Source organism: Leptotrichia sp. oral taxon 221 (assembly GCF_018128245.1).
Classification (GTDB): Bacteria; Fusobacteriota; Fusobacteriia; order Fusobacteriales; family Leptotrichiaceae; genus JABCPH02.
Genome location: NZ_CP072378.1, coordinates 1,038,084 through 1,499,456, shown reverse-complemented (window position 1 = coordinate 1,499,456; position 461,373 = coordinate 1,038,084). Strand labels below are relative to the sequence as shown.

Genomic DNA, 461,373 nt, shown 5'->3' with positions numbered 1-461,373 from the left:
TCGAATAATTTTCTATTTTCCTCTTTGTTTTTAACATCAAAAAAATATCGTAACATTGATATATTCAACGTTTTTCCAAATCTTCTTGGACGAGTAAATAATTTTACTTTTGAGCCGTCGTCTAAAATATTTTCAATAAATTTTGTTTTATCAAAATAGTAGTAATTTTTTGTAATGATTTCCTTGAAATCAGAAATACCGATTGGTAGCCGTTTTTTCCTAGTTTTCATGATGCTCCTCCCTTTTATATCTTTTTTTAATTTTATCAAAAATATAAATCGGTTGTCAATGATATTTAGATACTTTCAGAAGATTTGTAACAGTAAAAATTATTAAATATAAAATTAAGAAAAATTTTCAATTAATTAATTGTTTTTTTTTTTTTTTTATGTTATACTAAGGTATAGCTAACTTAAACTATATAATTTTATTGTATTAATAAATGTTTTTACAAAATTTATTACAATAAAACTAGCTTTTTAAGTTCAATTATTATATTTTTCTACGGGAAAATAAACTAAAAAATAAATACTGTCTTTTTTTCTTTAACTTTTTTCATTTTAATTTATTGTTCTAATAGAAAAAGTTAATAATAACAATTTAAGAGTAGTTTTAGGAAGTTACAAATTTTTTTAATGGGGTGATATGTAATGACTAATGACCTAAGAAAATTGTCGAAAGATTTAAAAGCTTTTGCAAAGAGATGTAAAGATTTTAAATATACAGAACAAATGTTGTTCGTATTTTTGTTATGCGGAATACTAGGTTTTTCTGATGTAACACCGACAGATAAAGCAATTCAAACTAAAAGACAAGAAATATCGACTTCAATAGGCGATATGCGACAAGAATTTAAAAAAGTCAAATCAGAAAACGACAAATTAGTAAAAAATTACAATTTAGAATTGATTCAGTTAATGGAACAAGGTGACCAAGCAGTAAAATCGCCTTGGAGTAACTGGCAATATGGAATGAATTTCTTCTACAACGACTGGCAAGGAAAATACAAAGGTCGTGGAGACAAAACAGAAAATATTAAATACAAAAGAGACGCCAGTAGTAAATTTGGAACATTCGATGGTGGGAAATATGGAACAACAGCTTTAAATAATAAAGTTATTGAACCAATTTCGGCGGTACCAGTGGATGCTGCAGTTAAGCCTAAAGATATTCAAAAAACAGCTTTGAATATTAATTTACCTAAGATTGGGGCGCCGACTACTCCAAATTTAAATATTAGTGTTAGGGCACCTAAGGAAATTGCTATCGTAAAGCCAGAGCTTCCAGAAATAAATCCTGAATTGCCAAGACCAAATACTACTCCATTTTCTGATTTTACCTTTAATGATGGATTTTGGAACAGAGGAAATTTAAATGATACAGGAAAAACGTTTTGGGCCGGATATAAACCAGGAACAGGATATACACAAGGATTTGGTAATAGTACGGGTGTAAATGTAACTAATCAAAGACCTGGTGTTTTAATTTATATAGGTAATGGAACTAATAAATATGGTGATAATGCATTTGGGAAAATTTATGTACATGCTGCTGGAAATATAGGGAATGCTGGAAAATCTGGAATGTATGGTGATAATACCGTATATGATGGTGTAGCAGTAACTCAACAAATAGACAATAAAAAACATGAGGGACAAATAGCGTTTCATTTATTTGGAAAAACTTCGTTGGAAAATATAGAAGTAGATTTACACGGGAAGGCAAATGCATTTTCATTAGAAACTTGGCAAATGCATAATTGGACTTTTAATAATGTAGATGTAAAGATAAAAGATGATGGTACAGGTATAGCAAGTGAAAATGTTATTTTTAATGTATATCCTTCTCCTTACGAAACTACATTAGGTGGATTTTCAAACAGAAATAGAGGAAAATTTTTTGGATCAGTAAATGCAGATTTAACAACGAAAAAAAATATTGTTTATTCAGTAATAGGAAATGCTGGTTCTTTTGTAATTGATACTAATCATGGAATTTATAATTTAGAAGGTTCTGGAAATACATTTTATTCAGGATTAGGATATCAAGCAAATTACGGAAAAATGTTGGGAAGTACTACTGGTACCACTATAGGAGCACAAGCTTCTTCAAATGGAACGGGTAGTGGTGAAGCAAATTGGAAGCCATATATGAATTTTGATGCTTCAAAGATAAGAATGACAGGAGATGAAAATATAGGATTATTCTTTAGTGATCATGTTCAGACAAATACTACTCCTTATTCTGGTGGAAGTCGTGCAAATTGGAATAAATCTGTTATTGGAATTTATCAAGGTGAAATAAATGCTGGAGCAGTAATTGGTCAAAATTTACAAATTGATCCAACACAAAGTACACAAACAACACAAGGAAATACTGGAAATAATCATTGGGTTGAAAAAAATGTTGGAGTATTAGCAGCTTCAGGTCAAAGAAGTGGAATAAGTGCACCAAATGATTTGGGAGCAACATCAGGTTCAACAAATGGAAATGATTTTTCAAAAGATATTATTCATTCTCTTCAATTAAATGGAGCAAATTTTACATTTGGTAAATATTCTAAAGAAGGTGTAATGTTGGTTTCAAAAAATGGGACGCAACTTGATGTACTGGAGAGCGGAAATGAACAAAAAAATATAACAATTACCCAAAATGTTTTAACTGACTATGGAAAAGTAAGTTCTACATCAACAACAACTGTTCCGGTAGCTTCTGAAACAAATTCTAATGAAGCGGCTACAGGTACAATAATAGCTCTAGCTCAAGGAAAATGGAGCGATTCTACTGGAAATATGACTTCAATGAGTTCAACAACAACAGGAGCTTTAAAAAATGAAAAAAGTGTGATTAATATAGGAACTGATGTAGAATTATCAGGGAAATATCATGATTTTACAAATGATGGTGGCTCAGAGTCTTATGCGATAGCTTATGCTGCATTAGATGATGGTATTGTTAATGCAAAAGGAAAAACAACAGCTCATGGTTATGGATCAATAATAGGATATGCTAAAGATGGTGGAACTGTTAATGCTAATTTAGGAGATATAACTGCAAAAAGTGATTCGGCAACAACTGATCAAGCAACACTTGCATACAAGTATCATAATATAGGAGGATATGCAACTAATAGTACAGGAAATACTTCTACAACAACAGTAAATTTAGGAACAACAGGTACAACAACTCAAATTTATGGTTTAGGTGGATATGCTGATGGAGAAAATGCTGTAGTAAATTTGAATGGTACAACAAATATAGATACAGGAACTAAAGGAGCGTTAGTAACTAAAAATAAAGGAGTAATAAATTATTCAGGTGGGACAATAACAAATAAAAATAATGGAACATTAGGGACATCTGTTAATGACCATGAAAATGTTACACCTTTTTATGCAGAGACTAATGGTAAGATTAAGTTCAATGGGGATACAACAATTGATATGTATGATGGAGTACTTATAACAGGCGAAGATTCAGATTATTCTTCAAATGTAGGAGGATCTGAGAAATATCAAGGATTACAAAATGTAAAAGTTGAACTAAAAAGCGACAATGTTACAATAGGTTCTTTTAGTGGAAAAAGTTTGAATTGGGATAGCAGTAGTGATGCATCCTTGACATTCCAAAATGCTTTACCTGGAATTGCTAAATTTAATAATGGTGGAGTATCAGGAGGTGGAATACATTTAAATGGTCATACCTATAAAACTATATTAACTAATGGGACATTAAATGTTACTGCACCAACTGTAACATTAGATAGTTTATCAGACAAGTATAATGGAATTACAATGGCAAATGAAGTTGTAACAATCAATAATTCAACAACTGTTACAGGAAATGTGTCAGCAACAAGTATTAAAGGACAAGGACTTTCAATGGGAAATCTTCCAAGTACACAACTTCCAATAGGAGTAACACCTTCAAATACAACTTCAGGATTTGTAAATGAAGGAACTATAAATGTAACAGGTGGTACAGCTGCAAATGGTATCGCAGGAATGAACGTAAGTTATGGAACAATTAAAAATGGAACTGCAGCTGGTTCAGCAGCTTCAGTAACAATTGATAATGGTGCAGGAATTTATGGAACTAATGGAAGTAAACTTGAAAATTATGGAACTATAAATGTAACAGGTTCAGGAGCAGGAATTGCAGCAAGAGGAACAGATAAAAATGTAAAACAAAATTACGGAACGGATGTACAATCACCTTTAACTTCAAATACAATAGAAATTGATAATCATGGTACATTAAATGTGGCAGGTTCTAGCCCAATAGGAATTTATGCTGACAACAACACTAGAGCAGCAAGAGCAAAAGTAGTAGTAAAGAATGATGCTCAATTAACAGTAGGAACAGATGGTGTGGGAATTGCAGTTATGGCAAGTCCTGTTGAAACTGGACAAACTCAAAATGGAGCTCACGTAGCAGGTGTTGATCATGGAGCAACTTCTAATGAAGGTGGTACAATTACAGTAACTGCAATAGGAACAGGTTCTGACATCATAACAGGAGTAAACGGAAAAGGTATCTATGCACAAAATTCTGATATTAATTTAGTAGGAAATTACATAATTGAAACACCTGAAAAAGGAATCGGAATCTTCGCCTCAGGAAACACAAACGTAACAGGAACTCTTGAATACAAATACAACGGAAGTACAACAGGAACAGGAATGGGTATCGTTTACGATCAAATTGGAGCAGCAACACATACTAACAATGCAGATGTAAAACTTACAAACGCTACAAATACAACAGGTGGAATGGTTGGAGTTTATACGACAGCTGGATCAGGAAATACTCTTACAAATAATGGAAATATTACTGGTTCATCGACAGCACTTGAATTTGGTATTGTATCAGATGGAGCAGATATAGTTAATAATAAAACTATTACATTAGGAAATGCGGCATCACAAACAGATGCAAATGTTGGTATTTATGCAAAATCTAATAATAAAATAACTAATAATGACAAGGTTACTGTTGGAGATAATGCAATTGGTATTTACGGATACAATGTTAATAATAATAAAGACATAAAAGCTGGAGATAATGGAGTTGCAATTTATACTCAAGGAACACCATTAACAACAGTTGACTTAAATTCAGGATCTACAATTACAGTAGGTAAAAATCAAGCTGTAGGTGTTTATGCAGTTGGTTCTGGACAAAATATTAATGCAAATGCAGGTTCTAGTATGACTATTGGAGATAATTCGTTTGGAATTGTAAATGTTGGATCAGGAAATACTGTAACATCTAACACAACAAACCCAGTAACATTAGGAACTGATGCAGTTTATATTTATCAAAATGACAGTACAGGTCATGTATTTAACTATACACCATTAACATCAACTGGAGATAGAAACTACGGATTATACGGAAATGGAACAATAGAAAATCGAGGAAATATTAACTTCTCAACTGGTAACGGAAACGTAGGAATTTACTCAACTGGTGGAATTGCAACTAACTATGCAAATATTAAAGTAGGGGCTTCTAATACAGCAGCTAAAGAATATGGTGTAGGTATGGCGACTGGATATTATGATGATACTCCAGGTTCACCAACACATGGTCAAACATTTAATCAAGGAACTGTAATAAATAGAGGAACTATTGAAGTAAGTCAACCAAATACAATGGGTATGTATGCAGTAGGATCGGGTTCTAAAGCAATTAACTATGATACTATTAATCTTTCTGGAAGCAATACAATTGGAATGTATATTGATAGAGGAGCAACTGGAGAAAACTGGGGAACTATTCAAACAACAGCTAGTGGTCTTACATCAGTAAAAGGTATTTATGTAGCTAATGGAAGTTACGTTAAAAACTACGGTACAATAAATATCGCAGCATCAGATCCTAAGAGTGCAGGTGTTTGGACTGATACTCAATCTGTAGCAAATGTTGATGATACTGCAACAGGAGTAAATCCAATAACAGGAGTTAGTCAAACAGGAACTTCAACACCTAGAATGAAAGTAGTAACAGCTGATGACATGAAAGAAATGGGAGGAATCACAATTAAAGTTCCGCCTAGAATGACACCGCCTACAGTAACTGACGCACAAGGTAATGTTATCCCAATATTTAAAGTTGATACAGATGTTGCAGCACCAGCACCAACTACAGCTATTGTAACATCACCTTCAGGAATTACTTCAATAAACCTTGCTACAAGTAATTTATTGAACTTCCCATCAGCTTCAGAAGCTACAAGTATGGGAATGTATGTAGATACTTCAGGAGTTAATTACACTAATCCAATCCAAGGATTGAGTAATTTAACAGGATTGACAGACGTTAACTTATTCTTTGGAACAGAAGCGTCTAGATATACTACTGCTAGAGCAATTGAAGTTGGAGATAATATCTTGAAACCTTACAATGATGCGTTAAGTGGAGTTGTAACAGCAGGAACTACATTAAATGTAACATCTGCTTCATTAACTTGGATGGCACAGCCTACTAAGAATGCAGCGACTGGACTTCTTGATAAAGTTTACTTAGTTAAAATTCCTTATACATTATTTGCGAAAAAAGGAGATACACAAACATATAACTTCTTGGCAAGTCTTGAACAAAAATATGGACAAGAAGGAGTTGGAACTAGAGAAAAAGCTATCTTTGATAAGATTAATAGCTTAAACGGTGGAGAAGGACACATTTTAGCTCAAGCAATCGACGAAATGAAAGGTCACCAATACTCAAATATCCAACAAAGAACCAAAGAAACTGGAGATATTTTGAGTCAAGAATTTAATTACTTGCAAGATGAATGGAGAAATCCTACTAAAGATAATAACAAGATTAAAATGTTTGGTCATAGAGGAGAATACAATACTGATACAGCTGGCGTAGTTGATTATACAGATAATGCTTACGGAGTGGCTTATGTTCATGAAAATGAAACTGTTAAACTTGGACGTAAATCAGGATGGTATGCAGGAGCTGTAACAAATAGATTTGAATTCAAAGATTTAGGTAAATCGAAAGAAACTCAAACTATGATAAAAGCTGGATTATTCAAGACAGTATCGCCTTACAATGATCACAATGGTTCATTGACTTGGACAATTGCAGGAGAAGCATTTGCAGGTGTTAATAATATGACACGTAGATACTGGATCGTAGATGATACATTTGAAGCGAAATCAGATTACACAACATACGGAGTTGCTTTGAAAAATGAAATTGGAAAAGACTTTAGAACTAGTGAAAGAACAAGTATAAGACCATATGGAGCATTGAACTTGGAATATGGAAGATATTCTAATATTAAAGAAGATGGGCCTATGGCATTGGAAGTAAAAGGAAACGATTACTTCTCAGTACAACCAGAATTAGGAGTAGCATTCAACTATATCCAACCTGTGGGAGTTAAGAGTCACTTTAAAGCTAGTTTGACAGCAGCGTATACAAACGAATTAGGAGAAGTAAACGATGTTAGAAACAAAGCTAGATTGAAAGGAACAACAGCAGATTACTACGAATTGAGAGGAGATAAAGAAGATAGAAAAGGAAATGGTAAATTTGACTTAAATATCGGATTTGATAACACAAGATTTGGAGTAACAGTAAACGCAGGATATGACACTAAAGGTGAAAACATCAGAGGTGGAATCGGATTTAGAGCGATTTACTAATTCTAGAATGAATATGGTTTTAAATTATTTGTCATAATATATAAAACAAAAGGACAGTCTCTAATTGAGCTGCGCCAAACTCTTGGATAGACAAGACAGGGATGCGGTTCATTTGGAGGCTGTTTTTTATAATTTAAAATTAAATTATTAAAAATTATATAAATTTAGGAGTTGAATAAAATAGCCATATTTTTTGAGTTTGGTTTTAAAGCATTTTTACTATATAAAATCGATTTAAAAAATAATTTTCTAGAAAAAAATAATTTTTACGATATTTATTTCAAAAAAATTTTTACATGTGGTATAATAAAAACATAATTGATATTCAAACTGATAAAAATAAAATTTACAAATTTTTAGTGCTATTTAGTTTGTTAAATGGTTGTAAAAATTAAGGAAAAAATTGAAATTTTAAAATGAAAAAAAGTATAAATAATAAAAATTATGAGAGGTAGAGAATTATGATAAAAGTATATTATTATCCAAGATGTACAACGTGTAAAAGAGCTTTGAAATGGCTAGATGACAATGGTGTGGAATGTGAGAAAAAACATATTGTTGAGGAAATTCCTTCGTTGGAAGAGTTGACGGCGATTTATAAAAAGAGCGGGTTGCCGTTGAAGAAATTTTTTAATACAAGTGGCTTGGTTTACAAGAATATGGGGTTAAAAGATAAATTGGCAGATATGTCAGAAGAAGAGCAATTAAAGTTGCTTTCGTCGAATGGAATGCTTATAAAAAGACCGATTGTTGTTGGAGATGATTTTGTGCTAGTTGGGTTTAAGGAAGCTGAATGGAGTGAAAAACTTTAAGAAAAAATCATTGAAAAAAAATCGTGAAAAGGAGATAAGATGGAACAAGCAATACTTTCTGTAAGTGAGTTGAACAGAGAAGTGAAGCAGTATTTGGAAAGTACGCAAACTTTCAAAAATGTATTTATTAAAGGTGAACTTTCGAATATTACTTATTATTCGTCAGGGCATTTGTATTTTACATTGAAGGATGCTAAGGCGAGTGTAAAGTGTGCGATTTTTAAGTATAAATTTCGTGGAGTGCCTACGGATTTGAAAGAAGGGGATCAAGTAAAAATTCGAGGAAATGCATCACTTTATGAAACAAATGGTTCATTTCAAATTATCGCTGATTTTCTTGAGAAAACAAATACGATTGGATCATTGTATGAGAAAATGGAAATATTGAAAAGAGAGTACAATGAAAAAGGGTATTTTGATGAATCAAATAAAAAGAAATTGCCACAAATGCCTATGAATATTGGAGTTGTAACAGCTGAGACTGGAGCTGCTATACGAGATATTATAAATACAACTCACAAAAGATTTCCAAATGTTAATATTTATCTTTATCCATCGAAGGTTCAAGGAGAAGGTTCAGCAATAGAGGTTTCTAGAGGGATAGAGTTTTTTAATAGAATTTGTGATAATGGAGAATTAGATTTGGATGTGTTGATTGTAGGGCGTGGAGGTGGAAGTATTGAGGATTTGTGGGCGTTTAATGAGGAACCTGTAATAGAGGCGATTTATAAGTCGAAAATCCCGATTGTTTCTGCTGTAGGGCATGAAATTGATAATTTGTTGTCAGATTTGGTTGCTGATAGAAGAGCTGCGACACCTACTCAAGCTGCAGAAATCTTAATTCCAGAAAAAGAAAAATTAGTAGAAAATTTAGTAGTGAAAAAAAATAGATTATCAAAATCGTTATTAAATAAAATTGTTTTAATGAAAAAAGAATTAGAGCAACGAGAAAAAAATTATTACATCAAAAATTATTTGAATATTTTGAATGATAAAAAAATTGATATGATTGAAAAAGAGCAAAAATTAACGAAAGAAATAAAAAGTAGGATTGAAAAATCGAGGGAGAATTTAAAATTAAAGAAGGCTAGACTTTCAAAATTTTCGGTGGAGGATATTTTGAAGCAAGGGTACACAATTACTCGAAAGGATGGCAAAATTGTTAAAAGAGGAATTGAGCTTAGTCGAGAGGATAAAGTGGAAATTCAGTTTGCAGATAGCGTGAGAAAGGCTGTTATGAAGTAACAGATTGAAAAAATGTTGTGCTTAGAAGGAGGTAGAAAATGTCGAAAAGAGAAGATTATTTGTCGTGGGACGAATATTTTATGGGAATAGCGTTTTTGTCTGGGATGAGGAGTAAGGATCCATCGACACAGGTGGGAGCTTGTATAATTGATGAGGATAAGAAAATAATCGGAATAGGATATAACGGTTTTCCAATGGGAAGTTCTGACGATACGATGCCTTGGGAAAGAGAAGGAGATTTTTTGGAAACGAAGTATCCGTATGTTGTTCATGCTGAATTAAATGCGATTTTAAACAGTATAAAATCTCTAAAAAATAGTACAATTTATGTGACGCATTTTCCGTGCAATGAGTGTGCGAAGGCAATTGTTCAATCAGGTATAAAAAAAGTTGTCTATTTTTCAGATAAGCACAAAGATTTGGAAACAACTAAGGCTTCAAAAAAAATTCTTGAGAATGCAAATGTTGAAATTTCACATATAAATTTAGATAAAGAAAAAATTGTGATAAATTTTAGGGATTAGCGAAAAGAGGTTGAAATGGTAAATATTGGGAATGATTGGGATGGAATTTTTGAGGAACACAAGGAATTTGAAAAAGATTATTACAAAAAAATGAGAAAATTTTTGATATCAGAGTATAAGACGAAAACGATTTATCCTAAAGCAGATGAAATTTTTACAGCTTTTAAGTTGACAAGTTACAAAGATTGTAAAATTGTTTTGCTTGGACAAGATCCTTATCACGGTGAAAATCAGGCACATGGATTGGCTTTTTCTGTGAAAAAAGGCGTACCGTTGCCACCGTCATTAAAAAATATTTATAAAGAAATTCACAATGAATACGGTTATGAAATGAGTAATAGTGGATACTTAGAAAAATGGGCAAGACAAGGGATATTGCTTTTAAATACAGCGTTAACTGTAGTTGCTGGGAATGCGAATTCGCACTCAAAAATTGGTTGGGAAATATTTACAGATAATGTGATAAAATATTTGAATGATAGAGAAGAACCATTAATTTTCATTTTATGGGGAAATAATGCGAAGAGTAAGAAAAAATTGATTAATACGCAAAAACATTATATTTTGGAAGGTGTTCATCCAAGTCCGCTTTCTGCAAATCGTGGATTTTTTGGATGTAACCATTTTATTAGAGCGAATGAAATTTTAAGAGAATTAGGTGAAAAGGAAATTGACTGGAAAATATAGATAGATTTGAAGAAAGGAGGCGGTTTATGAATTTTAGAAAATCTCAAATGGAAGATGTTGATAGAATTTTGGAGCTTATAGAAATGGCTAAAAGTTCGTTAAAAGAGATGGGGATTGACCAATGGCAAAATGGATATCCGAATAGAGAAAAGATAGAAAATGATGTAAATAAAGGGATAAGTTATGTTTTAGAAATAGAAAAATCAATAACTGAAAATACAGATTTTGATAAAAATAACAATAAAAAAATTGTTGCGACAATTGTTTTATCACCAGAACCTGAGACGGCTTATGATAATATAGATGGAAGTTGGAAGACAACAGAACCTTATGTGGCAATTCACAGGGTTGCCGTTGATAATAGCGTGAAAAATCAAGGAATGGCTACGAAAATTTTGAGTTATTCTGAGAATTTTTGTCGTGAAAATGGAATTGCAAATTTGAGGGCGGATACTCATACAGAAAATATTCCGATGCAAAGAGTGCTGATAAAACAAGGGTTTGAGGTACGTGGAGAAATAACGCTGGATAGGGAGCCTGATGTAGGGGCGAAAAGAATAGCGTTTGATAAAATTGTAAAAAAATAGAAATTTTAGATAGAAAATTTTACAAAAAAATTTTACATAGGAAGAGAGTGATTTTAATATGAAATTTGAGACAAGAACAATACACGGGATAAAAGAAGGAAAAAAAGAAAGATTGTGGGGAACAAGTGTAGATTTTGCTTCGACATTTCCAGTTAAAGAATTTGGAGTGACTCAAGAGTTTGAATACTCGAGAGTGTCGGCACCTACTAGAAATGATGTGGAAGCATTATTAGCGAATTTAGAAAATGGAAAATACGGTTTTGCATTTTCTTCAGGAATGGCGACTACAACATCAGTATTTACAATGTTTGAAGCAGGAGATCACATAATTTTAGGAATTGATATTTACGGTGGGACTTATAGAATTTTACACGATGTTTATTCAAAATTTGGTGTGGAATCGACATTTGTAGATACGACAGATTTAGAAAATATTAGAAAAGCAATAAAACCTAATACAAAAGCAATTTTGATTGAAACACCTTCAAATCCGTTATTGGATGTAACAGATATCAGAGGAGTTGTAGAAATAGCGAAAGAGCATAATTTGATTACGATTGCAGACAATACTTTTATGACACCATATTTACAAAGACCTTTAGATTTGGGAATTGATATTGTAATTCACAGTGCTACAAAATTCTTGTCTGGACACCATGATTTATTAGCGGGAGTGGCAGTTACAAATAACGAAGAAATAGCTGAAAAAATTAAATTTTCACAAGTAGCGGCAGGAGCTTTGATTTCACCTTTTGATAGCTGGTTATTAATTAGAAGTTTGAAAACTTTAAAATTAAGAGTGGAAGCAGCTCAAAAAAATACAGAAAAATTAATAGAATTTTTCCAAAATCACGATGCAGTTGATAAAGTTTATTATCCAACATTGGATTCAAATAAAGGAAAAGCAATTCATGAAAGCCAAGCAAGTGGTGGAGGTTCAGTATTTTCTTTCAAATTAAAAGATGATACAAAAGTAAAAAAATTCTTTGAAAGTTTGAATGTAGCGATTTTTGCGGCAAGTCTTGGAGGAGCAGAAACATTGGTAACTCACCCAAGCACAATTACTCATGCGGAAATGCCTGACGAAGAAAAAGAAGCACGTGGATTTACAAATTCATTAATTAGAATTGCAGTTGGATTTGAAAATATTGATGATTTAATTGCTGATTTTGATAATGCTTTAAAATAAGGATTAGATAATTGGAAATTGTGCTAAAAAAGGGGGTGAGAGAGTGTCACGGAAAGTGGATGAAGGTAAGAATCAATTAGTGATGTTGGGAACAGTATTTGTGCTAATTGTTATTTTAATGGCATTTATGATGAATTTTAATAAAAATTCTAACAAGGCAAATGCTGGGACAAAAACAGAAATTGGAAAGAATATTGGAAAAAATAATTCAATAGCGTCAAATGGAAAATATCAAGTTTTAAAAGTGAGTGATGGAGATACAATTAATGTACAGAAAGTTGAGAATGGGAAACTTGTTGATGAGGTTGTGAAAATAAGAATGTATGGAATTGACGCTCCAGAAAAAACACAAGATTACGGTCCAGAAAGCCGAGCAGCTTTAGCAAAAATTATTGGAAATAATTTGGTTGAAATTGAAGTGAAAAATCGAGATAGATATGGTCGTTCAGTAGCAGTTGTTTATGTAAATGGGAAAAATGTCAATCAAGAGATGGTTCGAACTGGAAATGCGTGGTGGTATTACGAATATGACAAAAAAGATACTGAGATGGAGCAATTACAAGCTAATGCGAAGAAAAATAAGCTAGGATTATTTTCAAAAAGAGGTTATGTAGAACCTTGGATTTATAGAAAAGAGAAAAAAGCTCAAACATCAACTAAACCAAGGGTTAGAAGAAAATAAAATGATAAAAAATGAAAGAGGTGAGCTGCTGTGACGAGTAAATTAAGAGAGTTAACGGAAAGTGTTAAAAAGTTTTTTAGAAATTTTTTCAAATTTAAATTTTCAGACACAGTTTTATTCACATTTTTGTTATCAGGTTTTCGGATTTTTTCGAATTCTACTGTAAAAGAAGTAGCTGAACCTAAAAAGCCAGAAAATAATACATCTATTGATGACAAAAATTTAGAAGTAGTTCCTTCAAAACCTGAAAGCAGAAAAATTTTAAAAAACAATGAGCCAAACTTGCTAACATTAATGAAACGAGAAAGAATTGTCAGAAAAACAAACTGGAGTTTATTTCCAATATTTGAAAAAGACTGGGAAGGAGCTTATTCTGCTCGAGTAGATAAATCAGGAAAAATACTCTATCAAAGAAAAGAACAGTTTAGTCCAGAACGATATCAAGAACTTGTTAAAACACAGATTTCAGCATTGGATTTATTTAAAAGTCAAGCATGATGTTAGAATCAAATTGGCTTGAAATTACTAGCAAAAAAAGCATTGTGTAACAAAGGGAGTTTTAGGCTCCCTTTTAAAATAAATCTTACAAAATCATAGAAATTATGTTATAATTCGTGGAGTATAATAAAATAGAAAAAGGTGATAAATAAATGTTTATAGATGAAAGTGTAATTACGGTGATATCTGGAAAAGGTGGAGATGGAGCTGCTACATTTAGAAGAGAAAAATTCGTACAATTTGGAGGACCTGATGGTGGAGACGGAGGAAAAGGTGGAGACATAGTTTTCATTGCAGATCCAAATATTAATACATTGGTGGATTTTAAGAGTAGCAAAAAATTTAAAGCTGGTGATGGTACGAAAGGGAGTGCGGCTCGTTGTACTGGGAAATCAGGAGAAGATTTAGTGATAAAAGTTCCTGTAGGTACGATGATTAGAGATTTTGAATCGAATAGATTGTTATTGGATTTGAGTAATCCTAATGAAAGGGTTGTGTTTTTGAAAGGTGGAGATGGAGGACGTGGAAATATCCATTTTAAATCTTCAGTAAAAAAAGCACCAAAATTGGCAGAAAGTGGAAGAGAAGGATTAGAATTAAAAATAAAATTAGAGTTGAAATTATTGGCTGATGTTGCATTGGTTGGTTATCCGAGTGTTGGAAAATCAAGTTTTATTAATAAAGTTTCAGCCGCAAAATCAAAAGTTGCAAGTTATCATTTTACGACGTTGAAACCAAAATTAGGTGTTGTGAGAGTAGATGATGAGCAAAGTTTTGTGATAGCGGATGTTCCTGGATTAATAGAAGGGGCACACGAAGGAGTAGGACTTGGAGATAGATTTTTGAAACATATTGAAAGATGTAAATTGATAATTCATATCGTTGATGTTTCAGGAATTGATGGAAGAGATCCAAAGGAAGATTTTATTAAAATAAATCAAGAATTAAAAAATTATAGTGAAAAATTATCTAAAAAGCAACAAATTGTTGTAGCAAATAAAATTGATATGCTTTATGAAGAAGAAAAATTAGATGAATTTGAAAAATTTGTGAAGGAAAATGGAGTTGAATACGTTTATCCAGTTTCGGTTATTGCAAATGAAGGACTAAAACCTGTATTAAATAAGGCTTGGGAAATGATTCAAGAAATTCCTAGGGAAGAATTGGAAGAAGAATATTCAGTAGATGAATTATTGAGAGAAATTAATAAAAAAGAAGACTGGGAAATTAGAAAACTTGAAGAACATGTTTTTGAAGTTGATGGAAGAATTGTTGACGATGTACTTAAAAAATATGTGTTTATGGGTGAAGAAGGAATTATTAATTTCTTACAAAAAATGAGAAGTTTAGGAATGGAAACAGAGCTTGAAAATGCTGGAGTTGAAGAAGGCGACATTATTGTAATTGCTGGATATGAATTTGAATATGTATTATAGAAAGAAAGAATTATGAATAAAAAATTAAAAGGAATAATAATTAGTGGAGCTACAGGCGTTGGGAAAACTGATTTATCAATAAAACTTGCAAAAAGGCTGAATGCGGATATTATTTCGGCTGATGCCTCGCAAGTCTATAAATTTTTAGACATTGGAACCGCAAAAGTAACAGAAGATGAAATGCAAGGAATCAAACATTATATGATTGACGTTGTGGAACCTGATGAAGATTATTCTGTTGGCGATTTTGAAGTAGAAGTGAATAAAATTTTGCACGAAAAAGAAGAAAATGCTGAAAATATAATTTTAGTTGGTGGAACGGGACTTTATATAAGAGCAATAACAGATGGATTTTCTGATTTGCCAACAAAAGATGAGAAGATAAGAAAAGATTTAGAAAAAAAATCGTTAGAAGAATTGCAAGAAATTTTGAAAGCACTAGATTTACAGGCTTACAATGAAATTGATTTGAATAATAAATTGAGATTAGTTAGGGCAATAGAAGTTTGCAAAATAACTGGTGGAAAATTTAGTGAATTACGAGTAAAAAATATTAAAAAAAATAATTATAATTTTTTAAAGGTGTTTTTGACTAGGAATAGAGAAGAATTGTACGAAAGAATAAATAAAAGAGTTGACATAATGATACAAAAAGGACTTGTCGAAGAGGCAAAAAAAGTATATAATAACTATGAGGATAGTTTATATAAAATATCGGCGATAGGGTACAAAGAATTGTTTAATTATTTCGATGGAAAAGTGTCTTTGGAGGAAGCGATAGAAGATATCAAAAGAGAAAGTCGAAGATATGCCAAAAGGCAAATGACTTGGTTTAGAAAGGAAAAAGATTACTTGATTTATAATTTATCTGAAATTTCAGAAAAAGAAATAATAGAGGATATTTTAAGAAATTATGACAATTTTTCGTAGAAAGAAAGGAAGTAAAATGAGAATACAAGATTATTTAACAGTGGAAAGAGTAAATTTAGATTTGCAAGGGACAACAAAAAAAGAAATACTTAATGAAATGACAGAATTATTTGTAAAAACTGGAGTTATCCCAGAAGATAGTACTGAAGAATTTCTTGAAGCATTATTAGAAAGAGAACAATTATGCTCTACAGGAATGCAAGATGATATCGCGGTACCACACGCAAAATCTCCATGTGTTTCAAAAATTGCATTAGCATTTGGAATTTCAAAAAATGGAGTTGATTTTGATAGCATGGATGAAGAACCATCAAAACTAATCTTTATGATAGCAGCACCTAAAGGTGAAAAAAAAGAACATTTAGACTTGTTAGCAGAAATCTCTAAATTGTCGTATGAAGAAGATTTAGTAGAAAAAATAGAAACCATTCAATCAGCAAATGAATTATTTGAATTATTGGATCAGATTTAATAATTAAAGTTAATATTTTAGTATAAAAAATTAAAAAAATGAGAATACTATTAATCTTTATTGTTAAATTTTGGGTAATTTTTCATAAATTTAAAAAAAAATTCAAAAATAATGCTAAAAAATTAAAATTTTAATTGTATTTTTATTTTTTTTTTGATACAATGTAACTAAAAGTTAAGGAGAAAAAAAGACAGTTATAAAAATGGGAGGTCTAGTAATGAAAAGAAAAGCATTGCTAATAGCGGGCGTTATTATGGTATCAGTAATTGGATATTCAGCGCCAAACACAAACAGTTTGGAATCGAGTTTAAATGCAATTGAAAATAAATTTAACGATTTATTGCAAAAAGAAGCTCAGAAGAAAGCAGAATTCCAAAATGAGAAAGACAGACTGGAAAAAGAAGTTGAAGATTTACAAAATAAATTAATAGGAAAAGAAAAATTACAAGAAAAATTGAAAAAAGATTCAGAAGTTAGATGGCATAGAGATGAGTACAAAAAAATATTGAAAAACTATGATGAATATTACAAAAATTTAGAAAAAACAATTGTACAAAAACAAACTAGAATTGCTGAATTAGAAACTCTTTTATCAGTAATGCAATAAAAAATATAGTAAAGGAATAGGATGATATGAAAAAAACTTTATTTATCGGATTAGTGTTAGCAGCATCTGCTCAAGTGTTTGGAGCAAGTGCACAAGATTTATTAAAAGAAGCTAGAAATGATTATTACAAAAATTTGAATAAAAAAACTGAACCAGTAAAAGTAAAAAGAGAAAAAGTAGTTAAAGATGCTCAAAAAGCAATGGATGAAGCTAGAAAAGAAATGTCAGATGGGACAGTAGACGAATACTTAGATCAAAAAGAAGAAGCACCAAAACCAAAAACTCCAATGGAAAGATTACAATACAATTCAGAAAAAGCAGCTGATAAAGTTGATTTTTATGAAAGAGTAGTAAGAAGTGTTAAGAGAGAGGAAGCGGAAGTTGTTGGATATAATGATGTTTTAGGAAAACAATCTTCAAAAAAAGTTGACTCAAGAAGATCTTCACAAAAACCAAAAAAAGTAGTAAAAAAATCAAATAAAAAATAATAAAAATACTGAAGAATAAGAAGTCAAATGAGAAAGGAAGAAAATATGAAAAAAATTATCGGAATGGCAGCATTATCAGTATTAGTAGTAAGTCAATTATCATTTTCAGCAGGAAAATCAAATACTGATGCAGCAGTACAAAGATTACTAAAAGTAGCAAAACAAAGACAAGCTGAGCAAGCAGTAGAAGTAACTCCAGTAGAAGTGACTGGAACTACAACAACTGGTACAGCACCTAGAGTAAAAAGAGTAAATTCTAAAAAAGCAGAAATAAAAGCAATGAAAGCTAAAGAAAAAAATATGACTGAAAGTGAAAAAATGGATGTAGAAATCCAAAGAATCAAAAAAAGAGTAACACAAATCAACAATAACATAGATACATTTAACAAAAATAATGAAATCTTGGAAAAAATGGAACAAAGATTAGATCAAATTCAAGATAAAATGAAATAAAAATTTGCAATAACAAAAAAATTAGTTATAATTAGATTAGGTATATAATTTTTTAAAAAAATATATAATAAAATAATTTTAGAAAGGGAGAAATGTAATGAAAAAATTAGCATTATTAGCGTTAGGTTTAGGAGCTTTATCTTGTACAAATGCAAGATTAGTAAACTATAACACTGAAAGATTAGATCACATTGAAGAGTATTTAAAAGAAAACAAACCAACTAGAAATGCTCCAGAATATAAATCATTAGAGAAGGAGGCAGAACAATGGTTAGAAAATCAACAGTAATCGGATTATTAGCAATGTTGTTAGTTTCTGCACCAGTAATGGCTAGAAAATTAACAACTACTCAAATGAGAGAAAATACAATTAGAATTAATGCTTTGGAACTTGAAGAAGAAGGAGCAGAAGCAGTAAAAGTTGAACCTAAAGAAGAAGTTGTTGTATTAGATGCAGGTAAATTGAATTTTGACTTCGATAAAGATATAGTAAAAGAAAGATACTTCGAATTGTTAAGAAATGTTAAAGCATATGCGGAACAAAAAAATTATGCAATTAGAATTATTGGACATACAGATTCTAAAGGTTCTGACGAATACAATATGAAACTTGGTATGAGAAGGGCAATTAGCGTAAGAAATAAATTAGTTGAATTCGGATTGGATCCAGCTAGAGTTATTGGAGTTGACTCAATGGGAGAAAGAGAACCAGTTGCTACAAATGAAACTGACGAAGGAAGATTTGAAAACAGAAGAATTGAATTCCAATTCTCACCTTTCCAAGGTCAATAATAAACAACAATAGAAATTTTGAAGGTATTTAAAGTACTTTAATAACTACATCTTGAGAAATTAGATTTATTTGAATTTTTTGAGATGTAGTTTTTTATTTTTTCTTTTTGTCATTACAAGTTTTTGATAAAATATTTTTAATTTTTGTAATGAGAAAAAGGAACAATCAAAAAAATTAAAGGTGGAAAGAATGAAGAAAACAGGAGAAGAAACGAGAACAACATTAAAAGATATGGAAATTATTCAAAGAAATGATTTTCAAAATTTTACTTTAGATTCGGTTTTACTAGCAGATTTTGTTAAAATTAATCGAAAAACGAAAAAAATATTAGATATTGGGACTGGATGTGGAATAATTTCATTATTATTAGCAAAAAAATCACAAGCAAAAATAGTTGGAATTGAAATACAGGAAATTATGTCAGAAATTGCTAAAAAAAATATCAATAACAATGGTGTAAAAAATCAAGTAGAAATATTGTCTGATGATATAAAAAATTTCAAAAAATTATTCAAAAGAGATGAATTTGATGCGATTGTCACAAATCCTCCATATTTTGAATTTACAGGAGATTTGAATCAGATAAATGATTTAGACCAATTAAGTCGAGCAAGACACAATATTGACTTAACTTTGGAGGATATTATAGAAGCTACAAGTTATTTGTTGAAAAATATGGGAAGTTTTTCATTAGTATTTCGAAGTGATAGGCTAGTTGAAGTAATTTTACTTCTAAAAAAATATAATCTAGAACCAAAACGAATGAAAAATTGTTACACGAAATACGGAAATGACGCTAAAATTTGTCTATTGGAAGCGGTAAAAGATGCCAAAAAAGGCTTTAAAATAGAGGAAGCAATATACATTTATGATGAGAATAATGAGAAAACGGATTATGTAAAATCATTATATGGACAGTAACGAAGACATTCTTAATTTTATTTTAATAAAAATGTGAAAAAGAATTTGGTAAAAAAGTAAAATGTTTGTTATAATATAAAGAAGTGAGAAGATAATTTTTAAAATGAGAGCGTAGAAATTTTGTAACAAAAGCCGAGTTTGAGAGTGGCAACTGAGCTCTTATAGGAAAGTGAGGATTTATGAATATAGTTGCACCAGCTGGAAACTATGAAAAACTAGAAGCAGCAATAAAAGCAGGAGCAAACGAAGTATTTTTTGGATTAAGAGGATTTGGAGCTAGAAGAAATAATCAAAATCTTGCGATAAATGAAGTGCTGGATGCGATTGATTACGCTCACTCGCGAGGAATTATGACTTCGATGACATTAAATACGATATTAAAAGATACAGAAATAAATAGTATGTACAATAATGTAAAAAGAGTTTACGAACATGGAATTGATGCAGTAATTGTTCAGGATTTAGGATTTATAAAATTTATAAAAGAGAATTTTCCAGGGTTGAGAGTCCATGGAAGTACACAAATGACGGTTGCTAATCATGTTGAAGCGAAAAAACTGGAAGAATTAGGGTTGGATCGTGTTGTTTTGGCGAGAGAATTGTCGTTTGAGGAGATAAAAAGTATTCGAGAGAAGACGAATGTTGAGTTAGAGATTTTTGTGTCTGGATCGCTTTGTATTTCGTATTCAGGAAATTGCTACATCAGTAGTTTTATTGGAGGAAGAAGTGGAAATAGAGGACTTTGTGCGTATTCTTGCAGAAAAAAATTTACTGATGAGAAAGGGAAAGAGGCATATTTTTTGAGTCCAAATGACCAGTTGTTACAGGCGAAGGAAATTAATATGCTAAAAGAAATTGGTATTGAAGGAATAAAAGTAGAAGGGCGTAAAAAATCTAGTGAGTATGTATTTGAAACAGTGAGTTATTATGATAATATTTTGAAGGGGACACCAAGACCTACAGAAAGTTACAAATTATTTAATCGAGGATATTCAAAAGGATATTTTTATTTGGATAACAAACTTATGAACTTTAAGTATTCATCTAATTTTGGGTACTTTTTAGGAGTGAGAATTGGTGAGACGAATAATTTTAGAATTGATGATGACTTGATTTTAGGAGATGGAGTTCAGTTTGTAGATGAAAACTTTGAGGCGATTTCGGGAGAATATGTAAACAAAATAATTTTCAATGGAGAAAAAGTTCAAAAAGCTCAGAAAAATGATACGATTTCGATTGGAAAATTGCCGAAAGGAACAAAATATATTTATAAAAATTATTCTAAAGAGATAAATGATAGAATTATTCATAATATAAAGGTTTCAAAGAGATTTTCAACGATAGCTGGGGAATTGATTGCTAAAAAAGGAAAAGAGTTGGAATTGAAATTTGAAATTGAGAATATAAGGGGTCAGAAGATTGTGGCTGTTGCAAAAGGAGATATTTTGGAGCAAGATGCCAAGAGAGTGATAACGAAAGAACAGATTGCAGAAAAATTAGGAGAATTGGGTGATACGTCGTTTGAGTTGGGGAATATTTCGATTGACTATGATGGGACAACATTTATTCCATTTAGTGAGTTGAAGGCTTTGAAACGGGAATGTGTGGCTCAATTACAGGAAAAATTGTTGCAATCGTATAGAAGAAAGGCACCTGAAAAGAAAGAATATCATTTTGAGAATAAATCAGAGACTGTAACGCCAATATTTTCGGCATTAGTGTCAAATGAAGAGCAAGAGAGAGCTTGTCGTGAGGCTGGAATTGAAAAGATTTATCATAAACAGTATGATGTTGCAAAAGAGAAAAATTTAGGAAAGATAAAAGTGGATACTAATTTGGCTTCAAACTTGTATCAGGCGATTATGGGAGAGAAAAATGGTTTGAAGGGACAGTCGCTTGACTGGAATTTGAATATTTTCAATAATCATACAATAGAAATGTTTTCGAGATTTCCAAATATAGAAACAGTTTTTATTTCGCCTGAGTTGAATCATCGACAATTGAGAAATATAAAATCAGATAAAGTAAAAAAAGGATTGGTAATTTACGGATATTTGAAGGGAATGTATATTGAGCATAAAATATTTGATGAGGAATATAAGGAGCTTGAGGGAGAATTTTACGACAAATATAAAGTTTTGAAAAATGATTTGAATAATATTGAGTTGTATTTGGATAAGCCGATGAATTTGATTCCTAAACTGGATGAAATTTTGGAATGTAACTTTGATGAATTGAGATTGGATTTCACTTTTGAGAGTCCAGAGGAAGTGCGAGAAATAATCGGAAGTTTGGAAACTAGAAAAGGTAAGTACAATCCTTATGCATTTGAAAATGGAGTGCTTTAAATTTTGATAAATAGTTATTAAAATTTTGAAATGAAAACTGAGTGAGAGGATATTAATTTAGCTCTCATTAAAAAGAGAGGGGAATAAACTTGAAAATAGCAAATATGACGAATGATAATTATTTACGAATATTGTATACGCTGTTAGGAGTATCGATTTTTGTCCATTATTGGTTTGTGGTACTTTTTACAGTTTTGATTTTGATAGATTTATTTTTTTCTGGCGAATATAAAAAAATATTGAAAGACAGATCTCTGATTGTAGTCGAAATAGTTTTAGGGTTTTCAATTGTGATGGCTATGATATATGACAACTGGTACGGATTGATAGCGATACCGATTTTGCTGTGTGTTATGGTCGGAAGGTATTACACCTTGATTATGGAAAGTAGTACGAAAAAAAATAATTTGGAATTACTTTGTAAAGTTTCGGTTTTGCCTTTTGTGACAGGGGTTATTGAATATTTGATTACAAGAAAAAGAGCTGGATATTTCGCTTTTCACAATCCAAATTATTTAGGAAGTGTGATGATGATGATTGCAGTTGCGAATTTATATTTTGCGTTTGAGAAAAAATCAAAATGGAATTTTATGATATTCTTTTTGAATATAGCAACATTGATTTTATCTGGTTCGAGATCGGCTCTAATTGGAATAACAGTTGGAGTATTCGTGTTATTTTATTACTTTTTTGAAAGAAAATATTTTATTGCGACAATAGTAGTTTTGGTTAGTTATATTATCGGAGTAATTTATGGATTTTTCCCATTTTTGCGAGAAAAAAGTATTATAGAATATTTTTGGTTGAGAGTGGATATAATAAAAATAGCAATTGGAATATTCGAAAAGACAAATATTCTTTATGGACACGGAAATTTTTATTATTATAAATTTACAAATTTTATTTATCCACACTCTCATAACGCATTGGTTGAATCACTTTTGAGTTATGGAGTTGTTGGAACATTGGCATTGTTAGTTGTTTTTTTGAGATACATTTATGAAATAATGAGAAATAATGAGAATAATATATTGAAGATATCTTTAATTTTAGGAGTAATTGCTCATAATTCTACTGATTTTGTAATTTTTTGGATACAGACAGTGCTATTATTTATAATGATTTTGTCTTATACTGAAAATAATAAGAGGATGAAAGAATACGGGATAAAGATATATTCTAATCATAGAAAAAATAAGAAAGAGAAAGGAAAAGAAAAAGATGAGAGATAATATTTATGTTGGATTAGTTCATTATCCAGTGTATAATAGAAATGAGGAAGTGGTAGCAACATCGGTAACGAACTTTGATATTCATGATATTTCGAGAACTTGTAGAACATATGATATAAAAAAATATTTTATTATCACGCCTGTTGATGCACAACAAGAATTAACGAATAGAATTATTAATTATTGGACAGAAGGTGACGGGATAGAATTTAATAAAAATAGAAAAGAGGCTTTTGAAAATACGGATTTAGAAAATTCTGTAGAAACTGCAATTGAGACAATAAAAAAAATAGAAGGGAAAGAGCCAAAAATAATAACAACTTCAGCAAGAATATTTCCTAATACTACGTCGTATCAAGATTTAGGAAAAGAAATGGTTGAAGATGAGGCACCGTATTTAATATTGTTTGGAACAGGTTGGGGATTGACAAGCGAAATTATGGATATGTCATACAAAATTTTGGAGCCGATTAGAGGTAAAACAAAATATAATCATTTATGTGTGAGAAGTGCAGTATCAATTATTTTAGATAGATTATTGGGAGAAAATTAGTAAAAGTATAGAAATAAAAGGAGAACGATTAAAATGGTGGGAATTGTAGTAGTAAGCCATAGTAATAAATTGGCAGAAGAAATTATTAATTTTGCAAAAGTTTTGCAACAGGAAGATTTTGAAATAAAAAATGGTGGAGACGTAAAAAATGAGATTTACGGAACAAATGTCGACAATGTGAAAGATGCAATTATAGAGGCAGATCAAGGAGAAGGAGTTCTTGTGTTTGTCGATATGGGAAGTTCTGTTTTTAATGCAAATCAAGCAATCGAAAGTTTGAAAGGGAAAATAAATGCACAAATTGCAGATGCACCATTGGTAGAAGGTGTGATTTCAGCGGTTGCGGCAAATTTTGATGATACTTCATTGGAAGAATTGAAAATAATTGCAGAAGAAAGTAGAAATTTTAAGAAATCTAGAAAGTAGTGTAAAAGATAAATGAGAATATGTTAACGAAATAAGAAAGGAAAAGGATGGAAAATTTAGTTAATATTGGGACGATCGTTGGAACGCATCATTTGACGGGAAGCGTGAAGATAAATTCGATGTTTGAAGGTATAGATGTTATTGTTGGTGAAAGAGTTTTGCTTGAAAAGGATACTCGAAGAAAGGTTCTTTTGGTGAAAAGTGTTAAAAGAATTAATGAGAAAAAAGCGATTATAAATTTTGAGGGAATAAATAATATTGATTTGGCAAAAGAGTTGAATGGACTTCAAATAAAGATAAGACGGGACTTGCTTCCAGAAAAAACAGAAGACGATTTTTATTTAAAGGATTTGCTGGGAGTAGAAGTTTTTGAAAAAGGTGAAAAAATTGGAGAAGTTATAGACATTATGGAGACCGCAGCTCATGATATATTGGTAATTCAAGATATTAAAAACCATAAAGAAATATTGGTTCCGCAAATAGATGTTTTTGTGAAAAAAATAGATTTTGATAATAATAAAATGGATGTGGAGTTGATTGAGGGAATGAGAGAGGAAACAGATGAAAATTAGTGTGTTGACTTTATTTCCAGAAGTTTTTGAGATGTATTTGTCACAAACGATTTTACAACGGGCTATTGAGCTTGGAAAAATGGAATATGATATTGTGAATATTAGGGATTATGCGAGAAATAAGCACAATCAGATGGATGATATGCCTTTTGGTGGAGGGGCTGGAATGGTTTTGAAGCCAGAGGCGTATTGGAATTATTTTCAAGAGAATTTTGATTTTTATGGAAAAGAAAATTTGAATGAAGAGGATTTAGATGGAGAAAATAATCATGAAATTGGAAATGAAAATGAAGATTTTAAATCTGAAAATTCAAAATTTAAAAAGCCACATGTTATTTTTGTGACTCCTCAAGGAAAGACTTTAGATCATCAAAAGGTTATGGAATTGGCGAAAAAAGAAGAGTTAGTGATAATTTCTGGTAGATATGAAGGTCTTGATGAGAGAGTGATTGAAAAATTTGTTGATGAGGAAATTTCGATTGGAGACTATGTTTTGAGTAGTGGTGATTTACCGAGTTTGGTTCTATTGGATTCGATTAGTAGAATAAAGGAAGGCGTTATAAAAAAAGAGTCATTTGAAACAGATTCATTTTATAATGGTCTTTTGGGATTTCCGCAATATACAAGACCTGTTGAAATTGATGGATATGAGGTTCCAGAAGTTTTGAGAAGTGGAAATCATGCGAAAATTGATGAGTTTAGGTATAAAAAGGCGATTGAAAAAACTATAAAAAATAGAAAAGATTTGTTTGAGAAAAAAATTTTAGAGGATGAAAAATTCAAGAAGGAATACGAGAAATTATTTCATGGGAAATCTAAGTAAATTAAGGGAGGAATAATTATGGCAAAAAATAAATATATTGATATAGATATTACAAATCTGCCGACACCGTCGTTTTTGGTGGATGAGAGACTGTTGAAAAGAAATTTGAAAATTTTAAAAGATGTTAAGGATAGAACAGGATGTAAGATTTTGTTGGCACAAAAAGGATTTTCGATGTTTTACTTTTATCCGTTGATTGGACATTATTTAGATGGAACTACGGCAAGTTCGCTTTTTGAGGCAAAATTAGGATATGAGGAAATGGAGAAAAAATTTACTAAGAAAAAATTGGAAACTCACATTTTTAATCCGTCTTATCGTGATGATGAATTTGATGAAATTTTGGATATTACGAATCATATTGTGTTTAATTCGTTTGCACAATGGAATAAATTTAAGGGAAGAGTTCAAGAGAAAATAAAAGCGACTGGAAAACATATAAGTTGTGGATTACGTGTAAATCCTGAATTTTCAGAAGTTGAGACAGAAATTTATAATCCTGCAGGGAGATATTCGAGATTTGGAGTAACGATTGAGAATTTTAAGGAAGATGAGTTAGAAGGATTGGAAGGATTGCATTTTCATACTTTGTGTGAGCAAAATTCTGACGCATTGGAAAATGTTTTGAAAGTTTTTGAGGAAAAATTTGGGAAATATTTACATGGAATGAAATGGGTAAATTTTGGTGGTGGACATCATGTTACACGTAAAGATTACGATGTAGAAAAACTTATAAAATGTATAAATCATATAAAAGAAACTTACAATGTGCAAGTTTACTTGGAGCCAGGAGAAGCTGTTGCGTTGAATACAGGATTCTTGGTATCGGAAGTTTTAGATATTACAAAAAATGAGATGGATATTTTGTTGCTTGATACGTCGGCTTCGTGTCATATGCCAGATGTTATTGAAATGCCTTACAGACCGTTTATATTCGGTTCAGGATTGCCTAATGAGAAAAAATATACTTATAGATTAGGTGGGCCTACATGCTTGGCAGGAGATATTGTTGGAGATTATTCATTTGATGAGCCTGTAAAAGTTGGAGATAAATTGATTTTTACAGATATGGCACACTACAGCATGGTAAAAACAAATACTTTTAATGGAATAAACTTGCCGTCAATTGCAGTTTATACTGAAAAAGATGGATTGAAAGTAATACGAACATTTAAGTATGAGGATTTTAAAAATAGACTTTCGTAAAAAGGAAAAATAACAGGAGTAAAAGGAGAAAAATATGAAGAAATTATTAATTATTGGACTTTTAATTGCAGCTATGAGTTGTTCAAATTCTAGTAAAGATGAAAAAAATATTTCAAATTCTGGGAAAACTGGTGTGAAACAGGAAGATGTAAAAAAACCTGAAAATAAATCGAATCAAAATAAGGAATTAAAGGAATTAGTTTATTCAAATTTGGTTGATAAAGATACGCAAAATGAAGCTGCTGACGCTTTAAAAGATGCAGGAGTGAATCAAGAAAGCATAGATTTATTTTTGAAAAGTGTGAATTTTTTTAATGATTCTGTAAAAAATCAAGAATTAATTAAACAAGGATTCAAAATTTCTCAAAATATAAATCCAGATTATAACGAAGAAATTCTTCAAAAATTGTGGGATGAGAAAAATCCTAAATTTCCAGGATTTAACTGTAGAATAACATCGTTTACTATTATGAGACAGTTTTTGAAAACGAGTACTTTTTCGCTTAAAGATGAGACAAAAAGTTTATTTTTAGACGAAGAAGCATTGAATAATGTGCCTTTTCTGTTATTTAATGACACAGAGAAAAAGACTTTTAAAACGATATTTTCAGCAATAGCTACGGAAAATACAAAAAACGTGAATGTGCATTTGAAAAAAGTAAAAGATGAATGGAATCGACTAGGAGTAAAATTTTCAAACAATGATAAAATCTCAATGATTTCGATGTTTTTCCATTCGCAAATTTCACCTGAGGAAGAAAACACACTTTTCATCGGTCACACAGGAATTCTGTTGAAATTAAAAGATGGAAAATTATTATTCTTAGAAAAATTGGCGTTCCAAGAACCGTATCAAGCTATAAAATTTGAGAATAGAGCTCAACTTAAAAAATATTTGACAAATAAATACGATACTGAATGGGGACAACCGACTGCAAGACCGTTTATAATGGAAAATGCAGAATTGATGAAAGATTAAAATATAGAAGAAGAAGGCTAGGAAACTAGTCTTTTTCTAAATTATTACATTATTATTATATTTAATAAAAATTGATATTGTAGTGAAACTGATTTAAAATCAAATATAAAACGATGATTATTTTTTACACAAATATTAAGTTTAAATGATGTGAGTATATTGTTGGAAGTTTGGATAGGAAATGAGAGGGGAAATCGGATATGAAAGGAGTAGTAATGAAAAATGTATTAGCGGTAATTGGTTTACCATTGTTAGTGGGATTTACACTTAGAGCGGGAATATTGACTCATGAATTTAAAGTGGAAGAGTTTGGAAATATTAATACGACTGATAAAGATATCGTTGTGTTTATTCATGGTATTTATGGAAAATTGGATGATTTATCGTACATTAAGGGGAAGATGGAAGAAAAAGGATATGCAGGAATTAGTATTCAGTATCCGACAACGAAGGAAGATATTCAAGGAATGGTTGAAAAATATATTAATCCAGAAATTGATGGAGAATTGAAGAAATTAGAGCAAGTGAATGAGAGAAGATTAAATGAAGGCAAATCAAAATTAAAAATGAATTTTGTAGTTCATTCACTAGGATCAGTTGTTTTGCGACATAAATTGAAAGAGAGTAAAATCGATGAATTGGGAAAAGTTGTATTTATTTCTCCGCCTTCTCATGGAAGTTCTATAGCCGATAATATTTTTTCTGAAGCATTGAGTCCAATTTTAGGAAAAGCCGTGAGACAAATAAAAGTTAATGAAAATAGTTTTGTGAATCAGCTAGGCGAACCAGATTACGATTGTTATGTAATTATTGGAAATAAAACAAATAATCCTTTGTATTCGCTTATGATAAAAGGAAAAGATGACGGTATGGTTCCAATTGAAACTGCTCGATTGAAAAATTGTCGTTTTAAAGTGATTGACGGGAAAACTCATACAAGCATTTTAAAATCAGACGAGGTTGTAAAAGAAATTTTAGAATATTTTTCTGATGATAGAAAATAAAAGTGTGGAATCAAATAGAATTTTGTGTTATAATACTTATAAAAAATAAAATTCACAAAGGAGATAGAAGTTTATGAAAAAATTATTGTTTGTAATGATGTTAGCAGTTATGGGAAATGGATTTGCGGGGACGATTACTCTTCAGAAGAATAAAGGTGTTCAAATATCGCAAGAAGTGATGGAAAGTGAATCTTCTAAAATAGAAAAAGCACTACAAAGAGATTTACAACCTATTTCAAAAATAATTTTTAGCAGCGCAATAGCAGAAATGAGTAAAGAAGTAGAAAAAGGCAATATGAATTTGTTTGATAAAGATATTGATTTGTTTGATAAAGATATTAAAATGAGTAGTTCGAGAAAAAAAGAGTTAGAGGAAAAATATCAAAAGAAATTTATAGATGTTTTTATATCAAATGTGTCTATTTCATTTTCTGTAAAGAAAATTAAATTTATTGATGAAAATACCGCTGATGTAGTATATGATATGAAAATGAAAGATTTAAATAAAGGGCTAGAAGCTTTAGATAAAATTTCAGATGAGGATATTGCAGCAATAATATTAAAAAAGCTAGGTTATAATAGTGAAGATGAACTGGATTTTATGGAAAAACCAGGTAATGAGAATGAAAAAATTAGAGTTATCAACATTATTTATGATGAACTTATAAATCAAATAGAGATTGCATTGAAAAATACAACATCAGAAATAGTGATTGAAAAAAATATTCCATGTATTCTTAAAAAAGTAAATGGGGAATGGGGATTATCGGACGAATTGAAATAATAGAAAAATATTTATTTTTGAAAAGACTAGAAAATTATAGAAAAATCTAGTCTTTTTTAGTATAATTAAAAATGTATTATGTGTTTTAAATAGAAAAATATCAAATTTTTATTATATGACTTAGAGAATGAAAAATTTTTAGTAAGATAATAAAAAAATAGAAAATAAAAAAGGAAAAAAGAATGTTAATTGATTTAGAAATTAGTAGAAATAAAATAGAAAAAAATCTAGAAAAAATTAAAAGCATAAATGAAAATATCATTTATGTTTTGAAGGATGATGCTTACGGTTTGGGAATTGAGAATATTTTACCGATTTTGATTGAAAATGGGTGTAATTATTATGCGGTTGCTTATATCGAGGAGGCTTTGGAGATAAAAAAAATTTCGAGGGAAAAATTTTTGAAAGAAGTAAATGTTATGATGCTGAATTATACGGAAGTTGAAGATATTAGAATAGCTGTAGAAAATGGGATTGAATTGACGATTTACAGTCTTTTTCAGTTTCGAGAATATGAGAAAATTTTTAGTGAAATTTTGGAAGAGGGGAAAAATAATATAAAAATTCATATAAAGTTAAATACTGGAATGAATAGATTGGGATTTGATGGGGATGAAATAGAAGAATTGTGTGGTATTTTAAAAAGATTTCAAGTTAGAAATGAAAATAAGAGATTTTTGGAATGTGATAAAAAGGTAGAAGATGTTAAAACTGTTGAAAATAGAGGTAAGTTAGAGATTGTATCAATTTTTTCTCATATTTCTGACAGTGAAAATCTTGAGAAAACAGAGGCACAAGTTAAAAAGTATGAGGAATTTTTGAAAATTTTTCAAAATATGGGAATTGATTATAGATATACTCATTTACAGGCGAGTCCGTTGTTATTTAAGTATGGGAAAAAGTATAATTATGATTTTGGAAGAGTGGGAATGGCGATTTATGGGATGGAACCGCTTTCAGAAAGGGTTGGATTAGAGCAAGTGATAAATCTTCATTCAAAAATAATTAGTCTTCGTAAGGTTCGTAAGGGGGAGCAGGTTTCTTATGGAAATAATGGATTATTAGAGCGAGATACGGTTGTAGCGATTGTTCCGATTGGGTATGCACATGGGTTGAAAAAACAAATAGAATCAAGTAATTCATATATTTTGATAAAAGGGGAAAAGGCGTATATTTTGGGAGAGGTTTGCATGGATATGATTTTGGTTGATGTGACAGATATTGAGGGGGTTTCTGTAGGAGATAAAGCTGTAATTATTGGTGTTCAAGGTGATGAAGAAATAACGTTATTAAAAATGGCAAAATGGGCAAATACAATTCAAGATAATATTTTGACGAATTTTGATAAATCGATTAGGCGAAAAATTGTGGAATAGAAGCATTAATTTTTGATAACAAAAAAGTCAATAAAATGATATAATATACTGAAAAAAGATAATGAAAAAATTAGAAGGGAGAAAAATGAAATTTACAATATTTACTCCAACATATAATCGTGAAAATTTATTGAAAAAATTGTATGAATCGTTGAAAAAACAGACTTTTAAGGATTTTGAGTGGGTGATTGTCGATGATGGTTCGACAGACAATACTGGGAAAATTGTGGAAGAGTTTCAGCGAGAAAAGATTTTGGATATTAAGTATTTTTATAAGGAAAATGGGGGGAAACAAAGAGCATATAATTTTGGAGTGGAAAAGGCACAAGGAGAATTATTTGTGTGTTTGGATTCTGATGATGAGTATGTGGAAAATGGACTTGAAAAGATTTTAGAATATTGGGAAGAGTTGAAAAAATCAGAGAAAATAAGTTTTGATAAAATTGCTGGAATGGGCTATTTATCGATATATCCTGATGGAAAAATTATTGGAACGAAATTTCCTGAAAATAAAATGATTGCGTCTCAATTTGATATTTATAATAAGTTTGGCGTGAAGGGCGACAAAGGGTTGATGTTTAAGACGGAAGTTATAAAAAAATATCCGTTTCCAGTATTTGAAGGCGAAAAATTTACGACGGAAGCGGTTGTTTATAATAGAATTTCTGAGAGATATAAAATGTTTTATGTGAATGAAAAAATTGAGATAAAAGAATATCAAAATGATGGTTTGACTTCTAAATATAATGATTTGTTGTTGAGAAATCCGAGAGGACAGGCATTGTATCATAATGAGAGAAATAGGCATAAAATGAGTTTTAAAGAAAAAATTTTGAATAATGCAGTTTATTATAAATTTTGTAAAGTTGCAGGATATAATTTTAGTAAAATATGGAAAGCGAATGAAGCAAAAATGTTTTTGTTTTTAGCATTACCGATTGGAATTTATATGGTTTCAAAGGTTACGAGAAAATAACTTTATTATAAAAAAGGAGGAAAGATGATAAAAAAAGATAAAATATTTTTTCTAGTTTTTCATCTGTTTGTAATTGCGTTTGTGTTTTTTTTAAAGACTAGTGCAGTATATACAAATGAAATTGTAGAAACGAAATTTTTAGAATATTTACTGATGGGAGTTTATGTTTACACGTTTGTTACAGCGAAAATCTATCTTGATTGGTTAAATTCGTATATGATTTTCTTGTACACATCATTTTTATTTAATTTTACAAGAGTTTTTTTAGATGTTGTAAATTATAAAGAGTTTGGTTGGGCGACGAAGTTTGCAAATTATTATTTTTTCTATGAGGTTAGGCAGGAAATAATAATAGTATTTTTGATTGTTTTGTTATGTACTCATTTGGGATTTTTTATAGGAATTTTGAATGAAGATGAAATAGAATTAAAAGGTGGAATTACATTAGCGAGTAATAATTTATATTCAAATGTAGGATTGACATTATTCATTATTTCTTTACCAGCTTTAGCTTACAAAATGTTTATACAATTGAAAGTTATTTTACAAGCTGGGTATGAAGCGTATTATACGGGAATTTTGAAGGGTGTAGAGTATCCGTTTTTCACAAAAGGGTCTGGAACCGTGATGACGATAGGATTTTTGATATTTTTAATTTCTATTCCGACAAAGAAAAAGTTTTTAACAGTTTCTGGATTGTATTTGATGGTAAAATTATTAGATTCATTTAAAGGTGCTAGAGCGATATTTTTGACACAATTACTATTTATAATGTGGTATTATGCGAAAGTTTATGGAATAAAAATAAAAGCTAAGACAATGGTAAAATTAGTTGGATTTACAATGATATTTTCACAAGTCTTAGTTTCGATTCGAAGTAAAAAAATATTCAGTTTCGATTTGATAAAAACTGTGTATGATTTTTTATTCTCGCAAGGTGTAAGTTATTTGGTTTTAGGATATACGATTGATTTAAAGAATAAAATAGTTGGAATTGGTCCATATCCGTATATTTTGCAAGGATTATTTGGATTTCAACCACAATCGCCTGAAACATTGTTACAAACAAATTCACTTGCGGATAAATTAACTTATGAGCTAAATCCAGCTGCGTATTTGAAGGGAGAAGGAATTGGTTCAAATTATATAGCAGAAATGTATGATTTAGGATATTTTTGGATAATTTTGATTTCGATAATTTTGGGAATTTTAATTATTAAATATGAAAAATACGTTGTAAAAAATAGATTTTTATTGCTAACAAGTTACTATTTTATTCCAAATTTATTTTATATTCCAAGAGGTTCATTTTTTGGAGAAGGATTATTCAAAAATATGGCAATGTTAGTTGCAGTTTATGTAGTAGTTTTCAGCATTGATTTTATGTACAGGAGAATTGAGAGCAAGAAAGCTCTAGTTTAAAAAATAGGAGAAAAAAATGATAGAAAAGAAAATATATTATGTTTGGATAGGAAATGCAAAAAAGCCAGATATTTTCTACAAATGTTTGGAATCTTGGAAAAAGAATTTACCAGATTTTGAGATAATTGAGATTAATGAGAAAAATTTTGATATGGAAAAACATTTTGCGAAAAATAGTTTTTTTCGTGAGTGTTATGAAAGACGCTTGTGGGCATATGTTTCAGATTATATGAGAGTGCATTTTATGTATGAAAATTCAGGAATTTATGTCGACACAGATATGGAAATAATAAAGGATTTAACACCGATTTTAGAAGAGAAAATTTCTTTTTTTCAAGAACAAAATAATGAAAAATCAAAAAAAATGAATTTTTTTATAGGTTACGAAGACGAGAAGCACATAAGTGTCGGAATTTTTGGGACAACGAAGCACAATGAAGTATTGAAAGATATATATGAATTTTATGAAAAAGATATTTGGGAAAAACCGATTTGGACAATACCAAAAATTTTTACTTACACTTTTGAGAAAAGATATAATTTGAGTGAAAAACGAGAAAATTTATTGAAAAATGGAGAAATAGTGATTTTTCCAAAAGAATATTTTTATCCTTACGGTTTTCATGAAAAATATACAGATGATTGCATAAAGCCTGAAACTTATGGAATACATTGGTGGAATGATAGTTGGAGCAGTTTAAAGGCTAGATTATTTTTGGAAACAAAACATTTATCAGGAGTAAAAAAATTAGTGAAAAAGGCTAGAATAATTGCTAGATATTATTTAAAAGAAAAAAGGTAAGAAAAATTTGGTAGATATAAAAAAAAGTGATATAATTGAATGAAAAGTTCATCTACAATGATAGGACAAAAAAAGGTTAGGAGATAAATTAGAAAAATGAGTAAATTTAAAAAAATATTGTTGTCGTTAATGATTGCAGGAGCAACCGTTAGCTGGGCAAAAGAATTGAGATTAATGACTTATAATATTTATGGTGCGAGATTAACTAATGGAAGAAAATTAGGAGAGAGTATAAAACCGTATAAGCCAGATTTTGTATCGCTTCAAGAAGTAGATAAATACACTAAAAGAAGTAAATTTAGAGATGTAACAATGGATATAGCAGCAGAATTAGGATATCAATATTATTATTTTCAAAAATCAAGAAATTATGACGGTGGAGAATATGGAATTTCCTTTATTTCAAGATATCCGTTAGAAAAGATTTATTCGTATGAATTGCCATCCGATGGTATTGAAAGAAGACAAGTGATAATTGCTGAACTTGATAAAAAGGCATTTGGGAAAAAAGTTTTGATTATGAATACACATTTGGATTTTCAAACTAAGTTGAAGGCTGAAGAAATGGATTCACTTGATGTATTTACGAATTTTTTTGATAAAGATGATATTAAATTTTTAAGTGGAGATTTGAATATTTTACCAACAACAACTTATTATTCAGGACTTACTAGAAATTGGAGAGATACTTATATGGAGGATAAAAAAGAAAATCTTAGAACATTAAAAGATCCGAGAATAGACTATATTTTTGGAAGTAAATCAAATAAATGGAAAGTGAAAGAAAGTTATTTCATAAAAGATAGTTCTCAAGATTGGACAAAATTATCTGATCACTTGCCATATATGGCGATTGTAGATATAAAATAGAGAAAAGGAGGGAAATTGATGAAAGTTTCATTGATTATGCCTACAATTAATGTTACAAAAGAGCTTGACTTATTTTTACAAAGTTTAGTACAACAAACTTACCAGGATTTTGAATTAATAGTGGTAGATCAGAATCCAGATAGACGAGTGTTAGATATTGTAATGAAATATGAAGATAAGATAGAAATAAAATATATAAGAAGTTCTCAAAAAGGATTGAGTTTAAATAGGAATAAAGGACTTATAGCTAGAGAAGGGGAAATCATTGGTTTTCCTGATGATGATTGCGAATATCAGCCAGATACGATTGAAAAAGTAGTGTCGTTTTTTGAGAAGAAAAAGGCGTATAGAATTTATTCATGTCGAACACTTGAACGTGGGAAAGATTATGGGACAGGAATAATGGAAACTACTGATATGGATATAAAGCCAAACAATGTTTCAAAAACAGTTAAATCAATAACTTTTTTTGTGAATTATAGACAAGATGAAATTGTCTTATTTGATGAAAATTTAGGAGTGGGTTCGGTTTTTGGAAGTGGAGAAGAAACGGATTATGTTTTAACACTGTTGCATAAAGGTTATAAAGGTAGATATTATGCGAATGATATCATTTTTCATCCAGCAAAAAAAGGGAATTACGCTGACTTAGAGAGAGCCTATAAATATGCTTTAGGTTATGGAGCGTTAGTGAAGAAAGAAGTAAAATTGAGAAAAAATTATTTCTACATTTTTGAATATTGGAAAAAATTATTGAGAAGTTTTGTGGGAATGATTGTTACAAAAAATAGAAGTTATCATAGAGTTGTGTTGAAAGGAAGAATACAGGGGTTTAATAAATATCAGATTAGAAAATAGTGATAAAGAAAGGGTTAAAGATGGATAAAATTAAATGTTTAATCAATATGTTGATAGCGTATTTCTTGTATCCTTTTACTAAGAAAAAGTTTAAGGGACGAAAAATTTGGTTAGTTGGTGGAAATGCAGGAGAATTATATGTTGATAATGGAAGAGCGATTTATGAGTATTTACGTGCAAAACCAGAAATAGAAGAATTTTGGGTTTTGAATGAAGGTGCAAAAATTAGGAAGAAAATTTTAGGTGGAAAATTAATAAAAGGGAGTGTTAATGCGTATTTGTATTTTATGCATGCGGAAGTTGTATTATTTTCCCACTCAATTTCAGCTGATATTGCTCCGTATTTGTTTGTTGTACCGTTTGTGAATAGATTTCATTACAAAACGTTGAAAGTATTCTTGAATCATGGAACAGTTGGATTTAAAGTGAGAAAAGCGATGAATGCTAAAACAGAAAAGATAGCAGAAGAGTTGGTAAAATCTTATGATGTCAATATTTGCGATTCAGAATTTGAGAGAAAAGTAAAAACTACAACTTGGTGGGAAGTTCCTGAAAATACGGCTTTTGTGACAGGATATCCAAGATATGACAAGTTGTACCGAGTGGAAGTTAGTGAAAAAGAAATTTTCTTTATGCCGACTTGGAGAAACTGGATTAAGTTGGAAGATGCTAAAATTGAGGATACAGAATATTTTAAAAATATTATGGAGCTTGTGACGAATGAAAAATTGAATAAATTTTTAGAAGAAAATAATATAAAATTTAATATTTATATTCATCAGTTGATGCAAGATTATTTAAAGAGTTTTAGTAAAATAAAATTAGGGAAAAATGTTCAATTATTGCCAAAAGAAAGTGAAATTACGAAGGAATTACAAAAGTCGAAGATTTTGATTACGGATTATTCAAGTGTTGCGTATGATTTCTTTTATTTGAATAAACCAATTTTATTTTTTCAGTTTGATAAAGATGAATATCAGGAGAAAGTTGGATCGTATGTTGATTTGGATAAGGAATTATTTGGGAAAGCGGTTTATAATGTGGATGAATGCGTTCAAGGAATTATAGATTTAACGAATAATAATTTTAAATATGAAAAGAATTTGTATGAAAAAATCGAAAAATTGCGACCAAAATTTTTGAAATATTCGGATAAAGCGAACTGTGATAGAGTGTATGATTTAATTTTGAAAAAACTTGGAGAAAGAAATGAGAAAGAAAATAATAAAAGATAAAGTTTCGATTATAACACCGATGTATAATGCTGAAAAATTTATTGGAAAGACGATTGATTCGGTATTGGCTCAAACGTATGAAAATTGGGAATTGCTAATAATGAATGATATGTCGAAGGATAATAGTTGTGAGGTTGTTAAAAGGCACTCGAAAATGGATGCGAGGATAAGACTTATAAATGCTAGTAAAAATGTAGGTGTAGTTAAAGGTAGAAATAAACTGATTGATATTGCAGATGGTGAATTTATTGCATTTCTTGATGCAGATGATTATTGGCATGAAGATAAGTTAGAAAAACAAATTAAGTTTATGAAAGAAAAAGATGCAGCGATTAGTTGTACAGATTATACGAGAGTTACTGAAAATGAGAAATCTATTAATGAAATAAAAGTAAAAAGTGAAATAACATACACAGATTTATTGAAAAACAATTATATGGGATGTTTGACAGTAATGTATGATGTTTCTAAAGTTGGGAAAAGATATTTTAAAGAGCGTGAAAAAAATGAAGATTATGTGCTTTGGCTGGAAATTATTAAAGAAGTGAAAAAAGTTTACGGATTGCAAGAAAATCTTGCATTTTATCGAGTGTTGGATAATTCTAGATCAAGTAATAAGTTTGCAGCAGCGAAGGTTAGATGGGATATTTATAGAAAAGAAGAAGGTTTGTCAGTGCTGAAATCAGCTTATTATTTTGTGATTTATGCGATAATTGCTTTATTAAAAACGAAGTAGAATTATTATTTAGAAAAGGAAGGGAAAAATGGCAGTAAGTAGTGTAAGAAAAAATTATTCTTATTTATTTGGAATTTTAGTAGTCATGGTTTATTTTGTTGGATTACTAATTGTGAATAGAGGTCTTGGTTTTAAAAATGCATTGGTAATTGTGGGTGCGATGATTTTGTATTACGTAGCGAATGTATTCAATGTTTATACGAGTAAATATCGATTGCGTGATATGATAATTGTTACTGGAATAAATGTAATAATAGCTTTGGCAACAATATTTTTGAAAATATTTAATTATTATGAGGGAATAATAATTTTTGGGATTATGGCGATGTTTCAAATAGCATTTAGATATATCGTCATTACAGGATTAGTTGGTAGACAGAGAATTATGTTCGTTGGTGAAAATGGATATACGAATGATTTGTTAGAAAGTATTAAAGTTGATGCGCAATACAAATTGATTGGTTTTTTAAAAAATGAGGAAAGTTCTACGATAGAAAAAACGATTACAAATTTGTGGAAATCAAAAAGAATGGATATTGTAGTTGATTTTTCTGAAAATTTGTTATCTGATGCGAAATTAGTGGATAAATTGTTGGAGTACAAGCTAGAAGGAATGCAGTATTATAATTATTTGGAATTTTATGAAATGTATGAAAGAAAATTACCAATTTCAGATTTAAGTCCAGAATGGTTTTTGAAAAATACAGGTTTTGAAATTTATCATAATAGTTTCAATTTGAAGGCAAAGAGAATATTAGATTTAATTTTTGCAGTAATAATCAGTATTTGCGTTTTTCCGATTATGATTTTAGCGGCGATAATAATTAAATTAGAGTCAAAAGGTCCTGTTTTTTTTATACAAGAAAGAATTGGTGAGGGAAATAAACCGTTTAAAATTATAAAATTTCGTTCGATGACAACTGATGCAGAAAAAGATGGTCCAAAATGGGCAGTGAAAAATGATAACAGAGTTACAAAGTGGGGGAAAATCATGAGAGCAACTAGAATTGATGAATTACCTCAATTGTGGAATGTTTTAAAGGGAGAAATGAGTTTTGTAGGGCCTAGACCTGAGAGAGAATTTTTTATTCAGCAATTAGAGAAGGAAATAAAGTATTATAATTTGCGACATACTGTAAAACCTGGACTTACTGGTTGGGCACAAGTAATGTATCCGTATGGTGCAAGTGTTGAGGATGCTTACAGAAAATTACAATACGATTTATACTATATAAAAAATCACGATCTTTTGTTTGATGTAAAAGTGTTGTTAAAGACAGTAAATATTGTTATTTTTGGAAAAGGGAGATAAAAAATGTATTTAAAAGCACTAGAAATCAATGGTTTTAAATCATTTGCAAATAAAACTGTTGTAGAATTCGACAATGGAATAACATCGATTGTTGGTCCAAATGGAAGTGGAAAAAGTAATATTTTGGATGCGATCTTATGGGTTTTAGGAGAGCAGAGCTATAAAAATATCCGTGCGAAAGAAAGTTCGGATATTATTTTTTCTGGTAGTAAAAGTAGGAAACCAAAATCGATGGCAGAAGTGAGTCTGATTATCGAAAATGAAGATAGATACTTAGATATTGATTTTTCTGAAATAAAAATTACGAGAAGAATTTTTAAATCAGGAGAAAACGAGTATTTATTGAATAATAAGAAGGTTCGATTGAAAGATATTAATAATTTATTTATTGATACAGGAATTGGAAAACAGGCATATTCGATAATTGGGCAAGGAAGAGTAGAGAGAATAATTAGTTCTTCACCAATGGAATTGAAGGAAATTATAGAGGAAGCAGCTGGAGTAAAAAGAGCTAAAAATGAAAAGGAAATTTCTGAGAAAAAATTAAAAGAAGTAAAAAATGAGATTGAGAAAATTGATTATGTTGAAAAAGATTTAGAAGTAAGAGTTAATTACTTGAAGAAAGAAAGTGAAAAAGCTAGATTATTCAAGAGTTATACACAAAAAATTGATACTGAAAAATATATGATTTTAGAGTATGGAATCAATGAAAAAAATCTTTTAAAGGCTGATTATACGGCGAAAAGTGAACAATTGAAAAGTAAATTGGAAAATGTTCAAGAAGAATTTTTAAAGAAAAATTCAGAGTGGGAAAGCGAAAATAATCACAGGGAAGAACTTTTTGAAAAATTATCGGCTAAAAAGAAAGAGAATAAGGAAAACACTTCTTTGACAGATAATTTGAAAAATGAGTATTCTGAATTGGTAAAAAAACATTCTAATTTGGAAATTGAGGCGAATGAAAAAGATAAAAGAAAAGGGAATTTGGATGTTGATACGAAGGAAAAAGAGGAAATTCTTAAAAGATCGAAAGAAGAATTAGATCAAATAAATAAGGCATTAAATGAGAAGAAAGCTCAAAAGGACGAGGTTGAGAAAAAGGTTCTTGAATTAAAAGAGAAAAAAAGTAATATTGAAGATGAAATTAAAAAGAGAACTCAGAAAAATTCTGATTTTGAAGTAGATAAAATTAAACTTAGAGGGGAAAATGAAGATTTAGAAAAAAGGGTTATTTCTGCGAAAAATGAGGGTAAAAAATATTTGGTTGAGAAAAAAGAAATTCAATCAGAAATTGAAAAAATACAAAATGAAAAAGATGATTTTGAGAATAAAAAGGCTGAAAAGGAAGGTTTTAAATTAGAAAAAGAAGCTCAAATAAAACAATTGGATGATGAAATTGATGAGTTGAGAAGTGATTATTCGAGAATTAATAGTCAGAAAAATGATTTGAGATATAAGTATGAGAATTTAGATTCAAAAAGACGAGCAAATATTAATATCATTGAGAAAAACGAGACGTTTAATAGAGGAATAAAATATATTCTTAATGAAAAAATTGATGGCGTGATTGGTGCGTTTGTTAATTTGATTGATATTCCTGTTGGATATGAGGAAGCTATTCAAACTTTATCAGGTGGATTATTTCAAGATATTGTTGTAAAAAATACTGATATTGGGAAAAAGTGTATTCAAATTTTGAAAGATAAAAAACTTGGAAGAGCATCGTTTTTACCAATTGAAAATATTAAGACTGGGAAAATGTTGTCGCAATTGCCAAAAGTTGAAGGTGTGATTGATTTTGCACGAAATATTGTTAAATATGATAAAAGTCTTGAGAAAATAGTGCAATTTGCGTATGGAAATGCGGTTGTTGTAAAAAATTTGGATGTAGGAGCTCAATTATCGAAAAATGGTTTTAGTGACAGGATTGTTACGCTTGAAGGGGATATAATTACAGCTCGTGGTAGAATGACAGGAGGACATTCTTTTAGAGGGAAAGACGAATTATTAGAACGAAAAAAAGAATTAAAGCTATTAGAAAAGGATTTACAGTCGATTTCTAGTGAAATAACAGGATTTGAAAAAAAATTAAAGGAAATTACAGAAAAAGCAGCAAAATTAGATTCTGAAAAAAAAGAAATACAAGATGAATTTAGTGTATTTTTAAAGGATTACGAAGAATTTAATGCAGAGTATGACAATTTTAATTTAAAATTTGGTCAAAAAGAGAGAATTTTAAGAACTTTAAATTATGAAATTACAGAAAATGAGAATTTTATCACTGAAAAGCAAGAAAAAATTATAGAAAATGAGAGAATTGTTAAGGAAATTGAAAAGTACATAGTAGAAAATAATTCTAAATTGGAATATTTGGAAAAGGAATTGGATAAAATTAGTAATTTGGATGAATATACTAATGAATTGAATACGATTGTAACAGAATATGAAATTTTGAAGGTAAAAACAGAAAACAATAAAGCAAGATACAGAGAAATTGAAGCTGATTACAATAAATTGATTCGTGAATATCAGGAATTATTGGAATTTGAGAAAAAGAGAGATTTTTTGAAGGAGGATTTTGAGACGAAAATTGCTTCTAAAAAAGAAGAAATTGATAAAAAAGTTTTAGATAATCAAGAAAATCTTGAAGAAATTGAAAAAATTGAGATAACTATAAAAGAGATTGAAAAACGAGAAAGAGACTTGATTCAAGAAATAAAAGAAATTGAAATGAGAATTTTGAGTGAAAAAAATGATTATGAAAAATTGTTGGAAAAAATTCTAAAAAATGAAAATGAATTACAATCTCAGTTAGATGAGTTTGAAACGATTGAAAAGGATAAAATCAAAGAAAATGAAGAATATTTTGAATTGAAAAACGAGAATGAATTAAATGCTGTAAAACGAAAATTGTCGATGAATCAAAAAAGTAGAGAAGAAATTGGAAGTGTAAATTTAGCTTCTATTGAGGAATTTGAGAGAGAAAATGAGCGTTACACAAGCATTGTTAATCAGAAAAAAGATTTGATTGAGAGTAGAGAAGCTCTTTTCAAGCTAATTGGAGAGATTGAAGTTGAAATTACAAATAAATTTTCTCTTGCGTATGAAAAAATTAGCGAGAATTTCAAGTACATGTGTGATACTATTCTAAATGGTGCTGAAGGTGGCATAAAATTGACGAATCCTGAAGATTTATTAAAAACTGGATTGGAATTAAGCGTGAGATACAAAAATAAGCCAGAACAAACACTAATGTTACTTTCTGGAGGGGAAAAATCAATGTTAGCAGTTTCTTTCATAATGGCAATATTTATGTTTAAACCAAGTCCATTTACATTCTTTGATGAAATTGAAGCGGCGTTAGATGAAAAAAATACACAAAAAATAGTTGAAGTGCTACATAAATTTATCGATAAGTCGCAATTTATCTTGATTACACACAATAAAGAAACGATGAAAGGATCTCATAGACTTTATGGGGTGACTATGAATAAAGAGATTGGAGAGACTAAGTTGGTTTCGGTGGATATTTAAAAATTATAATAAAAATGACTTTTCAGTCAAAAAAATAATGAAAAATTCTTAAAATTATGTTATAATCAAATACAAAAGATTTTTAAATTAAAAAAAAGGAGAACAGGTTATGATAAAGAAATTTCTTTTAATGATGATAGTTTTAGGAATGTCTGTGATTGGGTTTGCAGATGAAGTCGATGTTTCGCAGATTGCAGTTGATTATCCGCATAAAGAAAATGCGATAAGAGCTACGGTTTTAGGGACACCTAAAGATCAGTGGTACACTTTTAGTCATGCAAAAGGACCTAAGGTAAGAACAATAAAGACAACGAAAAAAATTCCAGAAATTCTTAGACAATGGTCTGATTTTAAATATGGAGTTTGGAAACAAAAAGAAGAGGCCCCATTGATGATAGTAATTTCAGGGACAGGTTCGGTGTATAACAGTGGACTTTCTATGTATATGGCAAATGTGTTTTATGACAGAGGATACAACGTTATAGCATTTAGTTCGGTTACTACAATGCCGTTTATTGTTAGTCAAAGTAAAAATAATTATGCAGGATATATAAAATCTGAATCTGAACAAATGTACGATATTATTAGAAAAGCAATTGCTGATGAGAAAAAAGATGGAATGAAAATAAATGGAAATATTTATGTTGGAGGTTATAGTTTAGGAGGATTCCAATCATTATTAATCCAAAAAGAAGATGAGCAAAAACATCAAATAGGAATAAAAAAATCGTTATTATTGAATACGCCAATTAGTATTTTGACAGCTACTCAAAAATTAGATGGATATTTAGTAAAAAATGGAATTTTTGATGCAAAAGGATTGGAAAAATTCTTGGATACACATTTTAGTAATATAATTAATGATGAATCAATAACATCTAAAGATCTTAATTTTTCTGATATGGATATTAGTACTAGCCCTTTGAATAAATTAAAATTGGGAGATAAAGATTTAGAAGTACTAACAGGATTGTTATTTAGATTTTATTCAGCAAATATGACTTTTGCTGGGGAAGTATTTAGTGGACAAAAGGCAGTGGGAAGATTGTCAGATAAGAAATCATATAAGAGATTTGATTCTCTTACGAAAGAATTTGCTGAAGGAATGTCAGTTTCATTTGATGAATATGCGAAAGAAATTTTGTATCCATATTTAAAGGCAAATAAATATCCTGATTTAACATTGGATCAATTTATAGCAGATTTTGATTTAAGAAGCAGTCAAGACTTTATTGATAGAAATAATAAGAATATAGTATTTATTTCATCTACAAATGATATTTTATTATCAGATAAAGATTTGGAATATATAAATCAAACATTTAAAAATAAAGTAATGATACCTTTTGGTGGTCATACAGGACTTTTGTGGCATAAAGATGTTGCAAAACTTATGGTAGATAAATTGGAGGAAAATTAATACGATGAAGAAAAATAATAAATTATTGGTTTTTTGTACATTGTTTGCGGCAACAACTGTTATTCAAGCAAAACAATCAAAATTAGTAGATATTGATAATTTGAATTATGTGTCACAATTGGAAAATATAGAAGATGAGAAGAATGATAATATTTTTGTGGAATTTATTGATGGTTCTGTGGTTGAAAAGCCGGGAAAAAGTATAGATAAAGTTCCTCGTTCTGTAATTAGATCTAAAAAGAAAAAAGGTCAAAGCGATGTAAATAGATATGTTGCATTTGATGAGGATTCATATGGAGTTTTGACTAATAATTTGACAGAATTGGATGAAGATTATGTTGTGTCGAGTAAAATATTTGATTTGACGGGGATGAATGATGCAATGGAACCGTTTAATAGAAGAATGTATGCGTTTAATACGCAGTTTGATGAGAAAATAGCGTATCCAGTTTCGAGAGTTTATGGAGCAATTGTTCCTAAACCTGTGAGAAAAGGAATAGCAAATTTCTATAATAATTTTAAAGAAATTCCAACTTTTGTAAATTCATTGTTACAACTAAAACCTGGCAAAGCGATGAATGCGTTGGGAAGATTGGCTGTTAATTCTACAGTAGGAGTGCTAGGAGTTATGGATGTTGCTTCTCATATGGGAATGCAAAAAGATTGGGAGACAATGGGAGATACATTAGGGCATTATGGTGTAAATACTGGATCATACCTTGTGTTGCCACTTTTAGGGCCTAGTACTGTTAGAGATGGTGTAGGAACGTTAGTAGACACAGCTATGGAATCAGCAGCAAGAGGTGCAGCAGAAGATGCTTTATTCTTTGATAAAGGAGTTTTCGATGAAAATATCTATGGATTCACTAGACCTGTTATGACAGGATTAAATGCGAGATCGTTAATTAGCCTTAAATATGGAGACTTAAATTCGCCATTTGAATATGATTTAGTAAGAGCATTTTATTACAATTTTAGAAAAATTCAAGTTGCAAAATAGTAGAGTTTGTAATTATAAGGAAAGGGGCTTTCCAAGTGGTAGCTCCTTTTTATATGATTTTTTTAAATACTTTTTATAAAAGTTAAGAATTTAGTGAGGTTTTGAGAGAATGAAAAATATTGAAGAGATAAATGAAAAATTGAAAGAATTATCGGATAGGAAAAATGAGGCGTCTATAAATAAAGATTATGAATTGATGGAAAAGATTATCTCGGAAGTTTTAGAGTTAGTTCCAAATCACGGATTGGCTTTGAAGGAAATGGCGGATGTGAAAAGAAGGCTGAAAAAATATGATGAAGCGTATGAAATTATTGATAAAGCTATAAGTAATTATGATGGAGATAAAATAGAAGTTTACAATTCAAAAATGGAAATATGCGAGGAAATGAATAAAATAGAGGAATCTAGTTATTATTCTAAATTGTTAATAAAATTAAAGAAGAAGGAAGCGAATGAGACTCAAAAAGTATTTAAAATTCCATGTGAGAATCCTACTGAAAATAATTTAAAAAATTCTTTTGGAAAGGATTATGATAATGAAGGTAGTAATAGAAAAAGTGTAATTTCGTATTCATTGTATGGAAATTCTCCAAAATATTGTGAAGTTGCGATTTTGAATGTGAAATTAGCAAAGTCAATTTATCCAGAATGGAAATGTAGATTTTATGTAGATAAAACTGTTTCAGAAGAAGTTATTTCAAGATTGAAACAAGAAAATGCAGAAATAATTTTTGTAAATCAAGAACAAAGTGAGATACCAGGTACTTTTTGGAGGTTTTTGGTAATAGATGATGAGAGTGTAGATAAATTTATAATAAGAGATGCTGATTCGTTGCTTTCTTACAAGGAAAAGGCTGCGGTTAAGGAATGGCTTAATTCTGGAAAATATTTTCATGTGATGAGAGATTCGAGAATGCATAATGAATTGATTTTAGCTGGTATGTGGGGCGGATATAATGGTGTTATTAAAAATATATTTGGCTTGATGAAAGATTATTTGAAGGAAGATATGGATGTGAATCGAATATCAGATCAAGTTTTTTTAAGGAAAAGAATTTGGAAAACTGTGATTCAAAGTGCGTTGGTGCATGATTCGTATCATTTAGGCGAGGAAGGAAAACCGTATCCAGACTATGAAATTTCAGATATTGAGAAAATAGCATTTTTTCATATTGGAATGATAGATTCAAATTCATGTACTATAAAAACTGAAATTGAAATAAAAGCCAAAAAGGTAAAATGGTATTTGGAAAATGAAAATGGAGAAATTATTTGCTCGTACGATTCTTTTATCAAAAAAGAAAATGGAAAACAAATAATCGAAATTAATTTACCAACATTTTACAGCTCGAAAATTAAATCTAATAAATGGAAAATATCGTATGAAGTTTTAGAATAATATGATATAATTAGATAAAAATGTTAATTAGCAGGAGGAAAATATGAGCTATATAAAAGATTACGATTTAGAGATTTATAACGCTATTCAAGCGGAAGAGAAAAGACAAGAGGAAGGAATCGAATTAATTGCTTCAGAAAATTTTGTTTCAAAGGCGGTAATGGAAGCTGCTGGGTCAGTGTTTACAAATAAATATGCTGAAGGATATCCAGGAAAGAGATATTATGGAGGTTGTGTGAATGTTGATACTGTAGAAACTTTAGCGATTGAAAGATTGAAAAAGATTTTTGGGGCAAAATTTGCGAATGTTCAGCCTCATTCAGGATCACAAGCGAATATGGGAGTTTATGTTGGATTGCTAGATGCAGGAGATAAGATTTTGGGAATGGGACTTAGTTCTGGTGGACATTTAACTCACGGATATAAAATTAATTTTTCTGGAAAAAACTATGTTGGATTAGAGTATGGATTGGATCCAGAAACTGAATTGATTGATTATGACAAAGTTCGTGAAATTGCATTAGCTGAAAAACCAAAAATGATTGTTGCTGGAGCGAGTGCATATTCTAGAATTATTGATTTTAAAAGATTTAGAGAAATTGCTGATGAAGTTGGAGCATATTTAATGGTTGATATGGCTCATATTGCTGGACTTGTTGCAGCGGGAATTCATCCAAATCCTATGGAATACGCTGACGTTGTAACTTCTACAACACACAAAACTTTAAGAGGACCACGTGGAGGAGTTATTCTAACAAACAACGAAGAAATAGCTAAAAAAGTGGATAAAACAGTATTTCCAGGTATTCAAGGTGGACCATTAGCTCATATTATCGCAGCAAAAGCAGTTGCTTTCAAAGAAGCATTGTCGCCAGAATTTAAAGAATATCAAGAGCAAGTTGCAAAAAATGCAAAAGTTTTAGCCGAAGAACTTACAAAAGGTGGACTTAGAATTGTAAGTGGTGGAACAGATAATCACTTGATGTTAGTGGATTTGAGACCATTGAAGGTTACTGGAAAAGTTGCTGAAAAAAAATTAGAAGAAGCAGGAATTACTTGTAATAAAAATGCGATACCGAATGATCCAGAAAAACCATTCATTACAAGTGGAGTAAGACTTGGAACACCAGCAATTACAGCTCGTGGATTTAAAGAAGAAGAAACTAAAAAAGTAGCAGAATTTATCTTGAAAGTTTTAAAAAATATAGATAATGATGAAGCAATTGCTGAAGTTAAAGAAGAAGTTTTAAAATTAACTGAAAAATTTCCTCTTTATAAAAATAAATAAAAGATTTAAAGGAGATCGATAGTGAGAAGTAATAACAGAAAAAATGATGAAATGCGAGAAGTAAAAGTTACTAAAAATTATATCATTCACCCTGAAGGTTCAGTTTTAATCGAGTTTGGGAAAACGAAAGTAATTTGTAATGCGACAGTTGAAGAAAAAATTCCTAGATGGTTGAGAGGGACTGGTTCTGGATGGATTGCTGCAGAATATAGCATGCTTCCAAGAGCAACAAATATGCGTGTTCAAAGGGAATCAATGAAAGGTAAAGTAGCAGGAAGAACAATGGAAATTCAACGTTTGATAGGAAGGGCCTTGAGAGCTGCGATTGATTTGGAAAAATTAGGCGAAAGAACAATAATGGTAGATTGTGACGTTATTCAAGCTGATGGTGGAACTAGAACCGCCTCAATTACAGGAGCTTACTTGGCAGTAGAACTTGCAATTGAAAAATTGATTGATGAAGGAAAATTAAAAGAAATACCGATAAAATCTAAAGTTGCGGCGATTAGCGTTGGAAAAGTGAAAGGTGAAGTTTTATTGGATTTGGAATATGAAGAAGATTCTCACGCAGATGTAGACATGAATATTGTTATGACTGACAAGGGAGAATTCGTGGAAATTCAAGGGACTGGAGAAGAAGCAACATTCACTCAAAATGAGTTATTGCAATTTATAGAAGTTTCCAAAAAAGCGTTTGAAAAATTGTTTGCGCTATAAAGGAAAAAAGATAAATTAATAGAAAATAAAAAAAGGAGGTGCAAAATGGCATCAAAAACTAGAGATTTAGTAGCTGAACAGCTAAAACAAATAGAAAAAGGGAATCCTGATGTGATGAATGATTTAGGAATTTATTACGATAAAAAAGGGAATTTTGAAGAAGCAGAAAAATACTATTTACAAGCAGTAGAGCATGGTAGTGCAAAAGCTGCAAATAATTTAGGAATTTTGTACGCTAATTCTGGAAAATTACAAAAGGCTGAAAAATATTTAATAAAAGCAATTTCAGAAAATTATCTTGAAGCAGAGTACAATTTAGGGATTTTGTATCAAAATAATGGAAAATTGAAGGAAGCAGAAAAATGCTATTTGAATGCGATAAAACACGGGAACCAAACGGCATTTAGAAATTTAGGATTTTTATACCAAACTTTAGGCGATACAATAAACGCTGAAATTTATTATAAAAAAGCAGTTGAACACGAAGATTTCGAGGCTTACAATAATTTAGGAGTTTTGTACGAAAATAAAAATCGAAATGAAGAAGCAGAAAAATACTATTTACAAGCAATGGAGAAAAAACAGCCACAAGCCATATCGAATCTAGCTTTCTTGTATGACAGGATCGGAAAACTAGAAGAAGCAGAAAAATATTTTCTTCAAGCAATAGAATCTGGAGAAACAGCTCTAATGACGCCACTTGCCATCACTTATGCAAAGCAAGGAAAAATGGACGAAACTGAAAAATGGTTCTTAAAAGCCGCTGAAATAGGCGATACTGACGCAATGAACAATTTAGGATTATTGTACCAAAATAGCGGAAAACTGGAAGAAGCAGAGAAATATTACTTGCAAGCAGTGGAGAAAGGACATGAATTGGCTAAGGGGAATTTGAATAAGTTGAGAGAGAGCTTGAAGAGTGGTAAGTAAAAGATAGTGGATGATTTGTAGGATGAAATTAATTTTATCTAATAAAAATAATTTAGAAATATTTGAGAAAAAACTATACAGAATGGATTTTTTGTATAGTTTTTTTGTTCATAAGGAAATTAAATTCGTATTTTTTAAACTATTTGAAAAATTTAATATGGAAAAAATTAAAAATTATGGAAAAAACTATTAATTTTATTAGCGAAATATGAAAAAAGTAGTGAAAATTTAAGAATTTATGATATAATATTTAAATAAGAAAAAAATTAAGTTATTAGCTTAATTAATATGGGGAAACTAATCGAGGTTGTAAAAACTTGTATATAGAGGGATAGTGAAAGAATGGGAAATTCAGCGAAAAAGTTTATTGAGAAGATAAATGAAGTTTTATCGGAAAAAGAAAATGCTGTGGTGAATATCATTAATGATAAATTAACCATATCAGTTTTTACGGCACTGGAAAAAAATTTAAAAAATGTGAAGGAAATAAATTTTATTATAAGAGATACGAAGTTTATTCCTAAAAATAATGAAATATCAAGAGAATTTGAGATAACACCTAATGATATTTTGTACAATTCTTATGATATAAAGGAAAAAAATAAGTTGAAGCATTTTGCTAAGGCAAAGGCTATGTATGATTTTATAAAAAATAATGTAAATGTCAGAAAAGTAAAGCCATATCAGAAAGTAAACGGGAATATTTTAATAATTGATGATGATTTTATGATTCAGGGGACATCATCACTTGAAATATATGAAAAAAGAGTAAATCGCTACGATTTTGATACAACAATAAAAGGAGAATCAGAAAAATCCCAGATACTTGGCATGTCGAAAATATATGATGAAATTTGGAATAACAATGATGTAACACAAGATTATAAACAGGAACTATTAGAAAGTCTAGAATTTGTTTATAAAAATTATAACCCTGAATTTTTGTATTATTTCACATTAAATGAATTGTTTGGAGATAGGCTGGATAGCGGAATTGAAAGATTTGAAAATGATAGTGAGAAATTTAAAAAGACTGAAATTTGGAATTCGCTTTTTGATTTTCAGAAGGATTGTGTCGTTTCTGCTATACAGAAATTACAGAAATATGGTGGATGTATAATTGCTGATTCAGTAGGATTGGGAAAAACATTTGAAGCACTTGCTGTGATTAAATATTTTGAAATAAGAAATGATAATGTATTAGTTCTTACACCAGCAAAATTATACGATAACTGGCGTTCTTTTACAGGAAATTATAAAGATAGTTTTTTGAATGAAATGTTTAATTATAAAATTATGTTTCATACAGATTTATCAAGAACCAAGGGAGAATCAAAATCAGGTTATGAATTAAGTAGATTTGACTGGTCAAAATTTGATTTAGTAGTTATTGATGAGTCTCATAATTTTAGAAATAGAATTGCTAAATATGATGAGAATGATGAATTAATAATGAATAGATATTTTAAATTACTTCATGATGTAATAAAAAGCGGGAAAAATACGAAAGTCCTTTTATTGTCTGCAACTCCAGTAAATAATAGTCTTGTAGATTTAAAAAATCAAATTTCAATTATAACATCAGATCATGATGATGCATTTAGTGAACAAGGTATTTCGAGTGTGGGATATTTACTGAAAAAAGCGACACAAGTTATAAATGACTGGGAAAAAGAAGGAAGTCAGAAAAAAGATGAGTTACTGGATAATTTGCCGTCAGATTTTTATAAATTGCTAGAAATGATGACAATATCAAGAAGCAGAAAACATATTACAAATTATTATGGAACAAAAAATATAGGGAAATTTCCTCAAAAGAATAAGCCGATTACATATTATCCAGAAATTGATAGTCAAAACCAGTTATTGAATTTTAAAAATACAAATTCTATTTTAGAAGAATTAAATTTATCAGTTTACACACCAACTAAATTTATAAAAAGTGAAAAATTAAATTATTATATCAATAAGTATAAGTTATCAGGGAATCGTGGTGGAAAAATGGATTTTGATACACAGTCGAAAGGTCTTGTATATTTGCATAGAACAAACTTGTTTAAAAGATTGGAAAGTTCAGTTTTTTCATTTTCTGAAACCTTGAAAAGATTGATTGAAAATATTGATCAGACAATAGAAAATTTAAATAAGGGACAGCAGATTGAAGAAAATCTTGATGTGGAAAATGAAGATGAAATCTATATTGAAAGAAGTAAATATGAAATAAAGGTAGAAGATTTGAGAATAAATGCCTATCTTGAGGAGTTGTATAACGATAGAGATATTGTAAAAAGAATATATGATGAAACATTGATTTTATTGAAAGAAGATAGGGATAACAAGATTCATGAATTAGAAAAAATTGTAGGAAATAAAGTTGATAACACACCGTATAATCCAGAAAATAGAAAAATATTGATTTTTACAGCATTTGCCGATACAGCAAACTATATCTATTCTAAGTTGTTAAAAAAATTCGAGGGGAAAAATATTAGCATTGCAAGTGTTACAGGTAAAGGAGTAAAAACTTCGAATAAAAAAGTAAAAGAGGATTTTCACAGTATTTTGAGTGCATTTTCACCAAAATCTAAACTGAAGATTGAAATTCCTCAAGATGAACAAATAGATATTATAGTTGCAACAGACTGTATTTCAGAAGGACAGAATTTGCAAGATTGTGATACAGTAATAAACTTTGATATTCAATGGAATCCTGTGTCACTTATTCAGAGATTTGGAAGAATAGATAGAATTGGAAGTAAAAATGATAATATACAAATGATTAATTTTTTCCCAAATGCAGATTTGAATGAGTATTTAGATTTGGAGAGAAGAGTTAAAGGGAAAATGACAACATTAAATATAGCTTCTACTGGGGATGAAGATATGCTTAATCCTGAAATGAATGACTTTAATTTTAGAAAGAGACAATTAGAAAAATTGAAGGAAGAAGTAATTGACATAGAGGATACAAATGAGAATATTTCGTTGACAGATTTGAATATGAATGAGTATTTGTACGAACTTTCAAATTATGTAAATAATCATAAGGAAATAAGCAAAATACCTAAAGGAATTTATTCTGTAACTGAAGGTGAACAAAAAGGAGTATTATTCTGCTTTAAACATAGTAAAAATGATGCTAAACCTAAGAATGACAGTTCCCTTTATCCTTATTACCTGATTTTTGTGGACAACAACAAAGAAATTCTATTTAAAAATAGTCAGGCAAGGGAAGTTATAAAACTTTTTAGACAGTTATGCTATGAAAAAAATGAAGTTCAGGAAAAAGTTTTAAAGGAGTTCTTTAAAAATACGAAAAATGCTACTGAAATGGGATTTTATTCTGAATTGCTTAATACTGCGGTAAACAGTATAAAAGGTGAAGAGGAAGAAAAGGCTGTTCAGACAGTATTTGATTTTTCAGGATTTAATAACAATTTTAAAGATGATACAACAGATGATTTTGAGTTGGTATCTTTTCTGGTGGTGGGTTAAATGATAAATATGCCAGAAAGATATGAAGTAAATCAGGAAATAAAATTGAAGAATCTTATTCTGAAGGAATTTAAGCCTATTGAAAAAAAGAAAATAAAAGAATATATAAAATCAGTAACATTGAAATATATGATAAATGATGAGGAGATTCCAAGTGTAGAAGATGAAAAATATAATTTTAAGGTAATTCAGTATTTTGATTTTGAAATAACTGATATAAAAAAAGCTGGATTTCTTGCCAATCTATATCAGGAATCAATAAAAACACCTTGTGTATTAAGATTTTACGATAATTCAAAAGAGTTGTATTCACTAGCTTTAAAAAGACTAAATCAAAATGATAGAAATGAAATAGTAGTTACAGATACTGTAATGACTGAAATATTTGATTTGTCAATGTCAGGTTCAGCAAAAAGGGAAGTGGAAGGAGTTTTAGACTATTCTAAAATCCTGAATCGCACTAACAAAGTTAATTTCTATTCGGAGATGTTTATAAGAAATTACATTTTAAAAAATAGAAAGTATTATCAGAAATCAAGGAATATTTTAGAAAGTTTAATATGGTATGACAGAAATAAAATGAATGATATTTTTGAAAAGTTTAAAAATCTTGTGATGTACAAGGAAAAAATGAAATCAACTATTAGAAATAGTGAGAAAGTAGAAATTAATAAGAAAATTAGAGAGATAATTTCTGAATTGGATAAATATTAGAATTTTGGAGGAAAAATGGAAAATAATAAAATAAAAAAAGAGATAAATGACATAGTAAATGATAATTTAAAAGCACTGGAGCAATTATTTCCATCTGCTATAAAGGATGGACAGCTGGATATAAAGGCATTGAAGGAAGAACTGGGAGATTTTGAAGAAGTAACAACTGAAAAATATGAGTTAAACTGGTCAGGGAAACAAAATGCAAAGAAAACGGCACAACAGGGGATAGGAAATAAAACATTGAAATTTGTGGAAAAAGATAGTAAAAATGCTGATACAACAGAAAATATATATATCGAAGGAGATAATCTGGAAGTATTGAAACTGTTAAGACAGAATTATTACAATTCAATAAAAATGATATATATTGACCCGCCTTACAATACAGGAAATGATTTTGTCTATAATGATACTTTTAAAATGGACAAGGAAGAAAGCGACAAGGCAGAGGGAATAATATCAGAAAATAATGAAAAACTACAGAAAAATCAGAAATCAACTAACAGATATCATGCAAACTGGCTGAATATGATGTATCCAAGATTGAAACTGGCTAGGGATTTACTGACTGATGATGGTGTGATATTTATAAGTATTGATGATAATGAGCAGGCTAATTTGAAGAGATTGTGTGATGAGATTTTTGGGGAGGAGAATTTTGTAGCATCAGTCCCTATTATGTCTAATCCGAGAGGTAGACAATCTAGTCAATTTATAGCACAAACACACGAATATTTAGTTATGTATTCTAAGAACTATAATTTTTTAAAAGTATTTGGTGAAAAATTAACAGAAGAACAAAAAAAAGAATATAAAAATAGTGATGAGTATGGGAATTATAGATTATTAGGATTGAGATTAAGAGGAGGTAGAGCAACGGCGGCAGAATCTCCTACTTTACATTTTCCAATATACTATAATGAAAAAATAAACGATTTTTATACAGTAAAAAAATTAGAAACAGATATTGAAATAATTCCAAAATTTGAAAATGGAACTTTAGGAACATGGAGATGGAGTAAAGAAAAAATTGAAAAAGATAAAAAATTATTAATCGTAAAAAGAGTTAAGGATAGATATGATGTTTTTCAAAAAGATTACTTAACTAATGAAAAAACAAGAAAAGTTAAAAGTTTATGGATTGAAAAAGAAATAAACTATGACAATAGTTCAAAAGAATTATCAAATTTAGAGTTAGATGATATTTTTAATTATGCTAAGCCTATATATTTAATGAAAAAAATTATAAGTATGATTATTGAAAAAAAAGACACTATTTTAGATTTCTTCTCAGGTTCAGCAACAACAGCTCATGCTGTTATGCAGTTAAACAGTGAAGATGATGGAAATAGAAAATATATAATGGTTCAATTACCTGAAACAACTGATGAAAAATCAGAAGCATTTAAGGCTGGATATAAAAATATTGCAGAAATTGGAAAAGAAAGAATCAGACGTGCTGGAGAAAAGATAAAACAGGAAATAGAAGAATATAATTCTAATCTGAAACTTGGAGAAGAGCCTAAAAAAGTTCCAGATATTGGATTTAAAGTATTTAAAGTGGATGATACAAATATAAAATGGTACGACTTGGAAAATTTCAATGAAGAAAGTCAATATTCTTTTAATGACCCTGATTCATTGGATTTTGTGCTTGGAAGCAATGATATTGATATTGTTTATGAAATAATGTTAAGACAGAATGATGTTCCATTGTCAGAAAGTCTGGAAGTATTGACAGATATTGGAAATAGGACTTATCTATATGCAAGTACATACTTGATTTGCCTTGAAACAGAAATAACAGAGGAAATGGTGGAAAAATTAGCTTCATTAGATCCGTTACCAATAAAATTTGTATTCAGAGATTCAGCATTTAAGGATAATATTTCATTGAAGGATGAGACTTTTAGGAAGTTGAGAAGTTTGATTGAGAGAAATTCTGGAGAGAGTAAGGTTAGTTATAGGGTTGAGTTTATCTAAGGGAAGGAAGGTAAAATAAAGATGGATGATAATACTGAATTTAAAATTTTAGATCAAAAATCTATAATACATATTTTAATTGGCGGAGAACATACAGATAAAAATAAAATAGAATTTATGCCATATTTAAGCGGACCACAGATAATTGAAATATCAAAATTATTTAATTTAATTCAGAATGATGGAGAAAGTAGATGGAAATACATGTCTAAACTCTTAAATCATTGCATAGAAAATAAAACTATAAATAAATTGTTGACATATCTTTTTAATAAAGAACAATTTAATGAAAAAAAAGAAAAGTATGATGAAATAGTAAAAAAAGCAATAAATGATATAAATAACATACTTAATACTGCAAATAAAAAGTTAGAAAAAATAGATGATAGTTTTTATATTATGGAAGTTAGTGAAAAATCAATAAAAAAAATAAATAATATTGAATTTATTGATTTTAATTATATAAAAAAACTTGAGAGCAAAACTTTAATAGATTTAGAGAAAAATAATTATGAAGCTGTGGTTACAAAGTCACGGACTTTGTTAGAAGAAATTTTTTGTTATGGAATAGAAAAGAAAAATATGGATCCACAAACAAATAAAGGTGATATTAATAAATTGTTTAGTGAATTTCGTCAAATATATAAAATGGATGAAGATAAAAATTTAGGTGAGAGAATAAGAAAATTAATTTCGGGATTGTATTCTATTGTAAGTGCTATTGGAGAAATAAGAAATCATAATAGTGATTCTCATGGTATTGGAACCCAAAGAGTAGGTATTTTAGAGCATCATGCGAGATTAGTTTTAAATTCCTCTATAATAATATCAGAATATATGATTTCAATAATTGAAAATGATAGAAAGAATTAAAAATAGTAATCATTTTATAAAAAAGGACAATGACAACTAAATAAAAAGAGACATAAAACCATTATAAAGAAAGAGAATTTAAGAATGATTGCAAATTTAATTATGGGATTTATTTTGAATTTTCTAAAATTGGAATGGCAGAAAATATAGAAAAAACAGGTGGAGATACAAGTTTTTTTGATGAAAATAAATACTTGCTTTATTCAATATTAGTGATACTTTGTATTATTAATATCATTGTATATGTGTGTATTAAATAGAAAAGACAACTTTAAATTATTATAACAAATGTATGTATATTGTATATTTTTTGTAAAGAAAGCAATTGACAAAATTAAAACTACAAAATACACTTACAACTAAGGAAGGTGATTAACATGACACAAAAAATAACTAATTCTAACATTGATAAAAATACAGAAAAAGAAGTAGAAGAACTATTTTATTCTGAAAGTAACATGAAATATTTAGAAAAAATTATTACAGATATTGAATCAGGAAAAGTAAAATTAGTAGAACATGATTTGATAGAAGAATAAAGAAAATCCTTTTATTGCTTTAATCTTCAGATTATATGTTAGAAATCTAATTGACACTCTAAAATATATATGATATTATAAAAATGAAAATAAAGTTAAAAAAGGGGAGAGTGGTAAAAATGTTCAGTAATAGAGCTAAAGCTGAAAAAATTTTTGAAAAAATGAATTTTGAAAGTATAAAAGATTTTGACGATATTGGTTTTTATGTATTACCTAGAGAAACAGAGGCTTATTATGATATTCGAAAAGCCAATGAATATATAAAAAAAAATCATATTGAAAATGGTTTGACAGAGAAAGAATTGGAAATGTTTAGAATAAAATAAAAATGGGTGGGATAAATTGAGGAATAAAAAATTAGTAAAAATAGATATAGATTTATTAACTCAGTGTCTGATTAGAACAAAAGATAATAAAATTGTAAAAACAAAAGTAAAAGAAATTAGTATACAGGATTATAATTTTGAAAATTGGGAATTCAATTGGATAGAGGAAAGTAAAAAAGAAAATAAAATTTTAGGATTATTTGCTGAAAATGATAAAAGATTACAAGGAATAGTCGAATATTATGAGAATAAGGAAAGACAATTATTAGAAGTTGTGTTAGTTGAAATTGCTCCGTTTAATAATCGTCATAACCCTAAAAATATTTTAAAAAGTAAAGAATATCTAGGAGTTGGTGGACATTTATTTGCTGAGATAGCAAGGATAAGTTTTGAAAAAGGTTATGATGGCTATGTTTCATTTTTAGCAAAAACTAACTTGATAGAACATTATAAAAAAACATTGGGAGCAAAACAATTATCATATATTGAGATGTATATAGATGATGAAGCTGCGATGAAATTAGTAAAAAAGTATTATAGTGAAAATTAAAAAAATAAATTTTAAAAAGTCTCTTTTATCAAAAATGATAATCGAGGCTTTTTTATTGTTAAAAAAAAGGAGGAAAAAATGTCAAATAAAATAATATTCCAATTTGATGATAATTTGGAATATCAGAAAAAGGCGGTAGATTCTGTTGTAGAGTTATTTAGAGGATTGCCAAAATCGTTGGATAGCATTTATGCTGAGAGGATAAGAAAAACAAGGCTTACTGAAAAAGATCCTGTGAGAAATATTGATATTGTTAGAGGGAATAAACTTTTTCAGAATTTGAAGAAAGTTCAGTTGAAAAATGGACTTTTTACTAACGAAGAGACTTATAAGAAACATGAAAAAGATTTTACAGTTGAGATGGAAACGGGGACTGGGAAAACTTATGTTTATTTACGTACGATATTGGAGTTGCATAAGGAGTATGGATTTAAGAAATTTATGATTGTAGTTCCGTCTGTGGCGATTCGTAAAGGAGTGGAAAAATCTATTGAACAATTAAGAGATCATTTTAAAAGACTATATAATGTGGATTTGTCTAAATATAGTTTTATTTATGACAGTAATAATTTAGGAAAAGTAAATAATTTTGTGGAAGAGAATAATTTGAGTATTTGTGTTATGAATATTCAGGCGTTTAATAAGGATTCGAATAAAATTCGTAAGGATGATGAATATGCTAAAAATTTATGGAGAGACATAAAATTTGTAAGACCGATCGTGTTTATTGATGAACCACAGAAAATAGAAGGGACTAAAAAGAAAAAATCACAATCATTAAAGGCGATAGAAGAGTTGGAGCCGTTATTTACACTTCGTTATTCGGCTACACATAAAAATTTGTATAATCAGGTGTATAAACTGGATTCTTATGAGGCGTATAAAAAGAATTTGGTAAAAAAGATTCGTGTAAAAACCATAAATAGTGTTATTTCTAAAGATTTTCCGTATATTAGGTATACTTATTTTACGAAAGATTGTAAGGCACGAATAGAGATGTTTTCTCAAGTTCAAGGAGAAAGTATTAGATTTAAGAGTTTTAATGTAGAAAATGGTGTTTCTTTGTATGAATTATCAGGAGGATTGCCACAGTATAAAGATATGTTTATTGCAGAACAACCTCATAAAGAGAAGTCATTGAAAATTGCTACTAATTACGGAGATTTTGAATTAGCATTAGGAGAGAGCAATAAGAAGTTAGAGAGTAAAGATATTATTCGTATTCAGATTCGTCTTGCTATAGAAAATCATTTTCAAAAGCAATTTGAGATTTTGGAAGAAGGCAAGAAAATAAAGACTTTAACATTATTTTTTATTGATGAAGTTAAGAAAGTTAGGGATAGTGAAGCTTCTGAGGGGAAAGGAGAGTATCTGGAAATATTTGATGAGGAGTATTCAAATTTTATAGAAAAAAATGAGAAGAAAATAGAGGAGTACAAAAATTATTTTCCTAGTTATAAGGATGCTAATTTGGTTCGAGAAGGATATTTTGCATTAGATAAGAAGAAAAATGAAGTTGAGGTGGAATATAAAAATGAAGATGAACCAAAGGCAAAATCACAAGAGGATATTGATAGAGGAATAGAACTTATTCTAGAGAAAAAAGATGAATTGATTTCTTTTAATGAGCCATTAGCTTTTATTTTTTCACATTCTGCTCTTAGAGAAGGTTGGGATAATCCAAATGTGTTTACTTTGTGTACATTGAAAAATGGAAGCAGTGAGATTGCTAAAAAACAAGAAATTGGTAGGGGCCTTAGACTTCCTGTAGATGTGACTGGAAATAGATGTCTTGATAGGAATGTAAATGAACTTACTGTTATTGCAAATGATAGTTATGAAAATTTTTCAAGAATGCTTCAAGAAGATTTTAATAAGAATATGAATAAAAATGAAGTTACATCGGATCTTTTACTTGTAACTCTTGAAAAAGCAGGTATTCCTAAAATTAAGATTACTTCGGAACTGGTAGATGAATTTAAGAAAGAATTGATTGAAAAAAAAGTGATGGATTCTAACAATGTGCTTTTGAAAAATGGGGAAGAGGAAATAAAAGAAATACAATTTTCAAATGAAACTTTACAGGAACATTCAATACAAATTGCTGAAAATTTTGTGAAATATATGGTGGAAAAAGGTACAAACCGTATTGAAATAGCAAATGGAGATAATGAGCCGATTATTAATAAGCAAAGAAGTTTTGTTTCTGAAAAGGAATTCCAAAATCTTTTTGAGGAATTAGGAACAAATCTTAGTAAAAAGGCAATTTATAAATGTAAAATTGATAATGAAAAGTATATAAAAAGTAGTATAGAAAAAATAAATAGTTATATAAGTAATTTTGATTTGAAGCAAGTTGTAGAATTGACGGAAGCAAAAGGAAACTACGATGATACAGGTAAATTTAATACTGAGAAATACGGTAATAAAGAAATTGAATTTTCTAAAATTGAAGTGGCTACAAAAAGTGATTTTGAAATAGCAAATTACATAATGTATCACACAATGCTTCCAAGATTAGCGATATTAAAAATAATAAGTGGACTTGAAAAAGAAAAAAGGAAAGCATTGAATATTCAAGATGTATTGGAGAATGTTACTGAAATATTGCTTGAAAACTTAAATGAAATGAAAGCTGAAAAAGTTTTTGAATACGAAGTGATAGATGGATATGTGACAGATACAGAGAAAATCTTTGAAGTGGATAATAAAATAAATGAAGAAGATTTTGAAAATAAAAGAAGATTATTTCAAGCTAAAAAAGGTAGTAGAAGTTTAAATGATTATTATAAACTTGATAGTGATGGAGAAAAGGAATTTGCAGAAAAACTGGAAAATGATGAAAATGTACTTATGTTTACAAAACTAAAAAAAGGTGGCTTTGTAATAGATACTCCATATGGAAACTATTCTCCAGACTGGGCAATCATCTATAAAAATTCTTCAGAAAACAGTGAAAACAATGTTGGAATATATTTTATTGTTGAAACGAAGGCAGATAAGGAAGAAAAAGATTTGACTTCTGTTGAAAAAAGCAAGATAAAATGTGGAAAACTTCATTTTGAAGCTGTTTCAAAAAATATTAAGTTTAACTGGGTTAAAAGTTATGATGATTTTAAAAGAAAATTTGAAATAGTACAATAATGTGAGGAATGATCTAAAATGAAAAAATTTTTAAAAGAAAATTTTCAGATTAAATCAAAAATAATTTTTCTTTTTTTGATGATAGGAGTCATTATTTTAATATTTTTTTTAAATTTTGTTTATAAAAATTATAAAAGAAATTATTTGATTCAAGAAACTAGAAAGAGAAAAATAGAAATGGAAAAGGAACAGTTGAAAAGAGAAGAAGAATCTGAAAAAAGTAATAAAAAAATTGAAGATGATTTTTTATTTTTTGAACAATATTTTAAAAGTTTTACTAAAATAGCAGAAAAAATTAACAATTTTGGTAATCCTGGTGAAATTAGAGCAAAAATATATTTTATTTTAGACTCAAAATATTCCTTTGCAAAAAATGCTATATATTCAGATAAATTTATTTATATAAAAGCAGATAGAATAAAAAAGTACACTCTTTCTAACGGGAAAAAATTTTATGTCTTTGAAAATGCTGAAGTAAAAAGTAAAAAAACTCACCGAACAATAAATAAAAGTTACGATGCATATATAATGAACGGAAATCTTTATTGTACAATAGATTACAATGGAAATCTTGTTGAAAGTATGACAACTAAATATACAAATCCAAAATCTGCAAGAAGTATTCAAGATGATAAAAAGTTTGAAGCTATGAAGGAAGAAGCTAAGTGGCTGGAAATGAATAAATATCTTCCTTTGCGTCGTAATATGGAAGATAGAGCGGAAAAGAAATTTATCAATAATACAACAGGAAATCATTATCCCAATGTTTTGTCAAAAAAAGAGCTAGAAAAACTAGATGAAGAAGAAAATGAACGAGAAAGAGCAGAATCTGATGAGTCAGAATTTGAAGATAGGGAAGAAAGAGAATACTGGGAAAGTGAGGAATATTGGGATGATGAAGGGATAGAGAAAGAGGTTTATTAGAAAAAATATCGGGAACAAATAAAGTAGAAAAATATTTGAAATTTATTAAATGTAAATCTTTAAAATAAAAAAAATTAAAGAAAATAAAAAAATTTTAAATAAAAAATTGACTAATTATGTTATATGTGTTAATATTTATTAGACATTAAACTAAAACAATGATTAATATAATGGAGGAATGTAAAATGGGATTATTTGATTTTTTAAAAGGCGGAAATAAAAAAGAAGAAGGAAAAGCTCAAGAATTTAATGGGAAAATTTTAGCACCAATTTCTGGTAAATTATTACCATTATCTAAAGTACCTGATGATGTATTTGCTCAAAAAATGATTGGAGACGGTGTTGCTATCGAACCAAACGCATCAGGAACTATGTTATCACCTGCTTCTGGAAGATTAGAAAAAGTTTTCGAAACAAATCACGCTTTTAGTATTGTAACACCTGAAGGAATTGAAATTTTTGTTCACTTTGGAATGGACACAGTACAATTAGAAGGAAAAGGTTTTGAAAGATTAGCAGAAGAAGGAACAGTAGTTAAAGCTGGAGATCCATTAATCAAATACGATTATGATTTCTTAAAAGCTAACGCTAAATCAATAATTACACCAGTAATTATTTCTAACTTCGAAGAATATTCTGACTTAAATGGAGTAGAAGAAGGAACAGCTGTAGCTGGAGAAACTGTTGTATTAAATATCAAAAAATAAGTTTTGTTTAGTTTAAAATTGAAAGGAACTAGTTTAAAAAAGAAATTTTTTAGATTAGTTTCTTTTTTTAGTAGGATAAGAAAGTGTAAAAATATGAGACTTTTTTTGAGTAGTATAAAAAAGCACAAAAAAATTTGAGAAAATGCAAAATTTTTGTATAAAGAGAGTGTAAAAATTTTTGTGTAACTAAAATTAAACTATTTAAAATTATTTAAATTTAAGAGTTGAATAAAATAGTTATAGTTTTTGAGTCTAATTTTAAAGCAGTTTTACTATAGTTTACACAAATTCTGGACACTCTCAGTTATTTATACAAAAAAGTTTACACTTCCTCTTCAGGATAAGTCATTCCCCACTCTTTACGCAATTTTGTCATAATATCCATAACATCCACCGTATAATCAAGTTTCATTTTATTAATTCCAGTTCTTACAGATTCTTCCATATTTTGAAGTTCATATTGAAGTGCATTTGCTGTTATTCCTGATAGAATTTCTTGAACTTCACCTGTTTCAGTATAAACGATTTTAGCTTTGTCAGCTCTTGGATATTCTGTGATTTCAATGTATGCTTTTTCACAAGCGATTACAACTCTTTTTGGCTGTTTTGAATGAAGTGTAAGAGCGATTGTTGACATTTGTTGTTCTTTATTCATCATAATTATACCTACTTGTTCGTCCACTCCTGTTGGTGCATATTTCACTTGAGAAAGTACGTTATTAGGTTTTGAAGTCATGAATAATCTTGTAATTGAAATTGCATAAACACCTATATCAAGCAACGCTCCTCCTGCAAGATTTCTATTGAAAAATCTGTTTGTCATATCATATTCCTTGTAACTTCCAAAATTAACTTGTATCATTTTCACATCGCCAAGTTTTCCAGAATTTACAATTTCCAAAAGTTCAGTATAAAGTGGCATATTAAAAATTGTCATTGCTTCGCCTAAGATAAGATTTTTTTCTTTTGCCAATTTTACAGCTTCTTCCAATTCTTCGCTATTTAATGAAATTGATTTTTCGCATAATACATGTTTTCCATTTTTCAATGCTTCAATCATAAACTTTATGTGCGTATTATGAGATGTAGCAATGTAGATAATATCAGTTTCATCATCAGAAAACATATCTTCTATTTTATCATAAACTTTTTCAACCCCATATTTTTTCGCAAGATCTACAGCTTTTCCATGAGTTCTGTTAGCAACTGCATAAAGATTTTTACCCATTTTTTCAAGAGCTTGTGCCATTTCATTAGCAATTATTCCTGTTCCTAAAACTGCCGATATAAAAAGTCTATAAAAATCAAAATAAACTTTTATTATGTTGATTATCACTAATTCAACTTTCTGTTTCATAAAGTTCTTGCCGAATAAAATTGACAAGTTTTTCTAACTCTCCACAGACTTAAATTCCCGCATATCGAACGGTATATTAATTTTTCATATTGTTATTATAATTTGCTTAAATTAAGACTTGCATTATAGTCTCTATCTATTTCAAGACCACAGCAATCGCATTTATAAGTTCTATCTTTCAATGTTAAATCTTTTTTTATATTTCCACAGTTAGAACATTTTTTACTACTTGGAAAAAATGTATCTGCTAACATAAATTTAATATTTCTTAATTTACATTTATATTCAAGTTGTCTTCTAAATTCATAAAATCCACTTTCAGATATTGCTTTTGATAATCTTTTGTTTTTAAGTATATTAGAAACTCTCAAATACTCAACAACTATTTTACTTGGCTTGGTTTTTACCAAATGTGAAGTTGCTTGATGTATATGATTATTTCTGATATTTTTTTGTCTTCTAAACAATCGCCTAAGCTGTTTTAAAACTTTAATTCTATTAAAACTATTTTTTAAACACTTTGTAAGTTTTCTTTGGTATCTTTTTATTTTCTTGTAAAGTTTTTTCATTGTCAAAGTCTTATTTATATTTGGTATAATTTCATTTTGTGATGTTACTACAAAATGCTTTATTCCTAAATCAATTCCAAGTGTAAAATCATTTAATTGCTCTTTTATACACTCTGTTTCAATAGAAAATGTTAGATACCAATATTTATTGTCATATACAATATATGGATTATAATATTGTTTGGCTTCAGGTAATGGTTCGCTAGTTCTTATTTCTCCTAATTTTTCAGCTTTAAATCCTAAATTTGTTTTTTTCAAGCTCTCATAATTCACATAGAAACGGTCATTTTTGAATTTCTTTTTAAATTTAGGTTTTCCTCTTAACTTTTTGAAATAATCGGAGTATGCTTTCCCACAGTTTTTTATTGCCTGTTTAGGGATATTAGCACTAACTTCTTTTAACCAGCTGTAATTGTCCTGTTTTTTTAACTGCGTTACATATTTTCGCACATCACTTTCCTTAATAAACTTTTGGGAACTATTATTTAAACTAATCATTAGATTGTAAGAAAATCTTGCAACACCTGCACATTTTCTAAATAATATTTCTAGTTCAGGAGTTGTTTTTATTCTGATTTTTTTACCTATCAGCATTTTCTTTTACACTCTTTATCAAATTAATTGTTTTTTTTCTTCTTGCTCCATACAGTTTGTTTGCAAAAACAGTTATAATTTGTATTAAATCTTCTGTTAGTTCCTGTTCCTTAGAAATAGTAGAATTATCTACTATTTCTATTTTAGTATCATTAAGTTTGCAAATGTATTCAATTAAATCATAGCCAAATCTTATAAGTCTGTCTTTATATAAGACAATTATTCTGTCAACTTCTCCACATTCAACTAAATTTATCATTTTTAAAAGACCTTCTTTTTTATAATTTATTCCACTTCCAATATCAGTTATTATTTCAAAAGAATATCCTTTACTATAAGCATATTGCTTTAGATTATCAATTTGTCTATTTAATTCATCTTTTTGATTCTTAGTAGACACTCTTGCATATAATATATTTTTTTTCTTTATTTTATTAACATTTTTGATATTTCTAAATTTATTTAGTAAATCTTCGGAATAGTATCTATATCCATTTTCTGTAACATAAGTAGGTTTTAATTTTCCTTCCTTATCCCAGTTTCTTAGAGTTTGAATACTCACTCCTAAAGATTTTGCAAATTTTCCTATACTTAACATCTTTTATCACTCCTTGATATTAGCATAGCATAACAATATACAAAAATCAACATTTTCTTGTTTATTTTATATTTTATTATAGACTTTTTATGCATTCACCTTGATGCGCAACTATCAAAGCAGTCTTTCCATTGCTGGTAGACTTCTAATATTTTCATATTAGTGTAGACTATTTGTTCAACCTTAAAAAATTAAGGCTGTGAATATTTTTCTTCTGTCATTGATATAAAGCCGTGTCAATATATCTGCTTACAGTTTTACTTTCCTAGTTTTTTTCTAGTTATCTTTTTTTAAAAGGGTGGCTCAACCACCTAGTCGTTGAACCTTCATCATAACTTAACTAGCCTTAGATGATTGGTAACTAAACACCCATTGTAATAGTTAAATACTATGTTATTGATTTTTTATATTTAACGTAACCTTAGGACTATATAAATAATCAGATGTCACATCTCAATAACTGATTAAGTATATAGCTTTTATTTCACCATAGTTCATATTTAAATATTTTTTCTGCTTTCGCCACATTCGCACTTGCTGTTTCCAGCTATGCTGTAGTTATCTAAATCTTTAGGGTTTCCTAGTTTTAAATTCAAGCTATCTCAGCATTGCTACTGAAATAGGGGTTTTCTATACAATTATTAATATATATTTTTGTTTTTTATATATTTTTAATAACAGTTATCTATCCCATTTTAAATCTTTTTTCATAGTTAATTCTCCTTCTTGAAAATATACTTCAAATAATCTTTATTTGTATTTTATCTTATTATTTTACAAAATTCAACTGTGGTAGTTTAATTTTTTTGTTAAATTGTAGAGTAATATAATTTTGATAAAATTTAGTAAAATGTTATATTTCATTCATATTATAGTAAAACTACTTTAAGATTAAACTCAAAAGTTATGTCTCCTTACTCAAAATCTAAATTTATATAATTTTAGTAATTTGATTTTAAATAGATTCAAGTATAAATACAAAAAAGAAGTACCACTTCTGATACTTCCTTTTCTGTTTTTAGAAAATTAATTTTTAAGAATTAATTTCAAAAGACTAATCTAAAATTATTTTCTTTTATTTTTCTACTTTATAAATCAAATCTTTACCATCACTATCAACTTTAACAACACTATTTTCAGGAACTTCTCCACCTAAAATCATTTTAGATAAATTAGTTTCAATATCCTTTTGCACAAATCGTTTCAATGGTCTTGCACCGTAAGCTGGGTCGTATGCTTCGTCTACGATGTAATCCAACGCTTTATCAGTAAATTCAACTTTGATGTATTGTTCTTTCAATCTTTCGTTAATACCTTCAAGGATAAGATTAACAATGTTTTTAACGCTTTCTTTTCCTAATGCTTTAAACACAATGATATCGTCAATTCTGTTTAAGAATTCTGGTTTAAATCTATGTTTCATTTCATCTAAAACGGCTTCTTTTGTAGGTTCGCTTACCATTGGGTCATTCAAGATGATTTCACTACCAATGTTTGATGTCATAATTACAATTGTGTTTTTGAAGTCAACGATTTTACCTTTACCGTCAGTAAGTCTACCGTCGTCTAATAATTGTAACAATACATTGAATACATCAGGATGTGCTTTTTCAATTTCATCAAATAGGATTACAGAATAAGGTTTTCTTCTAACAGCTTCTGTTAATTGTCCACCTTCTTCGTATCCAACATATCCTGGAGGCGCTCCTATTAATCTAGTGACGCTGAATTTATCCATATATTCCGACATATCAATTCTTACAATATTGTCTTCATCATCAAACAAGTTAAATGCTAATGTCTTAGTCAAATAAGTTTTACCAACACCAGTAGGTCCTAAGAATATGAACGAACCGATTGGTCTGTTTGGATCTTTTAATCCAGCACGAGAACGAATGATTGTATCGCTAATAGTTTTGATTGCATCATCTTGTCCAATTACTCTTTTCATCATATGTTCAGCCAAGTGTAAGATTTTTTCTCTTTCCCCTTGCAACAATTTCGCAACTGGAATTCCTGTCCATTTTCCTACAACTTCAGCAATTTCTTCACTGTCAATTTCTTGTTTCAATAATTTATTTGCAACAGAAGAATTATCTTTAGCTTTTTCTTCTTCAGCTTCTTTTTGTTTTTCTAATTCTGGCAATTTACCATATTGAAGTTCAGCCAATTTATTATAGTCATTTTTTCTTTGAGCTTCTTCAATTTGCAATTTAATTTTTTCAATTTCTTCATTAATTTTAGCAACTTTTCCAGCTTCTTGTTTTTCTCTTTCCCATTGTGATTTCAATTCTTTTTCTTCATCCTTCAAATCAGCAATTTCCTTTTCAAGAGTAGTCAATCTTTCTTTAGAAGCCTTGTCAGTTTCTTTACTCAATGCAACTTTTTCAATTTCCAATTGCATCAATCTTCTTGTAATTTCATCCAATTCAACTGGCATCGAATTAATTTCAGTTTTTACCTTCGCAGCAGCTTCATCAATCAAGTCAATCGCTTTATCTGGCAAAAATCTGTCATTAATATATCTGTCACTCATTGTTGCAGCAGTAACTATCGCATTGTCAGTTATTCTAATTCCATGGAAGATTTCAAATTTTTCCTTCAATCCACGAAGAATTGAAATTGTATCTTCAATTGTTGGCTCATTAACCATTACTGGTTGGAATCTTCTTTCAAGAGCCGCATCTTTTTCAATATATTTTCTATATTCATCAATTGTTGTTGCACCAATTACTTTTACTTCACCACGAGCAAGCATTGGTTTTAAAAGGTTTCCAGCATCCATTGAACCTTCAGTTTTCCCAGCTCCAACGATGTTATGAACTTCATCAATGAATAAAATTATTCTACCTTCACTATTTTCAATTTCTTCAAGAACCGCTTTTAATCTTTCTTCAAATTCCCCACGATATTTAGCACCAGCTACCAACGCTCCTAAATCCAATGAAAAGATTGTTTTATCCTTCAAGTTTTCAGGCACATCTCCTTTCAAGATTCTCTGAGCAATTCCTTCGGCGATAGCAGTTTTACCAACACCAGGTTCCCCAATTAAAATCGGATTATTTTTATTTCTTCTTGATAAAATTTGGATTGCACGACGAATTTCCTGATCACGACCAATTATTGGGTCCAATTTACCTTTTCTCGCCAACTCAACCAAATCCTTACCAAACTTATCTAATGCTTCGTAAGTACTTTCAGGGTTGTCTGTCATAATTTTTCTACCTCCTCTAACTTCATTTAATACATTTTCAAATTGTTTTTTATTAACGCCATTTTCCTTCAAGAAAGAGTTGTTATCAAATGCCGCAAGAAACAAGTGCTCTGTACTAATGTAGCTGTCACCCATCTTTTTAGCATAATCTTCAGCACCGACAATTATTCTATTAACTTCAGCGTTCGGTCTTACTTCACCAACTCCACCTTCAATTTTCGGCATACTATTCAATTTTGCCTCAAGCTTTTTAGTCAATTCGGTAGGATTAATTCCCATCTTTTGTAGAATGTTAGGAATAAGTCCATCCATTTGATTAATCAAAGCAAGAAGTAAATGCTCCGTTTTTATCTCGGAATGTTTATATCTAATCGCAAAGTTATGAGCTTCCGAGATGGCACTCATACTTTTTTGCGTAAAGTTTTGTTCCATATATATCACCTTTTTATTAATAAATTTATCTTACTTTTTATTAGCACTCTATCTCTTTGGTTGCTAACAGATATGTTATATCATATTATGAAAAAAATGTCAACACTTTTTAAAAAAAATTTTTTATTTTTTTTGAAAAATATATTAAAAGTGATAAGGATACGATAAAATAAGGGTTTATTGATAGGGAAAAGCTATAAAAGTTTTATATGTTATAAAATAATTAATGGTAAAAAGTCAATGGAGAACTAAATTTTCTTAACAAAAAAACTGCACCTTCATACTATAATGTAATTTTAGGGTGCAGTTAAGTTAATAATTTGTGTCTATTTCTTAATGAGAATAGTAATGGTATTCACAATCATCCCCACTACAATCTTCAGTATATCCAACTGTACTAGGGAAAAGGAAACAACTAGATAAACTAGCTCCAACCAATGCTAAAAGAAATATTTTAAATATTCTATTCATAGTAACCACTCCTAATTTTTGTTTTTTGTATTTTCTTAATAATCTGCATATTCACAAATTTTTCCTCTTGTACTATATTTTGAGGAACAATTTATAAGCCTTCTATCTTTATAAGGTACTGTTCTACACTCTTTCATACGTCCATTTCTGTCAACAAGACAATGTGGTCTTAAATTTTCAGTTCTATTACCATTATATTCACTACCTAACATGTCTTCTTCTCTTTTAACCTCTGCCCACAATTTTGGATCAAGTAACTCACAGCTTACTATTGTCATACTTAATAAAATTAAAGCCAAAATTTTAAATACTATTTTCATAGATTTTCAACTCCTTTATGTTATTTTATTCACTAAAAATTATACCTTATATCATATAGATTATAATTTTAATCTGCTTTGTTTTATTAGTTTTTTTTTTTTTTTTAATTATAGGTTAATTTGAGATGATTCGTGACACTATTTTATTAATAAATTTATCTTACTTTTTATTAGTACTCTATCTCTTTAGTTGTTAGCAAATATGTTGTTTCATATTATGAAAAAATGTTAACACTTTTTTTAAAAAAATTTATTTTTTTTTCAAAAATTATATTAAAAGTGATAAGGATACGATAAAATAAGGGTTTATTGATAGGGAAAATTAATAAAAATATTTTTTTATTTTTGAATCTTTTTTTGAAAAAAGTGATATAATTAGATATTAAGATATGTTATTAATTAAAAAAATTCTTAAATTCAAATAAAGAAAGATATATTTAATTTTATTATAGGTTAAAAAAATAGAGTAAGGAGGAAAATGAAATGGGAAAAAATGAAAAAATAGCATTGGTTCTTGAAGGTGGAGGAATGAGAGGGATCTTCACTGCGGGGGTTTTGGACTTTTTTTTGGAAAAAAATATTGAAGTGGACAATTTAATTGGAGTATCGGCTGGAGCAGCATTGGGTGCGAGTTATGTTTCAAAACAGTATAAAAGAGGATTTAATGCGATTGCCGATCATATAAATAAGAGAGAATATGCAAGTTTTTATAATTTGATAAAGACTGGGGATTTTTTTGAGGAACAATATGCGTACCATGATATTCCTGAAAAGTATAATCCATTTGATAATAAAACATTTAAAAATAGTAAAACAGAATTTCAAGCGGTTATTACGAACTGTGAAACTGGAAAAGCTGAATATCCTGTAGTTAAAGATGCTATAAAAGAAATTGATATTTTGAGAGCGTCAGCTTCACTTCCATTTTTATCAAGATTCGTTAAATTGAATGGTAAAAATTATTTGGATGGAGGAGTTGCTGATCCTATTCCTTTGGATTATTCAATGAAAAAGGGGAATAAGAAAAATATTGTGGTGTTGACGAGAGATAAAAATTATCGTAAGAAACAGAGTAAATTAGGAACGATTTCTGCGATAAGATATAAGAAATATCCTAAATTTGTGGAACTAATGAAAACGAGATATAGCAGATATAATGCAACTTTGGATCATGTTTATGATTTGGAAAAAAAGGGAGAAATTTTTGTGATTCAGCCTTCAATTCCATTGACATTAGGAAGAATTGAGAAAAATCGTGATAAATTACAGGAAGTTTATAATATTGGATATGAAGAGGCAAAAAAACAATATGAAAAATTGGTAGAATATCTTGAAAAATAGTGAATATTTATAAAAAATTAATAATTTGTTATATTAGTTGCATTAACTGTATAAAAAAATTATGTTTTTAGTATATTCTAAAGAAAAATTCAAAAAGAGACTACATATATAAATAAATTTTATAAAATTTGAAAAAATTTTTTCCATCAAAGTAAAAAAAGTACTTTACAAAACGCCATTTTACTAGACAAATACTTTAAAATAGTTTATAATACTATTAATAAAATATATGATTGGAGAATAAATAAATGGATATACATCATTTAAAGATATTTTTTGAAGCGTGTAAAGAAAAAAGTTTTACAAAAGCTGCCAAAAAGCTATATATAAGTCAATCAGCGGTTTCTATTCAAATAAAAAAATTGGAATCAACTTTAGGTTTACAATTAATAGAGAGAAATTCTAAAAATTTTAAATTGACATTTGCTGGTAAAGAATTATTTAAGATGTCTAAAGATATTTTTGAAAAGATTTCAAGAATGGAAAAAGAAATGAATAAAATTTTGCAATATAAGAAAGGGAAAATCTCGATTGGAGCGACTCATAATATTGGAGAGCCTGTTTTACCACGAATAATGGTTGAATTTAAAAGAAATAATCCAGAAATTGAATTTGATTTGTATATAAAAAATAGGGAATCGCTTGTAAAACATTTGAAAGAGGGAACAGTTGATATTGCGTTGATGGAAGAGTATTTCATTGAGGATAAGGAAATTAAAGTGATTGAAACGGAAGAATATCCTTTTGTTGTTGTGGCTGGGAAGGAAATTCATGATTACAATGAATTGAAAGATATGCAATTATTGAAAAGGGATACCGTTTTGACGAATAAATATTTAGATTTGTTTGAAAAAAAAGTTGGATTTAATTTTGATAATAGAATAACTATAAATGGAAGTATTGAAACGATGAAAAACTTGATAAAAAATGGTTTGGGATTTGCTGTTTTGCCGTATTATAGTGTTTATGAAGAAATTATGAAAGGGACTTTAAAATTGGTTCATAGTTTTGATAAATCAGAAGACAGATTCCAAATAGTTTTGATTAGAGAAAATGAGGATAAAGACGGAATTGACAAATTTATAAAATTTGTTAAAGATTACAAGATAAATAGGGAATTGTTTGAAAAATCGAAAAAGGAAACAAAGGAGGAATAAAAATGTTGAAGGAGAACATTAGAAATTCGTACTTAACAGCTTTTGAGACTGTGAAAAATTTTGTAGAAAATGATGAAAATATCGAAAGAACAACAAAAATATCAGAAGAATTGGCAGAGGCTTACAGAAATGGGAAAAAATCACTGATAGCAGGAAATGGTGGAAGTAACTGTGATGCGATGCACTTTGCTGAAGAATTTACTGGAAGATTTAGAAAAGATAGAAAAGCGTTACCGTCATTAAGTATCAGTGATTCTTCGCATATTACTTGTGTCGGAAACGATTATGGATTTAATTTTATATTTTCTAAAGGTGTTGAAGCTTTTGGACAAGAAGGAGATTTCTTTTTTGGGATTTCAACTTCAGGGAATTCGCAAAATATTATTGAAGCAGTGAAAGTTGCGAAGGAAAAAGGCTTGAAAACAGTGGCTTTGTTAGGAAAAGATGGTGGGAAATTAAAAGGTGAATGTGATTATGAATTTATCATTCCTGGAGAAACTTCGGATAGAATTCAAGAGGTTCACATGATGATTTTACATATAATAATCGAAGGTGTGGAAAGAATTTTATTTCCTGAAAATTATTAGTGAAAACAATCGTTGTTATAAAAAAACAGCGATTATTTTTTTTTGTAAAAATTTGTATGTACAAAATTATAAAAATATGATAGAATAAATTAGAAAATAAATTTATTAAATTAGAAAGTAACAAATGAGGAGGACAATATGAAAAAATATGATGCAATCATTATAGGATTTGGAAAAGCAGGAAAGACTTTAGCTGGATTTTTAGCTGGGAAAGGTCAAAAGGTGGCGTTAATTGAAAAATCTGATAAAATGTACGGAGGAACTTGTATTAATGTTGGGTGTATTCCGAGCAAATCGCTTGTGAATAGTGTTGAGAGATTGGAAAATAAGGATTTGTCGACATTTACTGAAAGAAAAGATTATTATGAGAAAAGTGTGGATAAGAAAGAGGCATTGATAACAGCTTTGAGAGGGAAAAATTATGAAATGCTTGCAAGTAAGGAAAATATTGATATTTACAATGGAAAAGGAAGTTTTGTTTCGAATAAAATTGTGAATATTGAAAAAAATGGAGAGAATATCCAAATTGAAGGAGAAAAAATCTTCATAAATACAGGTTCAGAAACAATAATTCCGAATATTAAAGGATTGAAAGAAAGTAAAAATATTCTTACAAGCAAATCTTTGATGGAATTGAAGGAATTGCCTAGAAAACTTGTAATAATTGGAGCTGGATATATTGGGTTAGAATTTGCTTCGACATATGCTGGATTTGGTTCAGAAGTGGTGATAATTGATGCGTCAGATGATATTTTGAAGAGAGAAGAAAAGGAAGCTGCTGACAGAGTTAAAAAAATATTAGAAGCAAAAGGTGTTACATTTTATTTGAATTCAAAAGTTGAAGAAATTTTTGATGATGAAAATGATTCATCTATAGCTATTTCTAATGGAAATGGAGAAATTATACAATTTAATGGAGATAAGATTTTGGTTGCGATTGGAAGAAAGGCTAATACGCAAGGATTGGAGCTAGAAAAAGCAGGAGTTCAAGTGGATGAAAGAGGAAATATTATTGTAAATGAAAAATTAGAAACAACAGCACCAAATATTTGGGCATTGGGTGATGTGAAAGGTGGATTACAATTTACATATATATCATTAGATGACTTTAGAATAATTCGAGATAATGTTTATGGAAATGGAAATAGAAGTTTAAACGATAGAAATGTTGTTCCGTATACAACTTTTTTGAGCACGCCTTTGTCGAGAGTTGGATTGAGTGAAAAGGAAGCGATTGAAAAAGGATTTGATATAAAAGTTGGGAAAATTGAAGCAATGGCAATACCAAAAGGAAAAATTGAAGGAAAATCAGAAGGATTTTTAAAAGTAGTTGTAGATGCTAAAACTGACAAAATTTTAGGAGCAACATTATTATGTAACACTTCACACGAAATGATAAATATTATCGCTTTAGCAATGAAAGGAAATTTACCTTATCAAATTATTCGAGATATGATTTTTACTCATCCGACAATGAGTGAGAGTTTGAATGATTTATTTGGAGCGGTAAAATAGATTAAAATTTTGATTGACTTGATCCTTAAATAAATGTATAATAAATTTAAACATAATTCAGAATACTGGGGAGCTGAAAGGCTGAGAGTAGTTTACGAACTTAACCCATTTTACCTGATACGGATAATGCCGACGAAGGGAGTATTTTATAGATTTTAATGAAGTTTTGGAAATGGTCAGAACTTGATTTTAAGATATATTTATATTGAAATATTAAAGATATGAAATATAGAAATCTTCCTTTGTAATAAAGGAAGATTTTTTTGATTTATGAAAATAGAAAATTTATATTTTTTAAGTATATCTTAAAAGGAGAGTGATTTAATTTGAGTGGAAAAAATAAGAAAGTGCATGGTTCTTTAATTGGGGTTTTGAAGGAAAAAGGAGCTGCGTATGTGTTTATTGTAGGTTTTTTGGTATTTTGGCAAGTAATGTCGTTGGTTGGGGTGATTCCAAAGTTTATGTTACCATCGCCAATTGAAGTTCTGAAGGCGTTTGTGGATGATTTTCCGTTATTGATGGATAATGCGGGAGTTACGCTTGTTGAGGCATTTTTGGGATTATTTTTTGGAATATTGCTTGGATTTTTAGTAGCGATTGTGATGGAAAGATATGAATTTGCGTATAAGGCGATATATCCTGTGTTGGTGATAACTCAAACTGTGCCTACTGTGGCGATTGCACCATTGTTGGTGTTGTGGTTTGGGTATGAAATGGTTCCAAAGATAATTTTGATTATGATTTATAGTTTTTTTCCAATAACAATTGGATTGCTTGATGGATTTAAGTCGGTTGATAAGGATACGTTGAATTTAATGAAAACAATGGGAGCGACGCCTTTTCAAAGTTTTATTCATGTGAAATTGCCAAGTTCGATTGGATATTTTTTTGCAGGACTACGGATTTCGGTGAGTTATTCGATAATTGGTGCTGTTGTGGCTGAATGGCTTGGAGGTCTTAAAGGACTTGGAGTGTACATGACTCGTGTTAGAAAATCTTTTTCTTATGACAAAATGTTTGCGGTAATATTTTTAGTATCGTTTATTAGCTTGATTTTGATGTACTTGGTGAAAAAATTACAAGAAAAAATGATGCCTTGGGAAAATAAAATTAAGGAAAAGAGAGTAAAAAAATTTAAAGAAATGATGAAAAAAAATTTAAAAATTGTAATTTTAGGTTTAGTTTTGATTTTAGCAGTTTTGTGTTGGAATAATAAAAATTGGTATGGGAAGAAGTCGGAGAAAATTAGTATTGTGCTTGATTGGACGCCGAATACAAATCATACAGGGTTGTATGTGGCACAGGAATTGGGGTATTTTAAGAAAGAAGGATTGGAAAACGTGGAGATTGTTCAGCCGCCTGAAGGGAGTGCGACAGAATTGGTTGGAGTAGGAAAGGTGCAATTTGGGATTAGTTTTGCAGATTCTTTGGCTAAAGCGTTTACGACAGATGAAAAAATTCCTGTTACAGCGGTTGCTGCGATAATTCAGCATAATACATCAGGAATTATCTCTTTGAAGGAAAAAGGAATTGACAGTCCGAAAAAGATGGAAAATCACAGTTATGCGACTTGGGAGTCACCGATAGAACAGGCGATTATTAAAAAAGTAGTGACAGATGATGGTGGAAATTATAATAAGATAAAGTTGATTCCAACGGAAGTTCCTGACATTATGAAGGCTTTGAAAACTAATATTGATACGGTTTGGATTTATTATGCTTGGGATGGGATAAAATTACAGACTGAAGGAATTCAGACAAATTTTTTGAAATTTATTGATTATGATAAGAATTTAGATTATCCAAGTCCTTTGATTATTGCGAATAATGATTATTTGAGAAAAAATCCTAGAGAGGCAAAGAAAGTTTTAAAAGCAATAAGAAAAGGGTATGAGTATGCAATAAAAAATCCTGAAAAGGCTGCTAAAATATTGATTAAGTATAATCCTGAAATTGATACGAAATTGGCTATTGCGAGTCAAAAATGGTTGGCGAAAGAATATCAGGCTGAGGCGAAACAGTGGGGATTGCTTGATATTGACAAGGTTGATAAATATTATTCTTGGTTGTATGAGAATAAGTTGATTGAAAAGGCGATACCAAAAGGATTTGGGTATAGTAATGAATATGTGAAATAATTTGTTGTTTTTATTGATACACGTTTAGAATAAAAAAATAGAAAAAAGAGGGAAATTGTGAAAAAGATAAAATTAGAAGTAAAAAATATTTCGGTTGAATTTGAAGATAAGAAAGTGATAGAGGATATTTCTTTGAAGTTGTGTGAGAATGAATTGGTTTGTATTTTAGGGACGAGTGGAGTTGGGAAGACAACGCTTTTTAATGTGATTGCTGGGCTTTTGGAGCCGAGTGAAGGGGAAGTGGAATTGAATGGAGAAGAAATTACTGGGAAGTCTGGGAAAGTAAGTTATATGCTTCAGAAGGATTTATTGTTGCCGTTTAAGACGATAATTGATAATGTTTCGTTACCATTGATAATAAAAGGGATGAAAAAGCAGATTGCTCGAGAGAAGGCTCAGAAATATTTTCAGCAATTTGGATTGGAAGGAACGGAGAATAAGTATCCTTCGCAGCTTTCAGGAGGTATGCGTCAAAGAGCTGCATTATTGAGAACATATATGTTTTCGAGCGATGTAGCGTTATTAGACGAACCTTTCAGTGCATTAGACGCCATCACGAAACACAAAATGCAAACATGGTATTTGAATATTATGAAGGAAATTAAAATGTCGACTTTGTTTATAACACATGATATTGATGAGGCGATACTGATTTCTGATAGAATTTATATTTTGGCGGGAAGTCCAGGAAAAATTATAAAGGAAATAGAAGTGAAAATTGATAGAAAAGGTAGAAATAATGAGGAAATTTCAATGTCAGAAGAATTTATTAATTATAAAAAGGAAATTTTGAAATATTTGATTAAAAATGATATAATGAAGTACCCCGAAAAAAAAGGTGATAATAAAAAAAGGTGATAATATTGAATATTACATTGTATAGAAAATATAGACCTCAAAATTTTGATCAAATTGCAGGACAAGAAGTTGTTACAAGAGCAATAAAAAATTCATTAAGAGAGAATAAACTTTCACATGCGTATTTATTTACAGGGCCTCGTGGAGTTGGAAAAACGACGATTGCGAGACTGATAGCTAAAGGTGTGAACTGTTTAAAAAATGGAATTACAGACAATCCATGTGGCGAATGTGAGAATTGTCGTGAAATATCTCAAGGAATATCAATGGATATGATTGAAATTGATGCAGCTTCTAACAGAGGTATTGACGAGATAAGAGAATTGAAGGAAAAAATAAATTATCAGCCTGTTAAAGGTAGAAAAAAAATATACATAATTGATGAGGTTCATATGCTTACAAAAGAGGCTTTCAATGCACTTTTGAAGACTTTGGAAGAACCGCCGTCACATGTAATATTTATATTAGCTACAACAGAGATTGATAAAATTCCTGATACGGTTGTTTCTCGTTGCCAAAGATATGATTTTTTGCCGATTGATAAGAATGATATTATGAAACTTTTGAAAAATGTGGCTGAAAAGGAAAATATTAGCATAACAGATGAAAGTTTGGAATTAATATATAAAAAATCAGAGGGAAGTGCGAGAGACAGTTTTTCGATTTTTGAGCAGGTTATCTCTAATTTTAGTGGCGAAGAAATTACGCTTGAAAAGACGCAAAGTGCGTTGGGAGTCGTGCCAGAAATTGTTTTAAGCGAATTTTTGGAATTGATTCAAAAAGCTGACAAGGAAAAATTGATAGATTTCATCGACAGAATTTGGGAAGATGGAATTGTGATGGAAACTTTTTTGAAAGATTTTTCTTACTATTTGAAGGAACAATTTAAGAAAGATTCAAATCTCGATGTTAATTTTGTTTTAGAGGTGATTAGTGCGATTTTCTTTACATTGAATGAGTTTAAATATGAAGAGGATAAGCGGTTATTAGGTTATGTTCTGATAAATGAACTGTACAAAAAGAGAGAGAGTTACAAAAAAGAAACGATAAGTCAACTGGAAATAGATAAAAGAAATAGCATAAATAAAGAAGATTTATCAAATATTAAACAAGAAATTTATCGAAAAGTAATGCGAGATATTTCCAAAAATTCGTTGGATACAGAAAAAGAAATTAATAATTTTGCTAGTCATAATAATAGCAAAATTAATGGAACAAGTAAAACGAATGATACAGAAAAAATCGAAAAACAAAATCTTGTCAAATATGATATTTCATTATTTAAAAATAGTTGGAATGAGATAAGGAAAGCGCTGGGAAGTGGATCTAAAAATATGATGCTTAATGCATTATTAAATGGAACAATTCCTGATCATATGGAAAAAAATATTGTCATGATAAAATTTCCAATCAAAAATAAATTCCAAAAACAAATTGTAATGGAACCTAAAAACAAGAAAAGGATAGAAGAAGTAGTAAATGAAGTTTGTGGAACAGATGTAGAAATACAAGCATTTAGTGCAGAAGAATTTTTTGATAAGAATGATGAATTTTGTTCAAAAGTATTAAAATTTTTTGATGGAGAGGTTATAGAGGAAAGATAAAGTAAAAACAGAATGAAAAATTAAAAACAGCGAGGAGAAATAATATGAAAGTAAAAGTAATTTTAAAAGAAACTATAAAAGGTGTAGGAAAAAAAGATGAAATAGTAGAAGTAAAAGATGGGTATGCAAATAATTTTTTATTAAATAAAAATAAAGCAGTGTTGGCAACTCCAGAAAATATAAAAAAATTGGAAGCACAAAAAGCTAAAGCTCAAAAAAATCATGACAGAGATGTACAAAATGCAAATGAATTGAAAGAATTACTTGCAAAAAAAGAAATTGTTTTGAAAGTTAAAGCAGGTGCGAATAATAAAGTATTTGGATCAATTGGTGGAAAAGAAATAGCGCAAGCGGTTAAAGAACAATTAGGAATTGAAATTGATAAAAAGAAAGTGTCAACAGATTCTAAAGTTAAAGAATTAGGAACTCATGAAGTTGAAATTAAATTACATACTGAAGTAAAAGCAATTTTAAAAGTTAAAGTTGAAGGGAAAGAATAGTAAATGTCTGAGATAATTGAGGATTCAAATTTTGAGGAAAAAGAGGAAGAAAATACGGGACTACAAGTTTTGAGTAGTCCTAGAGAAAGTACAAATCATAAGGGAAAAAATAGGGAACAATTTGAAGAAGAGTCTTTAGGAAAGGTATTTCCAAGAAATATAAAAGCTGAGGAAGCGTTGTTGGGATCGATATTGATAAATCCTGATGCGATTGGAGAAGTTGTTCAAATAATCAGTCCAGAAGATTTTTATAAGGTTAATTATCGATTAATTTTTCAGGAAATGATAAATATTTATGAAAGAGGGGGTATTATTGATACGCTTCTTTTGATAAATAGTTTAGAGAAAAAGAAATTGATGGAAGATATCGGTAGCGAAGAAATTATTTATGATTTAACAGAAGTAGTTCCAACTGCAGCAAATGCAGTAAGTTACGCTAAAGCTATAAAAGAAAAATCTGTTCAAAGAAGTTTGATAAGAAAAAGTGAAGAAATTCAGAGATTGGCTTATGAAGGATATGAAGATGTCGATGCTTTGCTAGATAAAGCTGAAAGCATGATTTTTGAAGTGGCAGAAAAAAAAGAAAAAAAAGAAATAGTTAAATTATCGCAATTAGGTGTTCAAAAATTTAAAGAATTTGATTTGAAATCTAAAAATAAAGATGGAATTATTGGGATGACTTCAGGATACAACCATTATGATGAATTGACGAGTGGATTTCATGGTTCGGATTTATTGATTTTAGCTGCAAGACCAGCGATGGGAAAAACAGCTTTTGCATTGAATTTAGCACTAAATGTAGCTAGAAATGAAAAGCACGTATTGATTTACAGTTTAGAAATGGGAAATGAGCAATTATTTGACAGATTACTTGCAATAGAGTCTAAAGTAAAGTTAAAAGCAATAAAAGAAGGAAATTTGACAAGTGAAGAATATTCAAGAATGGGTGACGGTATGGGACGTCTTAATGAAATGAATATTTATATTTCAGATTCTTCAAGTGTAAATATTTTGGAAATAAAGGCGACTGCTAGAAGGTTAAAAGCTGAAGGAAGATTAGATTTTATGCTAATTGATTATCTTCAATTAATAAGTCCAATGATAGGTTCTAGAAAAAGTAGAGAGCAAGAAATCTCTGAAATTTCAAGATCGTTAAAAATTATTGCTAAGGAGCTTAATATACCAGTAGTTACGTTATCTCAATTATCAAGAAGTGTTGAGCAAAGAAATGATAAGCGTCCGATATTGTCGGATTTGAGGGAATCTGGAGCGATTGAGCAAGATGCGGATATGGTTATGTTTTTGTATAGAGATAACTATTATAATAAAGATGAAAGTAAAAATGATTTAGATATTCCAAATGAATATAGAACTGATGTTTCTTCTGCTGTAAATAAAGCTAAAGAAGGCGATGATTTTGAAGTAGTAGAATTAATTATAGGAAAACATAGAAGTGGTCCGACGGGAACAATAAAATTAGGATTTAGACCACAGTATCAACAATTTGTTAATATGGAAAACAAAGAATAATAAAAATGACAAAAGCAGAAAAATTTGTTATAATATTAAACCAGTAGTGATTATAAATTGTGATTATACTATAACAGAGAAGATATACAAAATAGGAGGATTAATGCAAAAAAGAGTAGAATTACTTGCACCAGCAGGTAATATGGAAAAATTGAAGACAGCAATCCATTTTGGAGCAGATGCTTGTTTCGTAGGAGGAAGCTCATTTAATTTAAGAGGAATGTCTTCTAACTTTAAAAATAAAGAATTAAAAGAAGCAATAGATTATGTTCATAGTTTAGGGAAAAAAATATATGTAACATTAAATATTTTTGCTCATAATACAGAAATTGATTATTTACCAAGATTTATAAAAATGTTAGCTGAATATGGAGCAGATGCAGCGATAGTAGCTGATTTAGGAGTGTTCCAATTAGTAAGAGAACATGCACCAAATTTACCAATTCACGTTAGTACACAAGCTAATAATACTAACTGGATGAGTGTTAAAACATGGAAAGATATGGGAGCCAAAAGAGTTATTTTAGCTAGAGAAATGTCTTTAAAAGAAATAAAAACAATTAGAGAAAAAGTACCTGATGTAGAAATTGAAGTATTTATTCATGGTGCGATGTGTATGGCTTATTCAGGAAGATGCTTGTTGAGTAACTATTTTACAAATCGTGATTCAAATAGAGGAATTTGTGCACAAGATTGTAGATGGAATTATAAAGTAATTGCTGAAGGACATGAAGATAAAGGTGCGCATGATATAGTGGAAGAACATGGAGAAACATTTATTTTCAATGCAAAAGACTTGTGTTCGATAGAATTTATTGATCAAATTATAGAAGCTGGAGTAAATTCACTAAAAATTGAAGGAAGAATGAAGAGTATTTACTATAATTCAACAGTAGTAAAACAATATAAAAGAGCATTAGACTCATATTATTCAGGAAATTATAAATATAATCCAAATTGGCTTGAAGAATTGAAAACAATAAGTCATAGACAATATTCTAACGGATTCTATTTAGGACCAACTTCTGAAAAGGATCAAAACTATGAAACAGGATTGTCATATAGCCAAACATATAGATTGATTGCAAATGTGTTGGATAAAGTGGATACAAATAAATATAAAATTCAAATTAGAAATAAAGCGTTTGCGACAGATACATTTGAATTGATTAGACCTGAAGGAGATCCTATTCCATTCAAAGTAGCGAATTTCTTAAATACTAAAAATGACGAATTCCAAGATGAAGTAAATCCAAATACAATAGCGATTATCGAAACTGATGTTGAAATGGGACCAATGGATTTGATAAGAATGAAATTACCTTTAGGAGTTTCTGATAGCGATATGGATACATCAGATTTAGGTTAAATTAAAATTCTATAACAGGTGTTATATTACTAATTGCTTGTAAATTTAATAATTTTAGAGTATAATATACTGGAATTTAATTTATTATTTAAAGAAATAATATTTTAGGAACTGAAAAATTAATAAAATTATAAAGAAAAGGTGGTAAAAATGAGAGAAAAAATATTAGTAATCGAAGATGATCCTAAAATTTCTAGATTATTAGAGATTGAATTAAAATTTGAAGGATTTGATGTATTTTTTGCTTATGACGGAAAAGAAGGATTAAATATGGCAAAATACGGTTCATACGATTTAATTTTATTAGACGTTATGTTACCAAAAATGAGCGGAATGGAAGTTTGTAAAAGAATAAGAGAAACTTCACAAGTACCTATTATCATGTTAACAGCAAAAGATGAAATTAGTGATAAAATTGTAGGATTTGATTATGGAGCAGACGATTACATGACTAAACCATTCTCAAATGAAGAATTGTTAGCTAGAATAAAAGCTTTATTGAGAAGAACTAAGAAAACAGTAGACCACAAAGGAATCTTTGAATATGAAGATTTAAGAATTAATTATTCTACATATGAAGTAACAAGAGGAGATACTTTAATTTCATTATCAAAAAGAGAATTTGAATTATTGGATTTCTTAGTATTAAATAAAGGTATTGTTTTATCAAGAGATAAAATATTAGAAGAAGTATGGGGATTTGATTATATCGGAAATGATAACATTTTAGACTTATACATTAAATATTTAAGAGACAAAGTAGACAAACCTTATCAAAGAAAATTTATTCAAACAGTAAGAGGAATAGGATTTATCTTTAAATAGGAGATTTACTATGGGAAAAATAAAATTAGAAGACCGTATTTCTATGAATTACGCTCTTCTATTTTTCATATTGATTTTACTTTCTAATGTGACATTAGTTTATAGTCTAAAGGTGCAAAGTGAAAAGTTGCGTAAGGAATCAGCCGCAAAGAAAATAGAAGAGATAGAAAGTTATTTTGAAAGAGTTGAATTAATTGCAAAACAGACGAAAAGTTTGTCAATAGATTTTAATCCAACGATTGGAGAAGGTGGACAAAAAATTTATCATACAAAGCCTTTTAATCCAGGTGAGGATAATTATCTGTATGTTTTTGAGATTTCAAATGATGTTTCTGATAAAGTGCCAATAAATACTGTTAATTCAACGGATACTGATGAGGCAACGTTGTCAAATGAAAGAATATTGGAAGTTTTGCAAAAGGCAAATATTGAAAGTGAAAACGAAAAAGGGAAAGTTCTTGATTTTGGTAAGAAAAATAAATATTTTACATTTAAAGTAAGTAAACAGATTAGAGGATTTACGTTTAATGTGTATACTTTAAAAAATATTACGCAAGAAGATAAAATTTATAAAAGATTGGAATATTTAGTGCTTATTTTCTCAATGATTGGAGTACTTATAACAATAATTATTTCAAAAATATTGAGTAAGGCAATAACTAAACCAATAAAAAATATTGTAAAAATTGCGAAAAAAATTAATAGTGAAGATTTGAAAGAGAGAATTGAAGTTCCTAAAAGAGAAGATGAGTTGCAAAACTTGACGTTGATTATAAATGAAATGTTAGATAGGCTTGAATTTTCATTTGAGAATCAGACAAAATTTGTGTCAGATGCGTCTCATGAGTTGAGAACGCCGTTAGCAATAATAAAAGGTTATGCTGAAATAATTAAAAAGCGACGATTGACGAATGAAGAAATTTTTGAGGAATCAATTGATTCGATTATAAATGAGACAGATAATATGAGAAATCTTGTTCAAAAATTATTATTTTTGGCAAAAGGTGAAATTACGAAAATTAATACAAATTTCGTTAAAATTGATATAAATGAGATGGTTACTCAAATTTATTCAGATACTGTTATTTCTATGACAACGCATCAATTTCATCTAGAAAAAGGTGAAGATTTTAGCATTCAAGGAGATGAAACATTATTACAACAGGCGATAAGGGCCTTGATTGAAAATGCAGTGAAATATTCTGAAAAAGGTACAAATGTGTATATAAAATCTGAGTTAAAAGATGGAATTGGAAGAATTTCGGTGAGAGATGAAGGTGTTGGAATTTCTGAAGAAGATGCAAAAAGAGTATTTGATAGATTTTATCGGGTTGATCTTTCTAGAACTAAGGCTACTGGTGGAACTGGATTGGGTCTTGCAATTGTTAAACGGATTGTTGAAATTCATGATGGTAAAATAGAGGTAGAATCTAAAGTTGGAAAAGGGACAGAAATTATTATTGTATTGCCTTTAGAAGGGAAAAAAGTGGAAGAAGTGAAAGAAGAAAAACCACAAAAACCGCAAAAACAACATTTTATAAAAGTAATAGAAAAATTTAGAAAATAAATATTTGTGATATTTATTAAAAATGGTATAAAATTTTAGGAGGAAAAATGGCTAGAAAATATTTCGGAACAGACGGAATGAGAGGAGAAGCCAATAAAGATTTAACTATCGATTTAGTTACAAATTTGGGGCTAGCTCTTGGATATTATTTAAAAAAACATAGAAAAAAAGCAGGGAAACCAAGAATTATTTTAGGAACAGATACTAGAATATCAGGATATATGATAAGATCAGCTTTGTCTGCAGGATTGAATTCGATGGGAGTACATATTGATTTTGTAGGAGTATTGCCAACACCTGGTGTGTGCTATTTGACAAGAAAATTAAAAGCAGATGCAGGAATTATGATTTCAGCTTCTCACAATCCAGTAAAAGATAATGGAATTAAAATTTTTAGCTCAAATGGGTACAAATTACCAGATAAAGTTGAAGAAGAATTAGAATCATTGATGGAAAATAGAGAAAAATTATTGGAACATCAAGTAAGTGGAGATGATTTAGGTAGATTCAAATATGTTGAAGATGATATGAGAATTTATTTAGATTTCTTAGCTTCGACAGTAAAAACAAACTTCAAAGGTTTAAAAATCGTTATTGATGCAGCAAATGGTGCAGCTTACAGAGTTGCTTCAAAAATTTATCAAAAATTAGGTGCTGAGATTATTGTTATAAATAATATTCCAAATGGGAAAAATATTAATGTAAATTGTGGTTCAACTCATCCAGAATTATTACAAGAAGTTGTAAAAGTTTACAAGGCTGATTTAGGATTGGCGTTTGATGGAGATGCTGATAGATTGATAGCTGTTGACCATGAAGGAAATGTTATTAATGGAGATTTAGTAATCGCTATAATTGCTGGATATTTCAAAAAACGTGGATTGTTAAATGACAATAAAGTTGTGACAACTGTTTTAAGTAACATGGGATTTGAAAAATATTTAGATGAACAAGGAATTGGTTTGATAAGAGCTAATGTTGGAGATAGATATGTTCTAGAAAAGATGAAAGAGTATGGATTGAATATTGGTGGAGAACAATCTGGACACATTTTAATGTTGGATTATAACACAACTGGAGATGGAGTTTTATCTTCAATTCAATTAGTTGCAGCACTTTTAGAAAGTGGAAAAACTTTAAATGAATTAGTAAAAGATATTAAATTATGGCCACAAGACTCTAGAAATATAATAGTTTCTAAAGAGAAAAAAGCTACTTGGGAAACTAACAAAGAATTAATTGACTTCATAAAAGAAAAAGAGAAAGAAATTAATGGAAAAGGTAGAATTTTAGTGAGAGCTTCTGGTACAGAATCATTGATTAGAGTAATGGTTGAAGCTGAAAAACAAGAAACAGTTGATAAATATGTAGAAGAATTATCTAAAAAAGTTGAAGAAGTTTTAGGATAATTTTTTAAAAAGGACGATCTAAAAGGTTGTTCTTTTTATTTTATAAATTTATCATTTGTTAGATATGTTTTGATAAAATTTTGTGATATAATGTACTAAAAATAAAAATTTAAAGTAGAAGAAAGGTTGAGAATATGGAGCATAAGGAATTTGCTGAAGTGTATGACATTTTTATGAAACACGTTGATTATAACGGATGGTATAAGTTTTTGAGAAATTTTATGAAAAAAAAGGGAGAAGTCATTGATTTAGGTTGTGGAACAGGAGAATTTATTTATAGATTTTTGAAGGATGACTTTTCAGTAACTGGAATTGATTTATCAGAAAAAATGTTGGAAGTTGCTGATAAAAAGTTGCAAGGGAAAAATTTAAAAAATCAGAACTACAAATTGATAAAAGAGAATATTATTAATTATGAGAGTGAAAATGAGACAGACTACATAATCTGTAACTTTGATACTGTAAATTATTTAAAAGGTGAAAAGGAATTTATAAAATTTATTCAAAAAAGTGAGAAAAATTTAAAAAAAGATGGATTACTAATTTTTGATGCTGTTGGTGAAGGGATATTTGAGGAAATATTTGAAAATGATATTTTTTTAGATGAGGAAGAGGAATATACAAGTATTTGGCGCCACGAACAGTTAAGTGCGAAAAAACATCTTGTGGAAATAGATTTATTTATAAGACAAACAAAAGATGATAATTTATTCAGAAAATACAATGATTTGCAATATAAATTTATTTATGATTTTGCTTGGATAATTGAAACTGCACAAAAAAATGGATTTGAAGTGATGGATACGGCTAGTAATCCTGAATTTGGAGAAAGTAGAATATTTTTTATATTTAAGAAAAAATAGAAATTTAGTGAATATGAATTTGAGGGATGAATAGAAATGAGTGAAAAAACAGAAGAAAAAGTGGAAAAAAATGAAACTGAAGATGAAAAAAGAAAACAAAAAATTTATGAGATAGAAAAAAAGTTGGGAAGACACAATAAAGATGAGATATTAAAGCGAAAAAGAAATAACGTATTAATGAAATATTTTTCGATTGCGACAAATATGATTTATACGTTGTCAATGCCGATTTTGTTGATGTTAGGAGTATATTTATTGTTGGAAAAATATGTGTTTAAACATCAGCAGCCGATAGTTTTGATTATATTTTTGATAATAGGAGCTTTTTCGGGTTATTGGTCGTTAATAAAAGAAATTAATAATATTAAATAGGAAAATGAGAATTATACGAAAAAGAGGTGAATATGCTAGAAAATATACCAAAAGAAATAAAAAAAATATATAAAATTTCAATAATTTTAGCAATAGTAATTCTGTTAATAGGAATAATTTTTAATCGAGTAGAATTATATTTCGCATATTTTGTAGGTTCATTAATTTCTACAATAAATATTCTTTTACTAATAAATGGCGTTCAAAAGATTTTTTATTTAAAATCACGACCAAAATTGAGAGGGAATTTAGAATTTCTTAAAAGATTGATAATATTGGGAATTGGATTTTTTTTAGTAGGATATGTGAGTAAAAAATATTTCTCTGATTATCTCATTCAAAATCTTGTATTTACTGGCTTAGGAGCATTAAATTTTAAATTTTCAATTTTTATAAATCAAATGATTTTAATGTTTGCAAAAAAACGATAATAGGAGTATAATAGAAAGTGAAGAATTTGTAAAAAGAATTTTTCAATTGCTTTTATATTAGAGAGAAAGGAGATAGAAGATGAAACAAAAAATGACTAAGTTTATAATATTTTTGTTTGCGATGATGCTGGTTGTTAATATTATCTTGGCTTTGATGTCGACTTTCTTGCCGATCAAATTCGTAATGCCAAGTGCAGTAGTTGAAGCACCACATTATTTTCATTTTGTTTTTGGTAAAATCAATTTTCAATTAAGCCAAACTGTTTTAAATACTTGGGCAATAATGATATTGTTAATCATTATTTTGAAACTTGGAACTAAAAACATCAGTGTAACAAATCCAAGTAAGTTACAAGTAATTTTAGAAGAATATTATAAATTTATTGAAAATACATTTTTGACAACATTTGGAGAAAAGAAGAAAAAATTTGTACCTTTTTTCTCGGCTTTGTTCGCTTTTATACTATTTTCAAATTTAAGTTTGTTTTTATTTCCGTTTATTCTAATGATCACAAAAGAAAATGGAGTATATCATGTAGGTCATTTCTTTAGGACTCCGACAGCTGATCCAAATACAGCTATAGGGTTATCATTAGTAGTAATCTTTTTATTCTTGAGATTGTCAATAAAAAGAGGCGGATTTGTAGCATACTTAAAAAGTTTATTCGAGCCTATGTGGTTTATGTTTCCAATAAATGTAGTTGAGATAATATCGAAAGTACTTAACACATCAATGAGATTATTTGGAAATATGTTGGCTGGACTTGTAATTGGTGGACTTTTATATAGTTTAGTTGGTCGTAATTTAATACAGTCAGCGACTAGAAATTTACTTCAAGGAAGTTTTTCTTTTTCAGTTGGTTGGCCGATATTATTACAATTATATTTGGATGGATTTATAGGTATAGTACAAGCTTTTGTATTTACTATATTGTCATCAGTTTATATAGGTGAAGCATTAGGAGAAGAGAACGAAGGAGAAGAATAAAAAATTCTTTAAAAAGCAAAGTTTAAAATTTAAAAAAATTAGAAATTTTAGGAGGAAAAAAATGGGAAACTTAGTACAAGCAGCAGCATTATTAGGAGCAGGAATTGCAGCAATAGGAGGAATTGGAGCAGGATTAGGACAAGGGATTGCAACTGGATACGCAGTAGAAGCTATTTCTAGACAACCAGAAGCAAAACAAGATATTATGCAAACATTGATTACAGGGTTAGCAATTACAGAATCATCAGCAATTTATGCGTTAGTAATAGCATTCTTGTTAATCTTCTTAAAAGGATAATACTAAAAAAATCAAGGAGTGGAAATAATGAACGAGGGAGCAAAATTAGTAAATATAGATTTTACGATGGCTATTCAAATTATTAATTTTTTAGTATTAGTTTATATCTTTTGGAGGGCGTTTGCTAAGAAAATTGGGAAAGTGCTTGAAGATAGAAAAAAAATGGCATTATCTGAAATGGAAATCGTTGAAAATGAAAAAGCAAAATTAGAAGAACAAAAAACAGCGATTACTAAATTGAAAAAAGAATCAAAAAGAAGAGCAAATGATATTCTTATTAAAGCTGAAAGACAAGCTGATGAAAGAAAAGATCAAATTGTATCTACAGCTATGGAAAATAGAGATAGAATGATGATGAAAGCAGAAGCCGATATTGAGAAAATGAGACTTAATGCTAAATTTGCGCTTCAAAAAGAAGTTGGTCACATGGCAGCCGAACTTGCTGAAAAAATAATTAAAGAAAATGTCAAAGATAAACAGGATACGATAATAGATAATTTTATTGAGCAAGTAGGTGATTAATGTGGATAATAATATGATAGCTCAAAGATATGCTACAGCAATTTATGAGATTGCAAAAGAAAACAATAAACAAGATGAAATTAGAGAAATTTTGAATTTATTGACTGAAAAATATAATGAAGATGAAAATTTTAGAAATTTTTTGAGTAATCCAATTGTAACAACTGAAGAAAAAGAAAAATTTTTAAAAAAGGCATTTAGTTTTATAAATCCAGAATCATTTAATATAATTAATTATTTAGTTAGTAAAGATAGAATGAACTATATTTCATTGATAAGAGATAATTATGTTAGTTTTTTGTATAAAGAAGAAAGTAAATTACCAGTTGTAGCTATATTTACAAAAGAATTATCTGAAGCACAAAAAGAAAAATTAATAAAAAAATTAGAGAAGAAATATGGTAAAAAAATAGTTCTGAATCTTGAAATTGATGAAAGCATAATTGGTGGAGGAATTATAAAAGTTGGAAACGATGTAATAAATGGCTCTATCAAGCATCAAATTGAAGATATGAAAAGAATATTCTAGAATAGGAGGTGCTTTTTCTTGAGAATAAAACCAGAAGAAGTGAGCAAAATTATTCGTGAAGAAATTGAAAGCTATAAATCGACTCTGGATGTTTCTAACGTTGGAACGGTGTTGGAAGTTGGAGATGGAATAGCAAGGATTTACGGATTAAGTAATGCGATGTCAGGAGAATTATTAACATTTGAAAATGGTGTAGTAGGAATGGCATTGAATTTAGAGGAAAATAATATAGGAGCAGTAATTTTTGGTGAAAGTAGAGGGATAAAAGAAGGAAGTACAGTTAGAGGTACTGGAAAAGTAGCTGAAGTCCCAGCTGGAAATGAATTATTAGGAAGAGTAGTTGACGCCTTAGGATCTCCTATAGATGGAAAAGGTGATATAAAAGCTGATAAATATATGCCTATCGAAAGACAAGCATCAGGAATTATCGCAAGAAAACCAGTTAGTGAACCATTACAAACTGGAATTAAATCAATAGATGGAATGTTCCCAATTGGTAAAGGTCAAAGGGAATTAATTATAGGAGATAGACAAACTGGTAAAACAGCAATTGCAATTGATGCTATAATTAATCAAAAAGGAACAGGAACATTATGTGTATATGTAGCAATCGGACAAAAAAGATCAACAGTTGCTCAAATATACAAAAAATTAGAAGAAACAGGAGCATTAGAATATACAATAATAGTTGCTGCAACAGCATCAGAATCAGCTCCATTACAATATCTAGCACCTTATTCAGGAGTGGCTATGGGAGAATATTTTATGGATCAAGGGAAAAATGTTTTGATAGTTTATGATGATTTATCGAAACACGCCGTTGCTTATAGAGAAATGTCTCTATTATTGAAAAGACCACCTGGAAGGGAAGCATTCCCTGGGGATGTATTCTACTTACATTCAAGATTACTTGAAAGAGCAGCAAAATTAAGTGATAAATTAGGTGGAGGTTCAATAACAGCCTTACCAATTATTGAAACAAAAGCTGGAGATATTTCGGCATACATTCCAACAAATGTAATTTCAATTACAGATGGACAAATATTCTTGGAAACAGACTTATTTAATTCAGGATTCAGACCAGCAATTAATGCAGGGGTTTCTGTATCAAGGGTTGGAGGAAACGCTCAAATAAAAGCAATGAAACAGGTTGCTTCAAAAGTAAAATTGGAATTAGCTCAATATAATGAATTGTTGGCATTTACACAATTTGGATCAGACCTTGATAAAGCAACTAGAGATCAATTAAATAGAGGTGCCAGAATTATGGAAGTGCTAAAACAAGCACAATACACACCTTATGCAGTTGAAGAACAAGTTATTTCGTTTTATAGCGTAACAAATGGTTTCTTTGATGATATTCCAGTTGAAAAAGTTAGAAATTTTGAAAAATCGTTAATTGAAAGTATGAGAAATAATAGTGATATTTTAGGAAAAATATTAGATAAAAAACAATTAACAGATGATTTGAGACAAGAAATAGATGAGTTTATCAAACAATATAAAAAAGAATACATTCTTAGTTAGTAGGTGAAGCAAATGGGTGCAAACATGAAGGAAATAAAAGAGAGAATTGACAGTATAAAAAATACAAGTCAAATCACTAATGCAATGAATATTGTATCATCTACAAAATTTAAAAAGTTTCAGGTTCTTACACTGAAATCAAGAAAATATGCAGAAGCAATAGACTTAGCTTTCGATAATCTAGTAGCAAGTTTAAAAGGAAATAGATTTGTTATTTTTGATGGAAAAAGAGAAGTAAAAAAAGTCGGAATAGTTGTAATGACTTCTGACAGAGGTCTTTGTGGAAGTTTTAACTCTGTTACATTGAGAAAATTAGATGAAATGATAAAGAGATTTAAAAAAGAAGGAAAAGAAGTTTCGGTAGTAACAATTGGGAAAAAAGCAAAAGATTACTGTAAAAATAGAGAAATTCAAGTAGACAGTGAGTATGTTCAATTAATTCCTGAAACAATGTTTGAAAAAGGGAAGAAAATAAGTGAAGATATTACTCAATTTTACTTAAATGATTTTTATGATGAAGTATATTTGATTTATTCTAAATTTGTTTCGGCAATAGAATATAACATTCAAATTGAAAAATTGCTTCCAATTGAGAAAAAAGAAAATCTTCCAACAAAAGAATATGTATTTGAACCTTCGGAAGATCAAGTATTAACAGCTTTTATTCCAAAAGTTTTGAATATTAAACTTTATCAATCATTATTGGAAAATTCAGCGAGTGAACATTCAGCAAGAATGTCAGCTATGAAACAAGCCAATGATAATGCAGCAGATATGGTTAAAAGATTAACAGTAGATTATAATAGAGAAAGACAAACAATGATTACGCAAGAATTGACTGAAATTGTAAGTGGTTCTCAAGCATTAAAATAAGAACATAATTGTAAAGGAGGTTAAATAGTGGCTAATATAGGAAAACTAGTTCAAGTTATCGGACCAGTTATAGATGTAAAATTTGAAAACGAGTTACCTGATATTTATAATGCCTTAGAGTTAGCTAATGAAGATGGAACAAAATTAGTAGCAGAAGTTCATTCTCATAATGGAAACGGAATTGTAAGAGCAGTTGCGATGTCAGGGACAGATGGTTTGAAAAGAGGACTAGATGTAGTAGATACTGGTAAACCAATTCAAGTACCAGTAGGAAGACCGACATTAGGAAGAATATTTAACGTATTAGGAGAAACAGTTGATGAAGGTGAAGCTTTAGGAGCAGATGTTACTAGAAATCCAATTCATAGAGAAGCACCATCATTCGATGAACAAGGAACAGATACAGAAATCTTGGAAACAGGAATTAAAGTAGTGGATTTATTAGCACCTTACTTAAAAGGTGGAAAAATTGGATTATTTGGTGGAGCTGGAGTAGGTAAAACCGTATTAATTCAAGAATTAATTAATAATATTGCAAAAGGTCATGGAGGACTTTCGGTATTTGCGGGAGTTGGAGAAAGAACGAGAGAAGGTAGAGATCTTTATAACGAAATGACTGAAAGTGGAGTTATTAACAAAACAGCATTAGTGTATGGACAAATGAATGAACCACCTGGTGCAAGACTTAGAGTTGGATTAACAGCTTTGACAATGGCAGAATACTTCAGAGACAAAGAAGGACAAAATGTGTTGTTATTTATTGATAATATCTTTAGATTTACACAAGCTGGAGCGGAAGTATCAGCATTATTAGGAAGGGTTCCATCAGCAGTTGGATATCAACCTAATTTGGCAACAGAAATGGGTGCTTTACAAGAAAGAATTACATCAACAAATACTGGATCAATTACATCAGTTCAAGCAGTATATGTACCAGCCGATGACTTGACTGACCCTGCACCAGCAACAACATTCGCACATTTGGATGCGACAACAGTATTATCAAGACAAATTGCATCACTTGGAATTTATCCAGCAGTTGATCCACTTGATTCAACATCAAGAATCTTGGAACCTGAAATTGTTGGAAATGAACATTATCAAGTTGCAAGAAATACTCAAAAAGTATTACAAAGATACAAAGAATTACAAGATATAATTGCAATTCTAGGTATGGATGAATTAGATGAAGAAGATAAATTAGTTGTTAATAGAGCAAGAAAAATTCAAAGATTCTTCTCACAACCATTCGCTGTAGCTGAACAATTTACTGGTATGAAAGGTAAATATGTTCCTTTAAGAGATACAATTAGAGGATTTAAAGAAATCCTTGATGGATTGCATGATGATTTACCAGAACAAGCTTTCTTATACGTTGGAACGATTGAAGAAGCTGTTGCAAAAGCAAGAGAGTTAATGGCTGAGTAAAGGAGATAATTATGGCAACAGAATTTATTGCAAAAGTAGTTACACCAGAAGGATTAGTTTTTGAGAAACCAGTAACATTTTTGAGAATTAGAACTGAAACAGGAGATATAGGAATATTGGCTAAACATATTAATTTTATTTCTCCAATTGGTTCTGGTGAAATGTTAGTCCGTGAAAAAGATAATAAAGAAACATCGTATTTTTTAAACGGAGGTTTTTTAGAAGTTAGACAGGATAAAGTAGTTGTCCTTGGTGAAGAAGTTCTTGAAGCAGAAAAAGCAGATGCTATTAGAATGGCTAAAAAAGCTGCAATCGAAGCTTCAAAACGAAATAAAATACATGAAGAACAAGATATTTTAGGAACTAAGAAAAAAATTCAAAGTAATTTATTGAGAAAATAAAAATCCATATTATTTATGTAATTTGGATACTTATTAATGGATGGAGCTATTTCTATTTTAGCTCCATACTTAATAGGTTAAATAAATATTTGAAAAAATGTTTGGAAAGTAATTAGAGCAGTCTTTAGTACAAAAAAATTCCAATTAGAAAAAACTTAAAATATAATTCTTCTTGCAGTTATATTTGCAGAGATTTAATTTTATATAAATTATTTTTATATAAAAAAATAAGTTTTACATAAAAATTTGACTTTGTAAATATTTATGATATACTTTAAAGTATAGAGTATGAAAAGACATATAAAAAATTAAAATTGGAGGCTTTTAAATGAGTAAAATTAAAAAATTGTCAAAGAAAAAAACAGAAAATGTAACAAAAAAAGTGAGTACTGAAGAAGATAAAAAAGTTTTTGTTAAAGATTTGAAAAAAGAGGAAAAATCAATGAAAGAAAAATCAAAAGAATCAAAATCAGAAGAAAAAGCAAAAGGAATCAAAGTAAGAAAATCTCCAAGAGCTTCTTATTATAGAAACTATCCAAACAAAAAATTAATAAGAATTTTAAATAGAAGAATAAGAAAATTTAGAGCTTTAAGTTTTAAATATAGAGATATAAATACTGAAGAAATTGAAAAAAGATTAGTTGAAACTGAAATAAATAAATCTAAATTTGTTAGAGGATCTGAGCATGTTGGAGTATCAAATAAAGAAGATATTTATTTCGATAAAGCATTCTTGCCAAGTGCTTATTTTGTAGATGAAGCAGTGCTTATGCCTAAAAATCCAACTACATTGTATGTATATTGGGAAATAAGAGAAGAAACATTTAATAGATTGGCAGAAAATAATCATGTTATAGATAATATTATTATAAAATTATTTAAGGATGGACATGAATATAGAAAAATTGTAAGACATGAAAGAGTAGGTTCACATTATATACTTGATGTTGACACAAGTAAAGATTATGAAGTATTTATAGGGTATGAAGATGCTTATGGAAATTTTGCAGAAGTTGCACATTCAGAAAAAGTAATTGCACCATCTGATAAATTATCAAATAACTTTGATTTGTTGTGGGGAACAGTGAAAGAGGATAAAAATACAAATCAAGTAATTAAATACATAAATACACCTACATTAAGTGATGAAAATAAAGAATTCTATGAATTATCTGAACAAATGGATAAATTTGGTAAAAAATTATCGGAATCAGATTATGAAGAATTTACTATTGAAGTATTAAGAAGATTAAGAAAAATAGGAGCTTCAGAAAGTATTTTAGAAATAGAAACTGATAAAGTTAGAACAAAACCAGATAGATTATTAATGACAGGTGTAAGAAGTTCGTAATAATTTTTATGAAAAATAAAATAGGAAATTAAAATTTAGATAAATATTAATAAAACCTATGTAGCAGAAGTTTTAGTACATAAATTTAGAGAGGTAATAATGAAAATAGTTGTTTATGGTGCTGGAGTTATGGCACAATACGTGAAAGATTCAATTATAAGTTCAAATAATGAGTTTGTTGGATTTGTTGATCCATTAGGAAATGGAGATTTCAAAAAATTAAGTGGAGAAAATGTAGATTATGATGCGATTATTGATTTTTCACATTTTACTTTAATTGATGATGTTCTAGAAGCGGCTGTTTCAAAAAATGTACCTGTAGTTATAGCAACAACAGGACATACACCAGAACAGTTGAAAAAAATAGAAGATGCATCAAAAAAAATACCATTGATTAAAGCGACAAATACCTCACTAGGAGTAACTGTTTTAAATGAAATAGTAGCTTATGCAACAAAATTATTGAGTGATTTCGATATTGAAATAGTTGAAAAGCATCATAATAGAAAAATTGATGCACCAAGTGGAACAGCAAATACGTTGTTAGAAGTGGTAGAAAAGAATTTAGATGGAGATTATAGAGTCGTTTACGGAAGAGAAGGAGAAAGTAAAAGACAACCTAAAGAAATTGGAGTTCATTCTATAAGAGGTGGAAATATTGTAGGTGAACATACTGTGATTTACGCAAAAAATGACGAAATTATAGAAATAAAACATGAAGCTTTGTCAAGAAAAATGTTTTCAGACGGAGCTGTAAAAGCTATTCTTTATTTAAAAGGTAAACCAGCTGGAAGTTATGAAATGAAAGATGTTTTAGGGATAAATAAATAGATTATTGAATACTAAAAATAGGAGATGAAAATGACAGAATTAGAAAGATCAAAAGAGATTATACAATTTATAGCAAATGCTGAAAAAACTACACCAGTTGAATTGTATACAGATGAAGAAATAAAAGAGACTCATTCTTGTAAAGTTATAGGAAAAGATGGATTGAAAATAGTATTTGGAGATTGGCAAAATGTTGAAAAAGTTATAAAAGATAATAACTTAACAAATTACTATTTAAAAAATGATAGAAGAAATTCAGGAGTTCCTATGCTTGATATTAAAAATATTAATGCAAGAATTGAGCCAGGAGTTTATATCAGAGATAAAGTTTCAATCGGAGATAGAGCAGTTATCATGATGGGAGCTGTTATCAATATTGGTGCTGAAATTGGTGAAGGGACAATGATTGATATGAACGTTGTTCTTGGTGGAAGAGCTAAAGTTGGTAAAAACTGTCATATTGGAGCTGGAGCAGTGTTAGCAGGAGTTATTGAGCCACCTTCAGCAGATCCTGTAGTAGTTGAAGACAACGTTGTTATCGGAGCAAATGCAGTTGTTTTAGAGGGAGTTAGAGTTGGGAAAGGTTCAGTTGTGGCAGCAGGAGCGGTTGTTACTGAAAATGTACCAGAAAATGTAGTTGTAGCGGGAACACCAGCTAAAATTATTAAAAATGTAGATGATAAAACAGCATCTAAAACAGAATTAGTTGAAGAATTGAGAAAATAATAGAGAGTTTAAATAGTTGATTTTTACTACCTTTAAGGAATTCACAAAGGTTTTAGTGCAGTTTTAGAAAGTTATTTCTAAGGTTTTTGTGATAGAATAACTCAATTCGTTAAAAAATAATAAAAATTAAAAAAATAAGAGGAGAAATATTTTCGATATTATATAAATATTTGTGATTTAGTTTACTTAATTTATTAAGTAAAAAAGATTATGAAGTATTTTATTATAAAAGAGAATATTAGTTTAGGAGGAAAAATGAAAAAATTATTACTAGTGGGAGCATTATTAGGAGCAAGTGCGTTATCTTTTGCAGATGCAAAAAGTGATTATCAAAATGCAGAAAATTTAGCAAAAGGTAATAAAGTTGAACAAGCAGTAAAAGTATTAGAAAAAGTAGTAAACTCAGGAGATGCAACTTATGTAACAAAAGCTAATTTCCAATTAGGAGCATATTACTTAGGGAAAAATAATATACCTACAGCTAAAAAATATTTATTATCAGCTTGGAATGATGGAAAAACTGTTACAGAAGATACTGTAGAAGCTGCAAGATTATTATACTTAATCAGTCTTCAAGAAAAAAATATTAAAGGAGCAGAAAATTATATTTCTTGGGCAGATGAAAAAACTCAAGGAGCAGATGGAGATTTAGCTTCAAGTTTAATTATCTTCTATTTTGAAAATGGAATGCAATCAAAAGGTCAAGCAAGATATAATAAAGCAATGTCATCTTCAAATGTAGATTACAAAGCATATATAAATTATAATGTTGGTCAATATTATTTAGGAAAAAATAATCTTCCAAATGCTAAAAAATATTTAAAAGATTCATATAGCAGTGCATCAAAAGAAGCTAAATTACCAGCAGGATACCTTCTTGCACAAATAGCATTAGCTGAAAAAAATAACGCAGATGCGGAAAAATATTTAACTGAAATGAATACAATTACAAGTGGAAAAAATGCACAAATTTTAGGAATGTTAGGTTCACATTACTTACAAACAAATAACTTAACAAAAGCTGAAGACTACTTGAAAAAAGCAGCAGCGGCAGATCCTAAGAGCAATGATGCAAATATCTTATTGTTAGCAATTTATGAATCAAAAAATGATACAGCAAATGCTACTTCAATCTACAATAAATTGAAAGCAAAAGCGCCTACAACAGTAAATAAAGAATTAGGAATTTTCTATGCAGGATTAGGAAGTCCTCAATTAGCTGAAAAATACTTACAAAAAGCTATTACTGAAAATAAAGATAACCAAGCTAAAGCAATGTTAGGACAATTATATGCTCAAATGGGTAAAAAAGCTGAAGCAGTTAAATTATTAAAAGAAGCAGTTGCAGCTAAAGTACAAGGAGCAGACCAAATCTTGAAACAAGTAGAAGCTATGAAATAGTTATAAATAGGACTAATATTTAAATATTATAAATAAAGATGTGAATTTATTTTATTATATAAAATGGTAATTAATAAATTCATATCTTTTTATTTTTGAGAATTTTTGGTATAATATAGGAGAAATATTTGTAGGAATAAATTATTTTTTTATAAATTGATATTGAAAAATTGAGAGGAATTGTACGTGATGTTACAATTTATAAGAATTAAAAAGTATGAATTTTAAAGAGAAATTTGATTTTTACAGATATGAAAAATTACGAAAGGAGAGAGGGAATAAATTGAGGGGAAATTTTTAAGAAATTTGAGAATTTGAAGATTTAAAAATTTTGTAATAAAGAGAATTGAAATAAAATTAGAAAAGGAGAGAGGTTATGGCTAGAAAAAAAGCAGATGAAAAAGATATGTCAGATAAAAGTAAAGTTTTAGATTTGGCGTTGAAGCAGATACAAAAAGAATATGGTGAAGGTTCGATAATGAAACTTGGGGAAAACCAAAAAATGAATATTAGAGCTATTTCGACAGGAAGTTTGAATTTGGATATAGCTTTGGGAATTGGTGGAGTTCCAAGAGGTAGAATTATTGAAATTTATGGGGCTGAATCATCAGGGAAAACGACTTTGGCGTTACATATTATCGCAGAGGCACAAAAAGAAGGTGGAATTGTAGGATTTATTGATGCGGAACATGCATTGGATCCAGTTTATGCGAAGGCTTTGGGAGTGAATATTGATGAATTGTTGATTTCACAACCAGATACAGGGGAACAGGCTTTAGAGATTGCGGATATGCTAGTTAGAAGTGGAGCTATGGATGTAATTGTTGTCGATTCAGTAGCGGCTTTGGTTCCAAAAGCTGAAATTGAAGGAGAAATGGGAGATCAGCAAATGGGATTACAAGCTAGATTGATGTCAAAAGCGTTGAGAAAATTGACTGGAAGTATTTCAAAATCAAATACTGTAATGATTTTCATAAACCAAATTAGAGAAAAAATCGGCGGATTCTCATTTGTTCCAGGTGTTCAAACTACAACATCAGGTGGTAGAGCGTTGAAATTCTTCTCTACAGTAAGAATGGAAGTTAAAAGAGTAGGTTCTGTAAAACAATCTGATGAAGTAATTGGAAGTGAAGTTTTAGTTAAAGTAACGAAGAATAAAGTTGCACCGCCATTTAAAGAAGCTAGATTTAATATAATGTATGGAACTGGAATTTCTCGTATTGGAGAAGTTTTGGATGCGGCGATAGATTTAGGAATTGCGGCTAAAAGTGGAGCTTGGTTCAGTTATGGAGATGAAAGACTTGGACAAGGTAGAGTAAACGTTGAAAAAATGTTGCAAGAGAATAAAGAATTGTATGGAAGATTGGAAAAAGAAGTTCTTGAAGCGATAAGACCAAAATCAGATGTTCTTGAAGAAGAAGTTAAAGTAGAAGTATCAGAAACACAAGAAGAAGTGCAATCAGAAGAAGTAAATGAAGATAATTAAAAAAATTCAAAGAAATAAATTGTATTTGGATAATGAGGAAATAATGGATGTAAGTCCGTTAATAAGGCAGAAGTATAATTTGAAAGTGAATGATGATATTGAAAGCCTCTATGATGACGTTTCATATGAGGCTTCTCTTGAAAAAGGGATATTTATAATTTCTTTGAAGGATAGGACAAAGAAAGAACTTCAGACAAAATTAAATGAAAAATATTTTAATGCAAAAATGGTTCAAAAAGCTGTACAAAAATTGGAAGAACTTGGATACATTAACGATCTAGATTATACCATAAGCTATATTAATAATAGAAAATATGGAAAAAATAGAATTTCATATAATTTATTTCAAAAAGGTATAAACAGAGAGACGATTGATAAAGCCTATAATATAATCGAAGAGGAAATGGAAAAAAATATTGAAGATAGAAAATTGGAAAAGGCGATACTGAAGCATAGAAAAAAACTTTTGGTTGATGATGAGGAAAAGGATACAAGTTTGGAAGGGAAAATGAAAAGGTTAAAAGAGGAACAAAAAGTGATTCAAAGTCTTGCAAGACAAGGATTTGAGATAGAAAAAATTTTTTCAAAACTAAAGGAATTTAAGGAAAGTGGTTTTGAAGAATAAAATAAGAAAGAAGGTAGGAAAATGAGAACGATATTTTATCATATTATACTTTGTGGGACATTTATTTTCGGACTGTTTTCTAGATATCCGTACTTGTGGTTTCATAGAGATCCTGAAAAAAGATATAGATTTGTAACAAAAACTAATAAAATTTGGGGGAGACATATTTTATGGGGAGCTGCGAGTAAAGTTAACGTGATTTATAAAAGTGAAGCAGTAAAAAAGGAAGTTGAGAAAATTAGAGATACGAGAGAAGCTATTGTTTTGATTTCGAATCATCAAAGTAATACGGATATTCCTGTTTTATCTGCATATTTACCAATTGATTTTTCATTTATTGCAAAAAAAGAAATGAGAAAATGGCCATTAATTGGGTATTGGATGAAGTGTCAAGATTGTATCTTTTTGGATAGAAAAAATCCACGTCAAGGAATGAAAGATATGAAAGAGGCAGAGAAAAAAATTGCAAATGGACATTCATTCGTGATTTTTCCTGAGGGGACAAGAAGTGAAGATGGAAAAGTTGGAGAATTTAAAAAGGGGAGTTTTAAATTGGCGTTGGATTCTAATGCGAGAATATTGCCTGTAACTTTAATTGGAACTTATGATATTCAAAAAAAATCTAGCTTGAAGGTTACGCCTAATAAGAATGTGAAAATGGTTGTGGATATGCCGATTAATTTGGATGAGTTGTCGAGGGAAGACAAAAAGAATATTCATAGTTATGTAAATAATATAATAAAAGAAAATTTTGAAAAATATAAATAAAACTTTTGTGACTGTTACAATATAAAGTTAGTGAGATATAAATAATATTAAATCTGTAAAAATATATTTTATTAAAAATAAGAAATTAGAAATATGGAGGGAGAAAATCATGAAAATATTTCTTGCAACTAAAAATAAGGGGAAAATTGAGGATTTTAAAAAGTTGACAGAAAACATGGATATTGAAGTTGTGACAATTTTGGATAATATTGAAATACCTGATGTTGTGGAAGATGGAGATACTTTTGAGAAAAATTCTGCGAAGAAGGCTCTTGAGATTGCGAAATATACTGGGATTGTGACAGTTTCAGATGATTCTGGATTGTGTGTAGATTATTTGAATGGTGCTCCTGGGGTTTATTCTGCTAGATATTCAGGAGAAAATGCGACTGATGAGAGTAATATGGATAAATTATTGGAAGATTTGAAGGATGTTAAGAAAGAAGATAGAAAAGCTCATTTTGTTTCGGTTGTGACAATTGCGTATCCCAATGGGGAATATCAGTCTTTTAGAGGAGAAGTAGAAGGAGAAATTCTTTTTGAAAGACAAGGAAATAATGGATTTGGATATAATCCGATATTTTATTCGAAAGAACTTGGGAAATCTTTTGGAATGGCAACAATGGATGAGAGAGTGAGTGTTAGCCATAGAGGAAGAGCTTTTAGAAAGTTGAAAGAAGAAGTGCTAGATAAACTATCTTAATTTTTATTAATAAGTTAGCATAGGTTAGTTTCTGTGAAAAATGGAGATTGACCTTTTTTTATTAATATAAGTATTATTTTTGAGATAAAGTAGAGAAAAATTTTAAAAGGAATGAAAAAAGGCATAAATATTTTTGGTAAAAATTATTGTTTTTTTTCATTTTTCATAGTATACTAGGATTGAGATAAGGAGAGGAGATAAAAGCATATCGAAGAAATATAAGAATCAAAGCTTTTCGATTATAAACAAAATTTTCATAATTATAGGAAGGATTCAATCAAAAAATTAAATAAAAATTGTTTAGTGGTTTAAACCTTGATTTTAAATTAAATTTAAAGAAGGGTTTACATTTTATGGTTTTAAGGCATATCTATTAAATTATTAGTGATTTTTATTCCGAATGAGGAATATGAGGTGATAAAAATGTCAAATAATTTAAAACAATTGTCAAAAGATTTGAAGGCTTTTGCAAAAAGATGTAAAGATTTCCGATATACAGAACAAGCACTACTCGCATTTTTGTTAACTGGAATACTTGCATTTTCTGAAATAGCTGGAGCACCGACTACGGTTGCGATTAAAAATCAAAGGCAAGAAATAAACACATCAATAAGCGATATTCATCGTGAATTTAAAAAAGCAAGAACAGAAAATGATAAATTAATAAAAGATTACAACTTAGAATTGATTAAATTAATGGAGCAAGGAGATCATGTAGTTAAATCTCCATGGAGTTCTTGGCAATATGCAGCTAATGGATTTTATAACGATTGGCAAGGTCGATATAAAGGTCGTGGGGATAAAGAGGAAAAATATCCATATGAAGGAATATTTAAGAGAAGTGAAGATCCTTATGAAAGAAATATATCATTGGATAGTAAAAAATATTCAACATTATCAAATTCATTTGATTCAAAATCAGCATCGAGTAATAGAAGAGAATTAATAAAAAAATACGGAATAGCTAGTACAGAACCGGTAAGAGAACCAATAGTAGCTTTTGATGTAAATGCATCAATTCATCCGAGAAATATTAACAAATCAGCAATTGTAATAGCAAGTAAAACTGCAATTACACCAGAAGTGCCTGAAGCAATTAAATTTACGCCTCCTAAGCCGGTTATTAGTATTCCAAAGGATCCATATACACCTAATCCGCCTACATTTGCGATAGTTTTGGGTGCGGATTGTAATGAAGGATGTAATTCATCTGGAGTTGTTAGACAAAATACAAAAGCAGGTTTCTTGGCTTCAACAGACAATCAAAGTAATCAAAATATTGATGTTATACTTCATTATACATGGAAATACAACAATTTAGCTGAAAAATCTTATGCTTTTAAAATGTATAAGGAAACAAATACACAAACATTACCATCTCTGGCTAGTGGAAATACATATTATTTTAATTCATATAATTTTGGAAATGGTACAAAAGAATTTGCTAATGCAATTGAAAATTCTGAAGGAACAGATAGAAATCATCAGTATTTTTTTATAGGAGGTTCTAGATTTTGGGAAATAGATAATCATACTGGTACTGCTACTTATGAAATTCCTAATGGAAAAACTGTGAGTCTTGGAGGAATTTTAACGTTAGCAATGGTTTCTCAAGAAAATGGAGCAACACTTAAAAATAGTGGTACAATAACAGATATAAATGAAAAAGATGATGCTTATATACAACAAATGCCTTATGATACTGGTCAAAATTACAAATTAATATACGGACCTAATGATACTCCGTATCAAGTTAAAAGAAGTTCAGATGGTTATGTCGGATATAAAGTTGGTATAGCACAAGTTGAAGAAAATAGTAGAAGTGGATGGAATTCATATGGAACAAGTGCTGGAGCATTAGCTGGAACTCGTTGGGCGAAATGGGAAGATCAAAAATTAGAAAATAACGGAATCATTGATTTTAGAGGGGGAAAATCAATAGGGATGTATGTTTATCGTCCACAACAAGCTAATGGTTACGACACTGCATTAACTTATGTTAAAATGTTGAATACAGCAAGTGGGAAAATCCAATTGAGTGGAGCAGAAAGTTATGGTATGAAATTAGCATCTAGATCAGATTCCAGTGCTGAAATGAAAAATATGGGAGAAATAGAGCTTAGAGTAAATCCGAATGGTTCAGACAAAGCTGACAATTCAGCAGCAATGGCATTAATGGAAGATGAAAGTGTTACAAATAATGTAAGTATGGCTAGAGGAAAAGCAGTTAATGAAACAACTACTGGATTAATTAAACTTTCAGGAGTACAAAATTCAATAGGAATGTTCGTTAACATAGATTCTGACATGACAAATAAAGGTAAAATAAAAATAGATTCAACAATAGCAGAAGCAGCAACTGATCAACCTATGAATATTGCAATGAGAGCTGATTATGGAACTGGACATGGAGGAACTGCAACAGTTGGTTCAAATGCAGAAGTCATAAATGATACAGCTGGTGAAATTACTTTGAAAGGAACTTACGCAATTGGACAATTAGCGAGAGTTTCTACAGCTACGAATAAAGGTAAAATATTAACTGACACAGATATTAAAAATTCAATTGGTATGTCAACTTTAGGTGGAAAACTTACTAATGAAGGAACAATAACATTAACAGGAAGTGGAGTTTCAAAAAATATTGGAGTATTTTTAAATAGTTATACATTAAATGGAACTACTTATAATCCAACAGGTGTATTAGGAGCAAATAGTGCAATAACAGTGTCAGGAGATAGTTCTACAGGAATATTAATTAATGGTTCAGCATCTACAGCAACTCCAGCTACGGCAACATTGGATTACGGTGGAAATGTTACAGTTACTGGAAATGGAGTTTCTGGAATGACTATTGGAGATAATAATAATGGTAAAGCAGAAGTAACTGTAAAAAATGATGGTAAAGTAACAGTAAATAATGGGGCAAATCCTTCTGATGTATATCAATATACAAGTGGTACTAACACAATCAAACAAGGTTCTTATGGTATTGTTGTAAGTAAAAATTCGAAACTTGTAAGTGATGGAACTCATAATGTTGAAGTAGACGTTAATGTAAAAGAACCTGAATCAATCGGATTATACGCAGGAGAAAATGCAATTTTAGAAGTCGGAAAACATACGGTAAAAGCTGATGAAGGTGCGGTAAACTATGATGCAGATAAAGGTACTATTAGATTAAAAGGTGTAGGCGATGCTACAACAGGTCAAAAATCATTATTATTCTATCTTGGGGATAATGGTACAGGTAAAGTTTATATAGATGGAACAATGACAGCTAAAATTGAAGGTGGAGCTAATCCTAATTTGAGAGGAACAGCATTTTATTATGTAGGAACTGGAAGTAGTCCTTTTGGAGCGACTGAAATTGGAAACTGGGCAAAAAATAATTTTGGAGATGGAACAACTTCGACTTTAGGGCATTTGACATTAGACATGGAAGCTGATTCTAGATTATTTATCGCACAAGGTGTTGGAATGAATTTATCTGATACTACAGGAGACACTGTTTCGACTGCAACAGGTGTTCATTTTACTCCTACGAGTACTAATTACAAGACATTTATGTTGTATCGAAGTCAATTAACAATTAATCAAGATGTAAACTTGGATAATAGTACAGATGCGTATAATCAACTTGAAATTTCAAATTCATCAATAACAAATGCTAATACGAAGACAATAACAGGAACTGCTAATAAACAAGTTGCAATGGCTCAAGAAAATAATAGAATATATCCTAGAAGTGATGTTATATTATCAAATGAAGGTAAAATTAATTTAAGTGGTACAGAATCTACAGGAATTTATGGAAAATATGCAGAGTTGTATAATAAATCGAATGGTGAAATAACAATGGGTGATAAATCAACTGCGATTTATGGACTTGATGATTCAATAGTAGAAAATAGAGGTAAAATTACAATTGGTTCTAATTCAACAGGATTGTATTCAGAAGGATCTACTAGCCAAGGTATAAAAAATTCTGGAATTATAGAAACTTCTGGAAATGACTCAGTTGCAATTTCTTATAAACCAGATGCGACACTTGGTGCGGGAGTTGTTGTAGAAAATACAGGAACAATTAATTTATTAGGTGATAAAAATACAGGAATTTATGCGACTGGAACACCAGGATATACAGCTAAAAATAGTGGAACAATAACATTGGGAGATTCTGCAACAATTAGTAGTCCTAATGTTGGACTTTACACAGATCACAATGCTGTAACTCTTGAAAATACAGGAACAATCAATTCAGGAAAGAATACGATTGGAATTTATGGTTATGGAGTAAATAATTCTGGAGATTTGAATGTTGGAGATGCAGCAGTTGGTATTTATTCACAAAATGGCAATGTTAATTTGACAGGTGGAACTATTACGACAGGAACAGATGAAGCAGTTGGAGTTTATACAGTTGGAAATTCACAAGTTATTACAAATAATGGAACAAACTTTAACTTTGGGGATAATTCATTTGGATTTGTAAATGTAGGAAGTGGAAATACGATAGCTTCAAATATTTCAAATGTTGGACTTGGAAATAAAGATGTCTATATTTATTCAAATGATACAGCAGGAACTGTAACAAATAATACAAATATTTCTTCTAGTAGACAAGAAAACTATGGAATTTATTCAGCAGGAATCGTAACGAATAATGGAGATATTGATTTATCAGGAATAGGAAGTGTTGCAGTTTACAGTGTTAAAGGTGGAACAGCCACAAATACAGGAACAATAAAAGTAGGAGCTTCAGATACTGTAAATGATTTATTCTCAATTGGTATGGGTGCTGGATACGGTACAACTGACACAGGAAATGTAATAAATAATGGAACAATTATTGTAAATGGAAAAAATAGTATAGGAATGTATGCAAGTGGAGCAGGAAGTACAGCTACAAATAATAATAATATTGTATTGAATGCTGATAATACAACAGGTATTTACGCAGATGAAGGAGCAACAGCTATTAACACAGGAACAATAACAAGTTCTGGAACACATTCGAATGTAGTAGGAGTTTACTTAGGAAGAAATTCTACGCTTAATAATACAGGAGTTATTAATATCAATGGAGCAAATGGAGTTGGAGTTTACTTAAAGGGAGGAACAATAGCTAACTACGGTACTATTACTGTAAATGGAAGTAACGATCGTTCTAAGACAATATTTAAATTTACAACGCCTCCGACAGGAAAATCAATGGGTAGTGCTGCAATAAATGCACCAGCAAGAGCTCAAACAGCAACTGTTACAATAAATGGAATTTTACAAACACCAGTAGTTATAAATACATTTGCACAAAATCCGATAGAAGTTTCAGCATCAAGCATTGGTTTGTATGTAAACACTTCTGGAAAAGATTATACAAATTCAATAACAGGATTAGGAAATTTAACTACAGAAGCTGATTTAATTATTGGTACAGAAGCTACTCAAATGACAAATAGTAAATCAATTTTGATTAAAGATCCTAGAATGTTAGCTCCTTATAATGATGTAATTAAGACAAGTGGAGTTACAAAATGGAATATTTATTCTGGAGGTTTAAACTGGTTAGCAACACCAACATTGAATCCAAGTGACGGAACAATGACAAGTATTTATATGGTTAAAGTTCCATATACAGATTGGGCAGGAAAAGAAACAACCCCTGTAAATAGTACAGACACATACAACTTCTTAGATGGATTGGAACAAAGATACGGAGCAGAATGGTACGGTGATAGAGGTGAAAGAGAACGAGAATTATTCAGTAAATTGAATAATATTGGTAATAATGAAGAAGTTTTATTCTATCAAGCGACAGACGAAATGATGGGACACCAATATGGAAATTTACAACAAAGAATCAACGAAACTGGAAACTTGTTAGACAAAGAATTTAAATATATGCGTAACGAATGGAGAAATCCTTCTAAACAAAATAATAAGATTAAAGTATTTGGTATGAGAAATGAATACAATACAGATACAGCAGGAATCATTGACTATACAAGTAATGCTTATGGAGTGGCTTATGTTCATGAAGATGAAGCCATTAAGTTAGGACGTTCTAAAGGTTGGTATGCTGGAATAGTTAATAATAGATTTAGATTTAAAGATATTGGTAAATCTAGAGAAAATCAAACTATGTTGAAAGCTGGAATATTTAAGACAGTTTCGCCATATACAGATTATAACGGTTCATTGAGATGGACTATTGGTGCAGATGCATTTATTGGTAGAAATGAAATGAAACGTAGATTCTTAGTTGTAGATGATATATTTAATGCTAAAGGCGATTTCAATTCATATGGAGTTGCGTTGAAAACAGATTTAGGCTATGATATTAGATTATCTGAAAGAACGCATTTGAGACCATATGGAGCTTTGAAGATGGAATATGGAAGATTTAGCAGTATTAAAGAAGACACTGGTGAAATTAGATTAGAAGTAGATGGAAATGATTACTTCTCAGTTAAACCAGAAGTTGGAGTAGAATTTAAGTATGTTCAACCAATGGCAGTTAGAACGCAATTATCTATTGGATTGGCAGCTGCTTATGAAAATGAATTAGGAAGAGTGGCAAATGGTAAGAATAAGGCTAGAGTGAGATATACAAATGCTGACTGGTTTGGAATAAGAGGCGAAAAAGACGATAGAAGAGGAAATGCTAAGTTTGACTTGAATATTGGTATAGATAATACTAGATTTGGAGTAACAATAAATGCTGGATACGACACTAAAGGAGAAAATATTAGAGGTGGATTAGGATTCAGAGCAATTTACTAAAATATTGAAAATTATAATTAAAAATGGAAATATTTGTATTGATTTACAAAAAATTTCTTTACAAAAATGTTCTTAGATTGTTTGTCATAGTATTAAGCCTAGCTTAATAAAAATTGCACCTACGATTAAAATAAATTGCAGGTGCGATTTTTTTATGATTTATAATTATAATTTTTCGATTGCTTCTTCAATTCCAATTGCGTATGAGGCAGGTGAAAATTCAGTGATATCATATTTAGCCAAACCATTTACAAAATAAGGGTCGTTTTTGAAGATATCTTCTAATTCCTCTCTTGTAACGTTGTGGGCGATGATAACTGCTCCATCCACAGGATTTTTACGTCCTAACATAATAAATTTACCAGCTAAAACGTAATTATTAATAAATGCTAAATGATCCCCTCTTTTTTCATTAATTTCTTCTAAAGATTTTAAGTAAGTCGAAATCACAACAAACATTTTTTTCATGAAATATCATCCTTTCAAAATGAGAATTTTATTTTACAAAATGAAATATTTTATAAAATATATTTTGAAAATATTATACCATAACTAAAAATTAATACCAACCTCTGAATTTCATAGCTTTTTCGATTCTTCTAATACTTGACATGTATGCAGCATTTCTTAAATCTACTTTAAATTCATCAGCAATTGACCAAACATCTTCAAAAGCATTTGATAAAACTGTATCTTCTTTTTCTTGAACTTCGTCAAATGACCAGTAGTAACCTTGTAAGTTTTGAACCCATTCAAAGTAAGAAACTACAACTCCACCAGCATTTGCCAAGATATCAGGAATTACAACAATTCCTTTTTTGTATAAAATTTCGTCAGCTTCAGGTGTTGTTGGACCGTTTGCTCCTTCTGTAATAACTTTTGCTTTGATTCTGTCAGCATTTTCTGAAGTTATTTGATTTTCCAAAGCACATGGTGCTAATACATCTACTTCAAGTTCCAATAATTCCTCATTTGTAAAATCTTTTCCGTAACCTTTGTTTTCAACGATACGTCCGTTTTCCTCATAATCTTTAATAACAGCTTCCATATCGATACCATTTTCGTTATAAATTGCAACATCTGTATTTGAGAAAGCTACAATTTTTGCACCGTCTTTGTAAGCGTAATAAGCAGTGTAATAACCAACATTTCCAAATCCTTGAACTGCATAAGTAGCTCCTTTAACATCAATATTTAATTTATCTAATGCTTTTTTAGCAGCTAAGTGAACTCCATATCCAGTAGCTTCAGTTCTAGCTAAAGAACCTCCAAATTCTAAAGGTTTTCCAGTAAATACTCCTTTTGCTGAATGTCCAACAATTTTTTCATAACTGTCAACCATCCAAGACATGATTTGCCCATTAGTGTTAACATCTGGAGCTGGAATATCAACTTTTTCTCCAATTAATGGTGAAATTGCTTCAGCAAAACCTCTAGAAATTCTTTCTAATTCACCTTTTGAATATTTTTTAGGATCGATTGCCATACCACCTTTTCCACCACCGTATGGAATTCCTGCAACTGAACATTTGAAAGTCATCCAAGTTGATAGGGCCTTAACTTCATCTTTTGTAACTGCTGGATGAAATCTCAAACCACCTTTAAATGGACCTACCGCATTATTATGTTGAGATCTGTATCCTGTAAATGTTTTAATTGTCCCATCATCTAATTTTACAGGGAATGATACTTCCAACACTTTCATAGGATTTTTTAAAATTTCGTACACAGCTGGATCTGTGTTTAATTTATCGCAAGCAGATTTTATTTGTTTTTGAGCGATTTCAAATGGATTTAATGTTTCTAATGACATAATTTTATCTCCTTTGTTTTTAAATTTTTTTTATTCACAAGTACTTTATACTACAAAATAATGTAAAAAATCAAGCATTTTTTTTAAAGATATAAAAAAAGTAAGAATTCATATATTTTGTAAATGTTTGATTTTAAAATATTTTGATAAAAAAAGTATTTTACTTCATTAAAAAGAAAAAAATAATTAAAAAAATCGTAAAAATTTGCTATAATATAACATAAGATGAAATTTTGAAAGGAAAGAAATGATGAAAATAAGAAGAAAAATATTTTTAATATCGAGTATGATTTTTATGTCAGCAGTATCATATGGGAAAGATGTATTTGCAAATTATGGAGTAAGTTTTGGGAAAATAAATTTGACACAAACTACGGTGATTGATAACAATGATTTTAAAAGAATTGATGGACAAACTTACCAAATAACAGGAAGTGGAAATTACAGAATAATGGATCAAGGAGGAAGACGTTTAAACGTTACATTAAATCAAGGAGTTCTTGATGGAGTGTATGAAGAATATTATGCAAATGGAAATCTTTATACAACAGGTAGATATGTAAACGGTAAAAAAGAAGTAGAATGGACTGTTTATTCTGAAAATGGAAGAGTTTGGAAAAAATATCAATACAAAAACGATAATTTGAATGGTAGATATGTTTCATATTATGGAAATACAGGAATGCAAGAGATTGTTGGAGATTATTTAGATGGAAAAGCAACAGGAACATGGACTTATTATTTCCAAAATGGTTCAATAGAAAAAAGAGAAAATTATGTAGATGGTAAGAAAAATGGGCTATTTACAGAATGGTACTCAAATGGAAATAAAAAATCAGAAATAAATTATGTAGATGGTGAAGTAAATGGGAAAGTAACTGTTTATTACTCAAATGGTAGAGTTTTCTATGAAGGGAATTTACAAGGAAGCAGTGGTTCTATAAAAGGTTATTATACTGATGGATCGCTTGGATTTTCTGGAAATTTAATAAATAGAAAAAGAACAGGAACATGGACTTATTACACTAAATCAGGTTCTTCAAGAACTGTAAATTATTAGAAAAAACAGTTAGGAGGGAAACAGCATTGTCTTATTCAGCTGTTCTCAAAAGAGAAATTTTTAATAAAGAAATTACTAGTAAAGAAGAAAAATATGCAGAATTATTTGGGATTTTTAGTGCAAAAAAGTCTTTTAAAAAGAAGGGAATTCATTTTAGCACAGAAAATGTTTCGTTAGCAAAAAGAGTTTACTCTAATTTGAGAGATGTGACAAAAATGGATATACAAATAAAATATCAAGTTGATAAAAAATTAGGGACACATAAAATTTATGAAGTTATTTCTTTAGTAACTAAAAATTCTGAGAAAGAGTATAAGCATTTATTGAATAAAATGCTGTCATTAAAAAACTTTTTTGAGAAGAAAACAGAAGAACAACTTGCAGGAATAATAAGAGGTTTCTTTTTGAGTTGTGGTTATGTAAAATCACCTGAAAAAGGGTATGCGCTGGATTTTTTTGTAGATACGGAAGATTCAGCTACATATCTATATTATTTATTTAAAAATATGAAAAAGAGGGTTTTTCAGACAGATAAAAAAAATAAAAGTTTGGTTTATTTGAGAAATTCTGAAGATATTTTGGATATAATATTTTTGATTGGAGGAGTTACTTCTTTTTTTGAGTTTGAAGAAGTGATTGTGAATAAAGAGATTCGTAATAGAATTAATCGAAATATAAACTGGGAAATTGCTAATGAAACGAAAAAATTATCAGCTTCAGAAAAACAAATAAAAATGATTAATTTTATTGAGGAAAAATTAGGATTAGAGAATTTGACAGATGTGTTGAAGGAAACTGCATATTTGCGATTGGAAAATGGAGATTTATCGTTGCAAGAATTAGCAGATTTAATGGAAATTTCTAAATCGGGAATAAAAAATAGATTTAGGAGATTGGAAACAGTTTATAAAAGTTTAGTAGAAGAAAGTCAGAGTGAAAATTAAATGAAAATATTGTCTTTAATATATGGATTTATTGTTTTTGTGCGAAATAAACTTTATGATTGGAATATTTTGAAATCAAAAAAAGTTGATGGTGTGGAAGTCATTTGTATTGGAAATATTGTTGTGGGAGGTTCAGGGAAAACACCTGCAGTACAGTATTTTTGTAAGAAATATTTGGCAGAAGGCAAGAAAGTTGGTATTTTGAGTAGAGGGTATAAAGGTAAAAGAGAGAATGATTTGCTTTTAGTGAGAGATGAAAGTGGAATACTTGCAAGTGCTTTAGAATCAGGTGATGAAGCATTTTTACATTCGTTAAGTTTGCCAGTTCCAGTAGTTGTTTGCAGTAATCGTTATGAGGGTGCAAAATATTTGAAGGAAAAATGTGGTGTGGAAGTTGTAATTATGGATGATGGCTTTCAACATAGAAAATTATTGAAGGATAAAAATATCGTATTAATTGATGCGACAAATCCGTTTGGTGGTGATAATTATTTGCCAAAAGGAAGATTGAGAGAATCGGTAAACGAGCTAAAAAGAGCTGATGAAATAATTATTACAAAAAGTAATTATGTCAATCCAGAAAATATAGAAAAAATCAAGTCAAGAATTAAAAAGTATGGTAAAAAAATTTTTGTTGCAACTTTTGAAGGAGATTATTTTTATGATAATTTAGAGAGAAAGTATAGTCTTAATGAAATAAAAGATAAAAAAGTATTGATTTTTTCATCAATTGCTAATCCGAATGTTTTTTACAATACTATAGAAAAATTGAAACCTGCTTCGATAAAACAAGTAACCTTCGATGACCATCATGCGTATACTGAAAGTGAAATTGAAAATTTATCAAAAGAAGCCAAGAAATACGATTATTTGTTGACGACAGAAAAAGATATTGTGAAAGTTAATAGAGAAATACCAAATTTGTTAGTTTTGAAAATGAAATTTAATATTATTTAGCATTAGTTAGGAGGGAAAATTTGGAAAAAAATAAAGAAAGAATAGAAAAAAGTTCGATATTTCAAGGCATAGAGAGTTTTTCAGAATTTATTATTGAATACAAGAATCAATTTGAAAAGAGAAAATATTTTTCAATTGATGAGGATTTTAAAATAAATTTTAAAAAGCCATCGTACATATTGGAATTAGCTTATACTTATTTTAAAAATGAAAATATTGAAAAAACTAGAATTGAAGAAGCTATAAAAAGTGAACTTTTAGACGTTTTTAAGGCGAAAGATAAAAAAATAAATAGATTGTCAAAAGTTGAAGAAAATAAATTGTCAGAAAGTTTTTTTAGAGCGATTTTAAATAAAGATTCTGTACATTCTGTAAAATTAGGAAATGAATTATTTTATAAAAATAGTGAAAAATTATTTGAAATAATGTATAATTTTTCATTAATTTCGGCAGATGAAAATAAATTAATAAAAACTTTTTTTGCAGAAAAAATGCTCGAAGAAATTGATAAAAAATACAAAAAATATTCTGAAAAATATGAATTTGTAGAACAAATCTTGAAAAATGTTATAAATTATTTTGTAAAATCTGATTCAAAATTTATTAATTTTGATGATAGCAATACGAAAGAATATTTTGAAAAAAACAATGTTAATGCACTTTATAAACAAATTTATAATAAATATTTTGATAAAATTTCGGGAAAATATGATATAAAATCAAAAAAAGAATTTCAATTTGAAATTTTAGATGAAGAGAAAGAAAATTTATCAATTTCAGAAAAATTGTTATTTGAAAATATTTAAAAAGCTAGAAAAAAATCTAGATAGAAATTTTTATTGTGTAAAAAATTTGGAATAAATGATTATCATATGGTATAATAGCAACGATGATATATTCTTTGAATAGAGAGTGTAATTGATTAAGAAATAAATTATTAATAAATAAAAATAAATTAAGGAAGGGAAAACGATGTTAGAATTAAGATATATAAGAGAAAATGTTGACAAAGTTAGAGAATATTTAAAAAATAGAAATAGTGATTTTGATTTGGATTCTTTAATTAAATTAGATGAAGAAAGAAGAAATATTTTACAAGAAGTAGAAGTATTGAAAAAAGAGAGAAACGAATCAAGTTCTTTAATTGGAAAATATAAACAAGAAGGAAAAGATGCAACAGAATTATTAAATAGAATGCAAGAAGTTAGTGCAAAAATAAAAGAGTTAGACCAAAAAGTAGCTGAAATTGAAGAGAAACAAAAAGTGTTAACTTATACTATTCCTAACAAATTACATGAATCAACTCCGATTGGGAAAGATGAAGACGACAATGTTGAAATTAGAAAATGGGGAACTCCAAGAGAATTTGATTTTGAGCCAAAATCTCATGATGAATTGGGAGTTAATCTTGGAATTTTAGATTTTGAAAGAGGTGCAAAATTAGGTGGTTCAAGATTTACAGTTTATAAAAATGCAGCTGCTAGATTAGAAAGAGCGTTAATTGCTTTTATGATTGATGTTCACACTCAAGAAGAGGATTTTGAAGAAATTTTCACACCACAGCTTGTAAAAAAAGAAATGATGGTTGGAACTGGACAACTTCCTAAATTTGCTGAAGATGCTTATAAAATCGAAGGGGAAGAAATGTATTTAATCCCAACAGCAGAAGTAACACTTACAAATTTACACAATGGAGAAATTTTAGACGAAGAAGAATTGCCTAAACATTATTGCGGATATACGGCTTGTTTTAGAAAAGAAGCTGGTTCAGGTGGACGTGATTTAAAAGGACTAATTCGTCAACATCAATTTAATAAAGTTGAAATGGTAAAAATTGTAAAACCTGAAACTTCTTATGATGAACTTGAATCAATGGTAAACAGTGCAGAAAAAATCTTACAAAAATTGAATTTACCATACAGAGTGATTTCACTTTGTAGTGGAGATATAGGATTTAGTGCTGCTAAAACTTATGATTTGGAAGTTTGGGTGCCTAGCCAAAATAAATATAGAGAAATTTCATCTTGCTCAAATACAGAAGATTTCCAAGCAAGAAGAGCTATGATTAAATATCGTGATAAAGAAACGAAAAAAAGTCATTTTGTACACACATTAAATGGTTCAGGACTTGCAGTAGGAAGAACTTTATTGGCAATTATGGAAAATTACCAACAAGATGATGGAAGTATTGTAATTCCTGAAGTTTTAGTACCTTATATGGGTGGAATGACGGTAATTAAATAAAAGTTAATTTTAAAGGTTTCCTGAGGCATTTTTAGAAGTAGGAGATAATTATGATAAAAACTTTATTAAAATTTTTAAAAATTTTGTTATTTACAATAATTTTTGGAGGAATTGTTACTTGTTTAGAACTAAGTGGATATGTATATCATAATGATATTCTAGCAAAAATGCTTGGATTCAAAGTACAAGGACTTGATATATCTCACCATCAAGAAAGAGTAAATTGGACAAAAGTTGATGGTAATAAATATAAATTCATTATTATGAAGGCGACGGAGGGACAAAATTTTTTAGATTCAGATTTTTCGTATAATTGGAATAATGCTCGATTAAATGGGTTTACAGTAGGAGCATATCACTTTTTCTCAATGCTTAGTAGTGGAACTGCTCAAGCAGATTTTTATATAAGTAAAGTTCCTTACTCTGAAAGAACATTACCTCCAATTATAGATTTAGAAATACCAACAAAATATCCAAAAGAACAAGTTTTAAAAGAGTTAAAGGATATGACTGACAAGTTGGAGAAACAATATAAAAAGAGAGTAATTTTTTATGTGACATATTATACATATGAAGCGTACATAAAAGGAGAATTTCCAAATAATAAGTTGTGGATTAGAGATATAAAATTTATACCGAATTTAGAAGAATATGATAGATGGGTGATTTGGCAAGTTTCTAATAGAGGAAGAGTTTTTGGAATACCAGGATTCACTGATAAAAATGTACTTAGAGGAGATTCTATAGAAAAATTGATAAAAGAGAGTCAAATAAAATAAAAACTATTGATTTTTGAGAAAAAATCTGTTAATATATATTAAACAGAGTTTTGAGTAACAAAATAATTATAGGAGGAACGATAATGAAATATCATTACAAAGACTTAGGATTAGTAAACACTAAAGAAATGTTTGCTAAAGCAAACAAAGAAGGGTACGCAGTTCCAGCATTTAACTTTAACAATATGGAACAATTACAAGGAATTATTGAAGCAGCAGTTGAAACTGGTTCTCCAGTAATTTTACAAGTTTCTACAGGAGCTAGAAGCTATATTGGTAAAGAAATGTTACCTTGGATTGCAAAAGCAGCTACAGCTTATGTAGAAGCAGCAGGATCTGACATTCCAGTAGCATTACACTTGGATCATGGTCCAAACTTTGAAGAAGCTAAAGACTGTATCGAATACGGATTCTCTTCAGTAATGTATGATGGTTCTCACCACCCATACGACGAAAATGTTGCAGAAGCTAAAAAAGTTGCTGATTTTGCTCACCAACACGATGTAACAGTTGAAGCTGAATTAGGAGTTTTAGCTGGAATCGAAGATGATGTAGAAGCAGCTGAACACATTTACACTCAACCTGAAGAAGTTGAAGATTTCGTATCTAAAACTGGTGTTGATTCATTAGCAATCGCAATTGGAACTTCTCACGGAGCTCACAAATTTAAACCAGGTGAAGATCCTAAATTAAGATTAGACATCTTAGCTGAAATCGAAAAAAGAATCCCTGGATTCCCAATCGTATTACACGGTTCTTCAGCAGTACCTCAACAATTCGTAAAAATGATTAAAGAATATGGTGGAGAATTAGCTGATGCAATTGGTATACCTGATGAAGAATTAAGAAAAGCTTCTAAATCAGCAGTAGCTAAAATTAACGTAGATACTGATGGAAGATTAGCATTCACTGCAGGAGTTAGAGAAGTATTCGCTAAAAAACCTACAGAATTTGACCCAAGAAAATATTTAGGGCCTGCTAAAAACTACATCAGAGATTACTACAAAGATAAAATCACAAATGTATTCGGTTCAAACGGAGCATACAAAGCTGGAAAAGCTAGATAGTACCTTTACAGTAAGATCTTATAATTAAATTTGTCTTGGGGAAAGAAGTATATTTTATATTTCTTTTCTCAAGTAATAAAAACTTAATTAATTTAATAATTTTATTAAATTATCTGTACAAGTACATATGAATCTAATTATATTTAGTTAGATTATAAAAAATGTAAAAAATAAGATGAAAATTTTTTTTTTCGTCTTTTTTTATTGTATTATTATATTAAAGATATAGTAATGATATTTTGATTTAAGAATATAATTTCATTTTAGTAATAAAATCGTGATTAATGATAAATTATGTAATTTTAAAATGAAAAATAATAAAAAAATTCTATAATTATGCTAGAAAATAGTGAGAAATTAAATATATATAAGTATAAAGGTTTAAAGTAAATAATTAGGAGGAAAAAATGAGTAAAGTTGATACTACAAAGTATATTTTTGTTACGGGAGGAGTGGTGTCTTCTCTAGGGAAAGGGATTGTTGCGTCATCATTAGGAAGATTATTAAAAGAAAGAGGGTATAAGGTGACAATACAAAAATTTGACCCTTATTTGAATGTAGATCCTGGTACAATGAGTCCTTATCAGCATGGAGAAGTTTTTGTTACAGAAGATGGAGCAGAAACTGATTTAGATTTAGGACATTATGAGAGATTTATAAATGAAAATCTTACTCAATATAGTAATTTAACATCTGGAAGAATAATGTCAAGAATTATTGCAAAAGAGAGAAAAGGAGAATTTTTAGGAGGTACAGTTCAAACAGTTCCTCATGTAACTGATGAAATAAAAAGTAATATTAAATTGGCTGGAGAAAAAGCAGGAGCTGATTTTGTAATTACTGAAATTGGTGGAACAATAGGGGATATCGAAAGTGATCCGTTTATTGAAGCTATTAGACAATGGAAAAGAGAAGTTGGGAGAGAAAATATAGCGTATATTCACGTGACATTGTTACCTTATTTGAAAGCGGCGGGAGAATTGAAAACAAAACCTACTCAACATAGCGTTAAAACATTGCAAGGATTAGGAATTTCACCTGATATTATCGTTGTTAGAAGTGAACATCCTGTAGATCAAAGTATTAAGAAAAAAATCTCAATTTTCTGTGATATCGATGAAGAAGCTGTTATCGAATCAACAGATGCTGAAAATCTTTATGAAATCCCATTAACAATGGAAAGATTAGGATTAGCTGATGTAATTTGTAAACATTTTAAATTGGATAATCAAAAACCATCGTTAGCAACTTGGAGCAAAATGGTTGATAAATTTAAAAATCCTAAAAAATTGGTGAAAGTGGCTGTTGTAGGAAAATATGTTGAGTTAAAAGATGCTTACATTAGTATTACTGAATCAATAGAACATGCAGGATTTAATTTGGATACTAAAGTGGAAATTGACTATTTGAAAGCTGGAGATTTTGATGTTGAAAAACTTGCTAATTATGATGGAATCTTGGTTCCAGGAGGTTTTGGAGATAGAGGGATTGATGGTAAAATAGAAGCGATTAGATATGCTAGAGAAAATAAAATTCCTTTCTTTGGAATATGTTTAGGAATGCAAATGGCTTGCGTGGAATTTGCTAGAAATGTGTTAAATTACCCAGAAGCAACATCAACAGAATTTGATAAAGATACTAAATATCCGATTATTAGCTTAATGGAAGAACAAGAAGGAATTGAGGATATGGGAGGAACTATGAGATTAGGTTCTTATCCATGCATTTTAAAAGAAGGAAGCGTTGCGGCTAAGGTTTATGGAAAAACTGAAATTTCTGAAAGACATAGACATAGATATGAGTTTAATAATAGTTATAGAGAAGAATTTGAAAAAGCAGGAATGGATATTGTAGGAGTTTCTCCAAATGGAAAATATGTTGAAACAATAGAAATTAAAGATCATCCTTATTTTGTTGCGTGTCAATATCACCCTGAATTTAAGAGTAGACCAAATAGACCTCATCCGTTGTTTACTGGTTGGATAAAAGCGGTTATTGAAAAAAGAAGTGGTAAATAATTATTAGAATCAGATTTATTAAAAGATTAAAGTTTTTTGAATAGAATTTATTAGAAAGAGATAATTTAGAATTTATACAGGTAATATATTTTCTAGGTGTCTCTTTTTTTATTGAATAAAAAAAACTTCTCAAAATTATAAATTTTGAAAAGTTTTTTATAAATTTTTAAGAAGCGAATTATTGTTCGTCTCTAATAGTTGCCATTAATTCACCCAATACTTCAACTGCTTGATCAGCGTCTGGACCTTCAGCATGAATTGTAACTTCAGAACCATTTTTGATTCCAATTGATAATAATTTTAATAATGATTTTCCATTAACTTTTTTTCCATCATTTTCTACTTCTACTGAACTTTCAAATTCTTTTGCTTTTGCAACGAAGATCCCACCTGGTCTAGTGTGTAATCCTGTTGGGTTAGTCATAGTAACTGTTTTACTTGCCATTATAAAGCCTCCTTAAAATATTTAATCCATAATAATTTTACAATAGTTTTAAGTATTTGTCAATAAATAATAGTTTTTTTTCTTGAGAATTTAATGAATATTAGTAATAATTTTTTAAAAAAGAAAGTAATTCTTCGTTTATCATTATTAAATCCAGTTTTTTATTTTAAAATGTTAACAAAATTAAAGTGTAAAACTAAGTGTCCTAAAGTTATTATAAATTACATTTCCTGGTTTAGCATTTTTAATTTTTTTCACAAATTTTCTTTCGCAATAATCGACAGTGATTTTATCACCTTTATTTGCTTTAGAGTATTCTCCAGCAATTCTAGCAGCATACATTAATGTGTCTTCATCAATAGGATTATTATCACGAATAATTAAAACGTGGCTTCCTGGAATATCTCTCACGTGCATCCAAATATCAGTAGGATGCCCTTTACTAAATGAAATTTCCTCATTTTCTTTATGATTACGACCAACAAAAATTTTAAAACCATTATGCTCAAAAGAAAGTAAATCTCTTTTTTTCATTTTATTCAATTTTATTTTATTTTTTCTTGGATTAGAAATTTTTAATTCATTTTCAACTTCATCAATTCCAACAAAATCAGTTTCTTTTTCTACAAACAACTTAACTTCCTCGAAATAATGAATCTCATTCAAAATATCCTGATAACGAGCTTCAAGAGCTACAAGAGTCCTTTTTCCCTTGTTATAACGGTTATAATAGTTGTTTAAGTTATCTTTTGGAGAAAGTAGTGAATCTAGCTGGATTGTGATTTCTTGATTATTGTAAAAATCAAAAACATTAACTTTATCCATTCCTTGTTTTAACAAATGCATATTTGCTGCTAAAATATCTCCAATATTTTTATATTTTTCAAAATTTTGATTTTTTTTCAAGTCAGTTGAAATATTATTTAAAATTTTCTTATGTTTTTTAATTTGAGAATCGACATATTTTAGCAAATGTTTCTTTTTATCGTCGATCAAACTTGATGTAATGGTCAATTTAAAATATTCATTTAATCCTTCATTTAATGTTTCAAATTCCTTTTTAGAAATTTCTTTTTCTGAAAATTCAGAAAAATGGTTGTATGTGATGATTTTTGCAGTTTTGTTTCGATGATTAATCTCATAAAGAGTTGGTTTGTAGCTTGACAAATATTCTTTAAATTTTTTAAAATTGTTAGAACATTCAGTTGCAAAAGCCTTTCCAATCCCTTCAACTTTATTTATAAAATCTGTTTGCTCAAAAGGAAAGTTTTCTTCCTCAAGATAAAGTGGAGAGATTTTTTTATCCTCAAAAGGAAGAGTATATTTCGCACCAGTCATTATAATTCGATTTCCTTCGTCTAAAGTGGAAAAATGTAAGGCAGATAATATTTTTTCATGCGAAGTTAGAAAAATATTACTAGCTCTTCCCATAATCTCAAAAATTAAAGTATATTTTTCGACATCTCCAAATAAATTTAATTTCTCAAAATCAAAATAAATAATACGGTCAAATCCTTCTTGATGAATATTAGTTAAAATAGAATTTTGCAAATATTTTTTTAGTGAAAGTAAAAAGTTTGACTGAAAATCAGTGTTCATATCTTTTTCATTTTTCAAATAAAAAATAGTTGAATTATCTTTTACTTGAAATAATAAATTATTTTTTCCAAAAAATAGTGAAAGTGAAGAACGATCATATTGGAAAATTTTTGTAAGTTTGTAATTAAGAATTTTGTCTTTTACTTCTTTTATGAGAAATGAAAGACCGATTCCATCTAAGTATAACATAATTTTATAAATCCTTTCTTTTTAGTAATAATTAATAATAATCAAAATGGATAAATCACTTAAAAAAGAAATTTATCCATTTGAGAAATATTTTCTGAAATTTATTTTCGTAGTAATAAAGGCTAAATAGTGTTTTTCCTAACCATAATATTTACAGCATCTTCAACACTCAAGATTTTTTCATCCCCATCAACTAATAAAATAGCGATGTGTTTGTTAATATCAACAATTTTTATTAATGATTTTATCAAAACACCTTTTTCGTTTAAATATTTACGAACGGCAGTGCTTCCTTTGATAGATGATACTTGAACAGTATCTCCAATTTCAAATTTTAAAATAGATTCAGGTTGAATATCAGCTTTTACCTTATTCAAATTAGTAAGTATTTCTTCAAACACTTCTGTGAAAATTTCTAAATTTTCTTTAGGAATTTCGCTCGTAATTTTTTCAAGAATAGTTGAATGAAAATTTCCATGATACTTAAAAGCCATAAGTCCTTTCTTTGAAAGTTCAACAAAAACTTTTCTTCTATCATCTTCAGAACGTCTTCTTTCTACGAAATTTTTATCCGTTAATTTATTTACAGCTACAGATGCAGTTCCCATTGTAATGCCTAATTTTTCAGATAATTCATTCATAGTTAAGCTATCTTCTCCAATAGCTTCAATCACATGTAATTCAGTAGTTGTAAGACACTTTATAACTTGGTTCAAATTAATTTCTTCTATTTTATAATACGTTTTATAAAAATCGTCTAATAACGATTCAATTTTTTCATACATCTTCAAAATCTCCCTATTTATTTAATTATCTTAACGATTCAATTTTCTGTTTGTAATCTCCCTTAAACAAGTAAGAGCCAGCAACTAAAATATTTGCTCCAGCTTCTTTAACGAGTTTACTTGTTTTATCATTTATTCCACCATCCACTTGGATGTCGATATTTGGGTCGATAGAACGTAAATCTTTTATTTTTTGTAACATTCCTTCAATAAAGGCTTGTCCACCAAATCCAGGATTAACAGTCATTATTAAAACCATATCAATGTCCTTCAAATCATATTTTATAAAATCAAGTGGTGTAGAAGGATTTAGAGCCACTCCAACTTTTTTCCCATATGATTTAATTAATTGAATAGTTCTGTTTAAATGTTTTGTTGCTTCTGCGTGAACAGTTATAACATCTGCACCTGCATCAGCAATATCTTTTATAAATCTATCAGGATTTTCAACCATCAAGTGAACATCAAACACTAAATTACTATGTTTTCTTATTGATGAAATGACAGGAGCTCCAAAACTAATATTTGGAACAAAATTTCCATCCATAACATCTAAATGTAAGTATTCAGCGCCATGGCTTTCAACTTCTTGGATTTCTTCTCTAAGTTTACTAAAATCTGCTGCAAGTAATGATGGAGCAACTATTATTTTTTTTGACATATTAATCACCTCTTTATTGAATTTGAATATAACAAATTATAACATATAACTTGAAAAATTTTAATTGTTAAAAATATTATTTAATGAATATAAATAAAAGTCATAACGAACTTTTGAAATGTTTCCATTTTCTACATTTTCTTTGATTGCACAATTAGGTTCATTTACGTGAATACAATCTCTAAATTTACAATCATGCGAGAATTTCAGAAAATCAGGAAATATTTTTTCTAAATCCTTTTTATTTTTTAATTTTGGAAATTCTATTGTTGAAAATCCAGGCGTATCAATAATAAACGTACTTTCATCAATTTTGAAAAATCTACTTTCAGTAGTTGTGTGACGTCCACGAGAAGTTTTGTTACTAACTTCATTTGTTTCTAAAATTTCTTCGCCAAGTAAGTTATTAATTAGAGAAGATTTTCCAGAACCACTAGGCCCAGAGATTGTGATAGATTTTCCATGAATATAATTTTCAAAATCTTTTAATCCAATATTTTCTTTTATTGAAATTGGAAATATTGGAAAATGATTATCTTTAAAAATATTATTTAAATTTTTTAGAAAATTAGATAATTCTTCTTGTGAAACTAAATCAATTTTAGAAATTATCAAAATTACGGAAATATCTTGCTCATTTGCCCTCAAAAGCATTTTTTGAAAATTAGTAAAATCAAAATTTGGAGATTTTATTGCGAATAGAATACCAATATAATCAATATTTGAAAGTAATGGTCTATGTAAAAAATTTTTTCTATCATAAATTGCAGTAATTACTTTTTCGTTTTCATCAAATTCTACAATATCTCCAATAATACAATTTAATTTATTGTTTTTCACTTTTAATGATCCACGAAGTTTACACTCATGTAGACTCTCCTCTTCTAAATGTTTTGCATGTTCTTCTAAAATATAGTAAAATCCTTTAATTTTTCTAATAACTTTTCCTTTTATAACTTTATTTTGCTAATTAAAATAATGATTTCAAATCTCCAAAATACAAAATATTTCTATATTTTGGAGATGTTATCAAAATATTTTAAATAACATCTCCTTTCTTCAATATTTATTTTTAATTTTTATTCTCCTCCATCGTCATCGTTTCCAGTGTTTTCCGATTTATTTGACGGATGAATTTCTGGGACAGTTCTTGATTTTTTGTTTGTATCGTTTGTATCAGATGATTGATTATTGTTATTATTACCACTATTGTTACTATTTGAATCTTTGTTAGTCTTAACTTGATCAATTTGATCAATAGTATTGTTTATAACATTTTCAATTTCTTTTTCATTAACTTGTTTTTTAGTTTTATTAACAATATCTTCAACAGAAGGTGTTTGTCGTCTTCTTTGCACGCCAGCATTTATAACAATATTAATTTTTTGACCTTTTTGAATACGAGTTCCTGCTTCAGGCGATGTAGAAATAATTGTATTTACAGGTAATGTTGTATCTTGTGTTCTAGAAATATTACCAACTTGTAATCCAATTTGATTCAATAATACTTTTGCATCATTCAAGTCTAATCCAATTAAATTAGGCACTACAGATGGATCCAAAACTTTTTGTGATGAAACTAAAATTGAAATTTTTTGATTCATTTCTAAAACAGTTCCCGGCTTAGGATAAACCCCTAAAATCGTATTGTACTTCTGATTAGAAGGGTAGTAATCAATTGTTTCAATTTGAATATTTTTTTCACGCAACATAGAACGAGCCTCTAATAGTTCCAATCCAACAATATTAGGCACTTTCTGAGTTTGTCCATTATTTACCCAAATTCTAACAGTTCTATGAACTTTTACTTCTTTTTGGGGAGCAGGATCTTGAATAAAAACTGTATTAAGCGGTACTTTTTCAGTCTTTGAATGAATAACTTTTACATGAAGTCCTGCTTTTTTCAAGTATCTAACAGCATCTTTTTCATTAAGGTTCATAACATCTGGAATAACTGTGAGCCTTTCATTAAAAAAATGTCGAATAAACACATCCTTACCATAAGTCGCCAATATACCTAGGCAGACTAAAATAATAATAATTCGTATAAAATTTAAATTAAATTTTTTTGCCATTTTGCACCTCAACTATTTTTTAAGTATATATAGTATATGATAACATAAATAGTGATAAAAATAAATATAAAATTTTATGAGATTTTCGTTTTGTCATGTCATGGGAAAATAAATATGGTATAATTTATAGAGAATATTAAATTATCGAAGAAAAAAGGAGAAAAGTATGATAAAGCAAAAAAAGCAAGAATATTTAATAATTTCAGTTTTACCATTACTTTTAATAATTTATTCTATGATGAAGATATCATTTTTAGATTTTTTAGCAGGTATGAAAATAATTACATTATCTGATGGTGTCTTGCTTACTGATAATTTTAAAATAGCGGGAACATATACCTCTTTGATAAATGCGTCAATAATTACACTAATAAATATCGTACTTTTATACAAATTAGATATGAAAATAAATGGATTAGTTATTTCAGGAATATTTTTAATGTTGGGATTTTCTTTGATTGGGAAAAATTTGATTAATATAATTCCATTTTATGTTGGAGCATATTTGTATGCACTTTACAATAGACAGAGTTTTAAGTCAATAGTAATAATTTGCATGTTTTCAACTTGCTTAGCACCAATGGTTAGTAGTGTTGCAAAGCTATTCAACTATACTCTGATTGGAATAATATTAGCGTTTATTCTTGGAGTGATTCTAGGATTTATTGTGCCACCAATATCGACAAGAGCAGTTCAATTTCATGGTGGATATAGTTTGTATAATACAGGATTATCAGCAGGTTTGGTAGCAGTAGTATTTTATTCAATAATGAAAAATTTAGGAATAAATATGGAATCTAGAGGAAATTATTTAGAAACGCAAAATTATGAAGTAATGTTAGTTTTGATAATTGTATTTTTATTCTATATTTTTTATGGTTTTAAAAGAAATAATTATTCATTTGACGGATATAGAAAAATTTTTTCTCATTCGGGAAGATTAATTACGGATTTTACAGTTACAGAAGGGGTATCACTAGTTTTTGTAAATATAGGAATACTAGGTTTAATGTGTACTGCAATAATATTTTTCTTTTTTCCAGTAAATGGACCGATTTTATGCGGATTATTGACTGTAGTAGGTTTTGGAGGTTTCGGAAAACATTTGAAAAATGTGCTTCCTGTGATGTTTGGAGTGATGATTGCATATTATTTTTTTGGACAGTCAATTCCATTGACAAATTATGCGATAATAATGTTTTTTTCAACAACATTGGCACCAATTAGCGGGAAATTCGGTTTTATAATAGGAATCTTAGTTGGATTTTTAAATTATTGTGTTACACTGAATGTAGGCGTTACTCACGGTGGATTGAATTTATACAATACAGGATTTTCTGCTGGAATTTTAGCTACCGTATGTGTACCAATTTTGCAAATATTTTTTGATGAGAATAAAAAACGATAGATTTAGGGAGAGATTAAAAAAATGATAAAAACTAGAATAAAAAATAAAAAAATAAAAATTATTTCAAAAATAGTGAATGAAGTAACAAGTTATTATCTATTAAAAGGAGCTAAAAATTTTCAAATAAAAATAGATATTGATGAGGAAAATAATAACAACTATGCAATTTACACATTTGGATATGTAGAATTATCTGAAAATGAAATTTTTGAATTGAAAAAAGCATTGACGATTCATAAAGATGAAGAATATGATCAGTATTGGGGATTGATGGGAGAAGGCGAAAATGCCGATGAATTTATGTTAATTGCTCGATTATGCGACGAAGTAATAATAAACTATGAAGAGGGGATTTTAGAGCTAGGATTGAGAAAATAAGTGGAGTTCTAATGGATGTTTCATTTTTGTGTGGTAGAATATGAAAGGTAAAAATAATAGAAGTAATAAATAAACAAAAATAGGAGGTAAATATGAAAAAAGTACTAATAGCACTGTGCATACTTTCTAGTTTAAATACATTTTCTGCGAGTGAAAATGTGATTAGAAAAATAAGTGTTACAGGTAATTCAGAACGGGAAATAATGCCAGATACAGCAGTTTTGAATTTTAGAATAGAGTCAAAGAATAGGGATTTGAATTTGGCGACAAATGATGTGAACCAGAAACTTGAGAGATTTAAGAATGCGTTGAGAAAGCAGAAAATTCAAGCGGATGATATAAAGACGGTTTCTTTTTATGATGAGAAAATTAAAGAGAGAGAGGATGAGATTGAGGGGGATAGAAAAAATTTTCTTCAAAATAAGAAAGAAGAAAGAACACCAACTTCTTATACTGCTGAAATGTCAATTTTTGTGAGAGATATTGATTTTAATAGGTTGGCAAATTTGATGGACGTTAATTCAAGTGGAGATTTGAATGGTATTAAGAAAGATTTTAAAGAGAATCTTTTTGTTATAAATTTGAAGGAAAAAGATAAAACTATTGATGGTGCGTTGAATAAATTATTTGAGAAAATGAATGTGACAAAAGACAAATTACAGTCGATAAATACAGGGAATAATATAGTTTTTGGAAGTTACAAAATAAATGAAAATTTTGGTGCTTATGAAGAAAAATGGGTTGATATGTTTTCTGTGACTCATAATTTGACTTTGAAAGTGAAGGATTTAAAAAAATTGAATACAATAATTGCATTGGCTGATGATAACGGATTGAATATTGATGGTTCGATTAAATTTGATTTGTCGAATAAGGGTGAGATTGAATCAAAAATGTATAAAGAAGCGTATGACCAGGCAAAACAAAAGGCTACAAGTATTTTAAAATCGAGTTCAATGAGATTAGGAGAACCGATTGTTGTGAGCGAAGATGTGGATTTTCAACAGAAGATGATTGACAGGATTGATAAGGATTGGACTGTAGAAAGTGGCAATGCTCTTGGTTTAGTTGCAGGAACAAAAGAAGAATATTCGTATTCAGCTGATTTTGCTAGTGCTAGAAAAAGAAGAGGAACAGTAGATTACACTCCGAAACCTTTAAAATTAACACAAGATGTGTCAGTAATGTATGAAATACTTCAAAAATAGTAGTGAAAAATTACAAGGAGGGAAAATGAAACGATTATTAGTGATATTTAGTGCGTTTTTAGCATTAAATTCGTTTGTAATAGGAGAGCCGGTTAAGAAAATTAGTGTTACTGGTAATGTTGAAAAGGAAATTTTACCAAATATGGCGACTTTACATTTTGAGATTACTGGGAGAGATAAAAGTTTGACTAAGGCGACAGAAAAAGTTAATCAGAAATTGCAAGGATTTAAATCGACATTGAAGGCAGAAAACATAGGAATAGATAGCATTGAGACTGAGTCGATTTCTGATAGGAAAATTAAAGTGAATGGGAATGGAAGTAACAATTTAGCAAAGTCAAATCCAACTTCGTATACTGCTGAAATGAAAATATTGGTTAAAAATGTGGCTTATGATAAAATTGGAGAATTGATAGAGATAAACGAAGGGGAGAAACTTAAAAGTATTACGAAAAAGATAGAGAATTATAATGATGATGAGGATATTGATGGTGAGTTTGTTGATGACGAAGATGATAGTAGCGATAATCAAGTTGTGAATATAGGAAAATCGAATGGAGATGTCTATGAAGTGAAATTGAGGGAAAATGATAAAACTTTGAGCGGGACATTGAATAAACTTTTTGCGAAAATAAATTTTGTGAATAATAAATTGCAAAAAATGGGTTCGACTGGAGCGAGTGTTTCTTTTGGAGGATATGAAATTCGAGAGAATTACGGTGGTGACTTGAAAAAGGAAGAAGAATATGAAGTTACGCATAAATTAAATGTTGTTACTAAAAATTTGAAGGATTTGAATACAATAATTGCTTTGGCTGATAAAAATGACTTGAATATTGTAGGTTCGATTAAATTTGATTTGTCAAATAGAGCGGAAATTGAATCAGAAATGTATAATGAAGCGTATAATCAAGCAAAACAGAAAGCTGCGAGTATTTTAAAATCTAGTAATTTAAAGGTTGGAGATGTAATTGTTGTGAGTGAGGATGTAGATTTTCAGCAAAAAATGATTGATAGAATGGATGAAAATTGGACAGTTGCAGCAGCACCTGCATCAAAAAGTATTGCAAAAGAAATGAATTTTGAAATAGCGGTTGTTTCAAGTCCAAAAATGGAAGCAAAAGTAGATTATACTCCAAAACCTTTAAAATTAACGCAAAATATATCGGTAATGTACGAAATGATTGGAAAATAGATTTTTTGAATTAAAGTTCTTAAAAAGTTATAAAAAATATTTGTTGAAGTTGTATTTTGAAAATAGGATTGTTATTTAAAGGTCATAAAATCTAGAGAAATATATGGAAGTTGGAACTTTATAGTTATTAAATTAAGATGAGAAATAAATGAAAGGAGAGAAGAATTTCATAAGTTAAAAGTTATGGATTACTTCAAAATAGAAATGAAAAGAATAATATTATTGATGTGTATGATGACTTGTTTTTTAAGTTTTTCAGACATTGTTTCAGGGAAAAGAATTCAAGTTAGAGGAATTGCTAAAAAAGAAATTATGCCAAATTCAGCAAAAGTCCAGTTGACGATTCAAACAGAAGATAAAAATTTGGATAAAGCGAGTAAAGAGAATGCACAAAAATTGGAGAAATTTAAAAGTTTATTGAGTAAATCGGGAGCTAGATATGATAAAATAAATTCAACATCATATTCTACAGATAAATCGTATGATTGGGATACAGAGGTTATAAATAAAGGTGAAAAAGAATTTAAAACAGTTTTATCAGTTGAAGCGGATAATGTTACGTTGAATTCATTAAAAGATTTCTTGTCAGTTTTAGCGAATGAAAAGATTTATGAAGTAAAAAGAAATGCACAAGGTGTGAATATTTTTGAAATAGAAATGAGAGATAAATCGGCTAAAGCAGCGTATCAAAAGGCTTTGGATAAATTTAATGGATTACAACAAAAATTAGGTTCAAAAGGATTAGGTGGTAAAATTAAGATAGTAGGGTTTACTAATGATGAAGTTAGTTTGGAAAAACGAGAAAGTGTAAAAAAAGAGATTAATACGGTAACTCACACAATCGAAGTAGAAACTAGAGATATGAAAAATATAGGAAATATTATAAGTGTAGCACAAATATTGGGAATCGGGACAAATGGATACATTGAATACGATATTGATAATAAACAAAAATTAGAAGATGAATTGTATGAAAATGCTTACAAAGAAGCCTTGAAAAAAGCACAAGTTATTTTAGGGAAAACAGATTTAAACTTAAAAAATCCTGTAACAATAACTGATAAATCACAAGGTGTAATTAGACCGTATTCAGATTATAACTACAATTATTACGGAAATGTTTTAACTGACTCGAAAATATTAGAAAAATCTGAAAAAGAATTGTTGGATAAAGTTTCAGAAAAAAGAATTGTAGTTAATCCAAGAAAATTAGATATCTCAAAAACGGTGTACATTGAATTTGAGATGAATTAATAACGAGAGAAAAAATTTTTGAGAGAAATTTTTAAGTTTAAATAGAAAAAAGTGTTTGACAAAAGTTTTAAAATTTTATATAATGTAATGGAGAAATAATTGTAATTATTTCAAATTAGAAAAAAGTTTAAATATATAGAATGATAGAAAATAAATAGGAGGTATTCAATTATGTCATTAATTGGAAAAAAAGTAGAAGACTTTACGGTACAAATGTATCAAAATGAAGAATTTAAAGAAGTTTCATTTGAAAAAGATTTTTTAGGAAAATGGAATATTTTCATGTTTTATCCAGCAGACTTTACGTTTGTTTGTCCTACAGAGTTGGAAGATTTAGAAGATCATCATAAAGAATTGAAAGATTTAGGATTTGATGTTTATTCAGTAAGTACTGATACTCACTTTACTCATAAAGCATGGCACGATCATTCAGAAGCAATTAGCAAAGTAACTTATGGAATGATTGGAGATCCTAAAAAAGAAGTAGCAAGAATCTTTGATGTGTTGGATGAAGAATCAGGAATGGCTTTCAGAGGAACATTTATTGTAAATCCTGAAGGGAAAATCGTTGCATATGAAGTAAACGATGGTGGAATTGGAAGAGATGCTTCAGAATTAGTAAGAAGAGCAAAAGCTGCTAAATTCGTACACGATAATCCAGGATTAGTTTGTCCAGCTAAATGGAAAGAAGGAGAAGCTACATTAAAACCAGGATTAGATTTAGTAGGTAAAATATAATAAATTAAAAAATTAAAGTTATGTATAAAAAGAGGGCCTGTTTTGAATTGATAGAACAGGCTTGTTTAATTCAAAATTTTGAAATAGCAAGATATGATAATAAAATAAACACATATATAGTTTGAGAATAAATTTTGAAAATGAAAAAGATAAATAGGAAGCTAGGAAAAAATATGATATAATAAATTTAGAAAGAATTGTAGAAAGGATGATTGAGATGGCATTATTAGATTCAAATATTGTAGAACAGTTAAAAGGGTATTTTAATAATATAAATGGGAATATTGAAATGGTAGCTTTTTTGGATGAAAGTGATAAATCGAAAGAATTAGATAGTTTTTTACAAGAAGTAGATGGAATTTCATCAAAAGTAAATTACACTAAAAAAACTTTTGGAGAAGATATTGAATTAGAAAAATCGTATAATATTACAAGACCAATTTCATTTACTTTATTGAAAGATGGAGAAAAATCAGGGATTAACTTTAATGGAATTCCTGGAGGACATGAGTTTAATAGCTTTATTTTGGCGATTTTAGGATTGGCTGGAATGGGTAAAAAATTAGAAGGTGATCAATTAGCTAGAGTTCAAGCAATAAACAAACCGTTGAATATTGAAACTTATGTTTCACTTTCATGTACGAAATGTCCAGAAGTAATTCAAGCATTGAATGTTATTTCTATGGGAAATAGCAATATTACAACTTCATTGATTGATGGAGGAGTTTATACGCAAGAAGTTTCTGAAAAAAATATTCAAGGTGTACCAGTAGTTTACATCAATGGAGAAAAGGCGTCTGTTGGAGAAAAAACTATAGAAGAATTGATAAATATTGTTACAGAAGCATAATAGAAATGGGATTTTCTTGATATGAAATATTGATATAGAGTATGAATTGAATATTAGAAAATTCTGGTATTTAAGATAACTGTTTTATGAATTTGATATCATTTATTAGAAAGAATTTTCAGATTGATGAAAATTGATTTTAGAACGAATGATGTGATTTTTATGAAACAGTTTTTTTTGTAAAATTTATATTTAATAAAAAATTAATGTGTTTTTTGAGATTTGGACTTGAAAAAATTTTTTAAAAAGGGTATAATTAGAAGATTTAAGAGAATGATAAAAAAAAAAAATTACTAAAGAATAGAAATATTTTTTAGTAAAAAAATTTTACAATTTTTTCGGAAATAACAATATTTTTGGTAAAATTGGATATAAAAATGAGATAAAATTTTTAAATTTTAGATAAAAATGCATTACAAAAATAGAGGAGGTAAATTATTATGTACTCATTGGATAAACAGTTAGTTTTAGAAGATGGTAGTGTATACAAAGGATACGGGTTTGGAGCAGATGTAGAAATGGCTGGTGAAGTAGTTTTTAATACTGCGATGACTGGTTATCAAGAAACAATTTCAGATCCTTCATATAATGGACAGATTATTACATTTACATATCCATTAATAGGGAATTATGGGATAAATAGAGATGATTATGAAACTATTAATCCTAGCATAAAAGGTATTATAACTCGTGAAATATGTAAAAAACCTTCTAATTTCAGAAATGAATTTACATTAGATGAGATTTTGAAAGACTTAAATATACCAGGAATTTCAGGTGTTGATACACGTAGTTTGACAAAAAAAATTAGAGAGCATGGAACAATTAAAGGGATTATCGTTAGCGCAGATAAAGATCCTCAAGAAGTTGTTGACTATTTAAAAAACAATTCTTTACCGACTAATCAAATCGAGCAGGTTTCAACAAAAAAAGCTTTTCTTTCTTCAGGTAGAGGAATGAGAGTTGTATTATTAGATTTAGGAATGAAATCAGGAATTTTAAGAGAATTAAATTCGAGAGATTGTGATGTTGTTGTAATGCCACATGATACTCCAGCAAAAGAAATATTGAGACAAAAACCAGATGGAATAATGCTTAGTAATGGACCTGGAGATCCAATAGATGTGCCAGAAACTATTGCAATAATAAGAGAACTTATTGGAAAAGTACCAATTTTTGGAATTTGTATGGGACACCAATTGATTTCATTGGCGTGTGGTGCTAAGACATATAAATTGCCATTTGGACATCGTGGAGCGAATCAACCAGTATTGAACTTATTGACAGGAAAAGTGGATATTACTGCACAAAATCATGGTTATGCAGTTGATATAGATTCTTTGAAGGATACAGAATTGGAATTGACGCACATTGCGGTAAATGATAAAACTTGTGAAGGGGTAAGACATAAGAAATATCCAGTATTTTCAGTGCAATATCACCCAGAAGCTTCACCAGGACCACATGATCCAAATTATTTATTTGATGAATTTATAGAAAATATGAAAAAAAATAGTACGAAAAAAAGCATTTATTAATTAAAATATGCGAAATCATAAACAAAAACGTAATAAATTTAGAAAAATAAATTAAGGAGAGATAAAAATGCCAAAACGAAAAGATATAGAAACTATTTTAGTAATAGGATCGGGACCAATAATTATAGGACAAGCGGCAGAATTTGATTATGCTGGAACGCAAGCGTGTCTATCACTTAGAGAAGAAGGATACAAAGTAATTTTAGTAAATTCAAATCCTGCAACGATAATGACAGATAAAGAAATAGCCGATAAAGTGTACATTGAACCGTTGACTTTGGAATTTGTTTCAAAAATAATTAGAAAAGAAAGACCAGATGCTTTGCTTCCAACATTGGGAGGTCAAGTAGGATTGAATTTAGCGGTTGAGTTGCATGAATCAGGTGTTTTAAAAGAATGTGGAGTTGAGTTATTAGGGACAAAACTAGATTCTATAAAACAAGCAGAAGATAGAGAATTGTTTAGAGATTTAATGAATGAATTGGGAGAACCAGTTCCTGAATCAGAAATAATTCATAATTTACAAGAAGCGAAAGATTTTGTAGCAAAAATAGGTTATCCAGTAATTGTAAGACCTGCGTTTACGATGGGAGGAACTGGAGGAGGAATTTGTCATAATCCAAAAGAATTAGATGAAATTGTAACTAACGGACTTCACTATTCGCCAGTAACTCAATGTTTATTGGAAAAATCAATTGCTGGGTATAAAGAAATTGAGTATGAAGTAATGCGTGATAGTAATGATACTGCGATTGTAGTATGTAATATGGAAAATATTGATCCAGTTGGGATTCATACTGGAGATTCGATTGTAGTTGCACCTTCGCAAACATTGACTGATAGAGAGTATCATTTGTTGAGAGATGTTTCATTGAGAATAATTAGAGCATTGAAAATTGAAGGTGGATGTAATGTTCAATTAGCTTTGGATCCAAATTCATTTAAATATTATATTATTGAAGTAAATCCAAGAGTTTCTCGTTCTTCGGCATTGGCCTCAAAGGCGACAGGATATCCAATAGCTAAAATTGCAGCTAAAATTGCAGTAGGATTAACATTAGATGAAATTATAAATCCTGTAACGAAAAATTCTTATGCATGTTTTGAACCTTCATTAGATTATGTTGTAAGTAAAATTCCTAGATTCCCATTTGATAAATTTGAAAAAGCAGATAGACATTTGGGAACTCAGATGAAAGCAACTGGGGAAGTAATGGCAATGGGTAGAACGTATGAAGAAAGTTTATTGAAGGCTATTCGTTCATTGGAATATGGTGTTCATCATTTAGGATTACCAAATGGTGAGGAATTTAAATTGGATTATATTATGAGAAGAATTAAGAAGGCTGGAGATGAAAGATTGTTCTTTATTGGTGAGGCTTTGAGAAGAGGAGTAACACCTGGAAACATTCATGAAGTTACGAAAATCGATATGTTCTTCTTGGATAAAATGCAAAATATTATAGATATTGAAAAAGAATTGAAAAACAATGTTGGAAATGTAGATGTGTTGCTTTATGCTAAAAAATATGGATTCTCTGATAAAGTAATTGCTCATAGATGGAATACGACTGAAGAAGAAATTTATAAGTTAAGACATGAAAACAATATTAAACCAGTATTTAAAATGGTCGATACTTGTGCGGCAGAATTTAAATCTGAAACACCTTATTTTTATTCTTCTTATGAGCAAGAAAATGAGTCAGTTAGAACTGATAAGAAAAAAATTGTTGTATTAGGTTCAGGACCGATTAGAATTGGGCAAGGAGTGGAATTCGACTATGCGACAGTTCATGCGGTAAAAGCGATTAAAGAATTTGGATATGAGGCAATTATTATAAATAATAATCCAGAAACTGTATCGACAGATTTCTCAATTTCTGACAAACTTTATTTTGAACCACTAACTGAAGAAGATGTTATGGCGATAATTGAATTGGAAAAACCAGAAGGAGTTGTAGTTCAATTTGGTGGACAAACAGCGATTAACTTGGCAGAAAAATTAGCTAAACATGGTGTTAAAATACTTGGAACAGCGTTAGAAGAAATTGATAATGCTGAAAATAGAGATAAATTTGAAGAGTTGCTTCATAAATTGAATATTCCTCAACCATTAGGAAAAACTGCATTTGATACAGAAACAGCTGTAAAAAATGCTGCTGAAATTGGATATCCAGTATTGGTTAGACCTTCTTATGTTTTAGGTGGTCGTGCGATGGAAATCGTGTATAGAGAAGAAGAATTAAGACATTATATGGAAAATGCAGTAAAAGTATCGCCTGATCATCCAGTGTTGACAGATAGATACTTGGTTGGTAAAGAAATAGAAGTGGATGCGATTTGTGATGGGGAAACAGTTGTAATTCCTGGAATTATGGAGCATATTGAAAGAGCTGGGGTTCACTCTGGAGATTCAATAGCAGTTTATCCTCCACAAAGTTTGACACAAGAACAAATTGACACATTAGTTGAGTATACAGTTAGATTGGCTAAAGGATTGAATATTATTGGATTGTTGAATATTCAGTATGTAATTAGTAAAGGTGAAGTATTTGTACTTGAAGTTAACCCAAGAAGTTCGAGAACAGTTCCATTCTTAAGTAAAATCACAAAAGTTCCAATGGCAAATTTGGCTATGAAAGGAATTTTGGGAGAAACATTGGTAAGTAAAGGATATAAAACAGGATTAATTCCTTCTGGAGATACAATTCATACAAAAGTTCCAGTGTTCAGTTTCCAAAAATTGAAAGATGTAGATACGACATTAGGACCTGAAATGAAATCAACTGGGGAAGTAATGGGAAGTGACAGTACTTTAGAAAAATCATTGTATAAAGGATTAATTTCGGCTGGAATTAAAGTTAAGGATCAAGGAAGTGTGTTGTTTACAATAAGTGGAGCGGCTAAAGAAGAGGCGTTTAAATTGGCTAAAAGATTCTATGAGTTGGGATACAGCATTCTTGCGACAGAAGGAACGGCGGAATTTTTCAAAGAACATGGTTTGAGTAGAGTTGAAGTTGTTGGTAAAATTGATGAAACTCATTATGGATATAGCGTGTTAGATGTTATTTACAAAGGTTATGTAGATATGGTTATAAATACAGCGGCTAAGAAAAAAAGTGCGACAAATGACGGATTTAAAATTAGAAGAGCTGCAAGTGAGCAAGGAATTGCTTGTTTAACATCATTGGACACAACAAGTGCGTTATTAAGAGTGTTAGAATCAATTTCATTTAATGTAACAGCGATATAAAAATGAATAAATTTAGGGGAAGAGGCTACTTAGGTAGTCTTTTTCTGTAATATTTGTTAGCGAAACGCTTTATAAAATTGAAAAAACCGTTAAATTATGCTATACTAATCTGTAAAATATTAATAATGAAACAGAGGTAAAAAAATGGCAAGTACACCATTGATGAAGCAGTATAATGAGATAAAAAAAGATTATGAAGATTCGATATTATTTTTTAGATTAGGTGATTTCTATGAAATGTTTTTTGAAGATGCAGTGAAGGCTTCAAAAGAGTTAGGACTTACTTTGACATCTAGAAATAAGGAAAAGGATGCAAATGTTCCTTTGGCAGGAGTTCCGTATCACTCGGCGAGTTCATATATAACGAAATTGGTTTCAAAAGGCTATAAAGTAGCGATTTGTGAGCAAGTAGAGGACCCAAAATCGGCTAAAGGCATTGTGAAAAGGGAAGTTGTGAAGGTTGTTACACCTGGGACGGTTGTTGATGTGGATTCGTTGGACTCTAAAAGTAATAACTATTTGCTTAGTATAAGAGAAGCTGATGGAAAAATAGGGATTGCGTACATTGATATTACGACTGGAGAATTTAAGGTAACAGAAATTGAGAAGGAAAAAGATTATTCAAAATTATTTAATGAATTGAATAAGATAGAGCCTAAAGAGATTTTGCTGTTAGATTCATTTTATGAAGATGTGAGAGAGCAAATAGACGATTACGTTCAGAAAAATCAAGCTAGTGTAAGTATAGTCGGGAAAACACGTGATGGTAATAAATTCTTAATGGATTATTTTGGTGTAATCTCTTTGGAAAGTTATGGAATAAAAGATAAAAAGGCTGTTATTGGAGCAGCAGCTATGGCGTTAGATTATGCACAAACTATGCAACTTGAAAATGAATTGACTGTTGAAAAAATCGAGTTTTTAAATACTTCTAATTATGCGGAAATAAATTCGATTACGAGAAAAAATTTGGAATTGACAAAAAATCAGAGAGAAAAGACGGTTTATGGGTCGCTTTTGTGGGTTTTAGATAGATGTAAGACTTCTATGGGGACACGGCTTTTGAAAAGATATATAAATAATCCGTTGTTAAATGTGAAAGAGATAGAAAAAAGACAAAAAGATGTTCAATATTTTATTGATAATATTTTAATTCGAGAAGATTTGAAAGAAAAATTAGATAATGTATATGATTTAGAAAGATTGCTAGGAAAAATAATTTTTGGAAATGAAAATGGGAAAGATTTGCTAGCATTGAAAAATACTTTAAAATCTTCGATTGAAATCATGAATATTTTAAAAGAAACTAATTTTTTTGAAGAGATTAATGTGAAAAAATTGTATGATGTATATGTCTTGATTGATGAGAGCATTGATGAGGATGCACCTTTTACAGTAAGAGAAGGTGGCATGATAAAAAGGGGATACAATCAGGAATTAGATGAAATTCATCAAATAATGAATTCTGGAAAGGACTTTTTGCTAAAAATTGAGCAAAGGGAAAAAGAAGCTACGGGAATTAAAAATATGAAAATCAAGTATAACAAGGTTTTCGGATATTTTATAGAAGTTACAAAATCTAATTTAGATTTAGTGCCAGAGACTTACACAAGAAAACAAACTCTTGCAAATGCTGAAAGATTCATAACTCCAGAATTGAAAAAATATGAGGATACGATAATAAATTCTAAGGCAAAAATTTCTGATTTGGAGTATTATTTATTTAAAGAGATTAGTGCGCAAGTTAAGGATGAAAGAAATATTTTGACTAATTTAGCTGAAAAATTGGCGTATTTAGATGTAATTGTCTCATTTGCGACAATAGCTATTGAAAATGATTATGTAAAACCGGAAATGTTGGAAAATAGTGATATTCTGGAAATTGTGGAAGGGAGACATCCTGTTGTAGAAAAATTGATTGGAAGGTCTGACTTTATAGCGAATAGTACGAAATTAAAAGAGAAAGAGCGATTTGTAGTATTGACAGGTCCGAATATGTCTGGAAAATCAACCTACATGAAGCAAGTGGCTTTAATATCAATTATGGCACAGGTTGGTTCATATGTTCCAGCAAAAGAGGCTAAATTGTCGATAGTGGATAAATATTTGACGAGAATAGGTGCTTCAGATGATATTTTGTCAGGACAAAGTACATTTATGGTTGAAATGAGCGAGGTTTCTAACATTTTAAATAATGCGACTGAAAAAAGTTTGATTATTTTGGATGAAGTTGGGAGAGGGACATCGACGTTTGATGGAGTTTCGATTGCAACGGCGATTTCAATTTATATTCACAATGAAATTAAAGCAAAAACGATATTTGCGACGCATTATCATGAATTGACAGATTTAGAAAATAAATTTGATGATATTGTTAATTATAGAATTGAAGTCAATGAAAAAGATGGAAAAGTGATATTTTTAAGAAATATTGTAAAAGGTGGAGCGGATAAATCTTATGGTATTGAAGTTGCTAAATTGGCGGGTTTACCGAAGGAGATTTTGAAGGAAAGTAAGAAGATTTTGAAGAGATTGGAGCAGAAAAAAGAGCTTATTGAGAAAACGGTAAATGTTCATCAATTGTCGCTTTTTGGAGAAAATCTAGGATTTGATGATGACGAAGATGAAAAGAAAAAAGAAGCAGATGAGAAAATGGAAGTAATGAGCGATATTATTGATGAAATTGAAGAAAAAGATATAAATAATATTACGCCTATGGAAGCATTAAAATTTTTATCTGAATTAAAGGCTAAATTAGAGGAGAAAAAATAATGTGGAAAAAAATAACGTATGCAGGATTGCTGCTGATACTGATATATTTTATATATGCTGTATTTTATAAAAAAATTGGTTCGCCAGTTGAGCAATTACAAAAAGAAATGAAAATGAAAAAAGTTGTCTATAAATTGAGAGATGAAGTAATTGTTTACGCTGATGAGCAAGTTGGTGGGACGGATAAAGATAAAATTGTAAAATTTAAAAATGTTGTAATTGATATGCTGAAAAAAAATATGATTGTAAAATCAAAAGAAGGTGAATTGAATACAGAGACGCTTGATGTTACTTTGAAAGGAAAGGTTTTTGGAACATCGAAGGATAATAAGTGGAATTTGTATACGGAACAGGTTGATTACAAGAAACAGGGAGATTTGATAATTTCAAATACAAGAACGAAAGTTCTTAATAATGTTGATAAGACTCAGTTGGAAGCTAATAAAATTGAGACAACAACGAAATTTGAGACTATTGTAGGTTCAGGAAATGTTATTTATCAAGATCATAAGCAAAAGAAAGATATGAGAGCTGATAAGGCAATTTATAATAGTACGAATAAGGTTTTAGATGCAGAAGGACATGTGGTTTATAAAGAACTAGATCCACAAAAGTCAAAAGAAGTAAAAGCTGATAAAATGAGATATGATGAAGTTCATAAAATTTTGGATGCAGAAGGACATGTATTCTATAAGGAAATTAGTAATCAAAGAGAATTTCAATCTGATAGAATGCATCACGATGATATTAATAAAATTACTGATGCACAAGGACATGCTATTTATCGTGATTTGAAGGCTAATAAAACGTTGAGTGCAGATTCTATGAGATATGACGATATTAATAAAATAGGTAATGCAGTTGGAAATGTTAAGTATAAAGATCCAGAAAATACAATTACAGCTGATACAGCTAATTATTTTATGAAGGAAGAAAGAATAGACGCTGCTGGACATGTGATTTATATGGGTAAAGAGAGTCATATTGTTGCTGATAGAGGTTCGTATTTCTTAAAGAAAAAACAGGTTGATGCTTTAGGAAATGTTCAGTATACTGGTAGAGAAATGAGAGTTACTGGTCAGCATGTTTTTTATGATGAAAATAAGAAGATTGTTACTGGAGATGGAAATGGTACTTTTGAACATTTTGCACAAAAAACAACAGGAACTTACCAATCGGCAGTTTACGATATGGGAAATCAAGTTTTGACAACAAATCAAGATTATACGATGAATTATCAAGATTACCATATGAAAGGGACTGGATTAGTATATTTGTTTAAAACAGGTGATGCGACATTTAATAATAAATTCTCGGTTACTAAACAAAACTTTACTGTTAGCGGAGATAATGGTAGAATGAATACGATCGTTAAGGATATATTCGCTAATAAAATGGTGTTGACGAGTGTGCAAGGAGATAGAGTTACTTCTGATATAGGTCAAGGAAGTTTTGAGAAGAAGGAATTTAAATTTGATGGACATGTAAAAGGTAAAATCCGTGGAAACACTAAGAACTTTATGACAGATCCTACGCCACTTGTGGAAGCAGAAGCAGTTAACTTTACAGGAGAAACTGCAAAATTATATTTTATTTCTCAAAATTCTAAAAATATGAGTATCACAAGAGGGGAAATAAAAAATAATGTTCACATGACTTATAAAGACGTAATCATGGATTCTCAATATAATGAAATTGACATTGCTAAAAATACAATATTAGCTAGAGATAAAGTTATGATTGACTTGAAAAATCATACGAAATTAACTGCTAATTTTGTTTGGTTTGACATGAATAAAGGAGAAGGTCATGCTGAGAAAAGCGTTAAAATTATAAGTACTCTACCACAATTTAAAAATATAAATACAAGTGCTGATAGTGCAATAATATATTTGAAAACTAAGAAAATTGGGTTGAATGGTCATGTTAAAACATATCAAGGGAAAACTCAAATTTCTTCAGATAGAGCAATATACGATATGGATAGAAGAATATTGGAAAATTCTGGAAATATTAAAATGCAATATGAAGTTAATAACGGAACTGTTGAACAAAGTAAATCAGATCCAAAAAATAAGGAAGCTGTACAAAATGTTATTGGGAAATTAACGATAGAAAATGCTAATGAAAAAGGTAAAATTGTATTGCCACGAACAGAAACAGCTGATAATGGAGTACCAGTTAATGTTAAATGGAAATCATCAAATTCAACTATTTTATCTCCAAGTGGAAAAGTTAATAAACAATTTTACGGTGGTAAAGATAAGGATGTAAAAATGACTGCAACTGCAAGAGCAGGTACAGATTCTTCGGATAAATCATTTGATGTAAAAGTTCCAACAGAAAGTACTAGAGAAATGCTTGCTAGAGCTGCAAGTAACATTTATTATCCAGAAAATGGTGGGAAATTGCCAAGTTCAGTAAGAATAAATGTTCATAAAAAAGCGATTGATATTCCAATATCATGGAGTGCTGGAAGTGAAAGTGGTAAGGGAGGAACTGCTACATTGAGATATAATGGAGTAGAATACTCAAAAAGATTTTAGGTAAAAATAATGATAATCGTTTAATTAGTTAACTTTAACTGTTTAGACGATTATCCATAGTATCATAAAAATTAAAAATTAGGAGATGTTATGTCTAGAAAAATTAGTATAGAGGCTGACAGTTTAAAGAAAATCTATAAAAATAGAGAAGTTGTAAAAAGTGTTAGTTTAGGTATGGAAAAGGGAGAAGTCGTCGGACTTTTGGGACCAAATGGAGCTGGTAAGACGACAACATTCTATATGATAACAGGAATCGTTAAGCCGAATAGTGGGCGTGTAATGTACAATGGAGAAGATATAACTGATTTTCCGATGTACAAAAGGGCTAGGCTAGGGCTTGGATATTTGCCACAAGAGGCATCCGTTTTTAGAAATTTGACTGTGGAAGAAAATATAGTTTCAGTTTTGGAAATGCGTGGAGTTCCTAAAAAAGAACGTATTGCTACAATGCAAAGTTTGATTGAAGAATTTAAACTTTCACATGTTGCAAAAAGTTTAGGGTATGCACTTTCAGGAGGGGAACGAAGACGTGTGGAAATTGCTCGAACGATTTCTACAAATCCAGATTTTATTTTGCTGGATGAGCCTTTTGCAGGAGTTGACCCTATTGCAGTAGAAGACATTCAAAATATAATTATCCAATTAAAAGAAAGAGGATTAGGAGTTTTAATTACAGACCATAATGTGCGTGAAACATTGAGAATTACTGAAAGAGCATATATAATGGCTGAAGGGACAATCTTGATTTCTGGAACTGGTGAGCAAATTGCGAATGATGAAACTGCCAGAAGAGTTTACCTTGGAGATAACTTCAAGTTGGATTAGGAGGTTGATTTTTTTGAAAAATATGATTTTGACATCATCTTTATACGAAAGTATAGGATTTGTAAAAGAATTTTTGGATAAAAATGCTAAAAGTAAAAAAATATTATTTATTCCGACAGCAGCTAATGTGGAAGAATATAAGAATTATATGTATCTTACAGAGAAGGCTTTTGAGGATATTGGATATGCAGTGGATAATTTTGATATTTCTGTTTTTTCAGAAAAAACTGTGAAGGAGAAATTATCGAAGGCAGAGATAATCTTTATTTCTGGTGGAAATACATTTTATTTATTACAAGAATTGAAAAGAAAAAATTTAATTTCTTATTTGAAGGAAAGAATAGAAAATGGATTGCTTTATATCGGAGAATCGGCAGGGTCTGTAATAACAGGTCCTAATATCGAATATGCTTCTCTTGCAGATGATAAAACATTGGCAAAGGAACTGAGTGATTACACGGGAATGAATTTGATAGATTTTTATATAGTTCCTCATTTTGGCGAAGAACCGTTTGCAGAAAGTTCTGAAAAAATAGTTGAATTGTATAAGGATAAATTAGATTTGGAATTAATAAATAATAAAGAAGCGATATTAATTAAAAATAATGATTTTAAAATATTAAAAAATAAATAAGAAGATAAATTAAGAAAGGAGAGAGGTTGTTTTTACAATCTCAGATAAATAATGACAGGAAATGAAATAAGAAAAAGTTTTGTAGATTTTTTTAAATCAAAGGAGCATAAACATTTTGAAAGTGCTTCGTTAATACCAGATGATAAAAGTTTGTTGTTGACGGTTGCTGGGATGGTGCCGTTTAAGCCATTTTTCTTGGGAGAGAAGGAAGCTCCGTTTCCAAGAATTACGACTTATCAAAAATGTATAAGAACTAACGATTTGGAAAATGTAGGAAGAACGCCTAGACACCATACATTTTTTGAAATGCTGGGGAATTTTTCGTTTGGGGATTACTTTAAAAAGGAAGCGATTGAATGGTCTTGGGAATATATAACAAAAGTTTTGAAATTAGATCCAGAAAGACTTTATGTTTCTGTTTATAAAACAGACGATGAGGCTTATGAAATTTGGAATAAGGAAATTGGAGTGCCTGAAGATAGAATTGTTAGACTTGGAGAAGAAGATAACTGGTGGGCAGCTGGACCTGTAGGTTCTTGTGGGCCTTGTAGTGAAATTTATTATGATACACAAAATATGGGGAAAAATAATGAGGAAATTAACTGTAAGCCAGGAGATGAAGGAGATAGATTTTTAGAAATTTGGAATCTTGTGTTTACTGAATGGAATAGACTTGAAGACGGTTCACTTGTGCCACTTCCAGAAAAAAATATTGATACAGGAGCAGGACTTGAAAGAATAGCTTCAGTTGTGCAAAAAAAAGATAATAACTTTGAAACTGATATATTTATGCCGATAATAAAAGGCATTGAAAAAGTTTTAGATATTAAAAAAGAAGAATTTGAAATTACTGTAAAAGTTATTGCGGATCATATTAGAGCGTCAGTATTTTTGATAGCGGATGGAGTTTTGCCATCAAATGAAGGTCGTGGATATATTTTAAGAAAGATTATAAGAAGAGCATTTGGTGCGGGAATCGTTGCAAAACAAAAATTGGACATTACGAAAGATGATTTGTTCTTGTATAAATTAGTACCTTATGTTGTGGAAAATATGAAAGAGGCATATCCAGAATTAGTTGAAAAACAAGAATACATTGAAAAAGTTTTAAAACTTGAGCAAGAAAGATTTGCGTTGACATTGAAAAATGGAATTGAAATGCTAACTGAAGAAATTGAAAAAATGGATAAAGAAGGAATTAAAAAACTTTCAGCAGATGCTTCGTTTAAATTATATGATACATTTGGACTTCCATTTGAATTGACAGAATTAATTTTGGAAAACCAAGGGTATGAAGTTTCTGAAGAAGAATTTAATCAAAAATTAGAAGAACAAGTAAAAAGATCAAAAAATAGTAGAGTTACGGTTTCAGATATGATAAAAGATGACTTTATTGATAAATTCTTTGAAGAACACGGAAAAACTGAATTTACAGGATATGAAAAATTTGAAGATGAAGGAAAGATTTTGCATATTGCTAAAAGTGAAGGAATTTCAGGGTATGAAGTAATTTTTGATAGAACGCCATTTTATGCGGAATCAGGAGGACAAGTTGCTGATACTGGAATTATTACTTCTGGAGAATTTGAAGGAAAAGTTGTAAATGTTGTGAAAAAACATGATGTGTTTATTCATCAAGTAGAGATTGTAAAAGGAATTGCTCCAGCAGTTGGTGCAGAAGTAAAAATGAAAATTGATGCGGATCGTAGAAAAGATATTCAAAGAAACCATACTGCAACACATATTTTACATAAAGTTTTAAGAGAAAACTTAGGGACTCACGTTGAGCAATCTGGTTCGCTTGTGGATGATGAAAAATTGAGATTTGACTTTTCACATTATGAAGCAATTGAGCCAGAAATGATTGAAAAAATCGAAAAATCTGTAAATGACATTATTTTGTCTAACTTGAAAGTTAAAATTGATTTTGAAAATATTGAAGATGCGAAAAAAAGAGGAGCGATGGCACTTTTCTCTGATAAATATGGAGATGTAGTTCGTGTCGTTGAAATTGACGGATATTCAATCGAGCTTTGTGGAGGTGCACACGTTAAATCTACTGGAGAAATCGGATTATTCAATATTGAATCTGAAAGTGGAATCGCCTCAGGAACTCGTAGAATTACAGCAACAACAGGACATGCAAGTTTGAAATATGTTAATAAACTTGAAGAAAAATTAAGTAAAGTTGCTGGAATGTTGAAAACTGATGGAAAAAATGTGGTTGATGTTGTAGAGAAATATATCGCAGAAGCTAAAAATATCGTAAAAGAATATGAGCAATTACAAACTAAATTAGTAAAATATGAAATCAATGAATTACTTGAAAATGTAGATGAAATAAATGGAGTAAAAGTATTAAAAGCTGCATTTGCAAATAAAGATGTAAATGAATTAAAAGAAATCGTAGATAGAGGAAAAGAAAAACTTCAATCTGGAATTATTATTTTGGGAACAAATAATGGCGGAAAAGCGATTTTCGTAGTTGGAGTTACAAAAGACTTGATTTCAAAAGTAAAAGCTGGAGAAATCGTAAAAGTTGCAGCTCAAGTTGCTGGCGGAAACGGTGGAGGAAGACCTGATTTTGCACAAGCTGGTGGAAAAGATGGAAATGCTGTAAAAGAAGCTGTTGATAAAGCATTTGAGTTTGTAAATGAAAAATTATAATTTATATAATTGAATAAATGCCAATTAGCAAGGGGTTTATCCCCTTGTCGAAAAATTAATTCATAATTTGAATAATAAAATTTAGAAATGAGAAAAAGATGAGAAAATTTATTGGACTTGATGTCGGAGATGTGAGAATTGGGGTTGCAAAATGCGATCCTTTGGGAATTCTTGCGACTGCTCTTGAAGTGATTGATAGGACGAAAATAGATCCGATTGCAAGAATAAAAGAGATTTTAGATGATGAAGGTACGAAAAAAATTGTCGTAGGAATGCCGAAAAGTCTTGATGGTTCAAAAAAACGTCAAGTTGAAAAAGTGGAAGAATTTGTGGAAGAATTGAAAAAAAATATTCCAAATATTCAAATTTTCTTTGTAGATGAGCGTTACACGACGACAGAAGCGGAACATTATTTGAAAAATTATTCTAAAAAGAATGGGAAAGAACGAAGGAAAGTTGTGGATATGGTTGCTGCAACGATAATTTTACAAAATTATTTGGATATGACAAAGTAATTTTATTTAAAAAAATTTAATAGATATTACAAATTAAAAATTTGGGAAAGGGAGAAAATGGAAAATAAGAAAAGACATTATATTTGGCTTTTTGGATTAGTAATTTTATCGGTATTAGTACTTTATTATAACAAGATAAAATTAGGATTGGACTTGAGAGGTGGGACTTCGATAGTTTTACAAGCGCAAGGTAAAATTGAAAATGATACGATGGAAAAGGTAAGAGACATTATCGAAAGAAGAATTAACAGTTTAGGAGTATCCGAACCAGTAATTCAGTTAAGTGGAAATGATAAATTAATAGTAGAATTAGCTGGAGTAAAAGATCCTGAAAAAGCGAAAAGTTTAATCGGGACAACAGCTAAATTGGAATTTAAAATAAAAGAAGCAAATGGTACTTATGGACCAACATTATTAGAAGGTTCAGCAATAAAAAATGCCGTTGTAGATAGAGACCAAGTAGGAAGACCAGTTGTAAGTTTTGAGTTGAATACAAAGGGAGCAGATGTTTTTGCTAAGATAACTAGAGAAAATATTGGTAAACAATTGGCGATTATGTTAGATGGTAAAGAGCAATCAGCACCAACAATTCAAACTGAAATCGCTGGTGGAAAAGGGCAAATTAGTTTAGGTGGAAGTAAAGATGCTTACGAAGAAGCAACAAATTTATCTAACTTATTAAAATCAGGAGCTTTACCAGTAAATATTAAAATTTTGGAGTCAAGAACAGTTGGAGCTACTTTAGGAAGTGAATCAATTGATCAAACAAAAATTGCAGGAGTTATAGCTGTAGTTGTAATATCAGTATTTATGATAGCAATTTATAAAATACCAGGAATTGTTGCAGATATAGCTTTATTGATAAACGGATTACTTGTAATGACTTTATTAAGCGTTGTAGGTGCGGTGTTAACTTTGCCAGGGATTGCAGGATTTATATTGACATTAGGAATGGCAGTTGATGCGAATGTAATTACTTTTGAGAGAGTAAAAGAAGAATTGGCGAGAGGATATTCCTTACAAGATTCTGTTGAAAAAGGATTTAAACATGCATTACCAGCGATAATCGATGGGAATATAACAACATTATTAATTGCAGGAGTATTATTTTTCTTAGGAACAGGACCAATAAAAGGATTTGCAGTTACATTATCACTTGGGGTTTTTGTAACAATATTTACAGCAGTTTTCGTTACAAAAGTTATTTTAAAATTCGTTTTATCGACTTTTAAAATAGAAAAAGAAAAATTATTTTGGAAAGGAGTAAAAAATGCTGAACTTGAAAATAATTAAAAACCAAAAATATTTTTTAGGGTTCTCACTAATTTTGACAATAATTTCAATAATTAGTATATTTGCCATAAAATTAAATTTGGGAGTAGATTTTAAAGGTGGAGATTTATTTCAAATAAAATATGAAAAAACAATGGATAAAGCGTTGGTAGATAAGACGTTAACAGATTTAGTTTCAGAAGTTCCTAAATTGAGAGGACAAAGAATCCAATTTTCTGAAGACAATACAGTAATTGTAAAAACTGAACAATTAACTAATACAGAAAAAACAAAAGTATTAAATACATTGAAAGAAAAAACAGGAAAATATGATTTGGTAAAATATGATACAGTTGGAGCGACAATAGGTAAGGAATTGACTTCAAATGCGGTAAGTGCTTTGATAATTGGAAGTATTTTGATTGTAATTTATATTACAGTTAGATTTGAGTGGATTTATGCGATTGCAGGAATATTGGCGTTATTGCATGATATTGTTATAACAATTGGTTTAATAGCATTATTGAGATATGAAGCAGATACACCATTTATTGCGGCTATTTTGACAATTTTAGGATATTCGATTAATGATACAATCGTTATTTTTGACAGAATAAGAGAAAATGATAAAGAAAATAAAAAAAGTAAACACCAAAAACCTTTTGCAGAAGTTATTGATCATAGTATAAATCAAGTATTCGCAAGATCGTTATATACTTCATTAACAACATTATTTTCAGTAATAGTATTATTAATCTTTGGTGGAAGTACATTAAAAACATTTAGTATGACATTGTTTATTGGTATAACTTTTGGTACATACTCATCAATCTTTATTGCGAGTCCAATAGTTTACTTGTTAAGAAGATTTAAAAAAGAGGATAAAAATAAAGATAGTAACAAGAGAAAAACTGGTAAATCAGTTAATGGATATGATGAAAGCGATAAAGTATTAGTTTAATTTATTAATAAAATTTTAGAAGGTGAAGTAAAAATGCGTTGTTGGGCAGAAATAAACATAAATAATTTATATGCGAATATAGATGAGATTGAAAAGGTTGCACCGAAAGAAAAGATAATAGCTGTAATTAAAGCAGATGCTTATGGTCATGGGATGTTAAAGATATGTGAGTCATTGATAAAAAAAGGTATAAAATTTTTTGCGGTTGCAACAGCTGAAGAAGCATTGAAAATAAAGGAAGTTGATGAAAATGTTGAGATTCTTATTCTAGGACCTATAGAATATGCGTATATGGATAAAATTTCAGAAAAAAACATTTATTTCATGGTAACTGATTTTGAAGAAATTGAGTATTTGGAAAATTCAAAAACTAAGACAAATGTATTTATAACAGTAGATACAGGAATGGGAAGAGTCGGTTTTCAAAAAGAGGAAATTGATAAATTAATTTCTAAATTAGAAAATTGCAAATATGTAAATCCAATTGGGATATTTTCTCATTTTTCTTCATCTGACACAGATGAAAAATACACTAAATTTCAAGAAGATAACTTTAAAGAAATTTGTGATAAAATAACTTCTAAAATACCAGCTGTTAAGTATAAACACTTACTTAACAGTTTTGGTACTATAAAATTGAAAAATGATGGATATGATTTTGTAAGAGTAGGAATAATCGCATATGGTGGTGTGACAGAAGAAGAAACAAAACCATATAAATTCAAACCTGTAATGTCGTTATTTGCTAAAATAAGTTATATAAAAACATTGTATAGAGATAGCTATATAAGTTACGGAAATACATATTTGGGTAAAGCTGGCGAAACTTATGCGACTGTTTCGATAGGATATGCCGATGGAGTGAGAAGAGATTTATCAAATAAAGGATATGTGTATTATAAAGGTTATAGATGTAATATTGTAGGTAGAGTTTGTATGGATCAGCTTATAATAGCGTTGCCAAAAGAATTAGTTGGTGAAGCGAAAAAAGGAGATACAGTAGAATTTTTTGGAGAAAATATTAGTGTTGTGGAAGTTGCCGATTTGTGTAATACGATATCGTATGAAATATTGTGCGGAATAAGTCAAAGGGTTCCGAGAATATATAAATAATGTAAAAGTAGGAGAGAGAAATGATATTAGATATTATAATTATAATATTATTGATTATATATGTGTTAATAGGTAGAAAAAGAGGATTTGTATTGGAATTTATTCATTTATTTAAATATATTCTAATAATTTATATTACAAGACTTATATACGAAATTATAAAAATCAATAATAAAAATTTAAAAGAACAATTGAAAATTTATATTATTATAATTGTGATTCAGTATATTCTGTTTTCTACTTTTTTATTTTTTCATAGAAAATTTTTTCAAAATATGAAACTCAAAAAATGGGACAGTTTTTTGGGAATCGTTTTTTCGATAATAAAAGTTACATTTATAGTTTTTATTATATACGTAGTTGTATTATTGGAATCATTTACTTCGAGTAATAAAAAAATTAAAGAAATTAGGGAAAAAAGTATAGTTGTGCAACTTAATACAAAATATATGTTAGTTTATTCTGAAGTTTTTCCAGATTTTATTCAAAAAAGGTTAGATATTTATAGGAGAAAAAAACTAGAAAAGAGCATAGAAAAGGAAGTTTTAGACGAACTAAAAAATCCTAAAAGAAAAAAAATAAGTAAAGGACTAGGGAATAATGAAAATAATAGATAGATATATTTATAGTTCACTGATTTTGCCATCATTGTTTGGTATTAGTATATTCACATTTATTTTAATGTTAAATGTAGTTATGGAAGTAATGGAACGATTATTTGCTAGTGATTTACCATTTATTTCGATAATTGATTATTTCTTTTATGCTACACCAGGTGTGTTGGTTCAGACAATACCAATGGGAGCATTTTTAGGTGTGATGCTGGTTTACGGTGGACTTTCAGAAACAAATGAGATTATCGCAATGGAAGGTTCTGGAATAGGACTTTTCAGAATAATAAAACCAGCATTTGTTTTTGGAGTAGTTTTGACATTAATAGGATTAGGGTTGGAAGTTTATGTAAACCCAAAAGCTTTGGCTAATATAAATGCACAAACGAAACAAGTTTTAGCGACAAAGCCTAGCTCATTGACAGAAGAAAAAATATTTTTGACAAATGAGGAAAAAGGATTTGGATTTTATATTGATAAAGTTGATAATAAAAAAGCAACTGCAAATAATTTTTTGATTTTGAATAGACAAGGGAATAATCCTTATCCAATAGTGTTTTTAGCAGAAAAAGCGACATTTGATCCAGGAATTATAAAAATGCAGAATGTGAAAGGGTATTCATTTGATAAAAATGGAAATAGTCAAGTAGAAGCATCATATAAAAATCAAGATGTTCCACTTTCTACTTTTTTTAAGGAAGATAAAAACAAAGAATATAAAAAAAGTCGTAAAGAAATGAATTTAAAGGAATTGAAGCAGTTTTATAAAGAAAATAAAAACAAACCAGAAGAAAAAGAAGCAGCATTAAAAGCTTTGGTTGAAATTTATCAAAGATTGATAGGGCCTTTAGCGAGTACATTTTTGTGTTGGTTGGGAGTGTTGTTGTCGGTAGGTCACAGAAGAAGTGGAAAGGGTATAAGTTTTGGTGTAAGTTTGATAGTAATATTTGGATATATTGCGGTGGTAAACTATGCAAAAATTATGGTCCTGAAAAAAAATGTTCCTGCTAATATTGCTATGTGGATACCAAATTTCATTTTATTTGTATTATGTGTGTATTTTTCAATCAAAAAATATAGGAGAAATTAGATGAATAAGTTAGATAAATATATAATTGTGAATTATATAAAAAGTTTTTTTCTGGGTATGATGATGTTTTTCTCGATATTTTTACTAGCAGAAAGTTTGAATTTAACAGGTTGGATTATGGATGGGAAATTTAAGCTTCATGATGCTTTTAAATATTTAGGTTATGGGATTCCAGAAATTATGACTAATACGGCACCTCTAGGTGTGCTGTTAGGAAGTCTTTTGTGTATAAGTAAAATGGCAAAGCAACTGGAAATAGCTGCAATGAAGACAAGTGGAATTAGCTTTTCTAGAATAGCACTGTTTCCAATGATTTTTTCATTTTTAATAAGCATGTTAGTACTATGGATAAATTACGATACTTTAGGGAAATGGAATGCAAAAAAGGAAAGTTTAAAAGAAAGAAAAGTTGAAAATAAAGATCCAGTGAGAGCAGAAAAGGATTTTGTACTTGTAAAAATTGATAAAGATACGATACTTTATAGTGGACATGCCAGTAAGAAAGAAGGAACGTTACAATATGTTGAGATACTAAAAGTTTCGAAAGATTTTAAAAAGATTGAAAAACTTTATACAGCTTCTTCAGGAAAGATAGATTTTAAAACAAAAAGATGGACATTTAAAGATCTAAAAGAAAGAAACTTAAAGACAAATGTTTCAGTTCCAATAGATACGAAAACTTTTAATTTTGTTGCCTCAATGGATGATGTTTTAGCGAGTCCAGTAGAAGCTAAAAATTTAACAATGCCAGAATTAAGAGAAAAAATTGTTTATTTTACAAGGGTTGGAGCAGATTCTTTGAATTTGAGAATAGATTTTTATTATAGAATATCGTTTGCACTTTCTTCGTTTGTAATGTGTTTGATTGGATTGTCATTGGGAAGTAGATATGTAAGGGGAGGAGCTGCAGTAAATATAGGTTTATCAGTAATTATTGGTTATTCATATTATGGAGTTAGTACGATTTTAAAATCAGTCGCAACTTCAGGAGCAATACCTATATATTTAGCGTGTTTCTTACCATTAATTGCATTTTTTGCAATAGGAGTTAAATTATTTAAAGATTCTGAATATTAGTACATTTAGTAAAATAAATAATATTATCGGAAAATGAAAAATTCGTAAGAATGATAAAATCGAAGATTTATAAATATTGAAAATTATTTATAAAAAGTAAAATTTATGAAAGGGGAGTAATATGATAAAAAAAGTAAAAACAACGTCAGGAATTGAAATTATTTTCGATAAATTAGAAAATATTTCGACTTGTTCAGTTGGAGTGTTTGTAAAAACAGGGTCAAAAGATGAAAGTGACTCAGAAGAAGGAATTTCACATGTTTTGGAACATATGATTTTTAAAGGAACGAAAAAAAGAAACTATTTTCAAATATCAGAAGAAGTGGATTATTTGGGAGCAAGTGTAAATGCACATACAACTAAAGAGGAAACAGTATTTTACATTAATGCATTGACAGAATTTTTAGGAAAATCAGTTGATATTTTATTTGATATTGTAACAAATTCTTTGATTGACAGTGAAGAATTAGAAAAAGAAAAAGATGTTATAGTTGAAGAGATTAAGATGTATAAAGATTCTCCTGATGATTTGGTGTTTGAATTGAATTATGGAGATTGTATAAAGGGTCAGTATAGTAAACCGATTATTGGGACAGAAAAAAGTGTGAAAGGATTTACTTCAGAAGAAATAAAAAAATATTATAAAGAAAGATATACGAAAGATAATATTGTGATAGTTGTTTCTGGGAATTTTAATGAAGATGAAATTATAAGTAAAGTAGACGAATATTTTGATAAATTGAGAGATAAAAAAGTAAATAGAAGAGAAGAAATTGATTTTTCATTTGTCGTTGGTGAGAGAAAAGAAGTAAAAGAGATAAATCAAGTTAATATTTGTATTTCTTTTGAGGGGGAAAAATATAATAGTAAAACGAAGATTTATAATGATATTTCATCGAGCATAATGGGAGGGTCTATGAGTTCTAGACTTTTTCAAGAGATTAGAGAAAAAAATGGATTGGCATATTCTGTATACACTTATAATCAGTATTATCAAGAAGGTGGAATTGTTTCAACTTACATAGGAACAAATATCGAAAACTATGAAAAGGCAATAAAACTTACATTAGATGAATTTGAAAAATTGAGAAAAAATGGAATTACAGAAGTTGAATTACAAAAGGCTAAAAACAAATATTTAAGTAGAATTGCGTTTTCAATGGAAAATCCTCGATCTAGAATGAGTATTTTAGGAAATTATTATACTAGAAAAAATGAGATTTTAGATATTGAGAATTTGAAAAAAGAAGTGAAAGAAACAAAATTAGAAGATATAAATGAGTTTTTAAAAACACGATATACAGAGAAAAATATTACAATTTTAGGAAATATAGAAGGAGGAAAAAATGATTAATAGTGGTAGATTGATCGAAAATTTAAAAGAAAATTTCTATCGTATGGATAAAATGGTTCTGTTGTGTACATATCTTCTTGTAACAATAAGTACGATTTTTGTGTATAGCGCTACAAGAGATCCAAAATTTGTTATCCAAAATTTAGTATGGATAGCAGTAGGAACTTTTTTAATAATTTTATTATCGCTTTTTGATTATAGACAATTGGATTTTAAACCGCATATAAAAAAAATGTACGGTGTGTGTGTTGTAATACTATTGTTAGTAAGATTCGCTGGGAAAAAGACATTAGGAGCTCAAAGATGGCTAAAAATAGGACCATTCCAATTGCAACCGTCAGAATTTGTAAAAATAGCGATTGTTATTATAATTGCTTGGTGGATTGTAAATAGATATCAAAAAGGAATTAACAATTTGGCAGATATTGTTGGAGCAATTTTGCCTGTTGGACCTTTAATTTTATTGATTTTACTACAACCAGATTTAGGGACGACATTAATTACAGTGACATCATTTGTATTCATGATATTTCTGTATGGTGCAAATATGAAGCCTATATGGATTATAGGATTTGTAATTTTACTGTCAGTTTATCCTGTGTATAAATATGTCCTGAAGGACTATCAGAGAACGAGGGTGGAAAACTTCCTGAATCCTGAAAAAGATTTAAGAGGAAGTGGATGGCATGTAACTCAATCAAAAATTTCAGTAGGAGCTGGAGGAATCACAGGGAAAGGAGTTTTACAAGGAAGCCAAAGTAGATTGGAATTTTTACCAGAAGCACAAACAGATTTTATTTTTTCAGTAATTTCAGAAGAAATGGGATTTGTAGGTTCAACAATGGTATTATTACTTTATTTCTTGCTAATTTTCAACCTCATGCGGATAACCCGATTTATATCTAATCAGTTTGGGAAGCTGATTATTTCTGGAATTTGTGGAATTTTCTTCATGCATGTTATTGTAAATGTAGGAATGACAATAGGTCTAGTTCCAGTTACAGGGAAACCACTATTATTCATGAGTTATGGGGGAAGTTCATTCCTGTCATCATTTATTATGATTGGACTTGCTCAAAGTATAAGAATTCATTCAGAAGAGGGATAAAATGGAAATTTTCGAATATAAAGTTGATAGCGAAACAGAGAATATGAGAATGGATAGATATCTAAAAAAAAATTATCCAGATGAACCTCTAAGCAAGATATTTCAAGCATTACGAAAAGGCGATGTCAGAGTCAACGATAAAAAGGTTAAAGAAAATTATAGACTTTCTTTAGAAGACAAAATAACAATAAAATATTTAGGAAATGGTAAAACTCCATCAAAAAAAACAAATTCTCCTAAAAATAAATTTTCTTTTGATGAGAAAAAATATAGAGAAATGATAATTTTTGAGAATGAAGATTTTTTTATTGTGAACAAGAAGGAAAGAGTTCCGATGCATAAGGGGACAGGTCATAATTATGGAATTTCTGAAGTATTTAAGCAAATTTATGACAATGAGAATATAAATTTTGCGAATAGATTAGATTATGAAACTTCGGGATTAGTTATCGGATGTAAAAATTTGAAATTTTTACGATATATTTCTGAAAAAATTAGGAAAAATGAGGTTGAAAAGAAATATATTGCAGTAGTCCATGGAAATGTAAAAAATGAAAAATTTACGATAAAAAATTATTTAACGACTCAAGAAAATGGAGTTACAGTTTCTAAAGAAAAAATTTCAAAAGATTCTAAAGAAAGCATTACAAATTTTAAAAAAATATCTGAAAAGGAATTTTTAAAATTAAGAAATAAAATAAAAACTAGAGATAAAAATATTTCAGTGTTGGATATTGATTTGGTAACAGGAAGAAAACATCAGATAAGAGCACAATTAGCGAATATTGGATATCCAATTGTAGGAGATTCTAAATATGGAATAAAAGATAATAGCGATCGATTTCATTTATACTGTTATCAAATTTCCTTTGATAAATATATTTTTTCAATAAAAAATGATATTTTGCTTTAAAGTGTGGTATAATGTAACCAGAAAATAATAAATTTATTTTCTGTATGAGTTTTATAAATTTATAAATAACACTTGTTATTTATAAAAACAAATTTTAGAGAGGTGAAAAAGATGGGATTATTTTCAAAAAAAGCGAAAAAAAAATATGTGACATTAACATCAAAATCTAAATTAACGATTGATGTTGTGGATGATAATAAATGGAAAAAATGTAATAGATGTAATGAAATAATATATAATGAAGATTTAAAAAATAATTTGAATATATGTCCAAAATGTGGAAATTATTTTAGATTGACAGCATTTGAAAGAATTGAGCTGTTAATTGATGAAGGAACATTTTTAGAAGAAGATATTACTTTAAGTTCAAAAAATATTTTAAATTTTCCTGGATATGATGAAAAAATCGAAATTGCAAGAGAAAAAAGTAGAATGGTTGATGGAGTAATTAGTGGAATTGGAAAAATGAATGGAATGGAAGTAAGTATTGCAGCAATGGACTTTAGCTTTATGGGAGGAAGTATGGGTTCTGTTGTAGGAGAAAAAGTTACGAGAGCTTTGGAAAGAGGATTAGAAAAGAAAATACCAGTAATTATAGTTTCTAGTTCTGGTGGAGCGAGAATGCAAGAGGGAATTTTATCACTTATGCAAATGGCGAAAACTTCTGGAGCGATAAAAAGATTAAATGAAGCAGGTATACCATTTATTTCAGTTCCAGTTGATCCAACTACAGGAGGAGTGACAGCTTCATTTGCAATGTTGGGAGACGTAATCGTTACAGAGCCTAATGCATTAATAGCATTTGCAGGACCAAGAGTTATTGAACAAACAGTTAATCAAAAATTGCCTAAAGGATTTCAAAGAGCAGAATTTTTATTAGAACACGGTATGATAGATGTTATATCTGAAAGAAAAGATTTGAAAACAACGATTTATCGTATAATTGAAAAATTAGTATAGTTAATAAAGTTTGCTAAAGAAAGAGGGAAGAGAATGAGCTTAAAAGATGAAATAAAAGAATTAGAAAATAATATTGAAGAATTGAAAATTTTTTCTAAAGAAAAAAATATGGATTTTTCAGTTCAAATTTCAGCGTTAGAGAAAGAATTAGAGGAAAAGTATAAGAGTTTTGAAGAAAATGAAATGGATTCATGGTCTAGAATACAAATTTCCAGAGATCCAAAAAGACCTTATACATTAGATTATATCAATGAATTAACACAAGATTTTGTTGAATTGCATGGAGATAGATTGTCTAAAGATGATAATGCGATTGTTGGAGGATTAGCTACGGTTGATGATTATAAAATTATGATAATCGGACATCAAAAGGGAAGAGATATAGAAGAAAATATTTACAGAAATTTTGGTATGGCGAGTCCAGAAGGATATAGAAAAGCGTTGAGATTGATGCGTATGGCTGAAAGATTTAAGTTACCAATTTTAACTTTAATTGATACAGCTGGAGCTTATCCAGGAATTGAAGCAGAAGAAAAAGGTCAAGGAGAAGCAATAGCTAAAAATTTATCTGAAATGTTTGGATTAAAAGTTCCGATAGTTTCAGTAGTAATTGGAGAAGGAGGAAGTGGAGGAGCATTAGGAATTGGTGTAACAGACTCAATTTTGATGCTTGAAAATAGTGTTTACTCGGTAATTTCTCCAGAAGGATGTGCTTCAATTTTATATAATGATGCTTCTAAAGCACCAGAAGCTGCTAAAAATTTAAAAATGGATGCAATTAGCTTGAAAAATTTAGGAGTAATTGATGAAATAATTGAAGAACCTTTGGGAGGAGCTCATAGAAATCTTTCAGAAGTGGCTAAAAACTTGAAGGAAGCAGTTTTAAAAGAATTTAAGAAGATTGATAAATGGTCATTAAAAGAATTGCTTGAAAGAAGATATGAAAAATATAGACAAATAGGAGAATTTTCAGAAAATATATTGGAAGAACAAGAAGAAGAATCAAAATAGTAAATTGCTAATTTATTTGAGAGAAGTAAAATTAGTAAAAATAAAAAATTAGGAGGCAAGAAAGATGAAAAAAAATTTATTAGCGTTATTTTTAGTTGGAATGTCAGTTTTTGTAAATGGAGTTGCCAATGAAAGAAAGGACGGAACTGCAAAAATAGAAAAAGATTCTTATTGTACAGTACCTGGAGAATACGGGGAATTTAAAAAGATTAATGACAAAGATTACAAAGTGGAAATTAATTTTGAAAGTTGTGTTTTTGATGGAGAAACTTTTAATAATCCAAAAGTTGGAATTTTAGTTCAAGATACAGAAAAAGTGAAAAATTATATTAAAAAATACAAATTTGTTCATTTCCAAGAAGGTAAAAATTTGACTTATAATTCGAAAGAAAATAGTTTCATGTATAACGGAGGTTGGTACTGGGATAATTCAAAAGCATACCCAAAAGCAATTTTCGATGCAAAAAAAGTAGATACTAATAAAAAAGATTCTGGAAAATAGAAAAATTAATGATAAAGGAGAAAGATGAAAGTAAATTTTAAAACAAATAAAGGTGAAATAAATATTAATTTATTTCCAGAAAAATCACCAATTACAGTAGCGAGTTTTGTAAATTTAGTGAAACATGGATACTATGATGGATTGACTTTTCATAGAGTAATTGAAGATTTTATGGCACAAGGTGGAGATCCAACAGGAACTGGTATGGGTGGACCTGGATATAAATTTGAAGATGAAGTAGATAATGGATTAGATTTTTCAATTCCAGGTAAATTGGCAATGGCAAATGCTGGACCAAGAACTAATGGAAGTCAATTTTTCATTACAACTGTTCCAACTGAATGGCTAAATGGAAATCATACAATTTTTGGAGAAGTGGTTTCTGATGCTGATTTAGATGTTGTAAAAGCGTTAACTGGAAATGATGTAATGGAAAAAGTTACTGTTGAAGGTGATGATATCGAGAAATTATTGGAAGAAAATAAGGATAGAGTAGCTGAATGGAATGAAATTTTGAAAGTAAAATTTCCTGAATTATTTTAGTATTCGATAAAAAATTAAATAAAAAATAGAGAATTTAGAAATTAGCGGTTTATTTATTCTCTATTTTTTATTTTGATATGAAATTAAATTTAAGAAAATTTAAAAGAATGTTTCATTCAATGTTAAAATTTATACTTAAAACTATTTAAAATTATGTAAATTTATTTTTTTATATTTCAAGTATAATAATATTATATACTACACTAAAAAGTAAACTGAAACAACATGTGCAGCACTTCCCAATATTACAAAAATATGCCAAATCATATGATTGAATTTAAACATTTTCCAAGTATAAAAAATTGTTCCAAGTGAGTAAAGAATTCCTCCCATAACTAAAAATACAAATGAAACAGTATTTATATTAGAAACTAAATCATTCCAAGCAAATACAATCATCCAACCCATCATCAAATAAAGCAAAGTTGAAAATATTTTAAATCTACCTGTAAAAAATGCTTTAAAAACAATACCTGCCACACAAATAATCCATTGAAGCCAGCAAATAATAACATTCATTGGTTCTGAAACAACTAGTAGCAAAAATGGAGTATATGAAGCAGCAATTAAAATATAAATAGCTGAGTGATCTAAAATTTCAAATACATTTTTAGCTGTACCAGGCTTTAAACCGTGATAAATTGAAGACATTGTATATAAAATAATTAAACCAACACTAAACACAATAAATGAAAAAATTGCAGCAGGATTTCTTGCCCAACTAGCTCTAATTGTTAAAATAACAAGAGCAATAATTGATAATCCAGCACCAGCAGTGTGACTTGCAAAGTTTGCTATTTCTTCACCAAAAGTTTCCTCAATATGTTTTTTCTTCTTTTTTATTTCCATAATATTATCCTTTCTGGTGTTTTTTATAAATGATTAAAAAGCACCCATTCCATTCATTTCCAAAAATCTAAACAACAAATCATTTGTGACTTTTTCATTTTTTTCACTATCGTATGGAAGAGTGAAATCTCCATCACGATTTGTCCAAAGTCTGTCGTAATAATCAGAAATTTGTTGTGAGACTTTTTGGTCATAAGTAGAAATTATTTTTAATTCGTTTTCTAAATTGAAATTTCTCATGTTTCTTCGTGTAAAATTAGTTGATCCACCATACGTTATCATATAATCTTTTTTAAAAATAGACATCATTTTTACATGATACATTTCTTCACCTTTATTATAAAATTTAATTGTAATATCATAACCATGTTTTCGTGCATATTTCATAAGCTCTCCAGCAGATGCTTTATTTGGCAATCCAGCTGTTGAATTATTTAATAAAATTTCGAATTTAACACCTCTTCTTGCCGCTTTTCTTATATCATTGATTACTTGTCTGTCAGCTAAGAAAAATTGAGCGATAAATACTCTGTCGCCAGGTTGAGTATTTTTTAACTCTTTTGTGATGTCAATACCAGTCTGTCCTTCAGTAAAATATTGTAATTTTATTTTATTATTATTAGAAGGCTCGATATCAAATTTTTGATATGGTAGAGATTGTTTTAAACTACCATCTTTTTTAGTAATTTTAGCAACAGGCTTTTCGGCATTATAAATATCTTTTATTATTGGTGATGAAAATTTAAACGCAACATTTGAATGTTTAGAACCTTCAGCATGTGGATTTGCAGAAGTTAACATTGCAGTTTTTTCATTCATAATCAATTTTCGGTGATCCGCTTTTGCATTCAAAGCACGTAAAATGCTACGAATTGTCACAGGATCAGTTTCTTCATAAATTGGATTTTTTGTTTTACCAACATTTTTAGGATTCCCAAAAGGTCTTATAAAAAGTCTCCAAGGCACTGAATAAACCAACATCGGATCCCTTAATTTCGCCAAATCAACATACCCAATTTTTACTCCAGCTTCTTCTAATTTCTTATGAGTTTTGTTGTCATAAGCCCCATAAAATGTATTACTTTCATCTAAAATTAAATAAATTCGCACATTAGGATCTTTTTTTCTTTTTTCTAAAATTTTTTCTGCAAATTCTTCAGCAAGTGGTAAAGGCTGTAACTTTTCTTTAACACCTTTTCCAACAAAATCATTAAATACAAAAATATCCATCAGAAAAAAATCGTGAGCATTATCTAAAATATCATACGCTTGATCCCAAATTTGCCTCTCATAATGAGTTTCGCCATCTTTTTTATAAGTTAAATCATAATAAAAATCAACATTATCGGCATTATATATCGGTGTTTTAGTCGCCAGTCCTTTTGGCAAGGATCCACACGAAAATAAAGTTCCAACGATAAAAGTTGATAATAGAATAAATTTCAAATTTCTCATATAATATCCCCTTATTTTAGTTTTATTATTATTTTATATTTTTGACAAAATATTTTATTGCCAAACTTATTATATCATAAATTTAAAATTTTATAACTATAAATTTTTAGTTTTCGAATTAATATTTAAAAGAAGTGTAAAATAAAAAATAAGATTCTATGAAATTATTTTTATAAATAAAAAAAGCTACTCCAAAAAGTAACTACTTAAAAATTAATATGGAGGCGACAACCAGATTCGAACTGGTGTAAACGGTTTTGCAGACCGCTGCCTAAGCCACTCGACCATGTCGCCATTACTTAAATAATATATCATAGATGTATTGTTTTGTCAACTTTTTTTTAATTTTTTTTTATTTTTTGAAAAATTTTTTGCGAAAATCAATAAAAATGGGGGATATTAATACTTTTTTAAAAATAGACAAAATGTATAAAAAATGATATAATAAATTTTATGAATTAACAAATAATTGTAAAAATATAAATGTTGTATTAAAGAGATATTTTGTTAAAAAATAACGAAAATAACTCAAAAGGATAATTTTTACAATAATAATACTAGTTTAGACAAAAAATTAAAAATTTATTATACGGAGAAATGAAGAAATAAATGAAAAAAAGAAAAACAATTATATTGATTATGATGTGTTTTGTTTTCATGATGTCTTATTCAAGTTTACTTGGAACATCGAGTTTTAACCAAAGATTAAACACATTTGTTAATGAAAATAATTTAAGTCATCAAGATATCGAGCATCTAATTAATGAAATAAATAAAATGGGAGATAGTTCGAGCAATAAAACACTTGCAGAAGAACTAAAAAAAATTAAAAAGAAAAAAGAAAAAGAACAGGAAAAGAAAACAATTTTTAATCCTTTCAGTATTTTTTTTAATGAACAGAATATAGAATTTTATTCAAATATTCTTAATATTCGTCAAAAAAATGTGAATTTATTGGATATTAAGATAAAAAAAGGATTGGAAAATAATTTAAGAATAAGAGAATAGAAATTTTACTGAACGAAATACATAAAAAATTACAAAACAAAAAAATTATGGAGAGGTAGATTAAATGTTAAAAAATATAGTAACAAAAGTATTTGGAACAGCTGATGAGCGTGAAATAAAAAAAATGAGAAAAGTTGTGGAAAAAATAAATGCAATTGAACCAGAATTTGAAAAATTAACTGATGAAGAACTACAACATAAAACTGTGGAATTTAAAGAAAGATTGGAAAAATCAGAGACATTAGACGATATTTTAGTTGAAGCGTTTGCGACAGTGAGAGAGGCTTCTAAAAGATTAATGGGAATGAGACACTATGATGTGCAAATGATAGGTGGTATGATTTTGCATAATGGAAGTATTGCTGAAATGAAAACTGGGGAAGGGAAAACGTTGATGGCGACACTTCCTATTTACTTGAATGCGTTGACTGGAAAAGGTGTGCATGTCGTAACAGTTAATGACTATTTGGCAAAACGGGATAGAGATATAATGGCTGAGTTATATAGCTTTTTAGGATTGACTTCTGATGTAGTTGTTGGGAATATAACTAATGAGCAAAGAAAAGCCGCATATAATGCAGATATTACTTATGGTACAAACAATGAATTCGGATTTGATTATTTGAGAGACAACATGGTTGGAGATTTGAGTGAAAAAGTGCAAAGAGGACACAATTATGTAATAGTCGATGAAATTGACTCGATTTTAATTGATGAAGCTAGAACGCCGTTGATTATTTCTGGTGCTGCTGAAGAAACTACGGAATGGTATAACACTTTTGCAGATGTTGCCAAAAAATTAAAAAGAAGTTATAAAACAGAGGAAATTAAAGATAAAAAGAATACTGTTATTCCTGATGAAGATTGGGAAGATTATGAAGTAGATGAAAAATCTCATACAGTAACAATTACAGATAAAGGTATTAAAAATGTAGAAAGAATCTTAAAAATAGATAATTTGTATTCGCCTGAATATGTTGAATTGACTCACTTTTTAACACAAGCATTGAAAGCGAAAGAGTTGTTTAAACTTGATAGAGATTATATTATTAATGCTGATGGAGAAGTTATTATCGTAGATGAATTTACTGGAAGATTGATGGAAGGTAGAAGATATTCTGATGGATTACACCAAGCGATTGAGGCAAAAGAACATTTAGAAGTTGCTGGAGAAAACCAAACATTAGCGACTATTACATTACAAAATTATTTTAGAATGTATAATAAACTTTCAGGAATGACTGGTACAGCCAAAACTGAGGAGGAAGAATTTAAACAAATTTATAGTTTAAAAGTTATTGTTGTTCCTACGAATAAACCAGTAGCAAGAGTTGATTTACCAGATGTAATTTACATGAATCAAAAAGCTAAATATAAAGCAATTACTAAAAAGATTGTAGAATTATATACAAAAGGACAGCCAGTTCTAGTTGGTACAGCTTCGATTCAACATTCAGAAGAAGTTTCAGCGTTGTTAAAACAAGCTAGAATTCCTCATGAAATCTTGAATGCAAAACATCACGAAAGAGAAGCGGAAATTATTGCACAAGCAGGAAGATACAAAACAGTTACTATTGCAACAAATATGGCTGGTAGGGGAACGGATATTAAATTAGGAGGAGATGCTGAAGCGTTTGCTACGAAAATAGTTCCTAAAGGTGCTGACGGTTATGATGATGTTTACAATACATATGTTAGAGAATGTGAAGAAAACAAGAAAAAAGTTATTGAAGCTGGTGGATTATTTATTTTGGGTACAGAAAGACACGAATCTCGTCGTATTGATAATCAGTTAAGAGGACGTGCGGGAAGACAAGGAGATCCTGGAGTTTCAGAATTTTATTTGTCACTTGATGATGATTTGATGAGATTATTCGGTGGAGATAAACTAAAAAACATGATGAAAATGTTGAAAATTGATGAAGATGAAGAAATTAGACATAGACAAATAACAAAAGGTGTAGAAAATGCACAAAAAAGAATTGAAAGTAGAAACTTTTCTTCAAGAAAGAGCTTGATTGAATATGATGATGTTAACAATATGCAAAGGGAAGTTATTTACGCTCAAAGGGATGCTATATTGAAAAATGAAAACTTGAAAGAGTTAATTTTAGATATGATGAGAGAAACTATCGAAGATACTGTTAACAATGCTTATAAAGGAAATAATGAAGGTGAAAGAGATGCTAACTTATTAGGTGATAAGTTAAATGAAATTTTTGATTATGAAATTAGTGATGATTTATTGAATAAAGATAATGAAACTATTATTGAAACAGTTTACAACGATTTAGTTAGAGAATATGATAATAAAGAAAGTTACGTTGGAGAAGAAACTTTCAGAAATATTGAAAGATACATTATGCTTGAAGTATTAGATACAAAATGGAGACAACATCTTAAAGATTTAACTGAATTGAGAGAAGGAATCAGATTGAGATCATATGGTCAAAGAAATCCTATTCATGACTATAAAATTGTTGGATTTGATATTTATAATGAAATGATTGATGCGATAAAAAGAGAAACAAGTTCATTCATTATGAAATTAAAGATCAAAAATCCTGAAGAAGAAACAAGTAATTTAGAACATGAGGAAGTTTCGAATATTTCATATGATTACACAGATGAAGATGGAACTGAAGAAAAAGAACCAGTAAAACCTCTTTCAAGAAGAGAAAGAAAAGAATTAGAAAGAAAAAATAAAAAGAAGAAATAATTTTAAATGTATAAAAAAATTTAATTAGCATAAAAAATCATATTTTAATACAAATTTGATTATATTGAAAGTATTTTATAACTAATTTCAATATCAAAAATGAAGAAACTTGTTCGAATAGATTGGAAATTAAACTAAAAAATCTATTTAACAAATTTTTTTATGTTTATAGGTATAAATGTATAATACTAAAAAAAAGAGATGTAGAAAATAAAGTAAAAATAATATTTTGAAATAGGTCTATATTTTTTTATTATTTATATAAACCTTGTAATTATTTAAAAAAAATATAAAATAATTTTAAAAAAAATCTCAAAATTTGAAAAAAAACTAGAAATTTTTCAAAAAAATGTGTATAATAACCATAGTGAGTAAGATAAATTAGATATAAAAAATAATATTAATTAATAACTTTATGTGTAGTGTAACAAAAAGTTCAATTATAAAAGTTTTATAGGAGGAAAAATGAAAAATATTAACAAAGCTGATTTAAAGGCAAGTATTGTTAAAGAGCTAAGAAGGGATTTTGGAAAAACTTTAGAAGAAGCTCATGATTACGAATTGTATTATGCAGTTTCGAGAGCAGCTATGGATTACATAGTAGAAAAATGGTATAACACTAAAAAAACTTATGCAGTAAAACAAGTTAAACAAGCGTACTATTTCTCAGCTGAGTTTTTAATGGGTAGATATTTAGGAAATAACTTAATCAACTTGAAAATAAATGAAGCAGTAAAAGAAACATTGGAAGAATTAGGTGTTGACATTAACAAAGTTGAAGATCAAGAATTCGATACAGGATTAGGAAATGGTGGATTAGGAAGATTAGCAGCATGTTTCTTAGATTCAATGGCTACTTGTAAATTACCAGGACATGGATATGGATTAAGATATAAATATGGAATGTTTGAACAAAAAATCGAAAACGGATACCAAGTAGAATATCCTGATGATTGGACTAGATATGGTGACCCTTGGTCTATTGTAAGAATGGATAGAGTATACGAAGTAAAATTTGGTGGACAAATCGAAGTTCATAAAGATGAAGTTGGAAAAGAATATTTCAAAAGAGTAAATACAGAAAATGTGTTAGCAGTAGCTTATGATGTTCCAGTTGTTGGATATGGAAATGATACTATCAATACATTGAGATTGTGGGAAGCTAGATCTCCTGAAGGATTTGACTTAAAATTATTCAATGATCAAACTTATTTACAAGCATCAGCAAAAGCTGTAGAAGCTCAAGATATTTCAAGAGTATTATATCCAAATGATACAGAAAAAGATGGTAAATTATTAAGATTGAAACAACAATTCTTCTTTACATCAGCATCATTACAAGATATTGTTAGAAGATATAAAGGAACTTATGGAAATGATTTCTCTAAATTTGCTGAAAAAGTTGCAATTCAATTAAATGATACTCACCCAGTAGTTGCAATACCTGAATTAATGAGAATTTTCTTGGATTCTGAAAAATTATTATGGGATGAAGCTTGGAGTATTTGTAAAAAAGTATTTGCTTATACTAACCATACAATTTTATCAGAAGCATTGGAAAAATGGGATATCGCTTTATTCCAACCATTATTACCAAGAATTTATCAAATTATTGAAGAAATTAACAGAAGATTTGTTGAAGAATTACATCAAAAATATCCTGGAGATTTTGGAAAAATTCAATATATGTCAATCATTGGAAATAGTCAAGTAAGAATGGCTTGGTTAGCAATTGTAGGTTCTCATAAAGTAAATGGAGTTGCTGCATTGCATACTGAAATCTTGAAAAATTCTGAATTGAAAGACTGGTATGATTTATATCCAGAAAAATTCTTAAACAAAACAAATGGAATTACTCAAAGAAGATGGTTATTGAAAGCAAACCCAGAATTATCTAGTTTAATTACAGAATTAATCGGTGACGGATGGACTACTGATTTATACAAATTAAAAGAATTAGAAAAATATTTAGATGATGAAAATGTTTTAAATAGAGTTGATGAAATTAAACTTCACAATAAAGAAAGATTAGCAAACTACATTAAAGAAACTACAGGAATTGAAGTAAATCCTCATTCAATTTTTGATATTCAAGTAAAAAGATTACACGAATATAAAAGACAATTATTAAATGTTTTACATATTATGGACTTGTATAATAGATTGAAAGAAAATCCATTATTAGATATTGAACCAAGAACATTTATTTTTGGAGCAAAAGCAGCGTCAGGTTATAGAAGAGCTAAAAGTATTATTAAATTAATCAATACTCTTGCTGAAAGAATTAATAACGATGCTGATATTAATGGAAAAATTAAAGTTGTATTCTTAGAAAACTATAGAGTATCTCTTGCTGAAAAAATATTCCCAGCAGCTGATATCTCTGAACAAATTTCAACAGCAAGTAAAGAAGCTTCAGGAACAGGTAATATGAAATTCATGTTAAATGGAGCATTAACTTTAGGAACAATGGATGGAGCTAATGTTGAAATCGTTGAAGAAGCAGGATTAGAAAACGAATTTATTTTCGGATTAAGTGCAGCTGAAGTTGAAGAATTCCAAAGAAATGGACAATATAATCCTTTTGATGACTACAACAAAGTAGAAGGATTGAAAAAAGTTGTAGATCAATTAGGTGATGGAACATTTGATGACGACCATAAAGGTATCTTTAGAGAATTACAAACTTCATTATTATACGGAGTTGACGGATCTAGACCAGATGTTTACTTCTTATTAAGAGATTTTGATTCATACAGAGAAGCTCAAACAAGAATTGACAATGCTTATAAAAATAAAAGAGATTGGGCTAGAAAAGCATTAATTAATATTGCAAATGCTGGTAAATTCAGTTCTGATAGAACAATCATGGAATATGCTAGAGAAATTTGGAATATCGAACCAACTGAAGTTATTGATTTTATAGAAGACTAATTTTTGTTAACTACAAATGAAAAAGAATTAAATAATAAGGAATTTTTCTTAAATTGATGGATTTTAATATTGAGAAAAATTTGTTTGAAAGGCTATTTCTAATATAATTTAGAAATAGTCTTTTTTTTAAAATAACATTTGACAATACAAATGTTGTATGATAAAATTATTTATAGAGTAGAAAAAGGTAGGAGGTCAAAATATGAATAAAGTAATAGAACAATTACAAAATAGAAGATCAGTAAGAAATTTTACTGGAGAAAAAGTTAAAGATGAAGATTTAGAGTTGATATTGAGAACAGCTCAAAGAGCGCCAAGTTCTGTAAATGGACAACAAATTTCATTAATAGTGACTAGAGATAAAGAGAAATTAAAAAAAATTGCTGAAATATGTGGTGGGCAAGGACATATTGCAAATTCAGATGTGTTTATAACTATTTTAATTGATTATCACAGAGGACAATATGCTTCGAAATCTATTAATAGACCGAATGTTGCTGCACACACTGCTGATGGAATATTGGTTGGAGCAATTGATGCAGGGATAATGTTGACATCAATTCAAGCTGCTGCAGAGTCATTAGGATATGGAGCAACTACTATTGGAGCATTAAGAAGAGATCCTCAAGCATTAATTGATTTATTTGAATTACCACAAGGAGTATTTCCTATTTTAGGGACAACATTAGGAGTTCCAGGAGAAAATCCTCATAAAACATTGAAACCAAGAGTTCCTTTTGAATCTTTTGCATTCTTTGATAAATATGATGGTGAAAAAGTTGAAGAAGGTGTAGAAATTCATGAAAAAGAAACAATTAAATGGAGAGAAGAAGACGGTACTTCTCAATTACCAACATATAAAGAAATGATTGATAGAATTTACGGACAATCACATTTAGAAACTAAAAAACATTTAGAAAAACAAGGATTTGAATTTACAGACAATCCAAATGAATAAAAAATTATAAATAGATTTTTATTAAATAACGCCATAGCTTTTGTATCTTTAAATACAGGAAAAATGGCGTTTTTAATTTAGTCAAAAAAAATAAATTTGAATAATTGTCGTATTTTATGGTATAATAAGAAATATATTTGACTTAGTTTTGTCAGTTAGGGGTAAAGAAAGTGTAAAAAGTTTTTTGAAAAAATAAAGGAGGAAAGATGAAAAAATTATTACTAGCAATATTAGTGTTGGGACAATTATCAGTTATAGCAGAAGGTGCGACAAAAAAAATGACACCAGAGGAAAAAGTTGCGCAACAAGTAGAAGTTAAGAAATTTAGTTCATTGAAAGATGCTGGAGCGGAATATGCAAAAGCAATGGCTGAAGTTGCGAATTTTGGTTCGAGAGAAATGTTGCAAACAGTTAATAAAGATGTAGATGAATATATAAAAAAAATTGAAGATCCAAAGTTAGCAAAACAATGGAATGAAGTTAATAATATGTTAATTGAGCAATTTGAAGTTAGCGTTTATGAAGTAAAAGAAAATGGAGATACAGGACAAATCGTGTTCTTAATAAAAGGATATGATGAAGATGCGTTGAATAAATATTTAACAGACAACACAAGCAAATATGCTACAGTTAACAAAGATAAAGATGAAGTAGATGTAGATATAGACGAATATATTAGAATAGAATATAATTATTTAAAAACAACACCTAAAATAAATTTGGCTACTTCGACTGTTAATTTCAAAAAAGAAAATAATCAATGGAAAGTAATTCAAGAAAAAAAATAGAAGAAAAAGGCTATCTTAAAATGAAAAGTGATTTTTAAAGGGATAGCCTTCTTTTTATTAAAAATAGAATAATTATTAGGAGGAAAATGGTATGTTGATGGATTATCATATGCATTTTGAGTTTGGACAATATGATGAAGAGTGGGTAAAATTATTTTTCGAACAGGCTAAAAAAATGGGATTAAAGGAGATTGGGATAACTGAGCATACGCATGGATTTAAGGAATTTAAGGATTTGTATTATGATGAATTAATTTTAGATGATTCGGAAATAGGTGAGTTTCAAAAACAATGGCTTGAGCAAAAAACTAAATTTTGTCATACGTTAGATGAGTATAGAGATTTTATAAATATGTTAAAATCTAAAGGATATCCAGTTAAAATGGGACTAGAAGTTTGTAATTTTAGAAATCAGGAGAAAGTGGCAGAGTTGCTTTCAAATTATGAATGGGATTATTTGATTACTTCTGTACATTTTATAAACGGTTGGGGATTTGATTTTAGTAAATTGAAGCATCATTTTGATGATAAACCGTTGAAGGAAATTTGGAAAGACTATGCAAAAGAAATAGAATTGATTGCAAATACAGGGAAATATGATATTTTAGGACATCCGTTTAATTTGAGATTATTTAAAAATATTCCTGAAAAAGCTGATGTTCAAGAAATTTTGGAAAATACAGCAAAAGTATTGAAGGCAAATAATATGGTTGTCGATATAAATACAGGAACAGAGCATAGATATCCAATAAAAGAAATAACTCCATATCCTGATTTTATGGAAATGGTTAAAAAGTACGATATACCAGTTATTTTGTCAAGTGACGCACATTATCCAGAACATGTGGGATATAAAATAAAGGAAGCTGGGGAATATGCTAAATCATTTGGAATTAATGAATCTGTAATGTTTGATAAAAGAAAAAGAAAATTTGTAGAAATTGGATAATTTTGAGGAATTTTTGATAGTGATAATGGAATTTTATTATTGAGAATAGGGACTATTTTGTAAGGTGTTAAATTTACAAAATAGTCTTTTTTTAAATTTTTAGAGAATGTGATAAATTTGTATTGTAAAAATCTAGTGGTAGTTTTATTTTATAATATAACAAAATTAAAAAGATAAAATAAAAAGGAGCAAATCCCCGAACAGAAAATAATAATATTTTCTTGAATTTACTCCTTATCCAAAGCTACTTATATTTTTATTATATTTAATTTTTGTATGTACTGTTTGATTTCTAAATAATATAAATTAACTAAATGGATTTATAGCCCATCTGAATGTCTTGCTGTAAAAATTACTATCTAAACTAGAAACAGTTACTCTCTTACTTCCTGAAGAAGCGTGAATAAATTGTCCATTACCCATATAGATACCTACGTGAGAAATACGACCTTTTCCAGTTGTTTCAAAAAATAGTAAGTCACCTTTTTTCATATTCATTGATGAAATTCTTGGTCTAAATGTTGCTTGTGAACTAGATACTCTAGGTAAATTAACATTTGCTGCATTTTTGAAAACATAACCAACGAAACCTGAACAATCGAAACTGTTAGGCCCTGTAGCACCCCAAACATATGGAGAACCTAATTTTGTTTGAGCGAATGTAATAATTCTATCTCTTACTGAAGCAGCTGCGTTGTCAGTTGGAGCCACCTCACTTGTAGTTGATGTTCTCTTATTTAATGCGCTAGCAATATTAATTGTCAATTCATTATTTTTGTATTGATTTGTAATTGTACTTTTTAAATCAGCAAATGCTGTTGTTGAAAGTACTAAAGCACCAGCCATTATCAATATTTTTTTCATGTAACCTCCAATCTACCTTTGAACTTTGGTAAACTTATTATAGCAAACTATACTGTGAAACAACTTAGAAAAATTGCTTAATTAAGAAAATATATGCGAAAAAAGAGAAAAATGAGGAAAAATTGAAAAAAATATATTTTTTAGTAATAGTCTAGAAGTCAATAAAAATAATACTTCTAGAAGAATAATAAATCAAAGAGAAAAAATAAAATTCATAATATATATATTTATATAATAATTCTATATAAATTATAGATTTTTGATTTTTTTTTGAATAACAAAAAAAGAAGAGTTTATTCTTGCTTAAAAATCATTTTTATTTTTGTTTTGTGAAAAATCAATAATTCTTGTATATTATTGAAAATAATGATACAATAAAACATAAATAAATATTTTTTGTTAAGATGAAAATTATTAATGGAAAAATGATATCAGTATTGAAATAAGGGAGTGTTTTTATGTTTAGAGTTTTAGTTGGAGAATATATTGACGACCATGCAATAGCTGGATTGACTAGTCAAAAAGATGTTAAAGTAGATATTAAAGTTGGAATTTCGAGAGAAGAACTTTTGAATACAATTCATGAGTATGATGCTTTGATTGTTAGAAGTGTTATTAAAGTTAATAGAGAGTTGTTGGATAAGGCTAAAAAGTTGAAAATAGTTGGACGTGCAGGGAATGGAACAGATAATATTGATATACCTGAAGCGACTGCACATGGTGTAATTGTAGCGAATACACCTGATAGTAATACAGTTTCGGCTTGTGAAATTGCGATTGGATTGATGTTGGCAAGTGCTAGAAATATTGTGGCAGCAAATAATTTTATAAAATCAGGAAAATGGGAAAGAGAAATTTTTGTTGGAAATGAATTATTTGAAAAAACATTGGGAATTATTGGATTGGGAAGAATTGGAAGTTTGATGGCAAAAAGAATGAAAGCATTTGGAATGAATTTAATTGCGTATGATCCGTATATTTCTGATGAAATATTCAAGAGAAATGGTTGTAAAAAGGTTGAAACATTGGATGAGTTGCTTGAAGCATCAGATGTTATAACTATTCATACTCCAAAAACTTCTGAAACTATTGACATGATTAATAAAGATAATGTTTCTAAATTAAAAGATGGTGTAAGATTGGTAAATGCTGCACGTGGAGGATTATTTAATGAGGAAGCGGTTGCAGAAGGTCTTAGAAGTGGTAAAATAGCTAGTTTTGGTTATGATGTGCATACTGTTGAGCCTAGAAGTGAATGTGTGTTGTATGAATTTGAAAATGCGATTACTACGCCACATATTGGAGCGACTACTTATGAGGCACAAAGAAATGTTGGAACACAAGTTGTTAAACAAGTTTTAAATGGTTTAAGAGGAGAAATTGTTGAGACAGCGGTAAATTTACCATCAATTGGAAGGGAAGAGTATGCGATTGTAAAACCATATATTACTTTAGCAGAAAGATTGGGGAAAATTTATTTCCAAATTAGTAAAGATGCGATTTCAAATGTTACGATAAATTATTATGGTGAAATTGCTGAGCAAGAAACAGCTTTGGTTGATGCAACTACATTAAAAGGATTGTTGGAACCTGTATTAAAAGAGGAAGTTAACTATATTAATTCTAGATCGTTAGCTGAAAAAAGAGGAATTGATATTACAGTTAATAAAAAAGATGAAAAATATAAAAATTATTCTTCAGCGTTGGAAATTGTCGTGATTAGTGATGAAGGTAAGAAAATTCAAGTGGTTGGGACAGTTGGATTGAATAATGATGAAAGAATTGTTTCAATAAAAGATCATGATGTTGATATTGTAATTGCTGATAATATGATTTATTTGAGCAATAATGATGTTCCAGGGGTTATTGGAGCTGTTGGAGCAATTTTAGGGAAAGAAAATATTAATATTGCTACGATGAATGTTGGAAGAAAAGAAAATGAAAATGCGATAATGTTGTTGACAGTAGATAGTGAAGTTGAAAAAGGATCATTGAAGAAATTAAGAGCTTTAGATCAAATAAATTGGGCATATTATTTGGATTTGAGCGTTTAGTTTGATATTTGGGGAAATTGGATTTTTTAATGATTGTAATAAATTATTTTGGTTTTGAATATTTTTTATGATAATGAAAAAGAAAAACAAGAAGGGAGAGAAATGAGTTTAAAATTTAAGGTGAAAGTGCCAGGAACATCAGCAAATATCGGAGTTGGGTATGATTGCTTGGGTGTGGCATTAGATTATGCGTTGGAATTGGAAGTTGAAGAGAGTGAAAAAACAGAATTTTTTGAAAATGGAGAGCCATTTTCAATACCGATAAAAGATAATTTTATTAATGAAGCGATTAATCATACAAAAAAATATTTGAGTAGTGATATTCCTAATTGCAGAGTGAATATTACGAAGAATAGCATTCCGCTTTCGAGAGGATTGGGAAGCAGTTCGAGTGCGATTGTTGCGGGAATATTGATTGCGAATACTTTTGCAAAAAATGAATTGGATATTGATAAAATTGCGGATATTGCGATTGAGATGGAAGGACATCCAGATAATGTTATGCCAGCAATTTTTGGTGGAATGGTGTTGACTGCGTGTGATGAGGGGGAAACAGTTTATAGCATATTGCCAACAGCAGATAATTTGTGTTTTTATGTGATGATTCCGAATTTTAAATTGTCAACTGAAAAATCAAGAAGCGTGTTGCCAAAAGCATATTCGGCACATGATGCTGTTAACAATATTGCAAAATTAGGATTATTGGTAGATTCATTTATCAAAGGAAAATATGATAGTTTGAGATTTTTATTGGGAGATAAAATTCATCAGCCTTATAGATTTTCATTAATAAATGATTCTGATAAAATATTTGATTTTTCTAAAAAACATAATGCGTTAGGTGAGTATATAAGTGGTGCGGGGCCTACTTTGATTTCATTGAATTATGATAATGATGAATTTTTGGAAGCTATGAAAAAGGATCTTGCGACACTTTCTGACAAATGGTCAATTGAAAAGAAAACAATTAATAAAAAAGGTGCAGAAGTTTACGATATCGAAGAAATTTAAGATTTGCTTTGATAATGATAGAAAATTAAGATTTTTTAGGGAGAGCCAAGTAGCTCTCTTCTTTTTGTCAATGTAATTTTTTTTAGGGTAAGTTTTTTATTAAAATTTTTGATGTATTTTATAAAGTGAAATTTTTTTGAAAGGAAATGAAATGGAGCAAGTAAATAGATTGGGATCGCTTGAAGTAGTGACAGGAAGCATGTTTTCTGGGAAAAGTGAGGAATTGATAAGACGATTGAGAAGAGCAAAATATGCGAAACAGAAAATTGTTGTTTTTAAGCATGGAATTGATAATAGATATGGTGAAGATGGGATTTTCTCACATGGGAAAGATAGTTTGGAGGCTTATCCTGTAGCATCTGTTGAGGAAATGGATAAGATTATGGAGAAAAACATTGATGCAGAAGTTATTGGGATTGATGAAGTTCAGTTTTTTGGGCAAGAGGTTGTGAATTTTTGTAAAAAGTATGTTGAATATGGGAAAAGGGTTATTGTAGCAGGATTGGATATGAGTTTTCGTGCGGAACCTTATCATCCGATGCCAGAATTAATGAGTATTTCTGATCAAGTGGATAAATTACATGCGATTTGTATGGTTTGTGGGAAACCTGCTTATGCGAGTCAGAGATTGATAGATGGGAAACCAGCATATTATGATGATCCGCTTGTGATGGTAGGAGCTACAGAAAATTATGAAGCAAGATGTAGAAGACATCATATCGTTCGTTATCGTGAAAATAAGCGTGGGAAAATTTGTTTTATTGCGGGTACAGAAATAAATGTTGGTAAAAAGATTGTGGAAGATATGTATTCAAAAGAAATTTCTGAGAAAGCGAAATATACAACGATTGTTATTAAAACAAATATTTCTGATAATGCTGAAGAGAAAATTGATAAATTGGCTGAATTGAGAGAGAAAGTTAATAAGTCTTTACTAAAGAATGATTTTGTGTTTATTAGGATAACTGGTGGGTTGCTTTTGCCGATAGAGGGAAATTATAGTGTGTTGGATTTTATGTGTGAATATCGGAAAGATTCAGAAGTGATTATTGTTTCTAAAAATAAAAAGGGTTCGCTTAATCAGATATTGCTGATGGTTGATTTGATTAAAAAAGTTGACTTGAATTTAAAAAAATTGGTTTATAAAAATAGTAGCGAGGAAAAGGAAAATAAAGAGGTCATTGAAAGAATAAAAGAGATAACGAAATTAAAATATGAAATTATTTGATATATTTTTCTTGAAAAAAACAGAAAAATTTGGTATCATATTACAGATTTAGATTTTGGATAGAGATTGGAGATGGAAAAAATGATTGAAATAGAAAAAATGAAGATATTCCTAACGATTATTTTTTCGTTGAAAAATTCTATTTTTTGTGATTATTTTATAAATAAAAAAGGTTATTATATATGAAAAAAGGAGTAATAAAGGATTAACATTTATTATCCTTTTTTTTTGGAAAGAGAGGAAAAAACGATGGAAAGTATTATTTCTATGAATGACATGAGCAAGGAAGAAATATTGAATATTTTGGAATTGGCGAGAAAAATCGATGAAACACCTGATGATGAGAAATTGAAATTTTTGTATGGAAAAATTATAGCGACATTGTTTTTTGAGCCTAGTACAAGAACAAAAATGTCGTTTGAATCAGCTGCTCAAAGATTGGGAGCTCAGGTGTTGCAATTGCCTCCAGTGGAACAGTCGTCGTTGAAAAAGGGGGAATCATTTAGGGATACGATAAAAATGGTTGAAGCTTATTCAGATTTGATTGTTGTGAGACATCCTTTAGATGGTGCGGCTAGATTGGCTGATGAAACTTCTAAAAGGGCGATAATTAATGCAGGAGACGGTTCAAATCAACATCCAAGTCAGACTTTACTTGATTTATATACAATTTTGGAAGAAAAAGGTAGTTTGGAAAATTTAGAGATTGCATTTGTTGGGGATTTGAAATATGGGAGAACAGTTCATTCATTGGTAAAAGCACTGACTCACTTTAATCCAAAAATTTATTTTATTGCACCACAAATTTTACAAATGCCACAATATTTATTGGATGAATTGGATAAAAATAATATCAAATATGAGGTTTTAGAAGATTTTAGAGATTGTCTTGATAAAATTGATGTTTTTTATATGACAAGGATTCAGAAAGAAAGATTTCCTGATATTGAGGATTATGAGCAAGTGAAGGGAATTTATGTTATTAATAAGGAAAATATTTTAGGAAAATGCAAAGACGATATGATAATTTTACATCCTTTGCCTAGAGTGGACGAAATTTCGACTGATTTGGATGATACGAAACATGCGTTGTACTTCAAACAGGCTAGAAATGGTATACCTGTGAGACAAGCGATGATGATGACTGTGCTTGGAAAGGTAAAAGAATTTTTTTAGAAAATTTATTTTATTGATGTAAATTTATTGATTTTGATTTTTTTATAGATTAATGAGTCTTTGGAATTGAAGGAGAAAAAAATGACTGAAAATGTAAGAGAATTGCAGATAACAGCGATAAAAAATGGGATTGTAATTGATCACATTCCAGCAAAAAAAGTGTTTGCGATAGTGGAAATATTGGATTTGAAGGAATATAGCGAAGTCATAACTGTGGCGGCTAATATGCACAGCAGTTCGCTTGGGAGAAAAGGAATTATTAAAATTGAGGAAAAAGTGTTAGATAAAAGTGAGCTTGACAAGATTTCTTTAGTAGCACCAAATGTGACAATAAATATTATTGAAAATTATAAAGTTGTGAAAAAAATGAAATTGGAAAAATTGGATGAAATTATAGGGCTTATGAAATGTGATAATTTGAAGTGTATTTCAAATCATGAGGCGATTGATACGAAATTTAATCGAGTGAAGGATAGCGAAACGACGAAATATAAGTGTTATTATTGTGAAAGAATAATTTCAGAAGAAGAAATTAAGTTGAAAACAAAATAGGTTTTGATAAATTTTGAATGAAAAAATGAGAATCGAAAATGTTAGTTGATATTTTTGATAAAAGAAAGTAAATTTTTAGGAGAGAAAAATATTTATTTGGAAAGGAAACGAAAATTGGAAAATAATCATAAAACAAATTTTTTGGAAGATGTGGAAATTTTAGAAAATAGATATGTTGGTGGAGATAATTTTTTGATGAAAGTTAAATCGAAAAATACTCAAGATAGTAAGATTGTTCCTAAAGCTGGGCAGTTTTATATGTTGAAATTGAAGAATGAGATTATGACTTTGAGAAGACCAATTAGCTTGCATAGTGTGGATCATGAGACTGGGGAATTGGAATTTCTTTATAAAGTTTTGGGAAGAGGAACTAGAGAATTGACGACTTATGCTTTGGGAGATGTTATAAATATTCAAGGTCCGTTAGGAAATGGATTTGCAGTGACTCAAAATTCAGATAAAATTGTCGTTGTTGGTGGTGGAATTGGATTGGCTCCATTGAAGCAACTTTTGAAGGAATTATTGGAGAAAAAAGAGAATAAGAGAATTATTTTCATTGCAGGTGGAAGAGATAGAGAAACATTAAAAATGTTAGATAATTTTGATTTAAGTGATAAAAGAATTGAAGTAAAGATTTGTAGCGATGACGGGACTGTTGGAGAAAAGGCAAATGTGATAGAATTGTTGAAAAATGAGATTTCATCAGGTGAAAAAATTGATATGATTTATTCTTGTGGACCTCATAAAGTGTTGGAATTGATTACTAAAATTTCAAATGAGAATGGGATTGTTTCGCAGGTTTCGATGGAAGAGAGAATGGCTTGTGGTGTTGGAGCTTGTGTAGGATGTTCAATACCGACTGAAGATGGAATGAAAAAAGTTTGTCAGAGTGGACCAGTATTTTATGCTGAAATTTTTGATGAGAATAGAGGTGAGTTGAGTGGAAGATAGAAAAAATAGACTTGCAACGAATTTTTTGGGAATAGATTTAGAAAATCCGATTTTTACAGGGAGTGGATGTTTTGCATTTGGGACAGAGTACAAAGAATATTTTGATCCAAATGAATTGGGAGCGATTGTGATAAAAGGGCTTACTATGGAGCCTCGTCCAGGGAATAAGGGATCGAGAATAGCAGAAACTCCAGCAGGAATGTTGAATAGTGTAGGGCTTGAAAATCCTGGAATTGACTATTTTGAAAAACATACTTTGAAGGAAATAAAAAAATATATAAACGTACCGATTGTTGCAAATATTAATGGAAGCGTGTTGGAACAATATGTTGAATTAACAAAAAGATTGGATAAACTTGACGAAATAAAAATGCTGGAATTAAATATTTCTTGTCCAAATGTAAAAGATGGTGGAATGGCTTTTGGTGCAAATCCTGAAATGGCAAGGCTTGTAACTAGAGAAGTGCGAAAAGTTACGAAAAAACCGTTATTAGTAAAATTGTCTCCAAATGTTACAAATATCGTGGAAATTGCTAAAATTGTGGAAGAGGAAGGTGCAGATGCGATTTCGATGATAAATACTTTACTTGGAATGGCGATTGATATAAACACTGGAAAGCCGATTTTAGGGAATATTTATGGTGGAATGTCTGGTCCAGCTGTAAAACCAATTGCATTGAGAATGATTCATCAAGTATCACAAGCAGTGTCAATTCCGATTTTGGGAATGGGTGGAATTAGCAGTGCACAAGATGCGATTGAATTTTTCTTGGCGGGAGCGTCTGTAATTTCGCTTGGAACAGCATTTTTTCCAAATCCATTAGTGGCTTTGGAAGTAAAAGAAGGATTACAAAAATATTGTGAAGAGAGAAATTTATCAAATATTTCAGAAATTGTTGGGTTTGCACATTCAGATGATGGTGTTGCATACAGAAAAAGATTGGAAAATAGAAAATAATTAATTAAATTTTGAGAGGGAGAAAAGCATGAGTAAAATAAATGAAAAAGCGAAAGAAAAAATATTTGTAGCATTGGATTACAATAATTTTGAAGATGCAAAAAATTTGGTGGAGAAATTAGGCGATAATATTTCAATGTATAAAGTTGGATTGGAAAGCTACTTGAGTACTGATGGAAAATTGGTTGAGTACTTGCATGAAAAAGGGAAAAAAGTGTTTTTAGACTTGAAATTTCATGATATTACGAATACAGTTAAAATGGCTTGTGCAAACGCTATTAAGAAAAATGTGTTTATGTTTAACATTCACTGCTCAAATGGAAGCAAAACAATGAGGGAAGTTGCTCAATTAGTGAAAGAAAGCGGTTCAGACAGTTTGTTAATCGGAGTAACAGTGCTTACAAATTTATCAGAAGAAGATATTAATGAAATGTTTAAAAGTAGCATGAATTTAGAAGAAATGGTAATAAATATGGCTACAGTTGCGAAAAATAGCAATATGCACGGAATTGTGTGCTCACCTTTAGAATCTGCAAAAATCAAAGAAAAATTGGGTCAAGATTTTGTAACAGTTTGTCCTGGAGTGAGACCTAAATTTACGTTAAATGCTGATGGAAAAAGTAACGATGATCAAAATAGAATTATGACACCATATGATGCAATAAAGAACAATGTAGATTTCTTGGTTGTCGGAAGACCAATTACAAAGGCTGAAAATCCAGCTGAAGCAGCTCAAAAAATATTAGAAGAAATTTCTGAAGCATTGTAAAATTCTTTGTTTTTTATAATGTAAAAATAGGGAAAACTGTAGTTTAAAAAATAATATTTTTATGTTATAATGAGTAGACAGAATGAAAATTATTTGTCAAAACAAAAAAATAAAAAATAAAGGAGTAAATTATGAAAAAAAGAGTAATAATTTTGGCGATGGGTGTGTTAGTTTCACAATTATCGTTTAGTAATCTTGTAAATGATGATAAATATAGAGATATCTATGGAGCATATGAAGGTGCTTCACAATTATCATTTAGTAATTTTGTAAATGATGGAGATCAAAAAAATATAGAGGCAACTAAAGCAGAAGTTGTAGCACCAGTTCAAACACAAGAAGAAGCACCAGTATCTCAAAATACTGAGTCTCAAGAAGTTAATGATGGAACAGTTGAAGTAACAACTCCAGTAATAGCACCAGTTGAAAGAATACAACCAAAAACAACTAGTTTAACGAAAACAACTGTAAAACCTAGAAAAGAAAAAGCAAAAAAACTTACATTAGATGAAAAATTACAATTGCAATCACAACAAGTTGAAAGAATGGAAAGATTGTTGGATAAATTAGAAGGAAGATAAAAAGATAATAAAATCTCTAATTAATATGCTGGTAAGTGATAATATTTTTTAGAGATTTTTTTAAAATGCGAAATAATTTATTAATTTGTTATTTTTATGTTTTTATAAATAGTTTTAAGGAAAAAGTTAAAGAAAGGGGAGAAAATGCTCTATTTAAAAGATGGGGAAGATGTTCACGGAAATAAAATTGAATTGTTGATTTTGGATGATAAAATTGATAAAATTAGTGAAGGTTTTTCAGAAGAAGAAATTAAAAATATTGGAAAAAATGAGAAATTAGAGATTATTGATTTAAAAGGTAAAACTGTTATGCCAGGTGTGATAGATGTTCATACTCATATGAGAGAGCCTGGAATTACGGCAAAAGAGGATTTTGCGACAGGAAGTAGAGCTTGTGCAAAAGCAGGTGTTACAACATTTTATGATATGCCAAACACTATTCCGACAACTACGACATTGGAAGCGTTGAAAGATAAGAAAAAATTAGCGAGTGAAAAATCAATTGTAAATTATGGTTTTCATTTTGGTGGAAGCAGAAATAATAATATTGATGAGATAAAAAAAGTGCTTGAAGCGAAGAAAGCAAATACAGTAAAGATCTTTATGAATGTAACAACAGGGGAAATGTTGATTGAAGATGAAGATATATTGAAAAATGTATTTAAAAATTCTAAACTTGTGTTGGTTCATGCGGAAAATGAGATGATTGATAAGGCGGTGGAATATAATAAAAATTATGGAAATGGACTTTATGTTTGTCATATTCCGTCTAAAGAAGAATTGAAGAAAGTATTGGAAGCAAAGAAAAATTCTGAATTAAATACAGAAAAACATCCAGTTTATGCAGAAGTTACTCCACATCATTTGTTTTTGAATGAGGAAATTAGAGAGAGTACTGATAGAAATAAAATGCTTTTGAGAATGAAACCTGAATTGAGAACGAAAAAAGATAATGAATTTTTGTGGGAAGCGTTGAATAATGGGGAAGTTGACACGATTGGAACAGACCATGCACCGCATTTGATTAGTGAAAAACTAGAAAAAATTACTTTTGGGATGCCTGGAGTTGAAACTTCATTGGCGTTGATGTTGAATGCATATAATGAAGGGAAAGTTAAATTGGAAATGATTCAAAAATTGATGGCAGAAAATCCTGCAAAAATAATGAAAATCTCAAAAAGAGGGAAATTGGAAGAAGGATATTATGCGGATGTAATTGCTGTTGATTTGGATAAAGAATGGACAGTTGGTGTGGATGATACGATTGAGTCAAAATGTGGATGGACACCGTATGAAAATTGGAAATTAAAGGGGAAAAATGTTTTAACAATAGTAAATGGTAAAGTTGTTTATCAAAATAATAAGTTTAATGATAATTTAGAAAACGGAAAGGAAGTAGAATTTTATGAGTAATAATCTAAGTTTGGAAGAAAAAGTTGCAAAAGCATTATTTGATGTGAAAGCAGTAAAAATTAATGTAAATGAACCATTTACATTTGCATCAGGGATTAAAAGTCCAATTTATTGTGATAATAGATTCGTATTGGGATTTGCTGAAGAAAGAGATGCGATTGTTGAAGGATTTGTGGAAGCGATTGATAAAGATGTGGATGTAATTGTGGGAGTTGCGACTGCTGGTATTCCTTGGGCGGCGTTTATTGCGGATAGAATGCAAAAACCGTTGGCGTATGTTAGAAATAAACCAAAAGATCATGGAGCTGGAAAACAAATCGAAGGAGCAGAAGTTCAAGGGAAAAAAGTTGTTGTAATTGAAGATCTGATTACGACTGGAAAAAGTAGCTTGATAGCAGTAGATGTGTTACAAAAAGAAGGTGTTTCTGACATGGAAGTTAAATCGATTTTCACATATGGATTTGCTTCAGCAAAAGAAAATTATGATAAATTTAATTGCAAATTTAGTTCGCTTTCTAATTTTGATGTTTTAATCAATTTATTGGCGAATACTGATTATTTAACAGATGAAGAAGCAAAAATTGCTTTAGAATGGAGTAAAAGTCCAGAAACTTGGGGAAGATAATTTTTATAGACAGATTTAGGAGGTAAGAGAATGGATTTTAGTTTAAATTTAGGTGCATTAGATGAAGGAAAATTACAAAAAATAGATGAAAATAAATTGTATGATGTTACAGTGATTGGAGCAGGTCCAGCAGCTGTTTCAGCGGCTATTTATTCAGCTAGAAAAGGGCTTAATGTAGCGATGATTGGAGTAAAAATTGGAGGACAAGTTTTAGATACTAATGAAATTGAAAATATTATCGGAACAAAATCGACTACTGGAGCAAAATTTGCTGAATCTTTGGAAGCTCATTTGAAAGATAATGAAGTTGCATTTAAGGAAGGGCACGTTGTAAAAGAAATTAAAGAAGATGGAAAAGATAAAGTTTTAGTAACTGATGATGGAAAAAGTTATAAAACAAAAACAATTGTTTTGGCAACTGGAGCTAAACCTAGAGCATTGAATATTCCTGGAGAAGCTGAGTATGTTGGAAAAGGAGTGCATTATTGTTCGACTTGTGATGGGCCTTTTTATAAGGGGTTAAATGTAGCAGTTGTTGGAGGAGGAAATTCTGGAGTGGAAGCAGCTTTAGATATGTCTGGAATTGCTAATCATGTAACTTTAATCGAGTTTATGCCTGAATTAAAAGCCGATAAAGTGTTGCAAGATAAATTAACTGAAAGAGATAACATTGATGTAATTTTAAATACAGCGACAACTAGCGTTCAAGGTTCGGAATTTGTAGAAAGTATTAATTATAAAAATAGAGATGAAAATGAAGAAAAAACATTGAAAGTAGATGGGATGTTTGTTGAAGTTGGGTTGGCACCAAGCAGTGAATTGTTAAAAGGAATTGCAGAACTTAATAGAGCTGGAGAAGTTGTAATAAACCCTGAAAACAATTCAACATCAGTAAAAGGAATTTTTGCAGCAGGAGATGTTACTAATATCAAACAAAAACAAATTATAATTGCAATGGGTGAAGGTGCAAAAGCAGCTTTAGGAGCATTCAATTATTTGATAACAGAATATTAAAAATTTTTATAAACTTTAATAAATTTATTGAAAATAGTTCATTAAAAAATATAAAAAGTAAAGAGCTGTGACATAAGTAAAAAAGTTATTTTGAATTGTAAGATTTATAAATAGAATTGGATTTGCTTATGGAACAGTTCTTTTTTCTTTTATATTATAGTTAAAAATTTTAAATTTTTGAAAATTTAATATAAATTTTATAAAATAAAGTAGAAGTCAGAATTTATTGGTTTTATTTATGGATTTATAAAAAATTATGAGTATTTTTTATAAAAATTGAAAAGAAAAAATTTTGAAAAAGAAGTTAAAAATGTTATAATTTAACAGAGAGATATATGTATTTAAAATATAAAAACAAAAAATAATCTTAAATAGCGAAGGTGAGAAAAGAAATGGAAGCAAAAGAAAATAGAACAGAAAAAGAACTTGTTATAGTTACTGGAATGAGTGGAGCTGGAAAGTCAGAAGCAATGAATTGTTTTGAAGATAGAGATTATTTTTGTATTGATAATTTTCCAATAAATTTGTTTCAATATTTAGATGAAATATTTTTGAATAGTAGAAAGCAAGAGAAAATTGCAATTGCGATAGATGTTAGAAATGAACAGTTTATTAAACAATTGAATGAGAAATTGAAAATATTGGAACAAAAGGGCATAGACTACAAAATAATTTATTTGGATGCACGAACAGAAGTTTTACTTAGCAGATATGAGCTTTCTAGAAGAAAGCATCCACTAAACATGTATGATACTTTGATTTCAAATATTGAAGCTGAAAGAAAAATAATGGAAAACTTTATGGTAAAAGCAGATTTAGTAATTGATACGAGTACGCTTTCTGTGAAGGAATTACAAGCATTATTAGAAAAAGAATTTTTTTCTGGGAATAAAAAAATGAATGTTAGTATAAGTTCATTTGGTTTCAAGTATGGAATTCCGTTGGATTTACATTTGATGTTTGATTTGAGATTTTTGCCGAATCCATATTATATTGAAAGTTTGAAAAAAAAGACTGGTAATCATAAAGATGTTAGCGATTACGTTATGGGAATGCCTGAAAGTCAAGATTTTTATAAAATGTTGTTGGAAATGTTAATGTATTTGATTCCAAAATATGAAAAAGAGGGAAAATCTCATTTAAGAATAGGAATTGGATGTTCTGGAGGACAACATAGATCGGTAACTTTTGTGAATAAATTATATGAAGATTTGTCGAAAAAAGTGACATATAATGTTGGAAAATATCATAGAGAAGTTGGAGCGAAAACAGAAATATAATTTGAAAATTAAAAGGAAAAAATGATGGAAGAAATAAAATCACCCATAAAAAATCATGACATACCAATTGATCCAGGCGTATATTTGATGAAAAATGAGCGAAATAAAATAATTTATGTTGGAAAGGCTAAAAATCTTCGAAATAGAGTTTCTTCATATTTTTCAAATATAAAATCACATAATTCAAAAACTTTAGAATTGGTAAAAAATATAAGGGATATTGAGTTTTTTATTTGTAAAACAGAAGTTGAAGCATTAATTTTAGAAAATAATTTAATAAAAAAGTATAAACCTAAATATAATATTTTGTTGAAGGATGAAAAAACGTATCCGTATATTAAATTTACGAAGGAGATGTTTCCAAAAGTGGAAATAGTGCGAAGTACGAAGAGATTGAATGAAAATGCAGAGTATTTTGGACCTTATCCGATGGGAATTTTTTTCGCAATGAAATCACTTTTGAAAATATTTCCAGTGAGAGATTGTAATAGAAATATGGAAAAGGTAACTAAACCTTGCTTAAAATATCATATGAAAACATGTCCAGGACCTTGTATGTATAAGGATATTTCAGAGGAATATATGATTAATGTTAATAATTTTAAGAATTTTTTAAAGGGACATTCTTCAGAAGTTTTAGAAGTATTGGAAAATAGAATGAAAAAGTTTAGTGAAGAAATGGAATTCGAGAGGGCAATCATTGAGAGAGAAAAATTGTCATCACTGAAAAGAATGTTGGAAACACAAATTATTGAGTATAGTAAGGAAATTGATGAGGATGTGTTTGTATTTGAAGAGAAGAGAGAAAATGTGTTTTTATGTGTTTTGAACATTAGAGAAGGTAAGGTTATAAATAAAAATCATCTTATAATTTCGATGGAAAGAGGTCATGAGGAAAATTTATTCGAGAGATTGATGACGTTGTATTATGAGAAAAGAAATATTCCTAAAAATATAATTTGTGATGTGAGGTTTGAGAAAAATCAGGAATTGTTGAAGGAATGGGCAAAATTAGAGAAACATAAGGAAATAAAATTTCATTTTCCGAAGATTCAAAGTCGTAGAGAAAAACTTTTAGAGATGGGATACTTGAATTTACGTGAGGAAGTTGAGAAATTTTATCGAAGAAAGAGAAATATTCAAGAAGGATTACGGAATTTGAGAAAAGAATTGAGATTGAAAAGTTTGCCTTATAGGATTGAGTGTTTTGATATTTCGAATATTCAAGGAAAGGATGCGGTTGCGGCAATGACTGTTGCAATTGATGGAGAAATCACGCCTAAGGAGTATAGACATTTTAAAATTACAGTAAAAGATACGCCAGATGATTTTTTGATGATGAGAGAAGCATTAACACGACGATATTCAAAATTATCAATTAAAGAATTGCCAAATTTGATTTTGATTGATGGTGGAAAAGGTCAGCTAGGTGTGGCAGTTGATGTTTTAGAAAATTTAGGAAAAATCGAGTATACAGATATTATTGGAATTGCGAAAAGAGAGGAAGAAATATTTAAAAGCTACGAAAGTGAGCCATATATTTTTGATAAAAAGGATGAAACCTTGAAAATTTTGCAAAGGTTGAGGGACGAAGCACATAGATTTGGAATAACACATCACAGAAAATTACGAAGTAAGAGAAATATTAAAAGTGCATTAGACGACATAAATGGTATAGGACCTAAACGAAAAAAAGAATTAATTAAAAAATTTGGAACTGTAAAAAGAATTAGAGAAGCTGAATTAGAGGAATTAATGGAGGTCGTTCCAGAAAATATTGCGATTGCAATAAAAGAAGAACTTTAAAAAAATTTTAGATTTTAACTTTACTTTGAATGTGATTAATGTTATTATATTTTTAAGATAAAATGTTGAAAAAACTTTTGAAAAAGGCAAAAGGGAGGAAATGTGAAAAAAGTAATTCTATTGTTAATGATATGTGTAAGTGTGATAAACTTTGCATTATTTGACAAGATAAAAAAAGAGATAAGATGGAAAGAAGAGGAAAAACCTTCGTTTAACGATATAAAAGTAACGATAAAAGGTGAAGAAAAATACAAAAAAGTTATACCTGGGAAATATTTGATAAAAATATTTCAAATTCATTATCCGACAGATTTATTTGGAAAAAATAAATTTTATAACGATTTTAATAAATTTTTGAAAACAGTTAACAACAATAAAAAATATTCTTTATTGTTGGAAAAAAGGTTTTATGATGAAATGCAGGATTTGAAGGATGATCAATTGTCAGAAGAAGAAAAAATCTTGGAAATGCCAGCTTCATCGTTGGATGAATATTATCGTCAACAATTAGTTGGGATGTCAAAAGCTGTAACGATGACACAATACGCAGGGACTGACCAAGAATATTTAAATAGACAAATTTATGTATTGTATCAGTTGCTGGATAGAAAAGGATTTGATGCGAATTTGGTTTATTCCGAATTAGATAAAGAATTTTTGATTGCGGAATTAAAAACTAGAAGAAAAGAAGTTGTGGAAAATTTTGAGAAAAAACGGTTGGAGTATTTTATAAAAGAAACTTATGAAGATGCGGGATTGGATACGTATAAAGATGATTCAGTTTATAAATTTGACAAAGATATTGTAATTTCAAAGAATATTGAAGAACAAGCGATTTTTCCAGATGTAAGCAATAATCTTTATATAACTGGGTTTCCAAAAGATATTATTGAAGGTTTGGCGAAGAATAAATTGAAATTGAAAAGAAGAGTGCTTGTCTTAGAAAATAGTGAGTATCATGGTTATACATATAATGAAAATAATACGGTTGTTTTTGTAAATGGAGAAAAGCCGAAATATTATTACAAAGATTATCAAATTGATGTGGTTATGTTAGAAACTAATATTTTAGATTTATTAAGAACCAGTTCAAACTATTATGTATCAGATTTCTTTTAAGAAATATTTGCATAAAAAAAATTAGTTAAATAAATCTTTTAAATTAGATAAATTTAAAGAAAGGAGAAGCTACTGTAAATTAGTAATTCGAAAATATATATTTAAGTAGCAAGAAAATATGAGTGACTATATTTTAGAGATGAAAAATATAAGGAAAGAGTTTTTAGGTGGGAAAATAGTTGCGAATGATGATATTACTCTGAAGATAAAAAAGGGTGAGATCCATGCAATTGTTGGAGAAAATGGTGCAGGAAAATCTACACTGATGAAAATACTAAACGGTCTTTATTCACCAACATCAGGAGAAATTTTCTATAAAGGTGAAAAAACGACAATATCGACACCTACAGTAGCTGCAAACCTTGGGATAGGAATGGTTTATCAGCATTTTATGTTGGTGGACACATTGACTGTAGCGGAAAATATGGTGTTAGGGTTTGAACCTAGACAATGTGGGGTTTTCTTTGATTTGAAAACTGCTAGAAAAAAGGTAAAAGAAGTTTCAGAAAGATATGGATTGAATATTGATCCAGATGCGAAAGTTTCAGATTTATCAGTTGGGATTCAACAAAGAATTGAAATTTTAAAAATATTATTTAAAGGTGCGGAATTATTGATATTTGATGAACCAAGTGCAGTTTTGACACCTCAAGAAGTAAAAGAATTATATGAAATTATGAGAAACCTTATAAAAGAAGGGAAAACAATTGTATTCATATCACATAAATTGCAGGAAGTATTGGACTTGTCAGATAATATTACTGTTATTAGAAGAGGAAAAGATGTTGGGAATTTGAAAACTTCAGAAGCGACTAAAGAGAAAATTGCTAACTTGATGGTTGGAAGAGTTGTATTATTTGAAGTTGAGAGACCTGATGTGAAATTAGGAGAACCTGTTGTAAAAGTTAAAGATTTAGTTGTAAAAAATGAGAGTAATATTGAGAAAGTTAAAGGAGTTTCATTTGAGATTCGAGAAGGAGAAGTGTTGGGAATCGCTGGGGTAGAAGGTAATGGACAAACTGAGTTGATTGAGGCACTTGCTGGATTAATGAAAGTTGAAAGTGGGACGTATGAAATTGCAGGACAGGAATTAGAGAATAGAACACCGAAAATTGTTAAAGAGAAAGGGTTGGCTCATATTCCTGAAAATAGACATAAAAGAGCTACAATCGATGATTTTACTGTGGAAGAAAATATGGCATTAGGATTACAAGATCAGTATTCTAAAGGGGCTTTATTGGATTATGGATTGATTGAGAAAAAAACAAAGGAATATATAGATAAATACGATATTAGACCACAAGATGGAAAAATAAAATTTGGTGGATTATCGGGTGGTAACCAACAAAAAGTTGTGGTTGCGAGAGAACTTGAGAGAGAAAATAAATTTATTATTGCAGCTCAGCCAACTAGAGGAGTTGATATAGGAGCTATTGAGATGATTCATAATACTATTTTGCATGAGAAAACTAAGAAAAAGGCAATTATGGTAGTGTCAGCTGAACTTTCGGAAATTATGGCATTGAGTGATAGAATAGCAGTTATGTATTCTGGAAAAATTGTAGGAATTTTGGATAGAAAAGATGCAACGACAGAAAAAATAGGAATATTGATGGCAGGAGGAAAATTAAATGATTAATAAACAAAAACTAAAAGAATTTATTCCGTCGATATTAGCAGTAGTTATTGCGATGATTATAGGTGGGATAATAATGATGACAAGAGGAGTTAATCCGTTTCTTGCTTATGGAGATATGATGAAAGCAGCATTTTATCAAGCTTCACCACGTTCACCATTTTTAAGTGGATTAGCAAAAACTTTATTTACTTCGACACCACTGATATTTTCAGCATTGGCTGCGATGGTAGCTTTTAAAGCAGGATTATTCAATATTGGAGCTCAAGGTCAAATGATTGCTGGAGGATTAGCAGCGACATTTTGGGCAGTAACTTTTAAAAATTATTTTTTAGGAAACTTTGTTGTAGTAATTATAGTTGCAATAATAGCTGGTTTCTTGTGGGCTGGAATAGCTGGAATTTTGAGATCAAAATTTGGAGTAAGTGAAGTAATCAGTACGATAATGTTAAATTACATAATTTTTGAATTTCAAAACTTTTTATTGAATGGACCATTAAAAGATCCAGCATCACAAAATACACAATCTCCAAGAGTTTTTGTAGGTTCGAGATTGCCATTAATGTTTGCTAAAATTACAAAACAAAACTTGAATTTAGGTTTTATAATAGCAATTTTAACAATAGTTGGAGTGTACTATTTCTTTAAATATTTTAAAAAAGGATATGAAATCAAAGCTGTAGGAAATAGCGAAACAGTTTCTGAAAATGCAGGAATTAATCCTAGAAATATGATGTTTTTAGCAATGGGTATTGCTGGAGCGTGTGCAGGACTTGGAGGGGCTGAAAGAGTATTAGGAGGTTCAGCACAATTCGTTTACACAGATAGAATTATGGGAGACTATGGATTTACAGGATTAGCAGTTGCATTGTTAGGAAAAAATAATCCATTTGGAATATTGGTTGCATCAATATTTTATGCGGCACTTGAAGTTGGAGGACAAATGTTACAACAAAGATATCAAATTGATAAAGAGATTGTGTCGATTATACAAGCATTGATTATTATTTTTGTAGCATCAGAAAATTTATTTAAATTCTTAGTTAAGAAAAAAGAAAAATAGAAATAAGAAATAAATAAAAATTAAACGAAAGGGAAAAGTAGAATGGATATATTATATTTATTGAAACAGACGATAATTATTGCACCTCCAATTTTAATAACATCTGTTGGAGCGTGTATTTCTGAAAAAAGTGGAGTTGTTAATATTGGTCTTGAAGGAATTATGTTAAGTGGAGCATTTGCAACAGCAGTCGTAAATATTTCCACTAGTAATCCATATTTAGGAATAATTGCTGGAATATTTGTAGGAATTTTAATTTCATTGATTCATGCGTTTATTAGTATTAATTTAAAAGGAAATCAAATTATAAGTGGGGTAGCAATTAATTTGTTTGCAGCAGCGACAACATCGTATTTGATAAAGGCAATTTATAAAACGGCTGGAAGCACACCAAATGCAGTAAATGCAAAAGGTGATCCATCTCTTGCTAATCAAATGTTAATGATAGTTGTAGTTTATGGACTTGCAATTGCAATGTATTTCTTATTGTATAAAACTGTTTTAGGATTGAGAATTCGTTCGGTTGGGGAACATCCATTGGCAGCAGATACAGTTGGGATAAGTGTTTATAAAATTAGATACATTAGTGTGCTTTTATCAGGAGCATTAGGTGGGCTTGGAGGAGCTTACTTAACAGCTGTGTTACTTCCGTCATTTTCAAATAATATGTCGGCAGGAAGAGGATATATTGCGATGGCAGCGATGATTTTTGGAAAATGGAATCCTCTAGGTGCAATTTTGGCGAGTCTATTATTTGCGTTTGGACAAGTGTTTGCAGATATGGCAAAAGCTACAAGAATGCCAATACCACAAGAATTTTTGACAATGATACCATATATTTTAACTTTGTTAGCATTGGTTGGATTTGTAGGAAAATCAAGAGCACCAAAAGCATCTGGATTGCCATATGAGAAATAAAATTTTAGGAAAGAGGTTAAGAAATGGGATTGTTTGATAATGCAAAAAAAGTGAAAGAAAGAAATGGAGAGGTTATGGCTTCAAGTTCTGTTACTTCAGAAGACGATGATTTAAATGGAGTGAGTGTAATATCAATGGAAACTTCAATAAAAGGAACAATTGAGACAAATTCAATGTTTCAAATTGAAGGAGTTTTAGAAGGTGATATTAAAGCTGGAAGTTTAGTTCATGTAGGAACAGAAGGAAGAGTTAAAGGGAATATTACAGCAAAGTCAGTTCTTATCGAAGGAGAAGTTTCTGGAGATATAGTTGCTGATAAAGTTGAAATTGGTTCAAAAGGAAAAGTTCGATCGAATATTACTTCATTAACATTAGTTATTCAGGAAGGTGGAATGTTTGAAGGAAGTAAGAAAATGAAGGTCGCTTTAGTTAAGGATGAGCCAAAAGTAGAAGTTTTAGAAGATAAAGAATTATAAGGAAAGTATTTTAGTAAAAATATTGTGATTGAAAAAAATCTGTTTCATAGATTGTTAAATAATTTATGGAACAGGCTTTTTTTGTAAAAATTTTGAAAATAAAAAATTGATTGAAGAATTTAAAAAAGCTGATTTAGAGGGATTTAAGTTAATTGAGGAGAAAAATTAGAGAGGAACATTGAAGAGAATGAAAGACAACAAAATAAAGATTACTGGAGCTAGAGAGCATAATTTGCAAAATATTGATATTGAGATTCCCAAAAATGAGCTGGTTGTAATTACTGGGGTTTCTGGGAGTGGGAAGTCTTCACTTGCGTTTGATACGATTTATTCAGAAGGGCAGAGAAGGTATGTTGAGAGCTTGTCGGCTTATGCGAGAATGTTTATTGGGCAGATGAAGAAACCTGAATTAGATAGTATTGAAGGGCTTTCTCCTGCGATTTCGATTGAACAGAAAAGTGTATCGAAAAATCCTCGTTCGACTGTTGGTACAACTACTGAAATTTATGACTATATGCGGCTTTTGTGGGCACATATTGGAGAGGCACATTGTCCGATTTGTCATAGAAAAGTGGAAAAACAGTCGATTCAGGAAATTGTCGATAATTTGATGAGTTCTAGAAAAGAAAAGGATAAAATGATAATTTTGTCGCCAGTTGTGATTGATAAAAAGGGAACTCATAAAAATTTGTTTTTGAATTTGCAGAAAAGAGGGTTTCAAAGAGTTCGAGTGAATGGCGATATTCTTGACTTGGGTGATGAAATTGTTTTGGATAAGAATAAAAGACATCATATTGAAGTTGTTGTTGATAGGGTTGTGTTTAAGGCGGATAATAAGGAGTTTTTGAGTCGATTGACAGAGGCGATTGAAACTGCGAGTGAGCTTTCTGATGGAAAAATAATTGTGAATATTAATGGAGAAGATAACAAATTTAGTGAGAATTTTTCTTGTCCAGACCATCCAGATGTTGTATTTCCAGATGTTGTGCCAAGACTTTTTTCGTTTAATGCACCATATGGAGCTTGTGAAGTTTGTAATGGGCTTGGTTCGAGATTGGAAGTTGACGAGAATAAATTAATTGTTGATGAGAATTTGTCAATTAATGAAGGTGGAATTGTTTTTCCAGGAGCGACGACTAAAAAGGGCTGGAACTGGGATTTATTCATAGCGATGGCAAAGGCACATAAAATCGACTTGGATAAAAAGGTTTCTAAATTGACTCGAAAAGAAAAAGATGTGATTTTTTATGGAAGTGATAAGCAATTTAAATTTTCTTGGAGCGGAGACAGTTTTAGCTATAATGGAAAACGAGGATTTGAAGGGATTGTGCATGGAATTGAACGAAGATACAAGGAAACTGCTTCTGAATCAGCAAGAGAAGAGATGGAAGCAAAATATATGACAGAGAGAACTTGTAAAACTTGTCACGGGAAACGGCTTAAAGATGTTGTATTGGCAATAACGGTAAATGATAAGAGTATTATTGACCTGACTGAGGTGAGTGTTGTTGATGCACTTGATTTTTATGAAAAAATTCAACTTACGGAAAAACAAATGCAGATTGCAGCTGAAATTTTGAAGGAAATAAAAGAACGGCTAAAATTTATGATAAATGTCGGACTTGATTACTTGAGTCTTGCGAGAATGACGAAAACGCTGTCTGGTGGAGAATCTCAAAGAATTAGACTTGCGACTCAAATTGGAAGTAGGCTTACTGGCGTGATTTATGTGCTTGACGAGCCGAGTATTGGACTTCATCAAAGGGATAATGACAAGTTACTTGCGACTTTGAAAGATTTGCGTGATATTGGGAATAGTTTGATTGTTGTAGAGCATGATGAAGATACGATGAGAGAAGCGGATTATCTGATTGACATAGGTCCAGGTGCTGGAATTAATGGAGGAAAGGTTGTAGCACAAGGAACGCCAAAACAAGTTATGAGAAATAAAAAATCATTGACAGCGCAATATTTGAACGGAAAAATTAAAATTGAAGTTCCTGAAAAAAGAAGAAAAGCGACTAAAGAAATTGTTTTGAAAAATGCAAAAGGAAATAATTTGAAAAATGTGACTGCACATATTCCTCTTGAAGTTTTGACGGTCGTGACAGGAGTTTCAGGAAGTGGGAAGTCGACATTGATTAATCAGACATTGTTTCCAGAGCTTCACAACAGGCTAAATAAAGGGAAATTATATCCGCTTGAAAATGGTGGAATAGACGGGCTTGAAAACTTGGAAAAAGTGATTGACATTGATCAGTCGCCGATTGGGAGAACGCCGAGATCGAATACTGCGACATATACGAAAATTTTTGATGATATTCGTGATTTATTTGCACAGACAAACGATGCGAAAGTGCGTGGATACACGAAAGGAAGATTTTCATTTAATGTAAAAGGTGGACGATGTGAAGCGTGTAGCGGTGCTGGAATTAATAAAATTGAAATGAATTTCTTACCAGATGTTTATGTGGAATGTGAAGTTTGTAAAGGAAAACGATACAATCGAGAAACACTGGAAGTTCAGTACAAAGGCAAAAGTATAGCAGATGTGCTAGAAATGACAGTTGAAGAAGCATACGAATTTTTCAAAAATATTCCGTCACTTGAGAGAAAACTGCAAACATTGATGGATGTAGGAATGAATTACATTCAATTAGGACAACCTGCGACAACTCTTTCAGGAGGGGAAGCTCAACGTATAAAACTTGCAACTGAATTATCAAAAATGTCAAGAGGAAAAACCATTTACATTTTGGACGAACCTACGACAGGACTTCACTTTGAAGATATCAGAAAATTATTAGAAGTGTTAAACAGATTGGTTGATAAAGGGAATACAGTCTTAGTAATTGAGCATAATTTAGATGTAATTAAAGTTGCGGATCACATTATTGATATAGGGCCTGAAGGTGGTTACAAAGGTGGACAGATTATTGCAGAAGGGACTCCTGAAGAAATTGCAGAGAATGAAGGGTCTTGGACTGGGAAATTTTTAAAGAAGTATTTGTAGTGTTTAAAAAAGATGATACATATTTTTTGAATGATTGTGGTTTAGATGAAATAATTACAAAAGAAAGTGATGTATATTAAATTTATTTTCTAATAAAAAGTATTGATTTCTTATGTAATAGAATAAAAAAATTATTATTTTTTATGGGAAATAATATTAAACGAAGAATAAAATATGGCATAATATAACTATATAAAAAAGGGGGAATTTACTATGGATAAAAATACTTTAAACAAGGAAATGAAAGATAATAATTCAAAAAACAATTTCAAAAAATTACTTTTGTCAAATCAATTTATTGAAGATTTATTAAAAAATTTTAAAATTAATTCTGAAAATGAGAAGAATAAAATAATATCTCAATTAGAAAATATGGTTGATGAAAATTTGAACGATATATTAAATACTACTGGATGTAATATAGAAACTATATCACCTGAAGATTTATCTTCAGAATTTTTAGAAATTTTTAGAAATGGTATTATAGATAGTGTTAAGAAAATATCTGAAAAGAATTCGCAAAAAATTATAGAAAATGAAACTCCTACTGAGTGGATTTGGGAAGATTCATTTGCTAGACCATTAGAAAGAAAAGAAGAATGGTTTGAATTTTTCTTATCTACAAAATTATCTTACAGAGATGAATTACCTGGTGAAAAATACTTGGAAAGATATTTTGCTTTAGAAGGAAGAAGGTTATTCCAAGATTACGATACTGGAGAAATAATAGTGTATCTTGGGGGGTATTTATTAGCAAGAATCATTAAATCTCCAGATATAATAAAAAGAAGATATTACATAAAGGAAGTGTACAATGACTTTCACAGAGACTCATTAATAAGTCAAATAGCAGGAATAGGTAATACTAAGATAGATATATCTAAGATGATGAAAATCTTAGATGAGTATGAAAAAGTATTCTTTAACTGTATATCAGATACACAAAATTCATTAGATAATGCCTATTATACTTGGCTTTTAAAAGATACTGTATTTAATGGGCAATATCCTGATATAAAATTATTATATGAGTACGATTCAAAATATATCGTTGATGATGTGAGACTATTATTTAGTTTTGCACCATTTTTTAATATAGATGGAAAAATGGTATCTGAGGATATATATATGGATGTAGTGTATGAAAGTATGGAATATGATACTAAGAAATTGATTTACTCTTACTTAAAAAATATATTTACATTCAGTAAGAATAACCTAGATAATCAAGATGGAAATTCGTTCTACTCTTATGTAATTGAAAATGATGTATTATATAAAATTTCATTTATGCACGCTAATGTAAGATATCACGGAAACCCTATTGAAGTGATAGAATAGTTATTATAAAGGTATATCTTAATGATATACCTTTTTTTTTTAAACTGAAAAATATTAAGATTAAATACGAAAGGAAAGGGATTATAATATGATGTATATAGAATATCTAGATAATAAAGCAAAGGATTTAAGAATATCATTATTAGATAATATTAGAGAGGATGTGGAAGTTAGTGTAAGATATGAAACGGAGATTATAGATTCTTTAATTATAATTATAGAAAATAAATTAAAGTATATAAGTGTATCTTTAAATTCCAAATTCTGTCAAATAGTTGGTAAGGATATAATAGGTGATGATAGCGATACTAAGACTATAAAGATTAATACAAAAGATATATATATTAAAGACAAAATATTCGTAATAGTAAAGATGATAAGTAAATTTTTAGTTTACAAAAAATTTAAAGATATGGTATAATAAAACATTAAGAAAAATAAATAAAAAATGATAATTTATTAATAGCAAATAATATATGAAAAGGAGAAAAATGGAATTAAAACAAAAAATATTTAAATTATTAGAACATTTAAATAAAGGACTAATTGAAAAAGAAGATGTTATGAAAATCGGACTTTTAACATTATTATCAAGTGAAAATATAGTTTTATTAGGGCCTCCAGGTACGGCAAAAAGTGAAGTTTCAAGAAGATTATCACAAGTTATAAAAGATGGAAATTATTTTGAATATTTACTTACAAAATTTACAACGCCTGAAGAATTATTTGGTCCACTTTCGATAACAAAATTGAAAAATGATCAGTTTGAAAGAAATGTAGAAGGATATATGCCATCTGCATCAGTTGTATTTTTAGATGAAGTTTTTAAAGCGAATTCTTCGATTTTAAATTCCCTTTTAACTATAATAAATGAGAAAAAATATCATAATGGAAGAGGGAAAGTAGATGTTCCTCTGATTTCATTAGTTGGAGCTTCTAATGAATTTCCTACTTCTATTGAATTAGAAGCACTTTATGATAGATTTTTAGTAAAGAAAGAAGTTGGATATATTGAAAGTGATGAAAGGAAAAGATTGCTAAATTTAGAAAAAGAGGAGTTTTTTATACCAGAAGAATTGAAAATTACAAGAGAAGAAATAGAGATAATAAAAATAAAAAGTAAAGAAGTTTTAATTTCTGATAAAATGTCAAGTCTAATTTTAAAATTAATTGAAGAGTATGAAAAATCATTTACAAAAGATGAAAAAAAAGAAATTATTTCAGATAGAAAAATTGTAAAAATTTCTAAATTGTTAAAAATTTCAGCATTTGTAAATGAGCGAAATGTAGTTGATATTTCTGATTTAACTTTATTAAGAGAATGTTTATGGAATAATCCAAAAAATATAACAAAAGTTGATACTATTTTGGATAAAGTAATAAAAAAAGAATGGAAAGAAGTTTTAGATATAATTAAAATTGGAAAAGAAATGAATAATGTATTTTCTGGGAATCCTTCTCAAGATATAGAAAATTATCAGTCTAAAAAATTAATTCAAAACATAGGTGAAAAAATTCAAAACATAAGTGAAAAAATAGTGAAAGAACTTATTAGTTCGATAAATAATCCTGAAACTTTAGATGAAAAAACAATAAAAAACTCAGTAAATAAAGCCAATCAAAATGATATACAACTAGAAAAAATACAGCTTGAGGTACAAAAGAAAAATGAAGTTATAGAAAAAATAGAAGAACTTTGTCAGGAGAACATTTGGTTATGATTAATTTTTTAAATCCATTTACTTGGTTTAGTGGTAAATTTGGTTTTAGAGCAATAAAAAGTTTAATAGATAATTTTCATAGAATGAAAGTTGTTCCTATCGAAGGAAGTGTCTTATATTCTGATTTAATGTTGGTTGCAGAACATTCAGGAATTTATGTTGGAAATAGAGAAATTTCTAATGTAAAAGTTCAGAATCTTTTATTAGGGAAAAGTAAGATTTTGATTTCTACACCTGAAGATTTTACTGAAAAAGCATGGCGTGGGAAAAATATTTATGTTTCATCAAATAAAGATGGAGCTGTGGGGAATTGGAATGTTAGTGAATATGCTCTTTCAAGAGTTGGGAATAAAAGGTATTATAATCCTTTCTTTAAAAATTGTCATACATTTTGTATGAGATGTCTTGATGAATGTGATGAAAAAGCAAATATTGGATTTTTAGAAAAAGTTTCTGATTTTTTTGGATTTGGGAAAATGTTTGATGAAACCTGGGAAAGGACAATTACTGCGTTAAAAAGAAAAGCAAAACAAAAGTTAGGGGCAACTAAGTGGTATGTTTGGGATTTGGAGGAAGAAGAGGATTCCAACATGGAAGATTATAAATATAATATGAAAGAATTGTATCAGGATTATGAAAACATTCCTTTGAATGCAAAAAATATTATTAATATGGAATTGGAAGGTTTAGAAATAGAAAACTATATTAAAGAAATTTCAGATGAGAACATACCTGAATATTTAATGAGTGATTTAAATAAGGTTAGAGAGGAAGTTAATAATATTAATAATGATATTAGAGGAAAATATAAAAATTTTTTGAAAGAGTTTTCTGATTTTTCAGAAGAAAATAAAAATGGAATTGGCTATACTTACAGTCAGTTGAAAAAATTACCTGAAAATTTTAGTGAAATTATAGAAGAGATGAAAATTAATGATGAAATAAAAAAAGTGCTAGATACGTTAGGGAAAAGTGATAATCTTGATGAAGTTGAAGTTTCTAAGAAAAAAGAAATTAATGAAATGTCACAAGATGAATTATTTGGGATTTATAAAAGTAATGATATCACAAGAATTCTTCCATCAGAGTTAATTTTGTTCGAAAATGAAGATTTAGAAAATCTTTTTTATGCAAAAATGTATGAAAATAGTCTCTTAACATATGAACTTCAAGGAGAAAGCAAAAGAAAAACAGAGGAAGATGATATAGAATATAAAAAGGGTCCAATCATAGCTTGTTTGGATACATCAGGAAGTATGAACGGTACGCCTTTAAAAAAGGCAAGAGCATTACTTCTAGCAATTTCAAAAATTTTGAAAAAAGAAGATAGAAAATTATATATTATTTTATTTGGATCTGTCGGAGAAATTTTAGAGTTAAATATTGAGAATAGCGAGAATAATATTGAAGTATTTAATTTTTTAAATCAAAATTTTAACGGAGGGACTGATTTTGATACACCATTAAAAAGAGCTGTTGAAATAATAGAAGAAGTTAAATATTATAACAAAGCAGATATTTTATTTATAAGTGATGGTATTTGCGAATTAAGTAACTCAGGAAAAGAATTTTTAAAAAATAAGAAAGAGGTACATAGTTTTAAAATTTGTACAGTAAATTGTTCAAATATTATTTTTTCAAACGATGGATTTAGTGATAAAATAATAAAGATTTAAATTTTTGAAAATGCGAATAAATAAAAAAGGAGATGTAAAAATGGGAAAAAAGAAAAACAGTTTTCTAAAAAAATTGGCATTAATCATGATTCTAGTATTTGTAGTTGCATTAGGAATAGTTTCTTGCACTTTTTTGGAAAATAAAACTTTAAGTGTTCCAAAGTCTATAATACAAGGAAAAGTAGACAAAAAATTTCCAATTACAAAAAATTTCTTGTTTGCGAAGGTTACTTTGAAAAATCCTAAAGTTGATTTTAAGGGTGATAAAATGTATATTGACGCTGATTATTCAGCTTCGCTTGTTGGAAGTGGAATTAGTGGAAAAATGTATTTGAGTACAAATGTCAGATATGATACAAATAAAGAAGAATTATATCTAGTGGATTTGTCGATTGATAAGATTTTAGATGAAAATGGTAAGGAAGTGGCAGATTCTTCGGAAGCAAAAATGTTGAAATCCTTATTGAGTAACTATATTGAGACTACGCCAGTGTATAAATATGGTGAGGAATATGAAGAGAAAAATAAAGATAGAATAAAAAAACATGTAAAAATTAAAAATATGTACATTAGAGATGGTAAATTATTTGTTCAAACTTAAAAAATATAAAAGTAGTGAAATTTTAGTTTTATTTGAAAAATAGTTGTTTGATATTATTAATTTTGAGTATTATAAAAAATAAATTTTAGAAAATTTAAGTTTAAAAGGAGAATATAAAATGGAAAAAATAAAACATGAGAAATATAGAATTTTAAAACGGAATATTATTGAAGATTCTGATTTTACAAAAGAAACATTATTTATTTTGGTTTGTGCAATGGTTATCGCCTCAATTGGATTAAATACGAATTCTGTTGCAGTAATTATTGGAGCAATGTTGATTTCACCTTTGATGTCACCAATTCAATCATTAGGACTTGGGCTATCAACTGGAAATTTGAGAAGAATTTATCTTTCTCTTTTTAGGCTAGGAATTTTTGTTTTAATAAGTGTTATTAGTTCAACATTTTATTTTTTGGTAAGTCCAATAAATGATGTAACTCCACAAATTTTAGCTAGAACATCTCCTACTTTATGGGATGTATTAATTGCAATCTTTGGTGGAATTGCAGGAGTAATAGGGAAAACAAAGGAAGATGGTGGAAATGTAGTTCCTGGAGTGGCTATTGCTACGGCATTAATGCCGCCTCTATGTGTAGTAGGATTTGGAATTGCTCATGGAAATCCTAAAATTTTTCTTGGAGCTGGATATTTATTCATTATAAATGTATTTTTTATAATGATGGCAACGCTAGTTGGACTAAAAATTTATTATGGGGATATTTTTGATGGAAAAAGAAGAATGTCCCTAAGACAGCAAGTAATTTTTTATGTAGGAAGTTTACTTGTAGTACTTCCAAGTATATATACTGCAACTATTTTGGTGCAAGATACGGCAAGAGATAATTCGCTAAAAAAATTTATTTCTAAAGAATTGAATAATCACTATGTTTTTGACGATTCAATTGATAAAAAAAATAAAGTGATAACTTTGAAAATTGTTGGAGATAATGTTAAAAATCAAGATATTAAGAATTTAGAAAAAAAATTAGAGAAGTATAATTTGGGGAAATATAGTTTGAATATAAAACAGATTTCAAATGAAAAATATTTGACAGTACAGGATTTATCGAAATATTTGAAAGAAGAACAGATAAAGGATAAATCGGAAGAAATAACAGTACCTAACGCTACTGAAGATAAAATTTCTTTAGAAAGGGATTTAAAGACGATAGAAAATATATTGTATAAAAGTTTTGGAAATAGTATTAGTGAAGTAAAAATTGGGAAATTGGTAGATGCAAATAATAGTGAAAGTTACATTGTTTTAGTTATTGGGAATGAAGCAATGACTGATGAAATTGCTGAAAAAATAAAAAATCTTGAATTTGATACGGATAAGAAATATGAAATTATTGTAGAAAAATCAAAATCTATTTCAACGAATGAAGAAACATCAAATCAGAAAAAAATACTTGAAAAAAAATAAAAAATATATTATTATATAGTTAGCAATCTTGTCGAGAGAGTGCTAACTTTTTTAATATTTAAACTATATAAAATTATTAGATATATTTTATATTATGTTTATTATTGAACAGACTTTAGTAAAAATTATTGAAGATAATAAAATTAGGAGGAGATATGAATATTAGACCATTAGGGAAAAGAATATTAGTAAAAAAAGTTAAAGAAGAAGAAGTTAGAAAAAGTGGAATTGTTTTACCAGGAAAAACTGGTGAGGATCAACCAACTACTGGAGAAGTTGTGGCTATTGGGAAAGAAATTGAAGATATCAAAGTAGGAGATAAAATTATTCATGAAAAATATACTGGGACTGAAGTGAAAGATGGAGATGAAACTTATTTAATTTTAAATTTAGATAATGTTTTAGCAATAACTGACTAGTATAAATTAAAAAAGAAGGAGAATGAAAATGTCAAAAGTTATAAAATTTAATGAAGATGCGAGAAAATCGCTTGAAATTGGAGTAGATACATTAGCAGATGCAGTGAAAATAACATTAGGGCCTAAAGGTAGAAATGTTGTGTTGGATAGAGGATTTGGAATGCCGATTATTACGAATGATGGTGTTACGATTGCGAAGGAGATTGAATTAGATGATCCAATTGAAAATTTAGGAGCACAAATAGTAAAAGAAGTTGCAACAAAATCAAATGATGTGGCTGGAGACGGAACTACAACAGCGACTGTTTTGGCACAAGCGTTGATTAAAGAAGGATTGAAAATGGTAGCTTCTGGAGCAAATCCTGTTTTCATTAGAAAAGGTATGGAACAAGCAACTAAAAAAGTGATTGAAGAATTGGCAAAAAGGGCGAAAAAAATTGAATCAAATGAAGAAATAGCACAAGTTGGAGCAATTTCAGCTGGAGATAAAGAAATTGGTAATTTGATTGCTCAAGCGATGGAAAAAGTTGGAGAATCAGGTGTAATTACAGTTGAAGAAGCTAAATCATTGGATACAACATTGGAAGTTGTAGAAGGAATGCAATTTGATAATGGGTATTTGTCACCTTACATGGTTTCTGACACTGAAAGAATGGTTGTTGAATTGGATAATCCTTATTTATTGATTACAGATAAAAAAATTGCTAGTATGAAAGAGTTATTACCAATTTTGGAAAAAACTGTTGAAACTGGTAGACCAATGTTGATAATTGCGGAAGATGTAGAAGGAGAAGCGTTGGCAACATTAGTTGTAAATAAATTGAGAGGAACATTGAATGTTGTGGCTGTTAAAGCGCCAGCGTTTGGAGATAGAAGAAAAGCAATGTTACAAGATATTGCGATTTTAACTGGTGGAGAAGTTATTTCTGAAGAAAAAGGAATTAAATTGGAAATGACAGAAATTGACTTTTTAGGACAAGCTAAGAAAGTTAGAGTTAGTAAAGATAACACAGTAATCGTAGATGGTTTGGGAATGAAAGAGGAAATTGAAGCAAGAGTTCATCAACTTAAACATCAAATCGAAGAAACAACTTCAGATTATGATAGAGAAAAATTACAAGAAAGATTGGCTAAATTATCTGGAGGAGTTGCGGTTATTAAAGTTGGAGCGGCTACAGAAACTGAAATGAAAGAAAGAAAATTAAGAATCGAAGATGCCTTGAATGCGACAAAAGCTGCCGTTGAAGAAGGAATCGTACCTGGAGGAGGAACTATTTTAGTTGAAATCTCTAAAGCTATTGAAGATTTCAAATTAGAAGGAGAAGAAGGTTTAGGTGTAGAAATCGTGAAAAAAGCATTATTTTCTCCATTGAGACAAATCGTTATAAATGCTGGTCTTGATTCAGGAGTAGTTTTAGAAAAAGTTAGAAATTCTGAACAAGGTATCGGATTTGATGCTGCAAATGAAGAATATGTTGACATGGTAAAAGTTGGAATTATAGATCCTGCTAAGGTTACTCGTTCAGCAATTCAAAATGCAATCTCAGTATCATCAGTATTGTTAACTACAGAAGTAGCTGTTGGAAACAAAAAAGAAGAAAAATCAGCAGGTGCAGGAATGCCAGGTGGAATGGGAATGCCAGGAATGATGTAGAACATTTGAAATAAAATATATTCAAAGTCTCTGTCTATAATTGGATAGGGACTTTTTTTAGTAATAAAATCTAATTGACAAAAGGTTTCTATTTTTGATAAAATTTGAATTAGAAAACTAAATTATAAAATAGATGTTTTTAGGAGGTATTATAAATATGGATTTATCAAAAATTAAATTAATTGTAATAATTCAATGTGAGATTGCAAAAAGACGATGCAGCGGATATCATTGCAGCCAGTCATTTTATGAAAGAAGTGGCGGATTTGAAAAATATTCACAAGATCAAGATATGAGACTTCTTATGTTTGAATGTGGAGGATGTAACGGAAAAGGAGTAAATTCTCTTTTGTCAAATGTGGGAAAATGTCTTAAAAAAGAAGGGAAAATTAAGCCGGAAGAAGTGGCAATACACTTTGCATCTTGTGTTACGCTAGACAATCATCATTCTTCGAGATGTATGTTTATAAATCATATGAAACAGCAAGTTTTGAAAACGCCACTTAAAGATGCACTTATTTTGGAGGACACTTGGTATTCAAAAACTGCTACAAGAAGACGTTTGGAAGGTATTTATAAGACAAATAGAAGTTAGTGAAATTAATAAAAAAGAGGGGATTATTATGAAAAAAAGGAAAGAGAAATTACATCGAATGGCTTTGCTGGAAAAGGTCGATATGATTTACTTTTGAAACCTAAAAATGTTTTGGAAGGAAGAGAAGGAATTATTTTTGAATTGAAAATTGTGAATGCAAATTCAGATCAAAAGTTTAGTGGAGATAAATTAAAAGAGAAACTTGAAAAAGAATGTGAAGTTGCATTAAATCAAATTGATGAGAAAGAATATATTTCAGTTTTGAAAAATGCTGGTGTTGAGAGAATTTTGAAAATTGGAATTGCATTTTTTGGAAAAGAATTTGAAGTAAAATTTGAGAAAGAATAAAGGAATAGAGAAAAAAATATTAAAATTTTGGAGGAAATTTGAGAAAATTACAGAAATATTTGATTTTAATTTTCATATTGAGTTTAAATTTTAGTTGTGGTCAATTTGAAAATAGTAATTCAAATAATAAAAATACGAGAAAAATAAAAAAAGAAGAAATGAAAAAAGAAATTTCGATTATTGGTGTTGGAGATATTATGTTAGGAAGTAATTATCCAAGTGAGGAATTATTGCCAAATACAAACATTTTACAAAATGTTGAAGGGATTTTAAGAGATGCGGATATAACAACTGGAAATTTGGAAGGAACATTGTTTGATAAGGGTGGAGATGCGAAAACTTGCGATAATCCATCAGTTTGTTATGTTTTTAGAATGCCATCAAAATATGGAGAGTATTTAAAGAATACTGGTTTTGACTATTTGAGTTTAGCGAATAATCATAGCAACGATTTTGGTGAAACTGGAATATCAGAAACGATGAAAAATCTTGATGGACTAGGAATTAAATATTCAGGAATTAAAGATAAAATAGAATATTCAATATTAGAAAAAAATGGTATAAAATATGGATTTGTCTCATTTGCACCAAATTCAAAAACAGTAGATATAAATGATTATGAATATGCTTCAAAATTAATTAAATCTTTGAAAAGTAAGACAAATATTGTTGTAGTCTATTTTCACGGTGGTGCTGAAGGCAAGGATCACGAACATATTACCCGAAATAATGAAATTTTTCATGATGAAAATAGAGGAAATGTTTTTAAATTCGCTAGAAATGCTGTAGATTCAGGTGCTGATATAGTTTTTGGACAAGGCCCTCATGTAACACGTGCAATAGAAATTTATAAAAATAAATTTATCTCCTACAGTGCTGGAAATTTTGCCACATTTGGAAATATAACTTTATCAGGAATCAGTGGAATCGCACCTATATTCAAAATAAAACTTGACAATAATGGTAATTTCATTAGTGGTAAAATTATATCAGTGAAGCAAGAAAAAGGTGTTCCAAAAGTGAAAATAGATAGTGAAAATTCCGCTACAAAGAGAATAATTGCTTTGAGTAATCAAGATTTTCCTGAGGGGAATGGGCTTAGAATTTTAGAAACTGGAGAGATTGAAAAAAGGTAAAGTAAAACTCTTGGATTAAAATTTTTATTAATATAGTATTTAATAAAAAATGGAAAAAGAACTAAAAGATATCAAGTAATTGGAGAGTGTCCATAATTTCGTGTAAACTAATAAATAAATCCATTAAATTCAGAACTTTTTTATTCTATATTACACAAAAATTGTTACACTCTCATATTTAATAAAATATATAAAATCTTTATTTTTTTCTCAATTCCTCCAACAATTCCTTCGCCACACCTAAATTCATATGCCTAACCTTCAAAAGTTCCTCTACAAGCGGATCTACTTCATCAGCATTAGCCCCAGCAAAAAGAGCAAGAGAACGAGCCTGAAGCTTCATATGCCCCTTCTGAATACCAGTCGTAACTAATGCTTTAAGAGCAGCCAAATTCTGTGCTAATCCAACAGAAACGATAATACTTGCTAAAGTTTTTGCATCAGGATTATTCAAAATATGAAAAGCCGCTTTAACAGAAGGATTTAGCCCAATAGAACCGCCAACACTTGCAACAGGCATCGGTAAAATAAGTTCTCCATTTAATTTGTTTGTATTTTCATCGAAAGTCCAAGTTGTAAGTCCTTCATATCGTTCATTTTTTACAGCATAAGCATTTCCAGCAGCTTCAATAGCTCTCCAATCGTTTCCTGTAGCAATCACGACAGCATCAATACCATTAAAAATCCCTTTATTATGTGTAGTCGCACGATAAATATCCATTTTAGCAAATTTACTCGCCAAATCTATTTTTTTAGCAACTTCACTTCCACCAAGCAATTTAACATCCAATTCACAATTTGCCTTAACCAATGATTTTGTAGCATAATTTGATAAAATTGCCATTAAAGATTTTGAGTGAGTAATTTCTTCAAGTAAAGGTTTAATCGCTTCTAACATAGTATTTATAATATTTGCACCCATTGCTTCTTTTACATCGATAGTCAAATAAACGACCAAAAAAGAAGTATTTCCTTCTTCAAGTTTCTTAACTTCGATTTCACAAGCACCACCACCACGTGCTACAATTGACGGGTAAGCGTCGTTTGCAACTTTTATTATTTCTTCTTTCGAATTTAGAATTTTTTCAGCTGCTACATCAAAATTTTCAACATCAAATAAAGCAATTTCACCAATCATTTTTCTATCTAAAATTTTTGTAGAAAAACCTCCAGATTTTGAAACAAGTTTAGCTGCAAAACTACAAGCTGCAATTACAGAAGGCTCTTCAGTAACCATAGGAACAGTATATTCAACATCATTTATCAAAAAATTAGGTGCTACTCCAAATGGTAAAGAAAACGTACCAATACTATTTTCAATCATTTGCCTAGCAATTTCAGTAGATAGATTTTCATTTTCTTTTAATAAATTTTCAAAATCACTGTCAATAATTTCGTTTTCCTTCAACATATCAATACGCTCAAGTCTTGTTTTTTTCTGAAATCCAAGCCAATTTTTTTTCTTCATAATTCTTCTCCTAAAAATTATTTTTTTTATAAATTCTCATATGATTTTCAATTTTTTCTAACGAGAACAAACTATTATCATCATTAATAAAACTAGAATTTCCATTTTCATCTAACTCAATTTTCTCAAAAAACATTTTTTCATATTCTTCAATAGAAAGTTTAACACGAGTATCAAAATCTTCCATTCTATCAGAACGCAATCGTTTCTCAAAACCATCAACCAAAGTTACACTAAATATTTCACAAACAGCACCACTTCCATAACTATACATCAAAATATTATCACCGCTAGACAAAGATTTTGAGTTTTCAAGAAGCGAAAGTAAGTTCAAATAAAGAGAGCCAGTATAAATATTTCCTACTTTTTGGTTATAAATAATTGAAGTATGGAAATTCTCATTTAATTTATCTTTTAAATTTTCATTTTCCTGTTTTGGAACTATTGTATTTAAACCTTTTAAACCGATTTTTGGAAAAGGTAAATGAAAACAAATTGCTTCAAAATTGTCTAAAGATTTATTAAATTTTTTAGAATACTCATTCCAAGTTGTTTCTAAACAATCTAAATATTGTTTTGTCGAGAAATGTCCGTCAACATGAGGAAAATCTGAATAATTAGGACGCCAAAAATCCATAATATCCCGAGTTTGATAAACATTGTCGTCATTTAAAATTAAGATGCTTGGATCTTTTTTTATAAGCATTGCACAGCTACCAGCTCCTTGTGTTGATTCTCCTGTTGCCCCAATTCCATATTTTGCCAAATCACTAGTTATTACAAGAACAGATGATTCTGGATTAGAAGCCACATGATTTTTAGCAATTGCAATAGCTGCTGTTCCCCCATAACAAGCCTCTTTCACTTCAATAGCCCTCGTAAATGGCGATAATCCCAGCAAACTATGGATAAAAATAGAAGCTGATTTACTTTGATCAATCCCAGATTCTGTACCGATTATTATCATATCAATATTTTTTTTATCTTCTTCAGTCAAAAATTCCGAGGCAGCTGTAGCACCTAAAGTAACTATATCTTGAGTAATTGGTGCTATACTCATTTCCAATTGTAAAAGCCCTTTTACATATTTATTAGCATTAATGTTTCTAGCTTTTGCCAAATCTGCGATATCTAAAAAATATTTAGGCATTGCAAATCCAATTTTATCAATTCCTATTTTCATTTATTCCTGCCTTTCTAACAAAAAAGTTATTATTTATAATCTTAATATCTTGTTATGTATTATTTGATTTTCAATACAATTTATTTTACTACAAAAGTTGATAAATATCAAATGAATATTTTCAGAAAATAAAATAAAAAAAACTCAGTTTAAAGTCGTTTCTACATTTACAAAGTGATAAAAATATAGTATAATACTAACTAAAAGTGATTTAAGAAATAAGAAATGGAGGATATTGAGTAAGAATGGGTATAGGTAAATCTCCTAAAAAAAATCTAGGTAGAAATGTATTAATTATTGCAATTTTAATAACAGTTTTATTTGCTTTCAAAAATAGATTGGCATCGACTTTTAAATTTGCAGATGGAATGACACAGGCAGTCAATTTTAGGCTTGCTAAAATGAAAGGAATGCTTTATAAGCAGACGTTAAAATTTAAGTCAAGAGTGAATGATATAAGTTATATAGATGAATATGTGGAAAGAAATAAAACAAGAGATTTTGAATTACAAAAAAATAAAGTTCAAAATATGGAATTAGCAAATTTAAAAATCGAAAATGAAAAATTAAGACAAATGTTGGAAATGAGAACGAAACAACCATCTGAGTATATTGCAGCAGATATAGCTTTAGTTGAAAATGGAAGTTCTTCAGACACAATATACATAAACAAAGGTAAAAATCAAGGATTATCATTAAATTTACCAGTAATGTATGACGGTTATCTAATTGGAAAAATTTCTAAAATAAATGATGAATATTCAGAAGTTATGTTATTGACAAGTAAAAAATCTAGAATGAGTGTAGTTGTAAATGGAACAGATATGCAAATTTTAAGAGGAAATGGAAACGGAACTTTTTCAATCTTGAATTATAATGAAAATGTAAATGATAAAACAGTATTCAATATAGAAACTTCAGGAGTGAGCGATATTTTTCCTAGAGGTATAAAAATTGGAGCGTTTAAAATTAGAGATATAAATGCATTTAAAAAAATGAAGGAAATGAGATTTAAACCAGCATATAATGTGTTTGATATTCAAAGTGTATTAGTGTATAAATGGAGTACAAATACTTTAAATACAGAGATAAATAAGAGTGTTGAAGAAGAATTTAAAAAGAATAAAGAAACATCACAGACAAACTAAAGAGAAAATGAATTGAAATGTGCTAAAATTACAATTAACCAAATAATTATAGAGGTGATAAAGGATGTTAAATGGATTAAAAAGGATTTCAATGGGAAAAAAATTAGTAGCAATATTTTTACTAATATCAGTATTTTCTTTTTCTAAAGATTTTTGGGAAAAGAGAAATTTTACAGCTAATGTATCAGAATCGTTAACAATTAATGGATCGAAAAAAACTAAAAGATACATTATGTCGTATCATAATGGTACAATGAAGTTACAAATTACTGCACCAAGCGTAAACAAAGGTGAAATATACACTTTTACAGGAAATAGTAAAACTATATATTATCCTTCATTAAAACAAACAGTTAAACAAAAAATACAAAAAGATGAAGCAGATATTTTAGGTGTATTCAATAAATTAAGTAAATTAACTTCTAAAAAAACACAAACTAAAGGGAACGATACATTTGTTTTCACAAATAACTGGTTGACTTCAATAAAAAGTGGTGGAGTGACTGTTGGATTTAGTGATTATAAAAAAGTTGGAGAATATACATATCCTACAAAAATATTTGTAACAGATGGTAATTCAAGAGTGGTTTACTATTTATCTAATTTTAAATAGAAATAAAATCATATATTTTTGATTGAAATATGGTTGTGAAAATTGAAAAATTAATTGAAAGATTATAAAATATTAATTATGAAAAAATTAAAAGTAAAAGGATTAATATTGAAAAAGAAGGAAGTAGGAGAAGCAAATTTACTAATAACGATTTTTAGTCAGGAATATGGGAAGTTAGTAGGAATGGCATATGGAATTAGAAAATCAAAAAAAAGGAATGTTGCTTCTTTGAATCCTTTAAATATAGTTGAAATGTTAATAACTGAAAAAAATAATTATCACATTATTGATGAGACAGAAACTATAAAAGTTTTTAATAATATAACTAAAAATATTGAAAAATTAGAAATAGCACTGTATATTTTAGATAGTGTTGAGAAAATATATGATTTGAGTTATGAAAATCATATATTTTTTGATAAAATTTTAGAAATTTTAGATTATATTGATGGAATTAAAAGTATGACAGAAGAATATAAATATTATATTGGTGTATCATTTTTACGTAGAATAATGATTGAGCATGGAATCTACGATAAAATGGAATTGAAAGAAATTTTAGGTGAAAGATTAGGAAAAGTATACGATAATCTAGTAAAAATAAATGGGGAAAATTCTAATAATTTGGAAAAAATTCAAAATGAATTAAAAAAATATTCAAAAGCGTTAAAGAGAATTACATATTTTTTTGAAAAATATATAAATATAAATTTACAAGTAAATTTAGAAATAAAAAAATTCGTTGTGGAGGGAATATAAATGTCGACAAATAGCATTACTGATTACATTAAAGTACAAACAATTAATTTAGATTTAAAAGGAAAAACTAAAAATGCTGTAATTAAAGAGCTTTATGAAGGTTTAAAAGAAACAAATGTAATAAAAAATCCAGAATTAGGTTTGAATGATATTTTTTCGAGAGAAGAAATGGGTACCACAGGAATTGGGAAAGAAGTAGCAGTTCCCCATGCAAAAACAACAACAGTAGATGAGTTAATCATAACTATAGGAATTTCAAAAGATGGTGTTGAGTATGGTACACTAGAAGGCGAAAAAGAAAAAGTGAAAATAATTTTTATGTTCTTATGTCCAGTTGATGATACAAAAGAATATTTGAGAGTTCTAGCAAGAATTTCTAGAGTGATAAAAGAAGATAAATTTAGAGAAAATTTATTAAAGGCTAAAACTCAAGAAGAAATTATGGAAATAATTAAGAGTGAAGAGGTTTAAAAATATATGAAATGTCCATATTGTGGTAGTGATAATACTAAAGTTATTGATAGTAGATCTTATTCGGATGGAAATTCGATAAAAAGACGTAGAGAGTGTGAAGAATGTCAAAAAAGGTTTACGACTCATGAGAAAGTTGTAGATTTGACACTTTTTGTTATAAAGAAAAATGGAGAAAAGCAACTATATTCAAGAGAAAAGGTTTATAATGGGATAATTAGGGCTTTTGAAAAGAGAAATATAAATATGGAAAAGATTGAGGAAATTTTGGATAAATTAGAAAGAGAGATTTTGACGAAATTTTCTGGTGAGATTAAGTCTAGTCAGTTAGGCGATAAAATTGTTTCATATTTATTGGATTTGGATGAAGTAGCTTATGTTAGATTTGCATCAGTTTATAAAAAATTTGATAATTTAGATAGTTTTGTTAAAGAGATTGAAAAAATAAAAAATGAAAAAAATATAAAAGGAAAAGTTAAATAGTAAAATAATAAGTTAAAAATACACTGAAATATATTAAGTATAATAAAAATTAATTATTTAAAAGTTTTAAAGTTCTATTTTTATGAATTTTGTAAAAGTAATTTTGAATGAAAAAAAGGAGAGAAAAGAGAAATATGAATAAAAAAACATTTATTGGTTTAAATGCTTTCGTAGCTTTACTTTTGGCGTGGTTTGCTTTTCAAATGTATGATATAAATCAAAAAAAAGAGAAAGTAAAAAAAGAATTAAATGAAGTAAAGCAACAATTAGTTGTTTATGAAAATAAAAAAAAGACTTTGGAAGATAATCAAAAAAATCTTAATAATAGTGATAAAACAGAAAAATTAGCGCGTGAAGTTTTTAATTTAAAAAGGAAAGGGGAAACAACTTATAAAATCATTGAATAATCTAATAGAATAATTGAAAAAGAACTTTGTTTTTATAGGAGATTTATTATGGAAAATTTGTTTGATATGTCAACTTTTGAAAAAAATTTTGAAGATTATAAAATAGAAGGTGAAATTGATAAATATACTTTTAGGGCAAGTAAAAAATATATGATTTCATCGTCTATTTTTTTTATAGTACTAACGGGAACTGCTGTTTATTCGCTGTATAAACAGTTTATGGGATTGGAAAAAATGTCTGCAATAAAGATAATTTTAGGAGTAATTTTATTACTTTACGTTATTATTTCTACGGTAGTTTTAGTGGGATACAAGCTAACAGTTGATAAAAATGAAATTGCTAATTCAAGAGTACGAGTGAAATTATCTAATGTGAAAGCTCTTTTTGTAAAAATTGATAAAGTAAAAGGACAAAAATTTGAGCGTGTCTTGGAAGTGATAACAAAGGATAAAAAAAGTATAAAATTTATTTTGAATATTGATAATCCGTTATTATTTTTAAAACTTGTAGAAAAAAGATCAGGTGCGAAAATTGAGTTTGAGAATGGAAAAAAAATATAGGAAAATAGGAGGGAAAATGAAGATAAAAAAAATAATTCTAATGGGATTTTTTATGTGTGTGATGACTGTTTTTTCTGCTGAAAGTTCAGTTACTAAGGCATTAGTAAAAGTTTATGCGGCACATCAATCATACAATTATAGTGCACCTTGGCAATATGGTCAGAGTTTTAATTCTACGGCGACAGGTTTTATAATTGATGGGAATAAAATTATTACAAATGCACACGCAGTAATAAATACAAAATTTTTGCAGATAAGAAAAGAAGGAGATTCTAAAAAATATGAAGCTAAAGTTAAATTTGTGTCGGAAGAGTATGATTTAGCTTTAGTTGAAGTGGATGATAAAGATTTTTTTAAAGGGACGACATCGTTGACTTTAGGGAATTTGCCAAGTATTCAGGAAAAAGTAGTTGTTTATGGATATCCTTTAGGTGGAGATAAGTTGAGTACAACGCAAGGGATAGTTTCTAGAATGGAGCATAATACCTATACATTGACAAATGAGAGATTTTTGATTGGGCAAACGGATGCTGCAATAAATAGTGGAAATAGTGGAGGTCCTGTTACAAATAATGGGAAAGTAGTAGGAGTCGCTTTTGCAGGTATTGCGAATGCTGATAATATTGGATATTTTATACCAGTGAATATTTTGAAAAACTTTTTAAATGATATAAAGGATGAAAATTATGATGGTCCTCCGAGGTTAGGAATTCAGTGGAGTGCGCTTGAAAGTGTAGCACATAGAAAAATGTTGGGATTGCCTAATGATTCGAAAGGTGTGTTGATAAAAAAAGTATTTAAAAATTCACCTTTTGAGGGGGTTCTTCAAAAAAATGATGTTTTATTGAAATTGGATAATAAATGGATTGAATCTGATGGAACAGTTGAATTTAGACCTAATGAAAAAACGGATTTTTCTTATATTAATCAACAAAAGAATTTTGGAGATATGTTAAGTTATGAAATTGTGAGAAATAAGAAAAAAATGACTGGATCAGTTAAGTTGAATAGTAAAAATATTAGATATAGTGTTGTAACTGAAGTGAAAATTGAGACACCGCCTTCATATTTTGTGTACGGGGGATTGGTTTTTGAGCCATTAACAAACAATTATTTGACATTGTTGAAGGAATCGAAAGGTGAAGTACCGCCTGTTTATGAGAAAGAGGACACTTATAAAGATTATGATCAATTAGCTATTTTAACAAGTGTGTTGCCATTTGATGTGAATTTAGGATATTCTGAATTGGAAAATGTAATAATCTTGAAAATAAATGGTGAGAAATATAAAAATTTCAAAGATTTTGTTCAAAAATTGAGAAAAGTGAATTCGGAATTTGTGATATTGGAAACAGAAAATGGTGATGAAATTGTGTTGGATAGAGCAAAAGTTGAGGCACAAAAAGAAGATTTAATGAGAAATTATAATGTCACATCGGAAATGTCTGATGATGTAAGATAAAAATAAAAAATGATAGAAGGGAGAATCTAAGACAAAGATGGTAGAGTTTTTTATAGCTTGGAGACATGTTGTTGAGAGAAAATTTCAAAGTATTTTTTCTATTTTAGGAGTAGGAATTGCAGTTACAGTATTTGTTGTATCGCTTACGATTTCTAATGGATTGAATAAAAATATGATAAATACCCTTTTGACTATGAGTCCACATATTTTGGTAAAAAGTAGAAAAGATGCTTTTTTTGAAAATTATAATAGCGTGATTGACAGTACAAAGGGAATAAAAGAGGTAACAGCAGTTATTCCTCAAATTAATAGTCAGTCGATCTTGAAATACAAGGGATTTGCAAAGGGAGTTCTTGCAAAAGGAATGACAGCTGAGAATGTAAAAAAGGATTTAAAATTAAGAATTTTGAATGGGAATAATAATATTTCTGAATTAAATTCAGTGTTAATTGGGGAAGAATTATCGAAGGAAATGAATGCGAAAGTAGGTCAAGAGATAAGTCTAGTTTCTGCTGAAAATAAAGAAGTAAAATTGATTGTAAGGGGGATTTTTAAAACAGGTTTTTTGGATTATGATTCAAATTTAGTTGTGGTACCTTTGAAAACAATGCAAATTATGAGTGAAAGAGGAGAAGTTGCTACAGAAGTTGGAATTATAACTGCGAATCCTCAAAAGGTAGATAAAGTTTTTGAAGAAGTTAGAGCAAATTTGCCAAGTAAAGATTTTGGTGCGATAACTTGGAAAAAATTAAATGAAAATTTATTACATGCGGTTCAATTTGAAAAATATGTGTTAATTGCAATATTAAGTTTGTTGTTATTAGTTGCTTCATTTGCCGTGTCGGTTATTTTGAATATGATTGTTAGAGAAAAAATTAAAGATATTGGAATTTTAAAATCAATTGGATATACAAATTCTAATATTAGAAAAATATTCACGATAGAAGGGTTAATTATTGGAGTTTCAGGAATAGTATTTTCAATGATTTTTTCACCATTAGTGTTAATTCTATTAAAAGAATTATTTAAAATATATATGGCATCCGGAAGATATTATTATTTAGATGAATTACCATTGTATATTTCTTCAGGAGAAATCTCAACAATATATATTGTAACTTTCTTTATAGTTTTTATTTCTACAATTTATCCAGCGTCTAGAGCTGCAAAAATGAAACCTGTGGAGGCATTGAAATATGAATAAAAAGATTTTAGAATTGAAGAATGTGAGTAAAACATATAAAACGAAGGCAGAAGAAATTCATGTGTTAAAAAATATAAATTTAACATTTAACAGTGGAGATTTTGTGTCAATTCAGGGGAAATCTGGAAGTGGGAAAACTTCATTATTGAATATACTTGGGTTACTTGATGTTCCGACAAGTGGAGATGTTTTTATTGATGAGAAAAAAGTGAATATGAAGGATGAAAAATTAAAAAATATTTTGAGAAATAGAAAAATAGGATTTGTATTTCAATTTCATTATTTGCTTAATGAATTTACAGCACTTGAAAATGTTATGATGCCAGCGTTAGTTAATAAAAGTATGACAAAAGATAAGGCTAAAAAAAGAGCGAAAGAATTGTTAAAAATGGTAGATTTAGGTCACAGGATAAATCATAAGCCAAATGAATTGTCTGGTGGAGAAAAACAAAGAGTGGCAATTGCTAGGGCGATGATTAATAATCCTGAAATGATATTGGCTGATGAACCAACAGGGAATTTGGATACAGAAACTAGTAATGTGATAAATGAGTTATTTAAAAAGATTAGTAAAGAAGAAAATCAAGCGATAATAATTGTTACACATAGTTTGGAATTAGCGAATATGGCTACATATAAATATAAAATTGAAAATGGTGAATTTAATATGATTTTACCGACATTGAGTACATATTAAAATTGTGGATTGAATGAGATGAATAAAAAAATATATTTGCATTATGATATGGATGCTTTTTTTGCATCAGTGGAGCAGAGGGATAATCCTAGGTTACGAGGAATACCAATAGCTGTTGGGTATGGAGTGGTGACGACAGCAAGTTATGAAGCGAGAAAATATGGTGTGAAATCTGCAATGTCTGTAGTGGAAGCAAAAAGATTATGTCCAAATTTGACTTTAGTTAGAATTGATAAAGAGAAATATTTTAGAATTGGAAAAGAAATTCAAAAATTAATAAAAAGATTTACGGATAAGTATGAATTTACTTCGGTGGATGAAGGATATATTGATATTACTGAGTTTATAAAAAATAATAATATAGAAAAGTTTGTTAGGAAATTTAAAGAATATATTTTTAAAAATGTGGGATTAACTTGTTCTGTTGGGATAGGTTTTAACAAGGTTAGTGCTAAAATTGCAAGTGATATCAATAAACCGAATGGATATTTTATTTTTTGGGATAGAGAGCAGTTTGTAGAATATTTGAAAGACAAGGAATTAGGTATAATTCCAGGAATTGGAAAGAAAACTCGAGAAACATTGAAAATGTTTAAAGTTGAGAATGGAAAAGATTTACATGGCTTTGATAAATTTGATTTGATAAATAAATTTGGTAATGTAAAGGGAGAGTTTTTGTATAATGTGGTTAGAGGGTTGCATTTTTCTGAAATTAATAATGCTAGGAAAAGGCAGTCGTATGGAAGAGAAGTGACTTTTAACCATTCAATTAATGATGTTCTTGAATTGGAAGATGAATTGAGAAAGCAATCGAAAATATTGAGTGAGAAATTAAAAGAGAAAAAAGAATTTATAAAAACGGTTACATTAAAAATAAGGTATTCTAATTTTGTTACACATACAAAGGCAAAGAGACTAAAAAATGCAACGAATGATTATAAACAAATTGCTGATATGGCGATTGAAAGTTTTAGATCTTTAGAGAAAAAGAATGAAGTTAGATTAATTGGAGTTCAATTAAGTTCAATAACTAAAACGAATATTGTCCAGTTGACATTTGATGACTTGGAATTTATGAAAAAGAAAAAAGAGGAGTAAAAAATGGAATTTTATAAAAAATTAGTAATTAAAATATTGGAGAGGAGTTCGCTAGGAGAAGATAATCCGTTATTGAAAAAATTGAAGTCAGGGTATGATTTGTCTCAAAGGGAAATGACGGAGCTGGAGGAACTCTTTGATTCATTAATTTAGTAAAAAAGCAAAAAATATAGAAAAGCAGAAAGAAGGTAGAAAAATGAGTAAAGAAACAAATTTAGAAAATTTAGAGCCAAAAGGAGTTTTTCATTATTTTAGTGAAATTTCAAAAATACCGAGAGCTTCAAAAAAAGAAAAAAAAATAAGTGATTGGTTGTATAATTTTGCAAAAGAAAGAAATCTTGAAGTGACACAAGATGAAGTTTTGAATATATTTATAAAAAAACAAGCAACAAAAGGATATGAAAATTATTCACCTGTAATTTTACAAGGTCATATGGATATGGTTTGGGAAAAAAACAAAAATACAGATTTTGATTTTGAAACACAAGGAATTGAGTTAGTTGTGAAAGATGGATTCTTGAGAGCTAATGGAACTACACTTGGTGGAGATGATGGGATTGCAGTGGCGTATATGCTTGAATTGATGGATAGAAACGACATTGAGCATCCTGCTTTGGAAATGATAATTACAGTTGATGAAGAAGATGGAATGACTGGTGTAAATAATTTGGATTATAGTATTTTTACTGGAAAAACAATGATTAATCTTGATACTGAGGAGCATGGAAAAATTTATGTGAGTAGTGCTGGTGGAGGAAGAACAGTTACAGAATTAACGCTTGACACTAAAGAAATTAATCCTGAAAGTAAATTGATTACTGTTGATGTAAAAGGTTTAAGTGGAGGACATTCAGGAGCAGAAATTCACTGTGGATTTGGAAATGCAAATAAAATTTTAGGTGAGGTTTTGGATCATCTTAATAAAAAATATAATTTTTCTATAGTGAATATTGACGGTGGAGATAAAGTAAATGCGATTCCTAGAGAAGCAGTGGCTACATTGGCTGTAGATCTTAAAGATGAAACTGTTGAAGATGTAAAAAAATTGGCTGAATTGGCTTTTGAAAATATAATTAAAGATATGAAAATCATTGATAAAACGCCGATGATAGAAGTAGTTGAAGTTGAGAAAAAAGGTGATGAAAAAGGAGTTTCAGAAGCTGATTCAAATAGATTGATTTCATTGATAAATGAACTTCCAAATGGAGTTTTAGCTATGAGTAAAAATATTGATGATTTGGTGGAAACTTCAATAAATGTGGGTGTTATTAAGACTAAAAATGAAAATAGTAAATTGGTAATAAAAATTCAAACTTTACCAAGAAGTTCTGTAAATAAATCATTGGATGAAATTATGAAAAAAGTTATAGAAGTTTCTAAAAAATATGGAGCGGCTGTTAGAATTGATTCATCTTATATGTCTTGGGAATACAGAGAAAATTCAAGAATTAGAGATATTGCAACAGAAGCCTTTAAAAAGGTTGCGAATAAAGATCCTGAAATTAGAGCAATTCACGCAGGTTTAGAATGTGGAATTTTTGATGTGAATATAAAAGATTTGGATATTATTTCAGTAGGACCAAATATTTTTGGAGCACATACGCCTGAAGAAAGAATGGAAATTTGGTCAGTTAAAGAAACTTGGGATTGGTTATTGGAAATATTGAAAAATGCTAAAATTGAAAAATAAGATTTTATATAATGAAATTTGATTAGGATACTCCCGCTTTTATAAGTGGGAGTAATTTAAATAATGAAATTATAAATAATAAATGATTGAGGAAAATAAATGGAAAAATTAAAAATAAATGAGATTATTTTGGTGGAAGGGCGTGATGATGTAACAGCTTTAAAAAGAGTAGTGGATGCGCACATAATTGCATTGAATGGCTTTTCTGCTGTGAATAAGAAGACTTTGAAAAAATTGGAGGAATTATCAAAAACGAATGAAATGATACTTTTTACTGATCCAGATTTTGCTGGGAAAAAAATAAGAAGCGTTATAGAAAGTCGAATTCCTAAAATTAAACATGCTTTTATTAGTAAAAAAGAGGCTACAAAAGTTGATAACATTGGAGTTGAGAATGCTTCAGATGCATCAATTTTGGAGGCACTTAAACATGTGATTACGCATAGGGATGAGTCAACTGGAGGAAATCTCTTTAGCGCAAGTGATTTAATTGATAATGGGCTTACTTCAGGGAGCAATTCAAAAGAGAGAAGAGCAAAATTGGGAGATATTTTGAAAATCGGATATTATAATTCAAAACAGTTATTGAAAGCGTTAAATTCGTTTAATATTTCGAGAGAACAGTTTGAAAAGGCTATTTCAGAGATTGATTCATAAAAATTGTGATTTAAAATAAAAATAGAGCATTTCTAAGTGCTCTATTTTTTGGTTAACCAATATCAAATAATTTATAAAAGATCAAAGATTAACGAGTTCCTTTTTTGTTAAAATCTTTTTGTTTTTCTTTATATTTTCTAACTTGTCTTTCTAATTTATCAGATAATTCGTCAATTGCAGCATATAAATCGCTGTTTTCTGTTTCAACTTTTATTTTTGTTCCACTTGCATAAACTAATCCATCAGCTTTGTGAACATCCCCTTCAGATTTTGTAGTTTCTACTGATAAAACAACATCGACTTCTGTTATAGCTTCTGTATATTTAGAAATTTTTTGTATCTTTTCTTCAGTATAGTTTCTAATTGCATCTGTAACTTTCAATTGTTTTCCGCTAATAATGATTTTCATAAAATCACATCCCTTCATCTATGTCATTATTATTATACTCTATAAATTCTAGAAGTCAATAGCAAAAAATTATTTAATTTTAAAATTTATTTTGTAAAAAATAAACAAAAAAGAAATAATAAAAAAATGTTGATTATTACTGAAAAATTATGTTAAAATGAATTTGTAGAACTTTTAAATAAAAAAATTATTTTTTATTTTAGAGTGAAAATTTTTATTAAAAAATAGGAGGAAATATCGATGAAAAAAATACCAAATGCAGTGGGACCTTATTCAGCATATAGATTAGCAGGGGATTTTTTGTATATTTCAGGGCAAATAGCGATTAATCCAGAAACTCAAGAAATTGAAGAAACAACAGTTGAAGGACAAGCAAAACAAGTAATGGAAAACATAAAAGCAATTTTAGAAAATAATGGTTTAACAACAGCAAATGTAATAAAAACAACAGTTTTATTAGATAATATCGCAGATTTTGGAACAGTAAATGAAATTTATGCAGGTTATTTTTCAGAACCATATCCAGCTAGATCGGCTTTCGAAGTAGGAAAATTACCTAAAAATGCGTTAGTTGAAATTGAAACAATTGCTTATGTAAAAAAATAAGTAAAAATATTCATTAAAAAAATGTGAGTTTATAACTTTTAAAAGGAATTATAAATTCACATTTTATAATATTTTTAAAGGGAGAAAAGAATGTTTGGACACGGAGATACAGGGCTTATGTGGCTTATGTCAATTGAACATATACATTTAGTGATTTATATTTTTTGTTTAATAGCAATTTTAGTATCTGATAAACCGTCGTCAGCAATGGTATCATGGATATTTGCAATTACGGTATTTCCTGTGATTGGGATTGTTTTGTATTTATTGTTTGGGATAAATTGGAGAAAGAATAGAGCTATTTCCAATCGTGAAAAACAAGAGGGCAGATGGTTTAGAGTTAGGAATTTTTTGAAATATGATCCTGTTGATTTTTTCTTGGATGAAAAGTTTTTAGAAAAATCGTCATATCGTAGTATTGATAAGGAAAATATTAGTGATTCTGAAATTGAAATTGTAAAATTGTTGGCAACAGCAGAAAAAACGACGATTACGAGAAATAAATCTTATAAAATTTATTATTCGGGAAGGGAAGCGTTTGATTCAATTATAAAAGATATTAGTGAGGCGAAAGAAAGTATTTTGATGGAGTACTTTATATGGCGTTCAGATAAGTTGGGGCAGCAAATAAAGGATTTATTGGTAAAAAAAGCGAAAGAAGGCGTGAAAATACGATTGTTGTTTGATGGATTGGGTTCTTTTAGGGCAATTTCGAAAAAATATAGGAGAGAATTGTTAAAAGCAGGAATTGAATTTAGATATTTTTTAGATATTAAATTTGCATTATCAAAATTGAATTATAGAAATCATCGAAAAATGACGATAATTGATAGTAAAATTCTTCATACAGGTGGAATGAATTTGGGAGAAGAGTACATTACAGGTGGATCGAGATTTAATGAATGGAGAGATACTAATTTTAGAGTTGAAGGAGAATTAGTGATACAGTATTTGACGATTTTTATTACAGATTGGTTGAATAGTGGTGGAAAAAATGATTTTGAAACGATAAAATTAGATGAAATTGTTGAGAAAAATATTGTGAAAGATGATGAAAAATATTATTTAATGCAGGTTTCATCGAGTGGACCAGATACAGAATGGACATCTTTGAAATATTTATATTCAAAATTAATATCTAGTGCGAAAAGGGAAGTACTAATTCAAAGTCCATATTTTGTGCCTGATAGCGCACTCGTAAATCAATTGACAATAATGGCTTTAGCTGGAATTAAGATAAAAATTATAATGACGGGAGTTCCTGATAAAAAAATTCCTTATTGGATTGCAGAAACGTATTTTGAGGAATTGACTAATGCAGGAATTGAAATTTATAGATACAAAGCAGGATTTTTACATTGTAAAAATATCGTGGTTGATGGAGAATTTTCTACGATAGGAACTTGTAATTTTGATATGAGAAGTCTTGAGATAAATTATGAGATAAATTCAGTTTTTTACAATCGAGAAATTAGTCAAAATGTAAGAAATCAATTTTTTAAAGATTTAGAAAAATGTGAAAAGATTGAGAAGAAACAGATTGAAAAAAAAGCTTTTTGGAAAAGAATTAGAAATTCATTGTTTAAATTGGTGTCGCCAATAATGTAGGTGAGGAGGAAAATGAAAGTAAAAAAATTTGAGAAAAATGGGATAGTTCTCTTGAATAAAGAGAAGGGTGTCAGTTCGTTTGGAGCGATAAATAGGTTAAAATGGCTGATAAAAGCTAACAGAGTTGGACATGCTGGGACTTTGGATCCGATGGCTGAAGGATTATTGATAGTGATGCTTAACAATGCTACAAAATTTTCTGATGATTTGATGAAAAAAGATAAGGAATATTACGTAGAATTGGAAATGGGTTATGAGACGGATACTTATGATACAGAAGGGGAAATCACTAAAAAGGGAATTGTGAATGTTTCACAACATGAGATTGAAAGCGTGATTAATAGTTTTGTTGGAGAGATTGAACAGATGCCTCCAATGTATTCGGCAATAAAAATTAATGGAGAAAAGTTATATGATTTGGCGAGAAAAGGTATTGAAGTTGAGAGGAAAGCTAGAAAAATTCGTATAAATTATATAAAAGATATCAAAATTGATTTTTCAGAAAATAAGGTATCGTTTTATACGAGTGTAAGTAGTGGAACTTATATTCGTTCGTTAGTCAGAGATATTGGACAAAAATTAGGAACTTTTGCAACTATGACAAAATTAGTGAGAACTCAGATTGACAAATATTATTTGAAGGATGCTGTGACTTTGAGTGAGATAGAGAAATTGTTAGGGCAAGAAATTGTTGAGGAAAATAGAGATTTTGTTAAGCGACAAAAAATTGAAATGAAAAAAGATGAAAGTATTGAAGAGAAGATTTATGGGATTTTGGAAAATATTTTTGATAAGGAAAGTAATGTAAAACGAGAATTAAAAATACAGGAGATCATTAAATTTAAAGATATTGAAGAAATATTGGAATATAAAGAAATTGTTATTTCCAATGATAAATACTTGAAATTGAAAAATGGGATGACTGTATTAGTTGGGTTTAGGAAATTAGAAAATATTAAAGGTTATAGAGAAAATACAATTTTGAAAGTATTTGTTACTAATGGGAAGACTCAAAAGCGAGAATTTAAAGGGGTAGTGAAAATTATTAAAATAGGGTATGATAAGGTTTATTTAAAGAGAGATAAATATTTTTTGTAGAAATATTTGGATGAGAATTCATATTCAAAAAATAAAAAGAAAGGAGAGTGTGATTTATTTTTATAGAACAATCTAATTGATTAAAATTTATCACACATAACAGAAAAATGAGAGTACACATTTTACAACATGAAAGTTTTGAAGCTCCAGGATCATATTTGAAATGGGCAGAAAATAAAGGGTATGAAGTTACATTTTCAAAAGTATTTGAAGGAGATAAATTACCAGAAAATACTGAAGGGATTGACTTTTTATTTGTAATGGGAGGGCCTCAATCGCCTGCAACAAAATTGGAAGAATGTCCGCATTTTGATACAAAAAAAGAACAAGAATTTATAAAAAAATGTATTGATGCGAAAAAAGCTGTTGTAGGAGTTTGTTTGGGAGCACAATTAATTGGAGAGAGTTTAGGTGGAAAATTTGATCATAGTCCTGAAAAGGAAATTGGAAATTTTGCGATTGAATTGACAGAAGAAGGATTAAAAGATGAAAAATTAAGTCATTTTGATAGAAATAGAGAAATTGTAGGTCATTGGCACGGTGATATGCCAGGATTGGTTGAAGGTAGTGTTGTTTTAGCGAAAAGTGTTGGATGTCCAAGACAAATTATAAGATTTACTCCGTTAGTATATGGTTTTCAATGTCATTTGGAGTTTGATAGTGAAATTGTAGTTGAGCTAATTGCAAATGAAAAAAATTTAGAACAAGAATTTGAAAAATTTAGATATATCGAAAATCCAGAAGAAATAAAAAAATATGATTACACAGCAATGAATAAAAAATTGCATGAATTTTTGGATAAATTAGATATTGAATATAAAAATAGTTTATAATAAAATTTTGATTTCAAATAGTTTTGTTAACTAAAATAAGTTATTTGGAAATTTAAAAAAAGAAAAGTAGTCTAAATTTAGTTTTAGGCTATTTTTTTATTGTTTTTATATACAAGTTTATATTTTGACAAGAGGATTTACGTTTGAAAAAATGATGTATTTGTGATATAATATAACATCAAAATATTGAGGAGAAATATGAGAGTTTTAGGTATAGATCCCGGTACAGCTATTGTTGGATACTCAATCATTGACTATGAAAATGGGAAATATACAACATTAGATTACGGGTGTATTTTTACAGATAAATCGGAGGATATGCCAGTTCGATTAGAGCAAATTTATGATGCTTTGGAAAAGGTTATAAAATTGTGGAAGCCTACAGATATGGCTATTGAAAATTTATTCTTTTTTAAAAATCAAAAAACAATAATTGAAGTTGGACAGGCGAGAGGGGTTATAACTCTTGTTGGTCAAAAAAATAGATTAAATTTATTTAGTTATACGCCACTTCAAGTGAAAATGGGTATTGCAGGTTATGGAAGGGCGACTAAAAAGCAAATTCAGGAAATGGTAAAGTTGATATTGAAATTAGATGAAATACCGAAACCTGATGATGCGGCTGATGCTTTGGCAATAGCAATTACGCATGTGAATTCAAAAATTGGTTTTGGAGGATTTGAAAGAGGAGATAACGTTACTAAGAAATTAGATACTCTAAAAACTGATAGAATAAAATTGTCAGATTATAAAAAATTGATGAATATTAAATAATTAAATAAAGTAAAAATGCTAAAAAATGGCTTAAAAATGATATTAAGTTAAACAAAATCATAAAAATTGGAATATAGTAAATTAAGAAAAAAGGAAAGAGGGATAACAAAAAATGAATATAGTATTTTTAAATCCAGAAATTCCAACAAATACGGGAAATATAGGTAGAACATGTGTTTTAACAAATACGAAATTGCATTTGATAAAACCTTTGGGATTTTCATTGGAAGATAAATATATTAAAAAAGGTGGATTGGATTATTGGGAAAAAGTTCAGCTTTTTATTTGGGAAGATTTTGACCATTTTTATAAAGAAAATATCGAAAATAAAGATGCAAATTTATATTTTGCAACGACTAAAACAAATCAAAAATATTCAGATGTAAAATTTCAAAAAAATGATTTTATAATGTTTGGACCTGAATCGAGAGGAATACCAGAAGAAATATTGAATAAATACAAGGAATATAACATAACTATTCCAATGATTCCAATGGGAAGATCGATAAATTTAGCAAATTCGGCTTCGATAATATTGTATGAAGCATTGAGACAGAATGATTTTGATTTTTCGTTGTAAATTGAATGAAAAATATTTAAAAATAGAGTTAAAAATTTTGGAAGGAGGAGTTGACAAGAGATGAAACAATATTTGGATTTAGTGAAACATGTTTTGGAAAATGGAGTAAGGAAAGAAAATAGAACAGGAGTCGATACTATTTCAACTTTTGCATATACATATAAAGTTGATTTGAGTGAAGGATATCCTTTGTTGACAACAAAAAAAATGTATTTTAATTCGATGTTGCATGAGCTTTTTTGGTATTTGTCAGGAGAAGAGCATATTAAAACGTTGAGAGAAAAAACGAAAATATGGGATGCGTGGGCAGATGAAGAAGGTAGATTAGAAACAGCTTACGGAAGATTTTGGAGAAGATATCCAGTTCCAGAAGTTGCTTTAGATGGAGAAGTTTTTGCAGATGAGAATAATCCTTGGACAACGAGAGAAGAAAATGGACAATTAGTTTTTGATCAAATTCAGTATGTGATTGATACTTTGAAAGAATTGAAGATAAATCCTAATCATAAAAATGGTAGAAGAATGATTGTAGTTGCTTGGAATCCTGGGAATGCAACGATAAGTAAGCTACCACCTTGTCATTATACGTTTGCATTTAATGTTTTAGGAAATAAATTGAATTGTCATTTGACTCAAAGAAGTGGAGATATTGCTTTGGGAATACCATTTAATTTGGCTTGTTATTCGTTATTAACAATGATGTTGGCGAAGGAATGCGGTTATGAAGTTGGAGAGTTTTCTCATACGATAATTGATGCTCATATTTATGAAAATCATATTGAAGGATTGAAAGAGCAATTGACTAGAAAACCTTTAAAATTACCCAAAATTAAGATAGCAGACAAGCCATTTAATGAATTGACATTTGACGATATAAAATTGGAAGATTATGAAAGTTATCCTTTGATAAAATTTGAAGTAGCAGTTTAGTTTTTGAAAAAAGTAAATGTCGGATAGGAAGAAAAAATGTTTAGTATAATAGTAGCGATTGGAAAAAATCGAGAAATTGGGAAAGAAAACAAATTATTGTGGCATATTCCAGAAGATTTGAAAAATTTTAGACGAATAACAAATGGAAAGACTGTTGTTATGGGAAGAAAAACTTTTGAAAGTATTGGAAGATTGTTGCCGAATAGAAAAAATATAATTTTATCAAGAGAAGTTTTAGAGTCAGATTTGAAAAAGTTGGAAAATGAAACTACAAAAGTGGAAGTATTTGATGATTTTCAAAAAATGATAGATAGTTTTAAAAATTCTAAAGAAGAAATTTTTATAATTGGAGGAGAACAGATTTATAAAATGGCTTTGAAAGAGGAAATTATTGATAAATTATATATTAGTTATGTTAATTTTTCTGATGATGAAGCAGATGCATATTTTCCTGTTATAGAAAATTGTGATTGGAAAATGAATGAAGAAAAAAAATATGATAATTGGAAGTTTTGTGTATATGAAAGAAAAAATAGAAAAGGAGCAGTGTAAATTTATGCCGAAAGTAAAATTTACAAAGGAAATCATAGTCGAAGCAGCCTATGAGTTAATGAAGATAGAAGGCTTTAATAATTTAAGTGTTAGAAAAATCGCTAAATATTTAAAGAGTTCAACGGCACCAATATATTTTAATTTTAATACAGTAGACGACTTAAAAGAAGAAATTATTATTTTATCAAAAGAAAAGTTGAAAAAATATCTTTATGGAAATTATTCTGAGCGAAAGTTACTAAATAGTGCAGTTGGTTTTGTAGCTTTTGCGAGGGAAGAAAGAGAGCTTTTTAGAGCGATTTTTCTTGATGGTGCAGAAAGATTTAAAGAACTTTACGATGAAACATTGAATACTTTATTAACAGAAGAAATTTTAATGGTAAGTTTTCCTAAACTAACTTTTCAAGAAGCAAAATTGTCAGTAAGAAGATTATGGTATTTTTTATTTGGATACGCTACATTGATTTGTACAAGTAGAGATAATGATTACAGAAATGACCAAACAAATGAAAAAATAGAAGAAAAAATATTAGAAATAACAAGTTATTTTAGAAAAATGTACGCATAAATAAATTCTGTGAAATTTTATTGTAAATTACTGAAAAATTGTAGTTCAAAATTGGAACGAATGTAATAGAATTTATTAAAATTAGATAATTTTTGGAGAAAAAAATGAATAAATATAAGTTTTTTGGAATATTTCTTCATTCTATTTATAGAATGTTGAGTTTTATGACAAGGCGAGAATATTATTATGCTGATGGTGTAGAGATGAATCAGCAAAATATAGTCGTGTTTTGGCATAGAAAGATATTTACTGTTTGTAATGCGACTAGAGTGATAAAAAAGAAGGCGTCAATAGTTAGTGCTTCGAAAGATGGTGAAATTTTGTCGGAACTTCTTGCGAGAGAGGGGAATGAGCTGATAAGAGGATCATCAAATAGAGATAATATCAAAAGTTTGAAGGAAGCTATGAGATATGCTAAAAAAGATTATACGATAGGAATTGCGATTGATGGACCGAAAGGGCCTATATTTGAACCAAAAGCAGGGGCAATTTTTATAGCTCAGAGGACTGGGGCACCAATATTGCCTGTAAGTTCGTACTCTAGTAGAAAATGGATATTTAAAAATATGTGGGATAAATTAGAGATTCCAAAACCATTTGCAAGATGTGTTCATTATGTTGCAGAACCTTTTTATCTTCCAAAGGAATTATCAATGGAAGAAGCCACAAAAATAGTGAAAGAAAAAATACATTCAGCTGGATACAAGGCTTTTGAGATTTATAATGAAAAATATAATAAAAAAAATAAAAAAATAGAATTTAATGAAGAAAATTTTTAAAAATAGGAGGAAAAAATGCCAAAATCATTTTATATAACAACACCAATTTATTACCCTAATGCGGCTCCACATGTTGGAACTGCTTATTCTACAATCGTTTGTGATGTAGTTGCAAGATATAAAAGATTGACTGGATATGATGTTAAATTTTTGACAGGAGTAGATGAGCACGGACAAAAAATTCAAGAGGCTGCAGATAAAAATGGCTATACACCACAACAATGGGTGGATAAAATGTCGTTGAATTTTACAACGTTATGGGAAAAATTAAATATTTCAAACACTGATTTTATGAGAACAACTCAAGAAAGACACATTAACAGTGTTAGAGAAATTGTAAAAAGAGTTAACGATAATGGTGATATTTACAAAGGTGAGTACTGGGGTAAATATTGCGTTTCAGAAGAAACTTTTGTTCCTGAAAATCAGTTGGTTGATGGAAAATATATGGGGAAAGAGGTTATCGATGTAAAAGAAGTTTCATATTTTTTCAAACTATCTAAATATGAAGATGCTTTGTTGAAATACATTGAGGAACATCCTGAATTTATTAAGCCAGAAGGTAAGAAAAATGAAGTTGTCGCATTTATAAAACAAGGGTTACAAGATTTGTCGATTTCTAGAACAACTTTTGATTGGGGAATACCGTTGGAATTAGAAGAAGGGCATGTAATTTATGTTTGGTTTGATGCTTTAACTAATTACTTGACAGGAGCAGGATTTGCTAAGGATCCAGAGGAGTTTGCGAATGTTTGGACTAATGGAACAGTAAATCATGTGATTGGGAAAGATATTTTGAGATTCCATGCAATTATTTGGCCAGCGATGTTGATGTCTGCAGGAATAAAATTGCCAGAAACTATTGCAGCACATGGATGGTGGACTGTAGAAGGTGAGAAAATGTCCAAATCACTTGGAAATGTAGTAAATCCAGCGGAAGAAGTTGAGAAATATGGATTGGATCCATTTAGATATTATTTGATGAGAGAAGCTACATACGGACAAGATGCTGATTATTCAAAACGAGCAATGGTTCAAAGAATTAATTCAGATTTAGCAAATGATTTAGGGAACCTTTTAAATAGAACAATTGGAATGCAAAAGAAATATTTTGATTCAAAAGTTGTCTTGAATGAAGTGACGGATACATTTGATGCTGAGATAAAGGCATTATGGGAAGAAGTTTTAGTAAATATTGAAAAGAGAATGAATGAATATCAATTTTCTGAAGCATTGAAGGAAATTTGGAAATTTATTTCTAGAATGAATAAATATATTGATGAGTGTGAACCTTGGAAATTAGCTAAAGATGAAGATTCTAAAGATAGATTGTCGACAGTGATGTATAATTTGGTGGAAGGATTATATAAAATAGCAGCTTTAATTTCGCCATTTATGCCAGATACAGCTCAAAAAATGTTGAATCAATTAGGGCTTGAAGTGGATGCTGAGAAAATGAAATTAGAAGATGTTAAGGCTTGGGGAGCGTATCCAGTTGGAGGAAAATTAAATGCAGCTGAACCAATTTTCCCTAGAGTTGAATTCGAGGAAGAGCCTAAAAAAGAATACAATGAAAATTTAACTATCGAAAATCCTATAACAATTGATGATTTTTCAAAAGTTGAAATAAAAGTTGTTGAAATTATTAAGGCTAGTAAAATCGAAGGTGCTGATAAATTATTGAAATTTATTGTTAACACTGGAAAAGAGAAGAGACAAATTGTTTCTGGAATTGCTAAATGGTATCCAAATGAACAAGAATTAGTTGGGAAGAAAGTAATGGCAGTATTGAATTTAGAACCAGTTACATTGCGTGGAGAATTGTCACAAGGAATGTTGTTGACAACAACTGAAAAGAAAAAAACGAAATTAGTTATAATTGATAATGAAGTAAAATTAGGAACAACAATAAGATAAATACATCAAAATAGAATAAAGATAGGAATGAGAAAGTATGAAAAAAATATTCTGTTTTTTATTTATTCCTTTTATGTTGTTTTCATGTTCAAAGAGTGCTAGAGGTTACGATGAACTTGAAAAATCATTAATGGGAATATTATTAAAAAAAGATGAAAATAGTGTAGTAAAACAATTGGAAAAAACAGCTGATTTAGGAAATGAAGATGTATTTGGACTGGCGTATGCGTATTTAGGTGAAACAGGAGAAGATTTTTGGAATAGATATCTGAAAAAAAGTAAGGGAATAGCGGAATTTTACAAAGCCTCTTACTTGCAAAAGCAAAATCCTAATGATGACCAAATTATTCCTTTGTTGGAAAGTTCTGCTAAACAAGGGTTTGTTAGATCGTATTTTACGTTAGGAAGAATTTATGAGGATAAATTTGAGTTTGAGAAGGCACAAGAGTACTTGAAAAAAGGAAAAGATGCTGGAGATATGTATGCGACTTATTCTTATGAGTATAACAAAAAGTTTTCTAATGAGTACAAAAAAATGGAAAATTTAGACAAAAAATTAAAGGATGGTTCAATTTCAAAGGATGAGAAAAAAGAGCTTGGAACTTTAGTTTTAGAAGTAATGTCAGATTATGAAAAAGCTTATGATATATTGAAAGAATTTATTTCAGAAGGATTTTCACCGGCTTTATATGCAAAAGGAAAAATTCTTGAAAGTGAAGATAAAGAAGATGAAGCAGTTCAATTATATAATCAGTCTTTTGAAAAGGATAAATATTATTTGTCTGCCTTTGAGTTGGCTTCAAAATTAGTAAATAGAAGTAAAGACAACTATCAATTGGCATTGCAAGTATTAGATGCTGCAAAATCTGATAAATCAGTGGTTTTAGGATATCAAGGATTTATATATGAAAATATGAAAGATTATGATAAAGCTGAGGATTATTACCAAAAAGCTATTCAAAAAGGTGATGTAGATGTTATGAATTATTTGGGAAGACTTTATGAAACTAAGAATGAGTTGAAGAAGGCTAAAAATATTTATAACAAGGCGTATCAGTTAGGATCAATTCCAGCTGGGTATAGATTGGCATATGTGTTGGAAGAGATTGAAGCTGAAAAAACTAAATCTAAAGTTAAGGACAATGTTAGAAAAAGTAAGGAAGCTAAACAAATTTTAGAAAAACTTTCTGAAAATGGTGATGATTATTCAACTGTAGATTTGAGTTTGTATTATCCTGAAAAAGATAAAAATATAAGAATATTGAATTTAAAAGCGGCAGCGAAGTTGAATTCTACAGCATTTTATAATTTAGGAGTGTATTATTACACAAGAAATGATAAAAATAAATCAAAAGTGTATTTTAGAATAGCAAAAGATAATGGTTATGATATTGGACCAGTTTTTGAAAAATTCATTGAAGGAAAATAAATATTAGAACAAAAAATTTAGGAGGAAAAATGAAAAAAATAGTATTTTTAATTTCTATGGTTGCATTATTTTTGATAGGATGTGAAAAAGAATTTTATGTAGATCAAAATCCGGGAGCAAAAGTATCGGCATTTAATTTAGAAAATTTTGATGGGAAAAAAGTTAGTAGTAAAAAATTGATGGACAATGGTAAAAAGACTTTATTTGTGGTAGCGGCAGAATGGTGTCCGCATTGTAAAGTAGAGTTGCCAGAAGTGCAAAAATTTTATGATAAATACAAAGATAAAGTAAATGTAGTAGTTGTATTTACTAATTCAAACACTGATTTAGGTAAAACAAAAGATTATGTTAAAACAAATGAATATACATTCCCTGTATTTTATGACAAAGATGGAAGCATTTTAAGAGGATTTGCTGTTCAAGGGTTCCCTTATAATGTAGTAATTTCGAATAATAAAATTGAAAAATTCTTAGAAGTTCCAGTTGATTTTGATTCATTAGTTCAAGATTTAGGGAAATAATATATTATGAGTGGACAAAAACGATGATTTGTGGTTTGTCCACTTTCTACTTGTAAAAATGTATTTGAAGATGAGAGGAGAATAAAATATGAAAAAGATAGTATTATTTTTATCAATGTTATTGTTGTTTAATATAAGTTTTGGAAATGAATTTCATATTGAGAAAAAATTGAATGTTGATATGCCAACTTTTATTTTGAAAGATTTAGATGGAAAAACTACTGAGAGTAAAAATATATTTAAAAATGGTAAAAAAACATTGTTTATATTAGCAGCAGAATGGTGTCCGCATTGTAGAGCTGAATTACCAGAAGTGCAAAAGTTTTATGAAAAATATAAAGATAAAGTAAATGTAGTAGTTGTGTTTCTTGGAAGTAGTAGTTTAGAAGAAGTTAAAGGGTACGTTTCAAATAGTGAATTTACTTTTCCTGTGTACTATGATGATGATAACAGTATTTTAGAAGGATTTGATATTCAAAGTGTACCGTTTAATTTTAAAATCTCAAATAATAAAATTGAGGGAATTTTAGAATTGCCAGTAAATTATGATAGCTTGGTAAAGAGTTTTTAGGAAGGAGAAGAAATGATAAAGTTATTAGCGATAGATATGGATGGAACATTGTTAAATGAAGAAAAACATATTGATACTCCACAAAAGGAAGCTGTTCAAAAAACAATTGAAGCTGGAATTAAAGTGGTTCTTTGTACAGGTAGACCTTTATTTGGGGTATTACCAGTGTATGGGGAGCTTGAATTAGAGAAATACAATTTGGATGAATATGTGATTTTGAATAATGGGTGTTCGCTTCGTAAAACGACTAATTGGGAATTGTTGGATAACAAGGAAATAACGAAAGAAGATGTTATTTATTTGGATAAATTGAGAAAAGGATATAATTTGGATTTGACGGTTTCGAATGATAATGACTACTTTGTGGTTGGTGATAAGGCGAATAAATATACAATTGAAGATGGGAAATTGGTGTATGTAGATATAAAACCAATTTCTTTAGAGGAAGCTACTAGTGGAAAACATACATTTTTTAAATCAATGTATTTAGGTGAGGAAGAAGAAATTCAAAGATTTAAGAATGATAATGAAAATTTATTGAAAGATAAATATGATGCAGTATTAAGTCAAATTCATATATTTGAAATGTTGCCGTTTGGAACAAATAAAGCTGCTGCTCTTAAAGAATTAGCTGAAAAATTGGGTATTGAGAGAGAAGAGATAATGACCATAGGAGATGGAAACAATGATGTTGAAATGCTAGAATTTGCAGGGATTGGAGTTGCGATGGGAAATGGTACAGAATCTGCGAAAAAGGCAGCAAATTATGTGACTGATACGAATGAAAATCATGGAGTTGCTAAAGCAATAGAAAAATATATTTTGAGTAAAAATTAATAAAATGAAGGGAGAAAATTAAGTGTCAGAAGATTCAAAAAAAGAAATAGAAAAAGTGGAAAAACTAGAAAATAATGTAGTTGAGACAGTGAAGGATAAAGTTGGAGAAAGATCAGAAACATTAGGAATAAAACTTGGAGATGATAATAAAAATAGAGAAGAAAGAGTTTGGGATTTTAAAAAGATAATTCCAGCGGGAGTTATTTTGGTTGTAGCTATTGCAGGAGTAGCTTATTATCAATTGGTTGGACAATATAATATAAAAGCAGATAGTGCTTATGTAAATGCTCAACAAGCGGAAATTTTGCCTCAAATAAATGGAACTGTTAGAGAATTAGTTGCTGGGAATTCGAAAGAAGTAAATCAAGGAGATTTGTTGATAGTTTTAGATGATACAAGTGCAAAATTAGATTTACAAAATGCTGAAGCTGGAGTTGCTCAAGCAGTAAAAAGTTATTATGCTTTAGTAGCTCAAAGTAATGCTTTGGATCAAGAAATTGAAACTAGACAGGCTGCTGTAAATAGATTAGCAAGTGTGTATGAGAATGCGAAAAAATCAGGAGATGAAGATAAAATATCATCAGCTCAAGATGCTTACGAATCAGCACAATCAGAGTTAAAAGTAAGTATGGCAAATGCAATTACACCAAAATCACAATTGACAAACTCATTGGAAGAATATCCTGCGTTTCAACAAGCTGTGAGCAAATTTAAAATAGCTTACACAAACCTAGCTAGAACGAGAATGTATTCACCAATCACTGGGAAAACTTCGTATAAAAATTTAAGTGTTGGTCAAAAAATACAAGAAAATCAACCAGCATTAACTGTTGCAAACTTGAAAAATATGTGGGTAGATGCTAATGTAAAAGAATCTAAATTGAAAAATATTAAAATTGGAAATGAAGTTACGTTAGTAAGTTCTGTGAATGGTAAAACATACGAAGGAAATATTATTGACATTGCACCAGTTGTTGTGACAAAAGGAAATAAAAAAGATAATAGAAGCAAAACAGTGTCTATTAAAATTGCGATTTCTAAGAGAAGTTTAGCGAGAAATGGAGAATTGCCAATAGGAAGTTCAATGGCAGTTAATATAAAAACAAAAGCTGATAAAAACTCGGCTAAGAAAGAAAAAGCAACTTTAAAATTAGAAAATGTAACGAATACTTATGAAATTAATGATACTATCATTAATCAAGAAATTGCAAAAATTGTTGAAAAATATCAACCTAAAAACTAATTTGTAATATGCTATGATTATTATTTGCATGGAATAAATATGTAAATAATGATTATAGCATTTTTTTTTGAAAAAAATGCTTGACAAAAAACGATTACTATTGTAAACTATTTGTATAAATGATTACAAATGTAAACATCAAAGGAGAGAAAAACATGGGAGAGGAAAATTCAAAAGATTGTCATATTACTAATGCTGAATGGCAAATTATGAAAGTAGTTTGGGCAAATCGAGAAGTTACGAGTAAATTTGTAGCGGAAGTTCTTTGTGAGAAAATGGAGTGGAAGAAAGCGACGATAAAAACGCTTTTGAATAGATTGTTGGAGAAGAAAGTTTTGAAAAAGAGGGAAGAAGGGAATAAATATGTGTATTTTACAGAATATTCGCAAGAGGAACTTTCTAAAAAGGCGTTAATGGAAGTGTTTGGGAAGATTTGTCGGACAAAATCGGGGGAATTGATTGTGAAAGCGATTGAGGAGAATGAATTGAGTTTTTCAGATTTAAATTTGATTGAGAAGGCAATTGAGGTGAAAAAGAAATTTGCGGTGGAAAAGGTTAAGTGTGATTGTCTGCCAGGGCAGTGTAATTGTGAGGAGCATGATCACTGTAGGGGTTAAAAAGAGGTAAAGAATTTTTGTAAAAATTAATTTTATAAATAAATAATTGAAATTGAAAAGGAGATATTTATGAAAAAAGAAAATTATACAGTTACAGGAATGAGTTGTGCAGCTTGTGCATTGGCAGTAGAAAAAGCTGTTAACAAAAAAGAAGGAATTGATGCGACAGTAAATTTGGCGACAGAAAAAATGAGCGTTAGTTTTGATGAGAGTAAATATGATTTTGATAAGATTAGAGAGATTGTTGAAAAAAGTGGATATGGATTATTGGAAAAGGTGTCTGAGGATGAAAAGGTTCAGATGTATCAAGATAAGATAAAAGAAATGAAAAATAAATTGATATTAGCGGTTATATTTTCAATACCATTATTGTATATTTCAATGGGACATCATATGCTAGGAGCGCCAGTTCCAAGTTTTTTGAATCATAAGGCACATCCAGTGAATTTTGCGTTGGCACAATTGGTGTTTGTTATTCCGATTATATATGCAGGAAGAGATTTTTTTATACATGGAATAAAAAATATATTTAGAAAAGCACCTAATATGGATTCGTTAATAGCGATGGGATCAGGAGCGGCATTGATTTATAGTATAATTTCTACTATTCGTGCAATAATTGATCCAGCTCATGCACATAAATATGCGATAGATTTACACTATGAATCAGCAGGAATTATTATAACATTGATTTCTTTAGGAAAATTATTAGAAGCTAGAACAAAAGGTCAAACTTCGTCTGCAATTAAAAAATTAATTGGATTACAACCAAAAAAGGCGAAAATTATTGAAAATGGTGTAGAAAAAGAAGTTTTGATTGAAAAATTGAAAGTTGGAGATATTGTTGTGGCAAAACCAGGTGAGAAGATTGCAGTTGATGGAGTTGTAGTAGAAGGATCAACTTCTGTAGATGAATCTATGCTTACTGGAGAAAGTTTGCCTGTTACAAAAAATGTTGGAGATAAAGTTGTAGGTGGAAGTATTAATAAAAATGGAAGTATTCGATTTGAAGCTACTGAAATTGGGAAAAATACGATGTTATCGCAAATTATAAAATTGGTGGAAGAGGCACAAGGATCGAAAGCGCCTATTTCTAGAATGGCTGATACTGTTGCGAAATATTTTGTACCAATAGTAATGGGAATTGCTTTGATTACAGGAATTTCTTGGTATATTTCAGGTTCAGGATTAGTTTCGGCATTGTCGTTTTTTATATCAGTTTTAGTTATTGCGTGTCCATGTGCATTAGGTCTTGCAACACCAACTTCAATAATGGTTGGAACTGGAAAAGGTGCTGAAAATGGAATACTTATTAAAAGTGGTGAGGCATTGGAAACTACTTACAAAATAAAAACAGTTGTGTTTGATAAAACTGGGACAATTACTGTTGGAAAACCAGTTTTGACAGATTTTAAAGTTTATGGAAATCATGCTGAAAATGAATTATTGCAATTGGCAGCTAGTGTGGAAAATCATTCGGAACATCCGTTGGCTGAGGCGATTGTAAAAGGTGCAAAAGATAAAAATATTGAATTGAAAAAATATGATAAATTTAGAGCGTTGCCTGGTTATGGAATTAGAGCGACAATTGATGGAAAAGAAATTCAAATTGGGAATAAAAAATTGATGGATAATAAGAAAATTGATATCACAATTTCTGATAAAGATTATGATGTGTTGTCAAATCAAGGAAAAACACCAATGTATATGTCAATTGATAATGAGTTAGTTGGATTAATAGCAGTTGCAGATGTGATAAAACCTACAAGTAAAGAGGCTATTGATAAGTTACATAAATTAGGTGTTAAAGCGATTATGCTTACTGGTGATAATCAAAAAACAGCAGAATATATTGCAAAACAAGTTGGAATTAATACAGTTGTTTCGGAAGTGTTGCCGTATCAAAAATCAGAAGAAGTGAAAAAACTACAAGAAAAAGATGAGTTTGTAGCGATGGTTGGAGATGGAATTAATGATTCGCCAGCGTTAGCACAAGCAAATGTTGGAATTGCGATTGGAAGTGGAACTGATGTTGCGATAGAATCGGCAGATATTATTTTAATTAGAAATGACTTGAGAGATGTGGCTAATGCGATTGCATTGAGTAAGGCAACAATTACTAATATTAAAGAAAATCTATTTTGGGCATTTTTCTATAATGTTTTAGGAATACCAGTTGCAGCTGGAATTTTGTACGCATTTTTCAATGGTCCTAAATTGGATCCAATGATAGCAGCGTTTGCAATGTCATTTAGTTCAGTATCTGTATTATTGAATGCTTTGAGATTGAAATTATTTAAAGTAAAATAAGTTCATTAATGTTATTGAAGAAAATAACAAAAAATGTTATAATTTTAGCAACATAAAATAAATAACATAAAAAGATCAAGGAAATGGAGTACAAAAATGTCAAAAAAAGTAGATTTTGGGATAAAATCGCAATTAATAACTAAAGAGGAATTGGCGAGAAGAGTTAAAGAATTAGGAGAACAAATAACAAAGGATTTTAAAGATGAAAAAGAACCGCTTGTAGTTATTGGATTATTAAAAGGATCAGTAGTGTTTATGGCAGATTTGATTAGAGAGATTAGATTGCCATTGGAAATTGATTTTATCGAAGTTTCTAGTTATGAAGGAACTGAAACAACAAGAGAAGTTAAAATTTTAAAAGATTTGAGAACGACAATAAAAGGGAAAAATGTTTTGGTTGTAGAGGATATTATTGATTCAGGGTTTACATTGAAAAAAGTATTGAAATTATTTGGAAGCAGAGAGCCTAAGAAAGTGTCATTGTGTACTTTGTTGAATAAACCAGAAAGAAGAGAAGTTGAAGTAGATGTTCAATATATTGGTTTTGAAATACCAAATGAATTTGTAGTTGGGTATGGTCTTGATTATAACGAAAATTATAGAAATCTTGAATATATTGGGATTGCGAATCCAGAAGTATTTGAGTAAAATTATTAATTGATTGCAAAAGTAAGAAGGATTATAATTTTTCTTACTTTTGTGAGTTAAAAATTTTAATAGATAAAATAAAAAATAGGAGAAAAGTTGGCAAAAAGAAAAAGTAAAAAAGAAAATTCTGGAAATCATAAGCATGAAGCGAAGAAAAAATACGGACAAAATTTTTTAGAAGATACGGAATTATCGGATGAAATTTTAGATGTGACAGAAGTTAACGAAGAAACAGATGTAATTGAAATCGGGCCTGGATTAGGATTTTTGACAGAAAAATTGGTTGAAAGTGCGAAAAGTTTGATTGCGTTTGAAATTGATGATGATTTGATACCAGTTTTGATGAAAAAATTTGGAGATAAAGAGAATTTTACATTGATTCATAATGATTTTATGGAAATTGAGTTGGAAAAGTATCTATTAGGTAAAAAAGATATTAAAGTTGTTGCAAATATCCCTTATTACATAACTTCGCCTATTATTAATAAGTTGATTGAGCATAGAGATAAAATTTCTGAAATATATTTGATGGTTCAAAAAGAGGTAGCAGAGAGAATAGCTTCAAAGCCTCACAGTAAAAATATGAGTTTACTGACACATGCAGTTCAGTTTTATGCAGAAGCTGAATATTTATTTACTGTTCCAAAAGAAAAGTTTAATCCTGTTCCTAAGGTAGATTCAGCGTTTATTGGAATTAAGATTTTAAAAGATAAAAAATATGAAAATCAGATTACAGAAAAAGAATATTTTAAATATTTGAAGGAGGCTTTTTCGAATAAAAGGAAAAGTGTTGCAAATAATTTGATGAAATTGGGATTGAGTAAGGAAGAAATTGGAGAAGCATTGGAAAAATTAGGGAAAACAAAATTAGCTAGAACAGAAGAATTTTCAGTGCAAGAATTTATTGATTTTATTAAATTATTAAAACGGTAATTAGTTGAGATTTATTTATAAAAAATTTAGATAGGTTTCTTATAATAGGAAATTTTTGATATACTCAAAAAAGAGTACAGTTAGGAAGGGAAAAAATTGAAAAGTTGGGAATATATTATCCAAACCAAAAGAGAGAATATTGATTTTATAAATAAAATTGTGGAAGCGTATGACGGACTTGGAAATGTTAGGACTTTGGATAATAAAAATGGTCTTATAAAAATTATTACAAATTCATATTTACTCGAAGATATGGATAAAGTTTTGGAAAAATTACAAAAAAAAGGTATTGAGATAGAAATACAGGACAGACGAGAATGGCTGGGAGTATTGTAAATTGTAGGAAATTGAAAAATTTAAGAGAGAATTGGAGGGAAAATGAGTAGATATTTTGAAACAGTTAATTTTTGGGTTGAGAATTTATTGGATTCAACTGAAAATTATACGATTGAAAGCAATGAAAAAGGGAAATATGTAGATATTACAATAAATGTAGCTAAGGTAGATATGGGAAAAGTTATTGGGAAAAATGGAAGAATTATTACATCACTTAGAGTTTTGATTTCTTCATTGGCAAAAAAAGAAAAAAAAGTTGTAAAAATTGAAGTTAAAGAACAATAATTTAAGTAATTAAGGAATAATTATGAAAAAAACAAATTTGAAAAAGAAAAGTATTAAATTAAAAGTGTACTATTACGATACTGATAAAATGGGAGTTGTTTATCATTCAAATTATTTGAAATGGATGGAAATGGCACGAACAGAATATTTTCGGGATGTTTTTCCGTATAAATCAATGGAAGAATTAGGATTTATTTTACCAGTAAAAACGCTAAATATTGATTATATTGATTCGGCAAAATATGACGATGAAATTGAAGTATTTGCAAAAATAGAAGAAATTAATAATATAAAAATTAGATTTTCTTATGAGATGTATGATTCTAAAAATGTTTTGAAGGCAAAAGCTGAAACAGTGAATGTTTTTGTGGATAATGATGGAAATTTGAAAAGAATATCAGATGAATTATTGGAAAAATTGACAAAATAATTTTTTTGAAGTTGAGGATGTTAAAAAAAGAAAAATGTATTCGAAGGAAAGGAGAGAGGGATTTTATAATTTGATAAATTTATATTTGTAAATGAACTTGATTTTAGACTATGAAAATAATAATTGGAAATGATCATGCAGGAGTAGAATTTAAAAATACAATAATGAAACATTTGGAAGAACAAGGGCATGAAGTAGTGAATGTTGGGACTGATACATTGGATTCGGTGGATTATCCTGATATTGCAAAATCTGTTGCTGAAAAAGTTTTGGCAGAAGAAGGAAATTTAGGAATAATTATTTGTGGAACAGGAATTGGAATTTCGATAGCGGCAAATAAAGTTGAAGGAATTAGAGCAGCTTTGTGTCATAATGAATTTACAGCTAGAATGGCAAGACTTCATAATAATGCAAATATTGTTGCATTGGGAGCGAGAGTTATTGGAGATGAATTAGGAAAAGCAATTGTAGATACATTTATTACAACAGAATTTGAAGGTGGAAGACACGCAAGAAGAGTTGGAAAAATTGAAGATTGCGGTTGTGGATGTTAAGTAAATTTTATTAAATTTGAAAAATTGTAATTCATTTTATTTAGAATAAAAAAGAAATATAAAAGAGGTGATTGTTGTGTCAACAATATTTAAAAAAATAATAGATAAAGAAATACCAGCGAATATAGTTTATGAAGATGAGGATTTTTTAGCATTTAATGATATTAATCCTCAAGCTAAAGTTCATGTGTTGGTAATACCAAAAAAAGAAATTAGAAATTTGGATGCGGCGACAGAAGAAGATGCGTTGTTGCTTGGAAGATTACAATTGGTAATTGCTAAAATAGCTAGACAACTTGGAATTGCAGAAGAAGGATACAGAGTTATAACAAATATTAATGGAAATGGAGGACAAGAAGTGTTCCATATTCATTATCATATTTTAGGTGGAGAAAAATTACCAGTTACATTAAAATAAAAATTAATTGCTCAGACAGACTTATAATATTTAAACAAGAGAGAAATTTATAAATATTCAATTTTAAGTGGTCTGAGTATTTTTTATTAATTAGGAAAATTGAAAAGGAGAGAAATGAAAGACGTTATTGCAAGTTCGGATAATAAATTTTACAAATTATTAAAAAAACTAGATAAGAAAAAATATAGAGATGAAAATAATATTTTCAAGGCAGAAGGGGAAAAATTTCTGAATGAGAAAATTAATTTTAATAAAATAATTGTGAAGGAGTCGAGATACGAATATTTTAATGAAAATTACAATATTGGTGAGCATGATAATTTAACGATATTAAAAGATGAACTGTTTAATGAAGTTTCAACGCAAGAAAATAGTCAAGGGATAATATTTTTGTATTCAAAAAATTTGAATACGATTGATGATATTGAGGGAGATGTCGTGATTTTGGATGATGTACAAGATCCAGGAAATGTTGGGACGATCATTAGAACAATGATTGCGACTGATTTTAGAAATTTGATTTTGACAAAAGGATCTGTGGATGTGTATAATCCGAAAACAGTTAGAGCTACAATGAGTGGAATTTTTAAATTAAATGTGATTTATGAAACACCAGAAAATATTGTGAAATTTTTGAAGGAAAAGAATTATTTAACGATTTCGACAGCGTTGCATGAAGATTCGATTTCTTATGATGAAATTGAGCAAAAAGAGAGAAATGCTTATATTTTTGGGCATGAAGGTGGAGGCGTTTCAGATTATTTGATTGAAAATTCTGATATTAAGGCGATTATTCCAATTTATGGAAATATTGAGTCATTAAATGTGAGTGTTGCAACTGGGGTGTTTTTATACAAAATGAGAGAGAAAAAAGAAAAAAATAAATAGAGATTTAAGTGAGGATGAATATTTGTGGAGGAACAAAGAAAAATAAAGATTGATGTAGTTGTACCACCTTATAGTGGACACCTATTTCCAATATTAGAGTTAATAAAACCGTTGATAAATGATGAAAAATACGACCTTTGCGTGTATAGTGGTGTTAAAAGACAAGAATTTTTAGAAAAATTGGGGCTGAAACATGTACCAGTTTTACCAGATAAACCTACGTTTTTCGAGGATATTGCGAACACGCCTGAAAAAACGAATGCTTTTATTTATTGGAAACAATTTAAAAGAAATATATCGCAAGTTCCTGAGATTGCGAGAGAGTTTGAAGAAGGGTTCAAAAAGAGAAAACCTGATGTTGTAATTGCTGATTTTATTGCGATTCCAGCAGGATTAATTGCGAAAAAGATGGATATCCCTTGGATAACTTCAATACCAACACCATTTGCGATTGAAAGTAAGACGACGACACCAAGTTATATGGGTGGTTGGTACCCAAGAGAAGGTTTTTTATATAAATTGAGAGATAGCTTCGGAAGATTTGTAATAAGAAGTTTTAAGAGAATTGTGTGTGTGTTGGCTTCAAAACAGTTGAAAGTACTTGATTTTAAGCTGTATAATGAAAACAAGGAAGAAAATTTGTATTCACCACAGTCGATATTAGCTTTAGGTATGAAAGAATTAGAGTTTAGAGATGATTATCCGAAGCAAGTAATATGGGCAGGGCCTTGTTTATCTGAGTTTGATGTGAAGGATTACACTTTGGAAGATATTTCTAAATTTAAAAAAAGTATCTTGGTTACAAATGGAACACATTTATTATGGGGAAAAAATAATCTTGTAAGAATAGTTGAAGAATTGAGTTCGAAGTTTCCAGATGTGTGTTTCATTGTTTCGTTAGGGAATATTAATGGAAAAGGAAAACCTGTTATAAAAAGTAGAGATAATGTGCATATTTACGAGTATATCGACTATGGGGCAGTGTTACCTGTGGTAGATTATGTTATTCATCACGGTGGTGCAGGAATATTATACAATGCCATAAAATACAATAAACCATCAGTTATAATTCCTCACGATTACGATCAATTTGATTTTGCAGTGAGAGGAAAAATAGCAGATATAGGTGTTCCAGCTAAATTGAAGGATATTAATTCGATTGAAAATGCATTAAGGGAACTTTTGAATCGTAAGGAATGGAATAATCTGAAAAAAGTTTCTGAAAAATATAGAGAGTATAATCCAAGTGAAGTGTTAAAGAGTGAAATTGATAGATTGATGAAAGAAAAAGTGAATAGATAGCATAGATTGTGTAATAAAATGCAAAAAAATTAAAATAAAATAGAAAACATGATAATTGAGTGTTAAAATATTAGTAACTATAAAAATATTAAAGAAAGAAATTATATCATGAATCATAAATATTTTATTATAAAAAGAAATAAACTAGAGATTTTGCTAAAAAAATTACAAAATGATATCTAAAAATAAATAATTTTTGAAAGGAAATGAAGATGAAAGTATTACTAACAGGGGCTACTGGTTTTTTGGGCGAATACATGATTCAGGAACTTATGGAAAATGATTATGAAGTTGTGGCTTTTGGGAGAAATGAGAAAAAAGGAAAATATTTGTCTGAGAATTATAAGAATGTTAAATTTGTGAAAGGAAATCTTGAAAATAGAGAAGATTTAGAAAAAATAACAGATCAAATTGATTTTGTTATTCATGCTGGAGGACTTTCGACAGTTTGGGGAAGATGGGAAGATTTTTATAATGCGAATGTTTTGGGAACTCAAAATGTACTGGACTTTTGTGAGAAACAAAATGTGAAAAGGCTTGTGTTTGTATCTTCGCCAAGTGTTTATGCAAAAAAAGGTGATAGTTTACAGGTAAAAGAAGAAGAAGCTCCAACTGAAAATAACCTTAATTTTTATATAAAAAGTAAACTAATGGCTGAGAAATCAATAAAAGAAAGTTCTTATAAATCATGGGTAATAATTCGACCGAGAGGGCTTTTTGGAGTAGGGGATACGAGTATAGTTCCAAGACTTTTGAAATTGAATGGTAAAATAGGTATTCCTTTGTTTGCAGGTGGAAATCAAATGATAGATGTGACTTGTGTTGAGAATGTGGCGTTGTCATTGAGATTGGCTATGGAAAATGAAAATGCATTGGGAAAAATTTACAATATAACAAATGATGAACCTATGAAGTTTAAGGAAATTTTAAATTTATTTTTTGCCGAAATGGGAATAAAAGGTAAATATGTGAATTTCAATTATTCTTTTACAAAAGGCATTGTAACAATCCTAGAAAAAGTTTATTCATTTTTTAAAATTAGAAAAGAGCCACCATTAACATTGTATACGCTGTATTTATTGAGATATTCTCAGACTTTATCAGTTGAAAAAGCAAAAAAAGAATTGGGTTACAAGCCAAAAATGACAGTAAGAGAAGGTGTAAAAAAATATGTCGAACATAATAGAAAGAGTTGATTATTTTTCATGTGGCTATTGTAAAAATAAATTAGGAGTAATGTTTAAAAATTCGAAAAATGAAAAAAAACTTTCTGGAATAATAAATTTTCCTGCTGGAGTTTTTTTGATAAAACATAGAGAAATTGGATATATTTTATATGACACAGGTTACGGAATTGATATTTTGAAAAATAATTTTAAATATTTTCTTTATAGAGCACCCAATCCGATTATTTTGAAGAAGGAAGATTTAATTTCTGAGCAACTTTTAAAAAGAGGAATTAATCAAAATGAAATTCGATATGTGATTTTATCGCATTTGCATCCAGATCATATTGGAGATGTGAAAAAATTTCAAAATGCAAAAATTATAATAACAGAAGATTGTTATGAAAATTATAAAAATAGTAGGTTAAAGGATCTTATTTTTAAGGAATTTCTTCCAAAATATTTTGAAGAAAGGGTAGAAATAATAAAAGAATACAAGAAATTAAAAGATTTTCCAGTAAAAGTTAAAGACTTATTTGGAGATGGAAGTTTGTATTTAGCTTCGATAAATGGGCATTCTCGAGGGCAAGGTTGTCTTTTTGTGAAGGAGAAAAATTTATTTATAGCAGCTGATGTTTGCTGGGGAGTAGATTTGATGAAGTATACAGAAAGAATGAGAACGCTTCCTAAATTAGTGCAAGATAATTTCAAGGATTATGAAAGAGGAATTGATATTTTGGAGAACATTCAAAAAGAAAAAATAGATGTGATTGTTAGTCATGATCCTGAAGAAAGGATAAAGAAAATTTTGTATGAAGAAAATAATTAGAATATTATCGGAATTTGTGAGTGCTAGATGGCTGAGAAAATGGAATTCGAGAGAAAAATTAGAAAAATATCAAGATAAAAAGTTAGAAAAACAAATCAAATATTTTGAAAAGAAATCACCATATTTTATGAAACATAAAGTTGATTTGAATGATTTTTTTATGAATAAGCAATTTATGATGGAAAATTTTGATGAGTTGAATACGGTTGGAGTGCGAAAAGACGAGGCGTTTAAGATTGCTATTGATGGAGAAGAAACTCGTAATTTTTCTGAAAAGTATAAAAATATTTCAGTAGGATTGTCTTCTGGAACATCAGGACATCGTGGAATGTTTGTGACAACAGACGATGAGCAAAGCGTGTGGGCTGGATTTATACTTGCTAAAATGCTTCCTAAAAATAAGCTTTTTGGTAATAAAATTGCATTTTTTCTAAGAGCAGATAATAATTTATATAAAAGTATTAACTCATTTTTTATAAAATTAAAATATTTTGATTTATTTCAAGATTTTGAAACTTATGTTGATGAGCTGAATAATTATAATCCAACAATTTTAGTGGCTCCAGCTTCAATGCTTTTAGTTTTATGTAAGAAAAAGTTAGATGGAATCTTGAAAATCAATCCGATTCAAATAATTTCAGTTGCAGAAATTTTAGAGAAGAAAGATGAGGAATTTATAAAAGAAGTATTCGGTGTAAAAATGGTGTATCAAATATATCAAGCGACAGAAGGGTTGTTGGGGTACACTTGTCATTGTGGATCGATTCACTTGAATGAAGAATGTATAAAATTTGAAAAGTATTATATAGATGAAAAGAGATTTTATCCGATTATTAGTGATTTTAGGAGAAAAAGTCAACCATTTATAAAATATAAATTGAATGATATTTTGATTGAAAATAAGAATAAATGTGAATGTGGTTCAGTTTTTACTAGAATAGATAAAATTGAAGGCCGTTCAGATGATATTTTCTTTTTTAAAGATAAGTTTGGTAAATTAAAAAAAGTTTTTCCAGATTTTATTAGAAGATGTATACTTTTTAGTGAAGAAATAAGGGAATATCAAGTTTTCCAAGTAGATTTTGATAAATTAGAAGTTGCAGTTTTAGAGATTAAGGATTTTCAAAAAAAAGAGATAACAAAAGAATTTGATAAATTATTTGAAAAACTTGGAATAGAAGGTGTGAAAATTGATTTTATTGAATATGCACCTGAAAAGAATGTTAAATTGCGAAGAATTTTTCAAAAAATAAAAAAGGAGTTGTAAATTACTATGAGAAAGTTAGAGATTAAGGGGTATGGGTATGTTTTACCAAAAGAAACAGTGGAATTTAAAGGAGGAATTAGATATAAAATTTCTGGAGATGAGACACAATTAGGAATTGGGGTTAAAGCAGCCAAGAAAGCAATGGAGAATGCGAAAATTACTATAAATGATATTGACTGTATTGTAAGTGCTTCTGCAGTTGCGGTGCAGCCTATTCCATGTACGGCAGCATTAATTCACGAAAAAATTGCAAAAGGTACTGATATTCCAGCATTAGACATAAATACAACTTGTACGAGTTTTATTACAGCATTAGATATGATTTCGTTTTTGGTTGATGCCAAAAGATACAAAAGAGTGCTAATTGTTTCAGTCGATGTGCCATCAATTGCTACAAATCCTAATCAAAAGGAAAGTTACGAACTATTTAGTGATGCAGCAGCAGCAGTAGTAGTAGAATATAGTGAAAATGGTTCTGGAGTAATTGACGGAATGCAAAAAACTTGGTCAGAAGGAGTTCATTTCACAGAAATAAGAGGTGGACTGTCTAATTATCATCCAAAAAATTATTCAGAAAAAACAAAAGAAGAATTTATGTTTGATATGAATGGTAAAAGCGTATTGAAATTATCAAAAAATAAGGCTTTAAAAATGGTAGACGATTTTTTGAAAAAGAATGAAATGAAGATTACAGATATTGATATGGTTATTCCGCATCAAGCCAGTCACGCATTAGAGCTTATGATGAAAAAGTTAGGTGTGAAAAAGGGTAAATACATTGATATTTTCAAAGATTATGGGAATATGGTGTCAGCTTCTGTTCCATTCACCTTATGTTGGGCCTTTGAAAATGGGAAAATAAAAAAAGGTGACATTGTTATGTTAAGTGGGACAGCAGCCGGATTAACTACAAATTTATTATTGATGAAAATATAATTAAAAATAATAATTTTTGTGGCAAAATATACGATAATTTGATATAGTAAAAAAACAGAAAATAAAAACAAAATTAGGAGGTAAAATGTTTAAAATAGGATCACACGTGGGAATGAGTGGAAAAAAAATGTTTTTAGGATCAGTAGAAGAAGCCATAAGTTACGGATCTAATACATTTATGATTTACACTGGTGCACCACAAAATACTAGAAGAAAGCCAATTGAAGAATTAAATATTGAAGCAGGATTAGAATTAATGAAAAAAAATAATATTGATATTGATGATATTGTTGTTCATGCACCGTATATTATTAATTTAGGAAATGCGATAAAACCTGAAACATTTGAAATTGCAGTACAATTTTTAAGAACAGAAATCGAAAGAACAGATGCAATTGGAGCAAAAAGAATAGTGTTACATCCAGGAGCACACGTTGGAGAGGGAGCAGAAGTTGGAATAAATAAAATTATTGAAGGATTGAATGAAGTTTTAACAAAAGATCAGAAAACAACAGTTGCACTTGAAACAATGGCTGGAAAAGGTACAGAATGTGGTAGAAGTTTTGAAGAAATTGCTAAAATAATTGACGGTGTAAAATTAAAAGATAAGTTATCAATTTGCTTTGATACGTGCCACGTTCACGATGCAGGATATGATATTGTAAATGATTTTGAAGGCGTAATCAATGATTTTGATAAAATTGTAGGAATAGACAGAATTTCTGTAATTCACTTAAATGACAGCAAAAATCCTATTGGTGCACATAAAGATAGACACGAAAATATAGGATTTGGTCACATTGGTTTTGATGCGTTAAATAAAATTGCACATTTTGAGAAGTTCAGTCATTTGCCAAAAATTTTAGAAACACCATATGTTGCTTTAAGTGAAGAAAAAGGTGCTAAGAAATTGCCACCGTATAAGTTTGAGATTGAAATGTTAAGAAATGGAATATTTGATGAAAATCTTTTAGAAAAGATTAAAAATCAAAAATAAAAAGTTGACATTAGAATATGAAAATGATATAATAACACTTGTCATACTAGCCGGGGAGATAGCGGTGCCCTGTATCTACAACCCGCTTTAGTAGAGGTGATGTCAGACTTGAGGGAGATTTTAGTGTCAACGCCTTATCTAAAGAATGTTGAGAAAATAGTCCTATATTGTAGAGAGTTGGTGAACCGTGTCAGGTTGGGAACAAAGCAGCACTAAGTCAATTTCTCTAGGTTTATAGGGTAGCTGTTTTTGAGTTCTTTCTATAAGAAACGGATGGTAAAATTCTTTCGAGAGTCTGATGTATGGCAAAATGTATTACACTAAATATATCAGGGTAGGAACTACCCAAAGAGCTTGGTAAATATATTTGACTAACAAAAGCAGATACTTCCCAAGAAGTTTCCGTTTCTAAAAGTGGGAGTAGTTCACGATAAAAGTATTTGATGATAAATATATAAATTCAATAGCAATTAAGAAACCTTTTATAAAAGATTCCTAAAAAGAGCTTTAGTAAAGAAACTTGAATTGCTATTTTTTAAATTATACGGAAAAAGTTTTATGTAGAAATATTTTTAGGGGGCGATTTTATAAAAAATGAAGATTATTAATTGGAATGATACGAAAAAAGAAAGAAAAGATTTGCTGTTTTTAAAAGGAATAGATAATTATTTTAATTTTAATGAAGACGATGAAGAATTATTTTTTTTATACAAAAGTGAAAAAATAATTGGTTATGCAGTTTTAATAAAAGAAAATGAAGTTTCAATGGAATTAAAGAGAATATTTATCGTATCTAAATTAAGAAATAATGCTTGTGGAACAATTCTTTTAAAATTCATAATAAATTGGTTAATAAATAATGATTATGATTCTTTAGTTGTAAAAAATCATAAAAAAATGAATAATTTTTTAGAAAAACAAAGATTTGTAAAAACAGAAAATGGATATGAATTAAATAATTTGAGAGAAAATCGAAAAGAATACGAAAATATGATGTTTGTCTCTAAATTTGCGATAGTAGTTAATGTAGTTTTAGCTCTCTTAAAAATTATTTCAGGAAATATTTTTCAAAGTGTATCTTTATTATCAGATGGATTAAATTCATTATCAGATTTGATTACAAATATTTTAGTTATTGTTGGACTTAAGGTTGGAAATAATCCAGAAGATTCGGAACATCCATTTGGACATGGTAAGATAGAATCGGTATTTAGCGTTATAATTGGTACGTTTATCATAATTTCAGCATTTGAAGTTATACAAGAAAATTTTTTGAAGTTGTTTGAAAAAAATTCTGGAGTTTTATTGAATAAATGGCCAATAATAATTACGATTATGACAATAATAATTAAAATTTTTCAATTAATTTTTATGAAACAAAAAACTGGTAAAGAAAAAAGTGCGTTAATTGAAACGCTTCTAGTTGATTATAAAATGGATATTGTGATATCTAGTTCAGTTTTAGTAGGATTGTTGCTTTCATTGATAAGTCCGTTGTTTGACATTATTGTTGGTTTGATAATTGCAATATACATAATTATTAATGGGTATCAATTGATTAGTGAGAATGCCTTGATTTTATTGGATTCTCAAGATAAAGAATTGTTGGAAGAAATTAGAGAAGATATTTTGAAATTTCCTGAAATTGAGAATGCACATGATTTTAGAATGACTACTTCAGGGAAAGAAGTTTATATTTTTGTTGATGTTAGGATGAATAGAGATAAAACGATAGAGGAAGCACATGAAATTGTTAATGAAATAACAAAAACATTGAAATATAAATATAAAAATGTTAAAAGAATATTGATTCATGTAGAACCAATGTACTCGTATGAAGATTAGAAAGATATTGAAATTTATAAAAATAAAAAAAAGAAAAAAAAGAAAAAAGATATAAAATAATCATTGAAAAAAAATCAAAAAAATGGTATTATCTTTATGAGAGATAAATAGTTATTGATTTTAGAAGGAGAAATAAGTTATGAAAAAAATTGCAATCCTAACAAGTGGTGGAGATTCGCAAGGGATGAATACAGCGGTAAGAGCTGTTGCTAAAACTGCGATGAGTAAAGGAATGGAAGTTTTTGGAATTAAAAGAGGATATAAAGGAATGTTAGAAGATCAAATATTCCAAATGTCAGCATTAGATGTAAGTGGAATCGCTGATCATGGTGGAACTATCTTATTATCTGCTAGATTATCATCTTTTAAAGATCCTGAAGTAAGAGCTAAGGCAGCTGAAAACTTGAAAAAAAGAGGAATAGAAGGCTTAGTAGTAATAGGTGGAGATGGTTCGTTCCATGGAGCACATTATTTGTATGAAGAACATGGAATAAAAACAATCGGAATACCTGGAACAATCGATAATGACATTGCAGGAACTGATTATACAATTGGTTACGATACAGCATTAAATATAATCTTGGATGCAATATCAAAATTAAAAGACACAGCAACATCACACGAAAGAACTTATTTAATAGAAGTAATGGGAAGAAACTGTGGGGATTTAGCTTTATATGCAGCGATTGCAGGTGGAGCAAGTGGAGTTATGATACCAGAAGTAAAAGCTTCTACTGATGATATTGCAAAAGTTATTAGAGAAAGAAGAGCAGAAGGTAAATTATACGACATTATAGTTGTAGCAGAAGGTGCTGGAAATATCTTGGATATTGAAAAAGAATTAGCACAAAAAATAGATACAGATATAAGAGTTACTATTTTAGGACACGTTCAAAGAGGTGGAGCTCCAACAGCTAATGATAGAATCTTAGCAACAAAATTAGGAGTAAAAGCAGTAGAATTATTAATTGATGGAGAAGCAGGATTAATGGTAGGTATGGAAAGTGGAAAAGTAACTACTCATAAATTATCTTATGCTTGGGAAAACTATAGTAAATCTTCAGAAGAAGATTATAAAATTGCAACAATGTTATCATTATAATTAAAATGATGGCAAAATAAAAAAGTTTTTTAATGTAGTTAAAGTTTTGTGGGTTAATTTCAGTATTAATCTCACTAAAGTTTAATATTTATATATATATCAGATTTAGGAGGAATACAAGAATGAAGATCAAAATGACAAAAGTTGTTTGTACAATAGGACCAAAATCAGAAAGCGAAGAAATGTTAACTAAATTAGTTGAAAGTGGAATGAACGTAATGAGATTAAACTTCTCACACGGAGACTATGAAGAACATGGAGCAAGAATTAAAACAATTAGAGAAGTTGTTAAAAAAACAGGTAAAGAAATTGCAATCTTATTGGATACTAAAGGACCTGAAATCAGAACTGGGAAATTAGAAAATGGAGAAGATGTATTATTAGAAACAGGAAACAAAGTAACAATCACTACTGATTATAGCTTTGTTGGAAATGCTAAAAAATTCGCAGTTTCATATCCTGGAATTGTAAATGACTTAAAAGTAGGAAGTACTGTTTTATTAGATGATGGTTTAATTGGATTAAAAGTTGAAAGCATCAATGTAGAAGCAGGAGAAGTTGAATGTGTTATTACAAATACAGGAGAATTAGGACAAACTAAAGGAGTTAACTTACCAGATGTTTCAGTTGGATTACCTGCATTAGCTGAAAAAGATATTAACGACTTGAAATTTGGTTGTGAACAAGGAGTAGACTTTGTTGCAGCTTCATTCATAAGAAAAGCAGCAGACGTTGCTGAAGTAAGAAAAGTTTTAGATGAAAATGGTGGACACAACATCAAAATTATTCCTAAAATTGAAAGCCAAGAAGGTGTTGATAACTTCGATGAAATCTTGGAATTAAGTGATGGAATCATGGTAGCAAGAGGAGACTTAGGAGTAGAAGTTCCTGCAGAAGAAGTTCCTTTCATGCAAAAAATGATGATTAGAAAATGTAACAAAGCTGGAAAACCAGTTATTACAGCTACACAAATGTTAGATTCAATGATTAGAAACCCAAGACCTACAAGAGCAGAAGCAGGAGACGTTGCTAACGCTATCTTAGATGGTACAGATGCAGTTATGTTATCTGGAGAATCTGCAAAAGGTAAATATCCAGCAGAAGCTGTACAAATGATGGCTACAATTTCAAAAAGAACAGATGAATTCAAAAAATTCAAACCTGTTGAAATCGATGAAAATGAAGAAGTTACAGTAACAGAAGCTATTTCAAATGGAGCAGTTAGAACATCAAATTTATTAGATGCTAAATTAATTGTATGTTGGACAAAAACAGGAAGAGCAGCTAGAATGATTAGAAAATATGGACCAACTGTACCTATTATTGCTTTAACTGATAATGATCAAACAGCTAGACAATTAGCATTAGTAAGAGGAGTTAGAGCTTACGTAGAAAAAGGATTAGATAAAACTGATGACTTCTTTGCAAAAGCAAGAGAAATTGCAGCTAATCACGAAGAAGCTAAAAAAGGTGATTTAGTAGTATTAGTAACTGGAATTTCTAAAGAAGGAACAACTAATACTTTAAGAGTTGAAAGAGTTGGAGAAAAATAATTATAAAAAATTATTAAGTCTTTATTAGTAAAATTAAAAATGAAAAAGTGAAGAGTAAGTTATTACGATTCACTTTTTTGTTTGTTAGAAGTAAAAAATAGAGGGGAGAAATTTATGAAAAAATTAGATGATTTGATAGATGTTTTTTCAAAATTGCCAGGAATTGGGAAAAAAAGTGCGATGAGAATAGCATTTGATGTTTTGGAAAAAAGTGAAGCGGATATTGATAGAATGATAGGCATAATAAAAGATTCTCATAGTAGTATTAAGCATTGTTCGATTTGTGGGAATTTATCTGAAAATGATATTTGTGAAATTTGTGAAGATGAGAAGAGAAATAAAGAAGTTCTTTGCATTGTTGAAGGTGTTAGAGATGTTATTGCTTTTGAAAATTCTGATACATATAATGGACTTTATCATGTTTTAGGTGGAAAAATAGATCCTTTGAATGGAGTTACGATTGAAGATTTAAATTTGAAGTCGTTGATAAAAAGATTGGATGAGAAGGTTATAAAAGAAGTGATAATTGCGTTAAATCCTGACTTGGAAGGGGAAACTACGACGTTGTATTTGACGAAAATATTGAAGCAGAAAGATGTCAGAGTCTCAAAAATTGCTAGTGGAATTCCTATGGGAGGAAATATTGAGTATACGGATATGGCGACTTTAGGGAAATCACTTGAAGGAAGAATTGAAATTGAATAAAAAAAGAAATAATGAATTCTAAAAAAATAGTTTGACAATAAATGAAAAATGTACTATAATAAACTATAATTAAATATGCAAACTTATCAAGAGAGATATGAGGGACAGGCCCGTTATGAGTATCCAGCAACCTTACAATTATTTGTAAAAGGTGCTAAATCCTGGCATAAAAGTGCGAAGATAAGAATTTTACATTCTCTTCTTTGTAGAGAATTTTTTTTTACAAAAAATTCTTTTAAATAAAAATATATTTTAGGAGGAATAAAAAATGGCAAAAAATATTTATTTTACATCAGAATTCGTTTCACCTGGACATCCAGATAAAATTTGTGATCAAATTTCAGATGCAGTGTTAGATGCTTGTTTAAAAGATGATACTCATGCGAGAGTGGCTTGTGAAACATTTGCGACAACAGGATTAGTTGTGGTTGGAGGAGAAATAACAACAACTACATATATTGATATACAAGATATTGTTAGAAGTAAAATTAAAGAAATAGGATATAAACCAGGAATGGGATTTGACTCAGATTGTGGTGTTATGAATGTTATTCATTCTCAATCACCTGACATTTCGATGGGAGTAGATACTGGTGGAGCTGGAGACCAAGGGATTATGTTTGGTGGAGCAGTTAATGAAACTGAAGAATTGATGCCTTTAGCTGTGACATTAGCTCGTGAAATAATTGTGAAATTGACTGAGTTAACTAGAAATAAAACTTTGGCATGGGCTAGACCTGATGCAAAAGCTCAAGTGACTTTAGAATATGATGAAACAGGAACAAAAATTGAATCAGTTGATACAGTTGTTTTATCAGTTCAGCATGACGAAGAAGTTACTAGAGAAAAAATTGAAAGTGACTTAAAAGAATTGGTTATAAAACCTGTTTTAGAAAAATATAATTTAGATTATTCAAAAGTTAAACATTATCACATTAATCCGACTGGAAGATTTGTAATTGGTGGTCCTCATGGAGATTCAGGATTGACTGGAAGAAAAATAATAATTGATACGTATGGTGGATATTTTAGACATGGTGGAGGAGCATTTTCTGGAAAAGATCCTTCAAAAGTAGATAGATCAGCAGCTTATGCGGCTAGATGGATTGCTAAAAATATAGTTGCAGCAGGGATAGCTACAAAATGTGAAGTTCAATTGTCTTATGCGATTGGAGTAGTTCAACCAACATCTATAAAAGTGGATACTTTTGGAACAGGGATTGTTGATGAAGGGAAAATTGCTGAAGCTGTAGCAAAATTATTTGATTTGACACCAAGAGGAATTGAAAAAGCATTAGAATTGAGAACGCCTAGTTTTAAATATCAAGATTTAGCTGCTTTTGGTCATGTTGGAAGAACTGATATTGATTTGCCTTGGGAAAGATTGAATAAAGTTGAAGAATTGAAAAAAGAATTGTTATAATTTTTTTAAATGAAGTAGCTTATAAGTTGGAAATTTAATATAATTTTTAAATGAAGATGTATTATTTTTTCAACTTATTTTTTTAGAAATATTGTTTAGAAAGATTGAAGGAAAAATAAAATAATTGTTTAGAGGATTATAAAAATTGCATGAAAGGAGATCAGGATAGTTAAATATCCGAGAAAAAATGAAAAAAAATATATTTTTTACATTAATGTTGTTTGTATTTTTAGTGGTGGGATGTTCTAAAAATGTTAATAATAATAAAGAAATGGTAGTTTTTAATCTTGGAAGTGATTATAATACTTTGGATCCACATTTATTTACTGAAATGATAGCAGTTCAAGTGGATTCGAGTATTTATGAGGGATTACTGAGATTGGATGAAAAGGGGAATTATACTGGTGGAGTTGCTGAAAGTTTTAAAGAAAGTGGAAATAAATTGACGTTTAAGTTAAGGGATAATGCAAAATGGAGTAATGGTGAGAAAATAGTAGCAAATGATTTTGTTTTTGCGTTTAAAAGAGTTTTGAATCCTAAGACTGCGGCTCAATTTTCTGAGATGTTGTTTCCAATAAAAAATGCAGAAAAATATTATGCTGGAAAAGTTGGAGCAGATGCTTTGGGAGTTAAAGCGATTGATGATAAGACATTGGAAATTGAATTAGAGCATCCAACAGCGTATTTTAAATATATTTTGACTTTGCCGATTTCTGTGCCTTTAAATCAGAAATTTTATGAATCTAAAGAGAATAAATATGCGGTTAAGTTGGGAGATTTCTTATTTAATGGACCTTATAAAATAGTGAAATTGCAAGAAGATGAGATTTTATTGGAAAAAAATGAAGATTATTGGAATGCTAAAAATATAAGGGTTCCAAAAATAAAATATGTTATTTCAAAAGATTTTAAAGTGGTTGACGATTTGATTAAAAATAGAGAAATAGATATGTCGAGGGTAGAGCCTTACAGATTGGCAGAATATAAGAAAAATAAAGTTTTGGATACGTATTTGAATGGAAGAGTTTGGTATTTGGATTATAATTTAGGGAATAAATATTTACAAAATGCTAAGTTGAGAAAGGCAATTTCGATAGTTATTGATAGAAAAAAATATGTGGATGAAATTAAAAAAGATGGATCGGTTATTGCGAAATCAATTATAAGTAATCAAATTTCAGGATATAATAAAAAATATAGAGAAAATTATCCAGATAAAAATTATTTTAAAGATAATGATATTGAAACGGCTAAAAAATTGTATGCAGAAGCATTGAAAGAGTTAGGAATTAATAGATTGAGATTAAGATTGTTGTCAGGAAACTCGAATCCAGAAGTTTTGGAAATACAATTTATTCAAGAGGAATTGAGAACTAAATTGGGATTAGAGACAGATGCTTCGACTGTGCCATTTAAAGAAAGATTGTCGAAAACTAGGGCTGGAGATTATGATATTGTCTTAAATACTTGGTCGCCGAAATATGATGATGCTTTGTCCTATTTAGATAGATGGAAAAAAGATGATAACTTGAATATGAATGTTTGGTCAAAAGCTAAGTATAATGCGCTAGTAACAGAAATTTCTAAAATGTCTTCTTCTAAAGAAAGAGACAAAAAAGTGAATGAAGCTGAGAGAATATTGATTGATGAAAATGTAATTTCGCCATTATATTTCTCAGTTGAAAATCATTATAGAAATCCTAAGATAAAAGGTATTGTTAGAAGAAGTGTTACTGGAATAGTTGATTTTAGTTACGCTCATTTTTAGAAAAAATTAAGGAATTCATAATAAAAAGAACATGTGTTTTCAAAATTGATTGAATTGCATGTTCTTTTTTTGTACTTTTGTAAACGTAATATTTAAGATTAGAGTGTGTAGAATTTTATATAAACTTAAAATAACTATTATATTTAAATTATAATTATATGTTAGCTTCTTTTATAATATTCTCAATATTTTTAACATTAATATATTCAGTCATATTTTTATCATTTAATAAATTTAACATAAAAGCTCCAATACCAAATTTTGTAGAATATTCGATATCATAGTCATTACATTCAGCGTAAGCTATTCCAGCAACAAGCGCTTCTTTTGATCCAATTAAGATTGGAAGATTTAAATCTGGCAACGGGATGATACCGCTATTATTATGTTCATCCATAAAGAAAACACCTTTTTCTTCAATATAAATGAATACTCGCTTAACACCTTTTTTTATTAGAAATTCTCCAATTCTTCTTAAATCATCATTACCATAAATTCGAATACCAGTTAAAATTTCTGCTTCAAGACCATTACATTTTACGGTATGAAATTTTCCAACAAATTCTTTAATTTTTAAGGCATTGCTTGGAGAGACTGTATATACAAGTAAATTAGGTTTTTTTCGTAAGTATGCTATGTGACTTAATGTTGTTTCGTCTAAATTTGCATCTAGGACAACAAGTCTAGCATTAGTAATTTTCTTTTTGATTGAATTTAAATACATTGGTGTAATATTTTTACAGATGTCTGATGAAGAAATAGAAATTTCTTTTTCTTTATTGTTGTTCAAGATAGAAACAGACATTGTTGTTTTGTTATTCTTTAAAAATATAGAATCTGAAATATTAATATTTTTGCTTTCCAAGTAATTTTCAATTTCTTTACCATATGAATCGCCACCTAAAACTGTTATAAAGTTAGAGCTAACTCCAAGTTTTGAAATATTTTCAGCAATATTTTTTCCAATACCACCATATTTAATTGATATAGCTCCAGGATTTACTTCATTAGAAATAATGCTTTTATACGCTTCTCCCACAATATTTACAGTTGTTTCGCCCATTGTTAAAATGTAAGGATCTTCATTTATGATATATTTTTTTCCTAGAATAATCCCCTTTTTCATAAGATTACTAATGTGAACAGCAATAGAAGTTCTAGCACAATTTAATTTGTCTGCAATTTCTTCTTGTGTTATAAGAGGATTTTCTTTGATTAAATCAATAATTTCTTTTTCTCTTTTTGTCATATTTTGGACTCCCTTCTGTTAAAATTGTTGTGTTTTCTAAACTTTTTATAGTCTTATCAGTTTGATTTCATAAAACTTTCAATATAAATTTTTCTAAAAATAATATGATTTTTGTTTAGTTTTTTCTACAAATTAATTATACCACGAAAAATGAAATAGGCAACCTCAATAGATTTGAAAAAGTGAAAATAAAAGGTTAAATTAGACTAAATTTTATGATATAATTTTAAAATAGACTAAAAAATAGAAATGGTAAAAGAAAGGGAAAAATAGATAGATGAAAAAGGCAGTTATACTAGATACGAGTGCTATTATGTATCGAAATCATTATGCACTAAAAAATATGAGAAATTCAAAAGGAATGTCAACAGGTGCAACGTATGGTTTTGTAAATACATTGGAGGCGATTTTGAGGGAATTTGAGCCAGATTATATTGTTGCTTGTTTGGATGTAAAGAGAAGTGAATTGAAACGTTCAGATGTGTTGGAATCGTATAAGGCTCACAGAGAAAGTATGCCAGAGGAATTGAGGGAGCAACAGGAAGATATTATGGAGCTTTTAGATGGGTATAAGATTCCGAAGTATAAAGTGGAAGGTTATGAGGCAGATGATGTGATCGCAACTTTGGCAACGTTGTTTTCTGAAGATAAAGATGAAGAAATTGAAACATTTGTTTTGACAGGAGATAAGGATTTAGCTCAATTGGTTAATGGGAAAATAAATATTGCGTTGCTAGGTAAAGGAGATAAGAAAAATTCGTTGTTTAAGCATATTAGAACGAAGGAAGATGTAATTAACCATATTGGTGTAGCACCAGAGCAAATACCAGATTATTTTGGATTGATGGGAGATGCTTCTGATGGGATTCCTGGAGTAAGTGGGATTGGTCCGAAAAAAGGGAAAATGTTAATCGAAGAATATGGAAATTTGGAAACGATTTATGAAAAAATTGATGAGAGAAAAGGAAAAGAGAAAGAAAATTTGATAGCTGGGAAGGAATCTGCATTTCTAAGTAGAAGATTGGCGACTGTAAAAAGAGATGTGGACGTCGAGTATGATAAGGAAAAATTGAAATTAGAGGAAAAAGATTTAGAAAAATTGTTGAATTTTTATAGAAAAATGGAATTTAAGAAGTTTTCTTTAGCTATAGAGAGCGAATTGATGGAAAAAGCAAAAGCTGGGAGAAATTTATTTGATTTAAGTTCTACTTCTAATGAAAATTCAAATCCTCAAATGTCGTTATTCCCTAATCAGTTGGTAAGTCAGGAGACAGAGAAGTTTAGAAAAATTAGCTGGGAAAACGGATTGGATGAAATTTCAAAATTAGGAAATGAAATTGGAATTTTTGAAAATGAAATTGGATTGGCTTTGAGTAGTGGTGAAGAAAATATTGTGTTTTTGAATGAAGATTTGAATGGAAATGCGATTAAAAATGAGATTTATAAAGAGTTAGGGAAAAAAAAAATAATTGGGTATAATGTGAAAGAACTTATAAAAAGTGGAATTGATACAAAAGATTATTTTGATGTAATGTTGGCTTGGTATGTTTTGGGGACAGAAAGTCCAATGGATTTGGAACATATTGTGTACACGCTTGTTGAGAGAACATTGGAGAAATTTGAGACAGTGTTTAAAAAGAAAAAAGGAGAAGTTGTTTCTGAAGAAGAAAAAATAGAATTTTTAGGGAAAAGAGCGCTATGTATTAAAAAAGTTGAGAAACAGTTGAAGGATAAATTGATAGAAGAAGGATTGAATAAGATTTACGAAGATTTAGAAAGTAGATTGGTTCCAGTTTTGGCAAGTATGGAATTGGAAGGAATTAAAATTGATAAGCAATACTTTTCAGATTATAAGACTGAGTTGGAAGAAAAAATAAAGGAAGTTACGGAAGAAATTTATGAATTGTCGGGAGAGGAGTTTAATATTGGTTCGCCGAAACAGTTGTCACAAATTTTATTTGAAAAAATGGGAATTGAACCGATTAAAAAGACGAAAACTGGATATTCGACTGATGTGAAGGTCTTGGAAGAGTTGTCGTTGAGAGGGATTCAGATAGCTGGGAAATTGTTGGATTATCGAGGTTATACGAAATTGCTTTCGACTTATGTGGATCCGATTCCAAAATTGGCAGATGAAAATGATAGAATTCACACTACATTTCATCAAAATGGGACTGCAACTGGAAGATTGTCATCGTCAAATCCAAATCTTCAGAATATTCCAGCAAGAACAGATGATGGAATAAAAATTAGAAAAGGATTTATTTCAAAAGAAGGTTGGAGTTTGATTTCATTTGATTATTCGCAAATTGAGTTGAGAGTTTTGGCAGAATTATCAAAAGATGAACATTTGATAGAGGCGTATAGAAAAGGTGAAGATTTGCATGAATTGACAGCGAGAAAAATATTTTTTAAAACGGATGATGAAGAAATAACTAGAATGGAAAGAAGTATTGCGAAAGTGATTAATTTTAGTGTTTTGTATGGAAAAACGCCTTTTGGATTGTCACAAGAGTTGAAAATTACAGTTGAAGATGCAACGAAGTATATTAGAACATATTTTGAGCAATATCCAAAAGTTAGAGAATTTTTAGACAATATTTTGGAAAATGCTAAGAAAAATGGATTTGTAGAGACATTGTATGGAACGAGAAGATATATTTTTGGGATAAATTCTAGTAATAAAAATATTCGAAGTCAAGCGGATAGAATGGCTGTAAATACTGTAATTCAAGGAACGGCAGCTAATATTATTAAAAAAGTTATGATTGAATTGTATGAACGATTTAAAAATGAAAGTGATATAAAAATGTTGTTGCAAGTGCATGATGAGCTGATATTTGAAGTGAAGGATGAAGCGATTGAGAAATATTTAGAAAAAATTGAAGATATTATGGAAAATACGATTGTTTTCAAAGATGTTCGATTGGAAGCTAATGGTGCAAATGCAAAAAATTGGGGAGAACTAAAATAAAATATAGGAAGGTAATGAATGAGTAATTTTGAGAAATATTTAAAGGGAGTAAAGGCTGGAATTGGTATGGGTGTAGCGTTTATTCCATTTGGATTGACAATTGGGCTGATTGCTAAAAGTAATGGAATGCATACACTTGTTACTGCAGCGTTGTCGTTTGGGATTTATGCTGGAGGTTCAGAAGCGATGTTGTTGAAAATGGTTTATGGACAGCATTCTACAGCATTAGAAGTAGTAATTTCAGTTTTTATGATAAATTTGAGATATTTGTTATTGAATTTATTAATTTTTAGGCAATTAAAAAGTGGAACAAAATTTTGGAAGAAAGTGTTGGTTGGAATTGGGTTGACTGATGAAACGATAACCTATGCGATTTTAAAAAAAGAAAACTCACCTTGGTATATAATTGGATTAAATACACTGCCGTATATATGTTACGGTGGAAGTTCGGTGTTGGGTTCATTGTTTGGAGATTTGATACCAGAAGTATTTAGAGCGAGTATGAGTTTTATACTGTATTCGATATATTTTAGCTTATTGATAATGTCGCTCCAAAAATTGCCAAAATTTTTTGAGGTTATAATTTATGTAATTGCAATGAAATTGTCATTTATGTATTTGCCTGGATTAAATATGGTAAGTAGCGGTTGGGCGATGATAATAATTATGATAAGTTCAAGTCTGATTTATGCAGTTAGGCATAGAAATGAAGAGGTGGGAGAAAATGAGTAATTTAGAAGTTCTTAAAATAATCGTGGTATCGGCATTGGTGACAGTAGCATTAAGATTGCTACCACTGTTTGTAAAAATTCCAAAAAATCCAATATTAAATAAATTTTTTGAGGCATTACCGTATTCAGTGTTAGTATTAATGGTATTTCCAGATATTTTTACTTCAGGAGGAACAAGTACGTATGATGTGGTAAAAATATTGATAGGAATGGCTATAGTGGCTTTTTTATCACTAAAAAAATATGGATTGGGAATTATTGTTACAATATCATTAATTATGATATTCTTGTTTGATTTGGCGAAAATTTATTTGGGATAAGTTTTTGATAAAAAAGCAACTCATTATGGAAAAAAATCTGTAATAGAGTTGTTTTTTTTTAGAAATATGATATCATATAAGTGATAGAAAATTTCTCAATTCAAATGTAACAATGATTGAATAATTTACTAATCAGCACAGAAAAAAAGATAACGAGGAGAGATTAAAATGGGAAAAAATCGTAATTTTGAGCAAAAATGGTGGCATAAATCGGTGGTGTACCAGATTTATCCAAAGAGTTTTGAAGATACGACTGGGACCGGTCAAGGAGATATAAAAGGAATTACGCAAAAATTAGATTATTTGAAGAAACTTGGAGTGGAAGTTTTGTGGCTAACACCGATGTATAAATCGCCTCAAAATGATAACGGATACGATATTAGTGATTATTACAATATTGATGAGAGTTATGGGACAATGGAAGATTTTGAGGAAATGTTGAACGAAGCTCACAAAAGAGGATTGAAAATAGTGATGGATATTGTTATAAATCATTCTTCGACTGAAAATGAATGGTTTAAAAAATCTGAAGCTAGAGATCCAGAATTCGAAGATTTTTACATTTGGAAAGATCCAGTTGATGGAAAAGAACCTACAAACTGGGAATCAAAATTCGGTGGAAATGCTTGGCAATGGAGTGAAAAGAGAGGACAGTATTATTTACATCTATTCGATGTTACTCAAGCTGACTTGAATTGGGAAAATGAAAATGTTAGAAAAAAATTGTATGAAATGATTAGATATTGGTTAAATAAAGGAGTAGATGGATTCAGATTTGATGTAATTAACTTGATTTCAAAAGACCAAAGATTCTTGGATGATGATGGAACTGATACTAGATTTGTGCCTGATGGAAGAAGATATTACACAGATGGGCCTAGAATTCATGAGTTCTTGAAAGAATTACATAAAGAGGTATTTGGAGAAAGTGATTTATTGACAGTTGGAGAAATGTCATCTACTGCCATTGAAAATTGTATAAAATACTCAAATCCTGATGAAAAAGAACTTGCTATGACATTTTCATTCCATCATTTAAAAGTTGATTATCCAAATGGTGAAAAATGGGTAAAAGCACCGTTTGATTTTGTACAATTGAAGAAAATATTATCTAAATGGCAAATTGGGATGTATGAAGGGAACGGATGGAATGCAACTTTCTGGAATAATCACGATCAGCCAAGAGCATTGTCAAGATTTGGAAATGATAAGGAATATCACGATGAGTCAGCAAAAATGTTAGCGACAGTTCTTCATGGATTACAAGGAACACCTTATGTTTATCAAGGTGAAGAATTTGGAATGACAAATCCATATTTTGATAAAATTGAGAAATATCGTGATGTTGAATCGACTAACATTTATAAAATTTTGTTGGATAGAGGATGTTCTGAAGAAGAAGCTATTGAAATTTTAATGCAGAAATCAAGAGATAACTCAAGAACGCCTGTTCAATGGGATGACTCTAAAAATGCAGGATTTACGGAAGGAACACCTTGGATTTCAGTTCTAGAAAATTACAAAGAAATTAACGTGAAAAAAGCATTGGAAGATTCAAATTCTGTATTCTATCATTATCAAAATTTGATTAAATTGAGAAGAAATGAAGAATTGTTGATAACTGGAAGATATGAAGATTTTGATATTGAAAATGAAAAGGTTTATGCTTATAAGAGAGTTGGAGAAAATGCTGAATTAATAGTAATTTCTAATTTCTATGATGAAACTTGTGAGTTTGATGTTAAAGAATTGAATTTAGAAAATGCGTCAATTTTATTGTCCAATTACATTGAAGGGCCTAAAATTTCAAATGATAAAATTATTTTAAAACCTTATGAAAGTATTATTTTTAAAAAAGAAAAATAGAAAGTGAGAAGAGATGAAAGCAGAAATTTTGTGCGTAGGAACTGAGTTATTAGTAGGAGATATTTTGAATACTAATTCTCAGTATATTTCAGAGAAACTTACGAGTATAGGAGTAGATTTATATTATCAGACTACAGTTGGCGATAATTTTCAGAGAGTGAAAGATTGTTTGAAAGTTGCGTTTGAGAGAGTGGATTTGGTAATAACTAGTGGTGGATTGGGACCAACTATTGATGACATAACAAAAGAAGTGGTTGCTGATTATTTTGGAGAGGAATTGGAGGTGAATTCTAAATATTACGATAAAGTTGTCCAAAAATATGCTGAAAGAGGTTTTGGAAATGATATTGCGAGTGGTGGAGAAAAAGAGGCTTCGATTATCAAAGGTTCAAGATTGCTTGAAAATGAGGTTGGATTGGCTCCAGGATTTTTCTTTGAAAAGGAAGGTAAAAAAATAATTGTGTTGCCTGGACCACCTAGGGAGTTTACACATATGGTTGATAATGAAGTTTTACCGTTGTTGAAGGAATATTCAGATAATACGCTTTTAATGAGAACGCTTGAAATTAGAGGTGTTCCTGAAGGGAAAATTGACGATAGATTGAAGGATTATTTTGAGATGTCTAATCCTACAGTTGCTCCATATGCGAAAGAAAAATGTGTACATGTGAGAGTGGCAATGAAAGGTCCTGTCGAAAAAATACCAGAAATTGAATCAAAAATAGATAAAATTATAAATGAGATAAAGGAAATTTACCCTCAAGCAACAGAAGTAAAATAATTTTTTAAAAAATGTAAAAAAATTGAAATCACTATTTGCAAAAATTGAAAAATAATGTATAATTATATTAGTAGAATAATTTTATTAGGAGGAAAAATGAAAAGGATTTTAACAATTTTCGGTTTAATGGCTACATTAATGATGTTCGTTGTAGCTTGTGGAAATAAACCAGCAGAAGGAGAACAAGTTAAGGAAGGAAAAACAGCTTCTGAAACTAAAAATGTTAAGAAAAACATAGCAATTGTTTACTCAACTGGTGGTAAAGGAGATAAATCATTTAATGATTCTGCTTTTAGAGGATTACAAAAAGCACAAAAAGAATTGGGAATCACTTTTAAAGAGTATGAACCAAAAGATCCATCATCAGAAGCAAAAGACATTTTGATGCAATATGCTGAATCAGGAGAATATGATTTAATTATTGGTGTTGGATATACAATTAAAGATTCATTAACAGCTGTAGCACAATCTTTCCCAGATCAAAAATTTGCTATAATTGATGATGAAATTAAATTGCCAAATGTTGTTTCGTTGAAATATAAAGAAGAAGAAGGTTCATTCTTAGTAGGAGCAGTGGCAGCAATGATGACTAAAACTGGAACTATTGGATTCGTAGGTGCAAATGAATCGGACTTAATCAAAAAATTCTATGATGGATACGAACAAGGTGCAAAATACGTAAAACCTGATATAAAAGTATTAAAAGTTTATATCGGTGGAAGTAATGCATTCAACGATCCAGCATCTGCAAAAGCTAAAACAGAAACTTTAATTCAACAAAAAGCTGATGTACTTTATCACGCATCTGGAGCAAGTGGAGCAGGAGTATTCCAAGCTGTTAAAGAAAAAAATGTGTATGGTATAGGTGTAGATTCTGACCAAGATAGTTTATATCCTGGAACTATTTTAACTTCAATGATGAAATATGTAGATAACACAGTATTTGATACAATTAAAAGTGTAGTAGATGGAAACTTTAAAGCTGAAACAAAAGTGTTTGGTATAAAAGAAAATGGAGTTGGAACTACTAATTTTGAATTTACTAAAGATAAAATTGGAGAAGAAAATATTAAGAAATTAGAACAAATTAAACAAGATATTAGAGATGGAAAAATTGTAGTAAAACCATAATTTATTAAAACTTTATCGAGTATCTTGGAAAAAGCAGGATTTATGTCCTGCTTTTTATTTTTATCAAAAGACCTTGTTATTTTATACGTGAATCTATTTAAAATTAAATTACTAAAATTCTATAAATTTAGGTTTTGAGTGAAAAGACATAGTTTTTGAGTTTGATTTTAAAGCAGTTTTACTATAATTAGAAAAAATAATGAGATAAGAAATCGTAACTTTGAATAAGTATTAGATAAATAAGAAGAGGAGAAAACTATGAGAATTGTAGATTTAATTGAGAAAAAGAGAGAGAAAGAGGAATTGACAAAAGAGGAAATAAAATTTTTATTGAATGAGTATTTGGTGGGGAATGTGCCAGATTATCAGATGTCAGCATTTTTGATGGCTACATATTTTAATGATATGACAGCTGGAGAATTGTTGGAATTTACGATGACGATGAGAGATTCTGGGGATATGGTTGAATTTGACGATGTTGATAAATTTTTGGTAGATAAACATAGTACAGGTGGGGTTGGAGATAAGGTTACGATTGTTTTGGCACCGATTTTGTCAGCACTTGGAATGGGAACTACGAAATTGTCTGGAAAAGGTTTGGGGCATACAGGTGGAACGATTGATAAATTTGAATCAATAAAAGGTTTTAAATTTTCTAAAACGAGAGATGATGTTGTGAAAATTGCGAATAAAACGGGGATTGGATTGATGGGATATAGTGATAAAATTGTGCCACTTGATAAGAAAATCTATGCTTTGAGAGATGTGACTGCAACTGTACCGAGCATTCCGTTAATTGCAAGTAGCATTATGAGTAAAAAATTGGCGATTCAGTCTGATGTGATAATTCTTGATGTAAAAGTTGGTGACGGAGCCTTTATGAAAGATATTGATCACGCAAAAGAATTGGCAAGAAGAATGATTGAAATTGGAACTGGAGCTGGAAGAAAAGTAAAAGTCGTTTTAAGTAATATGGACGAGCCATTGGGATATTCAATAGGAAATGCGAATGAAATTATTGAATCTATTGAAATGTTGAAAGGGAATGCACCTGAAGATTTGAAAGAGGTTGTTTACACGATAGCAGAACTTGCATTAAAGGCGAAAGGTGAAATTACAGAGTTGTCAGAAGGAATAGAAAAAATAGATGATGTGATAAATAGTGGATTGGCATTATCTAAATTGAGAGAATTTATTACTGAGAGTGGTGGAAACGGAGATTTGGTTGATGATTATTCAATTTTACCAACTGCTAAGAATAAAATGGAAGTATTTTCTAATAAAGAAGGATACGTTTCTAAAATAAAAGCAGAGGAAGTTGGAAAAGCTGCAATGATTATTGGAGCTGGAAGAGCTACAAAAGAAGATGAAGTTGACCATGCTGTTGGATTAAAGATTTTAAAAAAAGTTGGAGATAAAATAGAAAAAGATGAAAAAATCGCTGAAATTTATTACAATGATGTGAAAAATGTGGAAGATTCTAAAAATATGATTTTGGATGCGTATGTTCTTCAAAATGAAAAGGTTTTAGAGCCAAAAGCGATATTGGAAATAATTGAATAATTGTTTGAAAATTTGTGATAAGTTGTAAAATATTTAAAATTTTGATTGTAAAGGTTGATTTTGGTATAAAAATTTAGAGAGTATTCCTTAATTTGAGAGGTAATTATAGAAATAAATAAATATAGGAAGGAGCATTAAAATTGGACGATAAAAAATTAATGATTTTGGAAGAAAAGTTAAAAAATGAGTTGTCAGAAGATAAAATAAATTATATAAACAAATATAAATTAAAATTAAATGATAAAAGGCAATGGATGACGACTAAAAATAATGTTCCAGAAAGAGTTTATTTTTCACATAATTTTATTTTGAAAAATACAATATTAGAAGTTATTTTTAGAAAATATCAATTATGTTATGCAAAATTAAAATACTTCAGGGAAAATCTTGATAAATTTTCATATTTTAAATATGATCCAAAATTAGGATTTATTGAAACAGAATTTTGGGATATCGAGTTCTTTTGTCATAAAAAATCTGGAAAATATATTGACTTGAGATATTTGCAACAAATAACAGAGATAGAGGTGTTTTTAGAATTTGTAAATTGGCTAGAAAATTTATAGTGGAGGAGAATTATTTAGAAATTAGAAAAATATTTTGAAAAATTGAAATAGATCCCATTTTTTGATATAATTTATTCATTAAAGTAAAAATTTTAAGAATAATCGAGGAGGGTTGTTATGATAAAAAGAATAGATACAAAAAGTGGGAAAACAATTTCGTATGTATATAATTTGAAAGATGAAGATTATAGAATCGTGTCTGAAAGATTAGAAATGGATGAAGAAAAGATAAAAAATGTAATTGATGAAGAAACTTTTACTCCGAGAATTTCAAAATCAGACTGGGAAATTTATAAATTGTATTATCCGACTGTGAAGAAACCTGTGATAGATAAAGAGGTTACATCTTACGAGATTAATCCAATTGTAATTTGTATGAGAGAGGATAGGGTTGTCATTTTAGATGATGACTATTTTGAAGATTTTTATGATTTTGTTGAAGAATATGCTGAATTGAGAGATGATGTTCTTGAGGAAAATCGTTTTTTTCTAAATATGCTTCATAAAATTTCTCAAAGTTTGTATAAACATGTACGACTTTTGATTGGTGAGCACGATAATATTGAAACAGTTTTAAGGGAACAGCAAAGCAATGAAAAATTGATTTCATTATCGGAAGTGGAGCAAGGCTTTTATGTTTACAATATTGCAATGAGAAACTTGGATTATGTCGTTGAGAATTTGAAAGAAGATAAACAATTTCAGCAATATGAAGAATATATGACAAGAATTTTACAGGAAATAAACTTTACACTTGATTTATCTTCATCATACTGTGAAATTTGTAAAACAACAAGGGAAACATACTCTTCATATATTGGAAATAATATGAATATTACAATGAAAGTTTTGGCAGCGGCGACAATACTAATCACAGTTCCAAATATGATTTTTGGATTTTACGGAATGAATGTGAAGTTACCGCTTCAAGACACAGGATTTTTTGCACTTGGAATAATTTTTGTGATAATGGTAGTTTTGATGGTTGTGTTGTGGAAGTACTTAGAAGATAAGGTTTTGTAATAATATTAATGCTAAAAAAATTATTGAAAATTTAAAAATTTAGTGGTATAGCATTAATGAATAGAAGTTTAAGATAAAAAATAAGAAGAAACTAATTTTTTATGTACATTTAAAATACTAAAAAAATGATTTTTTGTAGATTATAAGAAATAAAATATTTAAATATTAAAAAGGCTGGATTTTTTCTAGTCTTTTTTGTTTAAAATAAAGTTGCTAAAAGGGGAAAAAGTCGGTATACTTATAGTAGAATAAAAACAATAAATAACAAATTAAAGAAGGGAATGGTAATGATGAAAATAAGCAAATTTATTGATCACACAATTTTGAAGGCGAGTGCTACGAGAGAAGATATAAAAAAATTATGCGATGAAGCGAGGGAATATGGATTTTATTCAGTTTGCGTGAATGGGGCAAATGTTGAGTATGCTTTTAGTCAAGTTAAGGATAGTGATGTAAAGGTTGCAGCAGTAGTTGGGTTTCCTTTGGGGGCTATGGCGACGGATGTAAAGGTATTCGAGGCGAAAAAGGCGATTGAAGAAGGAGCTTCAGAAATTGACATGGTTATTAATGTTGGAGCATTGAAAGATAAGGATTATGAATTGGTGGAAAACGAAATTAGAAGAATTAAGGAAGCGATTGGAAAAAATGTCTTGAAAGTGATTATTGAAACTTGCTATTTGACTGATGAGGAAAAAGTGAAGGCGTGTGAATTGGCTGTTAATGCTAATGCTGATTTTGTGAAAACTTCGACAGGTTTTGGAACTGGAGGGGCTACATTTGAAGATGTGGAACTTATGAAAAAAACAGTTGGAGATAAGGCTAAGGTTAAGGCAAGCGGTGGAGTGAGAGACTTTGAGACTGCGAAAAAATATATTGAATTGGGTGCTGAAAGATTGGGAACAAGTTCTGGAATTGCGATTGTAACTGGGGCTGAAAACAAAAGTTCTGGATATTAAATTTTGAAAAAGTATTTTTTTCTTTGAATAAAAAAATTATGATAGCAAGGGGTCAATGCCCCTTGTCAAAAAATTATAATTTTTACAAATAATAAATTTTCTAAAAAAAGGTGGGAAAGATGAAAATTAAAAATTATTTATTTTTTGTGTTTTTGCTATTGATTTCTGTAATTAGTTTTGGAAGAAATACTAATGCTCAAGAAATTTTATTGACTGATAACGGTGTAATTTTGAATTTAAGAGGGATTTTTAAGATGGATTGGGATAAAAGTGATCCAAATGTTCCTTGTTTTGCGACAGGATATGGTGAAATGCTATTTTATCCTGAAAATAAGGATATTGTGAATGGGAAACCGTTAGTTTTGAGGTTTAGAAATTTTGACTATAATAATCCAGATATGAATGTGGATTATGAAAAAGAAGCGTCTAAGGAAGAGAAAATTATTACTGAAACATTGAAGAAAAATTTTCCAGAAGAATATCAAAAAATGCAAAAAATTCGTAAAGGGAAATTTGAAGTTCCAGCGACAGTTAAGATAAAAAAAGTTTTGCCGTATACAGAATGTGATTTTACGACTGTTTATGCTTATGCTACAGAATTAAAGAGAGTTGATGGTGCGAAATCGAAAATTACTGAAATAAAAACGAAAAAATCGAAGGATTCTGAAGAAGAATTTTCAGATCCGAATGAACCTTTTGATTTAAAAAAATATGAAGTGAGTTCAAAGGATGGATATGCGAATTTGCGTGAAAAACCGACAACAAACTCGAAAATTATTTCAAAAATGGATAACGGAACTGTTGTGAAATATATTACAAAATATGGCGACTGGTATTATGTTTTTGATGTTGAGTATCCTGATGAAAGTAATAAACTCTCAAAAACAAAGGAATATCGAGGTTTTATCCATAAAAGCCAGTTGAAAAAATATGTTGATTAAAATTTGAAAATATTTGAAAATATAAGAATTTCATACAAAAATTTTATACTAAATATCATTTGAAAAATAGGAAAATATTTTATTGATTTTTTGCTAAGGAGTTTTGATCTCTCATTAAATAGAATTTATACCTAATGGGAAATAGTATGGAAATATAGAAAAAAAGGAAGAGAAAAAATGACTTTTAAAGAAATAGAGAAATTTTACAAGAAAGACACGATTACGGTAGCAAAGGAGTTACTTGGGAAAATTTTGATTTTAAAGAATGAAAATGAGATATTTGCTGGATACATTGTTGAAACAGAGGCGTATTTGGGTGAATTTGACAGAGCGGCTCACGGTTACGGGAAAAAACGGACTCCAAAAGTAGAAGCGTTATTTGAAAAGGCTGGAACTGTTTATATTCACTCGATACACTCTCATAAAATGCTAAATATTGTGACTTGTGAAAAAGAAAATCCGCAAAGTGTATTAATTAGAGCAATAGAGCCAATTTTGAATGTCAAAAGAATGGAAGAAAATCGTGGAAAAAGTGGAATTTTAGTAAGTAATGGTCCAGGAAAATTTACAAAGGCGTTTGGAATTGACGATAGATTCTACAAGACGGAAATTCAGATTGTTGAGAAAAATATGTTTGAAATTGAAAATTTTTCTGAAAAATTAGAGAATAAAAATTTTAAAATTAAATATGATATTTCTAAAATAAATGAGAAATATTTGTATCTTGATTTTGAAAATGCTAAAATTCCTAAGAAAATAGGTACTTCTTCGAGAATTGGAGTTCCGAATAAAGGTGTTTGGACTGAGAAAAAATTGCGATTTTTTGTGGAAGGAAATAGGTTTGTTTCAGGGATGAGGAAAGCGGATATGAAAGATGATGTTTGGGAGTGAGATATTTTTATTGTAATTTTTGTTTGAAAAGAAATTTATAAAATTGAATTTGAATTGAAAGGAGAATATGTGAAGAAAAATATCTTAAAAGTATTGTTATTTCTAGTTTTGGCAAATGTGGGATTTGGAGATGCTGCTCAAATTTTAGGAGATTATTATTCGATAGATAAAGGTAAGGTTTATTATGAAAGTAAAATTTTAAAAGGAGCAAATCCGAAAACTGCTGAGTTGATAGGATTTTCTCTTTTAAAAGATGATAAGAATGTTTATTATAGGGGTAAAAAAATAAAAGATGTAAAAATTAAAAATTTTGAAAAATTAGGGCAGAATTATTGGAAAAATGATAATAAAATTTATTATCGGGATGAAAAAATAGAAAATGCTGATATTATGAGTTTTAAAGTTTTAAATGAAGATTATGCGAAAGATAAAAATCATATTTATAGAGGAAGTGAAGCAATAGATTCTTCATTATCTGGAAAAATTAAAGATCCTGAAACATTTGAATTTTTGCCAAATGGAATAATATACGGTATATTGTATGGAAAAGATAAATACAATGTATATTATATAAAAAATAAAATGTTAAACTGTTTTGATTCATCCTATTTTATTTATGAAGTAAAAAGAATTAATAAAGATAAAGTAGAAGTTCTGAATGATTGGTTTATAAAAGATGATAAAAATATTTATTTTGAGGGAGAAATTTTAGAAGGTGTAGATTATAATACATTTGAAGTGCTTCCAAATGGAGAAGGAAAAGATAAAAATCGAAGTTATGAATATTTGACTAAAGATGAATGGAAATGGTTTTAAATAACAGAAATTAATTATTTATAAAAATAAAATAAAAAAGATAGGAAATAAAAATGGAATTTAGAATTATAACATACAATATTTTTGGAGCAAGGCTTACCAATGGAAGGGAACTTGCTCGGAGCTTAAAAAAGTATAATCCAGATTTTATCGGACTTCAGGAAGTTGATAGAAATACAAAAAGAAGTAAATTTCGGGATGTTTTACAGGAAATGGCACAGGAATTGGGTTATCATTATTATTATTTTCAGAAAACGATGGATTTTGATAAAGGTGAGTTTGGAATTGCGTTTATTTCAAAGTATGATGTGAAAAATATTTATATTCATCAACTACCTGGTAAAAGCAAAGAAAAAAGGCAAGTTTTGGCAGCTAGATTGAATACTTCAAAATTTAAAAAGAAAATTTTAGTTGTGAATACACATCTTGATAACAGTTTGGACAATAAAAATGAGGAATTGGATGATTTGTTTACTGCAATTGAGGAATTTAAGGGCGATGTGAAGTTTTTGTGTGGAGATTTTAATCTTTTGCCAACGACAGAATATTATGCGAAAATTAGGAAAGATTGGAATGACAGCTATTTTCAAGGTAGAGATTTTGAAAATAAGAAAAACTCAGAAAATAGGGAGCTTGAAATGCCTAGAATTGATTATGTAATGGCAAAAAAAGGGACAGATTACAAAGTAAAAAAGAGTTTTTATATTAACGATGATTCAAGGGATTGGACTAAATTGTCGGATCATTTGCCGTATATGGCGATTTTTGAGGTGGAGTAAGTTTGTTGGGAATGATTTTGAGATTTTTGAAATAGAGTAAAATTTTGAAATAATGAAGTATTGTTGTAATTTTTGTTGATGTGTGGGAAATAATATTAACAAGAAGTAGAAAAAATGACTGATATTTTGACTGATAAAATGACTGATAAAGAGCTTCAAAGACTGAAAATACTGGAAATGTATTTTGAGAAAAATAATTATATTGATAATAGTGAGACTCAAAAGATTTTGAATGTTTCGGATTCTATGGCGAGAAGATTTTTGAATAAACTTGTAAAAGGTGGGATTTCGGAAGCGATTGGAGAGAAGAAAGGGAGAAAGTATAGGAAGAAATAAAATTTAAATTTTTAAATATTTAAGAATTATAAAAAATTATGATAATTCAAGAATAAATTAATATAAACAGGATGAGATAAAATGGATGTAAGTATAATTACTTGGGATGAAAATTATTATGATAGTTGCTACGAGGATTATCTTCAAATTATGAAAAATAATGAGATTGTTTATTATGGATATTGGTATGAATTAATTTTTTATAATGAAGAAGCACGATATAAGTTTGTGTTCGAATTTAATTATGGGGATATAAAAAATAAATGTGATACGGGTATAGTAAAATTTGAGAATAATTTTTTGATGGTTCCATATCGAGAAAAGATTTATCAGTACGATTATAAATATTTACCTTTAAAATTTACTGAACAGCAGTTATTAAGGTTGATGTCTAAAGAAGAAATAAGTTTAATAAATAAAATTTCTTGTTCAGATATTTTGTTGCAGTGGTTAGGATTGAGTAAATTTAAAGGATATTTTGATACATTTGAAGAATATAAAAAACAATTATTTTATGATATATATTTTATTGATATAGATAAATTAGATGATAATATTGAAAATTTTTTTAAAGAAGTATCGAAACTAAGAAATAGAGGAATAATAAAAATTTCAAAAAATGATTTTGAAATCGTTAAGGCTTATTTGAATACGGGAAAAATTTGGGAAGCATTTTTGAAAAAGGATGATAAAATATATTTGAATACAGAACTAGATGTAAGCATAGATATAACAGATATTGTAGAGAAATATTATAAAAAATCTTAAAATCAATTGTTTTTAAAATAGATAAAAGATATAATTAAATAAAAAAGAAAGGAAGAAAATATAGCAAGAAATAGTAAAATTTGGAGATAAATTATATGGAAATAAAATATTCAAAATTTGAAATTAATATGTGGGATATATTTTTTCTAGTAATATATTTAAGTCATTTATTAGGAGGAATTGATATTTTATTTAATAAAAAAGAAAAGGTTGGAATAATTTTTTTTGTTATTGGAATAAGTTATTTTGTATACAGATTTCTTTTGGTAATGATTATTAAAAGCAAGATGAAATTTGATTTTTCTGATTATGAAGTGAAAATAAAAGGTCTATTTTTTGAGAAAACTATTGAATATAGTGATATAAAAAAATTGATAGTGAGAAAAAATATACTAGGTTCTTATGATATTCTTTTGAATTTTGACAGTACAATAAGTGTTTATAAGTATTTATGCAATTTGATAACTGATGTTTCAGTAGAAAATAATCATGAGAAAAGTTATGTTTTTTGTGATATAAAAAATAAAGATGAAATTTTGGAATATTTTTTGGAGAAAATAGGTTATCCTGAAAAAGAAATTCGTGAAAAAGTGAAGGGAGAAAAATTATATGTGAAATATTCAATTTTTGAAAGATTTCATATGTTGTGTTGTTCAATATTTAGCATAGTATCAATTTTTTCGGTTGGAGTTGCTTGGGGGGATTTAGAATTAATGATTGAACTATTTGTAATAATAATATTATTACTAGTGATGACTATGATAAAATTTTTTAGAAAAGATTATATTATGAAAAGATATAGTAATTACAGTATATCAATATTTGAAAAGAAAAAAGGAATTTATATTGTAGACAGTTTTTTGGAAACAGATGAAAAAGTAGTGATTAATTATGAAAATTATTTTTATAAAAGGGATTATTATTATTTTCAGAATAATGTTATGCCTAAAAATTATAAAAAATATGATAATTGAAATTATAAAAATAGTATGTATTTATATGAATATTACACATGTTTATATTTTCTATTAAAAATAATGATTTTGAAAAGGAATTATCACAATGAAGAATAGGGATTACATTGAAGGGTTTATTGAAGGGGTTTCAATGTGTTGGAATAATGGAATGAAAGTTTGTCCTGAATATACAGCAATATATATTGATACATTTTTTATTGATAATGATAAAAATAATGATTTGAATGAAATAATAAAGAAAAAATTATTGCAGTATTATGAAAGTAGTTCATCTGAAAAAAAAGATGATAATATTAGAAAAAAATTGGAAAAATTGAATATTGTTTTAAAAAAAAATAGAAAATACGAAAAGTTGATAAAACAAAATGAAACAAAAGCTAGTTACGATAGAATTTCTGAATTTATTAAATTGCAAACAGAATTTACTGTTGAGGAAATAATTGAAAATTTAGAAAATAAAGCAGATAAAAAGGAACAATACTGGAATGTAAGACATTTTTTTTATCAAATAACACATTGGTTTGGTGAGCCTGTAAATTTTTATTTAGCGATAAAGAAATATGAAGATATTTTAAGTGAATTTTATGCATATAATGTTTTTTCAGCTGGAATAATACGGTACAAAGAACATTTATTAATGATTGTTTATGGTTCTGATGAATAAAAAAATCTTAAAATCAATTGCTTTTAAAACAGATAAAAGATATAATTAAATAAAAAAGAAAGGAAGATAAGAAAATGAAAAAGATAGAAAGAATAACAATAATAGTTTTAGATAGTGTTGGAGCAGGAGAATTGCCTGATGCGAATTTGTTTGATGACTGTGGGTCAAATACTTTAGGGAATATGGCGAAAGCTCATGGTGGAATGAGTTTGCCTAATATGGGTAAATTAGGACTTGGAAATATTACTGAGATTGAAGGGACTCCAGCTGTGGAAAGTGCTGAAGGGGCCTATGGAAGAGCGATTGAGGTGTCGCATGGGAAAGATTCTACGACTGGACATTGGGAAATTGCTGGTGTGTCATTGGAAAGACCGTTTCCAAACTATCAAAATGGATTTTCAGATGAAGTTATAAAGGAATTTGAAGAAAAAACTGGAAGAAAAGCTATGTTGAATAAGCCAATTTCAGGGACTGTAGCGATTGACCAATATGGAGAAGAACAAATTAAAACTGGAAATTGGATAGTTTACGGTTCGGCAGATCCTGTGTTTCAAATTGCTGCGAATGAAGAAATTATACCATTAGAAGAACTTTACAAAGCGTGTGAAATTGCACTTGAAATTTGTAATGAAAAATCGCCTGTGGCAAGGGTAATTGCAAGACCTTATGTTGGTAAAAAAGTTGGAGAATTTAAAAGAACTGCAAACAGACACGACTTTTCGATTGATCCGCCAAAAGAAACAATGCTTGAAAGATTGGAAAAAGCTGGACTTGATGTAGTTGGAATTGGAAAAACGAGCGACTTGTTCAATGGAAAAGGAATTACAGACAATAGAAAAGCTAATCAAGATAATTTAGATGGAATTAAGAAAACAATTGTGGCATTGAAAGAAGACACAAAAGGTTTAATTTTTACTAACTTGGTTGACTTTGATGCAGTTTATGGGCATAGAAGAAATGTGGAAGGTTATGTGAATGCTTTGATTGAATTTGACAATTGGTTGCCTGAAATCGAAAAGAACTTGAAAGATGATGAAATCTTGATTATCACTGCCGATCACGGAAATGACCCTACTTATAAAGGAACTGACCACACAAGAGAGTACATTCCAATATTGATTTACGGAAAAAATGTTAAAAAGAATGTAAATATTGGAACTAGAAAAACTTTTGCTGATATTGCGGCAACTGTTGAGGAAATTTTATTGGGGACTGAAAAAGAAGGAAGTTTTGCAAAAGAGATTTTGGAAGACTAGGAAATAGGTAAATGTGGGTTAATTGAGGTTAGAAATTATATGAAACGAGAAATTATTGTTGAAAACACCTTTTGGAAATATACAAATGTTTTTAGATAAAAAAGAAGTTGAGTTTAATTTTTCTAAAATTCAAAATTCTAAATCTTTTTTGAAAACTGAAACATATTCATTAAAGTATGAATTTAAAAAGGAAAAAGTTGATAAAACAAGTAAACATTTCTTAAAATGTATTTTAGAAACAAATTTTGAATATGAAGCTTATGTCGAAACTGGAGAAAGATTGGAAGCAATTTCTTTTGAAATTAATAAAGGAAAACTAACAATTGGAACGGTTTCTGGATTATCTATGGTAGAAGTTGACGGGAATAATAATGATTTTGATGTTAAGTATTTGAAAAATGGAATTGAAATTGTAATTTTTAAAGAGACGGCGAGTCAAGAGTTTTGTTTTGGAGTTTCTTTTTTAGGAAATATGAATTTGGAGAATGAAATTCAAACATGGCTTGCGGTTAGTTATGTGATAGAATAAAATAAAAAATAGATTTTAGAATTTAAAAAGGGGGGATTTTATGGGAAAAAAAGCAATACCAATAGGAATTGAAAATTTTGAAGATATAATAAAAGATAATTATTATTATGTAGATAAGTCAATATTAATAGAAGATATTCTTGTAAATAGAGCTGCTGTGACACTTTTTACAAGACCGAGAAGATTTGGAAAAACGCTTAATATGTCGATGATTAAGTATTTTTTTGATGTAAGAAATAAAGATGAGAATAGGAAACTTTTTGAAGGATTGAAAATATTTGGCAGCGAATATATGAGAGAGCAAGGGAAATATCCTGTTATTTTTGTTTCGTTGAAGGATTTAAGGGCGGATACTTGGGAAGATACTTTTGAAAATTTAAAATCTTTTATTTCTGATTTGTATGCTGAATTTGAAGATATGAGAGAAATAATGAATAAGCGAGATAAAATAAAATTTGATAAAATATTTTATGAAGAGGAAAAAGGTGATTATGAAACTGCTTTAAAATTATTATCAAATTATATTTATAAGTATTATGGAAAAAAAGTAATAATTTTAATAGACGAATATGATGCACCAATAATTAATGCTTTTGATAAAGGTTATTACAATGAAGCAATAAATTTTTTTCAAGTATTTTATAGCTCGGCATTAAAAACTAATGATTCTTTGAAATATGGGATTTTGACTGGGATAACTCGGATTATAAAGGAAGGGATTTTTTCTGGATTAAATAATTTGAAGGTAGATACTATTTTAAATAAAAAATATTCAGAGTATTTTGGACTTCTTGAAAACGAAGTAATTAAAATGCTTGATTATTTTGAAATGAAATATAAAATTGAAGAAGTTAAAGAATGGTATAATGGATATATTTTTGGAGATAAAAGAGTTTATAATCCTTGGTCAATCATAAATTATGTCGATAATGGAGAAATAAAAGCATATTGGGCAAATGTTTCTGGAAATACACTTTTAGAAAATATGTTAGATCAAGCGGGAGAAGATGTTTATACAGATTTAAAGCGATTTACTGATGGAGAAAGTATTGAAAAGTATATTTCAGATGGGACAACGATAAAAAGTCTTCTGAGTAATGATGATGAAATATGGCAATTGTTTTTGTATAGCGGATATTTGACGAAGGCGAAAGAGCAAATTGAAATTGATGAAACTTTAGAATATACAAATATTTATAATTTAAAAATTCCGAATAAGGAAATTAGAAAATATTTTGGAAATATGTTTTTAAATAGATTTTTTGGAACAGAATTGAAAACAAGTATTTTGATAAAAGCATTGGAAAATAGAGATATTAAGAAATTTGAAAAGACATTAGGTGAAATAATGGTAAATATGCTTAGTCATTTTGATTTGGATAGTGAAATGGAGAAAATTTATCAAGTGTTTATGATAGGTCTTGTAGGATTTTTGATGGGAAAATATGAGATTATTTCAAATAATGAGAGTGGATATGGAAGATATGATCTTGCAATGATTCCGATAAAAAGTAATGAAAAAGCATATTTGATGGAATTTAAAATTTCTAAAACGGAAAATAGGATGACTTTAAAGGCAGAAGAAGCTCTAAAACAGATTGATGAGAAAAAATATGACACGAGATTAAAGGCTAGAGGAATAAAAAATATTTTAAAGATTGGAATAGCATTTTATGGAAAGAAAGTGAAAGTTTTTAGTAAATAAATTAGATATTTATAAAAAATTTGAAAAATAGCAATTAATTAATAACTTTAAAACAGTAGGTGATAATTATGAATAAAAATGAAGAAGAAAATAAAGAAGAAGAACAAAAATGGCTAGACTGGGCAATTGAACTTCAAAGTCTAGCACAAGCAGGACTTGCTTATGGAAAAGATAAATTTGATATTGAGCGGTTTGAGAGAATTAGAGAGATTTCGGCAGAAATGGTGGCACACAAAACTGAGATTTCGATAGAAAAGGTAAAGGATTTATTTTGTAATGAAGTTGGATATCAGACGCCTAAGATTGATGTGAGAGGCGTGATTTTTGAAGATGATAAAATTCTTTTGATTCAGGAAAGTAATGGAAAATGGGCATTGCCAGGTGGATGGGCAGATGTTTATCTTTCTGTGAAGGAAAATGTGTTGAAGGAAGTTAAGGAAGAAGCTGGGATTGAGGCTAGTGCTGAGATGATTATAGCTTTGCTTGATGTTACAAAAAATCAAGGTAAAAAGATACCGTATGGCATAACAAAAGTTTTTGTTTTGTGTGAATATTTGAGTGGAAAATTTGAGAAAAACATTGAAACTATTGACAGCAGATATTTTGGGATTAATGAATTGCCTGAACTGGAAACAAAGAAAATTACAGCTGAGCAAATAAAAATGTGCTTTGAGGCGAATAGAAATAGGGATGAATGGAAGGTTGTTTTTGATTAGGAGAGAATCCATAATTTTGTGTAAGCTCAAAATATAATACATGATAAAGAATGTCAGGAATTATTTGGAATTTCATAAGTTGAAATTTTTTTAGAAACAGGAATATTGTTTATTCTAATTGTTCTAGAAAGTAAAAAAAAGATTATTTTTATTAGTTTTGAGAGTATTCAATTTTTTTAAAAACTGTAAATCATCTAAATAAATCAATTGTTTTATTATACAAAAATTTGTATTCTCTTAATTTTGAAAATTTATAAAAAATTAGAAAAGGAAAAATAAAAAATGAAAATTAGAAAAGCAACAATTAATGATTTAGAAGAATTGACAAGAATTGAGGCAGAGTGTTTTCCATCTGCGGAAGCGGCAACTGAAGAGAGTTTTCGTGGGAGATTGGAAGTTTATCCAGATTTTTTTTGGATTTTGGAAAATGAGGGTGATAAAATTGTTTCGTTTGTAAATGGGATGGCTACGGATGATGAAATTTTGACAGATGAAATGTTTGAAAATTCTAATTTGCATGATGAAAATGGCGATTGGCAGATGATTTTTGGAGTGAATACGCTTCCAGGATTTAGACGGAGAGGTTATGCTGAGAAGGTTTTGAGAAAAGTTGTGGAAGATGCGAAAAGTGCTGGAAGAAAGGGTGTTGTATTGACTTGTAAAGATAGGCTTGTTCCGTTTTATGGGAAGATTGGGTTTGTGAATGAAGGAGTATCAGAGTCGACTCATGGGGGTGCGGTTTGGTATAATATGAGGATTGTTTTTTAAAAAATTGAGAAATGAAAAAGTAGTATCGCTAAAAAATAGTTAATGTGATATAATAGGTTATAAATTAAAATCAAAAAGAACGGAGATGAGAAATGACAACAGGTGGAATAGAAACTTTTATAACATTTGGAATATATTTACTATTTTTAATGGCGATAGGAGTATATTTTTATGTGAAAACGGATACTCATGAGGAATATATTTTAGGTGGAAGAGGTGTAGGTTACTGGGTAACAGCAATGTCAGCTCAAGCAAGTGATATGAGTGGATGGTTATTGCTAGGATTGCCAGGAGCCGTTTACTTATCAGGATTAAAGCAAGTCTGGGTTATAATAGGATTAATAATAGGAACTTATATAAATTGGAAAATAGTAGCACCAAGATTGAGAATGCAGACAGAAGAGCATGAAGCATTGACAATTCCAACATTTATATCAAAAAAATCAAATGATACGAAAGGTTACGTAAAAACTTTTTCAGCGATTGTAATTTTATTTTTCTTTACAATTTACTCGGCATCAGGATTGGTTTCAAATGGGAAGTTATTTGAATCGTTATTGGGAATTGATTATAAATTAGGAGTATTAGTAGGTGGAGGAACCATAATATTTTATACGTTTTTAGGTGGATATTTGGCAGGAGTTTGGACGGATTTCTTTCAAGGAATATTGATGTTTTTTGCAATTATAATTGTTCCAGTTACAGCATATTTTGTAGTTGGAGGAAGTAGTGCTATTGATGTTGCAATGACTCAAAAGCATATTTCACTTAACTTGTTGAAATATCCAGAAGCACTTAGCATGCCGGTAATTATTTCTGGATTAGGTTGGGGTCTTGGATATTTTGGACAGCCACATATAATTGTAAAGTTTATGAGTATAAAAAGTGTAAATGAACTTTGGAAAGCTAGATTAATCGCGATGGTATGGGTTATAATTTCATTGGTTTGTTCTATTGCAATTGGTATTACAGGAATTGCTCTTTTCAAAAATGTTCAAGATCCAGAAAAAATCTTCATTTACATGATAGGAAAATTATTCAATCCTTGGTTAGCAGGTATTTTATACGCAGCAATTTTATCAGCAATAATGTCAACAATTTCAGCACAATTGCTAGTTGCGTCGAATACCTTGACTGAAGATTTTTATAAATATATCGTTAAAAGAGAAAAAACGAATAAAGAACTTATTTGGGTTGGAAGAATTTGTATTATAATTATTTTTATAATCGCAACATCGTTATCAATGAATCCCAATTCAGAAGTATTGTCGTTAGTTTCATATGCATGGGCAGGTTTTGGAGCTGTATTTTCTCCAGTAATTTTATTTATTTTGTACAAAAAAGAAATGAACTGGAAAAATATTTTGATTTCAATGATTGTCGCTACAATTACAGTAATTTTCTGGAATCAAAGCGGACTTGGTAAAAAAATTTATGAAATTGTACCAGGATTTTTAATAAATATAATTTGTTTATATATTTTGGAAAAATTTAATAAAAAATAGTTTTAAAATTGGAAGAAGTATGATAAAATTGATATAAAACTAGGAGTTATTATCTTGTAAAAAAGAAATAAGTTGATATTTAAAAGATAATTATCATAAATGATAAATTTTAAATGTTAATCATGATATTTTAAATTATTTTCATTATGAGAGGTTATAAATAAATAAAAAAATTTAGGAGGTAAGAAAATGGCGACACCGCATATAGGAGCAGAAAAAGGACAAATTGCAGAAACTATATTATTACCAGGAGATCCGTTAAGAGCAAAATATATTGCAGAAACTTTTTTGGAAGATGTAGTTCAATATAACAATGTAAGAGGAATGTTAGGATTTACAGGAACTTACAAAGGAAAAAGAATTTCAGTGCAAGGTACGGGAATGGGAATTCCTTCAATTGGTATTTACTCTCATGAATTAATTTCAGAATTTGGAGTAAAAAACTTAATTAGAATAGGTACTGCAGGTTCTTATCAAGAAGATTTAAAATTAAGAGATGTAGTTATAGCGATGTCAGCTTCAACAGATTCAGCAATTAACAAATTAAGATTCAATGGAGCCGATTATGCACCAACAGCAAATGCTGATATGGTATTTAAAGCATACGAAATTGCAAAAGAAAAAGGAATGAATGTAAAAGCTGGAAATGTATTTACAAGTGATACTTTTTATGGAGACGACCCTGAAGCATGGAAAAAATGGGCTAAATTCGGAGTTTTATGCGTAGAAATGGAAACAGCACAATTGTACACAACAGCTGCCAAATTAGGAGCAAAAGCTTTGACATTATTAACAATCAGTGATTCGTTCATTACTTCAGAAGTAACAACAGCTGAAGAAAGACAAACTACATTTAACGATATGATCGTAGTTGCTTTAGAAACAGCGATTTCATTGTAATTTTAAAATAAATTAATTTTTTAGAAAAGGTTGTTTAAAAAGTAAAAATATTTTTTAGATAGCCTTATTATTTTTGAAAAAATTAGATGTCGTAATTTTTAAAATTAGGCCCAATATGAAAGGAGAAAAATCATGACAAAACTAAATTTAACAGAGCAAGAAATATTAAATTATATTGATGAAGCGAATAAACTTTTAGAAAAAGCGTATGTTCCATATTCGAAATTTCCAGTAGCAGCATTATTGATAGACGATAACGGGAATGTTCATAAAGGTGTAAATGTTGAAAATGCGTCTTATGGATTAACAATTTGTGCTGAGAGAAATGTTATTCCAACAGCAATAACTCAAGGAATGAAGAAAATTAAATTTTTGGTTGTAACAGGTGGTACTCCAGAGCCAATAAGTCCATGTGGAGCGTGTAGACAGGTAATTTCAGAGTTTTCTGATGATGAAACAATCATAATTTTAGCGAATAAAGACAGAAAATATAATATTTGGTCGATTAATGATTTGTTGCCTTATTCATTTGGACCAAAACATTTATAAGAAAAATTTTATAAGATGCTATTGTAAAATTTTCTTATAATTCAGAAATTATGATAGAATTTCCGTAAAAGAATTTAAAAACAGGTGTACCATATAGTTAGGTTTCAAGTTTACACAAAATTCTGGACACTCTCTTATTCAAACTTTAATAATAAAAATATCTAAAATAAAATAAAAAAAATTGTGTAAATGTAATTATTTTTTCATACATTTACACAAATTTAAAATAATCAATAATTATCTAAAAAAGAATGTTTCCCTGCAGAATTTTTCCAACCAAGCACTTTTTCAATATTAACATTTTGAGTAGACTGGATAATCCGTTTTTTGATATCAGGATTATTTTTCACTAATTGTGCTACTAATTCCTTTGTTTCTCGTCTTTTACTAGAAGTTTTTTGTGCGGCAACAGTACATCCGCAATTCATTGGTAAAATTCCATTATTTCTAACCCATTTAATAATAGATTTTTCTTCCACATAAAATAAAGGTCTAATTAGTTCAATATCATAGTTATCAGATTTTAATTTTGGTAACATAGTTTCAAATTTTCCCATGTAAAACATGCTCATTAATGTAGTTTCCACAACATCATCAAAGTGATGACCAAGTGCCAATTTATTACATCCTAATTGAGTTGCTTTATTGTAAAGGCTTCCACGACGCATTTTTGCACACATGTAGCAAGGGTAATCTTTTGCAATTTTTTCTGCTACTTCAAAAATATTATCATCATAAATCTCGCAAGGAATGTTCAGATGTTTCAAATTATTTTTTAAATTTTGTAGGTTTATAGCGTTAAATCCAGGATTCATCGAGATAAACACAACTTCAAAATTTGTTTTACTAGCTCTTTTTAGCTCTTGAAAAAGTTTTGATAAAACTAAGCTATCTTTTCCTCCAGAAATTGCAACAGCTATCCTATCGCCATCTTTAACCATCTCAAATTCCTTCAACGCTCGAACAAAAGGTGACCACAATTCTGAACGATATTTCTTTTGAATGCTTCTCTCGATATCTTTTAATGGCTGAAGTGGAACTAGAGGTAAAACCGTTTCACAAACAGCACTTCCTAAACTTGTAGAAGCTATTGTTTCATTATTTTTTAAAATTTCCATTATATTCTCCCTTTTTCTTTTTTAATTAAAGTTTCAAAATTGTAGTTGCAAAACTAAAATAAATAACCAGTGTTACAGCATCTGAAATTGTTGTTATCAAAGGTGTTGCCATAACAGCAGGATCTGCTTTTACGATTTTTGCTAAAAGTGGAAGTAAAGCTCCAACTATTTTTGAAATAATGATCGTAAATACAAGTGTTATTGAAACAGTAAAAGCAACTGGAATATTAATTTTTTCAATCATAATTAATCTCAGAAAATTCAGTAATGCTAATACAATTGAAACAATAATACCAATTGAAAATTCTTTCTTTAATACTTTAAAAGCATTTTTAGGCGAAATTTCACCTAATGCTAAAGCACGAATTACTACAGTTGATGATTGTGAACCAACATTTCCTCCAGTGGACATTAACATTGGAATGAAGGCAGTTAAAATTATTGATCGAGCGAGTACACTTTCGTAGCCTTGAATAATGTTTCCAGAAATTGTATCAGAAATCATAAGTACTGCAAGCCACCCAATTCTCTGTTTTGCCATAGTAAAAATATTTGTTTTCAAGTAAGAATCATCAGTTGGAGAAGTAATCCCAGCTATTTTATGGAAATCTTCTGTAATTTCTTGATCTACAACTTCCAATACATCATCAACTGTAATTATCCCCAAAAGTTTATTTTCATGGTCCACAACAGGCATAACAATCAAATCATATTTTTTAAATAAGTCGGCTACAATTTCTTGATCATCATTTGTATTAGCACTTATGAAATTCGTACTCATAATATCACTAACAAGCGTACTATCCTTTTTTGCAATAAGTTCTCGAAGCAAAAGTACACCTTCAAGTTTTCCACTTTCATTCGTAACATAACAAGTATATATATTTTCTTTATCTTTTCCAGTTTTTCTAATTTCTTCAATTGCTTCTGAAACTTTCATATTTTTTCTTAAATCAACATATTCAGTCGTCATAATACTTCCTGCTGAATTATCAGGATATTTTAACAACTGATTTATCAAATGTCGATCTTTTTTATCAGTATTTTTCAATATTTTTTTTACAATATCAAAAGGCATTTCCTCAATGATATCAACAATATCATCAAAATACAATTCATCAAAAAGTTCACGAGTTTCGATATCTGTAGAAGCGTGTATAATTATTTCTTGGTGATCAGAATCCAAATACGAAAACACGTCTGCAGCCTTATCTTTTTTCAGAAGTCTAAAAATCATTATTACAATTTCAGGTACTTCAAACTGATTTATCACATCAGAAATTTCTACTACATTTAATTCATTTAATTGATTTTTTATTTCAAAAAATTTTTTCTCTTTTAAAAGAGACACGATTAGTTTTTTCATTTTTCATCCTCCTTTTATTTCTGTAATTTGTCTAAATTTATTCGATAATTGATTATAAATTTACTTTATAATATTACTTAAAAAAATAGTTGCAAATTTAAAGTAAATTGTAAGTGTTAAAGCATCTAAAATCGTTGTTATTAACGGACCAGCCATAATAGCGGGATCCATTTTTAAAGATTTTGCAACGACAGGTAAAAATGCACCAATTATCTTGGAAATCATAACTACAAAAATAAGAGTGACTGAAACGACTAAAGCCACATTTAAAGGCGTTCTCGTCATAGTTATAAGTCGCAAATAATTAATAGCAGCTAGTACAACTGCCACAATAAACGAGATACAAAATTCTTTTCTTAATATTTTAAATGTATCTTTAGGCTTTACTTCACCTAGAGCTAAGGCACGGACTACAATTGTAGATGATTGAGCACCAGCATTTCCCCCAGTATCCATAAGCATTGGGATAAATGAAGATAAAATAACGACAGATTGAAGGACACTTTCATAATTTTTTATAATTCTCCCAGTAAATGTCGCAGAAATCATAAGAATAATTAGCCAACTAATTCGTTGACGTGCCATTTTGAAAGCACTTGTTTTCAAATAAGATTCTTCCACAGGAGAAATTCCAGCCATTCTATGAAAATCTTCTGTAGCTTCTTGTTCCACAACGTCCATTACATCATCAATTGTAATTATCCCTAAAAGTCTACCTTCCACATCAGTAACTGGAAGCACAATTAAATCATATTTTTTGATAATTTCAGCAACTTCTTCTTGATCGTCATTTGTATGAACACTCACAAAATTACGATTCATAAGATTTTCAAGAATAACATCATCGTCACTTGTAATTAATTCTTTTAAAGAAATTACGCCTTCTAGTTTTCTATCTTTGCTAATTACGTAACAAGTATAGACATTTTCAGTATCCTCAATAGTTTCTCTAATTTTAGAAAGTGCCTGTGATACATTCATATCCTTTTTCAAGTCCATATATTCAGTCGTCATAATACTTCCTGCCGAATTATCAGGATATTTCAATAACTGATTTATCAAATGTCTGTCCTTTGTATCAGTATTTTTCAATATTTTTTTTACAACATTTGCTGGCATTTCTTCAATAATATCAACAATGTCATCAAAATAAAGTTCATCAAAAATATTTTTAGTTTCCACGTCAGTCATAGTATTAATAATCATTTCTTGATGTTCTGTATCCAAATACGAAAAAACATCCGCTGCTCTATTTTTAGAAAGTAATCTAAAAATCATTATAAGTTCTGAGGATTCAAATTGGTTTAAAAGTTCTGAAACCTCTATTGTATTTAAATCATTCAAATATTTTCTAATTTCAAAGTATTTTTTTTCATTTATAAGTGTTTGAATAGTATTGTTTTTCATTGTTATCTCCTTTCTTTTTTTGTTTTTACACCAAAGAATAAGAAGAATAACATTACGAAGAGATTCCCCTTATTCGATATATTTTTGGCTTAATTTTTTCATAAAATTCTCTATTTTTACCAAATAATTCATCGAATTTCTTGACAAATTATCTGGCACGCTACTCGGGACTTCCTCGTTCAAAACATCCACCTCCAAAAATGATTTGTACATAACTATATTTTATGCCAATAAAATTCTACCAAAGAAACTACCTAATGTCAATGAATATAAAAATTATATTTCTCAAATTTAAAAAAATAGTTCACAAACGATGAAAAATGTTGTAAAATAATGATGTAAAATTTTATTTTGAAAATAAAACAACTTAAGAGTTTTTATATAGAAACTAAAAAGCGAGTGTGGTGGAATGGTAGACACGCTATCTTGAGGGGGTAGTGGTTTAGAGCCGTACGGGTTCAAGTCCCGTCACTCGCACCATTATTTATCATTTAGATACTCTGTTCAACATTTCGATTATTTAAATAAATTAGAAACCATAAAAAAGGAAGTGAAAATATGATTGAGATAGAAAAAGAATTTTTAAAAAAACTTATTGATGATAGACATTTTTTGCATATGAATCCAGAATTGTCAGGAGAAGAATTTGCAACAGCAGAATTTATAAAAGAAAAATTGCAAGAGCATAATATAAAAATTATTGAAACAAATTTAAAAAATGGAGTAGTAGCGGAAATTGGGCAAGGAGATAAAGTTGTGGCTTTGAGAGCGGATATTGATGCTTTGCCGATTGAAGAAGAAAGTGGAGTGGCTTATCATTCGAAGGTAAAAGGGAAAATGCACGCTTGTGGGCATGATTTTCATACAATTTCTTTGATTGGAGCAGCAATTTTATTGAAGGAAAATGAAGATGAATTAAAAGGGAGAGTCAGATTAATTTTTCAGCCTGAAGAAGAAATTAATTCGGGTGCTGTAAAAATGATAGAAGAAAATGTGCTAGAAGGTGTTTCGTGTATAATTGGTTTTCATAATAAGCCAGATATTCCAGTAGGTTTTATTGGAATTAAGGAAGGTCCGCTTATGGCAGGAGTTGAGCAATTTGAAGTGGAAATAAGAGGAGTTGGGACTCATGCAGCAGCACCACATAATGGAAATGACCCAATTGTTACAGCAAGCCAAATAATAACAGGATTGCAGTCAATTGTAAGTCGTCACATTTCGCCACTTGAAACAGCAGTTGTAAGTGTTACAAAAATTGAGGCAGGAAAAACTTGGAATATAATTCCTGATAGAGTAAAATTGGAAGGAACTATTCGTACTTTTTCTGAAAAGGTGAGAGAAGAGACAAAAAAATTGTTTGAGCAAATTATAAAAAATTATTCTGCAGCAGTTAATCAGGAAGCTGAAATAAAATGGATTTCAGATGGTTCGCCAGTTGATAATAACGAAAAAATGGCTGAAATTTTAAAAAAAGAAATATCAAAATTTGCTAAAGTTATTGAGCCGGAAATAATGATGGGTGGAGATGATTTTGCTAGATATCAAGAGAAAGTGCCAGGATTATACGCATTCATAGGAACAGGATGTCCATATGAGTGGCATCATCCAAGTTTTCTTATAGATGATAAAGCATTGCCATATGCGATAAACTATTTTATAACAGGAGCAAAAGCTATGTTGGAAACAAACGAAAAATTGAAATAGATTGTTTTTTACAAGTAGGAAAAATTCTTGTTTTGTAGTAATAATCTGATAACATATTTATGTTATAAATGAAAGACTATATATTTTATATATTTCAATGTGTTGACTTTTTTCGAAATATAAATTATAATTGTTACATAAAGATAAATTATAAAAATAAATTTTAGGAGGAAAAGAAATGAAAAGATTTAACGGATTAATGTGCTATCACCATCATCATATGACTTTTGTAAGTTTGTATTAATACTTGTGTAAATGAGGTGCAAGCTTACGTTTAAATTGTAAGAAATTGTGCCTGTGGTAGCTGGTTAAATCTTTTTATTTGATATAGATAAAGAAAGAAGCTCTCAGGATTGAAAAATGGGAGCTTTTTTATTTTAACTTTCTAAAATGAAAAATTTATAACTTTAAAAAATGTCTTAAAATAGTGGAGGTAGAAACAATGAAAAAATTAGTAATGTTAGTGATGTTGGCGCTGTCCGTAATGATGTGTAGCGTTCAAAAAGAAGAGAAAAATGATAGCAAAGCAGCAGAAGGTCAACTTCCTAAAAAAGTTGTAATTGGATTAGATGATACATTTGCACCGATGGGATTCAAAAATGAAAAAGGTGAACTTGTAGGATTTGATATAGACTTAGCTAGATATGTGACGAAAAAATTAAATATGGAAGTAGAATTCAAACCAATAAACTGGGATTCAAAAATAATGGACTTGAACAGTGGAAATATTGATTTAATTTGGAATGGATTGACAATTACACCAGAAAGAGCTCAACAAACTGAAATGTCAAAACCTTATCTTGCTAATAGCCAAGTAATTATAACAAGAGTAGATTCAAATATTAAATCGAAAGCAGATTTAAAAGGAAAAGTAGTTGGAGTGCAAACTCAAAGTAGTGGAGAAGAAAAAGTTAAAAAACTTGGAGAAGATAAAGCGTTTAAAGAATTTAAAGGATATGCACAATATGATCAAGCGTTTTTGGATTTAGATGCTAAAAGAATTGATGCAATTGTAATTGATGAAGCATTTGCTAGATATATTAAAAAAATTAAAGAAGATCAAAGTAAAAAGCCATTATATGTGATCCTGGATGAAAATTATGGTAAAGAAGAAATGGCGGTGGCTGCGAAAAAAGGAAATAAAGTATTGATTGATGCTATAAATAAAGGTATTGATGAAGCAAAAGCCTCTGGAGAATATAATAAAATATCTTCAAAATGGTTTAAATAATAAATAATTGAAAATTTGTTAGAAATAAAGTAAAATAGAAGGATAGTAGGAAGGAAATTAAAAATATGTCATCGTATCAAATATTTATAGAATTATTAAAAACATTACCAAATATAATTGTTTTGTATATTTTAACAGTGTTATTTTCAGTGCCATTAGGGATTTTAGGAGCATTAGCTTATACAGGGAAAAATAAAATTATTCAAGTGTTAGTGTCAATTTATACTTGGGTTTTTAGAGGGACACCGTTAATGTTGCAGTTATTTATTATCTATTATGGGTTGCCGTTTGTACCTATTGCTGGATATAAAATTACGCTAGAACCATATGTTGCTGCTACGATTACATTTGTAATAAATTATACAGCGTACTTGGTTGAAATTATTAGAGGTGGATTTGAGAGTATTGATAAAGGTCAGCATGAAGCTGCAAAAGTTTTAGGATATAGTTATTGGCAAAAAACATTTTATATTATTTTGCCACAAGCAATTAGACGTGTGTTGCCGACTTTAGGAAATGAAGCAATCAGTTTGATAAAAGATACATCGTTAGTATATGTTTTGGCGGTTACAGAAGTTATGAAGAGAACAAAGGAATTGGCAAATACATATTATAATGTAAAACCGTATGTTTGTGCAATTATTATATATTTAATATTAAGCTTTTGTATAGATAGAATCTTTAAAAATTTAGAAAAAAGAAATAAAGTAAGACTTTAGGAGAAATCAATGAAAATAATAGAAGTAAAAAATTTAAAAAAACAATTTGGGAAAAATGTAGTTCTTGATAATATTAATCTAGAAATAAAAAAAGGAGAGGTTGTTTCATTGATAGGGCCTTCTGGAAGTGGAAAATCTACGATACTAAGAAGTATAATTGATTTAGAAACAATTACAAGTGGTGATATCTTAATTGAAGGAAATAACTTAAAAGATAAGAAAATAAAAAAAGAAATGTTACTAAAAACAGGAATGGTATTCCAAACATTTAATTTATTTCCGCATATGTCAGTGAGAAATAATATAGTTAAAACTTTGGAATTAGTTAAAAAGATGGATAAAAAGGAAGCGAATAAAATTGCTGAAGAAACTTTGGAAGTTGTAGGATTGATTGATAAAATTGATAATTTTCCGAGCGAATTATCAGGAGGGCAAAAACAAAGAGTGGCAATAGCTAGAGCGCTGTCGCTTCGACCAGATATTTTGTTGTTTGATGAGCCAACTTCGGCGTTGGATCCTGAATTAGTAAAAGAAGTTCTAGATATAATAAGAAAATTAAAGAATGATAAGATAACAATGTTAATAGTCAGTCACGAAATGAATTTTGTAAAAGAAATATCAGATAAAGTGGTAGTATTGGAAAAAGGAGAAATTTTAGAAAAGGGAGATTCAAAAAAAATATTTGAAAATCCTGATTCGCAAAGGGTGAAAAAGTTTTTAAATACAATTTATTAAGGTAGAATTTGTTCGGTAATTAAAAAATACTAGAAATAAAAAATTGTGTTTTAGTTATTTGGTTATCGAACAAATCTGGTATGTTTAAAATTAGAAAATTAAATTAAATGATAATAGATATTAAAATTTTTTGAAATATTCAAAAAAATAATAAAAATAATTTGAGAGTAGTAGGTGGAAAATGAGTGAAAAATTAATTACTATAAAAAATTTGAATAAAAGATATAATATAGGAACTGATAGAGAAATAGTTGCTGTAGATAATATTAATTTAGAGATAGATAAAGGCGATATTTACGGTATTATGGGACTTAGTGGAGCTGGAAAATCAACTTTGATTAGGTTATTGAATAGATTGGAAGAGCCTACATCTGGAGAGATTTTTGTAAGACATCAAATAGTTCCTAAAAAAAATAAGAATAAGAAAAATAAAGAGAATGAAAATATAACTGAAAAAACATTTGAAAATAAAAATATTTTGGAATTTAAGCCAGTTCAATTGAGACAGTATAGAAAGAAAACTGGAATGATCTTCCAGCATTTTAATTTGTTAAATTCAAGAGATGTTGCTGGAAATGTTGCGTTTCCTTTGGAAATCTCTGGGTGGAAGAAAAAGGATATTGCTAAAAGAGTTGATGAATTATTGGAAATAGTAGGACTTTTAGATAAGAAAAATAGTTATCCAGAACAGTTGTCAGGAGGGCAAAAACAGAGAGTGGCAATAGCTAGAGCGTTGGCAAATAATCCTCAAATTCTTTTGTCGGATGAGGCAACAAGTGCGCTAGATCCGAGAACTACAAATTCGATTTTAGAATTATTGAAAGATATTAACAAAAAATTTGGGATAACGATTATTTTGATTACGCATCAAATGGAAGTTATTAGAAAAGTATGTAATAAGGCTACAATAATGTCTGAAGGAAAAATTATTGAAGAGGGAGAAACAAAAGAAATATTCTTGAATCCTAAATCAGATTTAGCAAAAGAATTCGTTGCGAATATTCCGCATGATGAGTTTAGAAGTGATGAAGAGCTTCTTAAGAGAAGTAAAAATACTGAAACATTGGCATTAAAATTGAAGTTAACAGAAGACCAAGTTAATAGAGCGTTTGTAACAGAAATTATTAAGAAATTTGATGTTGAAATAAATATTTTAGGTGGATTTATTGATAAAGTAAGCAATATTATAGTTGGAAATTTATTGATTGAGATTATGACAAATAAAGAAATAGGGGAAGAAATTTTAGCATGGTTAAAAGAAAATAAAGTAGAATTGGAGGTTTTATAGTATGAGATTTGATTGGATAAAGTTTTTACATTTTGAGAATATGCTGATTCCTTTGTGGGAAACGGTTTACATGGTACTAATTGCAACAGTAGTTTCATTGATAATTGGGTTGCCGATTGGGATATTGCTAGTTACGTCGGAAGCTAAAGGGATTAAGCCAAATAAAACATTGCACAAAATATTAGATGTGATTTTAGTAAATATTACAAGATCTATTCCATTTGTAATTTTAATGGTTTTATTGATTCCGTTATCTAGAAAAGTTGTTGGACAGTCTTATGGAAGCATAGCGTTTATTATACCACTTTCACTAGGAGCTGCGCCATTTGTAGCAAGAATAATTGAAGGTGCATTAAAAGAAGTTAATCCAGGATTAATAGAAGCTTCTAAATCAATGGGAGCGACAACAGGTCAAATGATATTTAAAGTGATGCTTCCAGAAGCATTGCCGTCATTAATTCATGGGTTGACATTGACTATTATTAGCTTGATTGGTTATTCAGCAATGGCAGGAGCTATCGGAGGAGGAGGTCTTGGAAATTCAGCAGTAATTGATGGATATCAAAGATCAAATCCTGAAATAATGTGGCAGGCGACAATAGTAATAATCATATTAGTTCAAATTGTTCAATTTATTGGAGATTTATTAGTAAAAACAATAACAAATAAGAGAACAAGAGCATAAAATTTAGAGGAGGTACAAGAATGAAAAAATTGTTATTAGGATTGGCAGTATCATTATGTTTACTGTCTTGTGGTAAAACTGATAATAAATCAGCTGAAGCAGGAAAAAATGGTAAAGTTGAGAAATTAAAAGTGGCAGCAACACCGATTCCAGCTGGTGAATTATTGAAATTAGTAAAGGATGATTTGTTAAAAGAAGGGGTGGACATGGAAATTGTTGAATTTAATGATTATGTTCAGCCAGATAAAGCATTGCAGGATAAAAGCGTTGATGCAAATTTATTCCAGCACAAACCTTACATGGAAAATTTTGGAAAGAAAAATGGGTTTGAGATGACAGCAGTAGGATCTTTATATTTGCCAACATTATCTATGTATTCAGATAAAGTTAAAAGTGTAGATGAATTGAAAAATGGAGCTACAATAATTGTTCCAAATGATCCTACAAATTTAGCTAGAGCACTATTAATTATGGATAAAAAAGGAATTATAAAAGTTAAAAATAATAAGGATTTTGGTACTAAATTAACTGATATTGTTGAAAATAAGAAAAATTTAAAATTTGTGGAAATGTCAGCTGATCAAATTGCACCAAGATATAAAGAAGTAGATGCAGCATTTATAAATAGTAGCTTTGCGTTAGATGCTGGATTAAATCCAAAACAAAATGGAATTTTAAATGAAGATAAAGATTCGCCATATGCAAATGTGCTAGCAGTATTAAAAGGTAATGAAAATGATCCAAGAGTACAAAAATTGTATAAAGCGTTGCAAAGTGAAAAAGTGAAAAAATTTATACAAGAAAAATATAAAGATGTTATAATACCTACATTTTAAATGATCTCATATAAAATGTAGTAAAATATAGTTGAAAATTGTTATTTTTTGTAAATAACATTAGATTATATTTTGAGAAAATAATTTATATATAAAATATTTTTATAACCAAAATATAATGAAAATTAAAAAAATATTCGATATAATTAAAACATAAAAATAATAATTAAATTTAGGAGGAAAATATGAAAAAACTATTATTAGGATTAACAGCAGCGTTATTCTTTTTAGTATCTTGTGGAGCTAAAACAGATAATAACGCCTCAGCAAAAGCAGATTCAGGAGCAAAATTACAAAAATTAAAAGTTGGAGCATCACCAGTTCCACATGCAGAAATTTTGAAATTGGTAAAAGATGATTTGAAAAAAGAAGGAGTAGATTTGGAAATCGTTGAATTTACAGACTACATTCAACCAAATATAGCAGTTGGAGATAAAAGTATTGATGCAAACTTCTTTCAACATGTACCTTACATGGAAAACTTTGCTAAAGAAAAACATTTAGATTTAGTGTCAGTTGGAACAGTTCATATTGAACCAATAGCAGTTTATTCTAAAAAAATTAAAAATGTTAATGAATTAAAATCAGGAGATACTATTTTAATTCCAAATGATCCAACAAATGGTGCAAGAGCATTAATTTTATTGGATAAAGCAGGAGTTATTAAATTGAAAGATAATAAAAACTTAACAGCAACAACAAAAGATATCGTATCAAACCCTAAAAATATTAAATTTGTAGAATTATCAGCAGAACAAATTGCACCAAGATTAGGTGAAGTGGCAGCAGCTATTATCAACAATAACTTTGCATTAGATGCTAAATTGACATTGAAAAAAGATGCAATTTTAGTTGAAGATAAAGATTCACCATATGCAAATGTTGTTACTGTATTAAAAGGTAATGAAAATGACCCTAGAATACAAAAATTAATGAAAGCATTAAGAAGCTCTGAAAAAGTAAAACAATATATTGCTGAGAAAAACTTAATACCAGCATTTTAAGCTGAATAACCATATAATTATGATTGGATTATAAACAGATAAAAAACTGCTTTGTAAGTTTAGAAAATTAATCTTATGAAGCAGTTTTTATTTGTTTGGTATAAAAAATTACGAGTATAAAAAATATTTTTTATATTATTTTTGCTTTTTTTGTTAAACTTTATTTGAAAATATACCAAAATATTTTATAAATTTTTTATAAAAATATTGGAAAAAGTAAAAGTTTTATGGTATTATATTATGGATAAGTTTTAACAAAGAACGAAGAAAGGAGAATATGAAATGCCTATAAAAATACCAAATAACTTGCCGGCTGTAGATATTTTAGCTAAGGAGAATATTTTCGTAATGAAAGAAAGTAGAGCATTATCTCAAGATATTCGTCCTTTGAAATTTGTTATTGTAAACTTGATGCCGACAAAAATTGAGACGGAAACTCAATTGTTGAGATTGATAAGCAATACACCATTACAAATCGAAGTAACATTATTAAAAATGGATACTTATAAATCAAAAAATGTTTCAGAAGAACATATGGAAACTTTTTATAAAACTTTTGATGATATAAAAGATGAAAGATTTGATGGAATGATTATTACAGGAGCACCGATTGAAACACTTGATTTTGAAGACGTTATTTATTGGGAAGAAATAATGAAAATTATGGAATGGAGCAAAAAGCATGTGTTTTCTGTGTTACACATTTGTTGGGGAGCACAAGCGGGACTTTATTATCATTACGGAATCAAAAAATATCAGTTGAATAAGAAAATTTTTGGAATTTTTCCTATTAAATTAGAAGAAAAATATGAGAACAATGAATTGTTTAGAGGGTTTGATGAAATTTTTAATATGCCACACTCAAGACATACTAAGATAGAAGAAAACGATATTTTGAAGGAGCCTGAATTGGAAATTTTGGCTAAATCAGATGAAGCGGGAGTTAGTATCATTAGAAGTAAAGATAAAAGAAAAATTTTCTTAACAGGACATTTAGAATATGATCGATTTACTCTAGCAAAGGAATATGAAAGAGATGTAAGTCAAAATAAAAAAATAGATGTACCATTCAACTATTATCCAGAAGATGATCCTACTAAAAAGCCTATTTTTAATTGGAAAGCACATGCAAATCTTTTATTTGTAAACTGGATAAATCATTATGTATATCAAGAAACACCGTACAATTTAGAAGAGTTGGAAAATTTATAAAAATAGAAGGAGTAAAATTTGAAGGGATTTAAAGAGTTTTTAGAATGGGAAAATTTATCTCGTTTTTTAAAAGAGAATGCGTTTAAAATCGTAATAATGATTGTAATTTTTAAAATTGCAAAATATGCTAAAAAACATATAGATAAGGTAATAAGGATTATACTGGATAAATCACGAATTGATAAAAGTGTTGCTTCTTTTCTAATGTCACTTTATTCAATATTGTATTACATTGTATTAACTTATGTTTTAATTGATATACTTGGTATAAATACATCTTCGATAACAACGTTTTTCAGTGCAGCTGGAATTGTTTTAGGGATTGCATTTAAAGAAACTATTGGAAATTTTGGTGGTGGACTGATAATATTGACTTTTAAGCCATTTAAAGTTGGAGATATGATTGAGTATAATAATTATGTGGGAGAGGTTAAGAGTATAGAAATGTTTTATACTAAGATGAAAACCCCTCAAAATGAGCTTGTGATTATTCCAAATGGGATTATTACAAATACAGAGCTTAGAAATATGACTAATGAAAAAGTTAGAAGACTTGATATGATTATCGGAGTTTCGTATAATAGCGATATTAAAAAAGTAAAAGAAGTTTTAAATGATATTGTTAAAGAAAATATCTTTCGAAAAGATCAGAGATCAGTTGAAGGAAATAATGAGAAAGAACACTATATTTTACCAGTTCCAGAACCAACTATAGGAGTTGTAGAATTAGGGGAATCATCAGTTAATTTTAATATTTTTGTTTATACAAAAAGTGAGAATTATTTTAATTTGAAATTGAAATTAAATGAAGAGATAAAAATTCGATTTGATGCAGAAAATATAGAAATACCGTATCCACAAATGGATGTTCATATTAACAAGTAAGTTAAAGATCGAGAAATATGTAGTAAATAAAAATACAATTTATAGAAATAATCAAAGAGAAAGGAGAAAAAAATGGAGATTAAAACTTTTGTAAATCCTGAAGTTCAAAGTAATAGTTATGTGATAACTGTTAATGACGATACTTATGTTGTAGATCCTGGTGGTAATGATATGACAAATTTAATTGAATATTTGAAAGAAAAAAAATTAAATTTGAAAGCGATTTTGTTGACACATGGTCATTTTGATCATATTATTGGAATACCACAAATGTTGGAATATAAAAAAGTTCCAATTTATGTAAGTGAGAGAGGATATGATTTTTTGTATGATCCAGAATTGTCACTTTCTGTATGGATAGGACAAAAATTCGTATTGTCAGATGATGCAGAAGTTATTAAGGTAAAAGAAGGCGACAAAATTTTTAATTTTGAAATAATAGAAACGCCTGGACATAGTATTGGAGATATTTGTTATTTTGATAGTGATGAAAAAATCTTAATTTCTGGAGATACAATGTTTAGAGGGACATATGGTCGAACAGATTTACCAACTAGTAGTGAAATGTTTCTTTGGAAATCTTTAAGAAAATTATTGAAAATGGATGAGGATATAAAAGTTTATCCTGGACATGGTTTACCGACTACAATTGGTGAAGAAAGAAAAAATTATAGCTAGACCGTTTTATATAAAAAAATAAAGGAATTTAATATGAAAATAATACTACAAAGAGTAAATTCAGCAAAAATGTTTGTTAATGATAAATTTATGTCAGAAATAAAAAAAGGAATAGTTGCTTATATTGGAATTACTCATGAAGACGGTTTAAAAGAAATTGAGTATTGCATCGATAAATTAATTCATTTACGTATTTTTGATGACGAAAATGGAAAGTTAAATTTGTCGTTGGAAGATATTAATGGAGAACTTTTGGTAGTGAGTAATTTTACAATATATGGAAACACGAAAAAAGGGAGAAGACCGAGCTATACTAATTCGGCATCTGCTGAAAAAGCAAAAGAAGTTTATGATATATTTCTTTTAAAATTATCTGAAAAGGGAATAAATTATCAAACGGGTCAATTTCAGCAATATATGAGAATTATTTCTGAAAGTGACGGGCCTGTAAATTTAATAATAGAGACATAATATTGGAGAAGGGAGAGAAGAAATTGGCAAAGAAAACAGTTTTTACGACATTTTGTATGCTATTCGCAATTGGTTGTACGGGGGTGCAAACAAATAATAAATCAAATACATCAAATGATGAGGCAGCGAATTCACTTAGTAATGGTGATAATGATTATCATAATAAAAGTAGACATGATAAAACTTCACATTTAAAAAGAGGTAAATCAGAAGTTATGGAAATAGACTTAGGTGAAAGTTCTAATAGAAGAATTGAAGATATTAATAATGTTAGAAGAGAAGTAGAAGAAGATATTGATAATGAAAGGGTTATGAATATTTCAAGATTGGTTGATAAGACAATGCCTAATTCAGATTTAGTTATAAAAAAATTATCAGAAATTAAAGATGAGCAAGAAATGATTTTGAGTAGAGGAAATTCATCTCAAAAGAAACAAGTTGCTGTTCAAAATAGATTAATAAAGTCTTACAGACACTGGAAAGGGACTAAGTATGCTTTTGGTGGAGATTCAGCAGATGGAATAGATTGTTCAGCTTTCACTAGAAGAGTATACAGAGAGGCTTTCGATTATGAATTGCCAAGAAATACTGTAAGTCAAATAAAGGTTGGGACTCAAGTAAGCAGACAAAACTTAAAACCAGGAGATATTGTTTATTTCAAACCAGATGGTGGTGGAAATCATACAGCTGTTTATTTAGGAAATTCATTATTTTTAAACGCTTCAACATCAAAAGGAGTTGTAATTTCTACATTGGAAAATGTTTACTGGGGTAAAAATTTCAGATATGGTGTTAGAGTTAATAGAGCACAAGAGGCTATCTCGTAATGAGATAGTTTTTTTTATAAAAAATTGAGTTTTTATAGTTGTATTTTGAAAAATTATGAAAAACTTTTCATTTTCTATTGAAAAAATATGAAAAGTTTGTTATACTTTTTATAGCTAGAAAGATACTTCATGTTATTTAGTTTACTTAAATTAATTAAATGACAGACTTAAACTTATATATTCTTTGGATAAGGCAGAGAGTTTCTACAAGCAACCTGAAATTGCTAACTATAGGTGCAAGTAAAAAAATTTAATTTATTCCAAAAGTGTTAAAATATTATTTTTATGTTTGAAATAAAATTAAATGTTTCTTTAATATTCATGTATTGAGATTGAATTTTAAAATTTAAAAATTTTCAAGTTTGATCGAAATAAATGAAAAATTGAAAGGTTATTATTGCATTATAGGAAAACATTAAATTAAATTTTTATTTGGAGGGAAAAATCATGAAAAAATCAATGACAGTTAAAAAATTAGTTGTTGCATTTACCTTTAATGATGAGCAAATTGCGGGCTTGTCTACTTTGTCTTATACGATTAACAATTTAATCCAAAGAATTAAAGATTTTCAAAAAAATAATAATCAATATAATAGATATAAATCTAAGTGCTTAATTTTTTGTGCTTAGATTTTTTTTATTTTAATTGTGTTAAAAAATTAAAATATTGTTATTTTAGATTATTTTTTATCAAAATTAATTTACAATATCAAAAAATCAGGAGGAAGAAAATGAATTATAGAATCTTTGTTGAAAAGAAAGAAGATTTTAGAGTAGAAACTCAAAATTTAATGAGTGACTTGCAAGAAAATATTAAGTTAAGTTCACTTGAAGGAATAAGGGTTTTAAATATTTATGACATATTCAATTTAAGTGAAAGTGATTTAGAAAAACTAGAAAAAACTGTATTTTCTGAAGTAAATGTGGATAATGTGTATAAATCATTGGAAGATGTGTTTGATGCAGAAGAAAAAGGCAAAGAAAATGTGTATTTCTCTGTTGAGTTTTTGCCAGGTCAATATGACCAAAGAGCAGATTCTGCAATTCAATGTGTAAATTTATTAATTGACAAGGACAACAATATTAATGTAAAAAGTGGGAAATTAATAATTTTATACGGAAAAATTTCTTCTGAAGAATTAGAAAAAGTTAAAAAATATTATATAAACGATGTAGAAGCAAGAGAGAAAAATCTAGATATTTTATCTGAAAATGTAGAAACTGCAAATAAAGATAAAGTCATTGTTTATGATGGATTTACTCAAAAAACCGAAGAAGAAATTATTAAAATGAGAAATGATTTAGAATTAGCAATGACTGCAAAAGACTTGCTATTTATTCAAGAATATTTTAAAAATGAAGAAAAAAGAAATCCGACAGAAACTGAAATAAGAGTGCTTGATACTTACTGGTCTGATCACTGTAGACATACTACTTTTGAAACAATTATTGATGATATAAAAGTTGAGAATGAAGTTTATAGAGATTTATTTAATAAAGCAATAAATGAGTATGTTGAAAGTAGAAAATATGTTTATGAGGAAAGAGAAGCCAAAAGACCAATGACTTTAATGGATTTGGCAACTGTTTTTGGAAAAGAACAAAGAAAAAATGGATCGCTTCCAGATTTAGAAGTTTCTGATGAAATTAATGCTTGTTCGATTTACATTGATGTTCCTGTGGAAAGAATAAATGAAGACGGAAAAGTAGAAGTAACTGAAGAAAAATGGATTTTACAATTTAAAAATGAAACACATAATCACCCTACAGAAATTGAACCATTTGGAGGAGCTGCAACTTGTATAGGTGGAGCAATTAGAGATCCATTATCAGGAAGAACTTTTATTTATCAAGCAGTTAGAATAAGTGGAGCTGGGGATCCAACTGAAAGAATTGAAGATACAATAAAAGGTAAATTACCTCAAAAAGTTATTACAAAAACTGCTGCACATGGATTTTCATCTTATGGAAACCAAATTGGACTTGCAACAACTCATGTAAATGAAATTTATGATGAAGGTTATAAAGCGAAAAGAATGGAATTAGGACTTGTTGTAGGAGCTGCACCAGCTGAAAATATTATTCGTGAAAAACCTGAAGCGGGAGATATCGTAGTACTTTTAGGTGGAAGAACAGGAAGAGACGGAATTGGTGGAGCTACTGGTTCATCTAAAGAACATACTACAGAATCATCAGAAAAATCAAGTGCTGAAGTTCAAAAAGGGAATGCAGTTACTGAAAGAAAAATCCAAAGATTATTTAGAAATAAAAATGTTACGACATTGATTAAAAAATGTAATGATTTTGGTGCCGGAGGAGTTTCAGTTGCGATTGGAGAACTTGCAGACGGATTGGTAATTGACTTGAATGAAATTAGAGTTAAATATATTGGACTTACTGGAACTGAATTGGCGATTTCTGAATCACAAGAAAGAATGGCAGTTGTAATTAGAAAAGAAGATTTAGATAAATTTGTTGAATATGCGACTGAAGAAAACTTAGAGGCTTACAAAGTTGCTGAAATTAATGATTCTAACAGATTGGTTATGACTTACAATGGAGAAACAATCGTTGATATTTCGAGAGACTTCTTGAATACAAACGGAGCGTCTTCAAATATTAATATTAAAATTGAAAATTCTAATAAATTGGTGTTGGATAGAGAAATTGTTGGAAATACATTTAAAGAAAAATTTGTTAACAACTTGAAAGACTTGAATGTAACTTCTCAAAGAGGATTGGTTGAAACTTTTGATTCGACAATTGGAGCAAGTACAGTATTAATGCCGTTTGGTGGTAAATATCAATTAACACCAGCTGAAGTTTCTGTACAAAAAGTGTCAGTGATAAATGCTGAAACAGATGTTGCGTCAATGGTTGGATACGGATATAATCCTTACATTGCAAAACAAATTCCATTCCACGGAGGAGCTTATGCGGTAATTGAATCTTTGGCTAAAGTTGTGGCAGCTGGAGGAAATTACAAAAATGTAAGATTTACATTCCAAGAATATTTTGAAAGATTAGGAAATGATGCTAAAAAATGGGGAAGACCATTATCAGCGTTATTGGGAGCATTACATATTCAAAAAGAATTTGGATTGCCTTCAATTGGTGGAAAAGATTCGATGAGTGGAACATTTAATGATATTTCAGTTCCGCCAACATTAGTTTCGTTTGCTGTAAGTGTTGTAAATGCTGAAGATGTTGTTTCGAGTGAATTTAAAAAAGCGGGAAATAATGTTTACTTGATTACGACTAAATTAGATGAAAATGACTTGCCAGACTTGAAAGAATTAAAAGAAAACTTTGATTTCATCGAAAAAAATATTAAAGATAAGAAAATTGTTGCGTCAGTAGCTGTTAAAAACGGTGGAATTGCTGAAAGTATAGCAAAAATGACATTTGGTAATAAATTAGGTGTGAATGTAAATTTTGCTGAAAATGCAGAAAATGAATGGTTTAAAGTTAATTATGGAGCATTTATAATTGAAACTCCTGAAAAAATTGATTATAAAAATGCTACATTGTTAGGAAAAGTTACTGAAGAAGCAAAAATTGTTATAAATAATGATACAGTAATGGATTTAGATGAATTGATTGCTGAATGGGAAAAACCGCTTGAAAAAGTGTTCCCAACTAAAAAAGAAGTGGCAGAAGAACATAGAATTGCACATTGTAAAGGTGTTGAATACGAGAAACTTGAAAAAATTGAGCATGAAAATATAATTAGCAATATTTCAAATGCTTATGCGAAACCAAGAGTATTTATTCCAGTATTCCCTGGAACAAACTCAGAATATGACTTGGAAAGAGCATTTAATAGAGAAGGTGGACTTGCAAAAATTGGTGTATTTAATAACTTGTCACATAGCAATATTTTAAGTTCAATTGATAATTTTGTTAAAGAAATTAATAATTCGCAAATATTGATGTTGCCTGGTGGATTTAGTGCGGGAGATGAACCAGATGGATCGGCTAAATTTATGGTTGCTGTATTGAAGAATAAAAAAGTTAAAGAAGCAGTGGAAAATCTATTGAAGAGAGATGGATTAATTTTAGGAATTTGTAATGGATTCCAAGCGTTAATTAAATCAGGATTGTTACCTTATGGAAAAATTCGTGAATTAAATGAAACTTCGCCAACATTGACATTTAATACAATTGACAAACATATGTCGAAAATTGTGCAAACAAAAATTATTACAAATAATTCACCTTGGTTAGCTAATATGAAAGAAGGAGATATTCATTCAGTAGCGATTTCTCACGGAGAAGGAAGAATTGTTATTACAGAAGAAGAATATAAAAAATTATTTAAAAATAATCAAATTGCAACTAAATATGTTGATTTGGATGGAAACTCGACAATGGATTCACAATTTAATCCAAATGGTTCGTATTATGCGATTGAAGGAATGTTGGCATATAATGGTAGAATTTTTGGTAAAATGGGACATTCTGAAAGAAAAGGTAAAAATGTTTATAAAAATATTTATGGAGATAAAGAACAAAATATCTTTAGAAATGGAATTAAATTCTTTAAATAGAGAAAAGGAGAAAGTAGAAAATGAAAGTAGCAATATTTTTTGGAAGTCAGTCGGATACTGACAAAATGAGAGGTGCAGCAAATTGCTTGAGAGAATTTGGGATTGAGTTTGAGGCTTATGTATTGTCGGCTCACAGAGTTCCTGAAAAATTGGAAGAAGTTTTGGCTGATGTTGAAAAAAGAGGTGCAGAAGTGATTATTGCTGGTGCTGGACTTGCGGCACATTTACCTGGAGTTATTGCTTCAAAAACAATACTGCCAGTAGTTGGAGTTCCTTTAAATGGAGCACTTGAAGGATTGGACGCACTTTATTCGATTGTTCAAATGCCAAAATCTATTCCAGTAGCAACTGTTGGAATTAATAATTCATACAATTCAGGAATGTTAGCAGTGCAAATTCTTGCAATAAAATATCCTGAAATTAGAGAAAAATTGGTTACATTTAGAAAAGAAATGAAAGCTAAATTTATTGCTGATAATGAGAAAAAAGTTGAATTATAATTTGTAATAGACTTATTTGGAAGTTATATGTATTTATAATTTAATAAAACAAATATTTTGAAGCAAGAGGTATTGATATTGACCCCTTGTGGAAATAAAAAAAATTCTAGTTATTGAACAGTATAATATTTATTTGATATGATTTAAAAATAAAAAATGGAGGAAATAAAAATGGAAAAAAGAGAACAAATTTATGAAGGAAAAGCAAAATCAATTTTTGCAACAGATAATGCGGATGAAATAATTATGTATTTTAAAGATGATGCGACTGCATTTAATGGAGTAAAAAAAGATCAATTGGAAGATAAAGGAATTTTGAATAATAAAATTTCTACATTACTTTATGGATATTTGATTAAACACGGTGTAAAAACTCACTGGATTAAAACTTTGAATGAAAGAGAACAACTTTGTAAAAAAGTGGAAATTGTGCCTTTGGAAGTAATTATTAGAAATAGAGCAACTGGAAGTTTTGTAAAAAGATATGCGGCTGAAGAAGGAAAAATCTTTAAAAGACCTACTTTTGAATTGTCTTACAAAAATGATGATTTAGGAGATCCATTATTGAATGATGATCATGCTTTAGCATTAGAATTGGTTACTGAAGAAGAATTGGCTGAAATTAAAAAACAAACTTTCTTAATTAATGATTTGTTGTCTGCATTATTTGATAAAATGAACTTGATTTTAGTGGATTATAAAATTGAGTTTGGAAGAGATAAAGATGGAAATATTTTACTTGCAGATGAAATTAGTCCAGATTCAATGAGACTTTGGGATAAAGATACACTTAAAAAATTGGATAAAGATAGATTTAGACAAGATTTAGGAGACGTAATGGGTGCTTATCGTGAAGTTCTTCGTCGTATGGAAGAAGTTTTAAAATAAATTAAAAAAATAAATTTCTGAAATCATATATTAGCAAGGGGTCTTGACCCCTTGTCATTTAAATAAAATAAAAAATATTGATAAAGTATAAACTAAACTATTTATAACAAAAATGGAGGAAAACTACAAATGATTAAGAGCTTGAATGAAGAGTGTGGAGTTTTTGGAGTTTTTGGACACCACGAAGCGGCAAGACTTACTTATTATGGATTGCATAGTTTGCAACATAGAGGGCAAGAAGCGGCAGGAATTGTAGTAAGTGACGGTAAGCGTGTGAATGGTCATCGTGGGCCTGGACTTGTGTCGGAAGTATTTAATGATGATAGAATTTTTAACCGTTTACAAGGAAATTGTGCAATTGGGCATGTTAGATATGCGACTTCTGGAAGTAGTAGCAGTCGTAATATTCAGCCATTTTTGTTCCAATTTTTTGACGGAACTATCGCTTTGGCACACAACGGAAATTTGATTAATGCGAAAAAATTAAAAAGAGAATTGGAAAAACACGGTGCGATTTTTCATTCTACATCAGATACAGAAGTGTTGGTTCATTTGATTAGAAGAAGTAAAGAAAAAGATTTTTTGAGCCAATTGAAAGATGCGTTAAGACAAGTAAAAGGTGGATTTTCTTTCTTAGTTCAAACTCAGACAGAATTGTACGGTGCAGTTGACCCTTTTGAATTTCGTCCTTTAATTTTGGGGAAAACAAAAAATGGAGCGTATATTTTGGCGAGTGAAACTTGTGCGTTGGAAATTGTCGGAGCGGAATTTGTTAGAAATATTAGATCTGGAGAAGTTGTAATCATTGATAAAGATGGATACAGAATTGAAAAATATACTGACGATACTTCGACTGCGATTGCGGCGATGGAATATGTATATTTTGCAAGACCTGATTCGGATATTTCAGGAATAAATGTACATTCGGCTCGTAAAAGATGTGGAAGAAGATTGGCAAAGGAAGCACCTGTTGAAAATGCAGATATTATAATTGGAGTTCCAAATTCGTCATTGTCAGCAGCAAGTGGTTATGCAGAAGAAAGCGGAAAACCTTATGAAATGGGATTAATCAAAAACCAATATGTAGCAAGAACATTTATTCAGCCAACTCAGGAACTTAGAGAACAAGGTGTTAGAATGAAACTTTCTGCTGTAAAAGGTGTTGTAAAAGACAAAGTTGTAGTTATGATTGATGATTCAATAGTTCGTGGAACTACTTCAAGCCGTATTGTTCAGTTATTGAAGGAAGCTGGAGCAAAAGAAGTTCATGTAAGAATTGCATCACCAGAATTCAAGTTTCCTATTTTTTACGGAATTGATGTGTCAAATTCATCAGAATTGATTTCGGCAAATAAAACTGTTGAAGAAGTGAGAGATTACATTGGTGCAGATTCATTGGCTTTCTTGAGTATTGACGGATTAATTGATTCAATAGGACTTAATTTTGATGCACCATATACAGGACTTTGCATGGAATGTTTTAATGGAGATTATCCAGCTGGATTGGGAGATTACGAAGAAGAATTTTACACTTCATTGACACCAATTCAAAAAGAGGCTTTGAAAAAATTGAAAAAATAAGGTGAAAAATGTATATAGTAAGTTTAAATTATGTAAAAACAGTAAGTGAAGTTGAAAAATATTTAGAAGAACATATAAAATTTTTGGAAAAATATTATGAAATGGGAAAATTTATTTGTTCAGGAAGAAAAAATCCTAGAACAGGTGGTGTAATTTTGCTAAATGCAGAAAATTTAGAAGAAGTTAAGAAAATAATTTCAGAAGATCCGTTTAATATAAATGGAATTGCGGAATATGAAATTACGGAATTTTTCCCTACAAAATATGCAGAAGATTTTGCAAACTTTGTAAAATAAAAAGTAGAGATTTAATTTAAAACAGGAGGATAAAGAATGTCAATTTCTTATAAAGATTCAGGAGTAGATAAAGAAGAAGGATACAGAAGTGTTGAGAAAATAAAAGAAAGAGTAAAAGCAACTTATAACAAAAATGTTATGAACGAATTGGGAAGTTTTGGGGCTTTATACAAATTAGGAGAATACAAAAAACCAATTTTAGTGTCTGGAACTGATGGAGTTGGAACAAAATTAAAAGTTGCATTTGAAACAAATAAATACGATACAGTTGGAATTGACTGTGTTGCAATGTGTGTAAATGATATTTTGTGTCACGGAGCACAACCATTATTTTTCTTAGATTACCTAGCTTGTGGAAAATTGGACTCAAATGTTTCTTCTGAAATAATTAAAGGTGTTGTAGAAGGTTGTCTTCAAGGAGATTCAGCTTTAGTAGGTGGAGAAACTGCTGAAATGCCTGGATTTTATGCAGATGGAGAATATGACATTGCAGGATTTGCAGTTGGTGTAGTTGAAGAAGAAAAAATGGTTAATGGAAGTAAAGTTCAAGAAGGAGATGTAATTGTTGCAATTCCTTCAAGTGGAGCTCACAGTAACGGATTCTCATTATTAAGAAAATTATTCACTGATTTTAGCGAAGAATTCAATGGAAAAACAATTGGAGAACATTTATTGACACCAACAAAAATTTATGTAAAACCAATTCAAAAAGTTATGGAAAAAGTACAAGTGAACGGAATGGCTCACATAACAGGTGGAGGACTTATTGAAAATGTTCCAAGAACTATACCAGATGGACTTTGTGCAAACATCGAAAAAGCGAAAGTAAAAGTTCATCCATTATTCAAACACGAAACATTCTCAAGAGTTCCAGAAGAAGAAATGTGGGGAACATTCAACATGGGAGTTGGATTTGTTGTTATCGTAAATAAAAATGATGCTCAAACAGTTATTGATATTTTAGCTGAAAATGGAGAAGAAGCCTATGAATTAGGAACTATTGTTAAAGGTGACGAAAAAATTAATTTATATTAAAAATAAAGATGATAAAAATAAATTTAAAGAGAGTGAAAAAATGTCTAATAAAAATAAAAAAAGAATAGCAGTTTTAGTTTCTGGTGGAGGGTCGAACTTACAGTCAATTATTGACAACATTGAGCAAGGAAACTTAAATTGTGAAATTTCTTATGTAATTGCAGATAGAGAGTGCTATGGACTTAAAAGAGCAGAAAAACATGGCATAAAAAATGTTTTGCTTGACAGAAAAGTATTAAAAGAAAAATTGTCTGATGAAATTAGCAATGTTCTTGAAAATGATGACGAAAAGACAGATTATATCGTATTAGCAGGATATTTGTCGATTTTATCGCCAGAATTTATAAAAAAATGGTCAAGAAAAATTATAAATATCCATCCGTCATTGCTTCCAAAATTTGGTGGAAAGGGAATGTATGGAATGAATGTTCACAGAGCAGTTATCGAAGCAAAAGAAACTGAAAGTGGATGTACAATTCATTTTGTTGATACAGGAGTTGACACAGGAGAAATTATTTTACAAATAAAGGTGCCTGTACTTACTGATGACACGCCTGAAGTTTTACAGAAGAGAGTGCTTGAGAAGGAACATGTTTTACTGATTGAAGGGATTAAGAAGTTGCTTGAAAAATAGGATTAAAAAAGAAAAGGAGAGTAAATGTCAAAAATAATCGTACATGATAAATTTAAGTTTAGGTTATTTCCCAAAACTATTTGGATAGACAATGAAAAGAAGAAATTAAAGCCAAATTCAGAAATAATTTTTGAAACTAATGAAGATTATGTGATACTTTCAGAAAAAAAATCTAAAAAAAGAAAATTAGGATTAGATTTGGAAAATAAGGAAGAAGTTGTAGTAGAAATTAAATATAATTTTTTTATTTTATCTATAATGTTATCTATAATGTTTTTAGTTCCAATATTTTTTATAATAATAATTTTAATTTTTAATTTAGATGAAATAGATGCTAAGTCGTTAGGTACAGTTGATGGAACTTTTACTTATATTATGTTTAATATTATGTTTAAAAAAATAGAAAAATTTGAAATTGTTAGTAAGTGAAAGAGAGTTTCGTGAAAAGAAAATTTTTAATATTTGCAATGTTTTTATTTGCTTTTTCGATAGGATATGCTGCGAATGGAAATGAAGAATTTTTGAAAGGGAATAATTTTCTTGAGCAAAAAAAATATAAAGAGGCTGAGAAATATTTTTTTGAAGCATTAAAAAAAGGAAATCCAAATTCATATTCTTGTATGTCTGTAATTTTGTTTGATCAAGGAAGAAAAGAAGAATCAAAAAAAATGTTTGAAAAATATAAATTTGAAATAGAAAAGTTATCAAAAAATTTAAGAAAGGAAATTTTAAAATGAAAAAAAGAGCATTAATAAGCGTTTTTTATAAGACGGGAATTTTAGAATTTGCACAGTTTTTGGATAAAAAGGGTGTGGAAATTATTTCGACAGGAGGGACTTACAGATATTTGAAGGAAAATGGTCTTTCTGTAATTGATGTTTCAGAAGTTACGAATTTTAAAGAAATGCTGGATGGGAGAGTAAAAACTTTGCATCCAAATATTCATGGTGGAATTTTGGCGATTAGAGACAATAAAGAGCACATGGATACGATTGCAAAAGAAGGAATTGAAACAATTGATTATGTTGTTGTTAATCTTTATCCGTTCTTTAGAGAAGTTCAAACTGACAAAACTTTTGATGAAAAAATCGAATTTATTGATATAGGTGGACCTACAATGCTTCGTTCAGCCGCAAAATCATTTAAAGATGTAACAGTTATTTGCGAAACTGAAGATTATTCAGTAGTTATGGAAGAAATGGAAAAAGATGGAGAAGTTTCTTATGAAACTAAGAAAAGATTGGCTGGGAAAGTATTTAACTTGACATCAGCTTATGATGCGGCAATTTCTGCATTCTTGCTAGAAGAAGATTATCCTAAATATTTGAATGTTTCTTATGAGAAAAAATTTGACTTGAGATACGGGGAAAATCCTCATCAATCTTCAGCTTATTATGTTTCAACTACTGAAAATGGAAGCATGAAAGATATTAAGCAATTGAACGGAAAAGAATTATCATTTAACAATATTAGAGATATGGATATTGCTTGGAAAGTGGTTGGAGAATTTGATGGTCCAGCAGCTTGTGCGATAAAACACTCAACTCCTTGTGGTGTGGCTGTTGCAGATGATATTTTCACAGCGTACAAAAAAGCTCATGATTGTGACCCAGTATCGATTTTTGGTGGAATTGTGGCACTTAACAGAGAAGTTAATAAAGAAACTGCCGAAGAATTGAAAAAAATCTTCTTGGAAATCGTAATTGCACCTTCATTTACAGATGAAGCGTTGGAAATCTTGAAAACTAAGAAAAACTTGAGAGTTATCGAATGTAAAACTCCAAAACCACAAGATAAATTCGATTATGTAAAAGTTGATGGTGGAATTTTGGTTCAAGGAACAAATAATAAAATGATTGATGAAATGAATGTTGTTACTGAAAAACAACCTACTGAAAAAGAAAAAGCTGATATGGAATTAGGAATGAAAGTTGTAAAATATGTAAAATCAAATGCAATTGTAGTCGTTAAAGATGGAATGGCAATTGGTGTAGGAACTGGTCAAACTAACAGAATTTGGTCAACAGAACATGCATTGCAACATGCTCAGGAAAAAGTTGGAAAAGACTTGACAGGAGCAGTATTAGCTTCAGATGCTTTCTTCCCATTCAGAGATTGCGTAGATACAGCTGCAAAAACAGGAATTAAAGCGATTGTACAACCTGGTGGATCAATGAGAGATCAAGAATCTATCGATGCTTGTAACGAACATGGAATTACAATGGTATTTACTGGAATTAGACATTTTAAACATTAATTTTTTAACAGAAAAATAAGATTGAATGTGCTACACCAATGGTTTTAGAAATTGAAATTGGAGGTGTGGCATTTTTATTTATAATTTGAGTATAGGTATATTCTAAATAATAGATTTAAAATAGTAAAGAATAAATAAACTAATATTACTGAAATATGAATCTCATGAAGTATATGTTATAATGTCGCATAAAAAAATTAAAGGAGAAATTATGAAGAAAAAATTGATTGTAATGAGTTTATTAATTTCAGCTTTTTTAATGGCTACTGATAATGAAAAAGGATTAACAGATTCTAGCAAATATCAGAAAAGTTCTGAAGTAAATAAGAATGAAGATAAAAAGCCACAAATGGGAGCGCCTATGAATAAAAAAGTAATAACCGAAGATATGATAACAAATAAAACAGAAAATGGGTACAACTTAAATTTTGATGCAAATAAAAATTATACGACGAAAACAGCTATTGTTAACGGAAAAACTGTTACTTATCGTGCTTATGAAAATATAGTTTATGTAGCAAAACCAGTTGATATTGCATATGAAACTATAAATATCTATATTCCAGAAGAATATTTTAAAAATAAATCAGTTGGGAAATACAATGCAAAAACTGCACCAATATTTTTCCCAAATACAGTTGGAGGATATATGCCTGGAGCGGCTGGAGTGCCTGGAAATGGAAGAGATGGGAAACCTGATGCTTCATTAGTCGCCTTATCAAATGGATATGTCGTGGCAAGTCCTGGAACTAGAGGTAGAACTTTGGAAAAAGATGGGAAATATACTGGAAAAGCACCTGCTGTAATTGTAGATTTGAAAGCAGCTGTGAGATATTTGCGTTATAATGATAATAAAATGCCTGGTAGAGCTGACAGAATTATTTCTAACGGGACAAGTGCTGGAGGAGCAGTTTCAGCTCTGTTAGGTGCAACTGGGAATAGCAAGGATTACGAGCCTTATTTGAAGGAAATTGGAGCATTGAAGGCTAGAGATGATATTTACGCAGTTTCAGCTTATTGTCCAATAACTAATTTAGAAAATGCAAATACAGCGTATGAATGGATGTTTAATGATGTGAAAACATATAAAAAGATAGAAATTTCAATGCTAGATTACAATGTGGAAAGAAAATACACTGAAGGTATGTTGACTGATGATGAAATTTCACGTTCAAATGATTTGAAAAAAATGTTTCCTGATTATGTGAATAGTTTGAAATTGAAGGACAAAAACGGTAAACTTTTAATGTTGGATAAAGATGGAAATGGAAGTTTTAAAAATCAAATTAAGCAGTATTACATTGATTCTGCAAATGCGGCTTTGAAAAAAGGAACTGATTTATCAGAATTTGACTTTTTAACAATAAAAAATGGAAAAGTTGTAGATTTGGATTACAATAAATATATTGCTTACATGGGTAGACAAAAAACGCCTGGAGCCTTTGATAATGTGGATTTATCGACTGGAGAAAATAATGAATTTGGAGATGAAACTACAGATAATAAGCATTTTACAGAATATATGCTAGAACATTCGACAGTAAATGGAACAATGGCAGATAAGAAAATTATAAAAATGATGAATCCGATGAATTATATTGAAAATTCAAAAGTGAAATATTGGAGAATAAGACACGGTGCAGTTGACAAAGATACTTCACTTGCAATACCTGCGATACTTGCCATAAAATTGGAAAATCTTGGGAAAAAAGTTGATTTTTCATCTCCTTGGGCAACACCGCATTCGGGGGATTATGATCTAGATGAATTATTTAAATGGATGGATAAAGTTGTAGCTGAAGGGAAATAGAAATTAAAAAAATAAATAAAAATTTAATAAATAAATATCAGAAAAAAATCTCTCACTTTTATAATGCAAGTTGTTTATTTGTGAGAGATTTACAAATTTCTTTTTAGAAAAAATTTATAGAATCCTTGACAAAAGTGATAAATTATGATAATATAATTATGTTGATTAAAAGTTTTTTATGGGACCGTAGCTCAACTGGTCAGAGCAACCGACTCTTAATCGGTAGGTTGTGGGTTCGATCCCCACCGGTCCCACCATAAAGAACTTATAATAATACATTTACCTAGGTTAATGAAAAAACCCTGAAAGGTACTTGTTATAATACAAACAAAATGGCTAAACTAAGGCTGGATTTTTCCAGTCTTTTTTGTTATAATAATATCACGAGTTTGCCAACTCGTAGTATTATAACAAGGGGGTATTGAGATGTATGATTTCCTAGTATATTTAGTAATGTTTGTATATTTTATTTACAAAATAACTAGATAACGAAGATTTCACCTCTATCTCCAACCCTTAGGGGTATTTTTTTATATTAATAATAAAATATACTGTGAGGAGGAAACGTGGAAAATAGAAGTTATTTTGACGGAGGATTATTAAGTTATATTGGCTGGATTATTCTAGGAAGCCTAATAACATCATGTACATTAGGAATTTGTTTCCCATGGGCTTTGTGCATGATTTATGGTTGGAAAATAAATCACACTGTTATAGAAGGAAGAAGGCTGCAATTTAATGGAACTGCAGTAGGACTATTTGGAAATTGGATAAAATGGCTATTATTAATAGTGGTGACATTGGGAATATACAGTTTTTGGGTTCATATTAAATTGGAACAGTGGCGAGTTAAAAATACAACATTTTTAAATTAATTTTTGATAGAAGGCTGATTATTTCAGTCTTTTTGTATTTGTTAAATGATTTTTGATGAAGGAGAATGGTGTTTATGAAAAAATTTTTTAGGATGTTAGGATTAATTATTTTAATTGGAAATATTGGATTTGCAGAATATACGATTAAAGATGGTAAAGTTTATTGGGATGATGAACTTGTCGTGAAATATGTAAATGGGGTAGTCAGTCAGTACAATAAATTTTTACCTGATGTGGAAAGTTTTAAAATATTAAAAGATGGGTATGCAAGAGATAAAGGAACTATTTATTATGATGGAGAAACGGTGAAAAAACAAAATGGAGATAATGAAGTAGATATAAAAACATTTGAGATTTTGGAAAAAGGTGTGGCAAGAGATAAAAATACGGTTTATATTAATGGAATTGATTATCCCAATGTGGATGTAAATACAGTAAAAATTGTAAAATCTAAATATGATTTTATTAATTATGTGAAGGATAAAAACGGTATATATTGGATTGGAAGTCCTAATGTAGAAGCAAATCGTTATTATGATAAGGAAACTTTTGAAGATTTAGGAGATTTTTTTGCAAGAGATAAGAATTATATTTATTATTTTGAAAAGCCTTTAAAGTTTGTTGATAAAGCAAGTTTTAAAAGATTATCAAATAGCTATATATCAGATAAAAATGGAATTTATTATCTTGATAAGATAATTAAAGGAGCTGATAAAAATAGTTTTGAAATAATGGAATGGGATTATGCGAAAGATAGAAATAACATTTATTATGAGGATAAAAAAGTGTCAGGAGCAGATATTAACACATTTGAGGTAAAAGAGGATATTGTGAAAGATAAAAATAGCATTTATTCTAATGGGAAAAAGTTAGAGGGAGCAGATATCCAAACTTTTAGAAAGTTAAATGAATATTACGATATTGATAAAAATAATATATATTATAATTTAAATTCAAATTCGGATATAAAAAGAATAAAAAATACTGATGGAAATTTTAAAATAATTGAAGAAAAACTTATAAAAAATAAAGATGGTGTGTATTATTTGGGTGAAAAAATAAAAGAAATTGATCCAAATAGTTTTAAAATTATAAGAAAAAATAATTTAAAAAAAGATAATTCGTATTATGCAAAAGATAGTAAAAATGTATATTATATTCAATTAGATCCATCATATATTTTAGATACAGATAATACTTTAAAAAATGTTGTTAAAGTTTTGAAAGGTGCAAATCCTAATACATTTGAAGTGATAAATGATTATTACAGTAAAGATGATAAAAATATATTTTATATAAGCTGGATTGTTGAAAAAGAGCCTTTGATAAAAGGAGCTGATATAAAAACATTTGAAGTATTGAATAATGATTTTTCAAAAGATAAGGATAATGTATATTTTGAAGCTGATAGAAAAGAAGATTTAGATTCTAAAAGTTTTAAAATTTTGAATTTAAATAGTCAAAATAGGAATGGTTATTATTTAGAAGATAAAAATGGAATTTATTTTCTAAAAATAGATGATATTGGTAATTATTTCAATAAAGTTACTGATAAGGGTAAATTTTTGAATGATTTCTATATCAAGGGTAATGATTATGTATATTGTAATGAAGATGTATTGAATGATGCAGATTCAAATACATTTAAAGTGGTGGACGAGCATAGTTCACGGGCTGAGGATAAAAATCATAAATATGAGTATTGTAAAATAATTAAATAAAAATTGGAATTTATTCAGAGATATTTTTTGATAATAAATATTTAAAATTTGAATAATAATAGATAAAAAAATTGACTTTATGCGTATTTTGATGTATAATAGGTTTGAGGTGATTAGGAATGCCTATGAATTCTAAAGAAATGATTCGGTTTTTGAAGAGAAATGGTTTTGTCGAAATAAAAGGCGGAAAAGGTTCTTACAGAAGATTGAAAAATTTCGCAACCGGTAAGGTAACCGAAGTGCCTTGTCATAGTAAGGAATTAGGGAAAATACTTGAAAAAGTAATTCTAAAAGAAGCAGGATTAAAATAATCCTGTTCCTTACTTTGAGATCAAAGGAGGTAAATATGTTTGTTGTTTATCCAGCAATTTTTATAAAAGAAAAAGAAAGTTATACAGTTCTGTTTCCTGATTTTGGAGGAGCGACTTGTGGAAAAAGTATAGAAGATGCTTATTATATGTCAACGGATTATTTAGGAATGAACTTATTAGATTATTATAAGGGAAATAAAGAATTTCCTAAAGCAACAAGTTTGGAAGGATTAAATATAAAGTTATATATTAAAGAGCTATTTGATGATGAAAAAGAAGTTGAAGAAGCACTTAAAAATTCTTTCAAATCGTTAGTAGGATTGGATTTTCAAAAATATTTAAAAGAAGTAAATGTAAAATCGATTAGAAAAAATGTAACTATTCCTAGTTGGCTTAATGAAGTTGCAAAAAGAAATAATATAAATTTTTCAAAAGTTTTACAGGAAGCATTGGAAAGGGAATTAGAAATAGATTAAAATAAATATTGTATAAATCACGGTTATTAATTTTGCTGTGATTTTTTTTAAAGAGAATGTGGTATAATTTAAATGAGATTAAATTTTAAAATAGAGAGAGGGAGAATGGTATGAGAAAGTTTAAAATTTTATTTTTAATGTTATTAGGGATATTTGGATTAAATTCTTGTGTTGCATTAGGAGTGGCAGCTGGTGTGGGATATGCAGTACCGTGGGTTGTAGCAATTTCATGTAGTGAGTTTGGAGTATGTTCTGAACCAAAGTCTAGGACTCCAAAACAAATTGAAAGAGATGAAAAACTAAAATTGAAAAAAGAAATAGAGGAAAAAAATTATATTCAGAATACAATTTTGAGTAAAAGAAAAAATAAAGAAATTTTTGAAAATATTTCAATATTGATGCCTGAAAAACTTGAGTTTAGAAAAGTAAAAGAGCCTAGAGAATATGAGTACAGTAATGTAATTTCAGAATTATATGACAAAGAAAAGAAAAATTTATTTTTACAAAGATTGTTTATAGTTGAAAAAGATAAAAAAGACTTTGAAAAAATAATTAATGATGGGAAAGATGAAAAATATAAAGAATATTATGAAAAAGAAAAAGCCGAATACAAATTAAGATTATTATCAACTGATGTAGAAAAAATAGGAGAAAATGCGTATAAAATTACTGAAAAACTTGAAATGTCAAATGAACCAATAGTTAAAATAACATATGTTAAAATACTAAAAGAAGGTGTCTATGTTATTGGAAATGAAAATTCAAAAGATATCTTTTTAGCATTATTTGGAAAATAAAATATTGAGTAATAAAAAAATTACTGAAGCAAAAAATTTTTTAGACTTTTTAAACAATATTTAATTACTGTTTCTTTTTAAAATTTAAAGTTATAAAAATATTCTAATTTTTTTCAATTTTCTTAAAAATAAGAATAATATATTGGATAAAAATTAAAAATAAGGTATAATTTTAACAAAAAGATAGCAAGAAGTCTCCGACTTCTATAAGTGGGAGATGAATTGCTTTTTTTGTAAAAAAAATTGAAAAAAGGATACTCTTATGATACAATTTTTGTATAAAATATCGAAGAGAAATCATTAATGATAAAATCTCTAAAGGAATAATTAAAAAATATATTCAAAATTAAAAGGAGGTGTAATTTCATGAAATATAATTTAGCATTCAAATATAGGATTTATCCAAATAAAGATCAAGAATTGTTGATAAACAAGACTTTTGGATGTGTTCGTTTTGTTTACAATACGATTTTGTACACTGCGAATAAATTTTATGAAGAAACTGGAAAAAATAAAATAATTACACCTGCCAGTTTGAAAAGTGAAAATCAATTTCTAAAAGAAGTAGACAGTCTAGCACTTTCAAATGCCCAATTGAATGTAAAACGATCGTTTACGAATTTCTTTCAAAAGAGGGCAAAATTTCCAAGATTCAAATCTAAAAAGAATAATGTTAAAAGTTACACGACAAATTGTGTGAATAATTCGATACGAATTGAGGAAAACAAATATTTGATTTTGCCAAAATTGAAAAAAGTTAAATTAAAATATCATAGAGAAATACCGAAGGATTACAAGATAAAGTCAGTAACATTGATAAACAGTAATGGAAATTACTATGTTTCTATTTTGACGGAATTTGGAAAGGAAATTCAAAAGGTAGCTAGTAATGATAAAGTAATTGGACTTGATTTTTCAATGTCTGAATTATTTATTAGTTCTGAAAACCAAAGAGCTGATTATCCAAGATATTTTAGGATGTTGGAAGAAGAATTGAAAAAATTACAGAAATCATTATCGAGAAAAGTGAAGTTTTCTAAAAATTGGTATAAGCAAAAAATGAAAATATCAAAGTTGCATGAGTATATCAAAAATTGCCGAAGAGATTTTTTGCATAAATTATCGAAAAAATTGTCTGAAGATTATAATGCTGTGGTTGTTGAGGATTTGAATATGAAAGGGATGAGCCAGGCATTAAATTTTGGGAAAAGTGTAGGAGATAATGGGTGGGGAATGTTTTTGAGAATGCTTGAGTATAAACTGATGTTTTTAGGGAAACAATTTTTGAAGATAGATAAGTGGTTTCCGTCATCGAAAACTTGTAGTAGATGTGGAAATGTTAAAGATGAACTGAAATTATCAGAAAGAAGTTATAAATGTGAGTGCTGTGGAATTGAGATTGATAGGGATTATAATGCGGCACTGAATATAAAAAACATTGGAAAAGAGATTTTGAAATATTAGGAAATAAAAAGACAGGGTAGGAACTACCCAAAGAGCTTGGTAAATATATTTGGCTAGCAAAAGCAGATACTTCCCAAGAAGCTCCCGCTTCTAAAAGCGGGAGTAGTTCACTGAAATATAAAAATAAAAGAAAGAGAGTTGGTAGTCATGAAAAAAATCAGAATACTGCTATTATTTGCTCTAGTTATGATTTTTGGTGCGAACTTATTGGCGAATGACTGGGAATTTGGGTCGGAAGGTGGGCATATTGTGCCGATGAATGTGTCGAATGTTTCGATAAAGAGTGAAAAGCTTCGTTTTAAATTGGAAAAATTTAGGTCGGAGTATGGGACGATAGACAATGAAATGGTGGTAACTGTCAGATTTGTGTTTGATAGTCCTGAAGCTGGGGAGAGATATATTGGATTTATTACGCCTGAAGGTGGGAATGAAGCATGGGATGAAAGAGATCATTTCAAGGATTTTAAGACTTCTGTCAATGGACAAAGTGTGAGTACAAAAGCATATAGATTGACTGATTTTGCACCGAAAGATGTAAAACAACTGGAAGAAGTTAAAAAATATTTTAAGGAATATGATGAAGAAAAGATACTAAAAGAATATGAATATTACAAAAAGAGTTATGTTTACTATTTTAAGGCTAATTTTAAAAAGGGAGAAAATGTAGTTGAGCACAGTTATCATTATGATGGAAGTAGCGGTGTTGGAACCGTTGATTTCAACTATGTTTGGTCGACTATTTCAAAATGGAAAAATCAGAAGGTGGATGATTTTGAAGTGATTGTTGAGCCAGGAGATGCTCTTATTGCGATGCCTGTGGTAAAAACAAAAGATGGGAAAGAAATAAAATGGCAATTGGCTGGAGAAGGAAATGTTGATTATGCTTACAAAGAAAACTATGAAACAAATGAGCCATACAAAGTTCTTTATGCAAAATTAAAAAAAGGTTATTTATATTTTAAAACAAATAATTTCAAGCCTAAAGAAGAATTTGAATTGACAGAAATAAAAGGTTTGAGAGTTAATTATGTATTTCCTGATAAAACGGAAAAAGGTTTTAAATTTAAAGATGATTTGACAGACGATGCCTATGCGATAAAATATCTAGATAAAGATGAAATAAAAGATATTTCAGATGAAAAATTGAAAATAATGAGAAATTATCCTTATGCGATGGCAGGTTATGATTTTTCAGACAAAAAATTGAAAGACTATTTTTCAAAATTTTTGTGGTATGTGCCAACTGGAAAAGATGTGAAATTGGGAGAAGCTGATTATGAGTATGTTAAAGATGTGGATAAAGTTATAAATGATAGAAAGAATGGAAGTAGATAATTTGAAGATAGAAAAAGGTTACGGGATTTTATTGTAGCCTTTTTTATTTTTGTAAAGAATGTTATAATGTAAGGAAAATAAAGTAGGAGAAATGAAATAAATTGGATATTAAAGTTAAATTGAGTAAAAATATGAAAGAGTATGTAGAGAAAATAAGGGAAAAGGCTTTGAGCGAAAATAGAACAGAATATGAGAATGCACTTTGACAAATAGTGAAAAATTTAGAATATATTGATGGGGGTATTTATGTGAATAGATAAAGAACATAGTTTGAAAAATATTATTTTGATATCTCAAAAGACATTAAATACGGAATTTAAGCCTAAGATGGAAATATTTATGTTTTTTGAAAATAAATGTTGGTTAGTGGATTGTCCACAACATTTGGTAATTGATGAGGATTGAAGAAATACGAAAGGAATAAAATTATGAAACAAACACAAAAAGAATGGGCGAGATATATTCAGGATGAAATCCAAAAAAATGATAGTTACGATAATTATAAGCATGCATTTATTGAATATAAGGATTATTTGGAGAAATGTCTTTTAGAAAATCCCAAAAATGTGGAAGTTGTTTGTCAATTAGCGGCAGTTTATAATGAATTAAATTATCAATGGGATGATATTTATAAATTATTGAATGAATTTATTAAAAAATATGAAAATGAATTGACTGATGAGGAAAAATCACGGATTTATACTAATTTAGGTTTTTATTATGATGATCAGAGATATGGCAGTAAGAGATCAATTAGAACTTTGAGAAAGGCTGTTGCATTTAATCCAAATAATTCTAAGGCTTATTATGGGCTTGGGGCGGATTATTATGGTGCTGGGAAATATGATAAGTCGGAAGAAATGTATAAAAGAGCTTGTGAATTAGAAAATAATCCAATTTATAAGTTTGAATATGCAAATTTGCTGATGATTAATGGAAAATATAAAGAGGCGAAAATAATTTTAGAAGAATTAATAAAAAAAGATTTTGAATTTGAAAAAGAAGATTTTGCTAAGATAAAGTATATTTATATTGCGAATAAGGTTCAGTTGAAGGAATTTGTAAATATTGAGGCTCAAATTGATGAATTAATGTTAGAAAATATTGATAATGATTATTTTTTTGGTAGTGATTTAGAAAGTCTGTATTATTTATCTGAGAATTATAAAAAACTTGTAGAAATTTATTTAAAAATAGACGCTCAAAAGGATTGCCAAGTACCATATGAAGAACTACCAATTTATTTTTATTCATTAAAACGATTAGATAAATTTGATAAATTAGAAAAATCTTTTGAGAAAGCATTGAAATTTAAAAATGAAGAAATAGAAGATGTTAAAAATGGAGAATTTAAAAGAGAGTGGACAAAATCTGAGAAAAAAGAAGAAATTAGGGAGATAAAAAGACAAATAAAGAATTTGAAGGTAGAATATGAAAAAATATTGAAAACAGATTATAAACCAGAAGTGGAAATTTATCCTAAATTTTTGTATGACTGTTTTTTGATAGATTGTCCAAGGCATCAAAAATTAGATAAATAAAGTTTTTAATTTTAGAATGGAATATTTGAAATTAGAAAACAAAGAATTTTATAAAATTAATGTTTTTTATTGATTTGGGTATAATTTTTATGATATGATAAATTTATAGTATCTTGCAATTTGCTTTGAAGTGTATATAGAACAATACCAAAAGCATAAAAAATAAGCCCCAATAACAAAGGGCTTTGACTATTATTGAATTTGATTACGATGGTAGTATAGCATATTTAAAATAAAGTCAATAGCTAATTAAAAAGATTTGAATGATTTTAAATGAAGATAAATAATAATGTAAAATAATGATGTAATATTATAAAAAAATATGATAAAATATAAATAACAATATGAAAAAAATACAAGGTATAATTATATTTAGGAGGAAAAATGGGAAATTGGATAATACCAGCAAATTCTAAAAGATATAATTTTTTTAGTGCTTTTAACAATAATAGTTTTATAGATTGGACAAAAAAGGCAAAGTATGAAGAAGGAGATATTGTTTATCTTTATTGTACAAAACCTCAACAAAAAATAATGTATAAAACAGTTATAGATAAAATTTTTAATTCTTCTAATCGTGAAGTGAATGATAGAAAATATTGGATTAACAAAAATGAATTTGATGAAAGTGAAAATGAAAAAAAAGATTTCATAAGATTAAAATTATTAAAATATATAGATGATGAAAATTTATTTTTGGATAATCTTAAAGATAATGGACTAAAAACAGCACCACAAGGTCCTTTAAGAGTTAATGAAAAGCTTTTAAGTTATATAGAAAAATATATATAAAATATTCAAGGAGGAGACAAGGAAATGAAAGTATTAATCGTAGGAGCAGGTGGAAGAGAACATGCAATTGCTTGGAAAATATCTCAAAATGAAAAGGTAGAGAAAATATTTATAGCACCAGGAAATGCAGGAGCTGAGTTGTTGCCAAAAGCTGAAAATGTGAATTTATCGAATAATATAGACGAGTATGTTAAATTTGCTAAGGAAAATAATATTGATTTGACATTTGTTGGAAGTGAAGAATTATTAGTAGCTGGTATTGTTGATGAATTTCATAAAAATGGATTGAAAATTTTTGGGCCTAATAAACAAGCGGCAATTCTTGAAGGAAGCAAGGCTTATTCTAAAGATTTTATGAAAAAATATGGGATAAAAACTGCTGTTTATGAAATTTTTGATAATGCTGAAAAAGCAAAAGAATTTTTGAATAATTGGAAAGATTTTCCTGTAGTTGTAAAAGCTAGTGGTCTTGCGGCTGGGAAAGGTGTAATTATTGCTCAAAATCTTGATGAGGCGATAAAAGCAGTTGACGATATAATGATTGATGAAAAATTTGGAGATGCTGGAAATCAAGTTGTAATTGAAGAATTTTTGGATGGAGTAGAAGCTTCAATACTTTCATTTACAGATAGTAAAGTTATTGTACCATTGTTATCAGCAAAAGATCACAAAAAAATTGGAGAGAATGAAACTGGATTAAATACAGGTGGAATGGGAGTTATAAGTCCTAATCCTTATGTGACAGATGAAGTTTTTGAAAGTTTTAAAAATGACATTATGAATCCAACTTTAAAGGGAATGCAAGCTGAAGGAATGGATTTTGAAGGTGTAATTTTCTTTGGACTAATGATTACGGCAAAAGGTGTTTACTTGCTTGAATACAATATGAGATTGGGAGATCCTGAAACTCAAGCAGTTCTACCATTGTTGGAAAATGATTTGTTAGAATTGGTAGAATATTCATTTGACAAAAAATTATCGGAATTAAATGTTACTTGGAAACCACTTCATGCTTGTTGTGTTGTAGGAGCTGCAGGAGGATATCCAGAAACTTACAGAAAAGGTGATGTTATAACTGGAATTGAAAATGCTTCAGATAATGAATTGGTATTTATCGCAGGAGCTAAATTTGAAGATGGAAAATTCAAGACTAATGGTGGAAGAGTATTGAATGCCGTTGCATTTGGAAAGACATTGGATGAAGCTAAGGAAAATGCTTATAAATTATTAAATAAAATTAAATTTGATGGAATGTATTTTAGAAAGGATATTGGGAATATCAAATAGTAAAAAAGTGTAATTTATATTTTTTATTTGTAAGAAAAATTTTAATATATATTTATCAAGTCAAAAAATTAAAATTGAATCGAGAAAAGGAAACTCAAATAATAGAAATAAGAATTTTTGTAAATTCAAATCTATTGTTTGAGTTTTTTTTGAAAAATGAAAAAAATTATACTTTTATATTTGAATCTATTTAAAATCAAACTATTAAAATTGTATAACTTTAGGTTTCAAGTAAACAAGCATAGCTTTTAAGTTCGATTTTAAAGCGGTTTTACTATAAATAAAAAAATTAATAATACTTGAACCTATTTAAAATTAAACTACTAAAAATTATATAAATTTAGGAATTGAATAAAATAGGCACAGCTTTTAAGTTCACTTTTAAAGTAATTTTACTATAATTCTATAAAGAAATTTGTATATTTATTTTCACATAAAAGTAATTTTTTAAAATTTATTTTTTTATAGTGTATAAAACCCTTTAAAAATAGTATTTTTCAAAATAAAACAGTTTAATTTAGCAATCTAGTAATAAAAAATTTAAGTTGTTATGATTTACTCAAATATTATTGAGGAGAGTCTAAATTGCTAAATTATAGTTACAAAGAAGTTAATTTATTTTATTTGATTACTAGTGCAAAGATTTTTGAAAAAGAAGCGATAGAGTTGTATTTTGATAAAAAAATTAATTTCAAGTATACGATTAGAAAATTAAACGATTTGATAAAAATTACAGGAAATGAGGGGAAAATACGTTATAAAGGTAATTATGTTTATTATTTGAGTGAATTTAAAGTAAATCATAAAAATATGAAAAGGATATTTATATTTAATGCTTTAACGAGACAAAAAATGATAAAATTGATGATTATTTTAAATAAAAGGAAATTTTCTATATATCGTTTTGAAAAAATAAGAAGTGAATTTGAAAGAAAGCATATAAAAAAAGATTTGCAAGTAGTTTTAAGTGAGATAAAAATAGATTACTCTGAGTATATTAGTTTGGATTCAGAAAATGCACTTAATTTAGTGATTAGTAAAATTGAAAATTTTAGTGATAGACGTCAAAAATATTTAAAAGAACAATTACTAAAAATTTATGAGAAATTTTATTCAAATAGTGAAACATTACTGGAAAGAGCATTTATTGAAGTTATAAAAAAGGAGCTTGGAATCAAAAGAATAAAGAGGATTAGTAATTTGTTATTCGATTTTTTAGAAGGAAACTTTAAAAAATTATCTAGAAATGAAATTTATGATTTCTTTTCATATTTTTTAATTAATTTGAAAGATGAAAAAGCTAATAAAAATGGGACGATTACTCGAAAAGACAGGGAATTAAAAAGAATGGAAAAGTATAGGAATTTCGATCATATTTTGGAAGAGATTTCCTATATAGAGAAAATTAAAATTACAAATTTTTTTAGACTGAAACTTTTTAAAATGTTGTTGAGAAAACAAATCAGAGATGAAAGAGAATTTTTAAAAAGTGATGAAAATGTAAGTCTAAACGTTATGAAAGATAACAATGGGGACAGTGAAAAAGAAGTAGCAGATATAATTTTAGATTATCAAATTTTAAAATATTCAAATCAAATAAAAGAAACAAATTATATTCAAAAGAAAGCAGGGGAAGATAGGAACATCTTGGTTTTGTTAGACATTGAAAAAAGTAATGTCCAGAAATATCTTAAAGGCATTTTGGATAATTTTAATTTTGAAGAAAATATAAATATTCAATTTTTAAATAAGAAAAATAGGAAATTGAAAAAGAATATGGGAGATAATTATAGTAAAGTTTTGATAATTAGTAGTTCAGAGATTATTAATTTAATTGATAATGAATCAACTATTCCAATTTACTTTTTAAAAATTTTGAATACAAATAAAAGGGATGAGAAAGCGAATGTATTGTTTCAGATAGAAAGAATAAAATCAGAAATGGAATTTTTTAGTAACTTATGATTTAGGAAAAGACTGCTCAATAATTATTCACAAAAATTGAGTTAAAGGGAGAAGGGAACAAAAATGCTAAAAAGAATCGAGTATTTAAATGAGGGGATAACAAACTTAAGAAGTTTGAAAAAATACATCAATAATGAGATTTTATTGATAAAAGATGAAGAAAATACAGAAGATGAATTTGTAATTCAAGAAAGTGAAAGCGAATATTTTTGTAAAGATGATTTGGTGAATATAAATTTAGGTGGATTGAATTTTGTGGTTTATTTTTTGTATGAGAAAGGAAGAGATGATAAAAGTAAAGAAGTGATTATTCTTAGAACACATGATTCGATAAGGTGTGGAAAAATTAAGATTAATGATAAGATTTCATCATTTTTTAGCAAACTTTATTTTTTAGTATTTACTGAAAGAAATAAAAAAGAATTTGCATTTGAAAGATTGTTGGATGAAATTATTGAGAACAGGGAGGAATATTTACAACTGGAATATAATGTGGTGGTTGATGACTTGGAAGATAAAGAAATCGGCTAACTAAGTAAAATTGCTTTTTATATCAAAATGAACATTAAATATACATAATTAATGATAAAACTCTAAATTTTTAAACTATATTTTAAATATAATTTAATATTTAGAGTTTTTTAAGTTGTAAAAAATTTATAAAAGTGCTATAATTAAAAGCGAAATTAAAGAAGGTTAAGAGTAAGTAATTATAAAAATTTTTATTTTAAGGATATATTTCATTTATAAATAAAAGTTTTTATTATTATTTGCTCCCTTCTTAAAAAATAAAAAAAGTAGGAGGAATTAAATGTTTGATGAAAAAACATACGAGTTTCAAGTCGGAACTCAAACTATAAAATTAAGTACAGGGAAAGTTGCTAGACAAGCTGGTGGATCAGTGATGATTCAAGCTGGTGGAACGGTGTTGTTAGTGACTGCAACTAGAAGTAAAGATGTTAAAGATGGGCAAGATTTTTTCCCATTAACAGTAGACTATATTGAAAAATTTTATGCATCAGGGAAATTTCCTGGAGGATTTATAAAAAGAGAATCAAAGCCTTCAACTGAAGAGATTTTGATTTCAAGATTAATTGACAGACCAATAAGACCTTTATTTCCAGAAGGATTTTTAAATGCAGTTCATATTGTAATAACTGTAATGTCAGCTGATGGAATTAATCAACCTGAAAATTTAGCTACAATAGGAGTTTCGGCAGCATTGGGATTATCAGATATTCCATTTGCAGGAACTGTAGCTGGTGTAACTGTTGGATATATTGATGGAGAATACATTTTAAATCCAACTGCTGAACAATTGGAAAATGGAGATATTCATTTGTCGGTTGCAGGAACTAAGGAAGCTGTAACAATGGTTGAAGCTGGAGCGAGAGAAGTTTCTGAAGAAGTTATGTTGGAAGCAATTATGTTTGGGCATGAAAAAATTAAGGAAATTTGTGCTGAACAAGATAAATTTTTATCACAATTTGAAATTGAAAAATATGAGTTTGAAAAAGCTGAAGTAGATGCTGAAATTAAAGAATATTTGGATTCGTATGAAAAAGAATTAGAAGAAGCGATTATGACACCAGGTAAATTGGAAAAATATGAAGCTATTGATAATTTAGAAATTAAATTGTATGAAGATTTCTTGAATAAATTAGAAAGTGAAGAAAAAGAAATTTCTGAAACTTTAGAAAAAGAATTTAAGAATTATTATCATGATTTAGAGAAAAAAATAGTGAGAGAAGCTATTTTGTACAAAAAATATAGACCAGATGGAAGAGAAACTAAAGAAATTAGACCGATTGACGTAGAAATTGATACATTGCCAATTCCTCATGGATCAGCATTGTTTACAAGAGGAGAAACACAAGCTCTAGTAGTTGCTACACTTGGAAGTAAAGCGGATGAACAAATTGTAGATGGAATGGAATCAGAAACTAGAAAAAAATTCTTCTTGCATTATAATTTTCCACCATATTCAGTAGGAGAAGCTGGGTTTATGAGAGCACCTGGAAGAAGAGAATTAGGACATGGAAACCTAGCAGAAAGAGCGTTAAAATATGTTATGCCGTCTGAAGAAGAATTTCCGTATACAGTAAGATTAGTTTCAGAAATTACTGAGTCAAATGGTTCATCTTCACAAGCTAGTATTTGTGGTGGTTCACTTGCATTAATGGCTGCTGGAGTACCTATAAAATCAACTGTTGCTGGAATTGCGATGGGACTTGTAAAAGAGGGAGATACTTTCACAGTGTTGACTGATATTCAAGGATTAGAAGACCATTTGGGAGATATGGATTTTAAAGTAGCTGGGACTAAAGATGGAATTACGGCTATTCAAATGGATATAAAAATTGAGGGAATTAATAGAGAAATAATGGAAATTGCCTTAAAACAAGCGTTTGAAGGTAGAATGTTTATTATGGAAAAAATGGAAGCAGTAATTAGTGAACCAAGAAAAGAAGTTTCTGAAAATGCACCAAAAATTGAATTAATGAAAATAGATCCATCGAAAATAGCTGGATTAATTGGGCCTGGAGGTAAAACAATTAAAGCTATAATTGAGGAAACAGGAGTTTCAATCGATATTGAAGATGATGGAAATGTATCTATTTTTGGTAAAGATTCTGAAGGAATGAAAAAAGCGCTTGAATTGGTAAAAGCTCAAACACAATCAGTAGAATTAAATGCAGTATATGATGGAAAAGTTACAAAAATTACTAAATTTGGAGCTTTTGTTGAAGTATTACCTGGGAAAGAAGGATTGTTACATATTTCAGAAATTAGTGATAAGAGAGTGGCTAAAGTTGAAGATGTATTAAAAGAAGGTCAAATTGTAAAAGTAAAAGTTATTACTTTAGAAGATGAAAATAAATTTAATTTAAGTATGAAAGCATTAATTTCAAAAGAAAATAAAGAAGAAAAATAAATTTCTATAATTTTGAAAATATTTTATAAAAGGAGGAATTTTATATGAATTTACCTAATAAATTAGCAACATTAAGAATGATTTTGGTTATTCCATTTGTAATTTTTCTTGGAATAGCTTTGAGTACAGAAAGTACAGGTTTATCAATTTTTATGAGAATATTATCCTTTGTTATTTTTGCAGGAGCTTCAATCACAGATTATTTTGATGGGCAAATTGCAAGAAAACATAATATGGTAACAAATTTAGGGAAATTAATAGATCCTTTAGCTGATAAATTATTAGTTATTTCAGCATTGGTTGTTCTTACAAAATATGATCAAATAAGTTTATGGTTTGTATTGATTATAATATTTAGAGAGTTATTAATAACAGGATTGAGAGCAATTGTAGCAAATGAAGGTGTAGTTATTGCTGCTGAAAAATTAGGAAAATGGAAAACAGCAACACAAATGATAGCATTATTATTAATCATTTTATTCCCTATGAGTTTTTTTGTAAATAACATATTATTGTTAATTCCAGTTATTTTAACAGTACAATCTGGAGTTGAATATATGCAAAAAGCTAAAAATATACTTAATAAATAATAGTTGTGAGGAAAATTAAATGATAGGAATACTTGTAAAAATAATAGATATCTATTCACTTTTAATAGTGATTTCAACTATTGGTTCATGGTTTAATTTTAGAAATAATAAATATTTTAAATATGCTGAAATTCTTTTTGACTATATTGATAAATTGACGGAACCATATTTGAAATTATTTAAAATATTAATACCAGTTGGAGCTGGATCAATTGATATCTCGCCTATAATAGGGTTAACATTATTAAATTTTGTGAAAAGAATACTTGTTGGAATGGTCTTTTATTAGGCCATTCTTTTTTTTGAAAAAGAAGAGAATATTTCAATCTGTTATTTCATAATTTTTTAAAGTAAATATGTTTGCAGTTCTTAAAATCGTTTGATATAATATTAATATAAAGATTTTAAAAATAAAAAAATGGGGTGTATTTTATGTTAAAAAAATGGCAAAAAGATTTTTTAAAAACACTAAATGACATGCTAAAAGATACAGTACATCAGCTAGATTATGTAATGCCAGTTGAATGGGAGAAAATTTATTTTCATGGAGATGTGATTAATAGATTTGGAGTATTCTATTTTTATTTTAATACAAAGGAAAATAAAAAATACAGTTATTATAATGATATTCCTAAAATATATAATGTATCGGAAAGAGAATATAATGAACGTATTGAAAATTTGTATGATGCATTTTTGTTTTTGGATGACTTATTTTTAGAATATAAACGAACAAATTGGAAGTCTATAACGATAATTGTAGATAAAAAAACAATTGAAACATATTTTGACTATACAGATTGGCCAAATAGTCCTTTTGATTCAAAATCATTGGTGAAATATTTTTTTAATCATAAATATTTGGGAGAAATGCCAAAAACTGAGGAACAGAAAAAATTATTTAAAGAAATTGAAAAGTATCAGAAACGAGTGGTTCCATATAGTTTAAGTCGAATATAATATATTGAAATAAAATTATATAAAAAATAATAGAAAGAAGTGATTGAAATGACAAAAAATGAAGAAATATTGGAAGTATTTAATAAAAGATATGCTTGCAAAAAATTTAGTACAGAAAAAAGAGTGTCTGATGAAGATTTGAAGACAATTTTGGAAAGTGCGAGATTGTCACCGAGTTCATTTGGTATGGAGCCATGGAAATTTTTACTTTTGAGAAATGAAGAAATGAGAAATGATTTTAGACAATTTGCTTGGGGAGCTTTGAATAGCTTGAATGGAGCAACTGAAATTGTGATAATTTTGGCAAGAAAAGATGTTACTGGGGATAGTGAATATTTTAGAGATAATTGGAAAAATTTGAAGAAAGTTTCTGATGAAGCTTTCGAAGCGGTGAAAGATAAATTTACAAAATTTCAGAAAGAACATTTAAAATTATTGGAAAATGAAAGAACACTTTTTGACTGGGCTTCAAAACAAACTTACATTGCACTTGGAAATATGATGACAGTTGCGGCTTATTTAGGAATTGATAGTTGTGCGATTGAAGGATTTAATAAAGAGCAATTGGAAAAATATTTGTCAGATATGGGCCTTCTTGACTTGAATGTATATGGAGTTTCTGTGATGGTAAGTTTTGGGTATAGGGATGAAGAACAACCTAAAAAAATAAGACGAGAGTTAAAAGATGTTTTAGAAATAATTGAATAAAATTGTAGCAAAAAAATTGAAAGCGAATATGAAAAGAGGACTTAACCAGTCCTCAAATTTATTTAAAAAGAAAGCGTCACAGAGCATTCAAATGGCTTTATTTTAAATATCAGATTGTGGTATAATTAATGTATAAATTCAAGGAAAATAAAAGAGGGCGTGATTTTATGAGAAAAAAAGCTGTTCCTGTGGGGATTGAAGATTTTAAAGAGTTGATACAAGAAGGATATTATTATATAGATAAAACTTTACTAATAGATGAAATGTTAATGAACAGGTCGAAAGTTACATTATTTACAAGACCACGTAGATTTGGAAAAACATTGAATATGTCGATGTTGAAATATTTTTTTGATGTAAAAGATAAAGAAGAAAATAAAAAACTTTTTGAAAATTTGAAAATATATAATAGTGAATATATGAGTGAACAGGGTAAATATCCTGTAATTTTCATTTCACTGAAAGATTTAAAAGGAAATACTTGGGAAGAAAATTTTATGTTAATAAAAAAACATATAAAAAATTTATACATGGAATTTTATGGTTTAAAAGATAAATTGAACCCTATTTTTAAAAATGATTTTGAAAAGATAGTTATGGAAAAAGAAGAGGCTGACTGGATTTATTCTCTTAAAAACTTATCAAATTATTTGTACGAATATTATGGAAAAAGTGTAATAATTTTAATAGACGAATACGATGCTCCAATAATAAATGCTTTTGATAAAGGTTACTACAATGAAGCGATAAACTTTTTTCAAACATTTTACAGCTCAGCACTAAAGACTAATAATTCATTGAAATATGGTGTTTTAACAGGGATAACAAGAATCATAAAAGAAGGAATATTTTCAGGTTTAAATAATCTTTATGTAAATACGATTTTAAGTAAGGATTATTCAGAATATTTTGGACTCCTTGAGAGCGAAGTGATTGAAATGCTTGAGTATTTTGACATGAAATACAAAATTGAAGAAGTTAGAGAATGGTATAACGGGTATATTTTTGGAGAAAGTAAAGTGTACAATCCTTGGTCTATTGTAAATTATGTGAGAGAAAAAGAAATCAAGGCATATTGGGCAAATGTTTCGGGGAATACGCTTTTGGAGAATATGCTTGATCATGCGGGAGAAAGTGTTTATGATGATTTAAAACGGTTTACTGATGGAGAAAGCATTGAAAAATATATTTCGGATGGAACAACGATAAAAAGTCTTTTAAATAATGATGATGAAATATGGCAATTACTTTTATACAGCGGGTACTTAACAAAAGACGAAAAACAAAAAGAAATAGATGTAACTTCAGAATATACAGATGTTTATAACTTGAGAATTCCAAATAAAGAAATACGAAAATATTTTGGTAATATGTTTTTAAATAGATTTTTTGGAACAGAAGTAAAAACTAACATTTTGATAAAAGCGCTTGAAAATGGAGATATTAAAAAATTTGAAAAGACATTGGGAGAAATAATGATAAATATGCTGAGTCATTTTGACTTGGATAAGGAAATGGAGAAGATTTATCAGGTGTTTATGATAGGGCTTGTAGGATTTTTGATGGGAAAATATGAGATTATTTCAAATGATGAAAGTGGATATGGAAGATATGACCTTGCGATGATCCCTATAAAAAGTAATGAGAAGGCTTATCTTATGGAATTTAAAATATCGAAGACGAAAAAGGGGATGGAAGAGAAAGCGCAGAAGGCGTTGAAGCAGATTGATGAGAAGAAATATGATACGAAATTGAAGGCGAGAGGGATAAAGAATATTTTGAAGATTGGGGTTGCATTTTATGGGAAAGAAGTGAAAGTTGTTTTTAAATAGAGGTTTAAGTAAAGGTGGGAAATAAAGTGAGTTTAAAAAAAATAAAAGAAAATTTTTTTGAAAATTTAAAAATGAATAAATTTGATTTATTAGTAACAGTAATTAATGAAATAGGTAATTTTCCATATATAATGTCAGATATATATTTTAATAATGAAAAAGTAAGAAGTGGAGAATATCAAGGATTAGGTATAAATATCGGGTGGAATGATGAAGATGAGACAGCATTGTATATTTTTGAATATGAAAATGAAATAGAAGATATAGAAAGGGTATATTATACTTATGAAGAGATGTTATGTTATCTTTTAATGTATCACTTGCAACATATGAATGAATATTCTGATATGATAGCTTTTGTAGAGCAGGAATTTTTAAATTATGTCAATCATATAGATGAATCAAAAAAATATAAAATAAATATGGATTTAAATAGTATATTTGAAAGAGACAGATTAAGAAATTTTTTAATTAATTATGTCAAAAAAGAAAATCAATACAATATCGGAGCTATAAATTTTCATAAAAAAAAGATAGGATATTCAGATATAAATATACTAAAGAGATTTCTATCATATTTATTAGGGAAAGATGTATTAAAAGAGTTTTTATCTAATCCACAAAAAAAATTTGGAATAAATCTAAAAAATTATTTTATTGATGATGGATATAATGAAATTTATAAGTTAACTATAGATAAATTGAGTATAAATATTGAATATTACTGTAGAGGTATGGGGTCTAATGGAAAATTGTTAGTTGGAGAACGTGGAATATTTTATGGAGATAGAAAAAGTTCTGATAAGTATATCAGTGATTTTATAACAAAAAAAGAAGCAGAAAGGTTAATTCAAAAAAAAATATAAAAGAGAAAAAGAAAATATAGAAATAATTTCTAAAAAAGACTTTTTGAAAGAACTTGAAATTATTGTTAATGCTTATGAAGATATTTATAATGATAAAGAAGTTCAAAAAATGTTTGAAAACTTTAAAGAAAATTTTTAGGAGAGAGTGTGTTCAGAATTTTGTGCAAATTCAAAATCTAAAATATAAATTAAGATGGCATCCCATTATCTTGATTTTATAAATTCTACGAAAGGAAAAAAAGAAATGAAAAAAGTAGAAAGAGCAATTCGTTTATACAGAAAAGTAAATGCAAATGAAACGATGGAAGAAAGGCATAAAAAAGTTATGGAAGGACTATCAAAACTGGAAGCACCTTTAGGATTGGAAGATAGTGAGATTCCAGAAGTGCCAGATTTTGGTGTAGAAATAAGAGCCTATTATCGTACAAAAAATTCTAAAACAAAAGGAGTTTCGATATCAGGAGATTATATATGGAGAGATGAAAGTTCAGAGAAAGGAAGATGGGATTCTCTGGAGTATGATTTTAAAATAACATATAAGTTAATAAATTATAAGAAAATAATATACAATGATCTTCCAAAAGTGATAAATATTTTTGATCCTTATGTTGCTGATTTATATGTAGCTTATAATGGTGCTTATGAGGAAGGAAGAACTCCGGAAACAAGAACTTATGGAGAAAGTATAAATCCTGAATTTTTAAAACTGAAGGAGAAAAATTGTAACATAGGAATGCTGGGAGATGTATTATTTACACTATCTCCAGTGATGTACTTCAATGAAGAAAGTTATAATAAGCTGATAAAAGTACCAAAGGAAGAGCTTCTAGAAAGACTCAAAGGGAAAGCGAAGGGAGTTCAGTTACTTGAAAAGGGTATATACATTATCTTTAATGACAAGGCAGATATTACTTATGAAGAATTTGTGGAAATGAATAATATATTTAAGCCATTACTGGGATTAATCTAAAAGAAATTGAAAATGTCCAAAATTTTTGTGATAGTTATAGAAATATTTAATAATATGAATAGAAAAAGTGGAATTTTCTTATAAATAGAGCTTTAAGTAAAGGTGGGAAATAAAGTGAGCTTAAAAAAAATAAAAGAAAATTTTTTTGAAAAAGTAACTGATTATATTGGAAACTTCCCTATAATTAAAGAATAAAACAAAATAACATTTTTTGAAAGGATATTTATGAAGATAAAATTAAAATTACAAAATGGTTGGAATAATGAATTAGAAGTATTAGGTGCTTATTGTAGTATTCCATATATATATGATGATAAAAGACTTCTCATGTTTAATGGAAAAAATATTGGTATTGAAATAAAAACATATGGATTCAATTACCAGAAAGTTTAAAAAAAGAAATATACAAAACTTCTTTTGAATATTTAGTAGCTAAAAATTTTTTATATTTGAAAAATGCTCTAGTAAAAATAAATGGGATAACAGCATATCAATTAATTAGTTCAGATATACAAATGGAAAAAATTTTTGAAGATTTTAATAGAAATGAAACAATGATGATGTTTGAAACACATGGAATATTTCCAAATGAGGTATTTTCATTATACGTACAAACTAAAGAAGATATTTATATTGAATTTGATATGGATGATATAATAAAGGAAAATTTTTTTCAAAGAAAAGAAAAAATAGAAAAAGAATTAAATGAAAGTTATAAAATTGGTAGATTAAAAGATATCTATAATCAAATTGAAAATGATGAAATCAAATTAATAAATACTAGTATTACAGAAAATAATATTTCAAGAGAAGAATGGAAAGAAAGAATACTAAAGATTTTATCTTATCAACCTTCAGAAATTGATAATTTTTTTGAAGCATTAACTGAGTTGTGGAACTTAATATCTATTGATAAATATTTATCATGCAATGTAGAAAATTTAAAAGAAAAATTGGGATATTGGGTTTTAAATATATCTTATTATTTAAATACAGAAAAAGAAAAAAGTATTATCTCAAATATAAAAAAAAGATTAAATATTAAAAGTTTAGATTATATGCTTGGAGTATAAAGAAAACAAAATGGGAAATAAATGGTGCTTGGAACAGTATTGATTTTATGACTGAAACAACAAATAGAGGTATTCATTGGGAAGGGACTTCACCAAGTGGAGTAAAAATAGAAGGATTTTTAAATAAGAAGGGAACAAGAGCCTTTCCAATGTATGAAGGAGGAAACTAATGAAAGTGAAATTTTTTTATAAGATAGCTAAAAATGGAGAATTATGGTCTCCAGACTGTGATGTTATAGATGATGAAAAATATGATGTTAATTACTCACGTTATTTAGCTGGAGCTGTATGGGAGATGAGATATGTTTCAGATGTAGATTATGAACTGGAAGAAATAAAAAGAGTGGAGAGTGGGGAAATAGAGTGCTTTAAAACAGGAACAGAGATATTTTTCACTTCCGTATATAAAGACAGGGTAGAGTTTGAATCGGACTTTTATGATTGGCCAGACTGGAGTTGTACTTTAGAAGAATATAAAAGAGTTCTGTTGGGGAAAAAAGCATTTTTAATGTTGCCAAAAGAATTAGAAAGTTATTTAGAAATAAAAATAAATGATTTGTAAAAAGTGTCCATAATTTTGTGTAAGCTCAAAATATAATAGTTTATCATGTGTGTAAAAATTTTTGTGTAAACCTCTAAATAATATATGGTAAAATAACTATATAATATTTGAGAAATTTACCCCATACAAAAAGGAGAAGTGAAATAAATGAAACAAAATTATTTAGGAACTTATGGTGTTTTAAAGGGTTCTTATATGGAATCAAGATTAAAATATTATGATTTTGAGAGTACAAAAAAAGTATACGGAGATCCAACTTCTACAATATTAAAGTGTGTAAGAGATGATGAGAATGAAGAATACATACTAGTAGAATTATTAACAACCCATGAAAAAATGAGAATAAAAAGAGAAGGATATGAACTGACAAGTAAACCAAAATTTGATATAGGTGATAAAGTTAAATTAATTAAATATCCTGATAAAAAAGCAACTGTTAGAAAAATTTATTGGCATGATAAAGATAAAAGAATTTATTATCTTCTTGATGTTGAAAATGATAAAAGAAAAAGTGCAAGCAGATATTATGAAGATGAAAATAAGTTTGAAAAAATATAAGTAAAATAAGGGATAGTCCAAAATTTTATGCAAATTAATAGAAAATCTAGTAAATTCAACACTTCGCTATTCTATTTACACAAAAATTTTTATACTCTCGCATTTGAAAGAATGCAACAAAGAGGAGTTTCTCGTAAAGATGTAGAGTATTTTATAAAAAATGGAAAAGTACTAAAACAAGCTGGAGAAAAATATGCGTACATAACAGAAAAAGGAACTCTTATTACAACTTATTCTTCAGCATATTATGATGCTTCAATGAAGGAAATAGTGAAAAGATTATTTGGAAAGTAGGTAAAATGTTAAAAAATAGAGAAGAATTATTAGAGGTAATAAAATTTGGAAATGATATAAAAAAGGTTATAAATAAATGGGATCCCATGAATTTAATATATTTTGACTTAGATGACGAATATGAAACGGAAATTAAAGAGATTAGAGACGAAATTATTATAAAAAAAATTATGACTGTAAATGATCTTTCTTTATGCATAAGAAATATTTTTAAAAATAAATTTTCTGATGAATATAGTTCTAAACCCAACATTGAAATTGAAAAATCAAAAGAAATTTTAGATTTTTCGAAAAAATATAATCTTCTGGATATCGAGTTTGATAATCTTAAAAAAATAGAAATTAAAATAGATAATAAAAATTTAGATCATTATATGGAACAATATATAAAGATAAAAAAAATAATAAATGAATGGGATCCACTAAAAATAATGGATATAGCTTTAGATAATGAATATTGTAATGAAATAAATGATATCGTAAATGTTGTGAATGAACAACTAACTATTTTTGAATTAAGTAAAAAAATACATAATATTTTTAAAAATTCATATTATTGTATGTATAATGTTAAAAAATATGAAGAAATTAAAATAGCCAAAAAAATATTAAATAGTCTATACTAGAAGTAGAGAGAATCTATAATTTAGAATAGTAAAGTATTGAATTTACTGGATTTATTTTGAGAGTGTACAGAATTTTGTGTAAAGGGTGTGTAAAAATTTTTGTGTAAACCTCTAAATAATATATGGTAAAATAACTGTATAATATTTGGAGGTTTTTGTTATGGCTAAAAAAAATTTTTCTGTTAAAATATAGTTATAGAAATATTTAATAGTCTGAACAGAAAAAGTGAAAGTTGCTTATAAATAGAGGTTTAAAGCAAGATGTGGAAAAGAATACAAAACAGTACCATTATTAGAGTATAAGCCAGATTATATAAATAATATACAAAATATAATTCAAAAACAACAAATTAAAATACCTGCAAAATAATAGGAAGGAGATATCAAAATGTCAAAATATAAAACAATATGGGCAGCAGTAAGATTTGGAACATTAAAAGATGTTATAGAAATATTCAAAAAAGGAGATGAAAAAATTGGAGATGCATCAGGAGATAGTATATTATTTCATGCATTAGCAAATACTAATAGCATTGCACGTTATGAAATTACTAATTTTTTAATAAATAAAGGAGCTGATGTTAAAGTAGTAACAGAAGATGGAATGAGTATGTTTTTTCCATTATTTTCTTATGGACGACGAGATACAATAAAAATGACAATATTGTGTAAAACATTATTGGAAAAAGGTGCGGATATAACAACAATATATAAGAAAGAAAAAACGGTTTCATTCAAGGAATTATTTAATATCGGTACTCCTGAAATAGAAATGTTACCACTATATCAACTGATATTTTCTCAACCAGGACTTCCTCTTCTAGCAAAGGATAAATGGGGACTAACAGTAATTGAATTTGCGAGAAGATCTAATAGGCCGATAGCAGTGAAAATGATGGAAGATTATGTAAAGAAATATAACCTAAAAGAAGAAAATTAGAATTTTTAGATAACCGTTGTTGTAAAATTGGAATTTACACAATAGTTGTTGCACAATAATTCATTTTATTATATAATATAAAAAGAATAACAAATAGATAGGAGAAAAAGAGAAAAAATGTCAAATAATGATAACAAAAGAGTAAGAGTTAGAATAGCACCGTCTCCAACTGGAGATCCACATGTGGGAACTGCCTACATTGGTCTTTTTAATTATGTGTTTGCAAAACATAATGGTGGAGACTTTTTATTGAGAATTGAAGATACGGATAGAACTAGATTTTCTGAGGATTCGGAACAACAAATTTTTGATGCGATGAAATGGCTTGGACTTAATTATGATGAAGGTCCAGATGTTGGTGGGGATAGAGGTCCTTACAGACAGTCTGAAAGATTTGAAATATATAAAGAATATGCTGAAAAATTGGTAGAAAAAGGGGAGGCATATTACTGTTTTTGTACACCTGAAAGATTGCAAAAATTGAGAGAAAGACAAACTGCAATGAAACAAGCACCTGGATATGACGGTCATTGTAGAAACCTTTCTAAAGAGGAAGTTGAAGCTAAATTGGCTGCAGGAGAACCTTATACAATTAGATTGAAAATGCCTTATGAAGGGGAAACTATTGTAAATGATGGTTTAAGAGGAGAAATTAGATTTGAGAATAGTAAAATTGATGACCAAGTATTGTTAAAATCTGATGGATTCCCTACTTATCATTTGGCAAATATCGTGGATGACCATTTAATGGGAATTACACATGTTATTAGAGCTGAAGAATGGATTTCGTCTACGCCTAAACATATTCAATTGTACAAAGCGTTTGGTTGGGATGAGCCAAAATGGTATCACATGCCACTTTTGAGAAATGCGGATAAAACTAAAATTTCTAAGAGAAAAAATCCAGTTTCATTGAACTATTACCAAGAAGAAGGATATTTGAAGGAAGGACTTTTAAATTTCTTGGCTTTAATGGGATGGAGCTTTGGAGAAAATAAAGAAATTTTTACAATTGAAGAAATGATTGAAAACTTTTCGTTTGATAAAATCTCGCTTGGAGGACCTGTATTTGACTTGGTTAAATTAGGTTGGGTAAATAATCATCATATGAGATTGAAAGATTTAGACGAATTGACTAAACTAGCGATTCCGTATTTTGTGAAAGCTGGATATTACGCTGACGAAAACTTATCTGATGAAGAATTTGCAAAATTGAGAAGAATTGTAGAGATTTCAAGAGAGGGAGCTCATACTTTGAAAGAATTACCTGAAATTTCATCAATTTACTTTGAAGATGAGTTTGAATTGCCAGTTGTTGAAGAAGGAATGAACAAAAAAGCGAGAAAATCTGTTGAAAGATTGAGAAATTCATTGGAAACAGAAGTTGGTAAAAAATCTATCGAATTATTTGTAGAAAAAATTAATGCTTTAAATGAAGAAATCTCTGAAGAAGAAGCAAAAGAAATTTTACACGGATTGCAAGATGAACTAGGTGAAGGACCAGCAGCAGTATTAATGCCACTTAGAGCAGTTGTTACTGGAAAAGCTAGAGGAGCTGACTTGTATACTGTAATTGCAGTTATTGGGAAAGAGAGAACTTTGAAGAGAGTTCAAAATACTTTAGAAAAAATTAGATAGTTTTTTGGAAAATTATTAAAATTAGAAAAATTTAGAATATTAAAAAAGGAATTTGAGATATTGGTCTTGGATTTCTTTTTTTATTTCAGAACAATTGAAAAAATCATGTTTTATTTGGAATTTTATTTTTTATGCGGTATACTTATGTTGAATCAATTTTAAAAATTATTTATGAGGAGTGATAAAATGAAAAAATTCTTATTATTTATGATGATGTTATTTTCAGTGACTGTTTTTGCAGGAACTGTCAATGCAAAAGTTACAAATAAAATCAATTTTGGGATTTCTCCAAAAGAATTGAAAAATATTATAAAAAGTGAGCCACTATCAAATTCGCATGATAATGGAAATTATGCTGTTTATTATTTTGTAAATGTGGAAGATCCGTTGGGTGTAAAAAGAGAGTTAAATAGTTTTGCTTTTTCTGATAATCAGTTGTTCTCGGCAGTTTTTGATTCACCTACGACGGATGAAGAACATGCAAAAATAATTGAGGATTACAAGAAAAATGCGAGTAAAGTTTTGAAGGAAAAATTGAATGTGAAAGAGCGAAAAGGAGAATTATTGTTGTATAATTCAAAAAAATTGATAGAAATATATAGAATTATGGATCATACTTTTATAACATCTGCTCTTTATAATTCTGAAAAATTGGCTGAAATTTTGAGTGATTATGAATAAGTTTTGTTTTTAGAGTTTCATAAAAGAAAAAAACTGTATTTGAATTAATTTTCATTTACAGTTTTTTTATATTATTGTATTTTTAACCCATGTGTGCTAATATTAAGATGTTATAATATCAAATCTATAAAAGAAAGGAAAACATTATGTTAAAAAATATAAAAGAAAGCTACCAGCATTCATATTTTCTGTATTTAAAATTGATAATAGCAGGTATTATTATTGGTCTTATCGTTGGAATAATTGATACGATTTTTGGAAGAGGATTGCTTTTAATTGGAGATATTCGGAAGGAATATTTGTATTATTTTGTGCCTTTTCTGGCTTTGGCAGGACTTTTGATTGTTTTTATTTATCAAAAATTTGCTGGGAAGACTGGCAAGGGGATGGGACTAATTTTTGAAGTTGGGCATGGGACTGAAAAGGAAATTCCTTTGAGACTTATTCCGATTGTGACGGTTGCGACTTGGATTACGCATTTGTTTGGAGGAAGTGCTGGGCGTGAAGGAGTTGCAGTGCAGCTTGGAGCGACGCTTTCTCATAGATTTAATAAGTATTTTAATTTTCCTGATAAGTCTAAAGTCTTTTTGGTAACAGGAATGGCGGCAGGTTTTGGTGGATTGTTTCAAACACCGATTGCAGCGTTGTTTTTTGGTTTAGAAGTTTTAGCATTGGGAAATTTGCAGTTGTATGCTTTGCTTCCAGCTATTGTTGCAGCATTTACTGCCAGTTGGACTTCATCTTTTTTAGGATTGGAAAAGTTTACTCATATTGTAAATATAACTTTATCAATAACTCCAATGACATTTGTAAAATTTGCAATTTTAGGAATAATTTTTGGAATTGCTGGAAATTTATTTGTTTATTTACAAAGTTTTTTGAAAAAATTTGCTGCAGAAAAAATTAAAAATCCATATTATCGAATTTTTATTATCGGAATTTTTCTTAGCGTAATACTTTTATTATTGCATGAAGGTCGATATACTGGGCTTGGAACGAATTTAATTGAAAACAGTTTTTCAGGAAAACCAATTTTTGGATATGACTGGATATTAAAATTATTATTGACAACATTGACATTGGCTGCTGGATTTCAAGGTGGAGAAGTGACGCCACTATTTTCAATTGGAGCTTCCTTGGGTGTTGTGATAGCGATTTTCTTTGGTCTGCCGATTGAATTTGTTGCGGCTGCAGGATATATAAGTGTATTTGGAAGTGCGACAAATACTTTATTAGCACCAATTTTTATTGGTGGAGAAGTTTTTGGATTTAATAATTTGCCATTTTTTGTGATAATTGTGATTTTTGCTTATTTGGTTAATCGGAAAATATCGACTTATGGATTGCAGAAAAACTATTTTGAAGAGATTGGATAATTGATAAATAATGAAATAAAAATATGGAATTAAGGTAAAAATATAGATTAATATATAGAAATTTTGTACAATACATGTAAAATATAGGAATCGTAATCGTCTACAATGATAAATTAATTTTAAGGTTATAACTGTTTATGGATAATTGTAAAAGATTAAATTATAGAAATTAAGGTTACAGGTTTCTATAAATAATACAAAAGTGAAATAATAAGGAGGAAAAATGAAAAAAGTATTTGGAATTTTATTGGTTGGATTATTATCGATGTCGTTGGAGGCACATAGCAAGGATGTAAGTAGAAAGGTGGCAAAACCAGTAGGAATAAATCAGAATGTTTCTGTTAAAAATAATGAAAATAAGGATTTAAATGAAGATTTTCCTGAACAAAAAATGATTGGAATGGCTAATCCTGCTTCGGTTTATTGTGTTGAACAAGGTGGCGAGTCGATTATAAAACAGGATAAAGATGGAAGTGAATATGGAATTTGTAAATTTAAGGATGGTAAAGAAGTTGATGAATGGGAATTTTATAGAAAAAATCATGATTTGACGGAAAAGGGAGTTCCTGAAATTAATAAAAAATAGTAAAGATGTAGAAGGTAACTGTTTGAAAGCAGTTGCCTTTTAAAATTATAATACAAAATACTAATGTATTATTTCTCAATTTATGATATAATTAATGGAAAAAATACAATAAATGATTTTGAAAATAAAAATTTGTAATTATGAAAAAATAAAATAGGGAGCATTCTTATGTGTGAAAAAAATGATATAGATTTGAATGAAGTGAGAAATAGGATAGATTTGATAGATGATCAATTAGTTAAGTTGTTGGAAGAACGACTTCATATTGTGCAAGAAGTAGCATTGTTTAAAAAAAGAACAGGTAAAAAAATTTTTGATGAAATGCGTGAGAAAGAAGTTGTTGTAAAAAATTTAAAAAAAGTTCAAAATGAAGAATTGAAACATTATATTGAGATTATTTTTAAAGATATAATGGATTCTAGTAAGGAATATCAGAAATTTAGGATTGGAAGTACTCGAGAGTATGTTAATGAGTTGGAATTTAAAGATAAACGGATTGGTTATACAGGAGTTCCAGGTTCATATGCATATGAAGTTTTGATTAATTTATTAAAAAATAATACAAAGGATCATAGTGATATAAAGGAAAGCAACATTTTAAATTTTAATTCACATACTGAATTAGTAAAGGCCGTTCATAATAATGAATTAGATTTTGCAATTTTACCAATTGAAAATTCGATTGTTGGAGAAGTGCGGGATAGTATTGATTTGATTAATAAAAAAAATATTTATATAATTGGAGAGGTTCAACATAAAATTGAGCATAACTTATTAGGGTTGAAAGGTAGTAAAATTGAGGATATAAAGAGAGTTTATTCGCATGAACAGGCTTTGATGCAATGTTCTGAGTTTTTACAAGAACATCCTGGTTGGAAGACAGAAAAAATGACGAATACAGCTTTAAGTGCAAAATATATTTCTGAAAAAAATGATGTGACAAATGCTTGTATCGCAAATATGAATACAAAAGAAATGTACGATTTAGAATTATTGGCTCCAAATATCAATAATACGCAAGAAAATTATACGAGATTTTTTGTAATTTCAAATAAAAATGTTGTAATTGATGGCAGTGATAAAATTAGTTTAGTTACAAGTACTAAAAACGAGTCTGGGTCATTGGTTAATTTGTTACAAATATTTTATGAATACGGCTTAAATATGGTTAATTTGAAATCAAGACCTAGAGTGACTAAGCCTTGGGAATATTATTTTTATATTGATTTTGAAGGAAATATAAAGGATGTGAAAGTTCAGGAAGCATTGGAAAAAATGAGAGAAAAATCTACATATTTACAAATTTTAGGAAATTACAAGGTTTATAATTTAAATTTGTAATTGAAATTTAGAAGTTATTTTTAAAATTTTATGAAGCAATAAAAAATCAAATTATAAATTTTATATATGTTGTTATTATTGTAAAAAATTGTGAAAGATATTGAATATGATAAAAATGTTGCTTTATGAATACGAAATATCTATATATAATAAATATTAAAAAAGAGAGAAAAAATGAGATTAGATAAATTTTTAGCAAATTCTGGGGTTGGAACTAGAAAAGAAGTAAAGGAATTATTGAAAAAAAGATTGATTAAAGTGAATGATGAGATTGTTAAAGATGGGAAAATTCACGTTAATGAGAATGAGGATACTGTAAAATATAAGGATGAAATAATATCTTACAAAAAGTTTGTTTATATAATGTTGAATAAGCCTAATGGCGTGATTTCTGCGACTGAGGATAAAATTCATAAGACGGTTATTGATTTACTTGGTGATGAGTATCGGACTTTTGAGGTTTTTCCTGTTGGGCGGTTAGATATTGATACTGAAGGATTACTGTTGTTGACAAATGACGGAGTTCTTTCGCATAATTTATTATCGCCGAATAAACATGTTGATAAAAAATATTATGTGGAATTGGAAAAATTACTTACAGAAACAGACATTGCCAAATTGGAAAATGGTGTGGAATTGAAGGATTTTACAACAAAAGATGCTAAAGTGGAAATCATTGAAAATGGTGAGGAATCTGACAAAATAAGGGTTTATATTACAATTAGTGAGGGTAAATTTCATCAAGTAAAAAGGATGTTTAAGGCAGTGGGAAATGAAGTGAAATATTTGAAGCGAGTAAAAATGGGTACTTTATCGCTTGATGAAAACTTGAAATTAGGTGAATATAGAGAATTAACTGAAGATGAATTAACAAAATTAAAGGAGAATTTTTAAAATGAAAAAATACGGACTTTTAGGAGAAAAATTAGGACATAGTTTTTCAAAAGAAATACATGAAATATTTTTTGGATTGACAAATAGAGATGCGAAATATGATTTGATAGAAAAGGAAATATCAGAAATATCAGCGTTGTTGGATGAAGTTAGAGAAGGTAAATATTTAGGAATAAACGTAACAATTCCTTATAAAGTTGAAGTAATGAAATATTTAGATGAAATTTCGCCAATTGCTAAAAAAATCGGAGCAGTGAATACTATAAAATTTGAAAATGGGAAATTAATTGGAGATAATAGTGATTATTTTGGATTTTTGAGAACATTGGAATTGAATGATATTGATGTAAATGAAAAGAAAGTGTTGGTTTTAGGGACTGGTGGAGCTTCAAAAGCGATTTATAATGTTTTAATTGATAAAGGTGCAGATATTATTTATCTAGCGACAATTTTGGATAATGATACTTTTAAAATTAGGGAAGAAGATAGACTTATAAGATATTCTGGAATAAGAAATTTGAGAGATATTGAGTTGATTGTGAATTGTACGCCAGTTGGAATGTTTCCACAAGTGGATGCGTGTCCGTTGGAAGATGTAAATATTATTAATACAAATGCTGTTGTTGATATTGTTTACAATCCTGAAGAAACAGTTCTTATGAAAAAATATAAATTGAGAAATACGAAAACAGCGAATGGATTAATGATGTTAATCTCTCAAGCAATAAAATCTGAAGAAATTTGGAATGGAGAAGAATACGATAAAGAAATTTTGGATACAATTTACAAAAAATTATCTGAAAAATTGTATAAATAATTGAAAATAGAAACTTTTATAAACTAGGAAAATAAAAAAGGAGATTTTGATGAAAAAAATTATAACAGGAGTTTTAATATTGGGAGCAACAAATTTGATGGCGATTACGAATCAACAAATGATAGATTCAGGAACTAAAATTCAAGAAGATATTTTTCAAAAATATTTTAAAGTGAACACAAATTCTAAAATGAAAAAAGACGTTAATGTTTTGAGTGCGATGTATTCTGAAATATTATCAAAAATGTATCAACAAAATAGATCGCTTTATGAAACTGAATTTTCGAAAGCACAAGGTAAGAGAAGATCATTATTTAGAGAAATGTATGCTTATTATACTGATTATGTGGATGAATATTCAAAATTTTCTAAGGATTCTTTAGCGATATTATTACAAGATCAAGGAGATTTTCAAGCGTATTATTATACAAACACATATATGTTGTTAGAAACATTTAATTTGAATATGAATACTTATTTAGAAGCCTTAAAAGATAGGAAAACGTTGGATGAAAATATAAAAACTGTTAATAATTATTTGTATCATAGAGGAGATTCTAAAACTTTAGAGGATTATGAAAAAATGTCAAGTCAAGAAATGAAAGCAATTGTGGATGCAGAATATGTAAAATTAAATAATAAAATTGATGGAGAATTAATTAAAAAAACGTCTGCAGGAGTAAAACAAAGACAAGGAAATTCGATAAAATCAAGTTTAAAGAGATTAGAAAAAATGTATGATAAGTATGATGAGAAATTTTCAGAGTATATTGACGGAACTTCATTAAGTTCTCAAGAAAAAGAGAAAATAAAGAAATTAGTTAAGTTTGAAACAATTTCAAACTTAAAATTTATGACAGAATCTTTAGGAAAGTAGTAAAAAAATAAGAGTAGAAGGAGAATTAAGAAATTGGATAATAGATCAGAAAAATTAAAAATGATAGGTAATGAAAAAATTTTGACGGATTTTAATTTAAAAGTGTATGATCAGTTGGATGATTTTGCGTCAGAAGTGTTAAGACCAGAAAAATTGATAGATTATGTTTCAGCAAGAAGAGAGTATTTATTTGATTCAGAAGAAAGTGTGAAAAAATATTTTACAGAAGATGATTTAGAAGGAGAAAAAATTAATACATTTGGTGATTTTTATTATCATTATTTAGTGAAATATAGTCACGGATATTTATATAAATTTGGAGTAAAAGGATTTACCGATGGATTGAAAAATTTGGTAAAAGAAGAGGGAATTGATTTAGAAGATTTGGATATCAATTGGGAAAATATTAAAAAGAAAGAAGATTTTTACGAAGAGTCTTTAATTGATATTTTGTATTCGATGTTGAGTTATGAATTAAATAAAAAAGGATATGAAATTTTTGGAATTAATATGGGTTATGAATCAGTGATTTATTATGTAGTTACTCAAGATGTTTATGATCGTATTAATAAGGATTCAGAACTATTTAGAATCTTTGATTTATCATTATTAGAAGGGATTTATGATGAAATTTATGAAGTTGAAGAAGATATAAATTCTGAGCTTGTGGAAGTTGGAGATTTCTTGGAGAAGAAAGTAGATGGATATCACACACTAAAAGTAGATAAAAATTATAATACATTGATTGAAAATGTAGATGAAGATAAATTGAAAATAATTTTATAAATTGAGAAAGGGAATTTAATGATTAATTTTGAAACAAAAGATATAAATATGTTATTGAGTATGTTAAATATGAAACTTAGGGACGAGTTCTCAAGTTTGCCAAGTTTAACTAGTTATTATAATGTAGATAAAGAGGCTTTATTAGAAAAAATGAAAGCGAATGGTTACGAATATGTTGAAGATAGTAATCAATTTAAGAGAATTTAGATAAAAGAAAAAATACTAGAGAAAGGAGATAAAAATGAGAAATATAGTTTTAATTGGAATGCCTGCTAGTGGGAAAAGCACGATTGGTAAAATGTTGGCAGATGAGATAGAATACAAATATTTTGATGCTGATCATCATCTTGAAAAGCAAGAAAATCGTAAAATAAGTGATATTTTTGCAGAAGATGGAGAAGATTATTTTAGAAATTTGGAAACGAAATATTTAGGTGAACTTGCTCAAAAGGAAAATATTATAATTTCTACAGGTGGGGGAGCGGTAAAGCGAAAAGAAAATATTGATTTAGTAAAAAAAAGTGGAATAGTAATTTTTTTAAATAGAAAAATTGAAGATATTGCTAAAGAAAATCATAAAAATAGACCACTTCTTCAAGATATAAATAATCTTCAAAAATTATATTGTGAAAGAATTGATTTATATAATAAATATGCAGATGTTGTTGTGGAAAATGACGATACTTTAGAAAATGTTGTAAAAAAAATAATAAAAGAATTGAAAAATAAAAACTTTTTTAGGAAGTAGTTTTGGAAAGGTAAGAGAATGAAACAGATATTAGTGATAAATGGGCCTAATTTGAATTTTTTAGGAATTAGAGAAAAAGGAATTTACGGAGACGATGATTATAAAAGTGTTTGTAATTATATAAAGGACAGCTTTCAAGGCAAGGATCTGAAAATAGAAATTTTGCAATCTAATTCAGAAGGAAAGATAATTGATTTTTTACAAATGGCGTATCATAATCAAGTAGACGGAGTTGTAATAAACCCTGGAGCGTACACACATTACAGTTATGCTATTCACGATGCAATAAAATCAATTTCGATACCGACAGTGGAAGTTCATTTAAGCAACATACATGAAAGAGAAGATTTTAGGAAAATATCTGTGACTTCTCCAGCCTGTGTAAAACAAATTTATGGAAAAGGAAAAGAAGGTTACATAGAGGCAATAAATTTTTTGTTGAATGATGTAATTGGAAAATAAGTTTTGTTTAAAATATGTAGAATAAAAATTACTTAGAATAGGAGATAATAGCAGAAATATGGATGTAAAATATGATAAAAGTGTTGATATTTGCAAAGTAGCAATACGAATGTCCATTTCTTCAAGAGAAGAAGAAAAAAAACTTATGAAAGAATATGCTAAAGAAGGTATAAAAACAGCTGCTGTTGATGTGGGAGGTGCAATACCTAGTTCAAGATTCAAGTTTATTGAAAGTGCATTATTAGCTGCAAAGAGAAATAATTTAATTCAAGATAGACATATCCACGATGGAGCAGTTATTGGAGCTGTAAGAGAAGCAATGAGTCAAATCGAGAGTAATATTAATGGATTAAGTGTCGGTGGAAAGATAGGAATTGCACGTTATGGAGAACATTTGGCTATTGCAATTTTTTTAAGTGTTGGAATATTGCAGTTTAATGAGGTTATAAGTGCTGTTGCACATCGTTCGATAGCGATTTTAGAAGAAGAAAAATAAATTTATAGAAATAATAAATAGGAAATAGAATAGGAAATAGCATTTAAGAAAGGTATTGTGTAAAAATATGGGAGATAAATTATTTAAAAATACAGAATTGTTTATTTTTGATATGGATGGACTTTTGTTTAATACAGAAGATATTTATGTGAATGAGGGAAAAAGAATTGCTAGAGAAATGGGCTATGAAATAACACAAGAATTGTCAGAAATGACAATGGGATTAACAAATAATGTAGCAAGAAAAACTTATAAAGATTATCTAGGACAAGAATTTCCTTTCGATGAAATGGTTGATGAAATACATTCAATAATATGTGAAAGAGCCGAAAAAGGAGAAGTTGATTTAAAATTAGGAGCATTAGAATTATTAAACTTTTTGAAAGAAAATAATAAAAAAATGGTTTTAGCGACGTCTTCTAATCGAAAATTGGCTACAATTCTAACAGAAGGTAAGGATATTAGAAAATATTTTGATCATTTTATAACTGCGGAAGATGTGAAACATGGGAAACCAGATCCAGAAGTGTTTCTTATCGCTACAAAAAGAGGAGAAGCAAAGCCTGAAAAATCAATAGTTTTTGAAGATTCGTTTAATGGAGTAAGAGCTGCACATTCAGCAAAAACTTTTCCTTTTATGATTCCAGATAAATTACAACCAACAGAAGAAATCAGACAAAAATATTTCAAAAAATTTGATAATTTATTGGAAGTTATCAATTATTTTGAAGGAAAATAAATCGTAAAAAAAATAAAAAATTTTCATTTTACTTCTTGCCATTTAAAAAAAATAAGGTATACTTAAAATGTAAAGAGAATAATAGGAGGTATTAATATGGAAATTTTAGCTATGATATTAGCAGGCGGAAGAGGATCAAGACTTGACATCTTATCAGAAAAAAGGGTTAAACCAAGTGTACCTTTTGCTGGTAAATTTAGAATTATAGATTTCGCATTGAGTAATTGCTCAAATTCAGGAATTTATGATGTTGCATTATTAACACAATATTTACCTTTGTCGTTAAACGAACACATTGGTTCAGGAAAACCTTGGGATTTTGATAGAAGAGATTCAAGTATAACTATGTTACAACCACATGAAGGACCAGGAGGAAGTGCTTGGTATCAAGGAACAGCTGATGCTATCAGACAAAATATTGAATTTATTAAAAATAAAAATCCTAAATATGTATTAATATTATCTGGAGATCACATTTATAAAATGGATTATAGATGGATGTTAAAAGAACATAAAGAAAATGGAGCTGAATTAACAGTTGCAGCACAACCAGTTCCAATAGAAGAAGCAAGTAGATTTGGAATATTTGAAGTAGATGAAAATAAACAAATTCTTGATTTCCAAGAAAAACCAGCAGAACCTAGAAGTAATCTAGCTTCAATGGGAATTTATATTTTTAACACAGATGCATTATTAGAATATTTAGAAAAATTAGAAAATCAAGACTTAGACTTTGGAAAACACGTAATTCCGTCAATGATTAAAGAAGATAGAAAAGTATTCGTTCATTGCTATGATAGTTACTGGATGGACGTTGGAACATATGATTCTTACTTAGCAGCAAACTTAGATTTGATTAAAAAATCAGAAGAAGTTGGAATTGATTTGTATGACACAGGATGGAAAATTTATACAAGAAGTGAAGACTTGGCACCAGCAAGAATCGGAGAAACAGGTAGTTCACAAAATTCATTAATCAGTAATGGATGTAAAATTGAAGGAACTGTTCAAAATTCAGTATTAGGGCCTGGAGTAACTGTAAGAAAAGGTGCTACTATTAGAAATAGTATTGTATTTAGTGGAACATATATTGATGAGAATACACATCTAGATACAGTAATTGTTGATAAAAAGGTTTATATTGGTAAAAATTCATTTATTGGACATGGTGAAGCAAAAGTTCCAAATTATGAAAAACCAGATGTTTTATCATCAGGAATTACAGTAATTGGTAAAGGTGCCGTTATTCCTGAAGGAGCATTAATTGGTAAAAATGTTAGAATTTTTGGTGAAGTTAAATTGAATGAAAATAATAAATATGTACCAGTTGGAGAAACAGTAAAAAAATAGGAAGTGATTAATTTGAAAATAGTTTATTTAGCATCAGAAGTAGCTCCATTTTTTAAAACAGGTGGATTAGCCGATGTTATGGGTGCTTTGCCTAAAAAAATGCAAGAATTAGGTCATGAAGTTTCTATTATAATGCCTAAATATGATAAGATACCAGTTAAATACCTTGAAAAACTTGAATGGGTAGCAAGATTAGAAAGTCATGGAGACATTTTTAATCTAGTTAGATACCCAGATGATAAAATTAATTATTATTTTATTGAAAATAAAGCATTATACGAAAGAGGTCATGTTTACGGTGATAATGATGAAGATATACAATATGCGATGTTTTCTGAATTAGCACTTAGATTTCTAAAAGAAATTAATTTACAACCAGATATATTACACTGTAATGACTGGCAAACTGGACCAGTACCTTATTTCTTAAATGTAAGATATAATAATGATCCGTTTTATTGGGATATGAGAACAGTTTATTCGATTCATAATTTAATGTATCAAGGAAGATTCTCAAAATATTCATTTGAAAGAATGGGTTATGATATTGGTGGATATGGTTTGAATTTTATGGAAATAGGAATTGGTTATGCAGATGTTGTAAACACAGTAAGTCCTACTTACGCAGAAGAAATTAAATATCCTTATTTTGCAGAAGGATTAGAATGGATAACAAATACGAAAAAAATATATGGAATTTTAAATGGAATTGATGTAGATGAATTTGATCCAGAAAAAAATCCAGATATAATACCATTTAACAAAGATTCTCTAGATAAGAAAAAAGAAAATAAATACAGATTGCAAGAAAAATTAGGGTTACCAAAATCAGATGTCGCTTTAATTTCTTTGGTAACAAGATTAGTTGAAGGAAAAGGACTAGATTTAGTATCAGCAGTTTTAGAAAACTTATTGCAATATGATGCAGTTCAAGTAGTAATTTTAGGTAGTGGAGATAGATTCTATGAAGACTATTATAACTATTTGACAAATAAATATCCTGATAAGTTCAAAGTTTATTTAGGATATAATCCTCATTTAGCAAATGAAATTTATGCTGGAAGTGATATTTTCTTAATGCCTTCAAGATATGAACCATGTGGATTGAGTCAAATGATAGCTATGAGATTTGGTACAATTCCTGTAGTTAGAGAAACAGGTGGATTAAAAGATACTGTTCATCCTTATAATGTATTCACAAATGAAGGAAACGGATTCTCATTCACAAACTTTAATGCAGATGATATGTTGTATACAATAAAAGTAGCAGAAGGAATCTATTATGATAGACCTGAAGTTTGGAAAGATTTAATAAGAAGAAATATGGAAGCTGATTTTTCTTGGGATAAAGCAGCTAGAGAATATGTGAAGTTGTATGAAGAAGCTAAAACTCATTAGATAATTGTTTTTATTGAATAGTTTGAAAAGAGAAGTGATAAAAAACTTCTCTTTTTTTTGTTTATCTTTTTTGAATAAATAATATTTTTGTAAATTTATTAGTATAAGAAAATTGCTAAATATATAGATATTATTAAACTTTTGATACAATAACATTTTTATAATTAATTTAAAATTAATAAATCAAGAAAAAAAAATTATTATTTAATTGAAAAAAAAATAAATATGTTGTATACTAATACCGAAATCGAGAGAGGATTAAGATTTCAATAAATATGTTTAGATTTTTAGGATGAAAGTACAGGATAAGATTTAATTTTATAAAGGAGTGAAAATGGATTGTTATCTACTTTTTTTGAAAATTTGGGCATATAAAAAATAAAATGGAGAAAAAAGAAAGAGAGTGGTTTTTATGAAATCTACAAAAAAAATTATTTTAACAGCATTAATCGGAGTTTTAGCTTTAGGATCTATTGGTTATGCGGCTACGAAGAAAACTTCAAATAAAAAAGCAGAATCTAAAGTTGCATCAGCAAAATTAACAAGAAAATTTACTTGCGATAATAGAAGTGTAACAGTTGAAAATCTATCAACAGACAGAGTTAAATTAACTGAAAGTAATGGAAAATCATATAATTTGAAATTGACAAGATCAGCAAGTGGAGAAGAATATAAAGGTAGTGGAGTTTCTATTCACATAAAAGGAAATGAAGCTGCATTTACTAAAAATGGTCAAGATGAAGCTTGCTCTATGACTCAAAGCAATGCTGATAACAACACTGCATCATCACATTTATTAAGAAAATTTGATTGTGAAGGGTACCAAGATGTAACAGTTGAAAATTTATCAACAGATAAAGTAAGATTGGCTGATGGTTACGGTAGTATTTATGATTTAAATTCAGCTGTAGCTGCAAGTGGAGAAAAATATTCAAATGGAAATATTTCTATTCATATGAAAGGAAATGAAGCTGTTTATACAGAAAATGGAAAAGATAAAAGTTGTAGCTTAAAAAGCACAGGAAAAGGTTCTATTGAACAATAAATAAATTAAAAATAACTAACTGAAAAAGTTGCTTTGTATAATTTAATTATATGAAGCAGCTTTTTTCTATTTTTCGTTTTAATTTCTTGATTTTTGTGCTAAGACTTGGTAAAATAAATGTATGTTATAAAGGGAAAATATAATTTGAGTTATTTACGAAAGGAGAGCTATGGAGACTTTAAAAGAAGAGGTAAATTCTAAAAATAATGCTCTGAAAAAAAATAAAGATAATAAAGAAAAAAATCAAGAAGAAAACAAAAATTCAGAAATTAATATAAAAAATATTCGAAGAAATGTAGATTTAAAAAAAGAGAAACCACTAAAAAGTATATTAGAAAATATTGAGAGAGATGAAAAAGCTAGAGAAATTATAATTCGTAGGCTGTTGGATCAGAAGGTGTCAAAAGATATTAAAGAAGAAGAAGCGAAAACTATTTCTGGAAAACTGTCTAACTTTTTAGCAAATATTGTAGGAAGTAAAACGTTTATATTGGTATTGACAATATTTGTTGTAGCGTGGTTTGTTTATAATATAAGTCATTTTAAAGAAAATAAGGATACATTATCGTTGGTAAATATTGGATTATCTGGTGTAATGATGCTGTTTAGTTCATTGATTATTCTTGGACAAAATAGAAAGAAAAGATTGGAAGAAAAAAAATCAGAGAATGATTACAAAGTTAACTTAAAAAATGAGATTGTTATTGAAGATTTGCATTATAAATTAGATGAAATGTTGAAAAAGCAAGAAGAAATTTCAGATAGAGTTTCAAGTTTGGAAGGAAATCCAGAGCCTATGAGAAAAAGATCTGAAAAAAAATATAAATTTATTGACATTGTTGATAAATAATTTTTTATATGGATAGAAATACTTAAAATAAGGAAAAAGAAAATGAATATATTTGAAATAGAGAAAATACCTGAAACTGAGGAAATTTTAGAAATATTGGCTCAAGGTGATAATGTTAGGATAGAAAGAATTTTATCTAATGGGCAAACTACAGATTGGATGATTCAAGATGAAAAAGAGTTTGTTGTATTGTTACAGGGAAATGCGACTATTGAATTTGATGATAGAGAAATTCATTTGTCGAAAGGTGATACTTTGATGATAAATGAGAAAGAGAAACATAGAGTTAGTTATACTAGTGAATCTCCTATTTGTATATGGTTTTGTGTATTTTTTAGTTAAAAGATGGTTGTATAATTTAAAATAAAGTTTAATCAAAAAAATAAAAAAGGTTTTATGACTACAATTAGCTTGTTTGAGGAGAACAATTATTAAAAGGGCTTAGCTCTAAAAAGGAGAGAGAAAATGGGAATATTATTTGTAGTATTTGCTTTAGTTATTGTGATTGTATCTGGAATACCAATGGCTAAAAAGAAATTAGAAGAAAATAAAAAATTTAAAGAGTATACAGAAAATACTCAATTGGGAAAAAATGAAATTGTTGGTAAGATTAAGGACGAAAGAACTGTAAATGATAAGTTTATAAGTGCAATGTTTTATGTTGGAATTGTGTTTTTATTGGTTAGTGGTATTGGACTTATTGTTAATAATGGAAATGAGAATAAGGAATTTTCAAGAAAAAATTCGGGTGTTGTTGTAGGGTCTCAACCTGAAGTAGATACAAGCAATCAGCCTAAAGATGGTATAATGAGTATTGATACAAATACAGACCAATCTAATACGCCAGTACAAAATGAAACTTTGACAACTGATAAGATTGCGAAAAATGTAAAAAGAGAAAGAGAAAGAATCAATAGATTGATTACAGAAAATAATAAAAAGAGTGAGAGTTTGATTGAGGAAATGACAAAAGACATTGAATCTAAAAATACAGAAAGTGCATTACAAAAAGGAGAAAAAGCTCTTCAAAGTATTAAAGAAGCGTCAGATAACTTAAATGGTACTCAATGTATACCAACTGGAGATGCCAATTTTGATGCACAATGTAAAAAATTATTAAGTGAAGGTAAAAATCTTTATAGTCAAAGACAAGAAACTGTTGCTAAGACAATGGAATGGTTGAAAAAAGTTGGACAAGATGTAAATGATGTGAAAGATACGATTGAATCAAGTAATATTGGTCAACAAGCTATTTCAGAAGGTAAAAAATTCTTTAAGGATTTGATAAAATCATTTAATGATAATACAAAATAGTTTTAGATTCGTTATCACTCGTTATAAATATTAAGGAGATGAGAATGAAAGAAAAAAAAATAAAAACCAATGCATTAAGAATACTAGATAAACAAAAGATTGAATATGAAATTCATACATATGAATGGTCAGAAGGTACTAGTTCAGGGTTAGGAGTTGCTGAGAAATTGCCTGAATTAGCAGATCGTATATTTAAAACTATTGTTTTGAAAGGGAAAACGAAAAATCTTCATGTGTGTGTAATTCCAGGAGCTGCTCATTTAGATTTAAAAAAAGTAGCAAAGGCTTGTGGAGAAAAGAACATTGAGTTGTTGCCACTTTCAGAATTAGAGAAAAATACAGGATATATACGTGGTGGTTGTTCGCCAGTTGGTATGAAGAAAAAGTATGATACATTTTTTGATGAAAGTGCTTTGAAATTTGAAAAAATAATAGTTTCAGCAGGAAAAAGAGGTCTTCAAATGGAAGCAGACACGCAGAAACTGATTGAAGTGACAGATGGAAAAGTTGCAGATTTACTATCTGAAACAGAAGGAATTTTTTAGAAAGTATTAAGATTTTGGAGGAATTACGAATTGAAGTTAAAAAATATTAGAATAATAAAAATTTTCTTGGGAGTTTTTTTACTGTTCTTTTTGTTAACAGAATTTTTGATAATTAGAGAATATCTAAATGATTATAATGAGAGGAATCAAAGAAAAAAGATGGATTATGTAATTGTTCTTGGTGGGAAACTTTATGGAGAGGTTCCTTCAAATTCGTTGAAAAATCGTATAATAGTGGCAGTGAAGTACTTACTTGAGAATAAAGATACAAAAGTAGTAGTAACTGGTGGAAAAGGTCCTGGAGAGAAGATTACCGAGGCAAAAGCAATGGAAAAGGAACTTATAAAAAATGGAATAAATCAAAAACGAATTATTGTAGAAGATAAATCTCGAAATACGGTACAAAATTTCAAATATAGTTTGTTAAAAATAAAAGAAGATAAATCGCTTGATATTTCTAAGAAAAAGAAGATTTTGATAGTAACTAATGATTATCATATGTATCGAGCTAAAAAAATTGCACGTGCAACAGGATTGGAAAAGGAAGGATTTGAAATATACGGATTGCCAGCAAAAACACCAATTATTGCTGCACCAAAAGCGTATCTTAGAGAATTTCTTTCAAATGTGAAGTTTTGGATATTTGGAATTAATCAGGATTAATTGTGAATTATTCAATATTTAGAAAAGCTAAAATAATTAAAAGTTTATAGTTTTAGTCAAATAGAAAAAAGTAATTAATAAATAAATTAAAATCATATAAGATATCACTTTATATTTTGGATATTTTATATGATTTTTTATATTTATAGAAATTTGAGAGTGTCCAGAATTTTGTGTAAACTAATAGATAAAACTAGTAAATTCAGTACTTCGCCATTTTATTTACACAAAATTTCTATACTCGCTTAAATTAAAAAATCTAAATATTTCATTTTAAAAAAGATAATTTATAGTAAAACATTCCCATCTTCATCGATTGCCTTATAAGCTGGTCTGATTAATTTCTTATCAACTAAAATTTGTTCCATTCTATGCGCATTCCAACTAGCAATTCTAGCAAGAGCAAAAAGTGGGGTAAAAATATTTTGTGGAATATTTAAAAGTTTATATACAAATCCTGAATATAAATCAACATTTGCACAAATTTCGAAATTTTTTCCTTTAGTCTCTTTTCCAATTTCTTTTGTAAGTTTTTCAATATTTGAAAATAACTCAAATTCTTCAAGTGCATTTTTTTCTTTTGCTAATTCATAAGCCTTTTTCTTTAATAATACAGCACGAGGATCCGAAATTGTGTAGACAGCATGTCCCATACCATAAATTCTACCTTTTTTATCAAATACCTCTTTATTAAATATTTTTTTCAAATATTCTTTTAATTTAACTTCATCATATGGATTAGTATTTTTCTTAATGTCTTCCACCATTTTTGTAACCATCGAATTTGCTCCACCGTGCATAGGTCCTTTCAAGGCTCCAATCGAGGCAGAAATTGACGAATATGTATCAGTTCTAGTTGAAGAAACAACATGAGAAGTAAAAGTTGAGTTGTTTCCTCCTCCGTGTTCTGCATGGATAACTAAAATCAAGTCTAAAACCTCAGCTTCTAATTCTGTAAATTGATTGTCGCTTCTAAGCATGTGAAGAACATTTTGTGCAATGCTATATTCTTCCACTGGATTATGAATAATCAAACTCTTATTAAAATGCTTGTAATTACACGCTTGATAACAATAAACAAGAAGGCTAGGAAATTTTGCAATCAAGTTTAAAGATTGATCAATCAAGTTTGAAAGACTAACATCATCTGGATTTTCGTCTAAAGTATAAAGACACAAGACAGAACGTTGAAGTTGATTCATTATATCTGTACTCGGTTTTCTCAATATGAAATCTTCGATAAATTCATCTGGCAAATGCTGATATTCTTTCAAAGTACTGATAAACATTTTTAATTCAAAATTAGAAGGAACTTTACCAAAAAGCAATAAAAATATTGTTTTTTCAAAGCAAAAAGTTTTTTCCTTTTTAAATAGAGATACAAGTTTTTCAATAGAAATACCACGATAATAAAGTTTTCCGTCTGCTGGAATTTTTTTTCCGTCCTTATCGATTGAGTATCCTAAAACAGAACCAATTTTTGTTAATCCAACAAGAACTCCTGTCCCATTTTTATTCCTAAGACCTCTTTTTACATTTAATTTATTATAAATATCGTCTGAAATAGAATTATTCTCGGTAAACATAACTCCCAGCTCATTAATAAAATCAGTTTTCATGTTTTACCAACTCCTTATTTCAGATTTTCAATAATTTTATCTGTAAATTCAGTAGTTGTAGCATTTCCACCTAAATCTGCTGTTTTACAACCGTCAGTTAATGTTTTTAAAATAGCTTTTTCAATATTTTTAGCAAAATCATTAAGTTTTAAATATTTTAACATTTCGATTGAAGAAAGTAGCAATGCAAGCGGATTTGCTTTATTTTGTCCTGCAATGTCTGGTGCTGATCCATGTACTGCCTCAAAAATAGCGATATCATCTCCAATATTAGCCCCAGGTGCAACTCCAAGTCCTCCAACAAGTCCAGCTACTAAATCAGATAAAATATCTCCATATAAATTCATTGTAACAATTACTTTGAATCTTTCAGGATTTGTAACAAGTTGCATACACATATTGTCAATAATAAGTTCTTCTAGCTCAATATTTTCATATTCTTTTGAAATTTCTCTTGCAATATCCAAAAACATTCCATCAGTGAATTTTAAAATATTTGCTTTATGAACAACTGTAACTTTCGAAATTCCATTATTCTTTGCATATTCAAAAGCACTTTTAATAATTCTTTCGCTTCCTTTTCTCGTAATTCTTTTCACAGCAATTGCACTAGTTTTTTCTTCATTTTCATATTTTTCTTCACCAATATAGATTCCTTCAGTATTTTCACGGAAAATAGCCAAATCAATATTATCATATCGAGTTTCAATTCCAGGCAAATTTCTAGAAGGTCTAAAATTTGTATATAAATCATATTTTTTTCTAAGATACACATTTATACTTCTAAAACCTTTTCCAATTGGTGTAGTAATAGGCCCCTTTATTGCAATTTTGTTTCTTTCAACGCTTTCATAAAGACTTTCTGGTATAAGTTCTCCAGTTTTTTCATAAACATCCGATCCAGCATTTTCAGTTTCAAATTCCACAGGAACTTTCGCTGCATCAAAGATTTTTACTAAACTTTCAGAGATTTCATATCCAATTCCATCTCCAGGTATTAATGTAATTTTTTTCATATTATCTTCCACTCTTTCTAAATTATTTTTTATATAAATTACAGTAATTCTAGTTTAAATAAAGAGCTAATTTATTCGAAATTCTTTAACTCAAAATCAAATTAGAACTACTGCTATTCACGTTTTAACTCAAAAATTCATCACTTGTAGCGAATTTCAAATATCCACCAAATTTTAAGATTTTAAGTTCTCTTTCTGAACCATTGAATTTAGCAGGAAATTCGATATTTTTAGTAAGATTTTTAACAATAAATCTTCCATTTATCAATGAATTTGGAATATCTGATAATTGTAATTCGTCATATTCATCTATATTGTTGTAATCTTCTACATTTTCAAATTCTAATGGTATAATTCCACTGTTAATCAAGTTTGCTTTGTGAATTCTTGCAAATGATTTTGCAATAACAGCTTTTATACCAAGATAAAGTGGTAATAACGCAGCATGTTCACGGCTAGAACCTTGTCCATAATTTTCTCCACCGACAACAATTCCACCATCATTTTTTTCAGCTCTTTCTTTGAAATCTGGAATAATTGTTTCAAAACAGTGCTCAGATAATTTAGGAATATTTGAACGGAATGGCAATAATGCAGCATTCGATGGACAAATATCATCTGTTGTAATATTATCTCCTGTTTTTAAAATAACTTTTTTAGTAAAGCTGTCTTTTAATTCTTCTCCAATTGGGAATGGCTTAATATTAGGCCCCATAACAATTTTTACAGCTTCTCTTTCTTTTTTCGCTTCATCTTCATTAGGATTTGGGAAAATGAAATAATTATCTGAAACTTCAAATTTTTCTGGCTCATCAATAATAATTTCTGCTCCCAATTCTCTTGGATCTGTTAAATATCCTGTAATTGCTGATGCAGCAGCTGTTTCTGTACTAACTAAGTAAACTCCAGCACTCATTGTTCCACATCTTCCCTTGAAGTTTCTGTTAAATGTTCTAAGTGAGATTCCATCTGTTTTTGGTGCTTGTCCCATTCCGATACAAGGTCCACATGCAGCTTCTAGTAATCTCGCACCAGCTGCTATAAATTTAGCCAATGCTCCATTTTCTGAAATCATTTTCATAATATTACTTGAACCTGGCGATAAAACAAGACTCACATCTGGGTGAACTTTTTTCCCATCTAAAATTGCTGCAAGTTTCATAAAATCTGAATAAGATGAATTTGTACATGAACCAATTGCAATTTGATCAACTTTCAATTTTTTGTCTTTTGGAATTTCATGCACATTATCAGGACTATGAGGAAAAGCTGCAAGTGGCACTAATTCATCCAAATTAACAACTAATTTTTCATCATAAACTGCATCTTCATCAGGCAATAATTCTACAAAATCTTCTCCACGTGATTGTTTTTCCAAGAAAGTCTTTGTATTTTCATCACTTGGGAAAATTGAAGTTGTAGCTCCTAATTCAGCTCCCATATTTGTAATAGTGGCTCTATCCTCAACAGATAGTGATTTTATACCTTCTCCAGTATATTCCATTACAAATCCAACTCCACCTTTTACTGTCAATTCTTTTAAAACATACAAAATTATATCCTTAGCTGATACCCAAGGTTGTAATTTCCCTCTAAGCTCGATGTTATAAACTTTTGGAACTTTTAAATAATAAAGTCCTCTTGCCATACCAATTGCAACATCAAGTCCACCTGCTCCAATTGCAAGCATTCCAAGACCTCCACCAGTAGGTGTGTGGCTGTCTGAACCAATCAATATTTTTCCTGGTTTACCAAATCTTTCCAAATGCAATCTATGACAAATCCCATTTCCAGGTTTTGAAAAAACAATATTATGCTTTTCAGCTGATGTTTTAATAAATTCATGATCATCTGCATTTTCAAAACTTGATTGTAACATATTGTGATCGACATAAGCCACAGAAATTTCCGTTGCTACTTTGTCAACATTCATTGCATTTAGTTGTAAATACGCCATCGTTCCCGTGGAATCTTGTGTAAGTGTTTGATTAACTCTTACGGCGATTTCGTTACCTGCTTTTAATTCTCCTTTTAGAAGATTTTTTTTCAAAATCTTGTACGTTAAACTCATACCCATTTTTTTTGTCCTCCTGAACTCAATTTTATTTTTGTATGAATATATTATAATACCAAATCATTGAATAAGTCAATAAATATATTATATATTTTATTTGCTTTTATATTTATTTCGCAAATACTTGAAATTTACATATATATATGGATTTTAAGAAGATTTTTCTTGATTAATTCACACGAAATTTAAGAAAATTAATAAAAAATTGTGAAATTATGATTTTCTAGTCCATTGAATTAGATTAAAAAATGTGCTATAATTAAAAAACAAATGTTATTTTAAAAAAGAAGGGAGTAATGTATGAAAAAATTAGTATTGTCATCGTTATTTTTAGTGGCATTACAAGGATTTTGTGATTGTAATTTTATAAATGGTCCCGATTTATTATTAAATAGAATGATAAATAAAGTAAAATCTGAAAAGAAAACAAATGACATTTTTTGTGATTCTGAAGATATGAAAATGGCTTATTATTTAATAGAAAATGATAGCTATGATTTAACTTTAGGAGTTGGATTGAAATTGACAGATCAAACAACAAATGAAGAATTTAAAAACAGATTTTATAAAAAATTGGAAGAATACAAAACTTTTTTCTCAAAATTAGATACGAGTAATTTGGGAACAGTGCCTTTACCTGATAAAGAAGTTATTAGATTTTATGGTTTAATGCCAGAAGAAAATAATTTTTTTATAATTGGAAAATATGTTTATGATGTAAAAACAAAAACTTCAAAATTTTATGGAAGTACGACAGGTAAAGAATTATTTAGTCAAATAGGATTGTTTGATAGATTACCAAATGTTGAATATATTGACGAGGTTATTTTTTAACAAAAGTTATCAAAAAATTTAGTAATTTGACTTTTAAATGTAATTTGCATAAAGCAAGAAAATAGGAATTTATTAAAATTAGGAAAAAACTATTTTAGTAAGAATATTGGGAAACTAAGCAATGAATATTGGTAGGTAGTTATATTCTTTAAAATAGTTTTTTTTATTATGAAAATTTTGATATCTTTTAAAAAAGGTATAAATATTATAAAATAAAAAAATAGCGAGAGAAGGCGATAAAAGTGTTATTAGGTGGAAATGAAACTACAAAAAAGATTGATAGTTTTGCGATTAATGAGTTGAAAATACCGAGTATAGTGCTTATGGAAAATGCAGCGATTTCTTTTGTAAAACATATTGATGAAAACGAGGACAATTTTCTTATTATTTGTGGAAAAGGGAATAATGGTGGCGACGGTTATGCGATTGCACGACAATTATTTTCAAAAGGGAAGAAAGTAAAGATTTTTTGTATAAGTGATGAGAACATGAGTAATGATTGTTTTGTAAATTATGAAATTTGTAAAAATTCTGGAATTGAGATTTTCTATAATTTGGAGGAGCTTGAAAAATTATTCGTAGAATGTGATGTTGTTATTGAAGGAATTTTTGGAACAGGGTTGAATTCTGAGATAAGAGGCGTTTACAAAGATGTGATTTTGAAAATAAATGAAAATTGTAAAAAGAAAAAAGTTTATTCGATTGATATTCCGTCGGGAATTAATGGAGATACTGGGGATATTATGGGGATTTCGGTAAATGCAGACGTTACTATTTCTTTTGTGACTTACAAAAAGGGATTTTTGAATCCTGTAGCGAAAAAATATTTAGGTGAAGTAATTGTTGAAAATATTGGCTTGAATGAAGGGAATATTATTCAGCTTGTGAATGAGTATTATTTGACTGGAGAAATGATTAAATCTTTTCATGTTGAAAGAGATGAAAATTCTCATAAGGGTGATTTTGGGAAAGTGTTGATTTATGCTGGAAGTAGTGGATTTTATGGAGCTGGGAATCTTGTGACAAAATCTTGTGTGAGAAGTGGAACAGGATTAACGACTTTGATTACAGATAAGAATAATTTTTCGTTGAATGTGTTTGTTCCAGAAGCTATGAGTTTTCCGATAAATTTTGAAAATATAGAAGAAAGTTTTGAAAAATTAGAAAATGAAATCTTAAATAGTGATGTTATTGCGATTGGACCTGGAATTGGAAAAAAACAAAAATCACTTGAGATTTTAAAAAAATTAATTAGTATTGAGAAAAATAAAAAAGGTAATAAAATTCGTCTTGTTTTGGATGCAGATGCGTTGAATTTATTGTCAGAAAATCAAGAATTGTTTGAAAAAATACAGAATAGAAGTATTTTAACGCCACACATAATTGAATTTTCAAGATTAACAGGTTTTTCGTCAAATGAAATTTTGGAAAATAGATTTCAAAAAGCAGTTGATTTTGCGAAAAAATATAAAATTGTATTGCTTTTAAAGGGGAAAAATACGATTGTAACTGATGGAGAACAACTATTTGTAAATAGTACTGGAAACTCGCATATGGCAAACGGTGGCATGGGAGACTGTTTAACAGGAATTATAGCTTCATTTGCTGGTCAAAAGTATGATTTGTTACATTCTGCCTTGATAGGTGCTTATTTGCATGGATTTATTGGAGATAAATTATTGAAAGAGCAGTATGTTGTTAATGCTACACATATTATTGAAGGAATTTCTGGAGGAATGAAAGAAATTTTTGGAAGATAAATGATTTTAAATGATTTTTGTGAAGAGAAAGAGAGTACAGTAATCTATAAAATTTGTTTTATAGTAAAACTACTTTAAAACTAAACTCAAAAGGTATGGCTATTTATTCAAAATCTAAATTTATACAATTTTAGTAATTTGATTTTAAATAGATTTGAGTATGCATACACATGTAGTAAAAAAGTTTTGCTGTACTCTCTAGCATATTATAACTTTATAAAAAATAATATTTCTTAAATTTTTTAAAAATTTATTCTTTTATTTTCAAAATAATTTTTATAACAAATCTTTATCTCAATTTCTTAAAAACCTCTCCAATACTTTCATGTATAACCAAATTTGCAAAATTATCTTGTTTAGTTTGAGATTTATTGATTAAAACAAGATTTTTTCCTTGAAAATATTGAATGAGGGAAGCTGCTGGATATACGATAAGTGAAGTTCCACCTATAATTAATGTGTCAGCTTTTGAAATTTCATTTATTGCTTTTGAAAAAGTAAGTTGATCAGGCACTTCTTCATATAAAGTAACATCAGGTTTTATAATTCCGCCACATTTTGGACAGTGTGGAACGTTTTCCTTGTCACAAATTTCCAAAAATTCTTCCAAATTATATTTTTTACCACAACTAACACAAGTATTACTATCAACTGTTCCATGTAATTTTAAAACATTTTTGCTCCCAGCCATTTCATGTAAACAGTCAATATTTTGAGTTATTACAGCCGACAATTTTCCTTCTTTCTCTAATTTTGCTAAGTATTTGTGAGCAAAGTTTGGTTTGGCATTTGGATAAACAAGATGTTTTTTGTAAAAGTCGTAAAATTCTTTTGGATATCTTTCGTACATTGTGTGAGAAACAAGTTCCTCTGGAGAAAAATTTCTGTCTAATTTCAAACTGTAAACGCCATTAGCACTTCTAAAATCAGGAATTCCCGATTCTGTAGAAACACCAGCACCTCCAAAAAAGACAATTTTTTTGCTTTCATCAATTATTTTTTGAAGTAAATCAATTTTATTCATTTTTATCATCACCTTTTTTCATTTCAAAAAATTCTTTTATTAATATATTATACAATATTTTTAGGAATTTGTTTCAAAAAAAGATAAATTAGTATCCTTTGTGAAAAAAATATGTTATAATAAAATAAAAAATAAGGAGAAGTATTATGAGAATAGTTGGAAAAAGATTTTTTTTACTGTTAGTAATATCAGTATTGTCAGTAAACTTAATATTCTGTAGTAAGAAAGAAGAAAAACCTGTAAAAAAAGATGTTGTGCAGAAAGTAAAAGAAAAAAAACAAGAAAAAAATACATCTGCAAAATCAGAAGAAGAAATGACTTATGGAATAGGAATAAATAAAAAATTTACAACAGATGGAAAACTTCATGAAGAAAAACTTCTAAATAAGAATTTTGGATATCCAGATACAGCAGACAGCTTTAAAATAGAAAAGGACAGTAAAGGTTATTTTATAACTGAATATATTGATGAATCTCCTATCCTGGGAGAAGATGTTCCAGTAAAAGAAAAAAAATCAAGATTAAAGCTGGAAAATAACGTATATCTGATAGATGATAGCGGATTAGCATATGCTTATGATACAAATTTAAAAAAGGTAGTACTTCTGAACAAAGAAAATAATTTTAGAATAATATTTATAATTAATGAATAGAAACAAAAGATTTTTTCAAAGGGTAGTTAATTACAGCAAATGAGTTAAACAGAAGCAGAATGATAACTAACTATGAGAATGGAAGATATCATGATAAAGAACTGAACAGTATAAATCATATGGAAAATATAAACATAGAACGTCCTGAAAAAGTAAATGTTTCAGTTCCGGAAATAAATACTTATTTGAGGTGGTTAAGAGATGAAATACCTAATTAAAGTAAAGATAATATTATTACTGTTGTCAATAATATTTTTGACAAATTCTTGTTTTGGATTGTATTGTGCTTTATCAGATAGTGTAAGTGATTTTTGTTATTATGTCCGTGAAAGAGAAAATGAAAGAATGGATAAACGTGAAAAAAAGAAAGAAGAGAGAGAAAATCGGAAGAAAAAGAATAGCAGTATAACAGAATTATAAACGTATATAATAGTTTATATTGAAATTAAGAGTTCATAGTGGCAATGACCTACAGATTAAATTAAAAATAAAAAATTAAATCATTTTTTGAGCTTTTAATAGCGAATAAAAACTGTCTCGTGAATAATGTATATTATTTTGAGGCAGTTTTATTTTATTTATAAAATTTTATTTTACGATATAAAGTTTATAGAGAAAATATTTTATATCAAAAAAACTATTTTTGATTGAATATATCCTTTTTTAGCTGATTATAGAATACATTAAAAAATATTTGCAGAATGATAATTTAAAAATTCAAAAAAAGAGTATTCAACTAAAAATCTTCAAATAAAACAAAAAATGTTAATGCAAAGTCACAATAAAATTTCTAGTTTATTTCTATCATTTATGATAAAATAATCATAACTTGTGATATATTTCGCTTTGTTAATGTTTTCAAAATATTTGACATTTTACAAGAATTTATCATAAGTTATATTTTATTTACTAAATTTATAAAAGAAGATTAATGATTAAAGATGTTTGGAGAAAAAATGAGAAAATTAAGAAAAAAACAAATAGATAAAATTACATTAATGCAGGATAAAAGGTATAAAAAGGAAGAGGAAATGAAAAAATTTAGTAAAAAAGTTCTGAAGATATATTTATTAGGAATTGTATTCGTATTTGGAATAATTTTTACAGTTGGAAAATTAAATCCGTCCTTTAAAAGCACAAAATATCAATATTTAAAAAAGAATCCTACTAAACAGGATATAGAGGATATATTTTTGACAGCCCAGCTTAATTTTAAAAAATATCCTGAACAGTCAAAAAAAATGTTGGATGAAGTTATAATATACAAACCAGAAGCTTCTACGTATTTAGCTAATTATTATCTGGAAAAAGGTGACAATAAAAATTTTGAAAAATGGAATCTTTATGGAAGGCAGCATAATTTGATAGAAGCGGAATACAATCTAGGAGTTTATTATGAACAGTATAGACATAATCAAGAAAAAGCAATGGAAGTTTATGAAAATATCTTAAAAAAATTTGAGCAAGGTAAAGTTGAACATCCGTCAATATTAATGGCGATTAACAATCTTGCAAATATATATGCTAAAAGAAATAAAAAAATTGAAGCAGAAAGACTATATAAGGAATTGGAAGAAAAAAATGATAGAGATGGTATCTATAATTTTGCTTTTTTTAGAAGAAGAGAGGGAAAGTATGAGGAAGCGGAGAAACTTTATAAAAAGGCAATGAACCTGGGAGTTCCAAATGCTTATAAGGCACTAGCCGAGATGTATGAAGATTTAGGAAGAAATTCCGAAGCAAAAGCATTGTATGATAAAGAAGTTAAAAATGGAGATACCAAAGCGATGTTTATACTTGGAATGAAATATAGTGATGAAAATAATTTTGAAAAAGCAAAAAAGATGTTTGATATGATATTACAAAAAGATCCAAAATACACAGATGCTCTTATTGAAATAGGAATGTTGTATAAAAATCAAAAAAACTATAAAGAAGCTGAAAAATATTATAAAAAAGCCATTTCAATAAAAAAAACTGCGAGATATTTAACAAATCTTGGGGTTGTATATATGCTTCAACTTGAAGAAAATAAAGCAGAAAAATTATACAAAGAGGCTATTCAGATGGGTGGAGATGGAAGTGAAGCAGCAATTTATAATTTAGGAATCTTGTATTATTCTAACAAAAGATATAAAGAGGCAAAAAAATTATTAGAAGAAGCTGCTAATAAAGGAAATTTAAAAGCAAAAGAATTTTTAAAGGAAATGGAGAAAACTAATGAATAGCAAAAATATGAATACAATAGATTTAGTGATAGCACAAAAAAATACGAGTGTTCAATCAAATAGAGATACTAAAATTACTTAGGATGGAGTATTAGTATTAAATGATGAAGCAAATGTACTTGTAAATAAATAAAAAATATTTAAGGTGGAGATAAAAATGTATAAAAAAATATTAATTTCAATTTTAATGTTCGGTTTTTTGGTAATAAGCTGTGGAAATTCAAAATTAAATAATGAAGAGAGAAAAATAATAAATAAGGTAAAAAGTGAAGTCAAGGAATTTAAGAAAAATCCTTCAAAGGAGAAGGCAGAAGAACTATTTAAAAAAGGTGAAATACAAAACGAGAAAAAAAACTATGAAATTGCAAAAATGTATTATGAAGAAGCCTCAGAGTTTGTACCAATGGCTAACTATTATTTAGCAATTCTTTACAGAAAAAGAGGAAGTGAGAGAAAATATATAGAATATATAAAAAAAGCCTCTGATAAAGGTGTTTTGAATGCGAGTAAAGATATTTCACGGTATTATCAGGAAAAAGGAGAATTTGATAAATCTATAGATTATCGTATGAAAGTTGTTGAACAAGGTGATGAGTCTTGGTCAGATTTTATAATTTTAGATTATGTTATTGGTAGAAAAGAGAACAAATTAAAAGGAAATGAAAGGGAAAAAATTATTAAATTTTTTGAGAAAGAAGGAGAAAAAAATTATAAAGTAAGAGAATGGTTTGCAAATTTTTATAGAATTGAAGGTAGTTATGAAGAAGCAGAAAAAATATATATGAGAATGGAAAAAGAAAATTATGAAAATGCAGAATTTTTATTGGGAGATTTTTATTCAGAACAAGGGAAATACAGTGAAGCAGAGAAATACTATTTAAAAGGAATTGAAAAACATGGGAGAAAATTAAAATTATTATTTGGATTGGCAGCAGTATATAAGGAACAAGGACAATATAAAGAAGCTAAAGAAATATATAAAGAATTAAAAAACTTTAAAGATGAATCTATAAAAGAATTGGCAGAAAAAAATTTAAAAAAGTTAGAAAGAGAAAATAACTATGAGTAATATTTTTGAAAAATGTGAGATGGATTAAAACAAATAATTTATAATGAGAGGGTATCCAAAATCCATACCTAAGAACCAGAGAGCATTGATAATAGAAGTACCTCCTGGTTCAAAGATACCTTTTTCTGCAGGTGAATTAAAAAAAATAGCTGAAGAAAGAGGGGTAAAATATATAGAAATAGTAGAAAGTAAATTTTAAAGGAGATGAAAGAAATGAAAGATACAAGTATAGAATTATATTCTCAAAAAGAAAATTATAAAGGGATCCAAGAATTTTTTAAATTCTTTTTAAACTATGTAAAACCTGACAGAATGAGAATAGTAGCCTCGTTTACAAATAAGGCTTATGATAAAAAATTTAATGAAAAGAAATTTTTTGAAGAAATATCAAATGAAAAATATAAAAATAAATATCATACGATTTTTATAAATGGAAAAAGTTTATTAGATCCGTCAATATCATATAATCCAAATAGAATGTATATTTCAATGAATAAAGAAGTATATATGGAAAATAAAGAAGAAATTGATAATGTTATATCTAATTTATTCCAAAAAATTCAAGCAGATATTGGATTTTTGGAAGATGATACGTATAGATATTTAGAAAACGAAGAGGATATAGAAGGCTTTGAGGAAGCTGGAGGGAAATTAATAGAAGACAGGGTTGTAAAAATAGGTAATGAGTTTAGGATAGATATAAGTAAAAATCCTGGACATACTAAAACGATTAATGGACTTCCAGTAGGAGTATACTGGAAGATGTGGATAGGGCATGACTACTATAGATACTTGTCGCAAAAGAAACTGTCTGAATATGACAACTGTTATGAAAACATAGAGCTGGAAGACGGTTCAAGGAAGATAGTGATGACTGAAACACTAGATGAATTTATAAGCGAAAAAACAGATGATATGAAATGGGACTTCAGAGAAAAGATGGAGTTGAAGAAAGTGGAGGAAATGCTGTACAACCTTCCAGAAGAAGATATACCTGACGGGGAGCTTCTTGAAGAAACTATAATTTCAAAAGATGGGAAAGCAGAATATACCTTGACATACTTTGATGATAATATGGAATGGATGGAGAAAGCCTATGCAACAAAATACTATTTGATTAAGCATTTGTTGGACGAGGAAGGAAACTGGATAAGTGAGGATGGGGAAATAACAAAGACAGGATGGTTGAAGAATTTAGATTTTGAGAAATTGTACAATGGAGAGATTTAAATATGAAAGATGAAATAATTATAAAAAGGATGAATTATAGAATAGGAATACAGAAACAAAATGGTTATCATATAAGACAAATAAATGGCAATAAAATAAATTTAGAAGAAGCATTAGAAATGTTTGAAATAAAATATAAAAAGTCACTAAAATTTAAATATGTTTCACAAGGAGTAGGGTTAGATTTGATTGATGTAGTAGAAAATAATCATTATATATCTAAAAGTTTAAGCATAAAAATACTAAATGGAAAAATTTTTTTGGAAGTATTTGATGAAGATGAGAAAGAAGATTATGAATATTATTATTATATAAATCCAAATGCACCGATAGCATTGACATATTATCCAAATTATCTAGATTTAATAGATAATAATCTGGATAAAGTCCCATTGAGTATGTTTATGGAAGATAAGGAATTTGTTCGTGAAGTAATAAAAGATTTTTTTGATAAAGGAAATACTGAAAAAGTAAAAGAAAATTATATTAAGAATAAATGGATAATGGATAAATACAAATAATAAAATTAATTTTTTAGAGTATTTATGAGAGGAATAAAATGTTAAGAGATTTTAAAAAAGAAAAAGAAATGCCGAAAGAAGTTATAGAAAAATATAAAGGGCAAGTGCCAGATGAGATTATAGAAATCTGGGAAAATTATGGATTGGGAAGTTTTTTGAATGGGTATCTAAGAGTAATAAATCCAGATGATTATAAAGAATTAGTAGAAGAAACTTACTTTAGAGGAAAAGAGTCAATACCTTTGTTTACAACAGCTTTTGCAGATGTAATAACTTGTGAAGCAAATAAATTCATAGGAATGATAAAATATAAAACTTTAGATGTGAATGCCGTATGGGAAGAGATGGATAACTTTTTTGAACTTTTAGGTAATTAAAAGATTTTTGGAGAAAAAATTTGAGTTAAAAATGTACAGAGAAGCCTTAGAATTATATGAAGAACTGTTACTGTTTTGTTCCGATAATACCAGTAGGTGGAAAGAAAATAGAAAATTTACAGAAAGGAAAAACATTTACATATATAGAGGTGATTGTTTATTTAATGGGATGGCTGGAATAATTAGAGATGAGAAAAGCAGACAGAGAATCACATTGGTGATATCGTGCAAGAGAACAAGGAGCAGAACAAATATACCCTGACTTAATATATGATAAATAGGAGGATAACATGAAAACAAAAGAATTTATAAATTTTTTAGAAAATGAAATGAAAGTAAAGCCAAATTTATTTTTATTTAGAGACAATGAACCTAAAGCCACAATAGAAGATATAAATAATATTGAGAAAATTTTATCAGGAAAACTACCCGAGTCTTTTATTGAGTTTCAAATGAAATTCGGTGGTGGAACATTTGCATTTGCAGAAATATTCTCTGTATGTGAGAAAAGTGATTTTTATGTACTTAATTATGAAAATATTTTTGAGAAAGATTTTTTTCCAGTAAGTGATGATCAATGTGGAGGAGTTTATTGTTTTAAGAAAAATAACGGAAAATTTGAAGATAAAATTTATTATTTGGACTTATCAAATTTAGAAGTAATTGTTGAAGAAACAGAATTTAATTTTATTCAAATATTTATGAAGTTAGCCTTTAATAAATAATCTTATATGCTAGAATTAAGAAATGAAAAATGGTAAAAAATATTTAGATGAAAAGAAAATAAATCGTTAATGATGGATAAATATAAGTAATAAAATTAATTTTTTAAAGTATTTACAAGAGAAATAATGAATAGGAGAGGTGGAAAGTAAATGAATGAAAAATTAACAAATAGAATGGATGAATATTTTAAAAGTATAGCTGAGCAAGTGAATGAAATGATACCTGTAGTATGGAATACTTTTTATTTATTTGGAGAACTGGCAGATGATTCAAGTGGGGGAGGTGTATATTTTTATTTTGATGAAGATGTGAATAAAAATGAATACATATATTCTTTAGATATTCCTGAAAAATATAACATTCCAAAAGATGAATTTAGAAAAAAGTCAAGTTTACTATTTGATACAGTTTATGATTTGAAAGAAATATTTATAGATAACGAACTAAAATTATGGCAAACGATTGTAGTAAGTGTTAATGAAGATATGAAATTAACAATAAATTTTGATTATACAAAATGGTTTGGAAGTGCGTATACTCCTATGAAACGTCACGAATATTATTGTTATAAATATTTAGGTAAGGTTCCTGAAGATAAAAAACAGGAAGAACTGCTTAAAGAAATGGAGGAATATCGGAGTAAATTTAATAAGTAGTGAAGAAGTAAAATGTTAAGAGATTAAAAAAAAGAAAAAGAAATGGTATCTCACAAAAAAAATCTAAAAAATCAACAAAAAAGAAAGGGATAGAATAATGAAAACAGAACATTTAGAAAGAATAATAGATTATACAAAATCAAAAGAAAGAATAAAAGAAAGTAAATATTTTACAAAAGAATTTTTTAAAAAATGTAGAATAACAAAATATAGGGAATTAATAGAAAAATATGAAGAAATATACTTTAAATCAGAAGATGGAACAGTTTATTGTAAAAGAAAAAAAATGATAAATTTGTGAAAGAATATAGTCTCTATAAAATTGAATTTAGTGATAAAATTTTTGAAAATGGAAAACATTTTTTAAGAAGGATGGATGAAGAACTGCATTGGGAAAAATATGGTGAAAGTTCAACTGATAAAATTGAATATGAACTATCTGAAAATAGTTTTGCAATTTATATAAGTGATAAGGAATATCTGTTTATTGATACAGAAGGTGTTGTATGGGCATTTTATCAGCATATAGATGAAGAGGGTGATTTAGACTGGGACTGGGCAGAATTATCGGATAATTTTGATAAATTTATTGATGAATTGTATTATGTGGAAGATAAACCTAAAGTGAAAGAACATTTAGAAGTAATTATTGACAAGGAAAATACGATAAAAAGGACAGAAAGAAATAGTAAATATTTTACAGAAGAATTTTTTGAAACATACGAAATAAAAAAATATAGAAATTTATTTAAGGAATATGAAAAAATATCGTTTACAGATGAAGGATATTGTCGAATAAGAAAAGAGAAAGATAAATTTGATGAATATGTAGGGTATCTTACTTTACAAGATGAAGAAGTAGAGAGAGGAAAAAACATATTAATGGAAATGGACGAATACAACCATGAAACAAGTGATAATAGAGATGATGAAATAAAATACGAAATGACAGATGATTTATTTCCAATACAAGTAACAGATGGAGGATATATATTCATATCAAAAAGTACAAAGGAAGTATGGAGTTTTTCAAGTAGAAGAAATTCTAAAAAGGAAATAGTTTGGGAATGGAATTTATTTGGAAATAATTTTGATGATTTTATAGATAGGATATATATTGTTCCACCTGTTGAAGATGAAGAATTTAATGAAAAAGTAAAGAAATGGTATGATAAGGCTTTTGAAGTTTTATCTAAGAAAGAAGGAAAATAAAATGACAAGAGAACATCATTTAAGAGAAATAATAAATTATGAAGATAGCGAAAAAAGAACAGAGAAAAGCAAATATTTTACAGAAGAATTTTTTGAAAAATGTGGAATAACAAAATATAGAGATTTATTGGAGGAATACGAATATATATTATTTAATTATGATACATATATTCAAGTAGGAGAAGAAAAAGATGTAAATAAAGATTTATATTTAATTGAATTTTATTTATCAAATGAAATAGTGGAAAAAGAGTTTAACATATTAATGGAATCTGATGAATATAGCCATTCACTAAAAGAAAATAGTGAAACTACGGAAGTGGACTATTATTTAACGGATAATTTTGTTTCATTACTGGATGGAGTTTTTGAAAGACATTTATTTATTTCAAAAGATACAAAGGAAGTGTGGTTTTTACATTTTATGGAAGAAGAGAATAGATGGGAATGGAAAAAGTTGGCTGATACTTTTGATGAGTTTATAGATAAGTTATATTGTATACCAGATGAAAATGAAGAAGAATTTAATGAGAAGGTAGATAAATTTTATCATGATTTTGTTGAAATGATAGAAGGGAAAAAACAATGAAAATGGAACATTTAGAAAAAATAATAGATTATACAAAATCAAAAGAAAGAATAGAAGAAAGTAAATATTTTACAAAAGAATTTTTTGGAAAATATAAGATAATTAAATACCGAGAATTAATAGAAAAATATGAAGAAATATATTTTAAATCATTAAATGGAACAGTATATTGTAAAAGAAAAGAAGATGATGAATTTATAAAAGAATATAGTTTATATAAACTTGTATTTAGTGATGAATCAATTGAAGTAGGGAAAGAATTTTTAAAAGAACTGGATGAAGAAAATCATATATTAGAATATGGGGAAAATTCAGATAAAGAAATAGAGTATGACTGCTTTGAAAATAATGAAGCCATTTATATAGGAGAAAATGAAAATATTTTCTTAGATAACGATGAGGAAGTATGGGCATTTTATCAGCATATAGATGAAGAGAGTGATTTAGACTGGGACTGGATAAAATTATCAGATAATTTTGATAAATTTATGGATGAATTGTATTATGTAGAAGATAAACCTAAAGTGGAAGAACATTTAGAGATAATTATTGACAAAGAAAATACAACAAAAAGGACAAAAAGAAATAGTAAATATTTTACAAAAGAATTTTTTGAAACATACGAAATAAAAAAATATAGAAATTTATTTGAAGAATATGAAGAAATATGGTTTACAGATGATGGATATTGTCAAATAAGAAAAGAGAGAGATAAATTTGATGTATTTGTATGGCGTCTTACTTTACAAGATGAAGAAGTTGAGAGAGGGAAAAATGTATTAATGGAAATGGACGAATACAACCATGAAACAAGTGATAATAGAGATGATGAAATAAAATATGAAATGACAGATGATTTGTTTCCAATAAAAGTAACAGATGGAGGATATATATTTATATCAAAAAGTACAAAGGAAGTGTGGAGTCTTTCAAGTAGAAGAAATTCTAAAAAGGAAATAGTTTGGGAATGGAATTTATTTGGAAATAATTTTGATGATTTTATAGATAGGATATATATTGTTCCGCCTGTTGAAGATGAAGAATTCAATGAGAAAGTAAAAAAATGGTATGACAAGGCTTTTGAAGTTTTATCTAAGTAAAGAAGGGAAAAAACAATGAAAACAGAACATTTAGAAAAAATAAAAAGAGTTAAGTATAATCAAAAAATTGAAGAAATTTTTGATATAAAAAAAATGCATGGACAAATGATTTTAATTGATAAAGAAGGAGAAATATACAATGGAAAGTTAATTTTAGAATATGAAGATGGGAAAATTCATTCTGAAGGAAATATTAGTTTTGGGATGAAGACTGGAATTTGGAAAACATATTATAATAATGGAAATTTAAAATGTATAGAAAATTTTGAAAATAATAAAGTAAAAGATTTGTATCAACAATTTTATGAAACAGGTGAAAAATATGCTGAAATCTATTATAAAAATGGAGAATATCATGGAGATTATATAGTTTTTCATAAAAACGGAAAAATGCAAATAAAAGGATTTTGTCGTGAAGGATTAAAAGAGGGAACATGGTTTGAATATTATGAAAGCGGGAATAAAAAAACTGAAACTTACTACGTAAATGATAAAATTATGGAGAATGCTTATTCTTATTATGAAAATGGAAATACGGAATACTCTATAAAATTTGTAAATAATATGAAGCAAGGGGTACTAGAAAAATATTATGAAGATGGAAAGTTAGAATTACAAGCAAATTTTATAAATGATTTACCAAATGGAGAATGGAGGAAATATTATAAAAAAACTGGAGAAATTTCCTCAAAATATTTTATGAAAAATGGTAAAAAAAATGGCAAATATATTGAATATTATTTTAAAGATACTAATCTTAATGGATTTAAGTATCAAAAAAAAGAAAATGAAGAAGGCGCTATTTTTGAAGAATATTTTATGAAAAATGACTTAAAAGATGGGAAATATTTTAAATATTTTCCTAATGGACAAATTTGGGAGGAAGGAGAATATGAAAACGATTATGTAAATGGAAAGTATAAATACTATTCTGAAACTAAAAATTTAATTTTTGAAGAAAATTATGAAAAAGGTATTTTAAAAGAAGAAATAGAGTATGAAGATAATATAAAAAGCAATATAGTAAAAAAAATAATTTATGAAGAAAAAGATGGAGATAAAATTGAACATAGAGAATTTTTTAATAAAAATGGAATTGTAGTGGAAAGAGAAACTAAAATAAATAATTACACATTTGAAATTACAAAATATGACGAAAATCAAAATGTTATTATCCACAAAAAATATAGAAAAAGATTTCCTGAAAAATATCCGGTTAATTTTCCAAAAAATTTATTTCAACAAAAAGAATCAAATTCAACGAAAAATGAAATTCAGAAAATACAGGAAGTATTTAAGAAGTTTAGGGAAATAATAGAATTTCTTAAAGAAGAAAAATGAAAAAAATTGTTTTACTGACGATAACCTTGCTAATATTATCTGGATGTGGTTTTAGGAGTAAAGAATTAAATGAGGAAACTAAACAGAAAATACAGCAGGAAATATCAAAAATAAATGACAAAATGAGTCAGGATGAACTTGAAAATATGATGTCAGTAGCTAAGTTGAATTATGATGTTAATCCTGAAATAGGAAAGATGTATTTTGAGAAATTAGTAAAATATAAGCCTGAAGCTTCGATATATTTATCTGACTATTATTATGAAAAAAAAGATGAAGTGAATTATGAAAAATGGACAAAGTATGGTGCAGAAAGAGATGTTTTAGATATGATTTATAATTTAGCTGTATTTTATAATGAAAAAAACAAGTTGTCAGAAGCGGAATATTGGTATCAGAAGGCAGCTAATAAAGGAGATGGGGATGCAGAATATAATTTGGCAATTGTGTACGGAAAGGAAGAAAAATATTCAGAAGCTGAAAAAATATGGCATAAACAAGGGCGAGATGGAAGCGGAAGATACAATATGGCAATCTATTATGAAACTCATAATCAGCCTTACAAGGCAGAACAATTGTATAAAGAAATGATAAAAATGGGTGATGTTGATGGTTATTATGGATTGGGAAACATGTATAGAAAGTTAAAAAAAATTGACGAGGCAGAAAAAATATTAAAAATAGGAGTAGGAAAAAAAGAATTTAAAGCAATATACTCGCTAGCTAACTTATATTTAGATAAACTAGATTATCCCAATGCTAGAGAATATTTTTTGATAAATGCTTCCAAACAAGCTAATTCTACATATCATGTAGGAGTGACATATGAAATGGAAGAAAATTATACAGAAGCAAGGAAATGGTATCAAAAAGCACTATCAATGGGAATGAGTGAATCAGAAGAAAGATTAGAAGAGATTAGAAATAAAAAAGATAAAATTAAATATAAATATACAGAAGGAGATAAAATAAGAGAAGATGAAAGCGGTAAAGTACCAGGGACAGAATCATATTATTAAAATTTAACTGATCAAAAAATATTAAAAAAAGCATTCAATTAACTTGCTTTTTTCGAATTTCAAGTTAAAATTTAATATAAGGGATTGAAAAATAGAATTTTACGAAAATAGAAAAAAGTAGAGATATATAGGAGGGACTGTTATGAGAATATATGACAGCAGCAACATAAGAAACATTGGAATTCTAGGACATAGTGGGTCTGGAAAGAGTAATATGGTGGAAGGATTGGAGTTTACAGCAGGGCTTACTAATCGGATTGTGGGGAATGAAAATGATACTAAAATTACGAGTTCTTTGAGTCTTCACGCAGTGGAATATCAAGGGGCTAAGTATAATTTTGTGGATATTCCTGGATATGGTGATTTTTTTGGAGAAGTTGAATCAGGACTTGCGGCAGTTGATGGGTCAATTATTATTGTTGATGGAACTACAGATTTGACAGTTGGGACTGAAACGGCTTTGGAATTGACTGATAGCAGAAATATTCCGAGAATAATTTTTGTGAATAAAATTGATAATGAAAAGGCTGATTATGAAAAAATTCTTTCACAATTAAGGGAAAAATATGGGAAACGGATTGCACCATTTCATGTACCTTGGGGAACTGGAGAAAATTTTAGAGGACACATTAATGTAGTTGACATGTTTGCAAGAGAGTTTGATAAGAATAAAAATGAGTGTAAAACAGTAGAAATGCCAACTGATATGGATAATGAAATAAATTCTGTACGTGAAATGCTTTTGGAAGCAGTTGCAGAAACTGATGAAGAATTAATGGATAAATATTTTAATGGAGTTGAATTTACAACAGCTGAAATTCATCGTGGACTTAGACAAGGAGTGCTTGATTGTTCAGTAATTCCAGTAATTTGCGGTTCAACTTTGAAAAATATTGGACTTCATACAACTTTTGATGTAGTGAAAGATTTCTTGCCATCACCTGATGATAATGCAAAAGTACAACCTGAAAAAAATAGTTTTGCATGCCAAATTTTTAAAACAACAATTGATTCTTTTTTAGGAAAAGTTTCTTATGCAAAAATTTATTCTGGTGAAATTAAGCAAGATATGGAAGTTTTTAACTTGAATAGAAAAACGAAGGAAAAAATTGGGAAAATTAATACATTTGTGAATAATAAAATGGATGAGGTTCAAAAGGGAATTGCAGGGGATATTGTTGTATTTTCAAAATTTAATAGTACGAAAACTTCTGATACGCTTTCGACTAGTGAAAAGGAAGTGCCATTAAAAGATATAACTTTTCCAAAACCACAATTATTTGTGGCAATAGAGCCATTGAATAAAAATGATGATGAAAAAATGTCGTCTGGATTGAATCGTTTGATGGAAGAAGATCCGTCATTTACTTGGCATAGAAATCTTGAAACAAGTCAAACAGTTCTTGGAGTACAAGGAGAACTTCATTGTGCAACAGTTATAGAAAAATTGAAGGCAAAATTTGGAATAACAATAAAAACTGTGGAATTGAAAGTGCCTTACAGGGAAACAATTAAAGGAACATCAGATGTTCAAGGAAAATACAAGAAACAATCTGGAGGACATGGACAATATGGAGATGTTCTAATTAAATTTTCACATGTAGATGAAGATTTTGTATTTGAAGAAACAATTACAGGTGGAAGTGTTCCAAAATCATATATTCCAGCGGTTGAAAAAGGATTGAGGGAATCATTAAAAGAAGGAGTTCTTGCAGGATATCCAGTGACTAATGTAAAGGCTGTTTTATATGATGGTTCTTATCATGATGTAGATTCTTCTGAATTAGCATTCAAAATTGCAGCAAATTTAGCTTTCAAAAAAGGAATGCTTGAGGCAAAACCAATATTGCTTGAACCAATCATGGAACTTACAATTATTGTTCCAGAAGAATATATTGGGGATATAATGGGAGATATTAATAAAAAACGTGGACGTGTTTTAGGAATGGAAGCTCACAAAGGTACAAAACAAAAAATTATTGCTGAAGCTCCAATGTCTGAAACTTTCAAATATGCGAATGAATTGAAGGCGATTACGCAAGGTCGTGGATATTTTGAAATGAAACTTGTAAGATATGAAGAATTAATGGGAGATTTAGCACAAAAAGTAATTGAAAAGAGAAAGAATAATAATTAATTAAATGGGATTTGAAATTTTATAAAATAGTAAAATGCAAAAAGTGACCTAAAATTATGTAAAAAATATTATAATTTAAAGAATAGTTTTTTAGATAAAATGGTCATTTTTTGTTATTTAGTAATAGGAAAAGATATTTAAGAAAACAGAAAATTTAGTAAATTTTGGATTAAACCTAAATTTTATTTCGATTTATTAAAAAATAGGAAAACAACGCTTGAAAAGAATTCTAAAATAATGTAAAATTATAAAGTGATAAATGGAAAAGTTTTGAGCGAATTTATTAAAGAAAGTTGAAATAAAATGGGTATAAAAATAATTACAAAAAATTGTGAAATGATGTCTGATATATCGAAATTTGATAAGAATATTAATTGTCATAATTTTGAGAATGAATCAAAATTATTAGATGAATTAAAAGAAAATGGAACAGTCGTTGTTTTAGGAAATTTTGATGGTGTTCATAGAGGTCATAAAATGATCTTGAAAAACGCGATAGAAAAGGCAAAAGAAAAGGGTTATAAGACAATTGTTTATACATTTAATGAGTATCCTAGTAAAAGAGAAAATCGGATAACGACACCAGTTGAGAAGGCTTTTTTAATTGATAAAATAGGGATTGAGTGTCTGTATTTAGAGGAATTTGATAATGTGAAAAATTTTACGCCTGAAGAATTTGTTGAAAAGATTTTAGTTAGGAAATTTAATGTGAAGGAAATTTTTTGTGGCTTTAATTTTACTTTTGGGAAAGGTAAATCAGGGAATATTAAGACATTAGGAAAAATTATTTCTTCAAATTATCAAGATAGAATTGGATTAAACATTCAACAGCCAGTTTTAGATAGTGAAAATGAAGTGATAAGCAGTACTCGAATTAGGCAATATATTAAGAATACGGAATTACTGAAGGCAAAAGAATTATTGAGCCATAATTTGATTATTATTGGAGAAGTTATTCATGGGAAAAAATTAGGTAGAACGATAGGTTTTCCAACAGCAAATTTGAAATTTGAAAATAAAATTTACCCGAGTTTTGGTGTTTATGGAATATATGTTCAAATTGAAAATGATGAGAATAGGATTTATCATGGAGTGATGAATATTGGAAGAAATCCGACAGTGGATAAGGATAATTTGAGTGTAGAAGCTCATATTTTCGATTTTGATGAAGATATTTATGGAAAAGTGATAATGGTACAAATACTGGAAAATATAAGAAAAGAAGTTAAGTTTAACTCTGTAGCAGAATTAAAAGAGCAAATTAACTCAGATTCAAAATTTTGGAGAAAAAGAATTGATGAAAAATACTACGATACAAGTAAAAATAGATAATTTTGAGGGGCCTTTGGATTTGTTGATTCATTTGATTGAAAAAAATCAGATGAATATTGCTGAAATAAATATTTCAAAAATAATTGATGAATATTTAGAATATTTGCATGAGCAAGAGAATGAAAATTTGAAAATAAAGGTTGAATTTTTGGTAATGGCTACAGAATTGCTGGAAATAAAAACATATTCTATTTTGAATAAAGAGAAAAAATTAGAGAAGATTGAAAGTCTTGAAAGGCGTATTAAAGAGTACAAAATATTTAAAGAAATTTCTGAATTATTTTCAAAATATGAAAAAGAGTACAACATTTCATATTCGAGGACTGGTTCTCAAAGTGTTACGGAAGCAGTAATTGAGTACGATATTTCGAGTTTAACAATGGAAAATTTATTTAAAAGTTTTAAGCAGTTATTGAAAAATAACGAAAAAAAAGAAGAAAAACTTTCATTAAATTTAGAAGAAGAATTTTCTATCAATGATGCATACAATGAGATAAAATTAATATTAGAAAATAAAAATCTTCAAGAAAATGGAATTAATTTTAATGAATTATTAAAAAACAATTTTACAAAATCTAGAATTGTAACAATGTTTTTGTGTGTATTGGATATGTTTAAAAATGGAAATATAGATATAATTCCGCAAGGATATAGTTTTTCAATAAAAAAAGTATCAATTTTATAGATTTTTTTAGAAAGGTAAGAAATCAATGTTTAAATCAAGTTTTATAGTTATGGTTATTAACATGCTGAGTAGAATACTCGGTTTGGTTAGGGAAATGATAATAGGAAGTGTTTTTGGAGCGAGTGGAATGACGGATGCCTATGTCAGTGCTACAAAAATTCCCAATTTCTTTACAACATTATTTGGAGAAGGATCTTTGGGAACAGTATTTATTCCAATATATAATCGTGGGTTAGAAGAAAAGGGAAAGGAAAAAACAGATGAATTTGTGTTTTCAATTTTAAATCTAATAATTGCGTTTACTTCAACGATGTCAGTTATTATGATTTTGTTTTCAAAACAAATTTTAAAAATTACAACAGGTTTTGCGGATCCAGAAAGATTTGAAGCGGCGAATGGATTATTAAAGATAGTTGCATTTTATTTCTTATTTATTGCACTTTCTGGAGTAGTTTCTTCGTTATTAAATAATTACAAAAAATTTGCAGTTGCAGCTTCGATGGGAATCGTGTTTAATCTTGTTATAATTGTAGGAACTTTATTATTAAAAAATAAAATGGGAATATATGGTCTAGGAGTAGCATATTTACTTTCTGGAGTGTTCCAGTTATTAATGATGTTGCCACAGTTTTTTCAAATAATGAAAACATACAAATTTGTATTTAATTTAAAAGATCCGTATGTAAAAGAAATGTTTGTGTTAATGGTTCCGACTTTAATAGGAATTTTTGGATATCAAATTAATGAAATTGTAGATAACCGTTTTGCAACAATGCTTCCAGCGGGAACAGCTAGTGCGTTAAATTATGCAAGTAGATTATATTTATTGCCAATTGGAGTATTTGCAATTTCATTATCGGTCGTAATTTTTCCTACTTTATCAAGAGCAGTTGTAAAAAATAAACGAAAAAAAGTAAGAAAAGTAGTTCAAGAAGGATTGGCAATGTTAGCATTTTTAATAGTGCCGTCATCGGTTATTTTATTTGGATATGCGAGAGAAATTGTAACTTTAGTATATAAAAGAGGTCATTTTTCAAATAAAGCTGTTACTTTAACATCGGAAACATTGCAATTTTATGCATTAGGATTATTGTTTTTCTCAACAATACATTTATTAACTAGAAGCCATTATGTTTATAAAGATAGAAAATTACCAGTAATTTCATCATTTATAGGAATTTTTACAAATATATTGTTAGATTTTTTATTATATAAACAATATCGGCATGTTGGATTGACATTTGCAACTTCATTTGCTGCAATGATCAATTTCTTGATACTTTTCGTTTCGCTACAAAGAAGATACGTTAGAATTAATGTATTAAAATATATAGCAATATTAGTGATTTCTTTAGGAGGTTCGTTACTTTCGTTCACGATTTCAAAATTAGTAAAAGTCTCATTTTTAGGAAGTTTGGGCATTGTAGTGAATCTATTAATATTCTTGATAATTTATTTATTAATTTGGATAGCAGTTTTTATGATTTTTGCAGATGATAAATTTAAAAAAGACGTTGCAAGAAGATTTATCAAAAGATAAGAAATTGTAAGAAACTGAGAGGAAGATAAATTTGGTAATAGAAAAGTTAAGATATACAAAAACAGGGAAACGAATACCTGTGTATGAATTTGACGCTAAATTGCATCAGAAGGTAGTTATGAAAAAAGAGCAGTATGAAAATCATATATTGCCTAAACATCCTGAAATGTCATTAGAATTAATAGAAAAAGTCCTAGAAGATCCAGATTTTGTGACAAAACAATCAAAATCAAAGAAAGAACATTTTTATCAAAAGCGAATAGGAAAATTATATTATTTTGTAGTAATTTCCCAACATAAAAATGTTAAAAATTTACGGTTTATACTCACAGCATTTGCTATCAATAATCTTGAATTTTTGAAGGAAAAAAATATACATTACAGATATACAAAATAATAAAAAACAAAAGATGATTTTATAATAAATTTGTATTTAATACAAAAAAATGTTGATTTTTTTTAAACATTATTATATAATAATCTATGTTTAAAAATTATTGAAATTTATATTTTTTAGAAAAAATAATAATTACTTTAAAAAATTTAAAAAATCAGGAAGGAGAGTATTGTAAATGTTTAAAGAATTTAAAGAGTTTATTTCTAAAGGAAATGTTTTAGACTTGGCAGTTGGGGTTATTATCGGGGGAGCATTTGGAAAAATAGTTACTTCATTGGTAGATGATATAATTATGCCTTTTATTGGATTAATTATTGGAGGACTTGATTTTTCAGGTTTAAGTATAGTTATTGGAAAAGCAACTATAAAATATGGAATGTTTATTCAAAATGTTGTTAATTTCTTGATTATAGCATTTTCTGTTTTCATGATAGTAAAAGCTGTTAACAAAGTAAGAAGAATTAAACCAGAAGAAAAAGAAGAAGAAGTTGTAGAAGCACCTTCAAAAGAAGAAGCATTATTAGCTGAAATAAGAGATTTATTAAAAGCTAAAAATTAAAAAATTAAATAGAAAAATTTTTAAAAGGGATAGTCTTCATATTGAAAATTATCCCTTTTTTGTTGTGTTTAAATTTTAAAAATAGAGTGTATAAATTTTTGTATAAATAGAATAGCGAAGTACTGAATTTACTGGATTTATCTATTAGTTTACAAAAAATTATGGACATTCTCTATAAACAAAAATTAACTTTTATAATATTTCAAATATTCATTTATAAATAAGTCGATATCTCCATCCATAACTTTATCTACATTACCTTCTTCAGCTTTCGTTCTATGGTCTTTAACCATTTTATAAGGCTGAAAAACATATGATCTAATTTGGCTTCCCCATTCGATTTTAGAGTCTACACCTTTTAGATTTTCCATTTCTTTCGCTCTCTTTTCCATTTCTAATTCAAAAAGTCTAGCCTTCAATATTTTCATAGCAGTTTCACGATTTTTCAATTGAGAACGCTCATTTTGGCAAGTAACAACTGTATTTGTAGGTAAATGCGTAATTCTAACTGCTGAATCAGTTGTATTTACATGTTGTCCACCAGCTCCACTTGCACGATATGTATCAATTTTTAATTCATCAGGCTTAATATTAACTTCAACATCATCTTCAATCTCAGGAATAACATTAATTGCTGCAAAAGAAGTGTGTCTTCTTGCATTCGAGTCAAATGGAGAAATTCTAACAAGTCTATGAACCCCTTTTTCCCCTTTTAAGTACCCATATGCATAATTTCCCTTAATATTAAGAGTAATACTTTTAAGACCAGCTTCTTCACCAGCCAAACTATCTAAAATTTCTACTTTAAAATCATGTTTATTTGCCCAACGGTCATATAATCTGTAAAGCATTTCAGCCCAGTCACAAGCTTCAGTTCCTCCAGCCCCAGAATTTATAGTTAAGATTGCATTGTTAGAATCGTATTTTTCATCTAATAACAATTTTATTTTAAAATCTTGAATTTTATTTTCTACTTCATGAAGTTTTTCTCCAATTTCAGATTCAAAAGAATCATCTCCCATTTCAATAAATTCAACCATCGTATTCAAATCATCAAGAGCAGAATTCAATTCTTCATATTCTTCAATCATTTTTTTATTAACACTAATATTTTTCAATATTTCTTGGCTATTCTCAGTATTCCAGAAATTAGTCTCAAACGTCTTTTGCTCCAACTCTTCAATTTTTTTATTAATAGCCTCAATGTCAAAGATGCCCCCTAATTTCATGAATTTCAGCATCAATTTGTTCTATACTTTTTTTTATTTCAAATAAATCCATATCATTTCCTTTATTTTTATTTTTTATAATATTACAAAAGAAGGCGCTTTTAATTTTTCATTTGATAGAACTTCTATTCTAAATATGAAAAACACGCCCTCTTTTTTAGCATTTAAGCTGTTTTAATAATCAAAAATTATTTATTTCTTGGACCTTCCACAACTTTATTATTTTCTTCATCATACCAAATTTCGTTTTGAAGAACTTCTTTTTTAGCGAAAGATAAAATATTATTGAAAGTAGTTTCAACAATATTATTTAATGCTTCATTAGTTAAGAATGCTTGGTGAGAAGTTAATACAACATTATTGAAAGATAATAATCTTGCTAATGTATCATCTTCTAATACGCTAGCTGATTCATCTTCAAAGAAGTAATCTCTTTCATTTTCGTAAACGTCAAGTCCAGCTCCACCAATTTTTTTGTCTTTTAATCCATTAATTAAAGCTTCAGTATCTACTAATCCACCTCTAGCTGAGTTAATGATAATAACACCGTCTTTCATTTTTGCGATGCTTTCTTCATTAATTGTATGTCTTGTTTCAGGGAACAATGGACAGTGTAATGAAATTACATCTGCATTAGCAAAAACTTCATCTTTTGTCATATAAGTAAAGTTTTCTTCTTTTGCAGCTTGTTCGTTAGGGAATTTATCATAAGCAATAACTTTCATTCCTAATCCGTTTAAGATTTTAATGAAAATTCTTGCGATTTTTCCTGTTCCAATAATTCCAGCAGTTTTTCCGTGTAAGTCCATTCCAGTTAATCCAGCTAAACTGAAGTTTCCTTCTCTTGTTCTATTGTATGCTTTATGTGTTTTTCTGTTAACAGTCATTAATAAAGCTAAAGCATGTTCAGCAACGGCAAATGGAGAGTAAGCAGGTACTCTGAATACAGTTACTCTATTTTCACGAGCAGCTTTCATATCAATATTGTTATAACCAGCAGCTCTAACTGCGATAGCTCTTACTCCATTTTTAGATAAAATGTTGATTACTTTTTCATTTAAGTCATCATTTACGAATGTACAAACAACATCTTGATATTTAGTAAGCATTACATTTTTCAAACTTAATTTTTCTTCAAAATATGTGATCTGTGCACCATAAATTTTATTCCATTTCTCAAAAAATTCAATGTCATAAGGTTTTGCATCAAAAACTACAATTTTCATTATTAAATCCTCCTAAATTTTCTATATCTTTTCTCCATTATACAAATAAAAATAGATTAAGTCAAATAATTTTCAAGTTTTTTTAGATTTTTTTGTAAATAAAGTAAATTTTAAGATAATAAGAAAAGTTTTTTTAGAAAAATTTTTAATTTTTTAAAATTACTTGAAACATAAATTTTATATAAATTTTTTCTAAACAAATATTATAAATAACATTAGTTATATAACATTTGATTTTTAAAATTATAGTTAAAATAAATATTTTCAATATTAAAAAAAGATAAAAAAAAGCAATAAAAAACATAATCAAAAATAAGTTGTATAGAAAAATTCGATAAAGAATAGATAAAATTATAAATTACAATAAAATTTTTATAGTAAAAATAAAAAAAAGACTTGTTTTTTGTTTTAAATTATGTTTTAATTTAGATGTAGAATGTATAAAAAGTTCGTAAACGAATTTTTTAAATTTTAAATGAAGGAGGTAGATAGGATGACTGAAGAAATGCAAGAAAGAAAACAAAAGATTCTTGAAAAAATGTTTAAGATAAAACATAGGATAGCTATAGTTAGTGGTAAAGGCGGTGTTGGAAAATCGACTATGTCTTCTAACATAGCTTATGGATTATCACAAAGAGGTTATAAAGTGGGAATTTTAGATGCGGATTTACATGGCCCAAATATTCCAATCATGTTTGGAAAAGAAGGGATTAAGTTGTCAAAGATTTCGGAACCTTTGAAAATAACTGAAAATTTATCTATTTCTTCATTAAGTTTTTTTATACCTGATGATGATCCTGTAATTTGGAGAGGTCCACAAAAAATGGGAGCGATAATGGAATTACTTGAAGGAATAGAGTGGGATGATATAGACTTTTTAATAGTTGATTTGCCCCCAGGAACTGGAGACGAAACACTGACAATTGCACAAAATATAGGTCCTAATGCAAAATCAATAATAGTAACGACACCTCAAAATGTTTCTTTACTTGATTCAAAGAGAAGTGTTAAATTTGCTAAATTGATTAATTTAAAAGTATTAGGGATTATTGAGAATATGAGTGGTTTTATTTGTGATGGTTGCCATAAAGAAGTTAACATATTTAAAAAAGGTGGTGCCAAGAAAATGGCAGAGGATACAGGAACAAAATTTTTAGGTTCTGTTCCATTAGATTCAAATGTAGTAGAATCTTGCGATAATGGAACACCTTTTATCTCAAATGATTCAGTAGCATCAAGGAATCTGAATAATATTATTACAGAAATATTATCGGAATTAGAAAAGTAGAACAAATTTATAACGAAAGGATTTTGAGAATAATGAAGATGTTAGTTTATAACAAAAATGAAAAAGCAAGAGCAGTAGTAGGAAGATTATTAAAAGAGTTGGGATTTAATGTATTATTAGCAGATACAGAAAAATCTTTGCTTGAATATTTGAAAACAGAATCTTTAGACATCGCTTTATTAGATATAGAATCAATGGAAGATTTTAGAAAATCAATTGATAATATCTTAAAATATAAGAAACGTAGCTATTTCTTGATAGCAATTGAAGAAACTGATAGATTTTCTAAGACAGAAGCTTTGTTAAAGGGAATTGACGATTATATTTATAATGATTTCAATTTGGAAGAACTTTCAGCAAAAGTTAGAGCTATAATAAGAGTTCTAAATAAAAGATTGACAGAAGATGATATGGGATTATTGACAGTTTACGATTTGACTTTAAATCCATTGAATAGGGAAGTTAGAAGAGCAGGAAATGAAATAGAATTAACAAATAAAGAATTTCTATTACTAGAATATTTCTTAAGAAATAAAAATAGAGTATTGACAAGATCGATGATTTCTGAAAAAATTTGGGATATTGATTTTGTGACAGCTAGTAACATTGTAGATGTGTACATTAATTTTTTGAGAGCAAAAATAGATAAAGGTTTTTCGAAAAAAATAATAAAAACTGTTAGAAGTGTTGGTTACATTGTAAAAGAGTAATGAAGAACGTGGCTTATAATCTAAAAAGTATTGAGTTTAGATAAAGAAAAGCGAAATAAATAATAATATTAAAAGCAAAAAAATAACTACCGTTAATAAAAATAACTACCGTTAATTATAAAAAATTTAACGTAACGAAAATTTCTCCGACTTATGATAAGTTAAGTGGGAGATTATTTTTTTATACCTTAAGAAATTCAAAATTGAAATAATAACAAAAAAATAAAAATTTAAAAAAAGTATTGATTTTATGATATTTGTATGTTAAAATAATTGTAGAGTAAAAATATTAAATATAAATTTTAAGGAGTGATATAAATGTTTGAACAAGTAAAATTACCATATGCCTTTGATGCTTTGGAACCAAATATCGATACAAAAACAATGGAAATTCATTATGGAAAACACCATGCAGCATACACAAATAATTTGAATGACACATTAAAAAATAATGCGCCTGAATTTTTAGAAAAATCAATTGAAGAAATTCTTTCAAATTTAGATGCTTTACCAGAAGCAATTAGAGGTGCAGTAAGAAACAACGGTGGAGGATTCTATAACCATAACTTATACTTCACAGTAATGGGACCAAATGGTGGTGGAGAACCAACAGGAGAATTAGCTGAAAAAATTAATGAAAAATTTGGAAGTTTTGAAGAATTTAAAACAGAATTTTCAAAAGCAGCAGCAACTAGATTTGGATCAGGATGGGCTTGGCTTGTTGTTAATAAAAAAGGAGAATTAAAAGTTACATCAACTGCTAACCAAGATAATCCTTTAATGCCAGGAGCAACTCCTTGCGGATGTTCAGAAGGAACACCAATTTTAGGAATAGATGTTTGGGAACACGCTTACTACTTACATTACCAAAACAGAAGACCTGAATATATAACAGCTTTCTTCAATGTAATTGATTGGAATGCAGTAGCTAAAAGATACGAAGATGCAAAATAGGTTGATGATACTAAATATAAACAAAAATAAAAAGATTATCTCAAAAATATTGGGATAATCTTTTTTTATTTCTAATTTTTTATTTTTAAAAATTATAGAAGATTTTCTTGTCTAGCCATTTTTTCTAATTCTCTTATTCTATCTTCAGTAGTTGGATGCGTTCTAAATAAATCTTGAAATTTACTAAGTCCTGCTAAAGGATTTACAATAAACATATGAGAATAAGCTGGATTTTGATGCTGTCTGCTCATCGTAACATTTCTACTATAATCTTCTAATTTGTATAAAGCATTTCTCAAATATAATGGATTTCCAGAAAATTCTGCACCTGCTCTGTCTGCCATAAATTCTCTTCTACGAGAAATTGTCATTTGAATGATAGAAGCTGCAATAGGCGCTAAAGTTGATAATAGAATTGCTAGAGCAATATTATTATTTTTCCTATCTCTAGAATTATTATTTGAAGCATACGGTAAGAATCTAGCAATGTTAGCAATTGCTCCAGCAAAAGTTGCAGCAATTGTACTAATTAGGATATCTCTATGCTGGATATGACCTAATTCGTGACCTAAAACACCTGCCAATTCATTATCATCCATTATTTCAAGTAAACCAGCAGTACATGCAACTGCAGAATGTTGAGGATTTCTCCCTGTAGCAAAAGCATTTGGCTGTCTTTCTGGAATGATATAAACCTTTGGCATTGGTAGATTTGCTCTTTGAGCTAATCTTTGAACAATACCGTATAATCGAGGATTACTGGCTGCCGTTACCTCTATGCCATTGTACGCTTTTATTGTAGCAGTATCACTGAACCAATAACTGTAAAAACTCATCCCACCAGCAATAAGAAGACCAATTAAAGCTCCAGTTTGATTTCCCAAAAGTCCACCAATAGCAGTAAAAAGTGCAACTAATCCAAACATAAGTAACCCTGTTTTCATAGTATTTGCAAACATATTTCATTTCTCCTTTTCTAAATTCGATATATAATTTATCTATGAAATTATAATATATATGGAGGATTTTTTCAATAATTATTTTCTCTTTTTTTCAATATTTTAGAGTATAGATTTTTATTAAGATAATTGGTGAATGATAGGTGGTAAGTTGAGTTATACGATTTTAAATTATAAAAATATATGCTTAAGAGCACATAGATTTTAAAAACAAACTTAAATAAATAACTATGTATATTATCGGACTTTAAGAATATAAAAAATTTAAATAAAACATAAAATATCAATATATATCAATATTATAAAATATTTTTAGCAATTTTGAATTATTATCCTAAAATCATAGATCACATAGATTATATCTAAATATATCTTCTAAAATTATTTTCTTAACTTCTTCCAAGTTTTCTGCATTTAACAAAAATTATACCAAATAATATATCAATTTTTTTTACAATACAATAATTTTAATGATATATAGAAGACAAAAAATTATTATATTTCAAATATTTCAAAATTTTATAATTTAAAAATTTGAAAAAAAATAAAAAAATAGGTGAAATAATAAAAAAATTATGGTAAAATAACGATATTGTAGTAATGGATATATTATAATTTTAGTAAAAAAAAGTAATTTTAAGAAGAATAAAAATTTAAAAGAAAGGAGAACACGACATTAATAAATTTATTGATTATATTGTTTGTCGTATGGGATTAAGTGATGAATCAAACTTTTGCAAGATTTTCGATGTTAGTTGGTGATGATGGGATAGAAATTTTAAAAAATTCTAATGTGATAGTTTTTGGGATAGGAGGAGTTGGATCGTATATTGTTGAATCATTTGCTCGTTCGGGAGTGGGAAATATTACAATGGTCGATTTTGATGAGATTTCTGAGTCAAATATAAATAGACAATTACACTCGTTGCATAGCACGATAGGGCAGTCTAAAATTGAAGTGATGAAAGACAGAGTTTTGGATATAAATCCTGAATGTAATGTAAAATTAATTAAAGAAATGGTAATTGACAATGTTAGTGAAGTGTTAAATGCTGAAAAATATGATTTTGTTATTGATGCAATTGATGTTATTTCGAGTAAAATTAATTTAATTGAGTATTGTTTGGAAAATAAGATTCCAATAATTTCTTCGATGGGATTTGGGAATAAAATGAGACCTGAAATGATTGAAATTGCAAAAATTGAAAAAACTTCAGTTTGTCCGATGGCTAGAATGGTGAGAAGAATTTTGAAGAAAAAAGGATTGAGTGGATTGACAGTCGCATTTTCGAAAGAGCCAAATCTAGTGCCTGATAAATCAGATATATTTAAATATGAGTTGCCAACAGAATTTAGAGAGAATAATGACATACCAAGAAAAATTACTCCTGGAAGTAATGCATTTGTTCCAGGAACAGCTGGATTTGTGATTTCAGCTTATGTTATAAGAAAATTATTGAATATGGAATAAAATTTTTATTTTGTAATTTTGCTAGAATAGTTATTGAATCTTTATTTGTAAAAGATTGTATTTTTGTTGTAAATAAAGGAGGTATTAATTAAATGAATGGTGTGAATCAATGGATTGAAAATAATAAAGGAATCATATTAAAAGTATTAATTATTTTAGGAATAATATTTTGTATTTTTGGAGTAATGAACGTAATTTTTGAGAACACAATTTTTAATTTATTAAAAAATTTGACGAAGCCATATTTGGATAAAACTTATGATGAATCAAAGAAATTATTTTTAGTTTTATCATTAATAAAGGGAACGACAGACGTTATTGAAGGAAGTACTGTTAATGTAAGTATGATTTTAGGAATGGAAATTGAAGTTGGAGATATTGTACAACCGATTTATGATATTATTAATATTTTATGGAAAATCAGTTTAGCAAGTACAGTGATTTTGAAATTAGAATCGTTATATTTTGAGATATTTAAAGTAAAAATAGCTAATTTATTAATATTTATATCGCTAGTAAGTTTGTTGCCATATACGTTTATTAAAAATAAAGTAACATCTATTTTTAAGTCAATATCTAAATATTCATTTTTTATATTGGTGTTTATTTATTTAGTCTTACCAGGTTCATTGCTTATAAATTCATATATTTCAAGATATTTTGAGGAAGAATATAAGAAACCAGCGATTGAAAAATTGGATAAAAGTTTGGATAAATTGAATGAAGTGAAAGATAGATTGTTTACTTTTGAGCAATCGAAAAGTATATTTGATGTTCCAGGACAAATAACTAGCACGAAAGAAAAAGTAGAAGATTTTAATAAAGAAATTGTAAGTGTTTCAAAAAGTTTATCAGAAAATACACCTTTAATAATTGGGATTATGTTGTTAACGACTATTATTTTACCAATATTAATAATATTGTTTTTGTATAAAGTGACGAGAATAATGATTATTAAGAAAATTGAAGGGAACTAAGTAAAATGATTTAATTATTGCAAACAAAAAATATGTACTTTTAACTTTTAGAATAAGTTTTAGGTACATATTTTTTATTTATCAGTATTTTTTTAAAAATTTTATTGAAAATATATTTTATTACATTTTGTGATTTCCAGTTTCACCATTATTTGCTTTTTGAATTAAAAATTTAACAATTTCTCTAAATTCAGGAATTACATCATTTACATTTTGAGAGCTTACTAATTCTCTTGAAGAGTTTAAAGCAGAATCTCTAAAATCGTCCTTGTTTAAAGATAATGACTGTCCACTTTTATTTTGTCTATCAAATTGTGCACCAATGATTTTATCTCTTTTTACAGTAATTTTTACAATTGATTTCCATTCAGAATCGTAATTTTTTTCAGCAGAATAAACACCGTCTTTCATTTCTGCAAAACTAAAAATACTTACGAACATTATAAGAATAAAAACTAATTTTTTCATAAACTTTCCTCCTTATTAATAAAAATTAATAAAAAATTTTTTTAATAGAAACTTTGGGTAGATGTTACGTAACCATCTTGACTATAGAAAGTCCAATTTCCATATGCTCTATTATTTCTAATTGACCCTTTAACTTTAACTTTTCCATTTTCGTAATATTGAGTGAAATCACCATTTCCATTAGAAAGGCTCATTTCTCTTTCTTTTGAACCATTTTGATAATATCCAACAACAGTACCATTTATTATACCGTTAACATAATTTTCTTTAAGTTTAACTGCACCACTAGGATATTTCCAAGTCCATTGACCATTTCTTAAGTTATAAGCATAATTTCCTTCTGTACTAACTTGACCACTCGGATAATATGCTTTCATTTCCCCATTTAAAGAACCATTTTGGTAATTTCTTTCTTCAGAAACTACGCCATTTTGATATTTAAGTTCTTTTCCTGTCTTGGCATTATTAACATAAGTTATAGACGAAGTAAGTCTTCCAGTAGCATCAAAATCGTATGAAGCACCATTCAAAAGACCATTTTGATATTGTTTAATTGATTTTGAAATACCATTATCGTTAAATTCGATTTCTTCACCATCTTTAACACCGTTTGAATAATTAGTAACTCTAATTAATCCTCTTGATTCATTAAAAAAGTACCATTTTCCATCAGGTGAACCATTTTTGTAATTTCTAATTACTTGTGGATTTCCAACTTCATTAAATTCAACATAAGTTCCAGTAAATTGTGCACCAGTATTTTTATCTACAGCAAATCCACTATTCAAAGAAACTGTTGCTGATGTTGCATAGTAAGAACTTAAAATTCTTGAAGAATCCATAAAATATTGGCTTGAAGATTTTGCTCTTGCTTGCAATTCAGCAGCTGTTATAGAATAATTTATTGCTATACATGATAATAAAATTATTAGGGATTTTTTTAATTTATTTAACATATTTTTATAACCTCCTAAGATGATTATACCATTTTTTTATTATAATTATCTTTGAAATTTGAAGCTTAATTTAATAAATTTTTATTATTAATTTTTTACTGTATTTTCAGATTAAGAGAAATATTTCTTATAATTTTAATTTTTTGATGAAAGATACAGAAATATATGATATAATTATCACATAAAAACGATAGAGAGGATGTGAAAGAATGGGAACAGAAGATTTGAAAGATAGTCTACGTAATAATTTTTCATTGATGGAATATTTTGATAAGAGTTTTAGTTTTTTTAGTAAATTTTTAAGGGAGAATAAAGGACTTGTAATAGCGTATATTTTAATTTCGATTATTTCAAATTTATCTGCAAGATTTATTAATTTAGATGGAATAAAAACTGAAACTTTATTTTTATGTGTATTATTAGCATTTTTAATATTTTATTTGCCAACCACATTATTAATTAAAAAAATTCAAAATAGGATGGTTGTAGATATTGAGGGAATTAGTGCAGAAGTTAGTTACAAAGAATTGTTTTTGAAAATAATTAAATGTGTTTTGGCTATCTTTGTATTAATAGTAGTTGCAGCTGTAATTGTTACAATAGTAGCTCGTATTTCTATACAGTTAGCGATTATTTTATATGTAGGAGGAGTAGTTTTTATTGCTTTGCATCTTTTATATTTTAACAGTTTGTACTATATTCGAGATGTTAAGATTTTTGATGCTGTGACATACAATGTTCATTTGTGTAAAGGAAATCGTCTTAGAATAATTATTCCAAGTGTAATAGTATGTATTTTTGCAACATTAGTAAATATACCTTTCAATATTTTAAGAGTAATTTCAGGAAATTTATTAATATTCAATTATGCAGTTATATCTGTAAATTCTATTTTAAATTCGTTGATATTGATTTTTTATACGATGTTATTAACATTAATTTTCTTGAATGTGGAATATATGGATTTAGAAAAGATAGACTATGATGAAGAAACAATAGGATAATTAAATATCTTAACTATAGTTATAAATATAAAAATTATACCAAAGAACTTAAAGACATTTGTTTTATGGAGTTCAGAGGTATTTTTTTTATTATAAATTAATTTGTAATGTGTTTAAATTTATTATAATTTAAATTTTTTTAGAAACTTTTATTTATTAAGTATACCAAATATTTAAAAATTGTGATATACTGTAACAAAAAGAAAAATTAAAATTGGTTAGGAGGACATATGGGAATCTTTGAACATCTTTTTAAATCATCAGATTCTAAGAAAAATAATAAGAAAGAAGAAGAAAGTAACAAAGATATTTTTAAAGAATTGATATCAGAGACAAGACCTAAACCTGTTTCAGATGAAGATTTGGAAGAAATTTCTTACTATGATGATTTTGGTAAAGAACGCAAAATGAAGAAAAAAGAATGGAAAGAAAAAAAATTAATACCATCTATTAAGAGAAACTGGGATAATGTTGAAGGATTGTATCCAATCGTATTAGATTGCTTTTCGAAAGGGATGTATGAAGAGGTTCAAGAGGCGTGTCTTAGAATATATGCTCTTGATGAAAACGTTGAAAGAAGAGTAAATCTTCTGGGTAGATATAATTTGGAAATAGGAGATTATGAGCAAGCTAAAAAGATATATGCTAAAAGTTTGTTTTTTGAAAAAATAAATTCAGAGGTTCTTTTTAATGGGTATGCTGAAGCGTTGGAAAAATTGGGAGATGAGAATAATCAAGTGGAAGGTGCGTATTTAAAGGCATTGGAAATTAATCCTAATTCGGCAATTGCTTTCAAAAAATATTTTAATATTGTTAAAGCGAGAAGCACCTATGAGTATGAATCAAAATTAGATAAATTATCATCAATTCAAGGAAATTGGCGAGCAAAATTGACAGAAGCTGTGAATTTCTTTAAAAAAGGTGATAAGGAAAAAGGAAATTACTTTTTGACAACGGCTTTAAGGGAATCAGATTATTCGCTTGAAGTTATGTCTGTAGCATCAGCTATTTATGGAATGAATGATTTATATGAAGAATTTGAGCAATATGTGTTGCCATATTACAATCCTGAAAAACATGGCGTTCAAACGGCTTTGAATGTTTTAAAATATTATGAGAAAAAAGGGAAATATAAAGAAGGATTGGAATTGTGTAGATTTTGTTCTAAATTTAATTGGTTAGAGTATCATAAAAAATTTCAAAAATATGAAGATGGATTTTATGCACTAAAAGTTAAAGAGGAAAATCAAGGAAAAGAAGAGAAAAAATTAGCTGTTAAATTTTATCCGACAAGTTTGCCTTTATGGTATGGAGAGTTTAATAAACCACATTGGTTGACAAATAATAATAAAAGAAGAAAACCTAATCTTTTGGTATTATTATTTACAATAATTGGTGAAAAAACCGAAATGTCAGAAGAATTATCGTCTTCATTACCGTTATATTTAAATGAAGTTTTGCATTATAAGAGTGTTTTAAATTATCAAGTGGCTGTGTCGCATGAAGAAGGTAAATTGGTAATTCCTAATAAAAGATATAGTATTGACTATATGAATCTTATAAAAAAACAAAATCCAAATTTAGATTATGTTTTGTCTGGAAATATTTTAAAATTACCAGGAAGCAATGAAAAATATGAAATTGAAGTATATTTGTATGATTGCTTTAACGAAACAAAAATCAGATTAGTAAATAAAATTTATTCTAAAGAAAATTTATATGAAATTCAAAATGATATGGTTGTTGAATTTAATGAGTTTTTCAATTGTATGAAACAAGAATACATAAAACTGGAAAAAGATATGGGAAATTTGTTATTATATAAGAGAAAAATCGAGTTTTTGTTGGAAGATAAAAAAATTAAAAATTATCAGTCTTGGAAATATAAAAAATTGTTAGCTGATCAGATTGATGTTGTTTTAAATGATAGAAAAAATGATTTGAAAAAAATAAATTTGATAAGTCTTTTATATGAAATCAAAAAAAATCAAAGCCAATTATTAAAATCACAAAAACCATTAATTTATAATATGAATATTTATGGTCTTTTTGAAACACCAACATTAAAATTATTAGCACCTATTATTTTCAAAATATTTGATGATAATGAAAATTATGAAGCTAATATTGAAGCGTTAAATCAAAATAGTCCAATTTATGTTGAGTGGTTGAGTAAGTTTTCAGATATAGTTGCTGATGAAGATTAATATGAAGATTTAATTAGAGGTAAAAATGAATATTTTAAGAAGATTATTATTTATGCTAATTTCAATATTTTTTATTTTGTCAAATTTACTATTTTATACAATAAATTTCAAAGAATATGTAAATTTTAGAATATTTCAAATAACAAGTACGTTGTTAGTATCGGAAGTCTTTTTTTGGTTAATGATTTTTTATACGATAAGATATTTTGAAATTTATAAAAAAAGAAATAAGAAAAGGGAAATTTTTATTGTAGAAGTTTTGTTTTTAGTTGGATTAATCGGATTAGGAGTGGGGAGAATTTTAATGCAAAGTTCTCCATATTTGAATGATTTGATATTGAGTAATATTAAACTTTTGAATAGTGTTGGTTGGGCAAGAGTAATTTTTTTGTTTGCTTCAATTATGTTTTTTTGGTATTCGATAAACATTAGAAATGCTTGGCTAATTATAATATCAATATTGAATTTTTTCAATGCCGTAATAGTTTGGTTAGATTTTGATACAGTTCCAAGCACTTTGATTAGAGTGGGTGTTGGAGCTTTGTCAATAGGGTATTTATTTTTTGTAAGAAAAAGTGTAACTGAAGATGAAGACAACGAAGAAGAAAAAGATGATAGTAATGATGATGAATATTACGAAATTGAATATAGTGATATAAAAAGGATTGAAGAAAAATAAAATAAAAAAAGAAAAAAGGAGAAAATGATGACGAATAATTTAAGAAAGGTAAAAAAAGACTTAAGGTCGTTTGCAAAGAGGTGTCAAGAGTTTAAATATACTGATTCGGCACTTATTACATTTTTAATAACAGGATTAGTGAATATTTCACAAAATTTATTTTCGGCGGAAATTGATAAACAAATTGAAGGTCAGAAACAAGAGGTTTCTACGTCGATTAAAGATTTTAGTAGTAGGATTTCAGAGGCTAAAAGAGAGAATAATAAATTATTGAAAGATACAAATTTAGAATTAATTCAGTTAATGGAGCAAGGAGATCATGTAGTAAAATCGCCTTGGAGCAGCTGGCAATATGGAATTAATGGATTTTATAACAATTGGGGAGGAACATATAAAGGAAGAGAAGATAAATCAAAAAAATATCCTTATGAAGGAAAATTTGAGAGAAGTGAAAATAAATTCGAGAGAGCGACTTCGCCTTTAAGTTCAAACTATGATTTGTTAAGTAAATCAAGCAATCCAAGATCAGCTACAACAAGTGGAAGATATGGATATGAAAAAGGATATGGAATTTCGAGCACAGAAAAACGTCAAGAACCAGTAGCGAGTTTGAATATTGATGCTTCGATTAAACCTAAAGATGTACATAAAAGTCCTGTTGCTGCACCAAATGTTAATGTAAGTGCACCAGTATTGGCACCTTTGAGTATACCAACAGTAGTTCCGCCTACTTTGACGATTCCTACACCTAATCCACCTGTGGTTAAGGTAAAAATACCTGAAGTTAATGCAAAACCATTTTTAGATTTTTCTTTTACTAATGGTGCAATAAGTAAATGGTATGTTGTAAATACAGTTGATGATCAAGCAAAATATACAGCTAGTCCTACTAGATTTAGTGATGGTGAAAATCATTCTTTTTGGTCAGGATATAATCCAACTACTGGAACATTAGTTCCACAGTCTGGAATAGATGGAACACCTTCAAATATAGGATACATAAATGCAATTAGTTCTAGAGCTGTTACTCCTAGAGATTCAGTTTTGTTTTATTTTGGAAGTCAGTTTTCAGGAGGTAATTCAGATATCAATAAGAGAAAATTTCATATTAAAAATATGAATTTATATCTTGCTGGAGATGTAGGAGCTGCAGGACGGACAGATGGTGGAAAACAAGGAGCTTTAGGAATACATACTGTATGGAATGGAAAATTATCAAATGTTACAGCAAATATGTATGGAAAATCAGCATTTTTATCACTTGAAACATGGTGGACTGGAAAAATAGAATTTGATGAAACTCCAGGAAATGAAGTAAAAGTAAATATAACAAAAGGACATTTAACAGATCCTGGAGCTGGAGATCAGAATACAATATTTTTAATATTTCCAGGAACATATTCTGTAGTACAGAACTGGAGTGCTAGTTTTGGAGTGCCTTTACAACGTGGAGGATTTATAGGTAAAGTTGATGCTGATATAGAAACTAACAAGAATATAGTTTATTCAGTAGTAGGGACTCAAGGATCATTTGAAATAAATAGTAAAGGAAAATATAACATTACGGGAGATGAAAATATAGTTTATTCAGGATTTGGATACGTTCCTAACTGGAACAACTTTGTAGGAAAAGCAGATGTCAATGGAACGATGCCAGGAGGTACTGCAAGAATAAAGGATACAAATCATACTGGAATGACGCCAACTGTAAAACTTACAGAAGCTCCTGTTGTGAACGGGGACAGAAATATATTACTATTATTTAATGACAAGATGCCTGATGCAGAGTCTTCAGGATTATCTGTATGGAATCAACCTAATAATTTAGATTGGAAAAAATCAGTTATTGGAATATATCAAGGACAAATTGATGCAAGAGGAAGAATAGGAACAACAAGTGCTACAACGATTGCTACAAATAATATAGGAATTTATTCTAAATCGGGTCAAAGAGGAGAAGAAATTATAAATGGACAGACTGCAAAGATAAAAACAAAAGAAGATTTAGGAGCTGATGTTCAGATTAATTATGAAAATGATCCAATACATTCTCTACAAATAAATAATATTGATATAACATTTGGTAAAAATTCTAAAGATGGTATAATGATAGCATCTGAAAGAGGAACAGTTATTGATGTAGCAAAATCTACAAATGAACACGGTAAAGCTATAAAAGATACGAGTGGAAATGATATCTCAGGGAAATCAGATTCTACAACAGTAGATATTATGACTACACCTATAAAAGATTATACTTTAGACGGTTCAGCAACTTCACTTGTTGCTTCTGCAGATGATACTAAAAATGAAGTAGCCACTGGAACAATTATTGCATATGCTGAAGGAACATGGAAAAATAGCGACCATGTAATGACATCTAATGAAGCAAAAAGATTCGAAGGAAAAGGAAGTCAAGTAAATCTTGGACAAGATGTTGTGATGAGTGCAAGATATAAAGACGATACTCCTTTAGGATCAACAACAAAAGTGGAATCTTTTCCAATAGCATATGTTGCTAAAAATGGTGGAGAAATAACGGCTGAAAAGACTACAGACGCAAAAGGATTTGGATCAATAATTGCTTATGCAGATAATAGCGCGAAAATTACTTTAGATGGTAAAGTCACAGCTGTAGATGAATGGGCTGCAAGTGATGCTGATACAAAACCATATCTATACAAAAATATTGGTGGATATGCAAAAGCAGGGACAACTACTGGAAGTGGAAGTACTATAACATTTAAAGATGATGTTAAAATTCATGGTATGGGAGGATTTGCTCAAGGGAGCGGTTCGTTAATTAAATTTGAAGGTACTAAAAATGAAATTTATTCTGCAAAAGAAGGTGGTCTTGTAGCTTGGGATGGCGGTAAGATTGACTTTAAAGGTGGAAAAATTGATACTAGAAAAAGAAATTCTACAGATGATTATAGTGGAGTTGTGCCATTTTTAGCTAATACTGGATCGAATATTAATTTTTCAGGGAATACGGAACTTACTATTTCTGATGGAATACTTATGCCTGGAACGGCGGCTGATTATGCGGCTGAAGATTCATCTAATCCTGCAAATGCTGCTGCAACTGCTGGGAAAAAATATACTGGTATGAGTAATATGAAAATTAAAGTTGAAGGAAATGGTGTAATTTTAAGAGTTACAGATGGTGGAACTAGAACTGATAATAAATGGACTGGGCCTACAGGACTTATTGAAAGTGTTGAGGATGACTTGAAGATAAACAGAGGAAACTTGACGATTGGGACTGGTGCTGATTACAAGGTATATTATAAAAATGGAGAATATTCTATACAACGAGATATTGATTTAGATAATGCTCCAATATTTGACAAGATAAAATTTGTTAGAGAAAAAATATTTATTGATCCTGGAATTACAATAAGTTCGACTACTGGTAAGGGTATGATTGTTGGATCTGATGATGGTGCAACTTCAAATACGCAAACGGGATATGTAAATGAAGGAAATGTGGCTATAACAGGTGGTTCTGCTTCTACAATTGCTCTTAGTACAAGTTATGGAGAAATTATAAATAAAAATACAATTACTGTAGATAATGGACTTGGAGCATATGGAGTAAATGGAAGTAAATTATTAAACGATACTAATGGAAATATTACTATTTCAGGAACTGGAGTTGGAATGGCTGCCTTTACATCTGCTAATAAACTTCAAACTTATGGAACAGATGCTAAGATTTCAAATGGATCACTTTCAAATACAGATAAAACGCTTGAAGTTGAAAATAAAGGTGCAATTACTGTAAATGGAAATAATGGTATTGGATTGTATGGAGAATTGAATACTATTACTGGAGCACATCCGAGCATTGAAGTTGGAAAAGCTGGAACAAGTCATGGAAGTATTAGAAATGCTGGAAAAATCGTATTAACTGGAAATAATTCGGTTGGAATCGTGTCGAAAGTTACGCCACCTGCTGGAGCTGCTGATCCTTTACAATTTGGTGGGCCTGAAGTGAAACTTAACGGAACTGGAAGTTCAGATATTGTGACTACTGGAAATGCTGGAATTGGTGTTTATGCGGATAATACGAAGGTTACATTTGAAACAGATTATGGAGTGGAAGTTAAGGATAGAGGAACTGGTATTTTTGTTGAGGGAAATAATCCTTCATTGAATGACAGTAAAAACTTTGAACTAAAATATACTGGAGCACCTACGGCATCTGCGGTTGCATTCTTTATGAATAATAAGTCAACATTACCTGCATCTAGTATGACAAACAAGATGAATATTACTCTTAATGATACAGTTAACAATACAGAAGGTCTTGTTGGAATATTGGCAAAAGGGACTGCAGGAGATATTAACAATCAAGGAAATATTACTGGAAATGCGGGATATGGAATTATTTCTGAAGGTGTAGAAGTTAGAAATAGTGGAAATATCACTTTACCAAATCCGTTGGATGCTACTAGTAAAAAAGCTAGTGTTGGGATTTATGTTAAAAATGGGAACAAAATTACAAATAGCGGAGATATTACTATAGGAAAATATTCTGTTGGAATTTATGGACATCAAGTTGAAAACAGTGGAAATATTAATGTTGGCGATGCGGGAACTGGAATATTCAGTACTGCTGGAAATGTTGACTTGATTGCTGGAACAATAAATGTTGGAACGGATCAGGCTGCAGGAATTTATGTAAATGGAGATAATCAAACTGTAACTGCACATTCTGGAGCAAATATGACGATTGCTGATAATTCGTTTGGAATTATTTCTGAAAAAGGAACAGGTTCTGCTGGAAACAAAATTGTAAGTAACATTGGAAGCATTAATAATCTTGGAAATGACACTGTTTATATTTATTCAAATGACAACAGAGCCGGAGCACAAGTTACAAATAATACAAACTTGACTTCTACAGGTTCTTACAATTATGGTGTTTATTCTGCTGGAGAAGTTGTAAATAACGGAAACATTAATTTTGGTTCAGGATATGGAAATGTGGGAGTTTACAGTACTCTTGGCGGAACTGCTACGAATAATGCTTCGATTACGGTTGGAGAATCGTATTTTGATCCAATTAGTTCATTAAATAATCGTTATGCTATAGGAATGGCTGCTGGATATACTCCGACGGCTGCTGAAATTGCTGCAGGAAAAGTGGGATATACTGGAAATATTGTAAATAATGGTGTTATTAATGTTACAGGAAAAGGAAGTATTGGAATGTACGGAACTGGAGCGGGAACAACGGTTTACAACGGTACTGCTTCAAATCGTAATGCTGTGATAAACTTGAATTCGAGTGAAACTACTGGAATTTACTTGGATAACGGAGCTTACGGATACAATTATGGAACGATTAAATCGAATGGTTCTGGATTGAAAAAAGTTGTCGGAGTTGTAGTAAAAAATGGTTCGACAATTGAAAATCACGGAAATATTGATATTACTGCAGAAGATGCAAGAGGAATTCTATCGAAAGGGAATGCTTCAGGAGCTAATCTTGGAATAGTTAAAAACTATGGAACATTCAATATTAATGGTGTGACAGATTCGACTGATGCGACAGTTATTGGAGTGGATGCTGCGAGTGACTTGACAAAAACAGTATCTGGAATAAAAATTGATGTTCCTAGAGGATCTTCAGTTGGAACAATAACAGTAAATGGAAATCCAGTAATACCTGAATTAGCAACAACATCAGCAGAAGAGTTTCAGCCAATGGAATTATCAAAAATAGGAATGTATATTGACACTTCAAATAAAGTGTACACAAATCCTATTACAGGACTTAGTTCTTTGACAGGATTGAAAAAAGCTGACTTAATTGTGGGAGCTGAAGCTGCTCAAAATACGACTGCAAAATACATTCAAGTGGATTCTAAAATAACTGATCCATACAATGCAACAATTAGAGCTAATCCACAAATTGAAAAATGGAACATTTATTCAGGATCATTAACTTGGATGGCAACAGTCGCACAAAATTCAAATGATGGAACAATAGAAAATGCCTACCTTGCTAAAATACCATATACATACTGGGCAGGAAATGAAGCATCACCTGTAAATCCTACAGATACATACAATTTCTTGGATGGATTAGAACAAAGATATGGTGTAGAAGCACTAGGAAGCAGAGAAAATCAATTATTCCAAAAATTAAATGGAATTGGAAACAACGAAGAAATTTTATTCTATCAAGCAATGGACGAAATGATGGGTCACCAATATGCAAACACTCAAATGAGAATAAATGCAACTGGAAATATGCTTGACAAAGAATTTAGATACTTGAAAAATGAATGGAGAAATCCTTCTAAACAAAACAATAAGGTTAAAATCTTTGGAATGAGAGATCAGTATAAGACTGACACAGCTGGAATTCACGATTACGAAAGCAATGCTTACGGAGTTGCTTATGTTCACGAAGATGAAACAGTTAAGTTAGGGAACTCAAGCGGATGGTATGCTGGAGCAGTAAATAATAGTTTCAAATTCAAAGATATAGGAAAATCAAGAGAAAATCAGACTATGCTAAAAGCTGGTATCTTCAAGACAATGTCGCCGTATACAGATCACAACGGTTCGCTTAGATGGACAGTTGCTGGAGATGTATTCTTAGGTAAAAATGAAATGAAACGTAGATTTTTAGTAGTTGATGATATATTTAATGCTAAGTCAGACTATATGTCTTATGGAGCGGCTTTCAAAACTGATTTAGGTTACGACATTAGAATGAGCGAAAGAACACATTTAAGACCATACGGAGCTTTAAAAATGGAATACGGAAGATTTAGCAACATTAAAGAAGATGATGGAGAAGTTAGATTAGAAGTAAAAGGAAACGACTATTTCTCAGTAAAACCAGAAGTCGGAGTAGAATTTAAATATGTTCAACCAATGGCTGTGAGAACTAACTTATCAGTTGGACTTACTGCTGCTTATGAAAATGAGCTTGGAAAAGTTGGAGATGTTAATAACGAAGCAAGAGTCAGATACACGAATGCTGACTGGTTTGGAATTAGAGGAGAAAAAGAAGATAGACGTGGAAATGGTAAATTTGACTTGAATATTGGTGTTGATAATACTAGATTTGGTGTTACAGTGAATGCTGGATATGATACTAAGGGAAGTAATGTTCGTGGAGGTATTGGATTTAGAGCTATTTATTAATATTTTATAAATACTTTATTAATCTTTTTATGAAATATAGTTTGTATTTTATATGATTAAATGTTGTTCGAAAAAATAAAAAATAGTTTTTTGATTTATTGGCAAGAGGTTTTACCTCTTGCCAATTTAATATTTGGAGTTTGATACTTAAATAAAAAATGAAGATGTTATTAAAAAAAATTATAAAATATTTGAAAAATCATTTTTTTGTGTTATAATACGTAATGTAAGAATAAAACTATTTTAAAATTATATTTGTTGCAAATTTTGAATAAAATAATATAGAAAGATTTTATGAGATTTTTTTCAATAAATATGTCGTTAAAGATAGAAAAAGGAGAGATTGAAGATGACAAATAATCTAAGAAAATTAAAAAAAGATTTATGTTCATTTGCAAAAAAGTGTCGAGAATTTAAGTACACAGATTCTGCATTGATTACATTTTTGATTACAGGAGGAGTAGGTATTTCAAACAACTTATTTTCTTCTGAAGTAGACAAGAGTATTGAAGCTCAAAAGCAAACTATTTCTACTTCGATAAAAGACATTCATAGTCAGTTTACGGAAGCTAGAAAAGAAAATGACAAGCTTTTGAAAAATACAAATTTAGAATTAATTCAGCTAATGGAGCAAGGAGATCATGTAGTAAAATCACCTTGGAGTAGCTGGCAGTATGGGGCTAATGAGTTTACTAATAACTGGAATGGTACATACAAAGGAAGAGGAGATAAAAAAGAAAAATATCCTTATGAAGGAATTTTTGAAAGAAGTAAAGATCCTTTTGAAAGATATACATCAACAATAAGTCCAAGTTATGGCTTATTATCTAAGTCAATTAATCCTTATTCAGCAACAACTAGTGCAAGAAAAACTGGGAAATTTTCATATGGTTTGACAAGTACACTAAGAAAACAAGAACCTTTAACAGAAATGAATGTTGATGCATCAATTAGACCAAAAGAAGTATATAGAGATCCTATAATAGCACCTACTGTAAATATATCAGCACCAGTATTACAAGCATTAAATGTACCTAATTTGCTACCTCCTTCATTGGATATAAAGACACCAGATGCAGTGGAAGCACCTAATAAAGTACCAACTATAAATGCTCAACCAGTTGTATCATTCCAATTTGGAGGACGTAGTTATATACAAGGTGAAAGTACAATGATGAGAGATCTTGTTGACGGAAATAATCAAGTGTTTTGGTCAGGGTGGAATCCAGCAACTAATACTATAGAAGCAAACTCTTCATATCAACTTAATGCTTATGGAGGAACACCTGTATTGAATAATGCAAGAGTACCAAATGTATTTTATTTAAATACAGGAAAAAGACTTCCACATAATCCTAATAGTACATGGCTTTTTAAAGATGCAACAGTGCATGTTGCAGGAAAACAAGGGTGGAATCCAATAGGAACTATTGCTATACATACTGTGTGGAATGGAAAAATAGAAAATGTTCACGGGTATTTACATGGACATAGTACTCTTATATCATCAGAAACTTGGCATTCAGGAAAGGTACAATTAGATAATGTTGATGTAACTGTTACTGGAGAATATAATAGTGTATTTTATGGATATCCATCATCTTATTATTCTTTAGGAATAAATAATGGTGACTACAACTCTTGGCATCAAAGAGGAGAATACAATGGAAGCTTAACTGCTAATATAAATGAAAAAAATAACTATATCTATACAGTTTTAGGTGTCCAAGGAGCTTTTAAAATTAAAAGTACAGGAGATTACAATATAAATTCAGATAGTGACATAGTTTATTTAGGTTTGGGATATTCGCCTAACTGGGAAAATCTTAGAGGAAGTGGAAGTGTTAAAGATCAACCTTATGCAAAAGTTGATGCTGATATGACACCAAGCATACAGTTGTCAAAAACTAATGTTAATGGAAATAAAAATGCGATATTATATTTCGGTAATAGATATGGATCAGCAGCGACACCACACTTTGATGGTAATAGAACACCTGTAGGAAATAATGATAATTGGGCTAAAAGTATAATAGGTATATATCAAGGAGAAATTGATGTTAATGCTAATATAGGAACTTCGTCTATTTCAGTAGGAAATGTGGGAGTTTATTCTAAATCAGGACAAAGAATAGGGATAGTTCCTTCAGAAGATTTAGGAGCACCTAATGCAGCAGCAAGAGCAGCAGTATCTAATTTACATCCTGACTATGATTTAGATAAAGTACATAACCTTGAAATAGGAGCAGCAAAGATTTATTTTGGTAAATATTCAACAGATGGTGTTATGTTTGCTAGTGAAAATGGGACTGTAATGGATATTGGAAAATCTAAAAAAGCCGATAAAAATGCTACAGGTGAAACTGTCTATGTAACTGAAGTAAAAGATGCTGTGTCAGCTCAAACAGAAATAAGAGATGCAGCAACAAATGTTATAAGTTCTTATGATGATACTGCAAATAAGGCAGCAACAGGAACAGTTATAGCTTACTCAACTGGGGTATGGAATAATACTGACATGCCAGGAGGAACAGCTGCTGGTTTAGCTGGAAAAGGAAGTGAAATTAATCTATATAAACCTGTAGTTATGACTGGAAGAGCTAAATTGGATTCTTCCAATAAATTGAATAGATCAGTAGCTCTTATAGGGGATAACAAGGGGATAGTAAATGCTGAAAAAAATGTAACAGCATTAGGATATAGTTCGATAGTAGCATTAGCACAAAATAATGGTATAGTAAATGCTAAGGGAAATATTATTGCAAAAGATGGGGCAGCTGCAACAGATGTTGCAACAAAACCATATCTATACAATAATATAGGAATTTATGCAGGAAAAGATGGAACAGTAAATGTAACAGGAAATGCAGATATCTATGGGATAGGTGCAATGGCATCAGGTGCAAATGCAGTAGCTAATCTAAATGGAAATGCTAATACAATAAAAACTGGGAAGTCAGGAGCATTAGTTGCAACAAATGGAGGAGTAGTTAAATTTGGAGGAGGAACAATAACTCATTCAGAAAATTTTACTGGAGACCATGATTCATCAACTCCATTTACTGCGGATAGTAGTTCTCATATTAATTTTACAGGAACTACAACATTAAATATATCACATGGTATATTAATCCCTGGAACAAAAGTTGATTATGCAGCAGCAACAGGAACAACAGCAAAATATAATGGAATGTCTAATGTTACTGTAAATCTTACAGGAGATAATGTAGTTTTAGCTTCAAATGATGGAATACATAAAATATGGGATGGAACAACAATAGCCAATTTAGTTAAAAATACTATGAAAGTATCTGCTTTTAATGAAAATGGACATCAGTATAAGATTTATTATATTAATGGACAATTTGATATAGATACAGATATTAATGTAGGTAGTGCATCAGATGACTTTAATAAAGTGGGATTGTCAAGAGAAGTCGTTACAATAAATTCTGGAAAAACTGTTAGCTCGACAGTAGGAAAAGGATTAGCAATAGGATCAAATGATAAATCTAATGCTGACGGAGATAATAGTAAAACTCAATTTATAAATAATGGAACTGTTAATATAACAGGTGGAAGTTTAGCAACAGGAACAATAGGTCTTAATATTAGCTATGGACAAATACATAATAAAAATATTATTAATGTTGCTGATGGAGTAGGTGCTTATGGAATCAATGGAAGTACATTGACAAATGATACGACAGGTAAAATTAACATTACTACTCAAGGTGTTGGAATGGCTGCGTTTACATCAGCGGGAACATTACAAACTTATGGAACAGATAAAAAGATTAGTGATAGTACATTGCCCTCTTTTGATAAAACTTTTGAAATAACAAATAAAGGTCAAATAACAGTTAATGGAAATAAATCAGTTGGATTATATGGAAGTACAAATGGAACATCTCCTTTATTAAGTGCTTCAAATGGAGTTATAACTAATAGTGGTAAATTGACTTTAACAGGAGATGAAACTGTAGGTATTGTTTCTAAAAAAGCAACAGTTACTTTAAGTGGAACAGGAAGTTCAGATATAATAGTAGGTAAAAAAGGTATAGGAGTTTACGCTGAAAAATCACCTGTAACTATTAATTCTAACTATGGAATAGAAATTAAAGATGGAGGAACAGGAATATTTATTAAAAATGATGGAAGTACTTTATCATCTGCTTCAAATGAACTTGAATTAAAATATAGTGGCTCAAATACTGGAACAGGAGTTGGCTTATATTATGAAGGAAGAACAGGAGCTAATATTACGAATGGAACAAATGTAAAATTAGTAGATATTGTTGGAACAAATGCTGGTCTTGTAGGACTTTATACTGTTGGTGGTGGAAAATTAACTAACACTGCAAGAATTACAGGAGATAAAGGTTATGGAATAATAACAAATGGAACTGAAATTATAAATACTGGGACAGTAACACTAACAAGCCCATTAACTTCATCAAAACCTAGCGTGGGAATTCTTACACAATCAGGAGATGACATTACAAATACTGGAATAATAAGTGTTGGAGATAATTCTGTTGGAATTTATGGAAAAAGAGTACTAAATAAAGGAACAATAACTGTTGGTAATGATGGAACAGGAATATATAGTGAAGGTGGAAATGTTGATTTAGATACAACGAGTCAAATTAATGTTGGAACTGACAAAGCTGTTGGAGTTTTCACAAAAGGTAATGGACAAATAGTAACTGCGAGATCAGGAAGTACTATGACAATTGGTGATAGTTCATTCGGTTTCTTGAATGAAGGAACAGGAAATACTATAAATAGTAACGCTGCAAGTCAGATATTAGGAAATGATGTAACCTATATTTATTCAAGAGATACAACAGGAGCTGTAAATAATAATACTGCATTAACATCAACAGGTTCATATAATTATGGACTATATTCAGCAGGAACAGTTACAAATAATGCTGATATAAACTTTGGAACTGGAGTAGGAAATGTGGGTATTTATAGTACATATGGAGGAACTGCAACAAATATGACTGGAAAAACAGTAACAGTAGGAGCTTCTTATATAGATCCTAATAACTCATTAAATAATAGATATGCAGTAGGTATGGCAGCTGGATTTAATGGAGATGGTATTCCTACAAAAGCATATACAGGAAATGTAGTTAATGAGGGAACTATTAATGTTACTGGACCATATAGTATAGGTATGTATGGAACAGAAGCTGGGACTAAAGTATATAATGGTACATCAGCAGGTTCAACAGCAACAATTAATTTAGGTGCAGATAATACTACTGGAATTTATTTAGATAATGGAGCCTATGGATATAACTATGGTACTATCAAATCAGTAGGTTCTGGTTTAAAGAAAGTAGTTGGAGTAGTAGTTAAAAATGGTTCTACAATAGAAAACCATGGAAGAATAGAAATTACAGCAGAAGATGCAGTTGGAATTTTATCTAAGGGAAATGCAGCTGGGGCAAATCCTGGAATAATTAAAAACTATGGAACTTTCAATATTAATGGAAATACAGATCCCAACGATACTTCAGTTATAAAGATATCTTCTGGAGGACAAAATTTAGGTAAAACTGTAGGAAATGTTACAATAGACGTTCCAGCTGGTTCAACAATTGGAACTATAACAATAAATGGGAATATAGTTGCTCCAGTATTGGCGACAACAAGTGCTGAAGAATATAAAGATATGGAATTGTCAAAAATTGGTATGTATATAGATACATCTAATAAAAGATTTACAAATCCTATTAATGGTTTAAGTGCATTAAATGGTTTAACAACAGCTGATTTAATAATAGGTAATGAAGCTACAAAAAATACTACAAGTAAAGCTATACAAGTTGATCAAAAAATATTGGCTCCATACAATACCATGATAAAGCAAAATCCGCAAATTAAAAAATGGAATATTTATTCAGGTGCATTAACTTGGATGGCAACAGTTGCACAAAATCAAACTGATGGAACAATAGAAAATGCTTATCTTGCTAAAATACCATATACATACTGGGCAGGAAATGAGGCATCGCCTGTAAATCCTACAGATACATACAATTTCTTGGATGGATTGGAACAAAGATACGGTGTTGAAGCATTAGGAAGTAGAGAAAATCAATTATTCCAAAAATTAAATGAAATTGGAAACAACGAAGAAATTCTATTCTATCAAGCAACAGATGAAATGATGGGACATCAATACGGTAATGTTCAACAAAGAGTTAATGAAACAGGAAGTTTATTGGATAAAGAATTTAAATATTTACGTAATGATTGGAGAAACCCATCAAAAGATAACAATAAAATCAAAGTATTTGGTATGAGAAATGAATATAATACTGATACAGCAGGAATAATTGATTATACAAGTGATGCTTACGGAGTTGCTTATGTTCATGAAAATGAAACAGTTAAGTTAGGAAACTCAAGTGGATGGTATGCTGGAGCTGTAAATAATAACTTCAAATTCAAAGATATTGGAAAATCAAGAGAAAATCAAACTATGTTAAAAGCTGGAATTTTCAAAACAATGTCGCCGTATACAGATCATAACGGTTCGCTTAGATGGACAGTTGCTGGAGATGTATTCTTGGGTAAAAATGAAATGAAACGTAGATTTTTAGTAGTCGATGATATATTTAGTGCTAAATCAGACTATACGTCTTACGGAGCGGCTTTCAAAACTGATTTAGGTTATGACATAAGAATGAGCGAAAGAACACATTTAAGACCATACGGAGCTTTGAAAATGGAATATGGAAGATTTAGCAACATCAAAGAAGATGATGGAGAAGTTAGATTAGAAGTAAAAGGAAACGACTATTTCTCAGTAAAACCAGAAGTTGGAGTAGAATTTAAATATGTTCAACCAATGGCTGTGAGAACTAACTTATCGGTTGGACTTACTGCCGCTTATGAAAATGAGCTTGGAAAAGTTGGAGATGTCAATAATGAAGCGAGAGTTAGATACACTAATGCTGACTGGTTTGGAATTAGAGGAGAAAAAGAAGACAGACGTGGAAATGGTAAATTTGACTTGAATATCGGCGTTGACAATACTAGATTTGGTGTTACAGTAAATGCTGGATATGATACTAAAGGAAATAATGTTCGTGGAGGTATTGGATTTAGAGCAATTTACTAAAATTTTTAAAATAAAAGAAAGAGCAGTGAAATTTAAATTTTGCTGTTCTTTTTTTGAAAGTATAAAAATTTTTGTGTAAATAGAATAGCAAAGTACTGAATTTACTAGATTTTCTATTACTTTACACAAAATTCTGGACACTCTCATTTTTTTATAAAGAAACTTAAAATTGAACTCAAAAAACTATGACTATTTTATTCAACTCCCAAATTTATACAATTTTAGTAGTTTAATTTTAAATAGGTTCGAGTATAAAACTACTTTAAAACTAAACTTAAAAGTTCTAGCTATTTATTCAAAATCTAAATTTATACGAATTTAGTAATTTGATTTTAAATAAGTTCAAGCATATATTTTTGAACTTACGAAAAAAACTTAAAATTTCCTTTTGAAAAAATTTTTTTCTATGTTATAATAGTAATAATAGCAACAAATACAGTTATTTCAATTTTTTAGTAGTAAAAATTGGATAAAAATAAATAAAAAAGGAAAGACATAAGTCATTTAATAAAAATATTAAAAGGAGAGAATTGGAAATGACGAATAATTTAAGAAAAATAAAAAAAGATCTATGTTCATTTGCAAAAAGATGTCAAGATTTTAGGTACACTGATTCAGCACTTATAACATTTTTACTGACGGGAACAGTAAACATTTCAAATAATTTATTTTCTGCTGAGTCAAATACAAATCTTGAAAGTCAAAAACAAGTAATTTCTACATCAATTAAAGACATACATCAAAAAGTTCAAGAAACTCGAAAAGAAAATGACAAACTTTTGAAAAAGATAAATTTAGAATTAATTCAACTTATGGAACAGGGGGATCATGTTGTAAAATCTCCTTGGAGCAATTGGCAATTTGGAGTTAATGGATTTTCTAGTAACTGGGGTGGAACTTTTAAAGGAAAAGGAGATAAATCTGAAAAGTATTCTTACGAAGGCATTTATGAAAGAAGTAACAATCTATTCGAGAGAAATGTTTCGACATTGAGTAAAAATTATGGAAATTTGGCGTTAAGTAGAAATAGAAGAATGGCTTCATCAAATGAAAGAACAGGACTTCAATCAACTTATGGCCTTATGAGTAATACAAGGGCACAGGAACCAATTTTGGAAATAAATGTTGACGCTTCAATAAAACCTAAGACTATACAGATAGAAATTCCGGATTTAGGAATAAGAGCACCTCAGTTACAGGTTATGACAGTTAATGGAATAGAAATACCGGCAATAAAAGTTCCTACACCAAATACTCCTACTAAAACAGTCAGCATTGCAAAACCTAATGCAGAACCATTTACAGGATATTATTTTGATGGAACATGGAGCCATAGAGAGTTAAGAGATAATATTTCTATTTATTCGGGAATAGATCCTACTTCTTTAATAGGAAATATAAATAATACTAATCCTACTCCAGCAGCAATGACAGGTTCATATAATGGTAGACAACTTGAAGGAACACGTATAATAAATGAAGATAATAGATATACTAATACTTACTATCTAAATAGCCAAGTTAATATAGATAAAATTGCTAATAATACTTTTTATTTGAGAGGACATTACCCTACAGATACTTATAATGATAGTAATACTAGAGCACATTTAGGAATATCTAATAATGCTCAAAGAGTATATAATGATGGGCATGGAAATGGTATTCCAGATGAAGGTGTTGTTGGTGTTCATGCATTGGGAGATTTAAATATTAAAAATATAGTATTTAACCTATATGGAAGAGCAGGAGCAGTAACTAATGAAACTTGGAGACATGGGATACTAGATTTCGATAACGTAACTGTAAATATGTATAATAGTGATAATATGGGATTCTATAATATGCCAGTTGCTAGATATACATATAAATATGGGAAAAATGTTGGTGGTATTGGAAGAGAATGGCGTGTTTTAGCTGGAGGATTTTCTGGAAAAGCTAATGTAAATATGTATGGAAGAAATAACTCTGTTTATCTAACAACAGGATTGTCATATATGAAACATTGGCAAAATGAAGGGCTTATCCAATCAGATGGAGCTTCAAATATAGTATATTCAAGTTTTTCTTATGCTCCAACTTTATCAAAACTTGTAAATCCAGCAGGAGCAGGATACCTTCACAATACAAATATGATAAGATTATCAAATGTTAAACTATATGGTGATGAAAATATAGGTATGTATTTTGGTAGTAGAATAAAAGGAGATATAGCCAAAGTACATATGGAAGCTCCAAATGAAATAGAAAGTCTATATGGATACAACAATAAGGCGGCACATATAGGATTATATCAAGGAGAAATAGATTTTTCTGCAAAAGTTGGAGAAAAATTAACAATAGACAACCAGAATCAGCAAACAGCAGAAGGAAATTTAACAAATACAGGCTATACTGATAAAACAGTTGACGGAGCTGTTGGAATTTTCTCAGAAAGTGGTCAAAGAGTTGGAATAGTTGCAAGAGGGGATGTAATGGAAGGTCCTACACCAACTGCAACAGAAATCCAAGCTCATAGAACAGATCCTAATTGGGATAGATGGTTTTGGCATAAATGGAATAGTGCAACACAGCAAATAGAAATAGATAAGACAGGCTATGGTGCTGGTTTTTATTATGCGGCAAGTAATGATTTTTCAAAAGACCCTATACACAATCTGGAAGTTGCTAAATTAGACATTAGATTTGGAAAATATTCAAAGAATGGAATTATGGTCTTGGCAAAACAAGGGACAGTAATTGATGTAGGTAAAAATACTTCTAATTACCATATTATAGGACAAAGTTCAGATATAACTGATGGTATCAATGGAGCAAATACTCTTGAAGCAGATGCTTCAACAGGGACTATAGTGGCCTATGCGGAAGGAACTTGGGATCAGTTAAAACATAGATATGGAAGTGAAGACGCAAGAATAGCCCAAAATGATGCTGATGCTGTAGCTATAAATAATGGTGGAGCTAGAAAAGCACTGACAGATGCAACTGCTACAACAGCAGCCAAATTACAGGGACTACCTTCTGAAGTAAATGTCTCTCCTAATGTAGTACTGGCTTCGAAAGAAGGAATAGCCTATATGGGTGATAATAAAGGGGTTGTAAATGCAGGAACATCAGCAAATACTACAACTACAACAGCAGTAAACTACAAATCAATAATAGGATTTGCAAGAGATGAAGGTGTAGTTAATATTCATGGAGATATTGAAGCAATAGACAAAAATGCTACTCAGAACAAGTTTGAGAATATTGCAGGACTGGCTACAAAAACAGTAGCAGGAACAGCAGGTGGAACTGTTAATATAGAAGATGGAAGTATTAAAATAAGCGGTATGGCAGGATTTGCCTCTGGAACCGGTTCAGTTGTAAATGTTAACAATGGTACGGCTAATAAGATTCAAACTGGAGAAAATGGAGCATTGGCGGCAGTTGATGGAGGAAAAGTTAACTTTAGCGGAGGAACAATTTATCACGAAGATAAAGCAACGAGTTCAGATGTAGTAACTGCTGGAACGGCAACTGTCAACCATGCAAAATCTACACCATTTTATGCTGACGATTCTTCAAAAATTGAATTTAAAGGTGCAACTACAATAAATATGGCAGACGGAATACTAATGCCAGGAACAGATGCAACTAACTATGACGGTGGGAATACTTCGGCCACAGCTAAATATCTTGGAATGAATAATGTAACAGTAAATTTGACAGGAGATAACGTTGTACTTCGTACATATAATGGAGTAACAACTAACTGGACATCTGGAACAACAGGAACAACAAGTATAAAAAATGATATGCAGCTTGCTGATTTGCATACAAATAACCACGATTACAAAATATACTACATAGACGGTATATTCAATCTGAATAATAATCAGGATTTAGATGATAATACTGATGAATTTAACACAAAAATAAGACTTTCAAATGAAAAATTTACAATAGCAAGTGGAGTTACTGTAAGTTCTGCAACAGGAAAAGGGTTATCAATGGCTTCGCATGACGGTGTTGCAACAAATGCAACAACTGGATATACTAATAATGGAACTGTTAACATAACAGGAGGAACTCCATCAAGTACGACAGCATTATCCACAAGTTTCGGTTATGTAGACAACAATAGTACGATAAATGTTGATAAAGGAATAGGAGTTTACGGAGTAAATGGAAGTACCCTTACAAATAATGCTAATGTAAATATAACTTTAAATGGAATAGGTATGGCAGGGTTTGCTTCTGCTTCAGCATTGAAATCTTATGGAACGGATGCTAAAATTTCAAATGGTACATTGACAACAGCTGATAAAGTTTTAGAAATAACTAATAACGGTACTGTAACAGTTGCAGGGGACAGTTCAATCGGATTGTATGGAAATACAAATGACCTTGCAGGAACAGGACTGCTGACAACAGAAAATGGAGTTATTACAAATAATGGAAAAATAGTAATGACAGGAGATAAAGCTGTCGGAATTGTGTCAGAGGGAGCTGGAAATATCATTAATCTTGGAGGAACAGGAAGTTCAGATATTACAGTGGGAACTAACGGAATAGGAGTTTATGCAAGTGGAACTCAAAGTAAAGTGAATTTTACTTCAAATACTGGAGTGGAAATCAAGGATAAAGGTGCAGGAATTTATGTTGCCAACGGTTCTGTCATAAATCCAAATGGCCACACTTTTGAAATAAAATATACAGGTTCAGCAAATGAATCTGGAACAGGTATCCTATATGACAGCACAGCTACAAATACAACAGATGTGGATATAGTAAATACTAGCAGTGATAAAGGGATAGTTGGAATTTATACAACAGGAGGAAGTCTTACAAATACAGGAACAATAACAGATAGAAGTGGAAAAGCCTATGGAATTTATTCTGATGGTGCAAATGTTATCAACAGTGGAACATTGACTATGGGAGACAAAGGTAAGGGAGTACTCAGTACAGGTGGAGATGTAACTCTTACAGGAACTTCTGTAATTACGGTGGGAGGAAACGAAGCTATCGGTGTTTATACAAGAGGAACAGGTAATCTGATAAAAGCTGATGCAGGTTCTCAAATGACAATCGGTAACGGTTCGTATGGATTTATTAATGAAGGAACTGGAAATACAGTGATAAGTAATGCCACTGTTTCAAATGTTGGAGATAACACTGTTTTCATATTCTCAAAAGATGCGGCAGGAACTGTAATAAATAACAGCCAGTTAACTTCAACAGGTTCAAAAAACTACGGGCTTTATTCAGCAGGAACTGTAATAAATAATGCTAATATTAACTATGGTTCGGGAGTAGGAAATGTTGGAATTTACAGTATAAATGGCGGAACTGCTTCAAACAGCAGCGGTGCATCAATAACAGTAGGAGCTTCAAGTGTTGGAAATCCTAATCCGTCAGATAATTACTATGCTATAGGAATGGCGGCAGGATATTATGGAGATGCTTCATCACCAGCTTATACAGGAAATATTTTAAATTCAGGAACAATTAATGTAACTGGAGAAAACAGTATTGGAATGTATGGAACAGAAAGCGGAACAACAGTAACAAATAATGGAATTATTAACCTTAGTGCAAGTAACACGGTAGGAATGTATCTTGATAATGGAGCTTACGGAATAAATAACGGAACTATCCAGTCAAGTGGTTCAGGATTAAAAAGAATCGTAGGAGTAGTAGTTAAAAATGGTTCAACAATAGAAAATAATGGAACTATTCAAATTAATGCAGAAGAAGCGGTAGGATTGGCAGCTAAAGGAAATGCAGCAGGTAGAAATATAGGAATAATTAAAAACTATGGAACATTGAATATAACAGGAGTTGGAGCTAGAGATAAAGTAATTCCAAGTGAAGGACAGGCTTTAGGTAAAGATATGGGTGGTGTAAAAATACATGCACCGGTAGGAGCATCTACAGCTACAATAAGTGTTAATGGAACTCCGGTAATTCCTGAATTAGCTACAAGTTCAGCAGAAGAGTATAAAGAAATGGAAGTTTCAACAATTGGAATGTACATAGATACTTCAAATAGAAGATTTACAAGACCTATAACAGGATTAAGCGAGTTAAGTTCATTGAGAAAGGCTGATTTAATTATAGGAAATGAGGCTGCTCAAAATACAACAGGTAAATATATTCAAGTAAGTCCTCAAATACTTGCACCATATAATCAGATGATTTTAACTAATCCTCAAATAGAAAAGTGGAGTATTTATTCCGGTTCATTGACTTGGATGGCGAGTGTTGCACAAAATCAGACAGACGGAACAATACAAAATGCCTATATGGCAAAAATTCCATATACAGAATGGGCAGGAGCAGATGAAACACCTGTAAATAAAACAGACACGTATAACTTTGCAGATGGACTGGAACAGAGATATGGAGTGGAAGCACTTGGAAGCAGAGAAAATCAATTATTCCAAAAATTAAACAGCATTGGAAATAATGAGGAAGTACTTCTTTATCAAGCCTTTGATGAAATGATGGGACATCAATATTCAAACGTTCAGCAAAGAATCAATGAAACAGGAGGACTTCTAGATAAGGAATTTAAACATTTGCGTAACGAATGGAGAACTCCTACAAAAGACAATAACAAAATCAAAGTATTTGGTATGAAAAATGAATACAAAACAGATACAGCAGGAATAATAGATTATACAAGTGATGCTTACGGAGTAGCTTATGTTCATGAAAATGAAGCAATAAAACTTGGAAACAGCTCAGGATGGTATGCCGGAGCAGTGACAAACAGATTCAAGTTTAAGGATATAGGAAAATCAAAAGAAAATCAGACAATGTTAAAGGCAGGAATCTTCAAGACAATGTCACCAATGACAGACCATAACGGTTCATTAAGATGGACAGTTGCAGGAGATGTATTTGTTGGAAGAAATGAAATGAAACGTAAATTCCTGGTGGTAGATGAAGTATTTAATGCTAAATCAGATTATACGTCATATGGAGCGGCATTTAAGACAGATTTAGGCTATGACATAAGAATGAGTGAAAGAACACATTTAAGACCTTACGGATCATTGAAGCTGGAATATGGAAGATTTAATGACATAAGGGAGAATGAGGGAGAAATAAGGCTAGAGGTTGAAGGAAATGACTACTTCTCGGTAAAACCTGAAGTTGGATTAGAATTTAAATATGTTCAACCAATGGCTGTGAGAACAAACTTATCAGTTGGACTTACTGTCGCTTATGAAAATGAGCTTGGAAAAGTTGGAGATGTCAATAATGAAGCAAGAGTTAGATATACAAATGCTGACTGGTTTGGAATTAGAGGAGAAAAAGAGGATAGACGTGGAAATGGTAAATTTGACTTGAATATCGGAGTTGATAATACTAGATTTGGTGTTACAGTAAATGCTGGATACGATACTAAGGGAAGTAATGTTCGTGGAGGTATTGGATTTAGAGCAATTTATTAATTATAACCAGAAATTCAAATACTCTACTAAAAAAATATTTTATAGATAAGTATTTTTATTTTATAAGAAAAGAATACTCTATCAAATAAATATCTTTTATAAGTATTTAAATTTCAAAAAAAAGAGCAGTAGAGCTTAGGTTTTACTGTTCTTTTTTGATTTGAAATGATAAATAAGTATATATTAGATAAAATTCAATTTAAAATAAAAAATTTTATACTTTTGAAATTTTTTTTTTTATGATATAATAAAGTATAAAATTATAAATATGATTATAAAAAAACTGATAAAAATAAAATTATAGGAGGAAAATAGTAATGAAAAAAAATAGATTATTTTTATTATTTGCGACATTGGTTATATCGAGCTTTTCTTATGCGAATAACAGAGATGTCTCGACAGACGTTAAAAAACCAGTTGAAATTATAACAGATAATGGTGGATACAACAATGGAAGTAATGACAACAATAACAAAGGAGGAACAACGATTCCAACTAATCCAAACAGAAGATCTGAAACAATTTCAAATTCAGCTGGAACAATTAGAATCGATACTTCATATACTTCACAAGGTCAAGATTATAGACAAAAATTCATAATCTTACACTACACATCAGGAAATAGAGATTCGTCATTAAAAACTTTGACAAAAAATGAAGTAAGTGCGCATTACATGGTTTCAGACAATAAATCAGAACCAATTTATTCATTAGTAGATGAAAATAAGAGAGCCTGGCATGCTGGAGTTAGTGACTGGAAAGGAAGAAACAATTTAAATGACACTTCAGTTGGAATTGAAATTGTAAATGGTGGAGATGTCAGTGGAACATTTGTGCCATATAAAGATTTTCAAATAAAGGAAGTTGCTGTTTTAGTTAAATATTTAGCTGATAAATACGAAATTCCTGCAACGAATATTTTAGGACATTCAGACATTGCGCCACAAAGAAAATCTGATCCAGGTCCATTATTCCCTTGGAAAGAATTATATACAAAATATAATATTGGAATGTGGTATGATAACGATACAAAAAATAATTATGAAAGAGAATATTCGACTAAATTGAGTATGATACCTGTTGCTGAAATTCAAAGAGAATTAAATAAATTTGGATATGGTATAAGTATAACTGGAACTTGGGACAAACAGACTAAAAATGTAATAAAGGTATTCCAACACCATTTTAGACCATCAAATTATAGTGGAGAAATGGACGTTGAAACTTTTGCTATTTTAAAAGCATTAAATGAAAAATATAATAAAAAATAGATTTATAAAAGAAAGGGATGAGTATGAAAAATTTTTCAGATAGAGTACTGAATATGCAGTATTCACCAATAAGAAAATTAGTTCCTTATATTGACGAAGCTAAAAGGAACGGAGTAAAAGTGTATCAATTACATATTGGGCAACCTGATGTAGAAACGCCAGATACATTTTTTGAAGGATTGAATAACTATAAAGAAAAAATTGTTAAATATACAAATTCAGCAGGAATAATGGAGCTTAGAGAATCATTTTCAAAATCTTATGCGAAAGATGATATTAATCTTTTGCCTGAAGAAATTTTAATTACTCAAGGAGGAAGTGAGGCAATTCAAATTACGCTTCAAACTCTATGTAATCCTGGAGATGAGGTTTTAGTGCCTGAGCCATATTATACAAATTATGATAGTTTTTTGAGAATTGCTGATGCAACATTAGTCCCAATTGAAACTTCGATTGAAGATCATTATCATTTGCCATCAAGAGAAGAAATTGAGAAATTAATTACTCCAAAAACTAAGGCAATAATGTTTTCTAACCCAAGTAATCCAACAGGGATTGTTTTTAGACCAGAAGAAATGGAATTAATAAAAGAAATTGCGATAAAACATGACTTATACATTGTTACAGATGAAGTTTATAGACAATTTATTTATGATGAAAAAATTGCAAAAACTTATCAATCGTTTATGTCAATTCCAGAAATTGAAGATAGAGTAATTCTTGTGGATAGTATTTCTAAACATTATAGTGCGACTGGAGCTAGAATTGGTGTTATTGCCTCTAAAAACAAAGATTTTATGGCACAAGCATTAAAATTTTGTCAAGCAAGATTATCAGTTTCGACAATTGAGCAATATGCAAGTGCAAACTTGATAAATACTTTAGAAACTTACATTGACAATACAAAATTGGAATATAAAGTTAGAAGAGATATGATTTACAACAATATTCAAAAAATTCCTGGAGTTGTAACGTATAAGCCAAGTAGTGCTTTGTATTTGATCGCAGAATTGCCAGTAGATGATATTGAAAAGTTCGCAATTTGGTTATTGACAGAATTTAGATATAAAAATCAAACATTGTCATTTGCACCAGGGCCTGGATTTTACAAAACACCTGGAAAAGGGACAAAAGAAGCTAGATTCTCATTCTGTACACATAATTTAATTGAAATTGAAAATGGAATGAAAGTATTGAAAAAAGCGTTGGAAGAATATAACAAAATAAACAAATAGATTTCTTTAGACTTGTTTAGTAATTCAAAATTAGTTTTGCAATTATTTGAGCAAGTCTAATTTTTTATAAATCAAAAGTTTAAAAAATTTTGAGTATATAATTTTGTAGAAACAAACAATTTATAATTAAAAAATAATTAAATATAATTCAACTTTTTAAACAAAATATAATAAAAACTAGCAGAAATAAAGAGGAGAAAACAATTTTTATGGAAAATAAAGAAAATTTTATTGAAAAAGATATAAAAAATGCAAAAGAAATTTTAGAGAGAATGAATCCAAATCAAAAAATCAATTACCATACAATTTTGACAAAATTAATTTCAGATTGGAAAAGCAAAAATATTCGTCCGAAAATAATGATTCATAGCTGTTGTGCACCTTGTAGCACGTATACTTTGGAGTTTCTTACACAATATGCTGATGTGACAGTGTTATTCGCAAATAATAATATTCATCCTAAAGCTGAATATGAGAAAAGAGCCTTAGTACAAGAGGAATTTATAAATAAATTTAATGAAAGAACAGGAAATAAAGTCGGATTTATTGAGGATGAGTACAAACCAGCTGACTTTTATCGAGCTGTGAAAGGATTAGAGAACGAAAAAGAAGGTGGAGAAAGATGTACTGTTTGCTTTCAAATGAGATTAGACATTGTTGCAAAAAAGGCCCAGGAGTTAGGATTTGATTATTTTGGAAGTGCATTAACATTAAGTCCTCATAAAAATAGCCAATTAATAAACACTCTTGGATTAGAAATTCAAGAAATTTTTGATGTAAATTATTTGCCATCAGATTTTAAGAAAAATAATGGTTACAAGCGTTCAGTCGATATGTGTGCAGAATATGATGTTTATCGTCAATGTTATTGTGGATGTATTTTTGCAGCATTGGATCAGGGTATTGATTTGAATGAGTATAAGTAAAGTTTTGATAAATAAATTATAAAAATCTTTTATTTGAGGTATAATATTAACAAAGCTTAAATTATAAATAAAAATTAATTTGAATAATTTGGAAGATGATGAAAAAATGGAACTAAATATAAGAAAAATTAAAGAAGATGATTATCAAAAAATTTTTGTTTTGACAGATATTCATGGAAGATTTGATTTATTTGAAAAACTAATAGGAAAAATAGATTTGAAAAAAGAAGATTTACTACTGATTCTTGGAGATAGCTGTGATAGAGGGAAATTTTCTTTTGAGTTATATAATTGGTATGAAGAAATGATTCAAAAAGGTTACAATATTATTCACTTAATGGGAAATCACGAAAATATGCTTTTTGAATCAATAAGTGATGAAAATTCTCGTTTAAATTGGTTATATAATGGTGGAAATGTTACTGTAAAATCTTTTTTTGAACATCAAATAGAAGAAAAAACAATAGATGAATATTGGAAAAATAATAAATTCTATGAAGAAAAATGGTTATTTAATTTTATTGAAAAAATGCCACATATCATTGAGAGTGAAAATCATTTATTTGTTCATGCAGGAATTGATTTTTCTAAAAATTTGGAAGATCAAGAAATTAAATATTTGTTATGGACTCGAGATGATTGGTATAAAAAAAATAATACAGGAAAAATCGTATATTATGGTCATACTCCACAAAAAGATATTAGCATTAAAAATAATTGTATAAATTTAGATTCAGGATGTTTTTTTACTGATGTTTTAAGATGTGTTGAGTTAAAGGAAAAAAAATTATTTGTTTTAAAAAAAGGTAGAATTAAAGTAAAAAATTATAAAGTTTATAAAATAAAAAAAGACTGGAAAAATAAAATTTTTAATTTAATAAATAAAAGAAATACCCCGAAGAGTTGAGGTGTGTAGAAGTGAAATATTAAAACCTACTTAGTTAATAATCTGTAAACAATATACAAAATAACTAATAAAGTAATAATATTATCCATTACCACTATCTCTTTTACAAAAATATAGTGGCTTTGGGGAAGCCAAAATTGTTGTATTAAAAAAGACTAGAAAAATCTAGCCTTTATCCCAAAATTTCTATATTTTTATAAAGTTCCCTAACGGGTATTTACAAATTAATTATATCATAACTAAAAAAATGTCAATAAAAATCTTAATAAAAAAAGAAGGTAAAATATCTAGAAATAAAAAATTCCCAATTGACATTCTCAAAAAAATAATATAAAATAAAATATATCAAACCCCCTGCAGTATTTTAAATAATACAAGGTTAGTATGCCTACGCAGGGCTTTTTTATAGGAGAAATTATTATAATGACGAAACATAAATTTTTGACATGCAAAGAACAAGTAATGGTTTTTAAAAATAGAGGAATGATTATCGAGGATGACAAAGATGCAGAGAGAATATTGAATTTTATAAATTACTATAAATTGAAGGAATGTTCGTTGCCTTTTTTAAAAGATGGGAAATATGTTCAAGGAATTACTTTTAATCAAGTTTTAAATAGATTTTATGAGAATAAAAATTTGAGATTATATTTATTAAGGTTAACTGAAAAAATTGAACTGTCTTTAAAAACAAAATTTTCTCATTTGATGGGAAAAAAGTTAGGAGAATATGGGTATCTTGATTTTTTTGAATGGGTTGACAAAGTAGAATGTAATAAAAAAGAACGAATTTTTAGAGAAAAAGATTTAAGAAAAAGAATAGAGAGAAATTTAGAAAGAAGTAATAACAAGCTGCTAGATGTTTACAAGAAGAATGATGATAAAATAATTAATATACCTATATGGCTTGTAATAGATATTTTAACATTTGGAGAAGTTTTAAATCTTTACAAAATATTATACAAAAAATATCAAAATCAAATAGCTAAAGATCATAATTTAAAAAGAGAAGTGTACTTGTCTTGGTTGGAAACTATTAATCTGATTAGAAATTTGTCGGCTCATAATTCAAATATTACCGATATGAAATTTACAACAAAACCAAAAATATTAGAAGAATTTAAAAGTAAATTGTATGTTGTTAAAGGTAAAGTATCTGATAGGATAGCAATAGCAATTTTAATATTGGAATATTTAGTTTATATAATTAATCCAAAATATACAGGTGGAGCTATTAGGAAAACTTTGAAAAAAATATGCCATAATAGGACGGATAAAGAGGCCCAAAAGTTAGGTTTTAAGGATTTTGAAACTGTTGAAAGCTTGAAAATATAAAATGATAAATAGGTTGGGATTATTGAATTTTGAGAATTCATATCATGGATAAATCGAAAGTAGAATTTATAAATACAAAATTTATATAAATCATAAAATAAAAGCATAAAAAATTTTTTGAAAAATTTGTATTATAATCGACTTGTAAAATATATATTTTTTATGATATAATAAAACGTAATTAATTTAATTAAAATCATTTATTAAATAAATAAGGAGATGAATAGAAAAATGAATTTTGTTTATATTTCACCACAATTTCCAAAAACAAACTGGGAATTTTGTGATAGATTGAAAAAGAATGGGGTAAATGTTTTAGGGATTGCAGATATTGAGTATGATCAATTGGATGAAAAATTGAAAAATGCTTTGACAGAATATTATAAAGTTTCGTCGTTGGAAAATTATGATGATGTTTTGAAAGCAATTGGTTTCTTTACTCATAAATATGGGAAAATTGATTGGATCGAATCGAATAACGAATATTGGTTAGCTAATGATGCGAGACTTCGTACAGACTTTAACGTTGTAACTGGTATAAAAAGCGATAAAATCAAAAATATTAAAGAAAAATCAAAAATGAAAAAATTCTATAAAAAAGCAGAAATTCCTACTGCAGCATATTCTTTAGTAACAACTTTAGCAAAAGCTAAAAAATTTATAAAAGAAGTTGGATATCCTGTAATTACTAAACCAGATAACGGTGTTGGTGCAAGTGATACTCATAAAATCCAAAATGAAGAAGAATTAAAAGCATTTTTTGAAACAAAAAATAAAGATATCAAATATATTATGGAACAATTTGTTGATGGAGACTTGGTTTCATATGATGCGATAATTAATTCAAAAGGAGAACCTGTTTTTGAAACTGGAATTTTTGAACCTACAATAATGGATATTGTAAATGAAGGATTGGATGTTTTCTATTATGTTGAAAAAGAAATGCCTGAAAAATTATTGGAAGCAGGAAGAAAAACTGTAAAAGCATTTGGTGTTAAGAGTAGATTTATACATTTAGAATTCTTTAAATTAAAAAATGATGTAGAAGGATTAGGTAAAAAAGGAGATTATATCGGACTTGAAACAAATATGAGACCTGCTGGAGGATATACACCAGATATGTATAATTACGCAAATAATACAGATGTTTATCAAATTTGGGCTGATATGGTAGCTTTTGATGAAATTAGAAATGCAAACTTGAATGATGATTTAGAAAAAAATTATTGTATTTATGTAAGCAGAAGAGATAATCATAATTATGTTCATAGTCATGATGAAATTAAACAAAAATACGGACAAAGTATTGTAATGGATGAAAGAATGCCAGATATTTTCTCTAGAGCAATGGGAAATTACATGTACACAGCTATTTTCAAAACTGAAGAAGAAATGGAAGAATTTAAGAAAATGGTTCATGAAAAAAGATAAAAATTATTGAAAGGAAAATTTATGCAAATAGAGCACAGAAGAGAGTACAGTCACTTTTTTAATAGAGATATGGAATACAAAAGATATGGTCATGCAGGGAAACCCGTGTTAGTATTTCCATCACAAGATGGTGATTTCAATCAATATGAAGAATTTGGAATGATTGATGTTTTGTCAGATTATATCGAACAAGGAAGATTGCAATTATTTTGTGTGGGAAGTGTTGACTTGGAAAGTTGGTCATCTAATGGAGATCCTAGACATAGAATTGAAATGCAAGAAAGATGGTTCAATTACATTTCAAATGAGTTAGTTCCTAGAATACAAGATATTTCTTGGAGAAGTGATATTTTGGTAACAGGTTGTAGTATGGGAGGAGCTCATGCTGGAATTTTATTCTTCCGTAGACCAGATTTATTTGATTCAATAATTTCGTTAAGTGGAGCATTTGATGCGAGAATGTTCTTTGGAGATTATATGGATGACTTGGTTTACAATAATTCAGTTGTAGACTTCTTAAAAAATATACCTTGGAATCATTATTATTTAGATGAATATAGAAAAAAAGATATTATTATTTGTATTGGTCAAGGAGCTTGGGAAGGAGAATTATTGCCAAGTAATAGAGAATTAGAAAGAATTCTTTATGAAAAACAAATTCCAGCTTGGGTAGATTACTGGGGATACGATGTAGCACATGATTGGCCTTGGTGGAGAATCCAAATTAGATACTTTATGGATATTCTTTTGAATGCTCATTAAAAAAGTTTGATACATTTTCAATGAGATTTATAGTTTACAAAAAAATATTTTAAATGAAATTAATGAGGCCCTTTTTGGGCTTCTTATTTATTTATGAAAATTTAGGAGAAGAATATTTATATTAAATATTATTAATTAAAAAAATAAAAAGAAAGGGACCAAAAAATGTTAAAAAAATTATTTTCTTATATCGGTGAATATAAAAAAAGTACAATAATTTCACCGATATTTATTATTATAGAAGTAATCTTTGAAATGTTAATACCAACGTTAATGGCAGTTATAATTGATAAAGGTTTGAATAAAAATGATATGAATTTAACTGTAGAAGTTGGAATTGCAACGATTGTAGTTACTTTATTATCTTTGACAGTGGGAGTTTTGGCTGGGAAATATGCTTCTCATGCTTCGGCTGGATTTGCTAGAAATCTTAGAAGAGCAATGTTTTCTAAGATACAATCGTTTTCATTTACAAATATTGATAAATTTTCGACAGCTGGATTGATTACAAGATTTACAACAGATATAAATATTATTCAAAATTCATTTCAATTGGTTATTAGAGGACTTGTTAGAGCGCCGATAATGCTAATTGTAGCGACTGTAATGTCATTTTTGATAAATCCTAGATTAGCAATGATATTTATTGTAGCAATTATATTTTTAGGAGGTACACTAACAGCTTTAATTTCAAAAGTGTATCCAATTTTTTCAAGTGCAACAAAAAAATATGACACAATAAATTCAGATTTGCAAGAAAATATCAATGGAGTTCGTGTTGTAAAAGCATATGTTAGAGAAGATTATGAAATTTCTAAATTCAAAAAATCAACTTTAGATTTAAGAGATACATTTTTAAAAGCAGAAAAAATAATAATTTTTATTTCGCCAGTAATGCAGTTGACAGTATTTTCATGTATTTTGTTACTTTCATGGTTTGGAGCTAAAATGATTGTTGTAAACGAGTTAACAACTGGAGAATTGACAAGTTTGTTTGCTTATACGATTAATATTTTAATGAGTTTGCTAATGCTTTCAATGATGTTGGTAAATATTATTTGGTCAAGAGCTTCTGGTGAAAGAATAGCGATGGTTTTATCAGAAGAGCCAAGTATAAGAAATCCAGAAAATCCGATAAAAGTTGTAAAATCTGGAGATATTAAATTTAAAAATGTTAATTTTAGTTATAGTAATAATCCTGACGTGTTGAATTTGACGGATATTAATTTGGATGTAAAGTCTGGAGAAACTTTGGGAATTATTGGAGGGACAGGAAGTGCAAAATCGGCTTTGGTTCAGCTTATTCCTAGATTGTATGATGTTTTAAATGGAGAAATTTTGGTTGGAGGAGTAAATGTAAAAGATTATGACATTAAAACTCTTCGTGACAATGTGGCAATGGTTTTACAGAAAAATGTACTTTTCTCTGGAACAATTAAAGAAAATCTTCGTTGGAGGAATAAAAATGCAACTGATGAGGAAATTGAAAAAGCATGTAAAATTGCTCAAGCAGATGAATTTATTCAAAAATTCCCTGATAAATACGATACAATGATTGAACGTGGCGGAACAAATGTTTCTGGTGGACAAAGACAAAGATTATGTATCGCAAGAGCATTATTGAAAAAGCCGAAAATATTAATATTAGACGATTCGACAAGTGCTGTTGATACAAAAACAGATAGATTGATAAGAGATGCCTTTAACAAAGAGTTACCAGAAATTACGAAAATTATTATTGGTCAAAGGGTTTCTTCTGTAAAAGATTCTGATAAAATAATTGTATTAGATGATGGAGTTATCACAGGAATTGGAACTCACAGCGAATTATTGAAAACAAATAAAATTTATCGTGAAGTTTATGAATCTCAAACAGAAGGGAGTGATAAATAATGGCAAAACCAACAAATGTTTCGATTAAAAAAAATCAAATAAAAGTGTTATTCAGACTTTTAGGATATATGTTTAAAAATTACAAATTTAGAATGACTGCTGTTATAGTTTTCATATTTTTGAGTTCATTCTTTATGGTCGTTGGGACAATGTTTACGAAACAACTGATGGATGGATTTATTGTTCCCAATATAAATAAACCTCATGTGGATTTTGCACCACTTGCAGCAATAATTGGAAAAATGATAATCGTTTATGTTTTTTCGATTATTTCTACATATTTATATGGAATTTTTATGGTAATTATAGCACAAGGAACGTTGAAAAAATTGAGAGATGAAGTATTTGAACATATGGAAAGTCTTCCAATTAAATTTTTTGATACTAATGCTCACGGAGACATAATGAGTGTGTATTCGAGTGATATTGATACATTAAGAGCAATGATGGTGGAAAGCCTTTCACAAATGATTTCGTCAGTTGTAACAATTGTGAGTGTTTTAATTTCGATGTTTATTTTAAATATACCGTTAACATTAATCGTTGTTTTAATGATAATTATTATGATTACAACAATAAAAATAATTTCTACAAAAAGTTCGAGAAATTATAAGGCACAGCAAAAAAATATTGGGAAAGTTAACGGTTATGCAGAAGAAATGATTGAAGGACTAAAGGTTGTAAAAGTTTTCTCATATGAAAATGAAGCTAAAGAAAATTTTGAAAAAATAAATACAGAATTGTTTGAAAGTGCAAATGATGCAATGAAATATGCTAATATTTTAGGGCCTGCTGTTGGAAATTTAGGGAATATGAACTTTGTGTTAACAGCCGTTATTGGTTCGGTATTTGTATTTTATGGGGTTGGTGGATTTACAATTGGAGGATTAGTTTCATTCTTACAATTTATAAAAACTATAAATCAACCAGTTTCTCAAATTGCACAGCAATTAACATCAGTAATTCTAGCATCAGCAGGAGCAGAGAGAGTATTTAAATTGTTAGATGAAGTTCCAGAATTTGATGAAGGATATGTAACTTTAGTAAATGCAAAATTCAATGATGAAAACAAAATTGAAGAAACACCAGAAAGAACAGGTATTTGGGCTTGGAAACATCCTCATAAGGACGGAACTACAACATATGAGCAATTATTAGGAGACGTTGTTTTTGAAAATGTTGATTTTGGTTATACGAAAGAAAAACAAATATTACACGATATCACATTGTTTGCAAAACCTGGTCAAAAAATAGCTTTCGTAGGAGCAACTGGTGCTGGGAAAACGACAATTACAAATTTGATTAATAGATTTTATGATATTAATTCAGGGAAAATAAGATATGATAACATTAATATTGAGAAGATTCACAAACCTGATTTAAGAAGATCTTTGGGAATTGTACTACAAGATACACATTTATTTTCAGGAACTGTTGCTGATAATATCCGTTTTGGAAAATTAGATGCAACTGAAAAAGAAGTGATTGATGCGGCTAAATTAGCTAATGCACATCATTTTATAAAACATTTACCAAAAGGATACGATACTTATTTAAGTGGTGACGGTTCAAGTCTTTCTCAAGGACAAAAACAGTTACTTGCAATTGCCAGAGCTGCTATTGCTGATCCACCAGTATTAATTTTAGATGAAGCAACTTCAAGTATTGATACAAGAACAGAAAAAATTGTTCAAGAAGGAATGGATAAATTAATGCATGGAAGAACAGTATTCGTAATTGCTCACAGACTTTCTACAATCAAAAATTCAGATGTTATAATGGTTTTAGATCAAGGAAGAATTATTGAAAGAGGAAATCACGAAGAATTGTTAAAAGAAAAAGGAACTTATTATCAACTTTATACAGGTGGATTTGAAAATCAGTAAAATTAAAAAAAATAAAAGTTAATAAGAATTAAATAAATATGATGGAGAAGACTAGATTATTCTAGTCTTTTTTACTTATAAAATAAAAAACAGTTGGTTGTGGTATTCATTTCTTTAAAAAAATATGGTATCATATAAACGAATATGTAAATAAAAAATTAAGATATAAAATTTAAGAATGCGAGGGTACCTATGGATTTTAAAGATATGAAAATAAATGAAGAAAAGGCTGTTTTGGAAAATAAAGAGAGAGTGGCTAAAGATTTTTGGAGACAAAAATATCATGTTCAAGGAATTGTTGGATTGATAAATGACCCAAATGGATTTACACAATTTAAAGGTAAATATCATATGTTTTATCAATGGAATCCGTTAGGAGTGGATCATAAAAATAAAACTTGGGGACACAGTGTGAGTGATGATTTGTTGCATTGGGAAAGATGTGAGACAGCATTAAGACCTGATACTTGGTATTCAAAAAATGGTGTTTATTCTGGAAGTGGAATTGTGATTGATGGGGAATTATACTTGTTTTATACCGGGAATGTAAAAGATGACGAAGGAAACAGAGAATCTTATCAATGTTTAGCAGTATCAGAAGATGGAGAGCATTTTGAAAGATGGGAACCAAGTATTGTAAATCAGCCAGATGGATACACTAGAGATATTAGAGATCCAAAAATTTGGGAAAAAGACGGAAAATATTATGCAGTTCTTGGGATTCAGAGTGAAAAATTAGAAGGAAAAGTTGTTCTTTATTCTTCTGAAAATATTAAAGATTGGAAATTTAAAGGAGAAATTGCAGGAGCAAATCACGGTAAATTAAAGGATTTTGGATTTATGTGGGAATGTCCTGACTATTTTCAATTGAAAGATGAAAAAACTGGAGAAATTGTAGATTTATTAGTAGTGTCGCCACAAGGATTAGAGCCAGAAGGAGATTTATATCAAAATAAATATCAAACTGGATATTTTTTTGGTAAATTAGATTATGCAAAACCAGAATTTGAAATTACTTCAGATTTTGTAGAAATTGATAGAGGACATGATTTTTATGCGCCACAATCTATGGAAGATGATAAAGGTAGAAGACTTATCGTAGGTTGGATGGGAGTTCCAGAAGAAGAAGATTTCCCTATGACAAAAAATGGTTGGATTCATAGCTTGACATTGCCGAGAGAACTGAAAGTTATTGATGGAAAACTTTATCAATTGCCGATTAAGGAAATGGAAACAATTAGAGGAGAAAAAATTGAATTTTCTTCAAAAGTTAAAGGTACTGAAAAAGTTGGAACTGGAACAACATATGAATTAAATGCAAAATTCAAAAATATTACAGGAAATGTTGGATTGAAATTGAGAGTTGGAAAAGAAAGTGAAACAATTTTAAAATTGGATTATGCTGATAAGAAATTTGTGTTAGACAGAACCAAAGGGGAACAAGTTGATAAAAGCTTGAGAAAAGTGGCACTTGATAATGTTAATGAATTGGAATTAACTGTTTTTGTAGACAATTCTAGTATTGAAGTATTTATAAATGGTGGAAAAGAAGTATTTTCTTCAAAAATTTTACCTAAATTTGGTGCAGATGGAATTGAAGTATTTGCTGATAATGAAACAGATGTTGAAATTGTAAAATGGGAATGGAAATAGAAAATGAAAAAAATCAAAGGAAATGAAAAAACTGTAAAAAATAATATGAAGTACGATTTAGTCAATTTGTTGGATGAAATTTTAGCTGAAGGAAAGTATAGTAATATTCAATTAAATCACTATTTTAGTACGAGAAATTATACAAGAAAAGAAAGAATGTTTGTTACAAATGTGATAAATATTGTATTAAAAAATTTGATATACATTGATTATTTGCTTGAAAAAACGACTAGAAATATCCAAAAACGAAAAATTAAACAGTTATTAAGAATATCAGTTGCACAATTGTTTTTTATGGAATCAGATAATGCAGGAGTTCTGTTTGAAGCGGGAGAAATTGCGAAAAAAATTAATAGCCATCAAGTTGGATTTGTGAATGCTGTTTTGCAAAATGTTTTGAAAAATAAGGAAGAAATTGATGTACAAATTCCTGAAGATAAAAAGGATGGGATTTTAAATTCATATCCGCAATGGTTTGTTAATAAATTGAAAATTGATTATCCTGAAAATTATTTGGATATAATGAAGTCATATAAAACGAGAAGTTATTTGTCTGTTCGATACAGTCCAAAAAAATTGACAAAAGAAAAATTTGAAGAAATTTTAGAAAAAATTGGAACGGAAATTTTATTTTCTGTTGATGAAGTTTACTATTTGTCAAATGCTAATATTTTTGAGACAGAGGAGTATTTAAAAGGTGACATCGTTATTCAGGATGCATCTTCATATTTAGCAGTGAAAAATCTTGAAATTACGGAAAATGAAACTGTTTTAGACGCTTGTAGTGCACCAGGTGGTAAATCTTTAGCAATCTTGCAAACTTTTAATCCAAAATTATTAGTTGCAACAGATATTCATGAGCATAAAATTAAGATTTTGAATAAATTAAAAAGAAAATATGAATTTGATAACTTAGAAATTGTATTAAATGATGCAACTCAAATAGAAAATTTGAATAAACAATTTGATAAAATATTGTTAGATGTTCCGTGTAGTGGACTGGGAGTTTTACGTAAAAAGCCTGAAAAAATTTACAATTTGACAGTAAATGATATTAGAAAATTGAAAAAAATACAAAAGAAAATATTTGATAGTGCTTACAAGGCGTTAAAATCGAATGGTACTATAATATATAGCACTTGCACATTTTCTAAAAACGAAAATACTAATAACTTAGAGTATTTTTTAGAAAAATACAATGATTTAGAAGTAGAAAAAGTTAAAATTCCAAATAATGTGAAAACCATAGAAGATGAGTTTGGTGGAGTGTATATTTCTTATGAAAATGAGTATTTAGACGGATTCTATATCGCTAAATTGCGAAAAAAATAAAACTAAAGAAAGGATATCGGTATGCAATTTAAATTAAACGAGGATGTGAAATACATTTTAGAACAATTGAATAAATATGGAACTGGATTTCTTGTTGGAGGAGCTATTAGAGATATGCTCATTGGCATAGAACCAGATGATTATGATTTTGCAACCGATATACCTTATAACGATTTAAAGAGAATTTTTTTGAATTGTGATCCTAAGGAAGTTGAACCGCATTTTGGTGTTTTAATGATAACACTTAATGGAAAAGAATATGAAATTGCGAAATATCGTAAAGAAATAGGAATCTTAAATAGCCGTTACCCCAAAACTGTAAAATTTATTCAAAATATTGAAGATGATCTAGCGAGAAGAGACTTTACAGTGAATGCAATGGCTTACAATGATGAAAAGGGATTAATTGATTTATTCGATGGTCAAAATGATGCGAGAAAGAAAATAATTCGATTTGTAGGAAAAGCAAAATTACGTATTGAAGAAGATGCATTGAGGATAATGCGTGCATTTCGATTTATTTCAAAGTTTGGTTTTTCGCTTGATAGGAAAATTGCTGAAGCTATTTTTGATAAGAGAAAATTTTTGAATAAGATATCGAAAGAACGGATTTTTGATGAAATTAGTAAAATTTTGTTAGGGCCTTATTCTTCAAAAGCGTTGAATGAAATGAAAAAATTAAAAATATTGGAGCATATAATTCCTGAATTCAAGTATACTTACACTCTTGATCATCCAAAAGCTGAAGAGAGTGTTTTTAAGCATACACTGAAAACGATAGAATTGTGTGATGTTGATTTGATAACACGGTTAGCTGCAATGTTTCATGAACTTGGTAAGATAAGTACAATGGTAATTGATGCAGATGGGAACAGGTCATTTTACAATTATGAAAAAGAGAGTGCATTAATTGCTGAGGAAAAATTGCGTTATCTAAAGGTGTCTAATGAATTGATATTTTCTGTGAAAAAGATAATATTGAATCATTCGTTAATATACAATGATATTCCAGATAAGGCTTTAAAAAAATTGATTATTGATTTAGATACTAGAAATTTTAAGAGACTTTTGAACTTATTGGAAGCTGATATGAATTCGAAAAGGAAATTTGATAAAGGAGAAACCGAAGAGCTATTAAAAAAATTTATTCATCGAATAGAAGAGATTAAAAAGCAAGGAGAAATACCAAATATTAGAGATTTGGATATTACTGGAATTGACTTAATTAATTTGAAATTTAATTCAGTAGATATTAGTAAAATTAAAAATAAGATTTATGATTTGGTTTTGGAAAATACTTTGGAAAACAAAAAGGAAGAAATTGTTAAGTATTTATTGAAAAAGTATAAATTGGCAGATAAATTGGAATATGAGAAATCGTGTGGAGCTTTAATTTATAATCCTGAAAATAAGGAATTTTTGATTGTGAAAATGCACAATGGAAATTGGGGATTTGCGAAAGGGCATACTGAACATGGGGAAAATGAAAAGCAGACGGCGATTAGAGAAGTGAAGGAAGAAACAGGACTTGATATAGAGATAATTTCTGATTTTAAGGCAGAAATAACTTATGTACCTCATGAGAACACCTTGAAAAAAGTGAGTTTCTTTTTAGGATATACAAATGGAGAGAATCTTAAAATTGATGATTCTGAAATAGAAGATTATAGTTGGCTAAATTATGAAAATACCTTAAAATTATTAACTTATCGGTTACAAAAAGAGGTATTGGAAAAAGCTAAAAAATTTATAAATTTACAAAATTCTGATTTTAAAAAATAGATTTTTGACAGAATTTGTAGTATAATTAATAAAAATAAATTGAAAGGAAGAAGAAAAATTATGAAGAAATTAATGACAGTTTTTATGTCACTTTTACTATTGTTTGCTGTTCAAGCATCAGTTTTTGGAAAACAAACTAAAAAAGTTAAGATCAAACCTATAACAGTAAAGACAGAAATAAATGCAAAAATTACAACTGATAAAGGTGAAATTAATTTAAAATTATTTCCAGATAAAGCTCCTGTCACAGTTGCAAACTTTGTGAATTTAGCACAACATGGATTTTATGACGGATTAAAATTCCATAGAGTTATTGATAATTTTATGGCACAAGGTGGAGATCCAACTGGAACTGGTATGGGAGGCCCTGGTTATAAGTTCGAAGATGAAGTAAACAACGGATTAAACTTTTCATCAGCAGGTAAATTAGCTATGGCAAATGCTGGGCCTGGAACAAATGGAAGTCAATTTTTCATCACAACAGTTCCAACAGAATGGTTAAACGATAAACACACAATTTTTGGAGAAGTAGCTTCAAAAGAAGATTTCGAAAATGTAAAAAAACTTTCTAATAACGATGTTATGAGAAAAGTTGAAATTTCTGGTACTGGAATCAAAGAATTTTTAGCAAAATACAATTCGAGAATTTCTGAATGGGATAAAGCTTTAGGATACAAGAAGTAATAGAAAAAAATCACAGTCTTAAATGATTGTGATTTTTTATTTAAGTATAAATCTATCAAAATAAAATAAAGTTGACTATTTTTTTAATCTTTGTCTTAATTTAGCAACTTCCAATTTAAGTCTTTTATCAGCTTCTTCAAATTTATCTTTTAAATCTGAAAGAACATCATCCACTCTATTTTTAAATTTGTCTGTTTCTTCGTTTGCTTTCTTTTTAAATTCATCATAAGCAGCTGTTTTGTATAATTCCTTTTCATATTCTTTAGCAACTTCAATTTCTTTTTGAACAGTATTTGCATCTTTTCTTAAAATAACTTCTTCATCATATTTTTTTAAATAGTTATCAAGTTCAGAATTTGCTTCTTCAGTTGCAAGTAAAACCAATCCAAAGTTATTATCTGTCAAATATTTAGTAGTATCAGATAAAATTCCAGATTTTACTTGATCTGAAGAATTTCCTCTATTACCGCCAATCAATGCTCCTAATGATCCGCCCAATAAAATTCCTAAAGGCCCTCCAATAACTCCAACAAAAGCCCCTAATAATCCACCAGAAAGAAATCCTATGTTACCATCTGAAGAAACTTTAAATCCTTCTTTGAAAACTACTTTTCCATTTTCTTTTTTAACTACTGCTGCTTCAGTAATCACATAATTTTTACCAATAAAATTACTTTTAATATTATTTAAAACTTCATATGCACTAAGTTGATTTTTAAATACCGCCAATAAAACATTATTTTCCATAATTTATTCCTCCTAATTTCTTCATATTTGTTATTATACGCCTGTAAACTTTGTAAAATTCTATAACTAAATTAATATTTAAATAGTAAAAAAATAAAAGTATTATTAAAATTTTTACACTTGACATTTTAAAAAAAAGTGCTATGATAAAAATATAAATAATAGATTTTGAAAATCGAATTATTTTATTATAAAATTAGGAGGAAGATTAAGATGAAAGAAAGATTAGAAAGAATGAGAAACGGAAAGGGATTTATTGCAGCATTGGATCAAAGTGGTGGAAGTACTCCGAAAGCCTTAAAATTGTATGGAATTGATGAAAGTGAATATTCTAATGATACAGAAATGTTTGACTTGATTCATAAAATGAGAACTAGAATTATAAAAAGTCCTGCCTTTAATGATAAGGAAATTGTAGGAGCTATTTTATTTGAACAAACTATGGATAGAAAAATTGATGATAAATATACAGCTGACTTTTTGTGGGAAGAAAAAGGAGTTTTACCTTTCTTAAAAGTTGATAAAGGACTAGAAGAATTGGAAGACGGAGTTCAAGTTATGAAACCTATTCCTGGATTGGATGATCTTTTGAAAAGAGCAAACGAAAGACATATTTTCGGAACAAAAATGCGTTCTGTTATTAAAAAAGCATCTCAAACAGGAATTGCAAAAGTTGTAGATCAACAATTTGAAGTTGCAGATAAAATTATTGCAGCTGGACTTGTTCCAATTATTGAACCAGAAGTAGATATTCACAATGTTGATAAAGCAGAATGCGAAACTATTTTGAAAAATGAAATAAAAAAACATCTTGATAAATTGCCTGAAACTTCAAATGTTATGTTAAAAGTTACACTTCCAACAGTTGAAAACTTTTATGAAGATTTGACAAAACATCCAAGAGTTGTAAGAGTTGTCGCATTATCAGGAGGTTATCCAAGAAAAGAAGCAAACGAAATTCTTGCTAAAAATAAAGGAGTTATCGCAAGTTTTTCAAGAGCATTAACTGAAGGATTGTCAGCACAACAAAGTGATGATGAATTTAACAAAGATTTGGCTGAAGCTATTAAAGAAATTTATGAAGCTTCTGTAAAATAATTTTTTTAAATAGTGCTAAATAATAAAAAGTAAGTATTTATGAAAAAGTCACAGTCTTAATTTGATTGTGATTTTTTTTATAAAGATTTCTAAAATTGCGGTGTAATAAATTTAAAAATATCAAGTTGACAATATCCTTCAAATATGATAAGTTATGATATAACAATTTTATAACAGGAGGACTGAAAATATGAAAGATAAAGTAGTATTAGCGTATTCAGGTGGATTAGATACATCGATAATTATACCTTGGTTAAAAGAAAATTATGATTTAGAGGTAATAGCTTGTTGCGTAGATGTAGGGCAAGATGAAGATATGGAAGCTGTAAAAGTAAAAGCAATTGAATCTGGAGCAACTAAAGTTTATGTGGAAGATAAAAAAGAAGAATTTGTAAAAAATTATGCTTTTAGAGCATTAAGAGCTGGAGCAGTTTATGAAAACAAATATTTATTAGGAACTTCATTTGCAAGACCAATTATTTCAAAAGCATTGGTTGAAGTTGCTCATAAAGAAGGAGCTAAATATATTTGTCACGGATGTACTGGAAAAGGAAACGACCAAGTAAGATTTGAAACTGGAATTTTCTCTATTGATCCAACAATACAAATAATTGCACCTTGGAGAATTTGGGATATTAGTTCAAGAGAAGATGCGATTGACTATGCACAAAGATTTGACATTAAAGTAAATGTTACAAAAGAAAAAATTTATTCAAGAGATCAAAATTTATGGCACATTTCTCATGAAGGTGGAGATATTGAAGGATTGGAAAATGAACATAAAGAGGATATCGTTTATGTTATGACTACACCTCCTGAAAAAGCACCTGATAAACCAACTTATGTAGACATTACTTTTGAAGAAGGATGGCCAGTAAAAGTTGATGGTGAAGTATTGGAACCTGTTGATTTATTGAGAAAATTAAATAAAATTGCTGGAGAAAATGGTATTGGGGTAATTGATATCGTAGAAAATAGATTAGTTGGAATGAAATCTAGAGGAGTTTACGAAACACCAGGTGGAACATTGTTAATGGAAGCATTAAAAGATTTGGAAACATTGATTTTAGATAAAGATACATTTGAATTCAAAAAATTAGTTTCAAGAAAATATGCTGATATTACATATGCTGGACAATGGTTTACACCATTAAGAGAAGGATTGGATGCATTTGTTGATGAAACTTCTAAAAATGTTACAGGAACAATTAGATTGAAATTGTATAAAGGTAGCATTAAGATTGCTGGAAGATTTACTGATTTTGCTTTATACGATGAAGGAATTTCTTCATTTGGATCTAGTGAATTGTACAGTCATAAAGATGCGGAAGGATTTATTAAATTGTTCTCATTGCCTAATAGAATTAGAGCTTATAAGAAACATAAATAATTAGGATAGATTATAGTGTGAATAAAAGTACTGAAAAACTGGATAATTTTAGGGTTGGAAGGTTTGTAAGTACTTTTTTTATTTTAGAATAATTGTAATGAAAAGAATTGAGATTTGTCTTTTGAGAAAATCTACTTGTATATTTTAATAAATTATTATATAATAAAAAGCAATATATACTTGAATCTATCTAATAAAATCATATGAATAAAATGAGATTTATTTTTATGATAAGATTTAAGAATCGTTTAGAAATTAGTCAAAATTTTTAAAGTTAAATTTAAAGTGATATGGCTATTAATATTAGATAATTAGTAAGAAATTTAGTAAATTTGGAGGAAAAAGATAGTATGTTAGATCAAAAAAATAAAAGGAATTTTTCGATAATTGCGCATATTGATCATGGAAAATCTACTATTGCGGATAGGTTACTGGAAATGACTGGGACTGTTACGCAAAGAGAAATGGTAGATCAGTTGCTTGATAGTATGGATTTAGAAAGAGAAAAAGGAATTACAATTAAGGCTCAAGCTGTTACTTTGAATTATAAAGCGAAAGATGGAGAAACTTATGAATTAAATTTAATTGATACTCCAGGACACGTTGACTTTATTTATGAGGTTTCTAGATCTCTTGCTGCTTGTGATGGGGCCTTGCTTGTTGTTGATGCGGCTCAAGGAATTGAAGCACAAACGTTGGCGAATGTTTATTTGGCGTTGGAAAACGATTTGGAAATATTGCCTGTAATAAATAAGATTGATTTACCTTCGGCTGATCCAGATAAGGTTAAATTAGAGATTGAAGATGTTATCGGGTTACCAGCTGATGATGCGGTTCTTGTTTCTGGAAAAACTGGATTTGGAATTGAGGATTTGCTAGAGGCGATTATTAAATTTATTCCAGCACCTAAAGGGAAAGTAGATAATCCTTTAAAAGCATTAATTTTTGATTCGCATTATGATGACTTTAGAGGGGTTATTACGTATATTAGAATTATAGAAGGTAAAATTTCTAAAGGAGATAAAATTAAAATAATGTCTACTGATAAGGAATTTGATGTATTGGAAGTTGGAGTTTTCTCACCTAAAATGAAAGAAGTGAAGGAATTATCAGCTGGTTCAGTTGGATATATTATTACTGGTATTAAATCAATTAAAGATACACAAGTTGGAGATACAATTACTCATGTAAAAAATCCTACAAGTACGGCACTTGAGGGATATCGTCCAGCATTAAGTATGGTTTTTGCTGGAGTTTATCCAGTTTCTACTGATGATTATGAAGATTTGAGAGAAGCGTTGGAAAAATTGCAATTAAATGATGCGTCGTTATCTTATGCACCTGAAACATCACTTGCATTGGGATTTGGATTTAGATGTGGATTTTTAGGACTTTTGCATATGGAAATAGTTGTAGAGAGACTACGTCGTGAATTTAATATTGATTTGATCTCAACAGCACCGTCAGTTCAATATCACGTGACGCCTGAGCAAGGAGAAATGACAGTAATTGATAATCCAGCAGAATTTCCAGAAGGTAAAAAATATATTGAGGAACCATATGTAAAAGGGACGATTATTGTTCCAAAAGATTTTGTTGGTAATGTTATGGAACTCTGTCAAGAAAAGAGAGGTACGTTTATAAACATGAATTATCTTGATGATACTCGTACAATGATTAGTTATGATTTGCCTCTTGCAGAAATTGTAATTGATTTTTATGATAAATTGAAATCACGTACGAAAGGGTATGCTTCATTTGAATATGAAATGATTGGTTATAAAGAATCGGACTTGGTAAAAGTGGATATTTTAGTTAGTGGAAATCCTGTAGATGCTTTTTCTTTTATTGCTCATAAGGATAATGCTTATTATAGAGGAAGAGCCATTGTTGAGAAATTGAAAGAGGTTATTCCTAGACAACAATTTGAAATACCGTTACAAGCTGCACTTGGTACGAAAATTATTGCGAGAGAGACAATTAAAGCTCTTAGAAAAAATGTGCTTGCTAAATGTTATGGTGGAGATATTACACGTAAGAAAAAATTATTAGAAAAACAAAAAGAAGGTAAAAAACGTATGAAAGCAATAGGAAATGTTGAAATTCCTCAAGAAGCATTCTTATCAGTTTTAAAATTAAATGACTAATTTTTGTGGGAAAGAGATAAAAAAGTGAATATGAACAAAATAGATAGAAATATAATATTTTTTGATGTTGAAACGAATGGGTTTCAAGGAAGTTCAGTCTTGTCAATGTCTGCGATAAAGGTTAATTATAATTCTGAGAAATCAGAAATAGAAAAAGAACGTTGGACAAAATTAGAAGAATTTAATAGATTTTATTTTAGAAACGACGGAGAAGAACTGAATGAAGGTGCTATTAATGTAAATGGTCTAACAGATGATGTTATCCTTAGCGAGAGAAAAAATATAATTCAAAGTACTGGTATTGAATATCCTTTAACTTTTAAGGAAGATATGGATAACTTTTTTATGTTTTGTCAGGATACAAATCATTTTGTAGCACATAATATTAAATTTGATAGAAGTTTTATAGATTTTCCACTACGAAATCAATTTGATACAATGCTTTCAAATATCGACATTGTTAAAGTTGAAGGTTCTTCTTGTGGAAATTATAAATGGCCAAAACTTATGGAATGTGCTAATTTTTATAAGATACCATTTGAGGAAAGCCAATTACATGGAAGTTATTATGATGTTTTAATAATGTTTAGAATATTTTTTAAGATGATGAAGAATCAGACTGCAAATAGTAGAATTTGGGATTTTTTAGTAAAAGAATAATCATTTTTGTAAATTTATGTTGTTTTGAGTTTAAGTTAAGTGACAAAAAAGAAATTGGAGTGGGAAGTGAAAAGAAATATTTTAATGAGAAAATCGGTTAATATAGGTAACACGAGTTATTTGGAAAATGAAGATGAAAAAGAAACTAATAATAGAACTTTAGAAATATCAGAATATAAAGAAAATTTAGAATTTGAGGTTTTAGAAAGTTTTTCAGAGAAAATTAAAGGTTTTATAGAATCAAGTGACTATCAAAAGGTTATTGAATTTACTGAAAAACAGCTTTATTTTCTGAATTTAATTTCTGATTCTTCCCATTTTTCTAATTTTGATTATGATGTTAATTATGATAAAAATGATAAAAAAATTGATGATATGGATTTTCATTTCGAACTGCCATTAAAAAGACAAAATAATGAAATAATTGGAAATATTAATGAATTTATTACTAATGAAAAGTTGCAATTTCGTAATTTTTTTACATATTTGAAACAAGAATTGTTAAGTTGTAAGAAATTTTATTTTATTGTGAGTTTTATAAGGTATTCCGGGATTCAGCTTTTAATTAGTGTTCTGGATGAGCTTGAAGAAAAGGGAGTTTGTGGTGAGATTATAACTTCTGTTTATTTGAATATCACGGATTCTAAGGCTCTGAAAAAGCTTTTGGAGTATAAGAATATTAAAGTTAAGATTTATAATAATTCAAGTGAAAGTTTTCATACGAAAGCATATTTTTTTGAAAAAGAGAAATATCACAGCGTGATAATTGGGTCGTCGAATATTAGTCAAAGTGCTTTGTATTCTGCAGAGGAATGGAATGTGAAACTAACGAATAGTAGTTTTTTTGATATTTTTGGAAAATCGTTAAAGCAGTTTGAGACTTTATGGAAAAGTAATGAAGCGATTGAATTGACTGAAGATTTTGTGAGAGAGTATGAAAACTACAAGAGTAACATTTCTATTCAAGGAACATTTGATTATAGAAACTCGAAGGAAAAGAAAAATCATTTTGAGCCTAACAGTATGCAGAAAAAAGCATTGGAAAAGTTGATGACTACTAGAAAAAAAGGTAATAAAAAGGGCCTTGTAATTGCTGCTACTGGTACTGGGAAAACTTTTCTAGCAGCAATGGATATTAAAAATTTTTATAATAATAAATCAAATGTTGAAAATGAAATTGAAAAACTGTTCAATAATCACAAAACAAATAAAGAAAATATCAAAAATGGAAAAATTCTATTTATTGCACATCGAGAAGAACTTCTAGAAAATGCAATGAACGTTTTTTCAAAGATTTTGAATATTCATAAACAAAATTTGGGGAGAATTTTTGCAGGAAAGAAGGAATTTGATAAAAAAATGGTGTTTGCAACAATTCAATCATTACGAAATTGCTACGAAGAATTTGAAAGAGAGCATTTTGATTATGTTGTTGTTGATGAATTTCATCATTCGAGTTCGGATAGCTATGTTAAAGTATTGGAGCATTTTGAGCCACAATTTTTACTTGGTTTGACTGCAACGCCAAAAAGAATGGATGGGAAAGACATTCTAGAATTATGTGATTACAATGTAGTAGAAGAAATTAATATTAAAGAGGCTCTTGAAGAAGATTTGATAGTTCCTTTTCATTATTTTGGAATAAATGATTATTTAGTTGATTATAGTAAAATTCCGTATAGAAATGGAAAATATGATGAGGAAAAATTATTAGAAAATTTAATGTTAAATAGACGAACAGACTATATTGTTGAAAAAATTAAAAAATTTGGGTTTGATGGTGATAAATTGAGCGGTGTTGCGTTTTGTCAGAATATTGAACATGCTTTTTTTATGAAAGAAGAATTTAAGAAAAAAGGCTACAAAGCTGATACAATAACAGCTCAAACTAATTCTAATAAAAGAACAGAAATTTTAGAAAAATTCAAAAACAAGGAAATAGAAATTTTATGTGTAGTTGATATTTTAAATGAAGGAATTGATATACCAACGATAAATTTATTATTGTTTTTACGTCCGACAATGTCATCAACAATTTTTATTCAGCAAATTGGTAGAGGTCTTAGAAAGGCTAAAAATAAAGACTTTGTGACAATTATTGATTTTATTGGAAATCACAAAAAAGATTATTTATTAATAAATTATTTTTCGAGTGAAGTTGATAATAAAGATACTTTATTCACAAAAAAAGAAAAAATTATAAATGAAATTAAAAATCAATTTTCAAATATTCCAAAATCTTGTTATGTAGAGTTAGATAGAATTTGCCAAAATCGTATTATTGAAAAAATAGAAAAAATTAATTTTAGTTCAAAAAATATTTTAAAGGAAATGTATTTAGATTATAAAGCTGAAATTGGGAAATCTGAAGATGAGTTTTTACAAGTGAGAGATTTTGATACTCATATTGAGTTATTTCAGGAATTATGCTTAAAAATGCATTCATTTTATAACGCTCAATTACAATTTGAAGATTCTAAAGTTTTTAAAAAGGAAAATGAGAAAAATCCATTAAATAAAACTGAAATTGGATTTTTAGAATATTTAGAAAAGAAATTAACACTTGTTGAGCCGTTTACCTTTTTAATTATTGATTATTTGGCAACTGGAAAAGAATATATTAATAACAATGATTTATTAAACAAATATAAGGAGTTTTTTGATATCAAAGGAAATTTTGAAAAAAATTACCTTTTGAATAGGATATTTGAGGAATTGACGGAAGATGAGATTTTAGAAAAAACGCTTTATGGCTATAAATTTTCTAAAAAATATGAAAAATTATTTTCAAATGGAAAATTAAATGAAAAAAGTACTATAAAATCTAACCAAAAAGTAAATAAATCAAATTTTATAAATCGATTGAAACAATTAATTTATCTAGGTTTGAATGAATTTAAAAGAAATGATTTAGATGAATTTAACGAAAATATTCTCATTTCGTATAAAGAATATAAGCGAGTGGAATTACAAATATTACTTGATTCTAAGGTGCCAAAAGGTAGCTGGAGAGCCGGTTATGCAAATACTGATAAAGATATTTGCTTATTTGCGACAATTGATAAAACGCACATTTTTCAAGAGAATTTAAAGTATGACAATTCATTATTTGCAGATGATATTATTCAGTGGATAAGTCAACCAAAAACTTCTCATAATTCAAGCGTTGGACAAATGTTTATTCATCATAAAGAAAAAGGCTTCAAAGTTCATATTTTTATACGAAAATATGCTTTTATGAATGGAAATAAGACTAATCCTTTTATTTATCTAGGAAATGCACAATATTACAGCAGTCAAGGCGATAAACCAATGAAAATATTATGGGAATTGGATAAAAAGATTCCGCAAAAGTTGATTTATGAATTGTATAATTTTTAAAATATAATTTAAAAAGTTTGATAGATTAAGTGAAAAGGAAGGAGAATATTGTAGAATGACGAGAAAAAGGATTTTTTTACCAGTAATCTTAATGATTTTTACTATTTTTATATCTTGTAGTAAAAAGAATGATGTTAAAAATGCTCATCTAAAAACAGGTAAAAAATATATTATAGCAGTCGATTTAATTTATCCACCATTTTCTTTCAAAGAGAATAATGTAGATAAAGGAATTGATGTAGATTTAATGAAAGCAATTGCTAAACAGCAGGGATTTGAAGTTGAGATAGTTCCAATGGATTTTGGAGGAATTATTCCAGCACTTGAATCAGGGCAAATTGATGGAGCAATAGCGGGTGCTAATATTACAGAGGCTAGAAAAAAAGTTGTTGATTTTTCTGATCCTTACTATGATACAGGGATTGTTGCGATAGTTCATAAGGATAACACAACTATAAAAAATGGAAAGGATTTAGTTGGAAAAAGGTTAGCTGTTAAAAGTGGGACAGCAGGTCAAAAATATACTGAAGAAAATCTAAAAGGGAAGGCAGAAGTTAGAATTTATGATGATACAGTTTCGATGTTAAAAGCTGTTGAGAATAAACAAGCTGATGCTGCTTTTGAAGATTTACCAGTAATATCATATACACTAAATCAAGATCCTGATACTCAATTAAAAGTAGGAACTGAAAAATTAACAAATGTCGGTAATGGTTTTATGGTAAAAAAAGGTTCTCATCAAGAATTAGTTCGAGAATTTAATCAAGGTTTAAAAACTTTAAGAAAAAATGGTGAATATAAAAAAATTATCGATTTATATACAAAAGGAAAATCATCTTCAGAGCAAGGTGGAATTATAGGAGTTATAAATTCATACAAAGAAATTATAACTGGATATGGATTTGCGTTTTTAAGAGGATTGTTAATTACGGTTTATATTACAGTTATTTCATTATTTTTTGCAGTGTTAATTGGTTTAGGAGTAGGATATTTAAATTTTATTCCAACAGACAAAAAAAATTGGCATTCAAAATTGATAAAAACATTACAATTTCTGGGAAGAGAATACATCGATTTAATCAGAGGAACACCATTAATGGTCCAAACAATTTTCTTTTATTTTGGAGTTGTTCCTTTATTACCAAAACTTTTAAAAATGATTTTTCATTTATCAAAAGAACCTGGAATGTTATCGCCTGAAGTGTCAGGAATAATCGTAATAGCATTGAATGCTGGAGCCTTTTTATCAGAAATTTTTAGAGGTGGAATACAAGCAATAGATAAAGGGCAAATGGAAGCAGCAAGAAGTTTGGGATTATCATTTAATAAATCTATGATAAAAGTTATTTTACCACAAGCAATTAAAAACATGATTCCAGCAATTTTAAATCAGTTTATTACGTCATTAAAGGATACTTCGCTATTAGTAGTTATCGGAGTCGCTGATTTAATGAAAGAAGGTCAGGTTGCTTACAAAAATAATTTTAAAACTTTTGAAACGATGTTGATAGTAGCATTAATTTACTATATAGTAATAAAATTATTGTCAAAAATCTTTAAGAAAGTTGAGGACAAGTTAAAAGTATGATTAAAATAGAAAATTTGAAAAAGCAATATGGAAATAATATTGTTTTAAAAGATATAAGTTTAGAAGTAGAAAAAGGCGAAGCAATTAGTGTAATAGGACCTTCAGGTTCAGGTAAAAGTACTTTTCTTCGATGTATAAATGGTCTTGAAGAGTTATCTGGAGGACATATTTTGGTAGATGAGTTCGATTTAGCTGATGAAAATTTAAATATTGATAAATACAGGGAAAAAGTTGGAATGGTTTTTCAAAATTTCAATCTATTTCCACATTTAACAGTATTACAAAATATAACTATGGCTCCTGTAACATTAAAAAAGATGACAAAATCAGAAGCAATAAAAAAAGGGAAAGAATTACTAGATAAAGTTGGATTACTAGAAAAATCTAATGTATATCCTTCGAGTCTATCTGGTGGTCAAAAACAAAGAGTTGCCATTGCCAGAGCCTTAGCAATGGAGCCAGAAGCCTTATTATTTGACGAACCAACATCAGCATTAGATCCTGAAATGGTAGGAGAAGTTCTAAAAGTCATGAAAGATCTAGCTAAAGAAGGAATGACAATGATAGTAGTAACTCACGAAATGGGTTTCGCAAGAGAAGTATGCGATAGAGTAGTATTTATGGCAGATGGAGAAATTATCGAACAAGGAAAGCCAGAAGAAGTGTTTCTTAATCCTAAAAATGATAGAACAAAGAATTTTTTGAAAGTTTTATAGAGATAGCAGTAGCAGAACAGAAAAGAAAAGAATCTAATTTATATGTATGTGGTGAAAGTAGTAGAATTAGATATTGTATGAATAAAAATTGAATGAAGTAAAATAAAAATGAAAAAATAATTTTCACTGATTTCAATTTTTATTTTTTAAAATAAAATAGATTATCGGACTTATATAATATACATAATATACATACAAATATACAATACAATAAATATAATTAAATTAATTTCTTATTTTCTTATAAATAAAGTTATAAAAAATATTATAAAAATATTTAGAGAAAATTCATTTCTATTTCTAACTAATCCTTCCCTAAATAAATATATAAGTAGTAATATATATAATATATGTATGTTGTATGTATATATGATATCAGGCATTATATTATTTATTAATTAATAAATATGTTATATTTGTTGTTTTTTGTTGTTTTAGTAGGATGTTATGAGTTATAATATATATTATTAATTTATTTAGTTTTTATTTTTATTTATCAAGTCCGATAATGTATGTTATGTAAAAAAATATAAATAAATAACTTCTTTTTTTATTCTATCTCTAAAAAGAAATTTTTTGACTTTAAGATTCTTTATTAAATTTAATTTTTGAAAGAATTTTTTCAAAAGTTATTTCTTTGTTATAATAATCTAATTTTTCTAACCATAATTCTAATTCTTTCTTTCTTTTTTTAAAAATTTCCAAATCCTTTTTATTTCCCAATATAATTCCTTCAAAATGCTCGGGCAAATTACATAGTTCATAATAACCACACAAAAAATCATATTTTGAATTATTCTCTAATGAAAGAGACCAATTAAATGGCATTTTGGATTTTTCTACTTCAATAAAAATTTCTGAAATCCATTTTATTTTTTTTTCTTCTATTAAATAATGCAATTCCTTATTATTTTTAAAATAACATATTCCCATTACTAAATAATCTATATTTTTATATCTTATTTTCATATAAACTCCTTATTTATCTTTCGAACTTATATAGCATATTATCGAAAATATTGCTATAATTTAAAACCTCATCATAATATTCTAAATTTTTTTGCCAATTTTTCTTCATTTCATCAGATTGTAGTTTTTTGTATTCCAAAGCTTCTTCTCCTTCCCAATGATATGCAGCATAAATAAGATTTTTTGTCAATTTTTTTGGACCTATAATTATCTTACACCATTCTTTATTTATTATTTTCCAATGCCAATCAAAAGGTATCCTTCCATCTATAATTTCTAACTCTGTATCAAGAACTTCAAAATTACTATATAATAAAAACAATTTTTTTTGATTATCTAAAATAACAATTCCAAAAACTTCATGAATTGTTCTATTTTCTTTTAATTTTACTTTCATTAGATATTTTCACATCCTATCTTTTTATTCTAATTCAAGTTAAGTATATCATGCAAAATCAAAAAAATCGAGATAAATTTTTCTATTAGATTGAGATAAAAGTATGATATAATTATTTAAGATTCAAAAATAAGGAGATTTAAAAATGCCAGTTTATTATAATGCGGATAAAAAGACATGGTATGCGATGTTTTATGCTAAAGATTACAAGGGTGTAAATAAAAAATACAAAAAGACTGGGTTTAAGAAGAAAAAAGAAGCTCAAGAATATGAATATGAATTTAAGAAAAAAATTGCTAAGTCTTTAAATATGTCATTTCAATCGTTGTATGAACTTTATTTTGAGGATTATAGTAAAAGACATAAACCGACTGCTGTTAATACTGTCCAAACTTTTTTTAAATTACATATATTGCCATTTTTTGGAGATGTTGAAGTTAATAAGATTACTTCGTATATGATTCGTGAATGGCAAAACGAAATGCTGGATAAAGAGAATGAAAATGGTAAATTATTTAGCGAAAATTCTAAAGCTAATATTTATGCGTCATTAAAAAGTATGTTTAATTGGGCTACTAGATATCAAGGATTAAATGAAAATCCGTGTAAAAATATGGGTGCTTTTGGAAGTAAGAAAAATCGGACTGAAATGAAAATTTGGTCTGTCGATGATTTTAATAAATTTATCGAAATTTTGGAATTGGAAAATAAAGAAAAGAACGAAAAATATTCTGATTTTATAATTGTTTTTAAGATTTTATTTTGGACAGGACTTCGAATTGGTGAAGTTTTAGCCTTGACTGAGGAAGATATTGATTTGCATAACAAATTTATAGATGTGAATAAAACAGTTTCATATGTAAATAAAAAATACCATATAACAACACCTAAAACGATGGGATCAATAAGAAAGGTTACTTTGCCTGAAAACCTTATTTCTGATTTGAAATTATATTTTTCTTCTGATAAATTTTCTAAAAATAAAAACAAAAATATCAAACATTTAGGAGTTTTCAATTTAAAAAGTTCTCAACTTCGATATGTTTTAGAAAAATATAGTTTACGAACGAATTTACCAAAAATAAGACTACATGATTTTAGACACTCTCATGCTTCATACTTGTTATTTATTAAGGCTGATATTACTGCTGTTAGTAAAAGACTTGGCCACGATAATTTACAAACAACAATTAACACATATTCTCATTTGTACAAAGATGCGAACGAACAATTGATGAAAAAATTAAATAATAGTTGAAATATTTTTGTATAAATGATACACTACAAGTGAGGAAATAAACTTATTTTGATATAAATTAAATTGAAAAAATATTTATAAAAATAGAACTTTTATAGAACTTTTTAAAAATTAAAAATGCTATTAAATCCATATTTTATAGTATATATTAAGATTTTTTCTATTTATGTTTCACATAAATAGAAAAATGTTTTTTAAATATAATTTTCTATGAAAGTATGTTTCGGAATACCGATTAAAATTTTGTTATTTTCTGAAATTGTTGATATAAAGCGTTTTAAAGCGATAAAAAAACATCGACGATATAAATTTGGCTCAGTTCATTTCAGGTCCTTAAAAGGTCTCTAAACACGATGTTTTTTATAAGTTGTATTTATTAAAATTAAAACTATATTAATTTTTATTTATTAAAAATATACATTCGTTTTATAAATTAAATAAAAAAGGGTATATAATTTTTACCCTTTTTTTATATGATTTAATCTTTAATTTTATTTTTTTAAATCTAAATTTATAGTAAAACTGCTTTGCTTCAAAACTAGATTTAATCTGTGACTATTTTACTCAACTCCTAAATGTACATAATTTTTAATAGCTTAATTTTAAATAAGTTTGAGTATATTTTTTAATTTTCCAAAAGTTTTAATTTTTCTAAAACTTTCCAAATATTAAACTAAAACTCCTTTAGTTGACGGAATCTCATCTTTGTACTTTTCATCAATACTCACTGCTTCTGCCAAGGCCCTAGCAACTCCCTTAAAAATTGACTCAATTATATGATGTGAATTCGTTCCAGCCATATTCTTTATATGCAATGTCGCATTTAAGTGCCGTGTAAATCCAATAAAAAACTCTTCCACCAATTCAGTATCAAAAGTTCCTACTTTTTCAGTCGGAATATTTACATCAAAATTCAAAAAATATCTCCCACTCAAATCAACTGCAACCAATGTTAACGCCTCATCCATTGGCAAAAGAAAGTTCCCATATCTCTTAACACCTTTTAAATCTCCCAAAGCCTCATAAAAACCTTTTCCAAGCGCAATCCCAATATCTTCCGTACTGTGATGATCATCAACTTGTGTATCTCCATCACAATAAACCTTCAAGTCAAATCTTCCATGTTTTGCAAACAAGTCAAGCATGTGATCCAAAAATCCAACTCCCGTATTATTCTCATATTTCCCAGTTCCATCAATATTAAGTTCAACTTTTATTTTAGTTTCAAATGTATTTCTTTCAATTTTAGATTTTCTCATAATTTTATCCTTTCATTATAACTTTAATTATAAATAGTATAATCTATTTTTTTCTCTTTTTCAAGATTGACTAAAAAACAAGAAATTTGTTTTGAAATATTAAAAATCGTGGTATAATTTAGTAGATAATTTAATTTATTAAAAATATAGGAGGTGAAAATATGCTTTAAGAGGAAGCTAAAAATATACTCTATGCTTCAGAAAGAGCTGAATATTTTGTAAAAAAATTGGGATTTGATTTTGATAAAATTGATAAAAATAATATAATTTACCTTCTAAACGAAGAATTTAAAAGAGCAATTAAAGAAGAAAAGGAAGATAGTGATTTTTTTGATAGTTCTGAATGTCTACGTGTTTTATGTGGATATTTGTATTGCTTAGGTGATATTTCTGATGTTCCGTTGCTGGAAAAAGTAAAATATGGTATTGATATGGATGTGGGAGTTGCAATTGACAGTGAATGGATTGATAGTTTAAAAAATGAGGGGATAGCAATGAAATTAGAAGAATATGATATTCGATCAAAAAAAGAAATTATAAAAAATTTTTTAGATTTTTATAAAAATTATTATAGTTTATCAAATATTAAATAAATTTTCTTATCAATTAAACAATATAAAAATTCCATTAAATAATATATTGAACTTTTTCAAAATTTACATTTAATGGAATTTGTAATTTAGATTTTTATTTCTACTAATTAAGCAAGGAGTTGAAACTCCTTAAATACAATTTCTGTTTTTTGAGAGGGATATAGTCTAAAAAATAATTTCTTCCAATTTCTCAATAAAAATCCCCATTTCCTCATCTGTCCCAATCGTAACTCTCAAATAATTATCAATTCTATCTTTTGAAAAATATCTTACTAAAACTCCATTTTTCTTTAGCTCTTTATACAAATCACCTGCATAGATATCTTTATGTGAAATAAAAATAAAATTAGCACTTGAATTTAATACTTTAAATCCTAACTTTTTCAATTTTTCAGATGTTTTCTCTCTAGTCTGAATAATTTTAGCATTAGTTTTTTCAAAATATTCATTATCTTTAAAAGATTCAATTCCAGCTTCAATTGAAATTCTGTCGATTGTGTATGAGTTAAATGAAAATTTTAGCCTATTCAATCCTTCAATTATACTTTCACAACCAAGTGTATATCCAAGCCGTGTTCCTGCCATTGAACGTGATTTTGAAAATGTCTGAACAACAAGAACGTTATCGTATTTATTTATTAATTTTACAGCACTTTCTGCGCCAAAGTCAACATATGCCTCATCAACAATAATTAACTGATTTGAATTATTTTTTGCTATTTCTTCAATTTCATCTAGTTTCAAAGCAATTGAAGTCGGTGCATTCGGATTTGTAATAATTATATGTCCATCCAATCCAAAATATTTCTGAATTTCAATTTCAAAATTATCATTTAATGGAATCTTGATTTCCTTCACATTAAATAAATCAGCATAAACTGGATAAAAACTATATGTAATATCTGGATAATACACTTTATCTCTTGCATTAAAAAATGTCATAAAAATAAATGCTAGAATTTCATCTGATCCATTTCCGATAAATACTTGCTTATGTGTAATTTTATCATTTATTTTATTAGAAAAATATTCAGCGATAACCTTTCTAAGCTCTGTTACATCTGGATCTGGATATAGTTTCAAATCTTCCAGATTCATAGATTCTATTTTTCCTATAACTTTTGCTGATGGCGGATAAGGATTTTCATTTGTATTAAGTTTAATATATTTTTTGTCTTTTGGTTGTTCACCTGGTGTGTAAGGCTCTATTTCTTTTATTTTATCATTCCAGAATTTACTCATTTTATAACTCCTCCTTTAAATAAAAACTTTGGTACAATTTCTAATTGTTTTAGTTAAGATCTGGTAAATCATATAGGCTGTCTTTTGTTTGCCATTTTCCATTTATTTTTTTAACTCAAGAAAACGGCTTTCTTCGGTAATTTCATTCAATTCTTTTTTTTGTTCTAATTATTTCGATTTTGTAAAAAATCTAAAATATTTAGATGCTTTATTCCATCTTCGCTTAAATTTATTTCATCCATCGAAATTATAAACTTCTGAAAATTATCTTTTACTTTCTTTAATGGCATTATCTCTCTCTTGAATGTATTTTCATCAAGTATCGTTGCTGACACTTGATAATATTCTCTTTCATTATTTCGTTCTGCTATAAAATCTATTTCCAAATCTCCAATTTTACCAATATACACAGTATACCCACGTCTAATCAATTCCAAATAAACTATATTTTCCAAAATATGCCCAATATCGCTATGTTTTTTATTTATAAGCAATTTTCTTAGTCCTATGTCAACTATATAATACTTCTCCAGCGACTTTAAATGTTGCTTTCCTTTTATATCATAACGTCCAGCTTTGTACAAAATAAACGATGATTTAAGGGCTTCTATATAATTTTCAACGGTAGAAGATGTAGTTTTTCTACCATAGGAAACAAGAGTATCTGCTATTTTTTTGGGTGAGACGATATTTCCGATGTTTTCAAATAGAAATTTTACTACAGATTCGAGTAATGTAATATCCTGTACTTTATTTCTTGCAACTATATCTTTTAGCAAAATTGTGTTGTATATTCCCATTAAATAGTCTTTTCTTATATCGTCATCTTTTATTTGTATTGCATAAGGAAATCCACCATTTTCAAAATATTTATTCCAAGCCTGTCTCACATCATGTATTTCATCCAATTTAAGATATTCAGAAAAAGATAAGGGCAATATAGATATTTCGATATATCTGCCTGAAAGCAGTGTTGCCAATTCGCCAGATAACATCATCGCATTGGAGCCTGTTATATAAATATCTGTATTATCCTTTATAAATAAAGAATCCACTGCCCTTTGAAAATTTTCAACTTCCTGAATTTCATCAATAAATATATAATTTTTTTTATTAGGCACAAGCCTTTCTTCTATATATTGATACAATGCTCTATAATTTTTTAAATCTTCAAACTTCAAATCCTCAAAGTTTATAGAAATTATCTGTTCTTCCAAAACATCCGATTCCATTAAAAAAGTTCTAAATTGAGATAGCAATGTAGATTTCCCACACCGTCTAACGCCTGTAATAACCTTTATTATCTGCATATCTTTTATTTTTTTTAACTTTTCCAAGTATTCAGTTCTTTTAACCATAAAATCACCTCATACAAAGTATATCAAAAAAAAGAAATATAATCAATTTTTTATTTTCTACTCAAAAAATTTTTCAATTCCACATTTTTTTCTTTTCTAAAGCAAAAATTTCTAAAAATCAAATACTTTTTATTTTAAAAATGAAAAATTTTAATATTTTGAAAAAGCCTGAAAACTAGAAATTTATAATTTTCAATCTCCTCAAAAAATTATTAAAAATCTGTTTACAGACAAATCAAATTATATTTTTTATTTCTCAAATCTTTTAGAAACTGAACGAGCGTGTGCTGTAAGTCCTTCATTTTCAGCAAATTTAATTACTTTATCTTTAACTTCTTCCAATCCTTGTTTAGAATAATAAATAAATGAAGATTTTTTAATAAAATCATCTACTGATAAAGGTGATGAAAATTTAGCTGTTCCACTTGTTGGTAATGTGTGATTTGGCCCTGCCAAATAATCTCCAATTGGTTCAGGTGTATTATGTCCCATAAAGATTGAACCTGCGTTTTTTATTCTTGGCAATAATTCAAAAGGATTATCTACTGCTAATTCCAAATGTTCTGGTGCTATAAAATTACTTACAAAAACTGCTTCATCCATATTTTCTACAATTATAATTCTACCTTGAGTTTCAATTGAAGTTCTAGCAATTTCTTCTCTAGGTAATTCCTTTAGTTGTTTTTCTACTTCTACTGCTACTTCATCTGCTAATTTTTGTGATGTTGTAACTAGTATACTGGCTGCTAATTTATCGTGTTCTGCTTGTGATAATAAATCTGCCGCTGTATGAACTGGATCTGCACTTTCATCAGCAATAATTAATACTTCGCTTGGCCCAGCTATCATATCAATTGAAACTTCTCCGTAAACCATTTTCTTAGCCATTGCAACGTAAATATTCCCTGGTCCACCAATTTTATAAACTTTTGGAATAGTTTCTGTACCATAACTAAGAGCGGCTATAGATTGGGCTCCACCTACTTTAAAGATTCTATCAACTCCAGAAATTTTTGCAGCAACTAAAAGAGATGGTAAAATTGATCCATCTTTCGTTGGAGGGGTTACCATTACGATTTCTTTACATCCTGCAATTTTCGCTGGGACTGCATTCATTAAAACAGTTGATGGATAAGCAGCTGTACCTCCTGGAACATAAAGCCCAACTTTTTCAATAGGATTAATAACTTGCCCCAAAACTACTCCATTTTCCTGTCGTATTAAAAAATCATTTCTAACTTGCTTTTCGTGAAATTTTTTAATATTATCGTGAGAATATTGAATAACTTCCAGTAATTCCTTATCAATCGTATCAAAAGCCTTTTTAATTTCTTCTTCTGTAACTTCCAAATTTTCTAGTTTCACTCCATCAAATTTTTCAGTATATTCAATCAAAGCCTTATCTCCTCTTGCTCTAACATC

The 461,373-nt window shown here is 28.8% G+C and carries 409 protein-coding genes, 3 tRNA genes, 1 other RNA gene, 1 pseudogene and 3 riboswitches (2 of these 417 running past the window's edge); of the genes and pseudogenes, 373 read left to right on the top strand and 41 right to left on the bottom strand.

Annotated elements, in window-relative coordinates:
* Positions 1-230 carry the start of an AAA family ATPase gene (locus J4863_RS06655; protein ID WP_211618010.1) on the bottom strand. The gene continues 1,468 nt to the left of window position 1, outside the view, so 230 of the gene's 1,698 nt are visible here — the first part of the coding sequence; its start codon is at positions 228-230; its stop codon lies off the left edge, out of view.
* Between the two features lie 420 nt (positions 231-650).
* On the opposite strand from J4863_RS06655, the gene J4863_RS06650 reads away from it, so the two are divergent.
* The 54 genes from J4863_RS06650 (at position 651) to J4863_RS06385 (ending at position 63,051) form a co-directional block, all read left to right on the top strand.
* Positions 651-7,667: an autotransporter-associated N-terminal domain-containing protein gene (locus J4863_RS06650; protein WP_211618009.1), complete on the top strand. Its 7,017-nt coding sequence runs from the start codon at positions 651-653 to the stop codon at positions 7,665-7,667.
* Positions 7,668-8,128: 461 nt separating this feature from the next.
* Positions 8,129-8,479: an arsenate reductase family protein gene (locus tag J4863_RS06645; RefSeq protein ID WP_211618008.1), complete on the top strand. Its 351-nt coding sequence runs from the start codon at positions 8,129-8,131 to the stop codon at positions 8,477-8,479.
* A gap of 39 nt (positions 8,480-8,518) precedes the next feature.
* Positions 8,519-9,724 (top strand): exodeoxyribonuclease VII large subunit, encoded by a 1,206-nt coding sequence (gene xseA, locus J4863_RS06640; protein WP_211618007.1) that lies wholly within the window; start codon positions 8,519-8,521, stop codon positions 9,722-9,724.
* Positions 9,725-9,762: 38 nt separating this feature from the next.
* Positions 9,763-10,248 (top strand): dCMP deaminase family protein, encoded by a 486-nt coding sequence (locus J4863_RS06635; protein WP_211618006.1) that lies wholly within the window; start codon positions 9,763-9,765, stop codon positions 10,246-10,248.
* 15 nt (positions 10,249-10,263) lie between these two features.
* On the top strand, positions 10,264-10,935 hold the full coding sequence (locus J4863_RS06630) for a uracil-DNA glycosylase (protein WP_211618005.1): 672 nt from the start codon (positions 10,264-10,266) through the stop codon (positions 10,933-10,935).
* A 26-nt stretch (positions 10,936-10,961) separates the two neighbouring features.
* The gene (locus J4863_RS06625) at positions 10,962-11,522 is read left to right on the top strand and encodes a GNAT family N-acetyltransferase (protein ID WP_211618004.1); all 561 of its coding nucleotides are present in this window, start codon (positions 10,962-10,964) and stop codon (positions 11,520-11,522) included.
* Positions 11,523-11,580: 58 nt separating this feature from the next.
* A complete protein-coding gene (locus J4863_RS06620) occupies positions 11,581-12,711 on the top strand; it encodes a PLP-dependent aspartate aminotransferase family protein (protein WP_211618003.1) in 1,131 nt (376 codons plus the stop codon).
* An 82-nt stretch (positions 12,712-12,793) separates the two neighbouring features.
* Positions 12,794-13,393 carry a thermonuclease family protein gene (locus tag J4863_RS06615; protein WP_211619340.1) on the top strand — a complete coding sequence of 200 codons (600 nt, stop codon included), beginning with the start codon at positions 12,794-12,796 and terminating at the stop codon, positions 13,391-13,393.
* Between the two features lie 30 nt (positions 13,394-13,423).
* The gene (locus tag J4863_RS06610; protein ID WP_211618002.1) at positions 13,424-13,891 is read left to right on the top strand and encodes a hypothetical protein; all 468 of its coding nucleotides are present in this window, start codon (positions 13,424-13,426) and stop codon (positions 13,889-13,891) included.
* Positions 13,892-14,043: 152 nt separating this feature from the next.
* Complete coding sequence (obgE, locus tag J4863_RS06605; protein WP_211618001.1) at positions 14,044-15,327, top strand: GTPase ObgE; 1,284 nt, start codon at positions 14,044-14,046, stop codon at positions 15,325-15,327.
* A gap of 12 nt (positions 15,328-15,339) precedes the next feature.
* Complete coding sequence (gene miaA, locus J4863_RS06600; RefSeq protein ID WP_211618000.1) at positions 15,340-16,257, top strand: tRNA (adenosine(37)-N6)-dimethylallyltransferase MiaA; 918 nt, start codon at positions 15,340-15,342, stop codon at positions 16,255-16,257.
* A 16-nt stretch (positions 16,258-16,273) separates the two neighbouring features.
* On the top strand, positions 16,274-16,729 hold the full coding sequence (locus J4863_RS06595; protein ID WP_211617999.1) for a PTS sugar transporter subunit IIA: 456 nt from the start codon (positions 16,274-16,276) through the stop codon (positions 16,727-16,729).
* A gap of 217 nt (positions 16,730-16,946) precedes the next feature.
* Positions 16,947-17,336 carry an adhesion protein FadA gene (locus J4863_RS06590; RefSeq protein WP_211617998.1) on the top strand — a complete coding sequence of 130 codons (390 nt, stop codon included), beginning with the start codon at positions 16,947-16,949 and terminating at the stop codon, positions 17,334-17,336.
* A gap of 26 nt (positions 17,337-17,362) precedes the next feature.
* Complete coding sequence (locus tag J4863_RS06585) at positions 17,363-17,824, top strand: hypothetical protein (RefSeq protein WP_211617997.1); 462 nt, start codon at positions 17,363-17,365, stop codon at positions 17,822-17,824.
* A gap of 45 nt (positions 17,825-17,869) precedes the next feature.
* Positions 17,870-18,277 (top strand): FAD-I family protein, encoded by a 408-nt coding sequence (locus tag J4863_RS06580; protein WP_211617996.1) that lies wholly within the window; start codon positions 17,870-17,872, stop codon positions 18,275-18,277.
* A 97-nt stretch (positions 18,278-18,374) separates the two neighbouring features.
* Positions 18,375-18,566 carry a hypothetical protein gene (locus tag J4863_RS06575; RefSeq protein ID WP_211617995.1) on the top strand — a complete coding sequence of 64 codons (192 nt, stop codon included), beginning with the start codon at positions 18,375-18,377 and terminating at the stop codon, positions 18,564-18,566.
* Positions 18,545-19,069 carry an OmpA family protein gene (locus tag J4863_RS06570; RefSeq protein ID WP_211617994.1) on the top strand — a complete coding sequence of 175 codons (525 nt, stop codon included), beginning with the start codon at positions 18,545-18,547 and terminating at the stop codon, positions 19,067-19,069. The genes J4863_RS06575 and J4863_RS06570 overlap by 22 nt, the downstream gene beginning before the upstream one ends.
* Before the next feature lie 190 nt (positions 19,070-19,259).
* A complete protein-coding gene (locus tag J4863_RS06565) occupies positions 19,260-19,991 on the top strand; it encodes a tRNA1(Val) (adenine(37)-N6)-methyltransferase (RefSeq protein WP_211617993.1) in 732 nt (243 codons plus the stop codon).
* 179 nt (positions 19,992-20,170) lie between these two features.
* Positions 20,171-22,339, top strand: a complete 2,169-nt coding sequence (locus J4863_RS06560; protein WP_211617992.1) for a U32 family peptidase — start codon at positions 20,171-20,173, stop codon at positions 22,337-22,339.
* Between the two features lie 89 nt (positions 22,340-22,428).
* On the top strand, positions 22,429-23,571 hold the full coding sequence (locus tag J4863_RS06555) for an O-antigen ligase (RefSeq protein WP_249111488.1): 1,143 nt from the start codon (positions 22,429-22,431) through the stop codon (positions 23,569-23,571).
* A complete protein-coding gene (locus J4863_RS06550; RefSeq protein WP_211617991.1) occupies positions 23,561-24,124 on the top strand; it encodes an RNA methyltransferase in 564 nt (187 codons plus the stop codon). Before J4863_RS06555 ends, J4863_RS06550 begins: the two co-directional genes overlap by 11 nt.
* A 33-nt stretch (positions 24,125-24,157) precedes the next feature.
* On the top strand, positions 24,158-24,550 hold the full coding sequence (locus J4863_RS06545; RefSeq protein WP_211617990.1) for a PTS-dependent dihydroxyacetone kinase phosphotransferase subunit DhaM: 393 nt from the start codon (positions 24,158-24,160) through the stop codon (positions 24,548-24,550).
* A gap of 47 nt (positions 24,551-24,597) precedes the next feature.
* Positions 24,598-25,122, top strand: coding sequence for a ribosome maturation factor RimM (rimM, locus tag J4863_RS06540; protein WP_211617989.1), 525 nt, complete (start codon positions 24,598-24,600; stop codon positions 25,120-25,122).
* Positions 25,112-25,945, top strand: a complete 834-nt coding sequence (trmD, locus tag J4863_RS06535) for a tRNA (guanosine(37)-N1)-methyltransferase TrmD (protein WP_211617988.1) — start codon at positions 25,112-25,114, stop codon at positions 25,943-25,945. The genes rimM and trmD overlap by 11 nt, the downstream gene beginning before the upstream one ends.
* Positions 25,946-25,963: 18 nt before the next feature.
* The gene (gene nspC / locus J4863_RS06530; protein ID WP_211617987.1) at positions 25,964-27,151 is read left to right on the top strand and encodes a carboxynorspermidine decarboxylase; all 1,188 of its coding nucleotides are present in this window, start codon (positions 25,964-25,966) and stop codon (positions 27,149-27,151) included.
* A 34-nt stretch (positions 27,152-27,185) separates the two neighbouring features.
* Positions 27,186-28,130, top strand: a complete 945-nt coding sequence (locus J4863_RS06525; protein ID WP_211617986.1) for a DUF4300 family protein — start codon at positions 27,186-27,188, stop codon at positions 28,128-28,130.
* 200 nt (positions 28,131-28,330) lie between these two features.
* Positions 28,331-29,134, top strand: a complete 804-nt coding sequence (locus J4863_RS06520; protein WP_211617985.1) for a triacylglycerol lipase — start codon at positions 28,331-28,333, stop codon at positions 29,132-29,134.
* A 73-nt stretch (positions 29,135-29,207) separates the two neighbouring features.
* Positions 29,208-29,918, top strand: coding sequence for a hypothetical protein (locus J4863_RS06515; protein ID WP_211617984.1), 711 nt, complete (start codon positions 29,208-29,210; stop codon positions 29,916-29,918).
* Between the two features lie 182 nt (positions 29,919-30,100).
* Positions 30,101-31,294 carry an alanine racemase gene (locus J4863_RS06510; RefSeq protein ID WP_211617983.1) on the top strand — a complete coding sequence of 398 codons (1,194 nt, stop codon included), beginning with the start codon at positions 30,101-30,103 and terminating at the stop codon, positions 31,292-31,294.
* 85 nt (positions 31,295-31,379) lie between these two features.
* A complete protein-coding gene (locus J4863_RS06505) occupies positions 31,380-32,270 on the top strand; it encodes a glycosyltransferase family 2 protein (protein WP_211617982.1) in 891 nt (296 codons plus the stop codon).
* Between the two features lie 24 nt (positions 32,271-32,294).
* Positions 32,295-33,692, top strand: a complete 1,398-nt coding sequence (gene wzy / locus J4863_RS06500) for an O-antigen polysaccharide polymerase Wzy (protein ID WP_211617981.1) — start codon at positions 32,295-32,297, stop codon at positions 33,690-33,692.
* Between the two features lie 16 nt (positions 33,693-33,708).
* The gene (locus tag J4863_RS06495; RefSeq protein WP_211617980.1) at positions 33,709-34,494 is read left to right on the top strand and encodes a glycosyltransferase; all 786 of its coding nucleotides are present in this window, start codon (positions 33,709-33,711) and stop codon (positions 34,492-34,494) included.
* A 96-nt stretch (positions 34,495-34,590) separates the two neighbouring features.
* Positions 34,591-35,364, top strand: coding sequence for an endonuclease/exonuclease/phosphatase family protein (locus tag J4863_RS06490; RefSeq protein ID WP_211617979.1), 774 nt, complete (start codon positions 34,591-34,593; stop codon positions 35,362-35,364).
* Positions 35,365-35,382: 18 nt separating this feature from the next.
* Positions 35,383-36,222: a glycosyltransferase family 2 protein gene (locus J4863_RS06485; protein WP_211617978.1), complete on the top strand. Its 840-nt coding sequence runs from the start codon at positions 35,383-35,385 to the stop codon at positions 36,220-36,222.
* 20 nt (positions 36,223-36,242) lie between these two features.
* On the top strand, positions 36,243-37,457 hold the full coding sequence (locus J4863_RS06480) for a CDP-glycerol glycerophosphotransferase family protein (RefSeq protein ID WP_211617977.1): 1,215 nt from the start codon (positions 36,243-36,245) through the stop codon (positions 37,455-37,457).
* On the top strand, positions 37,432-38,193 hold the full coding sequence (locus tag J4863_RS06475) for a glycosyltransferase family 2 protein (protein ID WP_249111487.1): 762 nt from the start codon (positions 37,432-37,434) through the stop codon (positions 38,191-38,193). Before J4863_RS06480 ends, J4863_RS06475 begins: the two co-directional genes overlap by 26 nt.
* Before the next feature lie 28 nt (positions 38,194-38,221).
* On the top strand, positions 38,222-39,505 hold the full coding sequence (locus J4863_RS06470; protein WP_211617976.1) for an exopolysaccharide biosynthesis polyprenyl glycosylphosphotransferase: 1,284 nt from the start codon (positions 38,222-38,224) through the stop codon (positions 39,503-39,505).
* Positions 39,506-39,508: 3 nt separating this feature from the next.
* Positions 39,509-43,039: a chromosome segregation protein SMC gene (smc, locus tag J4863_RS06465; protein WP_211617975.1), complete on the top strand. Its 3,531-nt coding sequence runs from the start codon at positions 39,509-39,511 to the stop codon at positions 43,037-43,039.
* 109 nt (positions 43,040-43,148) lie between these two features.
* Positions 43,149-44,459, top strand: a complete 1,311-nt coding sequence (locus J4863_RS06460) for an alpha/beta hydrolase (RefSeq protein WP_211617974.1) — start codon at positions 43,149-43,151, stop codon at positions 44,457-44,459.
* 4 nt (positions 44,460-44,463) lie between these two features.
* A complete protein-coding gene (locus J4863_RS06455; protein WP_211617973.1) occupies positions 44,464-45,459 on the top strand; it encodes a VacJ family lipoprotein in 996 nt (331 codons plus the stop codon).
* Positions 45,460-45,568: 109 nt separating this feature from the next.
* Positions 45,569-46,858, top strand: coding sequence for a M48 family metallopeptidase (locus J4863_RS06450; protein ID WP_211617972.1), 1,290 nt, complete (start codon positions 45,569-45,571; stop codon positions 46,856-46,858).
* A gap of 43 nt (positions 46,859-46,901) precedes the next feature.
* Positions 46,902-48,146: a serine hydroxymethyltransferase gene (gene glyA / locus J4863_RS06445; protein ID WP_211617971.1), complete on the top strand. Its 1,245-nt coding sequence runs from the start codon at positions 46,902-46,904 to the stop codon at positions 48,144-48,146.
* 21 nt (positions 48,147-48,167) lie between these two features.
* Positions 48,168-48,863 (top strand): ribonuclease PH, encoded by a 696-nt coding sequence (gene rph / locus J4863_RS06440; protein ID WP_211617970.1) that lies wholly within the window; start codon positions 48,168-48,170, stop codon positions 48,861-48,863.
* Between the two features lie 45 nt (positions 48,864-48,908).
* Positions 48,909-49,793 carry a tetratricopeptide repeat protein gene (locus J4863_RS06435; protein WP_211617969.1) on the top strand — a complete coding sequence of 295 codons (885 nt, stop codon included), beginning with the start codon at positions 48,909-48,911 and terminating at the stop codon, positions 49,791-49,793.
* Positions 49,794-50,135: 342 nt separating this feature from the next.
* Entirely contained in the window at positions 50,136-53,288 is a 3,153-nt protein-coding gene (locus J4863_RS06430) for a helicase-related protein (RefSeq protein ID WP_211617968.1), read from the top strand.
* Positions 53,289-54,002, top strand: coding sequence for a DUF4391 domain-containing protein (locus tag J4863_RS06425; RefSeq protein ID WP_211617967.1), 714 nt, complete (start codon positions 53,289-53,291; stop codon positions 54,000-54,002).
* Between the two features lie 15 nt (positions 54,003-54,017).
* Complete coding sequence (locus J4863_RS06420) at positions 54,018-55,988, top strand: site-specific DNA-methyltransferase (protein WP_211617966.1); 1,971 nt, start codon at positions 54,018-54,020, stop codon at positions 55,986-55,988.
* Positions 55,989-56,009: 21 nt separating this feature from the next.
* A complete protein-coding gene (locus tag J4863_RS06415; protein WP_211617965.1) occupies positions 56,010-56,861 on the top strand; it encodes an abortive infection family protein in 852 nt (283 codons plus the stop codon).
* A 377-nt stretch (positions 56,862-57,238) separates the two neighbouring features.
* Entirely contained in the window at positions 57,239-57,400 is a 162-nt protein-coding gene (locus J4863_RS06410) for a hypothetical protein (RefSeq protein WP_211617964.1), read from the top strand.
* Positions 57,401-57,519: 119 nt separating this feature from the next.
* A complete protein-coding gene (locus tag J4863_RS06405; protein ID WP_147004461.1) occupies positions 57,520-57,726 on the top strand; it encodes a hypothetical protein in 207 nt (68 codons plus the stop codon).
* A gap of 16 nt (positions 57,727-57,742) precedes the next feature.
* The gene (locus J4863_RS06400; RefSeq protein WP_211617963.1) at positions 57,743-58,276 is read left to right on the top strand and encodes a hypothetical protein; all 534 of its coding nucleotides are present in this window, start codon (positions 57,743-57,745) and stop codon (positions 58,274-58,276) included.
* A gap of 78 nt (positions 58,277-58,354) precedes the next feature.
* Positions 58,355-61,420 carry a DEAD/DEAH box helicase family protein gene (locus J4863_RS06395; protein WP_211617962.1) on the top strand — a complete coding sequence of 1,022 codons (3,066 nt, stop codon included), beginning with the start codon at positions 58,355-58,357 and terminating at the stop codon, positions 61,418-61,420.
* Between the two features lie 177 nt (positions 61,421-61,597).
* Complete coding sequence (locus tag J4863_RS06390) at positions 61,598-62,344, top strand: hypothetical protein (protein WP_211617961.1); 747 nt, start codon at positions 61,598-61,600, stop codon at positions 62,342-62,344.
* A gap of 185 nt (positions 62,345-62,529) precedes the next feature.
* Positions 62,530-63,051 carry a glucose PTS transporter subunit IIA gene (locus J4863_RS06385; protein ID WP_211617960.1) on the top strand — a complete coding sequence of 174 codons (522 nt, stop codon included), beginning with the start codon at positions 62,530-62,532 and terminating at the stop codon, positions 63,049-63,051.
* A 322-nt stretch (positions 63,052-63,373) separates the two neighbouring features.
* On the opposite strand, the gene J4863_RS06380 is transcribed toward J4863_RS06385, so the two are convergent.
* The 5 genes from J4863_RS06380 to J4863_RS06360 all read right to left on the bottom strand — a co-directional run bounded on the left by J4863_RS06380 (position 63,374) and on the right by J4863_RS06360 (position 70,606).
* Positions 63,374-64,408, bottom strand: coding sequence for a Gfo/Idh/MocA family protein (locus J4863_RS06380; RefSeq protein WP_249111486.1), 1,035 nt, complete (start codon positions 64,406-64,408; stop codon positions 63,374-63,376).
* Positions 64,409-64,503: 95 nt separating this feature from the next.
* A complete protein-coding gene (locus J4863_RS06375) occupies positions 64,504-65,571 on the bottom strand; it encodes an RNA-guided endonuclease TnpB family protein (RefSeq protein ID WP_211617959.1) in 1,068 nt (355 codons plus the stop codon).
* Positions 65,558-66,169: an IS607 family transposase gene (locus tag J4863_RS06370; protein ID WP_211617958.1), complete on the bottom strand. Its 612-nt coding sequence runs from the start codon at positions 66,167-66,169 to the stop codon at positions 65,558-65,560. The genes J4863_RS06375 and J4863_RS06370 overlap by 14 nt, the downstream gene beginning before the upstream one ends.
* 1,075 nt (positions 66,170-67,244) lie before the next feature.
* Entirely contained in the window at positions 67,245-69,815 is a 2,571-nt protein-coding gene (gene clpB / locus J4863_RS06365; protein WP_178937610.1) for an ATP-dependent chaperone ClpB, read from the bottom strand.
* Positions 69,816-70,321: 506 nt separating this feature from the next.
* Entirely contained in the window at positions 70,322-70,606 is a 285-nt protein-coding gene (locus J4863_RS06360; protein ID WP_211617957.1) for a hypothetical protein, read from the bottom strand.
* Positions 70,607-71,089: 483 nt separating this feature from the next.
* Here J4863_RS06360 and J4863_RS06355 point away from each other — a divergent pair, with 483 nt between their 5' ends.
* From J4863_RS06355 to J4863_RS06195, 33 genes are all read left to right on the top strand, one after another.
* Positions 71,090-71,947, top strand: a complete 858-nt coding sequence (locus J4863_RS06355; RefSeq protein WP_211617956.1) for a patatin family protein — start codon at positions 71,090-71,092, stop codon at positions 71,945-71,947.
* Between the two features lie 248 nt (positions 71,948-72,195).
* Positions 72,196-73,104 carry a LysR family transcriptional regulator gene (locus J4863_RS06350; RefSeq protein WP_211617955.1) on the top strand — a complete coding sequence of 303 codons (909 nt, stop codon included), beginning with the start codon at positions 72,196-72,198 and terminating at the stop codon, positions 73,102-73,104.
* Between the two features lie 2 nt (positions 73,105-73,106).
* Complete coding sequence (gmhA, locus tag J4863_RS06345; RefSeq protein ID WP_211617954.1) at positions 73,107-73,691, top strand: D-sedoheptulose 7-phosphate isomerase; 585 nt, start codon at positions 73,107-73,109, stop codon at positions 73,689-73,691.
* A gap of 138 nt (positions 73,692-73,829) precedes the next feature.
* Positions 73,830-75,206 carry an FAD-dependent oxidoreductase gene (locus tag J4863_RS06340; RefSeq protein ID WP_211617953.1) on the top strand — a complete coding sequence of 459 codons (1,377 nt, stop codon included), beginning with the start codon at positions 73,830-73,832 and terminating at the stop codon, positions 75,204-75,206.
* Between the two features lie 56 nt (positions 75,207-75,262).
* Positions 75,263-75,364, top strand: a riboswitch (TPP riboswitch).
* A gap of 168 nt (positions 75,365-75,532) precedes the next feature.
* Complete coding sequence (locus tag J4863_RS06335) at positions 75,533-77,344, top strand: ABC transporter permease/substrate-binding protein (RefSeq protein ID WP_249111485.1); 1,812 nt, start codon at positions 75,533-75,535, stop codon at positions 77,342-77,344.
* 54 nt (positions 77,345-77,398) lie between these two features.
* Positions 77,399-78,202 carry an ABC transporter ATP-binding protein gene (locus tag J4863_RS06330; protein WP_371815588.1) on the top strand — a complete coding sequence of 268 codons (804 nt, stop codon included), beginning with the start codon at positions 77,399-77,401 and terminating at the stop codon, positions 78,200-78,202.
* Between the two features lie 5 nt (positions 78,203-78,207).
* Positions 78,208-79,806, top strand: coding sequence for a DNA polymerase III subunit gamma/tau (dnaX, locus tag J4863_RS06325; RefSeq protein ID WP_211619335.1), 1,599 nt, complete (start codon positions 78,208-78,210; stop codon positions 79,804-79,806).
* Positions 79,807-79,850: 44 nt separating this feature from the next.
* On the top strand, positions 79,851-80,306 hold the full coding sequence (gene rplI, locus J4863_RS06320) for a 50S ribosomal protein L9 (RefSeq protein ID WP_211617951.1): 456 nt from the start codon (positions 79,851-79,853) through the stop codon (positions 80,304-80,306).
* A 3-nt stretch (positions 80,307-80,309) separates the two neighbouring features.
* Positions 80,310-81,836 (top strand): replicative DNA helicase, encoded by a 1,527-nt coding sequence (gene dnaB / locus J4863_RS06315; RefSeq protein ID WP_211617950.1) that lies wholly within the window; start codon positions 80,310-80,312, stop codon positions 81,834-81,836.
* A gap of 103 nt (positions 81,837-81,939) precedes the next feature.
* A complete protein-coding gene (locus tag J4863_RS06310) occupies positions 81,940-83,205 on the top strand; it encodes a U32 family peptidase (protein WP_211617949.1) in 1,266 nt (421 codons plus the stop codon).
* A gap of 150 nt (positions 83,206-83,355) precedes the next feature.
* Positions 83,356-84,030 (top strand): response regulator transcription factor, encoded by a 675-nt coding sequence (locus J4863_RS06305; RefSeq protein WP_211617948.1) that lies wholly within the window; start codon positions 83,356-83,358, stop codon positions 84,028-84,030.
* Between the two features lie 10 nt (positions 84,031-84,040).
* Positions 84,041-85,597 (top strand): cell wall metabolism sensor histidine kinase WalK, encoded by a 1,557-nt coding sequence (locus J4863_RS06300; protein WP_211617947.1) that lies wholly within the window; start codon positions 84,041-84,043, stop codon positions 85,595-85,597.
* A gap of 47 nt (positions 85,598-85,644) precedes the next feature.
* Positions 85,645-87,006: a phosphoglucosamine mutase gene (gene glmM, locus J4863_RS06295; protein WP_211617946.1), complete on the top strand. Its 1,362-nt coding sequence runs from the start codon at positions 85,645-85,647 to the stop codon at positions 87,004-87,006.
* Between the two features lie 134 nt (positions 87,007-87,140).
* Complete coding sequence (locus J4863_RS06290) at positions 87,141-87,869, top strand: class I SAM-dependent methyltransferase (protein ID WP_211617945.1); 729 nt, start codon at positions 87,141-87,143, stop codon at positions 87,867-87,869.
* A gap of 36 nt (positions 87,870-87,905) precedes the next feature.
* Positions 87,906-88,241 (top strand): AtpZ/AtpI family protein, encoded by a 336-nt coding sequence (locus J4863_RS06285; protein ID WP_211617944.1) that lies wholly within the window; start codon positions 87,906-87,908, stop codon positions 88,239-88,241.
* A 32-nt stretch (positions 88,242-88,273) separates the two neighbouring features.
* Complete coding sequence (locus J4863_RS06280; protein WP_211617943.1) at positions 88,274-88,672, top strand: ATP synthase subunit I; 399 nt, start codon at positions 88,274-88,276, stop codon at positions 88,670-88,672.
* Between the two features lie 79 nt (positions 88,673-88,751).
* Entirely contained in the window at positions 88,752-89,660 is a 909-nt protein-coding gene (atpB, locus tag J4863_RS06275) for a F0F1 ATP synthase subunit A (RefSeq protein ID WP_211617942.1), read from the top strand.
* Positions 89,661-89,721: 61 nt separating this feature from the next.
* On the top strand, positions 89,722-89,958 hold the full coding sequence (gene atpE / locus J4863_RS06270) for an ATP synthase F0 subunit C (RefSeq protein ID WP_211617941.1): 237 nt from the start codon (positions 89,722-89,724) through the stop codon (positions 89,956-89,958).
* Between the two features lie 27 nt (positions 89,959-89,985).
* A complete protein-coding gene (atpF, locus tag J4863_RS06265) occupies positions 89,986-90,480 on the top strand; it encodes a F0F1 ATP synthase subunit B (protein ID WP_211617940.1) in 495 nt (164 codons plus the stop codon).
* Between the two features lies 1 nt (position 90,481).
* Complete coding sequence (gene atpH, locus J4863_RS06260) at positions 90,482-91,009, top strand: ATP synthase F1 subunit delta (RefSeq protein WP_211617939.1); 528 nt, start codon at positions 90,482-90,484, stop codon at positions 91,007-91,009.
* Between the two features lie 18 nt (positions 91,010-91,027).
* Positions 91,028-92,536: a F0F1 ATP synthase subunit alpha gene (gene atpA, locus J4863_RS06255; RefSeq protein WP_211617938.1), complete on the top strand. Its 1,509-nt coding sequence runs from the start codon at positions 91,028-91,030 to the stop codon at positions 92,534-92,536.
* 12 nt (positions 92,537-92,548) lie between these two features.
* A complete protein-coding gene (atpG, locus tag J4863_RS06250) occupies positions 92,549-93,409 on the top strand; it encodes an ATP synthase F1 subunit gamma (protein ID WP_211617937.1) in 861 nt (286 codons plus the stop codon).
* A gap of 27 nt (positions 93,410-93,436) precedes the next feature.
* On the top strand, positions 93,437-94,837 hold the full coding sequence (atpD, locus tag J4863_RS06245) for a F0F1 ATP synthase subunit beta (RefSeq protein ID WP_211617936.1): 1,401 nt from the start codon (positions 93,437-93,439) through the stop codon (positions 94,835-94,837).
* A gap of 11 nt (positions 94,838-94,848) precedes the next feature.
* Entirely contained in the window at positions 94,849-95,238 is a 390-nt protein-coding gene (atpC, locus tag J4863_RS06240; RefSeq protein ID WP_211617935.1) for an ATP synthase F1 subunit epsilon, read from the top strand.
* A gap of 328 nt (positions 95,239-95,566) precedes the next feature.
* Positions 95,567-96,589, top strand: coding sequence for a DUF4912 domain-containing protein (locus J4863_RS06235; protein WP_211617934.1), 1,023 nt, complete (start codon positions 95,567-95,569; stop codon positions 96,587-96,589).
* 99 nt (positions 96,590-96,688) lie between these two features.
* Positions 96,689-97,420, top strand: a complete 732-nt coding sequence (dapB, locus tag J4863_RS06230) for a 4-hydroxy-tetrahydrodipicolinate reductase (protein WP_211617933.1) — start codon at positions 96,689-96,691, stop codon at positions 97,418-97,420.
* 30 nt (positions 97,421-97,450) lie between these two features.
* Positions 97,451-98,146 carry a 2,3,4,5-tetrahydropyridine-2,6-dicarboxylate N-acetyltransferase gene (dapD, locus tag J4863_RS06225; protein WP_211617932.1) on the top strand — a complete coding sequence of 232 codons (696 nt, stop codon included), beginning with the start codon at positions 97,451-97,453 and terminating at the stop codon, positions 98,144-98,146.
* 255 nt (positions 98,147-98,401) lie between these two features.
* The gene (locus J4863_RS06220; RefSeq protein WP_211617931.1) at positions 98,402-99,547 is read left to right on the top strand and encodes a lipopolysaccharide assembly protein LapB; all 1,146 of its coding nucleotides are present in this window, start codon (positions 98,402-98,404) and stop codon (positions 99,545-99,547) included.
* Positions 99,548-99,923: 376 nt separating this feature from the next.
* Positions 99,924-101,033, top strand: coding sequence for a recombinase RecA (gene recA, locus J4863_RS06215; RefSeq protein ID WP_211617930.1), 1,110 nt, complete (start codon positions 99,924-99,926; stop codon positions 101,031-101,033).
* Complete coding sequence (locus J4863_RS06210) at positions 101,020-101,658, top strand: regulatory protein RecX (protein WP_211617929.1); 639 nt, start codon at positions 101,020-101,022, stop codon at positions 101,656-101,658. Before recA ends, J4863_RS06210 begins: the two co-directional genes overlap by 14 nt.
* A gap of 21 nt (positions 101,659-101,679) precedes the next feature.
* Entirely contained in the window at positions 101,680-102,426 is a 747-nt protein-coding gene (locus J4863_RS06205; RefSeq protein ID WP_211617928.1) for a 1-acyl-sn-glycerol-3-phosphate acyltransferase, read from the top strand.
* A gap of 109 nt (positions 102,427-102,535) precedes the next feature.
* Entirely contained in the window at positions 102,536-103,129 is a 594-nt protein-coding gene (locus J4863_RS06200) for an XTP/dITP diphosphatase (protein ID WP_211617927.1), read from the top strand.
* 423 nt (positions 103,130-103,552) lie between these two features.
* The gene (locus J4863_RS06195) at positions 103,553-109,915 is read left to right on the top strand and encodes an autotransporter-associated N-terminal domain-containing protein (protein ID WP_211617926.1); all 6,363 of its coding nucleotides are present in this window, start codon (positions 103,553-103,555) and stop codon (positions 109,913-109,915) included.
* 165 nt (positions 109,916-110,080) lie between these two features.
* Here J4863_RS06195 and J4863_RS06190 read toward each other — a convergent pair whose 3' ends face one another.
* Both J4863_RS06190 and J4863_RS06185 read right to left on the bottom strand, forming a co-directional pair.
* Positions 110,081-110,383, bottom strand: a complete 303-nt coding sequence (locus J4863_RS06190) for a YciI family protein (RefSeq protein WP_211617925.1) — start codon at positions 110,381-110,383, stop codon at positions 110,081-110,083.
* 91 nt (positions 110,384-110,474) lie between these two features.
* Complete coding sequence (locus J4863_RS06185; protein WP_211617924.1) at positions 110,475-111,728, bottom strand: Glu/Leu/Phe/Val dehydrogenase; 1,254 nt, start codon at positions 111,726-111,728, stop codon at positions 110,475-110,477.
* Between the two features lie 250 nt (positions 111,729-111,978).
* Here J4863_RS06185 and J4863_RS06180 point away from each other — a divergent pair, with 250 nt between their 5' ends.
* From J4863_RS06180 to J4863_RS06145, 8 genes are all read left to right on the top strand, one after another.
* The gene (locus J4863_RS06180) at positions 111,979-112,788 is read left to right on the top strand and encodes a toxin-antitoxin system YwqK family antitoxin (RefSeq protein ID WP_249111484.1); all 810 of its coding nucleotides are present in this window, start codon (positions 111,979-111,981) and stop codon (positions 112,786-112,788) included.
* A 26-nt stretch (positions 112,789-112,814) separates the two neighbouring features.
* Positions 112,815-113,732, top strand: coding sequence for a DNA-binding protein WhiA (gene whiA / locus J4863_RS06175; protein ID WP_211617922.1), 918 nt, complete (start codon positions 112,815-112,817; stop codon positions 113,730-113,732).
* On the top strand, positions 113,733-114,689 hold the full coding sequence (gene lpxK / locus J4863_RS06170; RefSeq protein ID WP_211617921.1) for a tetraacyldisaccharide 4'-kinase: 957 nt from the start codon (positions 113,733-113,735) through the stop codon (positions 114,687-114,689).
* Between the two features lie 20 nt (positions 114,690-114,709).
* Positions 114,710-115,495 (top strand): hypothetical protein, encoded by a 786-nt coding sequence (locus J4863_RS06165; RefSeq protein WP_211617920.1) that lies wholly within the window; start codon positions 114,710-114,712, stop codon positions 115,493-115,495.
* 166 nt (positions 115,496-115,661) lie between these two features.
* Complete coding sequence (gene serS / locus J4863_RS06160) at positions 115,662-116,933, top strand: serine--tRNA ligase (RefSeq protein WP_211617919.1); 1,272 nt, start codon at positions 115,662-115,664, stop codon at positions 116,931-116,933.
* 50 nt (positions 116,934-116,983) lie between these two features.
* Positions 116,984-117,712 (top strand): GH25 family lysozyme, encoded by a 729-nt coding sequence (locus tag J4863_RS06155; protein WP_211617918.1) that lies wholly within the window; start codon positions 116,984-116,986, stop codon positions 117,710-117,712.
* Positions 117,713-117,795: 83 nt separating this feature from the next.
* A complete protein-coding gene (locus J4863_RS06150) occupies positions 117,796-118,779 on the top strand; it encodes a class II fructose-bisphosphate aldolase (RefSeq protein WP_211617917.1) in 984 nt (327 codons plus the stop codon).
* Positions 118,780-119,186: 407 nt separating this feature from the next.
* Entirely contained in the window at positions 119,187-120,797 is a 1,611-nt protein-coding gene (locus tag J4863_RS06145; protein ID WP_211617916.1) for a CTP synthase, read from the top strand.
* A gap of 178 nt (positions 120,798-120,975) precedes the next feature.
* On the opposite strand, the gene J4863_RS06140 is transcribed toward J4863_RS06145, so the two are convergent.
* The 6 genes from J4863_RS06140 to J4863_RS06115 form a co-directional block, all read right to left on the bottom strand.
* Positions 120,976-121,242: an HPr family phosphocarrier protein gene (locus tag J4863_RS06140; RefSeq protein ID WP_211617915.1), complete on the bottom strand. Its 267-nt coding sequence runs from the start codon at positions 121,240-121,242 to the stop codon at positions 120,976-120,978.
* Positions 121,243-121,425: 183 nt separating this feature from the next.
* On the bottom strand, positions 121,426-123,030 hold the full coding sequence (locus J4863_RS06135) for an NFACT family protein (protein WP_211617914.1): 1,605 nt from the start codon (positions 123,028-123,030) through the stop codon (positions 121,426-121,428).
* 122 nt (positions 123,031-123,152) lie between these two features.
* On the bottom strand, positions 123,153-123,815 hold the full coding sequence (locus J4863_RS06130) for a MarR family transcriptional regulator (RefSeq protein WP_211617913.1): 663 nt from the start codon (positions 123,813-123,815) through the stop codon (positions 123,153-123,155).
* Between the two features lie 25 nt (positions 123,816-123,840).
* Entirely contained in the window at positions 123,841-124,476 is a 636-nt protein-coding gene (gene rpe / locus J4863_RS06125; protein ID WP_211617912.1) for a ribulose-phosphate 3-epimerase, read from the bottom strand.
* Positions 124,477-124,536: 60 nt separating this feature from the next.
* Complete coding sequence (gene rsgA, locus J4863_RS06120; RefSeq protein WP_256439032.1) at positions 124,537-125,415, bottom strand: ribosome small subunit-dependent GTPase A; 879 nt, start codon at positions 125,413-125,415, stop codon at positions 124,537-124,539.
* Between the two features lie 140 nt (positions 125,416-125,555).
* Positions 125,556-126,551, bottom strand: a complete 996-nt coding sequence (locus J4863_RS06115; protein WP_211617911.1) for a PASTA domain-containing protein — start codon at positions 126,549-126,551, stop codon at positions 125,556-125,558.
* Positions 126,552-126,717: 166 nt separating this feature from the next.
* On the opposite strand from J4863_RS06115, the gene J4863_RS06110 reads away from it, so the two are divergent.
* From J4863_RS06110 to J4863_RS05975, 28 genes are all read left to right on the top strand, one after another.
* Complete coding sequence (locus J4863_RS06110) at positions 126,718-127,959, top strand: DUF1576 domain-containing protein (protein ID WP_211617910.1); 1,242 nt, start codon at positions 126,718-126,720, stop codon at positions 127,957-127,959.
* 21 nt (positions 127,960-127,980) lie between these two features.
* A complete protein-coding gene (locus J4863_RS06105; RefSeq protein ID WP_211617909.1) occupies positions 127,981-128,337 on the top strand; it encodes a hypothetical protein in 357 nt (118 codons plus the stop codon).
* A gap of 92 nt (positions 128,338-128,429) precedes the next feature.
* Positions 128,430-129,545 carry an SIMPL domain-containing protein gene (locus J4863_RS06100; protein WP_211617908.1) on the top strand — a complete coding sequence of 372 codons (1,116 nt, stop codon included), beginning with the start codon at positions 128,430-128,432 and terminating at the stop codon, positions 129,543-129,545.
* Between the two features lie 25 nt (positions 129,546-129,570).
* Positions 129,571-130,740, top strand: a complete 1,170-nt coding sequence (locus J4863_RS06095; protein ID WP_211617907.1) for an SIMPL domain-containing protein — start codon at positions 129,571-129,573, stop codon at positions 130,738-130,740.
* A 204-nt stretch (positions 130,741-130,944) separates the two neighbouring features.
* Complete coding sequence (locus J4863_RS06090; RefSeq protein WP_211617906.1) at positions 130,945-131,994, top strand: SIMPL domain-containing protein; 1,050 nt, start codon at positions 130,945-130,947, stop codon at positions 131,992-131,994.
* A gap of 171 nt (positions 131,995-132,165) precedes the next feature.
* Complete coding sequence (gene ahpC, locus J4863_RS06085; protein ID WP_211617905.1) at positions 132,166-132,732, top strand: alkyl hydroperoxide reductase subunit C; 567 nt, start codon at positions 132,166-132,168, stop codon at positions 132,730-132,732.
* A 217-nt stretch (positions 132,733-132,949) separates the two neighbouring features.
* Complete coding sequence (locus J4863_RS06080) at positions 132,950-133,582, top strand: thioredoxin family protein (protein ID WP_211617904.1); 633 nt, start codon at positions 132,950-132,952, stop codon at positions 133,580-133,582.
* A gap of 440 nt (positions 133,583-134,022) precedes the next feature.
* Positions 134,023-135,120 (top strand): glutamine-hydrolyzing carbamoyl-phosphate synthase small subunit, encoded by a 1,098-nt coding sequence (gene carA, locus J4863_RS06075; protein ID WP_211617903.1) that lies wholly within the window; start codon positions 134,023-134,025, stop codon positions 135,118-135,120.
* 67 nt (positions 135,121-135,187) lie between these two features.
* Positions 135,188-138,373 (top strand): carbamoyl-phosphate synthase large subunit, encoded by a 3,186-nt coding sequence (carB, locus tag J4863_RS06070; RefSeq protein ID WP_211617902.1) that lies wholly within the window; start codon positions 135,188-135,190, stop codon positions 138,371-138,373.
* Positions 138,374-138,517: 144 nt separating this feature from the next.
* Positions 138,518-141,145 carry a DNA mismatch repair protein MutS gene (gene mutS, locus J4863_RS06065; protein ID WP_211617901.1) on the top strand — a complete coding sequence of 876 codons (2,628 nt, stop codon included), beginning with the start codon at positions 138,518-138,520 and terminating at the stop codon, positions 141,143-141,145.
* Positions 141,145-143,691 (top strand): LptA/OstA family protein, encoded by a 2,547-nt coding sequence (locus J4863_RS06060; protein ID WP_211617900.1) that lies wholly within the window; start codon positions 141,145-141,147, stop codon positions 143,689-143,691. Before mutS ends, J4863_RS06060 begins: the two co-directional genes overlap by 1 nt.
* Before the next feature lie 90 nt (positions 143,692-143,781).
* Positions 143,782-144,516 carry an LPS export ABC transporter ATP-binding protein gene (gene lptB, locus J4863_RS06055; protein ID WP_211617899.1) on the top strand — a complete coding sequence of 245 codons (735 nt, stop codon included), beginning with the start codon at positions 143,782-143,784 and terminating at the stop codon, positions 144,514-144,516.
* Positions 144,517-144,529: 13 nt separating this feature from the next.
* Positions 144,530-145,150, top strand: a complete 621-nt coding sequence (locus tag J4863_RS06050) for a Type 1 glutamine amidotransferase-like domain-containing protein (protein WP_371815570.1) — start codon at positions 144,530-144,532, stop codon at positions 145,148-145,150.
* A gap of 51 nt (positions 145,151-145,201) precedes the next feature.
* Entirely contained in the window at positions 145,202-147,817 is a 2,616-nt protein-coding gene (alaS, locus tag J4863_RS06045) for an alanine--tRNA ligase (RefSeq protein WP_211617898.1), read from the top strand.
* Between the two features lie 98 nt (positions 147,818-147,915).
* Entirely contained in the window at positions 147,916-148,332 is a 417-nt protein-coding gene (gene ruvX / locus J4863_RS06040) for a Holliday junction resolvase RuvX (protein WP_211617897.1), read from the top strand.
* A gap of 57 nt (positions 148,333-148,389) precedes the next feature.
* The gene (secD, locus tag J4863_RS06035; RefSeq protein WP_211617896.1) at positions 148,390-149,625 is read left to right on the top strand and encodes a protein translocase subunit SecD; all 1,236 of its coding nucleotides are present in this window, start codon (positions 148,390-148,392) and stop codon (positions 149,623-149,625) included.
* Complete coding sequence (secF, locus tag J4863_RS06030; RefSeq protein WP_211617895.1) at positions 149,603-150,565, top strand: protein translocase subunit SecF; 963 nt, start codon at positions 149,603-149,605, stop codon at positions 150,563-150,565. The genes secD and secF overlap by 23 nt, the downstream gene beginning before the upstream one ends.
* Before the next feature lie 33 nt (positions 150,566-150,598).
* Positions 150,599-151,678 carry an alanine racemase gene (gene alr, locus J4863_RS06025; RefSeq protein WP_211617894.1) on the top strand — a complete coding sequence of 360 codons (1,080 nt, stop codon included), beginning with the start codon at positions 150,599-150,601 and terminating at the stop codon, positions 151,676-151,678.
* Positions 151,679-151,698: 20 nt separating this feature from the next.
* On the top strand, positions 151,699-152,295 hold the full coding sequence (locus tag J4863_RS06020; protein WP_211617893.1) for a CvpA family protein: 597 nt from the start codon (positions 151,699-151,701) through the stop codon (positions 152,293-152,295).
* Complete coding sequence (locus tag J4863_RS06015; protein ID WP_211617892.1) at positions 152,279-153,379, top strand: LptF/LptG family permease; 1,101 nt, start codon at positions 152,279-152,281, stop codon at positions 153,377-153,379. The genes J4863_RS06020 and J4863_RS06015 overlap by 17 nt, the downstream gene beginning before the upstream one ends.
* Positions 153,380-154,456: an LptF/LptG family permease gene (locus J4863_RS06010; protein WP_211617891.1), complete on the top strand. Its 1,077-nt coding sequence runs from the start codon at positions 153,380-153,382 to the stop codon at positions 154,454-154,456.
* 121 nt (positions 154,457-154,577) lie between these two features.
* On the top strand, positions 154,578-155,810 hold the full coding sequence (locus J4863_RS06005; RefSeq protein ID WP_211617890.1) for a pitrilysin family protein: 1,233 nt from the start codon (positions 154,578-154,580) through the stop codon (positions 155,808-155,810).
* Positions 155,803-156,918 (top strand): rod shape-determining protein RodA, encoded by a 1,116-nt coding sequence (gene rodA, locus J4863_RS06000; protein ID WP_211617889.1) that lies wholly within the window; start codon positions 155,803-155,805, stop codon positions 156,916-156,918. Before J4863_RS06005 ends, rodA begins: the two co-directional genes overlap by 8 nt.
* 1 nt (position 156,919) lies before the next feature.
* On the top strand, positions 156,920-157,831 hold the full coding sequence (locus J4863_RS05995; protein ID WP_211617888.1) for an RluA family pseudouridine synthase: 912 nt from the start codon (positions 156,920-156,922) through the stop codon (positions 157,829-157,831).
* A gap of 111 nt (positions 157,832-157,942) precedes the next feature.
* Entirely contained in the window at positions 157,943-158,791 is an 849-nt protein-coding gene (accD, locus tag J4863_RS05990) for an acetyl-CoA carboxylase, carboxyltransferase subunit beta (protein ID WP_211617887.1), read from the top strand.
* A 33-nt stretch (positions 158,792-158,824) separates the two neighbouring features.
* Positions 158,825-159,802 (top strand): acetyl-CoA carboxylase carboxyltransferase subunit alpha, encoded by a 978-nt coding sequence (locus J4863_RS05985; RefSeq protein WP_211617886.1) that lies wholly within the window; start codon positions 158,825-158,827, stop codon positions 159,800-159,802.
* Positions 159,803-159,866: 64 nt separating this feature from the next.
* Positions 159,867-160,304: a MarR family transcriptional regulator gene (locus J4863_RS05980; RefSeq protein ID WP_211617885.1), complete on the top strand. Its 438-nt coding sequence runs from the start codon at positions 159,867-159,869 to the stop codon at positions 160,302-160,304.
* Positions 160,305-160,328: 24 nt separating this feature from the next.
* Complete coding sequence (locus J4863_RS05975; protein WP_211617884.1) at positions 160,329-160,847, top strand: peptidylprolyl isomerase; 519 nt, start codon at positions 160,329-160,331, stop codon at positions 160,845-160,847.
* A 198-nt stretch (positions 160,848-161,045) separates the two neighbouring features.
* On the opposite strand, the gene J4863_RS05970 is transcribed toward J4863_RS05975, so the two are convergent.
* The 3 genes from J4863_RS05970 to J4863_RS05960 all read right to left on the bottom strand — a co-directional run bounded on the left by J4863_RS05970 (position 161,046) and on the right by J4863_RS05960 (position 163,445).
* Positions 161,046-161,696, bottom strand: a complete 651-nt coding sequence (locus J4863_RS05970; protein WP_211617883.1) for a hemolysin III family protein — start codon at positions 161,694-161,696, stop codon at positions 161,046-161,048.
* A 33-nt stretch (positions 161,697-161,729) separates the two neighbouring features.
* Positions 161,730-163,151: a phospholipase D-like domain-containing protein gene (locus J4863_RS05965; protein WP_211617882.1), complete on the bottom strand. Its 1,422-nt coding sequence runs from the start codon at positions 163,149-163,151 to the stop codon at positions 161,730-161,732.
* A 219-nt stretch (positions 163,152-163,370) separates the two neighbouring features.
* A tRNA-Cys gene (locus tag J4863_RS05960) sits at positions 163,371-163,445 on the bottom strand.
* 315 nt (positions 163,446-163,760) lie between these two features.
* Here J4863_RS05960 and J4863_RS05955 point away from each other — a divergent pair.
* The 6 genes from J4863_RS05955 (at position 163,761) to J4863_RS05930 (ending at position 172,507) form a co-directional block, all read left to right on the top strand.
* Entirely contained in the window at positions 163,761-164,159 is a 399-nt protein-coding gene (locus tag J4863_RS05955) for a hypothetical protein (RefSeq protein ID WP_211617881.1), read from the top strand.
* A 64-nt stretch (positions 164,160-164,223) separates the two neighbouring features.
* The gene (gene secA / locus J4863_RS05950; RefSeq protein ID WP_211617880.1) at positions 164,224-166,878 is read left to right on the top strand and encodes a preprotein translocase subunit SecA; all 2,655 of its coding nucleotides are present in this window, start codon (positions 164,224-164,226) and stop codon (positions 166,876-166,878) included.
* A 465-nt stretch (positions 166,879-167,343) separates the two neighbouring features.
* Positions 167,344-169,812 carry a glycogen/starch/alpha-glucan phosphorylase gene (locus tag J4863_RS05945; RefSeq protein WP_211617879.1) on the top strand — a complete coding sequence of 823 codons (2,469 nt, stop codon included), beginning with the start codon at positions 167,344-167,346 and terminating at the stop codon, positions 169,810-169,812.
* A 202-nt stretch (positions 169,813-170,014) separates the two neighbouring features.
* Positions 170,015-170,770: a nitroreductase family protein gene (locus J4863_RS05940; RefSeq protein ID WP_211617878.1), complete on the top strand. Its 756-nt coding sequence runs from the start codon at positions 170,015-170,017 to the stop codon at positions 170,768-170,770.
* 206 nt (positions 170,771-170,976) lie between these two features.
* Complete coding sequence (locus J4863_RS05935; protein WP_211617877.1) at positions 170,977-171,558, top strand: hypothetical protein; 582 nt, start codon at positions 170,977-170,979, stop codon at positions 171,556-171,558.
* Between the two features lie 91 nt (positions 171,559-171,649).
* The gene (locus J4863_RS05930; RefSeq protein WP_211617876.1) at positions 171,650-172,507 is read left to right on the top strand and encodes a histidinol-phosphatase HisJ family protein; all 858 of its coding nucleotides are present in this window, start codon (positions 171,650-171,652) and stop codon (positions 172,505-172,507) included.
* Positions 172,508-172,813: 306 nt separating this feature from the next.
* Here J4863_RS05930 and J4863_RS05925 read toward each other — a convergent pair whose 3' ends face one another.
* Positions 172,814-173,371 carry a C40 family peptidase gene (locus J4863_RS05925; RefSeq protein WP_211617875.1) on the bottom strand — a complete coding sequence of 186 codons (558 nt, stop codon included), beginning with the start codon at positions 173,369-173,371 and terminating at the stop codon, positions 172,814-172,816.
* A 458-nt stretch (positions 173,372-173,829) separates the two neighbouring features.
* On the opposite strand from J4863_RS05925, the gene serA reads away from it, so the two are divergent.
* From serA to J4863_RS05770, 31 genes and pseudogenes are all read left to right on the top strand, one after another.
* On the top strand, positions 173,830-175,425 hold the full coding sequence (gene serA, locus J4863_RS05920; protein ID WP_211617874.1) for a phosphoglycerate dehydrogenase: 1,596 nt from the start codon (positions 173,830-173,832) through the stop codon (positions 175,423-175,425).
* Positions 175,426-175,527: 102 nt separating this feature from the next.
* Positions 175,528-176,436, top strand: a complete 909-nt coding sequence (gene thrB / locus J4863_RS05915) for a homoserine kinase (protein ID WP_211617873.1) — start codon at positions 175,528-175,530, stop codon at positions 176,434-176,436.
* A gap of 136 nt (positions 176,437-176,572) precedes the next feature.
* Positions 176,573-177,664, top strand: a complete 1,092-nt coding sequence (locus tag J4863_RS05910) for a thymidine kinase (protein WP_249111483.1) — start codon at positions 176,573-176,575, stop codon at positions 177,662-177,664.
* A gap of 249 nt (positions 177,665-177,913) precedes the next feature.
* A complete protein-coding gene (gene pyrB / locus J4863_RS05905) occupies positions 177,914-178,840 on the top strand; it encodes an aspartate carbamoyltransferase (protein WP_211617872.1) in 927 nt (308 codons plus the stop codon).
* 81 nt (positions 178,841-178,921) lie between these two features.
* Positions 178,922-179,392: an aspartate carbamoyltransferase regulatory subunit gene (gene pyrI / locus J4863_RS05900; protein ID WP_211617871.1), complete on the top strand. Its 471-nt coding sequence runs from the start codon at positions 178,922-178,924 to the stop codon at positions 179,390-179,392.
* 114 nt (positions 179,393-179,506) lie between these two features.
* Positions 179,507-180,343: a dihydroorotate dehydrogenase electron transfer subunit gene (locus J4863_RS05895; RefSeq protein WP_249111482.1), complete on the top strand. Its 837-nt coding sequence runs from the start codon at positions 179,507-179,509 to the stop codon at positions 180,341-180,343.
* Positions 180,333-181,301: a dihydroorotate dehydrogenase gene (locus J4863_RS05890; RefSeq protein ID WP_211617870.1), complete on the top strand. Its 969-nt coding sequence runs from the start codon at positions 180,333-180,335 to the stop codon at positions 181,299-181,301. The genes J4863_RS05895 and J4863_RS05890 overlap by 11 nt, the downstream gene beginning before the upstream one ends.
* Before the next feature lie 28 nt (positions 181,302-181,329).
* Entirely contained in the window at positions 181,330-182,070 is a 741-nt protein-coding gene (gene pyrF, locus J4863_RS05885; RefSeq protein ID WP_211617869.1) for an orotidine-5'-phosphate decarboxylase, read from the top strand.
* A gap of 131 nt (positions 182,071-182,201) precedes the next feature.
* Entirely contained in the window at positions 182,202-182,651 is a 450-nt protein-coding gene (locus J4863_RS05880; RefSeq protein ID WP_211617868.1) for a hypothetical protein, read from the top strand.
* A 144-nt stretch (positions 182,652-182,795) separates the two neighbouring features.
* Complete coding sequence (locus J4863_RS05875) at positions 182,796-184,064, top strand: dihydroorotase family protein (RefSeq protein ID WP_211617867.1); 1,269 nt, start codon at positions 182,796-182,798, stop codon at positions 184,062-184,064.
* Positions 184,057-184,689 (top strand): orotate phosphoribosyltransferase, encoded by a 633-nt coding sequence (gene pyrE / locus J4863_RS05870; RefSeq protein WP_211617866.1) that lies wholly within the window; start codon positions 184,057-184,059, stop codon positions 184,687-184,689. The genes J4863_RS05875 and pyrE overlap by 8 nt, the downstream gene beginning before the upstream one ends.
* Before the next feature lie 30 nt (positions 184,690-184,719).
* Positions 184,720-185,703, top strand: a complete 984-nt coding sequence (locus tag J4863_RS05865; RefSeq protein WP_211617865.1) for an FAD-dependent oxidoreductase — start codon at positions 184,720-184,722, stop codon at positions 185,701-185,703.
* 392 nt (positions 185,704-186,095) lie between these two features.
* Positions 186,096-186,983, top strand: a complete 888-nt coding sequence (gene rapZ, locus J4863_RS05860) for an RNase adapter RapZ (RefSeq protein WP_211617864.1) — start codon at positions 186,096-186,098, stop codon at positions 186,981-186,983.
* A gap of 21 nt (positions 186,984-187,004) precedes the next feature.
* Complete coding sequence (uvrC, locus tag J4863_RS05855) at positions 187,005-188,789, top strand: excinuclease ABC subunit UvrC (RefSeq protein WP_211617863.1); 1,785 nt, start codon at positions 187,005-187,007, stop codon at positions 188,787-188,789.
* A gap of 102 nt (positions 188,790-188,891) precedes the next feature.
* Complete coding sequence (locus J4863_RS05850) at positions 188,892-189,908, top strand: hypothetical protein (RefSeq protein WP_211617862.1); 1,017 nt, start codon at positions 188,892-188,894, stop codon at positions 189,906-189,908.
* Positions 189,909-190,026: 118 nt separating this feature from the next.
* Complete coding sequence (locus J4863_RS05845; protein WP_211617861.1) at positions 190,027-191,547, top strand: ABC transporter ATP-binding protein; 1,521 nt, start codon at positions 190,027-190,029, stop codon at positions 191,545-191,547.
* Positions 191,543-192,607, top strand: a complete 1,065-nt coding sequence (locus tag J4863_RS05840) for an ABC transporter permease (RefSeq protein ID WP_211619330.1) — start codon at positions 191,543-191,545, stop codon at positions 192,605-192,607. Before J4863_RS05845 ends, J4863_RS05840 begins: the two co-directional genes overlap by 5 nt.
* 42 nt (positions 192,608-192,649) lie before the next feature.
* Positions 192,650-193,525 (top strand): ABC transporter permease, encoded by an 876-nt coding sequence (locus tag J4863_RS05835; protein WP_211617860.1) that lies wholly within the window; start codon positions 192,650-192,652, stop codon positions 193,523-193,525.
* Positions 193,526-193,548: 23 nt separating this feature from the next.
* Positions 193,549-194,001: a polymer-forming cytoskeletal protein gene (locus tag J4863_RS05830; protein ID WP_211617859.1), complete on the top strand. Its 453-nt coding sequence runs from the start codon at positions 193,549-193,551 to the stop codon at positions 193,999-194,001.
* Between the two features lie 187 nt (positions 194,002-194,188).
* A complete protein-coding gene (gene uvrA, locus J4863_RS05825) occupies positions 194,189-197,014 on the top strand; it encodes an excinuclease ABC subunit UvrA (RefSeq protein WP_211619329.1) in 2,826 nt (941 codons plus the stop codon).
* Between the two features lie 213 nt (positions 197,015-197,227).
* A complete protein-coding gene (locus J4863_RS05820) occupies positions 197,228-198,355 on the top strand; it encodes a hypothetical protein (RefSeq protein WP_211617858.1) in 1,128 nt (375 codons plus the stop codon).
* 88 nt (positions 198,356-198,443) lie between these two features.
* A complete protein-coding gene (locus J4863_RS05815) occupies positions 198,444-198,776 on the top strand; it encodes a hypothetical protein (protein WP_211617857.1) in 333 nt (110 codons plus the stop codon).
* A gap of 70 nt (positions 198,777-198,846) precedes the next feature.
* Positions 198,847-200,076 (top strand): AAA family ATPase, encoded by a 1,230-nt coding sequence (locus J4863_RS05810; protein WP_211617856.1) that lies wholly within the window; start codon positions 198,847-198,849, stop codon positions 200,074-200,076.
* Positions 200,073-201,752, top strand: a complete 1,680-nt coding sequence (locus J4863_RS05805; RefSeq protein WP_211617855.1) for a VWA domain-containing protein — start codon at positions 200,073-200,075, stop codon at positions 201,750-201,752. The genes J4863_RS05810 and J4863_RS05805 overlap by 4 nt, the downstream gene beginning before the upstream one ends.
* A gap of 40 nt (positions 201,753-201,792) precedes the next feature.
* Positions 201,793-202,353 (top strand): DUF1439 domain-containing protein, encoded by a 561-nt coding sequence (locus tag J4863_RS05800; RefSeq protein ID WP_249111480.1) that lies wholly within the window; start codon positions 201,793-201,795, stop codon positions 202,351-202,353.
* A gap of 118 nt (positions 202,354-202,471) precedes the next feature.
* The gene (locus tag J4863_RS05795) at positions 202,472-203,782 is read left to right on the top strand and encodes a DUF389 domain-containing protein (protein WP_211617853.1); all 1,311 of its coding nucleotides are present in this window, start codon (positions 202,472-202,474) and stop codon (positions 203,780-203,782) included.
* A gap of 155 nt (positions 203,783-203,937) precedes the next feature.
* The gene (locus J4863_RS05790; protein WP_211617852.1) at positions 203,938-204,201 is read left to right on the top strand and encodes a co-chaperone GroES; all 264 of its coding nucleotides are present in this window, start codon (positions 203,938-203,940) and stop codon (positions 204,199-204,201) included.
* Positions 204,202-204,229: 28 nt separating this feature from the next.
* Positions 204,230-205,855 (top strand): chaperonin GroEL, encoded by a 1,626-nt coding sequence (gene groL / locus J4863_RS05785; RefSeq protein ID WP_211617851.1) that lies wholly within the window; start codon positions 204,230-204,232, stop codon positions 205,853-205,855.
* Between the two features lie 157 nt (positions 205,856-206,012).
* Positions 206,013-206,450: a CGGC domain-containing protein gene (locus J4863_RS05780; RefSeq protein ID WP_211617850.1), complete on the top strand. Its 438-nt coding sequence runs from the start codon at positions 206,013-206,015 to the stop codon at positions 206,448-206,450.
* Positions 206,451-206,483: 33 nt separating this feature from the next.
* Positions 206,484-206,798: pseudogene (locus J4863_RS05775) on the top strand (PD-(D/E)XK nuclease domain-containing protein); the annotation flags it as partial.
* A gap of 38 nt (positions 206,799-206,836) precedes the next feature.
* Positions 206,837-207,934 (top strand): CapA family protein, encoded by a 1,098-nt coding sequence (locus tag J4863_RS05770; RefSeq protein ID WP_249111479.1) that lies wholly within the window; start codon positions 206,837-206,839, stop codon positions 207,932-207,934.
* 199 nt (positions 207,935-208,133) lie between these two features.
* Here J4863_RS05770 and J4863_RS05765 read toward each other — a convergent pair whose 3' ends face one another.
* Together J4863_RS05765 and J4863_RS05760 are read right to left on the bottom strand one after the other, a co-directional pair.
* Entirely contained in the window at positions 208,134-209,402 is a 1,269-nt protein-coding gene (locus J4863_RS05765) for a hydroxymethylglutaryl-CoA reductase, degradative (RefSeq protein ID WP_211617849.1), read from the bottom strand.
* 10 nt (positions 209,403-209,412) lie between these two features.
* Positions 209,413-210,585 carry a hydroxymethylglutaryl-CoA synthase gene (locus J4863_RS05760; protein WP_211617848.1) on the bottom strand — a complete coding sequence of 391 codons (1,173 nt, stop codon included), beginning with the start codon at positions 210,583-210,585 and terminating at the stop codon, positions 209,413-209,415.
* Between the two features lie 245 nt (positions 210,586-210,830).
* Here J4863_RS05760 and mreC point away from each other — a divergent pair, with 245 nt between their 5' ends.
* The 14 genes from mreC (at position 210,831) to rnmV (ending at position 221,835) form a co-directional block, all read left to right on the top strand.
* A complete protein-coding gene (gene mreC, locus J4863_RS05755) occupies positions 210,831-211,733 on the top strand; it encodes a rod shape-determining protein MreC (protein ID WP_211617847.1) in 903 nt (300 codons plus the stop codon).
* Between the two features lie 91 nt (positions 211,734-211,824).
* Positions 211,825-212,346 carry a hypothetical protein gene (locus J4863_RS05750; protein WP_249111478.1) on the top strand — a complete coding sequence of 174 codons (522 nt, stop codon included), beginning with the start codon at positions 211,825-211,827 and terminating at the stop codon, positions 212,344-212,346.
* A 78-nt stretch (positions 212,347-212,424) separates the two neighbouring features.
* Entirely contained in the window at positions 212,425-213,105 is a 681-nt protein-coding gene (gene recO / locus J4863_RS05745; protein WP_211617845.1) for a DNA repair protein RecO, read from the top strand.
* A complete protein-coding gene (locus J4863_RS05740) occupies positions 213,106-213,576 on the top strand; it encodes a PTS sugar transporter subunit IIA (RefSeq protein ID WP_211617844.1) in 471 nt (156 codons plus the stop codon).
* A gap of 6 nt (positions 213,577-213,582) precedes the next feature.
* Complete coding sequence (nrdR, locus tag J4863_RS05735; protein WP_211617843.1) at positions 213,583-214,059, top strand: transcriptional regulator NrdR; 477 nt, start codon at positions 213,583-213,585, stop codon at positions 214,057-214,059.
* Positions 214,060-214,193: 134 nt separating this feature from the next.
* Positions 214,194-214,466: a septum formation initiator family protein gene (locus J4863_RS05730; RefSeq protein ID WP_211617842.1), complete on the top strand. Its 273-nt coding sequence runs from the start codon at positions 214,194-214,196 to the stop codon at positions 214,464-214,466.
* 48 nt (positions 214,467-214,514) lie between these two features.
* Positions 214,515-215,027 carry a hypothetical protein gene (locus J4863_RS05725; RefSeq protein WP_211617841.1) on the top strand — a complete coding sequence of 171 codons (513 nt, stop codon included), beginning with the start codon at positions 214,515-214,517 and terminating at the stop codon, positions 215,025-215,027.
* A 16-nt stretch (positions 215,028-215,043) separates the two neighbouring features.
* Entirely contained in the window at positions 215,044-216,489 is a 1,446-nt protein-coding gene (locus J4863_RS05720) for a serine protease (RefSeq protein ID WP_211617840.1), read from the top strand.
* A 37-nt stretch (positions 216,490-216,526) separates the two neighbouring features.
* Positions 216,527-217,693 (top strand): ABC transporter permease, encoded by a 1,167-nt coding sequence (locus tag J4863_RS05715; RefSeq protein WP_211617839.1) that lies wholly within the window; start codon positions 216,527-216,529, stop codon positions 217,691-217,693.
* A complete protein-coding gene (locus J4863_RS05710) occupies positions 217,686-218,390 on the top strand; it encodes an ABC transporter ATP-binding protein (RefSeq protein ID WP_211617838.1) in 705 nt (234 codons plus the stop codon). Before J4863_RS05715 ends, J4863_RS05710 begins: the two co-directional genes overlap by 8 nt.
* A gap of 18 nt (positions 218,391-218,408) precedes the next feature.
* Positions 218,409-219,488, top strand: a complete 1,080-nt coding sequence (dinB, locus tag J4863_RS05705; protein WP_211617837.1) for a DNA polymerase IV — start codon at positions 218,409-218,411, stop codon at positions 219,486-219,488.
* Positions 219,489-219,491: 3 nt separating this feature from the next.
* Entirely contained in the window at positions 219,492-219,641 is a 150-nt protein-coding gene (locus tag J4863_RS05700; protein WP_211617836.1) for a hypothetical protein, read from the top strand.
* A 43-nt stretch (positions 219,642-219,684) separates the two neighbouring features.
* Positions 219,685-221,178 carry an aminoacyl-histidine dipeptidase gene (locus J4863_RS05695; protein ID WP_211617835.1) on the top strand — a complete coding sequence of 498 codons (1,494 nt, stop codon included), beginning with the start codon at positions 219,685-219,687 and terminating at the stop codon, positions 221,176-221,178.
* 99 nt (positions 221,179-221,277) lie between these two features.
* Positions 221,278-221,835 (top strand): ribonuclease M5, encoded by a 558-nt coding sequence (gene rnmV, locus J4863_RS05690; protein ID WP_211617834.1) that lies wholly within the window; start codon positions 221,278-221,280, stop codon positions 221,833-221,835.
* 88 nt (positions 221,836-221,923) lie between these two features.
* Here rnmV and hpf read toward each other — a convergent pair whose 3' ends face one another.
* Complete coding sequence (gene hpf, locus J4863_RS05685; RefSeq protein WP_211617833.1) at positions 221,924-222,244, bottom strand: ribosome hibernation-promoting factor, HPF/YfiA family; 321 nt, start codon at positions 222,242-222,244, stop codon at positions 221,924-221,926.
* A gap of 240 nt (positions 222,245-222,484) precedes the next feature.
* Here hpf and J4863_RS05680 point away from each other — a divergent pair, with 240 nt between their 5' ends.
* From J4863_RS05680 to J4863_RS05490, 39 genes are all read left to right on the top strand, one after another.
* Positions 222,485-222,850 carry a Rid family detoxifying hydrolase gene (locus tag J4863_RS05680; protein WP_211617832.1) on the top strand — a complete coding sequence of 122 codons (366 nt, stop codon included), beginning with the start codon at positions 222,485-222,487 and terminating at the stop codon, positions 222,848-222,850.
* Positions 222,851-222,940: 90 nt separating this feature from the next.
* Complete coding sequence (cls, locus tag J4863_RS05675) at positions 222,941-224,458, top strand: cardiolipin synthase (RefSeq protein ID WP_211617831.1); 1,518 nt, start codon at positions 222,941-222,943, stop codon at positions 224,456-224,458.
* A gap of 12 nt (positions 224,459-224,470) precedes the next feature.
* Positions 224,471-225,556 carry a tRNA pseudouridine(55) synthase TruB gene (gene truB / locus J4863_RS05670; RefSeq protein WP_211617830.1) on the top strand — a complete coding sequence of 362 codons (1,086 nt, stop codon included), beginning with the start codon at positions 224,471-224,473 and terminating at the stop codon, positions 225,554-225,556.
* Positions 225,557-225,663: 107 nt separating this feature from the next.
* Positions 225,664-226,389, top strand: a complete 726-nt coding sequence (locus J4863_RS05665) for a glutamine amidotransferase (protein ID WP_211617829.1) — start codon at positions 225,664-225,666, stop codon at positions 226,387-226,389.
* 198 nt (positions 226,390-226,587) lie between these two features.
* Complete coding sequence (ruvC, locus tag J4863_RS05660) at positions 226,588-227,163, top strand: crossover junction endodeoxyribonuclease RuvC (protein WP_211617828.1); 576 nt, start codon at positions 226,588-226,590, stop codon at positions 227,161-227,163.
* A 112-nt stretch (positions 227,164-227,275) separates the two neighbouring features.
* Entirely contained in the window at positions 227,276-227,743 is a 468-nt protein-coding gene (locus tag J4863_RS05655; RefSeq protein ID WP_211617827.1) for a tRNA (cytidine(34)-2'-O)-methyltransferase, read from the top strand.
* Between the two features lie 60 nt (positions 227,744-227,803).
* Complete coding sequence (gene thyA / locus J4863_RS05650) at positions 227,804-228,673, top strand: thymidylate synthase (RefSeq protein WP_211617826.1); 870 nt, start codon at positions 227,804-227,806, stop codon at positions 228,671-228,673.
* A 36-nt stretch (positions 228,674-228,709) separates the two neighbouring features.
* A complete protein-coding gene (locus J4863_RS05645) occupies positions 228,710-229,225 on the top strand; it encodes a dihydrofolate reductase (RefSeq protein WP_211617825.1) in 516 nt (171 codons plus the stop codon).
* Positions 229,155-229,793 carry a TetR/AcrR family transcriptional regulator gene (locus tag J4863_RS05640; RefSeq protein ID WP_249111477.1) on the top strand — a complete coding sequence of 213 codons (639 nt, stop codon included), beginning with the start codon at positions 229,155-229,157 and terminating at the stop codon, positions 229,791-229,793. The genes J4863_RS05645 and J4863_RS05640 overlap by 71 nt, the downstream gene beginning before the upstream one ends.
* Positions 229,794-229,897: 104 nt before the next feature.
* The gene (locus J4863_RS05635; protein WP_211617824.1) at positions 229,898-230,572 is read left to right on the top strand and encodes a lysophospholipid acyltransferase family protein; all 675 of its coding nucleotides are present in this window, start codon (positions 229,898-229,900) and stop codon (positions 230,570-230,572) included.
* A gap of 15 nt (positions 230,573-230,587) precedes the next feature.
* A complete protein-coding gene (gene metG / locus J4863_RS05630) occupies positions 230,588-232,489 on the top strand; it encodes a methionine--tRNA ligase (RefSeq protein ID WP_211617823.1) in 1,902 nt (633 codons plus the stop codon).
* A 37-nt stretch (positions 232,490-232,526) separates the two neighbouring features.
* Positions 232,527-233,918, top strand: a complete 1,392-nt coding sequence (locus J4863_RS05625) for a sel1 repeat family protein (RefSeq protein ID WP_211617822.1) — start codon at positions 232,527-232,529, stop codon at positions 233,916-233,918.
* Between the two features lie 29 nt (positions 233,919-233,947).
* Positions 233,948-234,439, top strand: a complete 492-nt coding sequence (locus J4863_RS05620; RefSeq protein WP_211617821.1) for a TlpA disulfide reductase family protein — start codon at positions 233,948-233,950, stop codon at positions 234,437-234,439.
* 88 nt (positions 234,440-234,527) lie between these two features.
* The gene (locus J4863_RS05615; RefSeq protein WP_211617820.1) at positions 234,528-235,010 is read left to right on the top strand and encodes a TlpA disulfide reductase family protein; all 483 of its coding nucleotides are present in this window, start codon (positions 234,528-234,530) and stop codon (positions 235,008-235,010) included.
* Between the two features lie 12 nt (positions 235,011-235,022).
* Entirely contained in the window at positions 235,023-235,847 is an 825-nt protein-coding gene (locus J4863_RS05610) for a Cof-type HAD-IIB family hydrolase (RefSeq protein ID WP_211617819.1), read from the top strand.
* A gap of 22 nt (positions 235,848-235,869) precedes the next feature.
* Positions 235,870-237,090: an HlyD family secretion protein gene (locus J4863_RS05605; RefSeq protein ID WP_211617818.1), complete on the top strand. Its 1,221-nt coding sequence runs from the start codon at positions 235,870-235,872 to the stop codon at positions 237,088-237,090.
* A 155-nt stretch (positions 237,091-237,245) separates the two neighbouring features.
* Positions 237,246-237,707: a CopY/TcrY family copper transport repressor gene (locus J4863_RS05600; protein WP_211617817.1), complete on the top strand. Its 462-nt coding sequence runs from the start codon at positions 237,246-237,248 to the stop codon at positions 237,705-237,707.
* Positions 237,708-237,776: 69 nt separating this feature from the next.
* Positions 237,777-240,017, top strand: a complete 2,241-nt coding sequence (locus J4863_RS05595) for a cation-translocating P-type ATPase (protein WP_211617816.1) — start codon at positions 237,777-237,779, stop codon at positions 240,015-240,017.
* A gap of 96 nt (positions 240,018-240,113) precedes the next feature.
* Entirely contained in the window at positions 240,114-240,665 is a 552-nt protein-coding gene (hpt, locus tag J4863_RS05590) for a hypoxanthine phosphoribosyltransferase (protein ID WP_211617815.1), read from the top strand.
* A 96-nt stretch (positions 240,666-240,761) separates the two neighbouring features.
* Positions 240,762-241,598 (top strand): 16S rRNA (adenine(1518)-N(6)/adenine(1519)-N(6))-dimethyltransferase RsmA, encoded by an 837-nt coding sequence (gene rsmA, locus J4863_RS05585; protein WP_211617814.1) that lies wholly within the window; start codon positions 240,762-240,764, stop codon positions 241,596-241,598.
* A gap of 96 nt (positions 241,599-241,694) precedes the next feature.
* Positions 241,695-241,934 (top strand): DUF4911 domain-containing protein, encoded by a 240-nt coding sequence (locus J4863_RS05580; protein ID WP_211617813.1) that lies wholly within the window; start codon positions 241,695-241,697, stop codon positions 241,932-241,934.
* A gap of 42 nt (positions 241,935-241,976) precedes the next feature.
* Positions 241,977-242,219 (top strand): KH domain-containing protein, encoded by a 243-nt coding sequence (locus J4863_RS05575; RefSeq protein WP_211617812.1) that lies wholly within the window; start codon positions 241,977-241,979, stop codon positions 242,217-242,219.
* 22 nt (positions 242,220-242,241) lie between these two features.
* Positions 242,242-242,649 carry a thioesterase family protein gene (locus J4863_RS05570; RefSeq protein ID WP_211617811.1) on the top strand — a complete coding sequence of 136 codons (408 nt, stop codon included), beginning with the start codon at positions 242,242-242,244 and terminating at the stop codon, positions 242,647-242,649.
* Positions 242,650-242,759: 110 nt separating this feature from the next.
* On the top strand, positions 242,760-243,203 hold the full coding sequence (gene rpiB / locus J4863_RS05565; protein ID WP_211617810.1) for a ribose 5-phosphate isomerase B: 444 nt from the start codon (positions 242,760-242,762) through the stop codon (positions 243,201-243,203).
* Positions 243,204-243,279: 76 nt separating this feature from the next.
* Positions 243,280-243,621 carry a histidine triad nucleotide-binding protein gene (locus J4863_RS05560; protein ID WP_211617809.1) on the top strand — a complete coding sequence of 114 codons (342 nt, stop codon included), beginning with the start codon at positions 243,280-243,282 and terminating at the stop codon, positions 243,619-243,621.
* 114 nt (positions 243,622-243,735) lie between these two features.
* Entirely contained in the window at positions 243,736-244,509 is a 774-nt protein-coding gene (locus J4863_RS05555) for an RNA methyltransferase (RefSeq protein WP_211617808.1), read from the top strand.
* Between the two features lie 24 nt (positions 244,510-244,533).
* Positions 244,534-245,811 (top strand): glycosyltransferase, encoded by a 1,278-nt coding sequence (locus tag J4863_RS05550; protein ID WP_211617807.1) that lies wholly within the window; start codon positions 244,534-244,536, stop codon positions 245,809-245,811.
* Between the two features lie 212 nt (positions 245,812-246,023).
* The gene (locus J4863_RS05545; protein WP_211617806.1) at positions 246,024-247,007 is read left to right on the top strand and encodes an NAD(P)-dependent oxidoreductase; all 984 of its coding nucleotides are present in this window, start codon (positions 246,024-246,026) and stop codon (positions 247,005-247,007) included.
* Positions 246,982-247,806, top strand: coding sequence for an MBL fold metallo-hydrolase (locus J4863_RS05540; protein ID WP_211617805.1), 825 nt, complete (start codon positions 246,982-246,984; stop codon positions 247,804-247,806). The genes J4863_RS05545 and J4863_RS05540 overlap by 26 nt, the downstream gene beginning before the upstream one ends.
* Positions 247,790-249,073 (top strand): F390 synthetase-related protein, encoded by a 1,284-nt coding sequence (locus J4863_RS05535; RefSeq protein ID WP_211617804.1) that lies wholly within the window; start codon positions 247,790-247,792, stop codon positions 249,071-249,073. The genes J4863_RS05540 and J4863_RS05535 overlap by 17 nt, the downstream gene beginning before the upstream one ends.
* Positions 249,074-249,079: 6 nt before the next feature.
* Positions 249,080-250,009, top strand: coding sequence for a 3-oxoacyl-[acyl-carrier-protein] synthase III C-terminal domain-containing protein (locus tag J4863_RS05530; protein ID WP_211617803.1), 930 nt, complete (start codon positions 249,080-249,082; stop codon positions 250,007-250,009).
* A gap of 85 nt (positions 250,010-250,094) precedes the next feature.
* Positions 250,095-251,006 (top strand): deoxyribonuclease IV, encoded by a 912-nt coding sequence (locus tag J4863_RS05525; protein WP_211617802.1) that lies wholly within the window; start codon positions 250,095-250,097, stop codon positions 251,004-251,006.
* A 41-nt stretch (positions 251,007-251,047) separates the two neighbouring features.
* Positions 251,048-251,312: signal recognition particle sRNA large type (gene ffs / locus J4863_RS05520), an RNA gene on the top strand.
* Positions 251,313-251,600: 288 nt separating this feature from the next.
* A complete protein-coding gene (locus tag J4863_RS05515) occupies positions 251,601-252,851 on the top strand; it encodes a GNAT family N-acetyltransferase (protein WP_211617801.1) in 1,251 nt (416 codons plus the stop codon).
* A gap of 139 nt (positions 252,852-252,990) precedes the next feature.
* The gene (gene pfkA / locus J4863_RS05510; protein WP_211617800.1) at positions 252,991-253,953 is read left to right on the top strand and encodes a 6-phosphofructokinase; all 963 of its coding nucleotides are present in this window, start codon (positions 252,991-252,993) and stop codon (positions 253,951-253,953) included.
* A gap of 122 nt (positions 253,954-254,075) precedes the next feature.
* Entirely contained in the window at positions 254,076-255,506 is a 1,431-nt protein-coding gene (gene pykF, locus J4863_RS05505) for a pyruvate kinase PykF (protein WP_211617799.1), read from the top strand.
* A 114-nt stretch (positions 255,507-255,620) separates the two neighbouring features.
* Positions 255,621-256,211, top strand: a complete 591-nt coding sequence (recR, locus tag J4863_RS05500) for a recombination mediator RecR (protein ID WP_211617798.1) — start codon at positions 255,621-255,623, stop codon at positions 256,209-256,211.
* A gap of 80 nt (positions 256,212-256,291) precedes the next feature.
* Positions 256,292-256,398, top strand: a riboswitch (SAM riboswitch).
* 81 nt (positions 256,399-256,479) lie between these two features.
* Positions 256,480-257,634, top strand: a complete 1,155-nt coding sequence (gene metK, locus J4863_RS05495; RefSeq protein WP_211617797.1) for a methionine adenosyltransferase — start codon at positions 256,480-256,482, stop codon at positions 257,632-257,634.
* A gap of 187 nt (positions 257,635-257,821) precedes the next feature.
* Positions 257,822-259,402 carry a peptide ABC transporter substrate-binding protein gene (locus tag J4863_RS05490; RefSeq protein ID WP_211617796.1) on the top strand — a complete coding sequence of 527 codons (1,581 nt, stop codon included), beginning with the start codon at positions 257,822-257,824 and terminating at the stop codon, positions 259,400-259,402.
* A gap of 154 nt (positions 259,403-259,556) precedes the next feature.
* Here J4863_RS05490 and J4863_RS05485 read toward each other — a convergent pair whose 3' ends face one another.
* Positions 259,557-260,651 carry a PfkB family carbohydrate kinase gene (locus J4863_RS05485; protein ID WP_211617795.1) on the bottom strand — a complete coding sequence of 365 codons (1,095 nt, stop codon included), beginning with the start codon at positions 260,649-260,651 and terminating at the stop codon, positions 259,557-259,559.
* A 277-nt stretch (positions 260,652-260,928) separates the two neighbouring features.
* Between J4863_RS05485 and polA the strand changes: the two genes are divergently transcribed.
* The 26 genes from polA to cdd all read left to right on the top strand — a co-directional run bounded on the left by polA (position 260,929) and on the right by cdd (position 286,662).
* On the top strand, positions 260,929-263,625 hold the full coding sequence (gene polA, locus J4863_RS05480) for a DNA polymerase I (protein WP_211617794.1): 2,697 nt from the start codon (positions 260,929-260,931) through the stop codon (positions 263,623-263,625).
* 18 nt (positions 263,626-263,643) lie between these two features.
* Positions 263,644-264,357: an AzlC family ABC transporter permease gene (locus J4863_RS05475; RefSeq protein WP_211617793.1), complete on the top strand. Its 714-nt coding sequence runs from the start codon at positions 263,644-263,646 to the stop codon at positions 264,355-264,357.
* Entirely contained in the window at positions 264,350-264,676 is a 327-nt protein-coding gene (locus tag J4863_RS05470) for an AzlD domain-containing protein (RefSeq protein WP_211617792.1), read from the top strand. The genes J4863_RS05475 and J4863_RS05470 overlap by 8 nt, the downstream gene beginning before the upstream one ends.
* A 168-nt stretch (positions 264,677-264,844) precedes the next feature.
* Positions 264,845-266,542, top strand: coding sequence for an alpha,alpha-phosphotrehalase (treC, locus tag J4863_RS05465; protein ID WP_211617791.1), 1,698 nt, complete (start codon positions 264,845-264,847; stop codon positions 266,540-266,542).
* 13 nt (positions 266,543-266,555) lie between these two features.
* The gene (locus tag J4863_RS05460) at positions 266,556-267,323 is read left to right on the top strand and encodes a molybdopterin-binding protein (RefSeq protein ID WP_211617790.1); all 768 of its coding nucleotides are present in this window, start codon (positions 266,556-266,558) and stop codon (positions 267,321-267,323) included.
* A 96-nt stretch (positions 267,324-267,419) separates the two neighbouring features.
* Complete coding sequence (locus J4863_RS05455) at positions 267,420-268,454, top strand: BMP family protein (protein WP_211617789.1); 1,035 nt, start codon at positions 267,420-267,422, stop codon at positions 268,452-268,454.
* A 258-nt stretch (positions 268,455-268,712) separates the two neighbouring features.
* Positions 268,713-270,017: a thymidine phosphorylase gene (locus J4863_RS05450; RefSeq protein ID WP_211617788.1), complete on the top strand. Its 1,305-nt coding sequence runs from the start codon at positions 268,713-268,715 to the stop codon at positions 270,015-270,017.
* Between the two features lie 140 nt (positions 270,018-270,157).
* A complete protein-coding gene (locus J4863_RS05445; protein WP_211617787.1) occupies positions 270,158-270,583 on the top strand; it encodes a hypothetical protein in 426 nt (141 codons plus the stop codon).
* Positions 270,584-270,700: 117 nt separating this feature from the next.
* Entirely contained in the window at positions 270,701-271,606 is a 906-nt protein-coding gene (locus J4863_RS05440; protein ID WP_211617786.1) for a CorA family divalent cation transporter, read from the top strand.
* 290 nt (positions 271,607-271,896) lie between these two features.
* Positions 271,897-272,562, top strand: coding sequence for a deoxyribose-phosphate aldolase (gene deoC, locus J4863_RS05435; protein ID WP_211619325.1), 666 nt, complete (start codon positions 271,897-271,899; stop codon positions 272,560-272,562).
* 119 nt (positions 272,563-272,681) lie between these two features.
* On the top strand, positions 272,682-273,503 hold the full coding sequence (locus tag J4863_RS05430; RefSeq protein WP_211617785.1) for an SH3 domain-containing protein: 822 nt from the start codon (positions 272,682-272,684) through the stop codon (positions 273,501-273,503).
* A gap of 177 nt (positions 273,504-273,680) precedes the next feature.
* Positions 273,681-274,394, top strand: coding sequence for a DNA-3-methyladenine glycosylase (locus J4863_RS05425; protein ID WP_211617784.1), 714 nt, complete (start codon positions 273,681-273,683; stop codon positions 274,392-274,394).
* Positions 274,395-274,463: 69 nt separating this feature from the next.
* Positions 274,464-275,210, top strand: a complete 747-nt coding sequence (locus J4863_RS05420; RefSeq protein ID WP_211617783.1) for a DKNYY domain-containing protein — start codon at positions 274,464-274,466, stop codon at positions 275,208-275,210.
* Between the two features lie 53 nt (positions 275,211-275,263).
* On the top strand, positions 275,264-275,989 hold the full coding sequence (locus tag J4863_RS05415) for an endonuclease/exonuclease/phosphatase family protein (RefSeq protein WP_211617782.1): 726 nt from the start codon (positions 275,264-275,266) through the stop codon (positions 275,987-275,989).
* A gap of 114 nt (positions 275,990-276,103) precedes the next feature.
* The gene (locus J4863_RS05410) at positions 276,104-276,325 is read left to right on the top strand and encodes a hypothetical protein (RefSeq protein WP_211617781.1); all 222 of its coding nucleotides are present in this window, start codon (positions 276,104-276,106) and stop codon (positions 276,323-276,325) included.
* An 81-nt stretch (positions 276,326-276,406) separates the two neighbouring features.
* Entirely contained in the window at positions 276,407-277,093 is a 687-nt protein-coding gene (locus J4863_RS05405; protein WP_211617780.1) for a hypothetical protein, read from the top strand.
* A gap of 95 nt (positions 277,094-277,188) precedes the next feature.
* Positions 277,189-278,067, top strand: coding sequence for a hypothetical protein (locus J4863_RS05400; protein WP_211617779.1), 879 nt, complete (start codon positions 277,189-277,191; stop codon positions 278,065-278,067).
* A gap of 88 nt (positions 278,068-278,155) precedes the next feature.
* Entirely contained in the window at positions 278,156-278,734 is a 579-nt protein-coding gene (locus J4863_RS05395; RefSeq protein WP_211617778.1) for a hypothetical protein, read from the top strand.
* A 74-nt stretch (positions 278,735-278,808) separates the two neighbouring features.
* On the top strand, positions 278,809-279,990 hold the full coding sequence (locus J4863_RS05390) for a phosphopentomutase (protein ID WP_211617777.1): 1,182 nt from the start codon (positions 278,809-278,811) through the stop codon (positions 279,988-279,990).
* Between the two features lie 85 nt (positions 279,991-280,075).
* Positions 280,076-280,519: a hypothetical protein gene (locus J4863_RS05385; protein WP_249111476.1), complete on the top strand. Its 444-nt coding sequence runs from the start codon at positions 280,076-280,078 to the stop codon at positions 280,517-280,519.
* Positions 280,520-280,559: 40 nt separating this feature from the next.
* Positions 280,560-282,224, top strand: coding sequence for an AAA family ATPase (locus tag J4863_RS05380; RefSeq protein WP_211617775.1), 1,665 nt, complete (start codon positions 280,560-280,562; stop codon positions 282,222-282,224).
* Positions 282,225-282,292: 68 nt separating this feature from the next.
* Entirely contained in the window at positions 282,293-282,940 is a 648-nt protein-coding gene (locus J4863_RS05375; RefSeq protein ID WP_211617774.1) for an NUDIX hydrolase N-terminal domain-containing protein, read from the top strand.
* Between the two features lie 282 nt (positions 282,941-283,222).
* Positions 283,223-283,708, top strand: coding sequence for a GNAT family N-acetyltransferase (locus J4863_RS05370; RefSeq protein ID WP_211617773.1), 486 nt, complete (start codon positions 283,223-283,225; stop codon positions 283,706-283,708).
* 92 nt (positions 283,709-283,800) lie between these two features.
* Entirely contained in the window at positions 283,801-285,213 is a 1,413-nt protein-coding gene (putP, locus tag J4863_RS05365) for a sodium/proline symporter PutP (RefSeq protein ID WP_211617772.1), read from the top strand.
* 189 nt (positions 285,214-285,402) lie between these two features.
* A complete protein-coding gene (gene deoD, locus J4863_RS05360) occupies positions 285,403-286,113 on the top strand; it encodes a purine-nucleoside phosphorylase (RefSeq protein WP_211617771.1) in 711 nt (236 codons plus the stop codon).
* A 132-nt stretch (positions 286,114-286,245) separates the two neighbouring features.
* Positions 286,246-286,662, top strand: a complete 417-nt coding sequence (cdd, locus tag J4863_RS05355) for a cytidine deaminase (protein WP_211617770.1) — start codon at positions 286,246-286,248, stop codon at positions 286,660-286,662.
* A 230-nt stretch (positions 286,663-286,892) separates the two neighbouring features.
* On the opposite strand, the gene J4863_RS05350 is transcribed toward cdd, so the two are convergent.
* Genes J4863_RS05350 through mgtE (J4863_RS05340) form a run of 3 tightly spaced genes read right to left on the bottom strand, consistent with a single transcriptional unit; the run spans position 286,893 to position 290,553 of the window.
* A complete protein-coding gene (locus J4863_RS05350; RefSeq protein WP_211617769.1) occupies positions 286,893-287,780 on the bottom strand; it encodes an ATP-binding protein in 888 nt (295 codons plus the stop codon).
* Positions 287,781-287,805: 25 nt separating this feature from the next.
* Positions 287,806-289,146: a magnesium transporter gene (gene mgtE / locus J4863_RS05345; protein ID WP_211617768.1), complete on the bottom strand. Its 1,341-nt coding sequence runs from the start codon at positions 289,144-289,146 to the stop codon at positions 287,806-287,808.
* Between the two features lie 60 nt (positions 289,147-289,206).
* A complete protein-coding gene (mgtE, locus tag J4863_RS05340; protein ID WP_211617767.1) occupies positions 289,207-290,553 on the bottom strand; it encodes a magnesium transporter in 1,347 nt (448 codons plus the stop codon).
* Positions 290,554-290,948: 395 nt separating this feature from the next.
* Between mgtE (J4863_RS05340) and J4863_RS05335 the strand changes: the two genes are divergently transcribed.
* The 77 genes from J4863_RS05335 (at position 290,949) to J4863_RS04960 (ending at position 360,463) form a co-directional block, all read left to right on the top strand.
* Positions 290,949-291,033: transfer RNA gene (locus tag J4863_RS05335), tRNA-Leu, on the top strand.
* Between the two features lie 78 nt (positions 291,034-291,111).
* Positions 291,112-292,257 (top strand): amidohydrolase, encoded by a 1,146-nt coding sequence (locus tag J4863_RS05330; RefSeq protein ID WP_211617766.1) that lies wholly within the window; start codon positions 291,112-291,114, stop codon positions 292,255-292,257.
* 442 nt (positions 292,258-292,699) lie between these two features.
* The gene (locus tag J4863_RS05325) at positions 292,700-293,488 is read left to right on the top strand and encodes an amino acid ABC transporter substrate-binding protein (RefSeq protein WP_211617765.1); all 789 of its coding nucleotides are present in this window, start codon (positions 292,700-292,702) and stop codon (positions 293,486-293,488) included.
* A gap of 65 nt (positions 293,489-293,553) precedes the next feature.
* The gene (locus J4863_RS05320; RefSeq protein WP_211617764.1) at positions 293,554-294,207 is read left to right on the top strand and encodes an amino acid ABC transporter permease; all 654 of its coding nucleotides are present in this window, start codon (positions 293,554-293,556) and stop codon (positions 294,205-294,207) included.
* Positions 294,208-294,222: 15 nt separating this feature from the next.
* Positions 294,223-294,942 (top strand): amino acid ABC transporter ATP-binding protein, encoded by a 720-nt coding sequence (locus J4863_RS05315; protein ID WP_211619324.1) that lies wholly within the window; start codon positions 294,223-294,225, stop codon positions 294,940-294,942.
* 181 nt (positions 294,943-295,123) lie between these two features.
* Positions 295,124-296,230, top strand: coding sequence for a methionine ABC transporter ATP-binding protein (locus J4863_RS05310; protein ID WP_211617763.1), 1,107 nt, complete (start codon positions 295,124-295,126; stop codon positions 296,228-296,230).
* A gap of 1 nt (position 296,231) precedes the next feature.
* A complete protein-coding gene (locus J4863_RS05305) occupies positions 296,232-296,915 on the top strand; it encodes a methionine ABC transporter permease (protein ID WP_211617762.1) in 684 nt (227 codons plus the stop codon).
* 20 nt (positions 296,916-296,935) lie between these two features.
* Positions 296,936-297,751 (top strand): MetQ/NlpA family ABC transporter substrate-binding protein, encoded by an 816-nt coding sequence (locus J4863_RS05300; protein WP_211617761.1) that lies wholly within the window; start codon positions 296,936-296,938, stop codon positions 297,749-297,751.
* Between the two features lie 185 nt (positions 297,752-297,936).
* The gene (locus J4863_RS05295) at positions 297,937-298,755 is read left to right on the top strand and encodes a MetQ/NlpA family ABC transporter substrate-binding protein (RefSeq protein ID WP_211617760.1); all 819 of its coding nucleotides are present in this window, start codon (positions 297,937-297,939) and stop codon (positions 298,753-298,755) included.
* Positions 298,756-299,037: 282 nt separating this feature from the next.
* A complete protein-coding gene (gene metA, locus J4863_RS05290) occupies positions 299,038-299,967 on the top strand; it encodes a homoserine O-succinyltransferase (protein ID WP_211617759.1) in 930 nt (309 codons plus the stop codon).
* Positions 299,968-299,985: 18 nt separating this feature from the next.
* Entirely contained in the window at positions 299,986-300,852 is an 867-nt protein-coding gene (locus J4863_RS05285) for a mechanosensitive ion channel family protein (RefSeq protein WP_211617758.1), read from the top strand.
* Between the two features lie 72 nt (positions 300,853-300,924).
* Positions 300,925-301,530, top strand: a complete 606-nt coding sequence (locus J4863_RS05280) for an MBL fold metallo-hydrolase (protein ID WP_211617757.1) — start codon at positions 300,925-300,927, stop codon at positions 301,528-301,530.
* A 33-nt stretch (positions 301,531-301,563) separates the two neighbouring features.
* Positions 301,564-302,001 carry a D-aminoacyl-tRNA deacylase gene (gene dtd, locus J4863_RS05275; RefSeq protein WP_211617756.1) on the top strand — a complete coding sequence of 146 codons (438 nt, stop codon included), beginning with the start codon at positions 301,564-301,566 and terminating at the stop codon, positions 301,999-302,001.
* 23 nt (positions 302,002-302,024) lie between these two features.
* Positions 302,025-302,828, top strand: coding sequence for an NlpC/P60 family protein (locus J4863_RS05270; RefSeq protein ID WP_211617755.1), 804 nt, complete (start codon positions 302,025-302,027; stop codon positions 302,826-302,828).
* Positions 302,829-302,981: 153 nt separating this feature from the next.
* Positions 302,982-303,079: riboswitch (purine riboswitch) on the top strand.
* Between the two features lie 196 nt (positions 303,080-303,275).
* A complete protein-coding gene (locus J4863_RS05265) occupies positions 303,276-303,458 on the top strand; it encodes a hypothetical protein (RefSeq protein WP_211617754.1) in 183 nt (60 codons plus the stop codon).
* A 101-nt stretch (positions 303,459-303,559) separates the two neighbouring features.
* A complete protein-coding gene (locus J4863_RS05260; RefSeq protein ID WP_211617753.1) occupies positions 303,560-307,378 on the top strand; it encodes a phosphoribosylformylglycinamidine synthase in 3,819 nt (1,272 codons plus the stop codon).
* Positions 307,379-307,398: 20 nt separating this feature from the next.
* Positions 307,399-307,878, top strand: coding sequence for a 5-(carboxyamino)imidazole ribonucleotide mutase (purE, locus tag J4863_RS05255; RefSeq protein ID WP_147003913.1), 480 nt, complete (start codon positions 307,399-307,401; stop codon positions 307,876-307,878).
* A gap of 171 nt (positions 307,879-308,049) precedes the next feature.
* The gene (gene purC / locus J4863_RS05250; RefSeq protein WP_178937971.1) at positions 308,050-308,766 is read left to right on the top strand and encodes a phosphoribosylaminoimidazolesuccinocarboxamide synthase; all 717 of its coding nucleotides are present in this window, start codon (positions 308,050-308,052) and stop codon (positions 308,764-308,766) included.
* A 129-nt stretch (positions 308,767-308,895) separates the two neighbouring features.
* Complete coding sequence (purF, locus tag J4863_RS05245; RefSeq protein ID WP_211617752.1) at positions 308,896-310,347, top strand: amidophosphoribosyltransferase; 1,452 nt, start codon at positions 308,896-308,898, stop codon at positions 310,345-310,347.
* 8 nt (positions 310,348-310,355) lie between these two features.
* Positions 310,356-310,643, top strand: coding sequence for a YciI family protein (locus J4863_RS05240; protein WP_211617751.1), 288 nt, complete (start codon positions 310,356-310,358; stop codon positions 310,641-310,643).
* A 36-nt stretch (positions 310,644-310,679) separates the two neighbouring features.
* Positions 310,680-311,678: a phosphoribosylformylglycinamidine cyclo-ligase gene (gene purM, locus J4863_RS05235; protein ID WP_211617750.1), complete on the top strand. Its 999-nt coding sequence runs from the start codon at positions 310,680-310,682 to the stop codon at positions 311,676-311,678.
* 40 nt (positions 311,679-311,718) lie between these two features.
* Positions 311,719-312,312, top strand: coding sequence for a phosphoribosylglycinamide formyltransferase (purN, locus tag J4863_RS05230; protein WP_211617749.1), 594 nt, complete (start codon positions 311,719-311,721; stop codon positions 312,310-312,312).
* 24 nt (positions 312,313-312,336) lie between these two features.
* Positions 312,337-312,741, top strand: coding sequence for an antibiotic resistance protein VanZ (locus tag J4863_RS05225; RefSeq protein ID WP_211617748.1), 405 nt, complete (start codon positions 312,337-312,339; stop codon positions 312,739-312,741).
* Between the two features lie 11 nt (positions 312,742-312,752).
* Positions 312,753-313,049, top strand: a complete 297-nt coding sequence (locus tag J4863_RS05220) for a hypothetical protein (RefSeq protein ID WP_211617747.1) — start codon at positions 312,753-312,755, stop codon at positions 313,047-313,049.
* The gene (purH, locus tag J4863_RS05215) at positions 313,046-314,569 is read left to right on the top strand and encodes a bifunctional phosphoribosylaminoimidazolecarboxamide formyltransferase/IMP cyclohydrolase (RefSeq protein ID WP_211617746.1); all 1,524 of its coding nucleotides are present in this window, start codon (positions 313,046-313,048) and stop codon (positions 314,567-314,569) included. The genes J4863_RS05220 and purH overlap by 4 nt, the downstream gene beginning before the upstream one ends.
* Before the next feature lie 211 nt (positions 314,570-314,780).
* Complete coding sequence (locus tag J4863_RS05210) at positions 314,781-316,379, top strand: subtype B tannase (protein ID WP_211617745.1); 1,599 nt, start codon at positions 314,781-314,783, stop codon at positions 316,377-316,379.
* Between the two features lie 180 nt (positions 316,380-316,559).
* Positions 316,560-316,636, top strand: a tRNA-Lys gene (locus tag J4863_RS05205).
* A gap of 309 nt (positions 316,637-316,945) precedes the next feature.
* On the top strand, positions 316,946-317,254 hold the full coding sequence (locus J4863_RS05200; RefSeq protein ID WP_211617744.1) for a DUF898 family protein: 309 nt from the start codon (positions 316,946-316,948) through the stop codon (positions 317,252-317,254).
* A 74-nt stretch (positions 317,255-317,328) separates the two neighbouring features.
* Positions 317,329-318,975: a DKNYY domain-containing protein gene (locus J4863_RS05195; protein WP_211617743.1), complete on the top strand. Its 1,647-nt coding sequence runs from the start codon at positions 317,329-317,331 to the stop codon at positions 318,973-318,975.
* Between the two features lie 119 nt (positions 318,976-319,094).
* Positions 319,095-319,286, top strand: a complete 192-nt coding sequence (locus J4863_RS05190; protein ID WP_211617742.1) for a type II toxin-antitoxin system HicA family toxin — start codon at positions 319,095-319,097, stop codon at positions 319,284-319,286.
* Between the two features lie 35 nt (positions 319,287-319,321).
* Positions 319,322-319,762: a type II toxin-antitoxin system HicB family antitoxin gene (locus J4863_RS05185; protein WP_211617741.1), complete on the top strand. Its 441-nt coding sequence runs from the start codon at positions 319,322-319,324 to the stop codon at positions 319,760-319,762.
* A gap of 110 nt (positions 319,763-319,872) precedes the next feature.
* On the top strand, positions 319,873-320,559 hold the full coding sequence (locus J4863_RS05180; RefSeq protein WP_211617740.1) for a hypothetical protein: 687 nt from the start codon (positions 319,873-319,875) through the stop codon (positions 320,557-320,559).
* A 366-nt stretch (positions 320,560-320,925) separates the two neighbouring features.
* On the top strand, positions 320,926-322,023 hold the full coding sequence (locus J4863_RS05175) for an RNA-guided endonuclease TnpB family protein (protein WP_211617739.1): 1,098 nt from the start codon (positions 320,926-320,928) through the stop codon (positions 322,021-322,023).
* Between the two features lie 147 nt (positions 322,024-322,170).
* Positions 322,171-323,358 carry a YARHG domain-containing protein gene (locus J4863_RS05170; protein WP_211617738.1) on the top strand — a complete coding sequence of 396 codons (1,188 nt, stop codon included), beginning with the start codon at positions 322,171-322,173 and terminating at the stop codon, positions 323,356-323,358.
* Positions 323,359-323,786: 428 nt separating this feature from the next.
* A complete protein-coding gene (locus J4863_RS05165; protein WP_211617737.1) occupies positions 323,787-324,899 on the top strand; it encodes a hypothetical protein in 1,113 nt (370 codons plus the stop codon).
* A gap of 384 nt (positions 324,900-325,283) precedes the next feature.
* A complete protein-coding gene (locus J4863_RS05160; RefSeq protein WP_146964174.1) occupies positions 325,284-325,691 on the top strand; it encodes a hypothetical protein in 408 nt (135 codons plus the stop codon).
* 24 nt (positions 325,692-325,715) lie between these two features.
* Positions 325,716-326,978, top strand: a complete 1,263-nt coding sequence (gene purD / locus J4863_RS05155; RefSeq protein WP_211617736.1) for a phosphoribosylamine--glycine ligase — start codon at positions 325,716-325,718, stop codon at positions 326,976-326,978.
* A 585-nt stretch (positions 326,979-327,563) separates the two neighbouring features.
* Positions 327,564-328,943 (top strand): hypothetical protein, encoded by a 1,380-nt coding sequence (locus J4863_RS05150; protein ID WP_211617735.1) that lies wholly within the window; start codon positions 327,564-327,566, stop codon positions 328,941-328,943.
* Positions 328,944-329,006: 63 nt separating this feature from the next.
* The gene (locus J4863_RS05145; RefSeq protein ID WP_211617734.1) at positions 329,007-329,474 is read left to right on the top strand and encodes a hypothetical protein; all 468 of its coding nucleotides are present in this window, start codon (positions 329,007-329,009) and stop codon (positions 329,472-329,474) included.
* Between the two features lie 280 nt (positions 329,475-329,754).
* Positions 329,755-331,878 carry a polyribonucleotide nucleotidyltransferase gene (gene pnp, locus J4863_RS05140; RefSeq protein WP_211617733.1) on the top strand — a complete coding sequence of 708 codons (2,124 nt, stop codon included), beginning with the start codon at positions 329,755-329,757 and terminating at the stop codon, positions 331,876-331,878.
* Positions 331,879-331,922: 44 nt separating this feature from the next.
* Entirely contained in the window at positions 331,923-332,468 is a 546-nt protein-coding gene (pgsA, locus tag J4863_RS05135; protein WP_211617732.1) for a CDP-diacylglycerol--glycerol-3-phosphate 3-phosphatidyltransferase, read from the top strand.
* A gap of 19 nt (positions 332,469-332,487) precedes the next feature.
* Positions 332,488-332,757, top strand: coding sequence for a YggT family protein (locus J4863_RS05130; protein WP_249111475.1), 270 nt, complete (start codon positions 332,488-332,490; stop codon positions 332,755-332,757).
* Between the two features lie 143 nt (positions 332,758-332,900).
* Positions 332,901-333,428 (top strand): immunity protein YezG family protein, encoded by a 528-nt coding sequence (locus tag J4863_RS05125; RefSeq protein ID WP_211617731.1) that lies wholly within the window; start codon positions 332,901-332,903, stop codon positions 333,426-333,428.
* Between the two features lie 48 nt (positions 333,429-333,476).
* On the top strand, positions 333,477-334,136 hold the full coding sequence (locus J4863_RS05120) for an NAD(P)H-dependent oxidoreductase (RefSeq protein ID WP_211617296.1): 660 nt from the start codon (positions 333,477-333,479) through the stop codon (positions 334,134-334,136).
* Positions 334,137-334,303: 167 nt separating this feature from the next.
* A complete protein-coding gene (locus J4863_RS05115) occupies positions 334,304-335,968 on the top strand; it encodes an AAA family ATPase (RefSeq protein WP_211617730.1) in 1,665 nt (554 codons plus the stop codon).
* A 26-nt stretch (positions 335,969-335,994) separates the two neighbouring features.
* Positions 335,995-336,834 carry a hypothetical protein gene (locus J4863_RS05110; RefSeq protein ID WP_211617729.1) on the top strand — a complete coding sequence of 280 codons (840 nt, stop codon included), beginning with the start codon at positions 335,995-335,997 and terminating at the stop codon, positions 336,832-336,834.
* Between the two features lie 244 nt (positions 336,835-337,078).
* Positions 337,079-337,804 carry a helicase gene (locus tag J4863_RS05105; RefSeq protein ID WP_211617728.1) on the top strand — a complete coding sequence of 242 codons (726 nt, stop codon included), beginning with the start codon at positions 337,079-337,081 and terminating at the stop codon, positions 337,802-337,804.
* A gap of 225 nt (positions 337,805-338,029) precedes the next feature.
* Positions 338,030-338,197: a hypothetical protein gene (locus tag J4863_RS05100; RefSeq protein WP_211617727.1), complete on the top strand. Its 168-nt coding sequence runs from the start codon at positions 338,030-338,032 to the stop codon at positions 338,195-338,197.
* A 122-nt stretch (positions 338,198-338,319) separates the two neighbouring features.
* Positions 338,320-338,877, top strand: a complete 558-nt coding sequence (locus J4863_RS05095; RefSeq protein WP_211617726.1) for a hypothetical protein — start codon at positions 338,320-338,322, stop codon at positions 338,875-338,877.
* A gap of 47 nt (positions 338,878-338,924) precedes the next feature.
* Complete coding sequence (locus J4863_RS09490) at positions 338,925-339,047, top strand: hypothetical protein (RefSeq protein ID WP_256438985.1); 123 nt, start codon at positions 338,925-338,927, stop codon at positions 339,045-339,047.
* Entirely contained in the window at positions 339,047-339,439 is a 393-nt protein-coding gene (locus J4863_RS05090) for a hypothetical protein (protein WP_211617725.1), read from the top strand. Before J4863_RS09490 ends, J4863_RS05090 begins: the two co-directional genes overlap by 1 nt.
* Before the next feature lie 147 nt (positions 339,440-339,586).
* The gene (locus tag J4863_RS05085) at positions 339,587-339,997 is read left to right on the top strand and encodes a hypothetical protein (protein ID WP_211617724.1); all 411 of its coding nucleotides are present in this window, start codon (positions 339,587-339,589) and stop codon (positions 339,995-339,997) included.
* Positions 339,998-340,024: 27 nt separating this feature from the next.
* A complete protein-coding gene (locus J4863_RS05080; RefSeq protein WP_211617723.1) occupies positions 340,025-340,291 on the top strand; it encodes a DUF4258 domain-containing protein in 267 nt (88 codons plus the stop codon).
* A gap of 5 nt (positions 340,292-340,296) precedes the next feature.
* Positions 340,297-340,917 carry a DUF1871 family protein gene (locus J4863_RS05075; protein WP_211617722.1) on the top strand — a complete coding sequence of 207 codons (621 nt, stop codon included), beginning with the start codon at positions 340,297-340,299 and terminating at the stop codon, positions 340,915-340,917.
* Positions 340,918-341,305: 388 nt separating this feature from the next.
* Positions 341,306-341,857 (top strand): ankyrin repeat domain-containing protein, encoded by a 552-nt coding sequence (locus tag J4863_RS05070; RefSeq protein WP_211617721.1) that lies wholly within the window; start codon positions 341,306-341,308, stop codon positions 341,855-341,857.
* A 117-nt stretch (positions 341,858-341,974) separates the two neighbouring features.
* Positions 341,975-343,495: a glutamate--tRNA ligase gene (gltX, locus tag J4863_RS05065; protein WP_211617720.1), complete on the top strand. Its 1,521-nt coding sequence runs from the start codon at positions 341,975-341,977 to the stop codon at positions 343,493-343,495.
* Between the two features lie 186 nt (positions 343,496-343,681).
* Positions 343,682-344,176: a hypothetical protein gene (locus tag J4863_RS05060; protein ID WP_211617719.1), complete on the top strand. Its 495-nt coding sequence runs from the start codon at positions 343,682-343,684 to the stop codon at positions 344,174-344,176.
* A 146-nt stretch (positions 344,177-344,322) separates the two neighbouring features.
* Positions 344,323-345,552 carry a chloride channel protein gene (locus tag J4863_RS05055; protein ID WP_211617718.1) on the top strand — a complete coding sequence of 410 codons (1,230 nt, stop codon included), beginning with the start codon at positions 344,323-344,325 and terminating at the stop codon, positions 345,550-345,552.
* A 223-nt stretch (positions 345,553-345,775) separates the two neighbouring features.
* Entirely contained in the window at positions 345,776-346,138 is a 363-nt protein-coding gene (locus J4863_RS09440) for a DUF333 domain-containing protein (RefSeq protein ID WP_249111474.1), read from the top strand.
* Positions 346,139-346,306: 168 nt separating this feature from the next.
* Complete coding sequence (gene pheA / locus J4863_RS05045; protein ID WP_211617717.1) at positions 346,307-347,479, top strand: prephenate dehydratase; 1,173 nt, start codon at positions 346,307-346,309, stop codon at positions 347,477-347,479.
* A 174-nt stretch (positions 347,480-347,653) separates the two neighbouring features.
* Positions 347,654-348,373, top strand: coding sequence for a pseudouridine synthase (locus J4863_RS05040; RefSeq protein WP_211617716.1), 720 nt, complete (start codon positions 347,654-347,656; stop codon positions 348,371-348,373).
* Position 348,374: 1 nt separating this feature from the next.
* A complete protein-coding gene (locus J4863_RS05035; protein WP_211617715.1) occupies positions 348,375-349,190 on the top strand; it encodes a shikimate dehydrogenase in 816 nt (271 codons plus the stop codon).
* A 49-nt stretch (positions 349,191-349,239) separates the two neighbouring features.
* Positions 349,240-350,067 (top strand): hypothetical protein, encoded by an 828-nt coding sequence (locus J4863_RS05030; RefSeq protein WP_249111473.1) that lies wholly within the window; start codon positions 349,240-349,242, stop codon positions 350,065-350,067.
* 33 nt (positions 350,068-350,100) lie between these two features.
* Positions 350,101-350,853: a hypothetical protein gene (locus tag J4863_RS05025; protein ID WP_211617713.1), complete on the top strand. Its 753-nt coding sequence runs from the start codon at positions 350,101-350,103 to the stop codon at positions 350,851-350,853.
* 18 nt (positions 350,854-350,871) lie between these two features.
* Positions 350,872-351,060, top strand: coding sequence for a DUF4250 domain-containing protein (locus J4863_RS05020; RefSeq protein WP_211617712.1), 189 nt, complete (start codon positions 350,872-350,874; stop codon positions 351,058-351,060).
* A gap of 34 nt (positions 351,061-351,094) precedes the next feature.
* On the top strand, positions 351,095-351,601 hold the full coding sequence (locus tag J4863_RS05015; protein WP_211617711.1) for a shikimate kinase: 507 nt from the start codon (positions 351,095-351,097) through the stop codon (positions 351,599-351,601).
* A gap of 18 nt (positions 351,602-351,619) precedes the next feature.
* On the top strand, positions 351,620-352,063 hold the full coding sequence (gene aroQ, locus J4863_RS05010) for a type II 3-dehydroquinate dehydratase (protein WP_211617710.1): 444 nt from the start codon (positions 351,620-351,622) through the stop codon (positions 352,061-352,063).
* A 58-nt stretch (positions 352,064-352,121) separates the two neighbouring features.
* A complete protein-coding gene (locus J4863_RS05005) occupies positions 352,122-352,559 on the top strand; it encodes a HutP family protein (RefSeq protein WP_211617709.1) in 438 nt (145 codons plus the stop codon).
* A gap of 67 nt (positions 352,560-352,626) precedes the next feature.
* Positions 352,627-353,298, top strand: a complete 672-nt coding sequence (locus J4863_RS05000) for an HAD family phosphatase (protein WP_211617708.1) — start codon at positions 352,627-352,629, stop codon at positions 353,296-353,298.
* Between the two features lie 96 nt (positions 353,299-353,394).
* Positions 353,395-354,648 (top strand): glucose-1-phosphate adenylyltransferase, encoded by a 1,254-nt coding sequence (locus J4863_RS04995; protein ID WP_211617707.1) that lies wholly within the window; start codon positions 353,395-353,397, stop codon positions 354,646-354,648.
* 12 nt (positions 354,649-354,660) lie between these two features.
* Positions 354,661-356,046 carry a glycogen synthase gene (locus J4863_RS04990; protein ID WP_211617706.1) on the top strand — a complete coding sequence of 462 codons (1,386 nt, stop codon included), beginning with the start codon at positions 354,661-354,663 and terminating at the stop codon, positions 356,044-356,046.
* A gap of 412 nt (positions 356,047-356,458) precedes the next feature.
* Positions 356,459-357,091: an MliC family protein gene (locus tag J4863_RS04985; RefSeq protein ID WP_211617705.1), complete on the top strand. Its 633-nt coding sequence runs from the start codon at positions 356,459-356,461 to the stop codon at positions 357,089-357,091.
* A 169-nt stretch (positions 357,092-357,260) separates the two neighbouring features.
* Positions 357,261-357,941, top strand: coding sequence for a DUF1003 domain-containing protein (locus J4863_RS04980; RefSeq protein ID WP_211617704.1), 681 nt, complete (start codon positions 357,261-357,263; stop codon positions 357,939-357,941).
* 42 nt (positions 357,942-357,983) lie between these two features.
* Positions 357,984-358,283 carry a cupin domain-containing protein gene (locus tag J4863_RS04975; protein WP_211617703.1) on the top strand — a complete coding sequence of 100 codons (300 nt, stop codon included), beginning with the start codon at positions 357,984-357,986 and terminating at the stop codon, positions 358,281-358,283.
* Between the two features lie 123 nt (positions 358,284-358,406).
* Positions 358,407-359,255: a hypothetical protein gene (locus J4863_RS04970; protein ID WP_211617702.1), complete on the top strand. Its 849-nt coding sequence runs from the start codon at positions 358,407-358,409 to the stop codon at positions 359,253-359,255.
* Positions 359,256-359,299: 44 nt separating this feature from the next.
* Positions 359,300-359,800 (top strand): Cys-tRNA(Pro) deacylase, encoded by a 501-nt coding sequence (gene ybaK / locus J4863_RS04965; RefSeq protein WP_249111471.1) that lies wholly within the window; start codon positions 359,300-359,302, stop codon positions 359,798-359,800.
* Between the two features lie 30 nt (positions 359,801-359,830).
* Positions 359,831-360,463 (top strand): YdcF family protein, encoded by a 633-nt coding sequence (locus J4863_RS04960; protein WP_211617690.1) that lies wholly within the window; start codon positions 359,831-359,833, stop codon positions 360,461-360,463.
* 287 nt (positions 360,464-360,750) lie between these two features.
* Here J4863_RS04960 and J4863_RS04955 read toward each other — a convergent pair whose 3' ends face one another.
* From J4863_RS04955 to J4863_RS04945, 3 genes are all read right to left on the bottom strand, one after another.
* Positions 360,751-362,082: a citrate/2-methylcitrate synthase gene (locus J4863_RS04955; protein ID WP_211617688.1), complete on the bottom strand. Its 1,332-nt coding sequence runs from the start codon at positions 362,080-362,082 to the stop codon at positions 360,751-360,753.
* A gap of 14 nt (positions 362,083-362,096) precedes the next feature.
* Positions 362,097-363,098: an isocitrate/isopropylmalate dehydrogenase family protein gene (locus J4863_RS04950; protein WP_211617686.1), complete on the bottom strand. Its 1,002-nt coding sequence runs from the start codon at positions 363,096-363,098 to the stop codon at positions 362,097-362,099.
* 124 nt (positions 363,099-363,222) lie between these two features.
* Positions 363,223-365,175: an aconitate hydratase gene (locus J4863_RS04945; protein ID WP_211617684.1), complete on the bottom strand. Its 1,953-nt coding sequence runs from the start codon at positions 365,173-365,175 to the stop codon at positions 363,223-363,225.
* 297 nt (positions 365,176-365,472) lie between these two features.
* On the opposite strand from J4863_RS04945, the gene J4863_RS04940 reads away from it, so the two are divergent.
* Positions 365,473-366,006 (top strand): hypothetical protein, encoded by a 534-nt coding sequence (locus J4863_RS04940; RefSeq protein ID WP_211617683.1) that lies wholly within the window; start codon positions 365,473-365,475, stop codon positions 366,004-366,006.
* 242 nt (positions 366,007-366,248) lie between these two features.
* Entirely contained in the window at positions 366,249-367,766 is a 1,518-nt protein-coding gene (locus J4863_RS04935) for an NAD(P)H-hydrate dehydratase (RefSeq protein ID WP_211617681.1), read from the top strand.
* Positions 367,767-368,055: 289 nt separating this feature from the next.
* Here the strand turns inward: J4863_RS04935 and J4863_RS04930 are convergent, their stop codons facing one another.
* On the bottom strand, positions 368,056-368,790 hold the full coding sequence (locus tag J4863_RS04930) for an NAD-dependent protein deacylase (RefSeq protein ID WP_211617679.1): 735 nt from the start codon (positions 368,788-368,790) through the stop codon (positions 368,056-368,058).
* A 146-nt stretch (positions 368,791-368,936) separates the two neighbouring features.
* On the opposite strand from J4863_RS04930, the gene J4863_RS04925 reads away from it, so the two are divergent.
* The 22 genes from J4863_RS04925 to mscL all read left to right on the top strand — a co-directional run bounded on the left by J4863_RS04925 (position 368,937) and on the right by mscL (position 388,161).
* Entirely contained in the window at positions 368,937-369,443 is a 507-nt protein-coding gene (locus J4863_RS04925) for a pantothenate kinase (protein WP_211617678.1), read from the top strand.
* A gap of 201 nt (positions 369,444-369,644) precedes the next feature.
* Positions 369,645-369,863 carry a hypothetical protein gene (locus J4863_RS04920; protein ID WP_211617677.1) on the top strand — a complete coding sequence of 73 codons (219 nt, stop codon included), beginning with the start codon at positions 369,645-369,647 and terminating at the stop codon, positions 369,861-369,863.
* 536 nt (positions 369,864-370,399) lie between these two features.
* Positions 370,400-371,671 (top strand): lipopolysaccharide assembly protein LapB, encoded by a 1,272-nt coding sequence (locus tag J4863_RS04915; RefSeq protein WP_211617675.1) that lies wholly within the window; start codon positions 370,400-370,402, stop codon positions 371,669-371,671.
* Positions 371,672-371,828: 157 nt separating this feature from the next.
* Positions 371,829-372,740: a lipopolysaccharide assembly protein LapB gene (locus J4863_RS04910; protein WP_211617673.1), complete on the top strand. Its 912-nt coding sequence runs from the start codon at positions 371,829-371,831 to the stop codon at positions 372,738-372,740.
* 213 nt (positions 372,741-372,953) lie between these two features.
* The gene (locus J4863_RS04905) at positions 372,954-373,970 is read left to right on the top strand and encodes a hypothetical protein (protein ID WP_211617671.1); all 1,017 of its coding nucleotides are present in this window, start codon (positions 372,954-372,956) and stop codon (positions 373,968-373,970) included.
* 2 nt (positions 373,971-373,972) lie between these two features.
* Complete coding sequence (locus J4863_RS04900; RefSeq protein WP_211617670.1) at positions 373,973-374,491, top strand: hypothetical protein; 519 nt, start codon at positions 373,973-373,975, stop codon at positions 374,489-374,491.
* 38 nt (positions 374,492-374,529) lie between these two features.
* On the top strand, positions 374,530-374,868 hold the full coding sequence (locus J4863_RS04895) for a GAD-like domain-containing protein (protein WP_211617669.1): 339 nt from the start codon (positions 374,530-374,532) through the stop codon (positions 374,866-374,868).
* A gap of 56 nt (positions 374,869-374,924) precedes the next feature.
* Positions 374,925-375,050, top strand: coding sequence for a DUF1851 domain-containing protein (locus J4863_RS09435; protein ID WP_249111470.1), 126 nt, complete (start codon positions 374,925-374,927; stop codon positions 375,048-375,050).
* 108 nt (positions 375,051-375,158) lie between these two features.
* Entirely contained in the window at positions 375,159-375,593 is a 435-nt protein-coding gene (locus J4863_RS04890) for an SMI1/KNR4 family protein (RefSeq protein WP_211617667.1), read from the top strand.
* A 150-nt stretch (positions 375,594-375,743) separates the two neighbouring features.
* Positions 375,744-376,250: an immunity protein YezG family protein gene (locus J4863_RS04885; protein ID WP_211617665.1), complete on the top strand. Its 507-nt coding sequence runs from the start codon at positions 375,744-375,746 to the stop codon at positions 376,248-376,250.
* Positions 376,251-376,347: 97 nt separating this feature from the next.
* A complete protein-coding gene (locus J4863_RS04880; protein WP_211617664.1) occupies positions 376,348-376,551 on the top strand; it encodes a hypothetical protein in 204 nt (67 codons plus the stop codon).
* Entirely contained in the window at positions 376,548-377,462 is a 915-nt protein-coding gene (locus J4863_RS04875) for a hypothetical protein (protein ID WP_211617662.1), read from the top strand. The genes J4863_RS04880 and J4863_RS04875 overlap by 4 nt, the downstream gene beginning before the upstream one ends.
* Position 377,463: 1 nt before the next feature.
* The gene (locus tag J4863_RS04870) at positions 377,464-378,051 is read left to right on the top strand and encodes a hypothetical protein (RefSeq protein WP_211617660.1); all 588 of its coding nucleotides are present in this window, start codon (positions 377,464-377,466) and stop codon (positions 378,049-378,051) included.
* Positions 378,048-379,151: a hypothetical protein gene (locus tag J4863_RS04865; RefSeq protein ID WP_211617658.1), complete on the top strand. Its 1,104-nt coding sequence runs from the start codon at positions 378,048-378,050 to the stop codon at positions 379,149-379,151. Before J4863_RS04870 ends, J4863_RS04865 begins: the two co-directional genes overlap by 4 nt.
* A 15-nt stretch (positions 379,152-379,166) precedes the next feature.
* Positions 379,167-380,492: a toxin-antitoxin system YwqK family antitoxin gene (locus tag J4863_RS04860; RefSeq protein ID WP_211617657.1), complete on the top strand. Its 1,326-nt coding sequence runs from the start codon at positions 379,167-379,169 to the stop codon at positions 380,490-380,492.
* Positions 380,489-381,511 carry a tetratricopeptide repeat protein gene (locus J4863_RS04855; protein WP_211617655.1) on the top strand — a complete coding sequence of 341 codons (1,023 nt, stop codon included), beginning with the start codon at positions 380,489-380,491 and terminating at the stop codon, positions 381,509-381,511. The genes J4863_RS04860 and J4863_RS04855 overlap by 4 nt, the downstream gene beginning before the upstream one ends.
* Before the next feature lie 142 nt (positions 381,512-381,653).
* Positions 381,654-383,648 (top strand): translation factor GTPase family protein, encoded by a 1,995-nt coding sequence (locus tag J4863_RS04850; RefSeq protein ID WP_211617654.1) that lies wholly within the window; start codon positions 381,654-381,656, stop codon positions 383,646-383,648.
* 303 nt (positions 383,649-383,951) lie between these two features.
* Positions 383,952-384,980, top strand: coding sequence for a riboflavin biosynthesis protein RibF (ribF, locus tag J4863_RS04845; RefSeq protein WP_211617652.1), 1,029 nt, complete (start codon positions 383,952-383,954; stop codon positions 384,978-384,980).
* Entirely contained in the window at positions 384,946-385,665 is a 720-nt protein-coding gene (locus tag J4863_RS04840; protein WP_211617650.1) for a ScpA family protein, read from the top strand. Before ribF ends, J4863_RS04840 begins: the two co-directional genes overlap by 35 nt.
* 25 nt (positions 385,666-385,690) lie before the next feature.
* Complete coding sequence (gene murJ / locus J4863_RS04835; RefSeq protein WP_211617648.1) at positions 385,691-387,205, top strand: murein biosynthesis integral membrane protein MurJ; 1,515 nt, start codon at positions 385,691-385,693, stop codon at positions 387,203-387,205.
* A 31-nt stretch (positions 387,206-387,236) separates the two neighbouring features.
* Entirely contained in the window at positions 387,237-387,602 is a 366-nt protein-coding gene (locus tag J4863_RS04830; RefSeq protein WP_211617647.1) for a helicase, read from the top strand.
* A 175-nt stretch (positions 387,603-387,777) separates the two neighbouring features.
* Positions 387,778-388,161, top strand: coding sequence for a large conductance mechanosensitive channel protein MscL (gene mscL, locus J4863_RS04825; protein ID WP_211617645.1), 384 nt, complete (start codon positions 387,778-387,780; stop codon positions 388,159-388,161).
* 185 nt (positions 388,162-388,346) lie between these two features.
* On the opposite strand, the gene prfB is transcribed toward mscL, so the two are convergent.
* Positions 388,347-389,442 (bottom strand): peptide chain release factor 2 gene (gene prfB, locus J4863_RS04820; protein WP_211617643.1). Its coding sequence is split into 2 segments (ribosomal slippage): positions 388,347-389,369 and positions 389,371-389,442, totalling 1,095 coding nucleotides; the frame shifts between segments, so codons are not numbered across the junction.
* Positions 389,443-389,578: 136 nt separating this feature from the next.
* Positions 389,579-390,616 (bottom strand): 2-hydroxyacid dehydrogenase, encoded by a 1,038-nt coding sequence (locus J4863_RS04815; RefSeq protein WP_211617641.1) that lies wholly within the window; start codon positions 390,614-390,616, stop codon positions 389,579-389,581.
* A 493-nt stretch (positions 390,617-391,109) separates the two neighbouring features.
* Here J4863_RS04815 and J4863_RS04810 point away from each other — a divergent pair, with 493 nt between their 5' ends.
* From J4863_RS04810 to J4863_RS04800, 3 genes are all read left to right on the top strand, one after another.
* Entirely contained in the window at positions 391,110-391,904 is a 795-nt protein-coding gene (locus J4863_RS04810; protein WP_211617639.1) for an Mrp/NBP35 family ATP-binding protein, read from the top strand.
* 32 nt (positions 391,905-391,936) lie between these two features.
* Positions 391,937-392,614 (top strand): response regulator transcription factor, encoded by a 678-nt coding sequence (locus J4863_RS04805; protein WP_211617638.1) that lies wholly within the window; start codon positions 391,937-391,939, stop codon positions 392,612-392,614.
* A gap of 318 nt (positions 392,615-392,932) precedes the next feature.
* Positions 392,933-393,568 carry a superoxide dismutase gene (locus J4863_RS04800; RefSeq protein ID WP_211617636.1) on the top strand — a complete coding sequence of 212 codons (636 nt, stop codon included), beginning with the start codon at positions 392,933-392,935 and terminating at the stop codon, positions 393,566-393,568.
* Positions 393,569-393,660: 92 nt separating this feature from the next.
* Here J4863_RS04800 and htpX read toward each other — a convergent pair whose 3' ends face one another.
* Positions 393,661-394,527 carry a zinc metalloprotease HtpX gene (gene htpX / locus J4863_RS04795; protein ID WP_211617634.1) on the bottom strand — a complete coding sequence of 289 codons (867 nt, stop codon included), beginning with the start codon at positions 394,525-394,527 and terminating at the stop codon, positions 393,661-393,663.
* A 721-nt stretch (positions 394,528-395,248) separates the two neighbouring features.
* On the opposite strand from htpX, the gene J4863_RS04790 reads away from it, so the two are divergent.
* A complete protein-coding gene (locus J4863_RS04790) occupies positions 395,249-395,998 on the top strand; it encodes a ThiF family adenylyltransferase (RefSeq protein WP_211617632.1) in 750 nt (249 codons plus the stop codon).
* A gap of 92 nt (positions 395,999-396,090) precedes the next feature.
* Positions 396,091-396,975: a hypothetical protein gene (locus J4863_RS04785; protein WP_249111469.1), complete on the top strand. Its 885-nt coding sequence runs from the start codon at positions 396,091-396,093 to the stop codon at positions 396,973-396,975.
* 120 nt (positions 396,976-397,095) lie between these two features.
* Here the strand turns inward: J4863_RS04785 and J4863_RS04780 are convergent, their stop codons facing one another.
* Both J4863_RS04780 and J4863_RS04775 read right to left on the bottom strand, forming a co-directional pair.
* Positions 397,096-397,443, bottom strand: a complete 348-nt coding sequence (locus tag J4863_RS04780; protein ID WP_211617630.1) for a pheromone cAD1 o protein — start codon at positions 397,441-397,443, stop codon at positions 397,096-397,098.
* A 41-nt stretch (positions 397,444-397,484) separates the two neighbouring features.
* The gene (locus J4863_RS04775) at positions 397,485-398,399 is read right to left on the bottom strand and encodes a toxin-antitoxin system YwqK family antitoxin (RefSeq protein WP_211617629.1); all 915 of its coding nucleotides are present in this window, start codon (positions 398,397-398,399) and stop codon (positions 397,485-397,487) included.
* Between the two features lie 209 nt (positions 398,400-398,608).
* Here J4863_RS04775 and J4863_RS04770 point away from each other — a divergent pair, with 209 nt between their 5' ends.
* The 19 genes from J4863_RS04770 to J4863_RS04680 all read left to right on the top strand — a co-directional run bounded on the left by J4863_RS04770 (position 398,609) and on the right by J4863_RS04680 (position 441,148).
* Positions 398,609-399,403: a hypothetical protein gene (locus J4863_RS04770; RefSeq protein WP_211617627.1), complete on the top strand. Its 795-nt coding sequence runs from the start codon at positions 398,609-398,611 to the stop codon at positions 399,401-399,403.
* A gap of 230 nt (positions 399,404-399,633) precedes the next feature.
* A complete protein-coding gene (locus tag J4863_RS04765) occupies positions 399,634-401,610 on the top strand; it encodes a hypothetical protein (RefSeq protein ID WP_211617625.1) in 1,977 nt (658 codons plus the stop codon).
* Between the two features lie 25 nt (positions 401,611-401,635).
* The gene (locus tag J4863_RS04760; RefSeq protein WP_211617623.1) at positions 401,636-402,289 is read left to right on the top strand and encodes a hypothetical protein; all 654 of its coding nucleotides are present in this window, start codon (positions 401,636-401,638) and stop codon (positions 402,287-402,289) included.
* Positions 402,290-402,316: 27 nt separating this feature from the next.
* Positions 402,317-409,459, top strand: coding sequence for an autotransporter-associated N-terminal domain-containing protein (locus J4863_RS04755; protein WP_211617621.1), 7,143 nt, complete (start codon positions 402,317-402,319; stop codon positions 409,457-409,459).
* 349 nt (positions 409,460-409,808) lie between these two features.
* Complete coding sequence (locus J4863_RS04750; protein ID WP_211617620.1) at positions 409,809-416,603, top strand: autotransporter-associated N-terminal domain-containing protein; 6,795 nt, start codon at positions 409,809-409,811, stop codon at positions 416,601-416,603.
* Between the two features lie 536 nt (positions 416,604-417,139).
* Positions 417,140-424,051: an autotransporter-associated N-terminal domain-containing protein gene (locus J4863_RS04745; protein ID WP_211617618.1), complete on the top strand. Its 6,912-nt coding sequence runs from the start codon at positions 417,140-417,142 to the stop codon at positions 424,049-424,051.
* Between the two features lie 317 nt (positions 424,052-424,368).
* The gene (locus J4863_RS04740; RefSeq protein ID WP_211617616.1) at positions 424,369-425,322 is read left to right on the top strand and encodes an N-acetylmuramoyl-L-alanine amidase; all 954 of its coding nucleotides are present in this window, start codon (positions 424,369-424,371) and stop codon (positions 425,320-425,322) included.
* A gap of 23 nt (positions 425,323-425,345) precedes the next feature.
* The gene (locus J4863_RS04735; RefSeq protein ID WP_211617615.1) at positions 425,346-426,557 is read left to right on the top strand and encodes a pyridoxal phosphate-dependent aminotransferase; all 1,212 of its coding nucleotides are present in this window, start codon (positions 425,346-425,348) and stop codon (positions 426,555-426,557) included.
* Between the two features lie 209 nt (positions 426,558-426,766).
* Positions 426,767-427,483 (top strand): epoxyqueuosine reductase QueH, encoded by a 717-nt coding sequence (locus J4863_RS04730; protein WP_211617613.1) that lies wholly within the window; start codon positions 426,767-426,769, stop codon positions 427,481-427,483.
* 106 nt (positions 427,484-427,589) lie between these two features.
* A complete protein-coding gene (locus tag J4863_RS04725; RefSeq protein WP_211617611.1) occupies positions 427,590-428,390 on the top strand; it encodes a metallophosphoesterase family protein in 801 nt (266 codons plus the stop codon).
* Positions 428,391-428,813: 423 nt separating this feature from the next.
* Positions 428,814-429,725 carry an Abi family protein gene (locus J4863_RS04720; protein WP_249111468.1) on the top strand — a complete coding sequence of 304 codons (912 nt, stop codon included), beginning with the start codon at positions 428,814-428,816 and terminating at the stop codon, positions 429,723-429,725.
* A 231-nt stretch (positions 429,726-429,956) separates the two neighbouring features.
* On the top strand, positions 429,957-431,156 hold the full coding sequence (locus J4863_RS04715; RefSeq protein WP_211617609.1) for an acetyl-CoA carboxylase biotin carboxylase subunit family protein: 1,200 nt from the start codon (positions 429,957-429,959) through the stop codon (positions 431,154-431,156).
* Positions 431,157-431,177: 21 nt separating this feature from the next.
* Complete coding sequence (locus J4863_RS04710) at positions 431,178-431,918, top strand: esterase family protein (protein WP_211617607.1); 741 nt, start codon at positions 431,178-431,180, stop codon at positions 431,916-431,918.
* A gap of 165 nt (positions 431,919-432,083) precedes the next feature.
* Complete coding sequence (locus J4863_RS04705; RefSeq protein ID WP_211617606.1) at positions 432,084-433,811, top strand: ABC transporter ATP-binding protein; 1,728 nt, start codon at positions 432,084-432,086, stop codon at positions 433,809-433,811.
* Positions 433,811-435,697 (top strand): ABC transporter ATP-binding protein, encoded by a 1,887-nt coding sequence (locus J4863_RS04700; RefSeq protein WP_211617604.1) that lies wholly within the window; start codon positions 433,811-433,813, stop codon positions 435,695-435,697. Before J4863_RS04705 ends, J4863_RS04700 begins: the two co-directional genes overlap by 1 nt.
* 192 nt (positions 435,698-435,889) lie before the next feature.
* Positions 435,890-437,350: a sucrose-6-phosphate hydrolase gene (locus J4863_RS04695; RefSeq protein ID WP_211617603.1), complete on the top strand. Its 1,461-nt coding sequence runs from the start codon at positions 435,890-435,892 to the stop codon at positions 437,348-437,350.
* A 3-nt stretch (positions 437,351-437,353) separates the two neighbouring features.
* Positions 437,354-438,682 (top strand): 16S rRNA (cytosine(967)-C(5))-methyltransferase RsmB, encoded by a 1,329-nt coding sequence (rsmB, locus tag J4863_RS04690; RefSeq protein ID WP_211617601.1) that lies wholly within the window; start codon positions 437,354-437,356, stop codon positions 438,680-438,682.
* Positions 438,683-438,703: 21 nt separating this feature from the next.
* Positions 438,704-440,464 carry an NUDIX domain-containing protein gene (locus J4863_RS04685; protein WP_211617600.1) on the top strand — a complete coding sequence of 587 codons (1,761 nt, stop codon included), beginning with the start codon at positions 438,704-438,706 and terminating at the stop codon, positions 440,462-440,464.
* A gap of 60 nt (positions 440,465-440,524) precedes the next feature.
* Positions 440,525-441,148: a peptidylprolyl isomerase gene (locus J4863_RS04680; RefSeq protein WP_249111467.1), complete on the top strand. Its 624-nt coding sequence runs from the start codon at positions 440,525-440,527 to the stop codon at positions 441,146-441,148.
* A 75-nt stretch (positions 441,149-441,223) separates the two neighbouring features.
* Here J4863_RS04680 and J4863_RS04675 read toward each other — a convergent pair whose 3' ends face one another.
* Complete coding sequence (locus tag J4863_RS04675; RefSeq protein ID WP_211617598.1) at positions 441,224-441,895, bottom strand: DUF1269 domain-containing protein; 672 nt, start codon at positions 441,893-441,895, stop codon at positions 441,224-441,226.
* Positions 441,896-442,108: 213 nt separating this feature from the next.
* Here J4863_RS04675 and J4863_RS04670 point away from each other — a divergent pair, with 213 nt between their 5' ends.
* The 7 genes from J4863_RS04670 to J4863_RS04635 all read left to right on the top strand — a co-directional run bounded on the left by J4863_RS04670 (position 442,109) and on the right by J4863_RS04635 (position 452,875).
* Positions 442,109-442,993, top strand: a complete 885-nt coding sequence (locus J4863_RS04670) for a fructose bisphosphate aldolase (RefSeq protein WP_178938149.1) — start codon at positions 442,109-442,111, stop codon at positions 442,991-442,993.
* Positions 442,994-443,183: 190 nt separating this feature from the next.
* The gene (locus J4863_RS04665; RefSeq protein ID WP_211617597.1) at positions 443,184-444,383 is read left to right on the top strand and encodes an argininosuccinate synthase; all 1,200 of its coding nucleotides are present in this window, start codon (positions 443,184-443,186) and stop codon (positions 444,381-444,383) included.
* 350 nt (positions 444,384-444,733) lie between these two features.
* On the top strand, positions 444,734-446,530 hold the full coding sequence (gene lepA / locus J4863_RS04660; protein ID WP_211617595.1) for a translation elongation factor 4: 1,797 nt from the start codon (positions 444,734-444,736) through the stop codon (positions 446,528-446,530).
* A gap of 30 nt (positions 446,531-446,560) precedes the next feature.
* Positions 446,561-447,190: a 3'-5' exonuclease gene (locus tag J4863_RS04655; protein WP_211617594.1), complete on the top strand. Its 630-nt coding sequence runs from the start codon at positions 446,561-446,563 to the stop codon at positions 447,188-447,190.
* Between the two features lie 66 nt (positions 447,191-447,256).
* A complete protein-coding gene (locus tag J4863_RS04650; RefSeq protein WP_249111466.1) occupies positions 447,257-450,571 on the top strand; it encodes a DUF3427 domain-containing protein in 3,315 nt (1,104 codons plus the stop codon).
* Positions 450,572-450,626: 55 nt separating this feature from the next.
* Positions 450,627-452,159, top strand: a complete 1,533-nt coding sequence (locus J4863_RS09430) for an ABC transporter substrate-binding protein/permease (protein WP_249111465.1) — start codon at positions 450,627-450,629, stop codon at positions 452,157-452,159.
* Complete coding sequence (locus J4863_RS04635) at positions 452,156-452,875, top strand: amino acid ABC transporter ATP-binding protein (protein WP_211617592.1); 720 nt, start codon at positions 452,156-452,158, stop codon at positions 452,873-452,875. The genes J4863_RS09430 and J4863_RS04635 overlap by 4 nt, the downstream gene beginning before the upstream one ends.
* 582 nt (positions 452,876-453,457) lie before the next feature.
* On the opposite strand, the gene J4863_RS04630 is transcribed toward J4863_RS04635, so the two are convergent.
* Complete coding sequence (locus J4863_RS04630) at positions 453,458-453,844, bottom strand: hypothetical protein (RefSeq protein WP_211617590.1); 387 nt, start codon at positions 453,842-453,844, stop codon at positions 453,458-453,460.
* A 13-nt stretch (positions 453,845-453,857) separates the two neighbouring features.
* The gene (locus J4863_RS04625; protein ID WP_211617588.1) at positions 453,858-454,241 is read right to left on the bottom strand and encodes a hypothetical protein; all 384 of its coding nucleotides are present in this window, start codon (positions 454,239-454,241) and stop codon (positions 453,858-453,860) included.
* Between the two features lie 145 nt (positions 454,242-454,386).
* On the opposite strand from J4863_RS04625, the gene J4863_RS04620 reads away from it, so the two are divergent.
* Positions 454,387-455,499, top strand: coding sequence for a site-specific integrase (locus J4863_RS04620; RefSeq protein ID WP_211617586.1), 1,113 nt, complete (start codon positions 454,387-454,389; stop codon positions 455,497-455,499).
* 668 nt (positions 455,500-456,167) lie between these two features.
* Here J4863_RS04620 and hisB read toward each other — a convergent pair.
* Positions 456,168-456,758 (bottom strand): imidazoleglycerol-phosphate dehydratase HisB, encoded by a 591-nt coding sequence (gene hisB / locus J4863_RS04615; RefSeq protein ID WP_211617584.1) that lies wholly within the window; start codon positions 456,756-456,758, stop codon positions 456,168-456,170.
* A 227-nt stretch (positions 456,759-456,985) separates the two neighbouring features.
* Between hisB and J4863_RS04610 the strand changes: the two genes are divergently transcribed.
* The gene (locus tag J4863_RS04610) at positions 456,986-457,351 is read left to right on the top strand and encodes a hypothetical protein (protein WP_249111464.1); all 366 of its coding nucleotides are present in this window, start codon (positions 456,986-456,988) and stop codon (positions 457,349-457,351) included.
* A gap of 165 nt (positions 457,352-457,516) precedes the next feature.
* On the opposite strand, the gene hisC is transcribed toward J4863_RS04610, so the two are convergent.
* The 3 genes from hisC to hisD all read right to left on the bottom strand — a co-directional run.
* Positions 457,517-458,593 (bottom strand): histidinol-phosphate transaminase, encoded by a 1,077-nt coding sequence (hisC, locus tag J4863_RS04605; protein WP_211617583.1) that lies wholly within the window; start codon positions 458,591-458,593, stop codon positions 457,517-457,519.
* Positions 458,594-458,757: 164 nt separating this feature from the next.
* Positions 458,758-459,951, bottom strand: coding sequence for an ATP-binding protein (locus J4863_RS04600; RefSeq protein ID WP_211617581.1), 1,194 nt, complete (start codon positions 459,949-459,951; stop codon positions 458,758-458,760).
* Positions 459,952-460,200: 249 nt separating this feature from the next.
* On the bottom strand, positions 460,201-461,373 hold the 3' portion of the coding sequence (hisD, locus tag J4863_RS04595) for a histidinol dehydrogenase (protein ID WP_211617580.1). Its footprint extends 108 nt past the window's final position; 1,173 of the gene's 1,281 nt are visible here — the last part of the coding sequence; its start codon lies beyond the right edge, outside the window; it ends in the stop codon at positions 460,201-460,203.

Coding starts and splice junctions, on each gene's coding strand:
- J4863_RS06350 (WP_211617955.1), top strand. CDS start 72,196: ATGGATATACATCATTTAAAGATATTTTTTGAAGCGTGTAAAGAAAAA.
- mutS (WP_211617901.1), top strand. CDS start 138,518: ATGGCAAGTACACCATTGATGAAGCAGTATAATGAGATAAAAAAAGAT.
- J4863_RS04725 (WP_211617611.1), top strand. CDS start 427,590: ATGGAACTAAATATAAGAAAAATTAAAGAAGATGATTATCAAAAAATT.
- J4863_RS06375 (WP_211617959.1), bottom strand. CDS start 65,571: ATGCTGATAGGTAAAAAAATCAGAATAAAAACAACTCCTGAACTAGAA.
- J4863_RS05440 (WP_211617786.1), top strand. CDS start 270,701: ATGATAAAAAGAATAGATACAAAAAGTGGGAAAACAATTTCGTATGTA.
- J4863_RS04925 (WP_211617678.1), top strand. CDS start 368,937: ATGAGAATAGTTGGAAAAAGATTTTTTTTACTGTTAGTAATATCAGTA.
- J4863_RS06110 (WP_211617910.1), top strand. CDS start 126,718: ATGATAAAGCAAAAAAAGCAAGAATATTTAATAATTTCAGTTTTACCA.
- J4863_RS06090 (WP_211617906.1), top strand. CDS start 130,945: ATGAAAAGAATAATATTATTGATGTGTATGATGACTTGTTTTTTAAGT.
- J4863_RS05170 (WP_211617738.1), top strand. CDS start 322,171: ATGAAAAAAATCAGAATACTGCTATTATTTGCTCTAGTTATGATTTTT.
- J4863_RS04715 (WP_211617609.1), top strand. CDS start 429,957: ATGAATTTTGTTTATATTTCACCACAATTTCCAAAAACAAACTGGGAA.
- xseA (WP_211618007.1), top strand. CDS start 8,519: ATGGAACAAGCAATACTTTCTGTAAGTGAGTTGAACAGAGAAGTGAAG.
- J4863_RS05620 (WP_211617821.1), top strand. CDS start 233,948: ATGAAAAAAATAGTATTTTTAATTTCTATGGTTGCATTATTTTTGATA.
- J4863_RS05815 (WP_211617857.1), top strand. CDS start 198,444: ATGATGTATATAGAATATCTAGATAATAAAGCAAAGGATTTAAGAATA.
- J4863_RS06560 (WP_211617992.1), top strand. CDS start 20,171: ATGAATATAGTTGCACCAGCTGGAAACTATGAAAAACTAGAAGCAGCA.
- J4863_RS05400 (WP_211617779.1), top strand. CDS start 277,189: ATGGAAATAAAATATTCAAAATTTGAAATTAATATGTGGGATATATTT.
- J4863_RS06020 (WP_211617893.1), top strand. CDS start 151,699: ATGATATTAGATATTATAATTATAATATTATTGATTATATATGTGTTA.
- J4863_RS04855 (WP_211617655.1), top strand. CDS start 380,489: ATGAAAAAAATTGTTTTACTGACGATAACCTTGCTAATATTATCTGGA.
- J4863_RS05105 (WP_211617728.1), top strand. CDS start 337,079: ATGAAAAAAGTAGAAAGAGCAATTCGTTTATACAGAAAAGTAAATGCA.
- J4863_RS05615 (WP_211617820.1), top strand. CDS start 234,528: ATGAAAAAGATAGTATTATTTTTATCAATGTTATTGTTGTTTAATATA.
- J4863_RS05380 (WP_211617775.1), top strand. CDS start 280,560: ATGGGAAAAAAAGCAATACCAATAGGAATTGAAAATTTTGAAGATATA.
- J4863_RS05405 (WP_211617780.1), top strand. CDS start 276,407: ATGGATGTAAGTATAATTACTTGGGATGAAAATTATTATGATAGTTGC.
- J4863_RS05185 (WP_211617741.1), top strand. CDS start 319,322: ATGTTTGTTGTTTATCCAGCAATTTTTATAAAAGAAAAAGAAAGTTAT.
- J4863_RS06285 (WP_211617944.1), top strand. CDS start 87,906: ATGAGTGAAAAAACAGAAGAAAAAGTGGAAAAAAATGAAACTGAAGAT.
- J4863_RS05385 (WP_249111476.1), top strand. CDS start 280,076: ATGTTTTTAGATAAAAAAGAAGTTGAGTTTAATTTTTCTAAAATTCAA.
- J4863_RS06580 (WP_211617996.1), top strand. CDS start 17,870: ATGAAAAAAATTATCGGAATGGCAGCATTATCAGTATTAGTAGTAAGT.
- J4863_RS05695 (WP_211617835.1), top strand. CDS start 219,685: ATGAGTAAAGAAACAAATTTAGAAAATTTAGAGCCAAAAGGAGTTTTT.
- J4863_RS06180 (WP_249111484.1), top strand. CDS start 111,979: ATGAAAATAAGAAGAAAAATATTTTTAATATCGAGTATGATTTTTATG.
- pyrF (WP_211617869.1), top strand. CDS start 181,330: ATGAGTAAAATAAATGAAAAAGCGAAAGAAAAAATATTTGTAGCATTG.
- trmD (WP_211617988.1), top strand. CDS start 25,112: ATGAAAATTAGTGTGTTGACTTTATTTCCAGAAGTTTTTGAGATGTAT.
- pfkA (WP_211617800.1), top strand. CDS start 252,991: ATGAAAAAAATTGCAATCCTAACAAGTGGTGGAGATTCGCAAGGGATG.
- J4863_RS06485 (WP_211617978.1), top strand. CDS start 35,383: ATGAAAGTTTCATTGATTATGCCTACAATTAATGTTACAAAAGAGCTT.
- J4863_RS05195 (WP_211617743.1), top strand. CDS start 317,329: ATGAAAAAATTTTTTAGGATGTTAGGATTAATTATTTTAATTGGAAAT.
- J4863_RS04780 (WP_211617630.1), bottom strand. CDS start 397,443: ATGAAAAAATTAGTTTTTATTCTTATAATGTTCGTAAGTATTTTTAGT.
- J4863_RS05005 (WP_211617709.1), top strand. CDS start 352,122: ATGGATGTAAAATATGATAAAAGTGTTGATATTTGCAAAGTAGCAATA.
- J4863_RS06115 (WP_211617911.1), bottom strand. CDS start 126,551: ATGGCAAAAAAATTTAATTTAAATTTTATACGAATTATTATTATTTTA.
- J4863_RS04800 (WP_211617636.1), top strand. CDS start 392,933: ATGTTTGAACAAGTAAAATTACCATATGCCTTTGATGCTTTGGAACCA.
- serA (WP_211617874.1), top strand. CDS start 173,830: ATGTTTAGAGTTTTAGTTGGAGAATATATTGACGACCATGCAATAGCT.
- J4863_RS05975 (WP_211617884.1), top strand. CDS start 160,329: ATGAAAGTAAATTTTAAAACAAATAAAGGTGAAATAAATATTAATTTA.
- purE (WP_147003913.1), top strand. CDS start 307,399: ATGAAAGTAGCAATATTTTTTGGAAGTCAGTCGGATACTGACAAAATG.
- pgsA (WP_211617732.1), top strand. CDS start 331,923: ATGAATTTACCTAATAAATTAGCAACATTAAGAATGATTTTGGTTATT.
- J4863_RS05080 (WP_211617723.1), top strand. CDS start 340,025: ATGCAAATTAATAGAAAATCTAGTAAATTCAACACTTCGCTATTCTAT.
- purM (WP_211617750.1), top strand. CDS start 310,680: ATGTCAATTTCTTATAAAGATTCAGGAGTAGATAAAGAAGAAGGATAC.
- hpf (WP_211617833.1), bottom strand. CDS start 222,244: ATGAAAATCATTATTAGCGGAAAACAATTGAAAGTTACAGATGCAATT.
- J4863_RS04790 (WP_211617632.1), top strand. CDS start 395,249: ATGAATCAAACTTTTGCAAGATTTTCGATGTTAGTTGGTGATGATGGG.
- J4863_RS06650 (WP_211618009.1), top strand. CDS start 651: ATGACTAATGACCTAAGAAAATTGTCGAAAGATTTAAAAGCTTTTGCA.
- J4863_RS04705 (WP_211617606.1), top strand. CDS start 432,084: ATGTTAAAAAAATTATTTTCTTATATCGGTGAATATAAAAAAAGTACA.
- J4863_RS05075 (WP_211617722.1), top strand. CDS start 340,297: ATGTTAAAAAATAGAGAAGAATTATTAGAGGTAATAAAATTTGGAAAT.
- ahpC (WP_211617905.1), top strand. CDS start 132,166: ATGTCATTAATTGGAAAAAAAGTAGAAGACTTTACGGTACAAATGTAT.
- J4863_RS04880 (WP_211617664.1), top strand. CDS start 376,348: ATGAAAACAGAACATTTAGAAAGAATAATAGATTATACAAAATCAAAA.
- J4863_RS05980 (WP_211617885.1), top strand. CDS start 159,867: ATGAAAAAAAATTTATTAGCGTTATTTTTAGTTGGAATGTCAGTTTTT.
- J4863_RS05280 (WP_211617757.1), top strand. CDS start 300,925: ATGGAGATTAAAACTTTTGTAAATCCTGAAGTTCAAAGTAATAGTTAT.
- J4863_RS06590 (WP_211617998.1), top strand. CDS start 16,947: ATGAAAAGAAAAGCATTGCTAATAGCGGGCGTTATTATGGTATCAGTA.
- J4863_RS05955 (WP_211617881.1), top strand. CDS start 163,761: ATGAAAAAAAGAAAAACAATTATATTGATTATGATGTGTTTTGTTTTC.
- carB (WP_211617902.1), top strand. CDS start 135,188: ATGCCAAAACGAAAAGATATAGAAACTATTTTAGTAATAGGATCGGGA.
- J4863_RS04860 (WP_211617657.1), top strand. CDS start 379,167: ATGAAAACAGAACATTTAGAAAAAATAAAAAGAGTTAAGTATAATCAA.
- J4863_RS05460 (WP_211617790.1), top strand. CDS start 266,556: ATGAAAGCAGAAATTTTGTGCGTAGGAACTGAGTTATTAGTAGGAGAT.
- J4863_RS05375 (WP_211617774.1), top strand. CDS start 282,293: ATGAATAAAAATGAAGAAGAAAATAAAGAAGAAGAACAAAAATGGCTA.
- J4863_RS04995 (WP_211617707.1), top strand. CDS start 353,395: ATGGAAATTTTAGCTATGATATTAGCAGGCGGAAGAGGATCAAGACTT.
- lepA (WP_211617595.1), top strand. CDS start 444,734: ATGTTAGATCAAAAAAATAAAAGGAATTTTTCGATAATTGCGCATATT.
- J4863_RS04810 (WP_211617639.1), top strand. CDS start 391,110: ATGACTGAAGAAATGCAAGAAAGAAAACAAAAGATTCTTGAAAAAATG.
- J4863_RS04945 (WP_211617684.1), bottom strand. CDS start 365,175: ATGGGTATGAGTTTAACGTACAAGATTTTGAAAAAAAATCTTCTAAAA.
- J4863_RS06615 (WP_211619340.1), top strand. CDS start 12,794: ATGTTGGGAACAGTATTTGTGCTAATTGTTATTTTAATGGCATTTATG.
- J4863_RS05640 (WP_249111477.1), top strand. CDS start 229,155: ATGAAGAAAAAAAATATGATAATTGGAAGTTTTGTGTATATGAAAGAA.
- J4863_RS05935 (WP_211617877.1), top strand. CDS start 170,977: ATGAAAAAATTATTACTAGCAATATTAGTGTTGGGACAATTATCAGTT.
- hisC (WP_211617583.1), bottom strand. CDS start 458,593: ATGAGTAAATTCTGGAATGATAAAATAAAAGAAATAGAGCCTTACACA.
- J4863_RS05810 (WP_211617856.1), top strand. CDS start 198,847: ATGGAATTAAAACAAAAAATATTTAAATTATTAGAACATTTAAATAAA.
- metG (WP_211617823.1), top strand. CDS start 230,588: ATGCCAAAATCATTTTATATAACAACACCAATTTATTACCCTAATGCG.
- pnp (WP_211617733.1), top strand. CDS start 329,755: ATGTTTGATGAAAAAACATACGAGTTTCAAGTCGGAACTCAAACTATA.
- J4863_RS05190 (WP_211617742.1), top strand. CDS start 319,095: ATGCCTATGAATTCTAAAGAAATGATTCGGTTTTTGAAGAGAAATGGT.
- dnaB (WP_211617950.1), top strand. CDS start 80,310: ATGTCTGAGATAATTGAGGATTCAAATTTTGAGGAAAAAGAGGAAGAA.
- J4863_RS04975 (WP_211617703.1), top strand. CDS start 357,984: ATGAATATATTTGAAATAGAGAAAATACCTGAAACTGAGGAAATTTTA.
- J4863_RS05835 (WP_211617860.1), top strand. CDS start 192,650: ATGGATATATTATATTTATTGAAACAGACGATAATTATTGCACCTCCA.
- J4863_RS06420 (WP_211617966.1), top strand. CDS start 54,018: ATGGAAAATAATAAAATAAAAAAAGAGATAAATGACATAGTAAATGAT.
- J4863_RS04815 (WP_211617641.1), bottom strand. CDS start 390,616: ATGAAAATTGTAGTTTTTGATGCAAAACCTTATGACATTGAATTTTTT.
- carA (WP_211617903.1), top strand. CDS start 134,023: ATGTACTCATTGGATAAACAGTTAGTTTTAGAAGATGGTAGTGTATAC.
- J4863_RS04840 (WP_211617650.1), top strand. CDS start 384,946: ATGAAAAATACTACGATACAAGTAAAAATAGATAATTTTGAGGGGCCT.
- J4863_RS06385 (WP_211617960.1), top strand. CDS start 62,530: ATGGGATTATTTGATTTTTTAAAAGGCGGAAATAAAAAAGAAGAAGGA.
- J4863_RS04900 (WP_211617670.1), top strand. CDS start 373,973: ATGAAAGATGAAATAATTATAAAAAGGATGAATTATAGAATAGGAATA.
- J4863_RS04745 (WP_211617618.1), top strand. CDS start 417,140: ATGACGAATAATTTAAGAAAAATAAAAAAAGATCTATGTTCATTTGCA.
- pyrB (WP_211617872.1), top strand. CDS start 177,914: ATGGAAAGTATTATTTCTATGAATGACATGAGCAAGGAAGAAATATTG.
- J4863_RS05530 (WP_211617803.1), top strand. CDS start 249,080: ATGAGAAAGTTAGAGATTAAGGGGTATGGGTATGTTTTACCAAAAGAA.
- J4863_RS06410 (WP_211617964.1), top strand. CDS start 57,239: ATGACACAAAAAATAACTAATTCTAACATTGATAAAAATACAGAAAAA.
- J4863_RS05985 (WP_211617886.1), top strand. CDS start 158,825: ATGAGCTTAAAAGATGAAATAAAAGAATTAGAAAATAATATTGAAGAA.
- J4863_RS05790 (WP_211617852.1), top strand. CDS start 203,938: ATGAATATTAGACCATTAGGGAAAAGAATATTAGTAAAAAAAGTTAAA.
- pykF (WP_211617799.1), top strand. CDS start 254,076: ATGAAGATCAAAATGACAAAAGTTGTTTGTACAATAGGACCAAAATCA.
- J4863_RS04635 (WP_211617592.1), top strand. CDS start 452,156: ATGATTAAAATAGAAAATTTGAAAAAGCAATATGGAAATAATATTGTT.
- alaS (WP_211617898.1), top strand. CDS start 145,202: ATGACAGGAAATGAAATAAGAAAAAGTTTTGTAGATTTTTTTAAATCA.
- J4863_RS04770 (WP_211617627.1), top strand. CDS start 398,609: ATGGGAACAGAAGATTTGAAAGATAGTCTACGTAATAATTTTTCATTG.
- J4863_RS05415 (WP_211617782.1), top strand. CDS start 275,264: ATGGAATTTAGAATTATAACATACAATATTTTTGGAGCAAGGCTTACC.
- J4863_RS05535 (WP_211617804.1), top strand. CDS start 247,790: ATGAAGAAAATAATTAGAATATTATCGGAATTTGTGAGTGCTAGATGG.
- J4863_RS05020 (WP_211617712.1), top strand. CDS start 350,872: ATGATTAATTTTGAAACAAAAGATATAAATATGTTATTGAGTATGTTA.
- J4863_RS05700 (WP_211617836.1), top strand. CDS start 219,492: ATGGAATTTTATAAAAAATTAGTAATTAAAATATTGGAGAGGAGTTCG.
- J4863_RS06010 (WP_211617891.1), top strand. CDS start 153,380: ATGAATAAGTTAGATAAATATATAATTGTGAATTATATAAAAAGTTTT.
- J4863_RS06340 (WP_211617953.1), top strand. CDS start 73,830: ATGAAAAAATATGATGCAATCATTATAGGATTTGGAAAAGCAGGAAAG.
- J4863_RS04895 (WP_211617669.1), top strand. CDS start 374,530: ATGTTAAGAGATTTTAAAAAAGAAAAAGAAATGCCGAAAGAAGTTATA.
- J4863_RS06415 (WP_211617965.1), top strand. CDS start 56,010: ATGGATGATAATACTGAATTTAAAATTTTAGATCAAAAATCTATAATA.
- J4863_RS06585 (WP_211617997.1), top strand. CDS start 17,363: ATGAAAAAAACTTTATTTATCGGATTAGTGTTAGCAGCATCTGCTCAA.
- atpB (WP_211617942.1), top strand. CDS start 88,752: ATGAAACAAAAAATGACTAAGTTTATAATATTTTTGTTTGCGATGATG.
- J4863_RS06405 (WP_147004461.1), top strand. CDS start 57,520: ATGTTCAGTAATAGAGCTAAAGCTGAAAAAATTTTTGAAAAAATGAAT.
- J4863_RS04755 (WP_211617621.1), top strand. CDS start 402,317: ATGACGAATAATTTAAGAAAGGTAAAAAAAGACTTAAGGTCGTTTGCA.
- cls (WP_211617831.1), top strand. CDS start 222,941: ATGTTTGGACACGGAGATACAGGGCTTATGTGGCTTATGTCAATTGAA.
- J4863_RS04775 (WP_211617629.1), bottom strand. CDS start 398,399: ATGTTAAATAAATTAAAAAAATCCCTAATAATTTTATTATCATGTATA.
- J4863_RS05820 (WP_211617858.1), top strand. CDS start 197,228: ATGGATAAAAATACTTTAAACAAGGAAATGAAAGATAATAATTCAAAA.
- htpX (WP_211617634.1), bottom strand. CDS start 394,527: ATGTTTGCAAATACTATGAAAACAGGGTTACTTATGTTTGGATTAGTT.
- J4863_RS05635 (WP_211617824.1), top strand. CDS start 229,898: ATGAATAAATATAAGTTTTTTGGAATATTTCTTCATTCTATTTATAGA.
- J4863_RS06200 (WP_211617927.1), top strand. CDS start 102,536: ATGAAAATATTTCTTGCAACTAAAAATAAGGGGAAAATTGAGGATTTT.
- J4863_RS06570 (WP_211617994.1), top strand. CDS start 18,545: ATGGTTAGAAAATCAACAGTAATCGGATTATTAGCAATGTTGTTAGTT.
- recR (WP_211617798.1), top strand. CDS start 255,621: ATGAAAAAATTAGATGATTTGATAGATGTTTTTTCAAAATTGCCAGGA.
- J4863_RS06005 (WP_211617890.1), top strand. CDS start 154,578: ATGATAAAAAAAGTAAAAACAACGTCAGGAATTGAAATTATTTTCGAT.
- J4863_RS04710 (WP_211617607.1), top strand. CDS start 431,178: ATGCAAATAGAGCACAGAAGAGAGTACAGTCACTTTTTTAATAGAGAT.
- J4863_RS06510 (WP_211617983.1), top strand. CDS start 30,101: ATGTTAATTGATTTAGAAATTAGTAGAAATAAAATAGAAAAAAATCTA.
- J4863_RS05830 (WP_211617859.1), top strand. CDS start 193,549: ATGGGATTGTTTGATAATGCAAAAAAAGTGAAAGAAAGAAATGGAGAG.
- J4863_RS06145 (WP_211617916.1), top strand. CDS start 119,187: ATGAGTAAAGTTGATACTACAAAGTATATTTTTGTTACGGGAGGAGTG.
- thyA (WP_211617826.1), top strand. CDS start 227,804: ATGAAACAATATTTGGATTTAGTGAAACATGTTTTGGAAAATGGAGTA.
- J4863_RS05665 (WP_211617829.1), top strand. CDS start 225,664: ATGAGAGTACACATTTTACAACATGAAAGTTTTGAAGCTCCAGGATCA.
- J4863_RS05210 (WP_211617745.1), top strand. CDS start 314,781: ATGAAGAAAAAATTGATTGTAATGAGTTTATTAATTTCAGCTTTTTTA.
- J4863_RS05845 (WP_211617861.1), top strand. CDS start 190,027: ATGAGTGACTATATTTTAGAGATGAAAAATATAAGGAAAGAGTTTTTA.
- J4863_RS05070 (WP_211617721.1), top strand. CDS start 341,306: ATGTCAAAATATAAAACAATATGGGCAGCAGTAAGATTTGGAACATTA.
- J4863_RS05305 (WP_211617762.1), top strand. CDS start 296,232: ATGAGATTTGATTGGATAAAGTTTTTACATTTTGAGAATATGCTGATT.
- J4863_RS05085 (WP_211617724.1), top strand. CDS start 339,587: ATGAAACAAAATTATTTAGGAACTTATGGTGTTTTAAAGGGTTCTTAT.
- J4863_RS05805 (WP_211617855.1), top strand. CDS start 200,073: ATGATTAATTTTTTAAATCCATTTACTTGGTTTAGTGGTAAATTTGGT.
- J4863_RS05715 (WP_211617839.1), top strand. CDS start 216,527: ATGGTAGAGTTTTTTATAGCTTGGAGACATGTTGTTGAGAGAAAATTT.
- J4863_RS06310 (WP_211617949.1), top strand. CDS start 81,940: ATGCAAAAAAGAGTAGAATTACTTGCACCAGCAGGTAATATGGAAAAA.
- rsmB (WP_211617601.1), top strand. CDS start 437,354: ATGAAAAAAATCAAAGGAAATGAAAAAACTGTAAAAAATAATATGAAG.
- J4863_RS06210 (WP_211617929.1), top strand. CDS start 101,020: ATGAAGATAATTAAAAAAATTCAAAGAAATAAATTGTATTTGGATAAT.
- J4863_RS09490 (WP_256438985.1), top strand. CDS start 338,925: ATGACTGAAACAACAAATAGAGGTATTCATTGGGAAGGGACTTCACCA.
- J4863_RS04695 (WP_211617603.1), top strand. CDS start 435,890: ATGGATTTTAAAGATATGAAAATAAATGAAGAAAAGGCTGTTTTGGAA.
- J4863_RS04970 (WP_211617702.1), top strand. CDS start 358,407: ATGGGAATATTATTTGTAGTATTTGCTTTAGTTATTGTGATTGTATCT.
- J4863_RS06645 (WP_211618008.1), top strand. CDS start 8,129: ATGATAAAAGTATATTATTATCCAAGATGTACAACGTGTAAAAGAGCT.
- truB (WP_211617830.1), top strand. CDS start 224,471: ATGAAAGTAAAAAAATTTGAGAAAAATGGGATAGTTCTCTTGAATAAA.
- J4863_RS05570 (WP_211617811.1), top strand. CDS start 242,242: ATGAAAAAAACAAATTTGAAAAAGAAAAGTATTAAATTAAAAGTGTAC.
- accD (WP_211617887.1), top strand. CDS start 157,943: ATGGGATTATTTTCAAAAAAAGCGAAAAAAAAATATGTGACATTAACA.
- J4863_RS05730 (WP_211617842.1), top strand. CDS start 214,194: ATGAATAAAAAAACATTTATTGGTTTAAATGCTTTCGTAGCTTTACTT.
- J4863_RS05060 (WP_211617719.1), top strand. CDS start 343,682: ATGAAAAAATTCTTATTATTTATGATGATGTTATTTTCAGTGACTGTT.
- dapB (WP_211617933.1), top strand. CDS start 96,689: ATGAAAATAGTTGTTTATGGTGCTGGAGTTATGGCACAATACGTGAAA.
- J4863_RS06360 (WP_211617957.1), bottom strand. CDS start 70,606: ATGAAAATAGTATTTAAAATTTTGGCTTTAATTTTATTAAGTATGACA.
- J4863_RS06435 (WP_211617969.1), top strand. CDS start 48,909: ATGGCATCAAAAACTAGAGATTTAGTAGCTGAACAGCTAAAACAAATA.
- J4863_RS05225 (WP_211617748.1), top strand. CDS start 312,337: ATGTCAAAAATAATCGTACATGATAAATTTAAGTTTAGGTTATTTCCC.
- J4863_RS05055 (WP_211617718.1), top strand. CDS start 344,323: ATGTTAAAAAATATAAAAGAAAGCTACCAGCATTCATATTTTCTGTAT.
- mgtE (WP_211617768.1), bottom strand. CDS start 289,146: ATGAAAAAACTAATCGTGTCTCTTTTAAAAGAGAAAAAATTTTTTGAA.
- rnmV (WP_211617834.1), top strand. CDS start 221,278: ATGGAAAAATTAAAAATAAATGAGATTATTTTGGTGGAAGGGCGTGAT.
- J4863_RS05575 (WP_211617812.1), top strand. CDS start 241,977: ATGAGTAGATATTTTGAAACAGTTAATTTTTGGGTTGAGAATTTATTG.
- recA (WP_211617930.1), top strand. CDS start 99,924: ATGGCTAGAAAAAAAGCAGATGAAAAAGATATGTCAGATAAAAGTAAA.
- J4863_RS05720 (WP_211617840.1), top strand. CDS start 215,044: ATGAAGATAAAAAAAATAATTCTAATGGGATTTTTTATGTGTGTGATG.
- treC (WP_211617791.1), top strand. CDS start 264,845: ATGGGAAAAAATCGTAATTTTGAGCAAAAATGGTGGCATAAATCGGTG.
- J4863_RS04655 (WP_211617594.1), top strand. CDS start 446,561: ATGAACAAAATAGATAGAAATATAATATTTTTTGATGTTGAAACGAAT.
- J4863_RS05750 (WP_249111478.1), top strand. CDS start 211,825: ATGGGAAAAAAATTAGTAGCAATATTTTTACTAATATCAGTATTTTCT.
- J4863_RS06430 (WP_211617968.1), top strand. CDS start 50,136: ATGGGAAATTCAGCGAAAAAGTTTATTGAGAAGATAAATGAAGTTTTA.
- thrB (WP_211617873.1), top strand. CDS start 175,528: ATGAGTTTAAAATTTAAGGTGAAAGTGCCAGGAACATCAGCAAATATC.
- J4863_RS06095 (WP_211617907.1), top strand. CDS start 129,571: ATGAAACGATTATTAGTGATATTTAGTGCGTTTTTAGCATTAAATTCG.
- J4863_RS04730 (WP_211617613.1), top strand. CDS start 426,767: ATGGAAAATAAAGAAAATTTTATTGAAAAAGATATAAAAAATGCAAAA.
- J4863_RS05035 (WP_211617715.1), top strand. CDS start 348,375: ATGAAAAAATACGGACTTTTAGGAGAAAAATTAGGACATAGTTTTTCA.
- J4863_RS05610 (WP_211617819.1), top strand. CDS start 235,023: ATGATAAAGTTATTAGCGATAGATATGGATGGAACATTGTTAAATGAA.
- J4863_RS06390 (WP_211617961.1), top strand. CDS start 61,598: ATGGAAAAGGAACAGTTGAAAAGAGAAGAAGAATCTGAAAAAAGTAAT.
- J4863_RS05240 (WP_211617751.1), top strand. CDS start 310,356: ATGTATATAGTAAGTTTAAATTATGTAAAAACAGTAAGTGAAGTTGAA.
- alr (WP_211617894.1), top strand. CDS start 150,599: ATGCGTTGTTGGGCAGAAATAAACATAAATAATTTATATGCGAATATA.
- J4863_RS05115 (WP_211617730.1), top strand. CDS start 334,304: ATGAGAAAAAAAGCTGTTCCTGTGGGGATTGAAGATTTTAAAGAGTTG.
- J4863_RS06565 (WP_211617993.1), top strand. CDS start 19,260: ATGAAGAAAACAGGAGAAGAAACGAGAACAACATTAAAAGATATGGAA.
- secF (WP_211617895.1), top strand. CDS start 149,603: ATGCTGAACTTGAAAATAATTAAAAACCAAAAATATTTTTTAGGGTTC.
- J4863_RS05865 (WP_211617865.1), top strand. CDS start 184,720: ATGGATTTTAGTTTAAATTTAGGTGCATTAGATGAAGGAAAATTACAA.
- J4863_RS06195 (WP_211617926.1), top strand. CDS start 103,553: ATGTCAAATAATTTAAAACAATTGTCAAAAGATTTGAAGGCTTTTGCA.
- atpF (WP_211617940.1), top strand. CDS start 89,986: ATGAACGAGGGAGCAAAATTAGTAAATATAGATTTTACGATGGCTATT.
- J4863_RS04805 (WP_211617638.1), top strand. CDS start 391,937: ATGAAGATGTTAGTTTATAACAAAAATGAAAAAGCAAGAGCAGTAGTA.
- J4863_RS05655 (WP_211617827.1), top strand. CDS start 227,276: ATGAATATAGTATTTTTAAATCCAGAAATTCCAACAAATACGGGAAAT.
- murJ (WP_211617648.1), top strand. CDS start 385,691: ATGTTTAAATCAAGTTTTATAGTTATGGTTATTAACATGCTGAGTAGA.
- J4863_RS06550 (WP_211617991.1), top strand. CDS start 23,561: ATGAGAGATAATATTTATGTTGGATTAGTTCATTATCCAGTGTATAAT.
- J4863_RS06370 (WP_211617958.1), bottom strand. CDS start 66,169: ATGTTAAGTATAGGAAAATTTGCAAAATCTTTAGGAGTGAGTATTCAA.
- J4863_RS05725 (WP_211617841.1), top strand. CDS start 214,515: ATGGAAAATTTGTTTGATATGTCAACTTTTGAAAAAAATTTTGAAGAT.
- J4863_RS05645 (WP_211617825.1), top strand. CDS start 228,710: ATGTTTAGTATAATAGTAGCGATTGGAAAAAATCGAGAAATTGGGAAA.
- J4863_RS04950 (WP_211617686.1), bottom strand. CDS start 363,098: ATGAAAAAAATTACATTAATACCTGGAGATGGAATTGGATATGAAATC.
- J4863_RS06470 (WP_211617976.1), top strand. CDS start 38,222: ATGGCAGTAAGTAGTGTAAGAAAAAATTATTCTTATTTATTTGGAATT.
- ribF (WP_211617652.1), top strand. CDS start 383,952: ATGGGTATAAAAATAATTACAAAAAATTGTGAAATGATGTCTGATATA.
- ybaK (WP_249111471.1), top strand. CDS start 359,300: ATGAAAGAAAAAAAAATAAAAACCAATGCATTAAGAATACTAGATAAA.
- J4863_RS04910 (WP_211617673.1), top strand. CDS start 371,829: ATGTATAAAAAAATATTAATTTCAATTTTAATGTTCGGTTTTTTGGTA.
- rodA (WP_211617889.1), top strand. CDS start 155,803: ATGATTAATAGTGGTAGATTGATCGAAAATTTAAAAGAAAATTTCTAT.
- J4863_RS05350 (WP_211617769.1), bottom strand. CDS start 287,780: ATGGAAATTTTAAAAAATAATGAAACAATAGCTTCTACAAGTTTAGGA.
- J4863_RS06150 (WP_211617917.1), top strand. CDS start 117,796: ATGAAATATCATTACAAAGACTTAGGATTAGTAAACACTAAAGAAATG.
- polA (WP_211617794.1), top strand. CDS start 260,929: ATGAAAAAGGCAGTTATACTAGATACGAGTGCTATTATGTATCGAAAT.
- J4863_RS05930 (WP_211617876.1), top strand. CDS start 171,650: ATGTTGATGGATTATCATATGCATTTTGAGTTTGGACAATATGATGAA.
- J4863_RS06520 (WP_211617985.1), top strand. CDS start 28,331: ATGAAAGGAGTAGTAATGAAAAATGTATTAGCGGTAATTGGTTTACCA.
- atpC (WP_211617935.1), top strand. CDS start 94,849: ATGGCAACAGAATTTATTGCAAAAGTAGTTACACCAGAAGGATTAGTT.
- J4863_RS09435 (WP_249111470.1), top strand. CDS start 374,925: ATGAAGAACTGTTACTGTTTTGTTCCGATAATACCAGTAGGTGGAAAG.
- J4863_RS05925 (WP_211617875.1), bottom strand. CDS start 173,371: ATGAAAAAAATATTGATAATGGCTGGTGCTTTAGTACTTTCAACAACA.
- J4863_RS04750 (WP_211617620.1), top strand. CDS start 409,809: ATGACAAATAATCTAAGAAAATTAAAAAAAGATTTATGTTCATTTGCA.
- J4863_RS05600 (WP_211617817.1), top strand. CDS start 237,246: ATGGGAGAGGAAAATTCAAAAGATTGTCATATTACTAATGCTGAATGG.
- J4863_RS05940 (WP_211617878.1), top strand. CDS start 170,015: ATGAATAAAGTAATAGAACAATTACAAAATAGAAGATCAGTAAGAAAT.
- pyrI (WP_211617871.1), top strand. CDS start 178,922: ATGACTGAAAATGTAAGAGAATTGCAGATAACAGCGATAAAAAATGGG.
- J4863_RS06235 (WP_211617934.1), top strand. CDS start 95,567: ATGAGTAAAATTAAAAAATTGTCAAAGAAAAAAACAGAAAATGTAACA.
- lptB (WP_211617899.1), top strand. CDS start 143,782: ATGTCTAGAAAAATTAGTATAGAGGCTGACAGTTTAAAGAAAATCTAT.
- secD (WP_211617896.1), top strand. CDS start 148,390: ATGGAAAATAAGAAAAGACATTATATTTGGCTTTTTGGATTAGTAATT.
- J4863_RS04890 (WP_211617667.1), top strand. CDS start 375,159: ATGAAAACAAAAGAATTTATAAATTTTTTAGAAAATGAAATGAAAGTA.
- J4863_RS04700 (WP_211617604.1), top strand. CDS start 433,811: ATGGCAAAACCAACAAATGTTTCGATTAAAAAAAATCAAATAAAAGTG.
- J4863_RS05090 (WP_211617725.1), top strand. CDS start 339,047: ATGAAAGTGAAATTTTTTTATAAGATAGCTAAAAATGGAGAATTATGG.
- J4863_RS05680 (WP_211617832.1), top strand. CDS start 222,485: ATGAAAAAAATACCAAATGCAGTGGGACCTTATTCAGCATATAGATTA.
- J4863_RS05165 (WP_211617737.1), top strand. CDS start 323,787: ATGAAACAAACACAAAAAGAATGGGCGAGATATATTCAGGATGAAATC.
- deoC (WP_211619325.1), top strand. CDS start 271,897: ATGAAAATAAGCAAATTTATTGATCACACAATTTTGAAGGCGAGTGCT.
- J4863_RS05300 (WP_211617761.1), top strand. CDS start 296,936: ATGAAAAAATTGTTATTAGGATTGGCAGTATCATTATGTTTACTGTCT.
- J4863_RS05100 (WP_211617727.1), top strand. CDS start 338,030: ATGAAGATAAAATTAAAATTACAAAATGGTTGGAATAATGAATTAGAA.
- J4863_RS06625 (WP_211618004.1), top strand. CDS start 10,962: ATGAATTTTAGAAAATCTCAAATGGAAGATGTTGATAGAATTTTGGAG.
- J4863_RS05455 (WP_211617789.1), top strand. CDS start 267,420: ATGAAAAGGATTTTAACAATTTTCGGTTTAATGGCTACATTAATGATG.
- J4863_RS05320 (WP_211617764.1), top strand. CDS start 293,554: ATGTCATCGTATCAAATATTTATAGAATTATTAAAAACATTACCAAAT.
- J4863_RS04870 (WP_211617660.1), top strand. CDS start 377,464: ATGACAAGAGAACATCATTTAAGAGAAATAATAAATTATGAAGATAGC.
- J4863_RS04915 (WP_211617675.1), top strand. CDS start 370,400: ATGAGAAAATTAAGAAAAAAACAAATAGATAAAATTACATTAATGCAG.
- J4863_RS04940 (WP_211617683.1), top strand. CDS start 365,473: ATGAAAAAATTAGTATTGTCATCGTTATTTTTAGTGGCATTACAAGGA.
- J4863_RS05450 (WP_211617788.1), top strand. CDS start 268,713: ATGAGAATTGTAGATTTAATTGAGAAAAAGAGAGAGAAAGAGGAATTG.
- pyrE (WP_211617866.1), top strand. CDS start 184,057: ATGAGTAATAATCTAAGTTTGGAAGAAAAAGTTGCAAAAGCATTATTT.
- J4863_RS06480 (WP_211617977.1), top strand. CDS start 36,243: ATGGATAAAATTAAATGTTTAATCAATATGTTGATAGCGTATTTCTTG.
- purD (WP_211617736.1), top strand. CDS start 325,716: ATGAAAGTATTAATCGTAGGAGCAGGTGGAAGAGAACATGCAATTGCT.
- J4863_RS06135 (WP_211617914.1), bottom strand. CDS start 123,030: ATGTTATACTTAGATGGAATCGGTCTTTCATTTCTCATAAAAGAAGTA.
- J4863_RS05390 (WP_211617777.1), top strand. CDS start 278,809: ATGAAAAAGATAGAAAGAATAACAATAATAGTTTTAGATAGTGTTGGA.
- J4863_RS04625 (WP_211617588.1), bottom strand. CDS start 454,241: ATGAAAGTAAAATTAAAAGAAAATAGAACAATTCATGAAGTTTTTGGA.
- J4863_RS04760 (WP_211617623.1), top strand. CDS start 401,636: ATGAATATTTTAAGAAGATTATTATTTATGCTAATTTCAATATTTTTT.
- J4863_RS04920 (WP_211617677.1), top strand. CDS start 369,645: ATGAAATACCTAATTAAAGTAAAGATAATATTATTACTGTTGTCAATA.
- J4863_RS06595 (WP_211617999.1), top strand. CDS start 16,274: ATGAGAATACAAGATTATTTAACAGTGGAAAGAGTAAATTTAGATTTG.
- dinB (WP_211617837.1), top strand. CDS start 218,409: ATGAATAAAAAAATATATTTGCATTATGATATGGATGCTTTTTTTGCA.
- J4863_RS06450 (WP_211617972.1), top strand. CDS start 45,569: ATGAAAAATATTGAAGAGATAAATGAAAAATTGAAAGAATTATCGGAT.
- J4863_RS05490 (WP_211617796.1), top strand. CDS start 257,822: ATGAAAAAAAATATATTTTTTACATTAATGTTGTTTGTATTTTTAGTG.
- J4863_RS04850 (WP_211617654.1), top strand. CDS start 381,654: ATGAGAATATATGACAGCAGCAACATAAGAAACATTGGAATTCTAGGA.
- rimM (WP_211617989.1), top strand. CDS start 24,598: ATGGAAAATTTAGTTAATATTGGGACGATCGTTGGAACGCATCATTTG.
- glmM (WP_211617946.1), top strand. CDS start 85,645: ATGGCTAGAAAATATTTCGGAACAGACGGAATGAGAGGAGAAGCCAAT.
- purC (WP_178937971.1), top strand. CDS start 308,050: ATGGAAAAAAGAGAACAAATTTATGAAGGAAAAGCAAAATCAATTTTT.
- J4863_RS04620 (WP_211617586.1), top strand. CDS start 454,387: ATGCCAGTTTATTATAATGCGGATAAAAAGACATGGTATGCGATGTTT.
- J4863_RS06505 (WP_211617982.1), top strand. CDS start 31,380: ATGAAATTTACAATATTTACTCCAACATATAATCGTGAAAATTTATTG.
- rapZ (WP_211617864.1), top strand. CDS start 186,096: ATGGAAGCAAAAGAAAATAGAACAGAAAAAGAACTTGTTATAGTTACT.
- J4863_RS05395 (WP_211617778.1), top strand. CDS start 278,156: ATGAAGAATAGGGATTACATTGAAGGGTTTATTGAAGGGGTTTCAATG.
- uvrA (WP_211619329.1), top strand. CDS start 194,189: ATGAAAGACAACAAAATAAAGATTACTGGAGCTAGAGAGCATAATTTG.
- clpB (WP_178937610.1), bottom strand. CDS start 69,815: ATGGAACAAAACTTTACGCAAAAAAGTATGAGTGCCATCTCGGAAGCT.
- J4863_RS06425 (WP_211617967.1), top strand. CDS start 53,289: ATGATAAATATGCCAGAAAGATATGAAGTAAATCAGGAAATAAAATTG.
- J4863_RS04930 (WP_211617679.1), bottom strand. CDS start 368,790: ATGAATAAAATTGATTTACTTCAAAAAATAATTGATGAAAGCAAAAAA.
- purH (WP_211617746.1), top strand. CDS start 313,046: ATGAAAAAAAGAGCATTAATAAGCGTTTTTTATAAGACGGGAATTTTA.
- J4863_RS06080 (WP_211617904.1), top strand. CDS start 132,950: ATGGCATTATTAGATTCAAATATTGTAGAACAGTTAAAAGGGTATTTT.
- purF (WP_211617752.1), top strand. CDS start 308,896: ATGATTAAGAGCTTGAATGAAGAGTGTGGAGTTTTTGGAGTTTTTGGA.
- J4863_RS04785 (WP_249111469.1), top strand. CDS start 396,091: ATGAATGGTGTGAATCAATGGATTGAAAATAATAAAGGAATCATATTA.
- recO (WP_211617845.1), top strand. CDS start 212,425: ATGAAAAAATTAAAAGTAAAAGGATTAATATTGAAAAAGAAGGAAGTA.
- J4863_RS05970 (WP_211617883.1), bottom strand. CDS start 161,696: ATGGAAATAAAAAAGAAGAAAAAACATATTGAGGAAACTTTTGGTGAA.
- J4863_RS06515 (WP_211617984.1), top strand. CDS start 29,208: ATGAAAAAATTATTGTTTGTAATGATGTTAGCAGTTATGGGAAATGGA.
- rpiB (WP_211617810.1), top strand. CDS start 242,760: ATGAAAATAATAATTGGAAATGATCATGCAGGAGTAGAATTTAAAAAT.
- J4863_RS04670 (WP_178938149.1), top strand. CDS start 442,109: ATGAAAGAAAGATTAGAAAGAATGAGAAACGGAAAGGGATTTATTGCA.
- J4863_RS06475 (WP_249111487.1), top strand. CDS start 37,432: ATGAGAAAGAAAATAATAAAAGATAAAGTTTCGATTATAACACCGATG.
- J4863_RS05515 (WP_211617801.1), top strand. CDS start 251,601: ATGAAGATTATTAATTGGAATGATACGAAAAAAGAAAGAAAAGATTTG.
- J4863_RS06575 (WP_211617995.1), top strand. CDS start 18,375: ATGAAAAAATTAGCATTATTAGCGTTAGGTTTAGGAGCTTTATCTTGT.
- J4863_RS05740 (WP_211617844.1), top strand. CDS start 213,106: ATGTCGACAAATAGCATTACTGATTACATTAAAGTACAAACAATTAAT.
- J4863_RS04865 (WP_211617658.1), top strand. CDS start 378,048: ATGAAAATGGAACATTTAGAAAAAATAATAGATTATACAAAATCAAAA.
- J4863_RS04675 (WP_211617598.1), bottom strand. CDS start 441,895: ATGGAAAATAATGTTTTATTGGCGGTATTTAAAAATCAACTTAGTGCA.
- J4863_RS04905 (WP_211617671.1), top strand. CDS start 372,954: ATGAAAGATACAAGTATAGAATTATATTCTCAAAAAGAAAATTATAAA.
- J4863_RS06015 (WP_211617892.1), top strand. CDS start 152,279: ATGAAAATAATAGATAGATATATTTATAGTTCACTGATTTTGCCATCA.
- J4863_RS04885 (WP_211617665.1), top strand. CDS start 375,744: ATGAATGAAAAATTAACAAATAGAATGGATGAATATTTTAAAAGTATA.
- ruvC (WP_211617828.1), top strand. CDS start 226,588: ATGAGAGTTTTAGGTATAGATCCCGGTACAGCTATTGTTGGATACTCA.
- nrdR (WP_211617843.1), top strand. CDS start 213,583: ATGAAATGTCCATATTGTGGTAGTGATAATACTAAAGTTATTGATAGT.
- J4863_RS06190 (WP_211617925.1), bottom strand. CDS start 110,383: ATGAAAAAAATGTTTGTTGTGATTTCGACTTACTTAAAATCTTTAGAA.
- dapD (WP_211617932.1), top strand. CDS start 97,451: ATGACAGAATTAGAAAGATCAAAAGAGATTATACAATTTATAGCAAAT.
- J4863_RS05410 (WP_211617781.1), top strand. CDS start 276,104: ATGACTGATATTTTGACTGATAAAATGACTGATAAAGAGCTTCAAAGA.
- J4863_RS06525 (WP_211617986.1), top strand. CDS start 27,186: ATGAAGAAATTATTAATTATTGGACTTTTAATTGCAGCTATGAGTTGT.
- mscL (WP_211617645.1), top strand. CDS start 387,778: ATGTTTAAAGAATTTAAAGAGTTTATTTCTAAAGGAAATGTTTTAGAC.
- J4863_RS05000 (WP_211617708.1), top strand. CDS start 352,627: ATGGGAGATAAATTATTTAAAAATACAGAATTGTTTATTTTTGATATG.
- J4863_RS05265 (WP_211617754.1), top strand. CDS start 303,276: ATGAAAAAATCAATGACAGTTAAAAAATTAGTTGTTGCATTTACCTTT.
- J4863_RS09440 (WP_249111474.1), top strand. CDS start 345,776: ATGAAAAAAGTATTTGGAATTTTATTGGTTGGATTATTATCGATGTCG.
- J4863_RS05545 (WP_211617806.1), top strand. CDS start 246,024: ATGAAAGTATTACTAACAGGGGCTACTGGTTTTTTGGGCGAATACATG.
- J4863_RS05040 (WP_211617716.1), top strand. CDS start 347,654: ATGAGATTAGATAAATTTTTAGCAAATTCTGGGGTTGGAACTAGAAAA.
- J4863_RS05995 (WP_211617888.1), top strand. CDS start 156,920: ATGGAAATTTTCGAATATAAAGTTGATAGCGAAACAGAGAATATGAGA.
- metK (WP_211617797.1), top strand. CDS start 256,480: ATGGCAAAAAATATTTATTTTACATCAGAATTCGTTTCACCTGGACAT.
- hisB (WP_211617584.1), bottom strand. CDS start 456,758: ATGAGAAAATCTAAAATTGAAAGAAATACATTTGAAACTAAAATAAAA.
- J4863_RS04985 (WP_211617705.1), top strand. CDS start 356,459: ATGAAATCTACAAAAAAAATTATTTTAACAGCATTAATCGGAGTTTTA.
- J4863_RS06205 (WP_211617928.1), top strand. CDS start 101,680: ATGAGAACGATATTTTATCATATTATACTTTGTGGGACATTTATTTTC.
- J4863_RS06355 (WP_211617956.1), top strand. CDS start 71,090: ATGGGAAAAAATGAAAAAATAGCATTGGTTCTTGAAGGTGGAGGAATG.
- J4863_RS05945 (WP_211617879.1), top strand. CDS start 167,344: ATGAAAAATATTAACAAAGCTGATTTAAAGGCAAGTATTGTTAAAGAG.
- hpt (WP_211617815.1), top strand. CDS start 240,114: ATGTCAAAAAAAGTAGATTTTGGGATAAAATCGCAATTAATAACTAAA.
- dtd (WP_211617756.1), top strand. CDS start 301,564: ATGAAAATAATACTACAAAGAGTAAATTCAGCAAAAATGTTTGTTAAT.
- J4863_RS06155 (WP_211617918.1), top strand. CDS start 116,984: ATGATAAAAACTTTATTAAAATTTTTAAAAATTTTGTTATTTACAATA.
- obgE (WP_211618001.1), top strand. CDS start 14,044: ATGTTTATAGATGAAAGTGTAATTACGGTGATATCTGGAAAAGGTGGA.
- J4863_RS05145 (WP_211617734.1), top strand. CDS start 329,007: ATGCTAAAAAGAATCGAGTATTTAAATGAGGGGATAACAAACTTAAGA.
- J4863_RS05710 (WP_211617838.1), top strand. CDS start 217,686: ATGAATAAAAAGATTTTAGAATTGAAGAATGTGAGTAAAACATATAAA.
- J4863_RS06305 (WP_211617948.1), top strand. CDS start 83,356: ATGAGAGAAAAAATATTAGTAATCGAAGATGATCCTAAAATTTCTAGA.
- atpG (WP_211617937.1), top strand. CDS start 92,549: ATGGGTGCAAACATGAAGGAAATAAAAGAGAGAATTGACAGTATAAAA.
- J4863_RS05030 (WP_249111473.1), top strand. CDS start 349,240: ATGAAAAAAATTATAACAGGAGTTTTAATATTGGGAGCAACAAATTTG.
- J4863_RS06300 (WP_211617947.1), top strand. CDS start 84,041: ATGGGAAAAATAAAATTAGAAGACCGTATTTCTATGAATTACGCTCTT.
- J4863_RS05130 (WP_249111475.1), top strand. CDS start 332,488: ATGATAGGAATACTTGTAAAAATAATAGATATCTATTCACTTTTAATA.
- J4863_RS06455 (WP_211617973.1), top strand. CDS start 44,464: ATGAAGAAAAATAATAAATTATTGGTTTTTTGTACATTGTTTGCGGCA.
- J4863_RS05120 (WP_211617296.1), top strand. CDS start 333,477: ATGACAAAAAATGAAGAAATATTGGAAGTATTTAATAAAAGATATGCT.
- J4863_RS06060 (WP_211617900.1), top strand. CDS start 141,145: ATGTGGAAAAAAATAACGTATGCAGGATTGCTGCTGATACTGATATAT.
- J4863_RS05310 (WP_211617763.1), top strand. CDS start 295,124: ATGAGTGAAAAATTAATTACTATAAAAAATTTGAATAAAAGATATAAT.
- J4863_RS04955 (WP_211617688.1), bottom strand. CDS start 362,082: ATGAAAACTGATTTTATTAATGAGCTGGGAGTTATGTTTACCGAGAAT.
- gmhA (WP_211617954.1), top strand. CDS start 73,107: ATGTTGAAGGAGAACATTAGAAATTCGTACTTAACAGCTTTTGAGACT.
- J4863_RS06100 (WP_211617908.1), top strand. CDS start 128,430: ATGAAAAAAGTACTAATAGCACTGTGCATACTTTCTAGTTTAAATACA.
- J4863_RS05880 (WP_211617868.1), top strand. CDS start 182,202: ATGAAAAAAAGAGTAATAATTTTGGCGATGGGTGTGTTAGTTTCACAA.
- J4863_RS05475 (WP_211617793.1), top strand. CDS start 263,644: ATGAGTAATTTTGAGAAATATTTAAAGGGAGTAAAGGCTGGAATTGGT.
- J4863_RS05370 (WP_211617773.1), top strand. CDS start 283,223: ATGAAAATTAGAAAAGCAACAATTAATGATTTAGAAGAATTGACAAGA.
- secA (WP_211617880.1), top strand. CDS start 164,224: ATGTTAAAAAATATAGTAACAAAAGTATTTGGAACAGCTGATGAGCGT.
- J4863_RS06140 (WP_211617915.1), bottom strand. CDS start 121,242: ATGGCAAGTAAAACAGTTACTATGACTAACCCAACAGGATTACACACT.
- J4863_RS06105 (WP_211617909.1), top strand. CDS start 127,981: ATGATAAAAACTAGAATAAAAAATAAAAAAATAAAAATTATTTCAAAA.
- J4863_RS06635 (WP_211618006.1), top strand. CDS start 9,763: ATGTCGAAAAGAGAAGATTATTTGTCGTGGGACGAATATTTTATGGGA.
- J4863_RS06620 (WP_211618003.1), top strand. CDS start 11,581: ATGAAATTTGAGACAAGAACAATACACGGGATAAAAGAAGGAAAAAAA.
- serS (WP_211617919.1), top strand. CDS start 115,662: ATGTTAGAATTAAGATATATAAGAGAAAATGTTGACAAAGTTAGAGAA.
- J4863_RS04720 (WP_249111468.1), top strand. CDS start 428,814: ATGACGAAACATAAATTTTTGACATGCAAAGAACAAGTAATGGTTTTT.
- J4863_RS05765 (WP_211617849.1), bottom strand. CDS start 209,402: ATGAAGAAAAAAAATTGGCTTGGATTTCAGAAAAAAACAAGACTTGAG.
- J4863_RS04735 (WP_211617615.1), top strand. CDS start 425,346: ATGAAAAATTTTTCAGATAGAGTACTGAATATGCAGTATTCACCAATA.
- purN (WP_211617749.1), top strand. CDS start 311,719: ATGTCTAATAAAAATAAAAAAAGAATAGCAGTTTTAGTTTCTGGTGGA.
- cdd (WP_211617770.1), top strand. CDS start 286,246: ATGACAAAACTAAATTTAACAGAGCAAGAAATATTAAATTATATTGAT.
- J4863_RS05295 (WP_211617760.1), top strand. CDS start 297,937: ATGAAAAAACTATTATTAGGATTAACAGCAGCGTTATTCTTTTTAGTA.
- gltX (WP_211617720.1), top strand. CDS start 341,975: ATGTCAAATAATGATAACAAAAGAGTAAGAGTTAGAATAGCACCGTCT.
- nspC (WP_211617987.1), top strand. CDS start 25,964: ATGGCAAAAAATAAATATATTGATATAGATATTACAAATCTGCCGACA.
- J4863_RS05525 (WP_211617802.1), top strand. CDS start 250,095: ATGTTTAAAATAGGATCACACGTGGGAATGAGTGGAAAAAAAATGTTT.
- aroQ (WP_211617710.1), top strand. CDS start 351,620: ATGAAACAGATATTAGTGATAAATGGGCCTAATTTGAATTTTTTAGGA.
- glyA (WP_211617971.1), top strand. CDS start 46,902: ATGAGCTATATAAAAGATTACGATTTAGAGATTTATAACGCTATTCAA.
- J4863_RS06460 (WP_211617974.1), top strand. CDS start 43,149: ATGATAAAGAAATTTCTTTTAATGATGATAGTTTTAGGAATGTCTGTG.
- rplI (WP_211617951.1), top strand. CDS start 79,851: ATGAAAGTAAAAGTAATTTTAAAAGAAACTATAAAAGGTGTAGGAAAA.
- rpe (WP_211617912.1), bottom strand. CDS start 124,476: ATGTCAAAAAAAATAATAGTTGCTCCATCATTACTTGCAGCAGATTTT.
- J4863_RS04740 (WP_211617616.1), top strand. CDS start 424,369: ATGAAAAAAAATAGATTATTTTTATTATTTGCGACATTGGTTATATCG.
- J4863_RS05125 (WP_211617731.1), top strand. CDS start 332,901: ATGTTAAAAAAATGGCAAAAAGATTTTTTAAAAACACTAAATGACATG.
- deoD (WP_211617771.1), top strand. CDS start 285,403: ATGGCGACACCGCATATAGGAGCAGAAAAAGGACAAATTGCAGAAACT.
- mgtE (WP_211617767.1), bottom strand. CDS start 290,553: ATGAAAAACAATACTATTCAAACACTTATAAATGAAAAAAAATACTTT.
- atpE (WP_211617941.1), top strand. CDS start 89,722: ATGGGAAACTTAGTACAAGCAGCAGCATTATTAGGAGCAGGAATTGCA.
- J4863_RS05160 (WP_146964174.1), top strand. CDS start 325,284: ATGGGAAATTGGATAATACCAGCAAATTCTAAAAGATATAATTTTTTT.
- J4863_RS05260 (WP_211617753.1), top strand. CDS start 303,560: ATGAATTATAGAATCTTTGTTGAAAAGAAAGAAGATTTTAGAGTAGAA.
- J4863_RS06130 (WP_211617913.1), bottom strand. CDS start 123,815: ATGTATGAAAAAATTGAATCGTTATTAGACGATTTTTATAAAACGTAT.
- ruvX (WP_211617897.1), top strand. CDS start 147,916: ATGAGAAAATTTATTGGACTTGATGTCGGAGATGTGAGAATTGGGGTT.
- J4863_RS05595 (WP_211617816.1), top strand. CDS start 237,777: ATGAAAAAAGAAAATTATACAGTTACAGGAATGAGTTGTGCAGCTTGT.
- putP (WP_211617772.1), top strand. CDS start 283,801: ATGACAACAGGTGGAATAGAAACTTTTATAACATTTGGAATATATTTA.
- wzy (WP_211617981.1), top strand. CDS start 32,295: ATGATAAAAAAAGATAAAATATTTTTTCTAGTTTTTCATCTGTTTGTA.
- J4863_RS04685 (WP_211617600.1), top strand. CDS start 438,704: ATGCAATTTAAATTAAACGAGGATGTGAAATACATTTTAGAACAATTG.
- miaA (WP_211618000.1), top strand. CDS start 15,340: ATGAATAAAAAATTAAAAGGAATAATAATTAGTGGAGCTACAGGCGTT.
- pheA (WP_211617717.1), top strand. CDS start 346,307: ATGTGTGAAAAAAATGATATAGATTTGAATGAAGTGAGAAATAGGATA.
- J4863_RS05015 (WP_211617711.1), top strand. CDS start 351,095: ATGAGAAATATAGTTTTAATTGGAATGCCTGCTAGTGGGAAAAGCACG.
- J4863_RS05325 (WP_211617765.1), top strand. CDS start 292,700: ATGAAAAAATTAGTAATGTTAGTGATGTTGGCGCTGTCCGTAATGATG.
- J4863_RS06490 (WP_211617979.1), top strand. CDS start 34,591: ATGAGTAAATTTAAAAAAATATTGTTGTCGTTAATGATTGCAGGAGCA.
- groL (WP_211617851.1), top strand. CDS start 204,230: ATGTCAAAAGTTATAAAATTTAATGAAGATGCGAGAAAATCGCTTGAA.
- mreC (WP_211617847.1), top strand. CDS start 210,831: ATGGGTATAGGTAAATCTCCTAAAAAAAATCTAGGTAGAAATGTATTA.
- J4863_RS05800 (WP_249111480.1), top strand. CDS start 201,793: ATGGGAAAAAAGAAAAACAGTTTTCTAAAAAAATTGGCATTAATCATG.
- J4863_RS04665 (WP_211617597.1), top strand. CDS start 443,184: ATGAAAGATAAAGTAGTATTAGCGTATTCAGGTGGATTAGATACATCG.
- J4863_RS09430 (WP_249111465.1), top strand. CDS start 450,627: ATGACGAGAAAAAGGATTTTTTTACCAGTAATCTTAATGATTTTTACT.
- J4863_RS06280 (WP_211617943.1), top strand. CDS start 88,274: ATGCTAGAAAATATACCAAAAGAAATAAAAAAAATATATAAAATTTCA.
- J4863_RS05625 (WP_211617822.1), top strand. CDS start 232,527: ATGAAAAAAATATTCTGTTTTTTATTTATTCCTTTTATGTTGTTTTCA.
- J4863_RS05875 (WP_211617867.1), top strand. CDS start 182,796: ATGCTCTATTTAAAAGATGGGGAAGATGTTCACGGAAATAAAATTGAA.
- J4863_RS06290 (WP_211617945.1), top strand. CDS start 87,141: ATGGAGCATAAGGAATTTGCTGAAGTGTATGACATTTTTATGAAACAC.
- J4863_RS04680 (WP_249111467.1), top strand. CDS start 440,525: ATGAAGAAATTAATGACAGTTTTTATGTCACTTTTACTATTGTTTGCT.
- J4863_RS05540 (WP_211617805.1), top strand. CDS start 246,982: ATGTCGAACATAATAGAAAGAGTTGATTATTTTTCATGTGGCTATTGT.
- J4863_RS05965 (WP_211617882.1), bottom strand. CDS start 163,151: ATGAGAAATTTGAAATTTATTCTATTATCAACTTTTATCGTTGGAACT.
- J4863_RS06185 (WP_211617924.1), bottom strand. CDS start 111,728: ATGTCATTAGAAACATTAAATCCATTTGAAATCGCTCAAAAACAAATA.
- J4863_RS06545 (WP_211617990.1), top strand. CDS start 24,158: ATGGTGGGAATTGTAGTAGTAAGCCATAGTAATAAATTGGCAGAAGAA.
- J4863_RS05555 (WP_211617808.1), top strand. CDS start 243,736: ATGAAAGACGTTATTGCAAGTTCGGATAATAAATTTTACAAATTATTA.
- J4863_RS06220 (WP_211617931.1), top strand. CDS start 98,402: ATGAAAAAATTATTACTAGTGGGAGCATTATTAGGAGCAAGTGCGTTA.
- uvrC (WP_211617863.1), top strand. CDS start 187,005: ATGATGGAAGAAATAAAATCACCCATAAAAAATCATGACATACCAATT.
- lpxK (WP_211617921.1), top strand. CDS start 113,733: ATGAAAATATTGTCTTTAATATATGGATTTATTGTTTTTGTGCGAAAT.
- J4863_RS05095 (WP_211617726.1), top strand. CDS start 338,320: ATGGAAAAAATTTTTGAAGATTTTAATAGAAATGAAACAATGATGATG.
- J4863_RS05760 (WP_211617848.1), bottom strand. CDS start 210,585: ATGAAAATAGGAATTGATAAAATTGGATTTGCAATGCCTAAATATTTT.
- J4863_RS05180 (WP_211617740.1), top strand. CDS start 319,873: ATGAGAAAGTTTAAAATTTTATTTTTAATGTTATTAGGGATATTTGGA.
- J4863_RS04600 (WP_211617581.1), bottom strand. CDS start 459,951: ATGGTTAAAAGAACTGAATACTTGGAAAAGTTAAAAAAAATAAAAGAT.
- J4863_RS05780 (WP_211617850.1), top strand. CDS start 206,013: ATGGATTTATCAAAAATTAAATTAATTGTAATAATTCAATGTGAGATT.
- J4863_RS04980 (WP_211617704.1), top strand. CDS start 357,261: ATGGAGACTTTAAAAGAAGAGGTAAATTCTAAAAATAATGCTCTGAAA.
- J4863_RS05430 (WP_211617785.1), top strand. CDS start 272,682: ATGAAAATTAAAAATTATTTATTTTTTGTGTTTTTGCTATTGATTTCT.
- J4863_RS06380 (WP_249111486.1), bottom strand. CDS start 64,408: ATGAAACAGAAAGTTGAATTAGTGATAATCAACATAATAAAAGTTTAT.
- J4863_RS04630 (WP_211617590.1), bottom strand. CDS start 453,844: ATGAAAATAAGATATAAAAATATAGATTATTTAGTAATGGGAATATGT.
- J4863_RS05330 (WP_211617766.1), top strand. CDS start 291,112: ATGATTGAGATAGAAAAAGAATTTTTAAAAAAACTTATTGATGATAGA.
- metA (WP_211617759.1), top strand. CDS start 299,038: ATGCCTATAAAAATACCAAATAACTTGCCGGCTGTAGATATTTTAGCT.
- J4863_RS05425 (WP_211617784.1), top strand. CDS start 273,681: ATGACTTTTAAAGAAATAGAGAAATTTTACAAGAAAGACACGATTACG.
- J4863_RS05470 (WP_211617792.1), top strand. CDS start 264,350: ATGAGTAATTTAGAAGTTCTTAAAATAATCGTGGTATCGGCATTGGTG.
- smc (WP_211617975.1), top strand. CDS start 39,509: ATGTATTTAAAAGCACTAGAAATCAATGGTTTTAAATCATTTGCAAAT.
- J4863_RS05485 (WP_211617795.1), bottom strand. CDS start 260,651: ATGACAAAAAGAGAAAAAGAAATTATTGATTTAATCAAAGAAAATCCT.
- J4863_RS05175 (WP_211617739.1), top strand. CDS start 320,926: ATGAAATATAATTTAGCATTCAAATATAGGATTTATCCAAATAAAGAT.
- J4863_RS05795 (WP_211617853.1), top strand. CDS start 202,472: ATGGAAAAAATAAAACATGAGAAATATAGAATTTTAAAACGGAATATT.
- J4863_RS06495 (WP_211617980.1), top strand. CDS start 33,709: ATGATAGAAAAGAAAATATATTATGTTTGGATAGGAAATGCAAAAAAG.
- J4863_RS04765 (WP_211617625.1), top strand. CDS start 399,634: ATGGGAATCTTTGAACATCTTTTTAAATCATCAGATTCTAAGAAAAAT.
- J4863_RS06630 (WP_211618005.1), top strand. CDS start 10,264: ATGGTAAATATTGGGAATGATTGGGATGGAATTTTTGAGGAACACAAG.
- J4863_RS06395 (WP_211617962.1), top strand. CDS start 58,355: ATGTCAAATAAAATAATATTCCAATTTGATGATAATTTGGAATATCAG.